The organism is Georgenia wutianyii (assembly GCF_006349365.1).
Taxonomy (GTDB): Bacteria; Actinomycetota; Actinomycetes; order Actinomycetales; family Actinomycetaceae; genus Oceanitalea; species Oceanitalea wutianyii.
The window spans coordinates 171,354-629,449 of the sequence record NZ_CP040899.1 but is presented as its reverse complement, the minus strand read 5'-3'; the positions used below and the strand labels follow the sequence as shown (position 1 = coordinate 629,449).

The window sequence follows — 458,096 nt, the reverse complement described above, 5'->3', positions numbered from 1 at the left end:
CCCCAGCCGCACGCCGGTGCCGATGTAGGCGCCGCGGCCGACGACGCAGCCCTCGCCGAGGACCGCGCCCTCGCGCACCTGGGCGAGATGCCAGACGGAGGTGCCGTCGCCGAGTCGGGCGTCGGGCGCGACGTCGGCGCTGTCGGTGATCCGTACTGTCATTCGTCCCTTTCCGGCTGCCAGGTGCAGCGCCCCGCTCAGGGTAACGGAGCACACCCCGCGGCTCACGGGACCGTGGTCCGCGCCACGTCGCGGAAAGGCGGCTGTCGTGCGGAAGTCGGATGACGCGCGACGTCGGCGTCGTACGGAACTCGGCTGTCGTGCGGAAGTCGGCTGTCGCGGGTGGGAGGGAGGGCGAGGGAGCGAGGCAGGAGAAGGCCGGTGGGGTGCTGTCACAATGAGGGCATGAGATCGACGCCGGTCCCGCCCACCGGCGAACGCACCGTCACCGACACCTGGCTCGTCGTGCCGCTGTTCGAGGAGCAGTCCGTCATCGGCGACGTCGTGCGCCGGGCGCGGGAGACCTTCCCCAACATCGTCTGCGTCGACGACGGCAGCACCGACGAGTCCGCCGCGCGGGCGCGCGAGGCCGGCGCCGTCGTCGTGCGCCACCCCGTCAACCTCGGCCAGGGCGCCGCGCTGCAGACGGGCATCGAGTGGGTGCTCACCTGCACCGACGCCCCCTACCTCGTGACGTTCGACGCCGACGGCCAGCACCAGGTCTCCGACGCCGTCGACATGGTGCGCAAGGCGCGCGAGGAGGACCTCGCCGTCGTCTTCGGCTCCCGGTTCCTCGACGACCGCACCCGGCCCGGCCTGCTCAAGCGCGTCGTGCTCAAGACCGCGGTGTGGGTGACGAACCGCTCGACGGGGCTGCGGCTCACCGACGCGCACAACGGTCTGCGGGTCATCCGCCGCGACGCGGCCGAGCACGTCGACCTGCGCCAGGACCGCATGGCGCACGCCTCGGAGATCGTCGCCCAGCTCGGGCGGACCGGTCTACCGTGGGCCGAGCACCCCGTCCACGTCCTGTACACCGACTACTCGCGGGCCAAGGGCCAGTCCCTGCTCAACTCGGTGAACATCCTCGTCGACCTCCTCTTCCGCTGACCCTCCGACCCAGGGAGCCCCATGTCCGACCAGATCGTCATCCAGGTGCTGCTGCTCGTCGCGGTCAGCGTCGTGGCGGTGCTGCTCACCCGGGGGACGGCCAACGCTCGGCACCAGGCGATCCGGCGGATCCTCCTGGTGGGCTTCGTCGTCGTCGCGGCGGCGTCGGTGATGTTCCCCGACTGGCTCACCTGGCTGGCCCGCCAGGTGGGCGTCGGTCGTGGCGCGGACCTCCTCCTCTACGCGCTCGTCATCGCCTTCCTCTCCTACATCGCGACGAGCTACCGCCGGATGAGCGAGCTCGAGCGGCGGATCACCGTCCTCACCCGTGAGCTGGCCCTCACCCGCACCCGGCTCGAGGACGTCGAGGAGCCCGCCGAGCACGCCGAGTGAGCGGGGATGGGGCGGATGTTGCACAAACCCTCCACATCCGCGCCACGCTCTTGACGCAGCGCGCACGGCGGACGGTCCTATAGTCGACAGTTGTGTCTGCCAGTACTCCTCGCCACGCCTCGTCGCAGCGCCGTCGTACCTCGCGTCTGGCCCGCGGCGGGGGCGTCGCCGCCCTCAGCCTGGTCCTGTTCGCCGGTAGCGGCGTCGCCATCGCGTACAACGACATCCAGGGCAACATCGACCGTCACGACATCGAGGACCTCCTCGGCGACCGGCCGACGACGGCGGGCGAGGAGGAGCCGCTGCCGATCGACAGCGCGGCCGGCGAGGACCTCAACATCGTCGTCCTCGGCTCCGACACCCGCGCCGGTGAGACCAACGCGTCCTTCGGGTCCACCCCCGAGGGCGGGCAGCGGTCCGACACGACGATGATCGCCCACATCTCCGCGGACCGGACCCGCATGGAGGTCATCTCCATCCCGCGCGACACGCTCGTGTCGATCCCCTCCTGCCGGCTCGAGGACGGCTCGTGGACCGAGCCGCGCAGCGAGGCGATGTTCAACACGGCCTTCTCCACCGGCGCGGACAACGGCGGCATCGGAACGGCCGCAGCATGCACGATCCGCACGATCGAGGAGCTCACCGGCATCTACATCGACGACTTCGTCGTCGTCGACTTCGCCGGGTTCATCAACGTCGTCGACGCCCTCGGGGGTGTCCCGATGTGCCTCGAGGAGCCGATCGACGACCCGAAGGCGCACGCCCAGATCCCCGCCGGCGAGCAGGTCCTCGACGGCCGCCAGGCCCTCGGCTTCGCCCGGGCCCGCTACTCCATCGGCGACGGCTCGGACATCAGCCGCATCGGCCGCCAGCAAGAGCTCGTCGCCGCCATCGCCCGCGAGGCGCTGGGCAAGAACCTGCTCACCGACATGCCGGCGCTCTACCGCTTCCTCGACGCCGCGACGTCGACCCTGACCACCGGTACCCAGCTGGGCTCGATCCCCACGCTCGCCGGGCTCGCCTACTCGCTGCGGGGCATCGACCTCGACAGCATCGTCTTCGAGACGATGCCCTTCGAGTACGCCGGCAACCGCGTCCGCCCCACGGCCGAGGCCGAGGAGCTGTGGGCCGCGCTGCGCGAGGACCGGCCGATCCAGGGCGCCCTCACGGCCGGCGGCGAGATCCCCACCGAGGAGGCGACCGGCGTCCCCACGGACGCCCCGACCACGGAGCAGCCTCCGGCCGCGCCCGAGCCGGAGCCGACCCCGACGTCGCTCTGCTCCTGAGCGCCTCCACCGCCCGGCACGCCGGGCGCACTACAGTGGCCCAGCACGGACAGTCGGGAGTGAGATGACCCAGGACGAGCGTCGGTCCCGCGGCCGCCGGCAGCAGCCGGACGGCCCAGCCATGCCTCCCTCGTTCGCGCCCGGCGCGTCGCGCCCCAGGCCCGACGCCCGTGGTGCGCGCCCCGTCGGCCCGCCCGCGGACGCCACCCGGGCCATGCCGACGACGCGTCCCGCCGCGCCCGAGCGCCGTTCGGTGCACGCCCAGCAGGGCACCGCGCAGCCCGCGCCGGCCCAGCGTCCCGCGGGTCAGCGGCCCGCCGGACAGCCCGCGCCCGCCTACGCGCCCCGGCAGGCTCCGGTCGCCGTCCGCGAGGCCCCGCCCGAGCAGCCGGTCGCACCCCCGCCGGTCAGGCGCAAGCGCCGCGGGCGTCGGGTCGTCGCGACGGCGCTCGTCCTCCTGCTCGTCCTGACGATCGCGTGGCCCGTGGGCCTGCTCATCTGGGCCAACGGGAAGATCAACCACGTCGACGCGCTCTCCGGGGCGCCCGACACGCCCGGGACCACCTACCTCCTCGCGGGCTCGGACTCCCGGGGCAGCGGCGTCGTCGACGACGGCACCGAGGGCCAGCGGTCCGACACGATCATGGTGCTCCACAAGCCGGAGTCCGGCCCGGCGGCGCTCATCTCCCTGCCGCGCGACACCTTCACCGAGATCCCGGGGTACGGCGCCAACAAGCTCAACGCGGCGTTCTCCCTGGGCGGCCCGCCCCTGCTCGTCCAGACGGTCGAGGGCCTCACCGGGCTCACCGTCGACCACTACGTCGAGATCGGCATGGGCGGCGTGCGAGACGTCGTCGACTCCGTCGGCGGGGTCGAGCTGTGCCTCGACATGGACGTCGACGACCCGATGAGCGGCCTCGTCTGGCAGGCCGGGTGCCACCCGGCGGACGGGGAGACGGCGCTCGCGTTCGCACGGATGCGCTACTCCGACCCGACCGGTGACATCGGCCGCACGGACCGTCAGCGCCAGATCGTCGCGGCGATCGTCTCCGAGGTGAGCAGCCCCGGCACGCTGCTGGACCCGCGCGCGCAGGTCGGGCTGGCCGGCTCGGCACTCGACTCGATCGCCGTCGACGAGGACACGAACATCCTCGACATCGCCCGCATGGCGCTGGCCTTCCGCGCGGCGACCGGCGCCGACGGGCTCGTCGGCCCGCCGCCCATCGCCGACCTCAACTACCAGCCGGGCGGGGTGGGCTCCACCGTCCTGCTCGACCCGCAGCGCGCCCCGCTGTTCTTCGAGCGGCTGCGCGACGGCGAGCTCACGGCGGCCGACTTCCAGTAGGCCGGCCCCGCGCCTCAGGCGTGGATGAGCGGCGCCTCGATGACCGGGCACGTGTCCATGACGACGTCCAGCCCCGCGGCCGCGGCGCGCGCGGCGGCGGCCTCGTCGACCACCCCGAGCTGGAGCCACACGGCCTTCGCCCCGGCGGCGATCGCCTCGTCGACGACCCCGCCGGCGAGTGAGGAGTTGACGAAGATCTCGACGACGTCGATCGGCCCGGGCACGTCGGCCAGGCGCGTGTAGCCGCGCGCCCCGTGCACGGTCTCGGCGCGTGGGTGCACCGGGACGATCTCCATCCCGAGCCGCTGGACGTGCCCGGCGACGCCGTAGGCGATGCGCTCGCGGTTCTCCGACAGGCCGACGATCGCCCACCTGCCCGGGGTGGTGAGCAGGCGCTCGATGACGGCGGGGTCGTTGCGGTGGCTCATGCGGGGGCCAACACGGCGGAGGGGGACGGCATTCCTCCGGACGCCCGGGGTTCACCGCGGGTTCACGGCCGGCGCGTACGGTCCGAGCCACGCGAGCGGCGGGGAGACCCGATGTGGAAACAAGTTTCGACACCTCATTGCCCGCGTCAAGCCCTGCCCAATAGGGTGAGGCCCGTCACGCCGGGGGGCGGGGTCTCGCTTCCCTCCGACCCACCACCAGGAGGATGAGTTGTCCCACCTCAGGTCCGCCCCACGGCCGGCCCGCCTCGCGGCGTCCGCGACCGTCGCCGCGCTGCTCGCCGCGGGGTTCGTCGCCGCGACACCACACGAGTCCCACGCCGCCACCCAGCCCGTCGTCGTCGCCGGGATGGAGCTCGACGCCGGCGGCGCCGCGATCGTCACCGACGTCGACCACACCGTCCTCGCCCCCGGCCTGGACCACGTCACCTTCGAGCGGCTCGACGCCGACGGGTGGCTCCAGGTCAACGTGCTCAAGGCCGAGCTCAGCGACTCCACCGTGCGCGCCGACTACATCGGCCCGGAGCGGGTCGCCCAGGGCGCCACCGTGAGCGAGATGGCCGAGCGCGCCGGCGCCGTCGCCGCCGTCAACGGCGACTTCTTCGACATCAACAACTCCTGGGCCCCCGCCGGCGCCGCCGTCTCCTCCCGCGACGGCATCCTCAAGTCGCCCAACCCGGGCCGCGGCCAGTCCGTCGCCTTCGACGAGTCCGGCCTCGGGCGCATCACCCGCCTCCTCCTCGAGGGCACCGTCGAGCTGCCGGACGCCACCCTGCCCCTGTCCGGCGTCAACCTCTTCGCCATGCCCGCCGGCGGGCTCACCGTCTACACCAGCCACTGGGGCGAGTACACCCGCACGCGGGCCGTCCCCGCCGGGGAGACCGGCGTCGAGGTCCTGCTCGACGCCGAGGGCCGCGTGACCTCGGTCGGCGCCCCCGGCGAGGGGCAGCTGCCCGAGGGCACGCAGGCGCTCGTCGCCCGCCCCGGGGCCGCCGCCGACGCGCTGGCGGCCCTCGAGCCCGGCACGCAGGTGACCGTCGCCTACGCCCTGGACCAGGAGGACGTGCGCGTCGCCGTCGGCGGCCAGCCCGAGGGCGAGCCGCCGGTGCTCGCCGACGGCGTCGTCGGCAGCGCGGACGGGGAGTACAACACCACCCGCCACCCGCGCACCGCCATCGGCTTCAGCGAGGACGGCGCGACCGCCTACTTCGTCGTCGTCGACGGCCGTCAGGCCACCTCCCGCGGCCTCAGCCTGCGCGAGCTCGGCGAGCTCATGCTCGACCTCGGCGCCCACGACGCACTCAACGTCGACGGCGGCGGCTCCTCCCAGATGAACGCCCGTGAGCCCGGGGCCGCGGGCACCACCGTGCGCAACAGCCCCTCCGACGGCTACGAGCGCGAGGACGCCAACGGCCTGGGCCTGTTCCTCTCCGTCCCCGGCTCCGGCGCGCTCACCGCCTTCCGCGTCGAGCCGCTGTCCGGCGACGAGGATGCGCACCGCGTCTTCCCCGGCCTGCACCGCACCCTCACCGCGCACGGCATGGACGAGACGTTCTCCCCGGTCGCGGGCGCCCCGAGCGCCTGGGCCAGCGACTCCGCCGCCGCCACGGTGAGCGAGGGCGTCGTCGTCGGGGCCGAGCCGGGCTCCGCCGTGGTCACCGCGTCCACGGGCGAGGCGACCGGCACCCTCGACGTCGAGGTGCTCGGCCCGCTCGCGCGGCTCACCGCCTCGCAGAACGTCCTCAACCTCGAGGCCGAGGGCTCCTCCGCCACGATCACGCTCACCGGCCACGACGCCGAGGGCTTCACCGCGCCGGTCGAGGCGCGCGACGTCACCGTGACCAACCCCGACCCGCAGACCTTCACCGTCACCCCGACCCCCGAGGGTGCCTTCGAGGTCACCGCCACCGGAGCCGAGGGCTCGGCGGTGCTCACTCTCGCCGTCGGTGAGGTGAGCGTCGAGCTCGTCGTCGCCGTGCCGCTGGAGCTGCGCGTCATCGACGACCTGTCCGCCGCCGAGCGGTGGACCTCGGCCCACGACCGCGCGCCCGGCGGCACCGTCGTGCCCGCCGAGGGCCACGACGGCGGCGACGGGCTGCGGATGACCTACGACTTCACCCAGTCGACCGGCACCCGCGGCCAGTACGCCGTCGCCCCGGGCGGGGCGATCGAGATCCCCGGCCGCCCCCAGAAGCTGTCGGTGTGGGTGGACGGCGACGGCAACGGCGCCCTCCTGCGCCTGCAGGTCCGCCAGGCCAACGGCGTCGTCGGCTGGATCGACGGGCCCGGCGGCTCCCAGTCCCTGCACATCACGTGGGAGGGCTGGCAGCGGGTCGACTTCGTCGTCCCGTCGTCCTTCGAGACGCCGCTGACCCTCGAGCGCATCCGGGTGCTGGAGACCGTCGCGGCCAAGCAGTACACCGGCGAGGTCGGCTTCTCCGACATCTACGCCTACCTGCCCCCGGACGGCGTGCCCGCGCCGAAGGAGCAGCGGGTCACCGACCCGCTCGTCGTGCCCACCGGGGAGACCGACGACGACGACCTGCGCGTCGCCGTCATGTCCGACGCCCAGTTCGTCGCCCGCAACCCCGAGAGCGGCGCGGTCGAGGGCGCCCGGGACGCCTTCCGGGAGATCGTCGCCGAGGACCCCGACCTCCTCGTCATCAACGGCGACCTCGTCGACGAGGCCGCCCCGGAGGACTTCGACCTCGCGCGCACGATCATCGAGGAGGAGCTCGGCGACGCCCCGTTCGACTGGTACTACGTCCCGGGCAACCACGAGGTCATGGGCGGGCCGATCGCCAACTTCGTCGAGGAGTTCGGCGCGACCTCCCACGCGATCGACCTCGGTGCCACCCGGGTCGTCACGCTCAGCTCCGCCACCGGGCGGCTCGCGGCGGACTTCGCGCAGGTGCAGATGCTGCGCGAGCAGCTCGACGCCGCCGCCGCGGACGACTCGGTCACCGGCGTCCTCGTCTTCGCCCACCACCCGACCAACGACCCGCTCCCGACGAAGAACAGCCAGCTCACCGACCGGCACGAGGCGGCGATGATCGACTCGTGGCTCGCGCAGTGGCGTGCGGAGACCGGCAAGTCGGTCGCCTACGTCGGCGCGCACGTCGGCGTCTTCGACACCACCCGGGTGGACGGGGTGCCCTACGTCATCAACGGCAACGCGGGCAAGAGCCCGTCCTCCACGCCCGCCGACGGCGGGTTCACCGGCTGGACGATGCTCGGCGTGGACCCCGAGGCAGGCCGCTGGGCCGAGTCGGAGGACGAGTGGCTCGCCGTCGAGGTGCAGACGCGCGTCGACGAGCTCACCGTCACCGCGCCGCAGGAGGCGCTCGGCGCCGGTGAGCAGGTGGTGCTCGAGGCCGAGGTCACCCAGGACGACACGCGCACCTTCGGCCTCGCCTGGCCGATGAGCTGGGCCTGGTCGGGCTCGCAGGGCGTCCACGTCGGGGCCGTCGCGGACGCGCCGGCCGACGCCGTCGTGGCACTCGACCCGGCCACGGGGACGGTCACCGGCCTGCGTGCCGGCACGGTGGAGGTCACCCTCGCGGTGAACGACGCGACGACGACCGTGCCCGTGGCGGTGACCGGCGGCGTCGTCGCGGTCACCGGCCGGCCCGTCGTCGGCAGCGAGCTGCGTGCCGACATGTCCGGCTGGGACCTGTCCGACAGCGCCGAGGTCACCTTCCAGTGGCTGCGCGACGGCGCCCCGATCGCCGGGGCGACGAGCGGGCGGTACACGCCGGTGGCCGCCGACGCCGCGGCGATGCTCGCCGTGCGGGCCACCGTCTCCGCCCCCGGCCTGGCCACGGTGAGCGGGACGAGCGAGCCGGTCGGCCCGGTCGCCCCCGCCCCCGGCTCGCCGACCCCGGTCGGCGACAAGGGCTTCCACCTGTCCAACACGTGGCGGGGCACCACCGACGTCTACTTCGCCTACGGCCGGTCGACCGACGAGGTGCTCATCGGGGACTGGGACGGCGACGGGCGCGACACGATCACCGTCCGCCGCGGCACCGCCTTCCACGTCTCCAACGCCCAGCGCGGCGGGGCCGCCGAGACGGTGCTCCACTACGGCCGGCCGGGCGACGTCGTCCTCGTCGGTGACTGGGACGGCGACGGGCGCGACACCTTCGCGGTACGCCGCGGGGCGGAGTACCACGTGAAGAACTCGCTCTCGGGAGGACCAGCGGACACGGTCGTCGTGTACGGCCGCGCCGGTGACGAGGTGCTCGTCGGCGACTGGGACGGCGACGGGCGCGACACCTTCGCCGTGCGCCGCGGGCAGGTCTACCACGTCAAGGACTCCCTGCGTCCGGGTCCGGCGGACGTCGTCCTCGCCTACGGGCGGGCCGGCGACGTCGTCCTGTCCGGCGACTGGGACGGCGACGGCCGCGACACCCTCGCGGTGCGCCGCGGGGCGACGTACTACGTGAGCAACTCGCTGCGCAGCGGCGAGGCCGAGCGCGTCGTCACCTTCGGCCGCCCCGGCGACGAGGTCCTCGTCGGCGACTGGGACGGTGACACCACCGACACCCTCGGCATCCGCCGCACCTGACCCTGTCGGAGAGGGCCCGGCCGCCCAGAAGCGCAAGCAAGCGGCCGGAAGGAGCGCAGGAGGAACGGACAGGAAGAAGGGGGAGGGGTGTGCCGGCCGGGTGCGTGCACCCGGCCAGCACACCCCTCCCCCTCCCCCTCCCGCCGACAGCCGACTTGTGCGCGACAGCCGACTTGTGCGCGACAGCAGACTTGTGCGCGACAGCCGACTTGTGCGCGACAGCCGACTTCCGTACGACAACGGGCTTCCGCACAGTGCCGCCGCCTGCTCCCCGTCACGCGACCGCGCAGCTCCCCCGAGGGTCTGCTCCCCGGCCTGTCACAGGGGATGGCCTCTCTCGCGCGAGACTTCGACGTCGGTCGGAACTCCGCTCTCGCGCGAGACTTCGCTCTCGCGCGAAACTCCGCTCTCGCGAGGAAGTCGGCTCTCGCGAGGGGGCAGGGAAGGGGCCGAGGGTCAGCCGATGCGGCGGGGGCCGGCCTGCCAGGCCTCCCAGGCGCTCTCGATGATCTCGGGCAGCCCGTTGCGCGTCTGCCAGCCGAGCACCTCGGCGATCCGGTCGGCGGAGGCGACGAGCCGCGGCGGGTCACCCGCGCGCCGCTCCTCGACGTCGGGAGTCACGTCCAGCCCGGACACCCGTCCGATCTCGGTGATGACCTCCTTGACCGACGCCCCCTGCCCCGTGCCGACGTTGAGGACCAGGTTCCCGCCGTCGCCGCCCGCGAGGTGGTCGAGCGCGGCCAGGTGGGCGTGGGCCAGGTCGAGGACGTGGATGTAGTCGCGGATGCACGTGCCGTCCGTCGTCGGGTAGTCCTCGCCGAAGACCTTCGGCCGCTCCCCCTTGGCGAGCCGGTCGAGCACCATCGGCACGAGGTTGAGCACGGCCGGGTCACCGAGGTCGGGCCACCCGGCGCCGGCGACGTTGAAGTAGCGCAGCGACGCCGCCCGCAGCCCCCAGGCGCGCCCGGCGTCGGCGATGAGCCACTCCCCCACGAGCTTGGTCTCGCCGTAGGGGTTGATCGGGCGCGGGTCGGTGTCCTCGGTGACGATCTCGACGTCGGGCATCCCGTAGACGGCCGCCGAGGAGGAGAAGATCAGCCGGTCCGCCCCCACGGCCTCCATCGCCGCGACGACGTTCGCCAGCCCGGTGACGTTCTGCTGGAAGTACCAGGCGGGCCGGGCCACCGACTCCCCCACCTGCTTGCGGGCGGCGAAGTGGACGACGCCGGTCACCTCACGCTCGCGCATCACCTGCTCGAGGAGCTGCTGGGCATCACCACCGGCGACGTCGAGCTCGACGAGCGTCGCGTCACCGACCCTGTCCTCCCGGCCGGTCGACAGGTCGTCGACGACGACGACGTCCTCGCCACGCTCCTGCAGCAGCCGGACGACGTGCGCCCCGATGTACCCGGCCCCGCCGGTGACCATGATGCTCATGGCGTCAGGCTACCGACGCGCAGCAGCGGGGCGTTGCCCCCGCTCGGCTACGCCGAGAAGCCCGTGGTGTGCCTGCGCGCCGCGGCGAGCCGCGCACCCTTCTCCTCGGCGACGCGGCGCAGGTTCTCCTGGAAGTCGACCATGCGCCGGCGCAGCTCGAGGTCCGCCTCGCTCGTGCCGGCCGCGAGGATGCGCGCGGCGAGCAGCCCCGCGTTGCGCGCCCCGCCGACGGAGACGGTCGCGACCGGGACGCCGGCGGGCATCTGGACGATCGAGAGCAGCGAGTCCATCCCGTCGAGGTGCCGCAGCGGGACGGGCACGCCGACGACGGGCAGCGGCGTCACGGCGGCGAGCATCCCGGGCAGGTGCGCTGCTCCCCCCGCGCCGGCGATGATCACCCGCAGCCCGCGCCCGGCAGCCTCGCGGCCGTAGGCGAGCATCTGCTCCGGCATCCGGTGCGCGGAGACGACCCCGACCTCGTAGCCGACGCCGAGCTCCTCCAGCGCGTCGGCGGCCTGCTCCATGACGGGCCAGTCGGAGTCCGACCCCATGACGATCCCGACGTCCATCCGCGGTCCTCTCCTCGTTGGTGCGTTCACGCGCCTACCGGGTCCTGCGCCTGCTCACCGGGCCGGCCACCGAGCAGCGCGACGGCGGCCCGAGCCTCGCGCCGCACGTCCTCGAGGTCATCACCGTAGACCGTCACGTGCCCGAGCTTGCGTCCGGGCCGGACCTCCTTGCCGTACAGCTCGACCCGCGCGCGAGGGCAGCGGGCGAACACGGCGTCGAGGGCGCGCGCCGGGTCGGGCAGCTCGCTGCCGAGGAGGTTGACCATGACGCTCACCGCGGCGCGCGCGTCGGTGGGCCCGAGCGGCAGGTCGAGCACGGCCCGCAGGTGCTGCTCGAACTGGCTCGTCACCGCGCCGTCGATGGTCCAGTGGCCGGAGTTGTGCGGCCGCATCGCGAGCTCGTTGACGGCGATGCACGGCGCCCCGTCGTCGCCCGGGAACTCGAACATCTCGACGGCGAGCACCCCGGTGACGTCGAGCCCCTCGGCGATGCGGGTCGCGACGTCGACGGCGTGGGCGGCGAGCTCGGCGGGCAGGTCGGGCGCGGGGGCGAGGACCTCGGCGCAGACGCCGTCGCGCTGGATGGTCTGGGCGACCGGCCACGCGCGGACCTCACCGCTCGGGCGGCGGGCGACGAGGACGGCGAGCTCCCGGGTGAACGGGACGTGCTCCTCGGCGAGCAGCGCGTCCTCACCGGTGAGCGCGTCGAGCCAGTCCCCGGCGTCGTCGGCGGAGGCGACGACGCGCACGCCCTTGCCGTCGTAGCCACCACGGGCGGTCTTGACGACGACGGGCCAGCCGGTCGCGTCCCCGAAGGCGGCGAGCTCGTCCCTGGTGCGCACGGGTGCCCAGCGGGGGCACGGCACGCCGAGCCCGCCCAGCGCGGTGCGCATGACGATCTTGTCCTGCGCGTGCCGCAGGGCGCGGGCGCCGGGGCGGACCGCGACGCCCTCGGCCTCGAGCTCGTCGAGGAGGGTGCCGGGCACGTGCTCGTGCTCGAAGGTGAGGACCTCGGCACCGGGCAGGATGCCGCGGACCGCGTCCGGGTCGTCGGCCCTGCCGACCGGGGCGTCCGGCACCACCTGGCCGGTCGCGCCGTCGGGCGCCTCGACGAGCACCCGCAGGCGGACGTCGAGCCCGATCGCCGCCTGCTGCATCATGCGGGCGAGCTGCCCGCCTCCCACGACCGCCACCACTGCTCCCACGGTCCGCGAGCCTACTGCCCGGTACGCTGGAGAGGTGACCTCGTCCCATGCCACGGGCCCAGCGACCCAGGAGGATCAGGCGGCCGGCGAGGCGGTCCCCGCGGCCGGTGGGCGCTGGCGGCGGTGGCGCGAGCAGGCGGCCGAGCTGGCGAGGTTCGGCGCCGTCGGGGGTGTCGCGTTCGTCGTCGACGTCGGCCTGATGAACCTCCTGCGCTTCGGGCCGGGGGAGATCCTCGGGCACAAGCCGCTCACCGCGAAGGTGGTCTCCGTCGTCGTCGCCACGCTCGTCGCCTGGCTGGGCAACCGGTACTGGGCGTTCGCCGGGTCTCGGCGGGAGCAGCGGGGGCGCGAGCTCGTGTGGTTCCTCCTCGTCAACGCCGGCGGGATGCTCATCGCGGTCGGCGCCCTCGGGATCTCGCACTACGTCCTGGGCTTCACCTCGCCGCTGGCGGACAACATCGCGGCGAACGGGGTGGGCCTCGTGCTCGGGACGGCGTTCCGCTACTTCTGCTACCGCTACCTCGTGTTCACCGGGAAGCCGGTCGCCCCGTAGAAGTCGGCTGTCGCGCGCAACTCGGCTCTCGCGCGCAACTCGGCTCTCGCGCGCAACTCGGCTCTCGCGCGCAACTCGACTCTCGCGCGCAAGTCGGCTCTCGCGCGCAAGTCGGCTCTCGCGCGCAAGTCGGCTCTCGCGTAGAAGTCGGCTGTCGCGCGCAAGTCGGCTCTCGCCGGGGGGAGGGGGGACGGGTTACCAGCGGCGGCGGCGGCGGCCCATGCTGACGAGTGAGCCCTGCGGGAGGACGACGGCGGGGTCGAACGTCTTGGGCACCGCGGACAGGAAGATCGCGAACACCGGGGGCTGGCGCTGGGCGAGCTCCAGGCGCCCGCCGTCGGCGGCGACGAGGTCGCGGGCCAGCGCGAGACCGCGTCCCGTCCCCTTCCCGGACGTCACGTTGCGCTCGAAGATGTCGGGGGCGAGGTCGTCGGAGACGCCGGGCCCCTCGTCGGTCACCTCGATGACGACGCCGTGCTCGGACGCCGAGGCCCGCGCACGCACCGTCGTCGTGCCGGCGCCGTACTTGAGCGAGTTCTCCAGGAGCGTGGACAGCACCTGGGCCAGCGCGCCGGGCGTGGCGAGGACCGCGATCTCGGAGTGCTCGGGCAGGACGAGCTCGCGGCCGGCCGAGGCGAACGTGGGGCCCCACTCCTCGGCCTGCTGGGCGAAGAGGTCGGCGAGGCGCAGCGCCTCGGTGGTCCCGCCGCCAGCCTGGCGCGAGTTGCGCAGGAGGTCCTCGACGACGCCGGTGAGTCGCTCGACGAGCTCGAGGCTCACCCGCGCCTCCTCGGCGACGTCCTCGTCCGTGGCGATCGCCTGGATCTCCTCCAGACGCATCGACAGCGCGGTGAGCGGGGTGCGCAGCTGGTGGGAGGCGTCCGCGGCGAACTGTCGTTCGGCGGCGAGCCGCCCGGCGAGCCGGTCGGCGGTGCGGGTGAGCTCGGCGGCGACGAGGTCGATCTCCTCGATGCCGGACTTGCGCAGGTGCGGGCGCACCTGGCCCGAGCCGATCTGCTCGGCGCTGGCGGCGAGGTAGATGAGCGGGGCGGCGAGCTTGCGGGCCTGGCGGCGCGCGACGAGCACACTGACGCCGAGCGCGAGCACCGCCGCGACGACGACGAGCGCGACGACGCGCACGACCATCCACTGGACGGCCACGGCGCTCACCTCCATGCGGACCGTGGCACCGCTCGGCGTCACCTGGACCGCGCGGAGCACCCGCCCCTCGACCGGGTCCCCGGCCGTGAAGATCCGCCCGACGTCGTCCTGGACGACGATGCGGGCCCCGAGGTTGTTCTCCCCACCGACGAACGGCGCGAGCATCGCGTCGTCGAGCTCCTCACCGTTGGCGATCCGCCGCTCGACGGCGCGCCCGACGTAGGAGGTGCGCAGCTCCAGGGTGGAGCGCTCGGACTCCCAGATCATCAGCCCGCCGAAGACGGCGAGCGGGACCCCGAGCAGCAGGACGGCGACGGTGACCGCGACGAGCGTCATCGTCACCGCGCGACGACGCACGCCGCCTCAGCTCTCGCCGGTCGTCTCGAAGCGGAACCCCATGCCCCGGACGGTGGTGATGTAGCGCGGGTCGTTCGCGTCGTCGCCGAGCTTGCGGCGCAGCCACGAGACGTGCATGTCGAGCGTCTTCGTCGAGCCGCTCGGGTCCGAGCCCCAGACCTCGCGCATGAGCGCGTCGCGGGAGACGACCGAGCCGGCCTCACGGACGAGGACGCGGAGCAGCTCGAACTCCTTGGCGGTGAGCTGCAGCTCGCGCTTGCCCTGGAAGGCGCGGTGCGCGGCGACGTCCACGCGGACGTCCTGGGCGGTGAGCTCGTCCTCGTCGGTGAGCTCACCACCGGCGCGGCGCAGCAGCGCCCGGACCCGGGCGAGGAGCTCGGCGAGCCGGAAGGGCTTGGTGACGTAGTCGTCGGCGCCGGCGTCGAGGCCGACGACGAGGTCGACCTCGTCCGCGCGGGCGGTGAGCACGAGGATGGGGGTGGTCATCCCCTGGCTGCGGATCCACCGTGCGACGTCGAGCCCGTCCATGTCCGGCAGCCCGAGATCCAGCACGATGAGGTCCATGCCCGCGGAGTTGTCGATGGCCCCCTGACCCGTGCCGTGCGCGCGCACCTCGTAGCCCTCGCGCGTGAGCGCGCGGGCCAGCGGCTCCGCAATTGCCGGGTCGTCCTCGACGAGAAGTACATTGGTCACACCGCCATCGTAAAGGTTCGTCAGAGGACGCGGGTCCGGAGCACACCGACGTTTTACCCTCCGGGGACCTGCGGACCGGTCCGGACGGCCCCGCCGCCGGATGCGGAAGGGCCCGCAACCGTCCGGTTGCGGGCCCCTCCGTCGGCTGGTCGCCGGACCTCCTCGTCAGCCGATGAGGTCGATGACCACCTCCACGTCCTCGTGCAGCTCCGCCCGCGCCGCGGGGGCGAGGGTGTCGGGCCGCTTCGGGTTCTCCAGGTGCGTGACGAACCGCTCGAGCGCGCGCAGCGCCTGGGTGGTGCGGTCACCGTCGAGGTGACGGGCCGCCTGGTCGAGCGCGTTCGTCAGCTGCGAGGCGATCGGCCCGGCGACGGTCCCGGCCGCCACGTGACCCGCGAGGGTCGCGCGGAGCTGCGCCATCGCGGTGTGCGGGTCGGTGGGCTGGCCGTCGTCGGTCGAGAACGTGTGCGACCACTGCGCCCCCGCCCCGTCGGCCACCACGTACCCGGCCAGTGCCCGCGCCGTGACGGTCACCGTCCCGGTCCCGGCGTACGAGCCGGCCGCGACGACCTGCCCGTCGACGACGTACTCCACCCCGGGCGTGCGGGGCACGGTGTAGCCGTCGTCGGCGGTGCCGGGCTCGTCGGTGAAGGTCACCGCCGCCGGCGTCACCGTCACCGGGCGCGTGCCGGGCTCCCCGGCCTCCTGCCCCGTGAGGTACTCGAACCCGGTGGTGACGAACTCCTCGCCACGCGGCGCGAGGTCGTACTCCAGGACGTAGTACGCGATGTCCGCGTGCTCCTGGGCCGCCGCGAGGATGGCCTGGAGGTCGACGTCGCCCTCACCGAGGTTGGTGAAGGTCGGGTTGCCGGGCGCGTCGAGGTTCGTCGCGTCCTTGACGTGGAGCAGCTCGATGCGGTCACCGTGCTCCTCGAGGAGCGCCGGGACGTCGATCCCGGCGTCCGCCGCCCAGGCGACGTCGAGCTCGAACGTCACGTACTGCGGGTCGGTCTCCTCGACGAGGATCTCCCAGGCCGACATCTGCTCGCCGTCGTGGGTGTAGGTCGTGGTGAACTCCCCGGCGTGGTTGTGGCCGAAGACCTTGCCCACGCCTGCCGCCACGGACCGCTCACCGAGCCGGTCGAGCGTCTCCGCCGTGGCGAGGGTGTCCTCGTAGGACCCGATGCCGGGGGCGGCGAACCCGCCCGAGCCCACGTACTCCTGGCCCAGAGTCCGGACGTAGTCCAGCGTGCTGTCGAAGCTCCCCTCGGCGACGTCGTAGTGCGAGGACGGGACGTCCAGGCCGACGGCGTCGGTCAGCGCCCGGAACTCCGCCGCCGTGTAGCCGGCGAAGCTGCCGCCGAACGGCTCGATGTTCTGCAGGCCGATCTCGGCGAGCCGCGCGAGCACCGGCTCCAGGCCCGCCTCGCCCACCCACGGGATGAGCGAGAAGAGCTGGACGGAGACCTGCTCGGCGGGCACGTGGACCGGCTCCGCCGGCTCGTCGGTCAGCTCCTTGACCTGGATGTCGCGGTAGAAGACCGTCTCACCCCCGCCGTGGTTCTGGATGCCGACGAACCCGGAGCTGAGGTCACGTGCCGGGTCGGTGCTCGTGAAGTCGTTGACGAGGGTGCCGTTGAGGAAGATCTTGATGTTGTCCCCGTCGACGACGATCTCGTAGCTGTTCCACGAGCCCACCGGGTTGAGCGACTGCTCCACCGCCGCGGCGTCCGCCCCCTGGAAGGTGTAGACCGCACCGGTCGTACGGTCCGCAGCGTCGGTGGCGTCGATCTGGATCTCGTAGCCCTGGTTGACGGCGACCCACGGGTCGTTGCCCGGGTCCGGGAAGCCGACGAACACACCGCCGTTGTCGTCCTTGACGAGCTTCCAGTCGAGCTTGAGGCTGTAGTCCCCGAACTCCTGCTCGGCGTACCAGAGCAGCCCCATCCCGCCGGAGCCGCGCAGCGAGCAGTCCTCGTAGCGGCCGAAGGACCCGGCGCCGGCGAGGCGCCAGTCGGCGAAGCTCTCGAGGGTGCCGTCGAAGAGCGCGGTGTACCCCTCGTCCGCGGGTTCGGCCACGCACATGTCGGCGGCGCCCACGGACAGCGCGTCGAGGTTGACGTTGCCGTCGTCCCCCGTGTCGTAGCGCAGCGCGATGGTGTTGGTCCCCGCGTCGAGCGGCAGCTCGCGGGTCACGGTGGCCCAGGTCTTCCAGTCACCGGTGGTGGGCAGCTCCCACGGCCCGACCTTCTCGCCGTTGAGGTAGAGCGACATGGTCTTCGTGCCCGCGAACGGGTGCGGTCCGTTGGAGTACCGCAGGTGGACCGGGTAGGTGCCGGCCTCCTCGACCGTGGCCGTGAAGCGGACCTCGGCGCCGACCTGCTGGACGCCCTGGGCGAAGCCCGTGCCGGAGTAGCCGTTGTGCTCGTCGTGGGGGTTCGCCCCGCCGAGCAGCGTGGCCTCCTCGGCCTCGTAGTAGCCGCGGTCCTCCGGGCCGACGTAGCCGGGCAGGGAGTTGAGGGTGTACCAGGCCTCGGTGCTCCACAGCTCCTGGCCCGTGGCGTCCTGGAAGGGACGCGGGGAGCGGACGTGGACGACGTGCCCCGGCTCGAGGCCGTCGATGGCCAGCGTGACGGTGGTGCCGTCCTCCGAGAGCTCCGCGCCGGTGACGGGCAGGGTCACCTCGCCCACCTTCGGGCCGCCGTAGCTGGCCGTCGGCACGTAGCGCCACTGGGTGACCTCGTAGGCCTCGGCGAGCGCCGCGGCGGTCTCCTGGGACAGCGGCTGGGTGTACTCGAGCTCGAAGCCGCCCTCGACGACGCGCATCTCGGCGATGTCGAAGTTGTCCTCGCTCACCGGCTCGAGCTTCTGCAGGCCGTAGCGCAGCTTGCCCGACTCCCCCCAGTTGCCGGCCTCGCCGATGCCGCCGACGTAGATCGCGCCGTCGGGCCCGACGATCGTGCGGTTGACGCCGGCCTCCAGGCCCGCGGTGTGGCGGAAGACGGCGCCCTGGTACTCGCCGTCCACCTCCTCGAGGAACGCGCGCTGCAGGCCGCCGTAGGTGACGTCGCCGAAGAGCATCTGCCCGGCGAACGGGCCGTCGGTGAGCTGGAAGGGCGCGCTCGGGGAGTTGCCGATCTCGTTCTGCGGCACCCACACGACCGGCTGGGTCACCGGCTGGTCGTCGAAGGGGCCGGCCGGGTTGGTGTAGTGGTTGAAGAAGCGGCCGGGCTTGATGTGGACGAGCTTGGAGCTCGGCAGCCAGTCGCCCTGGTTGTCCATGGCGAACAGGTCCTGCCCGTCGGTGCCGCCCCACCCGATGCCGTTGGGGGTGCGCAGGCCGCCGGCGACGAGCTCGACCTCACCGGTCTCCCGGTCCACCGCGATCGTCGTGCCGCGGTTGGGCGCGGGCTGCGGGTTGGTCGAGGCGCCACCGTTGTTGATGGCCACGGAGAGGTTGAGGTAGAAGTTCTCCTCGTCGTGGACCAGGCCGAAGGCGAACTCGTGGAAGTTCCCACCGTCGGGCCACGTGGCGAACTTGCCGTCCTCGTGCTCCGGGTTGCGGACGTAGGCGGCCGTCTCCGGGTCGGTGGCCTGCGGGTCCGGGACGAGCTCGGTGAGGCCGTCGCGCTCGGAGACGAAGATCGAGTCGCCGATGACGTCGACGCCCATGGGGTTGAACAGCCCGTCGTGGACGAGCCGGTAGGTGACGTCCTCCGGGCCGTCGGCCTCCTGGGCGCCCTCGAGGATGTAGACCTGCCCGGTGTACGGGTCGGGCTGCCAGCCGCCGGGGCTCACCTGGCCGGCGGTGACGACGACGAGGTCGCCGTCCTCGGTGAAGTCGAGCGCCGAGACCGCGGGCTCGAAGCCCTCGGGGCGCAGGTCCACGAGCTCGTAGTTCGGGTTGACGTCGTAGAGCCGCAGGCCGTCACCGGGGGTGTCGGTCGCGCCCTCGCAGAACTTCACGCCGGGCGCGGTCACGCGGACCACCTCGGCGTCGGTGCTCAGCGCCGTGGTCGGGACGAGCTCGAAGGAGGACGCGCCCGGCGGCTGCCAGTAGAGGCTGAGGCGCTGGTTGAAGCTGCCCTCGTAGTGCTCGACGCGCAGGTCGTGGACGCCGGCGGTGAGGCTCACGGTCGCCTCGACGGACGTCGAGTCGTTGGGGCCGTCGTTCTCCAGGACGAGCTGCCCGTCGATGTAGACGAGCGCGCCGTCGTCGTTGGTCACGCGCAGGCCGTACTCCCCGTCCGCGGGGACGTGGAGGTTGGCCAGGGCGTGGGTGATGAAGTTGTCCGAGGCCCCGAACTCCTCGTCGGTGCGCCAGTCGATCGTCGGCATGAGCTTGTCGACGTTGGGCGTCGTCGCGGACCGCAGCGTGCAGACCTCGCCCGGGTCCTGTGCGAGCTGGTAGGTCCGCAGGGTGACGCCCGGGGTCTGTGCGGGCAGGTCGTCGGCCAGGGCCGGCGCGGCCAGCCCGGCACCCAGGACGGCGCCGGCGCCGAGAACGGCGACGGTGCGGCGGAACCATGGTCGGTGCCCCCCGGTGGACACGGCGGTGCGTTCGAGCATCCTCACTCCTTTGGTCGGCCTCGATGCCGGCGGGCAGGGCGTCACTGCCCTCCCGTCCAGCAACGAAAGACGCTAGCCACCCTTGATGACGCGGTCAACCAACTTCCGGTCATCTGCCGCTAGAAGTGGACCTCGCGTCAGGAGGGTGCGGGCGCCTCGGCGGCCCGACGCAGCTCGACCGGCGTCATCTGCCCGATACCCGGCATGTCCGCCGGCCCGTGCGGCACCATGGCGAACTCGGCCGCGGACGGGGAGCTCGCCAGCCGCTCGCTCGTCGAGGGGTCCATGAGGATCGTGTCGGGCGGTGCGACGTCGACGAGCCGGGCCGCGAGGTTGACGACGGGCCCGAAGACGTCGCCGGAGCGGGAGATCACCCGGCCCCAGACCACCGACCCGCGCACGGGCAGCAGGTCGGGCCGGGCGTGGATCGCCGAGAGCAGGGCGAGGGCGACGCGCGCCGCCGTCGTGACGTCGTCGGCGGCGAACAGGACGGCGTCGCCGATGGTCTTGACGACGCGTGCGCCGTGGGAGGTGATGACGTCGCGCGCGGTGAACTCGAAGCCCTGGACGAGGGCGGCGAGCTCGTGCGGGCTCAGCCGCGCCGAGCTCGACGTGAAGGAGACCATGTCGACGAAGCCGAGCGCGCGGGGCAGCGGCAGCGTGTCGCTCGCCGACTCCTCGACCGACCGCCCGGCGACCTCGACGTGCATCCGCTCGACGAGGGCGGCGAGCTGGCGGCGCCACGCGTAGACGAGCTGCCCCTCGAGCAGGCCCGCGGCGTCGGCGATGTGGTCGAGGACGACGAGCCGGGCACCGGTGTCGTCGAGCTTGAGCCGGCGGCCGGCGTCCTCGACGAGCGCCTCCACCTGCCACAGGACGAGCCGGTCGGCCAGGTAGCTCTGGGCGCGCAGGAGGGACACCGCGGTCGCCCGGTCGGTTGCCACGCCGGCGACGAGGGAGCCCATGGCGCGCAGCGCCTCGGCGTCGCGCCCGGTGAACGTCACGGCGTCGTCGGCGACGTTCGGGAAGCCCATGGCACGCCAGAAGAGGCGCGCGGTGGCGAGGTCGACGCCCGCCCGCTCGGCGAGCTCGACCATCGTGAGACTGGGCTCGCCGCCGATGAGCTCGGCGACGCGCTCGGCCACGGTCGACCTCGGCGGCACGGTGGCGGAAGTGGGGTCGCTCGGGCGTCCCCCTGGGTCTGCGGCGCCCGTCACACCCCCAGGTTAACGTTTCGGCGGCGGCGAGTCGTCGCTGTCCATGTCCTCGCCGCGCACGTGGAGGACGTCGCCGGCGAGGACGGCGTGCTCGCGGCCCGCGGCGTCACGCACGAGGAGACGGCCGGCGTCGTCGATGGCGCGGGCGGTGCCGTGCAGCGGCGCGGCACCGGGGAGGTCGACGCGCACGGGCCGCCCGAGGGTGAGGCAGCGGTCGGCGACGTCGGCGAGCAGGCCGGCCGCCTGGGCGTCGCCGTCGTGCGCCTCCCACCGGGCCAGGAGCCCGGCGAGCTCGCGGCCGACGGCGGTGAGCAGCTCCGGCGCCGTCGGGGCGGGCAGGCCGGCGAGGGCGAGCGAGGTGGCCGAGGGGACGGGCAGGTCCTCCGGACCCTGGGTGAGGTTGACGCCGATGCCGACGACGGCGGCCGGTGGGCGCCCGGGCAGCAGCTCGGTGAGGATCCCGCCGACCTTGCGGGCGGTGCCCCACCCGGGCAGCTCCGTGCCGGCGTCCGCGACGAGGACGTCGTTGGGCCACTTGAGCCCGACGGCGCCGGGGAAGCCGCGCACGACGGCCAGCCCGGCGAGGAGCGTGAGCCACGGCAGCCGCTCGGCCGGCACCCGCGGCCGCACGAGGACGGAGGCCGTGAGGGCGGCACCCGGCGGGGTCTGCCACCGGCGCCCGGCCCGGCCGCGACCCGCGGTCTGGTGCGCGGCGAGGACGGCCGACAGGTGCGGCCACCCGGAGGGGTCGGCGGTGGCGGCCTCGCGCAGGACCGTGTTCGTCGAGGCCGCCTCGGCGAGGCGCTCGAGCCGGGCGAAAGGGGCGGCGTCCACGCCCCGAGCCAACCACACCGGGCAGGGCGGTCCGTCCCGCGAGGTGGCGCCGGGCGCGGCTTAGCATGGTTGTGCCGTCTACGTCTGGAGTCCCCCATGTCCTCCTCCCGCGCCCGGGTCGTCGTGCCCGTGCTCCTCCTGCTCGTCGTCGTGGCGGTCGTGGCCGGGCTCCTCGTTGGGCGCGGGAACGACGAGGAGCCGTCGGCTGCCCCGACCGCCACCGCGACCGCCCCTGCGACCGCCGAGCCCGAGCCCGCCACCGAGGCGACCGCCCCGGACCTCACCCGGCGCACCGAGGGCGACGCGATGGCGCTCGGCCCGGTCGACGCCCCGGTGGGCATCGTCGTGTACTCCGACTACTCCTGCACGTACTGCCAGCGGTGGGCGCAGGAGACGCTCCCGACCCTGGCCGCCTACGCCGAGGAGGGCGACGTCCGCCTCGAGTCGCGCGACGTCGCGATCCTCGGGGAGGACTCCGAGCGGGCCGCCGTCGCCGCGGCCGCCGCGGCGCGCCAGGGCGCCTACTGGGAGTACCACGACCTGCTCATGTCCGACCTCCAGGCGCGCTCCGAGGAGGACCTCGTCGCGTTCGCCGAGCAGGCAGGGCTCGACGTCGAGCAGTTCCGGGCCGACCTCACCGACCCGGAGGTCCTCGCCGTCGTCGACCAGAACATGCAGGAGGCGCAGGCGGTGGGCCTGCAGTCCACGCCGAGCTTCATCGTCGGCGGCACCCCGGTCGTGGGCGCCCAGCCCACCGACGTCTTCGTCGAGATCATCGAGGCCGAGCTCGGCTCCTGAACCGACCGGCCCCGCCGGTGGGCCCACGGGCCCGCAGCTCCTGCCACCAAGTCCACCGGTGACCCTCTGGGACACCCCTGCGCGCGGCGTGTCGCGCGCGTGTCGCGCAGGTGGTGGCAGGATCCGCGCGGCCGTGGGACGGCCACCGCGCGGGCCCCAATTGTAGGGCCTCCACAACGACGGCGGGGCGAAACGCACGGCACGGGCAGCGAGGAGCGCGCGGCCCCACAAGTACGCTCGCCGGGTGACCTCGCAATCGACCTCCCTCGGCACGGCCGCCAAGCTCGCCGACCTCGCCGACCGCAACGCCGAGCTCGAGCGCGCCGAGGCCGTCGCGCGCGACAAGCAGCACGCCCGGGGCAAGAAGAGCGCCCGCGAGCGCATCGAGGCGCTCCTGGACGAGGGCAGCTTCGTCGAGCTCGACGCCTTCGCCACCCACCGCTCGACCAACTTCGGCCTCGCGGACCGCAAGCCGGCCGGGGACGGCGTCGTCGTCGGGCACGGCACCGTCGACGGGCGCCAGGTGTGCATCTACTCCCAGGACTTCTCGGTCTTCGGCGGGAGCCTCGGGGAGGTGCACGGCCAGAAGATCACCAAGGTCATGGACCTCGCGCTGCGCACCGGGGTGCCCCTCGTCGGCATCTCCGACGGCGGTGGCGCGCGCATCCAGGAGGGCGTCGCCGCCCTCACCCAGTTCGCCGAGATCTTCCGCCGCAACGTCGCGGCCTCGGGGGTGATCCCGCAGATCTCCCTCATCCTCGGGCCGAGCGCGGGTGGGGCCGTCTACTCCCCCGCCCTCACCGACTTCATCATCATGGCCGACGGCACGTCGCACATGTTCATCACCGGCCCGGACGTCATCAAGGCGGTCACCGGTGAGGAGGTCGGCTTCGAGGAGCTCGGCGGGGCCGCCACCCACAACGAGCGCTCCGGCGTCGCGCACTACCTCGCCGAGGACGAGGACGACGCCATCGACTACGCGCGAGCGCTGCTCGCCTTCCTGCCCGCGAACAACCTCAGCGACCCTCCGGCGTGGCCCGCCGAGGACGAGGCGCTCGAGGTGAGCGAGGCGGACCTCGAGCTCGATGCCCTCGTCCCGGACTCCGACAACCAGCCCTACGACATGCGCACCGTCGTCGAGCACGTCCTCGACGACGGTGAGCTGCTCGAGGTCCAGGCGCTCTACGCGCCGAACGTCATCACCGCGTTCGGCCACGTCGAGGGCCGCCCGGTCGGCATCATCGCCAACCAGCCGCTGCAGATGGCCGGCACGCTCGACATCGCCGCGTCGGAGAAGGCCGCCCGCTTCGTGCGCACGTGCGACGCCTTCAACATCCCCGTCCTCACGTTCGTCGACGTGCCCGGCTTCCTCCCGGGCACCGACCAGGAGTGGAACGGGATCATCCGCCGCGGCGCCAAGCTCATCTACGCCTACGCCGAGGCGACCGTCCCGCTCGTCACGGTGATCACCCGCAAGGCCTACGGCGGGGCGTACATCGTCATGGGCTCCAAACAGCTCGGCGCGGACGTCAACCTCGCGTGGCCGACGGCGCAGATCGCGGTCATGGGGTCCGGCGGCGCCGTCAACATCCTCCAGCGGGGGGCGCTGCGGAAGGTCGCCGACGAGGGCGGGGACGTCGAGGCCGAGCGGGCGCGGCTCGTCGCCGAGTACGAGGACGCGCTCGTCAACCCGTGGGACGCCGCCGCCCGGGGCTACGTGGACGCCGTCATCGCGCCGTCGGACACCCGTGTCCAGATCGTCCGGGCACTGCGGGCGCTGCGCACCAAGCGCGCCTCGCGGCCCGCCCGCAAGCACGGGAACATCCCGCTGTGAGCGGGGACCTCAGCGCCGCGGGGCTCCGGGTCGTGCGGGGCACGCCCGACGACGTCGAGCTCGCCGCCCTCGTCGCCGGGATCGTCGCCGCGCGCGCCACCCGTGACGACGACGCGGCGGCGCCCGCGCCCGTCTCCCCGTGGGCCGACCACGCGCGCCGGCTGCGGCCCGGCCCGCTGCCCGGCCCGGGCTCCTGGCGCTGGTCGCTGCACCCGTAGCACTGTCCGACTTTGGCTCGGGCGCCCCGATGTGGTGATATCAGCGCATCCGGCGCCGTCGCGGAGGGCTGCTCGCGCAGAAGGAGAGACGTGGACCGAGGGTCGATCAGGGCGGTGCGCACACCCGCGACGGCGCGATTCCTGCCGGCGGTCGAGCGGGCCGACTGGGAACGGGCACTGAAGATCCTCGACGAGAACTGGGTGGAGATCTGGTTCGCGATCGACCCGACTGACCTGCGCAGCCTGGTGGGTGCGGCGCCGCCGGACCTCCTGTGCTCCCTCGACGGGGCCAGCTACGTCGCGCGCGCCACGGGCCACGGTGCCGTGGACGACCTGCTCGAGCCGCACGCCGTCCCGGGCCGCGACGCCACACCCGGCGAGCTCATCCGCTACATCGCCGACCTGCGCCTCCGGGGACGTCCCGTCGAGGCGCTGGCCCAGGTGCGCAGGAGCCAGGAGCTCGTCCGCGCGCAGCGGGGCGGTCTCCTCGACGGTTCCGGCGGGACGGTGGCGATGTGGCTCGTCCAGGCGGCCATCACGGCCCTGCTGGCCGGGGACGCGTCGACCGCCCGAGGCTTCTTCCTCACGGCGTGCGACGCCCACCGCCCGGACCGCTTCCCGTTCGTCGTGCGGGAGGCGACCGCCAAGCTCGCCCTGACCCACGCCCTCAGCGGGGACGTCAGGGAGGCTGCCCACCTCAACGACCGGGCGCGCAGCCTGCCCAGGACCGAGAGCTGGGTGGAGGCGATGGTGGACGACACGATCTGGCTGACCGACTACATCTGCGCCGTCGACACCCTCGACCCGAGCGCCGAGGAGCTGCGGCAGGCCCGGCCCTCCCCGCTGGCGCACCGCGAGCTGTGGCCGATCGCGCTTCAGGCGCACGTGCGGCACCTCGTGCTCACGGGTCGTCGGCGCCGGGCGGAGGAGCTGTGCGACACCGTCGCCGCGGCGGTCCCGCCGTCGGCCGGCAGCGAGGGGCTCCTGGCCACGGCGCTGCCTGATGCGCGGACCCTCATCAAGCTGCACGGTGTCCACCCGTCCGACCTGGACGGGAACGCCGCGCACACCGACGTGTCGGTGCTCGCCCACGCCGTCCACCTCTTCGCCTCCGGGCAGTACCGGGCCGTCATGCAGGTCGAGCTGCGGGCACCGCGCGACGAGCGCTGCCGCCGGGCGCTCGCCCTCCTCCGGGCACAGGCCACCATCGCCGACGGCCGGCCCGCCGAGGGCCGCCACCTGCTCCTGCAGACGGTGCACGAGGTGCTGGAGCGCCGCACCTACGGCACGCTGCGGTACCTGACGCGCGAGACTCTCGAGTCGATCGCCGACACCGACGACGGTGCCCGCGCGATCGCGCTCGTCGAGAGCGCGGCGCTGCCGTCCGTCGAGGTCCGGGCTGTCCTCGCGGCGCCGCTGTCGGAGGCGGAGATCGACGTGCTCCGCCTCCTGCGGGACGGTCTGACGAGGGAGGAGATGGCCACGCGCCTGTTCCTGTCCGTCAACACGGTCAAGACGCAGCTGCGATCGGCCTATCGCAAGCTCGGCGTCAACCGGCGCCCGGAGGCGCTGGAGAAGCTCGCCCTCCTGGAGCTGTGACGGACGACCGTCTCGTATGACGCGGTCGTGCCGGACCTGGGGCGAAGGCCCGGCACGACCGCAGTCTCCGCGACCTCACGACGACGTGGGGCCGCGGGTGGTGCGGCCGTGCCGGACCTTGGGGGGAGGCCCGGCACGACCGCGGTTCAGGGGCCGCGCTACGGGGTGGAGCCGCGGCGCCTCAGCACCACCGCGCCCAGGGCCACGAGCAGCGCGGCGATGCCCACCAGGGCGCCCACCTGGGCACCGGTCCGGACGAGGCCGGAGACCGCGTCGGCCGGCGGTGACGGCTCGACCGGGACGGCGTCGAAGGCGTTGACGACGACGGCGCGCGCCTGGCCGGGGCCGGCCGGGAGGTGGACCGCGGCGCTCGGGCCCTCGGTGGTGACCGGCTCCTGTCCCTCGACCGTCACGGTGATGGTCGTTCCGTCGGCTCCGCCGGTCAGCGTCTCGGTGAGGTGGCAGTCCGCGCCCACCGGCAGCTGGTCGTACACGGTCCGCAGCCCGTCCGCCGGGCTCAGCTCGCGCACCGCCCCGCCCGGGATCCCGACCGGCGCGGTGCGCCCGTCGACCTCCCGGGTGCAGACGAGCTCGATCTCGAACGGACCCTGCGCCCCGGCGAGGTCGCCCTGGACCTCCTTGACGACCTCGAGCGAGGTGACGTCGAAGGTGTTGGTGAGGGTGACCGCCGCTGCCTGTGGCTCGCCGTCCTCGACGGGCGGGACCGTGACCGTGCCGTCGAGGGGCGCGATCGTGGAGGAGGTCGCCCCGCCGGTCCCGGTCTCGTGCACGGTGCAGTGGGCACCGACGACGAGGTCGTCGATCCGCGCGGTGTAGCCGTTCTCCCGCGTCAGCGTGACCACGCCGTCGTTCGGCAGCGCGACGGGCTGCGTCCGGCCGTCCCAGCTGCACGCGACCTCGGCCACGAAGGGCCCCTCGCCCCACAGCTCGGCCCCGTCGCCGTCGACCACCTTGGTGATCTCCAGGGCGCCGACGTCGAAGGTGTTCGTGGCCACGACGCGCGCCTCGCTCACGGTGTCCGCCTCGGCAGGCTGCGTGATCTCGACGATGCCGTCAGCCGGCTCGAGCGTCGTCGTCGTCGCGCCGCCGGTGACCGTCTCGGCGACACCGCAGTGCGTGCCGGCCGGGAAGACTCCGAAGGAGCGGGTCTCCCCGCCGCGCAGCTCGAAGGTCTCCTCGAGCAGCACCTGGCCCTCGTAGGTGCACTCGGCGGTGAAGCCGAACGGTCCGTCCCCGTAGGTCCCGGCTCCCGCGCCGTCGACGTCCTTGGCCACCGTGAGCGTGCCCGCGCCGTAGCCGTTCACCACCGTGACCTCCGCGGGGTCGACGCCGGGGACGACGGTCGCCGAGCCGTCACCGTGGTCGGTGACGTTGTCCCCGACGACGGTGACGGTGTCGGCGTGCGAGCCGTCGGTCTCGGTGAGCAGGCACTCGGTGCCCACGGGGAGGAGGTCGTCCGGGAGGGTGAACGTCTCGCCGTCGGCGAGCGTGAACGCGAGCGTCGTCGCGCCGTCGGCCCCCAGCGGGACGGGCACCCCGGTGAGCGAGGTGCACCGGAGGGTGAAGTCGAACGGACCGAGCTTCCCGGTGGTGGCGTGCGTGTCGACGGCCTTGGTCACCGACAGGCCGGTGAACCGGTAGTCGTTGGTCACCGTGGCGACCTGGGCGGCGGGGACGTCCTGCTCGGCTCGTGTCGGGTCGGTGGGCTCGGTGAGGGTGAGCACGCCGTCCACCGGGTCGGTGGTGCGAGTGGTCTCGCCGAACTCACCGGTCTGCGCCGTCTCGGTGACCGTGCACTCGGTCTGCGGGCCGGCCCCGTAGGGGATGCCGTCGAGGCGGACCTGCTCACCGGCGGTGAGGGTCACGGTCGCGCCGGCGCCGAGGTCGAGCGGGGTGTCCCCGTTCCGGCAGCTGAGCGCGAGGGTGAAGTCCTCCGCGGCGTACGCCGCGGCGGGCCCGGTGACCTCCTTGGCGACGGCGATCGATCCGGTGCGCAGGTGGACGCCGACGGCGTTGGGCGCGAGGCGCTTGACCGCGTGGCGCCCCTGCGGGTCGACGTCGCGGTACTGGACGCCGAACTGGTTCCAGGCGAAGGACTCGTCGGCCGGGACGACGGTGGGCGCCCCGCTCGGGTCCTGCGCCGTCGCGACCACGTTGCGGGTGCGGAAGGTGACGTCGACGAGCTCCCTCGTCGTCAGCGCCCCGGAGGCCGTGGCGGTGAAGTCGAGGGAGACGCGCAGCCCGGTGACCGCGTCCCAGTCCGTCGTAGCGCCGACCGGGGTCCACGTCTCACCCGCCTGCGCGCACGGCGTGTGTGCGGAGCCTCCGGAGAGCCCGGCCCAGGTGCCCCGGCAGACGTCCGGGCTCGTGGTCGTCTCGACGACGACGGCGGTGCCGTCCGGCGCGTGGACGTCGAGGGAGTCGGCGACGAGCCGGGGGCGGTAGGTGGAGCCGCGCGAGGCGCCCGAGACGAGGAACCCGTCCCCTGCCACGGGCAGCTGGTCGAAGACCGTCATCGAGGTCACCGGGAAGGTGCCGGCGTTCTGGACGCGCAGCACCCAGTGGTCCTCACCGCCGAGCTCGCTGTGCGCCACGCAGGGCGCCCGGAAGTAGGAGCCACCGGTGGCCGTGAGCGTGGGGCTGCAGGTGGCGCCGGTCCCGGGGTGGTAGGCGCCGCCCGCGCTCGTGCCGTCGAGGGAGCCACGCACGCCCTTGACCGCGAAGAGGTTGGGGCCGGCGACGGCGTCGACGTAGTCGCGGGTCGCGCAGGAGGTGTCCCCGCCCGGCTGGTGCCAGTTGCCGCTGCCGTCGGTGTTGCCGCAGCGGTCGAGGACCTCCGCGGTGGTGACGACGACGTCGTTGAAGACCCGCCCGGCCGCAGGCTGCAGCTCGAGGGGGAGGTCGATGGTGAACGTCTCCCCCGGGGCCATCCGGTTGCCGCCCTCGGGCCAGGTGAGGACGAGGTCGGGGCCGGTGACGGCCAGGGTGACGTCCTCGGAGAGGAGGCCGCCCTCCTGGGCCGTGTAGGTCGGGGCGTCCCCGAGGTGGACGAGCTCGGCGGGCAGGGTGTCGCGCAGCTCGGTGAGGGTGAGGAACCCGGTGCCGGCGTTGGTGACGGTGATCCGGAACGGGACGCTCTCGCCGGGGTTGGCGCGCCGGTTGCCGGCGTTGGTCAGCTTGTTGACCTCGAGCTCGCGGGTGCCCTCGCTCAGGGTGAGGCGGGCGGTGGCCGGGGCCGGGGCGGAGTCCTTCCCGTCGGTCCGCAGGCTCTGCGCGGTCACCGTGTTGGCGACCGACCCGGTGAAGACGACGTCCTCGCCGGAGGCGCGGTAGGTGTCGCGCACCGCGACGGTGAACGCGGCCCGCGCCGACCAGTTCGCGGCCGGCGGCGGTGCCTGGTCGAAGTAGCCGCCGTCGGCGCGGGTGAACGCGAAGCGGATGCCCTGGACGTCGCCGTAGGCCTCGGCCGGGACGGGCAGCTCGGCGGTGGCCGCCGGGGCGCCGTCCACCCAGGCCGGGGCGCCCTGCGGGCCGAAGGGACCGTAGACGCCGACGGCGACGCGGTCCGCACCGGCGGGCAGCGACACGGCACCGAGGCCGGTGAGGTCGACGGTGTCCCAGAAGTCCGCGGAGGCGGCATGGTCCTCGAGCACGACGCGGCTGGGCGACAGCGTGCTGCGCGGGCTGGTGCCCTGGTCCGCGGCGAGCGTGACGGTCACCGGGACGTCGGGGTCGGCGAGGAGCACCTGGGCAGGGCTCACCGTCTTCGAGGGCCGGATGTTGACGTCACCGCCGGTGAGCACGACCCGGGCGGAGGCGAGGTCGCCGGTGGTGTCGCCTGGGCTGAGCACGTCGTCGTAGGACTGGGCGAAGACCCGGTTGTCGAGGTCGAGGGTCCGGGTGACGCCGAGCACGAGCGGCTCGTCGGTGCCGCGCGGGGTCGGGCGCAGCCGGGTCTCGAGGGTGAGGCCGAGCCGGTTGGCCTGGGTGATCGTCGTGCCGACGCCGGCGGCGCCGGCGTCGTGGGCCTGGAAGGTCACCGATATGCCGACGACGTCGGCGAGCGCGGCGGCGTCGAGGGCGGCCGCGGCGGTGCCGGTGTGCCGGCTCGTCGTGTAGGCCTGCCCGTCGTGGTGGAGGAGCCACACGACGGTGGCGTCGAGGTCGACCTCGTCGGCACGGCTCGCCGAGAGCGCGACCCGGGTGAGGTCGACGTACCGGAACGGGCTGTGCTCCAGCCAGTCGACGTCAGCGCCGAACGGGTCGGCGTCGGGGTCGGAGGTCTGGCAGGCGGAGACGGGCGCCGGGGCGGCGCACGGGGTGGCGGGGTCGGTGACCCGGACGTGCCCGGCGGCGGCCACGGAGGCGTTGTGGGCGGTGATCGTCCACGTCGCGGTGGGCCAGCGGTCCACCGGGGTGCCCTGCTCGGGGACGAACACCGGGGTGGCGGCGGCCACGGTCTTGCTCACGGCGACGGCCGGGCCGGGGTCGAGGACCTGGATGGTGTCGGCGTCGACGTCGCGGGCGGTGCTGCCGTCGGCGCGGGTGCCGTCGAGGGCGACGGTGTTCTCCACGGTGCCGGGGCCGGCGGTGACGTTGTAGCCGAGCTGCCCGGTGACCCAGGCGCCGGGGGCGCCGTCGTCGGTGCGGGTCCGCTCACGCAGCTGCCAGTCGAGGTCGAACCGGCGGATGGTGCTGCCGGCTCCCACCCCGCTGCCCGGCTCGGGGGCGTAGGGGTCGAAGGCCGCGCCGACCTGCTGGGCGGCCTGCCGGGCCGCGGTGTTCTCGGCCAGGGTGAGCCGGACGCCGGTCGTGGCGGCGGACTGCTCTGCCGTGAGCTGGTGGCCGACGAACCGGCCCTGCTGGACCCAGCCGCCGGCGGGGACCGGGAGGGTGCTCCAGGCGCCGCCGGTGTACAGCTCGACGGCGGTGACGTCGTCGTAGCGCAGGTACCAGCCGGTGCTGAGGGGCACGCTGCTCGCGGCGACGGGACGGACCGCGCGCAGGTCGAAGGCCTCGTAGACCGTGCCCGTGGGGGCCTGCGTGGCCGCGTCGGTGAGGGTCACGGCGGCGAAGCCCGGGGAGACGTGCCAGTGCAGCGCGGTGCCTGCGGTGTCCGCGGCCTGCGCGTGCACGGCGTCGGTGTCCCACGCCTTCTCGACGTCGAGCGCGCCGGGCCCGCCCGGGAGGGCGACGACCTCGCCGGCGGCGGCGTCGCCGTCCTCGTCGGTGAGCGGGGTGCCGCCCTCGGAGGAGCCGGCCGCGCGGACCGTCGCGGTGTTGACGTAGTCGGTGGGCCGCTGCGTCGTGCCCTCGGCCTCGAGCGCGTCGACCGGGCCGCCGCTGCGCAGCTCGCTGCGGGCGTCCAGGACGAGCACGGGCTCGACGGTGAGGTCGTTGGCGAAGCCCGCGTCGCTGTGGAAGGTCAGCCGCACACCGGTGACGTCGTCCGCGCCGGCGTCCGCGAGCGCCGCCGCGAGGTCGGGCCGGTCGAGCCGGAAGACCGTGGCGGTCTCCTGCGGGCCGTGGCCGGCGACCCGGGTCCAGGCCTCGCCGTCGCGCACCTCGAGGGTGAGCACGGCCCCGGCGGGCACCTGGGTGGGGGCGACGGCGACGAGGTCGAAGGCGTCCCAGAACTCGGCGTCGCCCGTGCCCAGGACGTCCTCGAGGACGATGTCGTGGAGGACGGCGCGGTCGGTGGCGGTCCCGGTGGCGCGCAGGGTGACGAAGGCCGTCCCGCCGGGCTCGACGGGCGAGGCCGGTCGGACCTGCTTGTCGAGCGTGACGCCGACGGCGGGGGTGATGACGGTGAGCCGGTCGAGGTCCGAGGCCGTGGCGCTCGTCCCGTTGGCGGCCGTCGCGGTGGTCGTGACGGTGTTGGTGAGGGTCGTGCGCGCCGCCTCGCCGGCGGCGGCCTCGGTGGTGCCGATGACGAAGCTCGCGGTCGCGGTCGCGGCCTCCTCGATGGCGTTGCCGGGGGCCGTGTAGACGAGCTCGAAGCCGGAGACGGGCGTCGCCGGCGCCGCCGGCGTCTCCCCGCGGGCGAACGGCTGCTCGACCGGGCCGCCGCCGGCGAGCGGGTGGTAGACCACGACCGCGTCGGTCGCGCCGGCGGGCCAGGTCGGCGCCTGCGTGAAGCCACCGAAGGTGACGTCCGCGGTGAAGAAGCCGGTGTCGGCGAGGCGCAGCTCGGCCACCGGGGAGGCGGTGTTGGTCACGCTCAGCGTCCCGGTCGCGCTCTCCCCGCCGGTCACCGTCCGCGGCTCGATGTTCTTCTCGGTCGTGACCGCGAGCGCCGCGGGCACGACGTCGTAGCGGGCGCCTGCCTCCTTCGTCACGGTCCGGTCGTGCTCGAGGGACGTCGCGGTGGCGGTGACGACGTTGGCCACGCCGGAGGGCGCCGTCGACAGGTCGGCGCCGCCGTCGCGGTGGGTGGCGCGCTGCGCGAGCGTGAGGTCGACGGCGGCGAGGTCGCGGGGGGCGACGGCGCCGGCGTAGGAGAACCGCAGGCCCGCGACGTCGGCGGCGTCCACACCGGTGGGCAGGGCGGGAGCGGGGAGCGGGGCCCCGGTGACCCACCGCCAGGCGCCGGCCTCGTCCTGGACGTACGCGTCGACCTGGACCTGCGTGCCGGCGGGCACCGTCGCGGCTCCGAACCCGGTGAAGTCGGTGATGGTGAAGGGGTTGGAGGCGGCGAGCGCGGTGGCGCCCTCGGGGGCGTCCGCGGGCTCCTGCAGGGTGAGGGCGTCCAGGGGCACGTTGGAGAGGCTGGTGACGGCCAGGGAGACCGTCGAGGTGCTGCCGGGCGCGAAGTCCTGCGGGCTGGGGCCCCACGTCTTCGTCGGGGCGAGGTCGACGACGGCCGGCACGGACAGCCGCACGGGGGCGGACGCCTCGCCGGACAGCGAGTTGCTCGCCGTCGTGCGGGCGGTGTTGACGATCTCGAGCTCGCGCGGGGTGAGGTCGTCCGGCACGCGGAGCGCGAGCTGGACGGTGAACGTCCGGCCGTTCTGCAGGCCGACGCCGTCCGGGGTGGTGACGTCGCCGGTGAAGTCGACGACGAGCCGGGTGTCGGGGCCGACGACGTCGGGCTGCGCGACCGGACGCCCGCCCTCGGTCCATTCGACGGTGCGCGGGAGGGTGCTCTCACCGGGGGTGGTGGTGACGCCCTGGAGCCGGAAGCCGGCGAGCTCGGCGGGCAGCGTGTCGGTGAGCTGCGCGTCGAGGCAGGACTGCTCGGAGCACTGGACCTGGACGCTGTAGGTGAAGGTCTGCCCGGGGGCGAGCTGGTAGGGCTCGGCCGCCTTGGTCACCTCGAGGTACTGGGCCTGCGCGGCGACCGGCGTCGCCAGCGCCCCCACGGCGGGCAGCGCCACGGCGAACGCGGCGAGGACCGCCCAGACCTTCCGACGACCCTGACGCCTCCGCCGACGACGCTCGTCCACTGCTACCCGCTTCCGCCCGGTTCCCGGGCGCGCGAACACACGCCCACTGCGACTTTCGCAGGAGCGGGGCGTACTAAAGGACGAGAGGCCGGGTTTTCACCCCGCCGTTCACCCTCGGCGGCGTCAGCAGCCGGTGGTGAGGGCCTCCGGCCGGGGACGCTCGAGGTAGCGGAAGATCGTCCAGTACATGATCCCGACCATGACGCCGCCGCCGACGATGTTGCCGAGCGTGACGGGCAGCAGGTTGTCCACGAGGAACGAGCCCCACGTGAGGTCGGCGAAGTCGGCCGGGACCAGGCCGGTGCTGCTCCAGAACTCCGGGCCCGCCTGACCCTTGATGAGGATGCCGAGCGGGATCATGAACATGTTGGCGACCGAGTGCTCGAAGCCCGCGGAGACGAACAGCGCGATGGGCAGGGTGAGGGCGAGGATCTTGTCCGTCGCCGTCCGCCCGGAGTAGGCCGCCCACACCGCCAGGCACACCATGAGGTTGCACAGGATGCCGAGCACCAGGGCCTCGAGGAACGGGTGGCTCACCTTGGCCTGCGCCGTGTCCAGGACGACAGCGCCCCACCCGCCGTCGGCGGACTGCCACGTCCCGGCGAGGTAGACGAGGGCGGCGATCACCAGCGCGCCGATGAAGTTCGCGACGTAGACCACGCCCCAGTTGCGCAGCAGCTGGGTCCACGTGATCCGACCGCTCGCGCGGGCGGTGAGCGTGAGGGTCGAGCTGGTGAAGAGCTCGGCCCCGGTGAGCACGACGAGGACGATGCCGGTGGAGAAGACGAGCCCGCCCAGGAGCCTGGCCACACCCCACGGCATGTCCTGCGCGCCGACCTGCGTCGTGGTGAAGAAGACGAACCCGAGAGCGATGTAGCCCCCGGCGGTCAGCCCGAGGAGGAAGGACTTCAGCGGCCGGTTCGTCGCCTTGGCGACGGAGGAGTCCTCCGCCACCCTCGCCATCTGCGCCGGGCTGAGGAGGACGTGGCTGTCGGGGGTGACGGTCATGAGCGCCTTCCGGGTGGTGGGGTGGTGGGGTGGTCTGCGGCCAGACCCGGCGGCGTCGGTCTGTGGGGCACCGACCGCCGCCCTGGCGTGGCCCTCGAGGCACCGCACTCTCCCATGCTCCCCGCGCCGCCCTCCCCCGTGCTGGGACCATGTTCCCCGGCGCCGCGGGACGAGCGCCACGCACGCCCGCAGGCACGCGGGTTCACCCCGCCTCACCCCGCCCCCCGCAGAATGTGACCTGGCCCTCAGTCCCAGCGCCGTGAGCCGCGGACTCACGCACGGTCCGCGCTCCGATACGCTCCGAAATCGTGATCGACAATCCGCGGGAAGCCACCAGGATCGACGCGACGGCCGAGGACTACGTCCAGCGGCTGGCTGCCCTCGACCCGTTGGCGGCGACCTCCCTCGGACTACCCGGGCACGAGGACGAGCTGCCCGACCTCTCGCCCCGCGGCCACCTCGCCCGCGCGGAGGCAGCCATGGAGGCCGTCGCCCACCTCACCGAGCTCGAGGCCGCCGACGAGGTCGACGTCGTGACGATGGCGGCGATGAGCGAGCGGCTCGGGCTGGACGCCGAGCTCTACATGTCCGGCGAGGTGGGTCGCCAGCTCAACGTCATCCACTCCCCCGTGCAGAACCTGCGCGACGTCTTCGACCTCATGCCGACGGACACGACCGAGCACTGGGAGTCCATCGGCCGCCGGATGACGGCCCTGCCCGACGCCCTCGCCGGCTACCAGGAGTCCCTGCGCGCGGCGGCCGTGGACGGCAAGGTCGCGGCGCGGCGGCAGATCGAGGCGTGCATCGCGCAGGCGGAGGAGCTCGCGGACGAGAGCACCTCGTTCTTCACGACGTTCGTCGCCGGGGCCCGCCCCGACGGCTCCGAGCCGTCCGGCGCGCTCGCCGACCTCCTCACCACCGGGGCCGCCGAGGCACGCCGCGCCTACGGGGAGCTGTCCCAGATGCTGCGCCGCGAGCTCGCCCCCAAGGCGGGCACCCGCGACGGCGTGGGCCGCGAACGCTACGAGCTGTGGTCGCGCTACTTCCTCGGCGCCACCGTCGACCTCGACGAGACGTACGAGTGGGGGTGTGAGGAGCTCGCCCGCGTGACCGCCGAGCAGAACGCGGTGGCGGCGCGGCTGTACGGACCGGGCACGACCCCCGCCGAGGCGATGGCCCGGCTCGACGCCGACCCCGCACGCCGGCTGCGCGGCACCGACGCGCTCCAGGCGTGGATGCAGGAGACCTCCGACCGCGCCGTCGCCGAGCTGGCCGACACCCACTTCGACATCCCCGAGCCGGTCCGCCGCCTCGAGTGCCGCATCGCCCCCACCCAGACGGGCGGGATCTACTACACCGGCCCGAGCGCGGACTTCTCCCGCCCCGGCCGGATGTGGTGGTCGGTGCCGCCGGGCGTCACCGAGTTCGCCACGTGGCGTGAGCTCACCACCGTCTACCACGAGGGCGTTCCGGGCCACCACCTCCAGATCGCGCAGACCGCCTACCGCTCGGACCTGCTCAACACGTGGCGGCGCCTGGCCTGCTGGGTGAGCGGGCACGGCGAGGGCTGGGCGCTGTACGCCGAGCGGCTCATGGCCGACCTCGGCTACCTCGACGACCCCGCCGACCACCTCGGCATGCTCGACGGGCAGCGACTGCGGGCCGCGCGTGTCGTCCTCGACATCGGCGTCCACCTCGGCAAGCGGGCACCGGAGGACCTCGGCGGCGGCACGTGGGACGCGCTCAAGGCGTGGGAGTTCCTCAAGGCCAACGCGAACATGGCCGAGGGGTTCCTCGCCTTCGAGCTCGACCGGTACCTCGGGTGGCCCGCGCAGGCGCCGTCCTACAAGGTCGGCCAGCGGCTGTGGGAGCAGATCCGCGACACTTCCGCGCAGGAGGCGCGCGCCCGGGGCGAGGAGCTCGACCTCAAGGCCTTCCACCGGCGCGCGCTCGACGTCGGGTCGGTCGGGCTGGACGTCCTGCGCTCGACGCTCGTCCGCCGCCCGGACGCCCCCGCCTCCCGGCGCTAGTCGGTCACGGCCTCCCGCACGAGCTCGAGGGTCTGCTCGTGGGTCTCCCCGCCGACGAGCTCGCCGTCGACCCACACCTGCGGGATGTAGTTGACACCGGCGGCCGCGGCCTGCGCCGTCGCCGCGTCCACCCAGTCGCTGTAGGCGAGGGACTCCAGCGCCGCGACGTCGGCCTCGTCGAGGTCCGCGCCGGCCTCGCGCGCGGCCGCGACCAGCTGCTCGTCGGTGATCTCCTCGGTCGTCGTCGACGGCTGCATGTCCAGGAGCGCGTCCTGGACGGCCGGCCACGCCTCGGGGTCGACGTCAGCGACGAGAGCGAGGAGGTTCGCCCCCCGCGTGGAGAAGGCGTGCGTCGTGCGCGGGCCGAGGTAGTCGACGACGGTGACCTCGACGGCGACGTCCGAGCCCTGCGCCCACTCCTCGACGTCCCCGGCCATGAGGTCGTGGAGCTGCTGGCAGTGGGGGCAGTTGAGGTCCTGGTAGACGTGGACCCGCTCGGGCGCGTCGGGGTCGCCGAGGATGACGGAGGAGTCGGTGACGGTGACGTCCCCGGTGGTGCCGGTGGCCGGGGTGCGCTGCTCGGTGGCGACCGTCGTCGTACTGTCGGAGGCCGGCTCCTCCGCGTCGCCGCACCCCGCGAGGAGCAGGGCCGCGGCGGCGGCGACGACGAGCCCCGTGCGGGGGCGGCGCGAGATCGCTGAACGCTTCATGCTCTCCATGGTCGCACCTGGCACCGAGGTGCGGCGGGGACGTTCTACCTTCCGCGCGGGTGGGGCCGGCCCGATCTCCCGTACGCTCACTGCCCGTGAGACTCCTCCTGGCCTCGGCCTCCCCCGCCCGCCTCGCGACCCTCCGGGCCGCCGGCCTCGACCCCGACGTCCAGGTCTCGGAGGTCGACGAGCCCGCGGTGCTGCGCGACGCCGAGCCGGGCACGAGCCCGGCGGACCAGGTGCTCCTGCTCGCCCGGGCCAAGGCCCGCGACGTCGCGGGCGACGTGAGCGACGCCGTCGTCGTCGGCTGCGACTCCATGCTCGAGCTCGACGGCGAGGTCCACGGCAAGCCCGCCGACGCGCAGGAGGCGGTGGCCCGCTGGCGGCGGATGCGTGGGCGCTCCGGCGTCCTGCACACCGGCCACTGGCTCGTCGACCGGCGCTCCGGTGCCGGCGCCGAGACCGGCGGCGTCTCCTCCACCACCGTCCACTTCGCCGACCTCGACGACGCCGAGATCGAGGCCTACGTCGCGACCGGGGAGCCGCTCGCGGTCGCCGGGGCGTTCACCGTCGACGGCCTGGGAGGGCCCTTCGTCAGCCGGATCGAGGGTGACCACCACGGCGTCGTCGGGCTGAGCCTGCCGCTCCTGCGCACCCTGCTCGCCGAGCTCGGCGTCCGGCTCACCGACCTCTGGCGGCGCTGACCTTCCCGAAGACCTGCCGGGGCCGGGGCGCAGTTGTCGGCCCGGCACAGACCGGGCCGGGCGACCGGCACCCTCCGGCACCGCGGACGTGCCCGTTTTGTAGGGTCGGCACAAGCCGCTCCTGGGCTGGTTGCTCCTGCCGACAGACTTCGGCGGCAGGGCGGGTGGCGAATAGGACCGCACGCGCCGGGCGGATACCGTGAGGCGGTCCGGGCAGCGCGCGCCCGGGTACCGGCGAGCAGATCGGAGCATCATGACGAGCACCTCTGGAGGGTCGCCGACCCGGCGCCCGTTGACGAAGGTGCTCATCGCCAACAGGGGCGAGATCGCGGTGCGGATCGCCCGTGCGTGCACGGACGCGGGCCTGGCCAGCGTCGCCGTCTACGCCGAGCCGGACCGCGACGCCCTCCACGTGCGGCTGAGCGACGAGGCCTTCGGTCTCGGCGGCTCCCGCGCGGCAGAGACCTACCTCGACGCCGCCAAGCTGCTCGACGTCGCCCGCCGCAGCGGCGCCGACGCCGTCCACCCCGGCTACGGCTTCCTCTCCGAGAACGCCGAGTTCGCCCAGCAGGTCATCGACGCCGGACTCACCTGGATCGGCCCGCCGCCCGCCGCGATCCGCGCGCTCGGTGACAAGGTGAGCGCCCGGCACATCGCCCACGCCGCCGGTGCCCCGCTCGTCGCCGGCACCCCGGACCCGGTCGAGTGCGCCGAGGAGGTCCTCGCCTTCGCCGACGAGCACGGCCTGCCGGTGGCGATCAAGGCCGCCCACGGCGGTGGCGGACGCGGCCTCAAGGTCGCCCGCACCCGCGAGGAGGTCCCCGAGCTCTTCGACTCCGCCGTCCGCGAGGCCAAGGCGGCCTTCGGTCGCGGCGAGTGCTTCGTCGAGCGCTTCCTCGACCGCCCCCGCCACGTCGAGACCCAGTGCCTCGCCGACGAGCACGGCACCGTGGTCGTCGTCTCCACCCGCGACTGCTCCCTCCAGCGGCGCCACCAGAAGCTCGTCGAGGAGGCCCCCGCGCCGTTCCTCACCGCCGAGCAGGACGACCTGCTGCGCACGGCGTCCGTCGCGATCATGAGCGAGGCGGGCTACGTGGGCGCCGGGACGTGCGAGTTCCTCATCGGGGCCGACGGCACGATCTCCTTCCTCGAGGTCAACACCCGCCTGCAGGTGGAGCACCCGGTGACCGAGGAGGTCACCGGCATCGACCTCGTGCGCGAGCAGCTGCGCATCGCCGCCGGGGAGCCGCTCGGCTACACCGAGGTGTCCACCCGCGGCCACAGCATCGAGTTCCGGCTCAACGGGGAGAACCCGGGCGCCGGCTTCCTGCCCTCCCCCGGCACGATCTCCGCCCTCACCTGGCCCGGCGGCCCGGGCGTCCGGGTGGACACCGGTGTGTGCGCCGGCGACACGGTCTCCGGGGCGTTCGACTCCATGCTCGCCAAGCTCGTCGTCACCGGCGCCGACCGCCGCCAGGCGCTCCAGCGCGCCCGGCGCGCACTGCGCGAGCTGGAGATCACCGGCATCCCCACGGTGCTGCCCTTCGCCCGCGCCGTGCTCGACGCACCGGAGTTCGCCGCCGAGGACGCCGCCTCCTTCGCCGTCCACACGACGTGGATCGAGAGCGACTTCGCCGAGCGCCTCACCGCGCTCACCACCCCCCACCACCCGAGCGCGACGAGCCCGGACAGCGCCGAGGACGCCACCGAGCGCGTCGTCGTCGAGGTGGGCGGCAAGCGGCTGGAGGTCGTCCTGCCCGCCGGGCTGGGCATCGGGGCCGGACGCGGTGGCCGCGGCGCCGTGCGCCGACCCGCACGGCGCAGCGCCCCGCGCCCCACGAGCAACGGGGCGCTCACCTCCCCGATGCAGGGCACGATCGTCAAGGTCGCCATCGAGGACGGCGCGACCGTCGACCCCGGCGACCTCGTCGTCGTGCTCGAGGCGATGAAGATGGAGCAGCCGCTCGTCGCCCACCGGGCCGGGCGGGTGCGCGGCCTGGCCGCCGCCGTCGGCCAGACGGTCTCCGCGGGCAGCGTCATCTGCGAGATCGACGAGCCCGTCTAGCGCAGCACGAGCCGCGGGCCCACCGTCCGCGCGCCGGCGACCTCGACGCGTCGCCGCAGCTCGCGGTCCGACGTCACGACGACGACGTCCGCGCCCTGCCGCACGTGCCGCTGCGCCTCGGCGAGGATCGTCTCGTCGCCCTCACCGGGTGCGTCGACCACGGTGAGCGCGCCGAGGCCGCCGCCGCCCGGCAGCCCGGGCACACCGCGGGCGCGCCCCTCGGCGACGAGGACGACGTCGGGGTACCACGCGTGCCCGGGCAGCCCGAGACCGTCGGCCGGCAGCCCGTCGCGCGCGAGGGCGGCCAGCCCGTCGCGCAGGCGCACGGTGGCCGCGGCCCGGTCGCGCCACCAGCCGTCGGGGCGGGCGCCCATGGTGTTCGCGCCGTCGACGACGAGGACGAGCCGCCGCCCGAGGAGCCCGGAGAGCGCAGGCAGCGCGTCGGCGAAGGCGGGCAGGAGCGGGCGCTCGCGCACCGCCTCCTCCTCGACCCAGGCGACCGCGAGGCTCTCCGGGTCGCTCACGCGCGGCGTGAGGTCCGCGGACGCCTCGGCGACGACGGTCGTGTACGTCCAGTCACCGTGGTCCAGCCGGTGGCTCGCCCGCACCCGGACGTCCGCCGGGAGGATCCCGGCCTCCTCGCACGCCTCACGCAGCGCCGCCGCCACGTCCGTCTCCCCCGGGTCGATCGCCCCGCCGGGCACGCCCCACGTGCCACCGTGGTGGCTCCACGTCGCCCGGTGCTGCAGGACGACCTCGTGGCTCCCGGCCGGCTCACCGCCGTCCTGCGCGGGCAGCCGGCGCCACAGCAGCAGGCCGGCCGCCCCGTACCGGCCCCAGTGCCGGGCCCCGCAGCGGCACTCGACCCAGCCGTCGCCGGTGTGCCCCGAGGGGCGGGCGGGGGTGGGCTCGGGCACCGGCCCAGCCTCGCACACCGTCGCCCGGTGGCCGGTGAGGCGGCGCACACCAGGTGGGCAGGGTTCACGGCCCCGGCGCGCGCGCTCGTAGGCTGGTCCCATGACTCTCGCGTACGGCACCGGCCTTGCCACCGTGACCGATGACGGCACCGTCCTGGACGTCTGGTACCCCCGTCCCGCTCTCCGGGGGGAGGAGGGCACGGCCACCCCGGCCGAGACCGCCCTGCCCGTGGCCGAGCGGCGCGACGAGGCGCGCGGGGTCACGACCAAGGTCATCACCGCGGAGATCGACCTCGCCGAGCCGCCGCGCAGCACGGTCGACGCCTACCTGCGCCTCCACCTGCTCTCCCACCGCGTCGTGCGGCCCAACACGCTCAACCTCGACGGGATCTTCGGCGTCCTGCCCAACGTCGTGTGGACCTCGGCCGGCCCGTGCGCCGTCGAGGGCTTCGACGCCACCCGGGTGCGGCTGCGCGCCCGTGACGGCCACCTCACCGTGCACGGCGTCGACAAGTTCCCGCGGATGACCGACTACGTCCTCCCCGAGGGCGTGCGGATCGCCGACGCCTCCCGGGTGCGCCTGGGCGCCTACCTCGCCCCCGGCACCACCGTCATGCACGAGGGCTTCGTCAACTTCAACGCCGGCACCCTCGGCCGGTCGATGGTCGAGGGCCGCATCTCCCAGGGCGTCGTCGTCGGTGACGGCACCGACGTCGGCGGCGGTGCCTCGATCATGGGCACCCTGTCCGGCGGCGGGCAGGAGCGCATCACGATCGGCGAGCGCTGCCTGCTCGGCGCGAACAGCGGTCTGGGGATCTCCCTGGGCGACGACTGCGTGGTCGAGGCGGGCCTGTACGTCACCGCGGGCACGAAGGTCACCGTCCTGCCCGCGCCCGGCTCGGGGGCGTCCTCGCCGACGATCGTCGCCGCGCGTGAGCTCTCCGGCCGCGACCAGCTGCTGCTGCGCCGCCACTCGGTCACCGGCGCCGTCGAGGCGGTCGCCCGCACGGGCACGGGGGTCACGCTCAACGACGCGCTCCATGCGTAGGAGGCTTGTCCGGGGGACCCTCACCGTCGTCACCCTGGTCGTCGTCGCCGTCGCCGCGGTCGCGGCACTGCTCACCTGGGCCGTGCCGGACCAGGTGAGCGAGACGTGCGTCGTCGCGCTCGAGGACGGCACGCGCCACGCGCTGGACGCCGACCAGGCGGACAACGCCGCCCTGATCACCGCCGTCACGGTCCGCCGCGGGCTGCCCGCCCGGGCTGCCACCATCGCGCTCGCGACGGCGGTCCAGGAGTCCAAGCTGCGCAACATCGACTACGGGGACCGCGACTCCCTGGGCCTGTTCCAGCAGCGCCCCTCCCAGGGCTGGGGCACGCCCGAGCAGGTCATGGACCCCCTGTACTCGACGAACGCGTTCCTCGACGGCCTCGTCACCGTGCCCGGGTACACCGAGCTGCCGGTCACCGAGGCCGCCCAGGAGGTCCAGCGCTCCGCGTTCCCCGACGCCTACGCCGACCACGAGCCGGAGGGCCGTGCCTTCGCCTCCGCGCTCACCGGGAACTCGACCGCCGCCCTCACCTGCCGGCTGCCGATGCCCGAGGAGCCGGGCGACGTCGCGGCCGCCGTCACCGAGCGGCTCGCCCGGGACTTCGGGATCGAGGCGCAGACGGACGGTACGGGCGTCGTCGTGGATCCCACGCACCTCGGGGAGGACGGCGAGCGGCTCGCCTGGGCCCTGGCCCACTGGGCCGTCGCCACGGCCACGAGCACCGGTGCGACGACCGTCGAGGTCGCCGGGCACGTCTGGGACCGCGCCGCAGGCAACGACGCGGCGTGGGAGCGGACCGGGATGCCCGCCACCACCCCCGCCGTCGTCCGCATCTCCTGACCAGCCTGCCGGCGCCCACTGGGCGCACCGCCCGCCCCCGGCCCGCACTCCCCTCCACGCCCAGGTCGCCGGGCGGCGCGGCGGGGCGGCCGCGCCCCGCACCCCCGGCGCGACATGCGGGACGCCCCGGCGTCCGGGTCTCGGGAGAGAGCCGGACGCCGGGGCGTCGTCGTGCGGGAGCGGGTCAGCGCTCGGAGATGTCCGTGTACTGACGCTCGGTCTCGCCGATGTACACCTGGCGGGGACGGCCGATCTTCGTCGCCGGGTCGGTGATCATCTCGCGGTACTGGGCGATCCACCCGGGCAGGCGGCCCAGGGCGAACAGCGGGGTGAACATCTGGGTGGGGAAGCCCATGGCCTTGTAGATGAGGCCGGTGTAGAAGTCGACGTTCGGGTAGAGCTTGCGCTCGACGAAGTAGTCGTCGTTGAGCGCGATCTCCTCCAGGCCCATCGCGATCTCGAGCAGCTCGTCGGACTTGCCGAGCTTGCCGAGCACCTCGTGCGCCGCCTCCTTGACGATGGCCGCACGCGGGTCGTAGTGCTTGTAGACCCGGTGGCCGAAGCCCATGAGGCGGACGCCGTCCTCCTTGTCCTTCACCCTGCGCATGAAGTCGTCGACGCCGCCACCCTCGGCCTGGATCTTGCCGAGCATGTCGAGCACGGCCTCGTTGGCGCCGCCGTGCAGCGGGCCGGACAGCGCGCCGACCCCGGCGGCGATCGAGGCGTAGATGTTCGCGTGCGAGGAGCCGACCATGCGCACCGTGGAGGTGGAGCAGTTCTGCTCGTGGTCGGCGTGGAGGATGAGGAGCATGTCCAGCGCCTTGACCAGCGCGGGGTCGACGTCCTCCTGGTAGGGCAGCGCGAACGTCATGCGCAGGAAGTCCTCGACGTAGCTCTTCGAGGCGTCCGGGTAGAGCAGCGGCAGGCCGGTGGCGCGCTTGGCGATGTAGGCGATCATCGTCGGCACCTTGGCCATGAGGAGCACCGTGGCGGTCTCCAGCTGGTGCGGGTCCTTCGGGTCCAGCGTGTGCTGGTAGTACGTCGCGAGCGCGGAGATCCCGGCCTGGAGGACGGCCATCGGGTGACCGTTGCGCGGGAAGGCGGTGAAGAACTCCTTGAAGTCCTCGTGGAGGATCGTGTGCCGCTTGATCCGGCGGGTGACGGCGTCGAGCGTCTCCTCGTCGGGGAGCTCGCCGTAGATGAGCAGGTAGGCGGTCTCGAGGAAGGAGGAGTTCTTCGCGAGCTGGTCGATCGGGTAGCCGCGGTAGCGCAGGATCCCCTCGTCGCCGTCGATGTAGGTGATCGCCGACTCCGTCGACGCGGTGTTCATGAAGCCCGGGTCGAGCGTGACGAGCCCGGTCTCCTTGAGCAGCGAGGCGATCTTCACCCCGTCGTTGCCCTCTCGCGCCGGGACGCGTTCGAACTCGACCCGCTTGCCATCGACGTCGAACTGCGCCGGGGTGAGAGTGGCCTCGGACATAGGGGGTGCCTCCTCAGGCGTCGGACTCCGGGCGCTCGTGGCGCCCGTGACCGCCGCACCGTCGAGGCGGAGGCCCCATCGGTCCGCACGGTCTGGTCAATTTGTTCCATATGAAGGGTAAACCATGACGCGCAGTGGTCCTGCCGGGCGTCACCCGGGTGCCTCAGACGGTGAGCGGCGCGGCCGCGAGCCGTTCCGCGGCCGCTGCGATGCGCTCGTCGCTCGCCGTGAGCGCGATGCGAACGTGGCGCGCGCCAGCCGGCCCGTAGAACTCACCGGGTGCGACGAGGATGCCCCGCTCGGCGAGCGCGGCGACGACGGCGCGGCAGTCGGCGTCCTGCCCGGGGAGCGTGGCCCACAGGTAGAGCCCCGCCTCGCTCTCCGGTGCGACCGCCAGCCCGGCGGCCGTGCAGGCGGCGAGGAGCGTCTCGCGCCGGGCGCGGTACCGCTCGCGCTGGACGGCGACGTGCTCGTCGTCGTCGAGCGCCGCGGCGAGCGCGGCCTGGACCGGCGCGGGCATCATCATCCCGACGTGCTTGCGCACCTCGAGCAGCCTGCGGACGATCGCGGGGTCCCCGGCGGCGAACGCGGCCCGGTAGCCGGCGAGGTTGGACTGCTTGCTCGCCGAGTACAGGACGAGCAGGCCCTCGTGGCTGTCGCCGCACACCCGCGGGTCGAGCAGGCTCGGCACGCCCTCGCTCGCCCACGGCTCGGCCCACCCGAGCTCGGCGTAGCACTCGTCGCTCGCGACGACGACGCCCCGCGCCCGCGCCCACTCCACGACCTTGCGCAGGTGCTCGACGCCGAGCACCTTGCCCGTCGGGTTGGACGGGGAGTTGAGCCACAGCAGCCGCACCCGGCCGGGCCCGACGGCGGTGGTCGCGTCGGCCGGGAACGGCTCGGCGCCTGCGAGGCGCGCGCCGACGTCGTAGGTCGGGTAGGCGATCTCGGGGTGGACGACGACGTCGCCCTCACCCAGCCCGAGCAGCGCGGGCAGCAGCGCGACGAGCTCCTTGGAGCCGATCGTCGGCAGCACCTGCTCGGGGGTCAGCCCGGGGACGCCGCGACGGCGGGCGAACCAGTCGACCACCGCCTGGCGCAGCCGGTCGGTGCCCTGCGTCGTCGGGTACCCCGGGGAGTCCGCCGCCGCGACGAGCGCGTCCTGGACCACGCGCGGCGTGGGGTCCACCGGCGTCCCGACCGACAGGTCGACGATCCCGCCAGGGTGCGCCTCGGCACGGCGACGCGCGCCGGCCAGGCTGTCCCACGGGAAGCTCGGCAGCGCGTCGCCGAACAGCCCCACCCTCAGGCCTGCGGGGGGAGGGCAGCGACCAGCGGGTGGTCCTTGTCGATCTGGCCCATCTTGGCCGCGCCGCCGGGCGAGCCGATGCCGTCGAAGAAGTTGACGTTGGCGTCGTAGTACCCCGACCACTGCTCGGGGACGTCGTCCTCGTAGTAGATCGCCTCGACGGGGCAGACCGGTTCACAGGCACCGCAGTCCACGCACTCGTCCGGGTGGATGTAGAGCATCCGCTTGCCCTCGTAGATGCAGTCCACGGGGCACTCGTCGACGCAAGCCAGGTCCTTGACGTCCACGCAGGGCTGCGCGATGACGTAGGTCACGGGTTCCCTCCCTCTGCACGGCCTCCGCCGCGCCTGTCGGTCCGCTGCCTAGTATCCCCTACTCGGGTCGGCCGTCCCATCGTGCGGCACCCGGCAGCGGTCGGCCACCGCCGGGCCCCGGCCGGCGGCGCGCGGCACAATGGCAGGGTGAGACCTCTGTGGGCGGACTGGCCGCCGGGCACCCGCGTGGTGATCCGCTACCGCAGGCCCGAGGGCGGGTTCGCGGACGCGCTCGGTGACCTCGTGCGGGCGGACGACGAGCGCGCCGTCGTGGCGACCCGGCGCGGGGAGGTCGAGGTCCCGGCCGCCGCCGTCGTCGTCGGCAAGCCGGTGCCACCGCCCCCGCCGCGCCGGGCCCCGAAGGGCGCGGAGGGTCAGGCGTCGCTCGGCGGGGAGTCGGCGCTGGGCGGGGAGCCGCACACGACGCGGTCCCACGGGATGTAGCGCGTCGTCCACGACTCGCGGTCGACCTCGGTGCCGTCGTGGGAGACGACGCGGGTGACCGTGACCGTGAAGCCCGGCTCGGGCGAGCTGTTGGCCACGCACGACGGCGAGGAGTTGTAGACCGTCGAGGGCTGGGTGAAGTTGAACCGCTCGCTCGTGCTCGTCGTCACGTCGAAGTACTTCGTGCCCCACAGCCGCACGTGGAACTCCCCGCCGGCGACCCACGCCTGGACGAGCGCGCCGTAGGGGGTGGTGTTGGTCCACTTGAGGTCGACGCTCGGGGTGTAGACCGTCGCCTCGCGGCCCTCGGGGTAGCGGGCGTAGTGGTGGGAGTGGGTCTGCCACTCGTCGAGCTCCATGCCGGCGAAGAACGCGGCGTTGAAGACGGTGGTGGAGACCTGGGAGAGCCCGCCGCCCATGCCGCTGGTCTCCAGGCCGTCCACGACGACGCCGGAGGAGACGAACCCGGCCTCGCTCGTGATCGGGCCGAGCGCCTCGATGAGGCTGAACGTCTCGCCGGGCTTGATGAGCGTGTTGCTGATCTTCTCCGCGCCGACGACGAGGTTGCGGGTGCGCTGGGCGTCGTTGTGGAACGGGGTGGCGAACTCCGAGACGACCTCGGTGACGCCCAGCGCCTCGGCGTCGGCGACGGTGAACTCCGGCTCGACCTCACGCAGGACGGCGACGGCGGTGCGGTCGGTGCTGGAGACGGCCGCCGCGGCGACGCTCTCGGCGAGCACCTCCTCGTCGACGTCCATGCCGGTGGCGCCGGGGACGATGGTCGGCGCGCCGTCGCGGATGACGATCTGGGCGTCGCGGGCGGCGGTGCGGACCTCGGGGTCGCGCTCGAGGACGAGGTCCGCCAGCGCGCGCGAGTCGATGACGAGCTCGAGCTGCCCGTCGCTGGGCTCGAGGCTGGCGACGGAGGTGAGGTCGGCGGGGGTGAGCTCGAGCAGCCGTCCCTCGATGTCGACGGCGACGGGCGCGCGGGTGAGCGGGCGGGCGATGTCGGCCATCGCCGTCTCCACGGCCTCGGCCCCGACGGCGGGCGGCACCTCGGTGCCGGGCAGCTCGAGCGGCCGCTCACCGGTGAGCCACTCGTCGCGGACGAGCTCGACGGCGGCGGGGACGTCGACCGACAGCCCGGCCTCCGGCTCGGTGACCTGGGCCTCGCCGTCGCTCAGCGCGATCGCGCCGTCGACCGGGGCGCGGTCGAGCGTCTCGGCGACCCGCTCGACCTCGGCGCGCAGCGCGTCCTCGTCGACGTCGACGACGGGCCGCACCTCGGACATCCCGAGGAGGTGCGCCACGACGACGCGCGGGTCGAAGGTGAGTCCGGTGACCTGGCCGACGGTCGCCTCGACGTCGAGCTCGAGCCCGGTGGGCTCCAGGGTGGTCTCCGCCTCGCCGAGCGCGACGGGGACCGGCTCGGTGGTGGCGGTGGCGAGCGTCTCGGTGAGCCGGGCGGTGGCCTCCTCGGCGGTGAGCCCGCCGATGTCGACGCCGGCGACGGTGGCCCCGCGGGGCACGCGGTCCCCGAGGTACCACGAGGCCGCGACGTAGCCGCCCACGAGGACGAGCAGGGCGACGAGGGCGATGATCCAGCCGCGGCGACGACGGCGCGGCTCCTCGTCGGCGAAGTCGACGAGGAGCGACTGGTCGGTCGACGTGTCCGATCGCATCTTCTTACCTCCGGGCTCGCAGGACATCTGCGCGTCAGTGGCGGCCGAGCGGCCGCAGCCGCCCCAGGTGGTGGACGAGCGCACCGGTGGCGGTGCGCCCGAGGGTGGCGTCGAGGACCTGCCCGACGACGACGTCGTGGTCCCCGGCGTTGCGCACCCACTGGGTGCGGCACTCGAGCCAGCCCTGCGCGTCCTCGAGGAGCGCGGCGCCGGTGAGGGGACCGCGGTGGTGGTCGATGCCGACGAGCTGCCCCAGGGCCGGACGGCCGGGGCTGGCCAGACGCTCGGCGGCGACGCCGGCCTCGCCGTCGAGGATGCTCACGCCCCAGGTGTCGACGGCGTCGAGCGCCTCACGGATGCGGGCGTCGGTGTGGACGCAGAAAAGCACCATCGGCGGGTGCAGGGACACCGAGGTGAGGGCCGTCGCGGTCATCGCGAGGTCGGTAGCGCCCTGACGCAGGGTGACGACGGTGACGCCGGCGGCCAGGCGCTGCATGGTCGCGCGGTAACGCTCCACCAGCTCCTCGCTCACCGCAGCCGCCCGTCCGAGAACCACCGTCGGGGCAGGAAGGCGGCCGCGAGGGACACGAGGGGTGCACCGAAGAGCCACACGTAGCTCACGGTCTCGTTGGTGACGAGCACGTCCCCGCCGGGGCGCAGGAACGCCATCGCCTGGGTCATGAGGACGACGGCGAGCACGGTGAGGAGCAGGCCGCCGCTGCCCGCGATGGCGCGCGCGGCGATCGCGGCGGACAGCACCCCGGCCAGCCCGAGGACGACGCCGACCGGCCAGCCCTCGACGGCGTAGCGGTGGACGACCGTGCCGAGCGTCGCCATGACGATGCCCGCGAGCACGGCGACGACGGCGCCGGTGGCGCCACCGCTCGGGGCGAGCCGGGAGGCGCGCGGACGCTCGGGCCGCTCGTCGTCGCCGCGGTCGACGCCGGGGCGCCCGACGTGCGCGGTGCTCGAGGAGCCGGTCGAACGGACGAGGGTGGCCGCCTGCTCAGGGGTGAACCCGGCGGTCGGGGGCGGCAGCCGGTGCACGGTGGCACCCGGGGCGTCGTCCGCTGCCGCGCCGGTGGCGCCGCCGCGCACCGCGGGAGTGACGGCGGAGATCGCCGCGAGGAGGCCGGTGGCGTCGTCCCCGGGGGCGGTGCGCACGTAGACGCGGTCGAGCAGCGGGGCGAGGACGTCGTTGCTCAGCGCGAAGTAGCCGACGAGCCGCTGCCCGTCGACGGGAGCGACGGCCTGGGCCTGGGTGCGGTGGCGGCGCAGTGCCGCGACGAGCCGCTCGGCGACCGGCCGGACGTCGAAGGAGGCGGTGACCTGCGTGGCGGGCACGGCGATGGACGGCAGCTCCTCGACGGCGTCGGGCACGGTGAGGACCGCGCCCTCCGGGGAGTGGAGCGGCGCGTGGCCGGCGAGGGTGTCGCGCAGCTCGGCCGTCGCGGCCCGCACGTGGTCCTGCTCCTGCGCCACCCACAGCACCGTCGGCACCCGCCAGGGCGCGAGCCCGGGCAGGACCTCGGGGTCCTCGAGCCCCGCGAGCTCGACGGCGCGGGTCGTCACCTCGTGGGCGCGGACGTGGTCCGGGTGCCCGTACCCGCCGCCCGGCTCCTCGGTGAGCACCACCGTCGGTCGCACGTGGCGGATGACGACGGCGAGCAGGAGCGCCGCGACGTCGAGGTCGACGGCGGTGAACGCCTCGGACCCGGCGTCCTCCGCGGGACCGGCGAGGCCGGGCCGCAGCCAGCGCATGCCGGAGTCGCGGAAGCGCGCCGGCCGTCGGCCCTCGAGGGCCGGGACCTGGTCGAGGTAGAGGTGACGGTGGACGCCCAGCTCGGCGAGCGCCGAGGACAGCTCGCCCTCCCGCTCACGGGCGAGCGCGTCACGGTCGGTGCGCAGGTGCGCGAGGTCCGGTGGGACGACGTCGCCGCGCTCGCCGCGCGTGCAGGTGACGACGGAGACGTCGACACCGGCCGCGACGGCGAGCGCGAGCAGCCCGCCCGCCCCGATCGTCTCGTCGTCGGGGTGGGCGAAGACGCCGAGGAGGCGCTGCTGCTCAGGCTGCTGCTGCGACGTCATCACCTCATCGGTCAGGCGCGGCGGAGGCGGGCCGCCGCCTTCGCCCGCTCCGTCTGGTCGAGGATCACCTTACGGATGCGCACCGCGTCCGGGGTGACCTCGACGCACTCGTCGTTGTTCGCGAACTCGAGGGACTCCTCGAGGGTGAGGCGACGCGGCGGCACGAGGTTCTCGAAGGAGTCCGAGGCCGCCGCGCGCATGTTCGTCAGCTTCTTCTCCTTGGTGATGTTGACGTCCATGTCGTCACCGCGGGCGCTCTCCCCGACGATCTGGCCCTCGTAGACGAGCGAGGTGGGCTCGACGATGAAGGAGCCGCGCTCCTGGAGGTTGATCATCGCGTACGGGGTCACCGCGCCGGCGCGGTCGGCGACCATCGAGCCGTTGGTGCGCAGCTCGATCGGGCCGTGCCACGGCTCGTAGCCCTCGGCGATGGAGGAGGCGATGCCGGTGCCGCGGGTCTCGGTGAGGAACTTGGTGCGGAAGCCGATGAGGCCGCGGGCGGGGACGACGAACTCCATGCGCACCCAGCCGGTGCCGTGGTTCGACATCGTCTCCATGCGGCCCTTGCGCTGGGCGAGGAGCTGGGTGACGGCGCCGAGGAACTCCTCGGGGACGTCGATGGTCATGCGCTCCATCGGCTCGTGGGTGCGGCCGTCGATGGTCTTGGTGACCACCTGCGGCTTGCCGACGGTGAGCTCGAAGCCCTCGCGGCGCATCTGCTCGACGAGGATCGCCAGCGCGAGCTCGCCACGGCCCTGGACCTCCCACGCGTCGGGACGCTCGGTGGGGAGGATCTTGAGGGAGACGTTGCCGATGAGCTCGCGGTCGAGACGGTCCTTGACCTGACGCGCGGTGACCTTGGCTCCCTTGACCTTGCCGGCGAGCGGGGAGGTGTTGATGCCTATGGTCATCGAGATCGCGGGGTCGTCGACCGTGATGAGCGGCAGCGGGCGCGGGTCCTCGAGGTCGACGAGCGACTCACCGATGGTGATCTCCTCGATGCCGGCGACGGCGACGATGTCACCGGCGTGGGCGACCTCGGTCGGGACGCGATCGAGGGCGACGGTACGCAGGAGCTCGGAGATGCGCACGGGCTTGACGGTGCCGTCGCGGCGGGCCCAGCCCACGCTCTGGCCCTTGCGCAGCTCGCCGTTGTGGATGCGCAGGAGCGCGAGGCGGCCGAGGAACGGGGAGGCGTCGAGGTTGGTCACGTGCGCCTGCAGCGGCGCGTCCGCCTCGTACGTGGGGGCGGGGATCGTCGCGAGGATCGTCTCGAAGAGCGGCTCGAGGTCGCGGTTGTCCGGCAGCGCGCCGTCGGCGGGCTGCTCGAGGGAGGCGCGGCGCGCCTTGGCGGAGGCGTAGACGACGGGCACGTCGAGGACGGCGTCGAGGTCGAGGTCCGGGACCTCGTCGGCGAGGTCGCCCGCGAGGCCGAGGAGGAGGTCGGTCGTCTCGGCGACGACGGCGGCGATCCGCGCGTCGGGCCGGTCGACCTTGTTGACGACGACGATGACCGGCAGCTTCGCCGCGAGCGCCTTGCGCAGGACGAAGCGGGTCTGGGGCAGCGGGCCCTCGCTCGCGTCGACGAGGAGGACGACGCCGTCGACCATGGACAGGCCGCGCTCGACCTCACCACCGAAGTCGGCGTGGCCGGGGGTGTCGATGACGTTGATCGTCACGCCGTCGGGGGCGCCCTGTGCGGCGGCGGCGGGCCCGGTGTAGTGCACCGTGGTGTTCTTCGCGAGAATGGTGATGCCCTTCTCGCGCTCGAGGTCACCGGAGTCCATCGCCCGCTCGTCGACGTGCTGGTGGTCACCGAAAGCGCCCGACATCCAGAGCATGGCGTCGACCATGGTGGTCTTACCGTGGTCGACGTGGGCGACGATCGCGACATTACGCAGGTCAGTGCGGACGGGCATACGCGGAGCTCCTCGAGGCTGGGGCGCCCGCGCGTTGGTCACGCTGAGCCAGAAGGCTGTCGGGCGAAGAGAGGGCACCCGATGATCGAGTGCCGCCGATAAATTCTACTCCCCGCAAGCCGCCGCGCCCAGGGCGCCGAGATGTGTCCCACAGCACGCCCCCTCCTCTGGGACGCCCCCTGGCGCCCGGGGACACCCCCTGCCCAGGGCCGTAGGCCCGCAAACGTGCGTCCCAGAGGGGCCGCGCCGGCCCCCGCCGCCCGGCGACCACCCCGCCCCCCTCCCCCTCTGGGACGCCCCTTGGCGCCCGGGGACGCCCCCTGCACGGGGCTCGACGCCTGCAGAAGGGTGTCCCAGACGGCGGGAGGACGACGACGACGGCGCGGGCGAGCTGGCCGGACGCCTCAGACGAGGCGGGTGCGGGGCGGGACGACGAGCTCGGGCACCGGGTCCAGCGTCCGGCGGACGGAGGCCGGGAGCGCAGCGACGAGGCGGGCCGCCAGCGCGTCGGGGTCGCGCAGGTCCGCGCGGGTGACGCGCAGGACCCGCGTCACGCCGTCCTCCCGGACGAGGTCCTCGCGCCGCTTCTCGGCGACGAGCGCGGCGGAGGCCTCGGCGTGGCTGCGGACCAGGCCGAGCTCCGGCAGGTACTTGAGCTCGCCGTCGTACTCCACGAGCACCCGGAGGACGACCACCCGCGACCCGTCCGGCCGCTGCTCGGTCCACTCCCAGCCGAGGTCCGCGTAGAACGTCCCGCCGCGGGTGCGGACCTCCAGCTGCACGGTCGGCGTCGGCAGACCGCGCGAGACGGCCACCCACCGCACGACGCTCTCCATCGGTGACTCCGCGAACGGGTCGGCCGCGGCGATGACGGCCCGCGCCCGCCGTCGTCCGTGGCCTCGCCCGTGCCCCACCATCTCGGTGAGGCGCGTTCTCAGCTCGGCCACGTGATCCGCGACGGGCTCCCGGTCGACCCGGTCGGGGCGGACGAGCGCGCGCAGGGCGGAGTCGGCGACGACGAGCGCGTCGCGCGGGTGCATCGTGCGCGCGCACTCGACGACGGTGCGCTCGATCGTCGAGACGCGGATGCCGTGGACCACGGTCACCGAGGAGTCGCCGAAGGGCCCGCGGTGACGGCGGAGGTCCGGTGCGCCGTGCCCGTTCGCCCGTGCGCGCTGCGTGACGTGGACGACGGTGGGCACCCGGTAGAGCCACAGCCCGTGGAGCAGCGCCGCGGACGAGTGGCTGACGACAGCGCCGTTCGTCAGCTTGCGGCTCACCGCCGCGATCCGGGCGAGCGCCTCACGCTCCTGCGCCTGCCACCCGCCTTCGGCGCGCGGGGTGAGCGCGCCACGACGCACCCGGTCGAAGCCGCCCGCGCGCACCATCGCGCGCACGGCCTTGGCGTCGAGACCGGAGGTCACGACGATCGGCGGCAGCTCCGGCGGGTCCAGCACGAGTCCCATCGGGGCACGGTGCCCGACGCGTGGCTCGGCCCGTCCGCGAGCGCCGCCCGTCCGTGGATCCCAGCAGCGCGGGCCAGCCCCGGGGAGCACCGTCAGTCGGCGCGCGAACGCACCCCTCCTCTGGGACACCCCTTTGCGGACCCAGGGCCCCGCGCACGGGGCGTCCCCGGGCGCCAGGGGGCGTCCCAGAGGGAGTTGGGGGTCAGGCGCGCCGCCTCCGGACCCCTTGTCTGGGACACCCCTTTGCGGAGCCACGGCCCCGCGCCCGGGGCGTCCTCGGGCGCCAGGGGGCGTCCCAGAGGGAGTTGGGGGTCAGGCGGGGGTGAGGAGGGCGCCGTCGTGGAGCTCGACGACGCGGTCGGCGCGGGCCATGAGCACCGGGTCGTGGGTGGAGACGACGGCGGCGAGGCCGCGGGCGTGGGTGAGCTCGGAGATGAGGTCCATGATCGTCGCGGCGGTCGCGGAGTCGAGCTGGCCGGTGGGCTCGTCGGCGATGAGGATGTCCGGCTCGGCCACGAGCGCCCGGGCGATGCCGACCCGCTGCTGCTGCCCGCCGGACAGCTCGTAGGGCCGCTGCCGGGCGTGCCCCGCCAGGCCGACGAGGTCGAGCGCCGCGGCCACCCGCGTCTCCCGTTCCGCCGGCTCCGCCTCGAGCAGCCGCAGCGGGATCTCGACGTTCTCCGCGGCGGACAGGACCGGGATGAGACCGAAGGACTGGAAGACGTACCCCATCCGGGAGCGCCGCACGGCGAGCACCTCCTTCTCCGGCAGCGCGGACAGCTCCCGGCCGTCACCGAGGAGCACCCGTCCGCTCGTCGGCCGGTCGAGCCCGCCGAGCAGGTTGAGCAGCGTCGTCTTGCCGGAGCCGGAGGGCCCGCGCACGACGACGAGCTCCCCCTTCGTCACCGCCATGCTCACGTCGGTGAGGGCGTGGACGTCCCCGGCGCCGGTGGTGAACACCCGGCTCACCCGGTCGGCGGTCAGCAGCGTCTCAGGCATCGGTGCGCTCCTCCTCGTGGCCGGCCCGGCCACTGGCAGTCGGCGGACTCGTCCGCGACGACCCGTCGGGCCAGACGCCGACGTGGTCGGGCTCCAGCGCCAGGCGCACCCGCTCGCGCAGGTCGAGTGCGCTGACGAACTCCTCGGGGAGCTGGAGGCGCCCTGCCCGGTCGAGCACCGCGAACTCCTCCGCGACGTGGACCTCCGCGCCGGAGTCGTCGCGCTCGGTGCGCCGCAGCACCTCGGTTGCGGTGCGGCCGTCGCGGATCTGCACCGTGCGGCGCACGTGCTCGGAGACGGTGGGGTCGTGGGTGACGATGAGGACGGTGACACCGAGCCGCTCGGAGGCGCCGCGCAGCGCCTCGAGGACCTCGGCGCTCGTCGCGTCGTCGAGCTCGCCGGTGGGCTCGTCGGCGAGCAGCACGCGCGGTGAGTTGGCCAGGGCGACGGCGATCGCGGTGCGCTGCTGCTCACCGCCGCTCAGCTGCTCGGGCCGACGGTCGCGGCAGTGCTCGATGCCGAGCAGCTCGAGCAGCTCCTCCACGCGCTCCGCGCGGGCCTTGGCGCCGGACAGGACGAGCGGGACGGCGATGTTCTCGGCGGCGGTGAGGTAGGGCAGGAGGTTGCGCGAGGTCTGCTGCCACACGAAGCCGACGGTGTGGCGCTGGTAGTGCACGCGGTCGGCCCGGCTCATCGTCGCGAGGTCCGTCCCGGCGACGACGGCGGTGCCGCCGGTCGGCCGGTCCAGCCCGGACAGGATGGTGAGCAGCGTCGACTTCCCCGAGCCGGAGGCCCCGACGATGGCGACGACGTCGCCCCGGTCGACCCGCAGGTCGAGCCCCTGGAGGGCCTGCACCTCGACGCCCTCGGTGGAGAAGATGCGTACCAGCCCCTGGCAGAGGATGTCCGGCTCGCCGGTCAGGTCCCTCACGCTCACGTCTCCTCACCCATCCGCAGCTCGGTGGCCACGTCGGCCCGGCTGCTCATCATCGTCGAGACGAGGACGGCCGCGGCCGTCACGACAAGGACCCCGCCGAGCACCGCGCCGGCGGACACGGGGTCCACGACCAGCGCCGGCTGCTCCGCGCCGCCGGTGAGCGCGGTGAGGTCCATCGCCCCGAGGACCACCCAGGGCACGAGGACGCCGAGCACACCGCCGGCCACGACCGACACGACGGCGAGCGGCGCCAGCTCCCACGCGACGATGCCGCGCGCCTGGCGCCGGTCCAGCCCGAGCGTGCGCAGCACCGCGAGCAGCCGCCCACGGGCCGGCGCCCCCATGAGCTGGGTCATGACGACGGCGACCAGGACGAGCACGAGGCTGAGCACGACGGCGACGGCGAGCGCCGCGTTCATCCCCCCGGCCATCGGCGAGGCGAGGAAGTTCCCGGCATCGCCCGCCGGGTTCTGCGCCCGGGCGACCGGCTCGACCTCCCGGACGCGGTCGAGGACGGTCGTCGGGTCCTGGCCGTCGGCGACGTCGAGCAGGAGGGTGCGGGGCAGCACACTGCGGCCGGTCGCCTCGGTGAACGCGGCGGCGTCGAGGAGGACGTCGCCCGTGGTTCCGGCCCCGGCGAGGGCGTCCATGACGCCGACGACGTCGAGCGCGAGCCCGTCACCGACCGCCACCTCCAGGCGGTCGCCGACCCCCGCGCCGAGGGTGTCGGCCGCCCCGGCGGACAGCACGGCGGGCACGGCGTCACCGCTGCCCGGCCCCGCGGTGAGGGCGGTGGGGAGAGTGGCGATGCCGACGCCGTCGGCCTGGACGGCGCGGACGTCGTCCGGGTCGAGGACGGCGAGGTCGAGGCGCTCCCCCGACACGCTCACCGTGCCGGCGTCCCCGATCGAGGCGACGGCCGCCACCCCCGGGACGGCCGCGATCTCGGCGACGTGCTCCTCGTCGAAGATCGGGCCGGTGAGGCGGAGGTCGGCGCCGACGGCGCGCCACGCGGTGGTCTGCACGCCCGCCTCGATGGTCGAGCTGAGGACGACGGAGAACATCGCGACCGAGACCCCGATGACGAGCGCGACGGCGGGGACGAGGCCGCCGGCGGGGTCGCGGACGGCGCGGGCCGAGCCGAGGAAGGCAGTGACGCCGCGGCGCCGGCGCAGCACCCCGGCCAGCGCCCGCACCGGCAGCGGGTAGGCGCGCAGGACGAGGACGCAGGTCGCGACGGCGAGCAGCAGCGGCACGGTGGTGAGGAGGAGGTCGGTCTCCCCGGCTCCGGGCTCCACGCCGCGCTGGAGGAGCAGGACGAGCGCCGCGAGGGTGACTCCGAGGACGAGGGCCTCGACGACCCACCGGCGTCGCCCGGGCCGCCGGCCGAGGTCGGCGCGGCTCTCGCGCAGCCCGCGCGGGGAGGTGGTGGCCGCGAGCATGACAGCGGGCACGAGCGCGACGAGCCCGGTGAGGAGGAGGTCGGCGGGCCGGGTGCGCCCCGGGAGCAGGAGGACCGCGAGCACCGCCCCGGCCGCGGCGGCGGGCAGTGAGAGGACGAGCCCCTCGAGCGCGAGCATCGAGCGCAGCTGCCGGCCGGAGCCGCCGCGGGCGGCCATGAGGGCCAGGCCCGGCCGGCGGCGTGCGACGAGCAGCCGCGCGGCGAGGAGGAAGACGGCGAGGGTGACCCCGAGCGGTCCGGCGGCGATGATCGCGAGCACGGTCGACGTCACGGCCTGCTGCTGGGCGACCCGGTCGAGCACGCCGCCGAGGTCGCTGGCGAAGCGGACGGGCAGCGGGCCGGTCTCGCCCGTGCCGAGCGTCTGGGGCGCGGTGAAGCGCGTGAGCTGGGCGGCGGCGTCGTCGACGTCCCGCGCGGCGAGCGCCCCGACCTCCACCGGGTACCAGAGCTGGGTGCGCACGGAGGAGACGGGGAACTGCGTGGGCAGCCGGCCGTCCCACGCCGGGCTGACGTAGGCGGCGGCGAGCGCCGAGGTGCCGAGGTTGAGGTCGTCGACGAGGTACGGCTCGGCCGACTGCGGGTTGTGCACCCAGAAGCCGTCGTCGGCGTCCAGGGCGGTGAACGTCCCGGTGAGGAGCACGGGCACGGTGTTGCCCACGACCCGCCGCTCGGTGCCGACCTCCCACCCCAGCGCCTCGGCAGCGGGCGCGGCGAGGACGACCTCGAGCGGGCCGCCCGCGGCGATGGCCTGCCGGACGAGGGCGGTCTCCTCGTCGAGCGTGAGGGAGATGCGCTCGGCGTCGCTGAGCCCCGCGTACGGGTCGACGTGCGTCGGTGGCTCGGGCCAGCGGCCGGCGGTGAGCTCGACGTGCTCGCCGAGCTGCGGGTCGACCTTGAGGCTGAGCCGCTGGGTGCCGATGACGGGGTCGGGCGGGGCCTGGACGTCGAAGGGGGGCGTCGCGACCCAGAAGAGCGGGTCGCCGAGCATGCTGCGCAGCGGCTCGGGCTGCGCCGCGCGCAGCTCCTCGAGGGCGACGAGCGTCCCGCCGAGGCTCTCCTCGACCTCGGGCGCGAAGGGCGTCGTGCCGGGCGCGGGCGCCGGGAGGTCGGGCCACGTGTCCGGCAGGACGGCGACGACGTCACGCGCGAGCGGGCTGGCCCCGGCGATCTCGTGGGTGGTCTGCCGGTCGTCGACGCCGGCGAGGAGCCGGGGCCAGGCGGTGACGACACCGGAGACGAGCAGGACGAGGAGCACGAGGGCGACGGGGACCGCCTTGTGGGCGGTGGCCTGCCGGGCGGTGAGGCGCAGGAGGCCGGTCATCGCACCTCCTCCCGGTACTCGGCGTCCAGCGCCTGGGCCCGGACGCGGGCGGCGAGCGCGGCGCCGACGACGAGGAGCCCGCCCGCGAGGACGGCGAGGACGCCGAGCGCCGGCAGCACGTCGAGGCGGCCGCCGAGCGGCAGCGGGGAGACGTCGGTGGCGGAAGCGCGGGCGAGGGTGGGGACGAGCACCGCGGAGGCGAGCCACCCGGCGACGACGCCGAGCACGGCGCCGAGCGCGCCGACCCCGAGGAGCTCGGCGGCCCTGCTGCGCGCCTGCGCGGCCGGCGGCAGTCCCAGCGCGCGCAGCACCATGACCTCGCTGCGCCGCTCCCGGGCGAGGGCGAGGACGACGGCGGCGACGCCGGTGAGGGCGAGGAGCGCGGACCCGCCCGCCGCGATCCAGAACGCCTGGCGGACCGAGGCCGCGGAGTCCGTCCGGCCCGTCCCCGCGACCTCGACCTGCGCCTCACGGCCGGCGAGCTCACGGGCGGCCGACCCGACGTCCGCGGCGTCGGTGTCCGCGGCGACGGCGAGCCACACCTGCCGGGGCAGCACGGGGCCGGGCTGCCGGGCCAGGACGTGCTGCCCGAGGGTCGCGAGGTCGACGAGGACGGCGTCCTCCTCCAGACCGCCGGGCAGGGCGTCCGCGACGGCGGTGACGGTGAGGTCGGCGGAGGTACCGGCGAGCGCGAGGGGCAGGGCATCCCCGACGGCGAGGTCGGCCGTGGCGGCGAGGTGGGCGGTGACGACGGCGGGCACGGCGGCGGGGACGTCGGCGGGCACGAGCCGTGCCTCGGCCGTGTCCGTCCCGGCCGGCAGCGCCCCCCGCAGCCCGAGCGGCGGCTCGACGTCGACTGCGGGCCCGAGCGCGTCGCTCGGCGCCCACGTGCCCAGGGGCAGGTCCGCGCCGTCGGCGGCGAGGGAGGCCACGTCGTAGGTGAAGACCGACCCGTAGCGCGGCCCGCTGACCGCGAGGTCGAGGGCGACCACCCGGTAGGGCCCGCCGGGCGGCAGGGCCACCCGGAGCCGGTGCTCCGCGGGCTCGGGCCCGACGAGCGCGTCCTGCCCGTCGGGGTCGGCCGGGAGCTCCCCGACGTCGAGCATGCTCAGCGCGCCGTCGGCGTCCGCCAGCCAGAGGGCGGCGGCGAGGGAGAAGTCCCCCTCGCGCAGCCGGGCGAGCTCGTCGGCGACGACCGCCGCGGCCTCCTCCGGGGACAGGCCGTCGAGGGTGACGAGACGGTCGAGGAGCGAGGCGGCCTCGGCCTCGAGGACGTCCTGCGCCCCCTCGGCCGCGGCGAGGGAGGCCCGGACGGTGACGTCGAGCGCCCGGGCGCCGTCGGGCAGGGCGACGCCGGGCGCGGCGGTGGCGAGCCCGGCGGTGGCGCCGGTGAGGCCGAGTCCGTCGGGCAGGCGGGTGAGGTCGTCGAGCCGGCCGGCGGGCAGGGCGGTGAGCGCGACCGGCACCTCACCGAAGCGTCCGGCCTCACGCAGCACGACGCCGGCGGCGGAGACGCCGGGCAGCTCGCGGTACGGCACCGCCGAGACCGACTGCGGCCGGGCGAGGCGCGAGGTGGTCCCGGCCGGCAGCTCGACGCGCACGTCGGCACCCGTGGCGAGCGCGGCGACGTGCTCGCGCTGGACGGCGGTGGCACCGGCGAAGGACGCGGAGACCGTCGTCGCGCCGACGGTGAGCACGACGAGGACGAGGGGGACGGCGTAGGCGCGCACTCGCCGGGAGACCTGACGCGCGGCGAACACGCCGACGAGCCCACGGCGGCGGGCGAGGAGCCCGGCGACCACCCGGGCGAGCGGGCCGAGGAGGGCGAGCGCGCTGACGGCGAGGGCGGCGAGGAGGGCGCCCAGGGAAAGGACGGCGAGCACGTCGGCGCCGCCGTCGTCGAGGAGCGGGGTGCCGTGCCGCAGCAGCTGCCAGGTGGACAGGGCGGCGCCCGCCCCGGTGAGCACGAGGGTCCCGGCTGCGGCGGCGCCCCGGAGCCGGCCGGAGCGGTCGGTGGCCGTCCGCCGAGCCGCGGCGCGCGCCTGGAGCCCGGCGACCACCGTCCCGGCGAGGAGCGCGACGACGGCCACGGCGGCACCGACGGTGAGGATCACCGGCCGCTGGGCCTCCCCGCCGTCGAGCCGGCCGACGACGAGCGCCGCGAGGGTCGTCCCGGCGCCGGCGCCGAGGACGCACACGACGCCGAGCTCGGCGGCCGACCACGCCGTGATCTGCCGGGCGGAGGAGCCCCGGGCGACGAGGATCTCGGTCTCGCGAGCGCGGGTCTGCCCGAGCAGCCGGACGACCTGGACGAGGGCGACGAGGGAGATGACGCCGAGGAGCGCCACCGGCACGAGGCCGACGGCGGCGGCGGTGCCCGTCGCCTCCTCGAGGTCGGCGACGGTCCCGGCGAGGTCGCCGGTGAGGGTGAGGCCACGGACGGCGACGGCGTCGTCGTCGCGGAGCGCGAAGTCGAGTCCGGAGAGGCCCTCGGCGAGCCGGGGCAGGTCGGCGACGGTGAGCGCGGCGGGGTCGGGGTAGACCGTCCAGCGCACGAACGGGACGTCGACGGCGGCGCCGACGGTCTCCGCGGAGGCGAGCAGCGGCCCGAGGGCGGAGCCGTCGGTGCCGGCGGCGACCACCGGGTCGGCGAACCACGTCCGCTCGTCCGCGGCGCGCCAGGTCCCGGCGACGGTGAGCGAGGTTCCCGCGACGTCGAGCCGCTTGCCCGGGGTCAGCCCGGCGTCGGCGGCCGTCTGCTCCGGCACGAGCACCTCACCTGTCGCGAGGGGCCCGGCGTCGGGCTCGGCGCCGGCGGGGACCTCGGCGAGGAGGACCCTGACGCGCTTCTCCCCCACCGACGCGGCGACCGGCTCGGTCCACAGCTGCCGGGAGACCGCCAGGCCGTCGGCGGGGAGCAGCCGGGAGAGGGTCCGGCGCACGGCGGCGTCCTGCGTCGCCGGATCGGCGGCGAGGCGGGTCTGCACCTGGATGCCGGCGTCCCGCGGGGCGGCCTCGGTGAGGGTGCTGCGCACTGTGGCCACCCCGGCGGCGCGGGTGTAACCGACCGTCCCGGCGAGGATCGCCGCGACGGTCGCGGTGAGGACGAGCAGGGTGAGGAGGGTGCCCGGCTGCGCGCGTGCACGCCGCGCCAGCAGCCGGGCGACCCCCATCGTCACTCGCGCGTCGACTCGTCCAGCGGACCGCTGCCGATGGTGCTGTCGTCGATGTGCAGCTCGGCGACCTCCTCGCCGAAGGACTCCAGCAGCGCGTGCCGCTCCTCGCGGCGACGACGCTGCTCGACGGGGTCGGGCACAGGGGCCGCGGCGAGGAGCCGCTGCGTGTACTCCTCCTGCGGGTTCTGCAGGACCGACTCGCGGTCGCCCTGCTCCACCACCTTGCCGTTCTGGAGGACGACCACCCGGTGGGCGAGCAGGTCGACCACGGCGAGGTCGTGGGAGATGAACAGGCAGGCGAACTTGTAGCGCCGCTGCAGCTCGGTGAACATCGCGAGCACGCTCGCCTGGACGGAGACGTCCAGGGCCGAGGTGGGCTCGTCGGCGACGAGCAGCTCGGGCTCCAGGACGAGCGCACGCGCCACGGAGACGCGCTGGCGCTGGCCGCCGGACAGCTCGTGCGGGTAGCGGTTGTAGACGCTCCGGGGCAGCTCCACGGCCTCGAGCAGCTCGTGGACCTTGGCCATCCGGCTGCGCTTGTCCCCGACCTTGTGGACGACCATCGGCTCGGCGATGATCTCGCCGATCGGCAGGCGCGGGTTGAGGGAGGCGGCGGGGTCCTGGAAGATCACGCCGATCCGCTTGCGCAGGCTCTTGGCGTCCTTGCGGCCCATCGCCCCGAAGTCCTCGCCGAAGAGGCGGATCGTGCCGGAGGCGGCGGGGATGAGACCGAGCGCGCAGCGCCCGATCGTCGACTTGCCCGACCCGGACTCACCGACGAGGCCGACGACCTCGCCCTGGCGCACGGAGAAGGAGACGTCGTCGACGGCGCGGAACGGGGGCTTGCCCGCCCGCTGGTACTCGATGACGAGGTTCTCCATGCGCAGCGCGGCGGTCTCCCCCTCCTCGACCGCCGGCGCGTCGACCTGCGAGATGCCGAGCTGGTCGCGGCCGCGGCCCAGGTGCGGGACGGCGTCGAGCAGCCGCTTGGTGTACGGGTGCTCGGGGCTCACGAGGACCTGCTCGACGGGGCCGCTCTCGACGATGTTGCCCTTGAACATCACGGCGACGCGGTCGGCCATGTCGGCGACGACGCCCATGTTGTGCGTGATGAGCAGGATGCCGGTGTTGAGCTTGTCCTTGAGCGAGCGGAGCAGGTCGAGGATGTCCGCCTGCACCGTGACGTCCAGGGCCGTGGTCGGCTCGTCGGCGATGATGACCTTCGGGTCGCAGCTGATCGCGATGGCGATGACGACGCGCTGGCGCTGACCACCGGACAGCTCGTGCGGGTACTGCTTGAGGCGGCGCTCGGGCTCGGGGATGCCGACCATCCGCAGCAGCTCGGCGGCGCGCTCGTCCGCGGCGGCGCCGTAGGCGATGCCGTGGAGCTCGAGGGCCTCGGTGAGCTGGGTGCCGATGGTGAGCACCGGGTTGAGCGCCGTCATCGGCTCCTGGAACACCATGGCGACGTCGTTGCCCCGCATCCGGCGCAGGGCGCGGTCGTCGAGGTCGCGGACGCTGTTCTCACCGACAGTGATCCGCCCGCTGGTGCGGGCGTTCTTCGGCAGCAGGCCGAGGGCGGTCATCGAGGTCACCGACTTGCCCGACCCGGACTCGCCGACGAGGGCGACGACCTCACCGGGCTTGACCTCCAGGGAGATGCCCTTGACGGCGTGGACCGAGCCGAACTCCGTCCGGAAGCGGACGTCGAGGTCGTTGAAGGTGAGGACCGGCTCGCTCGACTGCTCGGAGAGGGTGCTCATCAGTCCTTGTTCCTGTTCTGCCGCGGGTCGAAGGCATCCCGCAGGCCATCGCCGATGAAGTTCACGCTCAGCGCGATGCCGAGGATGAAGATGCCGGGCCACCAGAAGAGCCACGGCCGGGAGGTGAAGGACGCCTGGTAGGTGTTGATGAGGACGCCCAGCGAGGTGTCCGGGGGCTGCACACCGAAGCCGAGGAAGGACAGCGAGGTCTCCAGGAGGATCGCCGCGGCGATCGACAGCGTCGCCGACACGATGATCGTGCCGAGGGTGTTCGGCAGGATGTGCTTGACGATGATGCGCCACGGGGAGGTCCCGACCGCCTGCGCGGCGGCGACGAACTCCCGCTCGCGCAGGGAGAGCACCTCACCGCGCACGAGCCGGGCCAGGCCGGTCCACGTGACGATGCCGAGCATGAGGGCAAGGATCCAGATGGAGCCGCCGCTGATCTGGCCCAGGACGGCCGCGAGGACGAGCAGCGGGATGACGATGAGCAGGTCGGTGAGGCGCATGAGCAGCGCCTCGACCCAGCCGCGGAAGTAGCCGGCGGCCGCACCGATCGCCGTCCCGATGAGCGTGGAGACGATCCCGACGACGAACGCGATGATCAGCGAGCGCTGGGTGCCGCGCATGACGAGCGCGAAGTAGTCCTTGCCGACGTTGTCCTGCCCGAAGGGGTGCTCCCCGATCCGGAAGGGCCACAGGCTCAGCGTGGGACGGCCACCGTCGACGACGGGGTTGGCCAGCGTGTAGCCGTGCTTCCACCAGCCCGGGAACGGCCCGAAGCCGATGGAGGTGTAGGCGAGGATCGTGATGAGGACGAGCACGGCGAGGGAGACCATCGCGCCGCGGTGCCGCAGGAAGCGGCGCAGCACGAGCTGGCCCTGGGAGTAGGACTTGTCGGTCTTGCCCTCGAGGTCCTCCTCCACCGACAGCGGGTCGATGTTCTGGAGGGTGCCGGGGTCAGCTCCCTGCATGCCGGGCTGCGGAACGATGTGCTCCGGCTGCTTGTGCTTCTTGTACCTTCTCATCGGTGCCTCCGGGTCGCGGGGCGGGTAGGACGGGTGCCTGTGTCACGCACTGCGCTCACCGCCTGATCCGCGGGTCGAGGAAGGCGTAGGCGATGTCGGCCAGCATGTTCATCACGACGGCGGCGGTGCCGGTGACGAGGAAGAAGGCCATGACGGGCGCGGGGTCCACCTGGACCAGGCCGGTCCGGAACAGCTCACCCATGCCCTTCCAGCCGAACACCGTCTCGGTGAGGACCGCGCCGCCGATGAGGCCGGCGAAGTCGAACGCGACGATCGTCGTGATCGGGATGAGGGCGTTGCGGAAGGCGTGCTTGGTGATGACGACGCGCTCTGACAGGCCCTTGGAGCGGGCGGTGCGCACGTAGTCCTGCTCGAGCACCTCGAGCATCGAGGACCGCGTGTAGCGGCTGTAGCTCGCGACGGAGATGAGGGTGAGGAGGACGGTCGGCAGCAGGAGCTGGGTGCCCTTGTCGAGGAACTCCTGCCAGAAGGTGCCGTCGAAGTTCGGGGTCTCGGCGCCGATCGTGGAGATCGGGCGGCCGTTGCGCACCGTGCCGAGGTAGCTCGCCCAGCTCGACAGCGCCTTGTCGGCGACGATGACGAGGCTCATCATCGTCGCGGTGCCGACGGAGACCCAGATGGCCATGGTCCGCGAGTAGCCGCCCCACAGGGCGCCGCTGACGATCGCGATGACGATGGCGAGGGCGAACAGCCCGAGCAGCACGCCCCACGTCGGCTCGTTGAGCTGGTTCGCGAAGACGAAGTAGGACACGACCCCTGCGCCGACCGTCGTGAGCGCGGCGTACAGGACGTTCTTGTTCCCCAGGCCCGAGCTCAGCATGACGATGAGCAGTGCGGCGCCGAGGGAGGCGACCGCGACGACGCCGATGCCCAGGGCCGGCTGGCGGAACCAGTTGACCGCGTCGAAGTAGAACATCGCGGCGAAGACGAACCCGAAGGTGACGGCGCCGGTGAGCAGCCGCCGTCGGGCGTCACCGCCCAGCGAGCCGGCGACGATGAGCGCGAGGACGACGGCGATGAGCGCGATCTGCCAGAGCGCCATGTCGGGATCGGCGATCCAGTCGTTGAAGCGGATCGCGCCGTACTCCTTGAGGAGCACCGCGGCCCAGAAGACGGGGAGGGAGTACATCATGAACGCGAAGAACGTCACGATGTAGTCGAAGCCGGAGTACTGGCGGATCGCGGTGAGGATGCCGACGCCGATGCCGATGACGATGGCGAGCAGCGTGGAGAGGATGACGAGCCTCAGCGTGGCGCTGGCAGCGTTGCCCAGCAGGTCGATGACCGGGATGCCGGCACGGTTGACGCCGAGCTGACAGGAGCCCACGAAGCACTTGCCCACACCGGCGAGCCAGGTGCCGTACCGCTCGTACCAGGGGTCGTCCAGGCCCATGTTGGCGATGCGCTGGGCGATGAGGCTGTCACGGTTGGGGTCGTTCGACTCACGAAGGTCCGCCAGGGGGTCGCCCGAGTTGATGGTGAGGACGAACATGAGGACGGACCCACCGAGCAGGACCAGGGCGGATATTCCCAGCCTGCGCAGGATGAACTTGATCACGAGCTAGCCCTTCGGGTCTTCCGGGGGTGAAACCCGGTCAGCCTAGTCCCGTCCTCGTGGGACGTTGACCAGGGCCGGGTTTCGTCATGGCACCGTACACGCGCGCCGGTGGGGCAGGAGGGGATTCCCCCCTGCCCCACCGGTTTTGCACGTGTTTCAGGTGATCGAAGTGATAATCACCTCAGCTGGATCACTCAGCCAGCAGCCACTGCTCGGCGTTCCACGCGACGCCGTTCTGGGTGGCGGTGTGGCGCACGTTCTCCATGCCCGCCGTGTAGGCGATGACGCCCGGGTGAGCGAAGACCGGGATGCCGTAGAGGGTGTCCCACAGCTCCTTCTCGATGATCTTGGTCTGCTCGAGGTGGACGCTCTCGTCGAGCGACGCGGCGAGGGTCGTCCACGCCTGGTCGACGGTCTCGTTGGTGTAGCCGCCGTAGTTCTGCGGGGCGTTGGAGGAGTAGATGTTCTGGCCCGAGGCGATCTGGCCGGAGCCGGCCCAGGCGAACAGCGCGACCTCGTAGTCACCGTTGGGCAGCGCGGCGGAGAAGAAGTCCGCGGAGCCGACGTCGGTGATGTTGAAGCCGGCCTGGTCACAGCTCGACTTGATGAGCTCGACCTGGGAGGTACGGCGCGGGTTCGGGGCGGAGTAGCCGATGCGGACGTCGATCGGCGTCTCGATGCCGGACTCCTCGATGAGGCGGGTGGCCTCCTCGAGGTTCACCTCGTCGTAGCGGCCGTCGTAGGACTCGGCAACGACCTCGTCGTAGTTGTCCTGGAAGGGGAAGACCTCGCGGGCGTTCATGACGACGGCCTCGGGGTCGACCGGCTTGATCAGCGTGTCGACGATCTGCTGACGCGGCACGCAGTACGCGAAGGCCTCGCGCAGCGCCTGGCCGCCCTCGGCGTCGGAGAAGACGCCGTTGTTGAAGTTGAAGTCGAGGTGCTCCCAGGTGAGCTCGGCGCCCGTCTGGATCTCGACGGCGTCGCCGAGGCCCTCGAGCTGCGGCAGGGTGTCGACGGTGGCCTGCGGCTCGATGATGTTGAGGTCACCGTTCTGCAGCGCCTGGTTGTGGCCCGAGGCGTCCAGGAACCGGAAGGTGATCTTGTCGGTCGCCGCCGGGGTGCCCCAGTAGTTGGGGTTGGCCTCGAGGGTGATGGACTGGCCGGGGGTCCAGCCGCCCTCCATGAACTGGTAGCGGCCACCGGACGGGGCGACCTCCGGCGAGGGGACCTCACCGGGGCTGGAGAGCCAGCCCTCGTTCCAGAAGGTCGCGGCCTCGGTCAGGGTCTCGACGTCCTGGTCGATGATCGCCTGGACGAGCTCCTCCTCGGTGATGCCGATCTGCTCCGCGACGACGTGCGCGGGCAGCAGGTAGGAGCCGGTGACGAGACGCCAGTCCGGGTACTGCTCGGCGTACTCGACCGTGAAGGTCTTGGCGTCGAAGCTGTCGGCCTGCGGACCGGTCGGGACGTTGACCTGGGTGTAGTCGACGCCCGAGACGTGGTTGAACACAGGGGCGGCCGGGTCCGGGGAGAGCCACGCGGGGTTCTGCGAGACCCACTCGAAGAGGAAGTCCGCGTAGTCGATCGCGTTGCCATCGGACCACACGGCGTCGTCGGCGACGGTGTACTCGATGGTGAGGGGCTCCTCGGAGGTGACCTCGACCGAGCCGAACTCCTCGTTCTCGTGGATCGTCCCGTCGGTACCGAAGTAGAAGAAGCCCTCCGGACGGACGCGGTCCATGATCACGTTGTTGTACGTGCTGTAGGTGTCCGCGGTGAGGGAGTTGTACCCGGTGAACTCGTCCTGGCCGGTCGAGTAGAAGATGTCCCCCTCGACAGTCTGGATGTCGCCGAGGTCCGCCTTGGCCGTGCCCTCGGCGCCGGTGTCGCCGCCGGTGGAGTCCTCGGTAGCGGTGTCGTCGCCCGTGTTGCCCGTGTCGCTGTCGTCACTGGGGCTGGTGCACGCCGCGAGGACGAGCGAGCCTGCCGCCAGGACAGCGGCCGCTTGGGCCGTACGCCTGATCTTCAATGTTCCTCCTGGATGGTGGGACGTGCCCGTGTGCGGCGACCGGGGATACCGGTCGGTGGCCACGGGGCACGCCGAGGTGTCGTCACGGTACACACGAGGAGGCGCCATATATGACAGTTGCAACATTCTGGCAACAGTTTCGTTATGGACTTGAGACAGGCTGTGGGCAAGATCTCGCCATGTGGGATGGATGTGAGGTGCGCCACACCTGTAGCCGACTGTGAACCGTGAGCGAACCCCTCAGGCGCGGGAAGGAAGGTGCCCGAAGCGGTGGAGCGTGCGGGAGACGGCCTGCTCCCGCAGCACACCGAGCAGCTCGCGGCGCCCGGTCGCGAGCACCGGTCCGCCGATCACGCAGACCTGTGGCCACAGCTCGGTGACGAGTGCGTCGGCGGCCGGCCCCTCTCCCACCACCCGGACGCGCGCGGTGTCGTGGACGTGCCGGAGGAAGTCGGCGTCGCTCTCGGCGCGGGTGACGTGGCGGGACAGGCGGCGCAGGCCGGGATGGGCGTCCGGGCCGCGGAGTGCGGTGAGCGACGCGCTGGTCACCGGGTCGAGGCTCACGTCGACCGGCACGCCCGCGGCCTGCGCCGCGACCACCACCCGCAGGAGGTCCACGTGCCGGGCACCGGGGACCGTGCGCACGGTGAGCGGAGCGGGCCGGTAGCGCAGGACGTCGGACTCGGCCCGCGGGCCGGTGAGGTCGCGCGGCGCGCCGAGCTCGGCAGCGAGCGCGGCGGCGTCCGAGCCCGCGGCCCTCGCGAGCCAGGCCCGCTCGCGCGGCCCGAGCAGACCGGCGTAGTCGGCGAGCGCCGAGAGCACCGCCGGCCCCGGCTGGGCGGTGTGCGCGGGCAGTCCGTCGGCCGCCCACGTGCCGAGCTGGGCGACGTAGTTCGGCCCGCCCGCCTTGGCGCCGGGGCCGACGACCGAGCCCTTCCAACCACCGAAGGGCTGGCGCTGGACGATCGCGCCGGTGATGTGCCGGTTGACGTAGGCGTTGCCGACGTCGACCCGGTCGAGCCAGCGGTCGATCTCCCGCTCGTCGAGGGAGTGCAGGCCGCCGGTGAGGCCGTAGGCGGTGGCGTTCTGCAGCGCGAGCGCCTCGTCGAGGGTGTCGGCCCGCATGATCCCGAGCACGGGCCCGAAGCACTCGGTGAGGTGGAAGAAGGACCCGGGCGCGACGCCGTCCTTGAGCCCGGGTGACCACAGCCGGCCGGAGTCGTCGAGCGGGCGGGGCTCCACGAGCCAACGCTCGCCGGGGTCGAGCTCGGTGAGCGCGCGCCGCAGCTTGCCCTCGGGCGGCGTGATGACCGGTCCCATCGTCACCCCGAGGTCCTCGGGCCACCCCACCCGGACCGAGCGGACGGCGTCGACGAGCTGGCGCAGCAGCCGCCGGGAGCGCCCCGCCGAGCCGACGAGGACGACGAGCGAGGCGGCGGAGCACTTCTGGCCGGCGTGGCCGAACGCGCTGACCACGAGGTCGGCGACCGCGAGGTCGTAGTCCGCCGCCGGCGTGATGACGAGGGTGTTCTTGCCCGACGTCTCGGCGAGCACGCGCGGCCCGCCCGGCCTGCCGGCGCGCCAGGAGGAGAACAGGGCGGCGGTCTCCGCGGCGCCGGTGAGGACGACGGCGTCGACGCCGTCGTGGGCGACGAGTGCCCTGCCCGTCTCCCCCTCGTCCGTCCGCACGACCTGGAGGACGTCGCCGGGCACGCCCGCGGCGCGCAGCGCCCGCACGACGGCCTCGGTGCACCCGGGCACCGCGGGCGCCGGCTTGACGACGACGGCGCCGCCCGCGGCGAGCGCGGCGAGCACCCCGCCCGCGGGGATCGCCACCGGGAAGTTCCACGGCGGCGTCACGAGCGTGAGCACGTGGGGCGTGAACCGGGCGCCGTCGGTGTGGAGCGAGGCGCCCGGCGCGAGCTCGATGGCGCGGTCGGCGTAGTAGCGGGCGAAGTCGACGGCCTCGGAGACCTCCGGGTCGGACTGCTCGACCGTCTTGCCGCCCTCGACGGCCATGAGCGTGACGAGCTCACCGCGCCGGGCCTCGAGCTCGTCGGCGGCGCGGCGCAGGACGGCAGCGCGCTCGGCGGCCGGCAGGCCCGCCCACCCGGGCTGCGCCGCCCGTCCCCGGGCGACGACGGCGTCGACCTCCGCGCGCGTGCCGAGCACGGGTGAGGCGGGCTCGCCGACGGGGGCGGTGACCCGCTCGGCGGCCCAGGCACGGACCTCGGGCAGGGAGGGGTCGGAGTCGGTCGTGCTGGTGAAGCGGTCCCCGGCGGGCGGGCGGTCGGCCGTGCGGCGGCGGGTCGTGGGGACGGCGGTGAGGTCACGGGCCGAGGCGCGGAAGCGCGCCTCCTGGTCCCCCAGCGAGGCACCGCTCGCGTCCTCCTCGGCGGCGAAGAGCGCGCGGAGGAAGTTCTGCGGCTGCGCGTTCTCCTCCAGGCGGCGCACGAGGTAGGAGACGGCGACGTCGAAGTCCTCGCGCGCGACGACCGGCGTGTAGAGCAGCACGCTGCCCACCGTGGCCCGGACGGCGCGGGCCTGCGCCGGGGCCATGCCCTGGAGCATCTCGACGTCGAGCATGGCGCCCACCCCGCGCCGCTCGGCGAGCAGGTGCGCGATGGCGACGTCGTAGAGGTTGTGCGAGGCGACGCCGAGCCGCACGGCCCCGGTGTTCTCGGGGCGCAGCACCCGCTCGACGAGTCGGAGGTAGTTGGCGTCGACGTCGGCCTTGGTCGGGTAGGGCGCCTGCGCCCAGCCGTGGAGCTCTGCGTCGACCTTCTCCATCGAGAGGTTCGCGCCCTTGACGAGCCGGACCTTGATGCCGGCGTGACCGGCGGCGGCCCGCTCTGCGGCGAAGGCGAGGAGCCGGTCGAGCGCGGCGACGGAGTCGGGCAGGTACGCCTGCAGGACGATCCCTGCCTCGAGGTCGGCGAGCCCCGGCTCGGACAGGAGGGTGGTGAAGACCTCGAGGGTGAGGTCGAGGTCCCGGTACTCCTCCATGTCGAGGTTGACGAAGGCGTGCGGGGTGCGGGCGGCGGCGGTGCGGTAGATCGGGCGCAGCCGGGCGAGGACGCGCTCGACGGTGCCGCGGGTGTCCCACGTGGAGATCTGCGAGACGAGGGAGGAGACCTTGATCGAGACGTAGTCGACGTCCTCGCGCTCGAGCAGGGCCCGGGTGCGCTCGGCGCGGGAACGGGCCTCGTCCTCCCCGAGCACCGCCTCACCGAGGAGGTTGATGTTGAGCCGGAAGCCCTCCTCCCGGGCGCGTGCGAGGTGGGCGGCCAGCGCGGGGTCGTGGGCGTCGACGACGAGGTGGCCGATGATCCGGCGCAGCCGGCGGCGCGCGAGCGGGATGACGACGGACGGGGCGAGCGGGGCGACGAGCGCCCCGACACCGAGGAGCAGCCGGTCCAGCGGGCCGAGGAACCGGGCGGACCCGGACGGCAGTCGCCCGAGCTCCCGGGCGGCGGCCCGGCGGTCCTCGGGGCGGGCGACCCGGTCGACGAAGCGCACGGCGAGGTCGAGCCCAGCGGGGTCGCTGACGAGCGCGGCGAGCTGGGCGGACCGCGCCCGCTCACGGCGCCGCTGCCCGGCCTCCGTCGCGGCGAGCCACTCCCCGGCGAGGGCGACGGCGTCCTCGACGAGCGCGGCTACGTGCGGCAGGCTGCCGTGCCTCCCGTCGGTGTGGGCAACGGTGGCCATGACGCCTCCTCGGGGGTGTCCCGGTGGTGGGGCTGGTGCGACCAGGTTGCCACGGCCCCCCGACACCGGCGTGACGGAACGGCCCGATCGACGTCGGGCGGCTCAGCCCAGGCCGACGAGGAAGGAGACGAGCGCGGCGAGGACGACGGTGTTGAAGGTCCAGCCGACGAGCATGTGGCCCGAGAGGGTCCGCCGCATGCGCGCGGTCGTCGCCTGGACGTCAGCCGGCCCGAACGCGGCCTGGACGCCGAGCGCGAGGTAGAGGTAGTCGGAGAAGTGGCGTTCGGCCTCCTCCCCCGGGAAGCTCAGCCCTCCGGCGACGGTGTCGAGCCGGGCCACGTGGACGGCGTAGGCGACGAGGCTGCCCGCCCAGGCGAGGATGATCATGACGATGCTCGTGACCACGAGCATCCCCGAGCCGCGCATCGCGTCGGAGACGATGAGCCACACGGCGACGACGAGCGAGCCGAGCGCGAGCCCGACCGGCCACGAGGGACCGTCACCGCCCACACCGTTGTCCCGCCACCCCAGCAGCCACCGCTGCCAGCGCGGCCGCGCGAGCTGGCGCCGGCGGGCCTCACCCAGCGCGTGCACGAGCGCCGGCCCGCTCAGGCCGCCGAAGGCGAGCAGCGTGAGCGCCGGGTAGACGAGGAGCAGCAGGGAGTACAGGACGAGCACGAGCGCGAGGGCCCGGTCGCCCTCGGGCACGTCGAGCACCGGGAGGAGGGTGAGGAGCAGGGCGGCGACGACGAGGACCGGCGCCACGAGCCAGCCGCGCGTGAGGTCGTCGGCGAGCCAACGTGTGCGGCGGGGCAGGTCGAGCGTCCTGTGGGCCACGGCGTCCTCTCCTCCGGGGCGCCGACGGCACCCGCCGCGCCCGAATCTAGGGCGTCGGGCGGGCCCGGCCCAAAGCCGCGCCGGCTCCTGCGCTGCGCAGGTGCAGGCGGCAGCGGGCCTCGTAGCTCTCCGTGCCCCCTACGTGCTCGGTGGCCGGGACGGTGGCGTCGGCCACCTGGCCGAGGAGCGTGCGGACGTGGAAGGGCGCGTCGCGGCCGCACACCGCGCACACGGCGGTGAGCTTGACGACGTCGTCGGCGACGGCCATGAGCGAGGGCAGCGGCTCGAAGGGACGTCCGTCGAACGTCACGCAGAGCCCGGCGACGACGACGGTCGTGCCGGTGAGCACGATCTCCTCGACGACCGGCACGAGGTCCGGTCCGAAGAACTGCGCCTCGTCGACGGCGAGGAGGTCCGTCTCGCGGCCGAGGTCGGCGAGGGAGTGGACGTCGGTCACCGAGTGCGAGGGGATGCTCAGGCCGGCGTGGGAGGCCACCTGCCCGGCACCGTGCCGCTCGTCCCACGCGTGGTTGACGACCTCGACGGCGAGGCCCGCGAGCCGCGCGCGGCGCACCCGGCGCAGCAGCTCCTCCGACTTCCCGGCGAACATCGGCCCGCACACCACCTGCAGCCGCCCCGGGCCGTCACCGCGCATGGTGCCCACCCTAGTGAGCGCCGTCACCCGCGTCAGGACCCGGCGAGGCTCGCGCGGCGCTGCGCGATGTGCTCCCGCTCCACGCCGTCGGGGCAGGCTGCGAGGGCGTCGTCGTACGCGGCCGCCGCGAGCGCGAGCCGCCCGTCGCGGCGGAGCAGCTCCGCGCGCACGAGGGCGACCCGGTGGTGGCCGGGCAGCTGGTCGGCGGCGGCTCTCAGCACGGCGAGCCCGGCCATCGCACCGGCCACCTCCCCGACGGCGACCGCCCGGTTGAGCCGGACCACCGGTGAGCCGGTGAGCGCCTCCAGCCGAGCGTACGTGCGGGCGATCGCTGCCCAGTCGGTGTCCGCGTGGCCCGCCGCGGTGTCGTGGAAGGCGGCCACGAGCGCCTGGAGCCGTAGCTCCTCCGCCAGCCCGGCAGTCGGCGTGAGCGCGGTGAGTCGCCGCAGGCCGGCGGCGATCTCCTCCCGCCGCCAGCGGCTGCGGTCCTGGTCGGCGAGGCGCACCGGGCGGCCGTCGGACGCGACGCGCGCGTCCCGGCGGGCGTGCTGGAGCGTGAGCAGGGCCGCGAGCGCCTCGAGCACGGGCTGCCCGGGAAGCAGCTCGGCGGCCAGCTCGGCAAGGCGCACCGCCTCCCCTGCCTCGATGACGCGGAGGACGTCCTCTCCCCCGGCCGGGGCGTACGCGGCGGTGAAGGCGAGGTAGACCGCACGAGCGACGTCGTCGAGCCGGTCGGGCCACTCGGCCGGGTCCGGCACGGCGAATGGGATGCCCGCCGTCGTGAGCCGGCGCTTGGCCCGGGTGAGCCGGGCCGCCATCGTCGCCTGGGGGACGAGGAAGAGGCGCGCGATGTCGGCGGTCGGCACACCGAGGACGAACCGGAGCGCGAGCGCCGGGCGGACCTCCTCGGCGAGCGCGGGGTGGGTCGCCATGAAGAGGAGTGCCAGGCGGTCGTCGGTGTCCACGCCGGGCGGGTCCGTCCCTTCCGCCGGTGACGCGACGTCGTCGTCCACGAGGAGGTGGGCCTTCGCGCGTGCGGTGCCCTCGCGGCGCAGGGCGTCGACCACCCGGCGGTGGGCGACGGTGCGCACCCAGCCGACGGGGTTGTCCGGGACGCCCTCGGCGGGCCAGCGGGAGGCCGCCTCGGCGAAGGCGTCGGCGAGCGCGTCCTCGACGAGGTCCGGGCGCCCGAACCGGTGGACGAGGTGCCCGAGGAGGCGGCCCCAGTGGGTCCGCCAGACCTCGTCGAGGACGGCGCGCGGCACGGTCAGTACGGGTCGACGACCGGCGAGAGCTGGATGTCGTACGGGGGCAGCTCGGTGAGCAGCTCGACGAGCACGTCGAGATCGGGCACCTCGACGAGGTAGAAGCCGCCGAGTCCCTCGACGGCCTCGGCGTAGGGCCCCTCGGTGAGCGTGACCTTCCCGGAACGGGTCCTCATCACGGTGCTGGCCGGCCCCGCGGCCAGCGCCTCACCGGCGAGGATCTCGACGCCGTCCCGCGCCTTGCAGGCGTCGTCGAACGCCGCGAACCGCTGCATCGCCGCGGCCTGCTCCTCCGGGGTCAGCGTGCTCCACGGGGGCAGGTCGCCGTCGCCGATCAACAAGACCAGGTACTTCATCGTCGTTCCTCTCGTCGGGACGGCGGAGGTGCCGTCACCATGATGTCGCGCGAGGGGCCGCCGAATCGACAGACCGCGCACCGGGGTTATGTTCGATGGCGTGAGCACCTCCACCGACACCACCGTCCGTTCCCTCCTCGACCTGCGGACGTGGGTGGCCTTCGACGTCGACGACGCCGGGCGGGTCCTCGCCGGGCACGACGAGCTCGGCACGCTCCAGCTCGTCGAGATCGAGCCGGACGGGGCGCGCACGCCCCTCACCGCGCTGGCGGGGCGCTGCTCGGGCCGGTACGTGCCGGGCCGCCGGCAGGTGGTCGTCCAGCACGACACCGACGGTGACGAGCTCATGCAGCTGTCCCTCCTCGACCTCACCGTGCCGCCCGCCGAGCCGGTGACGCTCGCGGGCCTCGTCCCGCTCGTGCGCGACGAGCGGTTCATACACGTCCTGCAGGACGTCACGGCCGACTCGGTCGTCTTCCACACCAACCGGCGCAACGGCGTCGACATGGACGTCGTCGTCCGCGACCTCGCCACCGGCTCCGAGCGCGTGGTGCACGACGGCGGGGGCTACGTCGCCGCGGCCGCCGTCTCCCACGACCACGGCTCGGTCGCCGTGACGGGGCTCAGCCTGCGGCCCGCCTCCACGCTCGTGCGGGTCTCCGGCCCGCGCGCCGTCGGGGACGGGACGGTCACCGACCCGGACGAGCACGCCCGTCACTCCCAGGTGGCGTGGGCGCCCGGGGACGAGGCGCTGCTCGTCGAGTCCAACCACGAGCGCGAGTTCACCGGGATCGCCCGGGTCTCCCTCGACGGGCGCGAGTGGACCTGGCTCGTCACCGACGAGGCGCACGACCTGCGGCTGTGGGCCTCGCCCTCGGGCCGCGCGATGGTCGTCGGCACCGTGCGTGACGGCGCGGTGGCCCTGGCCGTTCACGAGGGCGACGGCGCCCTGCGCTGCACCGTCGAGGTGCCCGGTGAAGGGGTGCCCGACGTCGTGTGGGCGGCCGACGAGCAGCGGCTCGTCCTCACCCTGTCCACGCCCACGGACCCGTCTAGCCTGCACCTCGTCGACGCGACGACGGGTGCGTCGACACCGCTCGCGGCCGTCGAGGTGCCAGCCGACGTGCGCGCCTCGCTCGCCGCCCCGACCGTCCACCGCGTGCCCACGCCCGACGGCGAGGAGGTGCCGCTGTTCCGGTACTCCCCCGCTGGTGACGACCCCGCGCTCGCGGGGGCGTCGGTGCTGCTCGTCCACGGCGGGCCGGAGTCGGCGTCGATGCGGAGCTTCAGCCCGGTGGTCCAGGTGCTGTGCGCGACCGGCCTCACGGTGCTCGTGCCGAACGTCCGCGGCTCGACCACCTACGGCAAGCGCTGGTACTCCCTGGACGACGTCCGCCTGCGGCTCGACTCGGTGGCCGACCTCGCCGCCATCCACGACTGGCTGCCGAGCCAGGGCCTGGACCCGGCACGCAGCGCGCTGTGGGGCGGCTCCTACGGCGGGTACATGGTGCTCGCGGGCGTGTCGATGCAGCCGGAGCGGTGGGCAGCTGGCGTCGACATCGTCGGCATGAGCTCGCTCGTCACCTTCCTGGAGAACACCTCGCCCTACCGGGTGGCTTACCGCGAGCGGGAGTACGGCAGCCTCGCCGAGGACCGCGACTTCCTCCTCGAAGCCTCCCCGATCACCTACCTCGACGACATCGTCGCGCCGCTGTTCGTCATCCACGGCGCCAACGACCCGCGCGTGCCGCTGAGCGAGGCCGAGCAGATCCGCGATGCGCTCGCCGGGCGCGGCATCGACTGCGCGCTGCGGGTCTACCACGACGAGGGCCACGGCCTGGCGAAGCGGGAGAACCGGCAGGACGCCTACCCGGCGGCGATCGGGTTCCTCCGGAGGCACCTGGCGCGCTGAGCACGCCGGCCCACTCGCTCAGTCGGCCCGCTCGCTTAGGTGTGGACTTCTGGACCTCAGAGGGTCCAACAGTCCACACACAACCGGAAGACGGCGTACCAGCGCACGTCCGGACTGCAGCCCCGGCCCGCCCGCGGCCCGGCCGCGTCCTCGGCCACTCGCCGCGCCGGAGTGGGCACCCGTCGCTAGCGTGAGGCGATGGGCCCAGCCACCCGCGCCGTCGACGGCCTCATCCGCCTCTACCAGCGCCGCCTCTCCCCCCGGAAGGGGTGGACGTGCGCGCACCTCGTCGCCCACGGCGGGCAGTCGTGCTCGGCCGCGGTGCGCGACGTCGTCGTGCGCCGGGGCGTGGCCCGCAGCGTCGTGCCGACCGTGGCCCGCTTCGTCGCCTGCTACCAGGCCGCGACGATGCTCGCCGCCACCGACGTCCAGGGCGTGTGCTGCTGCGGCCCGATCCCCATCCCGTTCCGCTTCCGGCGCTGAGCCGCCTCAGCGCCGCCCGGCGAGCAGCCCGGCGCGCAGCCGGTCGAGCCCGTAGGCGAACGCCTCGTCGACGTCCCCGCCGAGCCGGAAGGCGCCGGCGAGCTCCATGTGGAGGAAGCCGGTGGCCCACGCGGTGAAGAGCCGGGCGGCCACGAGGGCGTCCTCCTCCCCCACGAGGTCCGCCGCCGCGCGCAGCACCGGCTCGGCCGAGCGCCGCAGCGCCTCCTGCTCGGCGTAGGGCGTGAAGACGAGCCGGAACGCCTCGGGACGCTCGTGGGCGAAGGCGCGGTAGGTGCGGGCGATCGCCGTGAGGTCCTCGGCGCCGTCGAGACGCCGTCCCAGCTCCTCGACGGTCGCGGCGACGACGGCGGCGAGCAGCGCCTCCCGGTCGGCGAACCGCTTGTAGAGCGACGGGGCCCGCACGCCCACGCGGCCCGCCACGGCCTGCATGGTGAGGCCGCCCGGCCCGGCGTCCTCGAGGATCTCCCGCGCGGCTGCGACGACCTCCTCGTTCGTGGTCCGGTTGGGCGAGGGCATCGGAATACTCCTTGGCTATTGACGTTAGCCATGATGGCTAACTACCGTAGCCATCATATGGGAAGGACCCTGCCGTGAAGCTCGCTCCGCACCTCCACCGACTCGGCAACGACGTCGTCGCCTCCTACCTCCTCGACCTCCCGGAGGGGATCACGCTCCTCGACGCCGGGCTCCCGGGCCACTGGGACGACCTCCTGCGCGAGCTCGAGGCCATCGGCCGCCCGATCTCGGACGTGCGCGGGCTCGTCCTCACCCACGGGGACAGCGACCACATCGGCTTCGCCGAGCGCCTCCGCGCCGAGGTCGGCGTGCCCGTGTACGTCCACACCGCCGACGCCCACCGCGCGCGCACCGGTGAGAAGCCGAAGACCCCGATGGGGCCGGCACGACTCGGGCCCATGCTCGGCTTCCTCGCCTACGGTCTGCGCAAGCGCGCGCTGCGCACCCGTCACGTCGCCGAGGTCGTCGAGGTCAGCGACGGTGACGTCCTCGACCTGCCCGGCAGCCCCGTCGTCGTCGGCATGCCCGGCCACTCCCCGGGGAGCGTCGCCGTCCACGTCCCGGCGGTGGACGCCGTCTTCGTCGGTGACGCGCTCACCACCCGCCACGTCCTCACCGGACGCGTCGGGCCGCAGCCCGCGCCGTTCACCGACGACCCGGACGAGGCGCTGGCCTCGCTCGACCGGCTGGCCGGGCTCGCGGCGTCGTGGGTGCTGCCCGGTCACGGGGCACCGTGGAACGGCTCGCCGGCCGGGCTCGCAGCGGCGGTGCGTGCCGCCTGACCGCGATTCAGGCCGGGGCGGGGCTCGGGAGCCGCAGCCGCGCGGACACCCGCTCGGTGACCCGCTCCAGCGGGAGGAAGGCGAACCAGCAGACCACCGTGGGCAGGAAGTGGATGCCCATCGCGATGAAGGTGGCGAGGTGGAAGGCGAGGAAGCAGCCGATGGCGAGGTAGAGCCAGCGCCCGCGCATGAAGAGGACCACCGGGGAGCAGATCTCCAGGACGAGCGAGCCCCACTGCGCCGCGCGCAGCAGCATCGGGTACTCCAGCGCCCACTGGACCAGGTGGGAGCCGCGGCGCACGATCGCCCAGGTCAGCACCGACCCGTTGGCCCAGGTGACGAGGCTGCCCGCGCGGGACCACTTGGCGAACACCGACCCGAAGTAGGTGAGCACGGTCGCGAGCTGGACGCAGCGCAGCGCCCAGCCGGCCGCCTGGGACAGGGTCTGGTCGCGGTAGTGGGCCACGCCGACCGTGGGCAGGGCGAGCGTGGTGACCATGAGCGCCATGTGGTCGTGCTGGACGTAGGAGAAGCCCTGGGAGTTCAGCGCCCAGACCCAGAAGGTCAGCGCCACGCCCCAGCCGGCGACCCGCTGCGCGCGCCCGGCGATCGCGAGCACGCACAGGAGGAGGATCGCTGCGAGCAGCGCGTAGGACACGGCGGTGCTCAGCGGCGGGAGGTGCACGAGCCGGGCCAGCAGGGTGGGCTGGTAGAGCTCGGGCACGTAGGAGTGCGGGATGACGTCGTCGAAGGTGAACAGGACGTCCCAGATGACGAAGGCGTAGACGAGCGCGCGGAACGCGGCCACGCGGGCGAGCGGGACGGGGCGGGTGAGCCAGCCGGCGACGGCGCGCACCTCAGTCCTCCCCCGCGGTCGAGTCCCAGCGCAGCAGCTCGACCTGCTCCGGCTCCCCGACGACGTACCCGCCGGCCAGCTGCTGGATCGAGCGCATGAGGTAGAGCGTCTCGATCGGCTCGCGCCCGGGCTGCAGCGCCGCGTAGGCGTCGACGAGGGACTGCATGAGCTCGGGACGGTCGATGATCCGCTGGAGCTGGCCCTCGACCTCCGCCCGCGCCACCCCGATGGTCTGCTCGTTCATCGCGATCCGCCGCCCCTGCTCACCGGCGGTGTCGGCGAGCAGGTAGGTCGAGCGGACCGTGCCGTCCAGGTCCCGCGCCGTCGCGAACTGCGAGAGCGTGCCGAGCGGGAAGAGGTCGTTGGTGTCGGCGACCTGCCCGTAGGCGAGCACCCCGAGGGCCGCGACCGTCCCGACCATGCGCGCCGCCAGCCCTGCCGCGGACAGCCGGCGGACGGCGGGCCGCTCCGGTGGACGCTGCTCTCCGGGCGGCTCCATCCGGGCAGCGTAACCGCGCTGACCTGCGGCGTCAGCGGAACGGGCAGGTGCGCCCGCCCTACAGCTCGGTGACCTGGCCCGCCTCGACGTGCCACCGCCGGTCGGTGCGTACGGTGGCGAGCATCCGCCGGTCGTGGGTCACCAGCAGCAGCGTTCCGTCGTAGGACTCGAGCGCCTGCTCGAGCTGCTCGATGGCCGCGAGATCGAGGTGGTTCGTCGGCTCGTCGAGCACGAGCAGGTTGACACCACGAGCCTGCAGCAGCGCCAGCCCGGCCCGCGTGCGCTCCCCGGCGGACAGCTCGTCGACGGGGCGGTTGACGTGGTCGGCCTTGAGCCCGAACTTCGCCAGGAGCGTGCGCACCTCCCCGGACGCCATGTCCGGGACGAGCGCCTCGAAGGCCGGCGCGAGGAGCTGGGACCCGGCGAGCACCGCGCGCGCCTGGTCGATCTCACCGATGTGAACGCCGGCCCCCAGGCTCGCCGTCCCCTCGTCCGGCAGCTGGTGGCCCAGCAGCCCGCGGAGCAGCGTCGACTTGCCGGCGCCGTTCGGTCCGGTGATGCCGATCCGCTCCCCCGCGTTCACCTGCAACGACACCGGGCCGAGCGTGAAGGACCCCTGCCGGAACACCGCCTGGCTGAGCGTCGAGACGACCGACCCGGAGCGCGGCGCCGACCCGATGGTGAACTGGAGCTGCCACTCCTTGCGAGGCTCCTCGACCTCCTCGAGCCGAGCGATGCGGCTCTCCATCTGCCGGACCTTCTGCGCCTGCTTCTCGCTCGACTCGCTCGCGGCCTTGCGCCTGATCTTGTCGTTGTCCGGCGCCTTCCTCATCGCGTTGCGCACGCCCTGGCTCGACCACTCCCGCTGGGTCCTGGCCCGCGAGACGAGGTCGGCCTTCTTGTCGGCGAACTCGTCGTACTTCTCCCGCTGGTGGCGGCGGACGGTCTCCCGCTCCTCCAGGTACGCGTCGTAGCCGCCACCGAACACGCGGTTCGTGCCCTGGGCCAGGTCGAGCTCCAGCACTCGCGTCACGCAGCGCGCGAGGAACTCACGGTCGTGACTGATGACCACCACCCCGCCGCGGAGCCCGTGGACGACGGCCTCGAGCCGTTCGAGACCGTCGAGGTCGAGGTCGTTCGTCGGCTCGTCCAGCAGCACGATGTCGAACCGGGACAGGAGCAGCGCCGCCAGCCCGACCCGGGCGGCCTGCCCGCCGGACAGCGAGGTCATCAGTGCCTGCTCGGGCCGGGCCCCGCCGAGGTCCAGGCCCAGGTCGGCGAGCACGTCCGGGATGCGCTCGTCGAGGTCGGCGGCACCGCAGGCCAGCCAGCGGTCCAGCGCCGAGGAGTACGCATCGGCCGGGTCGACCCCACTGCCCTCGAGGAGCGACGGGTCACCGAGCGCCGCCGCCGCGGCCTCCAGGTCCCTGGTCGCCTCGGCGCACCCCGTGCGGCGGGCGATGTACTCGGCCACGGTCTCCCCGACGACGCGCTCGTGCTCCTGGGGCAGCCAGCCGACGAAGGCGTCCGGCGGCGACAGCGTGATGGCCCCCGCCTGCGGCTGGTCCTTGCCTGCGAGCAGCCTGAGCAACGTGGACTTCCCCGCGCCGTTGGCGCCGACCACCCCGAGGACGTCTCCCGGGGCGATGGTGAGGTCGAGTGAGTCGAACAGGGTGCGATGGCCGTACCCGCCGGCCAGGCCGTGGGTCACGAGGGTCGCGGTCATCAGCCAATCCTCGCACCGGGGAGGGGCTCGACAGACCGCACGACTCCCCGCGATGCCCGCCCGGACCGTGACCTCGGCCTCGCGGTGCCCGGCAGCTCACGACGGCGCCGTCCGGCGGGTCCTCAGGGCCGTCCGAGCTCCTCGGCGAGCATGACGATGATGCCGCTCGGGCCCCGCAGGTAGGTGAGCCGGTAGGCGTCCTCGTACCTCGCCACGCCACGCAGCGGGTGGCAGCCGTGCCGCGCCGCGATCTCGAGGGCGGCGTCGAGGTCGTCGACGGCGAGGGCCACCCGGTGCATGCCGATCTCGTTGGGGCGGGTCGGCTCCGTCTCGATGGCCTCGGGGTGGAGGTACTCGAAGAGCTCGAGGCGCCCGTGACCGTCGGGCGTCTGCAGCATGGCGATGCGCACGTGGTTGCCGTCGAGGCCCACGGCCGTGTCCGCCCACTGCCCGCTCACCGTGTCCCGGCCCAGCACGGTGAGGCCGAGGTCGGTGAAGAACGCGACCGCGGCGTCGAGGTCGCGGACCGCGATCCCGATGTTGTCCAGTCTCGTGGCCATGGCGGGACGCTAGTGAGGGCGCGCCAGGACGGGCAACGGGATATCCCGTCGTCCTCAGGCGGTGAGGAGCCCGACGGCGAGGGCGATGACGCCGAGGAGCGGCACGACGCCCTGCTTGAGCGCGGCGCTGGCCTTGTCCGGGCTCGACAGGAGGAGCACGAGCGCGGCGGCGACCATCGACCCGGCGCCGGTGAACACGAGTGTCGCCCCGACGTCCTCGTACCCGGCGGCGTAGAGCCCTGTCCCGAGGAACACCGCGAGGGCGAGGAAGAGGTTGTAGAAGCCCTGGTTGAACGCGAGCTCGCGGGTCGCCTCCGCCTTCAGCGCCGAGCCGGTGCCGAAGATCCGGCGCGCCCGCTCGCCCGTCCACGCGAAGGACTCGAGGTAGAAGATGAAGACGTGCACCAGCGCGGCGAGGCACGCGAGGACGAGTCCGACGACGACCATGGGGCCTCCTCACTCACGAACGCGTGGAGACGATCCGTGGCACCACGAGACGTGCGTCCAGGATGCGCCGCGGGATGTGCCCCCGCAAGGGAGGGAGAGGCCTGCACCTGTCGAACGGCGCCTCAGGTCCGAGCACTACCGGCGTGCCCGACGTACCGGTGCCGCTCGCGCCAGGCGCGCTCCCACTTCCGGGTGAGAGCCGGGTAGACGATCAGGTACCGGAACGGCTTGATCGCCTTCATGTACATCCGCCCGAACCGGCCGTTGGGCTTGACCAGCGCGGCCATGCGCAGCTCGTAGCCACCGCGCTCGGACGGGACCCAACCCAGGTGCGTGAGGTCATGGACCGTCTTGTTCGCCAGCTCGATCACGCACTCGTCGGCGAGCTCGTACACGAGGGTGAACGGGGTGTGGGGCACCGCCTCCCCGGCGGCATCCTGCCGCAGGTCCGCCGGCAGTCGATCCAGCAGCGAGTCGACGCGTCCGGAGAGACCGGCACCAGGCGAGTCCCAGCCCAGCAACCCCCGAGCGTCCAGCGCACCGCGAACAGGAGGCGCACCAGCGGCGGGTTCTCGTTCAGGCCGCCCGCCGCACGCAGCGCGGCCAGCATGACGGGGAAGTCGTCGGGGCCGGCCCCCGGCGTGCGGTAGACCCACACGTCCTCCACCTCGAAGTCAGGCGCGATCTCGTGGATCCGCCACGACCGATCGGTGTGCTCCGTCTCGGGCAACCGGTTCGACCACCACCGGGCCCGCAAGTTCCGCGCCAGCGACCGGCCCACACCGCGTGCCGCGCGCCGCCCCTCGGGAGCGGGGACGAGATCGGTCGGGGACTCCGCCTGCCGAGGCGCGGCACCCTCGGCCCAACGGCGCTCGATGCCCCGCAGGAGCGCGGGGTACACGACGCGGTAGCGCAGCGGCTTGATGGCCGCCATGTAGAGGCGACCGAGCCGGCCGTTGGGGCGGACCAGGACGGCCATCTGGCCCCGGTGCGCGCCCTCGCCGTCGGGGACCCAGCCGAGGTGCATGACGGCGTGGACGGTCGCGTTGGCGATCTCGGCGGCCCACTCCTCGCGGGTCTCGTACAGGGTGACGAAGGCGACCCCGGGCAGGTCGCGGCCGAGGGCGACCCGAGCGACGTCGTCGGGAAGGCGTTCGCGCAGCGAGATGACGCGATCACCGAGCCCGTCGTCCGGCCCGTCCCAGCCGAAGGTGCGACCGATGGCCCAGCGCGCCTTCCACAACCCGCGGACGAGGAGCGGCGCGCTCTCGGGGAAGTCGTCCGTGGCGAACGTCGCGACCAGGCGCGGGAGGTCGTCGGCACCCCCGCGCACGTCGATCGACCACACATCCTCGAGCCGGAAGTCCGGCGCGATCCGGTGGATGAGCCAGGGCTGCTCTGTGTGCGCCTGCGGCGGCAGCAGCCGCCCCGGGCCCGGCCGCTCGCGGTACGTGAGGATCCCCATCGTCACTGCCCCCCATGTGCTGTGCGGAGGCACCCCACCTCCCCGTGTACCAGATGGTACGCCTGCGGCTGTGGAGTGACCAGGGGTCCTTCCGGCACGGTGTCGCCCGGACGAGCCGCCTCCTGCCCCCTGACACAATCGCCGCCATGACGACGCCGCTGGAGCAGTGGGAAGCCTCGGTCGCCGAGCTGTGGAAGCGTCTCGACTGCCTCGGACCCGAGGACGGCGTGACCGCGATGCGCGACCTGGCGGCGACGTGCCCGGCCACCGACGGCAGGGCGGCGTTCGAGCTCGCGGGGATGTACGACTCCCAGGGGTTCGAGGCCGAGGCCGCCGCGCAGTACGAGCGCGCTCTGGACCTCGGCCTCGACACCGCCAGGCATGCGCAGCTCGCGGTCCAGTACGGCTCGACCCTGCGCAACCTCGGCCGCCTCGACGAGGCGATCGCCGTCCTGCGAGCCGCCCCGACGCACGAGTCCACCGGGTCCGCCCCACGCCTCGTGCTGGCCCTGGCGCTCCACAGCGCCGGACGCACCGACGAGGCGCTCCAGGTCTCGGTCGAGGCGCAGATCGAGGCCCTGCCCCGCTACCAGCGCTCGATGCGCGCGTACGCCGCGGCCCTCACCGCGCCGACGACCTCGGACGACGCCGCCGGCCGCTGAGGTAGGGCGTCAGCGTGCCAGCACGGTCGCTCAGACGTCGAAGCGGAGCTCCCCGACGTCGCCGTCCTGCATGACGCCCTCCTTGCGGCCTTCGCCACGGCCCACGACAGGTCCGTCACGCGGCCCGCGGCTATGGTCGGGCCCACACTCTCCGGGAAGGGACGGGCCATGCCCACCATCGCAATCATCGGTGCCGGACCAGGCCTCGGGGCCGCAGTCGCGCGGAAGTTCGGCGCCGAGGGCTTCTCTGTCGCCCTCATCGCCCGCAACCAGGCGACGCTGGACGACCTGGCAGCCGAGCTGCAGGCCGGCGGCGTGGTCGCGCGCGGTTACCCGGCAGACGTGCTGGATCCCGAGTCCCTCGTGACCGCCCTTGAACGGGCCACGACCGAGCTCGGCCGGATCAGCGTGCTGCAGTACAGCCCGCTCCCCTCCCGGGCCTACCTCCAGCCGGTGCTCGAGCTGACGCCCGAGCTGGCAACGGAGGCCCTGCAGTTCTCCGCCCTGGGCCTCATCCACGCCGTGCGCACGGTCCTGCCGGCGATGCGAGAGGCGGGTGAGGGCAGCATCGTCCTCGTCAACGGCGGAACGTCGGTCAAGGCTCGCAGCGGCTTCGCCGGGACCTCGGTCGCGTTCCCCGCCGAGAGCGCGTACGGCGAGATGCTCCACGAGGCCCTGCAGGACGAGGGCGTCCGGGTCGTCCAGCTCGTGATCCCGGGAGCCATCCCGAAGCTCAACCTCGAGAACGGGATCGACGACGTGGCCGAGCGCATCTGGGAGCTGCACAGCTCCGCGGGCCCGTTCCGGACCATGCTCATCCCGCTGGAGGAGGGCCGCGAATAGGACGCGGTCTCCGGCTCCCGGCGCGAGGCCCGCCGTCGGGACTCACATGTTGAAGCGGAACGAAATCGGCCCATTCTGGCTGGTGACGGACGTCGCCGGTAGACGTCTAAAACCCGCTCTGACCCGCCTGAACGCGTCGATCACTCGGTACCGTCGCGGGCCGGAGTCAGGAGGACCGTGGCGAGGGGCGAGCTTCGGCGGGTTGTACGTCGGCGACAGTGACGTTGACTTCTGCGGCGGTGAGGGCGAGCTGGTTGGTGATCGTGCGCGCGACGTGGGCACGGAGCGTCTCGACGACGGTAGGGATGTCGGTGCCCATCTCGACGGCGATCTGGATATCGATGATCACGTGGGTCCCGGCGACGCCGACGTCGGTCGCCGGCTCGCCGGCGGGGCTGGCGACCCGGCTGCTGGTGGCGTCCAGTGTGGTGCGCCCGCCCCCCAGGGCCAGGGTCACGGAGGGGACCTCTTGCGCCGCCAGGCGGGCGACGGCGGCGATGATCCGCGCCGCGATCCGTGTCTCGCCCCGCCCGGTGGGGATGACGGCATACCAGCTGTGCCGGGCGAGCTGTCGGACCTGAGCCATCACCGCGGTCAGCAGGTCGGAGGGTGCCCGGACATCGGTGTCCACGAGCTCATGGACCGGGGCCCACAAGGCGCTCAACTCGGCGAGGGCGGCTCGGCAGTGAGGGCAGGCCCGCTGGTGGTCGGGGTCGACGGGCTCGGTGCGTTCGGCGACCTGGTTCAGCAGTGCGTCGTAGGAGGCGCCGCACGCGAGGCGAGACTCGGCCATATCGGTCACCTCCATCCCTGCAGGCGGGCGGTCAGCGTGCGCCGGGCTCGATGCACGCGGACCTTGGCAGCATTCTCGCTGATACCCAGGATCCGCCCTGCCTCGGCGTGCGTACAACCATTGAAGGTGTGCAGTACCAGGGCGGTGCGCTGGTCGAAGGGCAGAGCGGCCATCGCCCTCATAGTGGCATCTTGGCGGTGGGCGGCCACCACCTCGCTCTCGGGTCCGGGTCCGGACATCGGCTCATCGTCGGGCAGAGCGGTGATGGGTCGGGCGGCCCGGCGCTGGTTGTGGCAGCGGTTGATGACGATGCGGATCAGCCAGGTACCGAAGCTCGACTCGCTGCGATGACGTGGCAGACCTTTCCAGGCGTTCAGGAGGGCGTCCTGGACGGCGTCCTGGGCGTTCTGCGGGTGGCCGGTGATTCGCAGCGCGACCAGGTACGCGCGGTCCTGGTGGCGACGGACGAGAGTTTCGAACGCGCTCTCGTTCCCGTCGCGGGCCTGGGCGACCAGGGCCGCCTCCCAGCCGTCGGCGCTGGGGGGGGCCGGCATCGGGGGTCACCCGAGGTTCCTCAGTCCATGGCATCGGGGTGTAACCCTTCGCGGATCTTGGTGTCTAAGGAGATGAGGGTCACCGTAGTCACGGCGCCGCGCCGGCGCCTGGCGTGGTGCTCCGGACCAAGAACTGATCCGCGAGGGAGACGAGAGACCGTGAGCGACCCCACCACCGCATCGGCCCTGTCCAGCAGCCCTGCCGCGACGCCGGGTGCGAGCAGCAGTCAGCTCGCCAAGGCAGCGCCAAGCGCCCTGCAGAGCCCGCAGGGCAACACCACCATCGCCGACGGCGTCGTGCAGAAGATCGCCGGATCACCGACGTGCGGGTCGACCACGTCGACATAGACGTCGTCAGCCTCAAGGTGCCCACCGCGAGCCGGAAGAGAGTGAAGTGACCGCGATGGCTTTGCTGAACCGGATCCTGTCCGTGCTGCTGGCCCTGGCGCTGCTGCTTGGTGGGCTGCTCGCCGCCGTGGAGATCGTCCTGGCCCTCCTCGGCCGGCCCTCCTGGGTCCTCCCGCACGAGCAGTGGAGCACCTGGCTCGGGGAACAGACCTGGGACACCGACCCGGTCCGCGCAGGGCTGGTCGCGCTGGCGCTCCTCGGGCTGCTGCTGCTGTGGCCCGCGCTCCGGCGAGGCAAACCCTCCGCCCTGAGCCTGCCCCCCCGATCCCAAGGCACCCCGGCCGGGGTGAGCGTGAGCGCCTCCCGCCGAGGCATCGAGACATCCCTGGCCACGGCCGCGCGGCGCACCAGCGGCGTCAGCGCGGCCCGCGCGCAGGTGAGCCGGCGCCGCGCGACCGTCCGGGCCCGCACCGCCACCCGCTCCCCGGGCACCCTCCACGCAGAGGTGAGCAGCGCCGTCACCGAGACACTCACCGACCTCGGGCTCGCCGAGGTGCTGCGCCCACGGGTGACCATCTCCACCAAGGCGGCCCGGTGAGCACCCGCGTCGACGGCGCCAACCGCGCCGTGCTCACCCTCCTCGGCCTGGCCCTCCTCGCGGCCGGCGTGCTGGGCCTCGTGCTCAGCCTCGGCGGCTTCGGAACGGACCTCGCAGCCTCACCCGTCCTGCCCGACCAGCTCAGCCGCCTCGCCGCGGACACCTCGTGGTTCTGGCCCGTGGTGGCCGCCGCCTGCCTGGTGATCGCCCTGCTGGGGCTGCGCTGGCTCCTGGCGCAGCTGCGCACCGACCGGGTCACCCGCCTGGACCTGACCCAAGACCCCCGCGACGGGCTCACCACCCTGCACGCCGGTGCGCTCATCGACGCCGTCGAGGACGAGGCCGGCGCGCTGCGCGGCGTCACCGGGGCATCGGCGCACCTGCGCGGGGAGGACCACCCCCGCCTGGACCTGACCGTGGACCTCTCCGACCGCGCCGACGTCGCCGAGATCCGTGCCCAGCTCGAAGAGCTGGTCATACCCCACCTGCGCCAGGCAGCCGACGCCCCCGACCTCGCCGTCGACATCGTGCTGCGCCCCGGCAAGGGCCGCAGCACCAGGCGGGACCTCACTTGAGGGCACCGCCGACCCCGCGGCCCGCCCGACTGGCCGCCGGAGTCATCACCCACAATCCCGCAGCACCCACCAGAAGGAGTCAGTCATGATCAGCACGGACCAGATCCAGAACCTGCTTTCCACCGGCGGCACCGTCGTCACCGAGGCCGGCGAGAAGATCGGCAACGTCGGCCAGGTCTACCTCGACGACCAGACCGGTGACCCCGAGTGGGTCACCGTCAGGACCGGCATGTTCGGCAGCGCCGAGTCCTTCGTCCCGCTGGCCCAGGGCACCGTGTCCGGCAGCGAGATCCAGGTGCCCTACGGCAAGGACCAGGTCAAGGACGCCCCCCGGGTGGAGGAGTCCGGCGATGGTCACCTGTCCCAGGGCCAGGAGGCCGAGCTGTACCGCTACTACGGCCTGGACTATTCCGAGGCCGCCTCCGACTCCGGCCTGCCCGGGGTCGGCGCCCCCGCACCCCGGGACGACCGTACCGGTGAGCCGGGCGTGGTGGGACGCGACACCTCCGGCAGGACCACCGACAACGCGATGACCCGCTCGGAGGAGCAGCTGCACGTCGGCACCGAGGAGGTCCAGGCCGGCAAGGCCCGGCTGCGCAAGTACATCGTCACCGAGAACGTCACCACGACCGTCCCGGTCTCCCACGAAGAGGTCCGCATCGAGCGTGAGCCGATCACCGAGGCCAACCGCGACGCGGCCATGGCCGGTGGGGACCTCACCTCCGAGGAGCACGAGGTCATCCTGCACGCCGAGGAGCCCGTGGTCACCAAGGAGACCGTCCCGGTCGAGCGGGTGCGCCTGGACACCGAGACCGTCACCGAGGACCGGGAGGTCACCGAGGAGGTCCGCAAGGAGCAGATCGAGACCGACACCGGCGAGGCCCCCGAGCGCGGCACGAAGCACTAACCCGGGCCACCGGTCCGTGGCCCGGCCCCGCCCGGGGATCGCCGGGCCACGGCCCCCAAGGCCCCCGACCGCGCGTCCCTAGTGGGGAAGCGACCGAGAACAACGAACGGAGAACCACCGTGCACATCGACAAGCTCACGGCCGGCGGCGAGACGGACAAGGCCACCCAGGCCGAGTCCGAGCTGCCCCACAAGGTCGACACCGACAAGGACTCCGGTCTGCTCAGCAAGCTCGGGATCGACCCCCAAGACCTGCTCGGCAAGCTCCCCGGTGGGCTGGGCGGGCTCGGCCGCTAGCAACCGGCCCCGGGAACCGAGGGAACAGGACCGGACCTCGGTTCCCAGCCCAGAAGAGGTCTCCTGGCACCCCAGGCGGTGCCACCGCCCTTGGCAAGATCCACGACCACATCTGCACCCGGAGGAGAACCCCACGAGCGACGTCACCCAGCCCGTCACCGATGACAGCATCGCCGTCCGTCAGGTCGGCCACGACCAGTTCAGCTGGGTCGCCGGTGACGCCCGGGCACCAGGGACTTACACCCTGCAGCTGGTGTTGGACCAGGGCGCCTGGAAGAGGTGCTGACCCTCGATCCCGACGACGCCGACAACCTCCAGGACCTGCTCGTCGGCGCTGGGACCGTCGACGTCCGCCGACGCACCCTGATGTTCGGCACCCCGGTCGGACACAGCTAGCGGATACCGCGTGGTGGCCGGCGGCGTCGACTGCCGTCCGCCACCACCGGAGACCGCCTGGAAGCATCTCGACTCGTCACCCGGAAAGGACACACCCATGAGCACCAGCTACGGATCGACACCGCAAGAGAAGGAACCCCGGGCCGGTTCGGACGCGCGCTCGTCCGAGAGCCCAGGCCGTGACCGGCAGAGCGTCGTGAAGAGGGAGAAGGAGGAGTACGGCGGTGTCAAGATCGGCTCCGCGTTCTTCGGGTGGCTCACCGCCACCGGCGCCGCAGCCCTGCTGACCGCTCTCATCACCGGAATCGCCACTGCGATCGGTCTCGCCAGCGACCTGGGCCTAACCCAGGCAGCCGATGCTGCCGACGACAACGCGCAGACAATCGGGATCGTGGGCGCGATCGTCGCGGCGGTGATCCTCTTCATCGCCTACTTCTGCGGCGGTTACGTCGCCGGACGGATGGCCCGGTTCGACGGCGTCAAGCAGGGCGTGGCGGTGTGGGTCTGGGCGGTGGTGATCGTGATCGTCCTCGCGGTCCTGGGCGTCATCGCCGGTCAGAACGTGATCGGGCAGGGTCAGCTGGCGAATATTCCCATCCCGATCGACACGGACGACCTCACCACCACCGCAGTCATCACGGTGGTCGCCGCGGCCCTGGTGAGCCTGCTTGGTGCGATCCTCGGTGGGCGCGCCGGCATGCATTATCACCGCAAGGTCGACGAGGCCGGCCTCGGCCGCTGACCACAAGGAGGGCGCGGCGGCCGACGCACACAGATGGGCAGAGTGGGATTCGATCCACTCTGCCCATCTGGGCTCCGTGCCAGCCCCGCGGCTACGCCGTCAACATCCCCACACCAGGTAGCCGGCCACCGGTGGCCCCGTCCTGACGGCATTGGCCCCGTCATGACCGACACCCGCGATTCTCAGGAGCCATCCGATGTCGACTGACAGGGAGCCGACGCAGCGGCTGATACGCCCGCCTGAGCTGCGCACCGGCGAGGACCGTTCCGCCTCCCGCCTCGAGCTCTTCCTGGACCTCGCCTACGTGCTGGTGGTCGCCGAGCTCGCCAAAGCCTTCGCGGCGGACCTGACCTGGCACGGGGCCGCGGTCTTCACGTCGATGTTCGCTGTCACATGGTGGTCGTGGGTGACCATCACCTTGTACGCCAACCGGTTCGACACCGATGACGTCCTGTACAGGCTGGCGAAACTCGCCGGAGCATTCGGTGTGGCGGTCATGGCCGCCGCAGCCAGCGACCCAACCGGTGCCCAGAGCACCGCGTTCACCGTCGGATGTCTCATCACCCGGCTCCTGCTGCTGGCGCTGTACATCCGCGCCTGGCGCCACGTGCGCGAGGCACGCACCACTATCGAGATCTACCTGATCGGAACCACCGCCGGGGCGATGCTGTGGGCCGTATCCCTGATTGTGCCCGCGCCCGCCACGTACGCGCTGTGGGCCCTCGCCGTCGCGCTGGAAGCCACGGCACCCCTGATCGCCACCCGTAAGGGCGACAACGCCCCGCTGCACATCGAGCACCTGCCCGAACGCTTCGCCCTGTTCGTCATCCTTGTCCTCGGTGAATCCGTTGCCTCGGTCGTGACCGGCATGCACGACACCGACTGGAACCCCACATCAGTACTCGTCGCAGCAGTCGGGTTCCTCATCGCCTCCGCCCTGTGGTGGAACTACTTCGATCTCGGTGCGGTCGCGGGCAAGGAACAGCTCACCTCCGAGCAGCGGCCTCAACACACCGCCAAGCCCGACCGGTACGTCTACGGCCACCTGCCGCTGACCCTCGGCCTCGCGGCTGTCGGGGTCGGTATCGAGCAATACATCGTCCACCCGGTCGGTGAGCTCACCACCGGAGGTCGGTGGGCCCTGTGCGCGGGCGCGGCATTGTTCCTCACCGGCACCGCAGTCATCATCTCCGGCAACAACGGGTGGCGCGCGACCTGGCCGTGGCCCCTCGCCGCGATCCCGGCCATCCTGGCCGTCGGCTACCTCGACCAACTCCTGCCCGCGGTCTCAGTCAGCGCCATCGGCATCGCCCTGATCATCACCATCCTGGCCGGACTGCGCGAGCAACGACGCGGCCAACTACCCGCCGACGACTGAGCCAGCTCCCACCCAGTAAGCATGGCTGCCACCCGCGCCGGAACCCAGCCGGGAGCCGAGCATGTGGCTTTCGCCGTTGTGTGGCGGTCTATCGACGCTCCGTGGCGAGTGAATCGCCCCGGGTTTCGTGGAGGCTCGGTTACTTGGAATTAGCCCCGGTGCGGACGGGTGTTTCAGGGTAGCGCTCGGGGGTGACGCTGGCCCAGTGGTTGGCCTCGAACTCCGCGGGCGGAACGAGGCCGATCTCGCCGTGCAGGCGTCGGTGGTTGAACCAGTCGACGTACTCGGCGACGGCGATCTCGACGTCGGTCACGTTCTTCCAGCCGCCCTTCGGGCGCATGACCGGGTTGCGGACGCACTCGGCCCTGAACAGGGAGTTCATGGCCTCGGCCATCGCGTTGTCGTAGGAGTCCCCGCGGCTGCCGACCGAGGCGACGGCCTCCGCTTCGGCGAGCCAGCCATCAGGCGAAACTTCTTGCGGACCGTGTGCGGACTGGAAGCACCCGATACCGCTCTGACCTGCACAAACGCCCGGTTTCACACGTTGAAGCGGAACTCCACGACGTCGCCGTCCTGCATGACGTAGTCCTTGCCCTCCATGCGCACCTGGCCGCGGGCCTTGGCCTCGGCCATGGAGCCGGCGGCGACGAGGTCGTCGAAGGAGACGATCTCGGCCTTGATGAAGCCGCGCTGGAAGTCGGTGTGGATGACGCCCGCCGCCTCGGGGGCCGTGGCGCCCTTGTGGATCGTCCACGCGCGGGCCTCCTTCGGCCCGGCGGTGAGGTAGGTCTGCAGGCCCAGGGTGTCGAAGCCGACCCGGGCGAGCTGGTCGAGGCCCGCCTCCTCCTGGCCGGCGTCGGCGAGCATCTCGGCGGCCTCCTCCGGCTCCAGCTCGACGAGCTCGGACTCGAACTTCGCGTCGAGGAAGATCGCGTCCGCCGGGGCGACGAGCTCACGGAGCTCGGCCTGCATCGCGGTGTCGGCCAGGCCCTCGTCGTCGGTGTTGAAGACGTAGATGAACGGCTTGGCGGACAGCAGCTGGAAGGTGGCGAGGTGCTCGGGGTCCAGCCCGGCCTTCGCGGCACCGGCGGAGATCGCCGTGCCCTCCTCCAGCAGCGCGAGGGCGCCGCGGGCGGTGTCGAGGACGGCGGCGTCGGTCTTCTTGCCGCGCACCTCCTTCTCCAGCCGCGGGATCGCCTTCTCCATCGTCTGCAGGTCGGCGAGGACCAGCTCGGTGATGATCGTCTCGATGTCCTCGGCCGGGGCGACCCGGCCCTCGACGTGGACCACGTCGGGGTCGCTGAACGCGCGGGTCACCAGGCAGATCGCGTCCGCCTCGCGGATGTTGGCGAGGAACTGGTTGCCCAGCCCCTCCCCCTCCGAGGCACCGCGGACGATGCCGGCGATGTCGACGAACGAGACCGTCGCGGGGAGGATCTTCTGCGAGCCGAAGATCTCGGCGAGCTTCTCCAGCCGCGGGTCCGGCAGCGGCACGACGCCGATGTTCGGCTCGATCGTCGCGAACGGGTAGTTCGCGGCGAGCACGGTCGCGCGGGTGAGCGCGTTGAACAGGGTCGACTTGCCGACGTTGGGCAGTCCCGCGATTCCGATGGTGAGGGCCACGGGGCTGGATTCTACGTGGCCCACGGCGGGCGGCCCACCGACCTTGCGCCCGGTGCTGCCATCGCGGGCCCCGCTGCACCCCCCGCGCAGGCCCGTTCCCCTGCCACCGTGCGCCCCTTCCTGTCACGGTGCGCCTGCCGCAGCGCCCGCACGGTGGCAGGAACGGGCGCACGATCGAGGGTCCATGCCCCGTGCGGAGCGCCGGGTGCTGTGCCACGGTGAGTCCATCCGACGCCCCGAGGAGGACCGATGCCCGACCTCACCGCCCTCACCACCTCCCACCTGGAGGCCGCGCGCGCCGACGAGTACGGCCGCAGTGCCGAGCTGCTCGTCCGCGACGGCGTCCTGCGCCAGACCATCATCGCGCTGCGCGAGGGCGCCGAGCTCGCCGAGCACAACGCACCGCACGCCGCGAGCATCCAGGTGCTCGTCGGGCGCGTGCGGGTGACCGGGGAGGGCGAGCCGGTCCTGTCCTCCGGCGAGCTGCACACCCTCACCCACCAGCGCCACGCCGTCGCCGCGCTGGAGGACTCGGTCTTCCTCCTCACCACGGTGACCAGCCAGCCGGGCGAGCCGCCCCAGGGTGGGGAGCGCCCCGAGCACGGCTGAGGGCCGACGCGGGCTGGGATGATGACCGGGTGCAGCCCGCCGTCGTCTTCCGCGCCCCCACGAGCCGGGTCTACGCCGTCGTCACCTGGGTGATCGCCGTCGTCGTCCTCCTCGCCCTCGCGCTGGAGGGCGGGTCCAGCGCGCTCCTCGCCTACGGCGCGCTGCCCGCCGTCCTCGCCGCCATGGGCTGGGCCGCCTTCTGGCGTCCGCTCGTGCGGGTGGAGCGCGGCGGGGTGCGCGTGGTCAACGTCCTGAGCACGACGTGGCTGCCGTGGTCGGCGGTCACCGGCACGCGCACCCGCTGGGGCCTGGAGCTCCTCGTCGACGGCGGGAAGGTCGGGGCGTGGGGCCTGCCCGCCCGCAGTGCCCTCGGCCGCTGGCTCGGCAGGCGCCGGGAGGAGCCCGCGCTGCCCCGGCTGGACCGGCTCACCGCCGACGTCGCGGGCGGGGGCGACCCCGCCGTGGTGGCCCGGCTCATCGATCAGCACCGGACCGGCCGCCCGGGAGCGGCCGGCTTGCCGCGTCCGCAGCGCCGCCTCGACGCCGCGCCCGCCGCCCTGCTCCTCGCCACCACCGGCCTGGCGATCGTCACCGTCCTCCTCTGACGTCCGGCACCCCCGCACCCCCGCCTGCGCGGGGATGTCGGTGGGGGCTGCGAGGCTGGGGCACATGGACACGACAGTGGTGATCGTCCTCGCCGTCGCGGCCCTGGCCCTCGGGCTGACGGTCGGGTGGCTGGCTGCCCGCACCCGGGGCGAGGGCGCGCTCTCCGGGGCCCGGCAGGAGGCTGCGGCCGCCCGCGCCCGGGCGGAGGCGCTGGCCGCGGAGTGCGCCGACCTCAAGGACCGCGCCTCGCGTGACCACGACGTGCTGCGCGCCCTCGCGCCGGTGCGCGCCACGCTCGCGCAGGTGGGTGAGCACGTCGCCGAGCTCGAGCGGGAGCGCACCGAGCAGTTCACCGTCCTCGCCGAGCGGCTGCACGCCGCCCAGCGCTCGGAGGAGGAGCTGCGCGCCACGACCGCCACGCTCGCCGGGGCGCTGCGCTCGGGCACGGCCCGCGGGCAGTGGGGCGAGGTCCAGCTGCGCCGGATCGTCGAGGCGGCCGGGATGCTGCGGCACGTCGACTTCCTCGAGCAGCCCTCGCTCGCCTCGCTGCCGGGCGCGACGCCGGACGCCACAGGTCGCCCGGACCTCGTCGTCCGGCTGCCGGAGGGCAAGACGCTCGTCATCGACGCGAAGGTCCCCTTCGACTCCTACCTCGAGGCGAGCGCCGTCACCGCGGTCAACGACCCCGCGACCGCGGACCGGCGGGCGCGTCTGCTCGCGGCCCACGCCCGTGCGCTGCGCTCCCACGTCGACGCGCTCGGCGCGCGGCGCTACGCCGAGCAGCTGAGCGGCAGCCCGGAGCTCGTCGTCATGTTCGTCCCCGCCGAGGGCCTGCTCTCCGCCGCCCTCGAGGAGGACCCGGGCCTCCTCGAGCACGCCTTCAAGCAGGGGGTCGCCCCGGCCGGCCCGGCGTCCCTGTTCGCCCTCCTGCGCACGACGGCGAGCGTGTGGGCCTCCGCCTCGGTCACCGAGGACGCGCGCCGGCTGCTCGAGCTCGGCCGCACGCTCTACGAGCGGCTTGGCACCGTGGCCGGGCACGCGAGCCAGCTCGGCCGCACGCTGGAGAGCGCGGTGGCGCACTACAACCGGCTGGTCGGCTCGGTGGAGTCACGCCTGCTCGTCACCGCCCGCGGGTTCGACGGGCTCGACCCCGGCTCCCTCGACCTGCGCGAGATCGACGGCGAGCGCGGCCAGGTCCGCCGCTTCACCGCCCCCGAGCTCACCGACGCCCTGGAGCTGCCGCTCCAGCGCTGACCTCCCTCACCCGCCGATGTCGAGGGTGGCGCCGGGGATCGCCGCGAGCAGCTCCTGCGTGTAGGGCTGCTGCGGGGACTCGAACACCTCGTCGGTCGTCGCCATCTCCACGATGCGACCCTTCTCCATCACCGCGACCGTGTCCGCGATCTGCCGCACGACCGCGAGGTCGTGGGTGATGAACAGGTAGGTGAGGCCCAGCTCGCGCTGCAGGTCGTGCAGCAGGGTGAGGATCTGCGCCTGGACGAGGACGTCGAGCGCGGAGACCGCCTCGTCGCACACGACGAGCTCGGGCTGCAGGGCCAGCGCGCGGGCGATCGCCACCCGCTGACGCTGCCCGCCGGACAGCTCACCGGGGTAGCGGCGCATCGTCGAGCGCGGCAGTGCCACGAGGTCGAGCATCTCCGCGACGCGGTCCGCCCTCGATCTGCGGTTGCCGATCCCGTGCAGCCGCAGCGGCTCGTCGATGGCGCGGAAGATCGAGTACATGGGGTCGAGGGAGCCGTAGGGGTTCTGGAAGACCGGCTGCACCTTGCGGCGGAAGTCGAACAGCTCACGCCTGTTCAGCGAGCCCATGTCCGTCCCCTCGAACACCACCCGCCCCTCGGTCGGCTCCAGGAGGTTGAGGACGATGTTCGCCACCGTGGACTTTCCCGAGCCCGACTCCCCCACGAGCGCCGTCGTCGCCCCGCGCGGCAGGGCGAAGGAGACGTCGTCGACCGCCTTGAAGGTCGTCCCCGTGCCGGGCAGCCCCCCGCGGATGGAGAACTCCATCGTCAGGTGCTCCACGGAGAGGATGTCCGGCCGGCGGGCCACCTCGGTGTCGGCCAGCTGCTCCTCCGACTCCCTGCCGTGCTCCTTGGCCACCTGGATCCGCCGGGAGGTCAGCGACGGCGCGGAGTCCACGAGGCGTCGCGTGTACGGGTGGCGGGGGTCGGTGAGGATCTGCTCCGAGGGCCCCGACTCCACCACCAGGCCCCGGCGCATGACGACGAGGTGCTCGGCCCGCTCCCCCGCCAGGCCGAGGTCGTGGGTGATGAACAGGACGGCGACGTCCCGCTCGGCGGTGAGCGTGTCGAGGTGGTCGAGGATGCGCCGCTGGACGGTGACGTCGAGGGCCGAGGTGAGCTCGTCGGCGATGAGGAGCTCCGGCTCGCCGGCCAGGGCGATGCCGATCAGTGCCCGCTGGCGCATCCCCCCGGAGAACTCGTGCGGGTACTGCCGCGAGCGCCGCTCGGCGTCGTCCAGGCCCGCCTCGGCGAGCACCTCGCTCGCCCGGCGACGCGCGGCGGCCCCCGTCGCGACGCCGTTCGCCGCCAGTGTCTCGCGCACCTGGAAGCCGATCCGCCACACCGGGTTGAGGTTGGTCATCGGGTCCTGCGGGACCAGCCCGATGTGCGCGCCGCGCAGCCGCTCCATCTGCCGCCGGCTCGGGTGGGTGATGTCCTCCCCGGCGAACGTGATGCTGCCCCCGGTGACCTGGCCCGTTCCGGGCAGCAGGTCGATGATCGCGTTGGCCAGGGTGGACTTGCCGGAGCCGGACTCCCCGACGATCGCCACGCTCTGCCCCGGGTAGACGGTGAGGCTCGCGCCGCGCACCGCGGGGATCACGCCGGTGGTCGAGCGGAAGGCCACCTCGAGGGCACGGATCTCGAGCAGCGGCTCCTCGCGACCCCTCGACGCGCTCATCGGTCCCGCACCCTCGGGTCGAGGGCGTCGCGCACGGCGTCGCCCATCATGATGAAGCCGAGCACGGTGAGGGCCAGCGCCCCGGCGGGATAGAAGAGCACGCCGGGCCGGGTGCGCAGGGAGGCGCGTGCCTGGGAGATGTCCCCGCCCCACGAGATGACCGAAGGCGGCAGGCCCACCCCGAGGAAGCTCAAGGTCGCCTCCGTGACGATGAAGACCCCGAGCGCGACCGTGACGTAGACGATGATCGGCGGGGCGGCATTGGGCAGGACGTGCCGGGAGAGCACCCCGAACGGCCCGGTACCCAGCGCCCGCGAGGCCGTCACGTAGTCGTTGGTGGCGACGTTCATCACCGACCCGCGCGCGATGCGGGCGATCGCCGGCCAGCCGAAGACGGCGAGCACGAGGACGACGGTGAGGATCGTGCGGCTCTCGGTCACCTGCATGAAGACGATCGCCCCGAGGACGAGCGGCACGGCGAAGAAGATGTCGGTGATGCGGGACAGCACGCTGTCCAGCCAGCCGCGGAAGAAGCCCGCGAGCGCCCCCACCGTCGTCCCCAGGACCATGGCGAGCGCCGTCGTCAGCACCCCGACGCTCACCGAGGAGCGTGCCCCGTAGATCACCCGGGAGTACAGGTCGCACCCCTGCCGGTCGAAGCCGAACGGGTGGCCCGGCCGGGGCCGCTCGAGGGAGTTCGCCAGCACGCAGTACCGCGGGTCCTGGGAGGTGAACAGCGAGGGGAACAGCGCCACCGTGCACACGAGGACGATGATCACCGCCGCCACCCAGAACAGCGGACGACGCCGCAGCTTGTGCCACGCCTCGCCCCACATGGTCGACGGCGCCCCGCTGTCGGCGACGGCGTCGACGGCGCCCAGCCCCTCCTCGTCGAGCTCGGCGAAGAAGTGCTCCTGACCGCGACGTCGCGCGGTCGGGTCGGGCAGGACCCCCGGTGTCAGGTCAGCCATAGCGGATCCTCGGGTCGAGCGCGGCGTAGAGCAGGTCGACGAGCAGGTTGGCGAGGATGTAGACGATGACGAGCACCGTCGTCAGGGACACGACGGTGACGTTCTCCCCCTGGATGATCGCGCGGAAGAGGGTGCCGCCGACCCCGTTGATGTTGAAGATCCCCTCGGTGACGATCGCCCCGCCCATGAACGAGCCGAGGTCGGCGCCGAGGAAGGTGATGACGGGGATGAGGGAGTTGCGCAGGACGTGGACGTTGACCACCCTGCCGCGGCGCAGGCCCTTGGCCCGTGCCGTCCGCACGAAGTCGGCGGTGAGCGTCTCGGACACCGACGTGCGGGTCAGGCGGAGCACGTAGGCGAGGGAGACCGCGCCGAGGACGACGGCGGGCATGAGCAGGGACACGAAGGTGGGGTCGTTGCCGACCGTCACGGGCAGCCAGCCCAGGCGTACGCCGACGACGAACTGGAGGACGAAGCCGATGACGAAGGTCGGGACGGCGATGACGAGGACGCTGATGACGAGCACCGTGGAGTCGAACAGCCCACCTCGTCGCATCCCGGCGACCAGACCGATCCCGATTCCCAGGACCGCCTCGAAGACGAGCGCCATGACGGCGAGCCGGGCGGTGACCGGCAGCGCCTCCGCGACGACGTCCAGGACGTCGCGCCCGGAGAACGTCACACCGAGGTCGAGGGTGAAGATCCCGCGCAGGAACAGCAGGTACTGGACGAGGAACGGCTTGTCGAGGTTGTACTCCTGGCGGATCTGCTCCTGCACCGCCGCCGGCAGGCCCCGCTCCCCGCCCAGCGCCGCCACGGGGTCCCCGGGCAGGGCGAAGACCATGGCGTAGATGAGCAGGGTCGCCCCGAGGAACACCGGGACCATCTGCAGCAGGCGCCGCCCGATGTACCTGGCCATCGCGGGTCCTCGGGGCGGCCCGGGTCAGTTCTTCGTGATCGACGGGACGTCGACCTGGCGGTTCCAGGCGAACTCGACGTTGTCGACGTCCTCGCTGTACCCGCCCACCGCGTTCTCCACCCACAGCGGGATGCCGGGCAGGCCCTCGAAGAGGATCGCCTGGGCGTCGACGACGAGGGCGTTGGCCTGCTCGAGCGTCTCCGAGGCGTTGATCTCCCGAATGATCTCGTCGAAGTCGGGGTTGGAGTAGAACGCGTCGTTCGATCCAGCACCGGTGACGTAGATCGGCGCGAGGAAGTTGACCAGCGACGGCCAGTCGGCCTGCCACCCGGCCCGGAACAGCCCGCTGATCTCCTGGTTGTCCCGCGCGTCGAGGAACTCGGAGAACTGCGGGTAGGCCTCGAACTCGGCGTCGATGCCCAGGGTGTTGCGGATGGAGTTGTTGACGGCGTCGATCCAGGCCTGGTGGTCACCGTCGGCGTTGGAGCTGATCGTCAGCGTCCCCTCCCACGGCTCGATCGCCTCGGCCTGGGCCCACAGCTCGGCGGCGAGCTCCGGGTCGTACTGGGTGACGGCGTTGCCGGGCACGTCGGGGGTGAAGCCCTCGATGGACGGCACGGTGTAGTCGACGGCCGGGGTGACGGTGCCGGCGAAGATCGTCTCGGCGATCTGCTCGCGGTCGATGGCCAGGGAGATCGCCTGGCGGCGCAGCAGGCCCGCCTCGCCGGCGAACTGGGGCAGGTAGGACGGCACGCCGAGCGTCTGGTTGAGCGCGGCGGGCTGGTTGACGGCCCGGTCGCCGAGCTCCTCCTCGAACGTCGCGAGGGCCGCCGAGGGCATCTCGTCCATGACGTCGAGGTTGCCGGCGATGAGGTCGTTGTAGGCGGTGTCGAGGTTGTCGTAGAAGACCACTCGCGCCCCGCCGTTCTGGGCGGGGACGTCCCCGGCGTACTCCTCGTTGGGGACGAGCTCGATCTGGACGTTGTGCTCCCAGGCGTCCGGCCCGGCGAGCATGTACGGGCCGTTGCCCACCGGGCTCTCCCCGAAGGCCTCCATGTCTTCGAACGCCGACTCGGGCAGCGGGTAGTACGCCGCGTACCCGAGCCGCAGCGGGAAGTCGAACTCGGGCTGCGTGAGCGCCACGGTGAACGTCAGGTCGTCGACGACCTCCAGGCCGGTGAGCTCGGAGTCCTCCTCGAGGGAGAACCCCTCGATGCTTTCGAAGAAGTAGCTGGAGTTCTGCTGGTTGCTCAGCAGCGCGCCGTAGTTCCACGCGTCGACGAAGCTCTGCGCCGTCACCGGGGTGCCGTCGGAGAACGTCCAGCCGTCCTCGATGGTGATGGTGAAGTTCTGGTTGTCCTCGGTCTCGATGGACTCCGCGACCTCGTTGACCACCGTGCCGTCGCTCTCGTAGCGCACGAGACCGGCGAAGAGGAGGTCGACGATGTCACCGCCCCCGACCTCGTTGGTGTCGGTGGGGATGAGCGGGTTCTGCGGCTCGGTGCCGTTGATGGAGACGACGCCCGTGCTCGTACCGGTCGTCGTCTCGCCCCCGTCGCCGCCGTCGTCGCCGTCCCCGCTGCAGGCCGCGAGGCCGAAGGACGTGACGGCCAACGCCGCCACCATCACTCGTGCGTGCTTCTTCATCGTTGCTCCCCCCGAGGCCCGAGTGACAGGCGTGACGCATGTCACCTGGAGTGCACGATAGGGGTGCGGCAGCGATATGGAAAGAGGTCGAGGCCACCGGACTTTCGCCCGGCACGGGCGGACGGACCCGCCCAGCAGGGATCAGCGGTGCCGGTTCTTGGCCATGAGCTGCTCGCGCACGACGCGCCGCAGCACCTTGCCGAGCTGGGAGCGCGGCAGGTCCTCGAGCACGGCGACCGAGCGCGGCATCGCGTAGTGCGAGAGCTTGTCCTCGGCCCAGCGGCGCACCGCGCCGAGGTCGACGTGCGCGCCCGGCTCGAGCACGAGCGCGGCGACGACGCTCTCCCCGCGGTGCCCGTCGGGAAGCCCGACGACGGCGACGTCGCGCACGCCCGGCATCGCCCGGACCGCGTCCTCCACCTGCGAGGGGTAGACGTTGAACCCGCCGCTGATGATGAGCTCCTTGCGGCGGTCGGCGAGGGTGACGAAGCCGTCGGCGTCCCGGTGCACGAGGTCCCCGGTGCGCAGCCAGCCGCCCTCGAGCATGACCTCCGCCGTCGCCTCGGGGTTCTGCCAGTAGCCGGCGAACACCTGCGGGCCCCGGATGAGCAGCTCCCCGGTCTCCCCCTCGGGCATGTCGACGGCGGGGTTCTCCGGGTCGACGATGCGGATCTCGGTGCCGGGGAACGGCAGGCCGAGGGCACCGGGGCGGCGCTCCGGGCTGAGCGGGTTGCCCAGGGCGACGGGGGAGGTCTCGGTCATGCCGTAGCCCTCGATGATGAGGCCTCCGGTGACCCGCTCCCACGTCGCGGCGACCTCGCGGTCCAGGGACATGGCACCGGAGATCGCGAAGCGCACCGAGGTGAGGTCCACGTCCCGCTCCTCGGCGGCCGCGGCGAGGCGAGCGAACATCGGGGGCACGCCACCGAAGAACGTCACCGGCCGGCGGCGGGTGCCGGCGAGGACCATGTCGACGTCGAACTTGGGGAAGACGAGCTGGGTGGCCCCGAGCCGCACGGCGGTGGTGAGGCACAGCGTGAGGCCGAAGGCGTGGAAGAAGGGCAGCACCGCGGTGAAGACCTCCTCGCCGTAGCGCAGCCCGGAGATCCAGGTCGCGCTCTGGGCGACGTTGGCCACGAGGTTGCGGTGGGTGAGGGCCACGGCCTTGGGGGTGCCGGTGGTGCCGCCGGTGTGGAGGAGCACGGCGGTGTCCTCCTGCGCCGGGCCCGGGTGGTCGGCGGGCAGCGGCGCGGTGCGGCGCACCAGACGGTCCCAGCTCGCGACACCGCTGGGGACCGGTCCGCGCATGGCCTCGCGCTGCGCGCGGGCGGCGGGCACCGGCAGCCGCAGGAGGAAGCGGGAGCGACGCGGGAGCGCAGCGGTGAGGTCGACCGCCAGCACCGTGCGGCCCTGGAGGTCACCGCCGGGGCAGACCTTGTCCAGGGACTTCTCCCAGGCGACGACGACGTCGGCCCCGTGGGCGGCGAGCTGCGCCTGCAGCTCGGTCGGGGAGGCGAGCGGGTTGTGCTCGGCGACGACGGCACCGAGGCGGAGCGCGCCGTAGAAGGCGACGACGTGCTGGGGGCAGTTGGGCAGCACGAGGGCCACCCGGTCCCCGGCCCGCACACCGGCGGCGGCGAGCACCGCGGCGGCCCGGTCGGCCTGGTCCGCGAGCTCGCGATAGGTGGTGCTCGCCCCGAGGAAGTCCAGCGCGACGTTGTCCGGCACCGACCCGGCGGCGTCGGCGAGGAGGTCGGGAACGGTGAGGGCGGGGACGGTGAAGGCGTCAGGTGCCATTGGTGCTCTGCTCTACGGTTCGACGGCGCCACCAGCTGGCGCCTACGCCACCGTAACCTACGGGGCCGTAAGGTCGCATGCTGCTGGACGCTGATGGACGCTGATGGACCAGATCCCGGACGCGAGGCCGCGCCCGGAAGAAGAAGGAGGTCAGCGGGCCTCGACGCGCAACGCGCGACGTCCCCCGCGACGTGGCCGGTCGGCGGGGCCGCCGGCGGCCTTGAGGTCGGCGCGCAGGTTCTTCGGCAGCGAGAACGTGATGTCCTCCGTCGCCGTACGGACCTCCTCGACCTCCCCGAAGCCGAGCTCGCCGAGCCGGGTGACGACGTCGCGCACGAGGATCTCGGGCACCGACGCGCCGGACGTGAGTCCGACCGTCGTCGCGCCGTCGAACCACGCGAGGTCCATCTCGTCGGCCCTGTCCACGCGGTAGGAGGCGCGGGCACCGGCCTCGAGGGCGACCTCGACGAGCCGCACCGAGTTCGAGGAGTTCGACGAGCCGACGACGATGACGACGTCGCACTCCGGGGCCATCCGCTTGACCGCGACCTGGCGGTTCTGCGTGGCGTAGCAGATGTCGTCGCTCGGCGGGTCCTGCAGCGCGGGGAAGCGCTCACGCAGTCGCCGGACGGTCTCCATCGTCTCGTCGACGGACAGCGTCGTCTGCGACAGCCACACGACGCGCGAGGGGTCGCGCACGACGACCTGGTCGACCTCGTCCGGGGAGTTGACGACCTGGATGTGGTCCGGCGCCTCGCCCTGGGTGCCCTCGACCTCCTCGTGGCCGTCGTGGCCGATGAGGAGGATGTCCATGTCGTCGCCGGCGAAGCGCACGGCCTCCTTGTGCACCTTCGTCACCAGGGGGCAGGTCGCGTCGATCGTCGCGAGGTTGCGGGAGGCGGCCGCGGCGTGGACCGCCGGGGAGACACCGTGGGCGGAGAAGACGACGCGTGCACCCTCGGGCACCTCGTCGGTCTCGTCGACGAAGATCGCCCCGCGCTCGGTGAGCGTCTCGACGACGTACTTGTTGTGGACGATCTCCTTGCGGACGTAGATCGGTGCGCCGTAGTGCTCCAGCGCCTTCTCCACCGCGTCGACGGCACGGTCGACGCCCGCGCAGTACCCGCGCGGCGCGGCGAGGAGGATCCGGCGGCCGGGGACGGCAGTGACGCCCGGGGTGCGGGCCGGCACGGCGTCGGGGAAGGCGGAGGCCCCGGCGAGCGACTGGACCTTGGGACGGTCGGGCGTTCGGTCGCCCTGGGCAGCATCGAAAGGCGGGGTGGTCACCTCACCAGGCTACGGTGCGGAGCAAGGAACGTCGTCCCTCGGTGGCATGCTGTGAGCGATGCGACCCCACGTGGACACCCCCCACACCGCCCTCCGCGCCGGCCCCGCGCGCGCCGGCGGCCACCCGCTCGGCGACGGAGCGCGCCCGTGACCGGCGAGCCGCTGCCCGAGCGCGCGGGCGAGACGACCGCGGAGCAGCCGTGGCCCGTGCGGCTCCTCTCGCGCAAGATCGCCGCGTACGTCGCGCGCATGTCCCCCGTGTGGGTCGAGGGGCAGATCGTCCAGCTCAGCCGCCGCCCCGGCGCCGGCACGGCGTTCCTCACGCTGCGCGACGCCGACGTCGACATGTCGCTGCCGGTGAAGATCGCCGCCCGGGACCTGCCCGACGTCAGCGAGGGAACGCGCGTCGTCGTCCACGCGAAGCCGGACTTCTACCTCAAGAACGGCGCCCTGTCCCTGCACGCCCGGGAGGTGCGCGCCGTCGGGCTCGGTGAGCTGCTCGCCCGGATCGAGCACCTCAAGCGGGTGCTCGCCGCCGAGGGCCTCTTCTCCCCCGAGCGCAAGGTGCCCCTGCCCTTCCTCCCGGCGTGCGTCGGCCTCGTCTGCGGCCGGGAGTCCAAGGCCGAGCACGACGTCGTCGTCAACGCCCGCGAGCGCTGGCCTGGGGTGCGCTTCGCGATCCGCGAGGTCGCCGTCCAGGGCGTCGGCACGGTCGCCCAGGTGAGCCAGGCGATCGCCGAGCTCGACGCCGACCCCGAGGTCGAGGTCATCGTCGTCGCCCGCGGCGGCGGGTCGGTCGAGGACCTCCTGCCGTTCTCCAACGAGCAGCTCGTGCGGGCCGCGGCGGCGTGCCGCACCCCCCTCGTCTCCGCCATCGGGCACGAGACCGACACGCCCCTGCTCGACCTCGTCGCCGACTACCGCGCCTCGACCCCCACAGACGCCGCCCGGCGGGTGGTCCCGGACGTCGCCGAGGAGCGCCGCGGCGTCCTCCTCGCCCGGCAGCGGCTGCGCGCGAGCGTCGTCGGCCGGCTGCAGTCCGAGCAGGCCGTGCTCGCGGCGTTCCGCTCCCGGCCCGTGCTCGCCGACCCGACGACGATGGTCACCAGCCGCGCCACCGACGTCGCCCGCCTCCTCACCGCCCTGCGCCACGCGACGACGACGCGCCTCGAGCGCAGCACCGCGGCCCTGGAGTCACAGCGCGGGCACCTGCGGGCGCTCTCGCCGCTGGCCACCCTCGAGCGCGGCTACGCGGTGCTGCGCACCGGGTCCGGCGCCGTCGTGCGCGACCCCGACGACGTGACCGCCGGCGACGTGCTCGACGCACGGGTCGCCGGCGGCCACGTGACCGTCGAGGTCCGCGAGCCGCGGCCCTGAGGCCGCGGCTCGCGCAGGGTCACGCCTCGACCGGCTCCGCGGCGGCTGCCACCTCGGCGGCGCGGCGCTCACGCACCTCGGTGAACGAGACGCCGTAGTAGGCCGCGGCCATGAGGTCCTTCATGTCCTCGAGCATCGGCATGCGCGGGTTGGCCGGTGCGCACTGGTCCTCGTAGGAGCGCATCGCGAGGTCGTCCAGGCCCCCGATGAACTCCTGCTCGTCCACCCCCTGCGCCGCGAACGACGGCGGGATGCCCACAGCCGTGCGCAGCTGCTCGACCGCCCGGGCGTAGGACTCCACGCCCTCCTCCGGGGTGCTCGCCGGGAGCCCGAGGGCCTCGGCGATCTGCTGGAACCGCTCGGGAGCCACGTAGGACTCGTACTTCGGCCAGCTCGTGAGCTTGGTCGGCACGGTGCCGTTGTAGCGGATGACGTGCGGCAGCAGCGTGGCGTTCGTCCGCCCGTGGACCAGGCCGAACGTCGAGCCGATGGTGTGCGCCATCGCGTGGACGATGCCGAGGAACGCGTTGCCGAACGCCATGCCGGCGATCGTCCCGGCGTTGTGCATCTTCTCCCGCGCCCTGTCCGCGTCGGGGCCACCCTTCACCGACGCCTCGAGGTTCTCGAAGATCAGCCGGATCGCGTGCAGCGCCATGCCGTCGGTGAAGTCGTTGGCGTAGACCGACACGTACGCCTCGGTGGCGTGGGTGAGGGCGTCGAAGCCGGAGTCCGCGGCGAGCGACGCCGGCATCCCACCGGTGAGCACCGGGTCGACGATCGCGACCGTCGGGGTGAGCGCGTAGTCCGCCAGCGGGTACTTCACGCCGGTCACCGGGTCGGTGATGACCGCGAACGGGGTGACCTCCGCACCCGTGCCCGACGTCGTCGGGATGCACACGAGCTTGGCCTTCTCCCCGAGGGCGGGGAACTTGAACGCCCGCTTGCGCACGTCGAAGAACTTCTCGCGGATGTCGGTGAAGACGACGTCGGGGTGCTCGTACTGCAGCCACATGACCTTGGCCGCGTCCATCGGCGAGCCACCGCCGAGAGCGATGATCGTGTCCGGGCCGAACTCGCGCATCGCCTGCGCGCCGCGCTCGACCGTCGTGATCGACGGCTCGGGCTCGACGTTGTCGATGATCTGCAGGGCGACCTTGCCGGGTCGGCGGCCCAGGACGTCGAGCACGCGGTCGACGAAGCCGAGGCGGGTCATCGTCGCGTCGGTGACGATGGTGACGCGGTTGACCCCGACCATGTCCTCCAGGTAGCGGATGGCGTTGGGCTCGAAGTAGGTCTTCGCCGGCACCTTGAACCACTGGAGGTTGTTGTTGCGCCGGCCGATCCGCTTGATGTTGATGAGGTTGGCCGCCGAGACGTTCCCGGCGACGGAGTTCGCGCCGTAGCTGCCGCAGCCCAGGGTGAGGGAGGGCATGAAGGAGTTGTAGATGTTGCCGATCCCGCCGAGGGACGCCGGGGAGTTCCAGATGACGCGCACGGCCTTGACCCGCGAGCCGTACTCCTCGACCACCGCCTCGTCCTGCGTGTGGATGGCGGCGCTGTGGCCCAGTCCGTCGAGCTCGACCATCTGCTCGGCCATCCGCATGCCCTCCTCGCGCCCGTCGGCGCGCAGGACTGCCAGCACCGGGCACAGCTTCTCGCGGGTGAGCGGCTGGGCGGGGCCCACGGCGTCGACCTCGACGAGGATGATCGAGGTGTCCGCCGGGACGGAGAAGCCCGCCTGCTCCGCGATCCACTGCGGGCTGCGTCCGACGACGGCTGCGTTGAGGCGGGCTCCCTCACGGGCTTCCTCCCCGGCCTCGACGCCGAAGATGAACCGCTCGAGCATCGCCTTCTCGGCGGCGTTCACCCGGTAGGCATGCAGGCGCGCGAACTCGGCCATGGCCTCGTCGTAGCGGGTGGTGTCGATGATGACGGCCTGCTCGGAGGCGCAGACCATGCCGTTGTCGAACGCCTTGGACAGCACGACGTCGTTGATCGCGCGGGGCAGGTTCGCCGTCGCCTCGATCCAGGCCGGCACGTTGCCGGCACCGACGCCGAGGGCGGGCTTCCCGCAGGAGTAGGCGGCCTTGACCATCGCGTTGCCTCCTGTCGCGAGGATCATCGCGACGTCCGGGTGGTGCATGAGCTCGCTCGTCGCGTCGATCGACGGCGCGCTGATCCACTGGATGCAGTGCTCGGGCGCGCCGGCCGCGACGGCGGCGTCCCGCACCACCCGGGCGGCCGCGACGGAGGACTCCTGCGCCGAGGGGTGGAAGGCGAAGATGATCGGGTTGCGGGTCTTGAGCGTGATGAGGGCCTTGAAGATCGCCGTCGAGGTCGGGTTGGTCACCGGCGTGATGCCGGCGACGATGCCCACGGGCTCGGCGATCTCGACGATGCCGTTGATCTCGTCGCGAGCCACGATGCCGACGGTGCGCATGTCCGCCATCGAGTTCGTCACGTGCTCGCAGGAGAAGATGTTCTTCACCGCCTTGTCCTCGAAGACGCCGCGGCCGGTCTCGGTGACCGCCAGCTGGGCCAGCACGCCGTGCTGGTTCAACGCCGCGACGGACGCCTTCTTGACGATGCGGTCGACGTCCTCCTGGGTGAAGGAGTCGTACTCCGCCGCCGCCTGCTGCGCGCGGGCGACGAGCGCGTCGATCTCCGAGCGGCGGGTCTCGTCGACCGCCGGCCGTTCTACCGGGGTACTCGTGTCGGTGTTCACCGGGGTCTCCGTTGTCTTGGGACGTTCCTTTGGCGGATCCTCGTTGACCCAAGACCCACGCTACGGACGCCCTTCCCGGCGCGCCTGAGGCAAAGGTCCCCGCCTGCAAATCCCGCGCCCGCCCCCTCTCCCCGCGACAGCCGACTTTTGCCCGACAGCCGACTTTTGCCCGACAGCGGACTTTTGCCCGAGAGCCGACTTTCGCCCGACAGCGGACTTTCGCCCGACAGCGGACTTTTGCCCGACAGCCGACTTTCGCCCGAGAGCCGGCTTTCGCCCGAGAGTCGACTTTCGCGCGACAGCGGACTTTCGCGCGACAGCCGACTTCTGCGCGACAGCCGACTTTCGCGCGACAGCCGACTTCTGCGCGATCGTCAGACGCTCGGGGCGTCCAGCTCCGCGCTCGTCGGCGGGTTCGCGCCGGCACGCGACACCGTGATCGCGGCGATCCGTGCCGCCCGCTCGAGCACCGTGCGCACCGTCGCCTCGTCGATCTCCCGCAACCGCTCGCGCCGGTCCGCGCCGAGCAGATCCGCCCGCGCGAGCCCGTCGATGATCCCGGCCATGAACGAGTCACCGGCACCCACGGTGTCGACGACGGCGACCTTGGGCGCCACCACGCTCACCTCGGCGCCACCGGCCGTCAGCGCGAGCGCCCCCGACCCACCCCGCGTGACGACGACGAGCGCGGGGCCGAGCGCGAGCCAACCGCGCAGCACGTCGGTGAGCTCCTCACCGGGGGCGAGCCAGGCGACGTCCTCGTCGGACACCTTGACGACGTCGGCACGGGCGACGAGGCCTTCGACCAGGCTCCGGGCCTCGGCCGCCGAACCCATGATCGCGGGCCGGGCGTTGGGGTCGTAGGTGATCGTCGCGGTGCGCGCGGCCGCGTCGAGCAGGCGCGCGGTCTTCCTGGCAGCCGGCTCGAGGACGGCGCTGATCGACCCGGTGTGGACGACGGACGGCACCTCGGCGACGTCGGGCAGGTCGCAGGTGATGTCGAAGACGTAGTCGGCGGCGCCGTCGGCGTCGAGCCGGGCAAGAGCCGTGGAGGTGCGGGCGGCGGCGTCGGAGCCGGCGGCCACGCGCACGCCGTCGCGCTCCAGGTGGGCCCGGATCCGCTGTCCCCGCTCGTCGTCGCCGAACCAGGTGGCGAGCTCGACCGCGTGGCCCAGTCGCGCCAGCCCGACGGCGACGTTGGCCGGGCTGCCGCCGACGTGCTCCACGGCGTCCTGGCCGGTCCGCTCGACGATGTCGATGAGGCTCTCGCCGAGGACGAGCACCGAGGGTGCGCTCATGCCTCCTCCTGCCCGTCCGTGCCGGCGGCGCGTCCCTGCTGGGCGGCGGCGAGCCGCTCCCGCGCACCGTCGAGCCACTCCTGGCAGCGGGTGGCCAGCGCCTCACCGCGCTCCCACAGCTCCATCGACTCCTCGAGCGTCGCGGCGCCGGTCTCGAGCCGCCGGACGACGTCCTGCAGCTCCTCACGCGCCTGCTCGTAGCTCAGCTTCGCCACGTCCGGGTTGGTCATGCGCCAAGTCTGGCAGAGCGTCAGGAGTGGACCCCCGGGCTCTCCGTGCCGTCACCCGCCCCTGCGACAGCAGACGCGTCCGCGACGTTCAGAAGTCGGCTCTCGCGCACAAGTCGGCTCTCGCGCACAAGTCGGCTCTCGCGCACAAGTCGGCTCTCGCGCACAAGTCGGCTCTCGCGCACAAGTCGGCTCTCGCGCACAAGTCGGCTCTCGCGCACAAGTCGGCTGTCGCGGGGAGTGGGGGGCCTGGGGGCCTCGGACCGGCGGACCGGCGGGCGGGCGGGACGGTGGTGGGCAGGCGGGCGGGGGCAGGGGGCGTCAGAGGATGGGGGCGGTGTCCTCGAGGACCTCGGTGACGAGGGCGGCGATGGCCGAGCGCTCGGACCGGGTGAGGGTCACGTGGGCGAACAGCGGGTTGCCCTTGAGCATCTCGACGACGGCGGCCACACCGTCGTGCCGGCCCACCCGCAGGTTGTCGCGCTGGGCGACGTCGTGGGTGAGGACCACCCGGGAGTTCTGACCGATCCGTGAGAGCACGGTGAGGAGCACGTTGCGTTCGAGGGACTGCGCCTCGTCGACGATGACGAAGGTGTCGTGCAGCGACCGGCCGCGGATGTGGGTGAGCGGCAGGACCTCGAGCATCCCGCGCCCCATCACCTCGTCGACCACGTTGCGGTCCACCAGCGCCCCGAGGGTGTCGAACACGGCCTCGGCCCACGGGTTCATCTTCTCCGCCTCGGTGCCCGGCAGGTAGCCGAGGTCCTGGCCGCCGACGGCGTACAGCGGTCGGAAGACGACGACCTTCTTGTGCTCGCGGCGCTCGAGCACGGCCTCGAGCCCGGCGCACAGGGCGAGTGCGGACTTGCCGGTGCCGGCCCGTCCGCCGAGGGAGACGATGCCGACCTCCGGGTCGGTGAGCACGTCGATGGCGATGCGCTGCTCGGCGCTGCGGCCGCGCACCCCGAAGACCTCGCGGTCCCCACGCACGAGGCTGAGGGTGCGGTCCGGGCGCACCCGGCCCAGGGCCGAGCCGCGCCCCGAGTGGAGCACGACGCCGGTGTGGCACAGCTCGCCGGCGAGGTCCTCGGCCATCGACAGACCGTCGAGGGCGATCCGCTCCTCCCCGAAGAGGGTGGCCATCTCCTCGTCAGTGAGGTTGGCCGTCGTCATCCCGGTCCAGCCGGACTCCACGACCTGCTGGGCGCGGTACTCCTCGGCGCTGAGCCCGACGGCCGAGGCCTTGACCCGCATCGGCAGGTCCTTGGAGACGACGGTGACCTCGCACCCCTCGGCGGCGAGGCTCGCGGCGACGGCGAGGATGCGGCTGTCGTTGTCCCCGAGGCGCAGGCCCGAGGGCAGGACGGTGGGGTCGGAGTGGTTGAGCTCCACGCGCAGGGTGCCGCCGGCGGTGCCGATCGGGATCGGGGTGTCGAGCCGGCCGTGGTGGACGCGCAGGTCGTCGAGCAGGCGCAGCGCGGCGCGCGCGAAGTAGCCGAGCTCGGGGTGGTGGCGCTTGCCCTCGAGCTCGGTGATGACGACGACGGGCAGGACGACGTCGTGCTCGGCGAACCGCCCGATCGCGTAGGGGTCGGAGAGCAGCACAGAGGTGTCGAGCACGTAGGTGAGTCGCTGGGGCACGGCGTCCTCGGTGCCGGGCACAGGTGCCTGCCCGAGATCGGCGGACAGGTCCGGCTGCTGGATCAGCGTGGTCATGTAGGAGCTCCCTCCGGCGCGTCGGCGCAGCGGGACGGCGCCGGCTCGGTGAGTGGCAGGTGGCCGGCCGGCGGTGGGCCGGCGGCCCCCACGCGTGGTGCTGCATCCATCGGCGGGCCTCCCCGAAGGGCAGCGGGTGTGCTGCCCGTCACATCTGACGCTACGACCTCCTCGCCCGGGAGCGCGGGAGGACACACCCGGGCGCGGGAGCGCGGGTCCCGCAGGTCACCCCGCTCAGCGGCCGAGACGGCGCTCGCGCTGAGCGTAGTCGCGCAGGGCGCGCAGGAAGTCCACGCGCCGGAAGTCGGGCCAGTAGACCTCGCAGAAGTAGTACTCGCTGTGGACGCTCTGCCACAGGAGGAAGCCGCCCAGTCGCTGCTCGCCGGAGGTGCGGATGACGAGGTCGGGGTCCGGCTGGCCCTTGGTGTAGAGGTGGTCGGCGATGTCCTCGATGCCGATGGCCTCGGCCGCCTCCTCGAGGTGGAGGCCACGGTCGGCGTAGGACCGCAGCAGGGACCGCACGGCGGCGGTGATCTCGTAGCGCCCGCCGTAGCCGATGGCGACGTTGACGCCCATCCCGGTGACGTCGGCGGTCCGTTCCTCGGCGCGGGCGAGGCGCTCGGCGACCTCCTTCGGCAGGAGCTCGAGCGCGCCGACGACGCGCAGCCGCCACCGCCCGGTCTCGGCGAGGGACTCCACGGCGGAGCAGATGATCTCGAGGAGCTCGGCGACCTCCTCGGCGTCGCGCTGGAGGTTGTCGGTGGACAGCATCCACAGGGTGACGATCTGCACCCCGGCGTCCTCGGCCCAGCCGAGCACCTCGGTGATCTTGTCCGCGCCCTTGCGGTGCCCGTGCGAGGCGGGGTTGCCGAGCGCGCGGGCCCAGCGCCGGTTGCCGTCGAGGATGACGCCGACGTGGCGCGGGACCGCGCTCTTGTCGAGGGCGCGGGCGAGCCGGCGCTCGTACAGCCCGTACAGCAGGCGAGGGGGCCGCATGATTCTGGCGCACTCCTGTCGACGACGTCGGGGCTGGCTGGTCGGATATCAGGCTACTCCGCGCGCGACACCTCGCCGCCGCCGACCTGGTCTACGCTGTCGGAGGTTACGCAACCGTAGGTTTCGATCTTCCGAGGGGTGAGGGATGGGCCGACCAGACGCCCACGACACTGTCCGCCACGCCGCCGACGCTGTCGGGGAGCAGGCCGAGGCGATCATCGACGCCGTCAAGCCGCGCCTGCGCGGCGCGATCCACGCCGGGACCGCTCCGATCGCCCTCGTCCTGGGCATCGTGCTGGTCGTCCTGGCGCCCGCCGGTGCCGCGCGCACCTCCACGGCCGTCTTCGCCGTGACAGCGGTGCTGCTCTTCGGCACGAGCGCGGTCTACCACCGCGGCACCTGGTCCGCGCCGGTCGGGGCGGCGCTGCGTCGGCTCGACCACGCGAACATCTTCCTGCTCATCGCCGGCACCTACACGCCGCTGGCCGTGCTGCTGCTGCCGCCGGACACGGCCACGGTGCTTCTCACCGTCGTGTGGGTCGGGGCCGCGGCGGGCATCCTCATGCGCGTGTTCTGGCTGGACGCCCCGCGCTGGCTCTACGTGCCGATCTACATCGCGCTGGGCTGGGTGGCCGTGTGGTTCCTGCCCGACTTCTTCCGCAACGGCAGCCCGTCGATCATGTGGCTGGTCATCGCCGGCGGCGTGTCCTACACGGCGGGCGCGGTCGTCTACGGGCTCAAGCGGCCCAACCCGAGCCCGCGGTGGTTCGGCTTCCACGAGATCTTCCACGTCGGCACCGTGGGCGGGTACCTGTGCCACGCGGCGGCGGTGCTCCTCGCCCTGCACGCCGCGCGCTGAGCCTCAGCGGTCGCCGGGCCGGTCCCCCGGCGCGGCGGCCGCGTCCTGCGCTCCGGCCTCCTCGGCCGTGCGCTCCTGGCGCAGCTTGTCGTGGTCGATCCGGCGCACGTGCTTGACGAGCGAGCGGAACAGCAGCCAGCCGGCCACGGCGAGGGCGAAGAACATGACGAAGCCCGCGATCCCGGGCGACACCGTGTAGATCGTCATCTCGGACGGAGTGGGGTCGGGCGTCTGGGCGGCGACGGCGAGCAGCGCCGGCCCGAGGAGGGTGGTCACGCCACCAGCCTACGCAGCCCGGCGAACAGGTCGTCCTCGGGCAGCTCGACGGGCACACGCGACTCGGCCAGCTCGAAGTCCTCGAAGGGCCACACCTCACGCTCGACGTCGCGTGGCACCTCGAAGAAGAAGCCGTCCGGGTCGATCTGCGTGGCGTGGGCGCGCAGCGCCTCGTCGCGCCGGTCGAAGTAGTCCTCGCAGCGGATGCGGGTCGTCACCGTGCGCTCCGGGCGCCGGGAGGCCCGCTCGAGCCACTCGTCGAAGGGCGAGACGAGCCCGCGCTCGTGCATGGCGGTGGAGATCGCCTCGATGCGCGCGTAGGAGAAGCCGACGTCGTAGTACAGCTTGGAGACCTCCCACGCCGGACCTGCCTGCGGGTACTGCTCGGGGTCGGCGGCCGCGTGGAACGCGGCCACCGAGATCTCGTGGCAGCGGACGTGGTCGGGGTGGGGGTAACCGCCGAGCTCGTTGTACGTCGTCATGACGTGGGGGCGGAAGGTGCGGATCTCCCGGACCAGCGCACCGACGGACTCCTCGAGAGGCACGAGCGCGAAGCAGCCCTCCGGCAGCGGCGGCAGCGGGTCACCCTCGGGCAGCCCGGAGTCCACGAAGCCGAGCCACACGTGCTCGATCCCCAGCGCCTCGGCCGCCGCCGCCATCTCCCGACGCCGGTAGGCGGGCATGTCCGCGAGGATCGTCTCGTCGTGGGCGAGCTTGGGGTTGAGGATGGAGCCGCGCTCGCCCCCGGTGCAGGTCACCACCCGCACGCGTTCACCCTCGGCGGTGTACCGAGCCATCGTCGCGGCACCCTTGCTCGACTCGTCGTCGGGGTGCGCGTGCACCGCCATGAGGCGCATCGGCTCGCTCACTGTCAGTCTCCTCCTGCTCTCGACCGGCCTCGATTCTCGCCCGCCGCGGTCCTCGCGGGCAATGTCGGTGCTCGCGGGTCGGGGACAATGGGCGCCGTGAGCACGAACGACGACGAGACCCGCGCCGCCCTGGCCGCGCGGTACGGCCTGCCCCCGGACGCCGCGACCCGACGCCGCCGACGCGTCCTGCTCGCCGCGCTCGCACTCCTCGCCGTCGCGGCGTTCGTCGTCCTCGCCGTCGTCTCCACCGACGAGCCGGTGCGGGCCGACGAGGCGGCGCTCACCGTCGTCGACGACTCCGCCGTCGAGGTGAGTCTCCTCGTCCACCGGGAGCCCGGGACCGAGGCGGAGTGCACCGTCCTCGCCCTCAACTCGCGGTTCGCGCAGGTCGGCGTCGCCCGGGTGCCGGTCCCCGCCTCGGACGAGCGCAGCACCCTCGTCACCACCCGGGTGGCGACCACCGAGCCCGCGGTCGGCGCCCGTGTCCAGGAGTGCCACGCGACACGGTAGGCAAACGGAACGGCTGTTCGACCCGGGTTTGCTATCCTGGCGGCCATCGCCCGCGCGGCGAGCAACGTCGCCTCGCCCGTCGCGGCGACACGCCTGACACGCAGACACACATACGAGGAAGCCTCGGCCCGCTCAGCGGCCGGGGCTCATGATTTTTGTTGGAGGAGGGAACGTGGCCGAGACAGCGACCACCTGGCTGACCGAGGAGGCGTACAACCGCCTCAAGGCAGAGCTGGAGCACCTCACGGGGCCCGGGCGCGCGGAGATCACCGAGCGCATCGAGGCTGCCCGTGCCGAGGGTGACCTCAAGGAGAACGGCGGCTACCACGCTGCCCGCGAGGAGCAGGGCAAGCTGGAGGGACGGATCGTCCAGCTGACCGAGCTGCTGCGCAACGCGCACGTCGGCGAGGCGCCGGCGGACGACGGCATCGTCGAGGCCGGCATGGTCGTCACCGCGACCATCGCCGGTGAGAAGGAGGTCTTCCTCCTGGGCTCGCGAGAGGGCGCTCGCGACGTCGACGTCGAGGTGTTCTCCGAGCGCTCGCCGCTCGGGGCGGCCGTCGTGGGCCACAAGGCCGGCGACAAGGTCTCCTACGAGGCACCCAACGGCAAGTCGATCTCCGTGGAGATCCTCGAGGTCAAGCCCTTCACGGGCTGAGTCCTGCCGCGAGCGGGGTGTCGGTGGCTGCGGCCACCGGCACCCCGTTCGCGTCTACCCGACCGAGCGGAAGACCACCCCGTAGCCCTCGGCGTGGAGCCGGGCGACGACCTCGTCGCAGTGGTCGGTCCCCTTCGTCTCGAGCTCGACGCCGATGAGCACCTCGGCGAGGCCGAGGCCCGTGCCCGTGCGGTCGTGCTGGACGCTGACGACGTTCGCCCCGGTCGTCGCGAGCACGGCGAGCAGGCCGGCCAGCGAACCGGGCTCGTCCGGGACCCGGACCTTCATCCGGAGGTAGCGGCCGGCGGCGACGAGGCCGTGGCGCAGGATGCGCTGGAGGACGAGCGGGTCGACGTTGCCGCCCGACAGGACGACGACGACCGGCCCCTCGAGGCCGCCCGCGCCGTCGAGCAGGGTGGCCACCCCGGCGGCGCCGGAGGGCTCGACGACGAGCTTGGCCCGCTCGGCGAGCAGGAGCATCGCCCGGGCGATCTGCTCCTCGCTCACCGTGAGGACGGCGTCGACGTGGGCGCGCACGATCCCCAGGGTGAGCTCCCCGGGGGCAGGGACGGCGATGCCGTCGGCGATCGTCCGCATCCGGGTGAGTGCGACCGGGTGGCCCGCAGCGAGCGACGCGGGGAACGCGGCCGCGCCCTCGGCCTGGACACCGACGACGCGGACGTCGGCGCCCGTGGCGTGCACGGCGGCCGCGACGCCGGCGAGCAGACCGCCGCCGCCCGTCGGGACGAGGATGGTGCGGACGTCAGGGACCTGCTCGAGGATCTCCAGGCCGAGCGTGGCCTGGCCGGCGACGACGTCGGCGTGGTCGAAGGGCGGGATGAGAACGCGTCCGGTGGCGGCGGCCTCCCGCTGCGCGGCGACGAGTGTCTCGGCGAGCGTCGCGCCCTCCTGGCGGACCTGCGCGCCGTAACCGCGGGTGGCGGCGAGCTTGGGCAGCGCGGCGTTCCGCGGCATGTAGACGAGCGCCGAGACGCCGAGCTCCCGTGCCGCGAGCGCGACACCCTGGGCGTGGTTGCCGGCGCTGGCGGCGACGACGCCGCGGGCCTTCTCCCCCGGGCTCAGGCGCGAGAGCCGCACGTAGGCGCCGCGGAGCTTGAAGGAGCCGGTGCGTTGGAGGTTCTCGCACTTGAGGTGGACGGGGACGCCGGCGACGGCGCTGAGCGAGGTGCTCTCCTCGACGGGCGTGCGGGTCGTGACGCCCTGCAGGAGCCGGGCGGCGTCCTGGAGGTCGGTGAGGTCGAGCGGTGGGATCACGGCTGGGCGGGGCGGTCGGGTGTGTCCGGGGTGCCGGGCAGGTCCGCGGGGGCGTCCTCGTCGGAGGTGACCGAGGCGGTCTGCATCGCCTTGTCCTCCTCGTCCTCCTCCTCCTCGGTGGTGCTCGACTCGAAGGAGTCCTTGATGGAGCGGAACAGGGTGCCCGGTGGCCCGCCGGGCCGGTGCCAGTCCGTCGCGGCTCTCGGGTGCTTGTCGTGGCCGGCGAGGTAGAGGACCACGGTGTTGACCACGGCGGCGACCGGCACCGCGAGGAGCGCGCCGAGGACGCCGGCCACACCGGTCCCGGCGGTCACGGCGAGCAGCACCGCGACCGGGTGGAGGGACACGGCGTTGCCCATGAGCCACGGCTGCAGGACGTTGCCCTCGAACTGCTGCACGGCGAGGACGATGACGAACATGATGACCGCGGTCCGGACGTCCTGGTCGACGAGCGCGACGAGGACCGCGACCGAGCCGCTGATCAGCGCACCGACGATGGGGATGAACGCGCCCAGGAACACGAGGATCGTCAGCGGCAGGACGAGCGGCAGGCCGAGGATCCAGGCGCCCAGGCCGATGCCGAGGGAGTCGACGAAGGCGACGAGGATCTGGGTGCGGGCGTAGCCGCCGAGCGTGATCCAGCCGCGGATGCCGGCCTCGTTGGCCCGGCTGCGGGCGCGGACCGGCATGAGGCGCACGAACCACTGCCAGATCCGGCGCCCCTCCTTGAGGAAGAAGAACAGGCAGAAGATCGAGATGAGCACCCCGGCGACGATCTCGGTGAGGGTGGTCGTCGCCGCGAGCGCGCCGGACGCGAGCGCCCCCGCGTTCGTCTCGACCTGCGCGAGCGCCTCATCGATGTAGGCCTGGAGCTGGTCCTGGTCGATGCCGAGCGGTCCGTCGGACACCCAGGCGAGGAGCTCGTCGAAGCCGCGGACCGCCTGGTCGGCGAGGTCGGTGAAGCCGTTGATGATGGAGCGGCCGGCGAGGGTGAGCAGGCCGGAGACGACCGCGACGACGCCGAGGAGGGTCACGATCGCGGCGAGCGTGCGCGGGAAGCGGAGGCGCTTGCGGAGCCAGGCCGAGACCGGGTCGAGGAGGACGGCGAGGAGGATCGCGATGACGAAGGCGACGACGACGGTCTTGAACACGACGACGACGTAGCCGACGAGCGCGACTGCCGCGGCGATAGCGAGGAACCGCCACGCCCACGCGGCGGCGGCGCGGACCGGGTAGGGCACCGCGTACTGGGCGGGTTCCTCGGTCGCGCGGGCCGGACGGACGGGCGCCGTCGGTGCCTGCGGGAGGTCCAAGGGCTCCGCGCGTCGCTCCGGCGTCAGCCGGGCGAGCCACCCGGGCCTGTTCTCGGTCATGGTCCCCGCAATCGGTGTGGTGTGAGAGCCGAACCACAGCCTAGGGGAACGCTCGGACACCACCGGCACCCCAGGGACCTGGCCGGCGCGACTCAGGAAACACTCAGGTTGCTGTGGTGTTCTAATGGGCAGCGCCGGCTGCCGTCCCCCCGCGGCAGTCGGCGCCTTACTTCTCACCGGAGGTGGCGTCCGTGTTCTTCTCCCGACCGACCCCGCGCATGGTCACCGCCGCCGAGGCCCTGCCCGGCCGCCCGACCCCCTTCACCGTGCCCGATCGGCACGAGGTGCTCGGCACGCCGCTGCGCGGCCCGTGGCCGGAGGGCACCGAGGTCCTCTACGTCGCGATGGGCTGCTTCTGGGGCGCCGAGCGCATCTTCTGGCGGCTCGACGGCGTCGTGAGCACGGCTGCCGGCTACCTCGGCGGGTTCACCCCGAACCCGACGTACGAGGAGGTGTGCACCGGGCGCACCGGGCACACCGAGGCCGTGCTCGTCGCCTACGACCCCGCCCGCACCGACCCCGAGCGGCTGCTCAAGGCGTTCTGGGAGAACCACGACCCGACGACGCCCAACCGCCAGGGCAACGACGTCGGCACCCAGTACCGCTCGGCGATCTACTGGACCACCCCCGGGCAGCAGCGCGCCGCCGAGGCCACCCAGGAGGCCTTCGGCCGGGTGCTGGCCGACGCCGGGCACGGGCCCATCACCACCGAGCTGGCCCCCGCGGGCACGTTCTACTACGCCGAGGACTACCACCAGCAGTACCTGCACAAGAACCCCGGCGGGTACTGCAACCACGGCCCGAACGGCTACACCTGCCCCGTCGGTCTGCTGCGTCAGGACCAGGTCCCGGCGCAGGTCGACGTCGCCCCGCCGACCGACTGACGGCACCGGCCCCGCCGCACGGGCCCGGTCGAGGTCACTCCCCCAGGACCTCGACCGTGTCGCCCTCCGCGACGTACCCGTCGGCGTACATCGTGCCGACGAACCGCGCCCCGAGGTCGGCCTCGCCGGGAACGGCAGCCACCGGCACGGTGACCGCCAGCTCGAACGTCCCGTCGTCGCCCGCGTCGACGGTCCCGAGCACGACGTCCTCCCCGCCCTGACGCCACAGCACCTCGATGTCCTCGAGGGGCGCGTCCTGCGGCGAGGGCTCGCCCGGCGAGACGGTGTCGTCGCAGCTGTCGAGGAAGGCCGTCCCGGTCACCCTGAGCGACTCATCCGGGCGTACCTCGAGACGTTCGGCCCGGACGTGCGGCGCCTCGCAGGCTCCGGAGGTTCCCGCCTGGACGGTCGGCGGCTGCGAGCAGCCGAGGAGCACGCCGACCAGGGCGGCACCGGAGACGAGTGAGGCGAGTCGACGGTCCATGGTGCGGCTCCTGTGGAGGACGGCTGGCCGGTCTGCCGCCGACGATAGGTGCCGCGACGCGCCCATGAGGCCAGAACGGCCTCGCGACCTGCCGTCGCCGGGGCGCGGCGACGCGCGCTCGCGGTGCCGTCCGCCCCGTCTGGGACACCCCTTCGCGTGCTTATGTCACGCTGCAAAGGGTGTCGCAGGGCTGCAAGGGGTGTCCCAGAGGGGCAAGGAGGCCGGCGATCGGCATCGCGGTCACGAGCATGGTCGGCGTCCTCGTCTACGGCATCGGGACGTTCGTCGTCGTGCCGTGGCTGCGCTGAGGCAGCCGGTCCCCCCGCCCTCCGGTTCAGATGGTCGCGCCGGGCCGGTAGGAGCCGCTGACGACGACGGTCTGCGGCTCGCCCGCACCCTCGCCGAGGAGCAGGTCGACCGCGATCCGTGCCGCCATCCGGGTGTCGAGGTGGACCGTGGACAGCGCCGGACTAGTGCTGATCGGCAGCGCGTCGTCGCAGCCGAGGATGCGGAAGTCTCGCGGCGGGCGGTAGCCACGGGCCCCCATACCGTCGAGCACACCGTGGGCGACGATGTCATCGAAGGCGACGACGAGCTCGTGGCTGCGTATCTCCACGCTTCTCACGACCTCGCGCGCCGCCTCGTACGTCGGCTCCGACAGGCTCAGCCGCCGGTAGGGCACCCCGTGTCGCTCGGCGGCCGCCCTCGCGCTCTCCTCACGCTCGGTGTTGGGCCACCACCGCTCGTCACTGCCGATGTAGCTGACCCCCGAGATGCCCTTCTCCGCGCCGTCCTCGACCGCGTCCGCGATGGCCCCGGCCGCGGAGACGAGGACCGTGGGGATGCCCTTGACCTGCGCGTTGATCAGGATGGTCGGGACCTCCCGGGCGATGACGCGCACCTGGGCCGCGGACATGCGCGGTGAGGCGAGGATGAGCCCGGCGACGTCGTGGCTGACGAGGCGCGCGAGCTGCTGCTCCCGGTTGGCGTTGTGCTCGCTGCTGAGGATGTAGAGGGAGTACCCCTGCTCCTCGGCGTTGAGCTGCGTGGCGTGCACGAGCGGCGGGAAGAACGGGTTGGACAGGTCGGGCACGATGAGCCCGAGGGCGGAGGACCGCCCTGTGCTCAGCGCCTTGGCGTGCCTGTTGTGCCGGAAGCCCAGCTCCTCGGCCGCGGCCTTGACCCGCGCGACGGTCTCGGCGCGCAGCCGGTGAGGGTGGTTGAAGGCTCGCGACGCGGTCGAGGCCGAGACGCCCGCCGTCCGCGCGACGTCGGCGATGGTCACGGCCACGGCCCGTCCCCCCTTGGCGTTCGTCACCGGGTTCGCGCCCCGCTTCCGGTGACCACCTGCAGAGCCTGGAAGTCGCGGTCCCACAGGACGAGGGATGCCATCGACCCGGGCGTGATCGTCCCGATGACGTCGCCGCCGCCGAGCTCGGCGAACAGGCGCCCCGGTACGCGCGTGGCCATCGCGAAGACCTCCGAGCGGGACAGCCGGGTCCCGGCCAGCGCGAACCGGACGCAGTCGGCCAGCGAGACCGCGGAGCCGGCGAGCAGTCGCTGGTCGCTCGCGAGGGCGAGGCGTCGGTCGGCCGAGAGGACGACCTCACCGCCCACCGGCGTGGTGTACCGCCCCGGCGGCGAGCCCGCGAGCGCGACGGAGTCCGAGACGAGGAAGCAGTGGTCCACCCCCTTGGCCCGGACGACGGTCTCGACGACGGTGGCCGGCAGGTGGTGGCCGTCGGCGATCAGCCCCGCGTCCAGCGTGGGGTCGGCGATCTGCTCCCACAGGAGGTTGGGGTGCCGGGCGATCTCCGAGCGCACCCCGTTGCCCAGATGCGTGGAGAGCGTGGCGCCGGCCACCGAGGCACCGGCGACCTGCTCGGCCGTGGCGTGCGTGTGGCCGATCGCCACGTGCACCCCGAGCCTGCGGAGGGCCGCGACCTTCCGCGGCGCGTCGTCCCAGTGGGGCGACACGGTGACGTAGCCGATCGGGAAGATCTCGTGCCAGCGACGGACCTCGTCGACGGCGATGTCCCGCACGTGCTCGACGGCGTGCGCTCCCCGCGGGCCGTCGTGCGGCGAGATGAACGGGCCCTCGATGTGGGCGGCCCGGATCGCGCCGGCCACGACCGGGTCCTGGGCGACGGCGTCGGCCAGGACCCGCAGGATCCGTGCGATGTGTTCGTGGTCCTGCGTGATGACGGTGGGGACCCAGGCACCCGTCCCGTGCCGGGCGAGCTCGCGCACCATGGCCGACACGTCGTCCACCGTGAGGTCGACGGAGTTGACGTCGATCCCACCGAAGCCGTTGACCTGCAGGTCCACGAGGGCGTGGCTCAACCACGGCAGGTCGGCCGCTGTGTCGAGCAGCTCGACGTCCTCGACCGTCCCGGCACGGACCGAGACGCGAACCGGGCGTCCCGTGAGGACGTCGCGCCCCTCATAGGCCTCAGCCGACACGGGACATCGCCTCCTCGTCGACGAGGACGGTCGTGACCGGGTGCTCCCGCAGGGCGGTCGCCGGCACGGCGTTGCCCACGGGCTCCTCGAGCATCGCCCTCACCGCCTCCGCCTTGGCCTCTCCCAGCACTGAGCACACGATGGCACGGGAGGCGAGCATCCGGGGGACGGTCACGGTGACGGCGTGCTCCGGCACGGCACCGAGCGCGGGGAACAGCCCTTCGTCGACCTGCTGCACCCGTGACGCGCGAGCGAGGCGGATGTGCCGCACGGGCAGCGGGTCCTGCAGGTCGCAACCCGGGTCGTTGAAGGCGAGGTGCCCGTTGATCCCGATCCCGCACAGGACGAGGTCGAAGTCCCCGGCGGGCAGCAGCGCCGCGTAGGCCGCCGCGGCGGACTCCGGGTCTCCCCCGGCGTCGATGCGCTCGAAGGTCGCCTGGTGACCGGCGGGCAGCTGGTCGAAGTACGTGCGGCCCAGCCACGCACCGAAGGCCTGCGGCGCGTCCTCGGGGAGGCCGACGTACTCGTCCATGTGGAAGTAGCGCACCGGCTTGTCGTGGATGTCGGCGGCAGCGAGCGCCCGCAGGACGGGGATCTGGCTGGGCGCCGCGGCGAGCAGCACTGTGGCCGCTCTCCCCTCGGCGTGTGCCCGGCTGATGGCCGCGACCGCCAGCCGGGCGCCGGCCGCACCGAGCTCGTCGTGGGTGCGGTTCCGGATGAGTTCAAGCATCAGGGTTCTCCAGTGTCAGAGGTAGCGGATGCGACCCTTGAAGCGGTCGACGAGCTTCGCGTTGGCCTCGTCGCCGCCCGGCGCGTTGCCGCTCGTCCACACGGCGGGCCGGCCGCCCTCCTTGAGCACCCGCTCGATGGTGAGCATCTGGATGGCGTTCATGAGGAAGGCGTTGGCGAAGGTCGAGACCGCACCGGCCGGCGGCACGTCGCCCTCGAAGGACATGACGGCGTCACCGACGGGCACCAGCGAGTCGAGGAAGAGGTCCGCGAGGTCGTGGAGGTTCTGCTTCGACGGGTGGCGGGCCGGGTGGTCCGGGCCGATCGTCTCGGCGTGCTGCCGGGAGCTGACGCCGACCACGGTCGCACCGAGCTCCTTGGCGCGCATCGTCGAGTCGATGACGGCGGAGTTCATCCCGTAGGAGTTGACGACGAGGATGAGGTCGCCCTCGCCCAGGCCGGAGTTGTCGATGACGACGCGGCCGTAGCCCGGGGTGCGCTCCATGGCCATCGAGCGCAGCGCCCCGCTGGAGAGCATCGTGCCCTCGTCGAGGATCGCGGCGATGTTCATGAGGCCACCGGCCCGGAAGAAGGCCTCCTGGCTGGCGATGTTGGCGTGGCCGCCCGGCCCGTACACGTAGATGAGGCGGTCCTCGCGCACGCGGCGCGCGGTCTCGTCGATGACGAGCGGGAGGACCTTCTCGTTGACCTCGATGACGCGGCTGAGCATGCCGGAGATGTAGGCGTGGTAGGTGTGGAGCATCGTCGTTCCTTTCGAGGGCGACCGCACTCAGAAGAGCAGGCCGGGGAGGCCTGCGGTGAGCGCCGGGATGAAGGTGGTCAGGACGACCACCACGAAGTAGACGAGGATGAACGGGACCGCCTCCCGCACGAGGGGGGAGAACTGGACCCGTGCCAGCTTGGTGGTGACGAACAGCAGGGCACCCACCGGTGGCGTGATCAGGCCGACCATGAGGTTGACGACGATCATCGCCGAGTAGTGGATCGGGTCGATGCCGAGCGCGATCGCGCTGGGCAGGAGGACCGGCACGAAGATGAGGATCGCCGGGATGGCGTCCATGATCGTGCCGAGCAGCAGGAACAGGAGCATGGTGAGGAGCAGGAACGTCACCGGTCCGAACCCGGCGTCCTGCACGAACTCGTCGACGCGGGTCCCGAGCCGGGTGAGCGCGACGATGTAGGTGAACCCACCGACCGCGGCGAAGATCATCATGATCGTCGCGGAGAACAGGGCGGTCTGGGAGAACACCTGGAAGACCGAACGCAGGTCGAGGGACTTGTAGACCAGTCCGAGGACCAGCACGTACGCCGAGGACAGGATCGAGATCTCGGTGACGGTGGCGAAGCCGCCGATGACCCCGGCGATGATGAGGATCGGGGTGAGCAGCGCGGGCACCGCACGGACGGTCACCGCGCGCAGTCCCGCCTCGCGGTACGGGTTCACGGCCGCCGTGTCCGGGATGCGCGCCGTCCCCCGGCTGCGCAGGACCACGACGAGGAAGAGCCCGGCGATGAGCAGCACGCCGGGCACGATGCCCGCCATGAACAGCTGGCCCACGGACAGCGAGGTCACGAGAGCGACGAACACCATCGGCACGCTCGGCGGGATGACCGGCCCGAGCACCGCGGAGGAGGCGACCACTGCCGCCGAGAACTCCTGGCGGTAGCCCGAACGCTTCATCATCGGGAGCATCGAGGAACCGATCATGGAGGCCGCCGCGGGCGCCGACCCGCTCACGGTCGAGGCGAACGCGCTCGCCCCGATGACGGTGTAAGCCAGCCCGCCCTTGATCCCACCGATGAAGTACATGAGGAACGCGACGATGCGCTCGGTCAGTCCCGCCTTCGACATGAGCGAGCCCATGAGGATGAAGAACGGGATGGCGAGCAGCTCGTAGGAGTCGACGCCGGCCGCCATCTGGGTGGGCAGCGCCGTGGCCGACCCGTAGTCACCGATGACGAGGGTGACGAGCACCGCGATGAGCATCGCGAGGAAGATGGGCGCACCGAGCGCCATCAGCCCGAACATCACGACGAAGAGGACACCGATCTCCATCACTTGGCCTCACCGCCCTCGGCGACGTCGGTCGGCTGCTGGCCCTGCAGGCTCATGAGGACCCCGAAGAGGACCATGAAGAACCCGAGGACGGGCACGGCGAGGTAGGCGTACCCCGTCGGGATGCCGAGCTGGATGTACTGGATGTCCATGCGGTTCATGGCCACCGCGGCGCCGGAGACGAGGAGGATGAACCCGATCCCCACTTCCAGGGCGCGCACGACGAGTGCGCTCACCGTCCGGAACGCAGCTGGCGCACGCTGGACGACGAAGTCGACGAGCAGGTGCTCGCGAAGGCCGATGGCGGCGGAGGCGCCGATCATGATGACCCACGTGACGAGGAGCCGGCTGAGGTCGTTGACCCAGATCCAGCCGCCCGTGATCGGCCTGGTGGCGATCTGGGCGACGTTGACGAGGAACAACGCCAGCAGCACGGCACCGGCGATGGCGGCCAGTCGGGTGGAGATGCCCGTGACGAGCATGTCCCTCCTCGGCGCCTGGGGCGGTGCGGAGTCCACTATGTCTCCCTTGGCTAGTGATTGTGCAAGCGCTTGCAATCCGCCGGGGCGGGAACCGGGCGAGCGGGCGCGGGTGGGGGTGCGCCCGCTCGCCCGGGGTCTGGTCAGCCGTCCGCGTGCTCCGCGGCGAGCTGCTTGACGAGGTCGAGCGTGCCCTCGGGCCACATGTCGCCGTCGAACTGGTCGAACTGCCCGTCCAGCGCCTCACGGAAGGCGTCCATGTCGACGTCCACGACGGTCATGTTCTCCTCGATGACGGCCATGGCCTCCTCGATCGTGGCCCGCGTCGCCTCGGTGACCTCCTCGCCGACGCGCTCCATCTCCTCCTCGAGGATCGAGCGGTGCTCCTCGCACAGGCCCTGCCACAGGTCGTCGTTGAAGTACCAGGCACGCACGTCGCGGATGTAGTCCGTCGGCATGTAGTAGTCCTGCACCTCGTAGATGCTGTTGTTCACCACCGCGACGGAACCGGTCTCCTGCGCGTCGACCACTCCCTGTCGGAGGGAGAAGTACAGGTCGGACAGGGCGATGACCTGGGGCTGTGCACCGAGCGCGACAGCGAACGCCTGCGGGATCGGGGCGTCCGCGATGCGGATGCGCAGGCCTTCCATGTCGGCCGGCGTCACGACCGGGCGGTTGGCGGTGAGCGCCCGCGGCTCGTTGTCCCCGGAGGCCTCGACGACCCGGACACCGGTGGCCTCGGCCGCCCGGTCGAAGATCTCGGCGAACTCCTCGGAGTCCAGCACCGCCTTGAACTGCTCGTAGCTGTCCCAGAGGAAGGGCACGGTCAGGGCCGTGAACTCCTCCGCGCCGGCCAGCGCCGAGTACGTCGAGATCGTCTCGTAGTAGACGTCGATCTCACCGCTCGCGACGCCTGCGTAGGCGTCGTTCATGTCGCCGAGCTGACTGTCGGGGAACACCTGCATGTCGATGGCACCGTCGGTGCGCTCCGCGACCCGCTCCGCCATCGCCTCGGCGGCGATCGTGCCGGGGTCGTTGGCCGTGCGGATCATCGCGACGCGGATGGCCTGGTCCTGGCACTGTCCCGCGTCGGCACTGCTCGAGTCACCGCCGCCCGCGCCCGTGAGAAACCCGCATCCGGTGAGCACCGTCGCTCCCAGCGCGGCAGCCGCAACCACCTTGACATTACGCATATGCCTACCTCCTCGTTAGGTGGCGCGAGCATGGCATGCAAGCGGTTGCACGTCAACAATCGGTCAATGACCCGGCAGCCGGGTCAGAACCGGGCTGGCTCAGCGACGGTCAGACCGCCCGCAGGTCGGGCAGCCGCTCGGCGAGGGCGTCGAGCACGGCCTCACTGCCGGCGAAGACGCCGGACTCGCGGGGCCAGTGGACCAGGACGTCGGTGAAGCCCAGCTCCCGGGCCCGCCCGACGCTGTCCTCCACGTGGTCGACGGAGTCGAGGGTGTAGGCGGCGGTGTCGACGTCGAGGTAGCGGGGCATGCCGGAGCGGCCGTGCTCGGCCTCGATCTCGGCGAACCGGGAGGCGAGGCGGGCCACGCCCTGCCACCACTGCGACTCGTCCGCGGCGGCGCCGTCCCCGACGGTCGCCCAGCCCTCACCGCTCCGGGCCGCGAGCGCCATCCCGCGCGGACCGTTGGCGGCGACGACGAACGGCATCCGCGGCCGCTGGGTGCTGCCGGGGATCATCCTGGCGTCGACGGCGGTGAAGTACTCCCCGGACCACGTCGTGCGGTCCTGGGTGAGCAGGAGGTCGAGCAGCTCGACGAACTCCTCGAAGCGGCGCTGGCGCTGCGGGCCGGTGAGGCGCGGCAGGCCGAGGACGTCGGCGTCCACGCCAGTGCCGCCCGAGCCCACGCCCAGGAGCACGCGCCCGCCGGAGACGTCGTCGAGCGACATGAGCTCCTTGGCGAACGTCACCGGGTGGCGGTAGTTCGGCGAGGCGACCCACGTGCCGAGGCGGATGGTCGACGTCACCGTCGCGGCCGCCGTCAGGGTCGGGACGGTGGCGAACCACGGCTCGTCGACGAGGCTGCGCCACGCGAGGTGGTCGAAGGTCCAGGCGTGGTCGAAGCCCATCCCCTCGGCGCGGCGCCACAGCTCGGCCCCCTCACGCCACCGCTGCTGGGGAAGGATCTCGATGCCGATGCGCACGGCGGGCACCTCTCTGCACAGGCGCGGGCGCCGTCGGCGGCACCGACGACGCCCGCGCAGGAGCTGATGGAAGGACTACTCGACGCCGACGATGTCGACGACGAAGACGAGGGTGTCCTCGCCGCCGATGCCGGCCTGCGGCACGCCGCGCGGGCCGTAGCCGTGCTCCGGCGGGATGGACAGGAGGACGCGCGAGCCGATCGCCTTGCCGACGAGGCCGTCGTCCCAGCCGCCGATGACCATCCCGACGCCGATCGGGAAGGAGATGGTCTGACCGCGGGTGTAGGAGCTGTCGAAGACGGGCCCGTCCCAGATCTGGCCGTGGTAGTTGACCACGATCGTGTTGCCTGCCTCGACGGCCGGGCCGTCACCGGCCTCGAGCACCTGCACCTGCAGGCCCTCGGGGGCGGGGGTGTCGGGGAAGGTCAGGGTGGGCTCGTCGCCGAAGCCGCCGGAGGCGGTGGGGAGGTCTGCGCTCATGGAAAGACCCTACGGTGCCGGGGGCGGCGGTGCGTACTCGGCGTCCGTGGCGTGCGCGCTCAGCGCCTGCGCCAGCGCGGTCAGCCCCTGGGCGAGCGCCCGCAGGTCCTGGGTGGCGAGGTGCTGGAGGATCTCCTCCCCCGCGCCCCAGCCTGCCGCCTCGTACTCCGCGACGACGGCGTGGCCCTGGTCGCTCAGGCCGACGAGCCGCACCCGCCGGTCGCCAGGGTCGGGCCGGCGCTCGACGAGGCCACGCTCGACGAGGCGGTCCACGAGACCGGACACCGTGGGCATCGAGACGTCGAGGTGCCGGGCGAGCTGGTGCCCCCCGACCGGGCCGTGGACGCGCAGCAGCATGAGGAGGCGCAGCTGCTGCATGGTCACCGGCGCCTCGGGCAGCGGAGCGCACCGGGGATGGGCGTGCAGCTGTGCGACGATCGCCCGGCGGGCGGCGTCCACCTCGGCGACGAGCTCAGCCGGCTGCTGGTCCACGTGTTACCTTTCTTTCGCTCTGCCTAAGTATTAGTCAGAGCCGATCTTTCCCGGCCCACTCTCCCACACGGAGCGCGCGTGTCCTCTCTTGCCCGGTTCAGCCTCTCCAACCGCGCGCTGGTCGCCCTGGCCACGGTCCTCGCCGTCCTCGGCGGCCTGTGGGCGACGTCGACGCTCAAGCAGGAGCTCATCCCGCCGCTCGACCTGCCCATCGTCGGCGTCGTCACCTCCTACCCCGGCGCCTCCCCCGAGGTCGTCGAGCAGCAGGTGAGCGACGTCGTCGAGCAGGCGGCGGGCGTCGTCGCGGGCCTCGAGGGCACGACGTCGACGTCGAGCGCCGGCTCCTCCGTCGTCCTCCTCGAGCTCGAGTACGGCACGAACGTCACCAACGCCCAGCAGGAGCTGCAGGCCGCGCTCACCCGCCTGGGCCCCGTGCTGCCCGAGGCCGCCGACTGGCAGGTCATCTCCGGCGGCATCGACGACCTGCCCGTCGTCCAGCTCTCCGCCGCGACGAGCGGGGACCAGGACGCCGCCGCCGAGGTGCTCCGCACCGTCGTCGTGCCCGAGCTCGAGCGCCTCGACGGGGTCCGTGACGTCCAGCTCAGCGGCGTGCAGGACGACCAGGTCCGTATCGACGTCGACCTGCCCGCCCTCGCCCAGGCCGGCCTCGACCCCACCGCCATCGGCCAGGCGCTCACCGCCAACGGCGCCGTCGTGCCCGGCGGGACGATCACCGAGGACGACCGCACCCTGTCGGTCCAGACCGGCGAGCGGCTCACCTCCGCCGAGGACGTCGCCGCCCTGCCCATCCCCACCGCGGCCGGCCCGGTGCGCCTCGACACGATCGCCGAGGTCACCTCCGAGCCCGCCACCGCCACCTCCTTCAGCCGCACCGACGGCACGCCGAGCTTCGGGCTGGCCATCACCAAGACGCCCGACGGCAACACCGTCGAGGTCTCCCACGAGGTCCAGGAGCTCATCCCCGAGTTCGCGACCGCGCTCGGTGAGGGCGCGGAGATCACCGTCGTCTTCGACCAGGCGCCGTTCATCGAGCAGTCGATCGAGGACCTCACCGTCGAGGGCCTGCTCGGCCTCGTCTTCGCCGTCGTCGTCATCCTGCTGTTCCTGCGCAAGTGGCGCCCGACGGCGGTGACCGCGCTGTCGATCCCGCTGTCGCTCATCGTCGCGCTCATCGGCCTGCGCACCGTGGGCTACACGCTCAACCTCTTCACCCTCGCCGCGCTCACCGTGTCCGTCGGCCGCGTCGTCGACGACTCGATCGTCGTCATCGAGAACATCAACCGGCACCTGTCCTACGGCAAGCCGCGCCGCCAGGCGATCCTCGACGCCGTGCGCGAGGTCGCCGGCGCCATCACCTCCGCGACGATCGCCACCGCCGCCGTGTTCGTGCCGATCGGTCTCGTCGGCGGGATGGTCGGTGAGCTCTTCCGGCCCTTCGCGTTCACCGCCGCGCTCGCCCTGCTCGCCTCCCTGTTCGTCGCGCTCACCATCGTCCCGGTGCTCGCCTACTGGTTCGTCCGCGGTCCGCGACCGGGTGAGGACCCCGCGGTCGTGCGCGCGGCGGCCGAGGAGAAGGAGCGCCGCTCCTTCCTCCAGCGCAGCTACGTCGGCACCCTGCGCGCCGCGCTGCGCCGCCCGTGGCTCGCCGTGCTCGCCGCCGTCGTCGTCCTCGCCGGGACGGCCGGCGCGGCCACCCAGCTGCAGACCCAGTTCATCGGGGACACCGGCCAGAACACCCTGTCGGTCACCCAGACGCTGCCCGCGGGCACGTCCCTGGCCGCCGCCGACGCCGCCGCCCAGCGGGTCGAGGAGGCCATCGCCGAGCTCGACGACGTGGAGACCTACCAGGTGACCGGCGGCTCCGGCGACGCCGCCATGGCGTTCTTCGGCTCGTCCAACGACACGATGTTCTCCATCACCCTCGACCTCGACGCCGACGCCGTCGCCGCCGAGGAGGAGCTGCGCGCCCTGCTCGCCGACGTCGAGGACGCGGGCGAGCTCACCGTGGCCACCGGCATGGCCGGGTTCGGGGGGAGCCTCGAGGTCGTCGTCAGCGGCGTCGACGGGGAGGACGTCGAGACAGCGGCGCAGCAGGTGCTCGACGCCGTCGCCGGCATCGAGGGCACCACCGACGTCACCTCCAACCTCGCCGCCGAGCTGCCCACCCTCCAGGTCCGGGTGGACCGGGAGGCCGCCGCGGCCCTCGGGCTCACCGAGGCGCAGGTCGGACAGACCGTCTCCACGGCGCTGCAGGGCACGACGCTCGGCGTCGTCAACACCGAGAACGGGCGCAACGAGATCGTCATGGAGGTCGGCGAGGCGCCGGCGACCCGTGAGGAGCTCGCCGCGCTGCCGCTGGCGACCCCGGCCGGCCCGGTCCCGCTGTCCCAGGTGGCCCAGGTCGAGGAGGTCGCCCAGCCGGTGACCATCACCCGGGCCGACGGGCTGCGCAGCGCGTCGATCACCGCGACGTCCACCGCCTCGGACCTCGGCCAGGTCACCGCCGCCCTCCAGGGCGCGCTGGACTCCCTCGACCTGCCCGACGGCGTCTCGGCAGAGGTCGCCGGGGTCAGCGCCGACCAGGAGGAGGCCTTCGCCAACCTCGGCCTCGCGCTGCTCCTGTCGCTGGCGATCGTCTACCTCGTCATGGTGGCGACGTTCAACTCCCTCATCCAGCCCCTCGTGCTCATGATCTCGGTGCCGTTCGCGGCGACCGGTGCGGTGCTCATGCTCGTCCTCACCGGCAGCCAGCTCGACGTGCCCGGCCTCATCGGCGCGCTCATGCTCGTCGGCATCGTCGTGACGAACGCGATCGTCCTCATCGACCTCATCAACCAGTACCGCAAGGAGGGCATGGGGCTGGTCGAGGGGATCATCGAGGGTGGCCGGCACCGCCTGGCCCCGATCCTCATGACGGCCGCCGCGACCATCGCGGCGCTGGTCCCCATGGCGACCGGCATCACCGGCGGCAGCGCGTTCATCTCCCAGCCGCTCGCGCTCGTCGTCATCGGCGGGCTCGTCACCTCGACGTTCCTCACCCTGCTCTTCGTCCCGGTGCTCTACCTGCTCGTCGAGCGCCGGCTGGAGAAGGTCCGGGCCCGCCGCGCCGAGAAGCAGCCCGACCTCGTCGAGCAGCAGTAGCCCTCCCCGCTCTCACGCACCCCACCCCGCCGAGAGCTGGATCCTGCACGGTGCAGGATCCAGCTCTCGGCGGGGTGCTGGCGTGGTGGGGGCGACTCGTCCGCGGAGGACGGTCAGCGGGCGAGGCGCTCCGCGAGCCAGGTGAGCTGACGCTCGCGCTGGAACTCGGTGCCGCCCTCGTGCTCGTTGAAGGGGTAGACCTCGACGTCGACGTCGCCGCCGTAGTGGTTGGCCGAGGCGTACACGGTCGACGGCGGGCAGACGGTGTCCATGAGCGCGACCGAGTACAGCGCCGGCGCCGTCGCCCGCTTCGCGTGGTTGACGCCGTCGATGTAGGACAGCGTGCGGAACGCCGGCTCGACCCGGTCCCGGTGCGCGGCGAGGTAGGTGCGCACCTCCTCGAACGGGCCCTCCGGCGCCATCTCGACGCCGCGCCGGATGTGCGCCAGCCACGGGACGTCGGGCATGGCAGCGGCGACGTCGACGAGGCCGGCGACGGCGGTGGTGATCGCCCCGCCCTGGCTCACCCCGGTGACCGCGACGCGGCCTTCGTCCACGCCCGGGAGGGTGCGCACCGCCTCGACGGCGCGGACGCCGTCGGTGTAGACGCGCCGGTAGTAGTGCTCGTGCGGGTCCTCGATGCCGCGGGTCAGCGTGCCGGGGGCGGCGACGCCGGTGCCGACGGGGTCCGGGGTGGCCCCGAACCCGTTCGTCGTCGTCGTCCCCTGCCCGCGGGTGTCCATGACGACGTAGGCGTAGCCGGCCGCCGCCCACAGCAGCCTGCTGTGCGGCAGGCCGCGTCCCCCGCCGTAGCCGAGGTACTCCACGACCGCCGGGAGCGGCTCGTCGGTGCCCGCCGGACGCAGGTACCACGCCTTGACCCGGTGCCCGCCGAAGCCGGAGAAGGTGAGGTCGAAGGCGTCGACGAGCCGCAGGTGCGCGTCGACCGGGACGGCCTCGACGGCGAGGTCGTGCGCGCGCGTCTCGGCCAGCGTGCGGGCCCAGAAGTCGTCGAAGTCCGCCGGCTCGGCGACGTCGGGGCGGTAGTCGGGCAGACGTGCTGCATCGAGGTCGAAGAGAGGCATGGCCGTACCTTACGGCCGCACCCCCTCCCCCGGACGGCCCCCGAGGACCCGACACTCCCCGCAGACGACGAGAGCCGGATCGTGCACGGGGCACGATCCGGCTCTCGGAGCAGGGGCTGCGGTCAGTCGCCGCCGCGCAGGATCGCCAGGAGGCGGAGGAACTCGAGGTAGAGCCACACGAGGGTGACGAGGAGGCCGAAGGCGGCCGACCACGCGTAGCGGCTCGGGATGCCCGCCTGGACGCCGCGCTTGATCGCGTCGAAGTCGAGGATGAGGCAGAAGGCGGCGAGGCCGACGGCGAAGACACCGATGATGACGCCGAGCGGGATCCCCATGATCTCCACGCTCGAGCGCAGGCCGAACGCGGAGTCGCCGCTGCCGAGGAGCATGATGCCGAGGTTGACCAGCGAGAACAGCGCGTACCCGACGAGGGCGATGAGCACGAAGCGGGTCATCTTCGGGGTCACGCGGATCTTGCCGCTGGAGTACAGCGCGAGGGTGGCGACGAAGGTCGCGCCGGTGGCGAGCACCGCCTGGAGCACGATGCCGGGGTAGATGCTCTCGAAGACCATCGAGATGCCACCGAGGAACAGGCCCTCGGCCGCCGCGTACACGGCGATGAGCGCCGGGCTGGGCTCACGCTTGAACGCGTTGACCAGGCCGAGCACGAGTCCGACGGCGAGGCCGCCGAAGGTGGCGATCATGTTGCCGCCGAGGACGAACCAGTTCAGGGCGCCCATCGCGACGACGAGCGCGAGCAGTCCACCGGTCTTGACGATGACGTCGTCGTAGGTGAGCCGCCCGGTCTGGGCCGGTCCGGCGGCCGGCTGCTGGTAGGCGTACTCGAGGTTCTGCACCTGCTGCGGGTCCGCTGCCGGCGGGTAGGTGGTCCCGGCCGACGGCGCGTACCCCGGGTGGGTGGGGTAGCCGCTGGGCGTCGTACCGCGGCGCTCGCCGAAGTACGGACTGTTCTCGAAGACTGGATTGCTCACTCAGTGCCTCCTGGTCGCGCGTGGCCACGGGCCGACGCGTAGGTCTCATCCGCGGTCATCCTATGCGCCCCCCTCGCACGAGACCCGCCGTTGTCCAGGACAACGCCGCAGGCCGCGTCCGTGTTCCGGCCCGACACCCCCTCGCGCCGAGAGCCGGATCCCGCACGCGGGCCGGGTCGGCTCATCCTCGGGGTGGAGGTCGTCAGCCTCGAGGGTGAGGGAACCGGCGGGGCGATCTCCCCCTGCCGGGCGTCGTGCCCGGAGCCCGCCCGCCCTACTGTGGAGGGAACAAGGAGGCACCACATGATCCAGGCCCACGAGCTCACCAAGCGCTACGGCGACAAGACCGCCGTGGACCGCGTGAGCTTCACGGTGGAACCCGGGACCGTCACCGGGTTCCTCGGCCCCAACGGGGCCGGGAAGTCGACGACGATGCGGATGATCGTCGGCCTGGACCGTCCGACCTCCGGCACCGTGACGGTCAACGGCAAGCCCTACGCCGCGCACCGGGCACCGCTGCACGAGGTCGGGGTGCTCCTCGACGCCAAGGCGGTGCACACCGGCCGCTCGGCCTACAACCACCTGCGCGCGCTGGCCGCGACCCACGGGATCGCCACCTCCCGGGTGGAGGAGGTCATCGAGATGACCGGCCTCCAGACCGTCGCGCGGAAGCGGGTCGGCGGCTTCTCCCTCGGCATGGGCCAGCGGCTGGGCATCGCCGCGGCGATGCTCGGCGACCCTCGCACGCTCATCCTCGACGAGCCGGTCAACGGCCTGGACCCCGAGGGGGTCAAGTGGGTGCGCACGATGGTGCGCTACCTCGCCGGGGAGGGCCGCACCGTGTTCCTCTCCTCCCACCTCATGAGCGAGATGGCCCAGACGGCGGACCACCTCCTCGTCATCGGCCGCGGCCGGATCATCGCCTCGGGACCCGTCCGGGACATCGTCGACGCCACCCGCGAGGTCAGCGTCCGGGTGCGCTCCCCGCGCGCCGGCGAGCTGAGCGAGCTCCTCGCCGGGCAGGGCGTCTCCCTCGTCGCCACCGAGCCGGGCCTCATGGAGGTCTCCGGCCGGACCGCCGAGGAGATCGGTGAGCTCGCGGCCGGCGCGGGCATCGCGCTGCACGAGCTCACCCCGCTGCGCGCCTCCCTCGAGGACGCCTACATGAGTCTCACCCACGACGAGGTCGAGTTCCGCACCGAGCACGCGAGCGCCTCCGTCGGCACCCCGGAAGGAGCCGTACGATGACCACCCAGACCGCCCCGCGCGCCGTCGCCGTCAAGCCGGTGACCTTCCCGCGCGTCCTCACCTCCGAGTGGCTGAAGTTCTGGTCCCTGCGCTCCACCTACTGGACGCTGGGCGCCACCCTCGTCTCGATGGTGCTCATCTGCCTGCTCCTCGCCTTCGGTGCCTCACAGTCCGCCGACGCGGGCTTCGACACCGGGCTCGACGGCCAGACGGTCATCGCGACGAGCTACATCATGGCCCAGCTCGTCGTCGCGGTGCTCGGCGTCCTCATGATCACCGGCGAGTACTCCACTGGCATGATCCGCTCGACGTTCGCGGCGGTCCCCTCCCGGGTCCCGGCGCTGGTCGCGAAGGCGATCGTCATCGCCGTCGTCGCGTTCGTCGTCGGGGTGCTCGGCGTGATCCTCTCCTACGTGCTGACGATGCCGCTCCTCGGAGACGTCGGGGGCGCCGCCGACCTGGGCGACCCGGTCACGCTGCGCATCTTCTGGGGCACCGGCCTGTACCTCGCGGCGGTCGGCCTCTTCGGGCTGGCCCTCGGGGCGCTGCTGCGGCACTCCGCAGGCGCCCTGGCCGCCGTGCTCGGGATCCTTCTCCTGCTGCCGGTCATCGTCCAGCTCGCCATGTCCCCGCTCGAGTGGCTGCGCGACGCCTACCCCTACCTGCCGACGACGGCGGGTGAGCGGATCGTCGCGGTCGACAGTCCGGGCATGGAGATGCAGACCGCCGGACTCCCCCCGCTCCTCGAGCCGTGGGCCGGCCTGGGCGTCTTCGCGATCTACATCGCGGTCGCCCTCCTCGCCGCCGCGGTGCTCATGCGTAGGAGGGACGCCTGAGCATCCTGCGGCCCCCGGCGCCGGGGGGCACGTCACCTGGTGACGGCCCCCCGGCGCCACCTCGCGCCGTCCCGGTCGCCCCGCCCGCGGAGGCACCCGGCCCCCGGCCGAACGGCCTCGCCGGGCCGCGCGTCGGCCCGCTGCGCCGCGTCCTGGACCGCCACCCCGTCGTCGTCGACTGGGTCGTCGCCCTCTGGTACGGCATCCCCGCCGCGGCCACGGTCCTCTTGGGACCCACGATGGGCTCAGGAGGCACCGGCTGGACGGGGGCAGCGCTCGCCCTCGTCGGCTTCGCCGCCCTCCTGGGCCGGCGTCACCGTCCCGTCCTCACCCTCGCCGTCGTCCTCGCCGCCCTCGTCGTCTCGCAGGCGATGCTGCGGGAGACGACCGGCCTGGAGATCGCGGCCGTCCTCGCCCTGTACGCCGTCGCGGCCTACAGTCCGGCGCGCGCCGCCTGGTTCTCCCTCGCCGGTCTCCTCGCCGTGTTCGCCGGGGCACTCGCCGTGTGGCCCTCCGCGCTCGTGTCGGTGAACGTCGCGGACGGCACGGAGGTCGCCCTCAGCCCGGCGGCGTCCTTCGTCATCGCCCTGAGCACGACGTTCGCCCTGGCGATGATCGCCCTCATGCTCGGCACGACGGCACGCGGGCGGCGGCTGCACATCGCGGCGCTCGTCGAGCGCGCCGCCCAGCTCGCCCTCGAGCGCGACCAAAGCGCGCAGATCGCGCTGGTCGCGGAGCGCAACCGCATCGCCCGCGAGATGCACGACGTCGTCGCCCACAGCCTGTCGGTCATGGTCACGCTCGCCGACGGCGCCCGCGCCTCCCTGACCAAGCGGCCCGACCAGGCCGCCGTGGCACTCGACGAGCTCGCCGCCACCGGCCGGTCGGCCCTGGCCGACACGCGCCGGCTGCTCGGCGTCCTGCGCGACGACGACGCGGGCGAGGGCGGGGCGCCGCTCGCGCCCCAGCCGCTCAACACCGACCTCACCGACGTCATCGCCCGCTTCCAGGCGGCCGGGGTGCCGGTGTCCCTCACCGAGAGCGGCCCCGCGCTGCCCGCCGACGCCGGCCTGCAGCTCGCGGTGTTCCGCATCGTCCAGGAGGCGCTGACCAACGTCCTGCGCCACGCCCCGGGCTCCCCGCGGATCGACGTGACGATCGACCGGCAGCCCGGGTACGTCGTCGTCGAGGTCGACAACGCCGACGGCGCGCGGCCGGCGAGCACACCCGGCGGGCGCGGTCTGGTAGGCATGCGGGAGCGTGCGGCGGTCTACGACGGGCACGTCGAGGCCGGGCCGACGCCCGGCGGCTGGCGCGTGCGGGCCGTGCTGCGCTGGGCTGAGGAGGGGGAGCTGTGAGCATCACGGTGCTGCTGGCCGACGACCAGGCGCTGCTGCGCATGGGCTTCCGGCTCGTCCTGGGGGCCGAGGAGGACATCGAGGTGGTCGGCGAGGCAGCCGACGGGCAGGCCGCGGTGACGCTGGCGACGGCGCTGCGACCCGACGTCGTCCTCATGGACGTGCGCATGCCGCGGCTCAACGGCATCGAGGCGACCGAGCAGATCGTCGCCTCACTGCCCGGGTGCCGGGTCCTCATCCTCACGACCTTCGACCTCGACGAGTACGCCTTCGCCGGTCTGCGCGCCGGCGCCAGCGGGTTCCTCCTCAAGGACACCCCGCCCGAGACGCTCGTGGCGGCCATCCGCACCGTGGCCGACGGGGACGCCGTCGTCTCCCCGCGGGTGACCCGGCGCATGCTCGAGCTGTTCGGCGAGCGCCTCCCGGCGACCTCCGCGACCGAGCCCCCCGACGACGGCGTCCTGTCCAGCCTCACCACCCGCGAGCGCGAGGTGCTCGGGCTCGTCGCCGAGGGCCTGTCGAACGGGGAGATCGCCGCGCGGCTCCTCGTCTCGGAGGCGACGGTCAAGACGCACGTGGGCAAGGTGCTGGCCAAGCTCGACCTGCGCGACCGCGTGCAGGCGGTCATCCTCGCCTACGACACCGGGCTGGTGCGGCCCGGCTGACCTACCGGGGCTCGGCGGGCGGCGAGGGCTGTGCGCGGGGCGTGTCGGTCGCGGCCGCGACGAACGAGGCGCGCGGGCTCTGGAGCGAGCCGAGCGCGACGAGCTCGCGCCGGAAGAACAGCGCCGTCGTCCAGTCGAGGACGATGCGGACCTTGCGGTTGAAGGTCGGCATCGCCCACATGTGGTAGGTCCGGTGCATGAACCACGCGACCGGGCCGCGGAGCTTGACGCCGAAGACGTTCGCCACGCCCTTGCCCAGGCCGAGGGAGGCGACGGTGCCGACGTTCTTGTGCGCGTAGTCCTCCAGCGGCTCCCCCCGCAGGTGGCGGGCGAGGTTGCGGGCGAGGTGCCGCGCCTGGCGCACCGCGTGCTGGGCGGTGGGGCCGGTCGTCGCCCCGGGGGTGTCGGAGGTGAGGTCGGGGACGGCCGCGCAGTCCCCGGCCACCCATGCGCCCGGCACGACGCCGTCGTCACCCGCCACCTGGAGGGTGGGCAGGGCGCGGACCCGACCGCGCTCGTCGAGGGGCAGGTCGGAGCTTCCGAGCACCGGGTTGGCCTTGACGCCCGCGGTCCACACGACGGTGTCGGCCTCGAACTCCTCCCCGCTCGAGAGCTTGACGTACCCGTCGACGCACGACTCGAGGAAGGTGTTGAGGTGGATCTCCACGCCGCGGGCGCGCAGCTGCTCGATCGCGTACCCGCCGAGCTCCTCCCCGACCTCGGGCAGGATGCGCCCGGCGCCCTCGACGAGCACGAAGCGCATGTCCTCACGGCGGATGCCGTCGAACATCTTCGCGGCGTCGCGGGCCATGTCCTCGATCTCGCCGAGTGCCTCGATGCCGGCGAACCCGCCGCCGACGAAGACGAAGGTGAGCTTGCGACGACGCAGCGCGGGGTCCCAGGTGGAGGCGGCGACGTCCATCTTGCCGAGCACCTGGTTGTGCAGCGCGTTGGCCTCCTCGACCCACTTGAACCCGATGGCGAACTCGGCAAGGCCGGGGATGGGCAGGGTCCGGGGCACCGCCCCGAGCCCGACGACGAGCTCGTCGTAGGCGAGCTCGTAGCTCTCCCCCTCCTCGATCGGCTCGACGACGACGCGGCGGTCGGCGTGCCGGATCTCGCTCACGCTGCCCGTGACGAGGGTGCAGCCGCGCAGCTCGCGACGCAGCGGGGCCACGACGTGCCGCGGCTCGAGGTTGCCGGCCGCGGCCTCGGGGAGGAAGGGCTGGTAGGTCATGTACGAGCGCGGGTCGACGACGGCGATCTCGACGTCCTCGCGGCTCATCTGCTTGCGCAGCCCGAGCGCGGTGTACAGGCCGATGTACCCGCCGCCGAGGATGAGTATCCGCTTGGTACGGCGAGGACGCGGGGCTGCGGGGAGCGGGGTGGTCACCTATCGATCGTATGGGCGCTTCGCCCGGTTCGCGCGGTCTGGTCAGCCCGCCCGGGACCGGTCTAGAGGTACTCCTCGGGGTCGTCGTCCCCGCGCAGCTGCCAGGTGAGCCGCACCTGTTGGGTCTCGTAGTGCGCGGCGATCGCGTCGCGCCACGACGCGGTCCGTGTCTCCAGCGTCACGTCCATCGTGCTCACCTCCTCACCGGCCGCCCGCCCGCGGAGAAGTTCTGACCACCCAAGTGTGCGGTCCTGTCGCAGGAGGCGCATCCGGCAGCGGGCCCGGAAAGGGGCGACGAAAGTAGGAAATATCGTGCGTACCCCCAGCGGGACTCGAACCCGCACTGAGCCGATTTTAAGTCGGCTGCCTCTGCCGGTTGGGCTATGGGGGCAGGTCGCGCCCGCTCATCCTAGGCGGGGCCGGCGGTCGCCCGGCAGCGGTCGAGGACGTCGTCGAGCATGGTCTCGGTGAGCCGGCCGGTGAAGGTGTTCTGCTGGGACACGTGGTAGGACCCGATGAGGCGGACCTCCCGCCCACCGGGGGTGCGGACGACGGCCTCCGCGCCGTGGCCGAAGTGCGGGCGCGGGCGCGGCACCTGCCAGCCGAGGGCGACGAGCGCGGCGAGCGTCGCCTGCCAGGCGATGGCGCCCAGCGCGAGCACCGCCGTCGTCGTCGGCTCCATGAGGGTGATCTCCCGCTCCAGCCACCCGCTGCACGCGGCGCGCTCGTCGGGGCTGGGCTTGTTGTCCGGCGGGGCGCAGCGAACGGCTGCGACCATGCGCGCGCCGGTGAGCTCCAGCCCGTCGTCGGCGGCCCGCGACTCCGCCTGGTTGGCGTACCCGGCCCGGTGGAGCGCGGCGAAGATCCAGTCGCCCGAGCGGTCCCCGGTGAACAGGCGTCCGGTGCGGTTGGCCCCGTGCGCGGCGGGCGCGAGCCCGACGACGAGGAGGTGGCCCTGCGGGTCGCCGAAGCCCGGCGCGGGGCGGCCCCAGTACGTCTCGTCGGCGAAGGCACGGCGCTTGACGTCGGCGACGTGCTCGCGCCACCCGACCAGCCGCGGGCAGGCGCAGCAGACGGTGGAGCGGGCGTCGAGGGTCAGGAGGTCCGGGCTGCCGGCAGCCAGGCGCCGCACGCCGGCCGCAGACCGCGCCACGGGAGTCTGCGGCGTGGCGCGGTCACCGGGCCACCCGCTCCCCGCCGCGACGAATCCCATGGTGCCCATCATGCCCGGCGGCCGCGCCGGGCGGTCAGCGCAGGCTGAGGGCGATGCCGTCGAGGATGTCGTGCTCGCTCGTGCGGACGATCGGCGTGCGGCCGGTCGCCCGGCTGACGAACTCGACGACCTCCGCCCAGATGAGCGCGCCGGCGCCGATGACGTCCACCCGGCCCGGGTGCATGAAGCCCATGGCCGCGCGCTCCTGCCGGGAGGCGTGAAGCAGCGCGTCGCACGAGGCGAGGACGGCCTCGGGGGTGAGCTCCGCGCCGTCGATGCGGGTGCGGTCGTACTGCGGCAGACCCAGGGCGTGCGCGGTCACCGTCGTCACCGAGCCGGCGACCCCGACGATGGTGCGCACGTCCTCCAGCGGCAGCTCGGCCTCCACCTGGGCGAGCAGCTCGCGCACGTCCTTGCGGGCGGCCTTGACCTGCTTGGGGGTGGGTGGGTCGGCGCGCAGGTGGCGCTCGGTGAGCCGGACGCTGCCCATCTTCACCGAGATGCCGGAGCTGGGGACGTCGTCGCCGAGGACGAACTCGGTCGACCCGCCCCCGATGTCGACGACGAGGAGCGGACGCGGCTGGTCGGGGTCCATGACGCTCGCGGCGCCGGCGTAGGACAGCGCGGCCTCCTCCTGCCCGCTGATGACCTCGGGCTCCACGCCGAGCAGGGCGCGCACCCCGCTGACGAAGGTGTGGCTGTTGCCGGCGTCGCGCGTGGCGGAGGTGGCGACGAACCGGGTCGTCTCGACGTCGCGGTCGCGGCAGATCTGCGCGTAGCGGCGCACCGCGTCCAGCGTCCGCTCGAGGGCGGCGGGGTCGAGCATGCCGGTGCGGTCCACGCCCTGGCCCAGACGCACGACCTCCATGTGCCGCTCGACCTCGACGAGCGGGCCGCGGCGGGTGACGTCGGCGATGAGCAGACGGATGGAGTTCGTCCCGCAGTCGATGGCGGCGACGCGCGTCATCGGTCCGTCTCCTCGCTCGCGACCTCGGTGGCGCAGGTGCAGCGGTCGGGCCGCCAACGGGGGCGGAGCAGCTCCAGAGCCTCGTCACCGAGCGGGTTCACGCCCGGACCCACGGCCAGGGAGTGCCCCACGAGCACGTGGAGGCACTTGACGCGGGTGGGCATCCCGCCGGCGGAGACACCGGCGATCTCGGGCACCTCGCCGAGCTCGGCGCGGCGGGCGAGGTAGTCCTCGTGGGCCGCGCGGTAGGCGGCGGCCAGCGCCTCGTCCGTCTCCAGCCGCTCGGTCATCTCGCGCATGACGCCCTCGGCCTCGAGGGTGCTCACGGCACGCACGACGGCCGGCTCGGTGAGGTAGAAGGTCGTGGGGAAGGGCGTGCCGTCCTCCAGCCGCGGCGCGGTCCGCACGACGAGCGGCCGGCCGCAGACGCACCGCGCGGCGATGCCCACGACCCCGCGTGGGAGGCGGCCCAGCTGCTGGGCCAGCACGTCGAGGTCCGCAGGGGTCACGGGTTGCGCGTCGGTCACCGGCTGATTCTCCCTCACGGAGGGGCCGGGCACGAAACGTCCTACTCCGGCTCCTGCGCGCCGGGGACCGCCTGGCCGGCCATCGCCACCGACTCCCACAGCGCGAGGTACCAGGGGGCGTCCTCCATGCCCGGGACGCCCGAGGCCTCGAGCTCGGCCTCCGCGTCCGTGCCGACGACGGTCTCGGGGTCGACGACGCGGAAGGTCTGCTCCCCGGGCATGACGTAACCGAGCCGGTCGCGGGCCTGCGCCTGGACGAACGTCTCGTCCTGCCACTGCTCGAGCTCGAGCTCGAGGGCCGCGGTGCGCTCCTCGGCTGCCTCGATGTCGGCGCCGAGCTCACGCAGCTGCTCCTGCTGCTCGACCGCATGGCGCAGGGTCGGCGCGAGGACGATGAACGCGATGAGGACGACGACGAACAGTCCGAGCCCGCGCAGCGTGATCGTCGGGCTCGTCGCCTCCTCGTGCGGGTCCTCCCGGGCCGCCTTGGCCGCCGGCGCGGCCGGCGAGGGGCGCGAGGAGCCGGTGGCCCGGCTCGCGGAGGTGCGGGAGGGGCCGGCGGGCCGCTGCTGCGCTGCGGGGCCGCCGCGCCGTGCCCCGGCCGAGGGCGGGCGTGCGCTCGCGGGACGTGCGGCACCGCCCGTGCCGCGACGTCCGGTCGGGCGACGCGCTGTCATGGGGTCCATCGTCCCTCACGCCGGGCAGTGGCGCGGGGAGGCCCCGCGCGTGAGTCGTGGCACGCCGACGGCCCGGCACCGCCGTGGCGGTACCGGGCCGTCGAGTGGTGCGTCAGGCCCGCGGGAAGGCGGAGCGGCCGGCGTAGACGCCGGCGTCGTCGAGCTCCTCCTCGATGCGCAGGAGCTGGTTGTACTTGTTGATGCGCTCGCCACGGGCGGGCGCGCCGGTCTTGATCTGGCCGGCGTTGACCGCGACCGACAGGTCGGCGATCGTCGTGTCCTCGGTCTCACCGGAGCGGTGGGAGACCATCGCGGTGAAGCCGTTGCGCTGCGCGAGCGAGACGGCGTCGAGGGTCTCGGTCAGGGTGCCGATCTGGTTGAGCTTGACGAGCAGCGAGTTCGCCGCGCGCAGCTCGATGCCCTTGGCGAGGCGCTCGGGGTTGGTGACGAACAGGTCGTCGCCGACGATCTGCACCCGGCTGCCGACGCCGGAGACGAGCTGGGCCCAGCTGTCCCACTCGTCCTCGCTCAGCGGGTCCTCGATGGAGACCAGCGGGTAGTCCGCGACGAGCTGGGTGTAGTAGGCCACCATCTCCTCGGGGGTGGTCGCCTTGCCCTCGAACTGGTAGGCGCCGTCCTTGAAGAACTCGGTCGCGGCGACGTCGAGCGCCAGCGCGATGTCCTCGCCCGGCGTGAAGCCGGCCTTCTCGATCGCCTCGAGGATGAGGTCGAGGGCGGCGCGGTTGCTCTCGAGGTTCGGCGCGAAGCCGCCCTCGTCACCCAGGCCGGTGGCCAGGCCGCGGCTCTTGAGCACGGACTTCAGGGAGTGGTAGGTCTCCGCACCCCAGCGCAGCGCCTCCTTGAAGCTCGCGGCGCCGACCGGCGCCACCATGAACTCCTGGATGTCGACGTTGGAGTCCGCGTGGGACCCACCGTTGAGGATGTTCATCATCGGCACGGGCAGGACGTGCGCGTTCGGCCCGCCGATGTAGCGGAAGAGGGACAGCCCGGCGCTCTCGGCCGCGGCGCGGGCCACGGCGAGGGAGACGCCGAGGATCGCGTTGGCGCCCAGCTTGCCCTTGTTGGGGGTGCCGTCCAGGTCGATGAGGGCCTGGTCGAGGATGCGCTGCTCGCTCGCCTCCAGGCCCAGGACCTCGGGGGCGATGTCGTCGACGACGGCGTTCACGGCGTCCTGGACGCCCTTGCCGAGGTAACGACCCTTGTCACCGTCACGACGCTCGACGGCCTCGAACGCGCCGGTCGAGGCGCCCGACGGCACCTCTGCGCGGGCGACGGTGCCGTCGTCCAGCGCGACCTCGACCTCCACGGTGGGGTTGCCGCGCGAGTCGAGGATCTCGCGGGCTCCAACGGCCTCGATGCTGGCCACGGATGTCTCCTTCATGTCGACGTCTTGGTTTGTCTCGTTCAACGATAGTCGCGCTTGCGGGAACGGCACCGGGACCTCCGTCAGGCGGGACCGCTCCGCCGTCCCTGCAGACCGCGCAGGTGGGCCCGCAGCGCCGCCTCGGCGTCCAGCCCTGCGGCGTCGGCCCGCAGGACGAGCGCCATGAGCTCGCGACCGAGCGCCGCCTCCGGGTCCGCGGCGGGGTCGGCCGGCCCGAGGAGCTCGGCGTCCTGGCTGCCCTCGCGGCGCAGCCGCCGGGCGATCTTCTGCGCCCGGGCGAGGGCGGGCAGGGCCACCGGGATCCCGGTGAGGACGTCCTGGCCCTCGCGCTCCTGCTTCTTGATCTCGTGCCACGCGGTCTCGACCTCGGCCGCCGAGGAGGCGGCGGCGTCGGCGAAGACGTGCGGGTGGCGCCGGTGGAGCTTGTCGAGCAGCTCCTGGGCGACGTCGGCGAGGTCGAACGGCTCCTGCGGGTGCTCCTGCGCCACCCTGGCGTGGAAGACCACCTGGAGCAGGAGGTCGCCGAGCTCACCGCGCAGGGCGGCGCGGTCCTCGGCCTCGGCCGCCTCGGCGAGCTCGTAGGCCTCCTCGATGGCGTACGGCGCCAGCGAGCGGTGGGTCTGCTCGGCGTCCCAGGGGCAGCCGCCCGGCGAGCGCAGGCGGTCCATCGCGGCGACGACCGCGGCGAGCGCGTCGTCGGTTCGCGGCCCGGTCACGACAGGGGCTGGACCAGGGTCGGGGACGGGGCGATCCACGGGAGCGCCTCGGGGACGACCTGGCCGGCGGGGTCGAACGTCCCGTAGCGCGGGTTGACGTCGACGTCTGCCTCGGCGATGCGCAGGTTGACGGTCTCCATAGCCGGGGCGCCGACCGGGGAGATGCTCATCTCCTGGTTGACGATGGTCATCTTCGCGATGTCCAGGACGCCGGTGCCGTAGCCGTCCTCGGGGACGGGCAGCCCGCTGGCCTCGGCCTGCCGGTCGAGCAGCGCGGCAGCCTGCTCGTCGGAGGCGGCGACGCCGAACTCGGCGGCGACGTCGAGGATGATCGGGGCGACGACGAGCGTGGACAGCATCGTCGGGGCGTCCACCTCCTGGCCGGTGACGGCCGCGAAGTCCTCGACCGCACGGTCGAGCTCGTTCTCGCTGATCCGCTCACCGTTCACGAGGGCAGCCGCCCCGGGGTGGGCGCCGCAGCCGCCGAGCGCGAGTGCGGACAGCAGCGCGGCAGCGGCGATGCCGCGGCTCAGCCTCGTCGAAGTCACCGTGAAACCTCCCTCATCACGCCGGCGCGCGCCGGCCCCGTCCATCGTACGGGAGTGCGGGGGCGGTCAGCGGAGGTCGTGGTCGACGGCGCCGCAGCTCTCGCAGAAGTAGTCGCGGGTACGGGCCCAGCCACCGGAGTCCGGGCAGTAGACCTCGATGCCGTCGCGGTCGACCCCCTCGGGCGGTGTGTCCGGCCCGGGAACCGCGACGTCGGTGGTGGGGCGCTCGGTGAGTACGGCGGTCATGGTGTCTCCTCTCCGTCCCTCTCACTGTCACACCGGCCACCGACATCGCCGGTCGCGCCACGCCGGGCGCGTGCGACGCGCACCGGCTCCGGGCGCGGGACCATGGACGCAGCGGAGGCCCCTCGGACTAGGGATCCGAGGGGCCTCGCTGGTCCCGGTGCTCGGGCGGTCAGGAGCGTCGTGCGCCCGGCCTCGTGGGCCGCCCGGGAGCCGTACGGCAGGGTCCGTGCAGCCCCCGCGACGCGCCTCGCGGGCCGGTCGGATCTCCCCGTCCGGTGCTGCCGTTATCCGGCCGCATCGACCTCACCTCTGGGCGCCGCCCTGGACCGTGGCCCCGGGCTGAGCGCCTGTCGGCGAGCTCGATGGCTCATGTGTAGTCCCCGTCACACTCGGCCCGCAAGGGGTTCGCGGCACCGAATGTCAGCCGCCCGTCAACCCACAGCTCGGTCCACAGGGCGACGTGCAGGTTCACCACTTACCCACACGCCTGTGGACAGAATCTGTGGACAGAGGTCAGCTGGTGGCGACCTGCGCGGCCGCCGCGACCGACCCGCTGAGCACGGCGTCGATGAGCTCGCCGGCCCACACCAGCAGCGCCGCGTCGTGCAGCGGCTTGCCGCCCACCTTCGCCGTCGTCGGGAACGGGACGAGGATCGTGCGGATCGCCGGCTTGAGGACCGTGCCCGGGTAGAGGCGCTTGAGGCGCAGCTGCGCGGACTCGGGCAGCTCGACCGGAGCGAAGCGCACGTACCTGCCCTGGGCGGTGATGTCGGTGAGCCCGACCGCACGCGCCCGGGTGCGCAGCGCCGCCACCGCGAAGAGCCGCTCCACCTGCTCGGGCACCGGCCCGTAGCGGTCGGTGAGCTCGGCGCGGATCGCGTCGATGTCGGCGTCGTCGTCCGCGGCGGAGATCTTCGCGTAGGCCTCCAGGCGCAGCCGCTCGTGCTCGATGTACTCGTGCGGGATGTGCGCGTCGACCGGGAGTTCGATCTTCACCTCCGCCTTCTCCTGCTCCTTCTCCCCGCGGAACTCCGCGACGGCGTCGGCCACCATGCGCACGTACAGGTCGAACCCGACCCCGGCGATGTGGCCGGACTGCTCCCCGCCGAGGAGGTTGCCCGCGCCGCGGATCTCGAGGTCCTTCATCGCCACCTGGATGCCGGCGCCCAGCTCGGTGTGCGAGGCGATGGTCGCGAGCCGGTCGTGCGCCGTCTCGGTGAGCGGCTTCTCCGGCGGGTAGAGGAAGTAGGCGTAGGCGCGCTCGCGCCCGCGCCCGACCCGCCCGCGCAGCTGGTGGAGCTGGGACAGGCCGAAGGTGTCGGCGCGGTCGACGATGAGGGTGTTGGCGTTGGAGATGTCCAGGCCCGTCTCGACGATCGTCGTGCACACGAGGACGTCGAACTCCTTGTTCCAGAAGTCCTGGATGACCCTCTCGAGCTGGTGCTCCCCCATCTGCCCGTGCGCCACGGCCACCCGCGCCTCGGGGACGAGCTCGGCGATGCGCTGCGCGGCCCGCTGGATCGAGGACACCCGGTTGTGGACGAAGAACACCTGGCCCTCGCGGAGCATCTCGCGCCGCACGGCCGCGGCCACCTGCTTCTCCTCGTAGGGGCCCACGTAGGTGAGGATCGGGTGGCGCTCCTCCGGCGGCGTCGCGAGCGTCGACATCTCGCGGATGCCGGTGATCGCCATCTCCAGGGTGCGCGGGATCGGCGTCGCGCTCATCGCGAGGACGTCGACGTCGGTGCGCAGCTGCTTGAGCGTCTCCTTGTGCTCGACGCCGAAGCGCTGCTCCTCGTCGATGACGACGAGGCCGAGGTCCTTGAACCGGACCTCGCCGGTGAGCAGGCGGTGGGTGCCGATGACGACGTCGACCTTGCCGTTGCTCAGACCCTCGCGGATGGCGGCGGCCTCGGCGTCGCTCTGGAAGCGCGACAGGGCGCGGACCTCGACCGGGAAGCCGGCGTAGCGCTCGGAGAAGGTGTCGAAGTGCTGCTGGACGAGCAGCGTCGTCGGCACGAGGACGGCCACCTGCTTGCCGTCCTGGACCGCTTTGAAGGCTGCCCGGACGGCGATCTCGGTCTTGCCGTACCCGACGTCGCCGGACAGCAGGCGGTCCATGGGCATCTCGCGCTCCATGTCCGCCTTGACCTCCTCGATGGTGACGAGCTGGTCGGGGGTCTCGACGTAGGGGAAGGCGTCCTCGAGCTCACGCTGCCACGGGGTGTCCGGGCCGAAGGCGTGACCCTTGGTCGAGGCGCGCGCCGCGTACAGGCGGATGAGCTCGGCGGCGATCTCGCGGACCGCCTTGCGCGCCCGGCTCTTCGTCCTGGCCCAGTCCGCGCCGCCCATCTTGCTCACGGTCGGCGCCTCGCCACCGGAGTACTTCGTCACCTGGTCCAGGGACTCGGTGGGCACGAAGAGGCGGTCCCCCGGCTGCCCCCGCTTGGAGGAGGCGTACTCGATGACGAGGTACTCGCGCGTCGTCGCGTCCTTGCCGCGCCCGACGGTCCGCTGGACGAGCTCGATGAACCGGCCCACGCCGTGCTGCTCGTGGACGACGTAGTCCCCCGGCCGCAGCGCGAGCGGGTCGACGACGCCGCGGCGCCGCGAGGGCATCTTGCGCATGTCGCGCGTGGAGGTGCCGGCGCGGCCGGTGATGTCGGACTCGGTGACGACGGCGAGGCGCAGGTCGGTGGCGACGAAGCCACGCGGGACCGCCGCCGTCGTCACGAGGACGACGCCGCCCGGCGGCTCCTCGAGGACGTCCTCCACCTGCCGGGCCGGCACGTCCGCGTCGGCGAGCTGCTCGACCATGCGGCGCGCCTGGCCCGGGCCCTGGGTGGTGATGAGCAGGCGCCAGCCCTCGCGGGTGAGGGAGCGCAGGTCGGCGAGGGCGCGCGGCACGTCGCCCCGGTAGGGCTCGACGTCGCGCGCGGCGACGGTCTCGCTGCTCTCCTCCCCCTCCTCCACGGGCGGCAGCTCGGCCGACAGCGTGGTGAGGTCCCACCAGCCGAGCCCGCGGGCGAGGGCGAGCTCGTGGGTGTCCTCGAGGGTGGCGAAGGACGCCTCGCGCAGCTGCAGCGGCGTCTGGCCGCCCGCCGCCGCCGACGCCCAGGCCGCGGCGAGGAACTCCTCGGTCGTGGCCACGAGGTCGTGGGCGCGCCGCCGGACGCGCTCCGGCTCGGACATGACGACGAGGGTGTCGTCGGGGACGAGGGTGAGGACCGGCTCCATGCCGTCGACGAGCAGCGGCGCCAGGGACTCCATGCCCTCGACGGCGATGCCCTCACCGAGCCGCTCGAGCATGTCGGCCGCGCCGGGCATGTCCCCGACGAGCGCCTTGGCCCGCGCCCGCACGGCGCCGGTCAGCAGCATCTCGCGGGCCGGCGGCGCCCAGAGGTTGTGGTCAGCGACGTCGAGGCTGCGCTGGTCCGCGACGGAGAACCAGCGGATCTCCTCGACCGTGTCGCCCCAGAACTCCAGGCGCAGCGGGTGGTCCTCGGCGGGCGGGAATACGTCGAGGATGCCGCCGCGGACGGCGAACTGGCCGCGCGACTCGACCATGTCGACCCGTGAGTAGGCGGCTGCGGTGAGGGCGGCGGCGACGTCCTCGAGGGGCCGCTCGTCGCCGACGGACAGCTCGACCGGCTCGAGGTCGCCGAGTCCCTTGATCACCGGCTGGAGGAGCGCGCGGACCGGCACGACGAGGACGCGGATCGGCCCGGTGCGGCCGACGCCGGGATGGGCCAGACGCCGGAACACGGCGATCCGGCGGGCCACGGTGTCGCTGCGCGGGGAGAGCCGCTCGTGCGGGAGGGTCTCCCAGGCGGGCAGCACCGCGACGTCGTCGTCGGGGAGGAAGTTGCGCAGCGCGGCGGCGGCGTCGTCGGCCTCGCGGCCGGTCGCGGTGACGATGACGACGGGACGGTCCGCCGACGTCTCCCCGCCCGTGATGGCGGCCACCAGCGCGGCGCGCAGGCCGAGCGGGATGCTGACCGTCCGCTCGCCGCCGTGCGCGGCGGCCGCGACCGAGCGGGCGAAGGCCGGGTCGGCGAGCAGCGGGGGGATGAGTCCGGTGAGTCGCATGGGTCCTCGCGCAGGTGGGCAGCACAGCAGCCCCGGCATCCTGTGCAGGAGCGGGGAACCAGACAATCCTACGTCGCCCACCGGGCGGCGGCGCGGCACCCCAGCCGCCCTCGCTGCCGGGCGGAGCGTCATTTGGCACACTGGGCCCATGGCCCGACTCGTCGAGCTCCACCCCCAGGACCCCCAGCCACGCCGGCTCGGGCAGGTCGTCGACGTGCTGCGCGGCGGCGGTCTCATCGCCTACCCCACCGACTCGGGCTACGCCCTCGGTGCACGACTGGGCAGCAAGGAGGCGCTCAACCGGATCCGCGAGATCAGGCGCCTGGACGACAAGCACCACTTCACCCTCATGTGCGCGACGCTCGCGCAGGCGGGCACGTTCGTCATCCTCGACAACCGCGACTTCCGGCTCGTGAAGTCGCTGACCCCCGGCCCCTACACGTTCATCGTCAAGGCGACGAAGGACGTGCCGCGGATGATGCTCCAGCCGCGCAAGCTCACGGTCGGGGTGCGCGTGCCGGACCACCGGGTCGCGCTCGCCATCCTCGGTGAGCTCGGGGAGCCCATGCTCACCTCGACCCTCATCCTCCCGGGCGCCGAGGAGCCGATGTCCGAGGGCTGGGTGGTGGACGACGAGATCGGCCGTCTCCTCGACGTCGTCGTCGACGCGCCGGTGACGTCCGTCGACCCGACGACCGTCGTCGACCTCACGTCGGGGGCGCCCGAGGTCATCCGCGAGGGCGCCGGGGACGTCTCCCGCTTCGGCTGAGTCAGGCGGTGTGCAGCCGCAGCTGCGCCTTCTCCAGCCCGAGCGTGAGGACGTCCTCGACGGCGTCGGCCGCCTCCTCGAGCGTGACGAGCAGCTCGGGGCGCTCCGCGGTCGCGAAGTCGCGCAGGACGAAGTCGGCGGCGTCCATGCGGCCCGGCGGACGGCCGATGCCCACCCGGAGGCGGACGTAGTCCCGTGTGCCGATCGAGCTGGAGATCGAGCGCAGGCCGTTGTGCCCGCCCTCACCGCCCCCGCGCTTGAGCCGCAGTGTGCTCGGGGGCAGGTCGAGCTCGTCGTGGACGACGAGCAGCCGCTCGGCCGGGATGTCGTAGAAGCGCAGCAGCGCGCTCACCGGACCGCCGGAGAGGTTCATGAACGTGCCCGGCACGGCCAGGACCGCGCGCGGTCCGGGTGCACCTCCGGGCAGGACCCCGAGGCGGACGTCGGCGACGTGCGCCCGGGCCTTGTGGGTGGTGAGGGTCGAGCCGGCGCGCCGCGCCAGGGTGTCGATGACCATCCGCCCGACGTTGTGACGGTTGCCGGCGTACTTCGGCCCGGGGTTGCCGAGCCCGACGACGAGCCAGGTGTCGCTCATGCCCTCTCCCTGAACAGACGTGAGCCCACGTCACGCCCGAGGGCGTGACGTGGGCAGACGGTCTCAGTCCTCGGTCGAGTCCGCGCCGGCGGCCGCGCCGGCCTCGGCGGCAGCCTCGTCGGCGGCCAGGTCGTCCGCGGTCGCGCGCGGGGTCGAGATGACGACGACCTCGTGCTCCGGGTCGACGTCGATCGTCGCGCCCTCGGGGCGCGGGATGTCGGCGACGCGCACGATGGTGCCGTCCGTGAGGCCCTCGACGGAGACCTCGATGACCTCCGGGATGTCGGTGGCCGGGACGGTGATGGTCAGGGTGCCCAGCTCGGTCTGGTGGATCGTGCCGGGGGCCGACTCGCCGACGACGTGGACGGGCACCTCGACGGTGACCCTCTCGCCCTTGCGGACGATGACGAAGTCGACGTGCTCGATGGTGCGGCGGACCGGGTCGCGCTGGATGTGCTTGGCGAGCGCGAGCTGCTTGGTGCCGTCGAACTCCAGGGTGATGAGCGCGTTCGCGTTGTCCTTGAGGACGAGGAACGTGTCGTGGGAGGGCAGCGCGAGGTGGCGCGGCGCCTCGCCGTGGCCGTACAGGACGGCGGGGATGAGGTTCGCGCGGCGGGTGCGGCGCGCGGCACCCTTGCCGAACTCGGTGCGAACGGTAGCGGTGAGGGTGAGGCTGTCGGCCACGGGAACTCCTGTTGGGCGTCGGGACTGCGGCGGGCCAGGGCGGGGCGACACGAGGCGCCCTGTGGCACCACCGCGTCGATCACGGAGCCGGGTGTCCGGTCTCCCTCGCCGAGGCAACCGGTCGATGATACACGAGTTCCCCGCCCCGGTTCGAGCGCGCGCGATCGTGACGAGCGCAACCATGACCGCACGCGCGCTCGGCGGGCTCACCCGCGCTCGGCGCGCCCACCCGCCCTGAGGGGCACCACGCCCGCCCCGCTCATCAGGCGGGCGAAGGTGGCGCGGTCGAGCGCCTGCGCCCAGGTCCAGCGCACCACCCCGTTGCCCAGCCGGCGCAGGCGGTCCTCGCGCAGCTTCTCCCGCCACAGCGCCTCACGCGTGGCCGCCTCGTCACCGCCGAGCGCCCGGCCGAGCTTCACCTTCCCGTCGAACTCACCGACGAGCCGCAGCCGGGGCCACCAGAAGTCCGTCCGCCCGACGAAACCGCGATCGTCGACGAACTCCTTCTGGAGGACGGGCATCGGCAGGTCCAACGTGATGACCTGCGCTCGGCTGAGCGACTCCCCGACGGACTCCGACCTCCCGTCGGCGTGCTCGACGACCGCCCGTGCGCGTCGGATGCCGCGTGTTCCGGCCAGGCGCTCGACCTCCGCCTCGAGCGCCTCGCGCGTCACCATGCCGTTCCGCAGTGCGTGGTCCGCGCTCGCGAGCGCAGAGGCGAAGCTGCGGACACGGCCCAGGTCGACGACGGTCCGGGCGACGGAGGTCACCGCGACCCCGTCGACGAGGAGGACGTCGGGCGGGAAGCGGGTCCCGTGCCGCACGACGTGCGCACTGCTCCGCCCGCCGGCGCCGGCCTCCTCGAGGACGTGCATGACGCGTGGCCAGTCGCCGATGACCGGCAGGCCCAGCACAACCGCCGCCGACTCCCGGGCCAGGGGTGCCGAGACCTTCATCGTCTCCACCGTGGCCCGGACGTAGAGGGCGTAGCGCCGGTCCTTCCCCGACGTCTCCCACTCCTCGCGCGTGACGTAGGTGCCGTGCCGGACCCTGATGAAGCCCGACGTGGGTCGCCGAGGGTCGACGCCCCGCAGGACGGCCTGGCGGGTGTGGAGGAGCACGGTCTGGGGGACGTCCATCCGGTGAGCGTGGATCACCTGCGCCCACCGGTACCGGGACCGAAGGAGCACCGGTGGACCAGCCCTCCGCCACCCGGCCCGGTGCAGCACCTCGTCGCCCGCGACCGCGTACGAGGACCCCGACCGCGTACGAAGACAGCGACCGCGGGTGCCATGGCACCCGCGGTCGTCAGTCTTGGTCGCGCTCGGCGTCGGCCGGCGCGGTCGCTCAGGCGTTGCCGTCGAACAGGCTGGTGACCGAGCCGTCGTCGAACACGGCGCGGATCGCGCGGGCGAGCAGCGGCGCGATCGGCAGGACGGTGAGCTGCGGGAACCGCTTGGCCGGGTCCAGCGGGAGGGTGTCGGTGATGACGACCTCGCGCGCGCCGCACTCGCTGAGCCGGCGGGCGGCCGGGTCGGAGAGCACGCCGTGGGTCGCGGCGACGATGACGTCGCGCGCGCCGGCGGCCTTGACCACCTTGACGGCCTCGGCGATGGTGCCGCCGGTGTCGATGAGGTCGTCGACGAGGACGCAGTCGCGCCCCTCGACCTCACCGACGACGCGGTTGGCGACCGCCTGGTTCGGCCGGGTGATGTCGCGCGTCTTGTGGACGAAGGCCAGCGGCCCGCCGCCGAGCTTCTCCGCCCACTTCTCGGCCACCCGGATGCGCCCGGCGTCCGGGGAGACGACGGTGACGTTGCTGGTGTCGACGCGCCCGCGGACGTAGTCGGTGAGGATCGGCATGGCCCACAGGTGGTCGACCGGTCCGTCGAAGAAGCCCTGGACCTGCGCCGCGTGGAGGTCCACCGACATGAGGCGGTCGGCGCCGGCGGTCTTGAACATGTCCGCGATGAAGCGCGCGGAGATGGGCTCGCGCCCGCGGTGCTTCTTGTCCTGCCGGGCGTAGGGGTAGAACGGGGCGATCACGGTGATCCGCTTGGCCGAGGCGCGCTTGAGCGCGTCGACCATGAGGAGCTGCTCCATGATCCACTGGTTGATCGGGTTCGTGTGCGACTGGAGCACGAAGGCGTCCGAGCCGCGCACGCTCTCCTCGAACCGCACGTAGATCTCGCCGTTGGCGAAGTCGTAGGCGGTCGTGGGCACGAGCTCGGTGCCCAGCTCGTCGGCGACCGCGGTAGCCAGCGCAGGGTGTGCACGTCCGGAGAGGAGGACGAGTCGCTTCTCGCCGCGTGAGGTGATGCCAGTCATCGCTCGGTGCCGCTCCCGTTTTCGGTGGGGGTGTGCCCGTCCCGGGGGACGGCCACGTCGTGGTTCCCGCGGGCCAGCTCGGCCCGGGCCTGGGGGGAGAGCTCCTTCTCGGCGTCGCCCTCGAGCGCCTTGCTCGCGGCCTCCGCCGAAGGGGTGCCCGGCCTGCGCCGCAGCACCCAGCCCTCGATGTTCCGCTGAGTGGTCGAGTTGATCGCCAGCGCGCCCGGCGGCACGTCCTTGAGCAGGACCGTGCCCGCGCCGGTGTAGGCGCCGTCACCGATCGTGATGGGAGCGATGAACATGTTGTCCGACCCGGTGCGGGCGTTGGAGCCCACCTTCGAGCGGTGCTTGTTCACGCCGTCGTAGTTGACGAAGACGGAGGCGGCGCCGATGTTCGTGCCCTCCCCGATCTCCGCGTCGCCGACGTAGGACAGGTGCGGCACCTTGGAGCCGGCGCCGATCTGCGCGTCCTTCGTCTCGACGAACGTGCCGATCTTGCCGCGCTCGCCGAGCACGGTGTCCTGGCGCAGGTAGGCGAAGGGGCCGACGGTCGCCCGCGCGCCGATGCGGGCGCTGAAGCCGTGCGTGCGCACGACCGTGGCCTCCGCCCCGACGACGACGTCGCGCAGGGTGGTGTCCGGGCCGATCTCGGCACCCTCCTCGACCGTCGTCGTCCCGTGGAGCTGGGTGCCGGGGTGGATGGTGACGTCGCGGGCGAGCTGCACGTCGACGTCGATCCACGTCGTGGCCGGGTCGACGACGGTGACGCCCTCACGCATCCAGCCGGTGACGATCCGGCGGTTGAGCTCGGCGCCGATCTCGGCGAGCTGGGCGCGGTCGTTGACGCCGGTGACGAGCCACTGGTCCTCGACGACGAGCGCGCGCACCCGCTTGCCGGAGCGGTGGGCGAGGGCGACGACGTCGGTGAGGTAGACCTCGCCCTGGTCGTTCGCGTCGTCCACCTGGGTGAGCGCCTCGCGCAGGACCGCGGCGTCGAAGACGTAGATCGAGGTGTTGACCTCGTCGATCTCGCGCTGCTCGGGGGTCGCGTCGCGCTCCTCGACGACGCCGACGACGTCGCCGTTCTCGTCGCGCACGACCCGCCCGTAGCCGTACGGGTCGGGCAGCCGGGTGCTGAGCAGGGTGACGGCGTTGCCGTCGGCCTCGTGGGCCTCGAGCAGCTGGCCCAGCGTGCCGGAGTCGAGGAGCGGCACGTCGCCGGCGGTGACGACGACCGGCCCGGAGACCACGCTGCCGTGGGCCTCGGTCCGCGAGCCGGACAGGAGCGCGGCGCCTGCCTGTTCCTTGGCGTCGAGCACCCCGAGCGCGCACTGCACGGCGCGCCCGGTCCCGGGGATCGCGTCCTGGTCCACGACGACGACGCCGGGCAGCTCGGCCTCGGCGTGCGCGGCGACGGCGTCGCGCTCGTGGCGGACGACGACGGCGAGGCGCTGGGGCTCGAGCTCGGCACCGGCGCGCAGCGCGAAGCCGAGGAGGCTGCGGCCGGCGATGCGGTGGAGGACCTTCGGGGTCCGGGACTTCATCCGGGTGCCCTCACCTGCGGCGAGGACGATGACGGCGGCTGGCTGGGCACTCACTCGAGTGGGCTCCCTCGTCGGGTCCTGCCCGGGGTTGTCCCCGGGCTTCGTGCAGGGCCACTCTATCGCCGCCGGGCCGCGCGGTGGTTGGCACGAACGGCTCCCGGTCGCCCGGAGGCGGGCCGGGGGACGTCGCGAGGCACGGCTCCGCCCCCAGGATTCGAACCCGGACCTCAAGGCACCAAAGGCCTGCGTGCTGCCGTTACACCAGGGCGGAACGCGTCGCCACGGCGACGCAGCGCCCAGTCTGCCAAACCCGCGGGCCCGCCCGGACCCTCCGCACGGCATGATGGCCTCGTGGCCAGTGACCGATCTCGCACCTCCCGTGCCCGTATGACGGCGGGCCAGCGCCGTGAGCAGCTGCTCGACGTCGGCCGCGCCCTCTTCGCCGAGAAGGGCTTCGAGGGTACGAGCGTGGAGGAGATCGCCGCTCGCGCCTCGGTCTCCAAGCCCGTCGTCTACGAGCACTTCGGCGGCAAGGAGGGCGTGTACGCCGTCATCGTCGACCGGGAGCTGCAGAAGCTGCTGGTCGCGCTGAGCGGGGCGCTGGAGACCGGCGGGCACCCCAAGCGCATCGTCGAGCGAACCGCGATGGCCCTGCTGGAGTACATCGAGGAGAACACCGACGGGTTCCGCATCCTCGTGCGCGACTCGCCCGTGGCGCAGGCGACGGGCACCTTCTCCTCCCTCATCGGCGACGTCGCCACGCAGGTGGAGCACCTCCTCGCCGACCAGTTCCGCCGCCGCGGCCTGCCGACGGTGACCGCACCGATCTACGCCCAGATGCTCGTCGGGATGATCGCCCTCACCGGCCAGTGGTGGCTCGAGGCGCGCAGCCCCGACCGGGAGACCGTCGCCGCGCACCTCGTCAACCTCGCGTGGAACGGGCTGAGCTCGCTGGAGGCCGCCCCGCACCTCACCGGCCTGCCGGACGTCTCACCGACGCCCTGAACCGCGATCCCCGGAACGTCCACCCCCTAGAATCGCGGCGACCGAGGCCCCGTGATGACGGAAGAGGACATGGCCAGACTCGAGTTCGACCACCTGAACAAGGCGTACGGGTCACTCCGTGCGCTCACCGACCTCACCTTCTCCGTCGACGCCGGGGAGATCTTCGGCTTCGTCGGCTCGAACGGTGCGGGCAAGACCACCGCGATGCGGATCGCGCTCGGCGTGCTCTCGGCGGACTCCGGCGAGGTGCGCTGGCAGGGACGCCCCCTCGACCTCGAGATGCGCCGTCGCGTCGGCTACATGCCCGAGGAGCGCGGCCTGTACCCGAAGATGAAGGTCGGTGAGCAGCTCGTCTACCTCGCCCGCCTCCACGGCATGGGCGCGAAGGACGCCGTCGCGGCGATGGAGCAGTGGACCGAGCGGCTCGGCGTCGCCGCCCGCCGCGGGGACAACGTCGAGAAGCTCTCCCTCGGCAACCAGCAGCGCGTCCAGCTCGCCGCGGCCCTCGTCCACGACCCGGAGATCCTCGTCCTCGACGAGCCGTTCTCCGGTCTGGACCCGGTGGCCGTCGACGTCATGAGCTCGGTCCTCGTCGAGCGCGCCGCCGCCGGCGTGCCGGTGATCTTCTCCTCCCACCAGCTCGACCTCGTCGAGCGGCTGTGCGACCGCGTCGGCATCGTCCGCGCGGGCCAGATGGTCGCGCTCGGGACGAAGGAGGAGCTGCGTCGGACGCCGAACGCCCGCTGGCGCGCCGTGGTCCACGGCGCCGCACCCGGGTGGGCGCGGCTGGTCCCGGGCGCCCGGGTGCTGTCCGACGACGGCCGCGAGGTCGTCGTCGAGCTCACCGGGAACACCGAGGGCGTGGAGCAGCCCTTCCTCCGGGCGGCGACGGCCGCCGGGGCGCTGCGGGAGTTCAGCCCGGTGGTCCCCTCCCTCGCCGACCTCTTCCGCCACGTCGTGAGCGAGACCCAGGAGAAGGACGCAGCATGAGCACCCAGGACCGCACGAGCCGGAACTCCACGTTCGCGAACATCGGGATGGTCGCCCGCCGCGAGATCAAGGCGCGCTTCCTCACCAAGGCGAACCTCATCTCACTGGCTGTCATGCTCGTCGTCATCGTCGCGGGCGTGTTCGTCCTCGACTACTTCGCCGGCCGGGAGGGCGACGACGGGCCGGACTTCACCGTCGGTGTCGACCAGTCCGTCGCCGACCTCACGCCCCAGCTCGAGGCCGCCGGCCTCGCGCTCGGCACGACGCTCGAGATCGAGCCGATGACGCAGGCGGAGGCCGAGCCCGCCCTCGCCGAGGACCTCGACGCGTTCCTCGTCGGTGACCCGAGCCGCCCGGAGATGCTCGTCGAGGAGGACGCCGACCAGGAGCTTCTCGCGATCGTCTCCGGCGCCGTCCAGGCGCACGTCCTCGCCGACCAGGTCATCGACCTCGGCGGCGACCCGGCGGCCTTCAACGCCGAGCTCGCGTCCGCGGGCCCGCAGGTGGTGTCGAGCTCGGGGGACGAGGCCGACCAGTTCGGTCCGGAGTACCTCGTCGCCATCGTCGCGATCTCCCTGCTCCTCTTCTCGCTCATCAGCGCCGGCTCGCTCATCGCCGTCGGCGTCGTGGAGGAGAAGACCTCGCGCGTCGTGGAGATCCTCCTGTCGACGATCCGGCCCGCGGAGCTGCTCGCCGGCAAGATCCTCGGCATCGGCGTCGTCAGCCTCGGCCAGGTGGTCATCCTCGGCGCCGCGGCGACGATCCCGGCGGCGATGACCGGGCTGTTCGACGGCTTCGAGATCGACCTCGGCTGGACGATGCTGCTCGTCGTGCTGTGGTTCCTCCTCGGCTACCTCATCTTCTCCCTGCTCTTCGGCGGGTTCGCCGCACTCGTCTCGCGGCAGGAGGAGATCGGCGCGGTGACCACGCCCCTGACGTTCCTCATGTTCGTGCCGTTCTACCTGGCGATGTTCATGGTGACGGCGAACCCCGACAGCACCCTGGTCAAGGTGCTGTCGCAGATCCCGTTCTTCTCCCCGTTCATGATGCCGGTGCGCGACGTGTACGGCGGGGTGCAGACCTGGGAGATGGCCCTCGCCTTCGGCATCGCCATCGCGACCGTCCCGGTCCTCGTGTGGATCGCCGGGCGGGTCTACCGCCGGGGCGTCCTCCACACCGGTGGCCGGATGAAGCTGACCGAGGCGCTGCGCGGCTGACGCCGTCGTCCTCCTGGAGCCGGGTCCCCACCGAGGGGGCCCGGCTCCTGCCGTCCACGCCCAGGAGCGCTGCCGGAGGGTCGGGAGTGAGCGCCCGGCGCCTGATGGCTCTACTTATCTCGACGTCGAGTAATCTCGGGTCATGGTCGAGGGACAGGATGAGGTCGACCGGATCGTTGCGGCCTGGGGCCGGGAGCGTCCGGACCTCGACCCACGCCCGCTGCACGTCTTCTCCCGGGTCTCGCGCCTCTCCCGGCGCCTGGACCTCGCGCGCCGCCGCGTCTTCCTCGACCACGACCTCGAGGGCTGGGAGTTCGACGTCCTGTCGGCCCTGCGCCGCGCCGGGGAGCCCTACGAGCTCACCGCCGGGCGGCTGCTCAACGAGACCCTCGTGTCCTCGGGCACGATGACGAACCGGATCGACCGCATGGTGGCGCACGGCCACGTCGTGCGGGCCGTGGGCACGACCGACCGGCGCGTCGTCCTCGTCCGCCTCACGCCGCTGGGCAAGGAGAAGGTCGACGCCGCGATGGCCGACCTGCTCGACTCCGAGGAGCGGCTGCTCACCGAGCTCTCGCCGCAGGAGGCCGAGCAGCTGAGCGCGCTGCTGCGCCGCCTGCTCCTGCCGCTCGACCGCTGAGTCAGCCCGCCGGCCCTCCCGGCGGGGTGACGTTGTGGTTGAACCGGAAGACGTTGCCCGGGTCGTAGGCCGCCTTGACCTCGCGCAGCCGGTCGAGGACGCCCGGGTAGGCCGCGGCGACGTCCTCGGGCGTGGCCCCCGACATGAAGTTCACGTACCCGGCACCGGAGAGACCGACGGCGCGGCTGGCCTCGTCGACCCAGTCCTGGGCGGTGGGGACGGCGGTGGAGTCCTGGACGAGCGCGCTCACCGTCACCATGACGTCCCTGTCCCGGTGGGCGAACGCGGTCGCCTCCGGCGGGGTCCGGCCGATCGCCCCGCCGAGGGGCCGCAGGTTGAAGGCGGCGAACATGCCGGCGGTCGCGAGTGACCGGAGGGCCGCCTCCCCGAACCGCTCGTCGAGACGCCCGGTGAAGCCGGTGCGCATCACCGGGTAGGCGGGCTGCGGCGGCGTCGGCGGCCCGCGGAGCAGGTCGGGGTAGGAGTGCGTGTCGAGCGCCTCCACCAGCGGCTGGCCGATGGCCCGCAGCGGCGCGAGCGCGTCCTCGGCGTCCTGCGGCGCGCCGGACCAGCACGCCAGGACGAGCATGACCGGCCGGCCGTGCAGCTCGGGCGGGAGGAACGGCAGCGGTGGCGCGACGAGGAGGTTGACCATGGCGCTGAGTCCGTCGGGGGCGTCGAGCACCGCGTCGACAGCGGCGACGAGCCGGGCGGGCGAGGGCGCGAAGGCGAGCATGCCGCCGGTGACGACGGCCGTGCGGTGCAGCCGGAACGTGAGCCCGGTGACCACCCCGAAGTTGCCCCCGCCCCCGCGCAGCGCCCAGAACAGGTCGGGGTGCTCGCGCGCGTCCACGGTGAGCACGCTGCCGTCGGCGAGGACGATCTCGGCGGACTGGATGTTGTCGACGGTCAACCCGTCGCGCCGGCTGAGGAACCCGATGCCACCGCCCAGCGCCACGCCCCCGACTCCGACCGTCCCGATGTCCCCGAAGCCGGTGGCCAGCCCGTGCTTCCCCGCCGCCCGGCTGTAGGCACCGGCCGTCACCCCACCGCCCGCGCGTCCCACCAGCCGGTCGGCGTCGATCGCCACGGAGTCCAGGGCGCGCACGTCGATGACGAGCGCGCCGGGCCCGGCGCTGTGCAGGGCGTAGCTGTGCCCGCCGCTGCGGACGGCGACCGGCAGACCGGCGCTGCGGGCGGCCCGCACCGCCGCCGCGACCTCCGTCGTGGAGCGCACGCGCACGACGGCGGCGGGCGGGTCGCCGGTGCGCGCGAACTGCGCGAAGGTCGCCTCGGCGAAGCCGGTGGCGTCCGGGCGCAGCAGCCGGTCGGCGACGAGTCGCTCCAGGTCGGCGAACGTCGTCATCGCTGGGCCTCCCTCCCCCAAGGGTCCCGATCCGGCCAGGGTACGCACCCGAGCGGGGTGCGCCTACCCCTTTCGCAGGTTCATCCCGCCTGCTCGGAGAGCTCGAGCCACCGCTCCTCGAGCTCGGCGACCTGCGCCTCGAGCGCGCGGGCCTCCTCGGTGAGCGCAGCGAGGCCCGCGTAGTCGCCGGGGTCGTGTGCGGCCATGCGCTCGTGGAGCGCGGCGACCTGCGCACTCGCCTTCTCCAGGCGCCGCTCGGTCGAGGCGAGCTCCTTGCGGGCTGCGTGCTGCTCGGCGCCACGCGGCTGTTCCTTGGCCGGCGCCTGCGCCCCCGAGGTGCCCTCGTCCTGCCGCCGGCGCAGCTCGAGGTACTCCTCGACGCCGCCCGGCACGTGGCGCAGCCGTCCGTCCATGACGGCGTACTGCTGGTCGGTCACCCGTTCGAGCAGGTAGCGGTCGTGGGAGACGACGATGAGGGTGCCGGGCCAGGAGTCGAGGAGGTCCTCCATCGCGGCGAGCATGTCCGTGTCGACGTCGTTGGTGGGCTCGTCGAGGATGAGGACGTTGGGCTCGTCGAGGAGGATGAGCAGGAGCTGCAGGCGGCGCTTCTGCCCGCCGGACAGCTCACCGACGCGCGCGGACAGGTGCTCGCGGGCGAAGCCGAGGCGCTCGAGGAGCTGCGCCGGGGTGAGCTCCTTGCCGTCGACGACGTAGCTCGTGCGGGTCCGGGCGAGGACGTCGCGGACGCGGTCGTCGGCGATCTCGCCGAGCCCGGTGAACTGCTGGTCGAGGATCGCCAGCCGCACGCTCTTGCCGCGCTTGACGCGCCCGGAGTCCGGCTGGAGGGTGCCAGCGACGAGCGCAAGGAGCGTCGACTTGCCCGCGCCGTTCGCACCGAGGATCCCGGTGCGCTCCCCCGGCCCGATGCGCCACTCGACGTCGCGCAGCACCTGGTTCTCCCCGAAGGAGACGGAGACGTCGAGGAGGTCGACGACGTCCTTGCCCAGCCGCGCGGTGGCGAGGCGGGAGAGCTCGGTGCGGTCGCGCAGCGGCGGGACGTCCTCGATGAGCTGGTTGGCGGCGTCGATGCGGAACTTCGGCTTGGACGTGCGGGCGGGCGCCCCGCGGCGCAGCCACGCGAGCTCCTTGCGCATGAGGTTCTGGCGCTTCGCCTCGACGACGGCGGCCTGCCGGTCGCGCTCGACCCGCTGCAGGACATAGGCGGCGTACCCGCCCTCGAACGGCTCGACGACGCGGTCGTGGACCTCCCACGTCGTCAGCGCCACCTCGTCGAGGAACCAGCGGTCGTGGGTGACGACGAGCAGGCCGCCGGACCCGGCCGCCCAGCGGCGCTTGAGGTGGTCGGCGAGCCAGGAGATGCCCTCGACGTCGAGGTGGTTGGTCGGCTCGTCGAGCATGACGACGTCCCACTCCTGCACGAGGAGCGCGGCGAGGGCGACGCGGCGGCGCTGCCCGCCGCTCAGCGTGCCGACGGGCGCGTCCCAGGGCACGTCGGGAACCAGGCCGGCGATGACGTCGCGCACGCTCGCGTCCCCGGCCCACTCGTGCTCGGGCCGGTCCCCGACGACGGTCTGCCCGACGGTGTGGTCGTCCTCCAGGGTGTCGGCCTGGTCGAGCACGCCCACGCGCAGGCCACCGCGCCAGGTGACGCGGCCGTCGTCGGGCTCGAGCCGCCGGGAGAGCAGGCGCAGGAGGCTGGACTTGCCGTCGCCGTTGCGTCCGACTATCCCGATGCGGTCGCCCTCGTCGATCCCGAGGGTCACCGAGTCGAGGACGACGCGGGTCGGGTACTCCAGGTGCAGGGCCTCGGCCCCGAGCAGATGTGCCACCCGTCAAGGGTAGGTGCCGCCGGGGCGTCCCCCGTCAGGCGGGGCCAGCGGCGGCGGCCGCCCGGGCACGGTAGCCGCGGGCGAGGTTCCGCACGAGCACGACGGCGAGCAGCATCGAGATGCCCGAGCCGACGAGGACCGCGAGGGTGCCCTCGTCGGCGATCCCCGGGGCGTCGGCGTAGGCGAGCTCGTTCATCAGCAGGGAGACGGTGAAGCCGATGCCGCCGAGGGCGCCTGCGGCGAGCAGCTCCTGCGGGCCGAGGGTGACGCCGTCCGCACGGACGAACCGGGCGCCGAGCCAGCCACCGAGGACGATGCCGACGACCTTGCCGAGGGGCAGGGCGAGGACGATGCCCCAGAACGCCGGGGACAGCTCGGTGAGCGGGACGGAGGGGATGACGACGAGCGCGGCGGAGAAGGCGAACAGCGGGAGCACGACGCCGTTCGAGAACGGCTCCAGGGCATGGCGGGCGCGGTCCGCCGGCCGGGCCGCCATGACGAGCCCGAGGGCGACGCCGGCGATGGTCGCGTGCACGCCGGACAGCACGACCAGGCCCCAGGTGACGAGCGCGACGACCACCATGAGCGCCCCGACCCCGACGCGGGCACGACCGCGGAGGAACCTGCTGAGCACGGCGAACACGGCGGTGCCGACCGCAGCCGCGGCGATGAGGCCGAGGCGCGGGTCGGTGGTGAAGAACACGGCGATGATGAGGATCGCGATGATGTCGTCGAGGATCGCGAGCGCGAGGAGGAAGACGCGCAGCCGCGGGGGCAGGCCCCTCCCGACGACGGCGAGGACGCCGAGGGCGAAGGCGATGTCGGTGGCCGTGGGGATCGGCCACCCGTCCTCCAGCCCCGAGCCCGCCGTGACGAGGAGGAAGACGGCGATCGGGACGAGCACGCCGCCGACCGCGGCGATCGCGGGCCGCAGCGCCTTGCTCACGCTGTTGAGCTCCCCGGCGGTGAGCTCGTGGCGCAGCTCGACCGCGACGACGAAGAAGAAGACGGCGAGCAGCCCGTCGCTGATCCAGTGGCCGACGCTGAGGCTGATCCCCGTGCCGGGTACGGCGAGGTAGGTGTGCTGGAGCTCGCTCAGGCCGGGGCCGAGCGGGGAGTTGGCGGCGATGAGGCCGAGCACGGCGGCGGTGAGGAGGAGCAGGGCTCCGGCGCGCGGGGAGCGGAGGGCCGCGGCGAGCGAGGTGGCGGGCATGGGTGTCCTGTCGTGGGGTCGGGCACGGGAGCGGTCCTCGGACCGCTCGCCGACCAGACTTCCCGGCACGCCGCAGACGACTTTACCCGAGCGCGGGTCGCCGCGCCGGTCCGGGTCAGCCGCCCGACACGTGCTCGAGGACGCGGGCACCGGGGGCCGGGCCGCTGACGACGAGGACGTCGCGGGCCACCTCGGCCTCCCGCACGACGGCGGCGACCGAGCGGGCGTGCCGCTCGTCGACGGCGAGGGCGGCGACGGTCGGGCCGGAGCCGGAGAGGACCGCGGCGAGGGCACCGGCACGGTCCGCGGCGGCGAGGACGTCCCGGAGCTCGGGGCGCAGGTCGAGGGCCGGGCCCTCGAGGTCGTTGACGAGGTGCCGGGCGACCTCGTGCGGGTCGCCCGCGCGCAGGGCGGCGAGCAGCGCGTCGTCGAGGTGCGGGGCGGGGGCGGCGCGCCCGCCGTCGTCGTCGAAGGCCGCGAAGACCTCGGGGGTGGACAGGCCGACGTCCTGGACGGCAAGCACCCAGTGGTAGGTGCCGCTGACCATCGCGGAGGTGAGGACGTCGCCGCGGCCGCTGCCGACGGCGGTGAGCCCGGTGAGCGCGAAGGGGACGTCGGCGCCCAGCTCGCGGGCGAGCGCGACGAGCTCGGTGCGGTCCAGGCCCGCACCCCACAGCTGGTCGCACGCGAGGAGGGCGGCGGCGGCGTCGGCGGACCCGCCGCCCATGCCGCCGGCGACGGGCACCTGCTTGACGATGTGGAGGTGGGCGCCGGCGGTGATGCCGGTGCGCTCCTGGAGGAGGCGCGCGGCCCGCAGGGCGAGGTTGGAGTCGTCGAGGGGGACGCGGTCGGCGTCGGGGCCCTCGACGGTGAGGCGCAGGTCGAGGGCCGGGGCGGCGATGACGTCCTCGTGGAGGGAGACGGCCTGGAAGACCGTCGCGAGCGGGTGGTAGCCGTCCCCGTCGGGCGGCCCGACGCGCAGCGCGAGGTTGATCTTGCCGGGGGCCCGGACCCGGACCTCGGGGCCGGTGCTCACCGCGTCACCGGGCGCTGCTCGGCGATGCGGGCGAACTCGGCGATGCCGAGCCGCTCGCCGCGCAGCGTCGGGTCCAGCCCGGCGGCGGTGACTGCCTCACCGGCCGCCGCGGGGGACCCGGCCCACGTGGCCAGGGCGGAGCGCAGGGTCTTGCGACGCTGGCTGAACGCGGCGTCGACGACTGCGAAGACCTCCGCGCGGCTCGCGGTGGTGGTGGGGGGCTCGCGCCGCTCGAGGCGCACGAGCGCGGAGTCGACGTTGGGGACGGGCCAGAAGACCGTCCGTCCGATGGTGGCCGAGCGCTGCGCGGCGGCGTACCAGGCCGCCTTGGCGGAGGGGACGCCGTAGGTGCGCGACCCGGGCGGGGCGGCGAGCCGGTCGGCGACCTCGGCCTGCACCATGACGAGGCCGTGGCGCAGGCTGGGCAGCCGCTCGAGCAGCGTGAGGAGCACGGGCACCGCGACGTTGTAGGGCAGGTTGGCGACGAGCGCGCCGGGCTCGGCGGGCTCCTCCTCGCCGGGGAAGGCAGGCAGCTCGGTGACGTCCATCGCGTCGGAGGTGACGACGACGAGCCGGTCAGCGGCCTCGGGCATGCGGGCCGCCACGGTGCGGGGCAGCGCGTCGGCGAGCACGGGGTCGATCTCGATCGCGACGACGCGCGCCCCTGTCTCCAGCAGCGCGAGCGTGAGGGAGCCGAGGCCCGGGCCGACCTCGACGACGACGTCGCCCGCCTCGATCCCCGCGGTGCGCACGATCTTGCGGACCGTGCCCGGGTCGACGACGAAGTTCTGGCCGAGGGTCTTCGTCGGCCGGATCCCGAGGGCACCGGCCAGGGCCCGCACGTCGGCGGGGCCCAGGAGGGGGTCTGCGGTGGCAGGGGCGGGGTCGTGGCTCACGACGTCGAGCCTAGCCGCCGGTCCGTGGACGCCGCTCCGCCCCCGCGCCGCGCCGGGGGTCCGGGGCGGCACGGGGGCGGGAGGCGGAGGGTCAGCGCAGGCCGAGCTTGGCGGAACAGTGGGGCCACTGGCCCCAGCCGGAGCGGGCCTGGAGCATCTGGGCGCGCTGGGTCTGCTCGGCCGGGGAGGCCTGGGACGGCAGGCCGGTGCCGCCGACGGACTGCCAGGTGGCCACGGAGAACTGGTAGAGCCCGTGGTAGAGCCCGTTGGAGCTGACGACCGTCGGGTTGCCGCCGGACTCGCACTGGGCGAGCGCCGCCCAGACGTCACCGGACACCGCGCCGGAAGGGGCGCTCGGGGTCGCGGAGCCGCCGCTGGAGGAGCCGGAGGAGGAGCCGCTCGCGCTCGGGGCGGGGGCGGCGGGCGCGGCGGGCTGGGGAGCGGGCCGCTCCTTCGTGCCGACGGCGACGATCTCGGCGACCGGCTCGGTCACCGTGACGAACTCGCTCGCCTCGCCCGCGGACTCCTGGTCACCCGTCTTGACGTGGAGGGCGGCGCGCACGCGCAGGCCCTCGGCGCCCTCCTGGACGACGCGACGCTCGCCGACGTACAGCGAGTCGTCCTCCTGCTCGGTCGTCTCGTACGGGACGGGCTCGACGTGGGTGCGCATGCTGTGCTGCCCGCGGGTGACGGTCACCTGGACGATGTCGTCGTCCCCGGTGCCGACGACGACGTCGTCGAGCTTGCCGAGGGACGTGCCGGCGAGGTCGAGGACGTCGTCGACGTGGGCCTCGCCCTCGGGGGTGACGCGGATGGTCTGTCCGTCCACGACGACGTCGACCGGCTCGCCGTCGACGAGGGGCATGTCCAGCGCCTGCCGGCTGCCGTCACGGGAGCGGGAGGCGGCGACGGTGATCTCGCGGCCGCCCTCCCCGAAGGACTGGATCGCCTCAGCGGTGGTGTCGGCGGTGGTCCACATCGCCCGCTGCTCGCCGTCGACGTCGACGCGGATCTGGCGCGCGCTACGGACGACGACGAGGTCGCCGTCCTCGAGGGGGGCGTCGGGGTCGGGGCCGACGGCGTCGCGCTCCCCGACGGCGACGTCCTGCTCGTCGAGCAGGCCGGCGACGGAGCCGGCGAAGGTGGAGACGGTGCGCTCGACGCCGTCGACGTCGAGCTGGACGGACTTGTGGGCCGCGGCGGCGGCGATCCCACCGCCGGTGGCGATGGCGGCGGCGGCGAGCGTCGCGACGAGGGCGCGGCGCCGGTGCCGCCGGCGGGGCTGGTCAGCGTCAGGGGTGGAGGGAGGGAGGACGGCGTCGTTCGATGCCACGAGCTTCCTTGGGTTGCGCGTCCCGGCACAGACGGGGTCGACTGCCCCTGAGGGCAGCCGACTCAGCGAGGACCCGAAGGTCCCCGGGAGGGGTCTGATCCGGCTGGGTGCGTCACCGCGAGGCGACTGGCGGACACATCGTCCGTGGGCGACTGTAACCGTATTGTTACGCGTCGGTCCAGGGATGTGAGCCGTGCAATGCTATCGGCGGTCAGTACCAGCCGACGGAGTTGCTGTGGCCGAGGGCGGCGCAGGGCGTCCCGTAGCGGCCCGCGATGTAGTTCAGGCCCCAGGTGATCTGGGTGGCGGGGTTGGTGCGCCAGTCGGAGCCGACCGAGGCCATCTTCGAGCCGGGCAGCGACTGCGGGATGCCGTAGGCGCCGGAGCTCGGGTTCTCGGCGAGCGGGTTCCAGTTGGACTCGCGCTCCCACAGGGTGTCGAGACAGCTGAACTGGTCGCTGCCCCAGCCGCGCGCGGCGACCATGTCGGCCGCGATCGCCTTGGGGTCACCGCTGACGACCGGGCCCGGCGTGCCTGCGGAGGTCTCCGGGGCGGCGGGGGCCACGGGCTGCGGATCGGCCGTGCCGACGTGCACGACCTCGTCGACCCGCTCGCTCACGACGGCGCGGGCGATGACCTCGCGGCCGGTCTCCTCACCGCCGGTGACGGTGACGCGGTAGGTCGTGGCGGTGACGCCGTCGACACCCTCGGTGACGACGCGGCGCTCGCCTCGGGGGAGGGTGTCGTCCTCCTCCTCGACGGTGGTGTGCGGGGCGGTCTCGCTCACGTGCTCGTCCACGGTCTCGACCGTGGTGACCTCGATGGTCATGCCGGCGACGAGGGGCGTGGCGAGCGGGGCCGACACGACGTCGTCCTGGTCGACGACGACGCCCGCCTCGGCGAGGAGGTCGGCGACGGTGGCCGCCTGGGAGGTGAGCTCGCGCACCTCGCCGTCGACGACGAGGTCGACGGCGACGAGGCCGCCGAGGGCAGAACGGGCCTCGAAGCGCGAGGCACCCAGAGCGCTGCGGTCGATCGCCTCGCCCTCGGCGACGGCGGCCGCCGGGGTGAGGGAGGCGCTGGCGGCGAGCTCGGCCGCCGTCGGCGTCGCGGCGTCGGCGAACGCGAGGGTCCCGCCGGCGATGACGGCGATGACCGTGGTGTGGAGGCCGCGCCGGGCGAGGGTGCGAAGTCGCTTGGGGGCCGCGGTCACCTCACGGTGACGGCCACGGTGGAGGGCGTCGTGCACTACAGGGTCCTGTCTGGAGGGAGGGCCACCCGGCGCGGTCGCCCGCGCGGGTGATGACTGACCTGACCCCGACCGTAACCGATTCGTGACCTTGAGTGGTAGTCGTTGTGGTCGTCCCCACTCCCACCGGAGGTCCCGGGAACACCGGTGAGGGCGCTCCGGGCCGGTCACCAGGTGCCGTACACGGCCTCGGTGTTCGCGGTCAGCGAGTGGCACAGATCGGCCAGCGGGACGCCCGTCTCCTCCGCCAGCCGCCGCACGGTGAGCGGCAGCAGGTAGGGCGCGTTGGGCCGTCCGCGGTGGGGCGCCGGGGTGAGGTACGGGGCGTCGGTCTCGACGAGGAGGAGCTCGCGGGGCACCTCCCGGACGGCGGCGCGCAGGTCGTCGTTCGCCTTGAAGGTCACCGGTCCGGCCACCGAGACGTACCAGCCGTGCTCGGCGCAGGCGCGGGCCAGCCCGACGTCCCCGGAGAAGCAGTGGAAGACGGTGCGCTCGGGGGCGCCGTCGGCGAGGAGGAGGGCGACGACGTCCTCGTGGGCGTCGCGGTCGTGGATCTGCAGCGCCAGGCCCAGCTCCTTGGCGATCGCGACGTGCTCGCGGAAGGCCGCACGCTGCACCTCCCGGGCGCGTTCCCCGCCCCGGAAGTAGTCCAGCCCGGTCTCCCCGATCGCCCTCACCCGCTCGTGGCGGGCGAGCTCGGCGACGCGGGCGACCGCGTCGGCCAGCGACGTCTCGTGCCGCGGGGCGAGGGCGGGGTCGAGCCCGTCCGGCGCGACCTCCAGCACCCCGGCGTGCAGCGGCGCCTCGTTGGGGTGGATGGCGAGCGCGGCGACGATCTCGGGGTGCTCCTCGGCGAGCGCGACGCTCGGGGCGAGGGTGTCGAGGTCGCAGCCGACCTGGACCATCCGGTCCACGCCCACCGCGGCCGCGCGCTCGAGCTGCTCGGCCATGGTGAGCGGGTCGCTGCCCTCGCGCACGCCCGGGTCGTCGTCGGCGCCCACCGGGAAGTGGGTGTGGTTGTCGACGACGGCGACGGGCAGTGCCTCCGGGACCGGCGGCCAGCCGCGCTCGCGGCGGCTCACTCCGTGTCGCCGCCCTCGGGCTCGACGCCGAGGCGCGCGAGCTCCTCGGTGACGACCGAGTCGTCGAGCTTGGTGAAGACCGGGACCGGCTTGGCGATGGGGGCGCCGACCCGCACGGGCCGCGGTCCCCACTCCGGCACGCCGCTGTAGTCGCCGGTGATGACCGGGTAGCCCGGGCCGCCGTCGAGGTCCTCGACCTCCTCGATCCGCGGGAGCGGGGCGACGTCCCCGCTGCCGCCGATGATCGCGTCGATGACGTTCGCGCTGTGCGGCAGGAACGGGCTGAGCATGACGTTGAGGTCGCTCACCGCCTGGGCGGCGACGTGGAGGATCGTCGCGCGGCGCGCGTGCTGCGACTCGTCCTTGAGCTTGTAGGGCTCCATGTCGGTGATGTACTTGTTCGCCTCGCCCACGAGCCGCATGGCCTCCTGGATCGCCGCGCGCTGGCGGTGGCGGGCGATGAGCGCCCCGACGGTGTCGAAGCCCTCGGCGATCGTCGCCTGCAGCTCGAGGTCGGGCTCGATGAGCTCCCCGGCGGGCGGGATCTCCCCGATGTTCTTGTGGATCATCGAGGCTGTGCGGTTGACGAGGTTGCCCCACCCGGCGACGAGCTCGCCGTTGGTGCGGCGGACGAACTCGGCCCAGGTGAAGTCGCTGTCCTGGTTCTCCGGGCCGGCCACGCAGATGAAGTAGCGCAGCGCGTCGGCCTGGTAGCGCTCGAGGACGTCACGGACGTAGATGACGACGCCGCGGGAGGAGGAGAACTTCTTGCCCTCCATGGTGAGGAACTCACTCGAGACGACCTCGGTGGGCAGGTTGAGCGTGCCGTACTCCCCGGGCTTCCCGCCGTACTCGCCCTCGCCGTTGTAGGCGAGCATCTCGGCCGGCCAGATCTGGGAGTGGAAGACGATGTTGTCCTTGCCCATGAAGTAGTAGGACAGCGCCTCGGGGTCGTTCCACCAGCGCCGCCACGCGTCCGGGTCGCCGCTGCGCCGGGCCCACTCGATGGAGGCCGACAGGTAGCCGATGACGGCGTCGAACCACACGTACAGCCGCTTGGTCGGCTGGTCGCGCCACCCGTCGAGCGGCACCGGGATGCCCCAGTCGATGTCGCGCGTCATCGCACGCGGCTTGATGTCGGCGAGGATGTTCTTGGAGAAGCGGATGACGTTGGGCCGCCACGTGCCCGAGGCCTCGCGCCCGTCGAGCCACTTCCCCAGCGCCTCGGCGAGCGCCGGGAGGTCGAGGAAGAAGTGCCGGGTCTCGATGAACTCCGGGGTCTCGCCGTTGATCCGCGAGCGCGGGTCGATGAGGTCGGTCGGGTCGAGCTGGTTGCCGCAGTTGTCGCACTGGTCCCCGCGCGCGCCGGGGTACTTGCAGATCGGGCAGGTGCCCTCGATGTACCGGTCGGGCAGGGTGCGCCCGGTGGACGGGGAGATCGCGCCCTTGGTGGTCCGCTCGACCATGTAGCCGTTCTCGTGGACGACCTGGAACATCTCCTGGACGACGGCGTAGTGGTTGCGCGTCGTCGTGCGGGTGAACAGGTCGTAGGACAGCCCGAGGGCGGCGAGGTCCTCGACGATGAGGCGGTTGTTGCGGTCGGCGAGCTCGCGGGCGCTGACCCCCGCGGCGTCGGCGGCGACGAGGATCGGGGTGCCGTGCTCGTCGGTGCCCGACACCATGAGGACGTCGTGGCCGGCCATGCGCATGAACCGGCTGAAGACGTCGGAGGGAACGCCGAAGCCGGCCACGTGTCCGATGTGCCGCGGGCCGCTGGCGTAGGGCCAGGCCACCGCCGAGAGGATGCTGGTCATGGCCACAAGCCTAGTTGCCCCTCCCGCACCACTCCCCCTCCCCCGCCGACAGCCGACTTCCGCGCGACAGCCGAGTTTGTCCCGACAGCCGACTTTGTCCCGACAGCCGACTTCCGCACGACAGCCGACTTCCGCGGGTCAGCGTGAGGTGGCGATCTCCACGCCCGCCGAGCGCAGCTGCGCACGGGCGGTCTCCCCCTGCTCCGGGGTCACCGGGGCGGTGAGGTCGCTGAGCACCCGGACGCTCATTCCGGCGCGCACCGCGTCGAGCGCGGTCTCCTTGACGCAGTGGGACTCCGCGAGCCCGACGACGTCGACGGCGTCGACCCCCTCGAGCAGCTCGGCGAGGGTGCGCCCCTCGTCGTCGGTGCCCTCGAAGCCGGAGTACGCGGCGGCGTACTGGCCCTTGCGGACCGAGGCGTCGGGGGCGAGGTCCGCGAGCGCCGGGTGCAGCTCGGCCTCTGCGGTGCCCGCGACCCCGTGCGGCGGCCACGTGTCGACGAAGTCCGGCTCCTCGGGCGGGGTGGCGAAGTGGCGCCCCGGCTCGATGTGCCAGTCCTGGGTGGTGACGACGAGCGCGTAGCGGTCACGGTGCGAGGCGGTGTACTCGGCGATCGCGTGGGCGACGGCGTTGCCGCCGGCGACGGGCAGGGCACCGCCCTCACAGAACGTCGGCTGCACGTCGACGACGACGAGGGCGCGGCTCTCACTCATGCGGTTCTCCTCCGGGTCGACGGGCTCGCCGCCATCGTCCCACGGCGCCCCGGGCCCGAGACGTGCGCCACAGGAATACAGTGGTGGCATGGCCGACGACGACATCTCCCAGAGCGCCAGCTGGACCCCGATGGCCGGGATCCGGACCGTGGCGGAGGTCGACGGCGGGGTCCTGGTCGGGGACGACGGCTCGCCGTGTGCGGCGCGTGCGATCGAGTACGCGGCCGCGGAGGCGGCGCGCCGGGGTGCGGAGCTCCACGTCGTGCGGGCGTGGTCGATCCCCACGGGCGTACGCCCCGAGGACGCCCCGTTCGGCACGACGCCCTCGATCACCGAGATGCAGGAGGCGACCCGCGCCGAGACGCAGCGGCGTGCCGAGGCGGCCGCCGCTGCCCACCCCGGACTGCAGATCCACGCGCACACCGCCTTCACCCGCCCCGACCACGCGCTGCTCGCCGCCGCCAAGGGCGCCGACGTGCTGGTCGTCGGCTCCAAGGGACGCTCTCGGCTGAGCAACATGCTCATCGGCTCGACGGCCACGACCGCCGTCCGCGACGCGACGATCCCCGTCGTCGTCGTGCGCTGACCGGCCCGCGCCGCGCCGGGGAACGTCAGGCTGCCCCACCTCGCGGGGCACCCTGACGTGCGGGCTGTCGGTCCCCCTGGGCCACACTGGGGTGATGGACGAGCTGGCGGAGCACGCGCAGGATCCGGCCGACGGCGAGGAGTCCGCCGCTGCCGGGCGGTCGCCCTGGCGCGGTGAGGGCGGCCAGATCGTCCTCGCCGCCACCCCCATCGGCGACGCCGGGGACGCCCCCGCCCGGCTGCTGCGCGCACTCGCCGAGGCCGACGTCGTCGCCGCGGAGGACACCCGCCGGCTGCTCGCGCTCGCCCGCCGCCTCGGCGTCTGGGTGGAGGGGGAGCTGGTGAGCTTCCACGAGCACAACGAGCAGGAGCGGGCGCCCGTGCTCGTCGCCCACGCCCGCGAGGGTCGGCGGGTGCTCGTCGTCTCCGACGCCGGCATGCCCTCGGTCTCCGACCCCGGGTACCGGCTCGTGGGCGTCGCCGTCGCGGGCGGGGTGCCGGTGAGCGTGCTGCCCGGACCGAGCGCCGTGCTCACCGCCCTCGCCGTCTCCGGCCTGGCCACCGACAGGTTCTGCTTCGAGGGGTTCGCCCCGCGCCGCCCCGGTGACCGGGAGCGGACCTTCGCCGGCCTCGCCGACGAGCAGCGCACGATGGTCTTCTTCGACTCCCCGCACCGCGTGGGCGACACCCTCGCGGCCATGGCCCACGCGTTCGGCGAGGACCGCCGGGCCGCCGTCTGCCGCGAGCTCACCAAGACCTACGAGGAGATCCGCCGCGGACCGCTCTCCGAGCTCGCCGAGTGGGCGCGGGACGGGGTGCGCGGTGAGGTGACGCTCGTCGTCGCGGGCGCCGAGCCGCGCGCGGCCCGCACCGAGGACCACGTGGCGGAGGTCGTCGCCCGCGCCGAGGCCGGTGAACGGCTCAAGGACGCCGCCGCCGCCGTGGCCGCCGCGACCGGCCTGAGCAAGCGCGAGCTCTACCAGGCCGCGCTCGCCGCCCGGGGCTGACCCGGCACAACTCCGCTCTCGCGCAGAAGTCGGCTCTCGCGGGGAGGTCGGCTCGGCCGCGCCGGGCAGGGGGCACGACCTACACTCACCTGCGTGACAGCGCCGGGAGACGAGACCCACAGCACGTCGCTCGACCTCACGGAGCCCGAGCGCGTCGACGCGCGCAGCGCCGCCGAGATCGAGGAGGACCTGCGCTCGCGGCTCCTGCGCCCCGGTCCCACGGACCGGCTGTGGGGCTGGCTTGGACCCCTCGTCGTCACCGCGATCGCCGCGGTCCTGCGCCTCGTCGACCTCAACCACCCGACCCGCCTGATCTTCGACGAGACGTACTACGTCAAGCAGGCGTACTCGCTCCTCGTCCTCGGCTACGAGGGTGAGTGGGAGGGCGAGGGCGTCAACGACCGGTTCAAGGTCGGGGACTTCTCGGACCTGTCCAGCGACCCGGACTACGTCGTCCACCCGCAGGTGGGCAAGTGGCTCATCGCGCTCGGCCTGCGCCTCTTCGGCGCGGACAACGGAGCCGGCTGGCGGTTCTCCGCGGCCGTCGCGGGCGCGGCGACGGTGCTCGTCCTGGCCCGCCTCACCCGCAGGCTCACCGGGTCCACGCTCCTCGGGTGCGCCGCCGGCCTGCTGCTCGCCGTCGACGGCCTGCACTTCACCGGCTCGCGCATCGGCCTGCTCGACGTCTTCCTCGGCTTCTTCGTCATCGCCGCCCTCGCCGCCGTCCTCGTCGACCGCGAGCAGACCCGCCGGCGGCTCGCGCGCGCCGCCGCCGCGGACCTCGCCGAGCGCGGGGACGGGCGGCTCACCGACCCGTGGGGCCCGCGCACCGGCATGCGCTGGTGGCTCGTGCTCGCCGGTGTGCTGCTCGGTCTGGGCGGCGGGGTCAAGTGGTCGGCGATCTACGCGCTCGCCGTCTTCGGGATCCTCGTCGTCGTGTGGGACCTGTGTGCCCGCCGCGCGATCGGGGCGCGGCTGTGGTTCGGCGGCGGCGTCTTCCGCGGCGGGGTGCCGGCGTTCCTCTCCCTCGTCCCCGTCGCGGCGCTCACCTACGTCGCCGGGTGGTTCTCCTGGTTCGCCACCCCCGGCGGCTACCTGCGCCAGTGGGCGGCGGACCAGCTCGCCCAGAACGGCACCGTCCCCCGCTCCTGGCTCCCGAACGCGCTCAACTCCCTGTGGGAGTACCACCTGCGCGCGTGGGACTTCCACAACGGGCTGGACTCCGAGCACAACTACGAGGCCCACCCGGCCGGCTGGATCCTGCAGGTCCGCCCGACCTCCTTCTACTGGGAGAGCCCGGTCGAGGGCGACTGCGGCAGCGACCGCTGCATCCAGGCGATCACCTCGCTGGGGAACCCGGTCGTGTGGTGGCTGGGGGCGCTGGCGCTTCTCGTCGTCCTGTGGATGGCGGTCGTGCGCCGCGACTGGCGCGGCTGGGTGGCCCTCGCCGGCTACGCGGCCGTCTACCTCCCGTGGTTCGCCTACGCCCACCGCACGATCTTCACGTTCTACGCCATCGCCCTGGCTCCCTACGTCGCCCTCACCCTCGTCCTCGCGATCGCGTGGCTCGGCGGGCTGCTGCCCCCGCTCCACGGGCGGGCGAGGCGGCCCGGTGAGCTGCCGGCCCCGGAGCCGGCCGGTGACGACGCGCTGCCCGCCGACGCCGCGGAGGACCCGGACGCCGACGCCGCGGACGCGGACGCGGACGCGGCTGGCGACGACGCGGACGAGGTGGGCGACGCCGACGAGGCGGCGCGCACGCGCCGCGTGGGCTGGACGGCGCTCGCCGTCGTCTGCCTCCTCGCGGTGGCCGCGTTCGTCTACTTCTGGCCGGTGTGGACCGGTGAGACGATCTCCTACGAGAACTGGCGCTCACACATGTGGCTCCCGTCCTGGATCTAGACCTCACGTCCGGGCCGCCCGCGACGTCTACGGGGTGATGATGACCAAGCCGCCGTTCGAGGAGGTCGTGGCCCACCACGGCGCGACCGTCCTGCGTGTGTGCCGCGCCGTCGTCGGCCCCCACGACGCCGACGACGCGTGGTCCGAGACGTTCCTCGCCGCGCTGCGCGCCTACCCCGCGCTGCCCGCCGGGGCGAACCTCGAGGCGTGGCTCGTGACGATCGCCCACCGCAAGGCGGTGGACGTGCTGCGTGCCCGCGCCCGCCGGCCCCGGCCGGCCGAGCACCTGCCCGAGCCGCCGGGCCCGCCCGGGGAGCCGGGCGAGGAGGTCGCCGAGGTCTGGTACGCCGTCGCCGCGCTGCCCGACAAGCAGCGCCTGACCATCGCCTACCACTACCTCGCCGGCCTGCCGTTCGCCGACGTCGCCGCGATCGTCGGCGGCACGCCGGACGCCGCCCGGCGCGCCGCCGCGGACGGCATGAGGACCCTGCGCCGCCAGTACGGCGCCCAACCCGCCGGAGACCGACGATGAGCGACCTCTTCCCCACCGACGACACCCTCACCCTCGAGCGGCTGCGCACCCGCCTCGCCGAGGACGCCGCACGCGACGGGCTCCTCGACGTCGCCTACCGGCAGGTCGACTCCCCCGTCGGGCCGCTGCTGCTCGCCGCGACCGACCGCGGGCTCGTCCGGGTCGCGTTCGCGTTCGAGGACCACGACCGCGTCCTCACCGAGCTCGCCCAGCGGGTCGGCCCGCGCGTCCTGCACGCCCCCGCCCGGCTCGACGCCGTGGCCCGCCAGCTCGAGGAGTACTTCGACCGCTCCCGCACCGCGTTCGACGTCGACGTCGACCTCGCGCTGTCCCACGGCTTCCGCCGCACCGTCCTGGAGCACCTGCGCACGATCGGCTACGGGCGGACCGAAAGCTACGCGGAGGTCGCCGGGCACGTGGGCAACCCGCGGGCGGTGCGTGCCGTCGGGTCGGCGTGCGCGACGAACCCGCTGCCGATCGTCGTGCCGTGCCACCGGGTGCTGCGCAGCGACGGCGGGATCGGTGGCTACCTCGGTGGGTTGCCCGCCAAGGAGCTGCTCCTCGCGCTGGAGCGCGCGGCCTGAGCGGGCGCGGGCGGCACTGCACCGCATCGAGAGAGATCGCCGTTGACCATTCAGGTACGCCCTCATGACGCGGAAGCCACACACCGTACCCCGTCACGGCGTCGCTCCCTCGACGCGTCTGCAGGTCTTCTTCGCAAGCAGTAGCGGCCTCCACACCGACGATATCGGCACGTAATTCGACATACCCGCCCGTTCTGGCCCCAGCAATCCGGCACATCGTGCAAACTGAGCGCCTGCCCCAACCTCAGGAGCCGGCATGAGCCATCAAGCAACCATCCTCACGGCACTTCCAGCCGCTCGGGAATCGGCGGGGCCTCACGAACTCGTTGCCGAACTCGAGTTCCGTGTCCGACTAGCAGCCCTGCTAACCTTACGTCTTGCATCACAAGAGACTGGAACATCGCTACAGCTCTTACGTCCGACTGCCGGTCTTGGGACCTGGCGAGACATCATCCGGAAAGCCGCAAACGAGACCCGCTCGCTCGACACCCCTATCGCCCGGCGAATACGGTCACTTGCGGACGGCGTTACCACTGCATGGAACGCACCGATCGACACTAAAGCAATAACTAACGTAAAACCGCTCCGCGATTACCTGTCACACGGAGGTCGCCTCGCCTCTGACGAGTATACGCCGGTGGCAGTCGCACTCAAATCTGCTCTAAACGTCCTTGACGAATCAATAACGACACTTCTCGCAGGAAGCGTACTGTCCACATCAGCGGCCACTGTCACATTGACGCTCGACGGCGAGCGAGTCGATCTGCATCCATTCTTCATTCAAGACGAGCAATCCGACACTACACTCATTTTCGCACGACGCCAGCCCGACGCCCCACCTCACTACCTACCACTTAGCGGCCCCGCGCGTCACGTCGCCCTGGAATCCACCGCTAGCACTCTAGACGCGTACACCCGACAGCGCGACCAGACACCCCGAGTCGTAGCCGATTTCCTCTACGACCTACAGGAGGACCTATCTGCATTTAGTGAGGACCAGGACACTCCTGTCTCTCTCGCGGACGATAAGTCCGCCCTTCGAATGAGTTGGCGCAGGGCGACGAGTGAGGGCACAGAGGAACGCATCGACTCTTTCAGGCTCGGCCCCGACGAGGTACGACAGTGGTACGACGAGGGCCATTGGCACCCATACACCGAGTTCATGCGGCGAATGTGCAATTGGAAGACTGTTGCTTCGCGTCTAGCTACCTCCTTTCGCATGATCGAGGATCATATCCTCACGGAAGAGGCCGCCTATAGCGACGGGCCGTACCACACCAGACACATCGTTGAGACCAATGTAGAGGTCACGGACTATGATGGCAGCGACGCAGAAGAACTCCCAGCAGGAGCTATCTTTGACGCCGTAGATGAAGCTTCCACAGACAACCAGGGGCTAACACGAATCACATTCTTCACCGGTGACGCAGGAAGCGGCAAGACCCACACTATGCTCCGCGCCGCCATCGATCGGGCGGAGGCGGTAGCCGCGCAAGACTCCCACTCCGCCCCGCTCTACATCTATGTCCGATCAACTGGTCGGGTGCTCGACGATTTATCGACAGTAATTCAATCTGCCGTCGCACCCACCAGGAACTTGACAGACCGTGGAGTAAAGGCTCTCGTCCGAAACGGGCTTGCCACCCTTTTGATCGACGGCTTCGACGAACTCCTCGGCAGTAGCACCTATGGGGACGCCATCGGGTCGTTACGTCCATGGCTTTCTGCCCTAAACGGACGCGGCACACTAATCGTATCGGCCCGCTCGAACTACTTCCTAAATGAGTACAGGGAGAGCGTCCTCCGCGCCAAGGACGCCAACCTTCCCGCCCTCCACCACCGGATAGCAAAGATGCTGCCATGGAGCCAAACGGCGCTCGAATCATATCTACGCGCCGCGGACTTTAATTTAAACCTGCTTGCAGCATTACCCCACGCTGAACAAGATCTAGTTCGGTTGCCATTCTTCGCGAGGACCCTCGCCGGAATTCGCGCGTCCACACTGCAGTCTCCCGGCTTTTCTCTCGTCAGAGAGTTGCTGAAGCGCTATGTGCAGCGGGAATCGACAAAGCTCCGTCGAGGATCTGAGGAGGGCCAGGAACTACTTTCCGTCGAGGAACTCGAGCGACTCTTTGAGGACGCTGCCGTTCTAATGGCCGGAGAACCCGAACGAGAAATCGGTATCGAAGATCTTCAACTGGCCGCGCACGAGGCGCTGCCGGGCGGCCTGGAGTCCCGACCGCACCTCGCGAGGCGTCTTCCGAACCTGTGCGGCCTCGGCGTCGATACTGGCGAGACCGTTCCGCGCTTCAGATTCCAACATGAGGTCTACTTTGACGAGTTCTTCGCCGCCCGAGTAGCTCGGTTCGCGGACGACGGCGAGGATGAACAGTTCGTAACCTCGATGACCTATGATAGCTGGCGCGCGTCAACCACCGCATCCATCACGCGACGCCTAACTGCGCCAAGGGTGAGAGACCTACTCTTGCGCTCGGCCGAGCATCTGACCCGCGGCCGAGCTTCTGATTCGACAGCGAAGCATGTTCGCGCAAATGCTGGAGCTCTCTGGGTGCGAGTGACCCCTGCGCTGGTCGAGCGTCGCGATTACGTTACGATCACCCATGCCGACATTCTCGAAACACTTGAGATGGACAGTCATACCAGCGCGAGAGTAGCGATTAGGGAGTGCACCATCGAACACCTGACGCTCCCGGCTTCAGGTACTTGGTCAGTTAGGATCGAAGCCTCTCAGATCCATCGCCTGCGTCACCACGGCGGACCCTTGAGCGGCCTCGCTATCTCTGATAACAGCAATGTTGGCGAGCTGATCACTCCCGACGTAGTCACAGATCGATGGCCTGACATCTGTCTAAAGTTGAGGCATCTTGGTGCGGACATTAAGGCCGAGATTCGGGAAGTATCAGGCGAACCCGCCTGGTCCCTCTCCGCTTACGGAAGAAGTTTCCTCACGAGCCTTGGAAAGCGTGCCAGTAACAGTTTGATTCTGCGTGCGGATCGTCGATTCGCGGAGGATGACCGCGATGCTCGCTTCTGGCCAGGCTCCAACGATGAACTGAGTCGTTTCGTGCGAGCGCTAGAATCAGCGGATGTCGCGCGAGTCACGCCCATTTCAGCATCCGGGACAGCGAGAGTTAGACTCACGTTTAAAGTGTCAATTGGCGCACTGCTAGAAGATGATGAGTGGACGCAATTCTGGGCAACGGTAAGCCGGATGCATCCTTGAGCGCATCGCCGTCACTGGAGGCATAGTCGTCTCGCGCGGGGGCTCAGATCTGCGGCCAGGTCGATAGGCTGCGGACGCTGCCCGGCCACGTGAAGGGCCGCTCTGTTGAGCACCTAAGAGGCCGCGGACCGGTCACGCCCCCGGCGGCGTCGTGTCCCCCAGGAGCTGCTCGGCGAGCGTGCGCGCCGCGCGCAGCGGCTCGGCGTCGCCGACTACGCCCCGCTGCGCGACCGCGCCCTCGAGGAGGAGGAAGAGGTGGCCCGCGACGGCGTCCGCGCCGCCGCCGTGGTCCTCGTGGACGAGGTCGGTGAGCAGCCGACGCACGGCCCTCTTGTGCTCCCGGACGACGGCGCGGGCGGGGTGGCCGGCGGGCAGCTCGCCCGCGGCGTTGAGGAACGCGCAGCCGCGGTCCAGCGGCAGCTCGTCGCGCGTGTAGGCCTCGAAGACGGCGAGCGCCCTGGGCTTCTCGGCCGTCTCGAGGCGGTCCTCCAGGCGCGCCCACCACTGGTCGTGCCGGGCCTGGAGGTAGGCGGTGACGAGAGCGTCCTTGGAGCCGAACCGGTCGTAGAGGGTCCGCTTGGTCACCCCGGACTCCGCGGCGATGGTGTCGACCCCGACCGCGTGGATCCCCCGGTGGTAGAAGAGGTCGGAGGCGACCTCGAGGATGCGCCGGGCGCCGGGCGTCAGCCGCGGCGTCTGCGTGCTCCGCGGGTCCATCAGCCTCACCTCCCGGCTGCCTTCACAGGTCAGTGTACCTAGGCTCCCCGGATCGAGATACACAGGTCTGCGAGGTCGAGCATGACGGTCGAGTCCCCCGCGGCGCACAGCGCCCTGTCCCCCGCACGCACACGCCGGCTCACCGCCGCCGGGCTCGCCCTCATCGCCGTCAGCTACGGCCTCGCCCGCTTCTCCTACGGACTGTTCGTCCCCGCCTTCCGCGCGGAGTTCGGTCTCGACGCCGCGGCCGCGGGAGCCGTCGCCTCGGCGTCCTACGCCGCCTACTGCCTGGGCATCGTCCTTTCCACGACACTCACCCCGCGCTGGGGCGGCCGGCTCGTCGCCGTCCTCGCCGGGGCGGTCGCCACCGCCGGCACGCTCACCGTCGGCCTCGCCCCGAGCGGCGCCGTGCTCGCCGTCGGGGTCGTCGTCGGCGGCGCGAGCACCGGCCTGGCCTCCCCGCCGCTCGCGCACGCCGTCGCCGCCTCGGTCGCCGAGGAGCGCCGCAGCCGGGCCCAGGCGGTGGTCAACGCCGGAACGGGGGTGGGCGTCGCCGTCGCAGGTCCGGTCGCGCTCGCGGGCGAGCAGTGGCGGGCGGGCTGGCTGGCCTTCGCCGCGCTGTGCGCCGTCGTCACCGTGTGGGCGGCCCTCGCCGTGCCCACCTCGCGTCCCGAACGGGCGCCGCTGCTCCCCCGGCCGCTGCTCCCGCGCGGGAGCGGCCGGCTCGCCGCCGCCGCGCTGCTCGCGGGAGCGGCGAGCGCGGCGACGTGGACCTTCGGGCGCGACGTCCTCGTCGAGGGCGGGATGAGCGTGCGCGCGTCGACGGTCGGCTGGATCCTCCTCGGCGTCTTCGGCGTCCTCGGGGCCGCCGCGGGCGACCTGATCGGACGTCTCGGACTGCGGCGGACCTGGCCGGTGACGATGCTCGCGATGGCGGGGGCGACGGCGCTGCTCGCGCTCGTCCCCGGCACCGTCGCCGTCGCCTGGCCGGCGGCAACCGCCTTCGGGGCGGCGTACATCGCGATGACCGGGGTCCTGCTCCTGTGGACCACCCGGCTCCACCCGCGCGCGCCTGCGGCGGGCGTCGGGCTCGCGTTCCTGCTCCTCGCGCTGGGCCAGTCCGCCGGCGCCCCGCTCGTCGGCGCCCTCGCGGGCGCCACGGACCTACGGGTCGCGTTCGCGGCGGCCGCCGCCGTCGCCGTGGTCGGTTGCCTCACCCGCCCGGGCTCCTCAGCCCACCACGCACCAGCCGTGAGGGGGCAGGACGACCGTGCGGCCGCCGTCGACGACCGCCCCTGAACCGGCGAGCGCCGTCGCCGGCTCGTGGCCGGCGACCGGGACGCCGGACGGCAGCCCCCAGCGCACCTCGTCGTCGTCCGTGCTGAGGAGGACGACGAGCGCCTCCTCCCCGGCCGAGACGCGGTAGACGAGCAGCGGGTCGGCGACGTGGAGGACCTCGAGACGCGCGTCGTGCAGCCAGGGGTGCCGGCGGCGCAGCCCGATGAGCTCCTGGTGGCGGTGGAACACCGGCAGGCCGAGAGGACTGAGGTCGGCGGGCGAGGCCGGGAAGGCCGGGCGGACGGCGTCGTCGCCTCCCTCGCGCTCCTCCTTGACGCCGGCGAACCCGTGCTCGTCGCCCGCGTAGACGCACGGGGTGCCCGGCACGGTGAGGAGCACCGCGAGCGCGTGGTCGAGGTGCCGGGGGTCGGTGAGGCGGCTGGCGATCCTCGTGACGTCGTGGTTGCCGACGAAGGTCAGCGGCGCGAACGCGTCGGAGAACTCGTCGTGGCGACGCAGGGCGTGGTCGAGCTCCCAGAGGTTGCGGTCGTTGAGCGCGCTCCACACCGCCTTCCACAGCTCGTACTGGGTCACCGAGTCCATCCCGGAGCTCGCGACGATCCCCTGGTAGTCACCGTGGATGACCTCCCCGACGACGTACACGTCCGGGTGGCGGGCGCGCACCCGGTCGAGGACGGGCTTCCAGAACGTCGGCGGGACGGCGTAGGCGGCGTCGAGGCGCCAGCCGTCCGCGCCGCGGTCGAGCCAGTACGTCATCACCCGCTCGACGTGCTCGGCGACGGCTGGCTCGCCGTGGTCGAGGGCGACGAGCGCCGAGTGGCCCTCGAAGTCCTCGTGGGTGGGGGTGCCACCGCCGTCGGGCGCCTGCGGGTCGGGCCAGTGGAGGCGGAACCAGCGCGCGGCGGGTGAGTCGGGCCCGTCGGCGAGGGCGCGGCGGAACATGGCGAAGTCCTGGCCGACGTGGTTGAACACCCCGTCCAGGACCACCCGCAGCCCGCGCTCGTGGGCCGCGGCGAAGAGCGCCACGAGGTCCTCCTCGTCACCCAGGCGCGGGTCCACCCGGAGGTGGTCGGTGGTGTCGTAGCCGTGCGTCCGCGAGTCGAAGACCGGGCCGAGGAGGATGCCCGAGGCACCGAGCTCGACGGCATGGTCCAGCCACGGCTCGAGCCCGGCCAGCCGGTGACGGACCTCGTCACCGACCTCCGCCCGCGTCGGCTCCGCCCCGAGGAAGCCGAGCGGGTACACCTGCCACAGGACCGCGTGCCTCACCCAGTCCGGCTCGTTCATGCGAGGCGCTCCTCCCCTCCCGCCGTCCGGTGGCGGGTCTCGTCGGTCGTCGACGTTACTGGTCCTGCGCGCGGCGGGCGGGGTGAGGGGCGCCGTTGTGACGCAGACGTCGGCGCCCGAGCGGAAGTCGGCTCTCGCGCACAAGTCGGCTCTCGCGCGGAAGTCGGCTCTCGCGCACAAGTCGGCTGTCGGGGGGAGGGGGCCGGGGATCCGAGGGGCGGAGGCCTGGGGCAGAGGGCTTCCTGGGGCGGGAGGGGCGGCGGGTCAGGGGGTGGGGCGGCCGTAGGTCTCGAGGAGGCGCAGCCAGATCTCGCTCATCGTGGGGAAGGCCGGCACCGCGTGCCACAGCCGGTCGATCGGCACCTCGCCGGCGATCGCGACGCTCGCCGCGTGCAGCAGGTCCGCGACGTCCTGACCCACGAGTGTCGCACCGACGACGACACGCCGGTCCTCGTCCACGACCATGCGCGCCCGGCCCGTGTACCCGTCGGCGTGGATCGCGGCGCCCGCGACGGCTCCGAGGTCGTAGTCCACGACGCGCGTGCGCAGGCCCGCGTCCTGCGCGCCGGCAGCCGTCAGCCCCACCGACGCGACCTGCGGGTCGGTGAAGACGACCTGCGTGGCGGCGAGGTGGTCGGCGGTCGCGGCATGGACGCCCCACCGGACGTCGTCCACGGGTCGGCCCGCGGCCCGGGCGGCGATGACGTCCCCGGCCGCGCGCGCCTGGTACTTGCCCTGGTGGGTGAGGAGCCTGCGGTGGTTCGCGTCGCCGACGGCGTAGAGCCACTCGACGGGCTCCCCCGCCCCGTCGAGCACCCGCAGCGTCTCGTCCACCTGCAGCCATCCGCCCTCCAGGCCGACGGTCTCCAGCCCCAGGTCGGACTGCGGCTCGCGGCCGGTCGCGACGAGGAGCTGCGCGGCACGCACCGTCCGGCCGTCGTCGCACTCGACCTCGCGCACGCCGTCGGCCACCCGCACCCGCGTGGCCGAGACGCCGCGGCGCACGTCCACGCCGCGTTCCGCCAGCGCCTCGCCGACGAGCTCGCCGGCGAAGGGCTCGTACCCGCCGAGCAGCCGGCTGCGCACGAGCAGCGTCACCTCGGCGCCGAGATCGGCGAACGCGCCGGCGAGCTCGCAGGCCACCACCCCGCCGCCGATGACGACCAGGCTGGCGGGGACCTCGCTCGCCTCGAGCGCCTCCCGGTTGGTCCACGGGTGTGCCTCGCGCAGCCCCGGGACGTCGGGCACGACCGGGCGCGTGCCGGTGCACACGGCGACGGCGTGCCGGGCGGTGAGGACCTGCTCCGCGCCGTCGGCGCCGATCACGGTGACCTCGCGCTCCCCGGTCACCCGACCCCGGCCGCGGACGAGGTCGATGCCGGCCGACCGGAGCCACTCGACCTGGCCCGCGTCGTCCCAGCCGCTCGCGAAGGACGTGCGCCGCTCGAGCACGGCGCGTACGTCGAGGTCGCCGGTGACGGCCTGCCTCGCGCCGTCGACCCGCTGGGCGCCGCGGCGCGCGTCGGCCGGGCGCAGCAGTGCCTTGGACGGTGTGCAGGCCCAGTAGCTGCACTCCCCGCCGACGAGGCGGTCCTCGACGACGACGGCGCTCAGCCCTCCCTGCACGGCGCGGTCGGCGACGTTCTCCCCGACCGGCCCGGCCCCGACGACGACGACGTCGTAGCTCGCGGACATCTCGGTCCCTCTCGACGGTCGGACGACGTCCTGGGACCCTACGCTCGGGACGTCCGCCCCGCACCCGACCGAGGAGCGCCATGATCGAGTTCCGCGCGGTGACCAAGCGCTTCGGGGACGCGGAGGCGGTCTCCTCCCTCGACCTCGTCATCCCCGCCCGCCGCACCACGGTTCTCGTCGGCTCGTCCGGCTCGGGCAAGACGACGGTGCTGCGGATGATCAACCGGATGGTCGACCCGACCTCCGGGACGGTGGAGATCGACGGCACCGACGTCCGCGAGCGCAACCCCGTCGAGCTGCGCCGCGGCATCGGCTACGTCATGCAGAGCGCCGGGCTGCTCCCCCACCGTCGCGTGCTGGACAACGTCACCACCGTCCTGCGGCTCACCAAGGTGCCCAAGGCCGCGGCCCGCGAGCGAGGGCTGGAGCTCATGGACACCGTGGGGCTGGACCGGGGTCTGGCCGAGCGCTACCCGCAGGAGCTGTCCGGCGGGCAGCAGCAGCGGGTCGGGGTGGCGCGCGCGCTGGCCACCGACCCGAACATCCTCCTCATGGACGAGCCGTTCGGGGCCGTCGACCCGATCGTGCGCACCGAGCTGCAGGAGGAGCTGCTGCGTCTCCAGCGCGAGCTCGCCAAGACGATCGTCTTCGTCACCCACGACATCGACGAGGCGTTCCGCCTCGGGGACACGGTGGTCCTCCTCGAGCAGGGCGGGCGGATCGCCCAGCAGGGCACCCCGGCGGAGATCCTCGCCGCACCGGCGTCGGACTTCGTCGCGAGCTTCATCGGCGCCGACCGCGGCCGCCGCCGGCTGCGCGTCGTCGAGGTGGACGGCCGACGCCTCGCCGTCGACGCCGACGGCCGGCCCGCGGGCGTCCTGGAGCACTGATGGACTGGTTCCTCGCCAACACCGGGCTCGTCACCGACCTCGCCCTCCGCCACGCCCGGCTCAGCGTCGTGCCCATCGTGCTCGGCCTCGTCCTCGCGCTGCCGCCCGGTGTCCTCGCCTGGCGCCGTCGCCGGGCGCGCGGGCCGATCCTCGCGGCCTTCGGCCTGCTCTACACGATCCCCTCCCTCGCCCTGTTCGTCCTGATCCCCCCGCTCGTCGGGATCAGCTTCCTGTCCGAGCTCAACGTCCTCATCGCGCTCACCATCTACGCCGTCGCGCTCATGGTCCGCTCCGTCACCGACGCCCTCGAGGCGGTCGACCCGGCCGTCCGCTCGGCGGCGACGGCGCTCGGGTACTCGGCGTGGGGCCGGTTCTGGGCCGTCGACCTGCCGCTCGCCGGCCCGGTGCTCCTCGCCGGGCTGCGGGTCGTCGCGGTGAGCACGGTGAGCCTCGTGACCGTCGGCGTGCTCATCGGCACCCGCAGCCTGGGCTACCTGTTCACCGACGGCCTCCAGCGCGGGATCGTCGCCGAGATCGTCACCGGGATCCTCGCGACCCTTCTGCTCGCCGTCCTCTTCGACGTCCTCCTCGTCCTTGTCGGCAGGCTCCTGCTGCCGTGGACGAGCCGGCGTGCCGCCCGGGCCGGACGGCGCGTCCAGCTCACCGCGGGAGGTGCCGGATGACGCTCTTCGCCGAGGCGTGGGCCTGGCTCACCGCCCCCGAGCAGTGGACCGGGAGGGCAACGGTCCTCGACCGGGTCGGTGAGCACCTGCAGTACACGCTGGTGGCCCTGCTCGTCTCGGCCCTCGTCGCCGTCCCGCTCGGCTACCTCGTGGGCCACACCGGCCGCGGCCGCCAGCTCACCGTCGCCCTCGCCGGCGCCGGGCGCGCGCTGCCCTCCCTCGGCCTGCTCACCGTCCTCACCCTCCTCGTCGGGGTGGGGAAGGCGGACCTCGCCGCGACCGTCGTCTTCGTCGTCCTCGGGGTGCCCTCGGTGCTCGCCGGCGCCTACGCCGGGGTGGAGAACGTCGACGGCGCGGTCACCGACTCCGCCCGCGCCATGGGCATGACACCGTGGCAGGTGCTGCTGCGCGTCGAGGCGCCCCTCGGGCTGCCGCTGCTCGTCGGCGGGCTGCGCAGCGCGGCGCTGCAGATCGTCGCGACCGCCGTGCTCGCCGCCTACGTCGGGCTGGGCGGCCTGGGCATCTACATCCTGCGCGGGATCTCGCTGCGCCGCTACGACGAGATGCTCGGTGGCGCCATCGCCATCGTCGCCCTCGCCGTCGTCCTGGACGCCGTCTTCGCGGTCCTCGGCTATTTCGCTGTGCGGGTGGCGGGCGGACAGGGCAGGCTCTCCACGTCGACGGAAGGACACCGATGAAGACCTCCCGCGTGGCCCTGCTGGCCACTGCCGTGCTCACGCTCGCCGCCTGCGGGTCGGGTGACCCGCTCGCCGAGCCGACCGAGGAGGAGGCGTCGGCGGCCGACGACGCCGCCGTCGTCGTCGGCTCCCAGGCCTACTACTCCAACGAGATCCTCGCCGAGATCTACGCCCAGGTGCTCGAGGACGCCGGCCTCGACGTCTCCCGCCAGTTCCAGATCGGCCAGCGCGACGTCTACCTCCAGGCCCTCGAGGGCGGCGAGGTCGACGTCATCCCGGAGTACACCGGCAACCTCCTGCAGTTCTACGTGCCCGACACCGAGGCGCGCAGCTCGCAGGACGTCGCCGCGGCGCTGCCGGACGCGCTGCCCGAGGGCCTGACGGTCCTCGAGTACGCCGAGGCGCAGGACGCCGACTCCTACAACGTCACCGCCGAGTTCTCCGAGGAGAACGGCATCACCAGCCTCGCCGACCTCGCCGGCTACGACGGCGAGATCACCGTCGGTGGCAACGCCGAGCTCGAGAGCCGCCCCTACGGCCCGGACGGGCTGCAGGAGTTCTACGGCGTGGACGTCGACTTCGTCGCCATCGGCGACAGCGGCGGCCCGTTGACCAAGGACGCGATCCGCGACGGCACCATCACCATGGGTGACATCTACACCGCCGACCCGGACCTCGCCACCGGCGACTTCGTCACCCTCGAGGACCCGGAGAGCATGATCCTCGCGCAGAACGTCGTCCCGCTCGTCACCGCGGACCGCGCCGAGGAGCTCACCGACATCCTCGCCCCGGTGAGCGCGGCCCTCACCACCGAGGAGCTCATCGCGCTCAACGCGCGCAGCGTGAACGAGCAGCTCGACTCCGCCACGATCGCCACCGAGTGGCTCACCGAGCAGGGCCTCGTCGGTGGTGGGCGGTGAGCGCCGCGACCGACCTGCTCCTCGACGGGTGGTCGCGCATCGAGGGCTCGGTCCACCGCGCCGGTGAGGGACTCGGGCCCGAGGACCTCGCCGTCCGGCTCGACCCGGACGCGAACTCGATCGGCTGGCTGCTGTGGCACCTCACCCGGGTGCAGGACGACCACGTCTCCGAGGTCGCGGGCCGGGAGCAGGCGTGGACCTCCGACGGCTGGGACGCCCGGTTCGACCTGCCGGTCGGCGGGGTGGGCTACGGCCACACGTCGGCCGAGGTGGGGGCCGTCCGCGGCTTCGGTGCCGGCCTGGTGCTCGGGTACTACGACGCCGTCCACCAGCGGTCCGTCGAGTTCATCCGAGGGCTGCGGGACGAGGACCTCGACCGGGTGGTCGACGAGCGCTGGGACCCGCCGGTGACCCTCGGGGTACGGCTGGTCAGCGTCCTGGACGACTGCCTCGAGCACGCCGGCCAGGCCGCCTTCGTGCGCGGGGTGCTCGAGCGCCGGTCCTGACCCCGCACGCGCCGGAGGCGCCCCCGCCGGGGACGCCTCCGGTGCCGTGCCGCGGGCTCAGCGAGGGACCGTCGCCGTCGCCGCGCGGTACTGCCGCCAGCCACCGTGGCTGGTGATCTCGGGGTGCTGCTCGGCGCGCTCCCGCCCGAAGAGGATTCCGGGCACCACCCGCCCGTCGGCGAGCTCGACGGGGCCGCGGTAGAGCCCGGGCGGCTCCCCCTCGATGACCTTGAGGAGCACCTCGGTGGGGACGAGGTAGAGCTCGCCGCTGATCGAGGCGCCGGTCTCGCCGGGCCCGACCTCGTACATGCCCGGGTGGACGTCGCCGATGGTGTGCACCCGGTAGCGGGGTGCGGTGGCCGTCTCCTCGACGAACTCCGCGCCGGTGAGGTTGTCGTGCAGCTCCAGGCCCCGCATGAGGGTGCCGTTGACGAAGAGCACCTCGTCGTCGAGCGGGCGGTCGGTGTCGTGCCGCTCCTTCCACCCGAACCCGGCGAGGACGATGCCGAGGAACAGGTAGCCGATGGTGACACCCGGGGAGGCGTTGACCGCGACCTCGACCGCGTTGATGAGGCCGAAGAAGGAGAGTACGGCGGCGATGCCGGCGGTGATCGCCGCGGCGTACATCCGCCGGTCGATGACGAAGCAGGCGATGGCACCGACGAGGATGCCGACGAGCACGGCGCCCTGGCCGAGCAGGTGCAGGCCGTCGTAGACGACGCCGTTGGCGACGAGGACGTCGATGCCGACCTCCTGGGCGGTGGTGCCCGCGGAGGACAGCGCGTTGTTGATCTGGCCGGTGGCCCACTCGGCGATGCTCGGGATCATCGCCAGGACGATGGCCGGCGCGTAGCGGCGGGCGTTGACGTTGAACGCCTGCGCCCCGATGACCAGACCGATGTAGAGGAGCACCGGGACGAGCGCCTGCATCGGGAAGACGGCGAGGAACAGGCCGACCACCCCGGTGAAGCAGACGACCGCGACGACGACGCCGGTGGCCAGGGAGTAGCCGATCCGGCCGCCGACGGCCTTCCAGCCCGGGTGGCCGATGTAGACGGCAGGCGGGAAGGGTGAGCCGAGGAAGGAGCCGATGATCGCGCCGAGGCCGTCGGCGGCGAGCACCTGGCGGGCGGAGTACCGGTCGCCGGCGGCGGCGGCGGACTCGACGTTGGTCATGCCCTCGGTGAAGTTGTAGATGCCGAGCGGGATGGCCGAGGCGAGCAGCGGGGCGATGTCCGCCATGCCGGTGATGACGTCGCCGGTCGGGAAGGGCAGCCGGAGCGCGAGGTCGCTCACCGCCTGGGAGACGGCGCTGGGCTCGAGGATGCCCGACCAGCCGGCGGCGACGGCGATCCACGCGATGACGGTGGAGACGATGACGGCGAGCAGCCCGACCGGGACGCCGAAGGGCATCGGCCGGTTGGCCAGCCACCCGACGAGGATGAAGCCGAGGGCGACGAAGGCGATCCAGGGGGCCTGCCACATCTGAGCGGCCGGGCTCATCGAGATGAAGGTGATGGAGATACCGGCGAGGGCGCCGAGGAGGGCGGCACGGGGGGTGATCTTGCGCAGCCAGGGACCGAACATCGCCCCGAGGAGGACGATGACGCCGATGATGAACGCCCAGGTGAGGCCGGCGCGCCAGGCGGCGAGCGGGTCACCGGTCGACAGCGCGACGGGCAGCATGACGACGAAGACGACGATGAAGGTGTGCGGCACGCTCGGCCCGTAGGGCAGCGCGGTGACGTCGGTGCGGTTCTCCCGGCGGGCGAGGCGGCGGGCGAGGATCGCGTACCAGATGTTGCCGAGCGGCAGCGCGATGCCCAGGGCGGGCAGGATCCTGCCGTAGACGGTGTCGCCGGGGATCTGGACGACCGTGAGGCACAGCCCGGTGAGGACGATGACGTTGAGCAGGACGTTGGTGCCGAGGCCGAACAGGCCGTTCCAGTCGCCCTTGGTCCACCACTTCAGGCGGGGACCGGTCGCGGTGGCGCTCATCGTCCCGCTCCGTCCTCGGTGGCGCCGAGCGCGTCGAGGAGCTGCCCCGACTGCCCGACCCAGCCGACGATCGCGCCCTGGGCGGAGAACATCCGCAGCGCCGACTCGTGGAACTCCGGGAAGTAGGAGCTCGTGCAGTCGGCGAGGACGAGGCACTCGAAGCCCCGGTCGTTGGCCTCCCGCGCGGTGGACTGCACGCACACCTCGGTGGTGACGCCGGTGACGACGAGCTGGGTGATGCCGCGGGCGCGGAGGATGGTCTCGAGGTCGGTGGCGTAGAAGGAGCCCTTGCCCGGCTTGTCGAGGACGACCTCGCCCTCGACGGGCGCGAGCTCGGGGATGATCTCGTGGCCGGCGGAGCCGCGGACGAGGAGGCGGCCCATCGGGCCCTCCTCACCGATGCGCAGGCTCGGGTTGCCGCGGTCGCGCTTGGCGGGGAAGAGGTCGGCGAGGTCGGGGCGGTGGCCCTCGCGGGTGTGGATCACGGGCCACCCGCGCCGGCGGAACTCCGCGAGGACCCCGCGGGTGGGCTCGATGGCGGTACGCAGCGTCGAGACGTCGTTGCCGAGCGACTCCCCGAAGCCACCGGCCTCCATGAAGTCACGCTGGAAGTCGATGCACAGCAGGGCGACGTGGTCCGGGTCCAGTGGGAAGGCGAACGGGTCCGCTTTCACGGTGATCATGGCAACTCCTGTTCCTGGCGGGGGGTGGGGATCATGTGGAGGTCGGGACCGACGTGGTTCCCGGCAGTGAGGTGGGTCCCGGTCCGTCCGGTGAGCGCGTCACGGAGGTTGGGCAGGGACGTGATGATCGCGTGCTGGCCGCCGGCGTCGACGAAGGCCAGCGCCGACTCGACCTTGGGGCCCATGGAGCCGGCGGGGAACTCCCCCGCCGCGAGGTGCTCGCGCATCTCCTGCGCGGACACGGTGCGCAGGGCGCGCTGGCGCTCGGTGCCGTAGCCGACGTAGACCTCGTCGACGCCGGTGACGAGGACGAGGGTGTCCACGCCGGTGCTCGCGGCGAGCAGCGCCGAGGCCCGGTCCTTGTCGATGACGGCGTCGACCGAGCGCCACCCGGCCTCGTCGCGCGCGACCGGGATGCCACCGCCCCCCGCGGCGACGACGACGGCACCGGACTCCATGAGGACCCGGATCTGCTCGGACTCCACGATGTGGCGCGGCCGCGGGCTCGGGACGACCCGGCGGAAGGTACCCTCGCCGGTCTGGGTGACGCGCCAGCCCTCCTCGGCCGCCCGGCGGCGGGCGACCTCGGCACCCATGACGCCGCCGATCGGCTTGGTCGGGTCGTCGAAGGCGGGGTCGGCGGCGTCGACCTCGGCGTGGGTGAGGACGGTGACCGCCCGCTCGGGACGCCCGCGCCGCACGAGCGCGTTGTCCACAGCGACGGAGAGGATGTGGCCGATCCCGCCCTGGCTGTCGGCCACGGCGAGCCACAGCGGCAGGTCGGGCAGCCCCTCGACGTCGGCCTCGGCGGCGACGAGCTCGCCGCGGCGCAGGATGTAGCCGACCTGCGGCCCGTTGCCGTGGGTGACGAGGACGGTCCACCCGTCGCAGACGAGGTCGGCGACGAGGTCGCCGAAGGTAGCTGCCCGCTCCTGCTGACGCTGGACCGAGCCCGGCTCCCCGTCGAGGACGAGGGCGTTGCCGCCGATCGCGACGAGCGCCGTGCGGGTCAACGCCCGGCCTCCTCGTGCAGCGCGGCGACGGCGAGGAGGAAGACCTCGGGCGGCGCCTCGACGATGCCCGCGCCGATCTGCCCGATGCCGGCCTCGCGGTGGGCGATGCCGGTGTTGATGACGGGCAGGACGCCGGTGTCGAGCACCTTGAGGACGTCGATGCCGCTGGGGCTGCCGGCGAAGTTCAGCGGCGGGAGCGGGTAGGCGGGGTGCGGGCCGAGGGTGATGCGGCGCATGCGCACCGTCGTCTCCAGCGCGTCGTCCGGCGTCCCGCCGACGAACTTCGTGATGGCCGGGGCGGCGGCCATCGCGAACCCGCCGATCCCGAGGGTCTCGGTGATCGCGGAGTCGCCGAGGTCGGGGTTGGCGTCCTCGATGCCGTAACCGGGGAAGAAGAGGCCGTCCGCTGGGCCGACCGGGGCGGTGAACCACCGGTCGCCGGTGCCGGCGACCCGCAGCCCGAACTCCACCCCGTTGCGCGCCATCGCGGTGACGAGCGTCGAGCAGGGGACCCCGTTCGCGGCGTCCATCGCGAGCTTGGCCGCCGCCATGGAGATGTTGAGCGCGAAGTGGTCGTTGCCCCCGAGGAACTCCAGCACCTCGACGCCGCGGTCCTGCTGCGCGACGGCCGGCGCGAGCTTGCGGGTGAGCAGACTCGTGGCCGCCATGTTGCGGTTGTGGCCCTCGTCGCCCATCGCGAGCGCCTGGCCGATGAGGGAGGTGACGTCGAGCGGGCCGTGCACCTGGAGCGCGGCGTCGAGCACGGGGCCGAGCACGTCGCGCATCCAGCGCAGCCGGGTGACGACCTCGTCGTCGAAGGCGCCGAAGCGCAGCACCTTGCCCAGGCCCTCGTTGAGCGAGGAGAAGGCCCGACGGCCCTCGTCCTCGACGACGACGACGGGCATCGACGGGGCGAGCACGCCGGCCATCGGGCCGACCGCCCCGTGGTGGTGGCAGGGCGCGACGCTGATCTGCCCGGAGTCGAGCAGCTCCTCCGCGCCCGCCCGGTCCTGCGCCCAGCCCTCGAAGATCGCGGCGCCGACGAGCGCGCCACGCATCGGGCCGCACATGCGCCCGACCTCGATGGGCGGCCCGGCGTGGAGCAGCGTCCTGCCCTCGGCGATGCCGGGGACGACGTCGCGGGCGGGCCGGACGCCCACGAGGCGAGGGCGGACGGCGTGCACCCGGGCGATCGCCTCGGCGTTGGCCTCACGGGTGGCAGGGGTGTCGAGCGCGACCGCCCGGGCAGCGGCGAGCGCGTCCCCGAACGCCGGCGGGCGCCAGTCGAGCTGGACGACGTCGGCGGGCGGCACGGCCTCGACGATGACCGGCAGTCCCGCGTTGAGGACCCGGACTCCGGTGGTGATCATGCGTTCTCCTCGGGGGTGGCGCCCACGAGCGCGGCGGCGGCGCGGGCGGCGGCGGCGTTGGACGGGTGGACGAGGACCCCGGCCTCCTCGAGGACGGCGCGCTGGGCGTCGAACCCCTGGGGGTCGGCCGCGGTCCCGCAGACGGACCCGAGGACGCGCAGCTCGCGTCCGTCGGCGGCGGCGGTGGCGATCGCCTCGCGGACGGCGTCCGCGAGCGGGGTCGCGGGGTCGGTGCTGGCGCCGTGGCCCAGGACGAGGTCCACGAGGAGCACCCCGACGTCGCGGCGGGCGCCGGCGGCGACGACGTGCTCGGAGCGGGCGGCAGGGTCGATCATCGGGTGTGGCCGGCCGGTGGTGAACTCGTCGTCACCGAGGTCGAGGATCTCGGCGGTGACCCCGGCGCGGCGCAGCACGACCGCCGACTCCGCGGCGAGGGTGCCGCCGGTGTAGAGCCCGAGGACCCCGCGCGCGGAGGGTGCCGGGGGCAGCGGTGGCGCCTCCGCCAGCCGCAGGCTCGTGCCGAGCAGCTCGGCGACGGCGGCTGCGCCACCCTCGAGCGTGCCGCGCACGGTCACCGGGCCGTCGGCGTCCTCCATACCGAGGAGGCAGGCGACGGCAGGCTTGCCCAGGCCCGCGAGCCGGTCGAGCAGCCGCTGCGCCACCTCGGGCGCGGGCGGCTTGGAGACGACGATGACGACGCGCGTCGCCTCGTCCTGGGCGAGGAGGTCGAGGGCGAGGTCGGTCATCCGGCCGCCGACCTCGACGGACAGGTCGCGCCCGCCGACGCCGATGAGCTGGGAGACGCCGGAGCCGGCGCCGTCGACCAGGCTGGCGACCTCCTGGGCGCCGGTGCCGGACGCCGCGACGATGCCCACGGGCCCCGGGGCGACGACGTTGGCGAAGCCGAGGGGCACGCCGTCGATGATCGCGGTGCCGCAGTCCGGGCCCATGAGGAGCAGTCGCTGCTCGACGGCCAGCTGCTTGAGCCGGACCTCCTCGGCGAGGGGGACGTTGTCGGAGAAGCAGAAGACGTGCAGTCCTGCCTTGAGCGCCTGCTCGACGACGACGGGGGCGTAGGTGCCGGGCGTCGAGACCGCCGCGAGGGTGGCGGGCGCGCCGCCGTCGCGCTCGGCGACGGCGAGGGCCTCGGCGATGGTCTGCGGGGCGACCTGCGCCCGCGGCCCGGACGGGGCGGCGACGGCCGTGAGGCCCTCCTCGGCGACGGCGAGCGCCTCCTGCACGATGTCGTCGTCCGCGCCGCGGACGACGATGACGAGGTCGTCGGGTGCGACGTCGAGGTCGGCGGGACGCATGTCGGACCGTTCGAGGATCTCGATGTTGGCGGGGGTGCCCATGACGGCGCCCACGCGCACGACGCCGTCTCGGCGCTCGACGGTCGAGGCCAGGGCCATGAGGGTCACCGAGTCCCGGTACAGCCGTGGGAACACCAGGGACCCGAGAACGGTCTGGGGGATGGCGCTCACGCGCTTCTCCTGTCTGTCGGTGGGATGTGGACGGTGGTGGGCGCGGACGTGACGAGGGCGGCCGCGGCCACCCCGCTCGCCAGGTCGAGTCCCGAGCTGGCACCCCACGCGCGGGCGGCGCGCACGGTACCCGGGACGAGCGCCGGGTCGGCGAGGGCGGCGACGAGGGTGTGGACGCGCTCGGCGACGTGCCCCTCGATCGCGGCGGCGAGCTCGTGCCGCGACAGCGCGGTCGTGCGGTCGAGCAGGTCGGGCAGTGCGCGGCGCACGGCCGCGGCGGCGAGGGCGGCCCCGGACCGGTCGAGGCCGGCGAGCACGCCGACGACGACGTCGTCCCCCGCGGGCGTGGAGCCCGGTCCGGCGCCGACGAGGGCGGTGAGGTGCGCCCCGATGTCCGCTGGCCGCGCGAGGGCCGCGGCCACGAGCTCGCGGGCGGCCCGGCGCTGGGGTGCCGGGCTCATCGGCCCGGTGGAGCCGGTGGCGACGCACGCCGCCCAGAGCGCGACGGCAGCGCGCCGGTCCACCGGCCCGGGGGTGAGGGTGAGGTCCTGCCAGGAGACGCTGGGGGTCTCGGCCCAGCCCGAGACGTCGAGGGTGGCGCTACGCCGTGCGGTGTCCGCGAGGGCGCGCAGATCGGCCTCCGGGATGCGGGCGCCGCCGGGGACGAGCCCGTGTGCCGGGCCGGTGACCGGGAGCAGGCGGGCGCCGTCGGCGAGGAGCACGACCGACTGTCCGACATGGACGACATGGACGATCTCGGCAAGGGGCCACGGTGTCGTCCCGCGCCCGAGGCGAGCTTCCGTCGGCACCGCCGCCGTCTCCCTGGACATACAGACAACGTAGGGTTCGGGTGGGGCCCGGGGCAGCGTCCGAAACAGACGGCGTCCGCGCCTGCCGTTGTCCGAAAGTGACAGTGAGGGATGCAATGAGCCACGTGACGGTCCGGGAGATCATGACCCTGACACCCCTGGCCGGGACATACGTCCTGGGGGGCTCGGACGGTCTGGACCGGGCGGTCTCCGGCGTCAACGTCATGGAGGTCCCCGACATCGAGCCGTACGTGACGGCCGGGGAGCTCCTCCTCACGACGGGCTACCCCGTCCGCGAGCGCCCGGAGCGGCTCGTCGAGATGCTGCCCGAGCTGGCCGCCCGCGGGCTCGCCGGCCTGGCGATCAAGCCGCTGCGCTACCTCGACCGGCTCCCCGACAACCTCCGCGAGACGGCCGAACGGCTGCGCTTCCCGGTCCTCATCGTCCCGGACCACACCTCCTTCAACGAGGTCATCGGAGCCGTGCTCGCCGTCGTCCTGGCCGACTACGGCGCCGAGCCCTCTCGCGCCGAGGCGATCCGCGAGCGGCTCACCGGGGTCGCGCTCAGCGGCGGCGGGCTGCGGGAGATCGCCCGCACGCTCGCCGGGGCGCTCGACCGGCCGGTGACGGTCATCGACGAGGAGGGCGTGGTCCTCGGCGCGAGCGACGCGACGTCGTTGCACACCGTGGCGGCGGGTCCGGCCGCGACCGGGACGGCGGAGGACTCCCGGCGGTGGCGGTTCGCGATCAGCGTCGCGGGCGCCCGCCGGGGCGAGATCGTCGTCGGCGGGGAGCAGGAGCCGACCCTCGGCCAGCGGCGCATCATCCGCCAGTCCTGCTTCGCCGCCGGCATGCACATGGCGCAGGCGCTGGCGAGCATCGAGCTCGACCGGCGGCTGCGGGTGCTCTTCCTCGAGGAGATCGTCACCGGGCCGCGGATGGACGAGGGGGCGCTGCGCCAGCGCGCGCGCCTGCTCGGCTGGCATCTCGACGGGCCGCACGCCGTCCTCCTCGCGACGTGCGGTGCCGAGCTCGGCGACACCGCGGTCGCCCAGGCCGCCGAGCGGGCGCTCGGCCCCGACGCGCTCGCGTGGTGCCGGGGGCGTGCCGTCGTGGCGATCACCGGGGTGTCCACGTGGGAGCGGGCACCGGAGCGTCGCTGGCAGGAGGAGCTCACCCGCCTGGGCGGCGGCCCGGTCACCGTCGCGGCGGGGTCCGTCGTCGCCGAGCCGGCCGCGCTGGCCACCAGCCACGGCGCCGCGCAGGAGGCACTGCGCGTCGCGCAGCTGACGGGGCAGGCCGCCGTGCGCCACGAGAACCTCACCCTCGAACGGCTCATCCTCGCCGCACCGCCCCAACAGCTGCGTGAGTTCGTCGAGCAGCAGGTCGGGGACCTCGTCCGGCACGACGAGCAGACCGGCGGGGACCTGTGCCGCACGCTCGAGGTCTACCTGGGCCTGGGCAACGCGGCGGAGGCAGCCCGACAGCTCTACATCCACTACAACACCCTCAAGCACCGCCTCGTACGCATCGCCGAGCTCACCGGCACCGACCTCCACGACCCGCGCGCCCGCCTCCAGCTCGCCTTCGCCCTCGAGGTGCGGGCGCTGCTCGGCGAGACACACGCCGACGCCCCCCGCTCCTCCTAGACTCGGGCACATGCGCTCACCGATCTCCGAGGACGACGTCGACGAGCTCGAGCTCTCCACGCCCGACCACCGGCGCGTCGCCGACCAGCTCATCGAGTGGGGCGACCACCCCCACCCCAGGGACGAGCTCTCCGCCCGTGAGCTGCTCACCGCGGCGGGGGAGCAGCTCGAGCTCGCCGGGGACCCGGAGGCCGCCGAGGTCGTCTACCGCCGGGCCGTCGTGGCCGAGGGCGTCAGCGAGCTCGATCCCCGCTCCCACCTCATGGCCCTGCTGCTCGAGCGGGGTGACACCGAGCAGGCGCTCGTCCTGGACACCGAGCTGCGCCGGAGCCGACCGTCCGACGCCGCGACCTACGAGTACATGGCCGACGTGTGGGCCGACCACGGCGACGACCGCCGAGCCCTGGGCTGGGTGACGCGCGGGATCCTCGCCCACGAGGAAGGCCCGGGCTTCTCGGGCACCGACTTCGCGATGCTCTGTCTGATGCGCTGGCGCATCCGTGAGCGCGAGGGCCAGGAGCCCGACGACTACGACCTCGTGGGGATCGGCCTGGACGAGCGGCTCGACCGCGCCCAGGAGGAGCACCGGCCGCACTGACGCAGTCCGGGGACCTGCCCATGTGTCGGGAAGCACCGCGGGATCGCACCCACCCGCTGACCGGCAGCTGACACCGCGCGCTGGGGCTGAGGCACACCGGCCCACGGACCCCCTTCTTCGCCCGTCGCGCCCCGGCATCCTTCAGCGCACATACTGACGACGTGACCCACGAACACCAGCCGCGCGACCCGACGGGTGGTCCGACCCTGAGCGACGGCGTTGACCCTGCCGACCGGCAGCGCGTCAAGCGCGACGGCCCGCTCCACACGGCCGTCGTCGTCAACCCGGTAAGGGTCGAGAACCTCGACGAGCTGCGCACCACCATCGAGGCAGCACTGGCCGAGGCGGGGTGGCCGGCCCCGCTGTGGTTGGAGACGACCCCGGAGGATCCCGGGGCGGGACAGGCCCGCCGGGCGGTCGAGGACGGTGCCGAGGTCGTCTTCGTCAGCGGTGGGGACGGGACCGTTCGCTCGTGCATCGAGGGCCTGGCCGGCACGGAGGCCGCGCTCGCCGTGCTGCCGGCCGGCACCGGCAACCTGCTGGCGGCCAACCTGGGCCTGCCGGACGAGCCCGCCGAGGGTGTCCGGCTCGCCGTCGACCGCGGCCGCCACCTCCTCGACCTCGGCGAGGTCGACGGTCAGCTCTTCGCCGTCATGGCCGGCATGGGCTTCGACGCGAAGCTGCTCGACGACGCCTCGACCACGCTCAAGGCCCGCATCGGCTCACCCGCGTACGTCCTCTCCGCGCTCAAGCACCTGCGCGACCGTCCGATGCACGTCGAGATCCGCGTCGACGACGACCCGCCCCTCCGGCGGCGCGCCCGCACCGTCATCATCGGCAACGTCGGTCGCCTCCAGGGCGGCGTCCGCCTCCTCGCGGATGCCGAGCCCGACAACGGCCGGCTCGACGTCGCCATCCTCAGCCCCCGCCACCTCTCCGACTGGGCGGCCCTCGCGTGGGGCGTCCTGCGCCGACGCGACCGCGTGCGCCGGATGGAGGTGCTCCGGGGCTCGCGAATCACGGTCACCAGCGACCGGGAGCAGCCCTGCGAGCTCGACGGCGACGTCATCGAACCGCGGCGCACCCTCACCGCGTCCGTACGGCCCGGGGCGCTGTGGTTGTGCGTCTACCAGCCCGACAGCAGCGCGGACCTCGTCGAGGGCTCACCCAAGGAGCGGTAGCGCCACGCGCCGGACCCCGCTCGGCCGAGGGACCACCTGCATCCGCTGCCGGCTCGGGTCCGGCCCGCGAGGGCAGCGAGACGGCGGGCCACGACGCCGCTCGCTGAGCCGTTCCCGGACGCGTCACACGGTTGTCATCTTCCAGGGAGTACGCTCCGCAATTACCACGCATGGACGTGGTATTTGCTCATCCTTTAGGAGGAAAGTGTGACCAAGGGAGCCGTCGTGCCGGAGGAGACCGCGCACGACCACGAGGAGTACATGCTCGAGCCAGTCCCGCCGGAGGCGCGACGCGGCACCTTCGGGCTGGCGATGGTCTGGGTCGGGTTCGGCTTCGTCGTCACCGGCCTCATCGTCGGCGGTCAGCTCGCCGGTCAGGGCGGCGCCGCCGGCATGCCGTTCGGGCTCGCGATGTCGACCATCGCGACCGGTGAGCTCATCCTCTTCGCCCTCACCGTGCTGCTCGGCATCCCGGCCATGCGCACCGGCTTCAACCTCGCGCTGCTGTCCCGCTTCTCCTTCGGGAGCAAGGGCTTCGCGGTCCCGATGGTCGTCATGGCCCTCCTCACCCTCGGCTGGTTCGCCTCGATCCTCGGCATGATCGCCGACATCTGGGGCAGCCTCCTCGGCAACCCCACCGGGATCACCGTCATCGACCCGGCCTCCTTCGGACGTCCCGACGTCGCCCCGGTGAGCCTCGAGGTCGTCCTCAGCTGCATCGCCTTCGGCGCCCTGTTCACCTGGACCGCCTACCGCGGCATCGCCGCGATCGAGAAGGTCGCCATCCCGGTGGCACCGTTCGTCCTCATCGTCGCCCTCGGCGTCGGCGCCGGGATGCTCTCCGACAACGGCGGCTGGGGCACGATGGTCGAGACCGCCTCCACCCAGTCCGGCCTCGGCTTCGGCTCCGGCGTGACGATCGTCGTCGGCGCCTGGATCGCCGGCGCGATCATGGGCGCGGACATCATGCGCTACGCGAAGAACGTCGGCGCGGTCCTCATCGGCGCCGGGGCGTGCTTCATCCTCACCAACCCGGTCCTCAACGTCGTCGGCTACATCGGCGCCGTGACCACGGGCGACTCCAACTTCGTCAACTGGATGTACGACCGCGGCATCCTGCTCGCGATCATCGGCGTCATCGTGTGGACCACCTCGCTGTGGACGACGAACAACTCCGAGCTGTACTCCAACTCCCTCTACACCGGCCCCGCGCTCAACGCCTTCGGCGTGCGGGTCAAGCGCACCAAGATCGTCCTCATCGTCGGCGTCATCGGCACGATCCTCGGCTCGCTGGCCTTCTACCAGCTGTTCTTCGTCGACTTCATCACCGTGCTCGGCGCCGCCTTCGTCCCGCTCGTCGGGCCGATCCTCGCCGACTACTACCTCGTGCGCCGCAACGAGTTCACCGCCGAGTCCTACCGCCGCCAGCCGGCGGTGCGGTGGCCGGGCGTCATCTCCTTCCTCGTCGGCGCGACCCTGGGCCTGCTGTTCCAGTACGTCTGGCCGCTGCCGTTCGGCTTCTCCTCGGGCATCGCCGCGCTCCTCATCACGGTCGTCCTCCACGTCGTCCTCCACTACGCGCTGCGCGGCCGGACCTCCGGCCCGGTGGAGGATGTCACCGGGGAGCCCGTGACGCGCACGGCCCACTGAGCGAGAGAGAGGAACTACCCATGGCCAAGGACATCAAGGTCTGCATCGGCGTCCACGTCGACGCGGTGGCCGGATGGCTCGGCTCCTACGGCGGCCAGGACTCCCCCAACGACATCCAGCGGGGCATGTTCGCCGGCGAGGTGGGCGTCCCCCGCCTGCGTCGCCTCCTCCAGCAGCGCGAGCTGCCCGCCACGTGGTTCGTGCCCGGCCACTCGATCGACACCTTCCGCCGGGAGATCGGTGACGTCGCGGAGGCCGGCTTCGAGATCGGCTGCCACGGCTACAGCCACGAGAACCCGGTGGCGATGACCGCCCAGCAGGAGGCCGACGTCCTCGGGCGCTCGATCGAGCTCGTCAAGGGGCTCACCGGCAGCGCACCGACGGGCTACGTCGCGCCGTGGTGGGAGATGAGCGAGCGCACCGCCCAGCTCCTGCTCGACAACGGATTCTCCTACGACAACTCCCAGAGCTACGACGACTTCAGCCCGTACTACGCACGGGTCGGGGACACGTGGACGCACGTCGACTACTCCAAGGACGCCGCGGAGTGGATGAAGCCGCTCATGCGTGGCCGTGAGGTCGACCTCGTGGAGATCTCGGCGAACTGGTACGTCGACGACCTGCCTCCGATGATGTTCATCAAGGCGAACGCCAACTCCCACGGCTTCGTCGCCCCGCAGGTCATCGAGCAGCTCTGGAAGGACCAGTTCGACTGGGTCTACCGGGAGATGGACTACGGCGTCTTCCCCTTCACCATCCACCCGGACGTCTCCGGCCGGCCGCAGGTGCTGCTCATGCTCGAGCGCATCTTCGACTACATCTCCGGGCACGACGGGGTGGAGTGGCTGACGTTCGACGAGGTCGCCACCGACTTCCGCCGCCGGGTGCCGTTCAGCGGCTGACCGACGACGAGGGGCCCGGGCGCGCAGTGCGCGCCCGGGCCCCTTCGTCCACCCGCTCGAGGTCAGCCGTCGGTCTGACGCCCGGCCACGCTGTCGGGCAGCTCCTCCTCGACCTCGCGCAGCGCCGAGTCGGTGTACCACTGGGTGAGGGCGGGGTCGTCGCTCTCGAAGCCCGCACCCGCTCCCTCGTCCCCCTCCACCTGGGCGATGTCGAAGACGAAGTCGTCGCCGTGCTCGTCGATGCCGCGGCGCACACCCTGACGGATCGCGGCGAGCGCGTAGCGACGGCGGATCATCATCGGGTCGTGCCGCAGGTCCAGTGCCCAGGCCACCATGATCCCGATGAGGATGACCGTGAAGGGCAGCGCGGTGGTGACCATGATCGCCTGCAGACCCGACAGCGCGTTCTGGCCGCCCGCCAGCAGCAGGAACAGCCCGAGGAGCCCGAGCGCCACGCCCCACACGATCGTCACCGACCGAGAGGGGACCGGACGGCCGGACTGCGACATCGAGCCCATGACGTTGCTCGCCGAGTCCGCCGCGGTGACGAAGAAGATGACGATGGCGACGAGGCAGAGCACCCACATGACCGGGCTGAGGGGGAGGTTGCCGAGGACGTCGAACATGACGTTCTCGCCGGCGCCCTCGACACCCAGGCCCACGCCGTCGAGGCTCATCCGGATCGCGGTCCCGCCGAAGATGGTGAACCAGGCGAGCGAGATCGCCGACGGGACGAAGACGACGACGGCGACGAACTGCCGCAGCGACCGTCCCTTGGAGATCTTGGCGATGAACATCCCGACGAAGGGCGACCAGGAGATCCACCACGCCCAGTAGAGCGTGGTCCACGCGGTGAGGTACTCCTGCTGCTCGGCGCCCTGGCCCGCGAAGACGGCGAGCATGTCGGGCAGGTTGCCGGCGAAGGCGATGAGCGAGGCCGGGAAGAGGTCGAGGAGGAAGAAGGTCGGTCCGGCGAGCAGCGCGAAGACGGCGAGGACGACGACGAGCGTCATGTTCGCGTTGGACATCAGCCGGATGCCCTTCTTGATGCCGGCGACGGCGGAGAAGGTGAAGACGACCGTGAGCACGCTGATGGTGACGACGACGAACGGGGTGCCGAGCTCCTGCCCGGTGACGATCGAGGTGCCGGTGCGGATCTGCAGGGCGCCGATGCCCAGCGAGGTCGCCGTGCCGAAGAGCGTGACGAGGACGGCGAAGATGTCGATGACCTTGCCGAGCACGCGGTGGTTGCCGTCGGCGAAGACCGGCTCGAACAGCGAGGAGATGAGCGGCAGGCGGCCGCGCCGGAAGGAGGCGTAGGCCAGGGCGCCGCCGACGAGCGCGTAGATGCACCAGGCGAAGGTCGCCTGGTGGAGGAAGGAGGAGGCCATCGAGGGCAGGATCGCCTCGGGCGTGCCTCCCTGCGCGTCGGTCCACGGCGGGGGCGTGAGGAAGTGGCTCAGCGGCTCGAGCGGCCCGTAGAAGATGAGGGCGATCCCCAGGCCCGCGGCGAAGAGCATGGAGATCCACGACGCCGTCGAGTACTCCGGGGTGCTGTCGTCCGCGCCGAGCCGGATGCGACCGGTGGGACCGAAGCCGACGACGAGCATGAAGATGACGATGGCGACGACGGTGCCGTTGAACAGCCAGCCGAAGCGGGCCACGACCCAGCTCTGCATGCTCGTGCCGACGTCGTTGAGGTTGGTGGGGGCGGCGATGGCCCAGACGAGCACGGCGAGCGCGACGAGGAGGGCGACGACGAAGACGCTGCGCCGTGTGCGGAAGCGGACGCCGGTGTCCTCGACGCTGATGCCGGGCACGAGGCCGGGGTGGATGCCGAAGGCGGGCTCGGTGGTGGCGGTGCGGATCGCCCGGCGCACGCGTTCACCGGCGCGTTCCGGCCGGCGGCCGTCCTCACGCGTCTCGGTGGCGCCGCCCGGCGTGGAAGGACTCGGGTGGTCGGTCATGGTCGAGCAGATTAGCGGCGAGGCCGCGCGACCGCCCAAGCACGTGAGATGCGCCTCATTCCCGCGGATCCGCGCATCTCTCCTCCCGCGACCCGGCCGCAGGGGCCGTGTTGCGGGTCCTCGGGGCGGGAGTAGCGTCGAGGCGGTCGGGCCGGGTCCGCGGCCGGGGACCCTGGTTTTTGCGCGTCACGTCGGGGGGTGGCGGTGTCTGCGAGCTCAGGGCGCGCCCCCACGAAGGCCTCCGGCACGATCACCGTCTTCGGGCTCGCACTGCTCAACATCACCGCGGTCGTCTCGCTCAACGACCTCCCCTCCGAGGCCGAGTACGGGCTGAGCTCTGTGACGTACTTCCTCTTCGCGGCGGTCTTCTTCCTCGTGCCCGTCTCGCTCGTCGCGGCCGAGCTCGCCACCGGCTGGCCGGAGAAGGGCGGGGTGTTCCGTTGGGTGGGCGAGGCGTTCCGCGGCCGGCTCGGCTTCATGGCGATGTTCCTCCTGTGGGTCCAGGTGTGCGTGTTCGTCCCGACGTCGCTGACCTTCGGGGCGGTGGCCCTGGCCTACATCAACCCCGACGAGTCCGAGGCGCAGAGCCTCGCCGGGACCCCCGCCTTCGTGCTCGGGGTCGTGCTCGTCGTCTTCTGGATCGCGCTGCTCGTCGCGCTCCGGGGTACCGGCGGCTACGCCACGATGGCCAAGTGGGGCGGCGTCGTCGGCGTCTTCGTCCCGATCACCGTGCTCGTCGGCTTCGCCGTCGCCTACGCGGTGGCCGGCAACGTCCCGGAGATGGACGTCGCCTGGGGCGAGCTCCTGCCCGACTTCGCCGGCCTCAGCACCGTCGTGCTCGCCGCGAGCATCTTCCTCATGTACGCCGGCATGGAGATGAACGCCGTCCACGTCAAGGAGGTCGACAACCCGACCCGGAACTACCCGATCGCCATCTTCCTCTCCGCGATCGTCACGGTGCTCGTCTTCGTCCTCGGTGCGCTCGCCATCGCGTGGATCGTGCCCCGGCGGGACATTAACCTCACCGAGGCCATCCTCGTCACCTACATCGACGTCTTCCGGTGGGCGGGCATCCCGTGGGCGTCCTCGGTCCTCGCGGTCATGCTCGCCGTCGGCGTCCTCGTCAACGTCACGACGTGGGCGGCCGGCCCGTCGACCGGTCTGCTGGCGGTGGCCAGGGCCGGCTACCTGCCCCGGGCGTTCCACCGCACGAACAGGCACGGCGCCGCAGTGACGATCATGGTGCTCCAGGGGTGCATCGTCACCCTCGTCTCGATCCTCTTCGTCCTGCTGCCCTCGGTGCAGTCGGCCTACCAGATCCTCAACCAGCTCGCGAACATCCTCTACCTCACGGTGTACCTGCTGATGTTCACCAGCGTCATCCGGCTGCGCTACACCCAGCGCGACCGGCCCCGGCCCTTCCGGCTGGGCCGGTCCAACACCCTCGTGTGGGTCGTCGCCGGGGCGGGCCTGCTCGCGTCCTCGCTCGCCTACGTCCTCAGCTTCGTGCCGCCCGACCAGATCAACGTCGGCAGCCCCGGCCTCTACGTGGGGATCCTCGTCGCGGCGACCCTCGTCATGTACGCGCTGCCCAACCTCGTCTACCAGTTCCGTGCCCCGTCCTGGGACACCGCCGACCCCGACTTCGAGCCGTTCACCTGGGAACGCCCGCGGGCGGGGTGACCGGGCTGCCCGGTCACCCCGCCCGCGTACTCGTCCTACAGGGCGGCGGCCATGTCCAGGGCCGCGAGGTGCCCGAAGACCAGGCCCTGGCCGATCGTCGCGCCGGCGCCGGGGTAGGTGTCCCCGAAGGCGTTGGCCGCGGTGTTGCCGATGGCGTACAGACCGGGGACGACGTCCCCGTCCTCGCGAAGGACGCGGGCCCGCTCGTCCACCGTGAGGCCACCGCACGTGCCGAGGTCGGAGAGCACGACGCGCACGGCGTACAGCCCGCCGGACAGCGGCCGCAGGTTGGGGTTGGGGGTGACCGTCGGGTCGCCGTAGTAGCGGTCGTAGGCGCTGGCGCCCCGCTGGAAGTCGTGGTCGATCCCCGTGCCGGCCATCTCGTTGAACCGGGCGACGGTGGCGGCGAAGTCGGCCTGCGGCACCCCCATGGCGGTGGCGAGGTCCCCGGGGTTGTCGGCGCGCACGGCGATCCCGGCGTCGTACCAGGCCTTGGGCAGCGGCATCCGCGGGAAGACGCCGCCGGCGAGGACGTAGCTGTTGCGGTAGCGCTGGTCGAAGACGAGCCACATGTCGGTGACCGGGGACCCGTCGGCCTCCCTGCGCAGGATCTCCTGGCCGAAGGACATGTAGTCGGTCGCCTCGTTGATGAAGCGGCTGCCGGTCTGGTCGACGATCATCGAGCCGGGCAGCGACCGCTCGGCGAGCAGGACGGAGGGCTCACCGTCACCCACCGGCGCGACGGCGGGGAACCACCAGGCCTCCGCCATGTGGTCGACGCCCGCGCCGAGCGCCCGGCCGGCGGCGATGGCGTCACCCTCGTTGCCCTCGGAGCCCAGGCTCCAGTGGCCCAGGCGCGGGGACTGGTACTCGTGGCGCATGGCCATGTCGTGGTCGAAGCCGCCGGCCGCGAGGACGACGCCGCGGCGCGCGGTGACGGTGACCCGGGTGCCGTCCTGCTCGACGACGGCGCCGGTGACCCGGCCGCCGTCGGTGAGGAGCTCGACGAGGGAGGTACGCGTCCACACCGGGACGCCGGCGCCGATGAGCCCGGCGAACATCCCGGCCGCGAGCGCCTGCCCGCCGGCCGTGTACTCACGGCCGATGAGCTTGCCGCCGAGGCCCTGGACGACACGCTTGACGATGCGGGGCAGGGACCGCAGCGGGGTGCGGGTCATGAGGTTCATCCACTTGTAGTCCGCCCCCGTCACCGGCATCGGGACGGGCGCCTCGACGACGCCGGGCCGCAGCCGGCCACGCTCGTCCCCGAGCACCGAGGCGTCGAAGGGGTGGCACTCGCAGGACCGGCCGAGGGCCGAGCCGCCGGGCTTCTCCGGGTGGTAGTCGGAGTAGCCGCGGGCCCAGAAGAACTCCATCGGGGTGGTGCGGGCGAGCATCGCGACGGCGTCCGGTCCGTGGTCGAGGAAGGCCTGCCAGCGCGTGCGGGAGGAGGTGTCACCGACGACGGCGGCGACGTAGTCGCGGTCCATCTCCGGGGTGGCGGGTGAGCCCTCGGAGCGCAGCGTGTCGTTGCCGGGGATCCAGAAGGCGCCGCCCGAGCGCGCCGTCGACCCGCCGACGTACTCGGTCTTCTCCACGACGAGCACCGACATGTCCTGGTCCCGGGCCGAGAGTGCGGCGGCCATGCCCGTTCCCGAGCCGACGACGAGGACGTCGACGGTGGTGTCCTGGGCTCGCGGTCCTGCTGGCGTGCTGCTCACGGGTGCTCCTCGTTGAATCGGGCCGTGGGGGCCTGCCCCAACGGCTGCTGACCTCGTGCTCCGCACTGTACTAGTCGATCGGCAAGGGGAAACTGGTACCACAATGGGGCCGGGAGGTGGCACCGTGCCGAGAGGGGACTCGTCCGCGGACCGGATCCGGTCCTGCGCGCTGGAGCTGTTCGCGCGCCACGGGGTGGCCGGGACGTCGCTGCGGATGATCGCCGAGGAGCTCGGCGTCACCAAGGCGGCGGTGTACTACCACTTCCGCAGCAAGGAGGAGATCGTCCAGGCCGTGCTCCACCCGGCCGTCCGCACCTTCGACGAGCTGCTCGCCGCCGTCGGCGTCCTCCCCGTGGAGCGGCGCGCCGCGGCGCTCGTCGACGGGCTCGCCCGCCAGGCGGTCACCCACCGCCAGCTCTACGCCGTCGTCCTCAAGGACGTCGCCGCTGCCGCGCTGTCCGCCGGGCGGCCCGACCACGCCCGCACGTTCCAGCGCCTGCGCGACACCCTGGCCGGGCCGGACGGCGACGGCCCCGCGCTCGTGCGGGTGAGCATCTTCCTCAGCGGGCTCGTCGGCCCCGCCATCGAGGCGGACCTGGCCGACCTCGACGACGCCGAGCTCGAGCGGGCGATCGCCGAGGCCGGGTACCGGCTGCTCGGGCTCACGCAGGCCGGCTAGTCAGTCGGAGGCTGCGGGGCTGCTCAGCCGAGCCTGGATGTCCCGGATGGTCGGGGCGAGCGCACTCGACGTGAGGAGGCCCTGCCCGAGCGGCCCGGACGGGTCCTGCCCGAGCAGCGGCAGGCGCGACAGCGCGGCGCGGGCCTCAGCCGTCATGTGGTCCAGCTGCCAGCGGATCTCGTCGCGACGGGCCTGCTCCGGGTCGCTCGCCACGAGAGCCGCGGCCCTCGCTGCATAGGCCGCCGCTCCCAGGGCGTGGGCGCCCATGTGCGCGACGCCCGAGGCCTGCCCGGCGGACCGCGCGGCAGCCACCGCGGCGGGACTCCTCGCCGCCCCGGCCGCGCGCCCTGCGACGAACCTGCGTCGGATCTCACCCGCCGCGTCCAGCTCGCCACGGCCGAAGGCTCGAGCACGCTCGACGGCGTCGCGCACGCGGCCGTCCTGCGGGGCGTCGGCCTCGAACAGCGGCAGGACACGCTCCGCGCAGTCGGCCGCCCACAGCGCCACCCGGCGCCGCTCGGCCTCGCTGAGCGTCTGCGCGGATGCCATGGGCACACTCTCCCAGCGGCCCGCGCACGGTGTCCGGGAAACGCGAGAGGCCGCCGTCCCGGTGTCCGGATCGGCGGCCTCTGCTGGTGGAGCTAGGGGGATTCGAACCCCCGACCTTCTCATTGCGAACGAGACGCGCTACCAACTGCGCCATAGCCCCTTGAGCATCGCCAACTTTAGCACCGCCGTCGGCGGGGAGTGAACCGGCACCGGCGTTGACGTGGGTCACAGTGGGCCGGGCGCTGCCGCCGACGCTACGTTGTTGCGCACCCCAGCCCCCGACGACGAGGAACCCGATGACCTACCACGTGGACTCCGAGGTCGGCCGTCTCCACCAGGTGATCCTCCACCGGCCGGGCCCGGAGATGCTGCGCCTCACCCCGCAGAACCGCGACGAGCTCCTCTTCGACGAGGTGCTCTGGGTCGAGCGCGCGCAGGAGGAGCACGACGCCTTCGCCGCGGCGCTGCGGGAGCAGGGCGTCGAGGTCCGCTACCTCACCGGGCTCCTGCGCGAGACGCTCGAGGTGCCGGCCGCGCGGCGGCTCGTCGTCGAGAGCACCTTCGACGCCGGGCTCCTCGGTGCGGCGGGTGTCGAGCCGGTGCTCGAGCTCGTCGAGACCCTCGACGCCGGGGAGCTCACCACGCTGCTCGTCGGCGGCCTCACCAAGCGGGAGCTGCTCGAACGCATCCCCGAGCCCCGCTCGATCGCGCTCCACGTCCTGCGCCCGGACGACTTCGTGCTCCCCCCGCTGCCCAACCACCTCTACGCGCGCGACGCCTCCGCGTGGGTGTACGACGGCGTCGGCGTGAGCAACATGCGCAAGCGCTCCCGGATGCGCGAGTCCCTTCACTACCAGGCGGTCTACCGCTTCCACCCGGACTTCGCCGGGGTGAGCTTCCACCTGTGGAGCGGCGCCGGTGGCCGCGGCTCGACGAGCGTCGAGGGCGGTGACGTCCTCGTCCTGGGGCGGGGCGCGGTGCTCGTGGGGATGAGCGAGCGGACCACCCCGCAGGGGGTCGAACGGGTGGCCCAGCGGCTCTTCGAGACCGGCTCGGCCACGCAGGTCGTCGCGCTCGCCCTGCCCCAGCAGCGCTCCTTCATGCACCTGGACACCGTGATGACGATGGTCGACGACCACACGATCATCGAGTACGCGGGGCTCGGCCCGCTGCCCTCCTACCGGATCACGCCCGGCGACGCCGACGGCGAGCTCGTCGTCACCGACCACCCCCCGCAGGAGATGCACGACTCCATCGCCCAGGCGCTGGGCGTCGAGGCCCTGCGCGTCCTCACCCCCGCGCAGGACTCCCTGAGCGCCGAGCGCGAGCAGTGGGACGACGCGTGCAACGTCCTCGCCCTCGCCCCGGGCGTCGTCGTCGGCTACGAGCGCAACACGACGACGAACGCCTACCTGCGCTCCCACGGCGTCGAGGTGATCACCGTGCCCGGCGGCGAGCTCGGCCGCGGCCGCGGCGGGCCGCGGTGCATGAGCTGCCCGACCGTCCGCGACGGCATCTGAGCGCGACCGCGTCTGAACACGAGCGCGGGTGAGACCGCCGACCGCGGGCGCGGTGTCACCCGCGGTCGGCGGTCTTGCGCGCGGTCGGCGGGATCGCGCGCGGTCGTACCCGGCTGAGTGAGGGCGGTGGCCTGTCAGGCGCTGGCGGCGCGACGGCGGGCGAGGACCGAGTCGAGGTCCAGACCGCGCGCGGGGCCGACGAGCGGCGCCGGGGCCTCCTGCGGCTGCGGGTCGGCCACCGGGGCGTACGGGGAGCCCGCGAGGCCCGACTCGAGGACCGGCTCGGTCACGGTCCGAGCGACCACCGGCTCGGGTGCCTCGTAGGGCGCGATGTCGCGGCGGGGGGCGGCGGCCTTGAGCGTGTAGGACGGCGCAGGCACCGGCACCGGCGTCCACGGGGCACCGGTGGCGGCGGGTGCCGTCACGGTCGGCGCGGCCTCCTCGACGGCCGGTGCGACCGCCTCCTGCGCGGGCGCCTCGACGGCGGGCTCCTCGCGCGGCGCGGTGACGGCCGGACGGGTGACGACCCGGCGCGGCTCGGCCCGCAGCTCGAGGCGAGCCATCGCCGCACGGTCGGCGGCGTTGCGGCGGGCGGCGACCTTGGCAGCCCGCCGGCCCAGGACCAGGACGACGACGAGCAGCACCGTGGGCACGACACCGAGCGCGAGCGACATGCCCGACACCCCGACGGCGCTCCAGCCGGCGGCGCCGGCGGCGGCCAGGAGCAGGGTGAGGACGAGTCGGCGCCGGGCGGCAGCCTTGCGGCGGCTGATCTCGGCGGCACGGGCCGCACGGGCGGCGGCCAGGCGGCGCGCCTCGGCGGCGGCCCGCTCGCTCGGGGTGGTCGGCCTGTTCACGGCGGGTGCCTCCGTCCGTCGTCGTGGGTCGTGCAGATAGGGGCGGTTCTCGCGGGTGCCGTGGTGCTCCCCGGGGGACGGGCGGCGCGCCGTCGCCCCCGTGCCGACCACCCGCAGGGTGGTGGAGAAGCGGTCCTCGACCCGCGCCTCGGCCAGCTGCTGCCGGCTGTTGACCAGGGTCGGGACCAGGTACCCGAACAGGACGACGGCGAGCGCGAGGATCACCCAACCCTGTACGTCCACGAGCATGAAACTATCCGTGGGCCGGACCACTTCCGGGGACGTCCCCGGCGTGTCTCCCCCGGCTGCGCCGCCAGCGCTCGAGCAGCCCCTCGGGCACCTCCTCGGCGAGGAGGGCGAAGGTGCGGTGGTCGCGCCAGTCACCGGCGATGTGCAGGTAGCGGCGGCGCACCCCCTCGTCACGGAAGCCCAGCTTCTCCACGACCCGCAGGCTCGCCGTGTTCTCCGGCCGGATGTTGATCTCCAGCCGGTGCAGGCCCAGCCGGGTGAAGCAGTCGTCCGCCGCCATCGCGACGGCCGTCGGGACGATCCCGCGGCCCGCGAGGTCCCGGCTCACCCAGTAGCCGATCGAGGCGCTGCGGGCCGCGCCCATGACGATCGAGGAGACCGACAGCTGGCCGACCAGCTCGCCCTCGACCTCGATGACGAACGGCAGCCCTTCCCCGCGCCGGGTCTGCCGCCGGCACTGGGCGACGTAGGCGGCGAACCCCACGGGCGGGCCGGGGACCGGGCTCGTGGCCTCCCACGGCGCCAGCCAGGCGGCGTTGGCGGCGCGTACCTGGTGCCACGCCGCGCGGTCGCGGTAGCGCAGCGGCCGCAGGCGCACGCCGTCCTCCTCGAGCACGACCATCAGGCGTCGAGCACCAGGCATGACAGCGCGGTTCCCTCACGGACCTCGGTGAGGTCCTCCGGCACGACGGCGAGCGCGTTCGACCGGGCGAGCGCGGAGAGGAGCAGCGTCCCGGGCGCCCCGGCAGGGGTCGCCCGGTAGCCCTCCTGCGGCGAGCCGGCGAGGGTGACGCGGACGAACTCGCGCCGCCCGGCCGGGGAGTACCAGCCCGTGGTGACGGTCGCCCGGACCGTGGGGCGGTAGAGGTCGGCGTAGCCGGCCATCGCGCGCACCGCCGGGCGGACGAACACCTCGAAGGCGACCTGCGCGGCCACCGGGTCCCCGGGCAGCGCGAGGATCGGCGTCCCGTCCCCGACGTGCCCCACGCCGAGCTGGCGCCCGGGCCACATCGCAACGTTGTCGAAGCGCACCGTGCCGAGCGGGCCGAGGACCTCCTTGACGGTGTCGTTCGACCCGTGGCTCAGCCCGCCCGTCGTGACGACGAGGTCGGCGCGGACGAGCTGGTCCTCGAGCGTCTCGCGCAGCGGGCCGCGCTGGTCCGGGACGGCCGCCACCCGGTAGGTCGCGACGCCGACGTCCTGCAGCGCCGCGGCCAGCGCGTGGCCGTTGGCGTCGTACACCTGGCCGGGCCGGGCGGTCGCGCCGGGCTCGACCAGCTCATCCCCGACGGACACGACGACGACGCGCGGCCGCGGGTGGACGGTGACCCGGCCCCGCCCGACGGCGGCGAGGAGCGCGACCTGACGGGCGCCCACCCGCTCCCCCGCGCGCAGCACGACCTCCCCGTCGCGCACGTCCTGGGCGCGCGGGCGGACGTTCTCGCCATGCGCGGCGGCCGTGCGGATCTCGACCTTCGCGGTACCGCGGTCGGTCTGCTCGACCGGGACGACGGCGTCGGCCTCCAGCGGCAGCGGTGCACCGGAGGCGATGCGCACGCAGCTGCCGGCCGGGAGGCGGGTCGGGTCGACGCTCCCGGCGCGGATCTCGTCGAGGACGCGCAACGCGACCGGGGCGGCGGGGCCGGCGGTCGCGACGTCGGCGGCACGCACCGCGTACCCGTCGAGGGCGGCGACGTCCGCGAGCGGCAGGTCCCGCGTGGCGAGCACGTCCTCGGCGAGCACGCAGCCGACGGCGTCGGCGAGGACCACCTCGAGCGGGGGTTGAGGGCCCACCGCCGCCAGGCAGGCGGCGAGGTGCTCCTGGACGCTCCTCACCGGGCGGGCAGGGACGCGGCCGGGTCCGAGCTGAGCTCGACGTGGCGGCCGGCGACGAACTGCTCGAGCCAGGCGGAGAACTCCGGGCCGAGGTCCTCACGGTCGACGGCGAGCTGGACGACCGCCTTGAGGTAGTCGAGCTTGTCGCCGGTGTCGTACCGCAGGCCGCGGAAGACGACGCCGTGCACGCCGCCGCCCTCCTCGCGGGGCATCCGGGCCAGCGTCTGCAGCGCGTCGGTCAGCTGGATCTCCCCGCCCCGGCCCGGCTCGGTCCGCTCCAGGACGTCGAAGACGGCCGGGGAGAGCACGTAGCGGCCGATGACGGCGAGGTTCGACGGCGCCTCGTCGGCCGAGGGCTTCTCCACCAGCTCGGTGACGGAGACGACGTCGCCGTCGGGGATCCCGGCGAGGGACACCGGCTCGACGGCGGCGGCGCCGTAGAGGCTGATCTGGGAGGGCTCGACCTCGAGGAGCGCGACCACGGAGCCGCCGAGCCGCTGCTGGACCTCGATCATCGTCGGCAGGATGGGGTTGCGGGCGTCGATGAGGTCGTCACCGAGGAGGACGGCGAAGGGCTCGTGGCCCACGTGCTCACGACCGCACAGCACCGCGTGGCCCAGGCCCTTGGGCGCCCCCTGGCGCACGGCGTGGATGTCGGCGAGGTCGGTGGGGCGCTGCACCTCGGCGAGCCGGTCGGCGTCGCCCTTGGCCTCGAGCGCGGCCTCGAGCTCGGCGTTGCGGTCGAAGTGGTCCTCGATCGCCGACTTGCCGCGGCCGGTCACGAGGAGGACGTCGCGGATGCCCGCCGCCGAGACCTCCTCGACGACGTACTGGATGGCCGGCCGGTCGACGACCGGCAGCATCTCCTTGGCGACCGCCTTGGTGGCGGGGACGAACCGGGTACCGAGTCCGGCCACGGGCACGACTGCCTTACGGACCGGGATGACGTGTGGCTGCTCCATGGCCGCAGGCTACCGACCCGCGCGGCGCCGCGCCCCGGAGAGCTCCCCGGTTGCCCGGTCCGTGCCGCGCGAGGCGTGGGAGACTGGTCGGCATGTCGACGGCGATCCGCTTTCCCAGCACCTCCGGTCTGGAGATGGAGGACGCGAAGCAGGCGATACGTGAGGCGGTCCGGGCCCACCGGGGGGCTCGGTCCGCCCGGCAGCGTGAGCAGGACGCGCACGCCTTCGCCGAGCACGGAGTCCAGGCCGTCGGGGACGCCCGGTGCGTCGCCGCCTACGTCTCGACGTACGTCGAGCCGGTGACCAGCGCCCTGCTCGACGCCCTGCACGAGCGCGGGACCCGCGTGCTGCTCCCCGTGCTCGGCCCCGGCCTGGCGCGCTGCTGGGGTGAGTACACGGGCGCGGACGACCTCGCCCACCACGCCCCGGGCCGCCCGCTCGAGCCCACCGGGGAGGTCCTGGAGCCGGAGTCCCTGGCCCAGGCCGACGTCGTCATCGCGCCCGCGCTCGCCGTGGACCGGTACGGGATCCGGCTCGGCCAGGGCGGCGGCTGGTACGACCGCGCGCTGCAGCACCGCCGTCCCGGCGTCCCGGTCTTCGCGATGGTCCACGAGGCCGAGCTCGTCGACGACGGGCCGCTGCCGCGCGCCGACCACGACCTCCCGGTCGACGCCGTCATCACCGAGGAGCGGTGGTTCCTCCTGGACGGCTCCCCGTTCGCCGTCAAGGACGCGGCCCCGAGCTCCTGACGGTCCGGCCCGCTCAGCCCGGCGCGCGCAGCGTGCGGGTGACGGTCGTCGCCTCGTCGACCGCAGCCCGGGTGAAGGGCCAGGGGAAGGTCTCCCCTGCCGCCCACGCGGCCATCTGGTCGTCGTAGAACTCCGAGGCCGGGTGGCCGGAGACGCCGGTGAAGTTCACCCACACCGACTGGTCGAGGTCCCCGAGCTCGACGGCCATGCGCATCGAGGGGATCGAGGTGACGCCGTAGTCGCGGCGGCCGTCGACGTCGGCCGAGGCGTCCCACCCGGTGGCGTTGACGATGCTCGAGCCGCCGCCGACGCCGACTGCGGACGGGTTGGCGAACCAGCGGACGGGCGCGGGCACGTCGGCCCCGAGGACGGCGTGGCGGGGGGCGACGACGTGCAGCCGTGACCACTGCCAGTCGCCGGGGTCCTTGCCCAGGGTCTGGGTCAGCTCGTTGCGGGCCGCGGTGAGCGCCTGGAGGAGGATCTCGTCGCGGCTCTCGACGAGGTTGACCGTGCGGCGGTCGTCCCACCACGGGCTGGTCGGGTCGTCGAGGAGCTGGTCGACCACGGTGAGCCACCGGCTGCCTCCCTCGGGCGCGAGCGCCTCGGGGAGGTCGTCGGCGAAGGTGAGGTCCAGGAGGTTGGCCCACACCGCCGCGAAGTAGGCCGCGGCGGCGGAGTCGTCGCCCTGCTGGTAGTCCGCCTGCTCCCAGTCCGCGAGCAGGCTCACCGCCTCGCCGACGAAGGGGTCCTCCACGGGGACCTCGAGCAGCGCGGGGACGAGCAGGGCGGCGTAGGGGCTCGCCTCGTCGTTCATCGCCGCGTTGGCCCACTCGGCGTCGATCGGCGTGCCCTCGGCGATCGCGCCGGTGATGAGCTCGCGCAGCCGCTGGGAGCGGTAGCCGTAGTCCCAGTCCTCGGTGAGGAAGGGGCCCACGCCGGCGGGCTGGACGGCCTGGTTGGCCGCGACGATGAAGCCCTCCTCGGGGTTGAGCGCGCGCGGCATGTCCTCGGCCGGCACGTACCCGGCCCAGTCGTAGCGACCGTCCCAGCCGGGGCGGGGCCAGGTGCCGTCGGAGGGGACCGGTCCGTCCTCGACGTGCTGGCGGACCGGGATGCGGCCCGGCGCCTGGTAGCCGATGTCCCCGCTCGTCGTCGCGAAGACGATGTTCTGCGCGGGCACGTCGAACAGGGCGGCGGCCGCGGCGATCTGCTCGGCGTTCGTCGCGCGGTTGAGCGCGAAGATCGCGTCGGCCGAGCGGCCGGGGGTCAGCGCCGTCCACGACAGCGCGACGGCGTACCCGCCGAAGCCCGGGGAGGGCGAGCCGTCCGGCACGGGGGCGTTGTTCGCGGCCGCCGTGTCGGGCAGGATCCCCGAGACGATCGGCCCGTGGGCGGTCGCGGCGACGCTGAGCGAGAGGTCGCTGCCGCCGTTGACGCGGATGGTCTCGGTGCGCCGGGTGAGCGGCACCCGCTCCCCACCGCGCAGGTAGGTGCCGTCGTCGTAGACGCGCTCGAGGAAGAAGTCCATGACGTCGGGGCCGAGGTTGGTCAGCCCCCACGCGAGCTCGGCGTTGTGGCCGATGATGACGCCTGGCATGCCGGCGAAGTCGAAGCCTGCGACGTCGAAGGTGCACAGCGTCGTGACCTCGCGGCAGTGCAGCCCGACCTGGTGCCAGATGCCGGGGGCACTGACGGCGAGGTGCGGGTCGTTGGCGAGCACCGGGCTGCCCGAGGCGGTGTGCGCGCCGGAGACCGCGAAGGAGTTCGAGCCGATGCCGTCCCCCTCGCCGAGCAGACGGGGCGTGGCCTGGAGGGCGGCGTAGGCGGCGTCGACCGCCTCGACGGCGCCGGCGGGGACCTCCTCCCACGAGGCGTCCTCGACGGTCGGGGTCGCCACGGCGTCCGCCGGCGGCAGGATCGGCAGGTTCTGCTCCCCGGGGTAGGCGGGGTAGAGCTCCTCGACCCGGGCGACGTCGCCGCCGAGGGCGCGCACGGCGGTGGCGCGGCCGAGCTCCTGGTCGTAGTTCCCGCCGAGGTCCCACGCCATGGCCTTGAGCCAGGCGAGGGAGTCCACCGGCGTCCACGGCTCGATCTCGCGCAGCTCGGTCACCAGGCCGAGCACGGTGTACTCCACGCCGAGCTGGCTCGCCTCGCGGGTGTCGAGGTAGGCGTTGACGCCCTCGGCGTAGGCGTCGTACAGGGCCCTGGTCTCGTCGCTGAGGAGGTCCCACTCCTGCTCGGCGACGCGGCGCCAGCCGAGGGTGCGGATGACCTGGTCCGCCGCGAGCGCGGCGTCGTTCTCCCCGACGAGCTCGGAGACGCGCCCGGCGGTCACGTGGCGGCGGTAGTCCATCTCGAAGAAGCGGTCCTGCGCGTGGACGTAGCCCTGGGCGCGCATGAGGTCGGCGTCGGTGTCCGCGTAGATGTGCGGGACGCCGCGCTCGTCGCGTAGCACCTCGACGTCGGTGGACAGGATCCGCAGGGTCGAGTCGCCCGAGTACTCGGGCAGGGGACGACGCGTGAGCACCGTTGCGAGCGCCACCCCTGCGACGAGGACGACGACGAGCACGGCGGCGACGACGATCGCCAGACGTTGGATGAGGTTGGAGCCACGCACGAGTCCGAGGGTAACCGCATCGGCCGACGCCCGAGAGGCCTGCGGTGCTCCCCGGTGTGGCGGCGCGCCGGCTCGCCCGCGCCCCGGCGGGACCTGTCCCCAACGGGCACCGGCGGGTCCCGCGTCCACAGTCGAGGAGCCCGGCGGGGCGGCGGTCACGCGCGGTCCCTACCGTCGCCGCCATGGCTCCCGTCCCCCCGTCCCGGCGGCGCACCGCCCGCCTGCGCCGCCTGCTGTGGCGCTGGCGCCACGCCCTGCTCGTCGCGGCCCTCGCCACCGGCGCCTGGACGGTAGTCGGGGAGCTGCGTCCCGCTCCCCCACCCACCCTCGAGGTGCTCGTCCTCACCCGCGACGTGGCGGCGGGCACCGCGCTCTCCGAGGGCGACGTGCGGACCGCCGCGCTCCCGCGCGACCTCGTGTCGCCGGGGATGCTGCGTGCCCCACCGCAGGTCGCCGGGGAGCGGATGGCCGTCGCCCTGCCCGCGGGGTTCCCGCTCGCCGCGCAGGTGCTCGTCGGTCCGGGGCTCGCCGACGGCGTCGCCGCGGGCGAGGTCGTCGTGCCGGTGCGGGTCGCCGACGCCGCGGCGGCGCGCACCCTGCGCCCGGGCGACCGGGTGGACCTGCTCGCCGCGACCGCCGACGCGACGTCGAGCGAGGGAGCGGCCCGGGTCGTCGCGGCGGGGGCGCTCGTCCTCGCGCGGGACGACGGGGCCGCCGGCGGGCTGCTCGGCGGGCAGGAGGACTCGCCGCTGCTGTTCGTCGCGCTGCCCCGCGCGGCGGCCCCCGCGGTCGTCGGCGCGAGCGCCTGGGCGCCGCTGCGCGTCGTCCTGCCGGGCTGACGGACGACCTGCCTCGCCCGTGGTGGGCGATGCGGGGACCGATCCGCCCGAATGACCGTTCGGCCGCTGCGACCCCGCCCAGGCCCGCGCTACGCTGCCGAGGCCCGGGGTGCCACGGCCCCAATCCGAGAGGAAGCGCGGACCATGCTCAAGGGTTTCAAAGAGTTCATCATGCGCGGCAACGTCGTCGACCTCGCCGTCGCGGTCGTCATCGGGGGCGCCTTCGCAGCGATCGTCAACACGGTCGTCTCCGCGATCATCACCCCGGTGCTCAATGCCACGGGTGGCGCGGAGACCTCCGGCCTCGGCTTCTTCATCCTCTCCGACCGCCCCGACACCTACGTCAACCTGTCGGAGATCATCAACGCCGTCATCGTCTTCCTCATCACGGCGGCGGTCGTCTACCTCATCTTCGTCGTGCCGATGAACAAGTACCAGGAGCGGCGCAAGCGCGGCCAGGAGCCCGAGCCCGAGGCCCCGGACGAGAACATCATCCTGCTCCAGGAGATCCGCGACCTGCTCAAGACGCAGGGCACCACCCGGCCCTGACCGCTACTGCCAGTGCGGCGGCTTGTCGCGCAGGAAGCGGGCGTCGTCCGAGCCCTCGGGCCGGTCCCCCCACGCCTCGTCGGTGTCCTCACGCGCCCGCGTGGGCAGCACCGGTGTCGACGGCGGCTCGGGAGCCGCCGCGGGTGCCTGCGGGCGGCGCACCTGCCTGGGCTGCACGGCCGGCCCTCCGGCAGGCGTGAGGTCCCCCTCCTCGCTCGCCCCGAGGCGGGTCGGCGGGGCGACGACCCGCCGGTGCCGTCCGCGGGTCATCGCCGGGCGGCGACGGTGCGCAGCACCGTGTCGACCTCGACGCCCCGCCGGGTGAGCCCGAGCTCCTCGCGCAGGGCGGCCATCATCGCCTCGTCATCACGGGGCACGCCGTCGGAGTCGATCCACGCGGCGAGGTCGTCGAGCTCGTCGTCGGAGTAGGCGCCGATCGGCAGCCCGGGCGTGACCTCCGGGCGGGTCCCCCGCTCACGCGGGAGGTCCTCGGCACCGGACTCGGACTCGGACTCGGACTCGGACCCGACGGCGGCGTACCCGTCGTCGGCGTCGTCGTCCTCGAGGTCGGTCGGGGGCGCGACCCGGGCGCCGACGGGCTCGGTGGCCCGCCGCCGGGCATCAACGACGTCGAGGACGGTCGCGAGGATCGTCTCGGCCTCCCCCTGCGGGTCGGCGAAGACGGCGGTGGAGAACGCCATGTGCACGCGCCACCCGCGCGAGACGAGGCGCTGGACCCAGTGCCGCTCACGGCGGCGCAGGTTCGGCTCGGCGATGTAGGCGGGATCGTCGGTGAGCACGGCGAGGAGCAGCTCACCGGGCAGCTCGGGGTGGCCGATCGCCAGCGGGATGCGGACCCCGCCCTCGACGCCGTACTGCGGGACCACGGTCAGCCCGAGGCGCCACAGCCGCTCGGCGAGGTCGAGGAGCAGCGGGTCGGGGGCGACGTCCTGCGCCGCGGTCGCGCCGCCGTGGGGCTGCGCGACCCAGTCGATGAGGTCGGCGAGCAGGAGCGGGCCGGACTGGTGGAGCCGGTCCCGGTCGATGTCCCCCGGGCCGAGGCACGAGACGAGGACGAGGTTCTCCCGGACGGCGTCGAGCGCGTCGATGAGGCAGGCCTTGCCGTCCGGCTCGCTCACGGCGCCGAAGCTGTGCAGGACCCGCCCGTGCGGGGTCTTCGCGTAGCCGATGGTGAGCACGACGGTGTCGCGCCGCAGACCTCCCGCGCCGTCGGCGTCGACGACGACGAACGGCTCGTCCTTGTCGGCCGCGAAGAACTCGGCGACCGCGGCGCTGCCGGCGACGGCCGAGATCACGGCCTCACGCACCCGGTCGGCGTGGCGTGCGTTGAGCGCGACGACGGCGAGGGACCGGTCGGGGGTGGTGAGCGCGTGCTCGATGACGAGGTCGACGACGCGCTCGACCTCCGCCTGGACGCTCTCGACGGCGTCGGCACCCGGCGCCGGCATGCCGAAGCCCTCGACCCGCTCGAAGCGGACCCGGCCGGCCGCGGGCGGCGCGGGGACCGGGGCGATGACGTCCTCGTAGCCGTGCCCGGCGAGGAAGCCGGCGATCGACTCCTCACGGTCGGCGCGGTCGGTGGGCAGGGTGAGCGCGGGAAGCAGCGGGGCGAGCTCCCCGACCAGCCCGTCCCCGCCGCGACGGGAGTCCCCCACGAGCACGACCTGGCGGCCGCGGGTGATCGCGCCGACGGCCTGCTCGGTCGGCAGGTGGTGGACGCCGTCGAGGACGACGAGGTCGACGCAGCGCGCCGGCGGCAGCAGCTGCGGCACGAGGACCGGCGGCACGACCCAGCCGGGCCGGATCGCGCCGATGAGCTCGGGGTGGCGGGCGTTGAGTCGGCGCAGGTCGGCGGCCCGCCCGGCGGCGAGCTCGGCCTCGAGCTGCGCGGCCTCCTCACGCCGGTCGCGCACGAGGCCCTGGAGGCGACGCACGACGGCGCGACGGACCGGGGTCGTCAGGGTGTCGACGTGCTCGGCGTCCAGGCGGCGGAAGCGCTCGGCGAGCGCGACGAGCGCCGGCCCGTCGTACCCGGCGAGCGCCGGGTCGGTGCGCAGGATCTCCTCCAGGACGGAGGTCCACCAGGCGAGGTCGAGCTCGGCGCCGGCCAGCCCGGCCGCCACCCGGCGCTCGGTGAGGTCGGTGACGAGCTCGGTGAGTCCCAGACGCTCGAGGTCGGCGAGGACCGCGGTGCGCTCGGGCATGAGGCGGACCGCCTCGCTGTCACCGGCGAGCGCGTCGATGAACCGAGCGAGGTCCTCGAGCGGGAGGTCGAGGAGGTCGGGCTTGCCGGCACCCGTCCCGACGACGCCCTGGAGGGCGAGCACGTCGGCCTCGACGGCGCGGGCGTGCTCGGTCATCGCGGACAGCCCCTCGGGCAGCGCGGGCCACCCGCCCCCGGGACAGTGCCGGCGCCAGACCTCGCGCTGCTCCTGGACGTGGACGAGCTCGGCGTGCAGGTCGGGGACCGGGCGCCCGGGCCGCAGGAGGTCCTTGGCCTGCTTGCGCATCCGGCGCCGCACCCGGCGCGGCATGCTCACGCCGTGCTGCTTGCGCCACGCCCGGCTCGCGGTCGCCACGACCATGTCGGCCGCGGAGCGCTCGAAGACCTGCGGGACGAAGACGTCGAGGGCCGAGCGGACGCCGTCGAGCATCTCGAGCTGCTCGAGCCAGCCGCGCAGGGTGGCGGCCTGCACCACGCCCGTCTCGTGGGTGGTGCGCCCGACCTCGGCGAGCAGCCGGGGCATCTCGAGGCCGGAGAGCCGCTGGGTGCGCTCGAGCGCGGCGCGCGCCTCCTCGGCGCTGGTGAGCCGCGCCCCGAACCACGGGGTGTCGTGCGGGCGCAGGTCGAAGGCGCCGAGGCTCGCGGCCCGCACGAGCCGCTCGCGGGCGTGCGCCCGCTGCTCCCCGACCAGGTCTCGGACGGTCGCGGAGGGGAGCCGGACCTCGGTACGCGGGGCGGGCCGGGCGGCGGTGAGCGCGGCGAGGGCCTGGAGCGCCGCGTGGGCCGAGCAGCCCCACGGCTCACGCACGGTGTGCAGGGCACTGACGTAGCCGGCGAGCCGCTCGCGGACGGTGACGAGCTCGGCCCGCACGGCGCGGACCGTCTCGACCTGCCCCTTCGGGTCGGTGGCCCGCAGGCCCGTGCGCAGCTCCTCCGGGGCGCTGGTCCGCCAGCCGGAGTCGGTGGACAGGTCCAGGACGAGGTCGCGCAGCCCGAGCCGCTCGAGCTCGCCGAGGAGCGCGCGGCCCACGCGCCGGGAGCCGGGCACGTAGAGCACCCGGCGTCCGGAGGCGACGGCGTCGGCGAGGACGGCGGCGAGGGTCGCGGGCACGTCGGCGCCGGGGGGCGCGTCGATGAACAGGTCGGTCCCGGCGGCGACGGCGTCGACGACCCGCTGCTGGTCGGGGTCGAGGTCCCCGACACCGCGCTCGGCCTGCGGCGGACGGTCGGGCCCGACCCGGTCGGGCAGCGGACGGTCGAGGGCGGCGCGGGCGCCCTCGTCGCCGGCGAGGGCGGCGACGACGTCGTGCTGGACGAGGTCGTCGTGCATCGCCTCGAGGTCGTCGACGAGCACCTGCCCGGGGTGGACGAAGGGCCCGATGAGGACGCGCTCCTCGAGGGTGAAGTCAGGCAGGTGCTCCTCCCCGAGGAGGCCCAGACGGGCGAGCGCGGCCCGCGGGGAGAAGCCGTCCTCGGTGAGCGTGCCGGCGGTGACGGCCTGGACGTCGACGCTCACGCCACGCGCCCGCAACGCCCGCACGAGCACGGAGTTGACGTCCACCGCCTGCTCGAGCTCGAGGTCGAGGTCGGCCACCTGCCCGCCGCGCGGGGTCAGCCGCACCGGCCGCAGGAGCACGGGGGCACGCACGGTCCGGGGGGAGTCGGAGGCGGGCCGGTCAGCAGCCGCGTCCTCGGCGGCGTCGGCGTCCTCGGCGTCCTCGGGGACGCCGGCGGGCGGCGGGAGCTCGGTCCAGGTCGCGATCCCGGCCGCGAGGTAGGTGGGCGCGACGCCGTAGCGCTGGGCGAGCTCGTCGGTGCGCGCGACGACGGTGCGGGCCGAGCGGCGCGCGGCGACGAGCGCCCCGCCCTCGCGCACGAGGTTGGACAGCCGGGTCGTGCGCCCGGAGTAGAGCTGGGCGATGCCGGAGGGGTGGGCCGCGGTGAGGTCGATGACCGCCGCTCCGAGCAGGCTGACGTCGGACAGCGCGCTCGCGCCGCTCAGCCCGACGAGACGGTCGCGCCACTCCTGGGCCGCGTCGTCGACGGCGCGGGCGCGGGTGGTGCGTGCGTCACCGCCCTCGGCCGGGTCGGCGTCGTCGCGCCGGGCGAGGCCGGCGAGTCCTGGTGCCCCGGGGCGGCGTGACGCCGCAGGGGGGCGGGCGGAGATCGCTGAAGGGGCCATTCACCCACGCTAACCAGGGCGACGCGCGGGACCGGGGCGACCCGCCGCGCGGTTGCCGAGTTATCGGCTCAGGGTATGGGATAGGGCGTGACGCACACGGGGGGCAGGCGTCACGCCCTACAAGAAGAAATATTGGCCCAACTTTCGTCGGAGCGCAAGCGCCTCGACCCTGTACGTCCGCATGATTGTGTGTGACCTTCGTCACGTGGCGACAAATCGGGCGCAGACTGGCCTGCCGCCGCCTCAGCGCAGCGCCCGGTAGCGGTGGTGGACCACCTTGGAGCCGAACGTCCGGACCTCGGCGAGCTCGAGGCGCACGAAGCGCTCGTGCTGCGGGAAGTACGGCGTCCCCCCGCCGAGGAGGACGGGGTAGACCACGGCGCGGTACTCGTCGATGAGGTCCTCGGCGGACGCGGCGAGCGCGGCCCCGCCGATGGCGATGTCCCCCTCCCCCGGCTCGGCGCGCAGGCGGGCGACCTCCTCGGCGACCGTCCCCGTGGCCAGCCGGGTGTTGCTGCCCTCCACGGCGGTGAGGGTGCGGGAGAAGACGACCTTCGGCAGCGCCTTCCACAGCCGGGCCCACTCGCGCTCCGCGTCGTCGAGCTCCTGGTCCTCCTCGGCGGTCTCCCAGTAGAGCATCACCTCGTAGAGCCGCCGGCCCAGGAGGTGGACCCCGACCTGCCGGATCTCCTCCAGGTGGAAGGCGAAGATCTCCGCGTCGGGCGCCGCCCAGTCGAAGCGGCCGTCCGGCCCGACGACGTAGCCGTCCGCGGACATTCCCATCGAGTACGTCACGGTGCGCATGCGGTCCTCCTCGGTGCGGGTGCTGGTGCAGACCCGGGAGGAGCGCCGGACTCAGCGGCCCGCCGGCCGGACGTCGTCGACGGCGACCACGCACGGCACGACGCATCCCCTCCTGGAGGGTACGTCCGCGCCTGGTGCCCTCGGGCAGATTCGAACTGCCGACACCCGCTTTAGGAGAGCGCCCCAGGGTCGACGCCTTAGCGTTCTGCCGGTACTGCCGGGGACTCATAGTGCACGGGTTGCACCGGCGGACACCGGCGGGGCACATCGGGGGCACACGGATGTGGCGCGATGATCGACGATCTCTCCGCGAGCGAACGCCTCGCGCTGGCCGTCCGCGAGGAGCGCCGCTGCGCCCGGCCAGTAACCGTACAGATGCCAGACGGCACCGAGCAGCAGGTGCGCTGTGGAAGCAGACTCCGAGACCAATGCGTCTCGTGCTCGAAGCTAGTAGTCGGGGACTGGGCCGCCATCCTACGATCCGGCGTCTTCGCGGCACCGGGTGCTTCTGTGTTCTACATGGTCACCTTGACCGCACCCTCGTTCGGCCGCGTCCATCGAGTTCCACGAACGAGCGGCTCGCCGAATCGGCGGTGCTCATGCGGGGTAGTGCACCAATCAGATGTGGACTCCCACCTCCGAGGCGTACCCGTCGATTTGGACGGTTACGACTACGACGGAACCGTCCGATGGAACAGGGACTCGAGCCGCCTCTGGGACCGAACACGGTCTCGACTCCGCGTGCTGATGCCTCGCATGCAGTTCGCGTCCGTCCGTGAGTGGCAAGCTCGCGGCGCCTTGCACCATCACGTGCTTATTCGAGTCCCAGCGTCTGAGGCGGCTCCGCGCGAAAAGCTGCGAGGCGTTCTCGCGTCTGTGGTAGCGACAGGTTACGAAGGAACGCGAGTCCGTTGGGGCAACCAAGTGGACGTGCGGCGGCTGACGCCCGACGGTGATGCCGCTAAGGCGATTTGGTACGTCACCAAGGCACTGAGCTACCTCGGAAAAGCCGTCGCTGATGGATCGGCTGCGAACGTGCCTTGGCAGCTGACAGCTCGGCTATCCCGAGCGGCAAGCCTGATGCCCTGCCCGACATGTCTCAGCCGTAGTCGCGGCCGCGGGACATCAGAGGCTCGCCCCGGTTGCCCGCTGCCTGCGCACAGACGCCAGGGAGCAGCGTCCGCCGTCGTAACGGTCTCTCGACCCACCACAGACGCGGAGACCGGCGAGACCTCACCCGGCTGGAGCCTCACTGGTCTGACCCGTACGGCTCAGCGAGCGGCGAGAGCGGCGTGGGCACTCCGGCAGAGATTCACCGCGCTACCAGTGGAAACGACCAGCATCGCTACCCTCGCCACGACCTCGGAGAGCATCGGCAACTCGATCTCCACCTGGCAGGCGTTGCAGCCGCCGCGAACTGGCCCTCCCGCCTTGCCCTAGTTGGACTTCTACCCCACGCCCGAGGTGCCATCCTGCCGACAGGCGCGACAAAGCCATGACCAGCGAAGCGGTTATGGCATCGTCCGACGTCGTCAGGTGGCAGTTCGGGATGCCCCCTCATAGCCGATCGTCAACGAACTGGTCAGGGGCGTCCCACCGGGGGCGTTGGGTCGCGGGTGACAACGGAGCCCGCGACCCAACCCCCCGGTGAGGCGCACGCCGGGGGTGCGCAGCACCCCCGGCCTTGATTCTGTATAGAGAAATTCGAAAACTCATGAAGATTTCGGCCACTTGACTGGCGCCCGATGGGAACCGCCCCCTGCCGTTCGCCGCCAAGGGTCAAAAGGCCTCCCACTCACCACTTTCGAGGGTGCGGAGGTGATTGGCCTCGAATGCCTGGGTGATGTGCCAGAGCGCACCGCTTGAGCGATGCGGTTCGATCAAGTGGTCCGAACCGGTCAAGCGCAACGCCAACAACCGGACGACCCACTTGTTCACTAGTCCGATGAGGTAACTCTGGCGAGGATCAGGAAAGTCGCCCCTATCTTCATGCTTAAGCTCGTTGTAGTTGTCCGCCATGGCCTGCGCTAGCCCTCTGAGGCTCATCACATAGTCACCCCATGGCAGGTCTAGCACTTTGAGACAACGGTACGAATAGGTAGCAGTCGTCTCCTTTCCCCGTGAGCTATACGTCCCTTCCTCACCATCACACTTCCCAATCTTTCGACCAGCCGCCTCGATGGCGGTCGACGTCGACATCACAACTTCCTCGATGAGCGCCCCGCGCCGAGCTAGCGAGTTCACTGCAGGAAGAATGAACCGCTTCCACTCGTCATACACTTCCGCCCAGCGTGTCAGGCCACCCACACCAATCGCGGGCAGTAGCGCAAGAGGCCGTGCCAAGTCCTCCCGAGTCGGCGGCTCCGAAGCCGCCTCACCAAGGGTGCGTGCTGAGACCAACTCCACGTAAGGGATGTCATAGATCTCTCCACTCAGGAGCCGCGCAGGAAACCGCTCGTCGCGCACCTTGTGCTGACGGAAGCTCATTGACCTGCCGTAGATAAACACCATTAGATTGGCGATCTTGCGCTGCTCTACGAGGTGGTCACGGAATGGCCGGGGGGAGGCGAATGTCGTCTCCAGCGTTACATCGTCTGCGATAAGGAGCGCACGCTCGTCCCCCACACCGGGGTTGTCGGTCCTCCAGTGAGCCTGCAGCGCCATCTCGGCATCCCCCTGGCGCCAAACTACGCCGTCGCCCGTTTCAGCGACCACCGTCAACCGATACACGCGGCTCTCCGCATCAACTGCCCTATCGGTCGTCACGGCGGTGACTTGGGACCAGCCGTTTAGACCGTCCAAGCGACTCCGGACCGTTTCGACCTCCAGGGGATCCGAAACGGGACCATCGCGGCCAGCGAGTACTGCCTCAGTCGCCCGCACCATCAGGATCGATGCACCCTCGCTCGGCAGATTTTCTCCGGCATATCGGAGGTCGAACAATGAGACCTTCGCGCCTGGAACGAGGAGCTGCAGACTCTGAGGCACGCCCGTCCTGCGCCAGCCATCGACGTGCTCAAAGCCAGACACACTCCTCGCATCGAGGAATGGAATATCGAGGTCGATTCCAGACGCTGACACCGCCAGCGTTGCGGCCACAAAGGGCGTCTCTGGGGCCCCATCAACGATCAGCGCAGCGACCGGATGTCCCGCCCTCAGACTTTCAAGTGACATGCGATCACGCTAGACCGCACGACTACCCGTTGTCTTCGACTTACGACGCGACACCCCGCATCCCGTGCCCAGAAAGAGAGTCGCCTGATAGAGCGAGCCTGCCCCTACGGGGAGACCTGACCCGAGCCACCGACCCGCATCGAGAGGTCCTGCTCTTTGGCGTTCTACTTGCGGCGACGCCCATCGGGCAACATTGCGGGCCCCAGCTCGCCTTCAGGCCCCTCCAAGATGGGCTCGCGACTCCATTTTTGAACCGTAGTGAACGCAACACCCGCCGCTTCGGCCAGCCCTCGCCTAGATGCGGTCTCGCGCGTAAGCGCCTCGTCAGCAAGGACGCGGACCGTCCACTGAAGCCAGCGCTGCGCCTGCTGCAACTGTTCGAGCGTCTTGACGGTGTAAGCACCCGGAGCGTGCTCGTACACCTCAGGCGGCATAGACGCTGCACGCCCTAGCGCGGTTTCGACTTCGTTGAGGCCGAGCTTCAGGACGTCCGGCGCGCCACCTAGGACGGACCACTGCTGATAGTTCGTCATCTAGGCAGGGTAGCACCCTGCTTGACCAGGCAATGATGTCCATGCCACACTGCGATCACCTACATACATGTGCCGCGGATGTCAGCGCAGCACCCTACGTCTCCCCTCGGGGAGAAGAAGCGAGAGAACCTTGGAGAACACCAGGTTGACGACGGCCCTGCCCGTGGCTACGGACGCGAAGGCGTGGCCGGTGCTCACCATCGGACTCGGGGAGACGCCCCGCCTCCGTGAGGGGAAGTTGACCCCGGACGGCCGCCCGACGTACGCGAGCGGCACCATCCTGATGACGCTGCGTGGTGGCGAGGTCAAGGCGGACAAGACGGCGTCTGTCCACGTGGTCGAGCCCGCCGAGGCCGGGTACGAGCTGGGGCAGAAGTACGCCGCCCAGGGCCGCGTCTGGGTCATGCCGTACGAGAACAACTCGCGAGTCGCGCTCTCCATCACGGTCGAGCGCCTCGTCGCGGTCTCCGCGCACAGGGAGTCGCAGTCGTGACCACGGACGAGAAGCTGACGCAGCTGGTCGGCGAGCTGCTGCACGCGCACTCCCGGGAGGTGTGGTTCAGGGTGCTCGCCCCCCAGCCGCTCAGCCAGCGAGAGTGGAAGGCGATGAAGGACCCGAGCATGGGGCTCACGGTGGATGAGTACAACACGGCACGGTTTGAGGCTCACGGCCACGCCTCTCGGCAGGCCGGGGGTGACTTCGCTGTCGCAAGGAGCGCTATCCACCGTCTCGTCCGAGAGCTCGAGATGGAGGTGGAGTCCCTCCGAACCGCACTGCACCATGAACACCAGGTCATCAGGGGACTCGAACAGAGCCGCCAGGCACTCCTCGAGAAGCTCGGCGATGAGTGACCGACTCCTGACCACGCGGGAGGTGGCCGCCTACCTCCAGGTGTCGGCGGCCACCCTCTGCCGGCTCCGTCAGACCGGCGAAGGGCCGCCTGTCATCTGGGTCACTGCGCGGACCCCTCGCTACTCCGAGACCCAGGTGCGCGCATGGGTTTCGCAGTCGTCGGTCTCAGCCGCCTCCCACTCCCCCGCAAGCAGCCTTCATCTCGGAGAAGCAGCGTGAGCATCCGCAAGACGTCGTCAGGCCGATGGCGCGCGGTCGTCAAGAACGGGCGAAACTATGTCGCCGGGCGGACCTTTGATCGAAAGGCTGACGCCGAGGCATGGGAGCGCCGCCAGCGGGCGGCACTCGACGGGCTCGTTGACCCGCGAGCAGGCCGCGTGCTCGTTCGCCAAGCTCTGGACGAGTGGCTCGACCACCGGCGAGGTCGTGTCGCTCAGTCAACATGGGCTCGCGACGCATCGGTGACTTCGAGGCTGCCTGCGGCCCTTCTCCAGCGGCAGGTCGGCTCCGTCAAACCGACCGACATAGAGCGGGTCTTGTCTCGTGTCATCGGCGCGACCGCGACGGTTGAGCGCACACGCATCACCCTCGCAGCCTTCTGGACCTGGTGCGTGCGGGAAGGGCTCGTTCTGGCGTCTCCAGTCGCCGGGGTCAAAGTCTCGCGCTCGGTTGGGGCACCACCTCGCGAGATGCGCCCCTGGACGTGGACCGAGCTGGACCTGGTCACCGAGCAGATGCAAAAGGTCGATGCCGCGATGGCCGATGTGGTGCGCATCCTCGCCTGGACGGGGCTTCGCTGGGGTGAAGCTCGCGCCCTCCGCGTCGACGCGGTCGTGGGAGGAGACATGCCGGTGCTTCGAATCTCGCGGTCCCATAGCGAGGGCTACGCAGAGAAGGTCACAAAGGGCAAGGCCAACAGATCTGTACCGATACCGATGCGGGTTTGGCCGCTCGTGCGCGAGATGGCCGACGGACGTCCTGGCGGTGACTACCTCTTCACTACGGGCCGAGGCGCCCAGCTCCACAAGAGCAACTTCCGCCGTGCCTTGAAGTGGAGCCTCTACGCACCTGGCCACACCATCCACGATCTTCGGCATACGGCGGCTACCGAGTGGCTGCGGGCGGGTGTCGATCTCCGAACTGTCCAGGCATGGCTCGGTCACGAGAGCATCAGCGCGACGCAGGTCTACGTCCACTACCTCGGGACGGCCGCCGACCGAGCGGGATTCGCGCTGGTTAACGCCTTCGGGGGCACGCCGGGGGCACCCGAGGCGCCGACCCGAGACGACACAACGACCGTAAGGCCGCGCTGATGTGCAGTTGTACTGGTGCCCTCGGGCAGATTCGAACTGCCGACACCCGCTTTAGGAGAGCGGTGCTCTATCCCCTGAGCTACGAGGGCGGGGCACGGGCTAGCCTACCCGCGCCCGGGCGCGGGCACGTCATGCGGGCACCACCCCGGGCTGCGGACGCCCGCGCCCACTACAGTCCCGGCCATGGCCTCGCGCGTGCTCGACGTCCCGCCCGACCGCGCGTTCCGGCTCGTCGCCACGCTCGGCCGGCACGACCGGTGGATCCCGCTCACCCACGTCGCGGCGCCCCCGGGCCCGGCCCGGACCGGCGACGTCGTCCTCGCGCGCACCGCGGGGGTGTTCGTCGACCGGATGCAGGTCGCGCGCGCCGACCCACCCCACGAGCTCGTCCTGCGCAAGCTCGGGCCCGTGCTCCTGGGGACCTCGACGATCACCGTGTCCCCCGCCGCGGGCGGCCGGTCACGCGTGACGTGGACCTACGACGCCCACCTGCGTGGCCCCGTGCCCGCCCCCGGCGTGCTCAACCCCGTGCTCGAGGCGATGGCGGCCGTGGCGATGTGGCGGATGGCCCGCTGGGTGCGGCGCACCCGGCCGGCCGGCTGACCCGCCTCAGGCCGCCGGCCGGCGCACGGCGCGCACCGCGGCGAGCGCCTGGTCGAGGTCGGCGCGCAGGTCGGCGACCTCCTCCAGCCCCACCGACAGCCGCACGGTCGCGTCGCTGATCCCCACCCGGGCACGCCCGTCGGGACCGAGCCGCCGGTGCGTCGTCGTCGCCGGGTGGGTGACCAGCGACTTCGTGTCCCCGAGGTTGTTGGAGATGAGCACGAGTCGCAGGGCGTCGAGGAACGCGAACGCCTCGGCCCGGCCCGCCGGACGGCCGTCGACGACGAGGTCGAACGTCACCACCGTGCCGCCGCCGCTCATCTGGGCGCGGGCGAGCGCCGCCTGCGGGTGGGAGTCGAGGAAGGGGTAGTGGACGCGGCCGATGCCGGGCCGGGTCTCCAGCCACCGGGCGAGCTCGAGGGCCGCGGCGCTCTGCGCGCGCACCCGCAGCGGCAGCGTCTCCAGGCCCTTGAGCAGCACCCACGCGTTGAACGGGCTGAGCGTGGGCCCGGTGTTGCGCAGCACGAGCCGCAGCGGCCCGTGGACGAACTCGCGGCTGCCGAGCACCGCGCCCCCCATCGTCCGACCCTGCCCGTCGATGTGCTTGGTCGCCGAGTAGACGACGACGTCGGCGCCCTGGGGCAGCACCCGCTGGAGCACCGGGGTGGCCAGGACGTTGTCGACGACGACCGTCGCTCCCGCGGCGTGGGCGAGCGCGCTCACCGCGGCGACGTCGACGACGTCCTGCATCGGATTGGACGGTGTCTCGAAGAAGACGACGTCGGCCGGCGTGGCCAGGGCCCGCCGCCAGTCGGCGAGGTCGTGGGCGTCGACGTAGTCGGTGACCACGCCCCAGCGGGCGAGGAGGTCCTCGAAGACCGTCACGGTCGAGCCGAACAGGGCGCGGCCGGCGACGATGCGCGACCCGCTGCGCACGAGGGCGGCGAGGGTGGAGAAGACCGCGGACATGCCCGAGGCGGTCGCCAGGCACGCCTCGGCCCCCTCCAGTGCGCGCAGCCGCTCCTCGAACGTCGAGACCGTCGGGTTCTCGTAGCGCGCGTAGGTGAACCGGTCGAGGGTGCCTTCGAAGGCCGCCTCGGCGTCCGCGGCGCCGTCGTAGACGAAGCCCTGGGTGAGGAACAGCGCCTCCGAGGTCTCCTGGAAGCCGGTGCGCGCGTGCCCGGCGTGGACGGCGCGCGTCGCCGGTCCCCAGGCCGGGTCGGGGTCCGGGTAGCCGCCGGGGCCGGGACAGGCGGGGCGGGCGGGGTCGGTGGCCATGGCTCCTCCATCGTTCCTGGCGGGAGCACCCGTGGACCGGGTTGCTGCAGCGTCGTCGAGCCAGGTCTCTCGGCTGCTCTGGATGGGTCGACCCGATGCTAGCCAGAGGGCCGGGGCGGGCGCGGGCGGCCACCTGGCCGGTCCCACCAGGTGGACCGAGAAGGGCGACAGCCCGGCCTCCGTGGGACGGGGTGGCGCGCGGCATGGGCAGTTCTCCCCATGGTCAGGGCCGCACCCCCGAGGCGAGGATGACCGCGGGGGCACCGGCGCCCCGTGCGGCCCGGTGAGAAAGGTGGTCGCCATGTCTGCACAGACCGTCCAGCGCGCTCGGCGCCAGGCGCACAGCAAGGTTGCGCGCTTCCGGCTCGACGTCGCGGAGTGGACCGTGCTGCGCTCCGCGCTGCTCTCCCACGCCCCCGGCGCCGGCACGCCGGCCGGGTTCGAGCCCGAGTCCTTCGGCCTGGACCCCGACACCCCGCTCACCGACGAGCAGCGGGCGCGCGCCTGGGCAGGCCTCCAGCTGCGCGGCCTGGCCAGCCACGTCCCGGCGGAGGACACCGTCACCGCCCTCACCCCGCCGTGCGTCCTCGGCATGCTCCAGCTCCTGGAGTCCGAGGTGCGGGTCGACGTCGCCTCCTGGGCCGGTGACGTCGTCGTCAACCAGGCCGTCGCGTGGAGCGCCGGCCGCACGGCAGCCCTGTCCCGCCGCCGCCGGCAGGCGGGGGTCACCGGCGGTGAGGCGGTGCTCGAGCAGGAGCCCGTCGTCGAGGTCTCGCTCTCCGCGGCCGGTGGCCTGCTCAACGAGGTCGTGCGGGCGCTGCCCGGCCCGACCGCCTCCTTCGGCCCCGAGCACCGCTCGCCCGTGCGCGTGGGCTGGCCCCAGTCGGCCGCGATCGCCCGGGCGATGCGTTCCGGGCGGCAGGACGTCGCCGCCCACCTCGCGGGCCTGCCGACCTCCGCCCTGTCGGTCCTCGGCTCGCTGGCCGGCGACGTCACCGGCGGCGCCTCGGTGAGCGCGGTCCGGCTGCGCGGCGCCGAGGCGCTCGCCTTCCGCGGGGTGTGGCTGTGGACCGAGGCCGACGTCGTGGAGCTCGTCGACGCCAGCTCCCACGCGGTGACCCTGCGCCGCTCGGACCTCGGCCAGGTCCGCCAGGAGCTGCTCTCCGCCCTCACCGGTCTGCTCCACGCCGAGGAGGTCCTGTGACGGAGTCCCTCACGGTCGGTGGGGGCGCGACCGGGGTTCTCGCGCGCGTCGCCGACATGCGGGCCACCGCCGACGTCCTGGACACCAAGGGCGACGTCGCCCGCAGCCTCGCCACGCAGGTCGCCGAGGTCGCGGTGCACGACGCCGTGCTCGGGTCCCAGGTCCTCTCACCGGTCACCGGAGCGCGGGTCCTCGGGGAGGTCGCCCAGGCCCAGCTCCCGCCCGAGGGGCTCATCTGGGTCGCACTGGAGTACGAGGCCGCTGCCGTCTTCCTGCGCGGCGCCGCGACCGCCTACGAGGAGACCGACGCCGCACTCGCCCGGCTCGCCGAGCTGCGCGACACCGCCACCGGGGTCGTGCTCGTCAACGCCGGGCTGCTCGGCGCCGGCGGGATCGCCCTCACCTCCCTCCTTCTCGACGTGCTGCCCGACCCGATGGCCGACGCCCTCACGCCCGATGCCTTCGCGGCCTGGATCGACGAGGTGGGCGAGGACCCGGCGGGCGCCGTCCTCGCGGAGCTGTACGACCACCCGTGGGCCACGGACTCGATCATCTCCGGGTTGCCGTGGGTGCTGGGCACCCAGGTCCCGCTCGTCCTCGGTGCGCTGACGCCGTGGACGTTCACGTCCGTCCCGCTCACCTACGAGCAGGTGGTCGCCGCGGTCATCGCCGGCGGCGGCCTGCTGGGGCTGCTGGCCGACGGCACGCCCGTCGTCACCCCCGAGCCGCACGACCCCCGCTACCCCACGCCCGAGTCCTGGCAGGCGGCGCTGGACGCGACGGCCGCCGACAGCCTCTCGGCCCTCTTCGACAACATCTCCGGCCTGGGCGACGGCGCGACCTCCGAGGTGCGCGTCACCGCCGTGCCCGACGGCGCGGGCGGCCACACGTGGATCGTGGAGATCCCCGGCACCCAGGACTGGGCCGCGGAGTCCGGGTCCAACCCCTCGAACCTCGCGACGAACCTCCACCTCATGGCCGGCTCGCACGCCACGGCGATGGAGCAGGGCGTCCTCGAGGCGCTCGCCCAGGCCCGGGCCGAGCTCGCGGCGAGCACGGGTGTCCCGCTCTCCGAGCTCGCCGCCCAGCCGGTCACCCTCGCGGGACACAGCCAGGGCGGGATCGTCGCGGCCTCGCTCGCGGCCGACCCGGGCAACGGCCTCAACGTCACGACCGTCGTCACCGGCGGGTCCCCCGTGGCGAACATGGCCGTGCCCGACTCCGTCACCGTCATCAGCCTCGAGCACGCCCAGGACCCGGTCCACCACCTCGACGGCAACCCCAACCCGGCAGGCCCGAACTGGACGACCGTCGTGCGCGACGTCGACGGGCACAGCCACGTGACGGCGGGCGACCCGTTCTCCGCCCACCACGGCTCGCTCTACGCCGAGACCGGCGCGCTGGTCGACGAGCAGGCCGCCCACGACCCCGCCCTGCAGCTCGCGCTCGGCCCGCTGCAGGAGCAGTTCTCCCACGTGCGCGGCGGCGAGGCGCACGTGTTCCAGTTCGACATCGCGCAGGAGCACCGGTGAGGCGGGTGGCGGGCTGCGCCGTCGTCGCCCTCGTCCTGCTCGCGACCGCGTGCGGCGGCGGGGGCGGCGGGGCTGCGCCGTCGTCGTCCCCCACGCCCGACCTCGACGCCGAGACCGCGCGGATGAGCTCGGAGCTCACCGGCATCGAGGGCGTGACGAGCGCCGACGTCCGGCTGCGTGCCGACGTGAGCTCGGGCCGGCAGGTCACGGTGGACGCCGCCACCGACGCCACGACGCCCGGTGAGCAGCGGGCGGTGCTCGAGGCGGTGACCGAGGCCGGGTGGCACACGACCGCGTTCGTGCCCACGGAGGTGCGGGCCACGCTCGTCGGGCCCGACGGCACGACCCTCGACGCCCGCGACCTCGGCTTCCCGCGCCGCGGCGCCGACGCCGCCGGGCTCTACGCGATGTTCGGCGCCCCGGCCGCCGACGAGGACTGGCAGCCGTGACCTGGGAGGGACGCCGTGGGACTCGGTGAGGCACCGGAGGAGCTGCGCGCGCTCGCGGCCCGGATGGACGACGTCGTGGCCCAGGTGCGTGACCTCGGAGCCGACCTCGTGGGACTGCGCGAGCAGATCGGCTGGCAGTCCCTCGCCGCCGAGGAGTACCGCGAGTCGCTGCTCGAGCGCGCCGAGGTCACCGGCCGCAGCGCCGACCGGGTCGAGGACGTCGCGGCCGCGCTGCGCGCGCACGCCGACGGCGTGGAGGACACGCTCGCCGCGATCGAGTCGGCGCGCACCTTCCTGCTCTCGGCGTTCGACGACGCCCGGTCGGTGCTCTCGGACCTGTGGAACGGCGTCATCGACGCGGTGACGCCCGGGGTGGAGCGGGCCCAGGAGGTGGTCGACCTCGTCACCGGCGCCCCGAGCGCCGACATCGACCTCGAGTGGATCGACCGCGCCCGCCGCGCCGGCTGGCCCGCCTGACCGGCTCCCACTCCCCCCGCGATCTCTCCCTCCCCCCTCCCCCGCCTCTCCCCCCTCCCCCGCGAAAGCCGACTTCCGCACGAGAGCCGACTTCCGCACGAGAGCCGACTTCCGTGCCCGAACACACGTCCGCCGGGAGCCGACGCGCAGAGTGCTCGGCTCCCGGCGGACGGGACGATCGGTCAGACGGCCTGGGGCACCGCCACAGGAGCGCTGGGGACCTCTGCGGCATCCACGGCCGCCCGCAGCTCGAGCGTGCAGCACTTCGCACCGCCACCGCCCTTGAGCAGCTCGGAGGTGTCGATCCCGATGGGCTCGAACCCGCGCTCGGCCAGCGCCGCGGCGAGGTGCGTCGCGCGCGGGTTGTGGATGACGTGGCGCCCGTCGCTCACGCCGTTGAGTCCGAGCACGACGGCGTCGTCCTCGGTCGCGATGACGGCGTCGGGGAAGAGGCGCTCGAGGACCCGCCGGCTCCCGTCGCTGAACGCGGCCGGGTAGTAGGCGATCTCGGTGTCGGAGAGCACCATGAGCGCGGTGTCGAGGTGGTAGAACCGCGGGTCGACGAGGGTGAGGGAGATGACCGGCTTGCCGATGACCTCCTGCAGCTCCTTGTGCGCGGCCGTCGAGGTGCGGAAGCCGGTGCCCGCGAGCACGAGGTCACCGACGGTGAGGATGTCGCCCTCGCCCTCGTTCGTCTCCGCGGCCGTGTGGACGCGGTACCCACGCTCGGCGAACCACTCCGCGTACGCCGGCCCCTCGGCCATGCGCTCCGGGTAGGTGAACTTCGCGGTGTAGACGACGCCGTCGCTCACGAGCGCGCCGTTCGCGGCGTAGACCATGTCGGGCAGGCCCTCGAGCGGGTCGATGAGCTCGATCCGGTGACCCAGCCGCACGTACGTGTCGTACAGCTCCTGCCACTGGGCGACCGCCTTCGCGGTGTCGGTCGGCACCGAGGGGTGCATCCAGGGGTTGATCTCGTAGCTGACGGTGAAGTACGTCGGACGGCACATGAGGAAGTGCCGGGGGGTGGCTTGGCGGGGTGGCCGCACGTCAGACCCTTTCGTCGCTCTTGGGGTGCCCGCCAGGGTAGGCACCGGGGCACCCACCCGCGCAATGCAGCGCCCGTGGAGTGCGACGAACTCCACTGTGGCGTGGAACTCCGCTGTCGCGCGAAAGTCGGCTCTCGGACGGAACTCCGCTGTCGCGCGGAACTCCGCTGTCGGGCGGAAGTCGGCTGTCGCGGGCGGGCGGGGCGGGCGGGCGGGGCGTCAGCGGCGGCAGCGGGGGTCAGCGGCGGCGCCAGGGGACGTCGGTGGGGCTGCGGTTCTCCTCGTGGACGGAGCGGGCGGGCACCACCATGACGGGGCACACCGCGTGGTGCAGCACCGCCTGGCTGGTCGAGCCCATGAGCAGGCCCGCGAACCCGCCGCGCCCGCGCGAGCCGACGACGACGAGGTCGACGGCGGTGGAGAACTCGGCGAGCAGCGCGGCGCCGTTGCCGTCCAGCGCGTGCTGGCTCACCCGCACGTCACGACCGGCGACGGCCTGCTCGACGGCGACGCCGAGGCCGACCTTGACGTCGGCGAGGACGTCGTCACGGTCGACGGCTGCCGGCAGCCAGGCGAGCGAGCCCGCCCCGCCGCCGATCGGCACCGCGGCGACGGCGGTGAGGTGCGCCCCCCACAGGGCCGCCTCGTCCACGGCACGACGCAGCGCGATCGTCGCGGACTCCGAGCCGTCCACCCCGACGACCATCCGGCGCAACGGCGTGAAGGGCGGGCGACCCTCCTCGACGCGCGGGACGACGACCGTGGGGCAGTGCGCGTGCGCGGGCAGGGAGGAGGAGACGGTACCGAGCAGGCGGTCGGCGAAGCCGCCACCGCCGCGGGTGCCGACGACGGCGAGCCTCACCTGGCGCGACAGGTCGACGAGCACGCCCGTCGGGTCTCCCAGCTCGAGGGCGGAGCTCACCTCGAGACCACCGCCGCTCACGCGGGCGACGGCGTCGTCGAGGACTGCCTGCGCCCCGGCCTGGATGGCGGAGTCGTCGACGGCGGCGAACCCGCCGTCGAGCGAGGCGACGGTGAACGCCGGCACCGCGTAGGCGCACACGACGTGCAGCCGCCAGCCGAGCCTGCGCGCCTCGGCGGCGGCCCACTCGAGCGCTGCGTTGCTGGTCTCGGAACCGTCGACTCCAACGATGACGACGTCGTCTCGAGGCATCTGGCCGCCCTCCAGGGTCGGGACTGTTGCTGCCCCCATTGTGCTCCGTCCAGGCGCCGGCGGCGGTTCGAACGTCCTACGCCGCGCCGGGTACCCGGACGGGGACGGGACGAGGGAGGGGCCCGGACCTCATGGTCCGGGCCCCTCCCTTGTCCGGGTCGGCTGTCAGGCGACCCGGATGAACGTCGGGGTGCCGCGGCCGACGTCGGAGATCGGGCCGGCCTGGAGCGGCTTGGAGGGGTTGCGGGCGGCGATGTGCTGGCCGTCGCCCAGGTAGATGCCGACGTGGCCCGGCCACCACACGAGGTCACCGGGGCGAGCCTCGGCGGCGGACACGACGGTGCCGGCGCTGGCCTGCGCGCCGGAGCTGCGCGGGATGTTGATGCCGACCTGCTGGAAGACGTACCAGGTGAACCCGGAGCAGTCGAAGCCGGCCGGGCTGGAGCCGCCGTAGACGTACGGGGTGCCGACGTAGCGGAAGGCGATGTCGACGATGGCGTTGCCGGAGACCGACTGCGCGGGGGCAGGGGCCGGGGTGGCGGCCTCGGCCTGGGCGGCCGGGGCACTGGCGGTGGACCGCGAGGCGGTCTCGGTGGACCGGGCGGCGGCCACGGCCTGGGCCTCGGCGGCAGCCGCGGCCGCGCGCTCCGCCTCGGCGGCGGCGACGTGCTCCGCGACCGGGTCGGACTGCTCGGCGACCGTGGTCTTGGGCGGGGTGGCCTGGACCGTGAGGTCGGCGACGGCGTACTCGACGTCGGCGGGGACCGAGACGGTCGGGCTGACGGTGAGGGCGGTCCGCGCCTGGCTCGACAGGGCAGAGACGTCGACCTGCGGCAGGGCGGAGCCCTCCGGAGCAGCGACGGCGGTGCTGGCGGCCATGGTGAGGGCGAGACCCGAGGATGCTGCGACGAGCATCCCCCGACGCGCCGCCGTGCCGGTGACGGCCTGGCCGAACGCGGTGAAGGGCGTGGTGGGACGGCAGGCCGCGCGATGGCGCGCCCCGGTGCTGATGACGGTCACGTACTGCCTCTCCAATGTTGCCGACGAGGTGAGCTGTCGGGTTCGGGTGGGAGATCACCCGGCCCGTCCTGACGGACGGGCTTCACCCCTAGGGGCCGGCCTGGGCCGACCTCCACTACCTGGTTCCCCCGCCCCTGCCGACGGTCGATCTTGAGGGACCCCGGGCGGCGGCAGGGTTGGGCTCCGCCTGAGGGTTCGTCACCGGAGGGATGAGACGAACGAGTGGGACGTTACCGGACCACGACGGCGATTGTCACGTTCCGGTTACGGGCGCGCCGCGCGGCGTGTCGCGGTTCACACCTGTGGAGCACGGAGAACCGCGGGATCACGCGGTTCTTCAGGCGTCGACGAAGAGGTGCCGGGTAACGTCGGCCGGCACGTCGAGGACGAGCTCGGAGCCCTCGGCGCGAAGCGAGACGAAACCGGGCCCGCGCTGCAGGCGCAGCCGGGCACCGGGCCGGATGCCGACCTCGGCGAAGCGGGCGAGGAGCTCGACGTCCACCTGCAGCGGCTCGCCGATCCGGCGCAGGACGACCTCGTCCTCCCCGTCCACGGCGGCGAGCTGGCGCAGCTGCGACGCCCCGGCGGCGACGGAGATCTCCCCCAGCTCGGCGAGGCCGGGGATGGGGTTGCCGTAGGGGTCGTGGTGCGGGTGGTCGAGGAGAGCGACGAGCCGGTGCTCCACCTGCTCGCTCATGACGTGCTCCCAGCGGCACGCCTCCTCGTGGACGTACTCCCACTCCAGCCCGATGACGTCGGTGAGCAGGCGCTCGGCGAGGCGGTGCTTGCGCATGACCCGCGTGGCCTTCTCCCGCCCGGCCTCGGACAGGGCGATGCGCCGTCCCTCCTCGAGGTGGAGGAGCCCGTCGCGCTCCATGCGCGCGACCGTCTGCGACACCGTCGGTCCGGAGTGCCCGAGGCGCTCGGCGATGCGTGCCCGCATGGGCACCACGCCCTCCTCCTCGAGCTCGTAGACCGTCTTGAGGTACATCTCGGTGGTGTCGATCAGATCGCTCATCGTGCCTGCCTTCTGTCGCCGTCGTCCTCCAAGAGGATATGACGCCGGAGCGTGCCGCCGCGGGGCCACGGCACTCTGTGGCTGGTCAGGCCCTCTCCCACGGCTCGACCGCGCCGGGGACCCTGACGAACAGCGGGTGGACCTCGACGGTGGCGACGGGGTCCAGGAGGGCCAGCCGCTCGGGGCTGCGCATGGCGAGCTTGGCCCCCAGGTGGGCCCACTCGTGGGCGACCTGCCCGTCGGTGACCGGCACGCGCTCCACCCCGCCCGGGGCCTGCCCGACGGTGGCGGGCCGGTCGATGCGTCCGGTGTCGAAGCGGTAGCCCCGCTCCCGGGCCTCCTCGGCGACGACGAGGAGGTAGGCGCCGATCGTGGCGACCGGCTCGGGGGTCGCACGGAAGCGCACGAGCTGGCTGTGCTCGCGGTACCCGCGCGTGCGCCCGGCGAGCACGGCCTGGGCGAGCAGCGACTCGCGCCAGCACGCGAGCAGGCCCTGTCGGTCGAGGTAGCGCGGGTGGAGGGACCAGACCCTCACCCCGCCCCCCGCAGCCGCAGCGCCCACCGCTCCCAGGGCCGCGCGACCTCCCAGTTGACCGACAGCGTGCGGAAGGCCCGGCGGAACCGGCGGCGCAGCTGGCCCCAGCCAACGAGGCTGCGCGCCGAGACCCCCACCGTGAGCGTGCGGTCGAGCCGCACCACCCGCCGCGGGCCGAGGGCGAAGGCGAGGTCGAGGTCGTCGTGGAGCTCGGCGTCGTCGTCGTGGACGGCGCGGCGGACGGCCAGCCAGGTGACGCGCCGGAACGCCATTGAGGAGCCCCACAGGGCGTGGTGGCCGAGCGCGAGGTAGCACAGGCCGTAGTAGAGGCCGAGGTAGACCGCGGCGACGGCGCGCCCGGAGCGCGGCAGCTCGTAGAAGCGGCCGACGCCGGTCACCGCCTCCAGCTGCGGGTCACGCATGGCGGCGGCGATGCGCTCGACCCAGTCCGGCGAGGGCACCGAGTCCGCGTCGAGCCGGGCGATGACCTCCCCGCGGGCGGCGTCGTACCCGGCGGCGGCCGCCATCGGGATCCCCACCCGCGGCTCCTGCACCACCCGGGCGCCGTGGTCGCGGGCCACCTGGGCGGTCGTGTCGCTCGAGCCGTTGTCGACGACGACGACCTCGAGCGGGGCGAGCGTCTGGCGGGCGAGCGCGGTGAGGCAGCGCTCGAGCGCGGGGGCGTCGTCGCGGGCCGGGATGACCACGCTGACGCCGGCAGCGCTCACCGCGCCTCCCGCGCGATGAGGAGCCCGGCGAGGACGCAGCCGGTGCCGCCGGCGCTGAGGTCGCCGATGGTGTCGCCGTAGTACACGTAGACGGAGCGGTCGATGTAGGTGAAGCCGACCCACTCGGCGATCTCCCACACGACGCCCAGCGCGATGCCGGTGGTCGCGACCGTCAGGGCGATGCCTGCCCGGCCGTGGCGGGACCGCGGGTCGGCGAGCATGCCGGCCCGCAGCAGCAGGACGCCGAGGGAGGCGGCGATGAGGCCGTTGAGGAGGAGGTGGGCGGGCAGGTCGATCCACGGGGTCGTGACGTAGAGACCGAGCACGCTGGCTGCCGCGGCGGCGAGCATCGCCGCGCCGAGGGCCGCCTGGAGCCAGCCGGGCAGCGCGATGACCCGGGCGAGCACGACGCCGCCGAGGACGAGCGCGGCGACCGCGACGGCGACGGCGTCGACGGTGAGCGCGGCGGGCACACCGAGGACGGCGAGCACCCCGACCGCGTGGGCCGCGGCACGCTCGGCCGGGCTCCCGGGCACCGTGAGGAGCACCTCGGCGGGCGACACGTCGCGGATGGGGGCAGGCATCACCGTGTCCACGCGATCGCGATGAGGAGCTGGGTGACGAGGAACCCGGTGAGGATGTTGAGCCAGAGGAAGCGACGCCAGCCGACGTTGGCGGTCTCGCACTGCTCGTCGCTCACCGAGCGGAACGGCGCGATGCTCGCGATGTAGGGGACCACGAGCAGCGCGGCCAGCGCCCCGGGCCAGCCGGTCCACAGGACGGCGACCCCGGCGGCGGCGTAGAGCCCGATCGCCAGGCGCACGGTGCGGGCTGCGCCGAGCCAGGTGGCGATCGAGGCGATGCCCCCGGCGCGGTCGGCGGTGACGTCCTGGACGGCCCCGAACGCGTGGGAGGCCATCCCCCACAGGAAGAACGCCCCGAGGGCCGCGAGCGCCGTTCCGGTGGGCTCCCCGCCGGCCAGGACGAGGCCGAACACCGCCGGGCTGACGAAGTGGGTGCTGGAGGTGAGGGAGTCGAGGAAGGGCCGCTCCTTGAAGCGGAGCACGGGCGCCGAGTAGGCGATGACGGCGAGGACGCTGACGGCGAGCACGGCGGTGGAGGCCGGCGTGCCGAGGAGGACGAGGGCGAGGAGGAAGGGCAGGTTGCTGCCCACCGCGGCCCAGATGGTCAGCCGGTGCCAGCGCCGGTCCAGGACGACGCCCTCGATGCTGCCCTTGCGCGGGTTGCGCAGGTCGGACTCGTAGTCGAAGACGTCGTTGAGCCCGTACATGAGGAGGTTGTAGGGCACGAGGAAGTACAGCGTGCCGAGGACGAGCGCGCGGTCGACCGACCCGCCGGCCAGGAGGTAGGCGGCGGCGAAGGGGTAGGCGGTGTTGATCCAGCTGACCGGCCGCGAGGAGCCGATGACCTGGCGGGTGGCGGCCGCCGTCGTCGCGCTCACGGGTGCTGCTCCTCTCGGGACTGCTCCCGCTCGGAGCGGGGACGGCTGAGCTCCCACAGGGCGGGCAGGAGCAGGACGGCGGCGAGCGGCCAGGCGAGGTCCTCGAGCGGGGCGAGGACCAGGCGGATGCCGGTGAGGTGGGCGCCCTCGAAGCGGAAGAGGTCGACGTGGATCATGAGGCTGTCGAAGACGACGGTGAGCACGAGGAGGACGACGGCGCTGACGGCTGTCGCCGTCCACCACCGCGCGCCGAGCTGCCGGCGCCACGCGACGACGACGGCGAGCACGGCGACCGGCAGGAGGAAGAGCCCGGCGAGCCCGAGGTAGGTCATGACCGCTCCCCCACCGGGCGGCGCGAGCGCAGCGCGAGGAGCACGAGACCGTGCAGGACGAGGGTGAGGTAGCAGAGGAACGTGACGAAGACGAGCTCCTCGAGGGGCAGCTCGGGCGCGAGCATGACGCCGGTCATCGCCTCGCTCTCCCCCCGGTAGTAGAAGCCCGCCGCGATCGCCGCGACGTCCCACAGGAGGAAGAACACCACACCGGCACCCAGGACGAGCGCCCCGCGGCGCGCGTCGGCCCACATGACCAGCCCGAAGCGTCGGTCCAGCAGGGCCATGCACCCGATGACGGCGAGCAGGGAGGCGAGGTAGGCGACCGCGATCACCGGCGCACCCCTCGTCGGGCCTGCTCGGCGCGGATCCGGTCGGTGACGACCTCCGCGCTGATGAGGCACATGGGCAGGCCGATCCCGGGGATGGTCCCGGCGCCGGCGAAGTAGAGCCCGGCGACCTTGCGGGAGGCGTTGCCGGCCCGGAAGAAGGCGCTCTGCCGCAGGGTGTGGGCGGGGCCGAGCATGCTGCCCTGCCAGGCGCCGAGGTCCGCGGCGAAGTCGCCCGGGCCGACGGTGCGGCGCACCCGGATCCGCTCCCGCAGGTCGGGGATGCCGGCCTGCTCGGCGAGCCGGTCGATGGCGGCGTCCGCCGCCGCCTCCACGGCGTCGTCGCCCGCGCCGTCGACGCCGCCGCGCCCGATGGCGGGGTCGGCGGGGACGGGGACGAGGATGAAGAGGTTCTCCGCGTCGGGCGGGGCGACCGAGGCATCGGTGCGGGACGGGGCGCACACGTACGCCGAGGCGGGGCTGGGGATGCGACCCTCACGGATGTCCCGGAAGTTGCGCTCCCAGTCGCGCGTGAAGAGCAGGGTGTGGTGGGTGAGCTGGGGCAGGCGGCCCTCCACCCCGAGGTGGACGAGCACACCGCCGGGGCCGGGGTCGTGACGGCGCCACCACCGCTCGGAGTGGTCGCGCAGGGTGGGCGGGAGGAGGTCGGTCTCGACGTGGTGGAGGTCCGTCGCCCCGACGACGACGTCCGCCTCCACCACCTGCTCCTGCCCCGCGGAGTCGCGGTAGCGCACCCCGGTGGCCCGCGCCCGGCCGCGAGGGCCGGGTGCGGTGGTGATCCCGGTGACCTCGCAGCCCGTGCGGACGACGGCTCCGTGCCGCTCGGCCTGGGCGGCGATCGCGGTGATGAGGGCGGTGAAGCCGCCCTGCGGGTAGCTCACCCCACCGGTGAGGTCGAGGGCGCTCATGAGGTGGTACATGCTCGGCGTGCGGTCCGGGGAGGAGCCGAGGAAGACGGCGGGGTAGCCGAGGATCTGGCGCAACCGGCGGTCGGTGAACCGCGCGGCGACGCGCGACTGCAGGGACCGGGTGAGCAGCGGGACGAGGCGGTGCGCCTGGCGCGCGACCTCGGGGGCGGCGAGCCACCGCGGGGAGGTGAAGCTCGTGTAGAGGAAGTGGCGCAGCGCGATGTCGTAGGTCCGCTGCGCGGAGGCGAGGTGGTCCGCGAGCCGGCGCCCCGCGCCGGGCTCGATCCGCTCGAAGGTCGCGAGGTTCGCGCCGGTGTCGGCGACGATCTCCACCGGCTCGGCCTCCCCCTCGAAGTAGACCCGGTAGGCCGGGTCGAGGGAGGTGAGCTGGAGCTGCTCCTCGGTCGAGGTCCCCACGCTCCGGAAGAACCGGTCGAAGACCTCGGGCATGAGGTACCAGGACGGCCCGGTGTCGAAGCGGAAGCCGTCGGCGCTCCACGAGCCGGCGCGCCCGCCGACGTCCGCGCCCCGCTCGAGCACCTCGACGCGGTAGCCGTCGCGGGCGAGGAGGGCCGCCGTCGCGAGGCCGGCGATGCCGGCACCGATGACGACGGCGGAGGGGGCCGAGCGCCCGGCTCGGCCCGTGCCCGTCGCTGGGACGCGGGCGGGGGCGGCGGGCGGCTGGGTCATCGGCGTCCTCCGGACACGGCGGCCCGGAGCACGATCCGGGCCTTGACGGCGTCGGGCACACGGACCCGGCGCGAACGGATCTCGGCCGCGGGCGTGGCCCGCAGCCGCTTGGACAGCTCGCCGAACAGCGCGTGGGCGAGCCACACGGCCCGCCGGCTGCTCGGCGGGAGCTGGAGGAGCGCCTCACGGGCCACCCGCAGGTCCTCGTCGATGTCGTCGAGGAGGACGTCGCGGTGCGCGTCGCTGAACGCGGCCGGGTCGAGCCCGGGGAAGTAGGTGCGCCCCAGGGCGTCGTGGTCCTGGCGCAGGTCGCGCAGGAAGTTGACCTTCTGGAACGCGGCGCCGAGGCGGCTCGCCCCGGGCGCGAGGCGGGCGTAGGTCGCGTCGTCCCCGCCGACGAACACGCGCAGGCACATGAGCCCGACGACCTCCGCGGAGCCGTGGACGTACTCGGCCAGGCTGGCGTCGTCGTGCGAGTCGACGGTGAGGTCGGCCCGCATGGACGCGAAGAACGGGGCGATGAGGTCGTCGCCGATGCCGTGGAGCCGGGCCGCTCGCGCGAAGGCGTGGACGACGAGGTTGGCGCTGCGACCGGTGGCGATCGCGCGGGCGGTCTCCTCCTCCAGCGCGTCGAGCATGCGGCGGCGGTCAGCCACGGACCACGATTCGTCGGCCTCGTCGACGATCTCGTCGGCCACCCGCACGAGGGCGTAGATGTTGCGCACGTGCTCGCGCTCCTCGGGGCCGAGCAGCCGGCACGCCCAGCCGAAGGACGTGGAGTACACCCCGATGACGACGGCGGCACTGCGGCTCGCGGCGTCGTCGTACCGGGTCCTGCGCAGAGGCATCAGGCGGCCCCGCGGGTGACGGCCCGGGCCCAGTCGTCCAGGAGCGGCGCCTGGGGAAGGTGGGCGACGCTCTGGCGCGCCTGCCGGGTGAAGTCCACCGCGAGGTCCTCGACGTACGTGCGCGCGCCGCACTCCTCGAGCAGCGTCCGCACCCGCGTGGCGTCGGCCTCGTCGGCCGTGCCGGCCGCGAGGACCGGCGCGATCTGCGGCCAGGCGGCGGTGGTCCGGGCGTAGGCGATGAGGGTGGTGCACTTGCCCTCGCGCAGGTCCGAGACCGTGCTCTTGCCGGTGACCGTCTCGTCCCCGAACATCCCGTCGAGGTCGTCGCGGATCTGGTAGACCACCCCGACGAGCTGCGCGTAGCGGGTGAGGGCGGCCTCGTGGTCCGCCGCCGCGCCGGCGAGCGCGGCGGCGAGCTGGACGGGCAGCTCGAAGGAGTAGACCGCCGTCTTCTGGTGCTCCATCGACACGACGGTGGCGAGGTCGCCGTCGCCGTCGAGGCTCAGCCGGACGTCGGCGAGCTCGCCCGCGGCCGACAGGTGCAGGGCACGGTCGAGGAGGTCGAGCATGCGGGCGACCGTCCCGGGCGCCGCCCCGCACAGGGCGAGGGTGCGCACGGCACCGGCGAGCGCGAGGTCACCCGCGAGGATGGCCGCGGTCTGCCCGTAGCGGACGGCCTTCTGCTCCTCGTGCCCCCGCTCGCGGGCGCGCGCGGAGAACTCCCCGACGACGTTCGGCACGCCGCGCCGGACGTCGTCGCCGTCGATGACGTCGTCGTGGACGACGAGCGCCGTGTGGAGCAGCTCGAGCGCGGCACCGACCCGGGCCGCGACCTCGCCCTGCCGTCCGCCGAGCGCGAGGTAGACGCTGTGGAAGAGGGCGGGGCGCAGTCGCTTGCCACCCTCGGCGGCCCGGGACAGCGCGTCCCAGAGCTCGCGGTGCTCGGAGGTCTCCCCGTGGCCCGCGCCGTCGGCGAAGAAGCTCGCGAGGGCGCCGTCGACCGGGGCGGGCGCGAGGGCGTCCCGGGTCGGCGCGCTCATCCTGGTGACCCTTGTGCCAGGACCCTGTCGGCGTTCATTCCCTCCACCTGCTCGACCATCCACGGGCTCAGCGCGAAGGGCACGGCCGCGACGGCGCGCACGGCGTCCTCGGGGGCCGCCCAGGCGTACTCGGCGACCTCCTCCGGGTTGGGATCGGGCTGCTGGGTGGTCGTCGCGACGAACACCGGGCAGATCTCGTTCTCGACGACGCCGGAGGCGTCGACGGCGCGGTAGCGGAAGTCGGGCAGCACGCAGCGCACGTCCTCCACCTCCAGGCCGAGCTCGTGGCGGGCGTAGCGGGTGATCGCGTCGAGCAGGTCCTCCCCCGGCCGCGGGTGCCCGCAGAAGGAGTTGGTCCACACCCCGGGCCACGTCTTCTTGCTCAGCGCGCGGCGGGTGAGGAGCAGGCGGCCGCTCGCGTCACTGACGTAGCAGGAGAAGGCGAGGTGGAGCGGGGTGTCGTCGGTGTGCACCGTCATGCGAGGCGCCGAGCCGATCGGGGTCCCGTCCTCCGCGAGCAGCGTGACGAGGTCCTCGGTCTGCGTCGTCGTCATGTCGTCTCCTGTCTCCTCGGTGCCGTCAGGGCCCGCACCCGGGAGGCGACGGTGACGACGGCGATGATGGCGGCAGCCACCGCCGCGGCGACGGCGGTGGTCGTCGCCTCAGCATCCCCTGTCCCGCGCCCGATCGCTATCCACGAGAGCCCCCAGACCGTCGTCAACGCCGGGGCGATGCGCCCGCGGCCGATGACGGCGACCGCCGAGCCGATGACCGCGACCACGGCGAGGACGCCCACGGCCCACAGCTCGGGTCGCGAGCCGCCGGTGAACCCGGCGCCGTAGAGCGCCGCGGCAATGTTCGCGCACGTCGCCACCGAGACCCAGCCGAGGTAGATCCCCACGGTCCCGTCGGCGACGACCGCCTCCACCCGGCTGCGCGGCCGTCCGCCGAGCAGCCGCGCGAAGGCGACCGCGAGGACGACGAGCAGCGCGAGGATGACGACGACGCTGAGCGCGACGATCCCGGCCTGCACGGCGAGGATCCACGCCGCGTTGAGCACGAGGGAGGCGGCCACGAGCCACGCGATGCGCCGCTCGTCGGTCCGGTCCCACCACTGCCACACCGTGTACAGGCCGAGGCCCGCGTAGATGACGCTCCACACCGAGAAGGCCTCGGTGGCGGGGGCGAGCAGGGTCGCGTCGGCCGAGAGGAGACCGTCGGCCGCCTCGGCGACCCGGGTCCCCCCGAAGACCCCGACGCCGATGAGCGAGCCGATGATGCAGACGACGAACGTCAGCGTGACGGCCACCTGGCGCACGAGCGGCGAGCGGCCCTCCCCGGTCACGGCGCTGCGGCGCACGGTCGTGCCCTGCCCGGTCACGTCCCGCTCCCGACCGGGGCGGGCTCCGGGCGACCGGGGACGGCGCCGGGGGCGGGGTCGTCCTCAGGGATCTTCGCCTTCCACGGCCACCACACCGGGCGACCGATGTCGTAGACGAGCCCGGAGACGAGCAGCGAGCGGACGACGAAGGTGTCGATGAGGACGCCGACCGCGACGATGAACGCGAGCTGCACGAGGAAGAGCAGCGGGATGACGACGAGCGCGCCGAACGTGGCCGCCAGGACGAGCCCGGCGGAGGTGATGACGCCACCGGTCATCGCCAGGCCGCGGCGCACCCCCATCCGGGTGCCGTGCGACAGGGCCTCCTCCCGCACGCGCGTCATGAGGAAGATCGAGTAGTCGATGCTCAGTGCCACGAGGAAGACGAACCCGTACAGCGGCACGGAGGCGTCGGCGCCGGGGAAGCCGAAGACGTGGTTGAAGAAGATCGCCGAGAGGCCGAGCGTCGCGGCGAAGGACAGCACGTTGGCCGCGAGGATGACCAGCGGAGCGACGATCGAGCGCAGCAGGATGACGAGCATGACGAAGATGACGGCGAGCACGATCGGGACGATGGTGCGCAGGTCCTGCTCCGCCGTCTCCTGGGTGTCGAGCCGCTGCGCGGCCGCCCCGCCGACGAGCGCGTCGGGGTCGACGTCGCGCACGGCGGTGCGGATCTCCCCCGCCGTGACGGTCGCCTCCTGGCTCTCGGCCGAGTCGGTCGTCGCGGCCTGGATCTGCACGAGACCGTCGATGACGACGGGCTGACCGTCCTCGCCCGCGAAGAGCTGGGCGCTGGCGACGCCCTCGACGCCGCTCACTGCCTCGACCGCCTGCTCGGCGGTGTCCTCGGCGGTGATGACGATGACCGGCTCGACGAGCCCGGCGTCGAAGTGCTCGCTGAGCACCTCCTGACCGGTGACGGCCTCGGTCTCGTCGAGGAACACGTCGCCGTCGCCGGTGCCGTTCGCGTCCAGGGTGGGCAGGAACGCGGCCAGGGCGAGCAGCGCGACGGCCGTGGTCACCCAGACGGCGCGGGGGCGGCGCGCGACGAACGTCGCGACGCGGCCCCACAGGCGGGTGGAGTCGTCGGCGCCGACGACGGCGTCGGGCTGGTACTGCGGCATGCGCGGCCAGAAGATCCAGCGGGCACGTCGGCCGCCGATGAGGAGGAACGCCGGCAGCAGGGTGAGCGCGGCGAGGACGGAGGCGGCGATGCCGATCGCGCCCACCGGGCCGAGGCTCGCGTTGGAGCCGAGGTCCGAGAGCAGGAGGCACAGCAGACCGACGATGACCGTGCCGGCGCTCGCGACGATCGGCGGCAGGGAGGCCTTCCACGCCACCTTCATCGCGTCCGTCGGGAGCGCGTGACGGGTGAGCTCCTCGCGGTAGCGGGCCACGATGAGCAGGGAGTAGTCGGTGGCCGCGCCGATGACGAGGATCGAGAGGATGCCCTGGCTCTGGCCGTTGAGCAGGATCGTGCCGTTGGCTGCGAGCGGCTTGACGACGAGCGCGGCCGCGCACAGCGCGAACACCGCGGTGAGGAGCACCGTGAAGGGCAGGCTCGGCGAGCGGTAGACGATGAAGAGGATGACGAGGACGACGACGAGCGCGACGAGGAGCAGGACTCCGTCGATGCCGCCGAAGGCCGAGACGAGGTCGGCGACGAAGCCCGCCGGCCCGGTGACCCAGGCGTCGAGGTCGGCGCCGACGAGCGTGTCGGCGGCGAGCTCACGCAGCGCGGCGACGACGGCGCCGGTGGTGCCCTCCTCCGTGTCACCGAGGGTCTCCTCCGCCGCGTCGGCGGAGATCGAGACGGGGAAGAGGAGCGCCTCGCCGTCCTCGGCCGGGATGACGGGGACCGGACCCTCGATGACGTCACCGACCGTGCTGCCGTCGGGCAGCTCGAGCTGAGGGATCTCGGCGGCGAAGGCCTCGGCCGCCTGGAGCTGCTCCGGGGTCAGCGCCCCGCCGCCGGCGGGCGTCGCGACCACGAGCGCGGGCAGCGGCTGGTCGCCGGCGAACTCGCGGGCGATCTCGTCGGCGCGGGTCGACTCCGCGCTCTCGGGGAGGAACGCGGCCTGGTCGTTCTCCTGGACCTCGGACAGGGTGCCCTGCGCCATGCCACCGAAGGCGGCGACCCCGAGCCAGACGGCGAGGACGGCGACGAGGACGAGTGCGCGGACCACGGCGCCGCCGCGTCCTTCGGACTTACGATGAGTTGGGGCGCTACGGCCGCCCTGAACACTAAGCACGCTTAGTAATATGGTGGAGGCGGCGTGACGATGCAAGCCGGGTGGGAAAGGACGTTGTGACGGAAGCAGGCACCACGGTCGAGACGCAGGGCGCCACGCAGGCGACCCCGGGCCAGGCCTACCCTCCCCCGGAGACCTGGCCCACCGGGCGACTCCTCTCCGCCGCCGCCCGCCGCGTCGAACGGGCGTGGGACGCCTACCTCCAGCAGTGGGACCTCACCCACGCCTCGGTCCCGGTGCTCGTCGTCCTGTCCCGCGGTTCGCTCTCCCAGCGGGAGATCGCCGCCAAGATGCACGTCACCGAGCAGTCGATCGGCCGCGTCCTGCGGGGATTGCAGGCCAACGGGCACATCACGCGCGCCCCCCACCCGGGCGACCGGCGCCGTCACGTCGTCGAGCTCACCCCGGCCGGTCTGGAGGCGCTCCACGCGCTGGACCACGCCCAGTCGGTCGAGTCGCTCATCGGCACGTCGCTGTCGCCGCAGGAGACCGCCGAGCTGCGCGTCCTGCTCATCAAGATGATCGCCGACCTGCCCCTGCAGGAGGAGCGGGAGGAGGTCTGAGCCGGGAGCCCCTACCATCCTCTGTGATGAACGACACCCCGCCGATCTTCACCCTGAGCCCCGACAACGAGCCCCGCTACCGCGGCCGCCCCGTCGCCGAGATCCTCGACCACCCCTTCGAGTCGGTGTGGGGGCTGCTCGTCGACGGCGTCGCCGCCCCCGCCCTCCCCCCTGCCGAGCCCTTCCCGCTGCCGGTGCGCACGGGCGACGCCCGGGTCGACGTGCAGAGCGCGATCGCCCAGCTCGCCCCCGTGTGGGGCTTCCGCCCGCTGCTCGACATCCCGCCCGAGCGCGCCCGGCAGGACCTCGCCCGCGCCTCGGTGCTCGCGCTGTCCTACGTCGCGCAGTCCGCTCGTGCCCCGGAGCTGCCGGCCATCCCCCAGCGGCAGGTCGAGGAGGGCCGGTCGGTCGCCGAGCGGTTCCTCATCCGCTGGTGCGGCTCGGCCCGGCCCGACCACGCCCAGGCGCTCGACGCCCTGTGGGCCGTTGTCGCCGAGGACGGCCCCGACTCCCCCTCGACCCGCATCGCCCGGATGGTCGCCGGCACGGGCGCGGACGTCGGCGCGTGCCTGTCCGGGGCGGTGTCCGCGGTGAGCGGTCCGCTCGCCGCCGGCGCGGCCGCCCGGGCCCAGCAGCTCGCCGTCCAGGTGAACGACGGGCTCGACCCGGCCGAGGCCGTCCGCACGGCCCTGCGTGAGCAGACCGTCGTCCCCGGGCTCGTCCCCGCCGCGCGCGACCCGCGCGCCGAGATGCTGCGCGAGGTGTGCCGCAGGCTCGACGCGCGGCTGTTCGAGGCCGGGCGGGCGCTGGAGCGGGCAGGCCGGGACCTCGTCGCCGAGCGCTCGGGCCGCCCGGCGAGCGCCAACGTCGTCTTCTGGGGTGCGCTCCTGCTCGACCACGTCGGCTTCGCGCCGCGCCTGTTCAACGCCCTCATCGTGTGCGGCCGGACCGCCGGCTGGTCCGCCCACGTCCTCGAGACCCGCGCCCAGCTCCTCACCCCCTGACCCCCCGACAGCCGCCCCACCCCCTGACCCCGCGACAGCCGACTTCCGCCCGACAGCCGACTTCCTCCCGACAGCCGACTTCCGCACGACAGCCGACTTCCCCGCCACAGCCGACTTCCGCACGACAGCCGACTTCCGCACGACAGCCGACTTCCGCGGACGCCTCGGCCCTCCCACGTCCTCCCGGTGGCAGGATTCTGACCATGACCTCCTCCGTGCAGATCCCCGCCGAGCTCCTGCCCGCGGACGGCCGCTTCGGCTGCGGCCCGAGCAAGGTGCGCCCCTCGCACGTCGCCGCCCTCGCCGCCGTCGGTGAGACGTTGCTCGGGACCTCGCACCGTCAGGCGCCGGTGCGCTCCCTCGTCGGCCGGGTCCGGGAGGGCCTCGCCGACCTGCTCGGCGCACCGGAGGGGTATGAGGTCGTGCTCGGCAACGGTGGCTCGACGGCGTTCTGGGACGCCGCCGCGTTCGGGCTCGTCCGCGAGCGCGCGGCGCACGCCGCCTTCGGGGAGTTCGGCCAGAAGTTCGCGACGGTCACCCGCCGGGCGCCGTTCCTCGCCGAGTCGCACGTCGTCACCGCCGAGCCGGGCTCGCTCGCGCGCCTGGGCCCGGTCGACGGCGTCGACGTCTACGCCTGGCCGCAGAACGAGACCTCGACCGGCGTCGTCTCGCCCGTCGAGCGCGTGCCCGACGACGGCGCCCTCGTCTGCGTGGACGCGACCTCGGCCGCGGGCGGGGTCCCCGTCGACCTCGCCGAGACCGACGTCTACTACTTCGCCCCGCAGAAGAACTTCGGGTCCGACGGCGGACTGTGGCTCGCGGTCATGTCCCCCGCCGCGCTCGCGCGCGTCGAGGAGATCGCCGCGAGCGGCCGGTGGGTGCCGGACTTCCTGTCCCTGGCGGCCGCCGTCGAGAACTCACGCAAGGACCAGACCCTCAACACCCCCGCGATCGCCACCCTCGTGCTCATGGCCGAGCAGCTCGACTGGATGCGCGACCAGGGCGGCCTCGCCTGGGCCGCCGCCCGCAGCGCACGCTCGGCGGAGATCCTCTACGGCTGGGCCGCGGAGCGCGAGTGGGCGACGCCGTTCGTCGCCGAGCCGGCGCACCGCTCCCCCGTCGTCGGCACGATCGACCTCACCGACGACGTCGACGCCTCCAAGGTGACGGCGGTGCTGCGCGAGAACGGCGTGGTCGACGTCGAGCCGTACCGCAAGCTCGGCCGCAACCAGCTGCGCGTCGGCATGTTCCCCGCCGTCGACCCCGACGACGTCCGCGCGCTCACGACGTGCGTCGACCACGTGGTCGGGGCGCTGCGCGGCTGACGCACACGCGGAAGTCCGCTCTCGCGCGAAAGTCCGCTCTCGCGCAGAAGTCCGCTCTCGCGCAGAAGTCCGCTCTCGCGCGGAAGTCGGCTCTCGCGCGGAAGTCGGCTCTCGCGCGAAAGTCGGCTCTCGCGCGAAAGTCCGCTCTCGCGCGAAAGTCCGCTCTCGCGCGAAAGTCCGCTCTCGTGAGGAAGTCGGCTCTCGCGCGGAAGTCGGCTCTCGCGGGGAGGGCTGCGGCCGTCGAGCGGCGGGCTCAGCCCCGCCCGGCGGTGACGCGCGCGACGTCCTCGAGCTCGCCGAGCGCCTGCCGGGCGAGCGCGACGTCCACGGCGCGCGAGACCGTGGCGACCTCACCGAGCAGCTCCGCCCCACCGGTCGGCGGCGTGCGGCGTCCCGCAGTCCGGGTCCAGGCCGGGACGTCCGCCGCGGCGGGGACCGCCTCGCGCCCTGCCTGCCGCTCCCGCGCCACCGCGCCCACCTGCGCCGCGGCGTAGCCGAACAGCGCGAGCGCCACGACGAGGAGCCCGAGCGCCTTGGTGTGCCCCGTGAGCACCGTCGCGACGTACCCGGCGAGCGGCACCCAGTACCGCACCTCGCCACGGATCTGGGTCTCGGTCACCTCCCACCCGTCGACGGCGTCGTTCGCGTCGCCCTGGGTGACGAACGTCGGGCCGGCGGCCGAGTCGGTCCGCGCGACGATGCGGTGCGTGACGAGCGTCGGGGTGTCCGGGTAGGGCATGACCGTGACGACGTCGCCGACCTCGAGGGTGGCGACGTCGCGGACCGGGGCGACGACGACCTGGCTGCCGGTGGGGATGGTCGGCTCCATCGAGCCGGTGAGCACCGTGAGGGGCGCCCAGCCGAGGAGCCGCGGGAGGACGACGAGCAGGGCCAGGACCACGAGGAGTACGGCGAGCGCGACGGCGGGCACCAGCCGGGCGAGCAGCATGGGGGTGAGTCGTCGGGGCCGTTGGGCGTCCCGGTGACGGGCGGTGAGGACGACGTTGCTCACGGGGTTCTCCTGGTCTCGGGCCCGGCGGGTACCGGTGGGGTGGGCGCGAGCGCCCGGCACCGGCCCACCTTCCCCCGCCCACCTCAACCACCCCCGCCTGCCCCCGCAGGCGCGGCTCAGGACTTCCTCAGCGTTCACCCGTTCGACACGTGCCGTTTGTCCGGTTCTGCTTGCATGAGTGTTTATGACCACATCCAGACGCCGTCCACTCGTCCGAACGGGCGGCCTGGCCGCCACAGCCGCCCTCGCGTTCGCCGCCCTCGCGGGAGCGCCCGCGAGCGCCGCCACCGAGGACTTCCGCATCCAGCCCTACCTGCAGAGCCCGACGTCGTCGTCGATGCTCGTGACCTGGTTCTCCTGGGAGGAGGAGCCCGGGCAGCTCGAGGTCCCCGGCCGCGCGCCGCTCGTCTCCGCCCCCGAGCTCCAGGAGCACCTCGACTGGACCGACAACAACCGGCAGCAGGCGGTGGACAACCCGGAGTGGGGCGACTGGTTCCGCGAGGGCCGCAACTACCGCCACCAGGTGCTCGTCGAGGGCCTGGAGCCGGGCACGACGTACGAGTACACCGTGCGCCAGGGCGACTCGGAGGTCACCAGCACCCTCACCACCGCCCCCACCCGGGAGGACTGGGACCACATCCGCTTCACCGCGATGTCGGACTCCGAGACCGAGCCGGCCGGGCGGGTGACGCACCGGGAGTGGGTGCCGGGCGTCGTCGCCGAGGGCAGCGAGCGCCCGTCGCCCACCGACTCGCTGTGGGCGCAGACGTTCGGGTCGGAGGACCGCCAGGGCGAGCGGATCCTGCGCTACGCGCTCACCGAGGACCAGGGCTTCGCCGCGAACCTGGAGATCGTCGCCGAGCGCGACCCCGACCTCATGCTCTTCGCCGGTGACCTCGTCCAGGGCGGCGGCTTCCAGCCGGCGTGGGACGAGTGGTTCCGCTACCTGAGCGGGGACGTCGGGCAGCTGGCGCAGAGCCGCCCGGTCGTCACCGCGATCGGCAACTGGGAGCCCTACGGCGCCTCCGACGGCGCGTACACGATCCCCGCGGTCATCGACGGGCGCGCGTCCTACCGCAGCTACTTCACCCCGCCGAGCAACGGCACCCCCGAGCACCAGAGCAACTACCACCGCGTCGACCACGGGCCGCTCACCGTGCTCACCCTCGACTCCACCAAGGGTCTGCCCGACGACCACCGCGACAGCTACCCGGAGGCGGAGCGTCTCACCGGCCGCGAGTTCACCGGGCCCGGCACCGACACCCAGTCGAGCTACACCTCCACCGCCTACGAGGAGGGCGGTGGCACCGACCTCTCGCCCTACAACCCGGGCAGCGTCCAGTGGGAGTGGGCGGTGGAGCAGCTCGCCGACGCGCGGGAGCAGGGCCAGGTCGTCGTCGTCCAGTTCCACCACGCGCCGTACTCCTCCGGGGAGCACGGCTTGCCGATGAACCACGTGGAGTCCTCCGGCCAGGGCGGCCCGCCGATGCGTGTGTACAGCGAGCTGTTCGAGGAGTACGGCGTCGCCGCCGTCATCTCGGGCCACTCGGAGATGTTCGAGCGCTCGTGGGTGGACGTCGACGGCGACGGCAGGGGCATCAACTACTACGACGTCGGCGTCGCGGGTGACGGCCTGCGCGGTGAGCGCCACGAGAACGGCAACCTGCTGTCCGAGCCGCTGCTCGAGTACAACCCCTACCGCGTGTGGTCGGCCGACCAGTTCGAGCCGGAGGTGTGGGACGGGGAGGTGCTCGTCGACGGCGGCAAGCACTACGGGCACCTCGAGGTGAACCTCGAGCGCAGCGCCGCGCGCAGCCAGGCGGGCGTCGCCGCGACGATGACGCTCACGCCCGTCTACTCCTTCCCGCTGCTCGACGAGGACCTCACCGTCCTCGGCACCGAGCGCCGCACCTACGACGACGAGGTCGTCCTGCTCATCGGCGAGGACGGCACGGTGCTCCCCGACGCCCCCGCGCCCACCCCGACGCCCACCGAGGACCCCGAGCCGACGGAGCCGCCGGAGCCGCCGACCGCGGACCCGACGCCGCCGCCCGCCGGCTCGGACGCCGACGCGGGCGAGCAGCCGGCAGCCCCGGCCCCGCCGAACGCCCCCGGTGGCGGGAGCCTGCCGAGCACCGGCGCGCCGGTGGGGGTTGCGGCCCTCGCGGCGCTCGCGCTCGTCGGCGCCGGCCTGCTCCTGCGGCGGCGACTGACTCACTGAGACAGCGGTACCTGAGGACCGGCCCGGCGGCTTACGCTGGGCCGGTCCTTTCGTCCTCACGCACGGGAGCAGAACGTGACCCAGCTCGCCTACGTCATCGCCGGCTCGGAGGCGACCGGCGGCGCCGGCATCCAGGCTGACCTCCGCACCTACCAGCAGCTCGGTGTCTACGGGGTCGGCACGATCACGTGCATCGTCTCCTTCGACCCGAAGAACGACTGGGCACACCGCTTCGTCCCGGTCGAGCCGCAGGTCATCGCCGACCAGATCGAGGCCGCGACGGCCACCCACGACCTCGACGTCGTCAAGATCGGGATGCTCGGCACCCCGGCGACGATCGACGTCGTCGCCCGCGCGCTGCGCGCCCAGCCGTGGCGCCACGTCGTCCTCGACCCGGTGCTCATCTGCAAGGGCCAGGAGGCCGGCGCGGCGCTCGACACCGACATCGCGCTGCGCGAGCAGGTGCTGCCGCTGGCCACCGTCGTCACCCCGAACATGTTCGAGACCCGCACCCTGTCGGGGATGGACACCATCGAGTCGGTGGAGGACCTCGCCGAGGCCGCTCGCCGCATCCACGCCCTCGGCCCGAGGTACGTGCTCGCCAAGGGCGGGGTGGAGCTGCCGGGAGAGGACGCCGTCGACGTCCTGTTCGACGGCGAGGAGGTCACGATCCTCTCCGAGCCGAAGATCGGCCAGGAGCGCGTCTCCGGCGCCGGCTGCACGCTCGCGGCGGCGACGGCGGCCGAGCTCGCCAAGGGCGCGGACGTGCACGAGGCGGTCCGCACCGCCAAGGCGCTCGTCACCGCCGGCATCCGCGCCCGGGTGGGCGCGCGGACCCCGTTCGACTCGGTGTGGCAGGGCGCCTACACCGCCTGACCGGCGGCGGCCCGGCCCGGACACGGCTCTGGGACGCCCCTTCGCGTGCCGATGGCGCGCTGCAGGGGGCGTCCCGGGGCGCCACGGGGCGTCCCGGAGGAGGCGGAAGAGGGGCTGGCTACATGCCCGTCACGTTCTCCGCGTCGGAGGCGCCGAGGCGGGCCGTGGCCTCCTCGTGGGACCGGGCGCGCTCGCTCGGGCCGACCATCGACACGTGCGGCCGGTGGCGCAGGCGGTAGGTGACCTCGACGTGCCAGCTCCGCTTGGCCCACAGGGTGGCGGCGAGGGCGACGACCATCGAGGCGATCGCGCCCACACCGATGGACCAGCGGGCGCCGAGCGTCTCCCCGACCCACCCGATGAGGGGTGCGCCGATGGGGGTCGTGCCGAGGAACACCATCATGTACAGGCTCATCACCCGCCCGCGGAACTGCGGGTCGGTGGACATCTGCACGGTGGCGTTCGCGGCGGTCATCATCGTGAGCGAGGTGAGGCCCACCGGGATGGTCATGAGCGCGAAGAGCTCGTAGGTCGGCATGAGCGCCATGACCCCGGAGGTGAGGCCGAAGGCGAACGCGGCCCCGAGGACCAGGCGCACGCGCGGCCGCTTGCGGCGGGCCGCGAGCAGCGCGCCGCTGAGGGAGCCGATGGCCATGATCGAGCCGAGGATGCCGTACTGCCCCGCGCCCTTGTCGAAGACCTCGGTGGCCATGAGCGCGCTCGTCAGCTGGAAGTTCAGCCCGAGGGCGCCGACCACGCCGACGACGACCATGATCGTCATGATGTCGCTGCGCCCGCGCACGTAGGCGAACCCGTCGCGGATCTGCCCCTTCCCGCGGGAGGTGTGCGGCAGCGCGTGGAGCTCGTCCTTGCGCATGAGGGTGAGCGAGAGGATCGTCGCGGCGAAGCTCACCGCGTTGATGATGAAGACCCACCCGGGTCCGACGACGGCGATGAGCAGGCCGGAGACGCCCGGCCCGATGAGTCGGGCGGCGTTGAAGGACGCGCTGTTGAGGCCGACGGCGTTGGGCAGGCTGGCGGGCGGCACCATCTCGGCGACGAACGTCTGGCGCACCGGGTTGTCCAGCGCGGTGACGACGCCGAGCGCGAGCGCGAAGACGTAGACGTGCCACAGCTGGGCGTGGCCGCTGAGCACGAGCGCGCCCAGGCCCGCGGCGAGCACGCCGAGGGCGGTCTGGGTGGCGATGAGGAGCTTGCGGCGCGGCAGCCGGTCGGCGAGCAGCCCGCCGAACGGGCTGAGCAGGAGCATCGGGAGGAACTGCAGGCCGGTGACGATGCCGACGGCCACACCGGAGTTGTCCGACAGCTCGGTGAGCACGAGCCAGTCCTGGGCCACGCGCTGCATCCACGTGCCGACGTTGGCGACGAGCGCCCCGGCGAACCACAGCCGGTAGTTGAAGAACCTCAGTGAGGCGAAGGTCGACCTCATACGTCGGCCACCCGCCGGAGGATCGCCACGGCCGCCGCGAGGGTGGCGCGCTCCTCGGCAGTGAGGCCGTGCAGGAGGTCGTCCATCCAGGCGTTGCGCAGCCGGCGGGTCTCCCCGACCACGCCGGCGCCCTTCTCGGTGAGCTCGATGAGCACCTGGCGTCCGTCGGTCGGGTGGCCGGTGCGCGCCACCAGCCCGGCGGTCTCGAGGGAGGCGATCGTCCGGGTCATCGTGGGCGGCTGGACGCCGTCGCGCTCGGCGAGCGAGCGCGGGGTCGTGGGTCCGTGGTGGGTCAGGCCGGCGAGCACGCAGTACTGGGCCTCGCTGAGATCCTCGCGGCCGGCCTCGGAGCGGATCTTGCGGGACAGCCGCAGGACCGTCACGCGCAGGTCGGAGGCCAGGTCAGGATCGGCGGGGACGCGGCTCGCCGTCGTCGTTGAGGGCGAGGTGGTGGGCATGCCCCCACTCTAGATCGTTAGTTCAGCGAACGAAACAGGCGAATCGGGTGAGGTCGACCACCCGGGCACGCCGACGCCCACCATGCGAGACGACGACGGCGGCCGCGCCCGGCTCCTGGACCGCCCGGGGACGCTCCGGGCCGGGTGCGACGATGACGGCTCCACGACGAACCGGAGGTACTGACCGTGCGCTCGAGCTCCGACCGCATCCTCACCACCCACGCCGGCAGCCTGCCGCGCACGCCCGAGCTGCTCGCCGCCAACGCCGCGCGCCAGACCGGCGAGGCACCGGCGGGCTTCGCCGACCTCCTCGCCGGGGAGGTCACCGACCTCGTCCGGCGCCAGGTCGAGGCGGGCATCGACGTCGTGGGCGACGGCGAGTACGGCAAGGCGATGAGCTCGCCGGTCGACTACGGCGCCTGGTGGTCCTACTCCTTCCAGCGCACCGGCGGCCTGGAGATCATCGACGACGCCTCCTGGGCCACCGCCGACGTGCAGTCCGCCCCCGGGGACACCCGCCTCACCGGCTTCCTGCACCGCCGCGACCGGGCGCTGTTCGCCGACGCGTACGCCGACCCGACGTCCGGCATCTTCACCGGCGACCCCAAGGCCAGCCCGTTCCCCTCGTGCACCGGCCCGCTGACCTACACCGGCCAGGACGCGATCGCGGCGGACATCGCCAACCTCACGGCCGCGCTGGAGCGCACGGGCGCCGAGGAGGGGTTCCTCACCGCCCTGTCCCCGGGCAGCGCCTCGCGCATCACCAACCGGTACTACGCGAGCGAGGAGGAGTTCGTCTACGCGTGGGCCGACGTCCTGCGCGAGGAGTACCGCGCAATCATCGACGCCGGCCTCGTCCTGCAGATCGACGACCCCTCGATCGCGGAGAACTTCGACCAGATCACCCCCGAGCCGAGCGTCGAGGACTACGCCGCCTTCACCCGGCTGCGCGTCGAGGCGCTGAACTACGCGCTGCGCGACCTGCCGGAGGACCGCATCCGCTTCCACCTGTGCTGGGGCAGCTGGCACGGCCCGCACACGACCGACATCGCGATGGCCGACATCGTCTCGACGATGCTGCAGATCAACGCCGGCGCCTACTCCTTCGAGGCCGGCAACGTCCGCCACGAGCACGAGTGGAAGGTGTGGCAGGACGTCGAGCTGCCCGAGGGCAAGCTCATCCTCCCGGGCGTCGTCTCGCACGCGACGAACGTCGTCGAGCACCCCGAGCTCGTCGCCGACCGCATCGAGCGCTTCGCCGCCGGGGTGGGCCGCGAGCGGGTCGTCGCCTCGACCGACTGCGGTCTCGGCGGGCGCATCCACCCGCAGATCGCCTGGGCCAAGCTCGAGACGCTCGCCCAGGGCGCGCGGATCGCGAGCGAGCGCCTCTGGGGCTGAGCCGGGACGACGAACGCGGCGGTGACCGGTGAGGTCACCGCCGCGTTCGCGTCGCGGGGGGCGGTCTCAGAGACCGAGCAGGTCCTGGATCGGGCCGAGCGCGAAGTAGATGACGAAGAGCACGGCGACCGCCCACATCAGCCAGTGCACCTTGCGGGCGCCGCCCTTCTTCGCCGCGGCGAGCACGACGTAGGCGATGAAGCCCGCGCCGATGCCCACGCTGATCGAGTAGGAGAAGGGCATGAGGATGATCGTGAGGAACGCGGGCACCGCGATCGACAGGTCGCGCCAGTTGATGTCGGTGACCTGCTGCATCATGAGGAAGCCGACGACGACGAGCGCGGGCGTCGCCGCCTCGTAGGGCACGAACTGCGCGAGCGGGGCGAGGAAGATCGACAGCAGGAACGCGATCCCGGTGACGACCGACGTCAGGCCGGTGCGCCCGCCGTCGCCCACGCCGGCCGCGGACTCGATGTAGCTCGTGTTGGACGAGACGCCCCCGGCACCACCGGCCGCCGCGGCGACCGAGTCGACGATGAGGATGGAACGCGTGCGCGGCGGGTTGCCCTCCTCGTCGAGCAGCCCGGCCTCGGAGCCGACGGCGACCATCGTGCCCATCGTGTCGAAGAAGTCGGCGAGCATGAGGGAGAAGATGAGCAGCGCCGCGGAGACGATCCCGAGCTTGGTGACGGCACCGACGAGAGAGAACTGACCGAGGGTGAGGAACTCGGGGAGGCTGAAGATCGACCCCTCGATCGCCGGGACGGTCAGGCCCCAGCCACCGACGTCCCCGTCGGCCCGCAGGCCGACGTCGGCGACGGCCTCGATGACGCCGGCGAGGATCGTGGCCACGACGACGCCGATGAGGATGGCCCCGCGGACCTTCTTCACGAAGAGGATGAGGATGAGGAACAGGCCGACGATGAAGACGACGGACGGCCACCCGACGATGGAGCCGTTGTGCCCGAGCTCGAGGGGCGTGCCTCCGGGGCGGACGATGCCCGCGTTGACCAGGCCGATGAGCGCGATGAACAGGCCCAGGCCCACCGAGATGGCGACCTTGAGCTGCTGGGGCACCGCGCGGAAGACCGCCTCGCGCAGTCCGGTGAGCACGAGGACGAGGATGAGGAGGCCCTCGAGCACGACGATGCCCATGGCGTCGGCCCAGGTCATCCCCGGCAGCCCGACGATGGTGTAGGCGACGACGGCGTTGAGGCCGAGTCCCGCGGCCAGGGCCAGCGGGAAGTTGGCCACCGCGCCCATGAGGATCGACATGAGGCCGGCGACGAGCGCCGTGCCGGCCGCGACGGCGGCGAAGTTCGGGCCGTCGGTGCCCCCACCGAGGAAGGCGCCGGTGCTGTCCGGGGTGGAGAGGATCAGCGGGTTGAGGACGAGGATGTAGGACATCGCGAAGAACGTGACGATGCCGCCGCGGATCTCGCGTCCGACGGTGGAGCCCCGCTCGGAGATCTGGAAGTGGCGGTCGAGCCAGCTGCGGTTGTGAGTGCGCGTCGGCGCAGTGGTGGACATGGCCAGAATGGTGCCAGAGACCGCGCCCCGCTCGGCGGGTTGCCCACCTTTCGGTGACCCCGGCTTACGATCGGAGACATGCGCCTGCCGGAGACCCGCTCGGAGGACCTGCCACCCGTGCGGGTCAACACCGTGACGATGTTCCTCACCGGCACGGTCGCGTGGGTGCTCGCCCTCGTCGTCGTCCTCGTCCTGCAGGCGACCGGCCGGGAGGTCTCCGGCGGCGTGCAGATCTGCCTCACCGGGATCGGGCTCGGTCTGCTCGGGGTCGCGTGGGCCGTGCCGCGTCAGCGCCGCGCGCAGCGCCGCGAGGCCGCGCAGCCGCCCACGCCCTGAGCTCGGCCGCCACCGAGCGCCCACTCTCACCCCACCGCTGGGGCGCAGCCCTCAGAGCAGGCCGGCCCGACGGCGGGTGGTGCGGTTGGCGTGGACCGACCAGCGCGGCACCCACCGGCCCAGGGCGCCCGCGGCCGCCGTGCCCGAGGCGGCCATGACCCAGACCCCGGCGGCGAGTGACCCGGCCGCCGCCCCTCCGGCGACGACGAGCGGGCCGAGCGCGGCCCCGCCGTCCTGGAACATCCGCCAGATGCCGAGGAACTGGGCCCGTTCACCGGGCGGTGCGGTGTCGGCGCCGAGGGTCATGAGGATGCCCGAGCTCATCCCGTTGCCCAGGCCGAGGAGGACGGCGACGGCGCTGAGCGCACCGACCGTGCCGGTGAGCGGCAGCAGGGCCATCGCCGCGCCCATGGTGAGCATCGCGGGGATGCCGATCCACAGCCGGCCGTGGGAGTCCATGACCTTGCCCGCCGGGTAGAACAGGAGCATGTCGGCGCCACCGGCGATGCCGAAGATGATGCTCGTCACTGCCGGGTCGAGGCCGAGGTGCTCACCCCACAGCGGCAGCACGGTCTGCCGTGCGCCGCGCACCGCGCCGACGAGCAGCACTGCCACGCCGAGGGTGGCGAACACCTGCCGGTGCTCGGCGAGCACGGAGCGCAGCGAGCGGGTCGGGGTCGGGGCACCCTCGCCGCCCGGGCGGTCGCCGGGCCGGCGGTCGGGGCCGACTGCGGCGATGACGGCGGTCGCGACCAGGGAGGTGCCGAGCGCGAGCCAGTAGGCCGCGCGCACGTCACCGCCGTGGATCACCGCTGCGCCCGCGAACGGCCCGATGAACAGCCCGATCCGGTGGACGCCGGCGAGCGTGGACAGCACCCGGGCCCGGCGCAGCGGCGGGGTGATCTCGGTGAGGTAGGCGTGCCGGGCCAGGTTGAACACGGCGTTCGCAGCGCCGATGAGCAGGACGCACACGCCGAGCACCCCGAGGCTGGGCGCCAGGGCGCACCCGGCGAGCCCCGCCGTCGCCACCATCCCGGCGAGGAGCATGGCCCCGCGGTCCCCCAGGCGGGCGGCGAGCGCCCCGGCCGGCAGGTCGGCGAGCAGCTGGCCCAGCGGCAGCAGCGCCGCCATGAGCCCGGCGAGCGCGAGCGAGGCGCCGAGCCCGGTCGCGGTGATCGGGACGATCGGCAGGACGGCACCCACACCGATCTCGAAGACGAGGGACGGGAGGAACGCCCCGAGCACGACGGTGCGCACCGGGAACATGGGTTCCCGGCCCGTCCCACCGGGCCGCCCCCCTCCCCGCCGGGGCGAGGAGGAGGGCGTGCTCACGGCTGGTCCGGACCGGCCTGCGGGTCGCCGGAGGAGGCCTGGCCGAGGGAGACGACCTCGAGGTCGAGCTCGTCGATGACCGGCTCGGACGGGTTCCACACGCTCGGCCGCTTGCGCTCGCCCGTCTCGGAGTGCGCACCGCAGCCGTGGTCGAGGCTGACGACCCCGCCGTCGTCGGGCGACCACTCGTTGGCGCACACGCCGAAGACCTGGCGCAGCGAGCCGGCGAGCGGGAGGAAGAAGGCGCACGTCGAGCAGGGGGCGTCGGCGGCGCGCGCGCTGGGCGCGTTCGGGCCCCGCTCCCCGTCGTACCAGCGGGTGGCGGCCTGGCGGCGTCCTTCGGGGGACAGCACGCGTTCGCGCCCGAGCCCGACCTCGTAGGCGACGTCGTGGCCGAGGACGTCGGCGTCCTCACCGGTCGCCTCGTAGCCCGCCTCGAGCCGGTCGTCCTCGCCGTTGTACGGCAGCTCGTCGGTGGGGCCGACGTCGCTCGGACGCAGGCGCTGGGACCACGGCACCCACCGGGGGGCCAGGACGGAGTCCTCACCGGCCAGGTGGTTGACCTCGACGACGGTGGCCCGGCGCGCCCGCGGCGGGCGCGCCACGGTCACCGCCCAGTACCAGCCGCGGTAGCCGGGCTTGAGCGACTCGAAGACGTGCGTGAGGAGGCGGGGGCCCTCGAACACGTAGCCGACGTGCTCACCTACCTGGTCGGCCCCGACGTCCTCGACGACGGCCTCGCGCGCGACGTCACCAGCCGCGGCAAGCACCGATTCCTTGGTGGGCGGGGTTGGGCGGGGCACGAGGACGGCAGCTGTCACGTCGTCGATCCTAAGCGCTATCAGGCGTCGAACTGGTCGGCGAGCACCCGCAGGACCTGCGCGAGCTTGGTCCCGCGCGTCCCGTCGGGGTAGCGACCACGGCGCAGGTCGGCGGAGGCACGGTCGAGCTCACGGATGAGGTCCTCGACGATCGGGACCATGTCCTCGGCCGGACGGCGCTGGGCGCGCACGACCGACGGCGGCGGCTCGAGCAGCCTCACGGAGAGCGCCGAAGGGCCCTTCCTGCCGTCGGCGACACCGAACTCCACCTTGGTCCCGGGCTTCGGGTTGGGGTTGTCGGCGGGCAGCGCCGAGGCGTGGAGGAACACCTGGTCACCGTCGTCCGCGGTGATGAAGCCGAATCCGCGGTCCTGATCGAACCACTTGACCTTGCCGGTAGGCACGTGAGGGCCCTCTCTGGAGACGGTGCGGGGGCGGGAAGCATGGGGTGCGAGCATGGGGTGCGGTGTGCCGCCCGGCCAGGATACCGGCCGAGCGGCACGAACGGTCGGCGCTATACCGTGGGCGAAACCGCGGAAGGACGAGGACATGACGCAGCAGCCACCGGACACCCTGCAGCAGCAGGTGCTGGGCCAGCTCGCCCGCTGGGTGGTCACCGGTCTGCCGGTGGAGCCCGGCTGGGACGAGCTGCACCTCTACCTGCGCCCGCTGCGCGACGCGGTGTCCTTCCGCCTCGTCGAGGTGCGCGGGCAGGAGCGCGGCGCCCGGCTCGGGCGCCTCACCCCCGACCAGGCACCCCACGCCCTCGCCCGCCGGCTGCAGGACCTCGGCGTCGACGGCGGCAGCGGCACGTGGGTCGAGGCGGCCCTCACGCTGGCCGCCACCGGCTGGCCGACGCCGACCTACACGGTGACCGGCCGGTTCAACCGCGACGCCGACCCCGCGCCGTGGCGCGAGGGCGACGCGCCCCTCGACGCGACCGACCTCGTCCACCACCTCACCCGCTACCCCCGCCGCGCCGAGGCGGTGCCGGCGTGGATGTCCGAGCGGGTCGCCGCCGCCGGGCTGGACCTGCCGCCCTACCGCGAGGACACCGCCGCCGAGGCGGCACCGCCCGCGAGCACCCCCGGGGAGCGGCGCCGGGTCGAGGCGATCGACGTCGTCGTCGACCGGGACGGTCCGACGCTGCCCGACGGCACCCGCCCCGGCCGCCGGAGGCTGCGGCTGGGCGGCTCGCTCGGCCTGCACGACGTCCTCGAGACCGTCGGCGTCCCGCTCCCGTTCGTCGACGACCACGGGACGTGGATCGTGCGCGCCGGGGAGAGCCGCACCGACGGGCCGGTGATCGCCGTCGTCGAGCAGGGAGCGGGCGCCTCGACGGGCGCGGTGCCCTCCGTGCGGGTCCACCTCGTCACCGACGCCCAGCCCGCCGACCTCGCCGACGACGACGGCCGCCTGCCCCTGTACTACTGCTCCGCGCCCGGTGAGCTGCAGGTCGTCCTCGACAGCGCCCGCCTGGGCGAGGTCACGCTGCCGCCGCGGCCGGTGACCCCGCCGGACAACGAGCCGGTGCGCGCCGCCGTCGCGGAGTTCGCCGCGGAGCCCGGCCCCAAGCGGATGCTCGACGTCCTGCGCCAAGTGCTCGGCGGACGCCTCGTCGTCGACGCGACCGGCTCCGAGCTGCCCTCCCCCGGCGCCCCGAGCCCCGAGCTGCGTCTGGCCACGCTCACCGCGCCGGACGGCAGCCGGGCGCTGGGCGTCTTCACGAGCAACGCCGCGCTCGTCGAGTTCCGCCGCACCGCGGGCGGCCCGGGGACCGTCACCGGCATCGCGCAGCACGGCACCCGGCTGCTGGAGATGTTCCACGGCTCGTCCGAGCTCACCTGGTTCATCGTCGACCCGGCCGGCCCCTCGTGCGCCATCGGGCACAAGGAGGCCGAGCTCGCGCTGGCGGCGCCGAGCGCCGTCGCGGTCAAGGACCTCCTCGCCCGTGACCACACGACCCAGGAGCTGCTCGCCGCGCTGAGCGAGCCCGACGCCACGCTGTTCATCGCCCACGCCGAGATCGAGGGACGCACCGGCCCGGTGCTCGTGCGCGACCGCTCCGACGGCCGCCCGCTCATGCTCGCCTTCACCTCCCCGGTGGAGGTCACGGCCTACAACCAGAAGGTCGGGGTCCGCCGGCTGCCGGTCGGGGCGGTGTTCGAGCTCGTGCTCGCCAACCGGGCCAAGGCGCTGGTCCTCAACCCCGGCGGGCCGCGCGCGGTGCTGCCCTCCGCGCAGGTGTGGCACGCGCTCGGCAACCCGGACCTGCCGCCCGTGACGGAGCCCGCGCCCGGCACCCCCGACGACGCTCCGGGCGGTCCGTGAGCACCGCGCGCCTCGCCGACGTCGTCGCCGCCCTCGCCGGGCTCAGCGACGACGGGCTCGTCACGCTCCTGCGCGACCGGCCCGACCTGCCCGTCCCGCCCCCCGCCCACCTCACGGCGCTGGCCGCCCGCGCCGTGTCCCGGCCGTCCGTCGAGCGGGCGCTGGCCGGGCTGGACCGCCACACCCTCGACGTCGCGGAGTCGGTGTGCGCCCTCGCCGCGCTCGGGCCGGTGACCCCGCAGGCGGTGGCGAAGGCGCTGGGCACGCCGAAGCGGCAGGTCACCGACGCGTGGGCGACGCTCACCCGGCTGCTGCTCGTCGTCGACGGGCTGCCCGTCGCGGCGCTGCTGGAGACGCTCGGCCCCTACCCGGCCCGCCTCGGGCCGCCCCTGGCCGCCCTCACCGGCACCCACGAGCCGGTGACCACCGCCGAGCGGCTGGCGCAGGTCATGGCCGACGCGCCGCCCGCCGCGCAGCGGGTGCTCGACGCGCTCGTCGCCGGGCCGCCGGTGGGCGTGACGAGCGGGGAGCCGGGCACCCGGTGGCTGCTCGACCACGGCGTGCTCCAGCGGCTCGGCGCGAGCCAGGTCGTCCTGCCGCTGGAGACCGGGCTCGCCGCCCGCGGCGGACGCACGCACCTCACGACCCAGCCCGTGCCACCGGCCGTCGCGGCACCGACCCGGCCCGCCGCCGTCGTCGCCGCGGAGTCGACGCGCGCCGCGGAGGAAGCCGTGCGGCTCGTCGGGCTCGTCGTGCGCGAGTGGTCCCTCGAACCGGTGCCCGCGCTGCGCAGCGGCGGCCTCGGGGTGCGCGAGCTGCGCCGGCTCGCGGCCGAGCTCGACCTCGCGCCCGAGCGGGCCGCGACCGTCGTCGAGCTCGCCGCGGCGGCCGGACTGGTCGTGCCCGACGACGACGGCGAGCGCACCGTGTTCGTCCCCACCGCCGCGGCCGCGGACTGGAGCGAGGACGAGCTGGCCGACCGGTGGGCGGTGCTCGCGACCGCGTGGACAGGCTCGACACGCATGCCGTGGCTCGTGGGCACGCGCGACGACCGCGGGACGCTGCGCGCGGCGCTCGGCCCGGGCCTGGAGCGCGGCTGGGTGGCCCGGCTGCGGCGCCGGGTGCTCGCCGCGCTCGCGGAGCTGCCCGCCGGGACCGCACCGGGCGCGGCGGACGTCCACGCCCTCCTGCGCTGGCGCGCCCCGCGCGCCACGCCCCCGGAGGCGAGCGTGGCGGCGGTGCTCGCCGAGGCGGAGCTGCTCGGTCTCACCGGCGCCGGGGCGCTGTCCACGGCCGGCCGCGCCGTGGCCGCAGGGGAGGAGCCGGCCGACGTCGCAGCGGCACTCGCTGCGGACCTGCCCGAGCCGGTGGGCGAGATCCTCCTCCAGGGCGACCTCACCGCCGTCGTGCCGGGACGCCCCACCCGCGAGCTGGCCGAGCTGCTCGGGCACGTCGCGGACGTGGAGAGCCGGGGTGCGGCGCTCACCGTGCGGTTCACGGCGGAGTCGGTACGGCGGGCGCTGGACGAAGGGCTGGCGGCCGACGCGCTGCTCGCCGACCTGGCCAGCGCCTCCCGCACACCGCTGCCGCAGGCGCTGGAGTACCTCGTGCGCGACTCCGCGCGGCGTCACGGGCGCCTGCGGGTGGGCGGGGCGGGCAGCTACCTGCGCACGCCCGACGAGGCGACCACCCGCGCGCTGCTCACCGACCCGCAGCTCGCGACGCTCGGGCTGCGTGAGCTCGCCCCCACCGTGCTCGTCAGCCCCGCCTCACCGGGTGAGCTCCTCGAGACGCTGCGGCGCAGCGGTGCCGCGCCGGTGCTCGAGGGGCCCGCCGGCGCGGTGTCGCTCGGCTCGCGGGCGGGCGCCCGGCGGTCGGTGCGGGCGGCCACGCTCGTGCGCCGCGCCGGGGAGGTCCAGGTCCAGGGGCCCGACGACGCCGCCCTCACCGCGCTCGTCGGCCGGATGCGCCAGGGCCAGACCCGCGCCGAGCAGCGCGACGACCTGCCCGCCACCGACCCTGTCCACACCGTCGCCGCGCTGCGGGAGGCCGCGAGCGCCGGCAGTCAGGTGCGCGTCGAGGTCATCGGCGCGAGCGGCCGGCCCGAGCGGCGCCGGGTGCGCCCGCTGAGCGTCGAGGGCGGCCGGGTGCGGATGCTCGACCTCGACCGCGAGGCCGAGCTCGTCGTCGCCGTCCACCGGATCAACGCCGTCGGGGCGATCGACGGCTAGCCCGGCGGCCGCGGCGCTTCGCCGTCGTCGCCGGGTGGTGCCCCAGGTCCGCCCGCGGCGTGACGCAGGCTGATCCTCACCGCGCCGAGGAAGACCTGGATCACCAGGCCGAGGAGGACGAGGCCGGTGACCATCTGGACGGTGACGACGACGCGCGCCGGCTGCGAGACCGCGGCGATGTCACCGAAGCCGACCGTCGCGAGCGTGGCGACGGTGAAGTACAGGGCGTCGGTGCGGTCGACCGGCTCGGTGAAGGCACCGGGCTCACGGGCCGACATGGCCGTGTAGGCACCGGCGAAGAGGAGGACGTACAGCGGGATCGAGGTCGCCAGCGCCTCCACCGCGCGCAGCCGCGGGGAGGGGGAGATGACCACCGCCCGCAGCTGCCACACCAGCAGCGCGCCCAGGACCACGAGCCCGACGACGAGCACGACCGGAGCACCGCCCCGCTCCAGCGGGAGCGCGTAGTAGACCGCCAGCAGCACCACCCCGGTCAGCAGCGGACGCAGCAGCGTCCAGGGACGCACCCGGTGGCGTCCGGCGGAGAGCTCGGCAGGTCCACTCATCGCCGGTGATTGTCCTCCCAGGGCTCCGGGACCGCAGGGGCGAGGGACGTCACCGTGACCGGAACGCCCGGAGACGCGACAATGGTCCGATGCCCGACGGCCCGCTCATCGTCCAGTCCGACAAGACCCTGCTCCTCGAGGTCGACCACCCGCGCGCCCGGGACGCCCGCCGCGCGATCGCCCCGTTCGCCGAGCTCGAGCGCGCCCCGGAGCACATCCACACCTACCGCCTCACCCCGCTCGGCCTGTGGAACGCGCGTGCCGCGGGCCACGACGCCGAGCAGGTGGTCAGCGCGCTCATCGACTACTCGCGCTACCCGGTCCCCCACTCCCTCCTCGTCGACGTCGCCGAGACGATGGACCGCTACGGGCGCCTCACCCTCCTCGCCCACCCCGCGCACGGGCTGGTCCTGGAGACGACCGACGTCCCCGTCCTCGAGGAGGTGCTGCGCTCCAAGCGCATCACCGGCCTGGTCGGCGAGCGGCTCGACGAGCGCACCGTCGTCGTCCACTCCAGCGAGCGCGGCCAGATCAAGCAGGCGCTGGTCAAGCTCGGCTGGCCGGCCGAGGACCTCGCCGGCTACGTCGACGGCGAGGCCCACCCGATCGCGCTCGACACCGGCGACTGGTCGTTGCGCCCCTACCAGGAGGAGGCCGTCGACGGGTTCTGGCACGGCGGCTCCGGCGTCGTCGTCCTCCCCTGCGGTGCGGGCAAGACGCTCGTCGGCGCCGGGGCGATGGCCCGCTCGGGCACGACGACGCTCATCCTCGTGACCAACACCGTCTCCGCCCGCCAGTGGCGTCACGAGCTGCTGCGCCGCACCACCCTCACCGAGGACGAGATCGGGGAGTACTCCGGCGCCCGCAAGGAGGTGCGCCCGGTGACGATCGCGACCTACCAGGTGCTAACCACCCGGCGGAAGGGTGTCTACCCGCACCTGGAGCTGCTCGACGCCCGCGACTGGGGCCTCATCCTCTACGACGAGGTCCACCTCCTGCCCGCCCCGATCTTCCGCATGACGGCCGACCTGCAGGCCCGTCGCCGCCTCGGCCTCACCGCCACGCTCGTGCGCGAGGACGGCCGGGAGGACGAGGTGTTCTCCCTCATCGGGCCCAAGCGGTACGACGCCCCGTGGAAGGACATCGAGGCCCAGGGCTACATCGCCCCGGCCAAGTGCACCGAGGTGCGCCTGACCCTGCCGCAGCACGACCGCATGGTCTACGCCACCGCCGAGGCCGACGAGCGCTACCGCCTCGCCGCGACCGCCGGCGGCAAGGAGCGCGTGGTCGAGGACCTCGTGCGCCGCCACCCCGGGGAGCAGGTGCTCGTCATCGGGCAGTACCTCGACCAGCTCGAGGACCTGGCGGGCCGGCTCGACGCCCCGCTCATCACCGGCGCGACGACGGTCAACCAGCGCGAGGTCCTCTTCGACCGGTTCCGCGCCGGGGAGCTGCCCGTCCTCGTCGTGTCGAAGGTCGCGAACTTCTCCATCGACCTGCCCGAGGCGTCGGTCGCGGTCCAGGTGTCCGGGTCGTTCGGCTCGCGGCAGGAGGAGGCTCAGCGCCTCGGGCGCCTGCTGCGGCCCAAGGCCGACGGCAAGACGGCGCACTTCTACACGGTGGTCACCCGCGACACGGTCGACCAGGAGTTCGCCGCGCACCGCCAGCGGTTCCTCGCCGAGCAGGGCTACTCCTACCGGATCGTCGACGCCGAGGAGCTCGAGTCGCTCGACCGCTGATCCCGCCGGTCGCTACAGGTCGCCGAGCCGGGCGATCCCCTCGAGGGTGGCGGCGGTGCGGCGGGTGAGCGCCGCGTGCTCGGGGTCGGCCGTGCCGGTGCGCACGCGCTCGGCGAACCACGTGGCCTGCGCGCCGTACTGGTCGCCGTCGACCTCGAGGACCTCCCGGTCCTCGCTCCGCTCGACGACCACCCGCGCGGGCGCGTCGCGGCGGTCGGCCCGGAACGCGTCGGGCAGGTGGATCGTGCCCTCGCTGCCGATGAGCCGCGCCTCCGCGCGGAAGGCGGCGTCGAAGGAGCAGTGGAGGTTCGCGGTGAGCGCCCCGTACCGGGCGGTGACGGACACGCGGGTGGCCACCCCGCCCGGCTCGTCGCGGTGGGAGACGACGCCGAGGTCGTCCGGCTCGCTGCCGGTGAGCCAGCCGAGCAGGTCCACCGGGTAGCAGCCGATGTCGTTGAGCGCGCCGCCGCCGAGGTCGCGCCGCAGCCGGATGTTCGGCGGCTCGGTGCGGGCGAGGGTGAAGTGGAAGGAGCTCTCCACGGTGACGAGCTCGCCGATCGCCCCGCCGTCGAGCAGCTCGCGCACCCGCCGCAGCTGGGGGTGGTGGCGGTACATGAACGCCTCGGCGACCTGGACCCCGGCCCTGCGGGCGGCCGCCTCGACGGCGTCGAGCTCGGCCAGGCCCAGGACGATCGGCTTCTCGCACAGGACGTGCTTGCCGGCCTCGGCGGCCGCGACGGTCCAGCGGGCGTGCTCGGTGTTGGGCAGCGCGACGTAGACGACGTCGACCTCCGGGTCCGCGAGCAGCTCCTCGTGGCTGCCGTAGGCCCGCGCGATGCCGAGGTCGGCCGCGTAGCCGGGCGCCCGGCCGCTCGCCGAGCTCACCGCGAGGACCTCACCGGCACCCGCGCGCCGGATCGCCGGGATCATCGCGGTCCGGGCGATCCCCGCCGCACCCAGCACGCCCCAACGCAGCCCGTCCACCATCGTCTCCTCCTGTCGCCGTTCCCGCCGCCAGCGTATCCCCGGCCGGCCACGCACCCCGGCCCCGCGCCCCGCCCGCCCTGCTCCCGTCGAGGTCGCACGTTCCGCTCACTGGTCACCTGTTGTCTCGGCGGGACGGTGAGGGGAACCGGCGCCCTCGACGCAGGAGCGCGGGCGGCCGGCACGGCATGATGGGCGCGATGACGACGACGGCGGAGCACGTGGGCGAGCACGGCGAGCAGGTGGGCGCCGAGCTCGTCGCCGTCATCACGGCCGTGCAGAACGCCACCCCGCTCGTCCTCACCACCGCCGACGGCCGCCTCCTGCCGTCGGGCCCGCTCGTGCCCGGGCGCGGCACGATGCAGGCGAACCTGCGCGCGTGGGTCACCCGCCAGACCGGCTACGAGCTCGGGTACGTCGAGCAGCTCTACACCTTCGCCGACCGCAGCCGCGGCCCGCGGCCCGTCCTCGAGGTCTCGTACCTCGGCCTCACGACCGTCTCGTCCGTCACCCCCGGCTGGCGCTCGTGGCTGGACTACTTCCCGTGGGAGGACCAGCGCTCGGGCGACGACGGCGCCCTCGCCGCGCTCGCCCCGGCCCTCGAGCGGTGGGCCGAGGAGGACCCCGACCAGGCCGCGCGCCGCCGGCTGCGCGTCGCTGTCACCTTCGGCCTCCACGGCCAGCCCTGGCCGCCCGAGCTCACCCTCCAGCGCTACGAGCTGCTCTACGAGGCGGGCCTCGTCCCCGAGGCGCACGGCGGCGCGGCCACCCCGGGGACCGGGCAGCCGATGGATCGCGACCACCGCCGCATCCTCGCCACCGGCATCGGCCGGCTCCGCGCGAAGATCCAGTACCGCCCCGTCGTCTTCGAGATGCTCCCCGAGTCCTTCACCCTCGGGCGCCTTCAGACCACCGTCGAGGCCGTGGCCGGCCAGCTCCTCCACAAGCAGAACTTCCGCCGCCTCGTCGAGCAGCAGGACCTCGTCGAGGAGACGGGCGAGGTCGACTCCTCCACGGGCGGGCGCCCCGCCAAGCTCGTCCGCTTCCGCCGCGCCGTCCTCGACGAGCGCGAGGCCGCCGGGACGAAGCTGCCCATCGCCCGCTCCCGGTAGCGGCCCGCCCCGCGGGGGACATTGCGTTGCGCCGACTGGGACGCGAAGATCGCATGGTGAGCCAGACCTCCCCCCGGCGCCTGCGCCGTGCCGCCCTCCTCGCCCCTCTCCTCGTGCTGCTCGGCCTCGTCGCCGGGCCGGCGGCCGCCGAGCCGCCCCTCTTCCTCCAGGACCGGGTGACCGACGAGGCGGGGGTGCTCGACGGCGGCGAGGTGGACGACGTCGAGGAAGCTGTCGCGGACCTGCAGAGCGAGGCGGGGGTCTCCCTGTTCGTCGTCTACGTCGACTCCTTCGACGGCATGGGCTCCGAGGCGTGGGCCGAGGAGACGTACGAGACGTCGAACCTCGGCACCGACGACTCCCTGCTCGCCGTCGCGGTCGAGGACCGCGCGTACTTCCTGGGTGGCGGCACTGCGCTCGTCTCCGAGGCGGGATACGCACAGATCCGCACGAACCTCGTCGAGCCCGAGCTCGCCGAGGACAACTGGGGCGCGGCAGCGGTCGCCGCGGCGGAGGGTCTGCAGGAGTGGGCGACCAGCGGCACTATTGACGGCGCAGCGACCGGCGAGGGCTCCGGCGGCGGCATGGGCTTCCTCGGCACGCTCCTCGTCATCGGGCTCATCGGCATCGCCGTCATCGCCGTCATCTCCTGGGCCCGCAGTCGCAGCCGTGGTCAGGTCGCGGGGCCGCGGACCCAGGAGCTGCCCCCGGACCACCCGCTGCGCCTGTCGACCGAGGAGCTGAACAAGCGCGCCGGCTCGGCGCTGGTCGCCGTCGACGACGCGATCCGCTCCTCGGCGGAGGAGCTCGGCTTCGCCCAGGCGCAGTTCGGTCTCCAGGCCACCGACTCCTTCAGCGCGGCCCTGGAGGACGCCAAGGCCAAGGCCGGGCGCGCCTTCCACATCCGCCAGCTGCTCGACGACGACCAGCCGGAGACCGAGCCGCAGGCGCGGACGATGATGGCCGAGATCCTCACCCTGTGCGACGACGTCGCCCAGACCCTTCGTGACCAGGCCGCCCACTTCGGCGAGCTGCGCGACATGCAGTCCCGCGCCCCGCAGGTGCTGGCCGAGATGGAGCAGCGCGCCACCGAGGTCGAGGGCCGGCTGCCCACGGCGCGCGTCGTCCTGAACGGCCTCGCCGCCCGCTACCCGGCCAGCGCCCTCACCTCGATCTCGCAGAACCCGCAGCAGGCCACCGGCCTGCTCGCCGGCGCCCGCGAGGCCATCGCCGAGGGGCGCCGCCAGATCGAGGGCGAGGACCGCGCGGCCGCCGTCGCCGCCGCCTACACCGCCCAGGAGGCGATCGGCCAGGCCGCGTCGCTGCTCGACGCCGTCGACCGCGCCGGGGACGACCTCGCCCAGGCCGGCAAGCGCCTCGACGCCGCGCTCGCCTCGATCAGCTCCGACGTCCAGGACGCCGCACGGCTCGCCCCCGAGGACGCCGTCGTCGCCCCGCGCGTCGTCGAGGCCAGGGCCGCGATCGAGCAGGGCAACCAGGCGCGCCAGGGCGGGGACCCGCTCGCCGCGCTCGCCCGGCTCACCGCGGCCGAGGACGCCCTCGACGCCGCCCTCGCGCCCTCGCGTGAGCTCGACGAGCGACGCCGCCGTGCGCAGGGCCAGCTCACCCACCGGCTCGACGCCCTCAACGCCCGGATCGGCGCGGTCTCCGAGTTCGTCCGCACCCGGCGCGGGGCGGTCGGCACCGAGGCCCGCACCCGCCTCGCCGAGGCGTCCCGCCTCGCCCAGCAGGCCGGGGAGCTCGCCGGCTCCGACCCCGAGCGCGCCCTCGCGCTCGTCCAGGAGGGCGAGCAGCGCATCGCCGCCGCCCAGCAGCTCGCCGAGCGCGACACCGACTCCTTCGGGGGCGGGTTCGGCGGCGGCCTCGGCGGAGGTGGTGGCCGCGGCGGGATCGACGTCGGCTCCCTCATCCTCGGCGGCATCCTCCTCGGCGGCGGCGACCGGCACAGCGGCTGGGGCGGTGGCGGCTTCGGCGGAGGTGGCGGCTTCGGCGGGGGCGGCGGCTTCGGCGGCGGCGGCGGGGGCTTCGGCGGCGGTGGCGGCTTCGGCGGAGGCGGCGGCCGGTTCTGAGAAGCACGGCCGGACCACGACGCGTTTTTGCAAGAATCCAGCAGGACCACACGACGAGAGGCAGCACACCATGACCGAGAAGCAGAGCATCCTGGGTCGCATCGCCCAGCTGACGCGGGCGAACGTCAACGCCCTCATCGACCGGGCCGAGGACCCGCAGAAGATGCTCGACCAGCTCGTGCGCGACTACACCAACTCGATCATCGAGGCCGAGGAGGCGGTGGCCGTGACCATCGGCAACCTCCGTCTCGCCGAGCAGGACCACGCTGCCGACGTCGAGGCCGCCCGCGACTGGGGCAACAAGGCCATCGCGGCGTCGAACAAGGCCGAGCAGCTGCGCGCGAGCGGCGACACCTCCGAGGCCCAGCGCTTCGACAGCCTCGCGAAGATCGCCATCACCAAGCAGATCGCGGCCGAGAAGGAGGCTCGTGACGCCGAGCCGATGATCGCCTCGCAGAACGAGGTGGTCGACAAGCTCAAGACCGGCCTCACGCAGATGCGCGTCCAGCTCGAGGGTCTCAAGAGCCGGCGCGACCAGCTCGTGGCCCGCCAGAAGACGGCCGAGGCCCAGGGCAAGGTGCAGAGCGCCATCTCCTCGATCAACGTCCTCGACCCGACCACCGAGATCTCCCGCTTCGAGGAGCAGGTGCGCCGCGAGGAGGCACGCGTCGCCGGCCACGCCGAGCTCAACGCGGGCTCGCTGGAGTCACAGTTCGCCGAGCTGGAGGACTACGGCACCCAGAGCGAGGTCGAGCTGCGGCTGGCCGCCCTCAAGCAGGGCAAGCAGCCCGGCCAGATCGAGGCCTGACCGCCCCTCCCCTCACCCCCTTCCGGCGAGAGCCGGGTCGTGCACACGTGCAGGATCCGGCTCTCGCCGCATGTGAGGGTCCCCTCTCCCGCCGAGAGATGGATCGCGCACGCCGTTGCGGCCCTCGCCCCTGCGACGTCGCTAAGGTGTGGCCATGACGGACTCCCCGCGCACCTATCTCCTCATCGACGGGGAGAACATCGACGCCACCCTCGGCATGAGCGTGCTGGGCCGGCGCCCCGCCCCCGAGGAGCGGCCGCGCTGGGACCGCATCCTCGACTTCGCCGACGCCGTCTTCGACCAGCCGGCCAAGGGTCTGTTCTTCCTCAACGCGAGCTCGGGCCAGATGCCGATGGGCTTCGTCCAGGCGCTGCTCGCGATGAGCTTCCACCCGATCCCGCTCGCCGGGGCGGCGACCGAGAAGGTCGTCGACATCGGTATCCAGCGCACGCTCGAGGCGATCGCGCAGCAGCCGGAGGGCGACGTCCTCCTCGCGAGCCACGACGGCGACTTCCTGCCCCAGGTGGAGCAGCTCGTCGACGCCGGCCGCCAGGTCGGGATCATCTGCTTCCGCGAGTTCGTCAACTCCCACCTCACCGAGCTCACGTCGCGCGGCCTGAAGATCTACGACCTCGAGGACGACCTCGGGGCCTTCCAGACCCCGCTGCCGCGCGTCCGGATCATCCCGCTCACCAGCTTCGACCCGATGCGCTACCTCTGAGGTGACCGACCTGCTCGTCCGCGGGGCCCGGCTCGTTCCGGTCGCCTCGCGGCGCCCCCGCGCCGTCCCGGCCCCACCTGCGGGCGTCGTCGACGTCCGCGTGGAGGACGGGCGGGTGGTCGAGGTCGGGCCCGGCCTGCGCGGGCGCGGTGAGGAGCTCGACGCCGAGGGCCGGTGGCTCGTCCCGGGCCTGTGGGACCAGCACGTCCACAGCGGCCAGTGGGCGCGCTCGTTCACCCGCGTCGACGTCTCCTCGGCCGCGAGCGCCGCCGACGCCGTCGCGATCGTGCGGGCCGCCGTCGCCGGCCGTCCGCCGGCACCCGGCGTGCTCCTCGAGGGGTACGGCTTCCGGGACGCGCTGTGGCAGGACGTGCCGACGACGACGGCGCTGGACGCCGCGGCGGGCGACGTGCCCGTCGTCCTCGTCTCGGGCGACGTGCACTGCGGGTGGCTGAGCAGCGCCGCGATGGCCCGGCTCGGGGTGCCGCACCGCGACGGGCTCGTCCGGGAGCACGAGTGGTTCGACGTGCTCGCGCGCATCGGGCGCCTGCCGCACGCGGAGGAGGCGGGCCTGCGCGCGGCGCTGGGGTCGGCGGCGGAGCGCGGCGTCGTCGGCATCGTCGACGTCGAGTTCGCGGCCAACCACCGCAGGTGGCCCGAGCGTGTCGCGGCAGGCCTGGACACCCTGCGCGTGCGCACCGGCGTCTACACCGACGACCTCGACGACGTCCTCGCCGCGGGCCTGCGCACCGGCGCCCCCCTGCCCGGCGGCGCCGGGCTGCTCACCATGGGGCCGGTCAAGGTCATCACCGACGGCGCGCTCAACACCCGCACCGCGCACTGCCACGACCCCTACTCCGGCGGCGACGGCACCCACGGGGAGCAGACCGTCCCCGCGGCCGAGCTGCGGGCGCTCATGCGTCGCGCGAGCGCCGCCGGGCTGACGACGGCGGTGCACGCCATCGGCGACGCGTCGGTGACGATCGCGCTGGACGCCTACGCGGCCACCGGCGCGCGCGGCACGCTCGAGCACGCCCAGCTCGTGACCGCCGAGGACGTGGCGCGCTTCGCGCGGCTGGGCGTGGCCGCCAGCGTCCAGCCCGCCCACCTGCTCGACGACCGCGACGTCGCCGAGGCGTACTGGGCCGGGCGCGCCGGGCGGACCTTCCCGCTGCGCGACCTGCTCGACGCCGGGACGGAGCTGCGGTTCGGCTCCGACGCGCCCGTCGCCCCGCTCGACCCGTGGCTGGCGATGGCCGCGGCCGTCTCCCGCACCGGGGACGAGCGTCCCCCGTGGACGCCGGAGCAGCGGATCACCCCCGCCGAGGCGCTGGCCGCGAGCACCGACGGCTGGGGCACGGTGGCCCCCGGACACCCGGGCGACCTCGTCCTCCTCGACGCCGACCCCCTGAGCGCCGACCTGCGCACCATGCCCGTCGCCACCACCATCCTCGCCGGCCGCGTCACCCACGACACCCGCTGACCCTCGGGCGGACGGTCCTCCCTCTGGGACGCCCTTCTGCGCCCGCGCGACCCTGCTGCAGCGCGCGTCCCAGGGCGCCAGGGGGCGTCCCAGGGAACTCGTCACCTCTCGGACGCCCTCCCGCCGAACGGCATCGAGGAGGTTCCCAGGGAACCTTCAGGAAATCGGAGGACACTGGAGGTATGACCGAGGGACAGGCGCGGCTCCTCGTCGTGGACGACGAGCCCAACATCCGCGAGCTGCTCACGACGTCGCTGCGCTTCGCGGGCTTCGACGTCGTCTCCGCCGCCGACGGCAACGAGGCGATGCGCCTGGCCGTCGAGGCCGAGCCGGACCTCATCGTCCTGGACGTCATGCTCCCGGACATGGACGGCTTCACCGTGACGCGCCGGCTGCGGGAGAAGGGCCACCACACCCCCGTGCTGTTCCTCACCGCGCGCGACGACATGTCCGACAAGGTCACCGGCCTCACCGTCGGCGGCGACGACTACGTGACCAAGCCGTTCTCCCTGGAGGAGGTCGTCGCCCGCATCCGGGCGATCCTGCGGCGCACCCAGCAGCAGGAGGACGACTCCGCCATCCTGCGCTACGCCGACCTCGAGCTCGACGAGGACGCCCACGAGGTCCGCCGCGCCGGGCGGCTCATCGACCTGTCCCCCACGGAGTTCAAGCTCCTGCGCTACCTCATGGTCAACGCCGGCCGGGTGCTGTCGAAGTCGCAGATCCTCGACCACGTGTGGGAGTACGACTGGGGCGGGGACGGCGCGATCGTCGAGTCCTACATCTCCTACCTGCGCCGCAAGATCGACGGCCGCGGCAGCGACGGAGAGAAGCCGGTCCCGCTCATCCACACCCGGCGCGGGGTCGGCTACCTCCTGCGCGAGCCCACGAGCGGCCGATGACCCTGCGCGAGCGAGCCGCCGCCGTGCCCCTGCGCGGCCGGATCGTCGTCCTGCTCGTCCTCCTCCTCGGGGCGGGGCTGACCGTCACCGGCCTGACGACCACGACGCTCCTGCGCGGCTACCTCCTCGCCGAGACCGACGAGCAGATCTCCACCGCGGCGCGCAACGTCGACCTCGACGTGCTGCGCAGCAGCGCCGAGGCCGACGTCATGCCGACCACCTACTACGTGCGCCTGCAGTCGGCGGCGGGCGAGCCGCTCGTCGTCGCGGCGCGCTGGACGGTCCAGCAGTTCGGTACGCCCGACCTGCCCGCGCAGGTCGAGGGGCTGGGCGAGGGCTACACGGTCGGCAGCGACCGCCCCGGCCAGCGCTGGCGCGCGATCACCTATCTCGTCCAGGACGCCCCGGCAGGGACGACGCTCACCGTCGCCCTGCCCCTTGCCAGTGCCGACGACACCCTCGCCCGCGTCTCACTGACGATCGTCGTCACCGGGATCGCCGTGGTCCTGCTCGCGGCGACGCTCGGCTCGCTCGCCGTGCGGCGCGCGCTGCGCCCACTGCGGGAGATCGAGGAGACCGCCGGGGCGATCGCGGCGGGCGACCTGTCCCGCCGGGTGCCCGAGGCGAGCCCGAACACCGAGGTGGGGCGGTTGTCCTCCTCGCTCAACACGATGCTCGCGCAGATCGAGCGGGCCTTCGCGGCCCAGGCCGCCTCCGAGAGCCGGATGCGGCGCTTCGTCTCCGACGCGAGCCACGAGCTGCGCACCCCGCTCGCCACCGTGCGCGGGTACGGCGAGCTCTACCGGATGGGCGCGATCCCGCCGGAGGAGCTGCCCGCCGCGATGGCGCGCATCGAGAGCGAGGCGCAGCGGATGGGCGGCCTGGTCACCGATCTCCTCCAGCTCGCCCGGCTCGACGAGGGCCGCCGCCTGGAGCGCCGGCCCGTCGACCTCACCGTGCTCGCCCACGACGCCGTCACCGACCTGCGGGCCCTCGACCCGTCGCGCACGACGACGTTCGTCCCGCTCGAGGGCGCCGTCGCGGGCCCGGGGGCGACGACCGTCCTGGGCGACGAGAACGCGCTGCGCCAGGTGCTCTCCAACCTCACCGGCAACGTCGTGCGCCACACCCCGCAGGGCACGCCGGTGGAGGTGGCGGTCGGCCGGGCCGGCGATGCCGTCGTCCTCGAGGTGCGCGACCACGGCCCGGGGATCTCCCCCGAGCACGCCGAGCGGGTCTTCGAGCGCTTCTACCGGCTGGACGACTCGCGCGCCCGGGCCTCGGGCGGCTCGGGGCTGGGCCTGGCGATCGTCGCGGCGCTCGTCGCCGCGCACGGCGGGACGGCCCGCGTGCTGCCCACCCCCGGCGGTGGCACGACCGTGCGGGTGCAGCTCCCGGCCGCGCCCGCGGGCGAGCCCTCTGCCGAAGGCTAGGCCGGGTACACCTCGACCTCGGCGGCCTTGACGACGAAGAGGACCTCCTCGCCCACCGCGAGGGCGAGGGCGGCGAGCGAGGCGGGCGTGACGTCGGCGGCGAGGCGGTTGCCCGAGGCGGTCTCCCCGCGCACCCGCACGAGCGCGCCCTGCTGCTCCAGCCCGGTGACCCGGACGGCCAGGACGTTGCGCGGGCTGCCACCGGGCGCCGTCCGGTGCACCGCGACCGTGCGCGGCGCGAACGCCGCCGCCGCCGGTCCGCCGGCGGGGCCGTCGTCGGCCGGGCCGTGGACGACGTCGCCCCCCACCCGGACCGCCCCGTCGCCCACGTGCTCGCCGAGCAGGAGGTTGACGCCGGCCAGCCGCGCCGCGAACCCGGACCGCGGCCGGGTGAGCACCTGCGCCGTCGGCCCCTCCTCGACGACGCGCCCGTCCTCCATGACGACGACGGCGTCGGCGACCGCGAGCACGTCGAGCAGGCTGTGGGTGACGACGACGGCGGTGCGCCCCGCCTGCCGCAGCGCGCGGCGCAGCACCTGGCGCAGCTCGGCGGCGGCGTCGACGTCGAGCGCGGCGAGCGGCTCGTCGAGGAGCACGAGGCGCGGCTCGGGAGCCAGCGCCCGGGCGATGGCGACGCGCTGCTGCTGCCCGCCGGACAGCTCGCGCGGCCGGCGCCCGGCGAGGTGCGCGGCGCCGACCTCCTCGAGGCGGGCGAGCGCCACCTGCCGGGCACGTGCCCGCCCGGCGCCGAGCGCCCGTGGTCCGAAGGCGACGTTGTCGGCGGCGTCGAGGTGGGGCAGCAGGAGCGGCTCCTGGGCGCACAGCGAGATGTGACGGCGGTGGGGCGGGACCCAGGTGCCAGGCCCGGCGACCCGCCGCCCGGCCACCCACACCTCCCCCTCCGACGGGCGCAGGGTGCCCGAGGCCAGGGCGAGCGCGGTCGACTTCCCGGCGCCGTTGGCCCCGACGAGGGCGATCACCTGGCCGGCGGGCACGGTGAGGTCGACGCGCACCCCGCGCTCGGGGACGACGGCGCGCACGTTCAGCGCGGGAGCGTTCACCGGGCACCCGCCCGGCGCCGGCCCCGGCCCTGCGTCGCGACGACGAGCGCGGCGGCGAGGACGATGAGCAGGAGGGACAGCGCGATCGCGGCGTCCGGGTCGGTCTCGCGCTGGAGGTAGATCTCCAGCGGCAGCGTGCGGGTGACGCCCTGGAGCGAGCCGGCGAAGGTGAGGGTCGCGCCGAACTCCCCGAGGCAGCGGGCGAAGGCGAGGGCCGTCCCGGAGGCGAGCGCCGGGGCGAGCAGCGGCAGGGTGACCCGGCGCAGCACCGTCGTCGGCCCGGCGCCGAGCGTGGCCGCGACGACCTCGTGGCGCCGGCCCGCCGTCCTGGCGGCCCCCTCGACCGACAGGACGAGGAACGGCAGGGCGACGAACGCCTGGGCGAGCACGACCGCCGTCGTCGAGAAGGCGATGTCGATGCCGAGCACCTCGAGCTGGCGCCCGAGCAGCCCGCGGCGGCCGAACGTCGTGAGGAGCGCGAGGCCGGAGACCACCGGCGGCAGGACGAGCGGGAGGAGGACGACCGTGCGCAGCACGCGCGCGCCCGGCAGGGCGGTCCACGCGAGGACGAGCGCGAGCGGCACCCCGAGGACGACGACGAGGAGCGTCGCGGCCGCCGACGTGCGCAGGCTCAGCCACAGCGCGTCGAGCGAGGCCGCGGAGGTGAGGAGGGCGGGCAGCTCGGCCCACGGCACCCGCAGGAGCGTGCCGGCCACGGGGACGGCGATGAGCAGCACCCCGGCCGTGGCGGGCACGAGCACCCACCGGGGCAGGCCGGCGGTGGTCACGGGGTGCCGAAGCCGGCCGCCGCGAGGACCTCCTGGCCCACGGGTCCGCTGACGAGGTCGATCCACGCCTGCGCGAGCGCCTCCTGGTCGGTGCCGGTGGTGACGGCGACCGGGTAGCGGTTGACGACCTCCTCGGCGCCCTCGACGGGGACCACCTCGACGGCGTCCCCGGCGACGACGGCGTCGGTCGAGTAGACGAGCCCGGCCTCGGCCTGCCCGGAGGTCACCTTGCCGAGGACGTCGGTGACGCTGTTCTCCTCGCTCACCGGGGTGAGGGTGAGGCCGAGGTCCGCGGCGAGCGCCTGGGCGGCGGCCCCGCACGGGACCTGCGGGGCGCACACGACGAGGTCGGCGCCGGCGAGCCCCGCGGCGTCCAGGCCGGTGACCCCGCCCGGGTTGCCGGCGGGCACGACGAGCGTGAGGGCGTTCTCGGCGACGACCTGCGGCTGGCCGGCGACGGTGCCGTCCTCGACGGCGCGGGCCATCGTGGCCTCGTCGGCGGTGGCGAGGACGTCGGCGGGGGCGCCGGCGTCGAGCTGGGCGACGAGGTCGGCCGACCCGGCGAAGGAGAAGGTGACCTCGGTGCCGGGGTGCTCGGCGGTGAACAGCTCGCCGAGCTCCTCGTAGACCGTGCGCAGCGAGGCGGCGGCGTAGACGGTGAGCTCGCCCGAGGGCGTGGTGGCCTGCTCGGCGCCGCCGTCGGTCGCCCCGCAGGCGCCGAGGGCGAGCACGGCGAGGGTGGCGGCCGCGAGCGCGCGCGGGCGGCTCACGGCTCGACCCGCGGGGCCTGGACGATGACGGTCGTCGCCTTGACGACGGCGGAGGCGAGCGAGCCCGCCTCCAGGCCGAGGTCGCGGGCGGCCTCGGCGCTCATGAGCGAGACGACGCGGAAGGGGCCGCACTGGAGGTCGACCTGCGCCATGACGCCGTCGGCCTGGACCCGGGTGACGAGGCCGGTGAAGTGGTTGCGCGCGGAGCTCGACACCCCGCCCACCTCGGGCAGCTGGCGCCGCTCGGCGAGCTCCTGGGCGTAGCGGGCGAGCTCGGCGCCCTCGACGACCTTGCGACCGGCGTCGTCGGTCCGCGCGTCGAGCTGTCCGTCCTCGACCCACCGGCGCACGGTGTCGTCGCTGACCCCGAGGAGCGAGGCAGCCTGACTGATCCGAAACTGCGGCATGCCGGAGAGGTTAACACCGCATCTGCGGAGCCGAATTGGGTCCTTGGGGCTAGAGCTCGGTGCTCGTCGGACTGCGCCGCCGCCGCTCGCGCGGCGGGGCCACCGGCTCCCACCCCCGTCGCGGGGCCCGGGTGCCGCGCGAGGGCCCGCCGCGGGAGCGGTAGACGACGAGCGGGCGGGTCGAGTACTGCACCGGGGCGGAGAACGCGTGGACGAGCCGGGTGAAGGGCCAGACGAGGAAGAGGAGGAACGCCGCGACGATGTGCAGCTTGAACTGGTAGGGCACGTCGGTCATGAGCTCGGGCTGCGGCTGGAGGGCGAACAGCGAGCGCAGCCAGGGGGAGATCGTCTCCCGGTAGTCGTAGCCGTGGCCACCCGCGAGGATCTGGTTCTGCACGGTCGCCCACATGCCCAGCAGGATCGGCATCCCCAGCAGGACGTACATGACCTTGTCCGTCCGGGTGGTCGCGAGGAAGACCGGGCCCGTCTTGCGGCGCCGGTAGATGAGGATGGCGAGCCCCACGATCGTCATGAGGCCCGCCAGCGAGCCGAGGTAGGTGGCGATGACGTGGTAGAAGTCCTGGCCGATGCCGACCGCCTCGGTCCAGCTCTTCGGGATGAGCAGACCCATGAAGTGGCCGAGCGCGACGAAGAGGATGCCGAAGTGGAACATCGGTGAGCCGAGCCGCAGGAGCGCGTGCTCGTAGAGCTCGGAGGAGCGGGTGGTCCAGCCGAACTTGTCGTAGCGGTAGCGCCAGAACAGGCCGACGACGAACACCGCCATCGCCACGTACGGGAAGACCACCCACGCGATCGTCGCCGCTGCGCTCATGGCCTGACCTCCCTGTCGTTGGTGCCGCCCGGTGCGAAGGGCTCCAGCGGCCCGAGTGCGTTGAGGCCGACCATCTCCGAGGGTGGGCCGGAGGTGATGAGCTCGAGGTACCGGTCGCGGACCTCGTCGCTCACCGGCGGCAGCGTGAGGCACACGGCCTCGACGACGGCGGCGTACGGGCTGCCCACGCCGGTGAGCGCCGAGCGCAGCACCTCGATCCCCTGCCGGTGGCTGCCGAGCAGCCCGGCGGCGATCTGCGGGTCCCCGCGGGCGGAGAACTCCAGCACGGTGGGCAGGAAGTCGGGCAGCTCGTCGCGGTCGAGCTCCCAGCCCGCCGCCCGGTAGGCCTCGACGAAGCGCACGAGCGCGGTGCCCCGCTTCCGGGTGTCCCCGGTGAGGAAGTAGGACAGGTACATCGAGCACTTGCGCTTGAGGTCGAACGTCTCGACGTAGTGCCGCGCGAGCGCGTCCTCCCCGAGCTCGGCGGCCGTGTCGAGGAAGCCCCACAGCCGCTCCCGCACGGGGCCGGGCAGTCCGCCGGTGGCCGCCCGGACCGTGCCGTGGCCCGCCAGCCGCTGCGGAGTCGGGTAGTCGAGGAGCACCGAGGCGGCCATGTGCGCCACCGTGCGCTGCGCGGGCCTCAGCCGCACGGGGGTGAGCGGGACCAGGCCCGGGGCCCGGATGAAGCCGGTCATCGCCGTCCCTCCCCGACCGGCGGCTCGTCGCCGGGCGACCTGTCCCCGGTCCGGTCGGTCCCGCCCGCCTGCGGCCCGGGGTCCCCCGCCGGGTGGGGGTCGCGCTCGGACACCGCCGGTCCGGACTCGATGTCCCCGGAGTGGACCTCCTGCCCGCCCTCGGAGGGGGCGACGTCGACGCCGGCGGCGGGGACGGTCTCGCTGCGCTCGTCGTCCCGCTCGCCCGGCGCGGGCGGGAACAGCCCGCTGGACCCGCGCCCGTCCCAGTTGAGCAGGTTGGTCCGCCCCGGCGTCGAGGGCGCGTACGGCGAGGTCTGCCGGTCCTTGAGGACGTGGAAGTTCTCGACGGCGGCCGGCACGTCCGCTCCCGAGCCGGTCCCGAAGGGCCCGGCCCCGCCCATCCCGGGACCGCCGTGGACGTCGAGGGAGCAGGCCATCTCCTCGAGCTCCTGGGCGATCTCCGCGTGGGTCGAGGGGATGACGTAGCGGTCCTCGTACTTCGCGATGGCGAGCAGCCGGTACATCTCCTGGATCTCCGCGCCGGTCATGCCGACGGCGGCGGCCGTCTCCTCGCGCGGCTCCTCCCCGAGGTTGAGGTCGCGCATGTAGGAGCGCATCGCCGCCAGTCGGCGCAGCACCCGCTCCACCGGCGCGGTGTCCCCGGCGGTGAAGAGCCCGGCGAGGTACTCCAGCGGGATCCGCATGGTCGACAGCGCGGTGAGCAGCGTGCGGGCGTCCTCGCCGTCGTTGCCGGAGGCGGTGACGGTGTCGACGACGGGGCTGAGCGGCGGGATGTACCAGACCATCGGCAGGGTGCGGTACTCGGGGTGGAGCGGCAGGGCGACCTCGTAGTCGGTGATGAGCCGCCAGACCGGGGAGGCCTGCGCCGCCTCGATCCAGTCCTCGGGCATGTTCTCCCGGCGGGCGGCGGCGACGACCTCCGGGTCGAACGGGTCGAGGAACACCCTGCGCTGCGCGGCGAGGAGGTCGTGCTCCTCAGGGGTCGCGGCGGCCTCGGACACCCGGTCGGCGTCGTAGAGCACGAGGCCGATGTAGCGCAGGCGGCCCACGCACGTCTCGGCGCACACGGTGGGCAGGCCGGCCTCGATGCGCGGGTAGCACATCGTGCACTTCTCGGCCTTGCCGGTCTGGTGGTTGAAGTAGACCTTCTTGTACGGGCAGCCGGTGACGCACATGCGCCACCCGCGGCACTGGTCCTGGTCGACGAGGACGATGCCGTCCTCGGCGCGCTTGTACATCGCGCCCGACGGGCAGGAGGCGACGCACGAGGGGTTGAGGCAGTGCTCGCAGATGCGCGGGAGGTAGAACATGAAGGTCTGCTCGAACTCGGCCTTGACCTCCTGGTTCATCTTCCGCAGGACGGGGTCGGCGGCCATGGTCTCGGTCGACCCGCCGAGCATGTCGTCCCAGTTCGCCGACCACTGGATCTTCATCGGCTCCCCGGAGATCAGCGACCTCGGCCGGGCGACCGGGGTGTGCGGGGAGTCCGCGGGCGCGGACAGGAGCATGTCGTACTCGTAGGTCCACGGCTCGTAGTAGTCGTGGATGGTCGGCATCTTCGGGTTGGAGAAGATCGTCGCGAGCTTCCTCGCCCGGCCGCCGGCCTTGAGCTTGAGCTTGCCGCGCCGGCTCAGCGTCCAGCCGCCCTGCCACACCTCCTGGTCCTCGTAGGTGCGGGGGTAGCCGAGACCTGGCCTGGTCTCGACGTTGTTGAACCACACGTACTCGGTGCCGGTGCGGTTCGTCCACGCCTGCTTGCACGTGACGGAGCACGTGTGGCAGCCGATGCACTTGTCGAGGTTCATCACCATCGACATCTGCGCCATGACCCTCATGAGTAACGGACCTCCTGGCTGCGGCGGCGGATGGTGGTGACCTCGTCACGCTGGTTGCCGGTGGGCCCGATGTAGTTGAACGCGTAGGCGAGCTGGGCGTACCCGCCGATGAGGTGGCTGGGTTTCATCAGCACCCGGGTGAGGGAGTTGTGGATGCCACCGCGCTGGCGGGAGGTCTCGGTGAGCGGGACGTCGACCACCCGCTCGGTCGCGTGGTGCATGTAGACGGTGCCCTCGGGCATGCGGTGGGAGACCACGGCGCGGGCGACGACGACGCCGTTGCGGTTGTAGGCCTCGACCCACTCGTTGTCCCGCACGCCGATCTTCCCCGCGTCCTGCGGGGACATCCAGATGTTCGACCCGCCGCGGGACAGGGAGAGCATGAAGAGGTTGTCCTGGTACTCGGAGTGGATCGACCACTTGGAGTGCGGGGTGAGGTAGCGGACGGCGACCTCCGCGTGCCCGGTGGCGGTCGGCTCCCCGCTCGGGGCGGTGTCCCCCACCCGCGGGGAGTCGTAGAGGCGGTGCATGTCCAGGGGTGGGCGGTAGACCGGCAGCGTCTCCCCCATCTCGGCCATCCAGTCGTGGTCGAGGTAGAAGTGCATCCGCCCGGTGAGCGTGTGCCACGGCTTGAGCCGCTCGACGTTGGTGGAGAAGGCGGTGTAGCGCCGTCCGCCGGTCTCCGAGCCGGACCACTCCGGGGAGGTGAGGACGCTCGTCGGCCTCGTCTGGGTGTCGGTGAAGGTCACCCGCACCGACTCCGACTCCGCGGCGAGGTCGGCCAGCCGGGTGCCGGTGCGCTGCTCCAGGTGCTCGAAGCCCTGGGTGGCCAGGCGCCCGTTGGTCGTGCCGGACAGGGCGAGGATCATCTCGATCGCCTTGGTGTCCTTGTCGAGCGAGGGCCGCCCCGCGGCGACGCCGGAGACCACCCGCCCGTTGCGGGCGGCGAGGTCGGCGACCTCCCGGTCGGGGGTGAAGCTCACCCCCTTGGTCATCATCCCCACCGAGTCCGGCAGCGGGCCCAGGGCGTTGAACTTCGCGAGGGTGGCCGGGTAGTCGCGCTCGATGGTGACGAGCTTGGGCATCGTCACGCCCGGGACGAGCGGCGTCTCCTCGAGCGGGGCGAGCGCGCCGTGCGGGGTGGCCAGGGCGTCGGGGGTGTCGTGGTTGAGCGGGGCGGCGAGCAGGTCACGGCGCCGCCCCAGGTGGGCGACGCTGAGCTGGGAGACCTTCCCGGCGAGGTCCTGGAAGATCCGGAAGTCGGTCCGGGTCTGCCAGGGCGGGGAGATCGCGGGGTTGAAGGAGTTGACGAACGGGTGCATGTCCGTCGTCGAGATGTCGTGCTTCTCGTACCAGGTCGCGGCCGGCAGGACGATGTCGGAGTACAGCGTCGTCGACGTCATCCGGAAGTCGAGGCAGGTGAGCAGGTCGACCTTCCCCTCGGCACCCTCCTCGCGCCACACCATGTCCCGCGGGCGGCGCCCGGGCGGGGAGGGCTCGGCCCGCACGGCCGACTCGGTACCGAGCAGGTGCTTGAGGAAGTACTCGTTGCCCTTGGAGGAGGAGCCGAGGATGTTCGAGCGCCACACGGTGATGACGCGGGGGAAGTTCTCCGGGGCGTCCGGGTCCTCGACGGCGAAGCGAAGCCGCCCGCCGCGCAGCTCCTCGACGACGTACTCCGGCACCTCCTTGCCCGCCGCGGCGGCCTCGTCGGTGATGTCGAGCGGGTTGCGGTCGAAGGTCGGGTAGCTCGGCATCCACCCGCGCTTGGCGGACTCCACCAGGGTGTCGGCCGTGGTCAGGCCGGCGAAGCGGCCCGTGGCGAGCGGGGAGGCGAGGGTCTCGGCAGGCAGCCCGTCGTAGCGCCACTGGTCGGTGCCGAGGTACCAGAAGGCGGTGGAGATCATGTGCCGGGTGGGCCGCTGCCAGTCGAGCGCGAAGGCATACTGCTGGAAGCCGGTGATCGGGCGGATCTTCTCCTGACCGACGTAGTGGGCCCAGCCGCCGCCGTTGACGCCCTGGCAGCCGGTGAGCGTGACGAGCGCGATCATCGCCCGGTAGATCGTGTCGGAGTGGAAGAAGTGGTTGGTCCCGGCGCCCATGACGATCATCGACCGGCCGCCCGAGCGGCGGGCGTTGTCGGCGAACTCGCGCCCGATCCGCACGACCGCCGCGACCGGCACGCCGGAGTGCTCCGCGGCCCACGCGGGGGTGCCCGGCTCGCTCGCGTCCTCGTAGCCCGTGGGCCAGCGGCCCGGGAGCCCGGGGCGGCCCACGCCGTACTGGGCGAGGAGGAGGTCGAAGACGGTGGTGACGAGGCGCCCGGCGACCTCCCGGACGGGCACGCCGCGGCGCAGCACCCCCGCCCCGCCGACGTGCTGCCCCACGTCCCCGGCGTCGGCGCCGGGAGCGACGTCGAAGCGCGGCAGGAGCACCTCGACGCCGCGCCCGCCGTCCTGCGCGACCGACAGGACCGGCCGGCGGCCCTGGAGATCGAGGTTCCAGCGTCCCTTGCCCGCCTCGCCCCACCGGTCCCCCAGGGTGCCGTTGGGGACGAACGGGACGCCGTCGTCGTCGAGCATGACCGTCTTGAAGGCGGCGTTCTCCACCTCCGCCTGCTCCGGCAGGTCCGCCGCGGTGAGGAACTTGCCCGGGACGTAGGCGCCGTCGCGCTCCTCGAGGGTGACGAGGAAGGGGGAGTCGGTGAAGCGGCTGACGTAGTCGGTGAAGTAGGGCTCGGGCCGATCGACGTGGAACTCGCGGAGGATGACGTGGCCCATCCCCATCGCCAGCGCCCCGTCGGTGCCGGGGTGGACGGCGAGCCACTCGTCGGCGAACTTCGTGTTGTCGGCGTAGTCCGGGGAGATCGCCACGACCTTCTGGCCGCGGTAGCGCGCCTCCACCATGAAGTGCGCGTCCGGGGTGCGGGTGACGGGGATGTTCGAGCCCCACATCACGAGGTAGCCGGCGTTGAACCAGTCGGCCGACTCGGGGACGTCGGTCTGGTCCCCGAAGATCTGTGGTGAGGCCATCGGCAGGTCGGCGTACCAGTCGTAGAACGACAGGATCGTGCCGCCCATGAGGGACAGGAAGCGGGTGCCGGCGCCGTAGGACACCTGCGACATCGCCGGGATGACGGTGAACCCGGCCAGCCGGTCCGGGCCGTAGCGCTTGGTCGTCCACACGTGGGCGGCGGCAATGATCTCCATCGCCTCCTCCCACGAGGCGCGCACGAGCCCGCCGCGGCCGCGGGCCCGCTTGTAGGCCCGCGCACGCTCCGGGTCCTCCACGACGTCGGCCCACGCGAGCACCGGGTCCCCCAGCCGCGCCCTGGCCTCGCGGTACATGGTGAGCAGCGCGCCGCGGACGTAGGGGTAGCGGATGCGGGTGGGCGAGTAGGTGTACCAGCTGAAGGCGGCGCCGCGCGGGCAGCCGCGCGGCTCGTACTCCGGGGAGTGCGGGCCGGTGGTCGGGTAGTCGGTCTGCTGCGCCTCCCACGTGATGATGCCGTCCTTGACGTACACCTTCCACGAGCACGAGCCGGTGCAGTTCACGCCGTGGGTGGAGCGCACGACCTTGTCGTGGCTCCACCGGTCCCGGTAGAACGCGTCCCCCTCGCGGCCGCCGCGCAGGAAGATCCGGCTGAGGTCCTCCGACGCCTGCCCTCGCCGCAGGAAGGTGCCGAGCCTGAGCAGGGCGTCGGTCGCGGCGCTCTGGGATCGGTCGGGCTTCGTCGCCGTCATGAGTGTCCTCTCGCGGTCAGGCGGTGCGGGCCACCCGGCGGACGGGCCACCAGGTGAAGGCGGCCACGCCCAGGGCGCTGAGCGCCAGGAGGACGAAACCGATGGTGTACGCCCCGGTGGCGCCGTAGACGGCGCCCATGACGAGGGGCGGGAAGAAGCCGCCGAGGCCGCCTGCGGCGCCGACGATCCCGGTGACCGAGCCGACGGCGTCGGGCGGGGCGAGCTTCGCGACGAGGGCGAAGCAGGCGCCGGAGGCGGCACCGAGGGCGGCGGCCATGGCGAGGAACGCGACCGTGCCGACCGGGACGAGGTCGAGGCGCAGGGCGGCGAGCGTCGCGCCGACCCCGGCGACGACGAAGCACCACACGAGCACCGGCACCGGGTGGAAGCGGTCGGAGAGCCAGCCGCCGACCGGCCGGGCGACGACCGCGAGCACGATGAACCCGGCGGTGCGGAACGAGGCGTCGGAGCGGGTGAGGTCGAAGTCGTTGATGAGGTAGGTGGGCAGGTAGACGCTGAAGGCGACGAACCCGCCGAAGGCCAGGGCGTAGATGAGGGAGAGCTGGAGCGTCACCGGCATCCGCAGCGTGCGCCACGTCCGGGAGAGCATCGAGCCGGTCGCCGCCGGAGGCCGGGCGGGCGAGTCGCGCAGCACGACCCAGGCGACGGCGGCGTAGACGGCGAGGACGACGGCGACGAGGACGAAGGGGCCGGCGCGGCCGAAGCGGTCGGCGATGGCGACGGTGGTGAACGCGGCGACGGCGGTCCCGGCGGTGCCCATCCCGAAGACCCCGAGGGCGAGCCCGCGCCGTGCCGGCGGGTACCAGGCGTTGACGAAGGGGATCCCGACGGCGAAGGCGGTGCCGCCGATGCCGAGGAGGAACCCGCCGATGACGAGGAGCACGAAGCTGTTGGCGACGAAGCCGACGAACAGCGTCGGCACGATGGTCACGAGACTGACCGCCGGGAACATCACCCGTGCCCCGAAGCGGTCGGTGAGCGCCCCGACGGGGATGCGCCCCAGGGACCCGACGATCACCGGGACGGCGACGATGACGGAGACCTGGAACGGAGTGAGGTCGAGGTCCTCCCCGTAGGAGGAGCCGAGCGGGGAGATGAGGTTCCAGGCCCAGAAGTTGACGAGGAACCCGATCGTGGCGAGGGCCAGCATGGACCCGGGCGACCTCGTCGAGCCGGTCCCTGTCGGTCCTGCGTCGAGCTCGGACATGGTGCCCTCCCCCCGGCAGGCCCCCCGGCCCGACCGTGCTGGCGATTATGCAGGGGTTCGGGTCGTTTGACGAGTGGTGGGCCCGGGCCTACCGCTCGAGGGCGTCGCGGTCGGCCCAGGTGTCGACGTCGCGGCTCTCCTCCGCGCTCGCGAGGACCGTGCCGAGGTGGAGCGGGCCGAGGAGGTCGCGGACCGAGCCGCCGCGCACCCGCCCGGCCGCGGCGAGCTCGCCGACCCGCCCGGCGAGGGCCGCCGTCGAGTAGAGCCCGAGGAGCCACTGCTCCCGCCCCGAGACGTCCCGCACGACCACCCCGTCGACACCTCCCACCACCTCCCCCGCGACAGCCGAGTTCCGCACGACAGCCGAGTTCCGCCCGCCCGGCAGCGCGAGGTCCCCGGCGGTCGCGAGCAGCCGGGGCACCGCGGCGGCGGCCCCGGGCAGGTCGCAGGCGAGGAGCAGCACGACCGGCGCGGGGTCCGCGAGCGCAGCCAGCCCGGCCGCGATCCCCGCGACCGGCCCGCCGTGCGGCGGGTCCTCCAGGGTGCGCAGGACGCCGTCGGGCACCGGCACCGCCTCCGGGGCGACGACGACGACGCGCCGCGCCCCCGTCGTCGCGTCGAGCACGTGGTCCAGCAGCCGGCGCCCGCGCACGGTCACCTGCGGCTTGAGCACCCCGCCGAGCCTGCGGCCGGTGCCCCCGGCCAGCACGATCGCGTCGTGGCTCAGCTCCACCTGAGCAGCCCGACCTCGTCGCCGGGCGCGACGGCGTCGACGTCCTCCGCGACGACGGCGAGCGCCTCCGCGGCCGCGAGCGAGGCGACGAGGTGGGAGGCCGAACCGCCCGCGGAGGCGGGTCGCACCGAGGGCAGGTCCACGCCGTCGTCCTCGAGCACCACCGGGACGAACTGCCGTCGGCCGGCCGGGCAGCGCCACGCGACGGCGGCCCTCGCCCGGGCGAGCGGGAGCCGGGCGGGCAGCCCGAGGAGGCGGCGCAGGCCCGGCGCCACGTGGACGTGGAAGGAGACGAGCACGCTCACCGGGTTGCCCGGCAGCGCGAAGACGGGGACCCGGCCATCGAGCACCCCGAAGCCCTGCGGCTTGCCCGGCTGCATCGCGACCTTGGTGAAGCCGATCCGGTCGGCGAGCGCCGCCTTGACGACGTCCTTGGTCCCCACGCTCACCCCGCCGGAGGTGACGAGCGCGTCGATCCCGGGGAGGGCGGCGGCGACGACCTCGCTCAGCCGCTCGGGGTCGTCGCCCACGGCGCCGAGCACGACGGGCTCGCACCCCGCCTCCCGGACGAGGCCGGCGACGAGGACGCTGTTGGAGTCGGGGATGCGGCCGGGCCCGGGGTCGGTGCCCGGCGGGCACAGCTCGTCGCCGGTGGCGAGGACGCCGACGCGCGGACGGGGCCGGACGAGGAGCTCGCCGTGGCCGGCGGAGACCGCGGCGGACAGCTGGGTGGCGCCGAGGAGGGTCCCGGCGGCGAGCACGGTGTCCCCGGGGCGCACGTCCTCCCCCGCCGAGCGCACGTGGGCGCCGACGGCGACGGCGCGGCGCACCTCGACGGCGGGCGGCAGCACCACGGCACCCGGCGGCTGGTCGGTGAGCTCGACGGGCACGACGGCGTCGGCCCCGGCGGGCAGGGGCGCGCCGGTCATGATCCGCACGGCACCGCCGGGCGGCACGGCGACGGGGTGGGTCGTCCCGGCCGGCACGTCACCGGCGACGGGCAGCGACACGGGCGCGCCGGAGACGTCGGCGGCCCGCACCGCGAAGCCGTCCATCGCCGAGTTCGTGAAGGGTGGGACGGCGAGCACCGCGGTGACGTCCTCGGCCAGGTGCAGCCCGTGGGCCTGGGCGACCGGCACGCGTCGCGGCGCGAGCGGCTCCACCCGCGCGAGCACGGACTCCTGGTACTCCTCGACGGTGATCACGGGCGTCCCCCTCAGTAGACCGGCAGGCTCGGGTCGACCTGCGCCACCCACGCCCGGACCCCGCCCTCGAGGTTCGTGACGTCGCCGTAGCCGGCGTCGCGCAGGATGCGCTGGGCCATGGCGGACCGGCCGCCGGACAGGCAGTGGACGACGACGACGTCCCCCGGCTCCACGCCGACCTCCCGCGCGGCGAGCGGGTCGGCGATGAGCCTCTCGAGCGGCACGGTGAGCGCGCCGGGGATCGAGACGATCGCCCGTTCGGTGGCCTCCCGGACGTCCAGCAGGACGAAGTCGTCCTGCCCGCGCTCCCGGGCGGCGAGGCGCTCGGCGAGGGCGGCGGCGGTGATGGTGGGACCGGCGTCGCCGGGCGCCTGCGCCGGACCGGCGGCCAGGACCGCCGCCGCGTTGACGCTCACCGGCACCCCGAGCGGGTCGTAGCCGAGCTCGTCGAGGGTCCGCGGGGGCACCGGGTCGCGGCGCGGGCGCAGCGGCAGCTCGCTCCAGCGGGCCGCGAGGACGTCGAGCACGGCCACCCGGCCGAGGAGCGGCTCACCGACCCCGGCGACGAGCTTGACGGCCTCGGCCGCCATGAGCGAACCGACCTGCCCGCACATCGCACCGAGCACCCCGGCCTGCCCGCACGAGGGGGTGGCGCCGGGAGGCGGCGGGGAGGGGAACAGGTCGCGCAGCGTGACCGCCGGGTAGCCCGCGTCCGCCGGGGGCCGCGACCAGAAGACGGAGACCTGGGCGTCGAAGCGCAGGATCGAGCCCCACACGAGCGGGATGCCGAGGTCGGCGCACACGTCGGCGACGAGGTAGCGGGTGGGGAAGTTGTCGGTCCCGTCCAGGACGAGGTCGTAGCGGCCGATGACCTCCCGGGCGTTCGTCGCGTCGAGCCGCACGTGGTGGGTGACGACGTCGACGTCGGGGTTGAGCGCGCGCACGTGCTCGCGCGCGGAGTCGACCTTCGGCCGCCCGACGTCCTCGGTGCTGTGGAGCACCTGGCGCTGGAGGTTCGTCGCCTCGACGACGTCGTCGTCGACGACGCCCACCTGACCCACCCCGGCAGCGGCGAGGTAGAGGAGGACCGGTGAGCCCAGGCCACCGGCACCCATGACGAGGACGCGCGCGGCGCGCAGCCGCCGCTGGCCGACCTCACCGAGCTGCTCGAGGAGCAGGTGACGGGAGTAGCGCAGCACCTGCTCGCGCGAGAGCGGCGGGCCCGGTTCGCACAGGGGAGGCAACGGCATGCCCATCACTGTAGGAGGGTGGGCCGCCGCGCGGGACGCCGAACGTCCCAGGTCAGCCGCGACCATGGTCCGGCGCACCCGGCCCGGAACGGTGAGACTCTGGTGCCCATGACCTTCACCCACCTCGACAGCAGCGGCCACGCGCGCATGGTCGACGTCACCGAGAAGAACCCGACGGTGCGCACCGCGACCGCACGCGGCCGGGTGCGGTGCTCCCCCGAGCTGGTCCACACCCTGCGCGAGGGGGACGTGCCCAAGGGCGACGTCCTCGCCGTCGCACGCGTCGCCGGCATCGCGGGCGCCAAGCGCACCCCCGAGCTGCTGCCGCTGGCGCACGTCATCGGCGTGCACGGCGTGAGCGTCGACGTCGTCGTCGAGGACGACGGCGTGGCGATCACCGCGACCGTGCGCACCGCCGACCGCACCGGGGTGGAGATGGAGGCGCTGACGGCGGTGAGCATCGCTGCGCTCAACGTCGTCGACATGGTCAAGGGGCTGGACCGCTCGGTGACGATCACCGACGTCGAGCTCGTCGCGAAGTCCGGCGGCCGCTCGGGTGAGTGGCGCCGGCCGGAGAAGGAGGACGCACAGTGAGCACGGTGAGGTACTTCGCGGCGGCCGCCGAGGCGGCGGGCCGCACCGAGGAGCCGGTCGAGCCGGGCACGGTGGGCCAGCTGCGCACCGTCCTCGCGGAGCGGCACGGGGCGAACCTCGCCCGGGTGCTGCAGCGCTGCTCGGTGCTCGTCAACGGCGAGCGCAGCGAGGACGACGCGCCCGTCGCCGAGGGCGACGTCGTCGACATCCTGCCCCCGTTCGCCGGGGGCTGAGCGGCGCCGGGCGTCAGCCGCCGATCGCGCTCATCGGGCGGTCCGGCTGGAGGAAGTCCGGGTCGTTGATCCCGTGACCCGGGAGCTTGCCGGCGATGCACGTGTGCAGCACGCGGGCGAGGTCGTCGTCGGTGCCGCCGTTGCGCAGCGGGGTGAGGAGGTCGGACTCCTCCCGCGAGAACAGGCAGTTGCGCAGCTGGCCGTCGGCGGTGATCCGCACGCGGTCGCACGTCCCGCAGAACGGCCGTGTCACCGACCGGATGATGCCGACGGTGGTCGGGCCGTCGTCGACGAGGAACCGCTCGGCTGGGGCCGAGGCACGCCCGGGCATCGGGGTGAGGCGGAACTCCTCCTCGAGCCGCTCGAGGATCTCCTCGCCGGTGACCATCCGCACGCGTGACCAGATGTGCCCGGCGTCGAGCGGCATCTGCTCGATGAACCGCACCTCCAGGGCGCGCTCGGTGGCGAAGCGGACGAGGTCGACGATCTCGTCGTCGTTGACGTCCCGCATGGCCACGACGTTGAGCTTGACCGGGGCCATGCCGGAGGCCTTCGCGGCGTCGATCCCGGCGAGCACCTCGGCGAGCTTGTCGCGCCGGGTGAGCTCGTGGAAGCGGTCGGCGCGCAGGGTGTCGAGGCTGATGTTGGCCCGCTGCAGCCCGGCCGCGGCGAGGTCGTCGGCGAACTTGGGCAGGAGGATGCCGTTGGTGGTCATCGACAGCTCGAGCGGCCCGTGCGCGCTCTCGACGCGCGACATGCGGGCGACGACCTCGACGACGTCCTTGCGCAGCAGCGGCTCCCCTCCGGTGAGCCGCACGGTGCGCACACCGAGTGCCGCGGCGACCTCGGCGACCCGCACGAGCTCGTCGGTCGTGAGGATCATGTCGCGCTGGAGCCACGGCACACCCTCGGCCGGCATGCAGTAGGTGCAGCGCAGCGAGCACTTGTCGGTGAGGGAGATCCTCAGGTCGGTGTGGACCCGGCCGTAGCGGTCGACGAGCGGGTGCACCAGCTCCGGGGAGAGCGCGACGCTCACGCCGACCCCACCCAGGTATGGCTGCCGTCGGCGAGGACCTGCTTCTTCCACACCGGCAGCCGGGCCTTGACGGCCTCGACGACCTCCCGGCACACGGTGAAGGCGAGGTCGCGGTGCGAGCTGGCGGCGCACGCGATGATCGCGACGTCGCCGATGTCGAGGACGCCGACGCGGTGGCTCACGGCCACCCGCACGTCCTCGTGAGGTCCGACGACGTCGGCGACGATCTCCTCCAGGGCGCGCTCGACGTCGGGGTGGGCGCTGTACTCCAGGCGCACGACGGCGTCGGTGGCGTCCGGGCTGTGGTCGCGGACCTGGCCGATGAACGTCGCGACGGCCCCGGTCGAGGCGGTCGAGACAGCCGCGAGGTGGGTGCTCAGGTCGAGCGGCTCAGCGCTGACCGCGGTGAGCGTGGACTCTCCCATCAGTGATCTCCTCCGGCGAGCTGGTCAAGGATGTGGGGCAGCAGCGGGCCGACCACGGCGAGGGTGTCCTCCACCCCGCGCGGGCTGCCCGGTGCGTTGACGACGACGGCGTCCCCCACCGTGCCGGCGAGGGCACGGCTGAGGACGGCGGCCGGGGCGACGCTGTGGCGACGCACGGCGTCCACGACGCCGGGCAGCTGCCGCTCGAGCACCTCGGCGGTGGCCTCGGGGGTGCGGTCGGTGGGGCTGACACCGGTGCCGCCGGTGGTGAGGACGACGCGCGCGCCGTCCTCGAGCGCCGCACGCAGCGCGGCGCGGACCGGCTCGACACCGTCGGGCACGACGCGCACCGCCCCGACCGCCAGCCCGAGCTCGGTGAGCAGGCGGGCGGCGAGCGGGCCGGAGACGTCCTCGCGCTCCATGCGGCTGCACCGCGTGGAGACGGTGAGGACCGTCGCAGGCACGTTGTCGAGCATCCTGACAGGCTACGTGATGGGGCACCCGCGATCGCTCCGACAGAGGTCCCACGTGGGGGCCGCGGAGGTCTACGATGTCCAGTCGATGAGGGGAGGTCCGGTGAGCCACGCCGACGCGCCGCAGTGGCTCGTCTCCGCGTTCGTGCGCAGTGCCGTCGCCGTGGGCGCGCGCGCCGACCGCGGGGAGATCCAACGGACCGCCCGCGCGCTCGTGGAGCGCTGGCAGGAGCCGGACCGCAAGTTCCACAACCTGCGCCACCTCGTCGACGTGCTCGCCCGCGTCGACGAGCTGGCCGAGGAGACGCACGTCCCCGACGTCGTGCGGCTGGCCGCCTGGTACCACGGCGCGGTCTTCAGCTCCTCCCCGCAGGTGGCCTACGCCGGGCGCGGCGGTGAGGACGAGGTGGCCAGCGCGGAGCTGGCGCGCGAGGACCTCACCGCGCTCGAGGTGCCGCCGGACGTCGTCGAGCGGGTGGCCGAGCTCATCCTCGACCTCGCTCGTCACGACGCCGACGAGCGTGACGTCGACGCCCTCGCCCTGTGCGACGCGGACCTCGCCACCCTCGCGGTGGAGCCGCAGCGCTACGCGGCCTACCGGCGCGCGATCCGCGAGGAGTACGCGCACATCCCCGAGGAGGACTACGTCGTCTCCCGGATCGCGATCCTCACCCGGCTGCTCCAGCGGCGCCGGCTGTTCGTCAGCCCGTTCAGCCTCGCGTGGGAGGAGCCGGCGCGGGAGAACCTCACCGCCGAGCTGAGCCACCTGCGCACGCGCCTCGCCGCCCTCGGCGGCACCGAGGCACCGTCTGCGCCGCACCGCTCCGGGAGCGGCGGGACGACGGCGACCTGGCCGGCCAAGGGGCCGGCGGCCCGCCGCGAGGAGGAGCAGGCGCCGGCCGGGCGCGCGGAGGACGCGCCCCGCGTCACGCCCGAGCCAACGCCCTGGCCCGCCGCCCCGAACGGCGCCGCGCCGGAGGACGAGGACGAGCGGGCGCTGTCGGGCATCGAGCGCGACCCGGACTTCGAGCTGCGCAGGCGGGCGCGCGCCAAGCGGCGCCGGGTCCAGGGTGCTGCACAGTCCACGGACGATGCCGCGGGCTCAGCAGGCTCGCTGTTCCGCCCGCCCCCGCGACTTCCCCGTTCCTAGTCTCGCTGCCAGCACCGCGCCACCAGGGCGCGGGCGAGGGAGGGAGAGGACGATGACGCGGTTCGAGGTGGACAGCTCCGAGGTCCACGGCGCGGCGGCGCGGGCGCGCGAGAGCGCGGCGGCGATCCACGCGGAGGTCGCCCGGATGATGACCCAGCTGCTCGACCTGCAGGCGACGTGGAGCGGTGGAGCGGCACAGAGCTTCGCCGAGGTCGCCGAGGAGTGGCGGGCCACCCAGCAGCTCGTCGAGCAGTCGCTCGCGCAGATCACCGAGGCGCTGGACCACGCCGGGCGGACCTACGCCGAGGCAGAGGCGAACGCCCACGGGCTGTTCGCCCGGTAGGCGCGGTCAGCGGCCGGCGCGGAGGGAGGTGATCTCGGCGGCGACGTTACGGCGGGCAGCCGCCTCCCACAGCCGTGCACCGGCCGCGGTGCGGTAGAGCGCGGGCCTGTCGAGCAGCCGGTGGAGGACGGCCACGCGGCCGCGGCGGAAGTCCGCGTCCGGCACGTCGCGGTACTCGTCGCGCACCTGGTCGGCGTAGGCGGAGTACTCCTGCGGCGAGCCGCCGAGCACGCCGAGGTCGGCGTCGCAGAGCGCGTGCCCGGCGTCGTCGTCGGGGGCGGTCTCGTGGCCGGCGGTCAGCCGCACGAGCCGGGCGACCTCCCCGGCGCGCGCGACACCCACCGCCGGGGCGAGCAGACGGGCGGCGAGCTCGGCCGAGGCGTCCTCGTCGGCTGGGCTGGCGCCGTCGTGCACGGCGTCGTGGAACCACGCGGCGAGCCGGACCTCGGGGGTGACCTGCTCGCCGGCGGCGGCGAGGAGATCGAGCCGGTCGAGCACCGCGGTGAGATGAGCGAGGGAGTGGTAGACCCGGTGCGGCTCGCCCCACCGGGCGAGGACCTCCTCCCCCACCCCGGGGTGGCCGGGCTGCAGGTCCTCCCAGCGCGCGACGAGGGCCCGGCGGACGGGCCGTTCGACGGCCGGCACGCGCAGCCCGGCGGCCCGCAGCCGCCGGATGAGCTCGTGCCCGGTGACGTCCCGCGCCCCGGCGGCGAGGAGCTCGGCGTGCCGCTCGGCGGGCACGTCGTAGTGGTCGAGGTCGAAGGCCCGGCGCGGGACGCCGCAGCGGGAGGCGAAGTCGTGCAGCTCGGCGAGGCTGGTGTCGGACACGAGGTGCGCCCAGAGCGTGCCGTGGGCCGGCCAGCGCGGCCGGTCGAGGAGGACGACCACCGCTACTGGCTGCTCTCCTCGACGAGGAGGACCCGCTGGATACCCTCGAGCGGTGTGAGCGCGGCCACGAGCTCCTGCTTGTCGTGCCGGCCGATGAACTCCAGGCGCACCTCGGTGAGCCCTGGCCCGACGACGTCGGAGCTGAGCACCGCGCCCCGGCACCTGAGCCGGGTGGCGGTGGTGAAGACCGTGCGCAGCGCGTCGTGGCCGTCGAGGTAGCGCAGGACGATGTTCGAGATCTCCGGCGCCTTGGGCATCCGCTCGCTGATCACGCTGACCAGCGGGAGGAGGACGAGGTAGCCCGCGGTCACGGCGATGGCGAAGATCGGCAGCCCGGCCCCGCAGGCGGTCCCCACCGCCGAGACGAGCCAGATGGTCGCCGCCGTCGTGAGCCCGTGGACCACGTGGCCGCGGGTGAGGATGACGCCGGCGCCGAGGAACCCGACGCCGCTGACGATCTGGGCGGCGATGCGGGTGGGGTCCCCGGGTCTCTCCCCGGTGACGGCGGCGAAGCCGTAGGCGGAGACGACGGCGAAGAGCGCCGCGCCCACCCCGACGAGAACGTGGGTCCGCAGCCCGGCGTCCTTGCGGTGGTACTCCCGCTCCGCGCCGATGCCGGCGGAGAGCACGAACGCCAGGCCGACCATGACGAGCTCGTCACGCAGCTCCGCAGTCAGCTCCCACATGGCCTCCCCCTCCCCGGGCAGGACCGCAGGCCTGCCACGCGGTCATTGTGCTCCTGCCGCACGAGGGCCGCGACAGACGCCGACGGGGCGGCACCCTCCGTGGAAGGTGCCGCCCCGTCGGGACGGTCAGGGCCGGTCGCCCGGCCCGGGTCGGGTCAGAACCCGCCCATGCCGCCCATGTCGTCGCCACCGCCGGCCGGAGCGCCGTTCTTCTCCGGCTTCTCGGCCACGATGGCCTCGGTGGTGAGGAACAGGCCGGCGATCGAGGCAGCGTTCTCCAGGGCGGAGCGCGTCACCTTGACCGGGTCGGCGATGCCGTTGGCCAGCAGGTCCTCGTACTCGCCGGTAGCGGCGTTGAGGCCGTGGCCCGCGGGGAGGTTGCGCACCTTCTCCGCGACGACGCCGCCCTCGAGGCCGGCGTTGATGGCGATCCGCTTGAGCGGAGCGTCCGCGGCGACCCGGACGATGTTCGCACCGGTCGCCTCGTCACCCTCGAGCTCGAGGTCGTCGAACGCGTCCTTGGCGGCCTGGATGAGGGCGACGCCACCACCGGCGACGATGCCCTCCTCCTGGGCGGCCTTGGCGTTGCGGACGGCGTCCTCGATGCGGTGCTTGCGCTCCTTGAGCTCGACCTCGGTGGCCGCGCCCGCCTTGAGGACGGCGACGCCGCCGGCGAGCTTGGCGAGGCGCTCCTGGAGCTTCTCGCGGTCGTAGTCCGAGTCGGAGTTCTCGATCTCGGCGCGGATCTGGGCGACCCGGCCCTCGATCTGGTCCGGGTTGCCGGCGCCCTCGACGATGGTGGTCTCGTCCTTGGTGACGACGACCTTGCGGGCCTGGCCCAGGAGATCGAGGTCCGCGGTCTCGAGCTTGAGGCCGACCGTCTCGGAGATGACCTGGCCGCCGGTGAGGATGGCCATGTCCTGGAGCATCGCCTTGCGGCGGTCGCCGAAGCCCGGGGCCTTGACGGCGACGGACTTGAAGGTGCCGCGGATCTTGTTGACGACGAGCGTGGCCAGGGCCTCGCCCTCGACGTCCTCGGCGATGATCGCCAGCGGCTTGCCGGACTGGATGACCTTCTCGAGCAGCGGGAGCAGGTCCTTGACGTTCGCGATCTTCGACTCGACGAGCAGGACGTAGGCGTCCTCGAGGACGGCCTCCTGGCGCTCGGCGTCGGTGACGAAGTAGGGCGAGATGTAGCCCTTGTCGAAGCGCATGCCCTCGGTGAGCTCGAGCTCCAGGCCGAAGGTCTGGGACTCCTCGACGGTGATGACGCCCTCGGCGCCGACCTTGTCGATGGCCTCGGCGATGAGCTCGCCGATGGCCGGGTCGCCCGCGGAGATCGCGGCGGTGGCGGCGATCTGCTCCTTGGTCTCGACCGGCTTCGCCTGCTCGAAGAGCTTCTCGGTCACGGCCGCGACGGCCTTCTCGATGCCGCGGCGCAGCGCGATCGGGTTCGCACCGGCGGCCACGTTGCGCAGGCCCTCGCGGACGAGCGCCTGGGCGAGGACGGTCGCCGTCGTCGTGCCGTCACCGGCGACGTCGTCGGTCTTCTTCGCGACCTCCTTGACCAGCTCGGCGCCGATCTTCTCGTAGGGGTCCTCGAGGTCGATCTCCTTGGCGATGGACACGCCGTCGTTGGTGATCGTGGGGGCGCCCCACTTCTTCTCGAGGACGACGTTGCGACCCTTGGGGCCGAGCGTGACCTTCACGGTGTCGGCGAGCTGGTTGAGCCCGCGCTCCATACCGCGACGGGCCTCCTCGTCAAAGGCAATCATCTTTGCCATGGGGTAGATCCTCCGCTGTAGCGTGGGGGGGTCGGCCAGTGCCCGCGACGGACGGCCGGCGCCGGCGGCGGTCACGTCCCGCCGGGGCGCCAGGCCTCACGGACCGGCCCAACGTGCTGTCACTCTCGATACGAGAGTGCTAACGAGAATCTTGGCACTCTCCCCCTCCGAGTGCAAGAAGGTTCACCAGCCGCAGAAGCGGGAATCCCGTGCAGGATCCAGCGCTCGGCGGTGGAGAGCCTCGCGAGCGCACCCCTCGCCGGACAGCCCCTCCGGACGCCCGCACGCCGGACACCCCCTCTTCTCACCGAGCGCCGGATCGCACGCGGGGGCGCGGCGCGGGACGCGGGACCTCTCATATTTCGTCGGGGTGGTCGACGGGCGGGCCACGACCTGCGCCACGTCGCCGACCTCACGGGCACGGTCGAGCGGATCACGACACCCAGGAGATGATCTCCGGCGTCCTCACCGACCAGCTCACGGTCATCCGGACCGCCCTCGCCCGAGACGGGGGCAGTGCCGGGCCAGCGGCCAACAGACCGCTGGCCCGACGGTCCCCACGGCGCTGTGGAGGAATGCCGTCCACACTCTAGGTGTGACCGCCGTCACGGGTCAATGGTCGGTCCGTGCCCGGGCACCCGAGACCAGCGGGATGGTCAACGGCCGGTGTAGTCCGCTCGCAGCACGATGGCGATCTCGACGTTCTGCGTCGCCGCGGGCGACTCGACGAGGTTGTCGATCCCGAGGAGCGTGCCGATGGCCTGCGCCGTGGGCGCCAGCTCCGCGTTGCGGTAGTAGAGGGTGGTGACGTCGGGCGTGCCGGAGGTGTAGTCCGCGGCCCCGACCGTGGTGAACCCGTCCGCCTGGAGCTCCCCGGCGACCCGCCCGGCCAGCCCGTTGACGCCGGCGCCGTTGAGCACGGAGATCGACGCCGTGCGGACGACGTCCGGCACGGCCGGCTCGCTGGGCTCCTCCGCGGGGGCGGTGGGCGTGGGCTCGGCCGTCTCCCCCGGAGCGGGCTCCTCGGTGGCGGGGGCGGTCGCGGCGGGCACGGGCTCGAGCGGAGCGTCGTCGCCGTCGTTGTCGGACAGCAGGCTCACCGCACCCCAGGCGAGCAGCGGCACGATGACGATGACCGCGAGGAAGGGCGCGAGCGCGCGCCACAGCGACGGCGGCTCGCGGTGGACGCCCTCCGGGCCCCGGTCACGCGCGGCGACGTCGAACTCGTCCTCGGGATACTCACTCACGCCAGCAGGCTACCGGTGTCGAGCGCCGGGGCGGGGTCAGTGGGCTCCCAGGCGACGCCCGGAACGCTCGCGCTGACGGGCGTCGCGCAGCCGGCGCAGGCGCTTGACGAGCATGGGGTCGGCCGCGAGCGCGGCCTCGGTGTCGATGAGGGAGTTGAGGACCTGGTAGTAGCGGGTGGCGCTCATGCCGAAGAGGTCGCGGATCGCGGTCTCCTTGGCGCCCCCGTACTTCCACCACTGCCGCTCGAAGGCGAGGATCTCGCGCTCGGTGTCCTCGAGCGCGGCCTGCGGACCCAACGCGTAAGCGGTGTCCATGTCTCCTCCTTCGTCCTGCGACCTGCCCATGCTACGGGGGAACGACACGCATGTCATTCCCCTCGGCCACCGGGCTAGGCTGCGGGCCGTGACCCCCCTCGCCGAGATCCTCGACCCCGGCTGGGCCGCCGCCCTCGCCCCGGTCGAGCCCCAGGTCCACGCCATGGGCGACTTCCTGCGCGAGGAGGTCGCCGCCGGCCGCGGGTACCTGCCCGCCGGGCAGGACGTGCTGCGCGCCTTCACCCACCCGTTCGACGACGTCCGGGTCGTCCTCGTGGGCCAGGACCCCTACCCCACCCCGGGCCACCCCATGGGGCTGTCGTTCTCCGTCCAGCCGGACGTCCGCCCGATCCCGCGCAGCCTCGTCAACGTCTTCCGCGAGCTCGTCGACGACGTCGGCACCCACCCGCCGACGACGGGCGACCTCTCGCCGTGGGCGCAGGACGGGGTGCTGCTGCTCAACCGGGTCCTCACCGTGACGCCGGGCAAGCCCGCCTCGCACCGCGGCAAGGGCTGGGAGGCGGTGACCGACCACGCGATCCGGGCGCTCGTCGAGCGTGGCGGTCCGCTCGTGGCGATCCTGTGGGGCAACCAGGCACAGACCCTGCGCCCGCTCCTCGGTGACGTGCCCGTCGTCGCCTCGGCGCACCCGAGCCCGCTGTCGGCCTCCCGGGGCTTCTTCGGCTCCCGGCCGTTCTCCCGCGCGAACGCGCTGCTCGAGGAGCAGGGCGGACGGCCGGTGCGCTGGGCGCTGCCCTGAGCGGCGCGGGCTGGCAGGATCGTCGGGTGACCGACAGCACCACCCCCGCCCCGCGCTGGAGCCGTTACGTCGCCCTCGGCGACTCCTTCACCGAGGGGATGGTGGACCCTGACCCGACCGACCCGGGCCGCCAGCGCGGCTGGGCGGACCTGCTCGCAGCCTCGCTCTCGGCCCGCCGGGGCGCGGCGGGCCAGGCGCCCCTGGAGTACGCCAACCTCGCGGTACGGGGCCGGCTGCTCGGCCAGATCATCAGCGAGCAGCTGCCGGTGGCCCGCGAGCTCGACCCCGACCTCGTCTCGCTCATCGGCGGCGGGAACGACATCCTGCGCCCGGGGGCGGACGTCGACGCGCTCCTCGCGGGGCTGGAGGACGCCGTCGCCGGGCTGCGCGCGGCCGGCGTGGACGTCCTCATGGGGACCGGTTTCGACCCGGCCGGCTCACCGGTCATCCAGCGCACGCGGCCCAAGGCCGCCGTCTACGCTGCCGGGCTGTGGTCGATCGCCCACCGGCACGGCGCCTTCGTCCTGGACACGTGGGGCATGCGCTCGCTGCGCGACATGCGCATGTGGGCCGAGGACCGCATCCACCTCTCGACGGCGGGGCACGAGCGGGCGGCGCAGGCGGCGCTCGTCGGCCTGGGCCTGGCACCGGACGACGTCGCCTGGGACGACCCGCTCGTCCCGCTGCCACCGGCGGCGCGCGCCGACCGGTGGCGCGGCAACGTGCGCTGGGCGCGTGCCTACGCCCTGCCGTGGGCGCAGCGCCGGCTGCACCGCAGGTCCTCGGGGGACCTGCGGCGGGCGAAGTACCCGGTGCCCGTCGTCGTCGAGCCCCGCTGAGGCCTCAGCGCAGGACGATCGACAGGAGCCCGTCGCCGTAGCCGCGCACGTCGACGCGCACGTCGAGGCGGGGACCGTAGCTGCGCAGCCAGGAGGCGACGTCCGCCGGCAGGAGCGCGGCGCCCGAGTCGTGGACGTCCTCCAGCCGCAGGTGCGGCGCGTCACCGACGTTGAAGAGCGCGGAGACGACGTTGAGGACCTCCGAGACGTTCTCGAGCAGCGTCTCGGGCAGGGGGCCGGGGCCCACCGACCCGAGCGCCGTCCGGGCCGGGAGGAGGGCGAGCGCCCCGCCGAGCGCGGCGGCGAGGTAGGTGTCGAGCGCGACGACGACCTCGGCGCGGAGGAACTGGGTGACGTAGACCCCGGCGACGACGCCCGGCTCGGTGGCCGGGGTCACCGACCTGTCGGCCAGGGCGACCTCGCAGTCGCGCCCGACGAGCATGGTGAGCAGGTCGCGCAGCTCCTTGAGGGGCGGGAGCGGTGTCGTGGCCATCAGGCGAGGAAGGGGTCGATGGTCGAGCGGAACGCGTCCGGCGTGAACGGCTTGGCGATGAGGAACAGGGCCCCCTCGCTCTGCGCGAGCTCGCGCATCTGCTGCGACCCCTCCGACGTGACGAAGCCGAGGGGGATGTCGGTGCCGGCGTTGAGCCGGCGCAGCAGCTCGATGCCCGTCATCTCGGGCATGTTCCAGTCCGAGAGAACGAGGTCGGGCTGCTGGGCGAGCGCGAGCTCCAGCGCCTCGGCCCCGTTCGTCGCCTCGGTGACCTCCCAGTCCCCGTACCCCGCCTGGCGCAGGGTCCGGATGACGATCTGACGCATCACCTTGCTGTCGTCGGCGACGATCACTCGCAGGCTCACAGGTACTCCTCTTGGTTCACGGGGACGTCCCCCATCGAGACGACCAGGGCTTCTTCGCGCCACTGCAGGGACCTCGTCCACAGCGGCGCGCCGTCGGGGGCCGGGCCGCCGAAGGCGACGACCGGCAGACTCAGGACGGAGCGGTCGGGGAGCAGGCCCTTGACGTTGCCGCCGATGACGTTGGCGATCTCCCCGAGCGCGTCGCCCACGTCGTCGGCCGCGACGTCGTCGTGCTCCTCGAGGTCGAGCAGCGCGCGGGTGATCCGCTCGGCGGTGACGCGGCCGGTCGCCACGAGGATCCGCAGGGCCCGGTCACCGCGGATGTCGACCCACGCCCGTACCGGGTCCGTGAGCACCGGCGCGGTCCCGGGCACCTCGCCCAGCGCGCCGGGCTCGCCGTCGACCATCGCGGTGAACAGGTCGCGCGTGATGGCGACGACGTGGTCGGCCATGGTCCCGGTCATGCGATCTCCCCGGCGGGCACGAGCCCGAGGATCTCGAGCTTGCCCAGGAGCGCGTCCGGCGTGAACGGCTTGATGAGGTACTCGTGCGCCCCGGCGGCCAGCGCGCGCACGATCTGATCGTGCTCCGACTCCGTCGTCACCATCATGAGCGTGACGCCGCGCCACTCCCGCCGGGCGCGCACGGCCTGGACGAAGGCCAGCCCGTCCATGACGGGCATGTTCCAGTCGATGCACGCGAGGTGGTAGCCGGCGTCGGCCTCGAGGAGCGCGAGGGCCTGGGCCCCGTCGCCCGCCTCGTCGACGGCGAACCCGAGGCCCTCGAGCTGGCGGGAGACGATGCGGCGCATGGCGCGCGAGTCGTCGATGACGAGGGCTCTCATGGGGTGCCTCCAGGTGCTCGGTAGACCGGTCCGCCGGTGACGGTCACCCGCTCCCAGGCGTCGTCGATCCCCACCATCGACTCGGCGGCGCCGAGGATGAGGAACCCGCCCGGGCGCATCGCCCGGCGGACGCGGGCGACGATGTCGCGCTTGGTCGTGGTGTCGAAGTAGATGAGGACGTTGCGCAGGAAGACGACGTCGAACGGCCCGGGGGGCGGCCGCTGGAGGAGGTTGTGCTGCGCGAAGCCGACGCGCCTGCGCAGCTCGTCCTTCACGGCCCAGCCGGCGCCCGCGCGGGCGAAGTGACGCACGAGCATCGGCGCGGGCAGTCCCCGGTTCATCTCCAGCTGGCTGTACTCGCCCCTCGTGGCCTGCGCGAGCACCGCGGTGGACAGGTCGGTCGCGAGCACCGAGAAGCGCGTCTCCCCTGCTTCGAGCAGGGTCATCGCGATGCTGTAGGGCTCCTGGCCGGTCGAGCAGGCGGCGGACCAGATCCGCAGCGGCCCGGGCCGCTGCGCGCGCAGCCCGGGGAGCAGGTGCGTGCGCAGCGCACCGAAGGCCGCACTGTCGCGGAACCAGGACGTCTCGTTCGTCGTCAGCGCCTCGACGACGCGCGTGAGCTCGCCGCGGTCCGGTCCGCGGCGCACGTCGCGCACGTAGGCGTCGACCGCGGCGGGCCCGACCATCCCCCGCTCCCGCGCGAGCGGTGCGAGGCGGCTCTCGACGAGGTACTCCTTGCCGGGTCCGAGCTGGATCGCGCTCCTGGTGCGCACGAGGTCCGCGACGTAGTCGAAGGTCTGCGCCGACACGCTCACCGCAGCCCCTCGGACATCATCCGTTCCATGGCTGCGGCGATCTCGTGCAGCGGGAGGACGGCGTGCGCGTGGCCGGCGGTCGCGGTCGCGCCCGGCATCCCCCACACGACCGACGACTGCTCGTCCTGGACGACGACGTGACCGCCGGCGTCGGCCACCGCGCCCGACCCCGCCGCGCCGTCGCTGCCCATCCCGGTGAGCACGACGGCGCCGACGGCCCCGCCCAGCGCCGCGACCGCCGACCGGAAGAGGACGTCGACGGCGGGGCGGCTGTAGTTCACCGGCGGGGTGTCGGTGAGCCGGGCGCGCAGGCCGGTGCGGTCGGCCACCACGGTGAGGTGCCGGCCGCCCGGGGCGACGTAGGCGTGGCCCGCCCGCAGGGCGAGTCCGTCGGTGGCCTCGACGACGGTCGCCGGGCCGAGGCGGTCGAGCCGGTCGGCGAGCTGGCGCGTGAACACGGCCGGCATGTGCTGCACGACGGCGACGGGGACGGCCGGAGGGCTGCTCAGCGCGCCGACAACCTCGGCCAGGGCCGCCGGACCGCCGGTGGAGGCGCCGAGGACGAGGAGCCGGACGGGGGTGGCGCGGAGGGATGCGGGCCGCAGCCGGACCGGTCCGCGGGTGGAGGGCCTGGTGGTGTCGCCGGCGGCTGCGGCAGGGCGACCGCGCACGGCGCCGAGCCGGGTGGGGACGAGGGCGTGGATCTTGGGGACGAGCTCGGCGGCGACCCGGCCGAGCGCCTCGTGCACGCTGCCCGCGCCCGTCGGCTTGGCCACGTAGTCCGTCGCGCCGGCCGACAGCGCCTCGAGGGTGGCGGCGGCTCCGCGCTCGGTGAGCGTGGAGAACATGACCACGGGCATGCGGTGGCCCGCCGCGCGCAGCGCCCGCACGGCGGCGATCCCGTCGAGCTCGGGCATCTCGATGTCCATCGTCACGAGGTCCGGGGCGAGCTGCTCGATCTTGGCGAGGGCGAGCCGGCCGTTGGCGGCGGTGCCCACGACGTCGATGCCGGGGTCGGCGGCGAGCGCGTGGGTGACCAGCCGGCGCACGACGACGGAGTCGTCGACGACGAGCACGCGGACGGTCATCGCAGCCGCCTCCTCACGGGTGTCATGGCGCGGCCTCAGTAGACGAACCGGGCGCAGAGCCGGCGCAGGTCGGCGGACATCCGGTCGAGCTCGACGAGGGAGGCGCCGATCTGCTCGACCGCCACGCTGGACTCCCCGCCGGCCGCGGCGAGCCGGGTGACGGTGCCGGCGATCTCACCGGAGCCCGTGGCCGCCTCCTGCACCGAGCGGGCCATCTCGGTGGTCGTCGCCGTCTGCTCCTCGACCGCCGAGGCGATGGAGCCCTGGTAGTCGTTGATCGAGGCGATGATCGCCGAGATCTGGCCGATGGCGTCGACGGCGCCCGCGGTGTCGAGCTGGATCGCCGAGACGCGGGCGGCGATGTCCTCCGTGGCCCGCGCCGTCTCCCGGGCGAGCTCCTTGACCTCCCCGGCCACGACGGCGAAGCCCTTGCCTGCCTCCCCCGCGCGGGCCGCCTCGATCGTCGCGTTGAGCGCGAGCAGGTTCGTCTGCTCCGCGATCGTCGTGATGACCTTGACGACCTGCCCGATCTCCTGCGAGCTCGCCCCCAGCTGGGACACGGTCTGCGTGGTCGCGGCGGCGACGGCCGTCGCCTTCGCGGCGACGGCGGCGGCCTCGTTGGCGTTCTGGGAGATCTCCTGGATGGAGGAGCCCATCTGCTCCGCGCCGGTGGCGACGGTGTGGATGTTCTGGGAGACCTGCTCCGCGGCGACGGCCATCGACTCGGCGTGGGTGCTGCTCTCCCGGGACTGGGCGCCGACCTGCTCGGTGGCGGTCGCGACCTCGGCGGTGGCCACAGCGACGCTCGTGGACGTCGCCGCGACCGACCCCACGAGCTCGCTCAGGCACCGCCTCGCCTCGTTGAGCTCCTCGGCCATCTCCCCGATCTCGTCCCTCGTGCGCACGGCTGCCGGCACGGTGAAGTCACCGTGCGCGAGGGCGGACAGGGAGTGCCGGACGCTGTCGACCGACCGGCGGATGGAGCGGGCGAGCAGGAACCCGGCGGTCCCGGCCAGGGAGATCCCGACGAGGATCGCGACGAGGAGCACGACGCGGCCGCGTGCGGAGTTCGCCTTGATCGCACTCGCCTCCTGCGCGACCAGCGAGTCGACCCGGTCGGAGAGGGCGGCGAGGTCCGCCTCGACCCGCTCGACGTAGGACGTGCCGTCGGTGCTGGCGAGCGCGGAGTACCGGGAGCGGCTGGTCTCCAGCGCCGCCGGCACGAGCATGCGGTCCCGGAAGTCGGTCCACTCCGCCCAGCCGGTGAGGAAGGACTCCCACTCCGGCCAGGAGCCCACCTCGCTCGCGCCGATCCGGTCGACGAGGGTCGCGGTCGACGCGCTCAGCTCCTCGAGGACCGTGGCCCACCCCGCCTTCGCGTCGGGCCCGACGGCGGCGGCGATCTGGGCGACGAGGAGCCGGCCCTCCCGGTGGGCGGCGGTGAGGTCGTCCTGCGCGCCGCCGATCTCGCTCTGGAGGGTGACCATGCCGGTCGCGCGCTCCGACGTCCGCGACCCGCTGACGGAGGAGTACAGCCCGCCGGCCCCCGCCACGGTGACGAGCAGGAGGACGAGGGCGAGGATCTTGGTCTGCACCGAGGTCCGGCGCGGCGAGCGCGTGGCGCGCTCGGGCCCGGCTGCGCCGGACGTCGTTGCGGTCATGGTCGCTCTCTCAGTAGACGAAGCTCGCGACGCGGTCGCGCAGCTCGGTGGACAGGACGGCGAGGTCGGCGACCTCGGTGCTCATCTCGCGGACGACGCCGTCGAGGGTGTCGGCAGAGCCCGCGAGGACGGTGACGTTGGCGGCGATGCCGCCGGAGCCCGAGGCGGCCTCGGCCAGGCCGCGGCTCATCTCGCCGGTCGTGGCGGTCTGCTCCTCGACGGCCGAGGCGATGGTCATCTGCAGGTCGTTGATGGACCCGACGGTCCGGGCGATCTCCTCGATGGCGTCGACGGCGCCGGCGGTGTCGAGCTGGATCGCCGAGACGCGGGCGGCGATGTCCTCGGTGGCCCGCGCCGTCTCCCGGGCGAGCTCCTTGACCTCCCCGGCCACGACCGCGAAGCCCTTGCCGGCCTCCCCCGCGCGGGCCGCCTCGATCGTCGCGTTGAGCGCGAGCAGGTTCGTCTGCTCCGCGATCGAGGTGATGACCTTGACGACCTGCCCGATCTCCGCGGAGGAGGTGCCGAGCCGGGCGACGGTCCGGTTGGTCTCCTGGGCGACGACGGTGGCCCGGGAGGCGACGGTCGACGCCTCCTCGGCGGTGCGCGCGATCTCCCGGATGGAGGCACCCATCTCCTCGGCGCCGGCGGCGACGGTCTGCACGCTGGCGGAGACCTGCTCGGCGGCGGCGGCCGCGGCGGAGCTCTCGGCCGAGGTCTGGCCGACCTCGCCGGCCACCCGCCCGGCGCGCGTCTCCAGGCCCTCGGCGGACGCCGCGACCCGCTGGGCGGACGCCCCGACCGCGGCGACGAGCTGGCGGACCGCCTCCACGCCGTCGTCGAGCGCGGCACCGGTGTCACCGAGCTCGTCGGTGCGCTCCAGACCGGTGCGGGCGGTGAGGTCGCCGGCGCTCAGGCGCTCGGCGACCTGCCTCAGCCGCAGGATCCGGCGGACGAGGAGCCGGGTGGTGGCGAGGGCGAGCGCCGTGGCGAGCACGACCCCGACGACCCCGGTGGCCACGAGCGCGGTGGTGGCGAGCCGCTGGGCGCGGGCCTGGTCCGCCTTGACGGCGGCGGTCTCGGCGTCGGTGAGCGCCTGCGCCTCGTCGGCGATCGCGAGCACGGTCTCGTAGGCCGCGGCGGCCTCACCGCCGTTGACCGACGCGATCGCCGTCCGTCGGGCGGCGTCGGTGTCCTCGGCGAGCCACTCGACCACCTGGGCGTCCCAGGCGAAGAAGTCCTCCCAGGCCGGGCGCAGGTCGCTGAAGACCGCGGCCTCCTCGGGGCGCAGCCCGGCGGCGTCGAGGTCGTCGAGCCAGGCCTCGACGGCCGCCCGGGACTCGGCCATGCCGGTCCTGTTGTAGGAGTCGGGCGCGAGCCCTTCCTCGGTGCCGAGGATGCCGACGTCGGCGAGGTACAGGCCCTGCCAGCCGGTGGCGTCGGCGATGTGGAAGCGGGCCTCCTCGGCGAGCTGGGCAACCGACTCCACGCGCTCGAGCTCCTCGCTGTAGCCGCTCTGCTCGCTGACCGCCCACGCGCCGAGGTTCGCGGCGGCGAGGACGAGCACCGCGAGGGCACCGAAGGCGAGGTAGAGCCGGGTCCCCACGCGGAACCGGCGGCGCCCTCGCACCGCGTCCGGGGCGGTCCCCGGGCGCACCTCCGCGGACGTCACGGTCGGGGGTGAGGGGGCGAGCGTCGTGGTCATGGTTCCTTCTCCGGTCAGCAGCTGAAGCGCGCGAGGCGGGTCTGGAGGTCCGCGGACTGGCGCGCGAGCTCCTCGGTGGCGACCGTGAGCTGGGCGAGGGTCTGGCTCGCGCCGCGCGTGTCGGCGGCCACCGACGCGATGCCGGCGGCGATCTCCCCCGACCCGGTCGCGGCCTCGGTGACTCCACGCGACATCTCGGCGGTCGTCGCGTTCTGCTCCTCGACGGCCGAGGCGATCGTCAGCTGGTAGTCGTTGATCTGGGCGATGATCCGGGCGACCTCGGTGATCGCGTCGACCGCCCCGGTGGTGTCGACCTGGATGCTCTCGACGCGTCGCGCGATGTCCTCCGTGGCGCGGGCCGTCTCCCGGGCGAGCTCCTTGACCTCCCCGGCCACGACGGCGAAGCCCTTGCCTGCCTCCCCCGCGCGGGCGGCCTCGATCGTCGCGTTGAGCGCGAGCAGGTTCGTCTGCTCCGCGATCGAGGTGATGACCTTGACGACCTGCCCGATCTCCTGCGAGCTCGCCCCCAGCCGGGACACGGTCTGCGTCGTCGCGGCGGCGACGTCGCTCGCCTGGGCGGCGACCTGCGCGGCCGCGGCGGCGTTGACGGCGATCTCGCTGATCGAGGCGCCCATCTCCTCGGCCGCGGCGGCGACCGTCTGGATGTTGCCGGAGACCTGCTCGGCGGCGGCCGCCACGACACCGGCCTGGGCGGAGGCACCCTCGCTCGAGGTGAGGAACGTCCCGCCCGCCGCGGAGAGCTGCTCGGCGGCCGCCGCGACGGACTGGGCCGTGCCGGTCGCCCCGGCCACGAGCTCGCGGAGGTCGGCCTGTGCCTCGGCGAGCGAGCGGGCGATCTGCCCGAGCTCGTCCCGGCCGGTGGCCTGCACGTGGCTCGTCGTGAGGTCGCCGGCAGCCATCGCCCGGCTCGTCGCGACGACGCGGGCCGCGTCCCGCGCGATGCCGCGGCCGATGACGACCCCGCCGACGACCATGACCACCGCGCCGAGCAGGGCGCACACGAGGGCGGCGGTGACGGCCGCCCTGGCGCCGGTGCGCATGTCCGACAGCCCGGCGGAGGTCTGCGCCTCGTGGATCTCGGCGACCAGGTCGAGGTCGGCCCGCACGGTGGCGAGCTGTGTCTCCATCTGCTCGGCCAGCGCTGCGCCCTCCGCGCCGCTGGTGCGCAGCTCCTCGGCGATGTCCCGGACCTCGCCCACGAGGGTGGCGGTCTCGTCGTCCGGGGCGAGGTCCGCCGCGTACTCGGAGGTGAGCTCGACGAGGCTCGCCATCCGGGTCTCCCAGCCCTCGAGCGCGGCCCGGGCGACGTCCGGCGTCGGGGCGAGGGCGCTCGCGGTGGCGTAGTACTGCGCCTGGCTGAACACGTCGCCGATCTGCCCGACCACCTGCGCGGTTCGCACCTCACGTTCCAGCGTCTGGGTCGAGAACTGCGCCGAGCTCGTCGTCCCCCAGACGCCGACCCCGGCCATGAGGAGCACGAGCGAGGCACCGCCCACAGCGCTGCCGACGATCTTCGTGCGCAGGGAGACGTCCGCCAGGCGGAGCTTGCGTCGGGGCGCCGTTGGGGCGGCCGTCGGCAGGGGTGACGGGGTGCTGACGGTCGTGTCGTGCTCGGGGGCCAGGACGGCCACGGGCTCCTCCTCGAGGGCGGTGGGCAGGCGGTGGGACTGCGGGGTGGTGCGGGCCCTCAGGCAGCGGTGACGGCCTCGACGTCCAGCGCGAGGAGCAGGCGGCCGGGAAGCTTGTAGGCGCCGCGGATGACCTCGCGCAGGGCGTGGGGCAGGGTCGGGGGCGGCGCCTCGAACTGCTCGTCGTCGACCACGGCGACGTCGCCGATCGCGTCGACGAGCAGGGAGACGGGCTCGTGCCCCAGCCTGACGACGACCATCATCGGCTCGGCGCCGGTCCGCGCCGGCAGACCGAGCCGCGTGCGCAGGTCGAGGGCGAGGACCACCTGGCCCCGGAGGTTGACGAGGCCCGCGACGTCCGGCGGCGCGAGGGGGACGGCGGTGGTCCTCCGGAAGGGCAGCACCTCCTGGACGTTGCCCACCCGGATCCCGTAGAGGTTCTCCTCGAGGGTGAAGGTCACGTACTGGCTGGTCATGTGATCCTCACCAGGTCCTGGTCGAGGGCGGAGAGCGGCGCGAGGCCGACGCCGCGGAGGAGCCGGCCGACGTCGAGCAGCTCGGTGACCCGGTCCCTGATGACCGTCGAGCCGGTGAGGCCGGCGTCCTGGAGGTCGCTGTGGGCGTCCGGGTCGTCGGTGACGATGTCGACGATCTCGCCGACGACGACGGCCACCGTGACGTCCTGGCTCGTGAGCACCGTGACGAGGAGCTCCTCGGGCTGGTCCACGGTGCTCGCGCCGAGCAGCCGGTCGAGCCGGGCGACGGGCAGGAGGTCCCCGCGGTACTGGACGACCTCGCGGCTGCCGACACGCTCGAGGCGGTCGGCGCGCATCCGCTCGAGGCGGGTGACGTCGGCGAGCGGGATGGCCACCTGCCGGTCCCCACCGATCGCGACGACGAGGAGCTGGCGGCCCTCCTCCCGGCGGGCGGCCCCGGTGGCGGTGCCGGCGCCGACGAGCCGGCCGACCTCCCCGACGAGCGCGCGGCGCGCGATCGCCTGGACGTCGAGGATGAGCGCGACGTCACCGTCGCCGAGGACGGTCGCCCCGGAGTACAGGCCGATCTGCTTGATGCGGCTGGAGACGGCCTTGACGACGATCTCCTCGTTGTTGAGCACCCGGTCCACGAGCAGACCGAAGCGCTGGTCGTCGGCCTGGAGGACGGCGATCGTGCAGGACTCCGCGGTCGGCGGCTCGAGGTCGAGCACCTCGGCCAGCGAGACGAGCGGGAGCAGGGTGCCGCGCAGCCGGTGGACGGGCGCCGTCCCGACGTACTCGAGCCGGGCCCGCTCGACGGCGACGAGCTCGAGGAGGTTCGCCTGCGCGAGGGCGAAGGTGCGGTCCGCGCACCGGACGGTGAGGGCGGGCATGATCGCGAGCGTCAGCGGGATCCGCAGGCGCCAGGTCGTGCCCTGCCCGGGACGGGACTCGACGTCGACGGAGCCGCCGATGGCCTCGATCTTCGTGCGGACGACGTCCATCCCCACGCCGCGGCCGGACACGTTCGTCACTGCCCTGGCGGTGGAGAAGCCCGGCATGAACAGCAGCTCGTGGATCTCCTGGGTGGACATCGCCCGGAGCTGGTCCTCGGTGCGCAGCCCCTTGGCCAGCGCCCCGGCCGCCACGGCGTCGCGGTCGATCCCGCGGCCGTCGTCGGTGATCTCGACGAGGACCTGGCCCCCCGCGTGGTGGGCACGCAGCGTGACGTGGCCCTGCGCGGACTTGCCGACGGCGAGGCGCTCGGCGGGCGACTCGATCCCGTGGTCGACGGCGTTGCGCACGAGGTGGGTGAGCGGGTCCTTGACCGCCTCGAGCAGCGAGCGGTCGAGCTCGGTCTGCCCACCGAGCATCGTCAGTGCGACCTCCCGCCCGAGGGTGGAGGCGAGGTCGCGCACGACGCGCGGCATCTTGTTCCACACGTTCTCGATGGGCTGCATGCGCGTCCTCATGACGCCTTCCTGCAGCTCGGTGGCGATGAGGCTGAGGCGCTGGGCGGAGCGGTGGAGCTCGGGCTCGGCGGCGCGGTCGGCGAGGCGGTCGAACTGGTTGCGGACGAGCACGAGCTCCCCGACCTGGCGCATGAGCGAGTCCAGGAGCTCCACGTCGACGCGGATCGAGCTCTCGGCCGCGTTGCGGTGGCGCTCCGGCTCGGAGCGTCTCTCGGGCTCCGCGTGCTGCTCGGCGGGCGCCACGGGGGCCGGTGTCACGGCGGCCGGCGTCACGGGGGCCGGAGGGCGCGGCCTGCCGATGACCTTGCGAGCCACGGCCGGCGCGGCGGCCGGCTCGGCAGCGGCCGGGGCACCGACGGGCTGCGCCGGGGCGGCGGGAGGCGAGGCGGTGCCCTCCTGGAGGGCGCGGATCCGGGAGATCGTCGGTTCGACGTCGTGGGCGTCGCCGTCGCCGGCCTCGATCGAGGCGAGGATGGCGCGCAACGTGTCGACGAGGGCGAGCAGGACGTCGGTGGTCGCCTGGTCCATGTGCCGGGCGCCGTCGCGCAGCTCGGCGAGCAGGTTCTCCCCGGTGTGGGAGACCCGCTCGAGGTCGCCGTAGCCGAGGAAGCCGCTCGTCCCCTTGATCGTGTGGACGGTGCGGAAGATGCTGCTCAGCAGCTCGCGTGAGCCGGGGTCCCCCTCCAGCGCGACGAGGTCCTGGTCGAGCTGGTCGAGGTTCTCGTGGCTCTCGACGAGGAACTCGTGGACGATCTCATCCATACCCTCCACCGGGTGGCCCTCCATGAGTCCGGCGTTGCGGCGCTTCCTGCGCTCACGGCAGACCATCGGGAGGAGTGGCGGGTTTGTGAGAGGTCCGGGCTGCCCCGCCCGGGCTCGCGGCGATGCGCCCGGTCCGCGCGGCGGTGCGCGAGGAGCGCGGCCCGGGGCCGCGGCGGGCGGTCAGTCCTCGGGGTTCGCGGGGCGCAGCGCGCGGAGGGAGTCGAGGTCCTCGTCGGCCACGCTGGCGGCGTCGCGGTTGGCCTCCTCGACGGCGCGGAGCACCTCGGCACGGTTCACGGCGACGTGGCGGGGTGCGGCGATGCCCAGACGCACGGTGTCGTTGCGCACGTCGACGACGGTGAGGACGATGTCCTCCCCGATGACGATCTGCTCGCCCACCTTGCGGCTCAGTACCAGCACGCGCCCGACCCTATCGCGTCCTGGCGCTCGGCCGGCCGCGCTCGGCGAGCGCCCCGGCGGCGGCACGCGCCTGGCGCGCCGCGGCGCTCTCCAGCCGCTCCGCCGCCTCGGCGGCGGCGATGAGGTCGCCGATGCCCGCCGGGCGAGGCTGCCGGGCAGGTGGACGGCGAGCGGCGGCGGCCGTGCCCCCGAGGTCGGGGACGGGCCGGCTCAGTCCGGGCACCGCCACGGTGACCTCGTAGCGCCGGCGCCCGAGCAGCCCTGAGCGCACACGCTCCGCGCGCACGACCCGTCCACCCAGACGGGCCGCCCGGGCGAGGAGCTCGTCCAGGTCGGTCCCGTCAAGCAGTAATCGCGTGTCCGACACCGACGGCTCCCACGGTCTCGATGGTCAGGGAGGTCCCGGTCACCTCGTTGTAGGACAGCACCGGGAGGCGCGGGACGGCGAGGGCCGCCACGCGCCGCAGCGCCGGCCGGACGGCCGGGGCGCAGACGAGCACGGCCTGGCGGCCGGTCGACTCGACCTGCTCGAGCCTGGCGCGCAGCGCCTCGAGCAGTCCCTCGACGCGGTCGGGCGCGAGGGACAGCTGGGTGCCGTGCTCCCCGGGGCGCAGCGACTCCAGGAGCAGCTGCTCGGTCGCCGGCTCGAGGGTGAGGACCCGCAGGACGCCCTCCTCGCGGTGGCGGTCGACGATGACGTCCGCGACCGCCTGGCGGGCGGCCTCGACGAGCCCTTCGACGTCGGTGGACACCTTCGCGCGCAGGGTCAGCGCCTCGAGGATGCGGCCGAGGTCGAGGATCGGCACCTGCTCGGCGAGCAGGCCCTGGAGGACGCGCTGGACCTCACCGAGGCTGAGCAGCCCCGGGACGAGCTCCTCCACCACGGACGGGTTGGTCTGCTTGAGCCCCTCGACGAGGACGCGGACGTCCTCGCGGCCGAGCAGCCGGTCGGCGTGGGAGGAGGCCACCGAGGACAGGTGGGTGATGAGCACGGACACCCTGTCGACGACGGTGGCGCCGGCCATCTCCGCGCTGTGCCGCAGCTCGAGCGCGATCCACTTGCCGGGCAGCCCGAACACCGGCTCGACGACCGTCGTGCCCGGGAGTCCGTCCAGCCCCTCCCCCAGGGCGAGCACCCGCCCGCGCGGCGCGGTGCCGCGTGCCACCTCGACCCCGGAGAGCCGGATGGCGTAGGTGGCGGAGGGCAGGTCGACGGAGTCGCGGGTGCGGACGGGGGGCAGCACGTAGCCCATCTCCAGCGCCGTCTTGCGCCGCAGCGCCTTGACCCGGCCGAGGAGGTCCTGGTCGGCCGACCCGCCGACCATGTCGACGAGGTCGGGGGCGAGGAGGACCTCCAGGGCGTGGACCCTCATCTGCTCGATGAGCATCTCGGGGGTCTCGGCGGCGGGCTGGAGCGCGGAGGCTGCCTCCTCCGCCTCGCTGGCCCGCGTGGCGGCGTTCTCCCCGCCCTTGATCCGCTGGGCCGCGACGAGCAGGAGCGCGCCCACGAGGACGAACGGGAGCTTCGGGATGCCCGGGATGGCGGCCATGACGAGCGCGGCCACACCGGCGATCATGAGCGCCGAGCGGGACTGGGTGAGCTGGGAGCCGGCGAGGGTGCCCATGTCGTCGTCGGAGGTGGCCCGGGTGACGACGAGGCCGGTGGCGACGGCCATGAGGAGCGCGGGGATCTGGGTGACGAGGCCGTCGCCGACGGTGAGCAGCGAGTACGTCTCGATGGACTCGCCGGCGCTCATGCCGCGCTGGACCATCCCGATGACGAAGCCACCGACGAGGTTGATGATCGTGATGACGATGCCGGCGATGGCGTCACCCTTGACGAACTTCGACGAGCCGTCCATCGCGCCGTAGAAGTCCGCCTCGGCGGCGACCTCGCTGCGGCGGCGGCGCGCCTCGTCGTCGTCGATCGCGCCGGCGTTGAGGTCGGCGTCGATGGCCATCTGCTTGCCCGGCATCGCGTCGAGGGTGAAGCGGGCGCCGACCTCGGCGGCGCGTCCGGCGCCGTTGGTGATGACGACGAACTGGATGACGACGAGGATGAGGAAGATGACGAGGCCGATGACGAGCGAGCCGCCGACGACGAAGTGGCCGAACGCGTTGATGACCTCCCCGGCGTAGCCGTCGCGCAGCACGAGGCGGGTCGAGGCGACGTTGAGCCCGAGCCGGAAGAGCGTCATCACGAGGACGAGGGAGGGGAAGACCGAGAAGTCGAGCGGCTTCCTGATGTACATCGTCGTGAGCAGGACGACCATCGCGCCGATGATGTTCACCGCGATGAGGACGTCGAGCAGCGCTGCGGGCAGCGGGACGACGAGCAGGAGGATGATCCCGACGACGCCCGCCGGCACGGCGAGCTGGGTGATCTTGCCGTTCTTCATCGGCCGTCCTTCCGGGACTGGGACATGCGGTGGTTCCCTGCGGCGCTGCCGCGCCGGCGCAGGGACATGACGAAGGCGAGGACGCGGGCGACGGCCTCGTAGAGGTACTCGGGGACCTCGTGGCCCACCTCGCACACGGAGTTGAGGGTGCGCGCCAGGGTGATGTCCTGGACGACGGCCACCTTGTGCTGGGCGGCCTTCTCGCGGATGCGTCGGGCGACGTGGCCCTTGCCCTTGGCGACGACGCGCGGCGCGCCCTTGCCGGGCTCGTAGCGCAGCGCGACGGCGACGTGCGTCGGGTTGACGACGACGACGTCGGCGTCGGCCACGGCGGCGAGCATCCGGTTACGGCTCAGCGCCCGCGCCTTGGCCATGCGCTGGCTCTTGATGAGCGGGTCGCCCTCGGAGCGCTTGTGGTCGTCCTTGAGCTCCTGCTTGGACATGCGGGTGGTCTTGCGGTTGCGCTTGAGGACGACGAAGACGTCGATGGCCGCGAGGACGAGGCCGGCGGCGACTCCCCACGTGATGAGGGACTTGATCCGCGACCCGACCTCGCCGAGGATCTGGGCGACGGAGAGGGCGCCGGACTGCATGACGAGCGGGACGAGGCCGACGACGGTGAAGTAGAGCACCGTGCCGACGACGAGCGTCTTGAGGAACGCCTTGGCGCCCTGCCACCACGCCTGGGCACCGAAGGTCCGCTTGGTGCCCTTGACGAGGTTGAACTGCTCGAGGCGCGGCTTGAGCTTCTTCGTCGAGATGTGGACCCCGCCCTGCGCGGCGCCGGCCACGACGGCGGCCAGCGCGGCGACGGCGAGCATCGGCGCGACTGCGAGCGCGGCGGCGAGCAGGCCCTCGCCGAGCGCCTGGACGGCGACCGCGGGCTCGGGGTTGCCGATGACCTCGCGCACCCGGAGCACAAGGTTCCCGGCGGCCTCGGCACCACGGTCGAGCACGGTCGGCAGCGTGAGGGCGGCGGCCCCGACGACGACCCACGCGCTGACGTCCTGGGACTTGCCCAGGCTCCCGTCCCGGTGGGCCTTCCTCATCCGCTCCGGGGTGGCCTTCTCGGTCTTCTCACCGGCGGTCTGGCTCATCGCACGACCTCCCCGATGCCGCGGAACGCCTCGTCGGACAGCCACGAGACGACTCCGGGGAGCGCCGCGACGGTGATCGCGCCGAGCGAGAGGGTGATGAGGATCTTCAGCGGGAAGCCGAGCGCGAAGGCGTTGAGGGCGGGGGCGACCCGGGTGAGCAGGCCGAGGCCGACGTCGGCGAGGAAGAGGACGGCGATGAGCGGTCCGGCGACCTGGATGGCCGCGAGGAAGAGCTGGGTGAGCCCGCCGGCGAGGTTCTCGGCGAGCGAGCCGAGGTCGAGCACGGCCCCGAGCGGGAGTGCCTGGAAGCTGCGGGCCAGGCCACCCACGACGAGCTGGTAGCCGTCGGAGGCGAAGAGGAGGACCACGGCGATGAGCTGGAAGAAGCGGCCGAACGGGCCGCTATGGGTCATCGTCATCGGGTCGAAGGCCTGGCCGAGCTCGAACCCGCCGAGCATGTCGACGAGCCGGCCGGCGGTCTGGACCGCGGAGAAGACGAGGGCGACGAGCACGCCGAGACCTCCGCCGATCACTGCCTCGGAGACGGCCATGCCGATGAACGCCGTCGCCGTGAGGTCGACCGGCACGGTGAGGGTGGAGGCCATCGCCAGGGCGAGACCGACGCCGAGCATCGCCTTGACGGTCCCCGGGATGGCGCCGTGGTTGAACGGCGGCGCCACGACGAGGAAGACGGTGACCCGCAGCGCGGCGAGCGCCACCGGGACCACCACGAGGGCAGCGTCCACGTCAGCCGCCCAGCAGGCCGGGGATGCGGTCGAAGAGCTCGTGGGTGGTGACGACGAGCTCGGAGATCATCCAGCTGCCGCACAGCACGATGGCCACGGCCACGCCGATCGCCTTGGGCACGAAGCTCAGGGTGATCTCCTGGATCTGGGTCACCGACTGGAGGAGGGAGACGGTGAAGCCGACGACGAGCGCGGTGATGAGCAGGGGGGCGGCGAGCTTCGCGGCCAGGCCGAGGGCGAGGGTGGCGATGTCGATGACGTTCGCGGTGTCCATCAGTAGCTCCCCACCAGCTGGGTGACGATGAGCCCCCAGCCGTCCACGAGGACGAAGAGGAGGATCTTGAAGGGCAGCGAGATCATCGACGGCGGCAGCATCATCATGCCCATCGCCATGAGCGCGGAGGCGACGACGAGGTCGATGACGAGGAACGGCACGAAGATGACGAAGCCGATGATGAACGCGGCCCGCAGCTCGGAGAGCATGAACGCCGGGATGAGCGTCTGCATCGGGACGGTCTCGGGGCTCTCCGGGTTGGGCATCCCGGCCGCGCGGGTGAGCAGCGCGAGGTCCTCCTCGCGGGTGAGCCCCACCATGAACTCGCGCAGCGGCCCCTGCGCGGCCCCGAACGCGCCGGCGAAGTCGGTCGACCCGTCGAGGTAGGGCTGGAGGGCGACGGTGTTCACGTCCCCGAGGACGGGCGCCATGATGAACAGGGACAGGAAGAGCGTGAGCCCGGCGAGCACCTGGTTGGGGGGCACACCCTGCAGGCCGAGGGCGTTGCGGGTGAGGGACAGGACGACGAAGATCTTCGTGAAGCTCGTCATCATGAGGAGCAGCGAGGGCGCGACGCCGAGCAGGGTGAGCGCGAGGAGCGCGACGATCGACGTCGACGGCGTCCCGGCCTCGACGTCGAGGTCGAAGCCGAGGCCTGCGGGCTCGGTCGGCGCGACCGGCTCCTCGGGCTGGACGGGCGCCGCCTGGGCGAGCGCCGCGCCGAGCAGGACAGCGGCGGCGGTGACCACGAGGACCACCAGCAGGCGCAGCAGCAGGCGCCGTGCACCGGTCCGCGCTCCCCCGCGCGGCTGGGCCGGTGCGGCGCTCACCCGCGGGTCCGTGTCCGCAGGGTCTCCCAGGTGGTGCGCCAGGTGCCGGGCGCGAGGACCGATCCGGAGAGCGGGGCGGCGGGCCGCGACTGCGGGGTGCCCCCGTCGCCGTCCTCCAGGAGGGTGAGCGGACCGGGCTCGAGCTCGGTGAGCAGACGGACCTCGGAGTCGCTCACCCCGAGGACGAGGGTGCGACCGGCGACGTCGACGACCGTGATGCCCGAGCGGCGCCCGAGCGTCTGACGCCCGAGCACGGTGATCGGCAGCCGCCGCGGGGTCCCCGCGCCGGCGCCGACGCGCCGGGCGAGGAACCACAGCAGGGCGAGCACGACCCCGAGGGAGAGCGCGACGCGCAGCGCCAGCCCGAGCGTGTCGGTCACTGGGCCGAGGTCTCCGAGACGATCTCGGTGATGCGCACGGCGTAGTCCTCGTCGACGACGACGACGTCGCCGCGGGCGACGAGCCGCCCGTTGACCATGACGTCGGCGGGGCTGCCCGCGGCGCGGTCGAGCTCCAGGACGGTGCCGGGCGTGAGGCCGAGCACGTCGCGCAGCGGCATCCGGGTGCGGCCGATCTCCGTGGTGAGGGTGAGCTCGACGTCGTACAGGACGCGCATGCTGCCTGCCTCGAGGGGAGCGGACGGCATCGAGGCGCGCTGGCTGATCGAGCGGATGCCGAACCAGGCCTGCACGGTCCCGCCGCCGACGAGGGCGAAGACGGTGACGTCCCCGCCGGTGACGGCCTCGCCCGCGGGGCGCTCCTCGGCGGCGCCGAGCACGCCCGCACCGAGCGTGCGCGCGGCGGCCTCGAGCGCGGGGCGCAGGGCCTCGGCGAGGGTCAGCGCCCCGGCTCCGGCCATGGCCTCGGCGACGGCGTCCTGGGCGACGACGAGCAGCTCGGCGCTCGTCTGCCCGACGAACGTCGCCACGACGGCGGTGGCGCTGGGTGCCGGGCGCTCACCGGGCTCCGCGGGCCGCGCGACGAGCGGCTGGGAGGAGGGCAGCAGGCGCGCCAGCTCGTCGGCGACGGCGTGGGTGTCGATGGTGGTCGTGCTCATGAGTTCTCCTTGACGTTGACGACCAGCCCGGCGAGCCGGGAGCCGCTGGTACCGGCCACCGCCTGGGCGAGGACACGGTCCCCGACCACGACGTCCATGGGCTGGGACCGGGGGTGACGCAGGGCCAGGAGGTCACCGACGGCGAGCCCGACGACCTCCCGCGGGTGGAGCGCGACCGGGCCGAGGCGCACGGCGACCTCGACCGGCACCTCCTGGACGGCGCGGTCGAGCGACTGGCGCTGCTCGGTCTCCGCGGCGAGCTCGGCGGTGGTCCGGTGGTCGGCCGACTGGCGCTCGCGGAGCGCGGAGAGCAGCCCCTCGGCGGGCGCCATGAAGGCCGCGACGGCGTACTGGTCGCCGTGGGTGATGTGGAAGGTGCCGCTGATGACCGTCGTCGTCGCGGCGACCGCCTGGACGAGCTGGGGGGAGTGCTGGATGCGGCGCAGCTCGGGGTCGACCTTGAGGATCCCCGCGAACGCGTAGTTCAGGTCGGCGACGACGCGCGACATGACGTCCGAGACGAGGTTCTGCTCGATCTCGGTGAGCTCACGCACCGGGACCGCCCCGGGTGTGCCGGGACCGCCGAGCATCTGGTCCACCCAGGAGAGGGTCACCTCGAGCGGGATCTGGATGATCGCCGGACGGCGGTTGGGGCCCGCGGTGAACTGGATGAGCGTCGTCGGGGCGGGGAGGCGGCTGACGAACTCGTCGTAGGTGGACATGGACAGGTGGTCCAGCGACACCTGGACGGGCACGCGCAGGCGCGCCAGGAGCTGGTTGGCCCACTGCCGTGCGAAGGTCGTCAGGGCGACCTCGAGGACGCGCGCGTGGTCACGCGGAAGCGTCATCGGCTGCCGGAAGTCGTAGACCACCGGGGTGCCGGCGCTCTGGGCCACAGGGGGTACGGTCACGCCCCACCCATCGGCGGCTGCGGGGCGAAGTTGAGACGTCCGCGTGCGGCGGTGGTGCCGGGGTGCGCGCTACTGCGTGACGAAGTCCGTGAAGTAGACCGCGTGCACCTCCCCGTCGTAGGCCTCGGTGAGCTGCCGCGTCAGCTCGTCCTTCAGCTCCGCGCGGTGTGCGGCGTCGTTCACCTCGTCGACGGACCGTCCGGAGAAGAGGGCGATGGCGATGTCGGTGGCCTGGGCGACCGGGACCTCCTCGGCCTCCGCGACCAGCTCGATGGCGAAGCCCATTCGCAGGTAGCGGCCGTCGGCGAGGTTGATGTTGCGCGGCTCGACCATGATCGTCATGCCCGGCTCGGGGTCCTGCGGCGTGGCGGCGCTGTCCTCGGGCCGCGTGAGGAGGAAGGCCACGGCGGCCACCCCGACGATGAGGACGAGCACGACGGCGAGCGTCTTGCCCTTACGGCGCTTGGGGGCGGCCGGCTGGGGAGCAGCAGGGCGGGTGGAGGGTGCCGGCGGGCGCTGCGCGCCGCCGATCTTGCGGTCGGGGGCACCGATGACCCTGGTCTCGGGCACGTCAGGCTCCTTCCCTGCTCGCGGCCAGCCCGGGGAGCAGCTGGCGGACGGACTCGGGCTTGTCGCTCATGACGACGATGTCGACGCGACGGTTGAGGTCGAGGGCGTCGGGGCCCTCGGTCACCGTCGGGTGGGCGTCGCCGTAACCGATGGCCCGGACCCGGTCGGGGGCGATGCCGCTGTGCTCGACCATCCGGCGCAGCACCTTGGTCGCCCGGTCCGCGGACAGCTCCCAGTTCGTCGGGTAGGGCTCGGTCTGCGGGAGGTGGTTGGCGTGCCCCTCGAGGAGGACCTGGTTGGGGAGGGTGCCGAGCGTCGCGGCGATCGTGTCGACGACCTGGAGCGTGGTCGCGGGCATGACGGCGCTGGCGGGCGAGAAGAAGGTGTGCTCGCTGACCAGCCCGATGATGAGGCCGCGCTCGGTGATGCTGAAGCGGACCTCCTGCTCGAGGCCGGCCTGGGCGAGGTCGGAGCGGATCCCCTCGCGCAGCTCGATGAGGGACTCGACCTCCTGCTCGGCGGCCTGCTGGACCTGCCCGCTCTGCAGCGGCTTGAGGTCCTCCCCACCCTCGATCGGCGCGATGTCGACCGGCCGGACGTCCCCGCCCTCGAGCGGCCCGGTGGAGCCCTCGACGACGTTGACGGCGGGGGCGGCGTCCCCGAACCCGGAGGCCAGGGACTGGCGCAGCTGGAGGAACTTCGCGGAGTCCACCTGGCTGATCGCGAAGAGGACGATGAACAGGCACATCATGACCGTGACCATGTCCATGTAGCTCACGGTCCAGCGCTCGATGTTCTCCGGCTCCTCCTCGTGGGCGGAGGCGCGACGGCGGCGGCGGGTGCTCACGCGGCCCGCCCCTCGCCCGGCCCGATGAGCTCGCTCGCCGGGACCAGGCTGCGCAGCCGCTCGCCGACGGCGCGCGGGTTGGCACCGGCCTGGAGCGCGAGCAGCCCCTCGAGGCTGATCTCCATCTGGCCGCACTCGAGGTCGGAGATCCGCTTGAGGCGGGCGCCGATGGGCAGGAAGATGAGGTTCGCCGAGAGGATGCCCCACAGGGTCGCGACGAACGCGGCGGCGATCATAGGGCCCAGCGTGCTCGGGTCGGAGAGGTTCTCCAGCACGTGCACGAGGGAGATGACGGTGCCGATGATGCCGATCGTCGGCGCGTAGCCGCCCATGGAGTTGAAGAACCCGTAGGCGACGCGGTCCTGGGCACGCTTGGTGTCGATCCGGTCCTCGAGCATGACACGCAGGTCCTCGGGGTCGGTGCCGTCGATGGCTGCCATGAGCCCGTCGCGCAGGAAGTCGTCGCCCACCTCGTGGGCGGTCTCCTCGAGCGCGAGGAGACCCTCGCGGCGGGCGCGGTCGGAGAGCGTGATGATCGTGGCGATCGTGGCACCGCGCTTGGGGGCCGTGGCGGTGAGGGCCTTGGGCAGGCTCTTGACCGCGTGGACCGTGTCACGCAGCGCGCCTCCCGCGACGGTCGCACCGATCGCGCCGAGGAACACGATGGCGACCGGGCCGGGCAGCAGGATCGCGGAGAGGTGGACGCTCTCCATGTTCATGAGGATGACGACGCCACCGAAGGAGATGGCGAGGCCGATGAGCGTTGCGGGATCCATCATTCTCCCTGGGGACGGGTCGGCAGGGGGACGACGGAGCCGAGCTCCGTGCGCGTGGCGACCGGCGCTGGGGGCTGGAGCGCGCGGGCGATGACGCCGGCGCGGTACTCCTGGACCATGGCGACGACCTCGGGCATGGTCTCGGCCACGAGGTAGCGCGTGCCGTCCATGAGCACGAGGATCGTGTCTGGTGTGCACTCGATGCGTTCGACGAGATCAGGGTTGATCGCGAACTGCTGTCCTGTCAGACGGGTCACGGTGATCAAGGGTCGGTTCCATCCTGGTGACGACGGGCCCATCCATGAGCCCTGCGCTCTGTCAATCGGCCGGGACCTCACGATGATGAGAGGTCCCGGCCGGCACGGCCTCAGCGCTTGAGGTTGACGAGCTCCTGGAGCAGCTCGTCGGACGTCGTGATGACGCGCGAGCCGGCCTGGAAGCCACGCTGGGCGACGATGAGGTTGGTGAACTCCTGGGAGAGGTCGACGTTGGACATCTCCAGGGCCCCGCCGGTGAGGTCACCGCGGCCACCCTGTCCGGCCACGCCCACCTGCGGGTCGCCGGAGTTGACCGAGGCGCGGAGCATCGAGCCGCCGGCCTTCTCCAGGCCGCCGGAGTTGGCGAAGGTGCTGACGGCGACCTGGCCGACGGCGCGCTTGAGGCCGTTGGAGAAGGAGCCGATGAGGGTGCCGTCGGAGGCCATCGCGAAGGACTGGAGGACACCGGCCCCCTGGCCGTCCTGCCCGGAGGCCTCGACGGTGGTGAGGGCGGCGAACCCGGTGAGGGCGCCGAGGTCGAGGGTCACGGCGGATCCGCCGACGGTCACCGGGGGCAGCGTGACGTTCTGCAGGCTGCCGTTGGCGTTGAAGGTGACGGTCCCGGTCCCGAGCTGGGTGCCGCTGCGGTCGGCGACGCTCACGGCCCAGGTCGCCGAGGGCGAGGAGGCCTGGAGGGTGAAGCTCACGTCCACCGGGGTGGGCGTGCCGTCGGCCGAGTAGACCTCGATGCTGCGCAGCAGCGTGGTCGCCTCGACCGGCGGGGTCGCGGTCGGGTCGGCGACCTTGGCGTCGGCCGGCAGGTTCCCGCCGAAGGTCACGGTGCTCGTCGCGCGCGCGCCCATCGTCGTCGTCACCGGCAGGGACAGCGGGCTGAGCGGCCCGTTGGCGTTGACGACGCCGTTGGCGTCCGCGGCCCAGCCCATGACGCGCGCCCCGGAGGCGGTGACGAGCTGTCCGGTGGCGTCCAGGGAGAAGGCGCCGTTGCGGGTGTAGAGCTGCTCGCCGCCACCGCCGTTGACGACGAAGAAGCCGTCGCCGTCGATCATCATGTCGAGGCTACGACCGGTCTGCTGGGCGGCGCCGGGCGTGAAGTCGGTGCTGATGCCGGCGACGCGCACGCCGAGCCCGACCTGCGCGGGGTTGGTGCCGCCGTTCTGGCCCTGGGGCGCGCCGGGCGCCTGGATCATCTGCGACAGCGTGTCCTCGAACTGGGTCCGGGAGGACTTGAAGCCGGTGGTGTTGGCGTTGGCGATGTTGTTGCCGGTGACGTCGAGCATCGTCTGGTGGGAGCGGAGGCTCGAGATGCCGGAGAAGAGAGAGCGCAGCATGGTGTCGTGTCCTTCGGGTCAGGCGACGGGGGCGGTGGGGGCGGGCGCGGCAGGCGTCGCCGGACCCAGGGTGGCGAGCAGGTTCATCGGGACGACGACGTCCCCGACGACGGCGCCGGGGGGCGCGGTGGTGAAGTCGACGGCGCTGACGACGCCGGTGACGGCCTCGCCGTCCGCGTCGACGTAGCTGACCTCCCGGCCCACCAGCTGGACGGCGGACGTCCGCATCTGGAGGTGGAAGGCGTCCTGGGACAGCGAGGTGAGCTCGGTGAGCTGCTCCATCGTGGACAGCTGGGTGGTCTGCGCCATGAGCTCGCTGGTCGACATCGGCTCGGAGGGGTCCTGGTAGCGCAGCGAGGTGACGAGCAGCTTGAGGAAGTCGTCCTTGCCCAGCGAGTTGGGTGCCGGTGCGGGCTGCGCCTGGCTCAGCGGCGAGGTGCCGTAGCCCCCGGCGACGGTGCTGATGGTCATGGTCGTGCTCCTTAGGCGAGGAGGTCCAGGCGGCCGGGGTGCACCGGCGTCGCGGGGGTGAGGGTGGTCGGCGCGGCGGCTGCCGGCTGACCCGTGGGGCGGCGGTCGCCCGGTGCGTGCTCGGGGCGCTCGTGCCCGCCGTCCTCGGCCGCGAGGTCGAGGTCGGCGTGCAGACCGGTCGCGGCGAGGTCGCGGCGCAGCTCGGCCAGGGCGCCGCGCAGGGCGTCGCGGGCGGCGTCGGTGACGCCGAAGAGCTCGATGCGCACGCCGTCGGCGGCGATGTGCGCGGTGACCCGGACCGGACCGAGGTCCTCCGGGTCGACGCGGACGTGGAGGACGTGGGTGCCCTCGGGCGCCGTGCGCAGCCGGGCCAGGGCGCCGGTGAGCTGGGTGCTCACCGGCTGCGGTGCGGGCGGGGCGGAGGCGGGTGCGGGCGCGGCGGCCGGCTCGGTGCGCGCGGCGGCCTCGGTGCGCAGGGACGGGACGTCGGCGCGCACGACGGTCTCGACCGGAGCCGTGGGCGGCCCGGGTCGCTCGGCCACCACCGGCACGCCCACCTCGGGCGCCTCGGCGACAGTCGGCGCACCTGCGACGGGCGTGAGGGTCGGGGCGGCGGCGGGCTGCGTGGCGGCGGGCCGGGCGTCCGACGCGGTCGGCGCGCCGGTGTCCGCGGCCGGGTCCGCGGGGACCTGGCCGGGCGCCGGCGCCGCGACCGGCGTCGCGCTCGTGACGCCGGCCGTGGCGGATGCGCCGGCCGTGGCGGATGCGCCGGCCGTGGTGGATGCGGTCGGGACGGTCGGGCCCGTGGCCGGCTGCTCCCCCTGCGGGGCGGGCGTGGCCGTGGGCGGGTCGCCCTCCGGGAGCGCCCCGACCTGCGGGACGCCGGTGGGTGCGGTCGCGGGCACCTGGCCCGGGACGGTGGCGGCGGCCCCGGCCTGGGGCGCGACATCAGGCACGGCCTCGTCGACCGGCACGGGAGGCGCGAGCACCTCCGGGGCGGTGGGCGTCGCGAGGGCCGGGACCAGCGCGGCGCCGCCGAAGGAGGGCAGGTACGGCGCGGTCGCGCCGCTCTCCGGCCCGGTCCCGGCGGAGTCGTCCTGCGCCGGCTCCTCACCGGCGGGGGCCGCCGAGTCCTGCGGCGTCTCGCCGGCGGCTGCGGCGAGGGTCGCCGCGAAGGCGTCCCCGGAGCCGCCGCTGCTCGCGGCGGGGCGTCCGGGCGCCGGGCCGGCCGGCGCGGGGGCGGCGGGCATGACGAGGGTCATCAGGCACCTGCCGGGAGGACGCGGCGGATGGTGGTCGGCGTCGTCGTCAGCTCGGCGAGCTTGACCTGCTCACCGGGGTAAGGGGCGTGGATCCACTTGTTGTCGCCCGCGTAGATGCCGATGTGGCCGCCGCCGCGGGTGACGACGAGGTCACCGGGCAGGGCCTGGGCGAGGGAGGGGACCTCGGTGCCGATCCGCATCTGGTCGCGCGCCACGCGCGGCACGTCGACGCCGATGTCCTTCATCGCGAGCTGGACGAGCCCGGAGCAGTCCAGGCCGCCCTCGGAGAGGGTCTCCCCGCCCCACACGTACGGCACGCCGAGGTACTTGCTCGCCGACTCCACGAGCGCGGCGCCGGTGCCCGCCGCCGGGGACTGGGCGGTGCCCGCGCCCGGCGCGCCGGTGAGACCCGCGAGCGGGCTCGCGAGCGCTCCCGCCCCGCTCTGGAGGCCGAGCACGGAGGCGAGGGAGTCTCCCACGCCGGGCGTGGCCGGTGTCGCCCCACCGAGACCCGGTTGAGCGGTGGCCAGCGCGGTGGCGAGCGCACCGCCGAAGTCCGCACCGCGCTGCGTGGCCGCGGCCGCGGCCCCGGGCGGCTCGGTGACGGCGGTGAGAGCCGACTGGATCTCGGCCATCCGGCTCTGCACGGCCGCGATGCTCATCGTCGGCCCCGGGCGCGCTGGCTGGCGACCTCGTCGAGCACGAGCTGCTCGGCGTGGTTCTCGGCGGTCTGCTCGGCGTGCCAATGACGCTCGGCGAGCTTGTCGATGGTCGTGCTGCGCCGGCGCGCGGCGGACCACTGGCCCTGGGCGACGAGCTCGTCGGACTGGGCGAGCTCGGCCGCGGTGGCGGCCTCGAACGCCGAGGCGCTGGCTGCGACGCGGGCTGCGACGGCCGCCTGCCAGTGCATGACGTCGGCCTCGGCGGGCAGCGCGAGATCCTCCAGCGCGGAGTAGGCCTGGGAGGAGCGGCGGTCGGCGGAGCGGCGGAACTCGCGCCGGCGGAGGAGCTCGGCCGCGGCCTGGTCCTCCTCCATCTGGCGCACGCGCGCCACGTTCTGCAGCCGGAACGGCCTCATGACGACACTCTCATTCCCGCGACGAGCGCGTTCAGGTGTGCCCAGGACTGCTCGGCGCCGACCACGTCGGCGACGTCCTGGCGGAGGAAGGCGTCGATCGCGCCGGCGTGCGTGACGGCGGCGTCGACCTGGGGGTTGGACCCGGCCACGTAGGCGCCGACGTCGATGAGGTCCTGCGCCTGCCGGCGGGCGGCGAGGATCGAGCGCAGCGTGGTCGCCGCGGCCCGCTGCTCGGCACTCGTCACCCGGGAGGCGACGCGGGAGATCGAGGCGATCGGGTCGACGCTCGGGAAGTGGCCCGTGACGGCGAGCTTTCGGTCGAGCACGACGTGCCCGTCGAGGATGGAGCGCGCGGCGTCGGCGATGGGCTCGTTGTGGTCGTCACCGTCGACGAGGACGGTGTAGATGCCGGTGACCGAGCCGGTCGCCCCGGTGCCCGCGCGCTCGAGGAGCTGGGCGAGCATGGAGAACGTCGACGGCGGGTAGCCGCGGGTGGCCGGGGGCTCCCCGACCGACAGCCCGATCTCACGCTGGGCCATCGCCGCGCGGGTGAGGGAGTCCATCATGAGGACGACGTCGGTCCCCTGGTCGCGGAAGTACTCCGCGATGCGGGTGGCGGTGAAGGCGGCGCGCAGGCGCACGACGGGCGGCTCGTCGGACGTCGCGACGACGACGACGGAGCGCGCCAGGCCCTCGGGGCCGAGGTCGTCCTCGAGGAACTCGCGGACCTCACGGCCGCGCTCCCCCACGAGCCCGATGACGTTGACGGTGGCGTCGGTGCCGCGCGCGATCATCGACAGCAGCGAGGACTTGCCGACGCCGGAGCCGGCGAACAGGCCGAGGCGCTGGCCCCGGCCCGCGGTGACGAGCGTGTCGAGCACACGCACGCCCAGGGCGAGCGGCTGGTCCACGCGTGCGCGGTCCAGCGCGGAGGGCGCCTGGGCGGTGACGGGCACGGCCTCGCTCACCCCGAGGGGGCCCTTGCCGTCCATCGGCCGGCCGAGCCCGTCGAGGACGCGGCCGAGCAGGCCGGGACCGACGCCGATGAGCAGCGGGTGCCCGGTGGAGCGTGCGGGGGCGCCGATCCGCAGGCCGTCGACGGGGCCGAGCGGCATGCAGCGGCTGGAGTCGCGCCCGAGCCCGACGACCTCGGCACCCACGGTCCGGCCGCCGGAGTCGATCTCGACGAGGTCGCCGACGGCGAGCGGCAGACCGGTCACCTCGACGGTGAGGCCGACGACCGAGCGCACGACCCCGACCCGTTGGGGCCGGGCGGCCGAGAGTGCCTGGTCCCAGCGGCCCGTCGGGCGGGGGGTGGCGAGGTGGACGCTCATGCGTCCACCCCGAGGGCAGCGCGGACCCGTTCGACGGCGGTCGCGATGCGCGCGTCGAGGTACCCCTCCTCGAGCTCGCTCACCGCGTCCCCGGGCTCCAGCGTGGCGTCGGCGACGAGCACGACGCCGGCTGGCGGCTGGAGGTCACCCGGCAGGGTGGCGAGGGACGCGTCGAGGACGGCGAGGTCGGCCGGGTGCAGGCGGATGCGCACGATCCCGTCGTCGCACACGGACAGCGCGCGCCGCAGGGCGGCCTGGGCGGAGGCGTCACCGTCGCGGAGCTCGGCCCCGAGGAGGGCCTCGGCGAGCACGAGTGTGGCCCTCGTGAGTCCGTCCTGGGCCTCGCGCAGGGGCGGGACGACCCGTTGGCGGGCGGCGGTGGCCGCGCGGGCGAGGGTGGCCAGCGCCTCCTGGGCGGCGGCCGCGGCCTGCTGCGCCTGCACGGCGACCTCCGCGGCCACCAGCCGGCGCTGCTCCTCGGCCTCGCGGGCCGCGGCGCGGGTCCCTGCGGACCACCCGGCGGTGTAGCCGCTGGAGTACCCCGCGGCGACCGAGGCAGCCTCGGGCCGGATGACGTGGAGCGGGGTGAAGACCGAGCGTGCGGTGTCAGGAGACATACTCGTCCTCCCCCTCGCGGCGCACGACGATCTGGCCCGACTCCTCGAGCGCACGGATCGTCTTGACGATGGCGCCGCGGGCGTCGTGGACCTCCGAGATGCGCACCGCCCCGCTGATCTCCATCTCCTCGAGGAGGTTCTCGCGGGCACGCTCGGAGAGGTTGCGGGTGATCTTGTCGGTGACGTCCGCGGACGCTCCCTTGAGGGCGAGCGCCAGGCCGGGGCCCTCGGTCTGGCGCAGGACGAGCTGGACGGCGCGGTCGTCGAGGTGGACGACGTCCTCGAAGGTGAACATGAGGCTGCGGACCTGGTCGGCCAGGGCCTCGTCGCGGGCGCCGAGCTCCTCGAGGATCTGCTTCTCGGTGTTCGGGTCGGCCCGGTTGAGGATGTCGACGAGCGGCTGGATGCCGCCCACGGTGGCCCCGCTCTCCCCCGCGGTGAGCAGGTGGCCGGCGCGGCGCTGGAGCGCGTCGGCGACGATCCCGACGGCGTCCGGGTTGGCCTGCTCCATGGTCGCGATCCGCATCGCGACGTCGGCGCGGTCGGCGGGCGGGAGGCCGGCCATGATCGCCGAGGCGCGGTCGGGGCGCAGGTGGGCGAGGACGACCGCCATCGTCTGCGGGTGCTCCCCGTTGATGAGGCTGAGCACCTGGCGGGGCTCGGCCTGCTGGAGGAAGTCGAAGGGCTGTCCCGCGAGGAGCGTGGCGAGGCGACCCATGACGAGGCTCGCCCGCTCGGTGCCCAGGGCGTCCTCGAGCAGCCGCTGGGCGTACTCGAGCCCTCCGTGGCCGGCGACGGGCACCCCTCCGTTGGCCTCCTCGTAGAACTCGACGAGGACCGCGTCGGCGACGTCGTTCGGGATCGTCTCCATGCGGGCGATCTCGGCGGAGATGTCCTCCACCTCGTTCTCGTCGAGCAGTGCCAGGACCTTGGTGGCGCGCTCGTGCCCGAGCTGGAGCAGCACGACGGCCGCCTTCTGGGAGCTGGTGAGCTTCATGACTTGACCGCCATCCACTGACGGAGCCGGTCGGCCACGGCCGCCGGGTCCTCGTCGGCCATCGCGACGACGCCGAGGCGGGCCGTCTCCTTCGCGTCGGGCTCGATGGCTCGCAGCTCGGGCACCCCGTCGAGCAGGGTCGTGTCGCCCGGCTCGAGGGCGACGGGCTCGGGCAGGTGCTCGAGCTGGAGCTCGCCGAGGTCGATCTCCTCGCGGCGGTCGCGGCGCAGCCGGCGACGGATGGCGAGGAGCACGACGAGGACGATGAGGGCGACGACGGCCCAGCGGAGCAGCTGGTCGCGCTGGGTTGCCGCGGCCGCGGCAGCCTCGGCCTCGGCCTGCGCCGCGAGCGCCTGCTGCGCGGCGTCGGCGGTGGTCGTGTCGAAGGCCATCTGCGCGACGGCGACCTGGTCGCCGCGCTCGAGGTCGATGCCCGCGGCCACCGCGACGATGTCCTCGAGCTCCTCGGTCGTCACTCCTGCGGCAGCCGCGGAGTCGACGACGACGGAGACCGACTGCCGCACGACGCCGCCGGGGACGACGGTCGTCTGCTCGGTGACCTTGTTGACGGCGTTGTTTGACGTCTGGTCCTGGCGCGTGTAGGAACCGGCGTCACCGCCGTTGGGCACGGCGATGTTGTCCGGGCCGAGGACGCCGCCGACCGCCTGGCCGCCTCCCTCGTACTCCTCGGTCGAGGTGGTCTCCGACAGCGGCGGGGTCCCCTCGGCGGGGGTGAAGACCTCGCTCGTGCGCTGGGTCGAGTCACGGCCGAGCTCGGCGGTGACCGAGACGACGGCGTTGCCGGCACCGAGCACGCGGCCGAGCATCATCTCGACCTGTCCGCCGATGCGCTGCTCGTACTCGCTCGCGCCGTCGGGGCCGCCACCGCCGGGAGAGGTGGTGAGGACCTCGCCCTGGGAGTCGACGACGGAGACGTTGAGCGGGTCCATCCCGGCGACCGCCGAGGAGATGAGGTTGACGACCGCCTGGACGGAGCCCGACTCGATCGTCCTGCCGGTCTCCGCCTGGATGAAGACGGAGGCGGTGGGCTCGGCGGAGGTCTCGTTGAACACGCTCTCCTCGGGCAGGGCGAGGTGCACGGTGGCGGCGGCGACGCCGTCGAGCGCCCGGACGGTCTTGGCGAGCTCGCCCTCGAGGGCGCGCTGGTAGCTCACCTGCTGCTGGAAGTCCGAGCTGGTCATGCCCATGTCGTCCAGGAGGCTGTAACCGCCCTCCTCGGTGGGCAGGCCCTCGGCGGCGAGCGCGATGCGCTGCTCGTAGACCGACTCGGCGGGCACGAGGATCGTGCCGCCGCCGTCGGTGATCTCGTAGGCGACGCCCGCGGCGGTGAGCTGGTCGACGACGGCGGAGGCGTCGCTGCCGGCCAGGCCGGTGAACAGCGGGCTCATGGTCGGCCGGTTCGCCCAGGACACCGCGAGGACGATGCCGAGGACGAGGGCCGCGATCCCGATGAGGGCGAGGGTCTTCTGCGGGAGGCTGAACTCCGCCACCCGCTGCCTCAGGCGCGTGAAGGCGCCGGTGACCACGGCGGGCATCAGGCCTGCATCCGCATGATCTCGTTGAACGCGTCGACGGCCTTGTTGCGCAGGGCGACGGTGAGCTCGAGCGCGACGGCCGCCTCGGTCGCGGCGATCGTGTAGTCGTGGATGTCCTCGAGGTCACCGGTGACGGCCTTGAGGGCGAGCTCGGAGGAGGTCGCCTGCTTGGCGCTGACGCCGTCGACGGCGGAGGCGAGCACGGCGCCGAACGCGCCGCCGTCACCGCCCGTCGCACCGCCGGCCTCGAGGCCGTCGAGGTAGCCGGCCGGGGCGACGGACGTGACGGTGGAGATGGCGGGGACCGACATCAGTTCCTCCCGATCTGAAGTGCGGACTGGTAGCTCTCACGGGCGCGGTCCACGACGGCCGCACTGGCCTGGTAGCCGCGCTGCGCCATGATCAGCTGGGTCATCTGGCTGGCCATGTCGACGTCGGGGTAGCGCACGTACCCCTCCTCGTCGGCCAGCGGGTGGGTGGGCTCGTGCACGAGGCGGCCCTCGGCGTCACCGAGCTCGATGCCGGCGACCTGCACGCCGGCGGGCTCGCCGTAGTCCATGGAGGTGGCCACGACGTAGCGCGCCTGGAAGGCGGCGCCGTCGGTGGAGGTCGCGTTGTTCGCGTTGGCGAGGTTGTCGCTCACGGCGTCGAGCCACTTGCGGTGGACGGTGAGGCCGGTCGAGGCGATGCCGATGGCGTCGAAGGTGCCCATCAGGAGCTCCTGATCGCGGTGCGGACGGCGCTGAAGCCACCGTCGACGGAACGGACCGCCACCTGGTAGCGCAGGTTGGCGTCGATGTTGGCCAGCGTCTCGGTGTCGAGGTTGACGTTGTTGCCGTTCTCGCGGGTGGGCTCGAGGGACCGCTGCACCTGCGGCGCGATGCTCGCGTCACCGCCGGTGCGCACCGCCTTGGCGAGGGCGTCCTCGAACTGGACGCGGCCGGCGAGGAAGCCCGGGGTGTTGACGTTGGCGATGTTGTCGGCGATGACACGCTGGCGCAGCGAGAGCGCGTCGAGCGCGCTCTTCATCGCCACGGAGGTCACGGAATCGAGCACAGCGGGCTTTACCCCTCAGTTCACCTGGGCAGAACGGCCGATCCGTGGCCTCACTGGCGAGCGATCCATGCTCAACCTGTCCTGATCGGCAGCTCCGCGCGTGCCGTGAGGGGTTGATGGGGAGTTCTCCCCATTGCGGGTTCCGCGCGGTCGTGGCTGACTTGTCCTGCAAACCCCCGGCCGCCGACAGCTGGCAGCGCCCATCGCCCCGGGCCCCCAGCTGTCGGCGCCAAAAAGCCCCAGCCCCACCCTCGCTCCCGCGACAGCCGACTTCCGCGCGACAGCCGACTTCCGCGCGACAGCCGACTTCCTCGCGACAGCCGACTTCCGCACGACAGCCGACTTCCGCGCGACAGCCGACTTCCGCGCGACAGCGGAGTTCCGCGCCGCCGCCGGCGCAGCGCAGGCTCAGCCGGCGGCGTCGAGGTAGACCGGACGGCGCGGGCCGCCGGCCTTGAGCGTCTCGGTCAGGCGCGCCTGGCGACGGCTGAGGACGAGCGCCTCGCTGAGCCGGCGGGCGACGTCGGCCTGCCGGTCGAGGAGCAGCTCGGCGCGCGCACGCAACGGCTCGGGCAGCGGCCCGAGGCCGGCGGGCGGCTCCCAGCGGGAGGCAGCCAGGGGGACGTGGTCCTCCGCGAGCATCCTCTCGATCTCGGCGACGTCGAGCTCGAGCTCCGTGAGGGCGGCCTCCCACTCCCGGCGGAAGGTGTCGGGCGTGGTGTCCTCGTCCATCAGCCGACGGCCGTGCTGGTCGTGACGCCGGTGCCCGGCATCGCGGCGGCCTGGTGCCAGGCGTCGCGCAGCGGCTGGACGAGCGCGCGGCAGGCAGCGACCCTGTCCGCGTCGTGCGTGACGTTGGCGCTGACGAGCTCGCCGTAGAGAAAGTTGTAGAGGTCCAGCAGGCGCGGCCCGCCGTCCCACACGGTGGGGTCCAGGCTGCACCGCAGCTCGTGGATGATCTCCTGCGCGTGGCCGAGCTGCTCGTTGGCGGCGGGCTTGTCACCCGCCTCGAGGGCCGCGACGGCGCGGTCGAGGTCGAGCAGCAGCCGGTCGTAGAGCATCGTGAGCAGCTGCGCCGGGGACGCCGTGGCGAGTGACTCGCGACGGAACTTGGCGAGCAGTGCGGTCTGGTTCATCTCGTGCTCCTCCTACTGCTGGCTGCTCGCGGTGAGGCCGGCGATCTGGTTGGTCAACCAGCTCTGCGTGGACTGCAGCTGCGAGAGCCGGACCTCCATCGCACTGAACTGCGCGACGAGCTGGGCGCGCCGGGCGTCCAGTCGCTGGTCCCACTTGGCCACCTGGCTGCCGAGGTCCTTGACCACCGACTCCTGGGAGGTGATCTTGCGGGTGATGGTGCCCTCGGCCGAGCTCGACGCGCGCTCGGCCACCTCGGCCACCCTGCCGGCGATGGCCTGGATCATCGCCGTGGCGCCCTCGGGGTCCTCGGTCAGCGCCTTGGTGAAGGCGGCCTTGTCCAGGCTGATCGCGCCGTAGCGGTCCAGGCTGATGCCGACGCTCGACGGCGACCTCCCGTCGACGGGACGGGTGACGGCGGACTGGATGTCGCTCGTGAGGAACCGGATGGCGGAGTCCCCGGAGAAGACGCCACCGCTGACGACGGTGTTGCCGGCGGCGTCGGTGGACGTCGTCGTGCGGGTGCGGGAGGCGATCTCCGACAGGACGATCGACACGTTGCCGACGAGCTCGTCGGCGAGCGCGACCTGCGCGGCCGGGTCGGTGGCGACGGTGACGCGCACCGGGTCCGCGCTCACGGTCGAGACGGTGAGGTCGACGCCGTCGAGGAGTCCGTCGAAGGTGTTGGTCGTGCTCGTGAGGCGGTGGCTGCCACCGGCCGAGGGCCACAGGGTGACCTCGGCGTCGCCGGCCTGCGCGAGGGTCGTCGCCGCGACGTCCTGGCCGCCGGCGGTGAGCGAGAACGCGCCGCCGGAGCCCGTGGCGCCGGTGAGCTGGAGGCCGTAGACGGCGTTGCCGTCCCCGTCGGTGCCGGTGCGGAGCTTCGTCGCGCTCACGCCGGTCGTGCCGCGGGCGTCGTTGATCGCCGCGACGACGTCGTCGATGTGCGGGCTCGACGGCGCGACCTCGTGGTCGGTGCCGCCGACGGTGATCGTGAACGGGCCGGTGAGGGCCGCGGGATCGACGAGGGAGACCTGCCCGCTGGCGAGCCGGTCGACCCGGAGCTCGACGACGCCCGGCTTGGCGTTCGGGGCCGCGCTGACCGTGACGGCGTCGGAGGAGGAGGACGCCTTGGTCACCGCCCACGACGCGGGCGCGGCCACCTTCTCACCGGCGGTGGCGAGGGAGGCGACCCTGCTGTTGAGGGCCTGCAGCGCGGTCACGATGCTCGAGGCCACCGAGGACTTCTGCTTGAGCAGGACCTGCTGGTTGCGCTGGATCGCGACGAGTCCGTCGATGATCGCGCCGGTGTCCAGGCCGCTGGCCATGCCGTCGATGCCGATGGTCATCGCGATGTCCTCCAGGTCGATTCGGGGTGGTCCCCGGCCGGTGGCCCGCCCGCTCGAGGTCGGGCCACCGGTCGGATTCCAGGGGTGCTACCAGGGGGTGCCTGGTGGCGGTCAGCGCAGCAGCGAGAGGATCGACTGCGGCATCTGGTTGGCCTGGGCCAGCATCGCGGTGCCGGCCTGCTGGAGGATGTTCGAGCTGGTGTAGCTGACCATCTCGTTGGCCATGTCGGTGTCGCGGATGCGGGACTCCGAGGCGGTGAGGTTCTCGACCGAGACCTGCAGGTTGTTGATCGTGTGGTCGAGACGGTTCTGCTTGGCACCCAGGTCCGAACGGACCTTGGAGACCGTGTCGATCGCGGTGTCGATCGCCGTGATCGCGGCGGTCGGGTCGGTCGTGAGGTTGAGACCGGAGACGGCGAGGCCGGTCGCGTCCATGCTCTGACCGATCTCGACCTCGATGACCTCGCCGACGTTCGCGCCCACCTGGAAGGTGCCGGTGTACGAGCCGTTGAGCAGCGCCGTGCCGTTGAACTTGGTCTGCTCGGCGATGGCGGTGAGGCCCTCGGCGAGCTGGTCGACCTCGGCCTGGATGTTGCCCTTGGCGGTGTCGCTCAGCGCACCGGTGTTGGACGCCTGGACCGACAGGTCACGCATCCGCTGGAGGATCGCGTGCGTCTCGTTGAGCGCACCCTCAGCGGTCTGGACGACGGAGATGCCGTCCTGGGCGTTACGGACGGCGACGTTGAGGCCACCGATCTGGGAGCGAAGGCCCTCCGAGATCGCCAGACCCGCGGCGTCGTCAGCCGCACGGTTGATACGGAAACCGCTGGACAGCTTCTCGAGGGAGGAGCTGAGGTTGGTCTGCGTGTTCGACAGGTTGCGGTACGCGTTCATCGCCGACACGTTGTTCTGCACGGACATAGCCATGGTGGTTCCTCTTCTTCCTGAAGGATCAAGATCACCCGCCCATCCATGGGCGGACACCCGCACTGATCGGCAGTCCCCCTCGGATGATGAGAGGTCGGCGCCGCGAGATCCGGGTCACACACGACTCAGCGGCCCGGCCGTGAGGCCGAGCCGCTGAGGCGGAGGTGGTGCTGGGGTCAGCGCAGCAGCGAGAGGATCGACTGCGGCATCTGGTTGGCCTGGGCCAGCATCGCGGTGCCGGCCTGCTGGAGGATGTTCGAGCTGGTGTAGCTGACCATCTCGTTGGCCATGTCGGTGTCGCGGATGCGGGACTCCGAGGCGGTGAGGTTCTCGACCGAGACCTGCAGGTTGTTGATCGTGTGGTCGAGACGGTTCTGCTTGGCACCCAGGTCCGAACGGACCTTGGAGACCGTGTCGATCGCGGTGTCGATCGCCGTGATCGCCCCGGTGGCGTTCGTCGTCATGCTGAGCGCGTCGACACCCAGACCGCCCGCGGTCATGCTCTGGGCGATCGAGACGGAGATGGTCTCGCCGACGTTCGCGCCGACCTGGAAGGTCCCGGCGTACGAGCCGTCGAGCAGCTCGGTGCCGTTGAACTTGGTCTGCTCGGCGATGGCGGTGAGGCCCTCGGCGAGCTGACCGATCTCGGCCTGGATGTTGCCCTTGGCGGTGTCGCTCAGCGCACCGGTGTTGGACGCCTGGACCGACAGGTCACGCATCCGCTGGAGGATCGCGTGCGTCTCGTTGAGCGCACCCTCAGCGGTCTGGACGACGGAGATGCCGTCCTGGGCGTTACGGACGGCGACGTTGAGGCCACCGATCTGGGAGCGAAGGCCCTCCGAGATCGCCAGACCCGCGGCGTCGTCAGCCGCACGGTTGATACGGAAACCGCTGGACAGCTTCTCGAGGGAGGAGCTGAGGTTGGTCTGCGTGTTCGACAGGTTGCGGTACGCGTTCATCGCCGACACGTTGTTCTGCACGGACATAGCCATGGTGGTTCCTCTTCTTCCTGAAGGATCAAGATCACCCGCCCATCCATGGGCGGACACCCGCACTGATCGGCAGGGTGGGAGCGATGTTGAGAGATCTCGCCGGGAGACTTCGGGACGACGCGGCCGGGAGTCAGGCGCGCTGGACGAGGCCCGGCGCCAGGACGTCGAGGTGCGCGGCGAGCTCGGCCTCGTCCTCCGGGGCGACGGCCGCCAGCGCGTCCTCCAGGGCGGGCAGGGCCCGCGGGTCGCCGTAGGCGAAGTGGGCGAGCGCGGCGGCCCGCGCCCGCTGCGGTGCCGGCGTCCCGACGTCCTGGGCGAGGGCGACGAGAGTGCAGTACTCCTCCAGGCCCGCCGTGCGCATCCGGGCGGACCACGTCGCGGCCTCCTCGAGGCCGGCGAGGTCGGCGGGGAACCGCAGCTCGCGGGCGCACAGCAGCACCGCGAGGTCCCCGGGGCGCACCCGGGCCATGAGGTCGAGCACGTTCCGCGCGGCCTCGGTGGCCCCGACGTGCGTGCACAGCACGCCGAGGAGCTGCCACGCGTCCTCGGTCAGCGCCTCGACCACCTCGCGCAGGCCGTCCTCACCGACCCACTCCCACAGCTCGTACGGCTGTCCCGGCAGCACGCCCGCGGCTGCCGCGCGTACGGCGGCGCGCCGGACGTCGCGAGCCCGGCCGAGCTTCCACAGCGCCCAGACCTCGTACCGGGAGTACTCGACCCGCCGGACCTGACGGCCGTGCTCGTCGACCATCGTCGTGGGGACGAGCTCGAGGGCGTCGAGCGTGGCGACCGGGTCATGCTCGGCCGCACTGATCTCCACGAGGACGGTGTCGGCCCAGACCGGGTGGTTGGCCACGGCCCGCAGCCGGCCCGCCCACTGGCGGGCCAGGACCGTGTCACCGTGGGCCGCTGCGGTGATCGCCATCGCCCGGGCGAAGCTCTCCATCGCGATGTCGGGCAGCGCGCCCCCGTCGTGGACACGCTCCCCCAGCTCCATGCCCTCCTCCCGGCGACCGGCCCCCACGAGCGAGCGCGCGAGGTTGCTCTCCCGGATCGCGACCTCATGCCCGTCCTGGCCCGCGTCCCGCGCTGACTCCAGCTCCCGCTCGGCGATCTCGAGGTTGCGGCGGAAGCGCGCCTCCATCGCCTCCGGCCCCTCGGAGTAGCCGGTGTGCGTGATCGACGCCCCAGGGAGCGGTCGCAGCACCCGCCGCACCCCGGGACGGTTGACCACCTGCTCGTGGAGAGCGCCGGCGTACTGCCCGTCGGAGCGCCGGAAGAAGCGCACGGACGTCGCGGGCGGGTCGATGGTGCCCGGCTGCACGACCTGCGTGCCGACGGGGATGGTGAAGAAGTTCGCGCGCCCGGAGCCCAGGTGCTTGCGAACCGTGTGCGGGCTGCCGACGAACTGCTCGTCGGCGTCGACGACGAGCACCCACTCCCCCGTCGCGCGGGCGATCGCGCGGTTGCGGGCCGCGCCGAAGTCGTCGTCCCAGTAGCCCTCGACGACGGTGTCGGTGAACCGGCGGGCGATCTCGACGGTCCGGTCGCTCGATCCCGTGTCGTAGACGACGATCTCGTCGACCCACCGCACGGACTCGAGGCACCGTGCGAGGCACTCCTCCTCGTCCTTGACGATGAGGACGGCGGAGATGGTCGTTTCGGGCTTGCGTGACACGCGGGCTCCCAGGAGGTCGGTCGTCTGCTCGACCTGCCTATCGGTCGGCCGCGCGCGGACTTGAGCCCGGGCGGAGGCCCTGGGTCAGACCGCCTCGCTGACGACGGCCGGCACCGCGAGCTCGACCGCCGCGGCGTGCATCGCCGAGGTGCTCGCCCGCTGGGCCACGGCCGCGTAGTACACCTGGCGGCGCTTCTCGGCGACCCCGGGGACCTCCGGCGTCACGGCGACGAGCTCGGGGTCGAGCGCGGTGTTCATCGCGTCGCGCAGCATCCCGAGCGCCTGGGTGCGCAGCTGGCTGATCCGCGACTGGGTGACGCCGAGCTCCTCGGCGATCTCGACGACCGGGCGCTCCTGGAAGAAGATCCCCTCGACGACGACGCGGAGCTTGTCGGGCAGCTCGGTCACGCCGGCGGCGAGGTAGCGCAGCCGTTCGGCGACGACGACGCGCTGCTCGGGGCTCAGGGACTGGTCGGCGAGCGTCGCCGCGCCGGTCGTGGTGTCGGCGTCCAGGGAGACGATCCGGCGCTGCGCGTCGTCGCGGATGGAGCGGACCTCCTCCACCCCGACGCCCATGGCGTCGGCGAGCTCCTCTGGGCGCGGGGCCCGGCCGAGCTCTGCGGTGAGGCGCTCGGTCAGCTCACCGAGGCGGCGGGCGCGCTGGCGAGTACCGCGCGAGGCCCAGTCCATGCCCCGCAGCTCGTCGAGGATCGCGCCGCGGATGCGGGTCGAGGCGTACCGCCCGAACGGGACTCCCAGCTCCGCGTCGAAGGCGCGGGCTGCCTGGACCAGGGCGAGCGAGCCGGCAGCGGCGAGCTCGTCACGCTGCACGTGGGCGGGCACCCGCCGGATCATCTCGCTGACGTGGTAGCCCACCAGTGAGAGGTGCTGCTGGATGAGCTCGTCCTGCTCGTGACGCGCAAGCGCCATGGCCATACCCCCAAAGCGGGTGCGGCCAGCCCCGGCCCACCCTTAGTCGTGATCGTTGGGCTCGTTCCCGCCGATTCCCGTCTCCGGGTCGCCCCGACGGGAGCGAACGACCTCAGCATGGGGCCGACTCCTCCAAAAGTACAAGCCCCTATTTCCGTCATTGGCTCCCCTATCAGGAAACCATTCACCACTTCAACTGTAGATTTCACGGATTCTGGGACGTTCGTCCCCGGTGTACGTGAGCCAGATCACAGTGACTCTCGTCCGAAAGTGGGATGTTCGGGACCAACCGACCACCTGGGGGCCCTCAAATCCGCCTCTCGCTTTCCTCATACGGCGGCCGACCGCGCCGATGGGATGGACGTGATGGTCAACGTGCAGGCACAGGAGGGAGTGGACACCATGCTGCGTTCGCTCTCGGATCTCCTCTGGCGCGAGCGGGATCTGCTCGACGCGCTGCGTTACCGGCTGGAGGTGGAGCACCTCCTGCTCGACGCGGGGCGTACCGATCTCCTGCCCGGCGCCGTCCGCGACGTCGACGCCGTCCTGGCGCAGGTGCGGACCGCCGAGCTCGCCCGGACCGTCGAGGTCGCCGCCCTCGTCGCCGAGCTCGACCTGCCCGACGGCGCGAGCCTCCTCGACATCGCCACCGCGGCTCCCGCGCCCTGGGAGGGCATCCTCCGCGAGCACCGCGCCGCGTTCCTCACCCTCACGTCGGAGATCGCCTCGGTCGCCCGGACCAACCGCGACTTCCTCATGTCCACCCACCACGCGACGCAGGAGACGCTCATGTCCCTGAGCGAGAGCGTCGACGTCTACGACGCCCGCGGGCTCACCACCCGCGGCGCCGCCGACACCCACCTCGTCGACAAGTCCCTGTAGAGGCCCTCATGAGCTCCTTCTCCGCACTCAACGGTGCCTACACGTCCCTCAACGCCCAGCGCATCGCGCTCGAGGCCGTCGGGCAGAACATCTCCAACGTCAACACCCCGGGGTACACGCGCCAGCGCGTCAACCTCGAGGCGATCACCGGCGGCACCCAGCCGACGATGACGGGCACGGCTCGCGGCCTCGGCGTGCGGGTGACCTCGGTGGAGCGGCTCGGTGACCTGTTCGCCGAGACGAAGCTCCGCACGCAGACCTCCTCCGCCTCCCGCCTCGGCGCGGTCGCCGCCGGCTGGCGCCTCGTCGAGACGAGCGTCAAGGAGCCGAGCGAGAAGGGTCTCGCCGCCGGCCTGGACACCTTCTTCACCTCCTGGCAGGACGTCGCCAACCGTCCGGACGACACCGCCGCGAAGGCCGTCCTCCTCGGCAACGCAAACTCCCTCGTCGCGGCCGTCGCCGACTCCTACCGCGCGGCCGAGAGCCAGTGGGTCGCCACCCGCGACCAGGCCTCGGCCATCGCGGACGACGTCAACACGACCGCCGTGGCCGTCGCCGACCTCAACGCGCGCATCCGCGACGCCCAGGTCTCCGGGGTCCCGGCGAACGAGCTCATCGACCAGCGCGGCGTCCTGCTCACCGACCTCGCCTCACTCGTGGGCGGGGAGGTGCGAGCGCGGGCCGACGGCACGATCGACGTCATGGTCGGCGGGAACGCCCTCGTGCGCGGCGACCAGACCTACGCCGTCGCCGTCCACGGCACGTCCGCGCTCGAGGGCCTGGCCGGCGCAAGCTCCATGCCCGACGACGGCTGGGGCGCCCACGCGGGCCCACCGCGGCTCGTCTGGGCGGCGTCGGGCGACACCGCGGGCGCCACCGGCGGCCGGCTCTCCGGCCTGGTCGACACGCTCGCCACCGACGGCCCCTTCGCGGGCATGGCGGCCTCCTACGACGCCCTCGTGACGACGATCGCCGCCGAGGTCAACGCGCTGCACTCCTCCCTGCCCGGCCACGACGGCGTCACCCGGGACTTCTTCTCCTTCGCGCCGGGGCTGAACCCCGCTCTCGGCCTGAGGGTCGCGGTCACCGACATCGCTCACCTCACCACCGGCGTCCCCGGCGAGGTCGAGGGCTCGATCGCCACCGCGATCTCCAAGCTCTCCGGCGCCCGGGACCTGTGGGGCGGGGCCGTCGTCGACCTCGGGGTCAGCACCCGCGCGGCCGTGCGCCGCGCCGAGGCAGCCGAGCACACGCGCGGCATCGCCGAGGGCCAGCTGCTCTCCCACACCGCCGTCGACCTCGACGAGGAGAGCGTCAACCTCGTGATGTACCAGCGCGCCTACGAGGCAGCCGCCCGGGTCCTCACGACCGTCGACGAGATGCTCGACACCCTGATCAACCGCACCGGCGTGGTGGGAAGGTAGGACGACGATGATCGGCCGAGTGACGCAGCAGGGGCTCCAGCGAGCCTCCCTGGTCCAGCTCCAGGAGAACATCTCCCGCATGGCGCACCTGCAGGAGCGCCTCACCACCGGCAAGGTCGTCCTTCGTCCGTCGGACGACCCCGCCGCGACCGTCGACGCGATGCGGCTGCGTGCCGACCAGCGCACGACGGCGCAGTACGCCCGCAACGCGGCCGACGGCGACGCCTGGCTCACCACGGTGGACGACGCCCTCGGGGACGCCCTCACCTCGCTGCGCCGGGCACGCGACCTCACCGTCCAGGGCGCCAACACCGGCTCCCAGGGGCCGAGCTCGCGCTCCGCCATCGCCAACGAGCTGCGGGCCACCGCGGACAGCCTCCTCGAGGTCGCCAACACGACCTACCTCGGCCGCTCCGTCTTCGCCGGCACCTCCACCCAGGCGGCGTACACGACGACGGCGGCCGGCACCGTCAGCTACACCGGCCGGACCGGCGCCGAGGTCCTGCGCCAGGTCTCGGACACGACGTCGGTCCGGGTCGACTCCGCGGGTGCGGACGTCTTCGGCGTCGACGTCGTGGACGCGAACGGCGAGCTCGTCCGCGACGCCACGGGCGAGCCGGCGGGCATGTCGGTCTTCTCCCTCCTGCGCGAGATCGCGGCGAAGGTCGAGGCCGGCGACGAGGACGTCAGCCGCTTCCTCAACGACCTGGACTCGCGGCTGGGCGCGGTGCTCGGCGAGGTGGGCAGCGTCGGCACCCGGCACAAGCAGGTGCTCCAGGCGCAGGACGCCATCTCGGCCCGGCAGGTCACGCTGACCAACCAGGTGTCCTCGGTGGAGGACGCCGACCTCGCGCAGACGATCGTCGACCTCCAGATCCAGGAGGTCAGCTACCAGGCGGCGCTCGGGGCCACCTCCCGCGTGCTGCAGCCGAGCCTCCTGGACTTCCTGCGATGAGCGCCGTCGTCACCGAGGCCCGCGTCCGCTTCCTCGTCCCGCCCCCGGGTCTGGGCTCCCTCACCGACTTCACCCTCAGCGCGGTGACCGAGGAGCTGTACTCCCTGCGGGCGACCGACGCCGAGGGCGTGCGCCTGTTCCTCCTCGACCCGCGCCCGTTCTTCCCCGACTACTCCCCACGCGTGAGCGAGGAGGCGCTGGCCGAGCTCGGCACGCAGGAGCCGGCCGTGCTCGTCGTCGTCCGTCCGGGTGACGGCGAGGCACCCACCGCCAACCTCCTGGCGCCGGTCCTGCTCAACCCGGAGACGGGCGCGGCGGTCCAGACGATCCTCGAGGGCAGCTCCTACCCGCTGCGCGCACCGGTCTGTCCCTAGCACTCTGACGCGTGACCCGAGGGCGTACGCTCGGGGTAGAGACCGCCTCCACCTGCGGCCCGCCCGCCCTCCACCGCCGGCGCGGCCCGCACCGAACCGAAGGACGTGGGCGATGCGCGCGTTGTCGGACTTCCTGTGGCACGAGCGTGACGTGCTGGAGCTCCTCCTGCACCGGCTGGAGAGCGAGCGGGCACTGCTCGAGACCGGCCGCACGGCGCGCGTCCCGCTCGCCTCGCGGGAGGTCGACACCGCCCTGGAGGCCCTGGACGTCGCCGAGCTCGCCCGGGCGAGCGAGGCCGTGGGGGCGACCAGCGTCCTGGGCCTCGGGCCCGACGCCACCCTGGCCACCATCGCCCAGCGCGCCCCGGCTCCGTGGGGCGAGATCTTCGACCAGCACCGCACCGCGCTGCGCGAGCTCCTCGCCGGCATCACCGCCCTCACCGGTGTGCGCGCCGGCACCTCCCAGGACGACGACCTGACCGCGATCCCGGCCGCCGAGCTGACCCACGAGGACCCGGCCGACGCCGCCGTCGAGCTCCAGCTGCAGGAGATCGGGCGCAAGGCAGCCACCGCACGCGGGCGCGTCCTGCGGCAGGGCCTGCTCGACTTCCTCGCCTAACCCTCGGCGGACCGGCTGCTCGCCCGCGCGGCGGCGACGAAGCTGCGGAACAGCTCGTCGTAGACGGGCAGGTGGTCGTGGCCGGCCTGGGCCGAGGGCAGGAGGACCGGTTCCGCCAGTCCTGCCCGGTGCGCCGCGAGCAGCGCCGCGCCGACCGCCACCGCCTCCCCCTCACCGACCACCCGCAGCGGCGCCGGACCGGCGGCGGCCTTGGCCCGCAGCCACGCGGACCCGGCGCGGGCCGCGGAGCCGAGGACGAGCACGTGGCCCGCGGCCGGGTCCGCCCCGGCGAGCCCGGCCTGCGCCGTGAGCATCCAGCGTGCCTGGAGGGCCAGCCCGTCGAGGACGGCGGCGGTGCGGTCGACGTCGTCGGATGCCTGCCCGACGACGACGGCGCGGGCCGCGGGGTCGGGCTCGGGCGTCTGCCGCCCGCGGAGGTAGGGCAGGAGGAACGGGGACGCAGCGGTGCGGGGCCGGTCCGCCGCGGCCGCGAGCAGCGGTCCGAGCGCGTCGAACCCGCCCAGCTGCCCGGCCCACCAGGCGAGCGTGGCGCCCGCGCTCGAGGACCCGGCGACGAGGGCCTCGTGCCGCCCCTCGACCGTCCGCACCAGGCTCATCCCCGCCGCCGCCACCGCCGCCCGGTCCTCCCCCACCGGCGCCCCCGCCCCCACCGGCGCCCCCGCCCCCTCCGGCGCCCCCGCCCCCTCCCGCCGAGAGCCGGATCCTGCACGCGGCAGCTCGCCGAGGACGCGGACGACGGCCTCGGCGGTGCCGACCGAGTCGGCGACGTCGCCTGGTTCACGCATCCCCGCCGCCCACGCCCCGACCTGGTGGTCGTGCCCGGCGACGACGACGGGCGTCCCCTCCCGCAGCCCCCACCGGCCACCGGCCGGGACACGCGCGGGCGGCGCCCCGGGCAGCGCGACCTCCGGGAGCTGCTCGGGTCGCATCCCGACGGCGGACACGAGGTCGGGGTCGAACCCGGCGGGCAGGTCGGTCCCGGGCGGGGGCAGCCGGTAGGCCATCGTGCGGCCGGCGAGCGTGTGGTCGGTGACGAGCCGGCCGGTGAGCGCGAGGACGACGAGGTCGGCCGCGCCCGCCCAGCGGGACATCGCCGCCCACCGTGCCGGGTCCTCGGCGCGCAGGTGGGCCCAGGTGGCGAGCGGCACCTTGCCGCTCGGCCGCACGCCCGTCGCGGCGAAGAGCGCGTCGGCGCCGTAGGTCGCGGCGAGCGCCGCGGCGTGCCGGGCGGCCCGGGAGGGGTCCCAGCGGACGAGGTCCCCGAGGGGGGCGTCCTCGTCGTCGAGCGGGACTCCCGTCTCGGCCATCGACGCGACACCGACGACGTCGACGTCCGCGCCCACCTTCTCGACGAGCCGCCGGACGACGGCGAGGAGCTCCCGGCCGCTCACCGGGGTGGGGGCCGCCGCGCGGGCCACGGTCCGCAGCGGCCCGTGCTCGACGACGACGGCCTTGACGTTGGTCGTCCCGACGTCGAGCCCGAGGCTGCGCATCGGCCCAGTGTGCCAGCCGCCGCCCGGCGCACGGCGGCCCACCCCGCGCACCGCGCCGTCGCGCCGTAACCTGAGGCGGTGATCGAGCTCAAGAGCCCCACGGAGGTCGAGGCCATGCGCCCGGCCGGCCGTTTCGTCGCCGAGGTCGTCAGCGCGGTGCGCGACGCCGCCGCCGTGGGGGTCAACCTCCTGGAGCTCGACGCCCTCGCGCACGAGATGATCCGCGCCGCCGGCGCGGAGTCCTGCTACATCGACTACCACCCCTCCTTCGGCGCGCGACCCTTCGGCCACGTGCTGTGCACGTCGGTGAACGACGCCGTCCTGCACGGGCTGCCCCACGACTACCGGCTGCGCGACGGCGACCTCCTGTCCCTCGACTTCGCCGCCGCCGTCGAGGGCTGGGTCGCCGACTCGGCCGTGAGCGTCGTCGTCGGCCAGGCGCGCGAGGAGGACCTGCGGCTCATCCGGACGACCGAGATCGCCCTCGAGGCGGGGATCGCCGCCGCCGTCGTCGGCAACAAGATCGGCGACATCTCCGCCGCCATCGGCGCCGTCGCGCGCGAGCACGGCTACGGCGTCAACCTCCAGTTCGGCGGGCACGGCGTGGGGCGCACGATGCACGGCGAGCCGCACATCCCCAACGACGGACGCGCGGGCCGCGGGCTGCGGCTGCGTCCGGGTCTCGTCGTGGCGATCGAGCCGTGGCTCATGGCCGGCACGGACGAGCTGCGCACCGACCCCGACGGGTGGACGCTGCGCAGCGCGGACGGCTCACGCGGCGCCCACAGCGAGCACACGGTCGCCGTCACCGAGGACGGCCCGCTCGTCCTCACCGCCCGCGCGGACGGCTGACCCGGTGCGACGGGCGTTGACCTTGACACGGTGACAACGCCTTGGGTGGGGGTCATGGACACCACCCGCCACGGCCCGCTGCTCACCGCGCTCTCGGCGCCCGTCGCCTCGACGCGGCTGCGCGCCGCCCTCGGCGCCGGGACCCGGCCCGACCCGGCGCTCGTCGACCCGCTCGTCGGGCGCTGCGCCGTGGAGCCGGACTTCTTCGTACGGGACATGCTCACCTGGGCGCTCACCCGCCACCCGGCCGGCCTCACGGTGCCCCGGCTGCTGGCGGAGGTCCGCTCCGGCGGCGCACAGGCACGCAGCCAGGCGCTGCACACCCTGTCGAAGGTCCGCGACCCTCGTGCGTGGCGCGAGCTTCCGGCAGGATTGCTCCACGACGCCGACGACGAGGCGGCCCGCAGCGCCTGGCGTGCCGCCGTCGTCCTCGTCCCGCCGGGTGAGGAGGCCGCGCTGGTGGAGGAGCTGGTGACTGAGCTGGGCCGGGGCGACCACGAGACCCGGCTGAGCCTGAGCCGCGCACTGGTGGCGCTGGCCCCGGTGGCCCCGGTGGACCACGCGCTGGCCACCGCGGCGGGCAGCGGGACGGACGCGGCGCGGGCCCACGCCCTGGCGACGGCACGGCTCCTGGCCGACCCGGACGCCGACCTCTCCCACGCGCTGGACGAGGCGACGCGCACCGTCCTGCTCGCCGCCGCTCCCCGGCCGCCGTGCTGATCGGGGAGGTCGCCCGCCGCTCGGGGGTGAGCGCGCGGATGCTGCGCCACTACGACCGCCTCGGGCTCGTCCGGCCGACCGGGCGCACGGACGGCGGGTACCGCGAGTACTCCGAGGAGGACGTCCGGCGGGTCCTCCACGTGGAGAGCCTGCGCTCGCTCGGCCTGTCGCTCGCCGAGGTCCGCCGCGCGCTCGACGACCCGTCGTCCACACCCGCCGGCCTGCTCGCCGGGCTCGTCGCCGAGACCGAGCGGCGGGTGGCGCAGGGCGAGGAGCTGCTCGCCCGGCTGCGCCGGGTGGACGCGACCTCGCCGGGGGCGTGGGACGAGGTGCTGCGCGTCCTCCCCCTGCTCCGGACACTGGAGGACCCGCGCGCCGGGCGGCGCCAGCGCCTGGCGCTGAGCTCCGCGCACGACCTGCCCGCCGAGGCACTCGCCGATGCCTACCTCGGCGAGACCGAGACGAACGTCGCGGGGGCGCTGGGCTGGGCGCTGGCCCGGGCCGGCGAGGGCGCGCTCACCGCCCTCGCCGAGGGCCTCCGCTCACCGGACCCCGAGGTCCGCCGGCGCGCGGTGGCGGGCCTGGCGACGGTGGAGGACGACGCCGCGACGGACGCGCTCGTCACCGCCCTCGCGGACCCGGACGAGGACGTCCGTGACCGTGCCGCCCTGGCGGTCGGTGCGCGCGGGGGCCGGGAGGCGGTGCCGGTGCTCGTCGCGATGGTGGTCGACGGTCGCCTCGACGTCGAGGCCGCCGAGACGCTCGGTCTTCTCACCGCGATGGCCGTCGGGGCCGAGGAGGTCGTCGCCGCGCTGGTCGCAGCGGCGCGGGACGGCGCCCCGGCCGTCCGCAGGCGGCTGGCCCAGGCACTCGCCGAGCTGCCGTGCCCGGGCGCCCGCCGGGCACTGACCGCCCTGGCCCGCGACGAGGACCGCTCGGTCTCCCTCACCGCCCGCGCCGTCCTCCACCGCACCGCCGCGCCCGGCTGACCCAGCCGTCGCCCGGCCGACCCGCCCTCTCCCCCTGATGCGGCGCCCCCGCCCCACCCGCGCCGAGAGCTGGATCCTGCACGCCCCGGAGCGCAGGCTCGCGGGCGGTTCAGGATCCAGCGCTCGGCGGCGGGGCAGGCAGGCGCCGGTGGCCGACGAGGGCGCCGGCGAGAAGTGCCGCCGCGGTCACCCACGACAGCCACGCGAACGCGGTGAGGCTCAGCTCGCTGCTGCTGCCCCACCGGCCGGCGAGGAGGACCGTGGCGTCCCAGCCGCCGTGCGCGACCAGCGCGAGCACCGGCCCCGCGGCCACCACGACGGCCCCGGCGGCCAGGGCGGCCCACAGCCAGGAGCCGGGATCGCGGCGGAGCGCGGCAGCGAGCGCCACGACGGCGACGGGCAGGAGGAGCCCGAGCAACCACAGGGCTCCGGCAGCACCCGCGACGGCGTCCCCGTCCCCGGACGCGACAGCCAGGAGGACCGACGTCGCGAGGCCGACGACGGTGGCCCCGACGACGAGGAGCACGACGACGACGAGGACGCGCCGCTCACGCCCCGCCCGCTCGACCTGCTCGTCGATGCTCACGGTCTCCTCGCTCCTCGAGCCGGCGGACGCCCGCGGATCAGGCCGCGCCCGCGGCCCGGGCCTGGGCGTTGGCGAGCTGGTCGACGATCTCGTTGAAGTGGTCCCCGGCGTGGCCCTTGACCCACTGGAACTCGGTACGTCCGGTGCGCGCGTCGAGGAGCGCGAGGATCGCCTTGACGATCTCGAGGTTCTCCGGGACCTTGCCGTCGGCCTTCTTCCAGCCGCGACGCTGCCAGCCGCGCCCCCACGTCGTGGCGATGTTGATGACGTACTGGGAGTCCGCCCGCACGAGGAGGTCACCCTCCGGCCCGGCGTGCTCGAGGGCGTACTGCAGGGCGAGCAGCTCGCCGATGTTGTTCGTGCCGTGGCTCAGGCCACCGGCGCCCGTCTCACCGGTGCGCTGGTTGACCCACGCCCAGCCGGTGGGACCGGGGTTGCGGATCGCCGAGCCGTCGGTGGCGTAGACGAGGTCGAAGGCCGACTCCGCCGCTGTCGCGGCGGGGGGCGCGGTCTCCCGCGGACCGCCGAGGAGGGTGAGCACCTCGGCCGTGGACCACACGTAGAACTCGGTGCCGTCCCGCATGGTCGTCAGGCGCGCCAGGCCCTTGGTCACGGCGGCCTCGGTGGCCGCGGATCCCGACTTGAGGCCGAGCTCGCTGAGCCGCGCCCCCACCTGGCGGGCGTCCAGCCCGATCTGCTTGCCCAGCTGGGTCTGTGTCGACCATGCGGCCACGGATGAGTCCTCTCGTCAGACGGCCCTCCATCCTGCCTCACCACGACGGCGCCCCCGGCCATCATTGGCCGGGGGCGCCGCGTTTGGGTCAGTACGGCCGGTACTTGGCGACGATCGGGCACTCGAAGGGGTCGGCCTCCCCGAGGCCCACGCGGTTGAGGTACCGGACGACGATCCCGTAGGCCTGGATGAGTCCCGTCTCGCTGTACGGGATCCCCTTCTCTTCGCAGTACTCCCGCACCAGGGGCCGGGCCCGGCGCAGGTTGACGCTGGGCATGCGCGGGAACAGGTGGTGCTCGATCTGGTGGTCGAGACCGCCCATCGCCCACGTCGTCAGCCGGCCCCCGCGGATGTTGCGGGAGGTGAGGACCTGACGGCGGAGGAAGTCGACCGTGTCCCGCTCGCTGATGAGGGGCATGCCCTTGTGGTTGGGAGCGAACGTCGCCCCCATGTAGACACCGAAGACGACGAGCTGGATCGCGAGGAACCCGGCCGCCAGCCCGGGGCCGAGCACGACGACGAGCAGCGCCGGGAAACCGATGAGTCGCACGGCGAGGAGCGCGATCTCCAGCCCGCGGCCGGGCAGGTCACGCTGGCCGGCGACCGTCCGCACCGCGCTGTAGTGGAGGTTGAGCCCCTCGAGCGTGAGCATGGGGAAGAACAGCCACCCCTGGCGCCGGGTGATCCAGCCCAGCACGCCGGTGCGCCCAGGGGCGTCCTCAGGGTTGAAGACGAGCGCGCCGGTGGAGATGTCGCCGTCCTTGCCGATCGTGTTCGGGTCGGCGTGGTGCTTGCCGTGCTTGCGCGCCCACCAGCCGTGGCTGAGGCCGACGACGAGGTTCGCGACGATCTGGGACATCCGCTCGTTGCGCCGGCTCGAGTTGAAGACCTGCTGGTGCGCGGCGTCGTGGCCGAGGAAGGCCGCCTGGGTGAACAGCACACCGAAGAGGACCGCGACGGCCAGCTGCCACGGCGTGCGCCCGAGGGTGAGCAGGAGCGCGAACGCTCCCGCGAAGGCGGCCGTGAGGGCGAGGACGCGACCGACGTACCAGCCGTACCTGCGTCCCGTGAGTCCCGCGGCCTTGACCCGGCGAGAGAGCTCGAGGAAGTCGTTCACGGGTCGCTGGCGAGGCGGACGAGTGGTCGGCGTTGTGGTCATGGTCGGACAGTACGGACGAGGTGTCGTCGCGCGCGTCACACTGAGGAGCCACATTCGCCCCCTACCCGGGTACGGGGTCAGGCCCCGTCCGTGTCGGCACCGGCGAGCGGCACCGCGGCCTCGACGGCGAAGCCCCCGTGGGCCGTGGGCCCTGCGGACACGGTGCCGCCGAGCGCCGTCACCCGCTCCCGGATGCCTGCCAGGCCGAGCCCGGAGCCCGGCGCGGGCTCCCGCCTGCCCTTCGGGGCCGCGTTGACCACGCTCACCGCCACCACCCCGTTCCCGACGGCGGTCGTGACGTCGATCGTCGCGCCGGGGGCGTGCCGCAGGGCGTTGCTCAGCGCCTCCTGGACTACCCGGTAGACGGTGAGCCCGGCGGTGGGTGGCACGTCCGGGCCCGTCCCGGCGTAGGTGATGGCGGCACCGGAGGCCCGCGTGGCCTCGACGAGCTCGGGGATGTCGCCCAACCGCGGCGCCGGCGCCGTGGGGGCGTCATGGTCGTTGCGCAGGATCGACAGCAGGGCCCGCATCTCCTCCAGCGCCTGGCGTGAGGAGGCGGCGATGTCGTCGAACTCCTGCTGGACGTCCTGGCTCATGCCGGGTTTGCGGTACCGGGCGGTCGATGCCTGGACGTTGATGACCGACATGCTGTGCGCCACGACGTCGTGGAGCTCGCGGGCGATCCTGTTGCGCTCCTCGAGGTCGCGACGGCGCTGGGCCTCCTCGGCACCGAGCCGCTCGGCCTCCTCGGCCCGGTCGGTGTTCCTGGTCCACAGCCTGCCGAGGGCACCGAGGAGGGCGAGGCCGCCGCTCACCGCGAGGAGGACGATGCCGTTCGCGAGTCCGGCGTCGGGCACCTCCCCCACGACGAGGAAGGCCACGACGGTCGCGGCGGCGCCGGCCGTCCAGGCCACGGCTGCCCAGAACCACCGGTGCCGCAGCCCGATGAGCGCCACGAGGAGGCAGTACCCGACCAGCGCCGGCACCGGCCAGGGCCAGGGCGCCGACGAGTCGGTGGCGACCTCGGACGTGGCCACCATGGTGCCGAGAGCCGAGAGGGTCGACAGCCCGATGGCGGGCCAGGCCCACCGCACGGCCAGGACGAGCGCGGCACTCTGGCCCGCGGCCAGGACCATCGCCAGCGCGGGGTTCAGCCCGTAGACGATCACGAGGACGGGCCACTCGACGGCGAGCAGCGCGGCACCCGTGAAGGATGCGCCGACCCAGGCCCAGGCGGTCGCGCTGACCGCGGGCAGCCGCGCACCGTCCCCCGGCACCTCCCCGCGGTCCTGCTCGACGTCACCGCCGAGCATCGCCGAGGTCACCAGCGCGTCCGCGACGGCCAGGCCGCGGACGACGGTCGGCAGGGCGAGGAGGGCGAGGGCGCCGAGGACGAGGTTGATCCCCGAGTCGAGGAGGTAGGCCCCCCACCCGCCCTGCGGCACCCCGATGAGCACCGAGCCGAGCAGGTGGGGCCAGCCGGAGGCCGCCTCCGGCATGACGAGCGCCCAGATCCAGAAGGTCAGGCCACCGAGGGCGACGCCCGCCCACGCCACCGCGACGACGAAGGTGAGGAACCGTAGCGGCAGTGCGACGACCGACTCGAAGACGAAGTCGAGCCAGCGGCGCGAGTCGGTGAGGAGCCGGAGGGTGCCGAGCGGTCCGCTGCCGACCGGTCGGTAGCGCGCGGGGGGCATGCTCACGCCCCACGCCCGGAGCCGGCGCCGGGACAGCCCCGCGAACCGTGAGGCAACCGCCAGTGCCAGCGGCATGAGGACGGCGCCCACCCAGACCACGACGGTCGCCAGGGACACGGTGGTGAGCGTGAGGAGGACGACGAAGCTCACGACGGCGAGGGGCAGGCCGGGCATGACGTAGGCGAGGTCGTGCCAGAGCCGCCCGACGAGGATGCGCACACGGCTGACCCGCGCGGCAGTCGTGACGGTCGCACCTTCCATACCCGGCACGCTACGGTCACCGCCTTCCTCTCGCGTCCCTCCCGGGAGCCAGGCACTCCCCCTACCGGGGAGGCAGACCTTGGCTCGACACGTCTCGCCGCGAGTGTGCCGACTAGGTTGGGGCCATGTTCCCTCATCCTCCGGCCGACGAGGACACGCCCGTCCGCGTGCTCGTCGTCGACGACCAGTCCATGATCCGGGCCGGGTTCGCCGCGCTGCTGGACGCCCAGCCGGGCCTGACCGTCGTGGGCACGGCGGAGGACGGGCTCGGGATCACCGACGTCGTGCGCCGCACCCGGCCCGACGTCGTCCTCATGGACATCCGGATGCCGAAGGTCAACGGGCTCGACGCCACCCGAGCCATCCTCGAGGCGCCGGGCGAGCCGCCGCGCGTCATCATGCTCACGACCTTCGACGCCGACGAGTACGTCTTCGCCGCGCTGCGCGCGGGCGCGAGCGGCTTCCTCCTCAAGGACTCACCGCCCGAGGAGCTCGTCCACGCGGTCCGGGTGGTGGCCGCCGGGGACGCCCTCCTCGCCCCCAAGGTCACCCGCGCGCTCATCGCGGACTTCGCGGCCCGGCCGGTCGGACCGCCGCGCGCCGACAACTCCCTCACGCCGCTGACCGAGCGCGAGCTCGACGTCATGCGCCTGGTGGCCCGGGGCCAGTCCAACAGCGAGATCGCCGGCGAGCTGTTCGTCGCCGAGCAGACGGTCAAGACCCACGTGAGCCGCATCCTGGGCAAGCTCGGTCTGCGCGACCGCACCCAGATGGTCATCACCGCCTACGAGAGCGGGCTCGTGCGGCCGCAGGGCTGAGGCACGGCGTAGCCCTGAAGGTCCCGGAGTTCCTCCTACAACTGTTGATAGGACTGGAGGTCCCACCACTCCAGCAGGAGGAACCATGAGCACATCAGCACCGGTCGCCATCGTCACCGGCGCGTTCGGCGGCATCGGCCGTGCGGTCGCCGCACGGCTCGCCCGCGACGGCGTCGTCGTCGTCGCGACGGACATCCAGGGCGCCGAGGAGACGGTGGCCGCCATCGTCGCGGACGGCGGCACCGCGGTGAGCCGCACCCTCGACGTCGCGCGGCCCGCGGACTGGGCGGCGCTCATGGACGAGGTCGTCGCGGAGTTCGGCGGCGTCGACTACCTCGCCGCGTCGGCCGGGGTCGTCAACCGGATCAGCGCCGACACCGTCGTCGACCTCACGGAGGAGGCCTGGGACCACGTCCTCGGCGTCGACGCGAAGGGCGTCTGGCTCGGGATGCAGGCGGTCATCCCCTCGATGATCGCGCGAGGTGGCGGCCGGATCGTCAACATCTCCTCCCTCGCCGCCCACAAGGGCCTCCAGGGTCTCGCGTCCTACTCCGCCGCGAAGGGAGCGGTGGAGGCACTCACGCGGCAGGCCGCCGTCGAGTACGGGCGACAGGGCGTCCTCATCAACGTCGTCGCCCCGGGCACGATCGAGACGACCATCAACGCCGCCACGCTCGCGACCCCGGCCGGCGCCGCCGCGAGCGCGGGGACCACCGCGATCGGTCGGTGGGGCCAGCCGGAGGAGCTTGCCGACGCCGTCGCCTTCGTCCTGCGCGAGGGCAGCTTCATCACCGGCCAGGTGTTCCTCGTCGACGGCGGATGGTCGATCACGGGCGGCGTCGAGTACGGCGACTCCCGCACGATGTGAGCCGAGCCGTCACCCGGACGCGCACGAAGAGGGCCCCCGGCGGGGTGACGGACGGTGTCCGTCCGTCACCCGCCGGGGGCCCCTCATGCGTGCGCCCTGCCGGTCACTGGTCGAGCAGCCACCTCAGGATGGAGGAGTCCTCGTAGGTCGGCGCCGCAGCCAGGTGCTGGTCCGGCTCGTAGAACGCCGAGAGCGGGTACTCGGTGTACTTGACGAGCGCGGTCGCCTGCGCGGGGGTCAGGCCCGCTGCCATGTAGGCGTTCCAGATCCGGTTGAACGACGCCTGACCGGTGGTCACCACGTTGAGCAGGTGGTCACCGGTGCCGTGGGTGACCCACACCGGAGTGCGCGACGCCGCGATCGCGGCCGCCTGCTCCTCGCTCGCACCGAAGCCTCCGGTGACGAGCATGGCGTCGAACAGCCCCGGGTGGTCCGTCAGGGCGGCCCAGGCCAGGACCGACCCGTACGACACCGTCGACCCGTAGATGCGGTCGGGGTCCACGGAGAACTCGTCCACGAACGCGTTCACGACCTCGACCATCGCCTCTGCCTGGTCGGTGCCGCTGCCGGTCCGCCGGTTCTGCACGGCGAGCACGACGACGTCCTCCTCCGACTCCGTCCACTCCTCCTGCAGCCACGCGACGGCCGGGATGTCGGAGGCGATCTGGACCCCCTCGTTGTTCGTGCCGTCGGCACTCTCGATGTACCCCTGCCCGTGCCCCGGCAGGATCACCACGACGGGGTACTCCTTGGTCGCGTCGTAGTCCTCCGGCAGCCAGTAGGCGTAGGGCACCTCGGTACCGGTGCTCGTCGTGAAGCGCTCGTGGACGAAGTCGTCGTAGAGCAGGTTCACCGCGGGCTGGGTGGGCGCGCGCGCGACGTCCGACGCCCGGGCCAGCACGGCACCCTGCCCGTCGCCATCCGCTGCCCAGACGTGGACGGCCTCGTTCTGCAGGACGCGGGTCTGCAGGTCCGGGTTGACCCGTACGCCGCCCTGCCACGCCATCACCGTGCTGCCGCCCGGGTCCATCGGGTCCAGCTCGATGATCACGTAGCGGCCGCGGTCGGACTCCTGGTCGGCCTCGAGCGACGGCGTGTCGTTCGTGTAGACCGCCGTGATCGTCCGGTCGGCCCTCTTGGTCGGGTCGGTGAGGTCGGCGATGGGGTTGAACCGGAAGTTGTACAGGCTGTCCGAGACGGTGAAGGTGTCGAGGTCGAGCCCGCGCGGGTCGACGTCGACCGAGTACTCCACGGCCACCGCCGTGACCTTCTGCCCGTAGGCGAGGATCTCGGTGATGGGGACGACCCCCTGGATCCCGTGCTGCAGCCCGCAGTCGTAGGCGGCGTACGGCGCGGTCACCGTCGTCCCCTCGTACCCGTCCGCGACGGCGGTCGCCGTCACCTCGCTCGCGGGCACCGACGCGAGCCGGGTGCTGAAGGTGACGGCGGTGGACCGTCCGGCCCCCACCGTGACCGTCCGCGAGCCGTAGGCCGAGGACAGCGTGACCTGGGCGGGCGCGTCGGAGCCGTTCGTCACCTGGACCACCTGGACGGCGCGCCCGACCACGCACCGGGTGTCGGTCTCGAGGGAGACGTCCACCGCGCCGCCGGGCGTCTCCTGCTTCCACAGGTGGTCCCTGGCGAAGATCGTGAACAGCTGGCCCGCCGTCATCCCGTCGTGGGCACCGGGGACCTGGGCGGTCGCGGCGGTGAACCCCCGGGAGCGGAAGCTCTCCGCGATGGCGTTGTGCGCGTCCGGCCCGCCCTCGAAGACCCCGTTGCCGAGAAACACGGTGAGGTCCCCGGTGCCGACCGCAGCCTCGAGGTCGTCGTAGTTCGCCTCGGTGAGAGTGGGGTTGCCGGAGAAGAACCCGAAGTACCCGAAGGCCGCCGGGTGGTTGGCGATGACGAAGCCGCCGGTCGACCCGCCGTAGGAGAACCCGCCGTAGGCTCGCCCCTCACGCTCGTCGGAGACGTTGTAGCGCTCCTCCACGAACGGGAGGATGACCTCGACCAGGTTGTTCGCCGCGTTGAGGCGGTCGTAGGAGCCGAAGCCGAGGTCGGTCCCGGTGAAGTGGTTGCCCATGGTGACGACGACGGTCGGCTCGATCTCGCCGCGCGCCGTCATGTTGTCCAGGATGTTCGGGACGTTGACGGGGACCATGAAGTCGGTCTCGTCACCGAAGATGCCGTGGGAGAGGTAGACGACCTTGTACGGCTCCGCCCGGTCCGGGTCGTAGCCGGCCGGCAGGTAGACGCCGAGGTGGTGACCCTCGTCGCCGAGGATGGTCGTGTAGGGCACGTACTGGACGGTCCCCCGCTGCGCCGGGTCGGCCGCCGGCAGCTCGTAGGCGGCCCGCGCCTCGAGGACCGGGTCGTCCTGCACCGGCGCGTACGGCACGTACACCGTGTCGAGCACGTCGTTGTTCCTCACCCGGAAGGAGGAGTCGCCCGGGGGCCGCGGGTGCGGGGAGGCGGGGTCCCAGATGCGCTTGTTCTCCCACCCCTGCGTCGGGTCCCAGACGCGGTACCAGTAGCTCAGGCCCCCCGCGTGCAGGGGGACGGAGACCGACCAGTAGCCGTTCTCGTCCTTCGTCATGTCCTGCAGGAACTCCGTCCCACCCGCGTGGTAGCGCCCCGGCTCCCACTCCTCCGGCTGGTACCGGGTGGTGCGGCCGGTGTCGACGTCGAGCAGGGTCAGGTCGCCGGCAAGGCGCACCTGGGTGGCATCGGGGTTGTGATAGACGAACGTCACGGTGTACCCCGTCGGCGAGCTCGGGTCCGCCGTGACGGTCGGCCCCTCCACCATCGGCGACACCTGCGCGACCGCGGCCGGCCCGAGGGCCAGAGCGGACGCGACCAACAGCAGCAGTGCAAGCAACGACGTCACGGGCCTACGCCCGCGCATCCCGGTTCGCTTCTCCATCTGGATACGCTCCCTTGCGTTTCGCAGTCGTCTCTGCCCACCCGGGCGACCGAGGGTGAGCCGAGACAAGGCTCTCCCCCTCGACGAGGTCCTCCTCGTCCTCCCCCGCCCGGCCCCGAGTCGTCCGGACCACCCTCCTCATCGACGAGCTCGGGCCGTGGGCGCGCCGTCGGCGCCATGCCGAGGACGGTACAGCGCGACGCTCCTCGGCGATACCCGTCGGGAACGGCCGGACGCGCGGCCGGCCTGGGCACACCGGGAGGCCGCCGGTGCCGGAGTCCCGGGCGGAGCGACGGGGCAGAAGCGCCGCCCGCGGACGACGGCGCCGGGCGCGGGCGAGCACAACGTGGAGCCGCCTGTCGGAATCGAACCGACGACCGTCCGCTTACAAGGCGGGTGCTCTACCAGCTGAGCTAAGGCGGCGGGGTGCCGGACTCACCGGCACCGGGGCGGGACCGTGCGGTCCCGCCCCGGCAAAGTCTGCCAGGTGTCAGGCCCCGGCGTCGGCGACGGCCTGGGCGAGCGCGCCCTCCTGCTGCCAGCCGGTGAACTCCTCACCGTCGATGAGGACGGTCGGCGTGCCGCCGACGCCGTCACGGCGGGACTGCTCGGTGACGGCGGCGACCCAGTCGTTGTAGCGGCCCTCACCGAAGGTCTCGATGACCTCCTCGGGCACGCCGACCTCGCGGGCGACCTCGGCGATCTGCTCGTCGCTGAGCGGGGTGGCCCCGCCCTCGCCCTGGGCGGCGAAGAGCTGCTCGTTGAAGGCGCTGAAGTGCTCGGGCGACTGCGTCGCGACCTCGCCGAGGGCGTTCGCCCCGCGGAGGTTGAAGTCGGAGGCCCCGATGTAGGTGACGGGGTGGTAGTTCACCGTCGCCTCACCGTTCGCGGCGAGCTCGTCGAGGACGCCCGCGTTGAGCTCCTCGAACTGGGCGCAGTAGGTGCACAGGTAGTCGAGGTAGATGTCGACGACGGGAGCGCCCTCGTTGACCGACCCGACGCCGTCGGCGCCGACCTGGATCGCGCCGCTCGCGTTGACGCCCGCGGGCTCGGCGTCCACGCCCTCGAGCGGGGAGCGGTTGGCGTTGCTGATGATCGTGAACAGCGCAGCGGCGACGATGCCGATGAAGACGACGACACCGGCGATGATGAGAAGGCGGTTGCGCTTCTCGCGGCGCTTCTGCGCCTCACGCAGCTTGCGCGCCTGCTCACGGGCGGCGTCGCGCCGCTCCTGCTTGTTCACCTTGGCGTTGGACATGGATGGCTCCTGGTTGTGGCGGGCGCACGGCGCCCTCGGGGTGTGGTCGCGTGACCGTCGGTGCGCGCCCGTGCGGGCGAGCACCACTCAGGCCGGCAGCGGTGCCGGGGGTCCGCGGAGGAGTGGGACGGCGACGTGCGCGCGCGAGACGAAGGAGGCGAGACGGCCGACGGCGGCGCGCCGGGCAGGCACGACGAGCAGCCGGGGCCGAGGCACCCGCCGCCACGGGGTCAGCCGTGCGAGCCGGGCCAGGGAGCGGCGCAGCGCGGCGCCGGCCCCCCACGTGCCGAGCAGGACGCCCGCGTGGAGCAGCAGCATCGGCGCCGTGAGGAGGACGACGACCGCGAGCACGCGGTCGCTCTCCCCGCCGAGCGCGAGGCCCGTCGTGGGGCACTCCTCGGAGTGACGCAGGAGCGCGAGGTCGATGCCGATGCGGGCCACCCCGCCGGGCACCGAGACGCACCGGGTCACCTGGACCGCGCCGCTGAGCACCGCCGCGAGCGCAGGCAGCAGTGCGGCCACGGCCACGACGAGGCCGGGCCGCACGTCCAGGCGGGAGCGGCGCACCGGGTCAGCGTACGCGGCGCCCTGCCCGCCTGGCGACGATCCGCCGGGGATCCCGGGATCCGGACGGGTGCTCAGGCGGGGGACGGCAGCGGCGACCACACCGGGTCGGGGGGCGCACCGGTGAGGACGAGGGTCGCGAGCACGGCCGCCGTCCCGAGCCCGAGCAGGACGAGGCCGACGCGGGCCTGCCGCGGCAGGGCGCCGAGGACGACGCGCGCCCCCTCCCGTGTCCCCTCGGCCGGCGGCACGCTCCACAGCGCCCACAGCGCGAGGGCCGCCGCGCACCACAGCAGCCACGGGCGGATGTCCGCGGGCGGGGAGGTGAAGGTGAGGACCGCCCACCCGCCCACCCCGGCGACCAGCGCGGCGAGCAGGAAGCCGGGGACGGTCGCGAGCGCCGCCCCGAGCAGGTGGACCGGCGCGGCGAGCCAGGCCCGCGCGGTGTCGCCGCGGCGCAGGCCGCGCCGCAGCCTCCCGGTGCGCAGCCGCACCGCACCGCGCCCCACGGCGCCGAGGACGACGACGAGCGCGAGGACCCCCACGGCCCACGCGCCCGGCGCCAGCATCGCGAGCGCCGTCAGTCCCAGGCCGAGCGCGGCGAGCGTGCCGCCCCGGCGGCGCGGGGGCACCGCCCACGGGGGCACCTCCTGCGGCGTGAGGCCCCACCCCGCCGGGGCGACGGCCGTCCCGGCCACGGGCTGCGGCGGCCACTGCTCGGGCGCCTGCCGGTCCCACGGCTCGACGGCCGGTGCCTCGTAGGTCTGCGCAGGCGGCGGGTACCAGGGCTCCTGCGCCGGCAGCGCCCGGGTGTGCGCCGGCGGGACCGAGGGCGGCAGGACGTCGGTGCGGGTCACCGGGTCGGGGGGCGAGGCGAGCAGTGCGCGCAGCGCCGGGCGGTCCCAGTCGCCGTCGAGCGCGGCGAGGACGTCGCCCGGGGGCAGGCGGCGGGCCGGCTCCGGGTCGAGCGCGGCCCCGAGGACCGCCGCGAGCCGGTCGGGCAGCCCGTCGGTGTCGACGACGCCGGTGCTCACCCGCCCGAGCACCGCCTGCATGCCCCCGCGCCCGAACGGCGGGCGACCGGTGGCGGCGTAGGTGAGGACGGCCGCCCACGCCCACCAGTCCCCCGCCGGGCCGGGATCTCCCCCGGCGAGGACGTCGGGGTCGAGGTAGCCCGGTGTCCCGGTGACCATGCCGGTCTGGGTGAGCCGGACGTCGTCGGCCACCTGGGCGATCCCGAAGTCGATGATCACCGGCCCGTCGGCGGACAGCATGACGTTGCCCGGCTTGAGGTCGCGGTGGGCGATGCCGGCCGCGTGGATCGCGTCGAGGCCCTCGGCCAGACCGTGCGCCAGCTCGGCGAGCTCGTCCTCGGTGAGCGGGCCGTGCTCGCGGACGTCGTCCTCGAGGGTCGGCCCGTCGATCAGCTCGGTGACGACGAACGCGGTCGCGGCGTCGGCCTCCGCGTCGAGCACGCGCGCGACGCCGCGGCCCCGGACGCGGTGGAGCAGCTCGACCTCGCGGCGCAGCCGCTCCCGGGCGGCGGGGTCAGCGGCGATCGCCTCGTGGAGGACCTTGACCGCGACCCGGCGCCCGTCGGCGTCCAGCGCCTCGTGCACCGTGCCCATGCCGCCGGCGCCGATGCGCCGCACGAGCCGGTAGCCCTCGATCCCCTGCATGACCTCAACCTACCCAGGCGCGCCGCGACATCCCTGGGTAGCCTCGGGAACGACCCCCACAGGAGGATGAAGCTTCCCATGCCAGCAGGTGAGCACCAGATCGTCGTCGTCGCCAACCGCCTCCCGGTCGACATCTCCCTCGCCCCCGACGGTTCCGTCGAGGCGACCCGCTCACCCGGCGGGCTCGTCACCGCACTGGCGCCGGTCATGCGCGAGCACGAGGGTGCCTGGGTCGGCTGGGCGGGCAGCCCCGACCTCTCGCTGGACCCGTTCGACTCCGACGGGATCCGGGTGTGGCCGGTGACGCTGACGGAGCAGGAGGTCAACCAGTACTACGAGGGCTTCTCCAACGGCACCCTGTGGCCGCTGTACCACGACGTCATCGTCCCGCCGGAGTACCACCGGCAGTGGTGGAACGCCTACGTCGCGGTCAACCGGCGCTTCGCGGCCGCCGCCGCCGAGGCCGTCGCCGAGGGCGGCACCGTGTGGGTGCACGACTACCAGCTCCAGCTCGTCCCGTCGGTGCTGCGCATGCTCCGCCCCGACGTGCGCATCGGGTTCTTCAACCACATCCCCTTCCCGCCGGTGGAGATCTTCACCCAGCTGCCCTGGCGTCGGCAGGTCGTCGAGGGTCTGCTCGGTGCCGACCTCATCGGCTTCCAGCGCGCCGGCGACGCCGCGAACTTCATGCGCGCCGTCCGCCGCCTCACGCCCCTCACCACCAAGGGCAACACGGTGACGGTCGGTGCCCGCTGGTCGCGTCCCGAGCGCCAGGTGCGCGCCGGGGTCTTCCCCATCTCCATCGACACCAAGTCCTTCGACGCGCTGGCCGCCAGCGAGCCGGTGCAGCGCCGCGCCGTCGAGATCCGCAACGAGCTCGGCAGCCCCGACGTCCTGCTCCTCGGCGTCGACCGCCTCGACTACACCAAGGGCATCCGGCACCGGCTCAAGGCGTTCGGGGAGCTGCTCTCCGACGGCCGGGTGACGCCGCCGGAGACGACCCTCGTCCAGATCGCCAGCCCTTCGCGCGAGCGCGTCGACCAGTACCGCCAGCTGCGCGACGAGATCGAGGTGACCGTCGGGCGGATCAACGGCGACTACGGCGTCCTCGGCAAGCCCGCGATCCACTACATGCACCACTCCTACCCCGCCGAGGAGATGGCGGCCCTCTACCTCGCGGCCGACGTCATGCTCGTCACCTCGCTGCGCGACGGGATGAACCTCGTCGCCAAGGAGTACATCGCCGCCCGCGGCGACCTCGGCGGCGTCCTCGTCCTCAGCGAGTTCACCGGCGCCGCCGACGAGCTCGGCCAGGCGCTGCTCATCAACCCCCACGACATCGACGGCACGAAGACGGCGATCATGCGGGCGATCGGGATGGAGCCGCGCGAGCGGCGCCGTCGGATGCGCGCGCTGCGCCGCCGGGTGCTGGAGCACGACGTCCAGCGCTGGGCGGGGGACTTCCTCGACGCACTGTCTGCCCGAAGGAGCGAGTCATGAGCACGACCGAAGACCCCGGGGTCCCCGGCCCGGGCGTCGACGCCCCGCTGTTCGTCCAGCACCTCGCCGAGGAGCTCGACCAGGCGCTGCGCCGACTCGCCGCGCGCCCCTCGGTCCTCGTCGCCCTCGACTTCGACGGCGCGCTCGCCCCGCTCGTCGACGACCCCTCCCGGTCCCAGGTGGTGCCCGCCGCCGCCGAGGCGCTCGCCCGCCTCGACGCGCTGCCCGGCATCCACCTCGCGCTCGTCTCCGGGCGCGAGGCGACCGGGCTCGTCGCGATCGCCGAGGTGCCCGCCGGGACGCGCGTCGTCGGCAGCCACGGCGCCCAGCGCGGACACGTCGGGATGACGGCCGAGCAGACCCGCGAGCTCGTCGCCGAGCCGCTCGTGCTCACCGCCGAGCAGGAGGCCCTGCACGCCGCCGTGCTGCGCGAGGCGCGCACCCTCGCCGAGCGCTACGAGGGTGCCTGGGTGGAGGTCAAGCCGGTCTCCGTCGTCGTGCACTCGCGGCTCGCCGGCGCGCAGGACGCCGCCGCCCTCACCGAGGAGGTGCTCGCCGGGCCGGCCACCCGGCCAGGCCTGCGCGTCCAGCACGGCAAGGACGTCGTCGAGATGGCCGTGCTCCACACGACCAAGGGCGACGCGATCGCCGAGCTGCGCGCCGACGTCGCCCCGTCCGCGGTCCTCTTCGCGGGTGACGACGTCACCGACGAGGACGCCTTCGCCGTCCTGGGCCCCGACGACGTCGGCATCAAGGTGGGCGACGGGCCGACCGCGGCGCAGTACCGGGTGGCCGACCCGGACGAGCTCGCCGCCGTGCTCCTGCGCCTCCTGGAGCTGCGCGAGTCGGTGTGACCCGCCACACAAGGCAGGACCTAGGCCACGTCGCCACATTCCCGCCTGTGCGACACTGATGACGGCTCGGACCCGGCGACCACCGGTCGGCGGGGCCGGACCAGTGTCAAGGCAGACACCTGACACTCTTCACAACGGATCGTCCGGCACGTACCTGCCGGTGAAGGGAAACGACCAACGATGGCATCAGTCACGTTCGACAAGGCCACACGCACCTACCCGGGCACCGAGCGCCCGGCGGTGGACGCTCTCGACCTGGAGATCGCCGACGGCGAGTTCCTCGTCCTCGTGGGCCCCTCCGGCTGCGGCAAGTCCACCTCCCTGCGCATGCTCGCCGGGCTCGAGGACGTGAACTCCGGGCGCATCCTCATCGGTGACCGCGACGTCACCGACATCCAGCCCAAGGACCGCGACATCGCGATGGTGTTCCAGAACTACGCGCTGTACCCGCACATGTCCGTCGCGGACAACATGGGCTTCGCGCTCAAGATCGCCGGCAAGCCGAAGGCCGAGATCCGCCAGCGGGTCGAGGAGGCTGCCAAGATCCTCGACCTCTCCGAGTACCTCGACCGCAAGCCGAAGGCGCTCTCCGGTGGTCAGCGTCAGCGCGTCGCCATGGGCCGCGCGATCGTCCGCCAGCCGCAGGTGTTCCTCATGGACGAGCCGCTGTCGAACCTCGACGCCAAGCTCCGCGTCCAGACCCGCACCCAGATCGCCTCGCTCCAGCGCCGCCTCGGCGTCACGACCGTCTACGTCACGCACGACCAGACCGAGGCCCTCACCATGGGCGACCGCATCGCGGTCCTCAAGGACGGCGTCCTCCAGCAGGTCGGCACCCCGCGCGACATGTACGACCGCCCGGCCAACGTGTTCGTCGCCGGCTTCATCGGCTCCCCCGCGATGAACCTCGGCACCTTCCACATCCAGGACGGCGCCGCCGTGCTCGGTGAGGCCCGCGTCCCGCTGAGCCGCGCGACCATCGACGCGATGGGCGCCGACAGCAAGGGCGAGGTCATCGTCGGCTTCCGTCCCGAGTCCCTCGACCGCGTGTCCGCGGGCACCGAGGGCGCGATCCCGGTGACCGTCGACCTCGTCGAGGAGCTCGGCTCCGACGCGTTCGTCTACGGCCGCCTCGCGGGCTCCAAGGAGCTGGCCGAGCACATCTCCTCGGGCGCCGGCGACGCGCAGATCATCGTCCGCATCGACCCGCGCGAGGTGCCGATGAAGGGCGAGACCGTCTACGCCCGCATCCGTCCCGGCGAGCAGCACAACTTCGCCGTCACCACGGGTGAGCGTCTTCCCGACTGACCCGAAAGTCGCACATGCAGGGGCGGGCCCGTAGCGTCGGGTCCGCCCCTGCATCATGAGGAGCACGATGCCTACCTCCCTTGAGATCACCGCGGCGCGGCTCGATCCCGCCCTCCTCGACCTCCCGTGGGAGATCCCGCTGGAGGAGTGGCCCGAGTCGGTCCTCGCGGCGCTGCCGCGCGGCATCTCCCGTCACGTCGTGCGCTTCGTGCGGCTGTCCGGCCGGGTCATCGCGATCAAGGAGATCGGGGAGACCGTCGCGTTCCACGAGTACGAGATGCTCCGCAACCTCAACCGGCTGCAGGCTCCCTCGGTGCAGCCGCTCGCCGTCATCACCGGCCGGTCCACGCCGCTCGGCGAGCCGCTGGACTCCGTGCTCGTCACCGAGCACCTCCAGTTCTCCCTGCCCTACCGCGCGCTGTTCTCCCAGTACCTGCGGCGCGACACCGCGACCCGGCTCATCGACGCGCTCGCCGTCCTCCTCGTGCGGCTGCACCTGCTCGGCTTCTACTGGGGCGACGTCTCGCTGTCGAACACGCTCTTCCGCCGCGACGCCGGCGCCTTCGCCGCCTACCTCGTCGACGCCGAGACGGGCGAGTTCCAGCCCACGCTCACCGTCGGCCAGCGCGAGTACGACCTCGACCTCGCACGCACGAACATCATCGGCGAGCTGATGGACCTCCAGGCCGGCGGTTTCGTCTCCGAGGAGGTCGACACCATCGAGGTCGGCAACCGGATCGTCGAGCGGTACACCGCCCTGTGGCAGGAGCTCACCTCCTCGGAGTCCTTCGAGAACGGCGAGCGTTGGCGTGTGTCCGCCCGGATCCACCGGCTCAACGAGCTCGGGTACGACGTCGGGGAGCTGTCGATGACCACGGACGTCGACGGCACCCGCATCCAGATCCAGCCCAAGGTCGTCGACGCCGGCCACCACCACCGCCGCCTCATGCGACTCACCGGCCTGGACGTCCAGGAGAACCAGGCGCGCCGCATGCTCAACGACCTCGACGCCTTCCGCGCCGCGACCGACCGGCAGGGGGAGGAAGAGGAGTTCGTCGCCCACGACTGGCTCGCCCGTGTCTTCGAGCCCACCGTCCGGGCCATCCCGCGCGAGCTGCGCGGGAAGCTCGAGCCGGCCGAGGTGTTCCACGAGGTGCTCGAGCACCGCTGGTTCATCTCCCAGCAGCAGCAGCGCGACGTCCCGCTGCCCGACGCCGTCGCCTCCTACATCGACAACGTCCTGCGCCACCGGCCCGACGAGCGCGCCGTCCTCGACCCCGGCGCCGACACGGAGACGATCCCCCGGATCGAGTTCTAGCCCTCCGTAGCGCGTCCCGGGCGCCTGCCCGCGCCGATCCTGCCACCAAGTCACCGACACGCCGCCGCCACGCCGTCGGGGCAGCGCTTCCCGCGCTCCGGCGGCGGACTTGGTGGCAGGTTCCGGTCGCCGTCACGCCCGGCCGAGCACCTCGAGGACGGCGCGGACGACCGTCGCACTGTCGGTCATGACGTCCTCGTAGGTGAACCGCAGCGGGAGGTACCCCTTCGCGATGAGCACCCGGTCGCGGCGCCGGTCCTCCCGGTACTCCACCCGCCCGGAGTGGTAGGAGAAGCCGTCGCACTCGACGACGACGTGCCCCTCGACGACGAGGTCGACCTCCCCCACCCCGGCGATGGTGACCGCCGGGTCGACCTGCAGGCCGGCCTCCTCCAGCGCCAGCCGGGCGAGTGTCTCGATGCCCGACCGGCTGCCCGGACGACACCGCGCCAGCGCCGCGAGCGCCGCCGGACTCCCGGGCCCGGTGAGCGCACGGGCCACCTCGTCCGTGGTGACGAGCCGCTTGGTGAGGGCGGAGTCGACGGTGACGGCCGCCAGGTCCGCCGGCAGGCAGCGCAGCACGCGGGCGAGGACGAGGTCGAGCGGGGCGAGGGGCAGTCCGAGGTCTGGCGGCGCCGACCACCAGCGCTCGCGGTGGACACGAGCGGGAAGGGCAACCTGCCGTACGCCGCGCGCCCTGGGCAGGGCGACGTGGGGGCGCTCGGGCGGGTGCATGACCCGCAGGCCGTAGAACGCGGCGGCGCTCACGCAGGTGACCGTGCCGCCGAGGCGGCGGGCGGCCACCACGGCCGGGTCCGCGCCGGCCGTCGCGAGCCAGCCTGCGCCGAGCTCACGCAGGACGCCGGTGGCAAGCCCGTCGGCCAGGGCACGGCGGTCGGCCGCGGTGCGCACGAGCTGGGACCGCTTGGCCGCGCCCCCCAAGTGCCAGATCCGGTCCGTCACGTCCATCACCCGATGGTGCGACCGGCGCGCCCGGAGCCGGGTCGCGCGCGCCCCTCCCTGTGTGCCCCTCGCCGCGAACGGGCCCCGTGCAGCACCCCGGCACCCCGGGGCGCCGCAGTTACGACACCGCGGCGCCGTCCGACCGCCCAAACCTGCCACCAAGTCACCCTCGGAGGCCGTGGAACCACTCCCCCGGCGGCGTGTCGCGCGCGTGTCCCCGACTTTGTGGCAGAACACGCGGCACGGGGCGTCCGGCGCGCTCCGCCCGCACGTGGAGGGCGAGTCCGCCTGACCGGCGGCAGGAACCTGCCACGAAGTCGTCTCAGATGGCCCGGGAAGCGCTCCCTCGGCGGCGTGTCGCTGGCGTGTCGCCGACTTGGTGGCAGGAAACGCGCGCCGGACGCCGCCGGGGCGCGGCACGCGGCACGGGCCGCGTCAGCGGGTGGCGCGGATGCGGGCGATCTCGTAGAGGCTGATGCCGGTGGCGACGGCGGCGTTGAGGGACTCCACGCGCGAGGAGATCTCGATGCCGGCGATCGCGTCGCAGGTCTCGCGCACGAGCCGGGACAGCCCCTTGCCCTCGGAGCCGACGACGACGACGAGCGGCTCTGTGGCGAGCTCGAGGTCGCTCACCGAGGTGGACGCCTGCCCGTCGAGGCCGACGACGAAGCAGCCGGCCTTCTTGTAGTCCTGCAGCGCCCGCACGAGGTTCGTCGCCCGGGCGACGGGCACGCGGGCCGCGGCTCCGGCGGACACCTTCCACACGGTGGCGGTGACGCCGGCCGCGCGGCGCTCGGGCACGACGACGCCGTGCACCCCGAACGCCCCGGCGGACCGCAGGACGGCGCCGAGGTTGTGCGGGTCGGTGACGCCGTCGAGCGCGACGATGAGCGGCGGGCCGCCCGCGACGCGGTCGAGCAGCGCGGCCGGGTCGGTGTACTCGTAGGGCGGCACCTGGATGGCGATGCCCTGGTGGTTGGCGCCGTCGGTGAGCTTGTCGAGCTCACCCTTGGTCGCCTCGACGAGCGGCAGGTGGCGCGCGGTGACGGTGCGCAGCACCTCGCTGAGCCGGTCGTCGGACTCGGCGCGGGCGGCGAGGTAGACCCGCTCGACCGGCGTCCCGGCGCGCACGACCTCGAGGACGGCGTTGCGCCCGGTGACGAGCTCGAGGTCGGGCGTCGTCTGCCGCTGCGGCTGGGCGCGCCTGGGCTGACGCTCGTCACGCTTGGCCGCCGCTGCGGCCCGCTTGGCCGCCGGGTGGTACTCGCGCTCGGTCGCCTTGGGCGTGGGTCCGCGGCCCTTGAGGCCGCGTCGCCGCTGCCCGCCGCTGCCGACCTGGGGGCCCTTCTTCGACCCTGCCTTGCGCACCGCGCCACGACGCTTGGAGTTGCCTGCCATCAGCGCGTCCCTCCTAGTTGCCACCGGGCACCGTCCGGCGAGTCCTCGATGATGATCCCTGCGTCCTGGAGCTGGTCGCGAAGGGCGTCGGCCCGTGCCCAGTCCTTGGTGCGGCGCGCCTCGGCGCGCTCGGCGAGCACGGCCGGCACGAGCGCCTCGAGGGCTGCTCGCGCCGTGTCGTCGGGCCCGCTCGAGGTGGCCCAGGGGGCCGCCAGCGGATCAAGGCCCAGGACGTCGAGCATCGAGCGTACCTGGAGCTGGGCCTCCCGCACGACGCCGTCCTCCCCCGCGACGAGTGCGTTGTTGCCCACCTTCACCTGCTCGTGGACGACGGCGAGGGCCGCGGAGACGTTGAGGTCGTCGTCCATCGCGGCGACGAAGGCCTCGGGGAGGGCGGAGAGCGGACGGCTCGTGACCTCCTCGGCGCCCACCGCCCCGACCCGCTCGACGGCGCGGGCGACGAACCCGGAGATGCGCTCCCAGGTGCTCCTCGCCTCGGCGAGGGAGGCCTGGGAGAACTCCACGGTGGAGCGGTAGTGGACGGTGCCGAGGGCGAAGCGGAGCACGACGGCGGGGACCTGGCGGAGCACGTTGGCCACGACGAGCGAGTTCCCCAGGGACTTGCTCATCTTCTCCCCGCCGACGGTGACCCACGCGTTGTGCATCCAGTGCTGGGCGAAGGCGTCACCGGCGGCGCGCGACTGGGCGAGCTCGTTCTCGTGGTGGGGGAAGCGCAGGTCGATGCCGCCGCCGTGGATGTCGAAGGACTCCCCGAGGTAGCGGTGGGCCATCGCGGAGCACTCGAGGTGCCAGCCGGGCCGCCCGCGCCCGAAGGGGGTGTCCCAGGCGGCCGACTCGGGCTCACCGGGCTTGGAGGACTTCCACAGCGCGAAGTCGCGCGGGTCGCGCTTGTCGGTGGCCTCCTCCTCCTCGACGGTCGACATGTTCTCGATGCGCTGGCGGGTGAGGGCGCCGTACTCGGGGAAGGAGCGGACGTCGAAGTAGACGTTCGCGCCCTCGCCCTGGTAGGCGTGCCCGCGCTCGACCAGGCGCTCGACGAGGGAGACCATCTCGGTCACGTGGCCGGTGGCGCGCGGCTCGTAGGTCGGACGCAGGACGCCGACGGCGTCGTAGGCGGCGGTGAACTCCTGCTCGAAGCGGTAGGCCCACGCCCACCACGGCACGCCGGCCTCGGCGGACTTGGCGAGGATCTTGTCGTCGATGTCGGTGACGTTGCGCACGAGCGTCACCTCCATCCCCCGACGACGCAGCCAGCGGACGAGGACGTCGAAGGCGATGGCGGAGCGCAGGTGGCCCACGTGCGGCGCGCCCTGGACGGTGGCACCGCACAGGTAGATGCTCACCCGTCCGGGGACGAGGGGCACCAGCTCGCGGTCCGACCGGGTGGCGGAGTCATGAAGTCGCAGGCTCACGCCCCCAGGCTACCGGCGTGTCGCCCCAGGGCCGGAAGGACCGAGTTCCGGGGGCCACGGGGCGCTACCGTTCGCGGGTGAGCACATCGTCGGTGACCTCGACCCCGCGCCCCGCGCGCCGTCGCTTCGGCTGGCCGGTCTACGCCTGGAGCCTGTGGGACTGGGGCTCGGCGGCGTTCAACGCCGTCATCACGACGTTCGTGTTCACCGTCTACCTCACGAACAAGGACCTCTTCGGTGCGGGCGCCGCGCAGAAGCTGGGCTGGGTGCTCGCCGGGGCGGGCGCGCTGGTGGCGATCTGCGCCCCGGTCGCCGGCCTGCGCTCGGACCGCTCCGGACGACGGACGTTCTGGCTGGGGTTCAACACGATGGCGGTCGTCGTCATCTCCGCGGCGATGTTCCTCGTCCAGCCCGACCCGGGCTACCTGTGGCTCGGTCTCATCCTCCTCGGCGCGGGCAACATCTTCTTCGAGCTCGCGTCGGTGAACTACTACGCGATGCTCGGCGACCTGTCGACGCCGTCGACCGTGGGCCGGGTGTCGGGGCTCGGCTGGGGCCTGGGGTACATCGGGGGCATCGTCCTGCTCCTCATCGTCTACTTCGGCCTCATCGAGCCCGACGTCGGCGTCTTCGGGATCACGTCGGAGAACGGCATGGACGTGCGGGTGACGACGCTCGTCTGCGCGGTGTGGACGCTCGTGTTCTCCGTCCCCGTGCTGCTCACCGTGCGCGACGACAAGTCCGCCCGCGGCACGCTTCCCCGCCTCGGTGTCACCGGCTCCTACAAGCTGCTCGTCACCTCGGTGCGTCGGGTGTGGCGCGAGGACCACCACACGGTCTACTTCCTGCTCGCCAGCGCGGTCTTCCGCGACGGCCTGGCCGGGGTGTTCACCTTCGGCGGCGTCATCGCCGGGACCGTCTTCGGCTTCGCCGCCGGGGAGATCATCATCTTCGGCGTCGCCGCGAACCTCGTCGCCGGGGTGGCGACGATCGCGTTCGGTGCGCTCGACGACCTCCTGGGCCCCAAGCGGGTGATCATCGGCGCGCTGGTCGCGATGATCGTCGCCGGGCTCGGCGTCTTCCTCCTCCACGACCGCGGCGCCGTCGTCTTCTGGAGCCTCGGCCTGGTGCTGTGCGTGTTCGTCGGCCCCGCGCAGTCGGCCTCGCGGACCTTCCTCGCCCGGCTCATCCCCAAGGGCAAGGAGGGCGAGCTCTTCGGCCTCTACGCCACGACGGGGCGGGCGGTGAGCTTCCTGGCGCCGGCGATGTTCTCCCTCGCGATCACGCTCGGCGCGGCGGTCTCGGGCGTGCCCGTCGGGGACGCGGACCACTGGGGCATCCTCGGGATCTGCCTCGTCCTCGCCGTCGGCCTCGCGCTCCTCCTGCCCGTGAAGGTCACGCTGCGCAGCGAGAGCGCTCTGCGCGAGCCGCCGCTCACCTGAGCCGCACTACGCTGACGGGCATGCTGCCACGCACCGGGATCGGGACCGACGTCCACGCCTTCGCCGCCGCAGGCAGCGGGCGCCCGCTGTTCGTCGCGTGCCTCGAGTGGCCGGGCGAGGTGGGCCTCGAGGGCCACTCCGACGGCGACGTCGCGGCCCACGCGGCGTGCGACGCGCTGCTCTCGGCCGCCGGCCTGGGGGACCTCGGGTCGCGCTTCGGCACCTCCGACCCGCGCTGGGCGGGGGCGTCGGGCGCGCAGCTCCTCACCGAGACGGCCCGGCTCGTGCGCGAGGCCGGGTTCACCATCGGGAACGTCGCCGTCCAGGTCGTCGGCAACCGGCCGCGCATCGGGCCGCGGCGCGAGGAGGCGGCCGCGGCGATGACGGCGGCCCTCGGTGCCCCGGTCAGCCTCTCGGCGACGACGACGGACGGCCTCGGCTTCACCGGCCGCGGCGAGGGTCTGCTCGCGATCGCCACCGCGCTCGTCGCGCGCTGAGCCGTACCTCAGGAGCGGTCGAGCAGCCGTTCTGCGCGGTCGAGGTCGGCGGGGGTGGTGATCTTCAGCGCCGCGTCCTCGCCCGGGACGACGTGCACCTGCTCGCCGAGCAGCTCGACGAGGCCGGCGTCGTCGGAGACGGCGGTGCGCTCGTCGCCGGCCCGGTCGGCGGCGGCGCGGTGCGCCCGCTCGAGCAGGTCGCGGGTGAAGCCCTGCGGCGTCTGGACCGCCCGAAGCGCGGCGCGGTCCGGCGTCTCGACGACGACCTCCCCGCCGTCCGGCAGCGCGAGGACGCGCTTGACCGTGTCGGCGACGGGCACGCCCGGCACGACGGCCCGGCTGCCGTCCTCGAGGGCGGCGACGACGCGGCGCACGAGCCCGGGCCCGGCGAGGCAGCGGGCGGCGTCGTGGACGAGGACGAGCCCGGCGCCCGGCGCGACGTCGTCGAGCGCGGCCAGGCCGGCGGCGACGGAGGCCTGCCGGGTGGGGCCGCCGGTGACGACCTCGACGGGCACCTCGGTGCCGGGGACGCGTCCACCGGGGAAGAGTCCGCGCACCTGGTCGAGGTGGTCACCCGGGCAGGTGACGACGACGCCGTCGACGACGCCGGAGGCCGCGAGCCCGTGCGCGGCGCGGACGACGAGCGGGGTCCCCGCGAGCGGGACGAGGGCCTTGGGCAGCGCGTGCCCGAGGCGGGTGCCGGAGCCGGCAGCCGTGAGGACCGCGGCGCAGCGCACCTGGGTCAGGAGGCCAGGACGTCGTCGAGCATGGCCTCGGCCTTCTCCTCCTCCGTGCGCTCGGCAAGTGCGAGCTCGGAGACGAGGATCTGGCGGGCCTTGGCGAGCATGCGCTTCTCACCGGCGGACAGGCCGCGGTCCTGGTCGCGACGGGACAGGTCCCGGACGACCTCGGCGACCTTGATGACGTCACCGGAGGCGATCTTCTCGACGTTCGCCTTGTAGCGGCGCGACCAGTTGGTCGGCTCCTCGGTGTACGGCGCGCGCAGCACCTCGAACACCCGCTCCAGGCCTTCCTTGCCCACGACGTCACGCACGCCCACGAGGTCGACGTTGTCGGCCGGGACCTCGATGGTGAGGTCTCCCTGGGCGACGCGAAGCTTGAGGTAGAGCTTCTCCTCGCCTCTGATGACCTTCTTCGAGATTGCCTCGATCAGGGCTGCTCCGTGGTGGGGGTAAACAACGGTCTCACCGACGGTGAAGGTCATGGTGGCAAGGCTCCTTGGTCGCGAGGTTCCGATTTTAGCACGGTGAAATGCCGCCATTCCGGAGATGTGGCACGGTCGTGGGACCTCCCCGACGGGCCCCTTCGGACCCCCGTGACGGCGCATACCACGCCCGCGGGCCGGTAGCCTGGGACCAGGACAACTGACGAAGGAGATCGTTTTGGCCCGCTCCCACCGCCTGCTCCGGGGGGCCGCTGTGATCGGCGCCTCGCTGCTGGTCGCAAGCTGCAGCGCGATGACCCCGATCCAGACCGCCGAGCTCTACAACGCCGGCGACGGCGTGCGGGTCGAGGTGTCCGACGACGTCCGGGTGGAGAACCTCATGGTCCTCACCGACGGGGAGGGTGGCGAGGGCCTGGTGTTCGGGGCGCTCGTCAACGACTCCGCCGAGGAGGTCCTCATGTCCGTGGCCATCGGTGACGGTGGCATCCAGCTGCCGGTCCTGCCCGACGGCTCGGTGCTCCTCGGCAGCGAGGAGCTCGTCGTCATCCCGCAGACCCCCGCGGCCCCCGGTGGCATGGTCGAGGCCGTCGTCGAGGTCTCCGGCTACGGCGTCTTCGAGGTGCTCGTCCCGGTGCTCGACGGCACCCTGCCGCAGTACGAGGAGTACGCCGGCTGACGGGCCGGGCTACGGCCCGCTGATCTGGTCGACGACCTCCATCACCCGCGCGCGCAGCTCGGGTGAGATCGGCGCGGCCCCGGCGACGTCGGGGGCCGCCACCCGATCCTGGCCGGCCTCGCTCGCCATGTAGGTGAGCAGCGCCCGGACGGCGTCGGCCTTCTCGGCGCTGTCGTACTTCGTGCACGCGATCGTGTAGGAGATGAGGACGAGCGGGTAGGCGCCGTCGGCGTCGGTGTCCCGGTCGAGGTGGATCGTCAGGCGCGTGTCGCTCGCGCTCTCCGCGGGGGGCGAGGCGTCGACGACGGCGGCGGCCGCCTCCGGGGAGAAGGGGACGAACCCGTCGCCCACCCCGATGGCGGCGGTGCTGAGCTCGTCGGTCACCTGGGAGGCGTCGAGGTAGCCCAGCGTGCCCTCGGCGGCCTCCATGGTGGAGACGACGCCGGCGTTCTGCTGGCCCGACTGCGTGCCGCTGCGCGGCCACGTGCCGCTCGGCTCGTGGGGCCAGGCGTCCCCGCCGGCCTCGGCCAGGTACTCGGTGAAGTTCTCCGTGGTGCCCGAGTCGTCGGAGCGGTTGACCGGGATGACCGGGAGGTCGGGCAGGTCGACGCCGGGGTTGCTCGCGGCGATCTCCGGGTCGTCCCACCGCGTGATCTGGCCGTCGAACATCCCTGCGATGGTCTCCGGCTCGAGGTTGAGGTGCTCGACGTCGAGCCCGGGCAGGTTGTAGGCCACGGCGATCGGGGAGATGTAGAGCGGGAGCTCCATGACCTCGCCGTCGCCGCAGCGGCCGGCGGCCTGCTCCAGCTCCTCGTCGTCGAGCTCGGCGTCCGAGCCCGCGAAGTCGACGGCCCCGGTGATGAACATCTCCCGGCCGGCCCCGGAGCCCGCCGGGTCGTAGGAGGCGAGGATGTCGGGGTACTCGTCGTACAGCCCGGCGAGCCAGGCCTGCATGGCGATCTCCTGGGAGGACGCGCCCGCTCCGGCCACCGTCGCGGTGTGCGTGCCGCAGCCCGCGGCCGCGAGCGCAAGGAGGGCCACCCCGGCTGCGACGCGGTGTCGCCGCCCGACCTTCGACATCCCGTAACTCCTCAGTCAGATCCGCCCGCGCGGGTCGACGGGCAGATCCAGGTTACGGGGTGTTGCCGGGAGTCACGAGCTTGTACCCCAACCCCCGGACGGTGAGGAGCATCTCGGGGCGCGAGGGCTCGGCCTCGATCTTCGCGCGGAGGCGCTTGACGTGGACGTCGAGGGTCTTGGTGTCCCCGACGTAGTCCGCCCCCCACACCCGGTCGATGAGCTGGCCGCGGGTGAGGACGTGGTCGACGTTGCGCATGAGCACCTCGAGGAGCTCGAACTCCCGCAGCGGGATGCGGGTGGGCTCGCCGCGGACGAACAGCTCGTGGCGCCCGAGGTCCATCCGCACGTGCCCGACCTCCAGGACGCCGGTGGGCTCCCCCTCCGCCGGCTCACCGCCGCGGCGCAGGACGGCCCGGATGCGCGCGAGGAGCTCGCGGTAGGAGTAGGGCTTGGTCACGTAGTCGTCCGCGCCGAGCTCCAGGCCCAGCACCTTGTCGAACTCCTCGTCCTTCGCGGTGAGCATGATGACGGGGGTGTTGCCGTGGCGGCGCAGCTCGCGGCACACCTCGGTCCCGGACATGCCCGGGAGCATGAGGTCGAGGAGGACGAGGTCCGGGTGGGTCCGCTCGTAGGCCGCGAGCGCACCGGACCCGGTGTCGACGGCGACGACGTCGAACCCGTCCCGCTCGAGCTGGTAGGTGAGCGGCTCCCGGTAGGACTCCTCGTCCTCGACCAGCAGGATCGTCGTCATGGCTCCGTCGTGGCTCCTGTCGTGTCGGGCTGGGTGGGCGGGTCGGCGAGCGGAAGGACGAGGGTGAACGTGGAGCCGGCGCCCGGCTTGGACCACACCTCGACCTCCCCGCCGTGGTCGGCGGCGACGTGCTTGACGATGCTCAGCCCCAGGCCGGTGCCGCCGGTGCGCCGGGCGCGCGCGGGGTCGCCGCGGTAGAAGCGCTCGAAGATGCGCTCCTGCTGCTCGGGGCTGATCCCCTCACCCTGGTCGACGACGGCGAGGCGCACCTTGTCGCCGTCCCGGGCGATGCCGACCGAGACCCGGCCCAGGGTGTCGGAGTGGCGCAGCGCGTTGTCCAGGAGGTTGCGCACGGCGGTGGTGAGGAGGTCCGCGTCGCCGTGGACGTACAGGCCCCTCTCCCCGCCGACGGCGACCGTGATGCGGCGCGCCTCGGCCTCCACCCGCACGCGGTCGGCGGCCTCCGCGGCGACGTCGTCGAGGGCGACGAGCTCGGAGTCGACGAGCGCGTCGGGCTCCTGCAGGCGGGACAGGTCGATGATCTCCTGGACGAGGGCGGTGAGGCGGCCGGACTCGCGCTTCATCTGGCCGGTGAAGCGGCGCACCGCCTCCGGGTCGTCCGCGGCGTCGGCGAGGGTCTCGCTGAGCAGCGCGAGCGCACCCACCGGGGTCTTGAGCTCGTGGGAGACGTTGGCGACGAAGTCACGGCGGACCTGGTCCAGGCGCCGCGCCGCGGTCCGGTCGTCGGCGACGACGAGCACGCGGCCGTCGCTCAGCGGCACGACCCTCATCTCGAAGATCATCTGCCCGGCGCCGGCGAGCGGGCCGCGCGGCACGGTGAGCTCGCGCTCCCGGGGGCGCCCTGCGGCGCGCGCCTCCGCGACGAGGTCCTTGACGGGCCCGGAGACGACCGCGCCCGAGCGCACGAACCCGTAGCTGTAGGCCGACGGGCTGGCCATGAGCACCTCGCCGCTCGGGTCGAGGACGAGGGCGGTGGAGCGCAGCGCGCGCAGGAGCTGGCGGGTGTCCTTGCTGACCCCGACGCCGGCCTCCTCGACGGCCGGCTCGCCCGCCCGCCGGGGGAGGAAGCCCCGCAGGAGGAAGCCGGCGGCGAGCGCGAGCGCAGCGACGACGACGAACGGCCAGATGCCTTCCACGAACCCGAGCGTATGCCCACGCGGGACTCGGCACGCCGCCCGTTCTGCCCGGCCGCCGAGTGTTCACCGGTGAGTCATCAGTCGTTCACCAGGGGCTGGAACGATACCGTTGGTGTCACCGTCGAGCTTTGGAGGAACGAGTGCGAGAGATCTTCAACCAGGAGCTGGAGCAGGTCGGCACCGACCTCCACCGGATGAGCCTGCTCGTCATCGACGCGATCGAGAACGCCTCCACCGCCCTGCAGACCGCCGACCTCCAGCTGGCCGAGAACGTCATCCGGGCCGACGAGCAGATCGACGAGATCGAGCGCAGCCTCGACGAGCAGTGCATCTCGCTGCTCGCCCGCCAGGCACCGGTCGCCACCGACCTGCGCGTCGTCATCGCCGCGCTGCGGATGTCGGCGACCATCGAGCGGATGGGTGACCTCGCCCGGCACATCGCCCTGGTCGCACGCGGCCGCTACCCCGAGGTCGCCCCTGCCCCCTCGATGCGCGAGGTCTTCACCGAGATGGGCGCCGCGGCCACGAAGGTCGCCCACCAGGTGAGCCGCCTGCTCGAGACCCGTGACCTCGAGCTCGCCGCCGGCGTCGAGCGGGACGACGACACCCTCGACGCCCTCCACAAGCACACCTTCACCATCCTCCTGGACCCGGCTGTGGAGATGACCCGTCAGCAGATGGTCGACGGCGTCCTCCTCGGCCGGTACTTCGAGCGCTTCGGCGACCACGGCGTCTCGGTCGCGCGCCGCACGAGCTACCTCGTCACCGGCGACCTCAGCAACTCCGTGGCCCCGCTGCCCGAGCGCTCCTGACCCGGCGCCGGCCCCCGGCACAGAAAGAACCCCGCCCGTCGTTCGACGGGCGGGGTTCTTCGTGCGTCAGGGGCTACTTGCCCTGGTTGGCCACGGCGGCGATGGCAGCCTCCGCGGCGGCGGGGTCGAGGTAGCGACCGCCGGGGGTGATGGGCTTGAGGTCCTCGTCGAGCTCGTAGAGCAGCGGGATGCCGGTCGGCACGTTGAGCCCGGAGATGCTCTCGTCGTCGATGCCGTCGAGGTGCTTGATGATCGCGCGCAGCGAGTTGCCGTGCGCGGCCACGAGGACGACCTTGCCGGCCTTGAGGTCCGGCACGACGTCGGACTCCCAGTACGGCAGGGCGCGCTCGAGGACGTCCTTGAGGCACTCGCTCGACGGGATCGGCTCACCGGCGTAGCGCGGGTCGGCGTCCTGGGAGAACTCCGAGCCGGCCTCGATCGGCGGCGGCGGGACGTCGTAGGAGCGGCGCCAGAGCATGAACTGCTCGTCGCCGTACTCCTCGCGGATCTCCTTCTTGTTCTTCCCCTGGAGCGCACCGTAGTGGCGCTCGTTGAGGCGCCAGTGGCGCTTCACCGGGATCCAGTGACGGTCCGCGCGGTCGAGAGCGAGGTTCGCCGTCGAGATCGCGCGCCGCAGGAGCGAGGTGTGGACGACGTCGGGGGCGACGCCGGCCTCACGGAGCAGGTCTCCGCCGCGCAGCGCCTCCTCGGTGCCCTTCTCGGACAGCGGGACGTCGACCCAGCCGGTGAACAGGTTCTTCGCGTTCCAGTCGCTCTCGCCGTGGCGGAGCAGGACAAGGGTGTAGGTCATGAGGCCATTGTCTCCCATGGCCGGGGTGACGTCGCGGGACCTGGGGCACCCTGAGACGCCCCAGGTCCCGCGCGCGCGTCAGTTGGCCTTGGCGTAGGCCTCGGTGACCTCGGCGGGGATGCGGCCGCGGTCGGAGACCGTGTAGCCGTTCCCGCGAGCCCACTCGCGGATCTTGGCGGCGTCGCCGGAACCCGAGCGGGAGGCGCCGGAGCTGCGGCCGGAGCGGCGGGGGGCCGGGGTGCGGCGTCCGCCGGCGCGACGCGCGTGGCCGACCCAGGGGGCGAGGGCGTCGCGCAGCTTGGCGGCGTTCTCGGTCGTCAGGTCGATCTCGTAGCTCACGCCGTCCAGGCTGAAAAGAACTGTCTCGTCCGCGGGTGCCCCGTCGACATCGTCGATGAGCGTGACCTGAACCTTCTGCGCCATGTGCTTCTCTTCCTGTGGCTTCCGGCCCACCCGTTCAGCGGACCTCCATATCGCCGTTCACGAGGAATAGCGATGCGCACAGACTAATTAATTGATTCCGTATTGTCACGCCCGTCAGCCTGCCCGGCGTTCTCCTGCATCTCGAACTCCCGGAATGCGGCGCGCTCCCGCCGGTCCGCGAGCAGAATGGCCCGCATGATTACCACGAATATGATTCCCAGGCCGATCGAGGGAACGAACGCCACGACGAAGTCCATGCGCCCATCGTACGGCCGTCCACGGGGGCGCCAATGCCCTGACGTGCCACAGCCCGGGCCCACGCCGTGGGTCCGGGCTGTCTGAGCCGCCTGTGGGAATCGAACCCACGACCTTCTCATTACGAGTGAGACGCTCTGCCGACTGAGCTAAGGCGGCGCGGCCCACGCGGGGCAGCGCGGACAACTGTACCGGGGCAGGGCCCGTGGACCAAAGTCAGCAGACGAGGCCGTCCTCCGGCACCACGCCGTCGAGCAGGTAGTCGTCCACCGCGGTGGTGACGCACTCCCCCGCGCGGCCGTAGGCGGTGTGCCCCTCGCCCTCGTAGGTGACCAGGACGGCCGAGCTCAGCTGGTCGGCGAGCTGCACCGACCACTCGTAGGGCGTGGCGGGGTCGCCGGTCGTGCCGATGACGACGATCGGGGGCGCGCCGTCGGCGCTCACCGGGCCGCGCTCGACCGTGGACTGCACGGGCCACGCCGCGCACGTGACGTCCCCGAAGGCGAGCGCCGAGCCGAACGTGGGGGAGATCTCCTCCAGCTCCTTGGCCTGCTGCCGCCAGTCGGCGAGGTCGCCCTCGACCGGGTAGTCGAGGCAGTTGATGGCGATGTTCGCCTCGGTGGAGTTCGTCGCGTAGGTGCCGTCCGGCTCACGCTCGGCGGACAGGTCGGCCAGGAGGAGCAGCTGCGAGCCGTCGTTCTGGTGCATCGCGGCGTCGAGCGCAGAGGTGAGGAGCATCCAGTAGGCGTCGTCGTACAGCGGCATGATGATGCCGGAGAACGCGAGCGGCGCGGTCAGCTCGCGGTCGGTGCCGGTGGGCAGCGGGGTGCGGCTGGTGAGCTCGAGCAGGTCCTGAACCTGGCCGACCGCGGAGTCGACGTCCCCGCTGAGCGGGCAGCCCGAGCTCGCGAGGCAGTCCTCGGCGTACGCCCGCAGCGCCTGCTCGAACCCGGCGGCCTGACCGCGCACGATGTCGGCGCTGCTCAGCGAGGGGTCCAGCGCGCCGTCGAGCACCATGCGCCCGACATGCTCGGGGAAGAGGTCGGCGTAGATCGCGCCGAGGTAGGTGCCGTAGGAGTAGCCGAGGTAGTCCAGGCGCGGCTCGTCGAGGACGGCCCGCAGGACGTCGAGGTCACGCGCCGCGCTCTCGGTGTCGACGTGCCCGAGCAGCTCGCCGGAGTTCTGCGCGCACGCGGCGGCGAGCTCCTCGGCCGCGCTCGCGAGCCCGGTCAGGCCCTCCTCGGTGGAGTCGTAGTCCGCCGAGCGGATCTCGTCGAGCTCGGCGTCGTCCACGCAGTCCACGGGGGTGGACTCGTTGACCCCGCGCGGGTCGAAGCCGACGATGTCGAAGCCGTCGAGCAGCTCGGAGGAGAACAGGAGGTCGGCCGCCTCGACGAGCTGGATGCCCGAGCCGCCCGGGCCACCAGGGTTGACGAGCAGTGAGCCGACGGGGTCGGCCGAGCCGGCCGCGCGCCGCTTGAGCGCGAGGGTGATCGTCTCGCCGTCGGGCTCGGCGTAGTCGAGCGGCACCGTGACGTCGGTGCAGTCGTAGCCGTTGCCGCACTCCTCCCAGGTGACGTCCTGGTCGTAGAAGGCGGCCAGGCCGTCGGGGACCGCCGGCATCGTCTCCTCGGGCCGGGGGCTCCGCGTCTCCCCCGCCGTCGTGGTGGCATCGTCGTCGGGCTCCTCGGCCGCGGTGCAGGCGACGAGGGCCGCGACGGTCGCGAGGGCGAGGCTTGCGCGCAGGGTCCGGCTCACCGGTACCACTCTACAAGCGGGCTCCCCCGGCCTGCGGGCGCAGGCCGACCATCATGGCCTCCACGGCGAGCAGCGGCGCGACGTTCGCCGCGAGCCGGGTGCGCGCCGTGGCGACGGCGTCCATCCGTCGCAGCGTCTGCTCCGGGGTGGAGTCGGCGGCCAGCGCTCGCACCTCGTTCTCGAGGTCGACGTTGACGAGCGGCACGTCGGCGCCGAGCTGGACGACGACGACGTCGCGGTAGAGGGACAGGATGTCGACCATCGCCCGGTCCAGGACGTCGCGCTGCGCCCGGGTCGCGCGGCTCTTCTGGTTGTCCTCCAGCCGCTTGACCTGCGAGCGGACCGCGGGGGGAAGGCGGGTCTCCCCCTCTGCCCCGAGCGTGCGCAGCAGCTCGGCGCGCTCGGCGGCGTCGCGCTCCTCGGTGGCGGCCTTGCCCTCGGCCTGGGCCAGCTCGACGAGGTCGGCGGCCGCGAGGACGGCGTCGCCCACCCCGCGGATGCGGCTGGGCACGGTGAGGATCGAGCGGCGCCGGGCGCGCGCGTCGGGGTCGGTCGCGAGCCTGCGCGCGACGCCGACGTGGCTCTGGGCCGCGCGCGCCGCGGTGATCGCCACCGCGGGGTCGATGCCGTCGCGGCGCACGAGCAGCGCGGCGACGTCCTCCGCGGCCGGCACCCGCAGGGACACGACGCGGCAGCGGGAGCGGATCGTGGCGATGAGGTCCCGCGGGCTCGGGGCGCACAGCAGCCACACGGTGCGCGGCGGCGGCTCCTCGATCGCCTTGAGCAGGACGTTGGAGGTGCGGTCGACCATCCGGTCGGCGTCCTCCATGAGCATGACCCGCCAGCGGCCCTGGGAGGGCGCCTGCTGGGCGTCGGAGACGATCGGGCGCATGTCCTCGATGCGGAAGCTCACCCGCTCGGTGGCGATGAGCTGGACGTCGGCGTGGGTGCCGAGCAGCGTCGTCGTGCAGCCGTGGCACCGGCCGCAGCCCACCTCGTCCGGCGACGTGCAGGCGAGGGCGGCGGCGAAGGCGCGGGCGGCGACCGACCGACCCGAGCCGGGCGGGCCGGTGATGAGCCAGGCATGCGTCATGCCGGTGCCGCGGGCGTCACCGCCGGTCGCGATGTCCCGCGCCGCCTCGGCCGCCGACCGGAGCACGGCGACCGCCTCCGGCTGTCCGACGACGTCGTCCCACACACTCACCGGGCGGCCCCCAGCAGCGGCTCGACGCGCTCGACGACGGCACGGTGGACCTCGTCGGCGGGCAGGCTCGCGTCGAGGACGGCGTAGCGCACCGGGTCGGCGGCGGCGAGGCTGAGGAAGGTCGCGCGGACCTCCTCGTGGAAGGCGCTCGGCTCGCGCTCGAGCCGGTCCGGCTCCCCGCCGCGCCGGGCCGCCGCGGTGGCGGCGTCGAGGTCGAGCACGATGGTGAGGGCGGGCAGCAGGCCGTCGGTGGCCCACAGGGACAGCTCGCGGATCTCGTCGCGTCCCAGACCCCGTCCCGCGCCCTGGTAGGCGACCGAGGAGTCGATGTAGCGGTCGGTGAGGACGACGGCGCCGCGCGCGAGGGCGGGGCGCACGAGGGTGTTGACGTGGTGGGCGCGGTCCGCGGCGTACAGGAGCGCCTCGGTGCGCGGGTCGAGGTCCTCACCGTGGAGGACCTCGCGGCGCAGCGTGCGTCCGAGGTCGGTGCCACCCGGCTCGCGGGTGAGCACGACCTCACGGCCGCGGGCGGTGAGCCAGTCGCGCAGGAGGTGGGACTGGGTGCTCTTGCCGGAGCCGTCCCCGCCCTCGAGGGCGATGAACAGAGGCGCTGTCGTCACCACCCCAGCCTAACGAGCCGAGCCCCCTCCCCCGCCCCCTGTCCCCACCCGTCCCCGCCTGCCCCCGCGCCCCCGACCCCCACCCCCGCGACAGCCGACTTCCGCCCGACAGCCGACTTCCGCAGGCCCCGCTACTCGCCGGGGTAGACGACACCGAGCTGACGACGGACCTCGTCCATCGTCTCGAGGACCGCGAGCGTGTCCGCCCAGCTCATCGTCTCGGACTCCGTCCGCCCGGCCGCCACGCACCTGGCGACCTCGGCGGCCTCGTACTGGAACCCGCCCTCGTGCCCGGGTTCGATCGTCCGCCGGTCGTCGCCGATGGTGACGGTGAAGGAGGATCCCGCGTAGAACGGCCCGTCGACCTCGACCATGCCCTGCGTGCCGCAGATCGCCGCGCGGCACGGGGTGCGCGTCCAGAGCGTCGAGGAGCATGTGGCGAGCGCGCGCCCGCCAAAGCGCAGCAGCACGGTCTCCTGCCCGTCGACGTCGGTCTCGGTGAGGGCGCCGCTGGCGAGGACGGCGTCGGGAGTGCCGAGGAGGTCGTGCGCGAGGGACACCGTGTAGACCCCGAGGTCGAGGAGGGCGCCACCGGCGAGGTCGCGGTTGAGCAGCCGGCCGCCCGGGTCGCGGTCGAGGCGCTGGCCGTGGTCGGCGTACAGGCTCACGACCTCACCGAGCGCACCGCTGCGCACGAGGTGGCGGATGGCGATCATGTGCGGGAGGAAGCGCGTCCACATGGCCTCCATGACGAACACCCCGCGGTCGCGGGCGGCGTCGAAGACCTCTCGCGCCTCGGCGGCACTGCGGGTGAACGCCTTCTCGACGAGCACGTGCTTGCCGGCCTCGATCGCCAGGAGCGCCTGGGCGCGGTGCTCGCTGTGGGGCGTGGCGACGTACACGGCGTCGACGTCGTCGTCGGCGACGAGGTCGTCGTAGCCGGCGTGGGAGCGCCGGATCCCGAACTCAGCGGCGAAGGCCGCGGCGCGGGTGCCGTCCCGGGACCCGACGGCGACGACCTCGCCGCTGCTGAAGGTCGGCACCTGGTGAGCGAAGGACCGGGCGATCCCACCGGCCCCGAGGATTCCCCACCTCAGTGGCGGCGCGTCCAGCGGGTCGGGCGCGGCGGGCAGGTCGAGGACAGGTGAGGTCATGGGTGTGCAGCCTAACCAGCCCCACCGCGGCCGGCGGAGAAATGTCACACCGTGGTCGGCGCCACCTATTCACCCGCGACGGATGACCTACCCCGAAATTCGCGACGTCCGAATCATCCACTTGCGTCCGAAAAGGGGAGCGATCGTCAACTCCCGACGACGATCGACCCGTGTCGAACAGACCGGCCATCTCTCCCGCAACCTTCGCTCGCACACAAGTCTGCTGTCGTGCACAAGTCCGCTGTCGCGAGAAAGTCGGCTCTCGCGCGAAAGTCGGCTGTCGCGCACAAGTCCGCTGTCGCGCGAAAGTCCGCTGTCGCGAGAAAGTCGGCTGTCGCGGGAAAGTCGGCTGTCGCGGGTGGGTGGGACGGTCAGGTGGTCTTCTTGGTCGTCTTCGCGGCGGGCTTCTTGGCAGCGGGCTTCTTGGCGGCAGGCTTCTTGGCGGGGGTCTTACGCGTCGTCGTCTTCTTCGCCGGCGCCTTGGCGCGCTTCTCGGCGAGCAGCTCGTAGGCGCGCTCGGGCGTCACCGTCTCCACGGCGTCGTCCTTGCGGAGCGTCGCGTTCGTCGTGCCGTCGGTGACGTACGGGCCGAACCGGCCGTCCTTGACGACGACGGGCTTGCCGCTCACCGGGTCCTCGCCGAGCTCGCGCAGCGGCGGCTTGGCCGTCGCCCCGCGTCCGCGCTTGGGCTGCTTGTACAGCTCGAGCGCCTCCTCGAGGGTGATCTCGAAGATCTGGTCCTCGCCCTCGGGCAGGGTGCGGGAGTCGGTGCCCTTCTTGAGGTAGGCACCGTAGCGACCGTTCTGGGCGGTGATCTCCTCACCGCTCTCCGGGTCGGTCCCGACCACCCGCGGCAGCGACAGCAGCCGCAGCGCGTCCTCGAGGCTCACCGTCTCCAGCTGCATCGAGGAGAACAGCGAGGCCGTCCGGGCCTTGGCGGGCTTCTTCTTGCCCTTCGCCGGAGTCTCCTCCTCGGGCAGCAGCTCGGTGACGTAGGGCCCGTAACGGCCGGTCTTCGCGACGATCATGTGCCCCGACTCGGGGTCGACGCCGAGCTCACGGCCGTCCTCGACGCTCGCCTCGAGCAGCTCGCGCGCCTTGTCGACGGTGAGCTCGTCGGGGGCGACGTCGTCGGGCACCGAGGCCCGTCCCTCGCCGTCCGCGGTCTCGAGGTAGGGCCCGTAGCGGCCCACGCGCAGCGTGATGCCGTCGCCGATGTCGATGCTGTTGACCGCGCGGGCGTCGATGTCGCCGAGGCCCTCGACGAGCCCGCGCAGGCCCTCCACGTCGCCCTCGCCGCGGTAGAAGCGGGAGAGCCACTCGACGCGGTTCTCCTGCCCGGCGGCGATCTCGTCGAGGTCGGACTCCATCGAGGCGGTGAAGTCGTAGTCGACCAGGCGCGGGAGGTTCTCCTCGAGCAGCCGGGTCACCGAGAAGGCGAGCCACGTCGGCACGAGCGCCTGGCCGCGACGCTCGACGTAGCCGCGGTCGGTGATGACCGAGATCGTCGAGGCGTAGGTCGACGGGCGGCCGATCCCCCGCTCCTCCAGCGCCTTGACGAGGCTGGCCTCGGTGTAGCGCGGCGGCGGGGTGGTCTCGTGCCCGTCGGCGACGACGGACTCGGTGTCGACGAGGTCGCCCTCGCCGAGGCGGGGCAGCCGGGTCTCCTTGTCCTGGCCGCCGGACTCGGCGTACCGCTCGGCGTCGCGGCCCTCCTCGTAGGCGGCGAGGAAGCCGCGAAAGGTGATGACGGTGCCCGACGCGGTGAGCTCGGCCGTGCGCGTGCCGTCGGCGAGCGCGGCGTCAGCGCTCAGGCGCACGGTTGCCGTCGAGCCGCGGGCGTCGGCCATCTGCGAGGCGACGGTGCGCTTCCAGATGAGCTCGTAGAGCCGGAACTGGGCTCCGGTGAGCTGGCCGGCGACCTGTGCCGGGGTGCGGAAGGAGTCACCCGCGGGGCGGATGGCCTCGTGCGCCTCCTGGGCGCCCTTGGACTTCTGGGCGTAGAACCGCGGCTTGGCCGGCACGTAGTCCGCGCCGTACAGCTCGGTCGCCTGCGCGCGGGCGGCGGCGATCGCCTGCTGCGACAGCGCCGAGGAGTCCGTTCGCATGTAGGTGATGAAGCCGTTCTCGTAGAGGCCCTGCGCGGTGCGCATGGTCTCCCGGGCCCCCATCCGCAGCTTGCGGCTGGCCTCCTGCTGGAGCGTGGAGGTGGTGAACGGGGCAGCCGGACGGCGCGTGTAGGGCTTGGTCTCCATGGAGACGACGCGCGCCTGCGCGTCCTGCAGCGCCGTGGCGAGCGCCGTCGCGGTCGCCTCGTCGAGGTGGACCGCCTGCGCCTTGCGCGCGGCGGCGGTGAGCTGCCCGTCGTCGCCGAAGTCGCGGCCGGTGGCGACCTTCGCGCCGTCGAGGGTGACGAGGCGCGCGTCGAAGGAGCGGCGACCGTCGGCGTCGTCGGCGTCCCCGCCGGTGAAGGTGCCCTTGACGTCCCAGTAGGAGGCGGAGCGGAACGCCATGCGCTCACGCTCGCGCTCGACAACCATCCGGGTGGCGACCGACTGGACGCGGCCGGCGGAGATGCGCGGGCGGACCTTGCGCCACAGGAGCGGGGAGACCTCGTAGCCGACGAGCCGGTCGAGGATGCGGCGCGCCTCCTGGGCGTCGACGAGGCGCTCGTCGAGGTCGCGGGTGTTCTGCAGCGCCCGCTGGATGGCCTCCTTGGTGATCTCGTGGAAGACCATCCGCTTGACGGGGACCTTGGGCTTGAGCTCGTCCAGGAGGTGCCAGGCGATGGCCTCCCCCTCGCGGTCCTCATCGGTGGCGAGGTAGAGCTCGTCGGCGTCCTTGAGGGCGCGCTTGAGCTCGGCGACCTTCTTCTTCTTGTCCGAGTCGACGACGTAGTACGGCTCGAAGTCGCCCTCGACGTCGATGGCGAACTTGCCGAAGGGGCCCTTCTTCATGTCGGCGGGCAGCTCGGAGGGCTGGGGGAGGTCGCGAATGTGTCCGACGCTCGCCTCCACGTCGAACTCCGGCCCGAGATAACCGCCGATGGTGCGTGCCTTCGCGGGCGACTCGACGATCACGAGCTTGCGGGAACCTGCCACCGCCCTACCTTCCTTCATGCGATGGGGAATGTCGTGGTGACGGTACCTGATGGACAGGGGAGGCACTGCCGCCCGCTCGGCCGCGGAGGCCCCAGCCGGGTGTCCACACCGGGTGAGAAGTGGACGAGCGGCGGGTCGTCGGGTGCCGGCAGCCCGGCCGCGGTGAGGAGGGAGTCGCCGTCCACGACGACGGCGCGGGCCTCGTGCAGCGGCCAGTCCCTGTGGTCCACCGGGACCTGCCACAGCCGCCCGGCGCGGCGGGTGAAGGCCCAGTAGCGGGCGGTGAGGAAGACCGTGAGCGGGTCGGGCAGGTGGACGCGCGCGCCGACGTCGACGACGGCGCGCAGCTCCGCCGGCCCGTGCGGCAGGACGCGGCGGCTGCGGTAGGTGACGCGGTGCACCGGCGGCCGGTGGGTGACGTTCACCTCCGCCCGCGCCCAGGCGTAGGGCAGGCCGAGGGCGCGCAGCGCGGCGATGATCCACAGCCGGGGCGTGTCGAGGGAGAAGAACCAGATGCCGCTCGTGCCGTTCGGGTGACGCACGTACGTGCGGCAGTTGACCTCGGGGAAGGAGGACAGGTGCGGGACCGGCGGCAGCCCGGGAAGGCGGACGTCGCGCATCTCGAAGGGGGTCACCCCGACCCAGGCGCGACCCTGCGCCGTCTCGACCCGCAGGTCCGGCGGTAGCAGGGCCTGGACGACCGCGGGCGGGTAGCTCCAGTGGAGAAAGGTGAGGCCGTGCCAGCCCTGGAGGTTGACGGCCCGGGGGACGCGCTCCATGCGGGGAACCTACCCCCGCCCTGCGCGCCCGGCCCGGCGGGCGGGCGTTGAGGTGCCGGGCGGCCGCGCGCCAGGGTCAGGCGAGGCGCAGGAAGCCGTCGAGGAGGAGGTCCCGGGCGGCGGGCAGCACCTCGGCGGCGACGGCGTCGGCGGGCTGGTCGAGCAGCGCCGCGAGCCCCCCGACGATCTGGCCGAGGGTGAGCTCGCCGTCGCACGCGCCGACGGCACCGGCGACGAGCGTGCCGGGGCGGTAGGTCCGCCCGAACCCCTCGCCCTGGCGCAGCTGGAGCACCCGCGGGTCCTGCTCGCCGGGGCGCAGGTAGCGCTCCTCGGTGACGTCGTCGGCGACGACGAGGTGGGTGGCGGCGAGCGCGGCGTCGTCGTGGGTGGCGAGCCACTCCTGGGCGAGGAGGACCGCCGTGACGTGACCGCCGAGCGGGCGGTGGACCGGGGCGTCGACCTCCTCGAGCCGGCGCCACGGCGTGGTCGAGGCCGCGGCGGGGCGGCGCAGGAGGACGTAGCCGAACCCGACGGCCTCGACGCCGCGGGCCTCGAAGTCGTCGAGCCATGCCTCGAGGGCGGCGTCGAACAGCGGGCTGCCGGGACGCAGGCCGCCGTCGCGCAGCCACGTGTGGGCGTACTCGGCGGGGTCCTGGACCTCGCGCTGGACCACCCAGCCGTCGGTCCCGGCCGCGGCGAGCCAGCCACCCACCCGCTCGCGCCACCCCTCGCCGGCGTGGTGCTCCCAGTTGCCGAGCAGCTGGGCGACGCCGCCGGGCGCGAGGTGGTCCCCGAGCCCGGCGACGAGGTCGCCGACGAGCGAGTCGCCGGGCTTCGCACCGTCCCGGTACTCCATGACCGGCAGCCCGGCGGCGTGGGCGGCCGGCGGCGTGATGACGAACGGCGGGTTGGACACGACGAGGTCGAACCGCTCGCCGCGGACCGGCTCGAGCAGCGACCCCTCCCGCAGGTCGAAGGCGGTCCCGGCGAGCGCGGCGTTGAAGGCGGCGAAGTCCAGGGCCCGCCGTGAGACGTCGGTCGCCACGACGTGGTCGGCGTGCCGGTGGGCGTGCAGCGCCTGGATGCCGCAGCCGGTGCCGAGGTCGAGCACCCGCGGGCGGTGGTCGCGCACGGTCGTGCGGGCCAGGGTGAGGGAGGCGCCGCCGATCCCCAGGACGTGGTCGGCGCGCAGGCTGTGCCCGGTGGCGAGCTCCCCGAGGTCCGAGGCCACCCACCAGCGGGTCTCGCCGGCGTCGTCGGACACCTCGTAGGGGCGCAGGTCGACGAGGCCGCGGACCTCGTCGTCGGGCCCCTGGCCTGCGGCGACGACGAGTCCGGCGGCGACGGCGCCCGCCGTGCCGGTGCGCGGCAGCGCGGCGTCCAGCGCCGCCCGCCGCACCGGCAGCCCGAGCACGAGGAGCCGGGCGAGGACGGCGGCCGGCGCCGCGGACCGTGCCGTCGCGCGCCGCGCCGGCACGGGCTCCTCACGGCTGAGCGCCGCCGTGGCGACCGGGCCGAGCGCGTCCTCCACCGCGTCGCGCGTGTAGCCGGCGGCGAGGTCGGCGCGCAGCCCGGCGGCGAGGTCGGCGGGCAGGCGGGGCGGGGGCGGGCTCGCGGTCATACGAGGAGCCTACGGGGGGTGTTCGGCGTCACATGTCGCCGCTAGCCTCGGGCAGGGGGCACGGCTGCGGAGCGGCGCCCCCGTCCACCACCGACACCATCCGGAAGGACCACATGCGCACTCGCAGAGCACTGCCCGCCGTGACCACGGCGGCCCTGCTGCTGGCAGCCGCGGCGTCACCCGCCGCCGGTCTGCCGAGCGACCCCGAGCAGCTCGAGGTCACCCTCCTCGCCACGACCGACGTGCACGGGCACGTCTACGACTGGGACTACTTCCGCAACCAGCCGTTCCCGGACGCGAGCGCCTCGCGTCCCGACTCCCTGGGGCTCACCCGCCTGGCCACCGCCGTCGCGCAGGTCCGCGCCGAGAAGGGCGAGGAGTCCGTCGTCCTCGTCGACAACGGCGACGCGATCCAGGGCACTCCCCTCACCTACTACTACGGGATGGGTGCCGGCCGTCAGGCCGTGCTCGACGACGACATGGCCCACCCGATGGCCGCGGCCTTCAACTACCTGGACTACGACGTCCAGACGGTGGGCAACCACGAGTACAACTACGGGCTCGACCTGCTCTCCGCCTACGAGGAGGACCTCGACTTCCCGCTGCTCGGCGCCAACGTGCTCGAGGCGGGCACCGAGGACCCCTACCACCAGCCGTACGAGCTCATCGAGCGGACCATCGACGGTGAGCAGGTGACCATCGGTGTCATCGGCATGGTCACCCCGGGCGTGCGGATCTGGGACAAGCAGTACGTCGACGGCGTGCTGGAGTTCCAGGACATGCTCACCGCCGCCGAGCGGTGGGTGCCGGTCGTCGACGACCTCGCCGACGTCGTCGTCGTCATCGCCCACACGGGCGACGGCACCGTGCCCGACGCCGCCTACGACCGCACGGCCCTCCACGAGGACGTCACCGGCAACATCGCCCGGCAGGTCCCGGGGATCGACGTCATCGTCGCCGGGCACAGCCACCAGAACGTCCCTCAGCGGGTCTTCACGAACACCGCGGGTGAGCAGGTCCTCATGACCCAGCCGAACTTCTGGGCACGGTCGGTCACCGAGACGACGCTCAACCTCGTCCCGGACGCCGACGGCGGCTGGCAGGTCGACTGGTCGGAGGGCAACGCGCCCACCGCGGTCCCCCACACCGGGCTCGAGCACGCCGAGGACCCCGGCCTGTCGGCGCTGCTGGCGCCGGAGCACGCGACGACGGTCGACTACGTCAACACCCCCGTCGCCGAGTCGGTGACCGAGCTCCCGGCGAGCACGTCGCGCTACGAGGACACCGCGATCATCGACTTCATCAACCACGTCCAGCAGACGACGGTCGAGGCCGCCCTCACCGCGGACCAGCGCTCGGCGCGGACCGTGATCTCCCAGGCGTCACCGTTCTCCCGGACGGCCGTCTTCCCGCAGGGCGAGGTGACGATCCGTGACATCGCCGGCCTGTACATCTACGAGAACACGCTGCGCGCCGTCGAGCTCACCGGCGCCCAGCTGCGCGACTACCTCGAGTACTCCGCCCGGTACTTCAACCAGGTCGAGGAGGGCGCGCCGTTCGACCCGGAGACGGGCACCAACGCCGTCTACGACGACCGCCCCGAGGGCGTCCCGGACTACAACTACGACGCGATCTCGGGCCTGGACTACCACATCGACATCTCCCAGCCCGTCGGTGAGCGGATCGGCGGGCTGTCCTACCCGGACGGCACGCCGGTGGGCGATGACGACCTGTTCGTCCTCGCGGTGAACAACTACCGGCAGAGCGGCGGCGGCGCGTTCCCGCACGTCGCGCAGGCGCCGGTGGTCTACGACGAGCAGCAGGAGATCCGCCAGCTGCTCATCGAGTGGGCCCAGGAGCGGGGCGTCATCGACCCGAGCGAGTTCTTCGTGGAGAACTGGCGGCTCGTCACCGAGCCGGTGGCCGCCCCGGAGCCGGCCGAGCCTCCCGCCGAGGAGCCGGTCGAGGTCCCGGTGGACGACCCGACGACGCCGCAGCCGCCGACCGACTCGACGGCCCAGCCGGGCACCGGGGCGACCACCCCGCCCGCCGGTGGCGCGGGCGAGGGACGGCTGCCGAGCACGGGTGCGCCGGTGACGGCGCTCGCCGGGCTGACCGTGCTCGCGGTCCTGGCCGGGGCGGCGGCGCTGGTCCAGCGACGCCGGATGGAAAGCTCGGCCTGAGACGAGCGACGGGCGGGGCTGCTGCGGCGGCCCCGCCCGTCGCCGTCCCTCGCCACCGGTCCGTACGCTGGGGCAATGAGCACGGTGGTGGCGGGGCCGCAGGTCCTGCGGGCGGCGGAGTGGTCGGCGCGGGAGGCCGCGCACCGCAGCCGTGCCCGCGACCTCACCGCCGCCCACCGCGAGCGCCAGTCCCGCGGGCAGCGCCACCCCGTGGAGGACTTCCTCTTCGACTACTACACGCTCCGCGCCGGGCGCCTGGAGCGGTGGCACCCCGGCACCGGGGTGCGCCTGTCGCCCGACGGCGCGACGCCCGAGGACCTCGCCCGGCTCGACGCCCGGGCCGCCTGGCGCTGGTACCGCACGACCGACGACGGCGCCGTCGAGGTCGACGCCGCCCGGTTCGTCGCCGACCGGGGGCCCGCGCTGAGCCGCCTGCTCACCGTGCTGCGCGCGACCGCCTCCCGGCCCGCGCACCTGGGCTGCCTGGGACTGCACGAGTGGGCGATGGTCTACCGCCAGCCGCCGGCCGAGCGCCGCCACGACCTGCCGCTGCGGCTGGGCGCCGAGGGCACCGACGCCGTCGTGGAGTCCCACCCCGTGCGGTGCACCCACTTCGACGCCTTCCGCTTCTTCACCCCCGCGGCGCGGCCGTTCAACCGGCTGCAGCCCACCCGGGAGAGCCAGGCCGAGCTCGAGCAGCCCGGCTGCCTGCACGCGAACATGGACCTCCTGCACGCGGCGCTCACCCTGAGCCCGGCCTGCCCGGGCGACCTGCTGCTCGACGCGTTCGAGCTGGCCCGCGACATCCGCGTGCTCGACATGCGCGCCTCCCCCTACGACGTCACCCCACTCGGCCTCACGCCGGTCGCGATCGAGACCGCCGACGGGCGCGCGGAGTACGTGGCGGCCCAGCGGGGGTTCGCCGAGCGAGCCCGGCCGCTGCGCGAACGGCTCGTCGACGTCGGGGAGGGGCTGGGGCTGTGAGGACGTGCAGGGTGCGGCAGATGCGGGCCGGCGTCAGGGTGGCGGCGGTGGTGGCGCTCGTCGTCGTCCTCGGGGCGTGCGGGGAGGCGTCACCGGCCGGGCCGAGCGCGACGCCCACGCCGACGCCCACGCCGACGTCGCTCGAGCTGCCCACCGGCGGCGCCACGCCGACGTCGCCGGCGGCTGACGCGCCCGGCGTCGCAGCGGCCGTGGCGGACCTCGCCGAGCACCTGGGCGTGGACCCGGCCGAGGTGGTCGTGGTCAGCCTCCAGGACGTCACCTGGCCCGACGGCTCGCTCGGCTGCCCGCAGCCGGGGATGAGCTACACGATGGCCCAGGTCCCCGGTTCCCGGCTGGTGCTCGCGGCGCAGGGGCGGGAGTTCTCCTACCACGCGGGCAGCGAGCCGGTCTTCACCCGCTGCGCGACCCCCACCCTGGCGCCGCGCGACACCCACTGACCCGGCGCGGACTCCGCCCGGCGCGACGCCGCGCCGGTCGGGTCCCGCACCGTCCCCGACACCCGTTGCGCCCTGGCGCCGCCGGGCCGACACTCGGAGTGAGGGCAGGTACCCCCCGCACCAGTGAGGAATCGGGTATGAGCCGCACCACGAGCTCGAACGGGACGGACGGGCAGGAGCTCGTCCTCACCCAGCGCACGATCTTCGTCATCTTCAGCGCGCTCATGGCGGCGATGCTGCTGTCCGCGCTCGACCAGTCGGTCGTGAGCACGGCGCTGCCGACGATCGTCGGCGACCTCGGCGCCGTCCAGCACGAGGGCTGGATCATCACCGGCTACCTCCTCGCCATCGCCATCGTCATGCCGATCTACGGCAAGATCGGCGACCTGTGGGGACGGCGCAAGCCCTTCCTCGTCGCCGTCGCGATCTTCGTCATCGGCTCGACCGGGTCCGCCCTGTCGTCCTCGTTCGCTGAGCTCGTGACGTGGCGCTCGCTCCAGGGCCTGGGCGCCGGCGGCCTCGTCATCCTCAGCCAGGCGATCATCGCCGACATCGTCTCGGCCCGGGACCGCGGCAAGTACATGGGCCCCATGGGGGCGGTCTTCGGGGTCGCGACCGTCGCCGGGCCGCTGCTCGGGGGCTGGTTCACCGACGGCCCCGGCTGGCGGTGGTGCTTCTGGCTCAACGTCCCGATCGGCATCATCGCCTTCGCCGTCGCGTTCTTCCGGCTCAAGCTGCCCGCGCGCCGGGCGACCACGCGCTTCGACCTGGCCGGGGCGGTCCTCATCGCCACGACCACCGCCGGGATCGTCCTCCTCACGAGCTGGAGCACGATCTCCGACGACGGCCGGTACGACTGGGGCAACCCCGTGCTGCTCGGCCTCGCGGTGGCCACCGTGGTGGCGCTGGCGGCGTTCATCGTCGTGGAGAGGAGGGCGAGCGACCCGCTCATCCCGCTGAGCCTGTTCCGCAGCCGGACGTTCTCGGTCTCCGTCTCGATCGCCCTGCTGCTCGGCATCACGATGTTCGCGGCCCTGTCGTTCCTGCCGACGTTCCTCCAGATGGCGCGCGGCTACGACGCCACCGATGCCGGGCTCCTCATGCTCCCCATGACGGTGGGGCTCATGATCACGGCCATCGGCTCCGGCCTCCTCATCACCCGCACCGGGCGGTACAAGCTCTACCCGATCCTCGGGATGGCGATCGCGACCGTCGGTCTGGCGCTGCTCACCCGGCTGACGGCCGACATCTCGATGGTGACCTTCGGCGCGATGATCTTCGTCCTCGGCTTCGGCATCGGCCTCGTCATGCAGACCATCGTCATCGCGGTGCAGAACGCGGTGCCCCCCGAGATGGTGGGCGTGGCGACGTCGACGAACAACTTCCTGCGCGAGATCGGCGCTGCGGTCGGGACCAGCGTGTTCTCCACGGTGTTCACAACGAACCTCACGACCCGGCTGTCCCGGGCGGTGGAGGACGTGCCCCCCGGCGACATCCCGCCGGGCTTCGGCGCGGACTCCCTCACGCCCGAGGCCGTCGACCGCCTGCCCTCGGCGCTGCACGAGCTGGTCGTCAACGCCTACACCGACGCCCTCGCCCCGGCCTTCTGGTACCTCGTGCCCCTCGGCGTCGTCGGCTTCGCCATCGCCTTCCTCATGAAGCAGGTCAAGCTCTCGGACAAGGCCGGTCTCGTCGCCCGCGGCGCCGCCGTGCAGGACTGAGCGGCGGCGGCGCACCCGGGCACGACGCTGCCCCCACGCCGGTGAGGCCGTGGGGGCAGCGGGCGAGGGGTCAGCCGGCCTTGGCGGCGACCCGTGCGCGGTTCTCGTTCTCCGCGTCGACCTTCGCGGCGCGCACCCGCGAGGCGATGACGGCGCCGAAGGCGATGGCCGCGGCGAGGCTCGCCACGCCGATGCGCAGGACGTGGTTGGCGTCGGCGGGCACGCTCATGTGGACGACCGCCGGGGCGATGAGCACCGCGACGAGGTTCATCACCTTGATGAGCGGGTTGATCGCCGGGCCGGCGGTGTCCTTGAACGGGTCACCGACGGTGTCGCCGATGACGACGGCGGCGTGCGCCTCGGAGCCCTTGCCGCCGTAGCGCCCGTCCTCGACGATCTTCTTCGCGTTGTCCCACGTGCCGCCGGCGTTCGCGAGGAACACGGCCATGAGGACACCGGCCCCGATCGCGCCGCCGAGGAAGCCGGCGAGCGGTCCGACGCCCAGGCCGAAGCCGACGGCGATCGGCGCGAACGCCGCGAGCAGGCCGGGGGTGGCGAGCTCACGCAGGGAGTCGCGGGTGCAGATGTCCACGACGCGGCCGTACTCGGGGCGCACCTCACCGGTCATGATGCCCGGGTGCTCGCGGAACTGGCGGCGCACCTCGAAGACGATGGCGCCGGCCGCGCGGGTGACGGCGTCGATCGCGAGGCCGGAGAAGAGGAACACCGTGGCCGCGCCGAGGATGACACCGACGAGCGTCACCGGGGAGATGATCTCGTAGCTGAGCATCGAGGTGACGATGCCGCCGGCGAGCTCGGTGCCGGAGTCGGTGATCTCCTGGAGCGAGGTGGCCACGGCGTCGGCGTAGGAGCCGAAGAGCGCCGTCGCGGCGAGGACCGCGGTGGCGATCGCGATGCCCTTGGTGATGGCCTTGGTCGTGTTCCCGGCGGCGTCGAGGTCGGTGAGGATCTGCGCCCCCTCGGCACTGACCTCGGCGGACATCTCGGCGATGCCCTGGGCGTTGTCGGAGACCGGCCCGAAGGTGTCCATGGCGACGATGACGCCGACCGTCGTGAGCAGGCCGCACCCGGCGAGCGCGACGAGGAACAGGGAGAGCCACACCGAGCCGCCGGCGAGGAGGAAGACCCCGCAGATGGCGGCGGCGATGATGCCGGCGGTGTACACGGCGGACTCGAAGCCGACCCCGATGCCCGAGAGGACGACGGTGGCCGCGCCGGTGCGCGAGGTGCTCGCGACGTGGAGCGTGGGCTTGGAGGTGGTGCCGGTGAAGTAGCCGGTGAGCCAGAGGATGACGCCGGCGAGCACGACGCCGATGGCGACGGCGGCGGCGGCGATGACCCGCGGGTCCCCGGTGTGGTCGAGGAGCTCGGCGCTCACGCCGTCGATCGCCCCGAAGGTGGACGGCAGGTAGACGAACGCGGCGACGGCGGCGAGCGCGACGCCGGCGAGGGCGGAGAGGTAGAAGCCGCGGTAGATCGCGGTGAGGCCGTCCTCGTCGCCCTTCACCCGGGTGATGGCGACGCCGAGCACGGCGACGATCGCGCCGATGGCGGCGACGATGAGCGGGAAGATCATGCCCTGCTCGCCGAAGACGGCCTTGCCGAGGATGAGGGAGGCGACGAGCGTGACGGCGTAGGACTCGAAGAGGTCGGCCGCCATGCCGGCGCAGTCACCGACGTTGTCACCGACGTTGTCGGCGATGGTCGCGGCGTTGCGGGGGTCGTCCTCGGGGATGCCCTGCTCGACCTTGCCGACGAGGTCGGCGCCGACGTCGGCGGCCTTGGTGAAGATGCCGCCGCCCACGCGCATGAACATCGCGAGGAGGGCGGCTCCGAAGCCGAAGCCCTCGAGCACGGCGGGCGCGTCGCCGCGGAAGACGAGGACGACGCCGGCGGCACCGAGCAGACCGAGGCCGACGACGCACATCCCGACGACGCCGCCGGTGCGGAAGGCGATGCGGGCGCCCTCGCGGCGGCCGTCGGGGTGCTGCGCGGAGGCGGCGACCCGCAGGTTGGCGCGCGTGGCGAGCCACATGCCGAGGTAGCCGATCGCGGCGGAGAACCCGGCGCCGAGCACGAAGGCGACGGCGCGGCCGACCTTGATCCCCCCGTCACCCGGCAGGAGGAAGAGCAGCGCGCAGACGACGACGACGAAGATCGCCAAGGTGCGGAACTGGCGGTTGAGGTAGGCGCTGGCGCCCTCCTGGATCGCCTGGGCGATCTCCTGCATCCGCGGGGAGCCCTCGTCCGCGGCGAGCACCTGGCGGCGCAGGACGACGGCGACGCCCAGGGCGAGGACCGCTATCCCCGCGATCACCCCCGCGATCACGAGACTTGACGTACTCAGCTCGACGAGCATCCGCCCTCCTCGGCAGCGCACCGGCGCGCACGACGACGGTCGCGACGGTGAGGTTCGTGCGACCCGTTGGTCGCCAGTGACAGCGGGAGTCTACGCATCCCGGCACGGCCTGCCGACCCCCTTCCGCACCGCGCGCACAGAATCCCGCTCTCGGACGAGGACGGCTCCTTCTCCGGTACCGCGCCGGGACGCGCACCTCCTCCCCGGTCGGCGATGATGGGGAGGTGAACGACCTCCTTCCCCTCCTGCGCCGGCTCGGCGGGGACGACGGGAGGCTGCTGCACGTCGAACGGGTGCCGGCGCGACCGGGGCGGACCGCGCCGTGGCCGGCGTGGGCCGATCCCGACCTCGTGGCGGGCTACCGGCGTCTGGGGGTCGAGGCGCCGTGGGAGCACCAGGTGACCGCGGCGGAGTCGGTCTGGTCCGGACGGCACACGGTCATCGCGACGGCGACCGGCTCGGGCAAGTCGCTCGCGGCCTGGCTACCGGCGATCAGCGCCGTGCGCCAGGGCGCCGAGGCAGCCGCGGGACCGGACGCCGGCCGGATCACCGGCTACACCCGGCGCCCGACCACCCTGTACCTCTCCCCCACGAAGGCGCTGGCGGCCGACCAGCTCGCCGGCCTGGAGCGGCTGCTGACCGCCGCCGGCCTGCGCGGCGTGCGGGCGACGACGTGCGACGGCGACACCCCGCTCACCGAGCGCGACTGGGCCCGTGACCACGCCGACATCGTGCTGAGCAACCCCGACTTCCTCCACTTCTCGATGCTGCCGAGCCACCGGCGCTGGCAGCGCCTCATGCGCGGGCTGCGCTTCGTCGTCGTCGACGAGTGCCACGCCTACCGCGGGGTGCTCGGCGCGCACGTCGCGGCCGTGCTGCGACGCCTGCTGCGGGTGGCCGAGCACTACGGCGCGCGCCCGACGGTCGTGCTCGCCTCGGCGACGACGGGCGACCCGGCGGCGACCGGCGCGCGGCTCATCGGGGTGGACCCGGCGGAGGTGAGCGCGGTCGTCGAGGACACGGCCCCGAGCGGGACCCGCACGATCGCGCTGTGGCAGCCGGGCCTCACCCGCGAGGGCCGCGAGTGGCCCGGTGAGGGCGTGGACCTGCCCGAGGACCAGGCCGAGATCGACGACGCCGGGCCGCGCCGGAGCGCCGCGAGCGAGGCCGCGGCGCTCGTCGCCCGGTTCGTGCGCTCGGGGGCGCGCACCCTGGCGTTCGTCCGTTCGCGTTACGGCGCCGAGGCGGTCGCCGAGCAGGTCCAGCACCAGCTCGTGGGGACCGGGTTGGCCGACCGGGTGGCGGCCTACCGGGGCGGGTACCTGCCCGAGGAGCGCCGCGAGCTCGAGCGCGCCCTGCGCGAGGGGGACCTCCTCGCGCTCGCGACGACGAACGCGCTGGAGCTGGGCGTGGACGTCTCGGGCCTGGACGCCGTGGTGATGACCGGCTGGCCGGGCACGCGCGTGTCGATGTGGCAGCAGGCCGGCCGCTCGGGGCGCGCGGGGCGCGACGGGCTGGCGGTGCTCGTCGCCTCGGAGGACCCGCTGGACGCCTACCTCGTCCACCACCCGGAGGCGGTGTTCGGGCAGTCCGTGGAGGTGACGACGTTCGACCCGGCCAACCCGTACGTGCTCGCCCCGCACCTGTGCGCGGCGGCCGCCGAGGTGCCGCTCACCGAGGCGGACCTGCCGCGCTTCGGGCTCACCGACGACGCGCTGCTGCGCCACCTCGTCTCGCTGGACCTCCTGCGCCGCCGCCCCAGAGGCTGGTTCTGGAACCTCGCCCGCCCCGAGTCCCCCTCCTCCCTCACCGACCTGCGCGGCGGTGGCGGGCAGCCGGTGCAGGTCGTCGAGAGCGGGACGGGGACGGTGCTCGGGACGGTCGACGGCTCGCGCGCCGACGCGACCGTCCACCCCGGGGCGGTGTACGTCCACCAGGGCCGCACGTTCGTCGTCGACTCGCTCGCCGACGACGTCGCCCTCGTCCACGCCGAGCCGGAGGTCTCCTACCGGACCAAGCCGCGCAGCTCGACGACGGTGCGGATCATCGACGAGCAGGAGCACGCCGAGTGGTCCCACCCGGGCGGGGCCACCGTCCGCTGGTCCCGCGGCGCGGTCGAGGTGACCTCGCGGGTGACCGGCTACGACCGGCGCCGGGTACCGGGGCTGGACATCGTCGGCTCCTACCCGCTCGACCTGCCCGAGCGGGTGCTGCACACGAGCGCGGTGTGGTGGGCGGTGGACGCCGACGCACTCGCCGCGGTGGGGGTGGGTCCCGACGTGCTGCCCGGCGCGCTGCACGCCGCCGAGCACGCGGCCATCGGCCTGCTGCCCATCGTCGCCACGTGCGACCGGTGGGACCTCGGCGGGCTGTCCACCGCGCTGCACGCCGACACCTACCTGCCGACGGTGTTCGTCCACGACGCCTACCCGGGCGGTGCGGGCTTCGCCGAGCGGGGCTTCCGGGCCGCCGGTGAGTGGCTGCGCGCGACGCTCGGGGCGGTGGCCGGCTGCGCGTGCGCCGACGGCTGCCCCAGCTGCGTGCAGTCGCCCAAGTGCGGCAACGGCAACTCCCCGCTCGACAAGGCCGCGGCGGTGCGCGTGCTGCGCTTCCTCGTCGCCGCCTGCCCCGACTGACCACCGGCGACCGCGTCCCGGGCGCCCGGCGCGGACCTGCCTTCATGCTCCGCCCGGCAGGGCCGGCGCGGGCGACCGCGCGCGCGGTGAGCCCGGGCCCGACCTCCCGCGCGGCCACGACCGTGACGTCCTGCCCGCCGAGGTCGCAGCGCTCCAGCCGGGCGCCGTGCGCGGCGACGACCTCGGCCGCGAGCGCGCACGGGTCGCCCCCGCCCGGGCCGTGCCACCGCTGCGCGGCGGCGATCGCGGCGAGGTCGGCCGCCACCTGCGCCGTCCCGCGGGCGGCGACCACCCGGCCGAGGGACGCCGCCCCGACGACGAGCACGAGGACGACGGCGACGAGCCCCAGGCCGAGCACCGTCCCCGACCCGCGCTCGTCCCGCAGCCGCCCGGCGGTCCTCGGGCGGACCCGGTGGCCCCGGCCCCGGCCCCGGCGTGCGCTCACCGGCCGGTCCCCGGCTCGACCCACGCCCGCGCCGCAGCCGCCGCGCGCAGCCCGCTGAGGCCGGGCACGTCCGAGGCGACCTGCCGGCTCACCCGGACCTCCACCCAGCCGCCGTCCTCGGCCACCGTGACGTCGGCCTCCGGCCCGGCGAGCTCGCGCGCCACGGCCGCCACGACGGCGGCCGGCTCCCCGATCGCCGCCGCCCGGGCGGCGGCCCGCGCCGCGTCCGCACACCGCACCTGACCGAGGACCGACGCCCCGAGGGTGAGGCACACGAGCAGGACGACGACGACCGCGGGGAGGAGGAGCGCGAGCTCGGCGGTCACCGAGCCGCGCTCCTCCCGGGCGCGCGGTCGGTGCGGACGCCGCCCCGCACCGGCGCGCATCTCACCCCACCTGCAGGGCCTGGCGGATGATGCCGAGGAGGAAGCCGCGCACCTCGTTGCTGCGCAGGATGAGCAGGAGCAGCCCGGCGAAGCCCGCGGCCGCCAGGGTGGCGATCGCGTACTCGGCCGTCGCCATGCCTGCCTCGGCCGTACGCCGCAGCGTGCGCCAGCGGGTCTCCAGCGCCCGTCGCGCGGTTCGTGCCCAACGCATGATGCTCTCCCTTCGTCGGTCGGCTGCCTGCCAGCCGGCTCGGGCCCACTGTGTGTCCCGCGGCGCGGGGCCCGCCGGGCCCGGACCCGCTGTTGTGGGCGGCGGTGGCCCGGCGCCGCGCTGTGGGCCAATGGCGCACTCAGGGGCCGAGGAGCGCCCCGACTCCGGAGAGCAGCACCGGCGCCATCGCCAGCAGCACGAACGCGGGCAGGAAGCACAGCCCGAGCGGCAGGACGAGCCGGGAGGCGAGCCGCTCGGCAGCCTCCTGGGAGTCCCGGCGGCGCCGGGAGCGGATCGTCGCCGCCGCCTGCCGTACGAGCGGGTAGGGGTCGACGCCGTCACTCCAGGCCGGCTCCAGGGCCTCGGCGAGCGGGAGGAGCTGCGGCGGGCACGGCTCCCACGCCTCCCGCCAGCCGCCGCCGAGCCGCAGCGAGGCACCCGCCGCGCGCAGGGGCCCGGCCGCGGGGTCGGGCGCGACCGCGGAACCGAGGGCCTCGAGGGCGCCGGGGACCGACGTCCCGGCGGCGAGGGCGACGTCGAGGAGGTCGAGCAGGACGGCCGGGTCGCACTCCTCGGCCGCCACCACCCGTCGCGGGCGGCGGCGCCCCGGGCGCTGAGGGCCGGGGCGGGGCGCCGCCCACCCGGCCGCCGCGAGCAGCGCGAGGACCACGAGGAGCACCGGGCTCACGGCAGGGACCTGGCCGGCAGTCGCGCACGGCGGGCCGCGCGTCGCCCACCCGCGCCGGACGGCCGTTCCGCGGCGCCGACGAGCGCCCGCGTCCAGCGGCGGCCCGCGAGGAGCAGGCCGAGCCCGAGGAGCACGCTCGCCGTCCCCCAGCCCCCGTCCAGCGCCGCTCCCCACGGGTCGGCGCCGAGCCCCACGCCGAGCAGCAGGCCCAGGAGCGGCAGACCGGCGAGGATGCGGGCCGTCGAGCGAGGGCCGGCGAGCGCGACCCGCCGGGCGTCGCGGGCCTGCTCGGCCTCGGTGAGCGTCGCGGCGCACCGGTCGAGCACGGTGGCGAGCGGCGCGCCCAGCTCCTCGGTGAGCCGGTCGGCGGCGACCACGGTGCGCACGGCGCCCGCGGTGCGCGGGTCGCGCGCACACCGGCGCTCGAGCCGGACGAGCGCGTCGCCCGGCTCCCCGCTCGGTCCCAGGGCACGGTCGACGGCGTGCGCCCAGGCCTCCGCCGGCGGGGCACCGGCACGCAGCCTGCTCGCCACCTCGGTGACGACGACGGCGAGGTCGGGCGGGCGTCGCCGCCGCACCTGCGGCAGCCGTACCGGGCCCACGGGGCGGGTCCACCCGGGCGGGGGACGGCCCGGCACGCGGGCGAGGACGGCGAGCGCGGTGAGGAGGAGCGCCAGGGCGGGACTCACGGCGACTCCCGGCGGTCGAGCCGGTCGGCGAGCGCCGGCCACGCCGGGCCCTCGCGGACCTCGCCCCGGGGAGTGACCCGCAGCGCCGTGTCGCACACGAGGTCACCGTCCCGCCGGGTGAGCACGCCGATCTCCGTGAGCCGCCGGGCGCCGTCGGTGCGGCTGACGTGGAGGACGGCGTCGAGGGCGCTGACCGCCTGGACCGCCACGGCGTGCTCCCCCAGCCCGGCGAGCGACCCGAGCGCGAGGAGCCGGGCGGGGACGTCGGCCGGGGCGTTGGCGTGGACGGTGGCCCAGCCGCCGTCGTGGCCGGTGTTGAGGGCGCCGAGCACCTCGCGGACCTCCGCCCCGCGGCACTCCCCGAGGACGAGCCGGTCGGGCCGCATCCGCATCGCCGCCCGGACGAGGTCTGCCATGTCGACCCCGCCGACGCCCTGGACGTTCGGCCGGCGCACCTGGAGGTGGACGACGTGCGGGTGGTCCGGCCGCAGCTCCACGGCCTCCTCGATGCACACGATCCGCTCGTGCGGTCCCACGGTGGACAGCAGGGCGGCGAGCAGCGTCGTCTTGCCGGCCCCGGCAGCCCCGCTGACGAGGGCGTTCGCCCGGGTGGCGACGAGTCCGCGCAGGACGTCGGCGAGCGCCGGGGCGACGGTCCCACCCGCGACGAGCTCGGCGACGGACAGCGCCCGGCCGCGCTGGGTGCGCAGGCTGATGAGCGTGCCGTCGGCGGACAGCGGCGGCAGGACGGCGTGGAGCCGGGTGCCGTCGGGCAGGGCGCCGTCGACGACGGGACACGCCTCGTCCAGCCGCTGCCCGCACGCCGCGGCGAGGCGGCCGGCCAGGGCCCGCACGTCGGTCTCCTGCCCGAGGTCGAGCCCGGTGCGGACGAGACCGCGACCGCGGTCGACCCACACGCCGCGGGGACCGTTGACCAGGACGTCGGTGACGCTGTGGTCCTCGAGGAGGTCCTGCAGCGGGCCGGCGCCGACGAGCTCGGCGCGGGCCCTGGCCTCGAGGTCGAGCAGCGCCCGCCACCCCTGCGCGGCCACCGGCGCGCTCGCCGCCACCGCGCTGCCCACGGTCACGCCGCGCGTCGGGGCCCGGGCGAGGGCGGCGCGCAGCTCGGGGACGGTGGTCACGAGGCCAGTCCGAGCGGGCGCAGGAGGCGCCGCGCCGTGGCCAGGAGCGGGCCGCGGCGCTGGTCGCCGGGCGACAGCCCGCGCTCGACGCCCGCCGTGAAGGCCCGCTCGGGACGCATCACCGCGCCGAGCGGCAGCCCGGTGGCCTCCGCGACGTCGCCGGGCAGGAGGCTGCCGCTCGCCGGCCCCCGGACGACGAGGTGGGCCGCACGACCAGTGAGCCGGCCCGCCGCCGCGGCCGCGGCGGCCGCCGACCGGGTGTCGCAGCCGGTGACGAGCACGACGGCGCCGCACAGGGTCAGCCAGTCGGGCGCGGCGTCCGGGGCGAGCACGGCCCGCGGCAGGTCGAGGACGACGGCGTCCGCGGCGCGGGTGAGCGCGGCGACGGCGTCGAGCGCGACCTGGTCGGCGAGGGCGACCCCGCCGCGGACGTCGGAGGACAGGACCCGCACGCCGTGCCAGGTCGGCAGCGCGGCCACGAGCCGGTCCGGCGGGAAGCCCCCGCGCTCCCCGAGCACGTCCGCCCAGCGTGGCCCGGCGTCGTGCTCGATGCCGAGGAGGACGTCGAACCCGCCACCGGCGGGGTCGAGGTCGACGAGCGCGCTCGTGTGCCCGGCGCGGACGGCCAGGCGTGCCGTGGCGGCGGCGAGCGCCGAGGCACCGACGCCGCCGACCGCGCCGACGACGCCGACGACGCGGGCCCGGCGCGGTGCGGCCGCCCGCCCGAGGAGACCGAGCAGGGTCTCGGCGTCCTCCGGCAGGTGGAGCATGCCCGGCTCGGGGCCGAGCTCCACCACCTGGGTGGTCCCGGCGGCATGCACCCAGGAGGGACCGACGGGGTCGGTCCGGTCGTCGACGAGGACGGCGGCGGCCGGCGGGTCGCTCCCGGGTGGCAGGACGTCGAGCGCGAGCCCGGCGAGGGCGCACAGCCGGCGCACCCGCTCGACGACGTGCCGGTCGCCCGACCGCAGTGCTGCCCGCTCGTTGCCCATGGTGCCCCTCCGCCTCGGCTCGCTCCGAGGATCCCCCGGGGCGGGTCACCGACGGGCGCGGCGCGGCGCCCCTGGGGAGCGCCGCGCCGCGGGCGTGTGCTGGGGACAAACCCCGACCGCCAGGAGCGCGGGCCGCCTCCGCAGGCGGCCCGCGGCCCTACCGCGTGGGCGAGGTGCGGTCGTACCCGGGAGCGGTGTCGTCGTCCTCCGGCGGGAGCGGGTTGCGCGCGAGGAAGGTGACCGCGACGACGAGCCCGCCCCAGATGACGAGCATGGCGATGATCATGGACGTGATGGCGAGCGGGGTCATCGACCCACCTCCTGGAGGACGGGCGGCTCGGGCGTGAACTCGTCCACCGGACGACGCCACGGGACGAGGGTGAGGAACACGGCCGCGACGACGATGAGGCCGACGGTGCCCCAGCCCGCGATCGTGAGGAAGGTCCACGGGTAGTCGCTGTAGGGCTCGGCGAACAGCGTCCGCAGGCTGGAGACGAGCATGCCGAGCAGCGCGAGCGGGACAACGATGCCCACGAGCAGGCTCCACCACCGGCCGACGTGGCCGGTGGACACGGCGTTGAGGTGGGCCCGCAGCTCGCTCAGCTTGCGGGCGCCGAGCGTCACGACGATGCAGGTGAGGATCGCCGAGACGACGACGCCCACCTCGTTGGTGTACTTGTCCACCGTGTCGAGGATCGCCAGGCCGGAGGTGGAGGAGTACAGCGCGAGAGAGATGACCGCGGCGAACCCGCCGATGTAGACGGTCGCCTGGACACGGCTGAGCCCGAACTTCTCCTGGAAGGCGGCGGAGACCACCTGGAGGATGGAGATGAGGGACGTGAAGCCTGCGAGCGTGAGCGAGGTGAAGAAGAGGATCCCGAAGATCGGCCCGCCCGGCATCATCGACACGATCTGCGGGAACGTCGCGAAGCTGAGCATGACGCCGGTGAGGTTCTCCAGCTCGCCCACCCCGATGCCCTGCTGGGCGGCCATGTACCCGAGCGTGGCGAAGACGCCGATGCCCGCGAGCAGCTCGAAGGAGGAGTTGGCGAACGCGACGACGAAGCCGGTGGGCGTGACGTTCGAGCGGCGGCGCAGGTAGCTCGAGTACGTGATCATGATGCCGAAGGCGATCGACAGCGAGAAGAAGATCTGGCTGTAGGCGGCGATCCACACGTTGGGGTCGCTCAGCGCCTCCCAGTTCGGGGTGAAGAAGGCGTTGAGGCCCTCGGCGGCGCCCTCGAGGAACAGTGCCCGCACGACCATGATCGCGAAGAGGATGACGAGCAGCGGCAGGAAGATCCGGTTGACCCGCTCCAGGCCGCGCGCCACGCCCAGACCGAGGACGAGGAGGGTGATGACCCACAGGACGAGCATCGGCCAGAAGATGCCGCCGACGAAGTCGGTGCTCAGGCCGGGGCCGCTGTAGCGCAGGAAGTCGCCGATGAGGAAGCCGGTGGGGTCGTCGCCCCAGGCGAGGTCTACGGAGAACCCGATGTACCGGATCGCCCAGACGATGATCACCGTGTAGTACGTCGCGATGACGAAGGAGATCGCCACCTGGAACCAGCCGAGCGGCTCGAACCTGCGGCCCAGGCGGCGGAAGACGGTCGGCGCGGAGCCGCGGTAGCGGTGCCCGAGGGAGTAGTCGAGCAGGAGGATCGGGATACCCGCGGTGAGGAGGGCGACGATGTACGGGATGAGGAAGGCACCCCCACCGTTCTCGTAGGCCACCCCGGGGAAGCGCCAGATGTTCCCGAGCCCCACGGCGGAGCCGATCGCCGCGAGGATGAAGCCGTACTGTCCCGTCCACTGCTCGCGGGCGGGCGCGCTCGTCCGTTCTGTCATCGCTACCCCTCTCGATCGCCCACCGCGGCCGGTGGTGCCCGCGAATGTAGCCATAGGCGACCGTTCACGCCGAGAGTAGGTCTCACCTGGTGGACACGAGAGGGCGGAAGTCCCAGGCCCGGGCTCCGGTTAGGCTCGGGCGGGGAGGCCCTGTGACACGCACACCACGCCCGGCGGCGTTCTTCGACCTGGACAAGACCGTCATCGCCGGCTCGTCGTCCTTCGCGCTGTCCCGCGCCTTCCTCGACGGCGGCCTGCTCACCCGCACCGGGGCGCTGCGCGGGCTGCACGCCCAGCTCGGCTACCTCTCCTTCGGCGCGGACCACGACCAGACCGAGCGGATGAAGGACCGCCTCGCGAAGATCTCCCACGGCTGGGACGCCGCGCACACCGAGGCGGTCGTCGCGGCCGCGCTCGAGGAGTACATCCGGCCGGTCGTGTACCTGGAGGCGGTCGAGCTCATCGCCGCCCACCAGGCCGCCGGGGAGGACGTCGTCATCGTCTCGGCCTCGAGCGAGGCGGTGGTCCGGCCGATCGCCGGGCTCCTCGGCGCGGACCACGTCATCGCCACCCGTCCCGTCGTCGCCGACGGGCGTTTCACCGACCGGCTGGAGTTCTACGCCTACGGACCGACGAAGGCGAGCGCGATCCGTGAGCTCGCCGAGGAGCGCGGCTACGACCTCGCCTCCAGCCACGCCTACAGCGACTCGATCACCGACCTGCCGATGCTCGAGGCCGTCGGCCGCCCCGTCGCGGTCAACCCGGACCGCGCGCTGCGTCGGCACGCCGCCGCCAACGGCTGGCAGGTCCGGGACTTCACCCGCCCCGTGCGGCTGCGCCCCCGGCGCCGGGTGCCCGTGGCGGCCGCCCTCACGCTCGCCGCTGCCCTCGCTCTCGTGCTCGCCCGGAGGACCGGCCGGCGACGGGCCTGACCCCTCTCGGCGCGCCGCCCCGCGCCTCCCGGCCCTCTCTCGCTACGTTGAGGACCGCAGACCGAGGAGGCCGACGTGTCGAACCAGCCCAGTGAGCGCGAGAACCCCTACGAGCCGGCCGAGCCCCCGGGCACGGACCAGGCAGGCCGCCCGGCCGAGCCGGACAGCCCCTACGAGGAGCCGACGGCCGTGCAGCCCGCCGTGAACGACGAGCCGGCCGAGGACACCGCCGCCTACGACCCGGCGCCGCCCGAGGACACCGCCGCCTACGACCCGGCGCCGCCCGAGGACACCGCCGCCTACGACCCGGCGCCGCCCGAGGACACCGCCGCCTACGACCCGGCGCCGCCCGAGGACACCGCCGCCTACGACGCCGCGCCTGCCTACGACGCCGTGCCGGCCGACCCGGCCCTGTCCGGGCCTGGGCCCGAGCCACGGTGGGACGAGCAGGACACCCGTCCGGTCCCGGCCGAGGGGCCCGAGCCCGGCCGCGACGTCGACCCGGACTCGACCGTGACGAGCACCTTCGACATCCGGGAGGCCGGCGAGCCCGGCGTCCACGAGGCCGAGCGCCCCGTGCCCCGCTCCGGCCTGGCCGAGCACCACAGCGCCGGCTACCTCACCGGCGAGCGCCGTCCCGTCGATGAGGCCGCCCCCACCACGCAGGTGCCGCTCGCCGCCGACGAGACGCCCACGACAGCCGACGACGACGCCCGCGACGAGTCGTCGGGCGCCTGGATCGGAGGGGCCGGCGCCGCCGCGACCACCTCGTCCACCCCGGCCGCCGAACCCACGGGCCGCAGCCGCCGCGACGTCGTCCTCGACGGGACGACGGCCGTCACCCGCCCGCCGTCGCGGGCCGGCGCGCACGTGCTCACCATCCTCGTGACCCTGCTGCTCACGCCCGTGGCCTGGTACCTGCTGGCCGACGCCGGCGCGCGCCTCACGCTGCCCGCCCGCAACCCGTGGGACACCGGCAACCTCAACATCGCCGCGCTGCTCGAGCTCGCCGGGGGCCTCCTCGTGCTCGCCGTCGTCCTCCTCGCCGCGCGGTGGAGCTCGGTGGGGGCGATCGTCACCGGCATCCTCGTCGTCGTCCTCGGCGTGCCGTTCCTCGCCGCCCCGACGTGGACGCAGGAGATCCTCGAGCCCGTCGTCACCTGGCTGGACCGCTTCGGCGACTTCGGCGGGAACGTCGCCCACCACCTCGTCGCCTCCGGCGCCACCGGCCGGCTCGTCGTCACCGGCCTCACCCTCGTCCTCGTCGGCGTCGTCTCCCACGGCGCGCGCCGCAAGGGCCGCCGGGAGGTCACCCGCGTCGTCGAGACCGCCTGAGACCGGCGACGAGAGGGCCGGCGCGGGGATTCCCTCGCACCGGCCCTCTCGCGTTCCCAGTGGCCTGGTCAGTGACCGGCGGCGCGCTCGGCGCCTGCCCCCGTCATCGACCGGACCTCCATCTCGGCCTGCTTTGCCTCGTCGTGCTCGTTCGAGGTGACCGAGCCGAGCCAGCCGAGGAAGAAGCCCAGCGGCACGGAGACGATCGCTGGGTTCGTCAGCGGGAACCACGCGAAGTCGACGCCCGAGATCATCGCCGTCTCCGAGCCGGAGACCACGGGCGAGAACGCGATGAGGATCAGCGCGCTGAACAGCCCGCCGTAGATGCTCCACGTCGACCCGCGCGTGTTGAACCGCTTCCAGTACAGCGAGAAGAGGATCGAGGGCAGGTTGGCGCTCGCCGCGATCGCGAAGGCGAGCGAGACGAGGAACGCGACGTTCTGCTCGGCGGCGAGGATGCCGCCGAGGATGGAGATCGCCCCGATGACCACGGCGGTGCGCCGCGCCACCTTGACCTCGTTCTCCGGGGTGGCCTTGCCCTCCTTGAGGACGCCGTTGTAGACGTCGTGGGCGAAGGACGCCGAGGCGGTGATGGTGAGGCCCGCGACGACGGCGAGGATCGTCGCGAACGCGACCGCGGCGACGATGCCGAGCAGCAGGGTCCCGCCGAGCTCGTAGGCCAGCGCCGGGGCGGCGGCGTTCGACCCGCCCGGCGCGTTGCGGATCGTGTCGACCCCGACGAGGTAGGTCGCCGCGTACCCGAGCACGAGGGTGCACAGGTAGAAGAAGCCGATGAGGGCGATCGCCCAGACGACCGACTTCCGCGCGTCCTTGGCGGTCGGCACCGTGTAGAAGCGCATGAGCACGTGCGGCAGACCGGCGGCGCCGAAGACGAGCGCGATCGCGAGGGAGACGAAGCCGATCTTCGTCGTCCCCGAGGTGCCGTACTGGAGCATCGGCTCGAGGATCGCGGTGCCGTCCGGGTGGGAGTCCACCGCCCGGCCGAGGAGCTCGCTGAGGTTGAAGCCGTTGACGGCCATGATCCACACGGTCATGACACCGACGGCGGCGATGAGCAGCACCGCCTTGATGATCTGCACCCAGGTGGTGCCCTTCATCCCGCCGATCATCACGTAGACGATCATGAGCGCGCCGACGACGGCGATGACGGCCGACTGCCCCGCCTTGCTGTCCACGCCGAGCAGCAGCGAGACGAGCGCTCCCGCACCCGCCATCTGGGCGAGCAGGTAGAAGAACGTGATCGCCAGGGTCGAGGTGGCCGCCGCCGTGCGCACCGGGCGCTGGCGCATCCGGAAGCTGAGGACGTCGGCCATCGTGTACTTGCCGGTGTTGCGCAGCGGCTCGGCGACGAGCAGCAGCGCCACCAGCCAGGCGACGAGGAAGCCCACGGAGTAGAGCAGGCCGTCGTACCCGTAGAGCGCGACGGCACCGACGATGCCGAGGAACGAGGCCGCGGACAGGTAGTCGCCGGCGATGGCGACGCCGTTCTGCCGGCCGGAGAAGCTGCGGCCGCCGTGGTAGAAGTCGCCGACCGACGTCGTCGTGCGGGAGACCCGGATGACGATGACGAGGGTGACGACGACGAAGACGAGGAAGATCCCGATGTTCACCCAGGGGTTGCCGACGTCCATCAGGCATCCCCCTCCAGCTCGGCCCGCAGCCGGGAGGCCACGGGGTCCAGGGACCGGTTCGCGTGGCGCACGTAGGCCCACGTGATGAGGAACGTGCTGAGGAACTGGCCCAGGCCGACGAGCAGCCCGAGGTTGAGGTTGCCGACCACCGGCGTGGACATGAAGCCCTCCGCGTAGGTCGAGAGCAGGACGTAGGCCAGGTACCAGACGAGGAACGCGGCGGTCATCGGGAAGGCGAAGGCGCGGAAGCTGCTGCGCAGCCCGGCGAACTCCGCCGACCCCTGGACCGCCCGGAACTCCTCCGGGGTCACCTGGGCCGGCCCCCCGACGCCGGCGGCGGGCGGTGCGCCCCCGTGCGGCTGCTGACCCTTCGGGTCACCTGTCATGTTTCCCCCTTCTCAGTGACACAGGTCACGACGCCGTGACCGACCGGCAAGGTACCAGGGCGCAGAGGGTCGGTGCCCACCCGCACCGCGGAGGCGGATGGGACGAACCGGGCCGGGCGGGTACATTTCGGGGACGTGCCGATGTGATCCCGGCCATAGACGGGGGCACCGGCGATGCTACGAACAACGTCGTCCGGAGGATTGACCATGGCTGACCACACCAGCGCCGCGACCGGTTCCACCGAAGCCGGGGGCCTGGAGAACCTGCTCGTCGAGGAGCGCCGCTTCCCGCCGAGCCCCGAGTTCGCCGCGCAGGCGAACGCCACCGCGGACCTGTACGAGCAGGCCGCCGCCGACCGGCTCGGCTTCTGGGCCGACCAGGCGCGCGAGCTGCTCTCCTGGTCGACGGACTTCACCGAGGTCCTCGACTGGTCCGACGCCCCACGGGCGCGCTGGTTCGGCGACGGTCGGCTCAACGCCGCCCACAACGCCGTCGACCGGCACGTGGAGGCGGGGCACGGGGACCGGGTCGCGATCCACTGGGAGGGCGAGCCGGGTGACACCCGCACGATCACCTACGCCGAGCTGCGCGACGAGGTCGCCCGCGCGGCGTCCGCGCTCGCCGAGCTCGGCGTGCAGACCGGTGACCGGGTGGCGATCTACCTGCCGATGATCCCCGAGGCCGTCGTCGCGATGCTCGCCTGCGCCCGCCTCGGCGCGCCGCACTCGGTGGTCTTCGGCGGGTTCTCCGCCGAGGCGCTGCACACGCGGATCAACGACGCCGAGGCCAAGGTCGTCATCACCTCCGACGGTGGCTACCGGCGCGGCAAGGCGAGCGCCCTCAAGCCGGCGGTGGACGAGGCGCTCGAGCGCGGCGACACCCCCGTGGAGAAGGTGCTCGTCGTGCGCCGCACCGGCCAGGACGTCGCGTGGACCGAGGGCCGCGACGTCTGGTGGGAGGAGATCGTCCCCCGCCAGGGCACCGACCACGCGCCCGTCGACGTCGAGGCCGAGCACCCGCTGTTCATCCTCTACACCTCGGGCACGACCGGGAAGCCCAAGGGCATCTTCCACACGACGGGCGGCTACCTCGTGCAGTCGGCCTACACCCACCGCAACGTCTTCGACCTCAAGCCCGAGACCGACGTCTACTGGTGCACCGCCGACATCGGCTGGGTGACCGGCCACTCGTACGTGACGTACGGGCCGCTCCTCAACGGCGCCACCCAGGTGATGTACGAGGGCACCCCCGACACCCCGCACAAGGGCCGCTGGTGGGAGATCGTGGAGAAGTACAAGGTCTCCATCCTCTACACCGCCCCGACGGCGATCCGCACGTGCATGAAGTGGGGCGAGGAGGAGCCGGGCCGCTTCGACCTCTCCTCCCTGCGCGTCCTCGGGTCGGTCGGCGAGCCGATCAACCCCGAGGCGTGGGTCTGGTACCGCCGCGTCATCGGCGGGGACCGCACGCCCGTCGTCGACACGTGGTGGCAGACGGAGACCGGGGCGATCATGATCTCCCCGCTGCCCGGCGTCACCGCCGCCAAGCCCGGGTCGGCCCAGACGCCGCTGCCCGGCATCGTCGCCGACGTCGTCGACGAGATGGGCGAGTCCGTCCCCGACGGCTCGGGCGGCTACCTCGTCCTCACCGAGCCGTGGCCCTCGATGCTCCGCGGCATCTGGGGCGACGAGCAGCGCTTCAAGGACACCTACTGGTCGCGCTTCCCCGGCATCTACTTCGCCGGCGACGGCGCGAAGAAGGACGCCGACGGCGACCTGTGGGTCCTCGGCCGGGTCGACGACGTCATGAACGTCTCCGGCCACCGTCTCTCGACCACGGAGATCGAGTCCGCGCTCGTCTCCCACCCGACGGTCGCCGAGGCCGCCGTCGTCGGCGCGAGTGACGACACGACCGGCCAGGCCGTCGTCGCGTTCGTCATCCTGCGCGGTGAGGCGGCCGCGGCCGCGAGCACCGAGGGGGCCGAGCAGCACATCGCCGAGCTGCGCGCGCACGTCGCCAAGACGATCGGGCCGATCGCCAAGCCGCGCTCGATCCTCGTCGTCGCCGAGCTGCCGAAGACCCGCTCGGGCAAGATCATGCGCCGCCTCCTGCGCGACGTCGCGGAGCACCGGGCGATCGGGGACGTGACGACGCTGGCCGACTCCTCGGTCATGGAGCAGATCTCCGCCGGAATGGCGACCTAGTCACTCCCCTCGGAGCCCGGTTCCCGTGAGCGGGGACCGGGCTCCGGCATGCCCGGGGGCTAGGCTCACTCGTCGTGGCACCCCTTGAGAACTCGCTGTGGCAGGACGGACCGTGGGAGCACCGGTTCGTCGCGGCCAACGGCGCTCGCTTCCACGTCGTCCTCGCGGGACCGGAGGGCGGTGACCTCGTCGTGCTCCTCCACGGGTTCCCGCAGTTCTGGTGGGCCTGGCGCGCGCAGGTCCGCGCGCTGGCCGAGGCCGGCTACCGGGTCGCGGCGATGGACATCCGCGGCTTCGGCGGCTCGGACAAGCCGCCCACCGGACACGCCATGCAGGTGCTCACCGCCGACGTCGGCGGGGTGGTCCGTTCCCTCGGGCACGAGAACGCCGTCGTCGTCGGGCACGACCTCGGTGGCCTGCTCGCGTGGTCGATGCCCGTCCTCGAGCCGCGGACGACCCGCGCCGTCGTCGTCCTCGGCGCGCCCCACCCGGTGCCGCTGCTGCGCCCGAACAACCACCTGGGGGTCCGCGCGCGGCTCTTCCTCACCAGGATCCAGGCGCCGTGGTTCCCCGAGCGCGCACTGCGCCACGGCAACCTCGTCGACCGTCTGCTCACCGACGCCTCCGCACCCGGGCGGGTGCTGCCCGAGGACGAGCTGCGCAGCTATCGGGCCGGGGTGCGCCTGCCCTCGGTCGCGCACACGACGCTCGAGCACCTGCGCTGGCTCGTGCGCTCGACGCCGCGACCGGCGGGCCGCCGCTACCTCGCCGCGATGGCGAGCCCGGTGACCGTGCCCGTGCTCAGCGTGCGCGGCGGCGCCGACCGCTTCACGCCGTCGGCGGCCTTCGCCTCCGACGCCCAGCACGTGCGCGGCCCGCTGCGCACCGCCGTCGTCCCGGAGGCGGGCCACTTCCTCCCGGAGGAGGCCCCGGACGAGGTCTCCGCCCTGCTCCTCGACTTCCTCGCCACCCTCCCCGACTAGCCACCCTCCCCTCCCCTCCCCCTCCCCTCCGCCGACAGCCGACTTCCGCACGACAGCGGACTTCGTGCCGACAGCCGAGTTCCGCACGACAGCCGAGTTCCGCGCGACAGCGGAGTTCGTGCCGACAGCCGAGTTCCGCGCGAGCGCCGAGTTCCGCACGACAGCCGAGTTCCGCGCGAGCGCCGAGTTCCGCGCGACAGCCGAGTTCGTGCCGACAGTGGAGTTCCGCACGACAGCCGAGTTCCGCGCGACAGCCGAGCTCCTCGGGCGCGGTTCCGCCGCTACTCCGGGAGCTTGACGAGCGCCTCGGCCGCCTCCGGGTCCGTCTCCCCGACGCCGTAGCTCGGACACAGGTCGGCGAGCACGCACGCCCCGCAGGCGGGCTTGCGGGAGTGGCAGACCCGGCGGCCGTGGAAGATCAGGCGGTGGCACGCCATCGTCCACCGCTCCCGCGGCAGGACGGCGGCGATGTCCCGCTCCGCCTTGACCGCGTCCTTCTCGGTGCTCCACCCGAGCCGGCGCGCGAGCCTGCCGACGTGCGTGTCGACGGTGATCCCCGGGATCCCGAACGCGTTGCCGAGGACGACGTTGGCGGTCTTGCGCCCCACGCCGGGCAGGCGGACGAGCGCGTCGAGGTCAGCGGGCACGTCACCCCCGTGCTCCTCGAGCAGCGCCGCGGCGAGGCCACGCAGGGACGTCGCTTTGGCCCGGAAGAAGCCGAGCGGCCGCAGCACCTGCTCCAGCTCCTCCTGCCTGGCGGCCGCGAGCCCGGCGGGACCGGGCCAGCGCCGGAACAGCTCCGGGGTCACCTGGTTGACCCTGACGTCGGTGGTCTGGGCGGACAGCACGGTGGCGACGAGGAGCTCGAACGGGGTGGTGAAGTCGAGCTCGCACCGGGCGTCGGGCCACTGCTCCGTGAGGCGGTCGTCGACCTCGACGGCAGGCGCCGGAGGACGTCCGAGCCCTGTCCGGTCGCTGCTCATCGCGCCAGGTTACGGGCAGTTCTGCGGACTCGGTGGCAGGATGGACGCCAGGGCCTGGCAGCCCGCCGATACACCGACAGATGGGAAGCCACCGTGGACGACTCCGCGATCAGTTCTGTGCCCCTCTTCGCGGCTCTCGACGACGAGGCCCGCGCGGCCCTGCGCGAGGCCATGCAGGAGGTCAGCCTGCGCCGCGGGGAGACCCTCTTCCACGAGGGAGACCCGGGTGACCGCCTGTACCTCGTCATCGAGGGCAAGATCAAGCTCGGGCACCGCTCCAGCGACGGCCGGGAGAACCTCCTGGCCATCCTCGGCCCGGGCGAGCTCCTCGGCGAGCTCACCCTCTTCGAGCCCGGCGAGCGCACCGCGACGGCCACCGCCGTCGCGACCACCCGGCTGCTCGAGCTCCAGCACGACCCGTTCATGCACCTCATCGACACCCGGCCCGAGCTCGCCAAGCACATGCTGCGCGCGCTCGCCCACCGGCTGCGTCGCACCAACGAGGCGCTCGCCGACCTCGTGTTCTCCGACGTGCCCGGCCGCGTGGCCAAGGCGCTGCTCGACCTGTCGGTCCGCTTCGGCGAGCAGACGCCCGACGGCCTGCGCGTCGCGCACGACCTCACGCAGGAGGAGCTGGCCCAGCTCGTCGGTGCCTCGCGCGAGACGGTGAACAAGTCCCTCGCGGACTTCATCGCCCGCGGCTGGATCCGGCTCGAGGGCCGCGCCGTCCAGATCCTCGACCTGGAGCGGCTCAAGCGCCGCGCCCGCTGAGCACGACAGAACCCGCCGAGAGTACGGTTCCCGCCCGGTCACCCGGGACGAGGGCCGCACTGTCGGCGGGTTCTGTCATGCACGGAACTCGGCTGTCGCGAGGAACTCCGCTGTCGCGAGGAACTCGGCTGTCGGCAGGAACTCCGCTGTCGCGAGGAACTCGACTGTCGCGAGGAACTCCGCTGTCGCGAGGAACTCGGCTGTCGGCGGAGGGGGCGGTCAGCGGAGGGCGACGACGAGCTCGATCTCGACGGGGGCGTCGAGCGGCAGCGCACTCACGCCGACGGCGCTGCGGGCGTGGAGGCCCGCCTCGCCGAAGACCTCACCGAGCAGGTCCGAGGCACCGTTGACCACGCCGGGCTGGCCGGTGAAGGACGGGTCGCTCGCAACGTAGCCCACGACCTTGACGACGCGGACGACGACGTCGAGGTTCCCGACGGTCGCGGCGATCGCCGCAAGACCGTTGAGGGCGGCGGTGCGGGCGAGCTGCTGCGCCTGCTGCGGCGTCACCAGCCCTTCCCCGTCGCCGACCTTGCCCGTGACCGGCAGCGCCCCGTCGACCATCGGCAGCTGGCCCGAGGTCCACACGAAGTCGCCGTGGCGCACCGCGGGCACGTAGTTCGCCACCGGCAGCGGGACCGCCGGCAGGCGCAGGCCGAGCTCGCGGAGCCGGTCGGAGACGCTCACTGCTTGGGCCGCTTCAGGTAGGCGACGAGGTTCTGCGACGGCCCCGGCACCACCTGGACGAGCTCCCAGCCGTCGGCGCCCCACTGGTCGAGGATCGCCTTGGTGCTGTGGATGAGCAGAGGAATCGTTGCGTACTCCCAGGTCGTCATCCCGTCATCCTAGGCCTGGCGGATCTTCGCGAGGATGCGGGGAGCCCGCTCCGCGCGAAGCTCTGCCATGACGTCGTCGTCCTCGTCCTTCAGCCGCTCCGTCCACGACGCGACCTCGGGGTAGCGGCGGAGCAGCGCCCGCCGCTCCCGCTCCGTCAGACCGCCCCACACCCCGAACGTCACGTGCGCGTCCAGGGCGTCCGCCAGGCACTCCATGCGCACCGGACACCTGAAGCACAGCTCCCGTGCGGCCCGCTGGGCCGCACCTCGTACGAACAACTCGTCCGGCTCGACCTGACGGCACGCTGCGCGTGCCGCCCACGTCTGGTCCTCGAAGGAGCTCATCCCCACCTCCTGCGTCGTCGCGGCGTCCTTGCCGCCGATGTTCGCGCAACCGTAACCCCACTTGGCGGTCCCTAGGAAGGGCCTTAGAGGAAACGTGACCTAGGGGTGACATGGAGATCTCGTGGAGACACCAGGTGAAATGTCCCACGGCCTCGACGCCTCACGGTGCCCGCCCCTTACTCTGGAGCAATGGCCTCACGTCCTTCGCCGCGCGGGCGCGCCGTCCGACCCGTCCAGCTCGTCGCGATGATGATCGCCTTCCTGCTCATCGCCATCGCGGGCGGACTTCTCACCGCGGGCCTGCTGCTGCCGGCCGTCGGCTCGGTGGGGGCCGTCGGGAACGCGACCACCGACCTGTTCGACGACCTGCCCACCGAGCTGGAGATCGACGAGCCCTCCGAGCAGAGCGTCATGCTCGACGCGGACGGCAACGTCCTGGCGACCTTCTTCGCGGAGAACCGCATCGTCGTCGGCTTCGACGAGATCTCCCAGCACATGAAGGACGCGGTCGTCGCCGTCGAGGACCACCGCTTCTACGAGCACGGCGGGGTCGACCCGGACGGCATCCTGCGCGCCACCGTCCGCAACATCACCGGGGGTGACCTCGAGGGTGCCTCGACGCTCACCCAGCAGTACGTGAAGAACGTGCAGATCGAGGAGAGCCGGGTCCTCAACGACCCCGAGCTCTACCAGGCAGCCACCGAGACGACGATCGCGCGCAAGCTCCGTGAGGCCCGCCTCGCGATCGCGCTCGAGCAGGTGCGGACCAAGGACGAGATCCTCACCGGCTACCTCAACATCGCGCAGTTCGGCCCCTCCCAGTGGGGTGTCGAGGCGGCCGCGCACCACTACTTCAACAAGTCGGCGGCCGACCTCAGCATCGCCGAGTCGGCGATGCTCGCGGGCATCACCCAGTCCCCGGCCCGCTGGGACCCGGTGACCAACCCGGAGAACGCCCAGCAGCGGCGCAACACCGTGCTCGGCACGATGCTGCGCGAGGGCTTCATCTCCCGCGCCGAGTACGACGAGGCCGTGGCGATCCCGATCGCGGACATGCTCGACGTCCAGGAGGCCCCGCGCGGCTGCGGCGTCGCCGGCAACGCCGCCTACTTCTGCCAGTACGTCGTCAACGAGATCCTTCTCAACGACGCCTACGGCGAGACCGTCGAGGACCGCCGTCAGCTGCTCAACCGCGGCGGCCTCACCATCCACACGACGCTCGACCCGGCCAAGCAGCAGGCGGCCTTCGACGCCCTCGTCGGCTCGGTCCCTGTCGACGACCCGTCGGGCATCTCGATGGCGCTGTCCTCGATCGAGCCCGGCACCGGCCGCATCTACGCGATGGCGCAGAACACCCGCTACGGCGTCGCCTCCGAGGCCGACCCGCGCGCGACCCAGGTGAACTACAACGTCGGCCAGTCCCACGGTGGCGGCTCCGGCTTCCAGTCCGGTTCGACGTTCAAGGTCTTCACCCTCGTCCAGTGGCTGCGCGATGGACACTCGCTCATGGAGCGGGTGAACTCCGCCAACCGGTTCTTCCCGAGGCGGGACTGGACGATCTCCTGCGCACCGGAGTACGCCGACAACTACGAGCCCAAGAACCTCGAGGGCTTCGGCGGCGGCAGCGAGACCGTGCTCGAGTCGACCCGGACCTCGATCAACACCTCCTTCGTCGTCATGGCGCAGCAGATGGACCTGTGCGCCATCACCGGCATCGCCGCCGACATGGGCGTCGAGACGGGCTCGGGGGAGCCGCTGCAGAACAACCCCGCGATGATCCTCGGCTCGAACACCGTCACCCCGCTGTCGATGGCCAACGCCTACGCCACGCTCGCCGCCGGCGGCATCGCCTGCGAGCCGGTCGCCATCACCCGGATGCAGGACCGCAACGGTGAGGAGATCACCGTCCCGCCCTCGGACTGCAAGCGGGTGCTGGAGGAGGACGTCGCGAACGCGGCGAACTACGCGCTCCAGTCGGTCATGGGCCCGGAGTGGGACTCCACCGGCTCCACCGCGCGCATCCCCCCGCGCCCGTCCGCAGGCAAGACGGGCACGGCGAACGAGGACATGCACGCCTGGTTCATCGGGTACGTCCCGCAGATGTCGACGGCGGTGTGGATGGGGCACTCCGACCGGGACGAGCAGATGGGCTACGAGGTCATCAACGGCCAGTGGCGCAACCGCGTGTACGGCGGACTCATCGCCGCCCCGACGTGGAAGGCCTACATGCTCCGGGCGACCGAGGGCATGCCGATCGAGAACTTCGCCCCGGCGAGCCCGCGGGCCGTCCAGGGCGAGCGGCTGCGCGTGCCGAGCATCGGCGGGCAGACCGTCGAGCAGGCCCAGCAGACGCTCGAGGCCGCCGGGTTCACCGTGCGCATCGGCGACGCCGTCGACTCCGGCTGGCCGGTCGGCCTCGCCGTGGCGACGACCCCGGAGGCCGGCAGCCAGGCGCCCGCCGGCAGCACCGTGACGATCTACACTAGCGGTGGACGCCAGAGCGAGGCCGGGGAGGACCCCGCGGGTGGCGGTGACGGCGAAGACGCCGGCGCGAACCCCTCCGGTGACGACCCAGGGAACTCGGGCGAGAACCCGGGCAACGGCGGCAACCCCGGCGAGGGCCGGGGCCGCGGCGGGGACGACGACTGACCGTGATCACACGCCTCACGAGCGCCCTCGGCCTGTCCGCGCTCGGCGCCCTCGGCTGGGCCGTCGCCGAGACCCGCATGTTCACCGTCCGGGCCCACACGCTCCCCGTCCTGCCGGCGGGCAGCCGGCCGCTGCGCATCCTCCACGTGTCCGACCTCCACCTCACGCCGGGGCAGCGGCTCAAGCAGTCCTGGGTGCGCCGCCTCGCCGAGCTCGAGCCCGACCTCGTCGTGTCCACCGGTGACAACCTCGCGCACGAGGACGCCGTCCCGGCGGTCCGCAGCGCGCTGGGCCCGCTCCTCGACGTGCCGGGCGTGTTCGTCCTGGGGTCCAACGACTACTACGGCCCCCGGCCGAAGAACCCCGCGCGCTACCTGGTGCCCTCCTCGCGGCGCAAGGAGAAGAGCGACCCGAGCCTGCCGCTGCCCACCGGCGACCTCATCGCGACGCTGTCCTCCGGCGGCTGGCTCGACCTCACGAACACCCGCGGCCGCCTCGAGGTGGCCGGCCACTCGATCTCCTTCGTCGGCGTGGACGATCCCCACCTCGACCGCGACCGCATGGCCGCCCCCGCGGAGCGCGCCGACCTCCACCTCGGGGTCACCCACGCGCCCTACACGCGGGTGCTGGACGCGATGGTCGACGACGGCTGCACGCTCGTCCTCGCGGGGCACACCCACGGCGGGCAGCTGCGCGTGCCGGGGTACGGCGCCCTCGTGACCAACAGCGACCTGGACACCGGCCGGGCGAGCGGCCTGCACGGGTGGCCCGGGGCGCGGCCGGACGCACCCGGCGGCGAGGGCTCCGCGTGGCTCAACGTGTCCGCGGGGATGGGCACCTCGCCCTACACGCCGGTGCGGTTCGCGTGCCGGCCCGAGGTGAGCCTGCTCCAGCTCATGCCGCGCGCGTGAGCGATCTCCCTCACACCGCGGGGTGCCGGTTTCACTCCCGGCCACCTGCTCCGCTATCCTGATCTGGCTTCACCGGGGTGTGGCGCAGCTTGGTAGCGCGCCTCGTTCGGGACGAGGAGGTCGTGGGTTCGAATCCCGCCACCCCGACGGTGAACTGGCCGCCGACCTGCAGGAATGCAGGTCGGCGGCCGTTTTTCTCCCCGCCCCGATCGGCACCGCGACGCGACGACGACGACGCACGGCGCGCAGCGAGAGGCACCCCCCGCGGATCTGCGGTGAGGTCGACAGCGGGTCCGGGAGAGGTCCGAGCAGAGGCGCTCATCATGGTGTCCGGCCCGCCGATAGGTGTGGGCACGAGCCGGCAGGTCGCGCTCGGGGGCCCCGGCGCACCCGCGCCGAGCCCGCTCGGAGCCGCCTGCCGCACACTCCCGAAAGGCGACGGGTCCCCCCAAGCGCAGTTCGGGAAGCCTAAAATATGAGCAGCAGCGTCACGACAGCCTACGGAAGCGCCTCCATGTCCCAGTTCACCCGACCTCTGCTTCACCCGGTCGACGACGCACCCTCCACCGAGCGGGGCGTCGACCCTGCCGCCCTCGCCGCCCGCGGCGTCGCGGTGCCCTACTACGACGCCTTCGGCGTCCTTCGGCACACGCCGGCCGAGACTCTTGCCCGCCTGGCGGCCCGGCTGTCCCCGGCTCCTCCGCCCGCGCCCCTCGTCGCTACTCCCGGCAGGTGGCACCCCGAGCTTCACGGCCGCGTGGAGCTGGAGGACGGGGACGTCATCGACGTCGCCGGTGCGCTGCCCGCGGACGCGGTCGGCTACCACCACCTCCTCGGCCCGGACGGGTCGCGCCGCCTGGTCCTGGCCGCCCCTGAGCATCTGCCCCAGCCCGGGCGGACGTGGGGCTGGGCGGTGCAGCTGTACGCCGCGCGCACGGACGCCTCCTGGGGCATCGGCGACTTCGCCGACCTGGAGACGATCGCCCGCCGCGCCAGGCAGTCCGGCGCCGGCATGGTGCTCATCTCCCCCGTCCACGCCACCGCGCCCACCGCGCACCAGACCAACTCCCCCTACTCCCCGTCCTCGCGGGAGTGGCTCAACCTGCAGCACGTCGCAGTCGGCCAGGCGCCCGACGCCGAGCTCGTCGACCTGTCCGACCTCGCCGCCAAGGGCCGGGCGCTGAACTCCGAGCGGCGCATCGACCGCGACCGCGTCTGGGAGCTGAAGCTCACCGGGCTGCGCCGCATCTGGGAGGCCATCGGCCGACGGCTGCCCCGCGAGGCCGAGCGCTTCGTCACCGAGGCGGGAGAGGACCTGGCCCGCTTCGCCACCTACTGCGTCATCACCGAGGAGCTCGGCCAGCCGAGCTGGCGCGAGTGGCCCGAGCCCCTGCAGCGGCCGGACTCCCCAGCCGTGCTCGCCGTTCGTGAGCGGGCTGCGAGCGAGGTGGCCTTCTGGTCGTGGTGCCAGTGGATCGCCGACCTCCAGTTCGCCCGCGCGTGCTCCGCGGGGGTGGACGTCGTGGCCGACCTGGCCGTGGGCTTCGACTCCTGCGGCGCGGACGCCTGGGTGTACCAGGACGCCATCGCCACCGGCTTCGAGGTCGGGTGCCCGCCCGACCGCCACAACCGGGAGGGGCAGCGGTGGGGACTGCCGCCGCTGGACCCCGACGCGCTGGTGCGGATGGACCTCGAGCCGTTCGTGAAGATGGTGCGCGCCGGGCTCCGCCACGCCGGAGCGCTGCGGATGGACCACGTCATGCAGCTGTGGCGCCTGTTCTGGGTGCCCTCGGACCGCACCGCACACGTCGGTGCCTACGTGCACTACCCGGTCGACGCCCTCCTGGCGGTCCTACGCATCGAGGCCCACCGGGCCGGGGCGTGGGTGTGCGGGGAGGACATGGGCACCGTCGCCGAGGGCGTGCGGGAGACGATGGCCGACATCGGCATGCTCGGCTACCGGGCCGCGATGCGCACCCGGCCGGGCGACAACCCGGTCCAGTCCATGGCCACCTCCTCGACCCACGACCAGGTCACCGTCGCCGGGTGCGTCACCGGGTCCGACACCCTCGACCTCGAGGCGATCGGCAAGGCGTTCGACCCCGAGCACGCCGCCCGCCAGACGCGCGACCTGCGCCGTCAGGCAGGCATCGACGAGCACAAGGCCGGCGCCGAGGTCACCGAGGCCGAGATCGCCGACGCCGTCCTCGCCCAGTACTCCCGGGTGGCACACAGCCCTTCCCTCGTGGCCGTGGTGACCCTGGACGACGCCGGCGCGGTCGCCGAGCGGCCCAACATGCCCGGCACCGTCGACGCCTGGCCGAACTGGCGCCTCGGCCTCCCGGGTGGGGTCACCGGCGTCCTGGACGGCGAGCTCGCCGGCCGCATCGCGACCCTCATGCGCGGGGCAGGCAGGTAGGGGCCACCCCTTCGGTCCTGCGAACGGCCCGGCACCGCACGGTGCCGGGCCGTTCGTCGCGCTCAGCCGCCGAGCGCGGGCCAGCCGTTGGGCAGGCAGCCGTCCAGCCCGAGCGTCTGCTGGAGCATCACCGGCGCGGGAGCGCCCGGGACGGGGCAGCGCACGTGCGCCTGGCCCAGGACGTGGCCGACCTCGTGGCTCACGAGGTAGCGGCGGTACTCGGCGACCGTGCCGCCCGCCTCGAGGAACGGCTCGGCCCCGTGGGCCCAGCGCTCGGCGTTGAGCACGGCGAAGCCGACCCGCCCGCACGAGACGCGCCCGCCGGTGGCCACGGGGGCGCACAGCGCGTCGGTGGTGGCCGGGGAGGCGAGCGTGACGTCGACGTCGGCCTCGCCGTCGGTGCGGGCGAAGACGATGCTTCCGTCGTGGCCCCAGCCGCGTTCGTCGTTGAGCGTCGCCATGACCTGACGGGCGAACTCCTGGCCGTCGATGCCGAGGCCCACCTCGACGAGAACGCGCACGCTGACCGTGCGGCCGGCCTCCCGCGGCGGGTCCGAGCGGCCGCGGACGGTCCGCACGTCGCCACCGGCGTCGTGGGGGATCTCGAGGCGCCACAGGCCGCCCTGCTCGGGGACGAACCCGAGGGTCGGCGACTTGGACGGAGGCACCTCGACCGCGGCCTGTCGCCCGGCCACGACCTTGTGCGCGCCGTCGTCGGGCGGGGCGATGAAGCCGGTGGTCGCGCCGACGGCCAGGAGCCACGCGAGTACCGGCACGAGCCTCGACCCGCGCGTCATCTCACCCCTCCTGCCCGTCGCCGCGCCACACGCGGCCCTGGGGCTCAGCCCTGCTGAGCCTGCGCCTCGGCGACCTTGGTGCGGACCTCGTCCATGTCCAGGCCCTTGACCTGCTCGATGAGCTTCTCGAGCTGCGGGCCGGGCAGCGCACCGGCCTGGGAGAAGACGAGGACACCCTCGCGGAAGGCCATGAGGGTCGGGATGGCGGTGATCCCGGCCTGCGCGGCGAGCTCCTGCTCGGCCTCGGTGTCGACCTTGGCGAAGACGATGTCGGTGTACTCCTCGGAGGCCTTCTCGTAGATCGGGGCGAACCGCTTGCACGGCCCGCACCATTCGGCCCAGAAGTCGATGAGCACGATGTCGTTGTCAGTGATGGTCTGCTCTAGCGTGCTCGCGGTCACGTCGGTCGTCGCCATGCTTACTCCTGTAGACGGGGATTTCTCGACTGGTCAACGCTTCACGCCCCCGGCTATTCCGATGCTCGGCCCGGACGTGCGCGCGACCCTAGGCTGGTCTCATGTCGAGGTTGTCACGTCCGCCGCACTGCCGCACGCTCGGCCACCGGACGGACGGCGGCTGGTCGCCGCCTGCCTGGGAGCAGCGGTTCCGGGCCGGCGAGGTCGAGGTGCCGGAGTGGGCACGCGACGCGCCGGACCGCGCCTGCGTCGTCGCGACGGTCGACGGGCGGCCCCAGGTGCACTCCTGGCAGGCGAGCACGAGCCTGCTCCTCCCGGCCACCGACCGGCCCGCCGGCACGACCGAGGCGACCATCGACCCGCCGGGCGACTGGCTGTGGTGGTTCGACGACACCGACGGCGACGAGTACGGCGTGTGGCGGCGTCAGCGCTTCGGCACGCCGCCGGGCCGGGCGACCGAGACCCCGATCCCGCTGCCCCCGGCGTACGGTGCCGGGCTGCACCTCGCGCGCGACGGCACCGGCGTCGTCGGACGCAGCGACCCGGATCACGGGACGACGATCCACCAGATCTTCCTCGGCCCGCTCGCCGCGACGTCCTCGCCCGTCCTCCTGTACGCCGGGGACGGGGACGCCGAGGCCTCCGCGCTGAGCGACGACGGCAACCTCCTCGCCGTCGGGCACGCCGAGCACGGCGACGCCCGCCACCCGGCCGTGCGGGTGCTCGCCGCCGACACCGGCGCCCGGGTCGCCGACCTCACCGACGGCCCCGGCCTGGGGGTGTGGGCGCTGGCCTTCGCGCCCGTCCCCGGCGACACCCGCCTCCTCGTCCTCCACGAGCGCACCGGCGTGCCGCGGGCGGCGGTGTGGGACGTCGTCGGTGGCGCGTGGCGCGAGCTCGCCCTCGACGTCGACGGCGAGGTGGCCGACGCCGTCTGGTACCCGTCGGGGGACGCGGTGCTCCTCGCCGTCGACCACCACGCGCGCACCCGCCTCTACCGCCACGACCTGCGGACCGGGCGCAGCACCGTGGTCGGTCCGACCACCGGCACGGTCGAGGAGGCGACGGCGCGACCCGACGGGGAGGTGTGGTTCTCCTGGTCCTCGGCCGCGCAGCCGCCGGCGCTGCGCACCACCCGCAGTGAGCGGCCGCTCATCGTGCCCGTCGGCCCACGCCCGCGGCCCTCGGTGGAGGTCCGCGACGTCGAGGTCGAGGGTCCGGGCGGCACGATCCACTCCCTCCTGCGGCTGCCGACGGGCGGACAGGCGCCCTACCCCGTCGTCGTCGACGTCCACGGCGGGCCGGCGGACCACCGCACCGACTCCTTCTCCCCCACTCTCGCGGCGTGGGTCGACCAGGGCTTCGCCGTGCTCAGCGTGAACTTCCGCGGGTCGACCGGCTACGGCACCCGGTGGCGCGACGGGATCGAGGGGCAGGTCGGCCTCGTCGAGCTCGCCGACATCGCGGCCGTCCACGACCACCTCGTCGCGGCCGGCACGCTCGACCCCGCCCGCTCGGTGCTCGCCGGCGCCTCCTGGGGCGGCTACCTCACCCTCCTCGGCCTGGGCACCCAGCCCGAACGGTGGTCCCTCGGCCTGGCCGACGTGCCCGTCGCGGACTACGTGGCCGCCTACGAGGACGAGACGGCCCAGCTCCAGGCCTTCGACCGGGCCCTGTTCGGGGGCAGCCCGGAGGAGGTCCCCGCGGCGTACGCGGCGGCCAGCCCCATCACCTACGTCGAGGACGTGCGCGCGCCCGTCCTCGTCCTCGCCGGGCTCAACGACCCTCGCTGCCCGCTGCGGCAGGTGGAGCGCTACGTCGACGCCCTGCGCCGGCGCGGCGGGACGGTCGAGCTCTACCAGTTCGCCGCCGGTCACGGCTCGCAGGTGGACGCCGAGCGGATCCGCCAGCTCCGACTGCAGCTCGACTTCGTCCGGCGGCACCTGGGCTGAGGGCGGGCGCCGGGAGTTGGTAGCGTTCCGGCGTGCTCCAACCGACCGACCAGACCTCCACCCGACTGGACTGGGTGGACCTCGCCAAGGCGGTCGCCATCGTCCTCGTCGTCCTCTACCACGTCGGGGGGACGGGGGCCGGGCGCCTCCTGCCCGGCGCGGACAGCTGGGCGGTCGACGGCTGGCGGCTGGTCAACTCCGCACTGCTGCCGGTCCGCATGCCGCTCTTCTTCCTCGCCTCGGGGGTGCTCGCGGCCCGCGCGCTGGAGCGCGGGTGGCGGCGGCTGCTGCGGCCACGGGTGGGCAACCTGCTGTGGCCCTTCCTCCTGTGGAGCGTCGTCTTCGCCCTCGTCACCGGCTTCGCGTACGCGCCGGAGGACCCCCTCGGCTACGCCCGCGACAACCTCGCCGCCATCCCGGTCGGCGGCACCGCCTACTGGTACCTCTCGGTCCTCGTCGTCCTCTTCGTCACCGCCCGGGTGCTCCGCCGGTTCGGCTCCTCGCTCCTCGTGCTCGCGACGGTCGCGGTGGGCGTCGCGCCGCTCGTCGCGCCCGCCCTGGCCGACGTCGTCGGGGAGGCCGCCGCCACGAACGTCGCCCGCGTCTGCTACTTCGCGGTCTGGTACTTCATCGGCTGCTTCGGGCGCCCGCTCGTCGAACGCGTCGCCGGGCTGGCCCCGTTGCCGCTGCTCGCCGTCGCCGTGCCGGCGTACGTCGGGCTCGTCCTGCTCGTGTACGTCCGCGGCACGAGCGTCGACCTCTCGGCGGTGATGTCCCTCGTCGGCCTCACCGCCGCGCTCGTGCTCTCCGCGTGGGCGGCCCGGGCCGGCTGGGTGCGCCGCCTCGCTCGGTACCTCGGTGCCCGCACGCTGGCCATCTACGTGCTGCACCCGATCCTGCTCAACCTGCTCGTCGTCGTCGCCCGGGAGTCGGGGTGGGTCGCGCCGGGAAGCCCGCTCTTCGCGCTGCTCCTCGTCCCCCTCCTGTCCCTCGCCCTCACGGCGGCCGCGACCGGGCTGTACGACCTGTCCGGGCGCGTGGGCCTGGGCTGGCTGTTCACCCTGCCGGGCCGGCGGGCATGACGCCGTCCCGCCGCGGTGGCAGGGCCACCCCGGCGGGACGGGAGGAGCGGGTCAGGCGCGGGCGAGCAGCCGCTCGGCGAGCAGCTCGGCGATCTGGATGGTGTTGAGCGCGGCGCCCTTGCGCAGGTTGTCGCCGACGACGAACAGGGCCAGGCCGCGCCCGCCCTCGACGCTCTGGTCCTGGCGGATGCGCCCGACGAACGTCGCGTCCTGCCCGGCCCCCGCGAGGGGGGTCGGGACGTCGGCGAGCTCGACGCCGGGGGCGCCGGCGAGGAGCTCACGAGCCCGCTCGGGCGTGATCGGACGCTCGAACTCGGCGTTGACCGACAGGGAGTGGCCGGTGAAGACCGGGACGCGCACGCACGTGCCGGAGACGGCGAGGTCGGGCAGGCCGAGGATCTTGCGCGACTCGTTGCGCAGCTTCTGCTCCTCGTCGGTCTCCTCGCTGCCGTCGTCGACGATGCTGCCGGCGAGCGGGACGACGTCGAAGGCGATCGGCGCGACGTAGGTCTGCGGCTCGGGGAGCGTGACCGCGGAGCCGTCGTGGACGAGCGCCGTCGGGTCCTGCTCGACGGCGGCACGCACCTGCGTGTCGAGCTCCCGCACACCGGCGAGCCCGGAGCCGGAGACGGCCTGGTAGGTCGACACGACGAGGCGCTTGAGCCCGGCCTCCTCGTGGAGCACCTTGAGGGTGGGCATCGCGGCCATGGTCGTGCAGTTCGGGTTGGCGACGATCCCGGTGGGGATGTCCTCCAGCGCCTCGGGGTTGACCTCGGAGACGACGAGCGGCACCTGGGGGTCCTTGCGCCACGCCGAGGAGTTGTCGACGACGAGCGCGCCCGCCGCGGCGAAGCGCGGGGCCTGCTCCTTGGACGTCGCGCCGCCCGCGGAGAACACCGCGATGTCGATGCCGGCGAGGTCCGCCGTCGCGACGTCCTCGACGACGACGTCCTGGCCCTTCCACGGGAGGGTCGTGCCCGCGGAGCGCGCCGAGGCGAAGTAGCGGATGCTCGCGACCGGGAAGTCGCGCTCCTCGAGGATGCGGCGCATGACCGCGCCGACCTGTCCGGTCGCGCCGACGACGGCGAGGTTGACGCCGCGTGCCTGCTCGCTCATCGGCCCGTCCCCCCGTACACGACGGCCTCGGACTCGCTGCTGTCGAGGTCGAAGGCGGTGTGGACGGCGCGGACGGCGCCGTCGAGGGACTCGGCTCGGGTGACGACCGAGATGCGGATCTCGGAGGTGGAGATCATCTCGATGTTGATGCCCGCGTCGGACAGTGCCCCGAAGAGGCGGGCGGAGACGCCCGGGTGGGAGCGCATGCCGGCGCCGACGAGGGAGAGCTTGCCGATCTGGTCGTCGTAGCGCAGGTCGGAGTAGCCGAGGTCGCCGGCGGCGGCGCGCAGCGCGGCGAGCGTGCTCGGGCCGTCGGCCTCCGGGAGGGTGAAGGAGATGTCGGTGAGGCCGGTCGCCGCGGAGGAGACGTTCTGGACGATCATGTCGACGTTCGCCCCGGCCTCGGCCACGACGGCGAACAGGCGGGCGGCCGCGCCGGGCACGTCGGGCACACCCATGACGGTGATCTTGCCCTGGCTGCGGTCGTGGGCGACCCCGGCGATGATCGGCTCTTCCATACTGCTTTCCTCCGAGGAGTCGTCGGTGCGGATCCAGGTCCCGATCTTGTTGGAGAACGAGGACCGCACGTGGATGGGCACCCCGTAGCGGCGGGCGTACTCCACCGCGCGCAGGTGCAGGATCTTGGCGCCGTGCGCCGCCATCTCCAGGGTCTCCTCGCTGGTGATGTCGGTGATCTGGCGGGCGGTGGGGACGATGCGCGGGTCGGCGGTGAACAGGCCGTCGACGTCGGTGTAGATCTCGCACACGTCAGCACCCAGCGCCGCGGCGAGGGCGACGGCGGTGGTGTCCGAGCCGCCGCGGCCGAGCGTCGTCACGTCCATCGTCTCGCTCACGCCCTGGAAGCCGGCGACGATCGCCACGCCGCCCTCCTCGATCGTCCGCGCGATGCGCTCGGGCACGACGCCGACGATCGAGGCCTTGCCGTGCGCGGCGTCGGTGAGGACGCCGGCCTGCTGGCCGGTGTAGGAGCGGGCCTCGACACCGAGCTCGGAGATCGCCATGGCGAGCAGCGACATCGAGATGCGCTCACCGGCGGTGAGGAGGATGTCGAGCTCACGCTCGGAGGGGCTGTCGGTGACCGAGGCGGCGAGGTCGAGCAGCTCGTCGGTCGTGTCGCCCATGGCCGAGACCACCACGACGACGTCGTTGCCCGCTTCCTGGGTCTCCACGATGCGTTTCGCGACGCGCTTGAGGCTGGTGGCGTCGGCGACGGACGAACCGCCGAACTTCTGCACGACTAGGGGCACGAGAGGAGCTCCGCTGGTGGTGGTGTGCACGAGGAGCCGCCGCGAGCGGCACGGCCCCGGAACGCGCCACAGTCTAGCGGTCCCGCATCGTGGGCCTCCTGGAGTCCGCGTGGTGGGAAGCGCCGGCGGCTCAGCGGGTGAGGACGTCCCAGCCGAGGCGGGTGATGAGGGCGAGGACGACGACGAGGAAGACGACCCGGATGAACCCGCTGCCCTTGGCCACGGCCATCCTCGCCCCGATGTAGCCGCCGGTGAGGTTGGCGAGGCCGAGCGCGAGGCCGAGGCCCCACAGCACCGCGCCGTAGGGCACGAAGAAGATGAGCGCGCCGAGGTTGGTCGCGAAGTTGACGATCTTCGCCAGCGCCGTGGCCGGGAGGAAGGCGTAGCCGAGGACGGAGACGAGGCTGATGACGAGGAAGGTGCCGGTGCCGGGGCCGAGCAGCCCGTCGTAGGCGCCGATCACCAGGCCGAGGCCGGCGGCGGCGAGGTGGTGGCCCCGGCCGGTCCACCGCAGGTCGGTCTGCGCGCCGATGCGCGGGCGGGCGATGGTCCAGGCGGCGACCGCGACGAGGACGACGAGAATGATCGGGGTGAACAGCTCGGCGGGGATCTGGGCGGCGAGCGCCGCCCCGCCGACGGCGCCGGCGAGCGCGGCGAGCGCCATCGGTGCCGCGGTCCGCAGGTCCGGGCCCACCCGCCGGTAGTAGGTGAGCGAGCTGACCGACGTGCCCATGATCGAGCCGACCTTGTTCGTCGCGAGCGCCTCGACGGGGCTGATCCCCGGGACGAGCAGGAGGGCCGGTAGCTGGATGAGGCCCCCGCCGCCGACGACGGCGTCGACCCACCCCGCGGTGAGGGCGGCGAGCAGGAGGAGGACGAGGGTGAGCACGTCCAGGTCGGGAGGCACGGGGCACATCCTGCCTCACGTCGGCCCGGGCCGGGCCGACCGTCCGGTCAGTCGATCTCGGCGTGCAGCGCGTCGAACTCGGCGTCGGCGGCGACGTCGGCGGGGACGTCGAGGCGCACGTGCGAGAGGACGGACAGGAGGGTGCGCAGCGCCGACGCCGCCCGGTCACCCCAGTTGGACAGGTAGGAGAACTGCCACCACCACAGCGCCTCGACGTCGTTGCCCGCCCGGTGGTGCTGCAGCCCCTGGCGCAGGGCGTGAGCGACCTCGGCAAGGTCGGCGGAGAGGGTGGCGGTGACGGAGACGTTGTCGACGAGCGGGTCGGGCACCTCGCGGTACTCGTCCAGGCCCTCGAGGAGGTTCGCCAGGCCGAGGCGCAGCGGGTCGGTGTCGGGCTCGGTGCCGTCGTCGGGCTCGAAGCGCTCGGGCGGGACGACGTCGACCACCGCGCCGAGACGGGCGCCGGCGGCCGAGAGGTCGGCGACGGCGAGCAGCAGGAGGGACATCGCGGCGTCGGGGTGCGCGCCCGCGGCGACCTCGGTGACCGTGGCGAGGTAGCGCTCGGACTCGGCGGCCATGGCCGCGGCGAGGGCGCGCAGGTCGGCGACCTCGGCCGCCGCCTCGGCGGCCCGGACGGGGTTGTGCTCAGGCATCGATCCTCCTACGTCCCTCGAACGCGCGGCCGAGGGTGATCTCGTCGGCGTACTCCAGGTCCCCGCCGACCGGCAGCCCGGAGGCCAGCCGGGAGACGGGCACGCCCATGCCCCGCAGCATTCGCGCGAGGTAGGTGGCGGTGGCCTCCCCCTCGATGTTCGGGTCGGTGGCGAGGATGACCTCGGTGACCGTCCCGTCCGCGAGGCGCGTCATGAGCTCGCGGATGCGCAGGTCGTCGGGTCCGATGCCGTTGATCGGGTTGATGGCGCCGCCGAGCACGTGGTACTTCCCGCGGAACTCGCGGGTGCGCTCGATGGCGACGACGTCCTTGGCCTCCTCGACGACGCACAGGACGTCGCTGCTGCGGCGGGGGTCGGAGCAGATGCGGCACAGCTCCGCCTCGGAGACGTTGCCGCACACGGCGCAGAAGCGGACCTTGGACTTCACCTCGGTGAGCGCGTGCGCAAGGCGCTCGACGTCGGCGGCGTCGGCGGCCAGGACGTGGAACGCGATGCGCTGCGCGCTCTTGGGTCCGACCCCGGGGAGTCGCCCGAGTTCGTCGATGAGGTCCTGGACCGCGCCTTCGTACACACGACCAGCCTACGTCCCCCCACCCACACGAGGTTGCCGCCTGGCCCGGACGCGCCCCAGAGCTCCGCCGTCACGCCCAACCTCCCTGTCGTGCACAACTCCGCTGTCACGCACAACTCCGCTCTCGCGGACGGAATCCCTCCCCCTCTCCCCCGCGAGAGCGGACTTCCGCACGAGAGCCGAGTTCCGCACGAGAGCCGGGTTCCGCACGAGAGCGGACTTCCGCACGAGAGCAGAGTTCCGTGCGAGAGTAGAGGTCCGTGCGAGAGCCGAGTTCCGTGCGAGAGCCGAGTTCCGTGCGAGAGCCGAGTTCTGCTCGGGAGCGGGGTTCCGAGCGGTCAGTCCTCGGAGATGATCGTCCCGCCGAGCATCCGCTCGATGAGGGGAGCCCCGACGAGACCGGAGTTCTCGGCGTCGGGGTCGTCCATGCTCGGGGTGTCGTCCGCCGGGGCGACCATCCGCCGGCTCTCCGGCGCGGAGGCCGCGCTCTGGGCCGAGCCGCCGGGGGCGTGCCGCTCCCACGGGCGCTCGCCGGACCGCTGCCCCTGCTCGGGCGCGGCCTGGGCGCGGCGCGGCGCGGGAGGAGCCGCGTCCTCGGGGCTGGGCACGGAGGGGCCCGGGTCCGGCGGGAAGGAGTCGGCGTCCGGCTCGGGCGGGCCGGACCAGGCCTCGGACGCTCCAGGCTCGGCCGGGCTCGCGGCGGAGGGGCCGGGGGCGCCCTCGTCGGACGGGCTCGCCACCGGGGCGCCGGGGCTGTCGGGCTGCGGGGCGGCGGGCGTCGCCGGTGCGGGTGTGGCCGGTGCCGGGGCGGCGAGGGCCGGTGCTGCCGGGGCCGACCATCCCTGCTCGGCGGGGGGCTGGCCCGCCGCGCTCCAGCCGCCGGCGGCGTACGGCATCCCCTGGTCGCCGCCCTCGGCCGCCTGGCTGAGCACCGCCTCGATGCGCAGCTGGACGCCGAGCGTCTCGAGCAGCGCCCGCTGCAGGGCGTCGGCGTGGGTGCCGGTGCGGAAGGTGTGGGCGAGCCCGCCGGTGTTGAAGGCCAGGTGGAGCACACCCCCGGACACCTCACCGACGTGCGCGTTCTGCGAGACGAGGGTCCACGTCGTGCGCTTGAAGCGGGCGAGGGTCGCGAGGACCTCGTTCCAGCGACGTCGGACGAGGTCCGCGTCGGGGCCGGCCTGGCCCCCCGCGGGCTGGACGGGGGTGTCCGGCGACGTCGCTGGGGGCGCCGCGGCAGCCGCGGACGGCGCCTCGTGACGCTGCCAGGCGCTCGCGCGCTGCGCCGGCGCCTCGCTCGTGGCCGGGGTCGGCTCGGGAGCCGGGGCGGGACGGGACGGTTCGCGGGACGCCCGGGTCTGCTCCTGCGAGCCGGCGGCCTCCTGCTGCTTCGCGGGCGCGCCGGTCGCCCGGGGCGACGCGGTGTCCTCGCTCGCACCGCCCGCGGGCGGTCGGTCGGGGGACGGCGCCGGACGCTGCGTGGCGGGCGGCTCGTGCTGCGTGCGCTCCTGCCGCGCGGGCGGCTCGGTGGGCGGGGTCTGCGGCGTCGCCGATGCCGCCGGGGCGGTCACGGGCCGGGCGGGACCGCGCGTCGGCTCCACACGCGTCTGCGAGACGGACGGGGAGGTGACGGGCTCGGCGGGACCGCGCGTCGGCTCCACGGGCGTCTGCGAGGCGGTCTGCCCACCCGCAGCGGGCGGGGACGCAGGGGCGGGCGCGGGCCGCTGGGCTGCCGGAGGAGCGGGCTGCACGGCCGCAGGGGCGGACGCGGCGGACCCACCGGCGGACAGGTACCGCTCGATGCGGTCCAGGCGCGCGCCGAACCCGCGGCCGGCGTCGTCGGCAGCGGGCAGGAGCAGACGCGCGCACAGCAGCTCGAGCTGGAGACGCGGGGAGGTCGCGCCGCTCATCTCGGTGAGGGCGTCGTTGACGAGGTCGCCGGCCCGGGAGAGCTCGGCCGGGCCGAGCTGCTGGGACTGCACGCGCATCCGCTCGAGCTGGTCGGCGGGCACGGAGCGGAGCACCGCGGCCGCATGGTCCCCGGACACCGCGATGATGACGAGGTCGCGGATCCGCTCGAGGAGGTCCTCGGCGAAGCGCCGCGGGTCGTGCCCGGAGTCGATGACGCGGTCGACCACGCGGAAGAGGCTCGCGCCGTCACGGGCCGCGAGGGCGTCGACGACGTCGTCGAGCAGGGTGGCGTGGGTGTAGCCGAGGAGCGCGACGGCGCGCTCGTAGCTGACCTCGCCGTCCTGTGCGCCGGCGATGAGCTGGTCGAGCACCGACAGCGAGTCACGCACGGAGCCGCCGCCGGCCCGCACGACGAGGGGCAGCACGCCGGTGGCCACCGCCACGCCCTCGGCGGCGCACAGCTCCTCGAGGTAGCCCTGCAGCCGCTCGGGTGGCACGAGCCGGAAGGGGTAGTGGTGGGTGCGCGAGCGGATGGTCCCGATGACCTTCTCCGGCTCCGTCGTCGCGAAGACGAACTTCACGTGCGCCGGGGGCTCCTCGACGAGCTTGAGCAGGGCGTTGAAGCCCTGGCTCGTCACCATGTGGGCCTCGTCGATGATGAAGATCTTGTAGCGGTCACGGGCCGGGGCGAAGGCGGCCCGCTCACGCAGCTCGCGGGCGTCGTCGACACCACCGTGCGACGCCGCGTCCATCTCGACGACGTCGAGCGAGCCCGCGCCGTCGCGTGCGAGGTCGACACAGCTCGGGCACGTCCCGCACGGGGTGTCGGTAGGCCCCTCTGCGCAGTTGAGGCAGCGCGCGAAGATCCGGGCCGACGTCGTCTTCCCGCAGCCGCGCGGGCCGGAGAAGAGGTAGGCGTGGGTGATCCGGTCGCCGCGCAGCGCGGCGCGGAGCGGGTCGGTGACGTGCTCCTGCCCGATGACGTCCGCGAAGGTCTCGGGCCGGTAGCGGCGGTACAGGGCGGTGCTCACCCGAAGAACTCTAGGCGTCTTCGAGCCCGCGTGGGGCCGCCGTGTGGATGCCCACGCGGACATGCGAGGACCCCTCGCGCACCCGCCAGAGCCCACCTGCCCTTGCTGCCTTCCGGCCCTGGGGGAGTTCAGTGGGGTGACGCCACGCGAGGGGTCGGCGACCAGTCTAACCGACGCGCGCAGTGAGGGATGCCGCACACCTGTGGTCGGCGGTTCGATCGGCGCCCCGACCTCGGGTACCCTCTACACAGCCAGGAGGATTCGCCTAGTGGCCTATGGCGCACGCTTGGAAAGCGTGTTGGGTTAACGCCCTCGGGGGTTCGAATCCCCCATCCTCCGCAGCAGAACGGGCCCGCCGGTCGACCGGCGGGCCCGTTCGCGTCTCTCCCCCTCCCGCGCGGGGCGAGGCGCACCTAGTATCGACGGGTGATCTTCAAGGCAGTCGGCGACGGGCGTCCGTACCCCGACCACGGGGTGGAGACCACCCGCGCCTGGGCCGCCGTCGCCCCACGGCAGGTCCGGCTCGACGAGCTCGTCACCACCAAGCGTGAGCTCGACCTGCGTCACCTCCTCGCGGAGGACTCGACCTTCTACGGGGACCTGTTCGCCCACGTCGTCTCCTGGCGCGGCACGCTCTACCTCGAGGACGGCCTCCACCGCGCGCTGCGGGCCGCCCTCCAGCAGCGTCTGCACGTCCACGCCCGGGTGCTCGAGCTCAACCCCGACGGCACGGTGGTCCCGCCCGCCTGAGGGCCGGCGGTCCGTCGTTTCACGCAAAGTCAGGCGCAGCCGTTACCTTGGCTCTGTGACGACCGACCTCACCGAGGCACAGCGACGCCGTGCCGCCCGTCGCCGCCACCTCCAGCAGCGGCAGACGCTGATCTTCGGCATCCTCATCACGGCGATGGTCGCGGTGGCGCTCGTCGCCGCGGCGATGTGGGGCGGTGTCATCCCTTCGCCCTTCGCCCGGCCGTTCAGCTCCCCGGAGCCCACGGACGCCGAGGCGCCGGCCGTGCCGTGCCCGCCCGCCGACGCGCTGCCCGCCCCGTTCCCCGAGATCAACGCGAACGTCTACAACGCGACCGACCAGAGCGGCCTCGCCGCGCGCACCGCCCGCGGGCTCGCGCAGTACGGCGTCGTCATCGCCCAGGAGTCCAACTACGGCGGCAGCTTCGAGGGCGTGGCGGACATCGTCGCCGGCCCGCGCGGCCTGCAGGCGGCCTACACCGTCGCCGCGATCATCCCGGGCTCGACCGTCTCCCTCGACGGCCGGGACGACGCGACCGTCGACGTCATCCTCGGCGGGGCGTTCAGCGAGGTCCCCGCCCCCGAGGCGGCGGGCTTCGACCCCAACGAGCCGCTCGCGCCGCCGCCGGGCTGCTCCCCGGTCACCGTCCCGGACGACGACGTCGTCGAGGAAGCGCCCGCCGCGGGCTGACCCGCCCAGCCTCCTGGGCCGGGCGGGCCGCCTCGCTCAGTGCTCGCGGGAAGGGTCGGGCACGGACGCCGGGCTCGCCGCCTCCGCGCTCGTCCCGCGCCAGCGGGCCACGGAGCGCATGACGTGGAAGACGCCGAGCGCGGCAGCGGTACCGAGCGCGATGCCCTCGAACCGCATCTCCCCGGCCACCCACGTGTAGTTGGCGATCCCGACGATGAGCGCGATCGCGGCCGTCGTGAGGTTCACCGGGTCGGCGAAGTCGACCTTGTTCTGCACCCAGATGCGGGCGCCGAGGACGCCGATCATGCCGTAGAGCACGGTGGCCGCGCCGCCGAGGACGCCCGGGGGAACGGTGTTGATGAGCTCCCCGAACTTCGGGGAGAGGCTGAGCAGGAGCGCGACGCCGGCGGCCACGAAGTACGCGGCCGTCGAGTAGACACGGGTCGCGGCCATGACGCCGATGTTCTCCGCGTAGGTCGTCGTGCCCGAGCCGCCACCGGCGCCGGCGAGCGTCGTGGCGAGGCCGTCGGCGAACAGCGCGCGCCCGGTGACGTCGTCGAGGTTCTCCCCCGTCATCGCGGCCACCGACTTCACGTGACCGACGTTCTCGGCGATGAGGACGAAGACGACGGGCACGAACAGGCCCATGAGGGTGAGGTCGAAGGTGGGGGTGGTGAAGGTCGGCAGGCCGACCCACGCCGCCTCGCCGACGGGGGTGAAGTCCACCTCGCCGCGCACGACCGCGACGACGTAGCCGGCGAGAACACCGACGAGGATCGCGAGGCGGCCGAGGATGCCGCGGAACAGCACCGTCACGAGGACGACGACGGCGATCGTCACCAGCGCCGTCGGCGGCGCCTGGGAGACGTTGGACCACGCGCTCGGCGCGAGGTTGAACCCGATGAGCATGACGACCGTGCCGGTGACGATCGGCGGCATGACGACGTCGATCCACCGCGCACCCGCGAAGTGGACGACGAGGCCGATGACGGCGAGCAGCGCACCGGTGATGAGGATGCCGCCGAGCGCGGCGGGCATCCCGCCGACCTCCTGCGCGGCGGCGATCGGGGCGAGGAACGCGAAGCTCGACCCGAGGTAGCTCGGCACCCGGTTGCGGGTGATGAGCAGGAACAGGACCGTGCCGACCGCGGAGAAGAAGAGCGTGGTCGACGGCGGGAAGCCGGTGATGAGCGGGACGAGGAACGTCGCGCCGAACATCGCGACGACGTGCTGGGCGCCGATGCCGATGGTGCGCGGCCAGCTCAACCGTTCCTGGGGAGCGACCACCTCCCCCGGACCGACTCGAACGCCGTCGCCGTGGACCGTCCAGATCGCCATGTCTCTCCCATTCACCAGGTGTCTTGCCGCGGCGCAGGATATCCGCTCCACGGGCGGCAGCCTCGGGACGTCCGGCCGTGGGATCCTGGGCGGCGTGAGCGACGGCGGGTGGCAGGCACCGGGGCACGAGGGCGGCAACCGTCCCGAGCCCGAGCCGTACCAGTCCGCGCCCGCTGCGGGACAGTCCTCGGCCACGCCGTACGCCGCGCCCACACCGGCCTACACGCCCTTCCCCACGCCGGCGCCCGGGGCGCCGCTGGCGTTCGCGACGAGCGACCGGCACCGCGACCGGGTGCTCGGTGGCCAGGGGTACGAGACGCCCGCCTACCGCAACGACTCCTTCGCCGCCGCGTCGATGGTGCTCGGCGTCGTCGGGATCCTCGTCCCCGGCGTGTGCCTGCTCGCGATCGCCTGCGGCCACTACGCCCGGCACCGGCTGCGCCGCTCCTACGAGGGCGGGCGCGGGCTGGCCGTGGCGGGGATCGTGCTGGGGTACGCGACGACCGCCGTCTGGCTGGCGGTGGCCCTCCTGTACGTCAGCACCCGGGCGCTGCTCTGAACCACGGTGCCGCCCGCGTTAGGCTGCCGAGGTGAAGCCCTTCCTCCTCATCGCCACGCGTTCCGAGGACGCCGCAGCCGACTCCGAGTACGCCTCGATCCTCGACCTCGGCGGGCTGGAGGAGCGCGACCTGCACCGCCTCCGGCTGGAGACGACGCCGCTGCCGGACCTCGACCTCGACGCCTACTCGGGCATCATCGTCGGCGGCAGCCCGTTCACCAGCTCGGTGCCCACCGAGTTCAAGAGCGACACCCAGCTGCGCGTCGAGGCGGAGCTCGGCACGCTCCTCGACGAGGTGTGGGACCGCGACTTCCCGTTCTTCGGCGCGTGCTACGGCATCGGGACTCTCGCCCGGCACATCGGCGGGGTCATCGACGGCACCTACTCCGAGCCGATCAGCGCACCCCTCATCACCCTCACCGAGGCAGGCCAGGCCGACCCGCTCCTCGCCGGGGTTCCCGAGCAGTTCGAGGCGTTCGTCGGACACAAGGAGGCGTGCACGCACCTGCCCGACACGGCCGTCGTCCTCGCCTCCTCCGAGCAGTGCCCCGTGCAGATGTTCCGGGTGCGCACCAACCTCTACGGCACCCAGTTCCACCCCGAGCTCACCCTGGACGCGCTCGTCGAGCGGATGACGGTCTACCGGCACGCGGGCTACTTCCCGCCCGAGGACTTCGAGGAGGTCCGCCGGGCCGTCTCGGCCGCGGACGTCAGCCACGCCCGGCGGGTGCTGCGCAACTTCGTCGAGCGCTACGCGAGCTGACCGGCCGGGTCAGCGGCCCTCGGCGGGCAGCGACGCGAGCAGGGACCGCTCGGCCGCGCCGGCCTCGTGGGCGAGGTCCCACAGCACCGTGGACGCGGTGCCGGACGGCCCTGCGGCGTCGTCCGCCGGGCTGTGGCGGGCGAGCTCGGCCGTGACGAGGTCGACGTCCTCGCTCGTGAGCTCGGTGGCGTCGGCGAGGACGGTGAGGTTGCGCAGACGCGTGCGCAGCGTGTCGAGGTCGGCGAGCTGACGACTGTCGAGCCGGTCCCGGTCGGGGACGAGCTCGTCCTGCAGCCGCTCGGCGTCGCGGAGCACGGTGATGTCCTCCGGCCGCCGCGATGCCGTGCCGGTGGCCGAGGCCCGCAGGGCCGCGACGGTGGCCGCGGTGGCGGCCTCGACCCGCTCCCGCAGCGGCGGGGGTCGGAAACCGGGGATGACGACGTAGCCGAGGACCACCCCGAGGAGCACCGCGCACGCGGTGAGGCCGACGTACTGGAGGAGGAGGTTCACGGGGTCGAGGTCGCGGCTCACGGAGTTGAAGCCGACGCTGACGACGACCATGAACGCACTGCCCAGTGCCGGGCGGGTGACGACGTACCAGAGTCCTAGGCACAGGGAGACGGTGGCGACCATGACGAGGTAGTCGGACGGGACGAGCAGGAGGACGACCGCGACGGTGAGCGAGCCGGCGACGACGCCGACGATCTTGTTCCGCGTCTTGGCCGCGGTCTCGCTCCAGGTCGCCTGGAGGATGCTGAAGGTCGCGAGCAGCGCGGTGGACACGAGCGGGTCGCCGCGATCGAGCCGCGAGGTGACGAGCAGCATGAGGAGGACGGCGAGTGCCGTGCGGAACGCGTGCCGGACCTGGACGGAGCGCAGTCGCGCCGACGGGTGGAGCACCGCCTCCTTGAGCTGCTCGCCCCGGTCCCGGTCCAGGTGGACGGGGGTGGTGTCGCGCCCGTCGACCGCCTGCTCGACGGTGTCGAGGGCGCGGGCGGCGTCGGCGAGGGGACCGTCGGCGGGTTCCGCTGCCGGTGACCGTGCCGGGTCCGGGCTCGGGGTGTCCGCCTTGGCCCGGGCGGGCTTGGCCTTGATCCGCCCCGCGAGGTCCTCGGCCCGCGCACGGAGGGCGGCGACGGCGTCGGGGTCGGCCCGCCCCGACAGCTCCGCGGCGCGGACGGCGAGGCGGTAGCGTGAGCCGCCCTCGAGGGCGTCCGCGAGCCAGCGCTGTCTGCGGTCGGCGAGCCAGGTGCCGAACGCGCCCGCCGCCGCGGAAGCCGGGTCCTCGGCGACGAGAACCGCGGCGACCTGCTCGCGGGTGGGCTTGGACGGGTCGGAGATCCCCATGAGGACCCGCAGCACGAGCGCGACGACGACGCCCGCGACGGCGGCGGCGATGATCTGCTCGTGGTCCGCACCGCCCATGGGCGCATAGCCGTAGCCGAACATCGTCGTCATGCCGAGCCCCATGCCGGCGTTGGCGAAACGGGGACCGATGAGCGGGAGCAGACCCGCGACGAAGGTGAGAAGGACGACGAGGGCGATCGCCGCCGGGCGGGAGGATTCCGCGACCAGACGCGGCAGCGCCGCGGCGACAACGAGCAGCGGCCCCAGGATCAGGGCGACCCGAAGATCGGGCCACAGCGGGCCACCCAGGAACGCGACGAGGGAGAACATGCCGGTGAGGCCGCCGATGATGCCGGCCGCGCCGGCCCCCCAGGAGTCGGCGAGCAGCACCGAGGGCACGACGACGATGATCATGAGGACGATGAGCAACGGGCTGCCCCTGGGGCGCCGGGGCGCTGCCGTGTTCCCGGACTGCGCGGACGCTCCCCCACGCACGTGCGATGACGCGCTCATGTCAGCGACGGTAGAGGCGAAGTATGGAGGGCGCCACAGATCCCCGAGCTGCTCGAGCGCCGCGAAGCGCACTGACCTCGCCGCCGTCGACGGGGCGGCCACTTGGGTCCAGAAACACGTGTGGGCCGCAACCCAAGGGTTGCGGCCCACACGGTAATGGGTGTTCGGCGGCGTCCTACTCTCCCACGCAGTCTCCCACGCAGTACCATCGGCGCTGAAGGGCTTAGCTTCCGGGTTCGGAATGGGACCGGGCGTTTCCCCTTCGCTATGACCGCCGTAACTCTATGGAGATGTCACCCGTGTGTGGGTGGCTCCAGAACCGTACAGTGGACGCGTCATCACAAGACCTGATAGTTGTGGTGAAGTTGTCGGCCAATTAGTACCGGTCAGCTTCACACGTTGCCGTGCTTCCACATCCGGCCTATCAACCCAGTGTTCTGCTGGGGGCCTTCCCACCCGAGGGTGGTGGAAACCTCATCTTGAAGCAGGCTTCCCGCTTAGATGCTTTCAGCGGTTATCCCTTCCGAACGTAGCCAACCAGCCATGCTCCTGGCGGAACAACTGGCACACCAGAGGTTCGTCCGTCCCGGTCCTCTCGTACTAGGGACAGGTCTTCTCAAGTTTCCTGCGCGCGCAGCGGATAGGGACCGAACTGTCTCACGACGTTCTAAACCCAGCTCGCGTACCGCTTTAATGGGCGAACAGCCCAACCCTTGGGACCTACTCCAGCCCCAGGATGCGACGAGCCGACATCGAGGTGCCAAACCATGCCGTCGATATGGACTCTTGGGCAAGATCAGCCTGTTATCCCCGGGGTACCTTTTATCCGTTGAGCGACGGCGCTTCCACAAGCCACCGCCGGATCACTAGTTCCGACTTTCGTCCCTGCTCGACCTGTCAGTCTCACAGTCAAGCTCCCTTGTGCACTTACACTCGACACCTGATTGCCAACCAGGCTGAGGGAACCTTTGAGCGCCTCCGTTACATTTTGGGAGGCAACCGCCCCAGTTAAACTACCCACCAGGCACTGTCCCTGATCCGGATTACGGACCGAGGTTAGATGTTCAGAACGACCAGAGTGGTATTTCAACGATGACTCCACAACCACTGGCGTGGCTGCTTCACAGTCTCCCACCTATCCTACACAAGCCGTCCCGAACACCAATACCAAGCTATAGTAAAGGTCCCGGGGTCTTTCCGTCCTGCTGCGCGAAACGAGCATCTTTACTCGTAGTGCAATTTCGCCGAGTTCACGGTTGAGACAGCGGAGAAGTCGTTACGCCATTCGTGCAGGTCGGAACTTACCCGACAAGGAATTTCGCTACCTTAGGATGGTTATAGTTACCACCGCCGTTTACTGGGGCTTAAATTCTGAGCTTCGCCCCGAAGGGCTGACCCGTCCTCTTAACCTTCCAGCACCGGGCAGGCGTCAGTCCGTATACATCGTCTTGCGACTTCGCACGGACCTGTGTTTTTAGTAAACAGTCGCTTCTCCCTGGTCTCTGCGGCCCGAAAGGGCTAGCCAGCAAGTGGCTTCACCCCTCAGGCCCCCCTTCTCCCGAAGTTACGGGGGCATTTTGCCGAGTTCCTTAACCGTGATTTTCTCGATCGCCTTGGTATTCTCTACCTGACCACCTGAGTCGGTTTAGGGTACGGGCGGCTAACACCTCGCGTCGAGGCTTTTCTTGGCAGCATAGGATCACCCTGCTTCCCGCATTCGCGGTCACCATCAGGTCTGAGGCTGTATGAGGTCCGGATTTGCCTGGACCTCGCCCTGCTCCCTTGGACGTGCATAGCCATAAAACACGCGGTGGCTACCTGTCTGCGTCACCCCTGTTAATACGCTTACCTAATACCGGTTCGGGTTCCGCGCGCGGCCGGCCCCGGCCCCGAAGGGCACAAGGACGGCGTTGGGCGGTTAGCATCACCGGGCTCGGTATGGGCGGTGTTTCGCCGGTACGGGAATATCAACCCGTTGTCCATCGACTACGCCTGTCGGCCTCGCCTTAGGTCCCGACTTACCCAGGGCGGATTAACCTGGCCCTGGAACCCTTGGTCATTCGGCGGACGGGTTTCTCACCCGTCTTTCGCTACTCATGCCTGCATTCTCACTCGTGTGGGATCCACCACTGGGTCACCCCGCAGCTTCACCTCCCACACGACGCTCCCCTACCCACCAACACCCCTGAACACCCGCCCGTAGGCGAGAGCTGAGGAACATGTGTCAGTGCCACGGCTTCGGCGGTGTGCTTGAGCCCCGCTAAATTGTCGGCGCAGAATCACTTGACCAGTGAGCTATTACGCACTCTTTCAAGGGTGGCTGCTTCTAAGCCAACCTCCTGGTTGTCTGTGCAACTCCACATCCTTTCCCACTTAGCACACGCTTAGGGGCCTTAGCCGGTGGTCTGGGCTGTTTCCCTCTCGACGACGAAGCTTATCCCCCGCCGTCTCACTGCTGCGCTTACACTTACCGGCATTCGGAGTTTGGCTGACGTCAGTAACCTGTTGGGGCCCATCGGCCATCCAGTGCTCTACCTCCGGCAAGAAACACGCAACGCTGCACCTAAATGCATTTCGGGGAGAACCAGCTATCACGAAGTTTGATTGGCCTTTCACCCCTACCCACAGGTCATCCCCTCAGTTTTCAACCTAAGTGGGTTCGGTCCTCCACGCGGTCTTACCCGCGCTTCAACCTGCCCATGGGTAGATCACTTCGCTTCGGGTCTAGAGCATGCGACTCATTCGCCCTGTTCGGACTCGCTTTCGCTACGGCTTCCCCACACGGGTTAACCTCGCCACATACCACTAACTCGCAGGCTCATTCTTCAAAAGGCACGCCGTCACCCCAGCTACGGAGGCTCCGACGGATTGTAAGCATCCGGTTTCAGGTACTATTTCACTCCCCTCCCGGGGTACTTTTCACCTTTCCCTCACGGTACTTGTCCGCTATCGGTCACTAGGTAGTATTTAGGCTTAGCAAGTGGTCTTGCCAGATTCACACGGGATTTCACGGGCCCCGTGCTACTCGGGATCCCCACCGGGAGGCGCCACCATTTCGTCTACGGGGGTCTCACCCTCTGTGCCCGGCCTTCCCAGACCGTTCGACTATGACGACGCTTTCTCACTCCCTACCAGGCCGGCAGGCCTGGTTGGCGGGTCCCACGACCCCGGAGGTGCAACGACTGCCGTCTATCACACACCCCCGGTTTAGCCTCATCCGCTTTCGCTCGCCACTACTCACGGAATATCTCTTCCTGTGGGTACTGAGATGTTTCACTTCCCCACGTTCCCTCCACACGCCCTATACATTCAGGCGCGGGTAACCGGGCATGACCCCGGCTGGGTTTCCCCATTCGGACATCCTCGGATCACGGTTCGTTAGCCAACTCCCCGAGGCTTATCGCAGGCCACCACGTCCTTCTTCGGCTCCTAGTGCCAAGGCATCCACCGAATGCTCTTAATAACTTGACCACAAAAGATCAAAGATGCTCGCGTCCACTGTACAGTTCTCAAGCAACCCACCGACCAACCCCCACCCCACACCACAACGGGCACCAGGGGCGAGCAGAAGGCGGTCACGGTCGAGACAACAACCCCCACAACCAGCCGTACGGCCGGCGCGGGCGCCTGTTCCCTCAGGACCCAACAGCATGCCAAGCCTTCGATGTTCCACCCATGAGCAACCACCGGACACTCATTCGGCATCCGCGTGGCACCTGACACCCCCGTAGGCCCCGACGAAGCGGGCGAGGATGTGGTGAGCTCCTTAGAAAGGAGGTGATCCAGCCGCACCTTCCGGTACGGCTACCTTGTTACGACTTCGTCCTAATCGCCAGTCCCACCTTCGACGGCTCCCCCCACAAGGGTTGGGCCACCGGCTTCGGGTGTTACCGACTTTCATGACGTGACGGGCGGTGTGTACAAGGCCCGAGAACGTATTCACCGCAGCGTTGCTGATCTGCGATTACTAGCGACTCCGACTTCATGGGGTCGAGTTGCAGACCCCAATCCGAACTGAGACCGGCTTTTTGGGATTCGCTCCACCTCGCGGTATCGCAGCCCTTTGTACCGGCCATTGTAGCATGCGTGAAGCCCAAGACATAAGGGGCATGATGATTTGACGTCATCCCCACCTTCCTCCGAGTTGACCCCGGCAGTCTCCCATGAGTCCCCGGCATAACCCGCTGGCAACACAGGACAAGGGTTGCGCTCGTTGCGGGACTTAACCCAACATCTCACGACACGAGCTGACGACAACCATGCACCACCTGTACACCGACCTTACGGGGAGCACATCTCTGCACTTTTCCGGTGTATGTCAAGCCTTGGTAAGGTTCTTCGCGTTGCATCGAATTAATCCGCATGCTCCGCCGCTTGTGCGGGCCCCCGTCAATTCCTTTGAGTTTTAGCCTTGCGGCCGTACTCCCCAGGCGGGGCACTTAATGCGTTAGCTGCGGCACGGAACCCGTGGAATGGGTCCCACACCTAGTGCCCAACGTTTACGGCATGGACTACCAGGGTATCTAATCCTGTTCGCTCCCCATGCTTTCGCTCCTCAGCGTCAGTAACGGCCCAGAGACCTGCCTTCGCCATCGGTGTTCCTCCTGATATCTGCGCATTCCACCGCTACACCAGGAATTCCAGTCTCCCCTACCGCACTCTAGTCTGCCCGTACCCACTGCAGGCGCAAGGTTAAGCCTTGCGTTTTCACAGCAGACGCGACAAACCGCCTACGAGCTCTTTACGCCCAATAATTCCGGACAACGCTTGCGCCCTACGTATTACCGCGGCTGCTGGCACGTAGTTAGCCGGCGCTTCTTCTGCAGGTACCGTCACCCGAAGGCTTCTTCCCTACTGAAAGAGGTTTACAACCCGAAGGCCGTCATCCCTCACGCGGCGTCGCTGCATCAGGCTTTCGCCCATTGTGCAATATTCCCCACTGCTGCCTCCCGTAGGAGTCTGGGCCGTGTCTCAGTCCCAGTGTGGCCGGTCACCCTCTCAGGCCGGCTACCCGTCGTCGCCTTGGTAGGCCTTCACCCCACCAACAAGCTGATAGGCCGCGAGCCCATCCCTGACCAATAAATCTTTCCACACACACCCATGCGGGCACGCGTCATATCCGGTATTAGCCACGATTTCTCGTAGTTATCCCGAAGTCAGGGGCAGGTTACTCACGTGTTACTCACCCGTTCGCCACTAATCCACCCAGCAAGCTGGGCATCATCGTTCGACTTGCATGTGTTAAGCACGCCGCCAGCGTTCGTCCTGAGCCAGGATCAAACTCTCCGTAAATGTCTAGCGCCACCCCCGAAGGGGTAACAACCATACGAAGACACCCACCAACCACAAGAGCCGGCAGGCAATCCAGGCAAACCCACCCACGGAAAGGAAACCGCGAGCAGGCAACCAAACAAACAGACCCTCAAACACCCAGCCCCGAAAGACCAGGCACCATCAGATCTAAATGGCATCAAAAAACTTGGCACACTGTTGAGTTCTCAAGAAACAGACACACACCGCCGCGAACACGACCATCAGATCGCATCCCGGCCGGGGCTGGCCGTTCAACTTTACCCGCGGAGACTCCCACACACAACTTCAGTCGGTGTGATCCCCGCCTCCGGGTCCTCATGCGAACTCTGCGGCTCAGCCACAGTCGCTAGGATGAGGGCTGCCTCTCCCGGGACCGGCCACCGGGCCTCTCGGCCTCGTGTCCGTGCCTCCCTGGGGGGCAACGAGGTGAAACATTACGGCCTTCCCGCACCGACGTCAAACGGCGCGAGCACCCCCGCCGGCGACGTCGCCGAATCGTCTCTGACCTGCACGTTCACGACTCGCAGCCGGGCCGCCCACGGGGCCGCGGGCGGAAATCTGTTCGTGAGGCCTCGTTCACATCCGAGCGGTGCTCCGCCTGCGCCCCCCGGCACCGGGGGCCGTACTGGGCCCGCCCGCGCGGACGCCGGTCCGCGGCCACCCCGCCGGCTCCGTGGCCACTCGGTCGGCCGGCGATCTCCTTCGGCCTGCGGGCTGGGTCCATGTGCGGGCGGCTCCGCACGCGCACGGACGCGGAGCGGTCGTCGCCCGGGTCCGACGGCGGGGGCCGAGCGCTGGGCGCCAGTCGGTCGGGCCGGCTCCGCACCGCCGGCGTCTATAGGCGCCGACGTCTCCATCTGTGCGGGCCGGCGTGCTCGGTCGGCCGTGACGCCGCGGCCTGGACGACGACGTCGGCGTACCTCGGATGTGTCTCGTCGGGACGCCGCCCCGAGTGGCCACCGGTCCGCGCTCGGCTCGGCCGCTTCCCGTGGCGCGTCGTCTCCCCTTCTCCGCGGAGCGGCGAGACGGCAGCCGGGCTGCGGTCGACGACGCCGGCACTGCTCCTGCCGCATCCTCACGGAGCTCCAGGCGTCCGGGCCGGTACGACGAAGGGCCCCGGCCGCAGCATTCTGCGGGCGGGGCCCTTCGGGTGGCGGTAGCGGTGGGATTTGAACCCACGGTGGCTTGCACCACACAGCATTTCGAGTGCTGCACCTTCGGCCGCTCGGACACGCTACCTCGGCGACCGAGTGTACCGGCCGCCCTCTCCCGTACCCAAAACGATCCCGGAATCCGCGGTGTGGCGCTCACCTCAGGCCTGTCCCACCGGGGCGTCGCTGGTGGGCCGGGGTTAGCCTCGAGGGGTGCAGCACCGCCGTCCGATCATCGTCGCGCCGGGCGCCGAGACGGCCACGCCCGAGCCCGCGGACGTCCCGGCGACGCTCGCACCCGTCGTCGAGATCCTCTCCGCCGCGACGACGACGGCGGCCCTCACCGGCGCCGGCATCTCGACCGACTCGGGGGTGCCGGACTACCGCAGCCCGGGCTCCCCGCCGCGCCGTCCGATGACGCACCAGGAGTTCCTCGCCTCCGACGCCCAGCGGCGCCACTACTGGGCGCGCAACCACCTCGGCTGGCGCTTCCTGCGCGCCGCCCTGCCCAACGCCGGGCACCGGGCGCTCGCCCGACTCGAGCACACCGGCGTCGTCAACGGCGTCGTCACCCAGAACGTCGACCTGCTCCACCTGCGGGCCGGGTCGCACAACGTCATCCACCTCCACGGCCGCTACGACCGGGTCGTGTGCCTCCAGTGCGGGACGGTGATCTCGCGCGAGACCTACGACGCCGTCCTCACCGCGCTCAACCCGGGCTGGCGCGAGCGCCACATCGACGACGTCGAGCTGGCCCCCGACGCCGACGCCGCCCTCGAGAGCACCGCAGACTTCCGCATCGCCCCGTGCGCGCGCTGCGGCGGCGTCCTCACGCCCGACGTCGTCTTCTTCGGCGGCACGACGCCGCGCGCCCGCGTCGAGGCGGCGCGGGCGATCGTCGCGGAGGCCGAGGCGCTGCTCGTCGTCGGGTCCTCGCTCGCGGTGATGTCGGGGCTGCGGTTCGTGCGCCAGGCCGCGAAGGAGGGCAAGCCGGTGGTCATCATCAACCGCGGGCCCACCCGCGGGGACGCACTGGCCACGCTCAAGGTCGAGATGAGCACGACCCGCGCGCTCACCCACCTCACCGAGGTGCTCTGAGGCTCACCGGCGCGCGGCGAAGAAGTCACGCAGCAGCCGCGCGGAGCGCTCCTCCTCCACCCCGCCGACGACCTCGGCACGGTGGTTGAGCCGCGAGTCGCGCACGACGTCGCGCACCGACCCGCACGCCCCGGCCTTCGGGTCCCACGCGCCGAGCACCACCCGCTCCAGACGCGCGAGCACGATCGCGCCGGCGCACATCGTGCACGGCTCGAGGGTGACGACGAGCGTGCACCCCTCGAGGCGGCCCGAGCCCACCGCCGCGGCCGCGGCGCGGATGGCGAGCATCTCGGCGTGCGCCGTCGGGTCGTTGTCGACCTCGCAGCGGTTGTGCGCCGTCGCGAGCACGCGACCGGCGGGGTCGAGCACGACGGCACCGACGGGGACGTCACCGTCGCGCGCCGCGTGTTCCGCGAGCTCCAGGGCGGTGTCCATCGCCACGTTCCACACTGCCATGACCTCTATCCTGCCCGCGGCCACCCTCACCCGGTACGTTCTACCCATGCGCCTGCACGTCGCCGACCATCCGCTCATCGCCCACAAGCTCACCGTCCTGCGGGACGAGAGGACGGAGTCGCCGACCTTCCGGCTGCTCGTCGACGAGCTCGTCACCCTTCTCGCCTACGAGGCCACCCGCGAGGTGCGCACCACGCAGGTGGAGATCACGACGCCCGTCGCCGCCGCGACCGGGACCCACCTCGCCTCCCCGCGGCCGCTCGTCGTGCCGATCCTGCGCGCCGGCCTGGGCATGCTCGAGGGCATGACCCGCCTGCTGCCGACGGCCGAGGTGGGCTTCCTCGGGCTGCAGCGCGACCACCACACCCTCGAGGCGATCACCTACGCGAACCGGCTGCCGGACGACATCAGCGGCCGCCAGGTCTTCGTCCTCGACCCGATGCTCGCGACCGGCAACACCCTCGTGGCCGCCATCGAGTACCTCCTCGAGCGCGGGGCGCGCGACGTCACGGCGATCTGCCTGCTCGTCGCGCCGGAGGGCCTGCGCACCGTGGAGCAGACCGTCGGCAAGCGCGGTGAGGTCAAGATCGTCACCGCCGCCGTCGACGAGCGCCTCGACGAGAACGCCTACATCGTGCCGGGCCTCGGCGACGCCGGCGACCGCCTCTACGGCGTCGTCGACTGAGCCTGCCGCTTCCCACTCTGCGCCCGTTCCTGCGACTGCGCGCCCGCTCTGCCGGGCGCACGGTCGCGGGAGCGGGCGCACTGTCGTTCCCGCGCAGCTGCTCCTGTTACTGATGTTACGAATGTGACAGAAGTCCACTGCTGTGGCTACGCTGACGCCAACCAACCGGTCCGTCGGCCCTCCACCCTCCCGCCGCCGGGCCCCGGTGGTGGAGGGTGCGCGCCTACTGGCGCTGGAGGATCCTCGTGACACATCGACACCGGGCGGCAGGGCGCCGCTCACGTCGCGTCCTCGCACGTCTGGGCACGGTAGCCACCGCCGTGACGCTCGGGGCGACGGTCCTCGCGAGCACGGTGACCGCTGCCCCGACGCTCCCCGGCTGGCTGCTCCTGCCCCTCGAGGCCAGCGGCATGCCCGCCCACCTCACCACCCCGCTGACCGTCACCGCCCCGCCCGAGCGCGCCGAGGTCATGATCGACCTGGCCGACTACGTGGCCGCGCAGGAGACGACCAAGGCCCCGGTGGCGCCGCTCGTCGCGCCCGAGCCGCCGATCGAGAAGGTGGAGCCGGCCCCGCTCGTCGCGGAGCCCGCACCGGTCACCACGCCGGAGGGCGAGACGCCCGTCCTCGTACCCGACGACGCCGAGGCGACGGTCCCGCAGGTGGAGGAGACGACCGAGCCGGTCCCGGCGCCGGACCCCGAGCCGGAGCAGCTCCCCGCCGTCGTCCCCTCGCCGGAGCCGGAGCCTTCGCCGGAACCGGAGCCCGAGCCCGAGCCCGTGCCGAGCGAGCCGGCGCCGCAGCCCTCGCAGGCCCCGGAGCCCGAGCCGGCGCCGAGCACCTCCCCCGAGCCGGAGACCACGCCGATACCTGCGCCCACCACGCCGGCTCCGGCCCCCGAGCCCTCGCCGTCGCCGTCGCCCACCCCGTCTCCGAGCCCGACGCCGTCGCCCACGCCGACGCCGACGCCGACGCCCGAGCCGACGCCCGAGCCGCAGCCGGCAGGGGACGCCGCGACTGCTCGCAGCACCCTGCTCGGGCTCGTCAACGCCCACCGCGCCAACCACGGCCTGCCGCCGCTGCAGTACGACGGCCACCTGCAGAACGTCGCCCAGAACTGGGCGAACCGGCTGCGCACGATCGACGCCGTCCAGCACAACCCGTACTACCGCAGCCAGGTCGGCTGCTTCGGCGGCACGTGGGGCGGGTGCAGCGAGCTCATCATCCGCAACACCGGCGGCGCGCAGATGAACTTCGGCTCGCTGCTGCGCTGGATGCACGCCTGGTGGGTCGACTCCGCGACCCACAACCAGGCGATGCTCGACCCGCGGTACACCCACGTGGGCTACGGGTTCGTGTGGAGCGAGTCGGGCACGCCCTACGCGGTGGCGGTGCTCGCGCAGCGGTACTGACGCGCGGCGCTGTTGAGGCTCAGCGCACGCGGAAGCCCTGCTCCCCCTCGGGCTCCGTGACGCGCACGGAGACGTCGTCCACGCGCGCCGCGGGCGGGCCGGTGCGCAGCCAGCGCAGCACCCGGTCGACGGCGTCGTCCTCCCCTTCGAGGACCGCCTCGACCCGACCGTCGGGCAGGTTGCGCACCCAGCCGGCGACGCCCGCGCGCTGGGCCTCGGTCGCGCACGACCAGCGCATCCCCACGCCCTGCACCCGCCCGGTCACCGTCACGTGGCAGCGCCGCATCCCTGCTCCTTCCGTCACGGGCGAGCCTGCCACCTCCTTGCGCTCGTGTCCCGGCCGTGTCCGGCCGGTCCGCTTGCCAGGATGTGCCCATGCCCGACGACGCCGTCCACCTCGCTGCCCCCGTCCCCGACGTCCTCGGGGAGCCGTGGGTCCAGCGCCGTATGACGCTGCGGCCCTCCGCGGACTACGACGGGCACGCCGAGGCGGTGCTCGTCCACCAGCGGGAGCCGGTCAACCGCCGTGCCGTGCTCTACCTCCACGGGTTCACCGACTACTTCTTCCAGGCCGCCCACGCCGAGCGTTGGGTCGCGGCCGGGTTCGACTTCTACGCCCTCGACCTGCGCACGAACGGTCGCGCCGTCGGCGAGCGGACGCGGTCCGGGGACGTGCGGGACCTGCGCCACCACGACGAGGAGATCGACGCCGCCCTGCGCGCGATCCGGGCCGACGGCCACGACCAGGTCGTGCTGCTCGGGCACTCGACCGGTGGGCTCGTCGCCGTCGGCTGGGCCGACCGGCACCCGGGCGAGGTGGACGCGATCGTGCTCAACAGCCCGTGGTTCGACCACAACGGTCCCTGGGTCGAGCGCGTCGTCCTCACCCTGCTCGTGCGGCTGCTCGCCCGGTGGCTGCCGAGCGTCGTCGTCGGGCACCTGCGCGAGCACTACGGGCGCCACCTGCACGCCTCGACCGGCGGAGCGTGGGATTACGACCTCGCGTGGAAGGCGTTCGCCGGGTTCCCGATGCGTGCCGGGACGTTCGCGAGCGTGCGCCGGGAGCAGGCGCGGCTCGCGCGGGGACTCGCGGTCGACGTGCCCGTGCTGCTGTGCTGCTCGACGCGCTCCGGCTCCCCCAGCGACCCGACCCCGGAGGAGCTGCGCGGGACGGACTGCGTCCTGGACGTGCGGCACATGGTGGCCCGCGCGCCGCTCGTCGGGCCCGATGTCACGGTCGTGCAGGTCGAGGGCGGGATCCACGACCTCGCCCTGACCGACGCACCGGCGCGTGAGGAGTACGAGCGGGCGGCCATCGAGTGGGCGACGGCGCGGCTTTCGAGGGGTCCTGCTCGGCCCTGATCCCGATGTCAGTGGCACCTCCTATGGTTGGAACACGCGTTCGAACCAGGGAGGTGAGCACCGGTGGTCACGACGACCCCGCTCGGCCCACGCCCCCTGGCCGACCAGGTGGGCGTGAGCGTCGCCGCCCTGCGCGCCGGCGCTCCGGGTGAGGGCGCCGGAGGCTGGACGGGCGAGGAACGCGAGGCGGTCGTCGCCGAGCTCGACGCCGCGATCCGTGACCTCACCGTCTACCGGGGCCAGGTGTTGCTCGCACACCGGCAGGACGGTCGCTGGGGCACGGTGACCGACCGCCACTTCGCCGACTACCGTTCGCGGTCCACGGGGATCGGCCGCGGCGCCGCGGTCGGGGACCTGCAGCTGGCCGAAGGGCTCGAGGCGATGCCCGCCGTCGCCGGAGCCGTCGAGAGCGGGGACCTCACGCTGGAGCACGCGAGGACGCTCACCCGTCTTCAGCGTGGCGCGTCGCCGGCGGTCCGCGGGGCGCTCACGGAGGGCGGGCTGGACGGCCTGCTCGAGCGCGCGGCACGCGAGCGACTCTCCGCGCCCGACCTGGGCCGGGCGGCGAAGGCGTGGGCGGCCACCGTCGACGCCGCGGCCGCCCAGGCCGAGTTCGAGTCCGTGCGGCGGCGCCGCACGCTCACCCTCCGCAGGCAGGCCGGCGGGGTCGCCGGGGAGTTCTTCCTCGACCCGGTCGCCGGTGAGGAGCTGCGCATCGCGCTCGAGGCCGTGGCCGGGCGGCCGGCGGCGGCCGAGGAGCGCACCCGCGAGCAGCGCATGGCCGACGCCCTCACGACGATGGCGGGCCGGGTGCTCCAGGTCGGCGCCGACCGCGCGGGAGCGCAGGTGCGACCTCATCTCGCGCTGCTCGTCTCGGAGCAGACGTGGGTCGGCATCCGCCGACGTCGTCGGGCCACCCACCCCACCGGGCCGACCACGCCCTGGCCGGACGTCCCTGCCGGGCAGCTGGAGGACGGCACGCCCGTGCCCGTCGGGGAGCTCGAGCGACTCATGTGCGACTGCGAGACCACCCGCGCGGTCATGAGCGCCGCCGGGGTGCCGCTGGACGTCGGACGCACCCAGCGCCACCACACGAAAGAGCTGCGTCGCGCGGTGCTCACCCGCGACCGGCACTGCCAGTGGCCGGCCTGCACCAGCGGGCGTCGTGGTGCGAGGTCCACCACCTCACGTGGTGGTCCCGCGGGGGCACCACCACCCTCGTCGACGGCATCACGCTGTGCTCCTACCACCACCACCGCGTGCACGAGACGGACGCCGTCATCACCCCGCTGGCCGACGGCTTCGACTTCCACCACCGCTCCGGAGCGCACATCGGCACCACCCGGCGCGGCGACGGAGGTGTGCTCGCCCCGGACCCCGAAGCCGCCCGGCAGGCCGTCGCGGCCGTGCGTGAGGGTGATCCTCGACCCGGCGGAGCTGAACCGGCCGGCGGGAGAGGGGACAGCTGCGTCCGCACCCGGGGAGGGCGGGATCCCGGCGCCGCCGAGAGGACCTCTGGTCGCGGAGCCTCACCACCACTGGTCAGCTCCGGGTCACCGCCGTCGGTCGCCGGATCGGCGCGGCGTCCTGGAGTCGCCGGCACGGCGCAGCTCCCTGGAGGCGCCGGATCGGCGCAGCTCCCGGTGAGAGTCGCCGACAAGACAGGACGCCCTCCGAGAACCGCCGACACGGCACAGCGCCCGGCGAGAGCCGCTGGCACGACGCAGCGCACGGCGAGAGCCGCCGGCACGGCACAGCGCCCGGCGAGAACCGCCGGCACGACGCAACACACGGGGGACGTACTGGCCAGACCGCCACCACCGGGCCCGACCGAGAAGTCCAGGCGCACCGCCACCGCCGGCCGGGGCGCGCCCGAGCCGAGTCACCCCTCGAGCTACGCCACCGCGCCCACGCTGTGGGGGCCGGACCCGCCCTTCTGACCCC

At 73.3% G+C, this 458,096-nt stretch carries 411 protein-coding genes, 9 tRNA genes, 3 rRNA genes, 1 other RNA gene, 3 pseudogenes and 2 riboswitches (1 of these 429 only partly in view); of the genes and pseudogenes, 148 read left to right on the top strand and 279 right to left on the bottom strand.

Features of this window, described 5'->3' with window-relative positions; translation table 11 throughout:
* Positions 1–162, bottom strand: partial view of an acyltransferase gene (locus FE251_RS02860; protein ID WP_139070947.1) — the start only. The gene continues 432 nt to the left of window position 1, outside the view; 162 of the gene's 594 nt are visible here — the first part of the coding sequence; its start codon is at positions 160–162; its stop codon lies beyond the left edge, outside the window.
* 243 nt (positions 163–405) lie between these two features.
* On the opposite strand from FE251_RS02860, the gene FE251_RS02855 reads away from it, so the two are divergent.
* From FE251_RS02855 to FE251_RS02840, 4 genes are all read left to right on the top strand, one after another.
* A complete protein-coding gene (locus FE251_RS02855; RefSeq protein ID WP_139070946.1) occupies positions 406–1,110 on the top strand; it encodes a glycosyltransferase family 2 protein in 705 nt (234 codons plus the stop codon).
* A gap of 21 nt (positions 1,111–1,131) precedes the next feature.
* Entirely contained in the window at positions 1,132–1,503 is a 372-nt protein-coding gene (locus FE251_RS02850) for a DUF2304 domain-containing protein (protein WP_230976520.1), read from the top strand.
* 92 nt (positions 1,504–1,595) lie between these two features.
* Entirely contained in the window at positions 1,596–2,789 is a 1,194-nt protein-coding gene (locus FE251_RS02845) for an LCP family protein (RefSeq protein WP_139070945.1), read from the top strand.
* Between the two features lie 121 nt (positions 2,790–2,910).
* A complete protein-coding gene (locus FE251_RS02840) occupies positions 2,911–4,134 on the top strand; it encodes an LCP family protein (protein ID WP_139947770.1) in 1,224 nt (407 codons plus the stop codon).
* Positions 4,135–4,148: 14 nt separating this feature from the next.
* On the opposite strand, the gene FE251_RS02835 is transcribed toward FE251_RS02840, so the two are convergent.
* Complete coding sequence (locus FE251_RS02835; protein ID WP_139947768.1) at positions 4,149–4,562, bottom strand: CoA-binding protein; 414 nt, start codon at positions 4,560–4,562, stop codon at positions 4,149–4,151.
* A 229-nt stretch (positions 4,563–4,791) separates the two neighbouring features.
* Here FE251_RS02835 and FE251_RS02830 point away from each other — a divergent pair, with 229 nt between their 5' ends.
* The gene (locus FE251_RS02830; RefSeq protein WP_139947766.1) at positions 4,792–9,147 is read left to right on the top strand and encodes a phosphodiester glycosidase family protein; all 4,356 of its coding nucleotides are present in this window, start codon (positions 4,792–4,794) and stop codon (positions 9,145–9,147) included.
* A gap of 456 nt (positions 9,148–9,603) precedes the next feature.
* On the opposite strand, the gene galE is transcribed toward FE251_RS02830, so the two are convergent.
* From galE to FE251_RS02815, 3 genes are read right to left on the bottom strand one after another with little or no spacing between them, the layout of a single operon-like run.
* Positions 9,604–10,584, bottom strand: coding sequence for a UDP-glucose 4-epimerase GalE (gene galE / locus FE251_RS02825; protein ID WP_139073831.1), 981 nt, complete (start codon positions 10,582–10,584; stop codon positions 9,604–9,606).
* Positions 10,585–10,631: 47 nt separating this feature from the next.
* Positions 10,632–11,153: a 5-(carboxyamino)imidazole ribonucleotide mutase gene (purE, locus tag FE251_RS02820; protein ID WP_139073830.1), complete on the bottom strand. Its 522-nt coding sequence runs from the start codon at positions 11,151–11,153 to the stop codon at positions 10,632–10,634.
* A 26-nt stretch (positions 11,154–11,179) separates the two neighbouring features.
* Complete coding sequence (locus FE251_RS02815; RefSeq protein ID WP_230976594.1) at positions 11,180–12,313, bottom strand: 5-(carboxyamino)imidazole ribonucleotide synthase; 1,134 nt, start codon at positions 12,311–12,313, stop codon at positions 11,180–11,182.
* Between the two features lie 79 nt (positions 12,314–12,392).
* Here FE251_RS02815 and FE251_RS02810 point away from each other — a divergent pair, with 79 nt between their 5' ends.
* Positions 12,393–12,911, top strand: a complete 519-nt coding sequence (locus tag FE251_RS02810; protein WP_230976519.1) for a GtrA family protein — start codon at positions 12,393–12,395, stop codon at positions 12,909–12,911.
* Positions 12,912–13,106: 195 nt separating this feature from the next.
* On the opposite strand, the gene FE251_RS02805 is transcribed toward FE251_RS02810, so the two are convergent.
* From FE251_RS02805 to FE251_RS02785, 5 genes are all read right to left on the bottom strand, one after another.
* Positions 13,107–14,429 (bottom strand): ATP-binding protein, encoded by a 1,323-nt coding sequence (locus FE251_RS02805; RefSeq protein ID WP_139947764.1) that lies wholly within the window; start codon positions 14,427–14,429, stop codon positions 13,107–13,109.
* Between the two features lie 6 nt (positions 14,430–14,435).
* Complete coding sequence (locus FE251_RS02800) at positions 14,436–15,122, bottom strand: response regulator transcription factor (protein WP_139073827.1); 687 nt, start codon at positions 15,120–15,122, stop codon at positions 14,436–14,438.
* Between the two features lie 165 nt (positions 15,123–15,287).
* Positions 15,288–19,691, bottom strand: coding sequence for a family 16 glycoside hydrolase (locus FE251_RS02795; protein ID WP_168202633.1), 4,404 nt, complete (start codon positions 19,689–19,691; stop codon positions 15,288–15,290).
* A gap of 137 nt (positions 19,692–19,828) precedes the next feature.
* Entirely contained in the window at positions 19,829–20,836 is a 1,008-nt protein-coding gene (locus FE251_RS02790) for an adenylate/guanylate cyclase domain-containing protein (RefSeq protein WP_139072138.1), read from the bottom strand.
* A gap of 81 nt (positions 20,837–20,917) precedes the next feature.
* Positions 20,918–21,742 (bottom strand): biotin--[acetyl-CoA-carboxylase] ligase, encoded by an 825-nt coding sequence (locus FE251_RS02785; protein ID WP_230976518.1) that lies wholly within the window; start codon positions 21,740–21,742, stop codon positions 20,918–20,920.
* A 96-nt stretch (positions 21,743–21,838) separates the two neighbouring features.
* On the opposite strand from FE251_RS02785, the gene FE251_RS02780 reads away from it, so the two are divergent.
* The 4 genes from FE251_RS02780 to FE251_RS02765 all read left to right on the top strand — a co-directional run bounded on the left by FE251_RS02780 (position 21,839) and on the right by FE251_RS02765 (position 26,191).
* Positions 21,839–22,540, top strand: coding sequence for a DsbA family protein (locus tag FE251_RS02780; RefSeq protein WP_139072140.1), 702 nt, complete (start codon positions 21,839–21,841; stop codon positions 22,538–22,540).
* Between the two features lie 244 nt (positions 22,541–22,784).
* Positions 22,785–24,374 carry an acyl-CoA carboxylase subunit beta gene (locus tag FE251_RS02775; RefSeq protein WP_139072141.1) on the top strand — a complete coding sequence of 530 codons (1,590 nt, stop codon included), beginning with the start codon at positions 22,785–22,787 and terminating at the stop codon, positions 24,372–24,374.
* Positions 24,371–24,592 carry an acyl-CoA carboxylase subunit epsilon gene (locus tag FE251_RS02770; protein ID WP_139947760.1) on the top strand — a complete coding sequence of 74 codons (222 nt, stop codon included), beginning with the start codon at positions 24,371–24,373 and terminating at the stop codon, positions 24,590–24,592. Before FE251_RS02775 ends, FE251_RS02770 begins: the two co-directional genes overlap by 4 nt.
* Positions 24,593–24,682: 90 nt before the next feature.
* A complete protein-coding gene (locus tag FE251_RS02765; RefSeq protein WP_139947758.1) occupies positions 24,683–26,191 on the top strand; it encodes a response regulator transcription factor in 1,509 nt (502 codons plus the stop codon).
* A gap of 158 nt (positions 26,192–26,349) precedes the next feature.
* On the opposite strand, the gene FE251_RS15915 is transcribed toward FE251_RS02765, so the two are convergent.
* Together FE251_RS15915 and focA are read right to left on the bottom strand one after the other, a co-directional pair.
* Positions 26,350–33,657 carry a DUF5979 domain-containing protein gene (locus tag FE251_RS15915; protein ID WP_139947756.1) on the bottom strand — a complete coding sequence of 2,436 codons (7,308 nt, stop codon included), beginning with the start codon at positions 33,655–33,657 and terminating at the stop codon, positions 26,350–26,352.
* Positions 33,658–33,780: 123 nt separating this feature from the next.
* Complete coding sequence (focA, locus tag FE251_RS02755; protein WP_139947754.1) at positions 33,781–34,665, bottom strand: formate transporter FocA; 885 nt, start codon at positions 34,663–34,665, stop codon at positions 33,781–33,783.
* Positions 34,666–34,973: 308 nt separating this feature from the next.
* On the opposite strand from focA, the gene FE251_RS02750 reads away from it, so the two are divergent.
* A complete protein-coding gene (locus tag FE251_RS02750; protein WP_139072146.1) occupies positions 34,974–36,695 on the top strand; it encodes a DUF885 domain-containing protein in 1,722 nt (573 codons plus the stop codon).
* Here FE251_RS02750 and FE251_RS02745 read toward each other — a convergent pair.
* Positions 36,692–37,405: a DsbA family protein gene (locus FE251_RS02745; RefSeq protein ID WP_168202632.1), complete on the bottom strand. Its 714-nt coding sequence runs from the start codon at positions 37,403–37,405 to the stop codon at positions 36,692–36,694. The two genes, FE251_RS02750 and FE251_RS02745, sit on opposite strands and share 4 nt — an antisense overlap.
* Before the next feature lie 89 nt (positions 37,406–37,494).
* On the opposite strand from FE251_RS02745, the gene FE251_RS02740 reads away from it, so the two are divergent.
* Positions 37,495–38,109: a Maf family protein gene (locus FE251_RS02740; protein ID WP_139072222.1), complete on the top strand. Its 615-nt coding sequence runs from the start codon at positions 37,495–37,497 to the stop codon at positions 38,107–38,109.
* A 253-nt stretch (positions 38,110–38,362) separates the two neighbouring features.
* Positions 38,363–40,174, top strand: a complete 1,812-nt coding sequence (locus tag FE251_RS02735; RefSeq protein WP_139947752.1) for an acetyl/propionyl/methylcrotonyl-CoA carboxylase subunit alpha — start codon at positions 38,363–38,365, stop codon at positions 40,172–40,174.
* Here the strand turns inward: FE251_RS02735 and FE251_RS02730 are convergent.
* Positions 40,171–41,091, bottom strand: a complete 921-nt coding sequence (locus tag FE251_RS02730; RefSeq protein WP_230976517.1) for an NUDIX hydrolase — start codon at positions 41,089–41,091, stop codon at positions 40,171–40,173. The two genes, FE251_RS02735 and FE251_RS02730, sit on opposite strands and share 4 nt — an antisense overlap.
* A 100-nt stretch (positions 41,092–41,191) precedes the next feature.
* Between FE251_RS02730 and dapD the strand changes: the two genes are divergently transcribed.
* Together dapD and FE251_RS02720 are read left to right on the top strand one after the other, a co-directional pair.
* Positions 41,192–42,139: a 2,3,4,5-tetrahydropyridine-2,6-dicarboxylate N-succinyltransferase gene (dapD, locus tag FE251_RS02725; RefSeq protein ID WP_139072150.1), complete on the top strand. Its 948-nt coding sequence runs from the start codon at positions 41,192–41,194 to the stop codon at positions 42,137–42,139.
* Positions 42,132–42,983 (top strand): hypothetical protein, encoded by an 852-nt coding sequence (locus tag FE251_RS02720; RefSeq protein WP_139947748.1) that lies wholly within the window; start codon positions 42,132–42,134, stop codon positions 42,981–42,983. Before dapD ends, FE251_RS02720 begins: the two co-directional genes overlap by 8 nt.
* A gap of 184 nt (positions 42,984–43,167) precedes the next feature.
* Here the strand turns inward: FE251_RS02720 and FE251_RS02715 are convergent, their stop codons facing one another.
* The 3 genes from FE251_RS02715 to fdxA form a co-directional block, all read right to left on the bottom strand.
* A complete protein-coding gene (locus FE251_RS02715; RefSeq protein WP_139072152.1) occupies positions 43,168–44,463 on the bottom strand; it encodes a citrate synthase in 1,296 nt (431 codons plus the stop codon).
* A gap of 163 nt (positions 44,464–44,626) precedes the next feature.
* Positions 44,627–45,766 (bottom strand): succinyldiaminopimelate transaminase, encoded by a 1,140-nt coding sequence (dapC, locus tag FE251_RS02710; RefSeq protein ID WP_139072153.1) that lies wholly within the window; start codon positions 45,764–45,766, stop codon positions 44,627–44,629.
* A gap of 2 nt (positions 45,767–45,768) precedes the next feature.
* Positions 45,769–46,086: a ferredoxin gene (fdxA, locus tag FE251_RS02705; protein ID WP_139072154.1), complete on the bottom strand. Its 318-nt coding sequence runs from the start codon at positions 46,084–46,086 to the stop codon at positions 45,769–45,771.
* A 147-nt stretch (positions 46,087–46,233) separates the two neighbouring features.
* Between fdxA and FE251_RS02700 the strand changes: the two genes are divergently transcribed.
* The gene (locus FE251_RS02700; protein ID WP_230976516.1) at positions 46,234–46,530 is read left to right on the top strand and encodes a putative acetyltransferase; all 297 of its coding nucleotides are present in this window, start codon (positions 46,234–46,236) and stop codon (positions 46,528–46,530) included.
* Here FE251_RS02700 and FE251_RS02695 read toward each other — a convergent pair.
* The 18 genes from FE251_RS02695 to FE251_RS02610 all read right to left on the bottom strand — a co-directional run bounded on the left by FE251_RS02695 (position 46,461) and on the right by FE251_RS02610 (position 74,803).
* Positions 46,461–48,212, bottom strand: coding sequence for a VanW family protein (locus FE251_RS02695; RefSeq protein ID WP_168202631.1), 1,752 nt, complete (start codon positions 48,210–48,212; stop codon positions 46,461–46,463). The two genes, FE251_RS02700 and FE251_RS02695, sit on opposite strands and share 70 nt — an antisense overlap.
* 34 nt (positions 48,213–48,246) lie before the next feature.
* Positions 48,247–48,744 carry a flavin reductase family protein gene (locus tag FE251_RS02690; protein ID WP_230976515.1) on the bottom strand — a complete coding sequence of 166 codons (498 nt, stop codon included), beginning with the start codon at positions 48,742–48,744 and terminating at the stop codon, positions 48,247–48,249.
* Positions 48,741–50,300 (bottom strand): PIG-L family deacetylase, encoded by a 1,560-nt coding sequence (locus FE251_RS15440; protein WP_168202630.1) that lies wholly within the window; start codon positions 50,298–50,300, stop codon positions 48,741–48,743. The genes FE251_RS02690 and FE251_RS15440 overlap by 4 nt, the downstream gene beginning before the upstream one ends.
* A gap of 11 nt (positions 50,301–50,311) precedes the next feature.
* Positions 50,312–52,219: a translational GTPase TypA gene (gene typA, locus FE251_RS02680; RefSeq protein ID WP_139947744.1), complete on the bottom strand. Its 1,908-nt coding sequence runs from the start codon at positions 52,217–52,219 to the stop codon at positions 50,312–50,314.
* A 404-nt stretch (positions 52,220–52,623) separates the two neighbouring features.
* Entirely contained in the window at positions 52,624–53,685 is a 1,062-nt protein-coding gene (locus tag FE251_RS02675) for a type IV toxin-antitoxin system AbiEi family antitoxin domain-containing protein (RefSeq protein ID WP_139947743.1), read from the bottom strand.
* 312 nt (positions 53,686–53,997) lie between these two features.
* A complete protein-coding gene (locus tag FE251_RS02670) occupies positions 53,998–54,684 on the bottom strand; it encodes an ABC transporter ATP-binding protein (protein ID WP_139072159.1) in 687 nt (228 codons plus the stop codon).
* Positions 54,677–55,606, bottom strand: a complete 930-nt coding sequence (locus tag FE251_RS02665; RefSeq protein ID WP_230976592.1) for an ABC transporter ATP-binding protein — start codon at positions 55,604–55,606, stop codon at positions 54,677–54,679. Before FE251_RS02665 ends, FE251_RS02670 begins: the two co-directional genes overlap by 8 nt.
* An 11-nt stretch (positions 55,607–55,617) precedes the next feature.
* Positions 55,618–58,404, bottom strand: coding sequence for an FtsX-like permease family protein (locus tag FE251_RS02660; RefSeq protein WP_139947739.1), 2,787 nt, complete (start codon positions 58,402–58,404; stop codon positions 55,618–55,620).
* Positions 58,401–61,577 carry an ABC transporter permease gene (locus FE251_RS02655; protein ID WP_330998322.1) on the bottom strand — a complete coding sequence of 1,059 codons (3,177 nt, stop codon included), beginning with the start codon at positions 61,575–61,577 and terminating at the stop codon, positions 58,401–58,403. The genes FE251_RS02660 and FE251_RS02655 overlap by 4 nt, the downstream gene beginning before the upstream one ends.
* Positions 61,578–61,579: 2 nt before the next feature.
* The gene (locus FE251_RS02650) at positions 61,580–63,343 is read right to left on the bottom strand and encodes an ABC transporter ATP-binding protein (protein ID WP_139947735.1); all 1,764 of its coding nucleotides are present in this window, start codon (positions 63,341–63,343) and stop codon (positions 61,580–61,582) included.
* On the bottom strand, positions 63,343–64,317 hold the full coding sequence (locus tag FE251_RS02645; RefSeq protein ID WP_139072224.1) for an ABC transporter permease: 975 nt from the start codon (positions 64,315–64,317) through the stop codon (positions 63,343–63,345). The genes FE251_RS02650 and FE251_RS02645 overlap by 1 nt, the downstream gene beginning before the upstream one ends.
* Positions 64,318–64,426: 109 nt before the next feature.
* On the bottom strand, positions 64,427–65,950 hold the full coding sequence (locus tag FE251_RS02640) for an ABC transporter permease (protein ID WP_139072164.1): 1,524 nt from the start codon (positions 65,948–65,950) through the stop codon (positions 64,427–64,429).
* 190 nt (positions 65,951–66,140) lie between these two features.
* Positions 66,141–67,982 carry an ABC transporter family substrate-binding protein gene (locus tag FE251_RS02635; RefSeq protein ID WP_139947733.1) on the bottom strand — a complete coding sequence of 614 codons (1,842 nt, stop codon included), beginning with the start codon at positions 67,980–67,982 and terminating at the stop codon, positions 66,141–66,143.
* A gap of 240 nt (positions 67,983–68,222) precedes the next feature.
* Positions 68,223–71,690, bottom strand: a complete 3,468-nt coding sequence (locus FE251_RS02630) for a bifunctional proline dehydrogenase/L-glutamate gamma-semialdehyde dehydrogenase (protein ID WP_139947732.1) — start codon at positions 71,688–71,690, stop codon at positions 68,223–68,225.
* Between the two features lie 102 nt (positions 71,691–71,792).
* Positions 71,793–72,527, bottom strand: coding sequence for a DUF1345 domain-containing protein (locus FE251_RS02625; protein ID WP_139947730.1), 735 nt, complete (start codon positions 72,525–72,527; stop codon positions 71,793–71,795).
* Between the two features lie 46 nt (positions 72,528–72,573).
* Complete coding sequence (locus tag FE251_RS02620) at positions 72,574–73,182, bottom strand: thymidine kinase (protein WP_139947728.1); 609 nt, start codon at positions 73,180–73,182, stop codon at positions 72,574–72,576.
* Between the two features lie 32 nt (positions 73,183–73,214).
* Complete coding sequence (locus tag FE251_RS02615; RefSeq protein WP_139947727.1) at positions 73,215–74,447, bottom strand: RNA polymerase sigma factor; 1,233 nt, start codon at positions 74,445–74,447, stop codon at positions 73,215–73,217.
* Positions 74,448–74,449: 2 nt separating this feature from the next.
* Positions 74,450–74,803 (bottom strand): YciI family protein, encoded by a 354-nt coding sequence (locus FE251_RS02610; protein ID WP_139947725.1) that lies wholly within the window; start codon positions 74,801–74,803, stop codon positions 74,450–74,452.
* 100 nt (positions 74,804–74,903) lie between these two features.
* On the opposite strand from FE251_RS02610, the gene FE251_RS02605 reads away from it, so the two are divergent.
* Both FE251_RS02605 and yidD read left to right on the top strand, forming a co-directional pair.
* Positions 74,904–76,715: a S9 family peptidase gene (locus FE251_RS02605; protein ID WP_223147557.1), complete on the top strand. Its 1,812-nt coding sequence runs from the start codon at positions 74,904–74,906 to the stop codon at positions 76,713–76,715.
* Between the two features lie 198 nt (positions 76,716–76,913).
* On the top strand, positions 76,914–77,198 hold the full coding sequence (gene yidD / locus FE251_RS02600; RefSeq protein WP_139072172.1) for a membrane protein insertion efficiency factor YidD: 285 nt from the start codon (positions 76,914–76,916) through the stop codon (positions 77,196–77,198).
* Between the two features lie 6 nt (positions 77,199–77,204).
* Here yidD and FE251_RS02595 read toward each other — a convergent pair whose 3' ends face one another.
* Positions 77,205–77,735 carry a TetR/AcrR family transcriptional regulator gene (locus FE251_RS02595; RefSeq protein WP_139072173.1) on the bottom strand — a complete coding sequence of 177 codons (531 nt, stop codon included), beginning with the start codon at positions 77,733–77,735 and terminating at the stop codon, positions 77,205–77,207.
* Positions 77,736–77,809: 74 nt separating this feature from the next.
* Between FE251_RS02595 and FE251_RS02590 the strand changes: the two genes are divergently transcribed.
* Positions 77,810–78,517 (top strand): MBL fold metallo-hydrolase, encoded by a 708-nt coding sequence (locus FE251_RS02590; RefSeq protein WP_139072174.1) that lies wholly within the window; start codon positions 77,810–77,812, stop codon positions 78,515–78,517.
* 7 nt (positions 78,518–78,524) lie between these two features.
* On the opposite strand, the gene FE251_RS02585 is transcribed toward FE251_RS02590, so the two are convergent.
* From FE251_RS02585 to FE251_RS16090, 7 genes and pseudogenes are all read right to left on the bottom strand, one after another.
* Entirely contained in the window at positions 78,525–79,373 is an 849-nt protein-coding gene (locus tag FE251_RS02585) for a hypothetical protein (protein ID WP_139947721.1), read from the bottom strand.
* A gap of 1 nt (position 79,374) precedes the next feature.
* Positions 79,375–79,872, bottom strand: a complete 498-nt coding sequence (locus FE251_RS02580) for a hypothetical protein (protein WP_139947719.1) — start codon at positions 79,870–79,872, stop codon at positions 79,375–79,377.
* A 58-nt stretch (positions 79,873–79,930) separates the two neighbouring features.
* Entirely contained in the window at positions 79,931–81,598 is a 1,668-nt protein-coding gene (locus FE251_RS02575) for an ABC-F family ATP-binding cassette domain-containing protein (protein ID WP_139947717.1), read from the bottom strand.
* Between the two features lie 122 nt (positions 81,599–81,720).
* Entirely contained in the window at positions 81,721–82,158 is a 438-nt protein-coding gene (locus FE251_RS02570) for a VOC family protein (protein ID WP_139947716.1), read from the bottom strand.
* A gap of 54 nt (positions 82,159–82,212) precedes the next feature.
* Entirely contained in the window at positions 82,213–82,605 is a 393-nt protein-coding gene (locus FE251_RS02565; protein WP_139947715.1) for a DUF1304 domain-containing protein, read from the bottom strand.
* Between the two features lie 122 nt (positions 82,606–82,727).
* A pseudogene (locus tag FE251_RS16095) lies at positions 82,728–83,362 on the bottom strand (DUF2867 domain-containing protein).
* A 147-nt stretch (positions 83,363–83,509) separates the two neighbouring features.
* Positions 83,510–84,070: pseudogene (locus tag FE251_RS16090) on the bottom strand (DUF2867 domain-containing protein); the annotation flags it as partial.
* 146 nt (positions 84,071–84,216) lie between these two features.
* Between FE251_RS16090 and FE251_RS02555 the strand changes: the two are divergent.
* The gene (locus FE251_RS02555) at positions 84,217–84,732 is read left to right on the top strand and encodes a tetratricopeptide repeat protein (protein WP_139947714.1); all 516 of its coding nucleotides are present in this window, start codon (positions 84,217–84,219) and stop codon (positions 84,730–84,732) included.
* Between the two features lie 168 nt (positions 84,733–84,900).
* Positions 84,901–85,575, top strand: a complete 675-nt coding sequence (locus FE251_RS02550; protein WP_139947713.1) for an SDR family NAD(P)-dependent oxidoreductase — start codon at positions 84,901–84,903, stop codon at positions 85,573–85,575.
* 166 nt (positions 85,576–85,741) lie between these two features.
* Here the strand turns inward: FE251_RS02550 and FE251_RS02545 are convergent, their stop codons facing one another.
* Positions 85,742–86,368, bottom strand: a complete 627-nt coding sequence (locus tag FE251_RS02545) for an Asp23/Gls24 family envelope stress response protein (protein ID WP_168202629.1) — start codon at positions 86,366–86,368, stop codon at positions 85,742–85,744.
* A gap of 5 nt (positions 86,369–86,373) precedes the next feature.
* Positions 86,374–86,922, bottom strand: a complete 549-nt coding sequence (locus tag FE251_RS02540; protein ID WP_139947710.1) for an RNA polymerase sigma factor — start codon at positions 86,920–86,922, stop codon at positions 86,374–86,376.
* Between the two features lie 159 nt (positions 86,923–87,081).
* Here FE251_RS02540 and FE251_RS02535 point away from each other — a divergent pair, with 159 nt between their 5' ends.
* From FE251_RS02535 to FE251_RS02505, 7 genes are all read left to right on the top strand, one after another.
* Complete coding sequence (locus FE251_RS02535; RefSeq protein ID WP_179954772.1) at positions 87,082–87,270, top strand: hypothetical protein; 189 nt, start codon at positions 87,082–87,084, stop codon at positions 87,268–87,270.
* A 55-nt stretch (positions 87,271–87,325) separates the two neighbouring features.
* Positions 87,326–87,868 (top strand): DUF6286 domain-containing protein, encoded by a 543-nt coding sequence (locus FE251_RS02530; RefSeq protein WP_139947708.1) that lies wholly within the window; start codon positions 87,326–87,328, stop codon positions 87,866–87,868.
* The gene (gene amaP / locus FE251_RS02525) at positions 87,865–88,443 is read left to right on the top strand and encodes an alkaline shock response membrane anchor protein AmaP (RefSeq protein WP_139947706.1); all 579 of its coding nucleotides are present in this window, start codon (positions 87,865–87,867) and stop codon (positions 88,441–88,443) included. Before FE251_RS02530 ends, amaP begins: the two co-directional genes overlap by 4 nt.
* Positions 88,444–88,528: 85 nt before the next feature.
* Positions 88,529–89,350: a DUF2382 domain-containing protein gene (locus tag FE251_RS02520; RefSeq protein ID WP_139947704.1), complete on the top strand. Its 822-nt coding sequence runs from the start codon at positions 88,529–88,531 to the stop codon at positions 89,348–89,350.
* A 119-nt stretch (positions 89,351–89,469) separates the two neighbouring features.
* Positions 89,470–89,646, top strand: coding sequence for a hypothetical protein (locus FE251_RS15425; protein WP_168202628.1), 177 nt, complete (start codon positions 89,470–89,472; stop codon positions 89,644–89,646).
* Between the two features lie 493 nt (positions 89,647–90,139).
* The gene (locus FE251_RS02510) at positions 90,140–90,784 is read left to right on the top strand and encodes a hypothetical protein (RefSeq protein ID WP_230976513.1); all 645 of its coding nucleotides are present in this window, start codon (positions 90,140–90,142) and stop codon (positions 90,782–90,784) included.
* Positions 90,785–90,980: 196 nt separating this feature from the next.
* Positions 90,981–92,162 (top strand): low temperature requirement protein A, encoded by a 1,182-nt coding sequence (locus tag FE251_RS02505; protein WP_139947703.1) that lies wholly within the window; start codon positions 90,981–90,983, stop codon positions 92,160–92,162.
* A 139-nt stretch (positions 92,163–92,301) separates the two neighbouring features.
* Here FE251_RS02505 and FE251_RS16060 read toward each other — a convergent pair whose 3' ends face one another.
* Both FE251_RS16060 and ychF read right to left on the bottom strand, forming a co-directional pair.
* Positions 92,302–92,703, bottom strand: coding sequence for an integrase core domain-containing protein (locus FE251_RS16060; protein ID WP_407925279.1), 402 nt, complete (start codon positions 92,701–92,703; stop codon positions 92,302–92,304).
* Positions 92,700–93,785 carry a redox-regulated ATPase YchF gene (gene ychF / locus FE251_RS02495; protein WP_139947699.1) on the bottom strand — a complete coding sequence of 362 codons (1,086 nt, stop codon included), beginning with the start codon at positions 93,783–93,785 and terminating at the stop codon, positions 92,700–92,702. Before ychF ends, FE251_RS16060 begins: the two co-directional genes overlap by 4 nt.
* A gap of 249 nt (positions 93,786–94,034) precedes the next feature.
* Here ychF and FE251_RS02490 point away from each other — a divergent pair, with 249 nt between their 5' ends.
* From FE251_RS02490 to FE251_RS02480, 3 genes are all read left to right on the top strand, one after another.
* The gene (locus tag FE251_RS02490; RefSeq protein ID WP_139947698.1) at positions 94,035–94,394 is read left to right on the top strand and encodes a cupin domain-containing protein; all 360 of its coding nucleotides are present in this window, start codon (positions 94,035–94,037) and stop codon (positions 94,392–94,394) included.
* Positions 94,395–94,423: 29 nt separating this feature from the next.
* On the top strand, positions 94,424–94,999 hold the full coding sequence (locus tag FE251_RS02485) for a PH domain-containing protein (protein ID WP_139947696.1): 576 nt from the start codon (positions 94,424–94,426) through the stop codon (positions 94,997–94,999).
* Between the two features lie 64 nt (positions 95,000–95,063).
* Positions 95,064–96,254 (top strand): DNA recombination protein RmuC, encoded by a 1,191-nt coding sequence (locus FE251_RS02480; protein WP_168202627.1) that lies wholly within the window; start codon positions 95,064–95,066, stop codon positions 96,252–96,254.
* 6 nt (positions 96,255–96,260) lie between these two features.
* On the opposite strand, the gene FE251_RS02475 is transcribed toward FE251_RS02480, so the two are convergent.
* The 6 genes from FE251_RS02475 to FE251_RS02450 form a co-directional block, all read right to left on the bottom strand.
* A complete protein-coding gene (locus tag FE251_RS02475) occupies positions 96,261–97,943 on the bottom strand; it encodes a dipeptide ABC transporter ATP-binding protein (protein ID WP_139072195.1) in 1,683 nt (560 codons plus the stop codon).
* A complete protein-coding gene (locus FE251_RS02470) occupies positions 97,940–98,914 on the bottom strand; it encodes an ABC transporter permease (RefSeq protein ID WP_139947692.1) in 975 nt (324 codons plus the stop codon). Before FE251_RS02470 ends, FE251_RS02475 begins: the two co-directional genes overlap by 4 nt.
* Positions 98,907–99,833, bottom strand: a complete 927-nt coding sequence (locus tag FE251_RS02465; protein WP_139947690.1) for an ABC transporter permease — start codon at positions 99,831–99,833, stop codon at positions 98,907–98,909. Before FE251_RS02465 ends, FE251_RS02470 begins: the two co-directional genes overlap by 8 nt.
* A 24-nt stretch (positions 99,834–99,857) precedes the next feature.
* A complete protein-coding gene (locus FE251_RS02460) occupies positions 99,858–101,480 on the bottom strand; it encodes a peptide ABC transporter substrate-binding protein (RefSeq protein WP_139947688.1) in 1,623 nt (540 codons plus the stop codon).
* 141 nt (positions 101,481–101,621) lie between these two features.
* A complete protein-coding gene (locus FE251_RS02455) occupies positions 101,622–103,277 on the bottom strand; it encodes an AMP-binding protein (RefSeq protein ID WP_139947686.1) in 1,656 nt (551 codons plus the stop codon).
* Positions 103,278–103,427: 150 nt separating this feature from the next.
* Positions 103,428–104,468 carry a 4-hydroxy-3-methylbut-2-enyl diphosphate reductase gene (locus FE251_RS02450; protein WP_139072228.1) on the bottom strand — a complete coding sequence of 347 codons (1,041 nt, stop codon included), beginning with the start codon at positions 104,466–104,468 and terminating at the stop codon, positions 103,428–103,430.
* A 243-nt stretch (positions 104,469–104,711) separates the two neighbouring features.
* On the opposite strand from FE251_RS02450, the gene xseA reads away from it, so the two are divergent.
* Positions 104,712–105,941 (top strand): exodeoxyribonuclease VII large subunit, encoded by a 1,230-nt coding sequence (gene xseA, locus FE251_RS02445; RefSeq protein WP_179954771.1) that lies wholly within the window; start codon positions 104,712–104,714, stop codon positions 105,939–105,941.
* Positions 105,942–105,960: 19 nt separating this feature from the next.
* Here the strand turns inward: xseA and adhE are convergent, their stop codons facing one another.
* From adhE to FE251_RS02420, 5 genes are all read right to left on the bottom strand, one after another.
* Positions 105,961–108,666 carry a bifunctional acetaldehyde-CoA/alcohol dehydrogenase gene (gene adhE / locus FE251_RS02440; protein WP_139947683.1) on the bottom strand — a complete coding sequence of 902 codons (2,706 nt, stop codon included), beginning with the start codon at positions 108,664–108,666 and terminating at the stop codon, positions 105,961–105,963.
* Positions 108,667–109,040: 374 nt separating this feature from the next.
* Positions 109,041–109,964 (bottom strand): carbohydrate kinase family protein, encoded by a 924-nt coding sequence (locus FE251_RS02435; protein WP_139947681.1) that lies wholly within the window; start codon positions 109,962–109,964, stop codon positions 109,041–109,043.
* Positions 109,961–110,194 (bottom strand): exodeoxyribonuclease VII small subunit, encoded by a 234-nt coding sequence (locus FE251_RS02430; RefSeq protein ID WP_139947679.1) that lies wholly within the window; start codon positions 110,192–110,194, stop codon positions 109,961–109,963. Before FE251_RS02430 ends, FE251_RS02435 begins: the two co-directional genes overlap by 4 nt.
* A gap of 318 nt (positions 110,195–110,512) precedes the next feature.
* A complete protein-coding gene (locus tag FE251_RS02425; RefSeq protein WP_139072204.1) occupies positions 110,513–111,907 on the bottom strand; it encodes a PhoH family protein in 1,395 nt (464 codons plus the stop codon).
* Between the two features lie 234 nt (positions 111,908–112,141).
* On the bottom strand, positions 112,142–112,903 hold the full coding sequence (locus FE251_RS02420; protein ID WP_139072205.1) for an isoprenyl transferase: 762 nt from the start codon (positions 112,901–112,903) through the stop codon (positions 112,142–112,144).
* 145 nt (positions 112,904–113,048) lie between these two features.
* Between FE251_RS02420 and trhA the strand changes: the two genes are divergently transcribed.
* Positions 113,049–113,762, top strand: coding sequence for a PAQR family membrane homeostasis protein TrhA (gene trhA / locus FE251_RS02415; protein WP_139072206.1), 714 nt, complete (start codon positions 113,049–113,051; stop codon positions 113,760–113,762).
* A 3-nt stretch (positions 113,763–113,765) separates the two neighbouring features.
* Here the strand turns inward: trhA and FE251_RS02410 are convergent, their stop codons facing one another.
* A complete protein-coding gene (locus tag FE251_RS02410) occupies positions 113,766–114,038 on the bottom strand; it encodes a hypothetical protein (RefSeq protein ID WP_139072207.1) in 273 nt (90 codons plus the stop codon).
* The gene (gene mca / locus FE251_RS02405; protein WP_139072208.1) at positions 114,035–114,907 is read right to left on the bottom strand and encodes a mycothiol conjugate amidase Mca; all 873 of its coding nucleotides are present in this window, start codon (positions 114,905–114,907) and stop codon (positions 114,035–114,037) included. The genes FE251_RS02410 and mca overlap by 4 nt, the downstream gene beginning before the upstream one ends.
* A 96-nt stretch (positions 114,908–115,003) precedes the next feature.
* Here mca and FE251_RS02400 point away from each other — a divergent pair, with 96 nt between their 5' ends.
* Positions 115,004–115,417, top strand: coding sequence for a DUF4307 domain-containing protein (locus tag FE251_RS02400; RefSeq protein ID WP_168202625.1), 414 nt, complete (start codon positions 115,004–115,006; stop codon positions 115,415–115,417).
* Between the two features lie 172 nt (positions 115,418–115,589).
* Positions 115,590–116,075, top strand: a complete 486-nt coding sequence (gene greA, locus FE251_RS02395) for a transcription elongation factor GreA (protein ID WP_230976512.1) — start codon at positions 115,590–115,592, stop codon at positions 116,073–116,075.
* Positions 116,076–116,129: 54 nt separating this feature from the next.
* Here greA and ilvA read toward each other — a convergent pair whose 3' ends face one another.
* Complete coding sequence (ilvA, locus tag FE251_RS02390) at positions 116,130–117,350, bottom strand: threonine ammonia-lyase (RefSeq protein ID WP_139947677.1); 1,221 nt, start codon at positions 117,348–117,350, stop codon at positions 116,130–116,132.
* A complete protein-coding gene (locus FE251_RS02385) occupies positions 117,347–118,723 on the bottom strand; it encodes an AI-2E family transporter (protein WP_139947675.1) in 1,377 nt (458 codons plus the stop codon). Before FE251_RS02385 ends, ilvA begins: the two co-directional genes overlap by 4 nt.
* A gap of 218 nt (positions 118,724–118,941) precedes the next feature.
* Here FE251_RS02385 and msrA point away from each other — a divergent pair, with 218 nt between their 5' ends.
* Positions 118,942–119,607: a peptide-methionine (S)-S-oxide reductase MsrA gene (gene msrA / locus FE251_RS02380; RefSeq protein WP_139949232.1), complete on the top strand. Its 666-nt coding sequence runs from the start codon at positions 118,942–118,944 to the stop codon at positions 119,605–119,607.
* A 34-nt stretch (positions 119,608–119,641) separates the two neighbouring features.
* On the opposite strand, the gene FE251_RS02375 is transcribed toward msrA, so the two are convergent.
* A complete protein-coding gene (locus tag FE251_RS02375) occupies positions 119,642–120,091 on the bottom strand; it encodes a hypothetical protein (protein WP_139947673.1) in 450 nt (149 codons plus the stop codon).
* A gap of 179 nt (positions 120,092–120,270) precedes the next feature.
* Here FE251_RS02375 and FE251_RS15910 point away from each other — a divergent pair, with 179 nt between their 5' ends.
* On the top strand, positions 120,271–120,399 hold the full coding sequence (locus tag FE251_RS15910; RefSeq protein ID WP_269144722.1) for a hypothetical protein: 129 nt from the start codon (positions 120,271–120,273) through the stop codon (positions 120,397–120,399).
* Positions 120,400–120,425: 26 nt separating this feature from the next.
* Here FE251_RS15910 and FE251_RS02370 read toward each other — a convergent pair whose 3' ends face one another.
* The 10 genes from FE251_RS02370 to FE251_RS02325 all read right to left on the bottom strand — a co-directional run bounded on the left by FE251_RS02370 (position 120,426) and on the right by FE251_RS02325 (position 128,986).
* Positions 120,426–121,382, bottom strand: a complete 957-nt coding sequence (locus FE251_RS02370) for a LacI family DNA-binding transcriptional regulator (protein WP_139072213.1) — start codon at positions 121,380–121,382, stop codon at positions 120,426–120,428.
* Between the two features lie 23 nt (positions 121,383–121,405).
* Positions 121,406–122,554, bottom strand: a complete 1,149-nt coding sequence (locus tag FE251_RS02365; RefSeq protein WP_139947671.1) for an N-acetylglucosamine-6-phosphate deacetylase — start codon at positions 122,552–122,554, stop codon at positions 121,406–121,408.
* Positions 122,544–123,284: a 6-phosphogluconolactonase gene (locus FE251_RS02360; RefSeq protein WP_139072215.1), complete on the bottom strand. Its 741-nt coding sequence runs from the start codon at positions 123,282–123,284 to the stop codon at positions 122,544–122,546. The genes FE251_RS02365 and FE251_RS02360 overlap by 11 nt, the downstream gene beginning before the upstream one ends.
* A 15-nt stretch (positions 123,285–123,299) precedes the next feature.
* Positions 123,300–124,046: a sugar isomerase domain-containing protein gene (locus tag FE251_RS02355; protein ID WP_139072216.1), complete on the bottom strand. Its 747-nt coding sequence runs from the start codon at positions 124,044–124,046 to the stop codon at positions 123,300–123,302.
* 27 nt (positions 124,047–124,073) lie between these two features.
* Complete coding sequence (locus tag FE251_RS02350) at positions 124,074–125,360, bottom strand: TRAP transporter large permease (protein WP_230976591.1); 1,287 nt, start codon at positions 125,358–125,360, stop codon at positions 124,074–124,076.
* On the bottom strand, positions 125,360–125,842 hold the full coding sequence (locus FE251_RS02345) for a TRAP transporter small permease (RefSeq protein WP_139947669.1): 483 nt from the start codon (positions 125,840–125,842) through the stop codon (positions 125,360–125,362). Before FE251_RS02345 ends, FE251_RS02350 begins: the two co-directional genes overlap by 1 nt.
* Before the next feature lie 140 nt (positions 125,843–125,982).
* Positions 125,983–127,032 (bottom strand): TRAP transporter substrate-binding protein, encoded by a 1,050-nt coding sequence (locus FE251_RS02340; RefSeq protein ID WP_139947667.1) that lies wholly within the window; start codon positions 127,030–127,032, stop codon positions 125,983–125,985.
* 109 nt (positions 127,033–127,141) lie between these two features.
* Positions 127,142–128,014: an LLM class flavin-dependent oxidoreductase gene (locus tag FE251_RS02335; protein ID WP_139947665.1), complete on the bottom strand. Its 873-nt coding sequence runs from the start codon at positions 128,012–128,014 to the stop codon at positions 127,142–127,144.
* Between the two features lie 75 nt (positions 128,015–128,089).
* Positions 128,090–128,494: an FKBP-type peptidyl-prolyl cis-trans isomerase gene (locus FE251_RS02330; protein ID WP_139072219.1), complete on the bottom strand. Its 405-nt coding sequence runs from the start codon at positions 128,492–128,494 to the stop codon at positions 128,090–128,092.
* A 9-nt stretch (positions 128,495–128,503) separates the two neighbouring features.
* On the bottom strand, positions 128,504–128,986 hold the full coding sequence (locus FE251_RS02325) for a MarR family winged helix-turn-helix transcriptional regulator (RefSeq protein WP_139072220.1): 483 nt from the start codon (positions 128,984–128,986) through the stop codon (positions 128,504–128,506).
* 78 nt (positions 128,987–129,064) lie between these two features.
* Between FE251_RS02325 and FE251_RS02320 the strand changes: the two genes are divergently transcribed.
* Positions 129,065–132,148, top strand: coding sequence for an efflux RND transporter permease subunit (locus tag FE251_RS02320; protein ID WP_139072221.1), 3,084 nt, complete (start codon positions 129,065–129,067; stop codon positions 132,146–132,148).
* A gap of 113 nt (positions 132,149–132,261) precedes the next feature.
* Here FE251_RS02320 and FE251_RS02315 read toward each other — a convergent pair whose 3' ends face one another.
* Both FE251_RS02315 and FE251_RS02310 read right to left on the bottom strand, forming a co-directional pair.
* Positions 132,262–133,233: an acetylxylan esterase gene (locus tag FE251_RS02315; protein ID WP_139071323.1), complete on the bottom strand. Its 972-nt coding sequence runs from the start codon at positions 133,231–133,233 to the stop codon at positions 132,262–132,264.
* Between the two features lie 122 nt (positions 133,234–133,355).
* Positions 133,356–134,225 (bottom strand): Bax inhibitor-1/YccA family protein, encoded by an 870-nt coding sequence (locus tag FE251_RS02310; RefSeq protein WP_139071322.1) that lies wholly within the window; start codon positions 134,223–134,225, stop codon positions 133,356–133,358.
* A 303-nt stretch (positions 134,226–134,528) separates the two neighbouring features.
* Here FE251_RS02310 and FE251_RS02305 point away from each other — a divergent pair, with 303 nt between their 5' ends.
* Genes FE251_RS02305 through FE251_RS02290 form a run of 4 tightly spaced genes read left to right on the top strand, consistent with a single transcriptional unit; the run spans position 134,529 to position 138,332 of the window.
* Positions 134,529–135,473 (top strand): ABC transporter ATP-binding protein, encoded by a 945-nt coding sequence (locus FE251_RS02305; RefSeq protein ID WP_139071321.1) that lies wholly within the window; start codon positions 134,529–134,531, stop codon positions 135,471–135,473.
* Complete coding sequence (locus tag FE251_RS02300; RefSeq protein WP_139071320.1) at positions 135,470–136,309, top strand: ABC transporter permease subunit; 840 nt, start codon at positions 135,470–135,472, stop codon at positions 136,307–136,309. Before FE251_RS02305 ends, FE251_RS02300 begins: the two co-directional genes overlap by 4 nt.
* On the top strand, positions 136,306–137,667 hold the full coding sequence (locus tag FE251_RS02295; protein ID WP_456237477.1) for a histidine kinase: 1,362 nt from the start codon (positions 136,306–136,308) through the stop codon (positions 137,665–137,667). Before FE251_RS02300 ends, FE251_RS02295 begins: the two co-directional genes overlap by 4 nt.
* The gene (locus FE251_RS02290) at positions 137,664–138,332 is read left to right on the top strand and encodes a response regulator (RefSeq protein WP_255303573.1); all 669 of its coding nucleotides are present in this window, start codon (positions 137,664–137,666) and stop codon (positions 138,330–138,332) included. The genes FE251_RS02295 and FE251_RS02290 overlap by 4 nt, the downstream gene beginning before the upstream one ends.
* Position 138,333: 1 nt before the next feature.
* Here FE251_RS02290 and FE251_RS02285 read toward each other — a convergent pair whose 3' ends face one another.
* From FE251_RS02285 to mfd, 12 genes are all read right to left on the bottom strand, one after another.
* Positions 138,334–139,725 carry an NAD(P)/FAD-dependent oxidoreductase gene (locus FE251_RS02285; protein ID WP_139071318.1) on the bottom strand — a complete coding sequence of 464 codons (1,392 nt, stop codon included), beginning with the start codon at positions 139,723–139,725 and terminating at the stop codon, positions 138,334–138,336.
* A 62-nt stretch (positions 139,726–139,787) separates the two neighbouring features.
* On the bottom strand, positions 139,788–139,922 hold the full coding sequence (locus tag FE251_RS15905; RefSeq protein ID WP_269144721.1) for a hypothetical protein: 135 nt from the start codon (positions 139,920–139,922) through the stop codon (positions 139,788–139,790).
* A 120-nt stretch (positions 139,923–140,042) separates the two neighbouring features.
* Positions 140,043–140,116, bottom strand: a tRNA-Leu gene (locus FE251_RS02280).
* A gap of 18 nt (positions 140,117–140,134) precedes the next feature.
* On the bottom strand, positions 140,135–140,938 hold the full coding sequence (locus FE251_RS02275; protein ID WP_139071317.1) for a uracil-DNA glycosylase: 804 nt from the start codon (positions 140,936–140,938) through the stop codon (positions 140,135–140,137).
* Between the two features lie 34 nt (positions 140,939–140,972).
* Positions 140,973–141,905, bottom strand: a complete 933-nt coding sequence (locus FE251_RS02270; protein ID WP_139071316.1) for a Ppx/GppA phosphatase family protein — start codon at positions 141,903–141,905, stop codon at positions 140,973–140,975.
* A complete protein-coding gene (locus FE251_RS02265) occupies positions 141,902–142,432 on the bottom strand; it encodes a DUF501 domain-containing protein (protein ID WP_139071315.1) in 531 nt (176 codons plus the stop codon). The genes FE251_RS02270 and FE251_RS02265 overlap by 4 nt, the downstream gene beginning before the upstream one ends.
* 41 nt (positions 142,433–142,473) lie before the next feature.
* Complete coding sequence (locus FE251_RS02260; protein WP_139071314.1) at positions 142,474–143,109, bottom strand: FtsB family cell division protein; 636 nt, start codon at positions 143,107–143,109, stop codon at positions 142,474–142,476.
* Positions 143,110–143,221: 112 nt separating this feature from the next.
* Positions 143,222–144,496 carry a phosphopyruvate hydratase gene (gene eno / locus FE251_RS02255; RefSeq protein WP_139947663.1) on the bottom strand — a complete coding sequence of 425 codons (1,275 nt, stop codon included), beginning with the start codon at positions 144,494–144,496 and terminating at the stop codon, positions 143,222–143,224.
* Between the two features lie 80 nt (positions 144,497–144,576).
* The gene (locus FE251_RS02250; RefSeq protein ID WP_230976511.1) at positions 144,577–145,230 is read right to left on the bottom strand and encodes a MazG family protein; all 654 of its coding nucleotides are present in this window, start codon (positions 145,228–145,230) and stop codon (positions 144,577–144,579) included.
* Positions 145,227–145,778, bottom strand: coding sequence for a SurA N-terminal domain-containing protein (locus FE251_RS02245; protein WP_139071312.1), 552 nt, complete (start codon positions 145,776–145,778; stop codon positions 145,227–145,229). Before FE251_RS02245 ends, FE251_RS02250 begins: the two co-directional genes overlap by 4 nt.
* 66 nt (positions 145,779–145,844) lie before the next feature.
* Entirely contained in the window at positions 145,845–146,024 is a 180-nt protein-coding gene (locus FE251_RS02240; protein WP_139947661.1) for a hypothetical protein, read from the bottom strand.
* Between the two features lie 513 nt (positions 146,025–146,537).
* Entirely contained in the window at positions 146,538–150,113 is a 3,576-nt protein-coding gene (mfd, locus tag FE251_RS02235) for a transcription-repair coupling factor (protein WP_139947659.1), read from the bottom strand.
* Positions 150,114–150,261: 148 nt separating this feature from the next.
* Here mfd and FE251_RS02230 point away from each other — a divergent pair, with 148 nt between their 5' ends.
* Positions 150,262–150,882 (top strand): L-threonylcarbamoyladenylate synthase, encoded by a 621-nt coding sequence (locus FE251_RS02230; RefSeq protein ID WP_139071309.1) that lies wholly within the window; start codon positions 150,262–150,264, stop codon positions 150,880–150,882.
* Between the two features lies 1 nt (position 150,883).
* Here the strand turns inward: FE251_RS02230 and pth are convergent, their stop codons facing one another.
* The 6 genes from pth to FE251_RS02200 all read right to left on the bottom strand — a co-directional run bounded on the left by pth (position 150,884) and on the right by FE251_RS02200 (position 156,304).
* Complete coding sequence (gene pth / locus FE251_RS02225; RefSeq protein WP_139071308.1) at positions 150,884–151,477, bottom strand: aminoacyl-tRNA hydrolase; 594 nt, start codon at positions 151,475–151,477, stop codon at positions 150,884–150,886.
* Between the two features lie 63 nt (positions 151,478–151,540).
* Positions 151,541–152,161, bottom strand: a complete 621-nt coding sequence (locus tag FE251_RS02220) for a 50S ribosomal protein L25/general stress protein Ctc (protein WP_230976510.1) — start codon at positions 152,159–152,161, stop codon at positions 151,541–151,543.
* A gap of 206 nt (positions 152,162–152,367) precedes the next feature.
* Entirely contained in the window at positions 152,368–153,300 is a 933-nt protein-coding gene (locus FE251_RS02215) for a hypothetical protein (RefSeq protein WP_139947657.1), read from the bottom strand.
* A 208-nt stretch (positions 153,301–153,508) separates the two neighbouring features.
* On the bottom strand, positions 153,509–154,489 hold the full coding sequence (locus FE251_RS02210; RefSeq protein ID WP_139071305.1) for a ribose-phosphate diphosphokinase: 981 nt from the start codon (positions 154,487–154,489) through the stop codon (positions 153,509–153,511).
* Positions 154,486–156,033 carry a bifunctional UDP-N-acetylglucosamine diphosphorylase/glucosamine-1-phosphate N-acetyltransferase GlmU gene (gene glmU / locus FE251_RS02205; protein ID WP_230976590.1) on the bottom strand — a complete coding sequence of 516 codons (1,548 nt, stop codon included), beginning with the start codon at positions 156,031–156,033 and terminating at the stop codon, positions 154,486–154,488. Before glmU ends, FE251_RS02210 begins: the two co-directional genes overlap by 4 nt.
* 199 nt (positions 156,034–156,232) lie before the next feature.
* Positions 156,233–156,304: transfer RNA gene (locus FE251_RS02200), tRNA-Gln, on the bottom strand.
* A 116-nt stretch (positions 156,305–156,420) separates the two neighbouring features.
* Between FE251_RS02200 and FE251_RS02195 the strand changes: the two genes are divergently transcribed.
* From FE251_RS02195 to FE251_RS02180, 4 genes are all read left to right on the top strand, one after another.
* Positions 156,421–157,038 (top strand): TetR/AcrR family transcriptional regulator, encoded by a 618-nt coding sequence (locus tag FE251_RS02195; protein WP_139071303.1) that lies wholly within the window; start codon positions 156,421–156,423, stop codon positions 157,036–157,038.
* Between the two features lie 69 nt (positions 157,039–157,107).
* On the top strand, positions 157,108–158,028 hold the full coding sequence (locus FE251_RS02190) for an ABC transporter ATP-binding protein (RefSeq protein ID WP_139071302.1): 921 nt from the start codon (positions 157,108–157,110) through the stop codon (positions 158,026–158,028).
* Positions 158,025–159,245: an ABC transporter permease gene (locus FE251_RS02185; protein WP_139071301.1), complete on the top strand. Its 1,221-nt coding sequence runs from the start codon at positions 158,025–158,027 to the stop codon at positions 159,243–159,245. The genes FE251_RS02190 and FE251_RS02185 overlap by 4 nt, the downstream gene beginning before the upstream one ends.
* A 142-nt stretch (positions 159,246–159,387) precedes the next feature.
* Positions 159,388–159,885, top strand: a complete 498-nt coding sequence (locus FE251_RS02180; RefSeq protein WP_139071300.1) for a MarR family winged helix-turn-helix transcriptional regulator — start codon at positions 159,388–159,390, stop codon at positions 159,883–159,885.
* A gap of 1 nt (position 159,886) precedes the next feature.
* Here the strand turns inward: FE251_RS02180 and FE251_RS02175 are convergent, their stop codons facing one another.
* From FE251_RS02175 to FE251_RS02130, 10 genes are all read right to left on the bottom strand, one after another.
* The gene (locus FE251_RS02175; protein ID WP_139947655.1) at positions 159,887–161,251 is read right to left on the bottom strand and encodes an FAD-binding oxidoreductase; all 1,365 of its coding nucleotides are present in this window, start codon (positions 161,249–161,251) and stop codon (positions 159,887–159,889) included.
* An 80-nt stretch (positions 161,252–161,331) separates the two neighbouring features.
* Entirely contained in the window at positions 161,332–163,101 is a 1,770-nt protein-coding gene (locus tag FE251_RS02170; RefSeq protein WP_139071298.1) for an ABC-F family ATP-binding cassette domain-containing protein, read from the bottom strand.
* A gap of 34 nt (positions 163,102–163,135) precedes the next feature.
* Entirely contained in the window at positions 163,136–164,314 is a 1,179-nt protein-coding gene (locus FE251_RS02165; RefSeq protein ID WP_139947653.1) for a Na+/H+ antiporter NhaA, read from the bottom strand.
* 115 nt (positions 164,315–164,429) lie between these two features.
* A complete protein-coding gene (locus FE251_RS02160) occupies positions 164,430–165,350 on the bottom strand; it encodes a 4-(cytidine 5'-diphospho)-2-C-methyl-D-erythritol kinase (protein WP_139947651.1) in 921 nt (306 codons plus the stop codon).
* Positions 165,347–166,246 carry a 16S rRNA (adenine(1518)-N(6)/adenine(1519)-N(6))-dimethyltransferase RsmA gene (gene rsmA / locus FE251_RS02155; protein WP_139071295.1) on the bottom strand — a complete coding sequence of 300 codons (900 nt, stop codon included), beginning with the start codon at positions 166,244–166,246 and terminating at the stop codon, positions 165,347–165,349. Before rsmA ends, FE251_RS02160 begins: the two co-directional genes overlap by 4 nt.
* A gap of 91 nt (positions 166,247–166,337) precedes the next feature.
* Positions 166,338–167,579: a resuscitation-promoting factor gene (locus FE251_RS02150; RefSeq protein ID WP_230976509.1), complete on the bottom strand. Its 1,242-nt coding sequence runs from the start codon at positions 167,577–167,579 to the stop codon at positions 166,338–166,340.
* Positions 167,580–167,790: 211 nt separating this feature from the next.
* Entirely contained in the window at positions 167,791–168,828 is a 1,038-nt protein-coding gene (locus FE251_RS02145) for an aggregation-promoting factor C-terminal-like domain-containing protein (RefSeq protein ID WP_168202624.1), read from the bottom strand.
* 167 nt (positions 168,829–168,995) lie between these two features.
* Positions 168,996–169,910, bottom strand: coding sequence for a TatD family hydrolase (locus FE251_RS02140; RefSeq protein ID WP_139947645.1), 915 nt, complete (start codon positions 169,908–169,910; stop codon positions 168,996–168,998).
* Positions 169,907–171,724 (bottom strand): methionine--tRNA ligase, encoded by a 1,818-nt coding sequence (gene metG, locus FE251_RS02135; protein ID WP_139071292.1) that lies wholly within the window; start codon positions 171,722–171,724, stop codon positions 169,907–169,909. Before metG ends, FE251_RS02140 begins: the two co-directional genes overlap by 4 nt.
* A gap of 138 nt (positions 171,725–171,862) precedes the next feature.
* A complete protein-coding gene (locus tag FE251_RS02130) occupies positions 171,863–172,438 on the bottom strand; it encodes an isochorismatase family protein (protein WP_139947643.1) in 576 nt (191 codons plus the stop codon).
* An 88-nt stretch (positions 172,439–172,526) separates the two neighbouring features.
* Between FE251_RS02130 and FE251_RS02125 the strand changes: the two genes are divergently transcribed.
* From FE251_RS02125 to FE251_RS02100, 6 genes are all read left to right on the top strand, one after another.
* Positions 172,527–173,024 carry a universal stress protein gene (locus FE251_RS02125; protein ID WP_168202623.1) on the top strand — a complete coding sequence of 166 codons (498 nt, stop codon included), beginning with the start codon at positions 172,527–172,529 and terminating at the stop codon, positions 173,022–173,024.
* 94 nt (positions 173,025–173,118) lie between these two features.
* Complete coding sequence (rsmI, locus tag FE251_RS02120; RefSeq protein ID WP_139947641.1) at positions 173,119–174,030, top strand: 16S rRNA (cytidine(1402)-2'-O)-methyltransferase; 912 nt, start codon at positions 173,119–173,121, stop codon at positions 174,028–174,030.
* A 93-nt stretch (positions 174,031–174,123) separates the two neighbouring features.
* Complete coding sequence (locus FE251_RS02115) at positions 174,124–175,932, top strand: dolichyl-phosphate-mannose--protein mannosyltransferase (RefSeq protein ID WP_139947639.1); 1,809 nt, start codon at positions 174,124–174,126, stop codon at positions 175,930–175,932.
* Positions 175,933–175,972: 40 nt separating this feature from the next.
* Complete coding sequence (locus FE251_RS02110) at positions 175,973–176,464, top strand: RNA polymerase sigma factor (protein ID WP_139947637.1); 492 nt, start codon at positions 175,973–175,975, stop codon at positions 176,462–176,464.
* On the top strand, positions 176,461–177,048 hold the full coding sequence (locus tag FE251_RS02105; protein WP_139947635.1) for a methylated-DNA--[protein]-cysteine S-methyltransferase: 588 nt from the start codon (positions 176,461–176,463) through the stop codon (positions 177,046–177,048). Before FE251_RS02110 ends, FE251_RS02105 begins: the two co-directional genes overlap by 4 nt.
* 256 nt (positions 177,049–177,304) lie before the next feature.
* Positions 177,305–180,292, top strand: coding sequence for an NACHT domain-containing protein (locus FE251_RS02100; RefSeq protein ID WP_139947633.1), 2,988 nt, complete (start codon positions 177,305–177,307; stop codon positions 180,290–180,292).
* A gap of 132 nt (positions 180,293–180,424) precedes the next feature.
* On the opposite strand, the gene FE251_RS02095 is transcribed toward FE251_RS02100, so the two are convergent.
* Positions 180,425–181,009, bottom strand: a complete 585-nt coding sequence (locus FE251_RS02095; RefSeq protein ID WP_139947631.1) for a TetR/AcrR family transcriptional regulator — start codon at positions 181,007–181,009, stop codon at positions 180,425–180,427.
* Positions 181,010–181,090: 81 nt separating this feature from the next.
* On the opposite strand from FE251_RS02095, the gene FE251_RS02090 reads away from it, so the two are divergent.
* Positions 181,091–182,308: an MFS transporter gene (locus FE251_RS02090; protein ID WP_139947629.1), complete on the top strand. Its 1,218-nt coding sequence runs from the start codon at positions 181,091–181,093 to the stop codon at positions 182,306–182,308.
* Here FE251_RS02090 and FE251_RS02085 read toward each other — a convergent pair.
* Positions 182,240–183,595: an alpha-amylase family glycosyl hydrolase gene (locus tag FE251_RS02085; protein ID WP_139947627.1), complete on the bottom strand. Its 1,356-nt coding sequence runs from the start codon at positions 183,593–183,595 to the stop codon at positions 182,240–182,242. The genes FE251_RS02090 and FE251_RS02085 overlap by 69 nt on opposite strands.
* 264 nt (positions 183,596–183,859) lie before the next feature.
* A complete protein-coding gene (locus tag FE251_RS02080) occupies positions 183,860–185,290 on the bottom strand; it encodes a dihydrolipoyl dehydrogenase family protein (protein ID WP_139947625.1) in 1,431 nt (476 codons plus the stop codon).
* 80 nt (positions 185,291–185,370) lie between these two features.
* Between FE251_RS02080 and FE251_RS02075 the strand changes: the two genes are divergently transcribed.
* From FE251_RS02075 to FE251_RS02055, 5 genes are read left to right on the top strand one after another with little or no spacing between them, the layout of a single operon-like run.
* Entirely contained in the window at positions 185,371–186,180 is an 810-nt protein-coding gene (locus FE251_RS02075; RefSeq protein ID WP_139071285.1) for an ABC transporter ATP-binding protein, read from the top strand.
* Positions 186,180–186,863 (top strand): ABC transporter permease, encoded by a 684-nt coding sequence (locus FE251_RS02070; RefSeq protein WP_139947623.1) that lies wholly within the window; start codon positions 186,180–186,182, stop codon positions 186,861–186,863. Before FE251_RS02075 ends, FE251_RS02070 begins: the two co-directional genes overlap by 1 nt.
* On the top strand, positions 186,860–187,561 hold the full coding sequence (locus tag FE251_RS02065) for an ABC transporter permease (RefSeq protein ID WP_139071283.1): 702 nt from the start codon (positions 186,860–186,862) through the stop codon (positions 187,559–187,561). Before FE251_RS02070 ends, FE251_RS02065 begins: the two co-directional genes overlap by 4 nt.
* On the top strand, positions 187,558–188,481 hold the full coding sequence (locus FE251_RS02060) for an ABC transporter substrate-binding protein (protein ID WP_139071282.1): 924 nt from the start codon (positions 187,558–187,560) through the stop codon (positions 188,479–188,481). Before FE251_RS02065 ends, FE251_RS02060 begins: the two co-directional genes overlap by 4 nt.
* A complete protein-coding gene (locus FE251_RS02055) occupies positions 188,478–188,987 on the top strand; it encodes a mycothiol transferase (protein WP_139071281.1) in 510 nt (169 codons plus the stop codon). Before FE251_RS02060 ends, FE251_RS02055 begins: the two co-directional genes overlap by 4 nt.
* A 57-nt stretch (positions 188,988–189,044) precedes the next feature.
* On the opposite strand, the gene FE251_RS02050 is transcribed toward FE251_RS02055, so the two are convergent.
* The 6 genes from FE251_RS02050 to FE251_RS02025 are packed head-to-tail and all read right to left on the bottom strand — an operon-like array spanning position 189,045 to position 196,365.
* Positions 189,045–190,985 (bottom strand): allophanate hydrolase-related protein, encoded by a 1,941-nt coding sequence (locus FE251_RS02050; protein ID WP_139947621.1) that lies wholly within the window; start codon positions 190,983–190,985, stop codon positions 189,045–189,047.
* The gene (locus FE251_RS02045; protein WP_139071279.1) at positions 190,982–191,668 is read right to left on the bottom strand and encodes a cysteine hydrolase family protein; all 687 of its coding nucleotides are present in this window, start codon (positions 191,666–191,668) and stop codon (positions 190,982–190,984) included. The genes FE251_RS02050 and FE251_RS02045 overlap by 4 nt, the downstream gene beginning before the upstream one ends.
* Positions 191,665–192,681: a carbamate kinase gene (locus FE251_RS02040; protein WP_139071278.1), complete on the bottom strand. Its 1,017-nt coding sequence runs from the start codon at positions 192,679–192,681 to the stop codon at positions 191,665–191,667. The genes FE251_RS02045 and FE251_RS02040 overlap by 4 nt, the downstream gene beginning before the upstream one ends.
* The gene (locus tag FE251_RS02035) at positions 192,678–194,051 is read right to left on the bottom strand and encodes a YlbE family protein (protein WP_139071277.1); all 1,374 of its coding nucleotides are present in this window, start codon (positions 194,049–194,051) and stop codon (positions 192,678–192,680) included. The genes FE251_RS02040 and FE251_RS02035 overlap by 4 nt, the downstream gene beginning before the upstream one ends.
* Positions 194,048–195,535, bottom strand: a complete 1,488-nt coding sequence (gene fdrA / locus FE251_RS02030) for an acyl-CoA synthetase FdrA (RefSeq protein ID WP_223147556.1) — start codon at positions 195,533–195,535, stop codon at positions 194,048–194,050. Before fdrA ends, FE251_RS02035 begins: the two co-directional genes overlap by 4 nt.
* Positions 195,532–196,365, bottom strand: a complete 834-nt coding sequence (locus tag FE251_RS02025; protein ID WP_139071276.1) for an oxamate carbamoyltransferase subunit AllH family protein — start codon at positions 196,363–196,365, stop codon at positions 195,532–195,534. Before FE251_RS02025 ends, fdrA begins: the two co-directional genes overlap by 4 nt.
* Positions 196,366–196,460: 95 nt before the next feature.
* Between FE251_RS02025 and FE251_RS02020 the strand changes: the two genes are divergently transcribed.
* The 5 genes from FE251_RS02020 (at position 196,461) to FE251_RS02000 (ending at position 202,324) form a co-directional block, all read left to right on the top strand.
* Positions 196,461–197,993, top strand: a complete 1,533-nt coding sequence (locus FE251_RS02020) for a PucR family transcriptional regulator (protein WP_139071275.1) — start codon at positions 196,461–196,463, stop codon at positions 197,991–197,993.
* A 10-nt stretch (positions 197,994–198,003) separates the two neighbouring features.
* Positions 198,004–198,591: a tetratricopeptide repeat protein gene (locus tag FE251_RS02015; RefSeq protein WP_139947619.1), complete on the top strand. Its 588-nt coding sequence runs from the start codon at positions 198,004–198,006 to the stop codon at positions 198,589–198,591.
* Positions 198,592–198,752: 161 nt separating this feature from the next.
* Positions 198,753–199,772, top strand: coding sequence for a diacylglycerol/lipid kinase family protein (locus tag FE251_RS02010; RefSeq protein ID WP_230976508.1), 1,020 nt, complete (start codon positions 198,753–198,755; stop codon positions 199,770–199,772).
* Between the two features lie 207 nt (positions 199,773–199,979).
* On the top strand, positions 199,980–201,422 hold the full coding sequence (locus tag FE251_RS02005; protein ID WP_218013584.1) for a purine-cytosine permease family protein: 1,443 nt from the start codon (positions 199,980–199,982) through the stop codon (positions 201,420–201,422).
* Between the two features lie 20 nt (positions 201,423–201,442).
* Complete coding sequence (locus FE251_RS02000; RefSeq protein WP_139947617.1) at positions 201,443–202,324, top strand: polysaccharide deacetylase family protein; 882 nt, start codon at positions 201,443–201,445, stop codon at positions 202,322–202,324.
* A 62-nt stretch (positions 202,325–202,386) separates the two neighbouring features.
* Here the strand turns inward: FE251_RS02000 and FE251_RS01995 are convergent, their stop codons facing one another.
* Positions 202,387–204,291: a BCCT family transporter gene (locus tag FE251_RS01995; protein ID WP_139947615.1), complete on the bottom strand. Its 1,905-nt coding sequence runs from the start codon at positions 204,289–204,291 to the stop codon at positions 202,387–202,389.
* A 204-nt stretch (positions 204,292–204,495) separates the two neighbouring features.
* Here FE251_RS01995 and gadC point away from each other — a divergent pair, with 204 nt between their 5' ends.
* On the top strand, positions 204,496–205,974 hold the full coding sequence (gene gadC / locus FE251_RS01990) for a putative glutamine/gamma-aminobutyrate antiporter GadC (RefSeq protein ID WP_139947613.1): 1,479 nt from the start codon (positions 204,496–204,498) through the stop codon (positions 205,972–205,974).
* Between the two features lie 35 nt (positions 205,975–206,009).
* On the opposite strand, the gene FE251_RS01985 is transcribed toward gadC, so the two are convergent.
* Entirely contained in the window at positions 206,010–207,695 is a 1,686-nt protein-coding gene (locus FE251_RS01985; protein ID WP_139947612.1) for a 3-ketosteroid-delta-1-dehydrogenase, read from the bottom strand.
* 124 nt (positions 207,696–207,819) lie between these two features.
* Between FE251_RS01985 and FE251_RS01980 the strand changes: the two genes are divergently transcribed.
* On the top strand, positions 207,820–208,374 hold the full coding sequence (locus FE251_RS01980) for a TetR/AcrR family transcriptional regulator (protein ID WP_168202622.1): 555 nt from the start codon (positions 207,820–207,822) through the stop codon (positions 208,372–208,374).
* On the opposite strand, the gene FE251_RS01975 is transcribed toward FE251_RS01980, so the two are convergent.
* Together FE251_RS01975 and FE251_RS01970 are read right to left on the bottom strand one after the other, a co-directional pair.
* Positions 208,375–208,923, bottom strand: a complete 549-nt coding sequence (locus FE251_RS01975; protein WP_139071924.1) for a putative immunity protein — start codon at positions 208,921–208,923, stop codon at positions 208,375–208,377.
* 84 nt (positions 208,924–209,007) lie between these two features.
* Positions 209,008–209,083: transfer RNA gene (locus FE251_RS01970), tRNA-Ala, on the bottom strand.
* Positions 209,084–209,219: 136 nt separating this feature from the next.
* Here FE251_RS01970 and FE251_RS01965 point away from each other — a divergent pair.
* Positions 209,220–210,443: an arginine deiminase gene (locus tag FE251_RS01965; RefSeq protein ID WP_139947608.1), complete on the top strand. Its 1,224-nt coding sequence runs from the start codon at positions 209,220–209,222 to the stop codon at positions 210,441–210,443.
* A 134-nt stretch (positions 210,444–210,577) separates the two neighbouring features.
* Here FE251_RS01965 and FE251_RS15415 read toward each other — a convergent pair whose 3' ends face one another.
* From FE251_RS15415 to FE251_RS01945, 4 genes are read right to left on the bottom strand one after another with little or no spacing between them, the layout of a single operon-like run.
* The gene (locus FE251_RS15415) at positions 210,578–211,549 is read right to left on the bottom strand and encodes a hypothetical protein (RefSeq protein WP_168202621.1); all 972 of its coding nucleotides are present in this window, start codon (positions 211,547–211,549) and stop codon (positions 210,578–210,580) included.
* A 4-nt stretch (positions 211,550–211,553) separates the two neighbouring features.
* The gene (locus FE251_RS01955) at positions 211,554–212,171 is read right to left on the bottom strand and encodes a GNAT family N-acetyltransferase (protein ID WP_230976507.1); all 618 of its coding nucleotides are present in this window, start codon (positions 212,169–212,171) and stop codon (positions 211,554–211,556) included.
* Positions 212,171–213,385 (bottom strand): molybdotransferase-like divisome protein Glp, encoded by a 1,215-nt coding sequence (gene glp / locus FE251_RS01950; protein ID WP_139947606.1) that lies wholly within the window; start codon positions 213,383–213,385, stop codon positions 212,171–212,173. Before glp ends, FE251_RS01955 begins: the two co-directional genes overlap by 1 nt.
* On the bottom strand, positions 213,382–214,347 hold the full coding sequence (locus FE251_RS01945; protein WP_139947604.1) for a UTP--glucose-1-phosphate uridylyltransferase: 966 nt from the start codon (positions 214,345–214,347) through the stop codon (positions 213,382–213,384). The genes glp and FE251_RS01945 overlap by 4 nt, the downstream gene beginning before the upstream one ends.
* A gap of 92 nt (positions 214,348–214,439) precedes the next feature.
* On the opposite strand from FE251_RS01945, the gene FE251_RS01940 reads away from it, so the two are divergent.
* Positions 214,440–215,096 (top strand): 5-formyltetrahydrofolate cyclo-ligase, encoded by a 657-nt coding sequence (locus FE251_RS01940; protein WP_139071929.1) that lies wholly within the window; start codon positions 214,440–214,442, stop codon positions 215,094–215,096.
* Between the two features lie 13 nt (positions 215,097–215,109).
* Here the strand turns inward: FE251_RS01940 and FE251_RS01935 are convergent, their stop codons facing one another.
* A complete protein-coding gene (locus FE251_RS01935) occupies positions 215,110–217,713 on the bottom strand; it encodes a penicillin acylase family protein (RefSeq protein WP_139071930.1) in 2,604 nt (867 codons plus the stop codon).
* A 182-nt stretch (positions 217,714–217,895) separates the two neighbouring features.
* Here FE251_RS01935 and FE251_RS01930 point away from each other — a divergent pair, with 182 nt between their 5' ends.
* Positions 217,896–218,552, top strand: coding sequence for an RcpC/CpaB family pilus assembly protein (locus FE251_RS01930; RefSeq protein ID WP_139947602.1), 657 nt, complete (start codon positions 217,896–217,898; stop codon positions 218,550–218,552).
* A 144-nt stretch (positions 218,553–218,696) separates the two neighbouring features.
* Positions 218,697–219,101: a large conductance mechanosensitive channel protein MscL gene (mscL, locus tag FE251_RS01925; protein ID WP_139947600.1), complete on the top strand. Its 405-nt coding sequence runs from the start codon at positions 218,697–218,699 to the stop codon at positions 219,099–219,101.
* Between the two features lie 3 nt (positions 219,102–219,104).
* Here mscL and FE251_RS01920 read toward each other — a convergent pair whose 3' ends face one another.
* The 3 genes from FE251_RS01920 to FE251_RS01910 form a co-directional block, all read right to left on the bottom strand.
* Positions 219,105–219,371 (bottom strand): hypothetical protein, encoded by a 267-nt coding sequence (locus FE251_RS01920; RefSeq protein WP_139947598.1) that lies wholly within the window; start codon positions 219,369–219,371, stop codon positions 219,105–219,107.
* Positions 219,368–223,528 carry a DNA helicase gene (locus FE251_RS15410; RefSeq protein WP_168202620.1) on the bottom strand — a complete coding sequence of 1,387 codons (4,161 nt, stop codon included), beginning with the start codon at positions 223,526–223,528 and terminating at the stop codon, positions 219,368–219,370. The genes FE251_RS01920 and FE251_RS15410 overlap by 4 nt, the downstream gene beginning before the upstream one ends.
* Positions 223,529–223,771: 243 nt before the next feature.
* Entirely contained in the window at positions 223,772–224,332 is a 561-nt protein-coding gene (locus FE251_RS01910; RefSeq protein ID WP_139947596.1) for a dihydrofolate reductase family protein, read from the bottom strand.
* A gap of 291 nt (positions 224,333–224,623) precedes the next feature.
* On the opposite strand from FE251_RS01910, the gene FE251_RS16055 reads away from it, so the two are divergent.
* Positions 224,624–225,772, top strand: coding sequence for a replication initiator (locus FE251_RS16055; RefSeq protein WP_407925278.1), 1,149 nt, complete (start codon positions 224,624–224,626; stop codon positions 225,770–225,772).
* Positions 225,773–226,111: 339 nt separating this feature from the next.
* Here FE251_RS16055 and FE251_RS01905 read toward each other — a convergent pair whose 3' ends face one another.
* Together FE251_RS01905 and FE251_RS01900 are read right to left on the bottom strand one after the other, a co-directional pair.
* Positions 226,112–227,506: an ApeA N-terminal domain 1-containing protein gene (locus tag FE251_RS01905; protein WP_139947594.1), complete on the bottom strand. Its 1,395-nt coding sequence runs from the start codon at positions 227,504–227,506 to the stop codon at positions 226,112–226,114.
* A gap of 164 nt (positions 227,507–227,670) precedes the next feature.
* Positions 227,671–228,039, bottom strand: coding sequence for a hypothetical protein (locus FE251_RS01900; RefSeq protein WP_139947592.1), 369 nt, complete (start codon positions 228,037–228,039; stop codon positions 227,671–227,673).
* A gap of 190 nt (positions 228,040–228,229) precedes the next feature.
* On the opposite strand from FE251_RS01900, the gene FE251_RS01895 reads away from it, so the two are divergent.
* From FE251_RS01895 to FE251_RS01880, 4 genes are read left to right on the top strand one after another with little or no spacing between them, the layout of a single operon-like run.
* Positions 228,230–228,532 (top strand): hypothetical protein, encoded by a 303-nt coding sequence (locus tag FE251_RS01895; protein WP_168202619.1) that lies wholly within the window; start codon positions 228,230–228,232, stop codon positions 228,530–228,532.
* The gene (locus FE251_RS01890) at positions 228,529–228,891 is read left to right on the top strand and encodes a hypothetical protein (protein ID WP_139947588.1); all 363 of its coding nucleotides are present in this window, start codon (positions 228,529–228,531) and stop codon (positions 228,889–228,891) included. Before FE251_RS01895 ends, FE251_RS01890 begins: the two co-directional genes overlap by 4 nt.
* Positions 228,821–229,111, top strand: coding sequence for a helix-turn-helix transcriptional regulator (locus tag FE251_RS15960; RefSeq protein WP_330998303.1), 291 nt, complete (start codon positions 228,821–228,823; stop codon positions 229,109–229,111). Before FE251_RS01890 ends, FE251_RS15960 begins: the two co-directional genes overlap by 71 nt.
* On the top strand, positions 229,108–230,205 hold the full coding sequence (locus FE251_RS01880; protein ID WP_168202618.1) for a tyrosine-type recombinase/integrase: 1,098 nt from the start codon (positions 229,108–229,110) through the stop codon (positions 230,203–230,205). Before FE251_RS15960 ends, FE251_RS01880 begins: the two co-directional genes overlap by 4 nt.
* Before the next feature lie 13 nt (positions 230,206–230,218).
* Here the strand turns inward: FE251_RS01880 and FE251_RS01875 are convergent.
* Positions 230,219–230,294: transfer RNA gene (locus FE251_RS01875), tRNA-Arg, on the bottom strand.
* A 94-nt stretch (positions 230,295–230,388) separates the two neighbouring features.
* On the opposite strand from FE251_RS01875, the gene FE251_RS01870 reads away from it, so the two are divergent.
* Positions 230,389–230,808 (top strand): SRPBCC family protein, encoded by a 420-nt coding sequence (locus FE251_RS01870; RefSeq protein WP_139071936.1) that lies wholly within the window; start codon positions 230,389–230,391, stop codon positions 230,806–230,808.
* Positions 230,809–230,814: 6 nt separating this feature from the next.
* Here FE251_RS01870 and FE251_RS01865 read toward each other — a convergent pair whose 3' ends face one another.
* Positions 230,815–232,086: an O-succinylhomoserine sulfhydrylase gene (locus FE251_RS01865; RefSeq protein ID WP_139947582.1), complete on the bottom strand. Its 1,272-nt coding sequence runs from the start codon at positions 232,084–232,086 to the stop codon at positions 230,815–230,817.
* A gap of 4 nt (positions 232,087–232,090) precedes the next feature.
* Positions 232,091–232,175: riboswitch (SAM riboswitch) on the bottom strand.
* Between the two features lie 212 nt (positions 232,176–232,387).
* Between FE251_RS01865 and FE251_RS01860 the strand changes: the two genes are divergently transcribed.
* Genes FE251_RS01860 through FE251_RS01845 form a run of 4 tightly spaced genes read left to right on the top strand, consistent with a single transcriptional unit; the run spans position 232,388 to position 235,748 of the window.
* Positions 232,388–233,290, top strand: a complete 903-nt coding sequence (locus FE251_RS01860; RefSeq protein ID WP_139947580.1) for a hypothetical protein — start codon at positions 232,388–232,390, stop codon at positions 233,288–233,290.
* The gene (locus FE251_RS01855; RefSeq protein ID WP_139071939.1) at positions 233,287–234,822 is read left to right on the top strand and encodes an alpha/beta hydrolase family protein; all 1,536 of its coding nucleotides are present in this window, start codon (positions 233,287–233,289) and stop codon (positions 234,820–234,822) included. Before FE251_RS01860 ends, FE251_RS01855 begins: the two co-directional genes overlap by 4 nt.
* Entirely contained in the window at positions 234,819–235,271 is a 453-nt protein-coding gene (locus FE251_RS01850) for a hypothetical protein (protein ID WP_139947579.1), read from the top strand. Before FE251_RS01855 ends, FE251_RS01850 begins: the two co-directional genes overlap by 4 nt.
* A gap of 15 nt (positions 235,272–235,286) precedes the next feature.
* On the top strand, positions 235,287–235,748 hold the full coding sequence (locus FE251_RS01845; protein WP_139947577.1) for a WXG100 family type VII secretion target: 462 nt from the start codon (positions 235,287–235,289) through the stop codon (positions 235,746–235,748).
* Between the two features lie 182 nt (positions 235,749–235,930).
* Here FE251_RS01845 and ddaH read toward each other — a convergent pair whose 3' ends face one another.
* From ddaH to FE251_RS01770, 16 genes are all read right to left on the bottom strand, one after another.
* Positions 235,931–236,797, bottom strand: a complete 867-nt coding sequence (ddaH, locus tag FE251_RS01840) for a dimethylargininase (RefSeq protein WP_407925277.1) — start codon at positions 236,795–236,797, stop codon at positions 235,931–235,933.
* Between the two features lie 238 nt (positions 236,798–237,035).
* Positions 237,036–237,971, bottom strand: coding sequence for a universal stress protein (locus FE251_RS01835; protein ID WP_139071943.1), 936 nt, complete (start codon positions 237,969–237,971; stop codon positions 237,036–237,038).
* Between the two features lie 165 nt (positions 237,972–238,136).
* A complete protein-coding gene (locus FE251_RS01830) occupies positions 238,137–238,991 on the bottom strand; it encodes a C40 family peptidase (protein WP_230976506.1) in 855 nt (284 codons plus the stop codon).
* 2 nt (positions 238,992–238,993) lie between these two features.
* Positions 238,994–239,151, bottom strand: a riboswitch (cyclic di-AMP (ydaO/yuaA leader).
* A 177-nt stretch (positions 239,152–239,328) separates the two neighbouring features.
* On the bottom strand, positions 239,329–240,009 hold the full coding sequence (locus FE251_RS01825; protein WP_139071945.1) for a metal-dependent transcriptional regulator: 681 nt from the start codon (positions 240,007–240,009) through the stop codon (positions 239,329–239,331).
* Positions 240,010–240,094: 85 nt separating this feature from the next.
* Complete coding sequence (locus tag FE251_RS01820) at positions 240,095–240,544, bottom strand: pyrimidine dimer DNA glycosylase/endonuclease V (protein ID WP_139947573.1); 450 nt, start codon at positions 240,542–240,544, stop codon at positions 240,095–240,097.
* Positions 240,541–241,272 (bottom strand): glycosyltransferase family 2 protein, encoded by a 732-nt coding sequence (locus FE251_RS01815; protein WP_230976505.1) that lies wholly within the window; start codon positions 241,270–241,272, stop codon positions 240,541–240,543. The genes FE251_RS01820 and FE251_RS01815 overlap by 4 nt, the downstream gene beginning before the upstream one ends.
* A complete protein-coding gene (locus FE251_RS01810; RefSeq protein ID WP_139071948.1) occupies positions 241,269–241,856 on the bottom strand; it encodes a hypothetical protein in 588 nt (195 codons plus the stop codon). The genes FE251_RS01815 and FE251_RS01810 overlap by 4 nt, the downstream gene beginning before the upstream one ends.
* Positions 241,856–242,734, bottom strand: coding sequence for a prenyltransferase (locus FE251_RS01805; RefSeq protein ID WP_139071949.1), 879 nt, complete (start codon positions 242,732–242,734; stop codon positions 241,856–241,858). Before FE251_RS01805 ends, FE251_RS01810 begins: the two co-directional genes overlap by 1 nt.
* The gene (locus tag FE251_RS01800) at positions 242,731–243,066 is read right to left on the bottom strand and encodes a lycopene cyclase domain-containing protein (protein ID WP_139071950.1); all 336 of its coding nucleotides are present in this window, start codon (positions 243,064–243,066) and stop codon (positions 242,731–242,733) included. Before FE251_RS01800 ends, FE251_RS01805 begins: the two co-directional genes overlap by 4 nt.
* Complete coding sequence (locus tag FE251_RS01795) at positions 243,063–243,401, bottom strand: lycopene cyclase domain-containing protein (protein WP_139947571.1); 339 nt, start codon at positions 243,399–243,401, stop codon at positions 243,063–243,065. Before FE251_RS01795 ends, FE251_RS01800 begins: the two co-directional genes overlap by 4 nt.
* Positions 243,398–245,014, bottom strand: a complete 1,617-nt coding sequence (crtI, locus tag FE251_RS01790; protein WP_168202617.1) for a phytoene desaturase family protein — start codon at positions 245,012–245,014, stop codon at positions 243,398–243,400. Before crtI ends, FE251_RS01795 begins: the two co-directional genes overlap by 4 nt.
* Entirely contained in the window at positions 245,011–245,862 is an 852-nt protein-coding gene (locus FE251_RS15405; protein ID WP_168202616.1) for a phytoene/squalene synthase family protein, read from the bottom strand. Before FE251_RS15405 ends, crtI begins: the two co-directional genes overlap by 4 nt.
* The gene (locus tag FE251_RS01785; protein ID WP_139071952.1) at positions 245,862–246,902 is read right to left on the bottom strand and encodes a polyprenyl synthetase family protein; all 1,041 of its coding nucleotides are present in this window, start codon (positions 246,900–246,902) and stop codon (positions 245,862–245,864) included. The genes FE251_RS15405 and FE251_RS01785 overlap by 1 nt, the downstream gene beginning before the upstream one ends.
* Positions 246,899–247,456: an isopentenyl-diphosphate Delta-isomerase gene (idi, locus tag FE251_RS01780; RefSeq protein WP_139071953.1), complete on the bottom strand. Its 558-nt coding sequence runs from the start codon at positions 247,454–247,456 to the stop codon at positions 246,899–246,901. Before idi ends, FE251_RS01785 begins: the two co-directional genes overlap by 4 nt.
* The gene (locus FE251_RS01775; protein WP_139947569.1) at positions 247,453–248,283 is read right to left on the bottom strand and encodes a tryptophan-rich sensory protein; all 831 of its coding nucleotides are present in this window, start codon (positions 248,281–248,283) and stop codon (positions 247,453–247,455) included. Before FE251_RS01775 ends, idi begins: the two co-directional genes overlap by 4 nt.
* On the bottom strand, positions 248,280–250,472 hold the full coding sequence (locus tag FE251_RS01770; protein ID WP_230976504.1) for an MMPL family transporter: 2,193 nt from the start codon (positions 250,470–250,472) through the stop codon (positions 248,280–248,282). The genes FE251_RS01775 and FE251_RS01770 overlap by 4 nt, the downstream gene beginning before the upstream one ends.
* Before the next feature lie 122 nt (positions 250,473–250,594).
* Between FE251_RS01770 and FE251_RS01765 the strand changes: the two genes are divergently transcribed.
* The 3 genes from FE251_RS01765 (at position 250,595) to serC (ending at position 253,430) form a co-directional block, all read left to right on the top strand.
* Positions 250,595–251,101 (top strand): MarR family winged helix-turn-helix transcriptional regulator, encoded by a 507-nt coding sequence (locus FE251_RS01765; RefSeq protein ID WP_168202615.1) that lies wholly within the window; start codon positions 250,595–250,597, stop codon positions 251,099–251,101.
* A 26-nt stretch (positions 251,102–251,127) separates the two neighbouring features.
* Positions 251,128–252,105 (top strand): citrate/2-methylcitrate synthase, encoded by a 978-nt coding sequence (locus FE251_RS01760; protein WP_139947565.1) that lies wholly within the window; start codon positions 251,128–251,130, stop codon positions 252,103–252,105.
* A gap of 203 nt (positions 252,106–252,308) precedes the next feature.
* Complete coding sequence (gene serC, locus FE251_RS01755; protein WP_139947563.1) at positions 252,309–253,430, top strand: phosphoserine transaminase; 1,122 nt, start codon at positions 252,309–252,311, stop codon at positions 253,428–253,430.
* A gap of 253 nt (positions 253,431–253,683) precedes the next feature.
* Here serC and FE251_RS01750 read toward each other — a convergent pair whose 3' ends face one another.
* Complete coding sequence (locus tag FE251_RS01750; protein ID WP_168202614.1) at positions 253,684–254,442, bottom strand: signal peptidase I; 759 nt, start codon at positions 254,440–254,442, stop codon at positions 253,684–253,686.
* A 184-nt stretch (positions 254,443–254,626) separates the two neighbouring features.
* On the opposite strand from FE251_RS01750, the gene FE251_RS01745 reads away from it, so the two are divergent.
* Positions 254,627–256,663, top strand: coding sequence for a purple acid phosphatase family protein (locus tag FE251_RS01745; protein ID WP_179954770.1), 2,037 nt, complete (start codon positions 254,627–254,629; stop codon positions 256,661–256,663).
* A gap of 75 nt (positions 256,664–256,738) precedes the next feature.
* Positions 256,739–257,539 carry a bifunctional hydroxymethylpyrimidine kinase/phosphomethylpyrimidine kinase gene (thiD, locus tag FE251_RS01740; RefSeq protein WP_139947560.1) on the top strand — a complete coding sequence of 267 codons (801 nt, stop codon included), beginning with the start codon at positions 256,739–256,741 and terminating at the stop codon, positions 257,537–257,539.
* A 118-nt stretch (positions 257,540–257,657) separates the two neighbouring features.
* On the opposite strand, the gene FE251_RS01735 is transcribed toward thiD, so the two are convergent.
* Entirely contained in the window at positions 257,658–258,989 is a 1,332-nt protein-coding gene (locus FE251_RS01735) for an MFS transporter (protein WP_139073436.1), read from the bottom strand.
* The gene (locus FE251_RS01730; RefSeq protein WP_139947558.1) at positions 258,986–259,447 is read right to left on the bottom strand and encodes a MarR family winged helix-turn-helix transcriptional regulator; all 462 of its coding nucleotides are present in this window, start codon (positions 259,445–259,447) and stop codon (positions 258,986–258,988) included. Before FE251_RS01730 ends, FE251_RS01735 begins: the two co-directional genes overlap by 4 nt.
* A 186-nt stretch (positions 259,448–259,633) precedes the next feature.
* Between FE251_RS01730 and FE251_RS01725 the strand changes: the two genes are divergently transcribed.
* On the top strand, positions 259,634–260,845 hold the full coding sequence (locus FE251_RS01725; RefSeq protein ID WP_139947556.1) for a cobalamin-independent methionine synthase II family protein: 1,212 nt from the start codon (positions 259,634–259,636) through the stop codon (positions 260,843–260,845).
* Positions 260,846–260,911: 66 nt separating this feature from the next.
* Here FE251_RS01725 and FE251_RS01720 read toward each other — a convergent pair whose 3' ends face one another.
* Positions 260,912–262,375, bottom strand: coding sequence for an NCS2 family permease (locus FE251_RS01720; protein WP_139073439.1), 1,464 nt, complete (start codon positions 262,373–262,375; stop codon positions 260,912–260,914).
* 78 nt (positions 262,376–262,453) lie between these two features.
* Here FE251_RS01720 and FE251_RS01715 point away from each other — a divergent pair, with 78 nt between their 5' ends.
* The gene (locus FE251_RS01715; protein WP_139073440.1) at positions 262,454–262,711 is read left to right on the top strand and encodes a DUF2530 domain-containing protein; all 258 of its coding nucleotides are present in this window, start codon (positions 262,454–262,456) and stop codon (positions 262,709–262,711) included.
* Positions 262,712–262,762: 51 nt separating this feature from the next.
* Here the strand turns inward: FE251_RS01715 and FE251_RS01710 are convergent, their stop codons facing one another.
* The 3 genes from FE251_RS01710 to FE251_RS01700 form a co-directional block, all read right to left on the bottom strand.
* Positions 262,763–263,977, bottom strand: coding sequence for an MFS transporter (locus tag FE251_RS01710; RefSeq protein ID WP_139073441.1), 1,215 nt, complete (start codon positions 263,975–263,977; stop codon positions 262,763–262,765).
* 62 nt (positions 263,978–264,039) lie between these two features.
* Positions 264,040–264,864, bottom strand: a complete 825-nt coding sequence (locus FE251_RS01705) for a DUF3027 domain-containing protein (RefSeq protein WP_139073442.1) — start codon at positions 264,862–264,864, stop codon at positions 264,040–264,042.
* A 20-nt stretch (positions 264,865–264,884) separates the two neighbouring features.
* On the bottom strand, positions 264,885–265,268 hold the full coding sequence (locus FE251_RS01700; RefSeq protein ID WP_139073443.1) for a cold-shock protein: 384 nt from the start codon (positions 265,266–265,268) through the stop codon (positions 264,885–264,887).
* Positions 265,269–265,413: 145 nt separating this feature from the next.
* On the opposite strand from FE251_RS01700, the gene FE251_RS01695 reads away from it, so the two are divergent.
* Both FE251_RS01695 and FE251_RS01690 read left to right on the top strand, forming a co-directional pair.
* The gene (locus tag FE251_RS01695; RefSeq protein WP_139073444.1) at positions 265,414–267,195 is read left to right on the top strand and encodes an SseB family protein; all 1,782 of its coding nucleotides are present in this window, start codon (positions 265,414–265,416) and stop codon (positions 267,193–267,195) included.
* Positions 267,192–269,426, top strand: coding sequence for a helicase-associated domain-containing protein (locus tag FE251_RS01690; protein ID WP_139947554.1), 2,235 nt, complete (start codon positions 267,192–267,194; stop codon positions 269,424–269,426). Before FE251_RS01695 ends, FE251_RS01690 begins: the two co-directional genes overlap by 4 nt.
* Here the strand turns inward: FE251_RS01690 and FE251_RS01685 are convergent.
* A complete protein-coding gene (locus tag FE251_RS01685) occupies positions 269,423–269,992 on the bottom strand; it encodes a potassium channel family protein (protein ID WP_139947553.1) in 570 nt (189 codons plus the stop codon). The genes FE251_RS01690 and FE251_RS01685 overlap by 4 nt on opposite strands.
* Before the next feature lie 89 nt (positions 269,993–270,081).
* On the opposite strand from FE251_RS01685, the gene FE251_RS01680 reads away from it, so the two are divergent.
* Entirely contained in the window at positions 270,082–271,731 is a 1,650-nt protein-coding gene (locus FE251_RS01680) for a DNA repair helicase XPB (RefSeq protein ID WP_139947551.1), read from the top strand.
* 12 nt (positions 271,732–271,743) lie between these two features.
* On the opposite strand, the gene FE251_RS01675 is transcribed toward FE251_RS01680, so the two are convergent.
* A complete protein-coding gene (locus FE251_RS01675) occupies positions 271,744–272,715 on the bottom strand; it encodes a Gfo/Idh/MocA family protein (RefSeq protein WP_168202613.1) in 972 nt (323 codons plus the stop codon).
* Between the two features lie 200 nt (positions 272,716–272,915).
* On the opposite strand from FE251_RS01675, the gene FE251_RS01670 reads away from it, so the two are divergent.
* The 7 genes from FE251_RS01670 to FE251_RS01640 all read left to right on the top strand — a co-directional run bounded on the left by FE251_RS01670 (position 272,916) and on the right by FE251_RS01640 (position 281,264).
* Positions 272,916–273,827, top strand: a complete 912-nt coding sequence (locus tag FE251_RS01670; RefSeq protein ID WP_139947547.1) for an NUDIX hydrolase — start codon at positions 272,916–272,918, stop codon at positions 273,825–273,827.
* A gap of 53 nt (positions 273,828–273,880) precedes the next feature.
* Positions 273,881–275,917, top strand: a complete 2,037-nt coding sequence (locus FE251_RS01665; protein ID WP_139947545.1) for a TPM domain-containing protein — start codon at positions 273,881–273,883, stop codon at positions 275,915–275,917.
* 70 nt (positions 275,918–275,987) lie between these two features.
* Positions 275,988–276,725: a PspA/IM30 family protein gene (locus FE251_RS01660; RefSeq protein WP_139073451.1), complete on the top strand. Its 738-nt coding sequence runs from the start codon at positions 275,988–275,990 to the stop codon at positions 276,723–276,725.
* Positions 276,726–276,879: 154 nt separating this feature from the next.
* Positions 276,880–277,446 carry an NYN domain-containing protein gene (locus FE251_RS01655; protein WP_139073452.1) on the top strand — a complete coding sequence of 189 codons (567 nt, stop codon included), beginning with the start codon at positions 276,880–276,882 and terminating at the stop codon, positions 277,444–277,446.
* Between the two features lies 1 nt (position 277,447).
* Entirely contained in the window at positions 277,448–278,929 is a 1,482-nt protein-coding gene (locus FE251_RS01650; protein ID WP_139947543.1) for an amidohydrolase, read from the top strand.
* Between the two features lie 182 nt (positions 278,930–279,111).
* Complete coding sequence (locus FE251_RS01645) at positions 279,112–279,831, top strand: response regulator transcription factor (protein WP_139073454.1); 720 nt, start codon at positions 279,112–279,114, stop codon at positions 279,829–279,831.
* A complete protein-coding gene (locus FE251_RS01640; protein WP_139947541.1) occupies positions 279,828–281,264 on the top strand; it encodes a sensor histidine kinase in 1,437 nt (478 codons plus the stop codon). Before FE251_RS01645 ends, FE251_RS01640 begins: the two co-directional genes overlap by 4 nt.
* Here FE251_RS01640 and FE251_RS01635 read toward each other — a convergent pair.
* The 12 genes from FE251_RS01635 to FE251_RS01580 form a co-directional block, all read right to left on the bottom strand.
* Positions 281,261–282,325 (bottom strand): sulfate/molybdate ABC transporter ATP-binding protein, encoded by a 1,065-nt coding sequence (locus tag FE251_RS01635; RefSeq protein WP_139073456.1) that lies wholly within the window; start codon positions 282,323–282,325, stop codon positions 281,261–281,263. The two genes, FE251_RS01640 and FE251_RS01635, sit on opposite strands and share 4 nt — an antisense overlap.
* Positions 282,322–283,113 (bottom strand): ABC transporter permease, encoded by a 792-nt coding sequence (locus tag FE251_RS01630; protein WP_139947539.1) that lies wholly within the window; start codon positions 283,111–283,113, stop codon positions 282,322–282,324. Before FE251_RS01630 ends, FE251_RS01635 begins: the two co-directional genes overlap by 4 nt.
* Positions 283,110–283,883 carry a molybdate ABC transporter substrate-binding protein gene (modA, locus tag FE251_RS01625; RefSeq protein WP_139947537.1) on the bottom strand — a complete coding sequence of 258 codons (774 nt, stop codon included), beginning with the start codon at positions 283,881–283,883 and terminating at the stop codon, positions 283,110–283,112. Before modA ends, FE251_RS01630 begins: the two co-directional genes overlap by 4 nt.
* Positions 283,880–284,290: a TOBE domain-containing protein gene (locus FE251_RS01620; RefSeq protein WP_139073459.1), complete on the bottom strand. Its 411-nt coding sequence runs from the start codon at positions 284,288–284,290 to the stop codon at positions 283,880–283,882. Before FE251_RS01620 ends, modA begins: the two co-directional genes overlap by 4 nt.
* A 49-nt stretch (positions 284,291–284,339) precedes the next feature.
* Entirely contained in the window at positions 284,340–285,122 is a 783-nt protein-coding gene (gene narI, locus FE251_RS01615; protein ID WP_139073460.1) for a respiratory nitrate reductase subunit gamma, read from the bottom strand.
* Entirely contained in the window at positions 285,119–285,817 is a 699-nt protein-coding gene (gene narJ / locus FE251_RS01610) for a nitrate reductase molybdenum cofactor assembly chaperone (RefSeq protein WP_139947535.1), read from the bottom strand. Before narJ ends, narI begins: the two co-directional genes overlap by 4 nt.
* Positions 285,814–287,673, bottom strand: coding sequence for a nitrate reductase subunit beta (narH, locus tag FE251_RS01605; RefSeq protein WP_230976503.1), 1,860 nt, complete (start codon positions 287,671–287,673; stop codon positions 285,814–285,816). The genes narJ and narH overlap by 4 nt, the downstream gene beginning before the upstream one ends.
* Entirely contained in the window at positions 287,670–291,416 is a 3,747-nt protein-coding gene (locus FE251_RS01600; protein WP_139947533.1) for a nitrate reductase subunit alpha, read from the bottom strand. The genes narH and FE251_RS01600 overlap by 4 nt, the downstream gene beginning before the upstream one ends.
* A gap of 16 nt (positions 291,417–291,432) precedes the next feature.
* On the bottom strand, positions 291,433–292,644 hold the full coding sequence (locus tag FE251_RS01595; RefSeq protein ID WP_139947531.1) for an MFS transporter: 1,212 nt from the start codon (positions 292,642–292,644) through the stop codon (positions 291,433–291,435).
* An 88-nt stretch (positions 292,645–292,732) separates the two neighbouring features.
* Positions 292,733–293,377 carry a molybdenum cofactor guanylyltransferase gene (gene mobA / locus FE251_RS01590; RefSeq protein WP_230976502.1) on the bottom strand — a complete coding sequence of 215 codons (645 nt, stop codon included), beginning with the start codon at positions 293,375–293,377 and terminating at the stop codon, positions 292,733–292,735.
* Entirely contained in the window at positions 293,368–294,582 is a 1,215-nt protein-coding gene (locus FE251_RS01585) for a molybdopterin molybdotransferase MoeA (RefSeq protein WP_139947529.1), read from the bottom strand. The genes mobA and FE251_RS01585 overlap by 10 nt, the downstream gene beginning before the upstream one ends.
* Positions 294,583–294,593: 11 nt before the next feature.
* Positions 294,594–295,832, bottom strand: a complete 1,239-nt coding sequence (locus FE251_RS01580; RefSeq protein ID WP_139947527.1) for a ThiF family adenylyltransferase — start codon at positions 295,830–295,832, stop codon at positions 294,594–294,596.
* 108 nt (positions 295,833–295,940) lie between these two features.
* On the opposite strand from FE251_RS01580, the gene moaC reads away from it, so the two are divergent.
* Entirely contained in the window at positions 295,941–296,426 is a 486-nt protein-coding gene (moaC, locus tag FE251_RS01575; RefSeq protein WP_139073467.1) for a cyclic pyranopterin monophosphate synthase MoaC, read from the top strand.
* Entirely contained in the window at positions 296,423–296,659 is a 237-nt protein-coding gene (locus tag FE251_RS01570; RefSeq protein ID WP_139073468.1) for a MoaD/ThiS family protein, read from the top strand. The genes moaC and FE251_RS01570 overlap by 4 nt, the downstream gene beginning before the upstream one ends.
* Positions 296,660–296,672: 13 nt before the next feature.
* Here FE251_RS01570 and moaA read toward each other — a convergent pair whose 3' ends face one another.
* Genes moaA through FE251_RS01555 form a run of 3 tightly spaced genes read right to left on the bottom strand, consistent with a single transcriptional unit; the run spans position 296,673 to position 298,596 of the window.
* Entirely contained in the window at positions 296,673–297,695 is a 1,023-nt protein-coding gene (gene moaA, locus FE251_RS01565) for a GTP 3',8-cyclase MoaA (protein ID WP_230976501.1), read from the bottom strand.
* The gene (locus tag FE251_RS01560; RefSeq protein ID WP_139073469.1) at positions 297,692–298,120 is read right to left on the bottom strand and encodes a molybdenum cofactor biosynthesis protein MoaE; all 429 of its coding nucleotides are present in this window, start codon (positions 298,118–298,120) and stop codon (positions 297,692–297,694) included. Before FE251_RS01560 ends, moaA begins: the two co-directional genes overlap by 4 nt.
* Positions 298,120–298,596, bottom strand: coding sequence for a MogA/MoaB family molybdenum cofactor biosynthesis protein (locus tag FE251_RS01555; RefSeq protein ID WP_139073470.1), 477 nt, complete (start codon positions 298,594–298,596; stop codon positions 298,120–298,122). Before FE251_RS01555 ends, FE251_RS01560 begins: the two co-directional genes overlap by 1 nt.
* 100 nt (positions 298,597–298,696) lie before the next feature.
* On the opposite strand from FE251_RS01555, the gene FE251_RS01550 reads away from it, so the two are divergent.
* Together FE251_RS01550 and FE251_RS01545 are read left to right on the top strand one after the other, a co-directional pair.
* Positions 298,697–299,743 (top strand): hypothetical protein, encoded by a 1,047-nt coding sequence (locus FE251_RS01550; RefSeq protein ID WP_139073471.1) that lies wholly within the window; start codon positions 298,697–298,699, stop codon positions 299,741–299,743.
* 52 nt (positions 299,744–299,795) lie between these two features.
* Positions 299,796–300,086, top strand: a complete 291-nt coding sequence (locus FE251_RS01545; protein ID WP_139073472.1) for a WXG100 family type VII secretion target — start codon at positions 299,796–299,798, stop codon at positions 300,084–300,086.
* A gap of 6 nt (positions 300,087–300,092) precedes the next feature.
* Here the strand turns inward: FE251_RS01545 and FE251_RS01540 are convergent, their stop codons facing one another.
* The 5 genes from FE251_RS01540 to FE251_RS01520 all read right to left on the bottom strand — a co-directional run bounded on the left by FE251_RS01540 (position 300,093) and on the right by FE251_RS01520 (position 305,006).
* On the bottom strand, positions 300,093–300,974 hold the full coding sequence (locus tag FE251_RS01540) for a DUF4031 domain-containing protein (protein ID WP_139947526.1): 882 nt from the start codon (positions 300,972–300,974) through the stop codon (positions 300,093–300,095).
* Between the two features lie 2 nt (positions 300,975–300,976).
* Positions 300,977–301,660 (bottom strand): MgtC/SapB family protein, encoded by a 684-nt coding sequence (locus tag FE251_RS01535; protein ID WP_139073474.1) that lies wholly within the window; start codon positions 301,658–301,660, stop codon positions 300,977–300,979.
* Between the two features lie 155 nt (positions 301,661–301,815).
* Positions 301,816–303,444, bottom strand: coding sequence for a chaperonin GroEL (gene groL, locus FE251_RS01530; RefSeq protein ID WP_139073475.1), 1,629 nt, complete (start codon positions 303,442–303,444; stop codon positions 301,816–301,818).
* 656 nt (positions 303,445–304,100) lie between these two features.
* Positions 304,101–304,691, bottom strand: a complete 591-nt coding sequence (locus FE251_RS01525; protein ID WP_139947524.1) for a LytR C-terminal domain-containing protein — start codon at positions 304,689–304,691, stop codon at positions 304,101–304,103.
* 36 nt (positions 304,692–304,727) lie between these two features.
* The gene (locus FE251_RS01520; RefSeq protein ID WP_218013729.1) at positions 304,728–305,006 is read right to left on the bottom strand and encodes a DUF3263 domain-containing protein; all 279 of its coding nucleotides are present in this window, start codon (positions 305,004–305,006) and stop codon (positions 304,728–304,730) included.
* Positions 305,007–305,034: 28 nt separating this feature from the next.
* Here FE251_RS01520 and FE251_RS01515 point away from each other — a divergent pair, with 28 nt between their 5' ends.
* Complete coding sequence (locus FE251_RS01515) at positions 305,035–305,766, top strand: uracil-DNA glycosylase (RefSeq protein WP_139073478.1); 732 nt, start codon at positions 305,035–305,037, stop codon at positions 305,764–305,766.
* Between the two features lie 26 nt (positions 305,767–305,792).
* Complete coding sequence (locus tag FE251_RS01510) at positions 305,793–306,605, top strand: SGNH/GDSL hydrolase family protein (RefSeq protein WP_218013730.1); 813 nt, start codon at positions 305,793–305,795, stop codon at positions 306,603–306,605.
* A 4-nt stretch (positions 306,606–306,609) separates the two neighbouring features.
* Here FE251_RS01510 and FE251_RS01505 read toward each other — a convergent pair whose 3' ends face one another.
* From FE251_RS01505 to FE251_RS01290, 44 genes are all read right to left on the bottom strand, one after another.
* Entirely contained in the window at positions 306,610–307,098 is a 489-nt protein-coding gene (locus FE251_RS01505; RefSeq protein ID WP_139071910.1) for a hypothetical protein, read from the bottom strand.
* Positions 307,098–307,457, bottom strand: a complete 360-nt coding sequence (locus tag FE251_RS01500) for a response regulator (RefSeq protein WP_139071915.1) — start codon at positions 307,455–307,457, stop codon at positions 307,098–307,100. Before FE251_RS01500 ends, FE251_RS01505 begins: the two co-directional genes overlap by 1 nt.
* A 2-nt stretch (positions 307,458–307,459) precedes the next feature.
* A complete protein-coding gene (locus FE251_RS01495; RefSeq protein ID WP_139947522.1) occupies positions 307,460–307,927 on the bottom strand; it encodes a chemotaxis protein CheX in 468 nt (155 codons plus the stop codon).
* On the bottom strand, positions 307,924–308,307 hold the full coding sequence (locus FE251_RS01490; protein ID WP_139071912.1) for a response regulator: 384 nt from the start codon (positions 308,305–308,307) through the stop codon (positions 307,924–307,926). The genes FE251_RS01495 and FE251_RS01490 overlap by 4 nt, the downstream gene beginning before the upstream one ends.
* Positions 308,304–309,122, bottom strand: coding sequence for a CheR family methyltransferase (locus FE251_RS01485; protein ID WP_139947520.1), 819 nt, complete (start codon positions 309,120–309,122; stop codon positions 308,304–308,306). Before FE251_RS01485 ends, FE251_RS01490 begins: the two co-directional genes overlap by 4 nt.
* Positions 309,119–310,210 carry a chemotaxis-specific protein-glutamate methyltransferase CheB gene (gene cheB, locus FE251_RS01480; protein WP_139947518.1) on the bottom strand — a complete coding sequence of 364 codons (1,092 nt, stop codon included), beginning with the start codon at positions 310,208–310,210 and terminating at the stop codon, positions 309,119–309,121. The genes FE251_RS01485 and cheB overlap by 4 nt, the downstream gene beginning before the upstream one ends.
* A gap of 35 nt (positions 310,211–310,245) precedes the next feature.
* Positions 310,246–311,871: a methyl-accepting chemotaxis protein gene (locus tag FE251_RS01475; protein ID WP_139947516.1), complete on the bottom strand. Its 1,626-nt coding sequence runs from the start codon at positions 311,869–311,871 to the stop codon at positions 310,246–310,248.
* A gap of 10 nt (positions 311,872–311,881) precedes the next feature.
* Complete coding sequence (locus FE251_RS01470; protein WP_139947515.1) at positions 311,882–313,573, bottom strand: methyl-accepting chemotaxis protein; 1,692 nt, start codon at positions 313,571–313,573, stop codon at positions 311,882–311,884.
* Between the two features lie 14 nt (positions 313,574–313,587).
* Complete coding sequence (locus FE251_RS01465) at positions 313,588–315,225, bottom strand: methyl-accepting chemotaxis protein (protein ID WP_230976499.1); 1,638 nt, start codon at positions 315,223–315,225, stop codon at positions 313,588–313,590.
* A gap of 56 nt (positions 315,226–315,281) precedes the next feature.
* The gene (locus FE251_RS01460; protein ID WP_139947513.1) at positions 315,282–315,698 is read right to left on the bottom strand and encodes a chemotaxis protein CheW; all 417 of its coding nucleotides are present in this window, start codon (positions 315,696–315,698) and stop codon (positions 315,282–315,284) included.
* Positions 315,695–317,932 carry a chemotaxis protein CheA gene (locus FE251_RS01455; protein WP_230976498.1) on the bottom strand — a complete coding sequence of 746 codons (2,238 nt, stop codon included), beginning with the start codon at positions 317,930–317,932 and terminating at the stop codon, positions 315,695–315,697. Before FE251_RS01455 ends, FE251_RS01460 begins: the two co-directional genes overlap by 4 nt.
* Positions 317,933–318,112: 180 nt before the next feature.
* Positions 318,113–318,352, bottom strand: coding sequence for a carbon storage regulator CsrA (gene csrA / locus FE251_RS01450; protein WP_139071004.1), 240 nt, complete (start codon positions 318,350–318,352; stop codon positions 318,113–318,115).
* Positions 318,353–318,362: 10 nt separating this feature from the next.
* Positions 318,363–318,638 carry a hypothetical protein gene (locus tag FE251_RS01445; protein WP_139071005.1) on the bottom strand — a complete coding sequence of 92 codons (276 nt, stop codon included), beginning with the start codon at positions 318,636–318,638 and terminating at the stop codon, positions 318,363–318,365.
* A gap of 55 nt (positions 318,639–318,693) precedes the next feature.
* On the bottom strand, positions 318,694–320,751 hold the full coding sequence (gene flhA, locus FE251_RS01440) for a flagellar biosynthesis protein FlhA (RefSeq protein ID WP_139071006.1): 2,058 nt from the start codon (positions 320,749–320,751) through the stop codon (positions 318,694–318,696).
* Positions 320,748–321,848, bottom strand: coding sequence for an EscU/YscU/HrcU family type III secretion system export apparatus switch protein (locus FE251_RS01435; RefSeq protein ID WP_139947509.1), 1,101 nt, complete (start codon positions 321,846–321,848; stop codon positions 320,748–320,750). Before FE251_RS01435 ends, flhA begins: the two co-directional genes overlap by 4 nt.
* Positions 321,845–322,579 (bottom strand): flagellar biosynthetic protein FliR, encoded by a 735-nt coding sequence (locus FE251_RS01430; RefSeq protein ID WP_230976497.1) that lies wholly within the window; start codon positions 322,577–322,579, stop codon positions 321,845–321,847. Before FE251_RS01430 ends, FE251_RS01435 begins: the two co-directional genes overlap by 4 nt.
* 16 nt (positions 322,580–322,595) lie before the next feature.
* Positions 322,596–322,868 carry a flagellar biosynthetic protein FliQ gene (locus tag FE251_RS01425; protein WP_139071009.1) on the bottom strand — a complete coding sequence of 91 codons (273 nt, stop codon included), beginning with the start codon at positions 322,866–322,868 and terminating at the stop codon, positions 322,596–322,598.
* The gene (fliP, locus tag FE251_RS01420; protein ID WP_139947507.1) at positions 322,868–323,698 is read right to left on the bottom strand and encodes a flagellar type III secretion system pore protein FliP; all 831 of its coding nucleotides are present in this window, start codon (positions 323,696–323,698) and stop codon (positions 322,868–322,870) included. The genes FE251_RS01425 and fliP overlap by 1 nt, the downstream gene beginning before the upstream one ends.
* Positions 323,695–324,078: a FliO/MopB family protein gene (locus tag FE251_RS01415; protein WP_139071011.1), complete on the bottom strand. Its 384-nt coding sequence runs from the start codon at positions 324,076–324,078 to the stop codon at positions 323,695–323,697. The genes fliP and FE251_RS01415 overlap by 4 nt, the downstream gene beginning before the upstream one ends.
* Positions 324,075–324,755, bottom strand: coding sequence for a flagellar motor switch protein FliN (gene fliN, locus FE251_RS01410; RefSeq protein ID WP_139071012.1), 681 nt, complete (start codon positions 324,753–324,755; stop codon positions 324,075–324,077). Before fliN ends, FE251_RS01415 begins: the two co-directional genes overlap by 4 nt.
* Positions 324,752–325,666, bottom strand: a complete 915-nt coding sequence (locus FE251_RS01405; protein WP_139071013.1) for a flagellar motor switch protein FliM — start codon at positions 325,664–325,666, stop codon at positions 324,752–324,754. Before FE251_RS01405 ends, fliN begins: the two co-directional genes overlap by 4 nt.
* 69 nt (positions 325,667–325,735) lie before the next feature.
* Entirely contained in the window at positions 325,736–326,236 is a 501-nt protein-coding gene (locus FE251_RS01400) for a flagellar basal body-associated FliL family protein (protein ID WP_139071014.1), read from the bottom strand.
* Between the two features lies 1 nt (position 326,237).
* On the bottom strand, positions 326,238–327,083 hold the full coding sequence (locus FE251_RS01395) for an OmpA/MotB family protein (RefSeq protein WP_139071015.1): 846 nt from the start codon (positions 327,081–327,083) through the stop codon (positions 326,238–326,240).
* The gene (locus FE251_RS01390) at positions 327,080–327,859 is read right to left on the bottom strand and encodes a motility protein A (protein WP_139071016.1); all 780 of its coding nucleotides are present in this window, start codon (positions 327,857–327,859) and stop codon (positions 327,080–327,082) included. Before FE251_RS01390 ends, FE251_RS01395 begins: the two co-directional genes overlap by 4 nt.
* The gene (locus tag FE251_RS01385; protein ID WP_230976496.1) at positions 327,859–328,116 is read right to left on the bottom strand and encodes a flagellar FlbD family protein; all 258 of its coding nucleotides are present in this window, start codon (positions 328,114–328,116) and stop codon (positions 327,859–327,861) included. Before FE251_RS01385 ends, FE251_RS01390 begins: the two co-directional genes overlap by 1 nt.
* A 110-nt stretch (positions 328,117–328,226) precedes the next feature.
* Positions 328,227–329,465 (bottom strand): flagellar hook protein FlgE, encoded by a 1,239-nt coding sequence (locus FE251_RS01380; RefSeq protein ID WP_139071018.1) that lies wholly within the window; start codon positions 329,463–329,465, stop codon positions 328,227–328,229.
* A gap of 18 nt (positions 329,466–329,483) precedes the next feature.
* The gene (locus FE251_RS01375; protein WP_139071019.1) at positions 329,484–329,936 is read right to left on the bottom strand and encodes a flagellar hook capping FlgD N-terminal domain-containing protein; all 453 of its coding nucleotides are present in this window, start codon (positions 329,934–329,936) and stop codon (positions 329,484–329,486) included.
* A gap of 11 nt (positions 329,937–329,947) precedes the next feature.
* Positions 329,948–331,198 (bottom strand): flagellar hook-length control protein FliK, encoded by a 1,251-nt coding sequence (locus FE251_RS01370; protein WP_139947504.1) that lies wholly within the window; start codon positions 331,196–331,198, stop codon positions 329,948–329,950.
* Positions 331,198–331,860 (bottom strand): C40 family peptidase, encoded by a 663-nt coding sequence (locus FE251_RS01365; protein ID WP_230976495.1) that lies wholly within the window; start codon positions 331,858–331,860, stop codon positions 331,198–331,200. The genes FE251_RS01370 and FE251_RS01365 overlap by 1 nt, the downstream gene beginning before the upstream one ends.
* A complete protein-coding gene (locus tag FE251_RS01360) occupies positions 331,857–332,276 on the bottom strand; it encodes a flagellar FliJ family protein (RefSeq protein WP_139947502.1) in 420 nt (139 codons plus the stop codon). Before FE251_RS01360 ends, FE251_RS01365 begins: the two co-directional genes overlap by 4 nt.
* A complete protein-coding gene (locus FE251_RS01355; RefSeq protein WP_139071022.1) occupies positions 332,273–333,610 on the bottom strand; it encodes a FliI/YscN family ATPase in 1,338 nt (445 codons plus the stop codon). The genes FE251_RS01360 and FE251_RS01355 overlap by 4 nt, the downstream gene beginning before the upstream one ends.
* Positions 333,607–334,227 (bottom strand): FliH/SctL family protein, encoded by a 621-nt coding sequence (locus FE251_RS01350; protein ID WP_139947501.1) that lies wholly within the window; start codon positions 334,225–334,227, stop codon positions 333,607–333,609. The genes FE251_RS01355 and FE251_RS01350 overlap by 4 nt, the downstream gene beginning before the upstream one ends.
* Entirely contained in the window at positions 334,217–335,224 is a 1,008-nt protein-coding gene (fliG, locus tag FE251_RS01345; protein ID WP_139947499.1) for a flagellar motor switch protein FliG, read from the bottom strand. The genes FE251_RS01350 and fliG overlap by 11 nt, the downstream gene beginning before the upstream one ends.
* A complete protein-coding gene (gene fliF, locus FE251_RS01340; protein WP_139071025.1) occupies positions 335,221–336,780 on the bottom strand; it encodes a flagellar basal-body MS-ring/collar protein FliF in 1,560 nt (519 codons plus the stop codon). The genes fliG and fliF overlap by 4 nt, the downstream gene beginning before the upstream one ends.
* Positions 336,780–337,091, bottom strand: a complete 312-nt coding sequence (gene fliE / locus FE251_RS01335; protein ID WP_139071026.1) for a flagellar hook-basal body complex protein FliE — start codon at positions 337,089–337,091, stop codon at positions 336,780–336,782. The genes fliF and fliE overlap by 1 nt, the downstream gene beginning before the upstream one ends.
* Positions 337,091–337,492, bottom strand: a complete 402-nt coding sequence (gene flgC / locus FE251_RS01330; RefSeq protein ID WP_139071027.1) for a flagellar basal body rod protein FlgC — start codon at positions 337,490–337,492, stop codon at positions 337,091–337,093. The genes fliE and flgC overlap by 1 nt, the downstream gene beginning before the upstream one ends.
* Positions 337,492–337,836, bottom strand: coding sequence for a flagellar basal body rod protein FlgB (locus tag FE251_RS01325; RefSeq protein ID WP_139071028.1), 345 nt, complete (start codon positions 337,834–337,836; stop codon positions 337,492–337,494). Before FE251_RS01325 ends, flgC begins: the two co-directional genes overlap by 1 nt.
* Before the next feature lie 408 nt (positions 337,837–338,244).
* Positions 338,245–338,568, bottom strand: a complete 324-nt coding sequence (locus FE251_RS01320; protein WP_139071029.1) for a hypothetical protein — start codon at positions 338,566–338,568, stop codon at positions 338,245–338,247.
* Entirely contained in the window at positions 338,568–338,972 is a 405-nt protein-coding gene (fliS, locus tag FE251_RS01315) for a flagellar export chaperone FliS (RefSeq protein WP_139071030.1), read from the bottom strand. Before fliS ends, FE251_RS01320 begins: the two co-directional genes overlap by 1 nt.
* Positions 338,973–338,984: 12 nt before the next feature.
* Complete coding sequence (fliD, locus tag FE251_RS01310; protein WP_139947497.1) at positions 338,985–340,319, bottom strand: flagellar filament capping protein FliD; 1,335 nt, start codon at positions 340,317–340,319, stop codon at positions 338,985–338,987.
* 111 nt (positions 340,320–340,430) lie between these two features.
* A complete protein-coding gene (locus FE251_RS01305; RefSeq protein ID WP_139947495.1) occupies positions 340,431–341,246 on the bottom strand; it encodes a flagellin N-terminal helical domain-containing protein in 816 nt (271 codons plus the stop codon).
* Positions 341,247–341,422: 176 nt separating this feature from the next.
* The gene (locus FE251_RS01300) at positions 341,423–342,238 is read right to left on the bottom strand and encodes a flagellin N-terminal helical domain-containing protein (RefSeq protein WP_330998302.1); all 816 of its coding nucleotides are present in this window, start codon (positions 342,236–342,238) and stop codon (positions 341,423–341,425) included.
* Between the two features lie 130 nt (positions 342,239–342,368).
* The gene (locus tag FE251_RS01295) at positions 342,369–343,916 is read right to left on the bottom strand and encodes a glycosyltransferase family 2 protein (protein ID WP_168202611.1); all 1,548 of its coding nucleotides are present in this window, start codon (positions 343,914–343,916) and stop codon (positions 342,369–342,371) included.
* An 84-nt stretch (positions 343,917–344,000) separates the two neighbouring features.
* Positions 344,001–344,846: a sigma-70 family RNA polymerase sigma factor gene (locus FE251_RS01290; protein WP_139947491.1), complete on the bottom strand. Its 846-nt coding sequence runs from the start codon at positions 344,844–344,846 to the stop codon at positions 344,001–344,003.
* Between the two features lie 402 nt (positions 344,847–345,248).
* On the opposite strand from FE251_RS01290, the gene flgN reads away from it, so the two are divergent.
* The 5 genes from flgN (at position 345,249) to FE251_RS01265 (ending at position 349,100) form a co-directional block, all read left to right on the top strand.
* Positions 345,249–345,728, top strand: coding sequence for a flagellar export chaperone FlgN (gene flgN / locus FE251_RS01285; RefSeq protein WP_139072805.1), 480 nt, complete (start codon positions 345,249–345,251; stop codon positions 345,726–345,728).
* 8 nt (positions 345,729–345,736) lie between these two features.
* A complete protein-coding gene (gene flgK / locus FE251_RS01280) occupies positions 345,737–347,152 on the top strand; it encodes a flagellar hook-associated protein FlgK (protein WP_139947489.1) in 1,416 nt (471 codons plus the stop codon).
* A 19-nt stretch (positions 347,153–347,171) separates the two neighbouring features.
* Positions 347,172–348,107: a flagellar hook-associated protein FlgL gene (gene flgL / locus FE251_RS01275; RefSeq protein ID WP_230976494.1), complete on the top strand. Its 936-nt coding sequence runs from the start codon at positions 347,172–347,174 to the stop codon at positions 348,105–348,107.
* Positions 348,104–348,481: a flagellar assembly protein FliW gene (locus FE251_RS01270; RefSeq protein ID WP_139947487.1), complete on the top strand. Its 378-nt coding sequence runs from the start codon at positions 348,104–348,106 to the stop codon at positions 348,479–348,481. The genes flgL and FE251_RS01270 overlap by 4 nt, the downstream gene beginning before the upstream one ends.
* Positions 348,482–348,593: 112 nt before the next feature.
* Complete coding sequence (locus tag FE251_RS01265; protein ID WP_139947485.1) at positions 348,594–349,100, top strand: hypothetical protein; 507 nt, start codon at positions 348,594–348,596, stop codon at positions 349,098–349,100.
* Here the strand turns inward: FE251_RS01265 and FE251_RS01260 are convergent.
* Positions 349,097–350,614 (bottom strand): FGGY family carbohydrate kinase, encoded by a 1,518-nt coding sequence (locus FE251_RS01260; protein WP_139947483.1) that lies wholly within the window; start codon positions 350,612–350,614, stop codon positions 349,097–349,099. The genes FE251_RS01265 and FE251_RS01260 overlap by 4 nt on opposite strands.
* A 78-nt stretch (positions 350,615–350,692) precedes the next feature.
* On the opposite strand from FE251_RS01260, the gene map reads away from it, so the two are divergent.
* The 3 genes from map to FE251_RS01245 are packed head-to-tail and all read left to right on the top strand — an operon-like array spanning position 350,693 to position 353,175.
* Entirely contained in the window at positions 350,693–351,466 is a 774-nt protein-coding gene (gene map / locus FE251_RS01255) for a type I methionyl aminopeptidase (protein WP_139072799.1), read from the top strand.
* 54 nt (positions 351,467–351,520) lie between these two features.
* Entirely contained in the window at positions 351,521–352,186 is a 666-nt protein-coding gene (locus tag FE251_RS01250) for a HEAT repeat domain-containing protein (protein WP_139072798.1), read from the top strand.
* Entirely contained in the window at positions 352,180–353,175 is a 996-nt protein-coding gene (locus FE251_RS01245; protein WP_139072797.1) for a HEAT repeat domain-containing protein, read from the top strand. The genes FE251_RS01250 and FE251_RS01245 overlap by 7 nt, the downstream gene beginning before the upstream one ends.
* A gap of 109 nt (positions 353,176–353,284) precedes the next feature.
* Here FE251_RS01245 and FE251_RS01240 read toward each other — a convergent pair whose 3' ends face one another.
* The 4 genes from FE251_RS01240 to FE251_RS01225 all read right to left on the bottom strand — a co-directional run bounded on the left by FE251_RS01240 (position 353,285) and on the right by FE251_RS01225 (position 357,611).
* On the bottom strand, positions 353,285–353,761 hold the full coding sequence (locus FE251_RS01240; RefSeq protein WP_139072796.1) for a hypothetical protein: 477 nt from the start codon (positions 353,759–353,761) through the stop codon (positions 353,285–353,287).
* A 37-nt stretch (positions 353,762–353,798) separates the two neighbouring features.
* Entirely contained in the window at positions 353,799–354,494 is a 696-nt protein-coding gene (locus FE251_RS01235; RefSeq protein WP_139947481.1) for a ribonuclease H family protein, read from the bottom strand.
* 88 nt (positions 354,495–354,582) lie between these two features.
* Positions 354,583–355,653 carry a fatty acid desaturase family protein gene (locus tag FE251_RS01230; RefSeq protein WP_139072794.1) on the bottom strand — a complete coding sequence of 357 codons (1,071 nt, stop codon included), beginning with the start codon at positions 355,651–355,653 and terminating at the stop codon, positions 354,583–354,585.
* 77 nt (positions 355,654–355,730) lie between these two features.
* Positions 355,731–357,611 carry a sensor histidine kinase gene (locus tag FE251_RS01225; RefSeq protein WP_139072793.1) on the bottom strand — a complete coding sequence of 627 codons (1,881 nt, stop codon included), beginning with the start codon at positions 357,609–357,611 and terminating at the stop codon, positions 355,731–355,733.
* A gap of 125 nt (positions 357,612–357,736) precedes the next feature.
* Here FE251_RS01225 and FE251_RS01220 point away from each other — a divergent pair, with 125 nt between their 5' ends.
* Positions 357,737–358,429 (top strand): response regulator, encoded by a 693-nt coding sequence (locus FE251_RS01220; RefSeq protein WP_139072792.1) that lies wholly within the window; start codon positions 357,737–357,739, stop codon positions 358,427–358,429.
* An 85-nt stretch (positions 358,430–358,514) separates the two neighbouring features.
* Positions 358,515–359,297: an SDR family NAD(P)-dependent oxidoreductase gene (locus tag FE251_RS01215; RefSeq protein WP_139947479.1), complete on the top strand. Its 783-nt coding sequence runs from the start codon at positions 358,515–358,517 to the stop codon at positions 359,295–359,297.
* 103 nt (positions 359,298–359,400) lie between these two features.
* On the opposite strand, the gene FE251_RS01210 is transcribed toward FE251_RS01215, so the two are convergent.
* The 5 genes from FE251_RS01210 to FE251_RS01190 all read right to left on the bottom strand — a co-directional run bounded on the left by FE251_RS01210 (position 359,401) and on the right by FE251_RS01190 (position 365,724).
* Positions 359,401–362,106, bottom strand: a complete 2,706-nt coding sequence (locus tag FE251_RS01210; RefSeq protein WP_139947478.1) for an alpha/beta hydrolase-fold protein — start codon at positions 362,104–362,106, stop codon at positions 359,401–359,403.
* A gap of 464 nt (positions 362,107–362,570) precedes the next feature.
* Positions 362,571–362,646: transfer RNA gene (locus FE251_RS01205), tRNA-Thr, on the bottom strand.
* Positions 362,647–362,713: 67 nt separating this feature from the next.
* A complete protein-coding gene (locus FE251_RS01200) occupies positions 362,714–363,481 on the bottom strand; it encodes a DsbA family protein (RefSeq protein ID WP_139072790.1) in 768 nt (255 codons plus the stop codon).
* An 87-nt stretch (positions 363,482–363,568) separates the two neighbouring features.
* A complete protein-coding gene (locus FE251_RS01195) occupies positions 363,569–364,048 on the bottom strand; it encodes a hypothetical protein (protein WP_139072789.1) in 480 nt (159 codons plus the stop codon).
* A 71-nt stretch (positions 364,049–364,119) separates the two neighbouring features.
* A complete protein-coding gene (locus tag FE251_RS01190) occupies positions 364,120–365,724 on the bottom strand; it encodes a serine/threonine-protein kinase (protein WP_139947476.1) in 1,605 nt (534 codons plus the stop codon).
* 78 nt (positions 365,725–365,802) lie between these two features.
* On the opposite strand from FE251_RS01190, the gene FE251_RS01185 reads away from it, so the two are divergent.
* The 4 genes from FE251_RS01185 to FE251_RS01170 all read left to right on the top strand — a co-directional run bounded on the left by FE251_RS01185 (position 365,803) and on the right by FE251_RS01170 (position 370,704).
* On the top strand, positions 365,803–367,224 hold the full coding sequence (locus FE251_RS01185; protein ID WP_139072787.1) for an alpha,alpha-trehalose-phosphate synthase (UDP-forming): 1,422 nt from the start codon (positions 365,803–365,805) through the stop codon (positions 367,222–367,224).
* The gene (otsB, locus tag FE251_RS01180; protein WP_139947474.1) at positions 367,221–368,078 is read left to right on the top strand and encodes a trehalose-phosphatase; all 858 of its coding nucleotides are present in this window, start codon (positions 367,221–367,223) and stop codon (positions 368,076–368,078) included. The genes FE251_RS01185 and otsB overlap by 4 nt, the downstream gene beginning before the upstream one ends.
* A 180-nt stretch (positions 368,079–368,258) precedes the next feature.
* Complete coding sequence (locus FE251_RS01175) at positions 368,259–369,386, top strand: ABC transporter ATP-binding protein (RefSeq protein WP_139072785.1); 1,128 nt, start codon at positions 368,259–368,261, stop codon at positions 369,384–369,386.
* 67 nt (positions 369,387–369,453) lie between these two features.
* On the top strand, positions 369,454–370,704 hold the full coding sequence (locus tag FE251_RS01170; RefSeq protein WP_139072784.1) for a DUF4032 domain-containing protein: 1,251 nt from the start codon (positions 369,454–369,456) through the stop codon (positions 370,702–370,704).
* Between the two features lie 132 nt (positions 370,705–370,836).
* On the opposite strand, the gene FE251_RS01165 is transcribed toward FE251_RS01170, so the two are convergent.
* From FE251_RS01165 to cysS, 3 genes are all read right to left on the bottom strand, one after another.
* Positions 370,837–371,673 carry a DUF559 domain-containing protein gene (locus tag FE251_RS01165; protein ID WP_139947471.1) on the bottom strand — a complete coding sequence of 279 codons (837 nt, stop codon included), beginning with the start codon at positions 371,671–371,673 and terminating at the stop codon, positions 370,837–370,839.
* Positions 371,674–372,102: 429 nt separating this feature from the next.
* Entirely contained in the window at positions 372,103–373,065 is a 963-nt protein-coding gene (gene rlmB / locus FE251_RS01160) for a 23S rRNA (guanosine(2251)-2'-O)-methyltransferase RlmB (protein WP_139072782.1), read from the bottom strand.
* The gene (gene cysS, locus FE251_RS01155; protein ID WP_139947469.1) at positions 373,065–374,498 is read right to left on the bottom strand and encodes a cysteine--tRNA ligase; all 1,434 of its coding nucleotides are present in this window, start codon (positions 374,496–374,498) and stop codon (positions 373,065–373,067) included. Before cysS ends, rlmB begins: the two co-directional genes overlap by 1 nt.
* A 77-nt stretch (positions 374,499–374,575) precedes the next feature.
* Here cysS and FE251_RS01150 point away from each other — a divergent pair, with 77 nt between their 5' ends.
* Together FE251_RS01150 and ispF are read left to right on the top strand one after the other, a co-directional pair.
* Positions 374,576–375,940, top strand: a complete 1,365-nt coding sequence (locus FE251_RS01150; protein WP_139072780.1) for an MFS transporter — start codon at positions 374,576–374,578, stop codon at positions 375,938–375,940.
* A gap of 20 nt (positions 375,941–375,960) precedes the next feature.
* Positions 375,961–376,437, top strand: coding sequence for a 2-C-methyl-D-erythritol 2,4-cyclodiphosphate synthase (ispF, locus tag FE251_RS01145; RefSeq protein WP_139947467.1), 477 nt, complete (start codon positions 375,961–375,963; stop codon positions 376,435–376,437).
* A gap of 8 nt (positions 376,438–376,445) precedes the next feature.
* On the opposite strand, the gene ispD is transcribed toward ispF, so the two are convergent.
* On the bottom strand, positions 376,446–377,174 hold the full coding sequence (gene ispD, locus FE251_RS01140; protein WP_139072778.1) for a 2-C-methyl-D-erythritol 4-phosphate cytidylyltransferase: 729 nt from the start codon (positions 377,172–377,174) through the stop codon (positions 376,446–376,448).
* A 5-nt stretch (positions 377,175–377,179) separates the two neighbouring features.
* Complete coding sequence (locus FE251_RS01135; protein ID WP_139072777.1) at positions 377,180–377,662, bottom strand: CarD family transcriptional regulator; 483 nt, start codon at positions 377,660–377,662, stop codon at positions 377,180–377,182.
* A 253-nt stretch (positions 377,663–377,915) separates the two neighbouring features.
* Here FE251_RS01135 and FE251_RS01130 point away from each other — a divergent pair, with 253 nt between their 5' ends.
* Positions 377,916–378,299, top strand: coding sequence for a hypothetical protein (locus tag FE251_RS01130; RefSeq protein WP_139072776.1), 384 nt, complete (start codon positions 377,916–377,918; stop codon positions 378,297–378,299).
* Positions 378,300–378,308: 9 nt separating this feature from the next.
* Here the strand turns inward: FE251_RS01130 and pstS are convergent, their stop codons facing one another.
* From pstS to FE251_RS01115, 3 genes are read right to left on the bottom strand one after another with little or no spacing between them, the layout of a single operon-like run.
* The gene (pstS, locus tag FE251_RS01125; RefSeq protein WP_139947466.1) at positions 378,309–379,379 is read right to left on the bottom strand and encodes a phosphate ABC transporter substrate-binding protein PstS; all 1,071 of its coding nucleotides are present in this window, start codon (positions 379,377–379,379) and stop codon (positions 378,309–378,311) included.
* 52 nt (positions 379,380–379,431) lie between these two features.
* Positions 379,432–380,130, bottom strand: coding sequence for a response regulator transcription factor (locus tag FE251_RS01120; RefSeq protein ID WP_139072774.1), 699 nt, complete (start codon positions 380,128–380,130; stop codon positions 379,432–379,434).
* A complete protein-coding gene (locus FE251_RS01115; RefSeq protein WP_230976493.1) occupies positions 380,127–381,287 on the bottom strand; it encodes a sensor histidine kinase in 1,161 nt (386 codons plus the stop codon). Before FE251_RS01115 ends, FE251_RS01120 begins: the two co-directional genes overlap by 4 nt.
* 140 nt (positions 381,288–381,427) lie before the next feature.
* Between FE251_RS01115 and phoU the strand changes: the two genes are divergently transcribed.
* Positions 381,428–382,099, top strand: a complete 672-nt coding sequence (gene phoU, locus FE251_RS01110) for a phosphate signaling complex protein PhoU (protein ID WP_139072773.1) — start codon at positions 381,428–381,430, stop codon at positions 382,097–382,099.
* Between the two features lie 73 nt (positions 382,100–382,172).
* On the opposite strand, the gene FE251_RS01105 is transcribed toward phoU, so the two are convergent.
* The 11 genes from FE251_RS01105 to FE251_RS01060 all read right to left on the bottom strand — a co-directional run bounded on the left by FE251_RS01105 (position 382,173) and on the right by FE251_RS01060 (position 393,825).
* Positions 382,173–382,910, bottom strand: coding sequence for a phosphoglyceromutase (locus FE251_RS01105; protein WP_139072772.1), 738 nt, complete (start codon positions 382,908–382,910; stop codon positions 382,173–382,175).
* A gap of 78 nt (positions 382,911–382,988) precedes the next feature.
* On the bottom strand, positions 382,989–383,333 hold the full coding sequence (locus FE251_RS01100) for a histone-like nucleoid-structuring protein Lsr2 (RefSeq protein WP_139072771.1): 345 nt from the start codon (positions 383,331–383,333) through the stop codon (positions 382,989–382,991).
* A gap of 83 nt (positions 383,334–383,416) precedes the next feature.
* Positions 383,417–383,590: a hypothetical protein gene (locus FE251_RS15400; protein ID WP_168202610.1), complete on the bottom strand. Its 174-nt coding sequence runs from the start codon at positions 383,588–383,590 to the stop codon at positions 383,417–383,419.
* An 84-nt stretch (positions 383,591–383,674) separates the two neighbouring features.
* Positions 383,675–383,747 (bottom strand) — tRNA-Thr (locus FE251_RS01095).
* Positions 383,748–383,804: 57 nt separating this feature from the next.
* Positions 383,805–385,346 (bottom strand): alpha/beta hydrolase, encoded by a 1,542-nt coding sequence (locus tag FE251_RS01090; RefSeq protein WP_230976492.1) that lies wholly within the window; start codon positions 385,344–385,346, stop codon positions 383,805–383,807.
* Positions 385,347–385,356: 10 nt separating this feature from the next.
* The gene (locus tag FE251_RS01085) at positions 385,357–386,550 is read right to left on the bottom strand and encodes a DNA polymerase III subunit delta' (protein WP_139072769.1); all 1,194 of its coding nucleotides are present in this window, start codon (positions 386,548–386,550) and stop codon (positions 385,357–385,359) included.
* On the bottom strand, positions 386,547–387,170 hold the full coding sequence (tmk, locus tag FE251_RS01080; protein ID WP_139072768.1) for a dTMP kinase: 624 nt from the start codon (positions 387,168–387,170) through the stop codon (positions 386,547–386,549). The genes FE251_RS01085 and tmk overlap by 4 nt, the downstream gene beginning before the upstream one ends.
* Before the next feature lie 131 nt (positions 387,171–387,301).
* Entirely contained in the window at positions 387,302–388,324 is a 1,023-nt protein-coding gene (locus tag FE251_RS01075) for a Gfo/Idh/MocA family protein (RefSeq protein ID WP_139947464.1), read from the bottom strand.
* A 371-nt stretch (positions 388,325–388,695) separates the two neighbouring features.
* Entirely contained in the window at positions 388,696–391,425 is a 2,730-nt protein-coding gene (topA, locus tag FE251_RS01070; RefSeq protein ID WP_223147555.1) for a type I DNA topoisomerase, read from the bottom strand.
* 14 nt (positions 391,426–391,439) lie between these two features.
* Complete coding sequence (locus FE251_RS01065) at positions 391,440–392,204, bottom strand: YqjF family protein (protein WP_139947460.1); 765 nt, start codon at positions 392,202–392,204, stop codon at positions 391,440–391,442.
* 76 nt (positions 392,205–392,280) lie between these two features.
* Complete coding sequence (locus tag FE251_RS01060; RefSeq protein ID WP_139947459.1) at positions 392,281–393,825, bottom strand: DUF7059 domain-containing protein; 1,545 nt, start codon at positions 393,823–393,825, stop codon at positions 392,281–392,283.
* Between the two features lie 113 nt (positions 393,826–393,938).
* On the opposite strand from FE251_RS01060, the gene FE251_RS01055 reads away from it, so the two are divergent.
* The 4 genes from FE251_RS01055 (at position 393,939) to FE251_RS01040 (ending at position 399,171) form a co-directional block, all read left to right on the top strand.
* The gene (locus FE251_RS01055) at positions 393,939–396,008 is read left to right on the top strand and encodes a bifunctional metallophosphatase/5'-nucleotidase (RefSeq protein ID WP_179954769.1); all 2,070 of its coding nucleotides are present in this window, start codon (positions 393,939–393,941) and stop codon (positions 396,006–396,008) included.
* Between the two features lie 75 nt (positions 396,009–396,083).
* Positions 396,084–396,992 (top strand): 3-methyladenine DNA glycosylase, encoded by a 909-nt coding sequence (locus FE251_RS01050; RefSeq protein ID WP_139947457.1) that lies wholly within the window; start codon positions 396,084–396,086, stop codon positions 396,990–396,992.
* Positions 396,993–397,012: 20 nt separating this feature from the next.
* Positions 397,013–397,450, top strand: a complete 438-nt coding sequence (locus FE251_RS01045; RefSeq protein ID WP_139947455.1) for a hypothetical protein — start codon at positions 397,013–397,015, stop codon at positions 397,448–397,450.
* A 137-nt stretch (positions 397,451–397,587) separates the two neighbouring features.
* Positions 397,588–399,171, top strand: a complete 1,584-nt coding sequence (locus FE251_RS01040) for an MDR family MFS transporter (RefSeq protein WP_139072761.1) — start codon at positions 397,588–397,590, stop codon at positions 399,169–399,171.
* 70 nt (positions 399,172–399,241) lie between these two features.
* On the opposite strand, the gene FE251_RS01035 is transcribed toward FE251_RS01040, so the two are convergent.
* Positions 399,242–401,551 (bottom strand): sodium-translocating pyrophosphatase, encoded by a 2,310-nt coding sequence (locus FE251_RS01035; protein ID WP_139947454.1) that lies wholly within the window; start codon positions 401,549–401,551, stop codon positions 399,242–399,244.
* 224 nt (positions 401,552–401,775) lie between these two features.
* On the opposite strand from FE251_RS01035, the gene FE251_RS01030 reads away from it, so the two are divergent.
* A complete protein-coding gene (locus FE251_RS01030; protein WP_139947452.1) occupies positions 401,776–404,187 on the top strand; it encodes a DEAD/DEAH box helicase in 2,412 nt (803 codons plus the stop codon).
* A gap of 70 nt (positions 404,188–404,257) precedes the next feature.
* Here the strand turns inward: FE251_RS01030 and FE251_RS15900 are convergent.
* The 9 genes and pseudogenes from FE251_RS15900 to FE251_RS00990 all read right to left on the bottom strand — a co-directional run.
* Positions 404,258–404,632: pseudogene (locus tag FE251_RS15900) on the bottom strand (Rv3654c family TadE-like protein); the annotation flags it as partial.
* A complete protein-coding gene (locus FE251_RS01020; RefSeq protein WP_139947451.1) occupies positions 404,629–405,018 on the bottom strand; it encodes a TadE family type IV pilus minor pilin in 390 nt (129 codons plus the stop codon). The gene FE251_RS01020 and the pseudogene FE251_RS15900, both read right to left, overlap by 4 nt.
* Position 405,019: 1 nt before the next feature.
* The gene (locus FE251_RS16050; RefSeq protein ID WP_407925291.1) at positions 405,020–405,361 is read right to left on the bottom strand and encodes a DUF4244 domain-containing protein; all 342 of its coding nucleotides are present in this window, start codon (positions 405,359–405,361) and stop codon (positions 405,020–405,022) included.
* A 7-nt stretch (positions 405,362–405,368) separates the two neighbouring features.
* Positions 405,369–405,917 (bottom strand): type II secretion system F family protein, encoded by a 549-nt coding sequence (locus FE251_RS15395; protein WP_168202609.1) that lies wholly within the window; start codon positions 405,915–405,917, stop codon positions 405,369–405,371.
* The gene (locus FE251_RS01005; RefSeq protein WP_168202608.1) at positions 405,914–406,606 is read right to left on the bottom strand and encodes a type II secretion system F family protein; all 693 of its coding nucleotides are present in this window, start codon (positions 406,604–406,606) and stop codon (positions 405,914–405,916) included. Before FE251_RS01005 ends, FE251_RS15395 begins: the two co-directional genes overlap by 4 nt.
* Positions 406,603–407,748, bottom strand: a complete 1,146-nt coding sequence (locus FE251_RS01000; RefSeq protein ID WP_230976491.1) for a TadA family conjugal transfer-associated ATPase — start codon at positions 407,746–407,748, stop codon at positions 406,603–406,605. The genes FE251_RS01005 and FE251_RS01000 overlap by 4 nt, the downstream gene beginning before the upstream one ends.
* Positions 407,745–408,740 (bottom strand): septum site-determining protein Ssd, encoded by a 996-nt coding sequence (gene ssd, locus FE251_RS15755; protein ID WP_230976490.1) that lies wholly within the window; start codon positions 408,738–408,740, stop codon positions 407,745–407,747. The genes FE251_RS01000 and ssd overlap by 4 nt, the downstream gene beginning before the upstream one ends.
* A gap of 157 nt (positions 408,741–408,897) precedes the next feature.
* Complete coding sequence (locus FE251_RS00995) at positions 408,898–409,050, bottom strand: methionine/alanine import family NSS transporter small subunit (RefSeq protein ID WP_139072753.1); 153 nt, start codon at positions 409,048–409,050, stop codon at positions 408,898–408,900.
* Positions 409,047–410,588 (bottom strand): sodium-dependent transporter, encoded by a 1,542-nt coding sequence (locus FE251_RS00990; protein ID WP_139072752.1) that lies wholly within the window; start codon positions 410,586–410,588, stop codon positions 409,047–409,049. The genes FE251_RS00995 and FE251_RS00990 overlap by 4 nt, the downstream gene beginning before the upstream one ends.
* 152 nt (positions 410,589–410,740) lie before the next feature.
* Between FE251_RS00990 and FE251_RS00985 the strand changes: the two genes are divergently transcribed.
* Positions 410,741–411,520, top strand: a complete 780-nt coding sequence (locus FE251_RS00985; RefSeq protein WP_139072751.1) for an HAD family hydrolase — start codon at positions 410,741–410,743, stop codon at positions 411,518–411,520.
* 75 nt (positions 411,521–411,595) lie between these two features.
* A complete protein-coding gene (locus tag FE251_RS15390) occupies positions 411,596–412,855 on the top strand; it encodes a hypothetical protein (protein ID WP_168202607.1) in 1,260 nt (419 codons plus the stop codon).
* 68 nt (positions 412,856–412,923) lie between these two features.
* Here the strand turns inward: FE251_RS15390 and FE251_RS00975 are convergent, their stop codons facing one another.
* Together FE251_RS00975 and FE251_RS00970 are read right to left on the bottom strand one after the other, a co-directional pair.
* Positions 412,924–414,507 (bottom strand): solute symporter family protein, encoded by a 1,584-nt coding sequence (locus tag FE251_RS00975; protein ID WP_139072749.1) that lies wholly within the window; start codon positions 414,505–414,507, stop codon positions 412,924–412,926.
* Positions 414,507–414,893 carry a DUF485 domain-containing protein gene (locus FE251_RS00970; RefSeq protein WP_139072748.1) on the bottom strand — a complete coding sequence of 129 codons (387 nt, stop codon included), beginning with the start codon at positions 414,891–414,893 and terminating at the stop codon, positions 414,507–414,509. The genes FE251_RS00975 and FE251_RS00970 overlap by 1 nt, the downstream gene beginning before the upstream one ends.
* Before the next feature lie 207 nt (positions 414,894–415,100).
* Here FE251_RS00970 and acs point away from each other — a divergent pair, with 207 nt between their 5' ends.
* The 3 genes from acs to FE251_RS15385 all read left to right on the top strand — a co-directional run bounded on the left by acs (position 415,101) and on the right by FE251_RS15385 (position 418,379).
* Entirely contained in the window at positions 415,101–417,098 is a 1,998-nt protein-coding gene (acs, locus tag FE251_RS00965) for an acetate--CoA ligase (protein WP_139947446.1), read from the top strand.
* Between the two features lie 74 nt (positions 417,099–417,172).
* Positions 417,173–418,081 (top strand): alpha/beta fold hydrolase, encoded by a 909-nt coding sequence (locus tag FE251_RS00960; protein WP_139947444.1) that lies wholly within the window; start codon positions 417,173–417,175, stop codon positions 418,079–418,081.
* A gap of 64 nt (positions 418,082–418,145) precedes the next feature.
* Positions 418,146–418,379 carry a hypothetical protein gene (locus FE251_RS15385; protein WP_168202605.1) on the top strand — a complete coding sequence of 78 codons (234 nt, stop codon included), beginning with the start codon at positions 418,146–418,148 and terminating at the stop codon, positions 418,377–418,379.
* Here the strand turns inward: FE251_RS15385 and nth are convergent.
* Complete coding sequence (gene nth / locus FE251_RS00950; protein WP_139947443.1) at positions 418,363–419,064, bottom strand: endonuclease III; 702 nt, start codon at positions 419,062–419,064, stop codon at positions 418,363–418,365. The two genes, FE251_RS15385 and nth, sit on opposite strands and share 17 nt — an antisense overlap.
* Positions 419,065–419,157: 93 nt before the next feature.
* Here nth and FE251_RS00945 point away from each other — a divergent pair, with 93 nt between their 5' ends.
* Complete coding sequence (locus FE251_RS00945) at positions 419,158–419,835, top strand: Crp/Fnr family transcriptional regulator (RefSeq protein WP_230976489.1); 678 nt, start codon at positions 419,158–419,160, stop codon at positions 419,833–419,835.
* A 219-nt stretch (positions 419,836–420,054) separates the two neighbouring features.
* On the opposite strand, the gene FE251_RS00940 is transcribed toward FE251_RS00945, so the two are convergent.
* Genes FE251_RS00940 through FE251_RS00930 form a run of 3 tightly spaced genes read right to left on the bottom strand, consistent with a single transcriptional unit; the run spans position 420,055 to position 421,016 of the window.
* Positions 420,055–420,522 carry a RidA family protein gene (locus FE251_RS00940; RefSeq protein WP_139072744.1) on the bottom strand — a complete coding sequence of 156 codons (468 nt, stop codon included), beginning with the start codon at positions 420,520–420,522 and terminating at the stop codon, positions 420,055–420,057.
* Complete coding sequence (locus FE251_RS00935; RefSeq protein WP_139947441.1) at positions 420,519–420,671, bottom strand: DUF4177 domain-containing protein; 153 nt, start codon at positions 420,669–420,671, stop codon at positions 420,519–420,521. The genes FE251_RS00940 and FE251_RS00935 overlap by 4 nt, the downstream gene beginning before the upstream one ends.
* A gap of 9 nt (positions 420,672–420,680) precedes the next feature.
* A complete protein-coding gene (locus FE251_RS00930) occupies positions 420,681–421,016 on the bottom strand; it encodes a WhiB family transcriptional regulator (protein WP_139072742.1) in 336 nt (111 codons plus the stop codon).
* Between the two features lie 189 nt (positions 421,017–421,205).
* Between FE251_RS00930 and FE251_RS00925 the strand changes: the two genes are divergently transcribed.
* The 4 genes from FE251_RS00925 to malQ all read left to right on the top strand — a co-directional run bounded on the left by FE251_RS00925 (position 421,206) and on the right by malQ (position 426,995).
* Positions 421,206–423,665, top strand: a complete 2,460-nt coding sequence (locus FE251_RS00925) for a transglycosylase domain-containing protein (protein ID WP_139947440.1) — start codon at positions 421,206–421,208, stop codon at positions 423,663–423,665.
* A complete protein-coding gene (locus FE251_RS00920; protein ID WP_407925290.1) occupies positions 423,662–424,576 on the top strand; it encodes a metallophosphoesterase in 915 nt (304 codons plus the stop codon). The genes FE251_RS00925 and FE251_RS00920 overlap by 4 nt, the downstream gene beginning before the upstream one ends.
* Before the next feature lie 73 nt (positions 424,577–424,649).
* Positions 424,650–424,723 (top strand) — tRNA-Pro (locus FE251_RS00915).
* A 367-nt stretch (positions 424,724–425,090) separates the two neighbouring features.
* Complete coding sequence (gene malQ, locus FE251_RS00910) at positions 425,091–426,995, top strand: 4-alpha-glucanotransferase (protein WP_139072740.1); 1,905 nt, start codon at positions 425,091–425,093, stop codon at positions 426,993–426,995.
* Positions 426,996–427,057: 62 nt separating this feature from the next.
* Here malQ and FE251_RS00905 read toward each other — a convergent pair whose 3' ends face one another.
* A complete protein-coding gene (locus FE251_RS00905; RefSeq protein ID WP_139072739.1) occupies positions 427,058–427,792 on the bottom strand; it encodes a DUF3152 domain-containing protein in 735 nt (244 codons plus the stop codon).
* Between the two features lie 44 nt (positions 427,793–427,836).
* Complete coding sequence (gene trxA / locus FE251_RS00900; RefSeq protein WP_139072738.1) at positions 427,837–428,208, bottom strand: thioredoxin; 372 nt, start codon at positions 428,206–428,208, stop codon at positions 427,837–427,839.
* A gap of 101 nt (positions 428,209–428,309) precedes the next feature.
* On the opposite strand from trxA, the gene FE251_RS00895 reads away from it, so the two are divergent.
* Positions 428,310–430,160, top strand: coding sequence for a S9 family peptidase (locus FE251_RS00895; protein WP_139947438.1), 1,851 nt, complete (start codon positions 428,310–428,312; stop codon positions 430,158–430,160).
* A gap of 32 nt (positions 430,161–430,192) precedes the next feature.
* Positions 430,193–431,242, top strand: a complete 1,050-nt coding sequence (locus FE251_RS00890) for an acyltransferase family protein (protein ID WP_139947436.1) — start codon at positions 430,193–430,195, stop codon at positions 431,240–431,242.
* Positions 431,243–431,293: 51 nt separating this feature from the next.
* Here the strand turns inward: FE251_RS00890 and FE251_RS00885 are convergent, their stop codons facing one another.
* The 7 genes from FE251_RS00885 to ffs form a co-directional block, all read right to left on the bottom strand.
* Entirely contained in the window at positions 431,294–432,358 is a 1,065-nt protein-coding gene (locus FE251_RS00885; protein WP_139072736.1) for an aspartate-semialdehyde dehydrogenase, read from the bottom strand.
* Positions 432,355–433,626 (bottom strand): aspartate kinase, encoded by a 1,272-nt coding sequence (locus tag FE251_RS00880; RefSeq protein WP_139072735.1) that lies wholly within the window; start codon positions 433,624–433,626, stop codon positions 432,355–432,357. The genes FE251_RS00885 and FE251_RS00880 overlap by 4 nt, the downstream gene beginning before the upstream one ends.
* A 130-nt stretch (positions 433,627–433,756) precedes the next feature.
* On the bottom strand, positions 433,757–434,533 hold the full coding sequence (locus tag FE251_RS00875; RefSeq protein ID WP_230976488.1) for a TSUP family transporter: 777 nt from the start codon (positions 434,531–434,533) through the stop codon (positions 433,757–433,759).
* Positions 434,534–434,580: 47 nt separating this feature from the next.
* Complete coding sequence (locus tag FE251_RS00870) at positions 434,581–435,186, bottom strand: DUF5063 domain-containing protein (protein ID WP_139947433.1); 606 nt, start codon at positions 435,184–435,186, stop codon at positions 434,581–434,583.
* The gene (gene recR / locus FE251_RS00865; RefSeq protein ID WP_139947431.1) at positions 435,179–435,778 is read right to left on the bottom strand and encodes a recombination mediator RecR; all 600 of its coding nucleotides are present in this window, start codon (positions 435,776–435,778) and stop codon (positions 435,179–435,181) included. Before recR ends, FE251_RS00870 begins: the two co-directional genes overlap by 8 nt.
* A gap of 338 nt (positions 435,779–436,116) precedes the next feature.
* A complete protein-coding gene (locus FE251_RS00860) occupies positions 436,117–438,717 on the bottom strand; it encodes a DNA polymerase III subunit gamma and tau (RefSeq protein WP_139947429.1) in 2,601 nt (866 codons plus the stop codon).
* A 62-nt stretch (positions 438,718–438,779) separates the two neighbouring features.
* Positions 438,780–438,876, bottom strand: an RNA gene (gene ffs / locus FE251_RS00855) — signal recognition particle sRNA small type.
* A gap of 95 nt (positions 438,877–438,971) precedes the next feature.
* Between ffs and FE251_RS00850 the strand changes: the two genes are divergently transcribed.
* From FE251_RS00850 to FE251_RS00840, 3 genes are all read left to right on the top strand, one after another.
* Positions 438,972–439,056: transfer RNA gene (locus FE251_RS00850), tRNA-Ser, on the top strand.
* 87 nt (positions 439,057–439,143) lie between these two features.
* Positions 439,144–439,467 (top strand): type II toxin-antitoxin system VapB family antitoxin, encoded by a 324-nt coding sequence (locus FE251_RS00845; RefSeq protein WP_139947427.1) that lies wholly within the window; start codon positions 439,144–439,146, stop codon positions 439,465–439,467.
* A 55-nt stretch (positions 439,468–439,522) separates the two neighbouring features.
* On the top strand, positions 439,523–440,155 hold the full coding sequence (locus FE251_RS00840; RefSeq protein WP_139947425.1) for a LytR C-terminal domain-containing protein: 633 nt from the start codon (positions 439,523–439,525) through the stop codon (positions 440,153–440,155).
* Positions 440,156–440,191: 36 nt separating this feature from the next.
* On the opposite strand, the gene FE251_RS00835 is transcribed toward FE251_RS00840, so the two are convergent.
* A complete protein-coding gene (locus FE251_RS00835; protein WP_139072728.1) occupies positions 440,192–441,493 on the bottom strand; it encodes a uracil-xanthine permease family protein in 1,302 nt (433 codons plus the stop codon).
* On the opposite strand from FE251_RS00835, the gene FE251_RS00830 reads away from it, so the two are divergent.
* Together FE251_RS00830 and FE251_RS00825 are read left to right on the top strand one after the other, a co-directional pair.
* Positions 441,492–442,052 carry a DUF4190 domain-containing protein gene (locus FE251_RS00830; RefSeq protein WP_168202604.1) on the top strand — a complete coding sequence of 187 codons (561 nt, stop codon included), beginning with the start codon at positions 441,492–441,494 and terminating at the stop codon, positions 442,050–442,052. The genes FE251_RS00835 and FE251_RS00830 overlap by 2 nt on opposite strands.
* Positions 442,053–442,083: 31 nt before the next feature.
* Positions 442,084–442,815 carry a glutamine amidotransferase gene (locus FE251_RS00825; RefSeq protein ID WP_139072726.1) on the top strand — a complete coding sequence of 244 codons (732 nt, stop codon included), beginning with the start codon at positions 442,084–442,086 and terminating at the stop codon, positions 442,813–442,815.
* A gap of 9 nt (positions 442,816–442,824) precedes the next feature.
* Here FE251_RS00825 and FE251_RS00820 read toward each other — a convergent pair whose 3' ends face one another.
* The 5 genes from FE251_RS00820 to FE251_RS00800 all read right to left on the bottom strand — a co-directional run bounded on the left by FE251_RS00820 (position 442,825) and on the right by FE251_RS00800 (position 451,227).
* A complete protein-coding gene (locus FE251_RS00820; RefSeq protein WP_139947421.1) occupies positions 442,825–444,675 on the bottom strand; it encodes an FUSC family protein in 1,851 nt (616 codons plus the stop codon).
* Between the two features lie 162 nt (positions 444,676–444,837).
* Positions 444,838–444,954 (bottom strand): 5S ribosomal RNA (gene rrf, locus FE251_RS00815).
* Positions 444,955–445,031: 77 nt separating this feature from the next.
* Positions 445,032–448,146: ribosomal RNA gene (locus tag FE251_RS00810) — 23S ribosomal RNA — on the bottom strand.
* A 299-nt stretch (positions 448,147–448,445) separates the two neighbouring features.
* Positions 448,446–449,967, bottom strand: a 16S ribosomal RNA gene (locus FE251_RS00805).
* Together the 16S, 23S and 5S rRNA genes form the textbook arrangement of a ribosomal RNA operon.
* Positions 449,968–451,139: 1,172 nt before the next feature.
* Positions 451,140–451,227: transfer RNA gene (locus FE251_RS00800), tRNA-Ser, on the bottom strand.
* Positions 451,228–451,352: 125 nt separating this feature from the next.
* Here FE251_RS00800 and FE251_RS00795 point away from each other — a divergent pair.
* Positions 451,353–452,237 (top strand): NAD-dependent protein deacetylase, encoded by an 885-nt coding sequence (locus FE251_RS00795; RefSeq protein WP_269144720.1) that lies wholly within the window; start codon positions 451,353–451,355, stop codon positions 452,235–452,237.
* A gap of 3 nt (positions 452,238–452,240) precedes the next feature.
* On the opposite strand, the gene FE251_RS00790 is transcribed toward FE251_RS00795, so the two are convergent.
* Complete coding sequence (locus FE251_RS00790) at positions 452,241–452,693, bottom strand: nucleoside deaminase (RefSeq protein WP_139947420.1); 453 nt, start codon at positions 452,691–452,693, stop codon at positions 452,241–452,243.
* Between the two features lie 46 nt (positions 452,694–452,739).
* Here FE251_RS00790 and upp point away from each other — a divergent pair, with 46 nt between their 5' ends.
* On the top strand, positions 452,740–453,378 hold the full coding sequence (upp, locus tag FE251_RS00785) for a uracil phosphoribosyltransferase (RefSeq protein ID WP_139072504.1): 639 nt from the start codon (positions 452,740–452,742) through the stop codon (positions 453,376–453,378).
* Between the two features lie 320 nt (positions 453,379–453,698).
* The gene (locus FE251_RS00780; protein ID WP_139947418.1) at positions 453,699–454,790 is read left to right on the top strand and encodes a CAP domain-containing protein; all 1,092 of its coding nucleotides are present in this window, start codon (positions 453,699–453,701) and stop codon (positions 454,788–454,790) included.
* A gap of 19 nt (positions 454,791–454,809) precedes the next feature.
* On the opposite strand, the gene FE251_RS00775 is transcribed toward FE251_RS00780, so the two are convergent.
* A complete protein-coding gene (locus FE251_RS00775) occupies positions 454,810–455,076 on the bottom strand; it encodes an acylphosphatase (protein WP_139072450.1) in 267 nt (88 codons plus the stop codon).
* An 89-nt stretch (positions 455,077–455,165) separates the two neighbouring features.
* Between FE251_RS00775 and FE251_RS00770 the strand changes: the two genes are divergently transcribed.
* The gene (locus FE251_RS00770) at positions 455,166–456,152 is read left to right on the top strand and encodes an alpha/beta hydrolase (RefSeq protein WP_139947416.1); all 987 of its coding nucleotides are present in this window, start codon (positions 455,166–455,168) and stop codon (positions 456,150–456,152) included.
* A 63-nt stretch (positions 456,153–456,215) separates the two neighbouring features.
* Entirely contained in the window at positions 456,216–457,799 is a 1,584-nt protein-coding gene (locus FE251_RS00765; protein ID WP_139947414.1) for a DUF222 domain-containing protein, read from the top strand.
* Positions 457,800–458,096: the final 297 nt, after the last annotated feature.

What these genes read in the sequence shown, in the direction of transcription:
- FE251_RS02855 (WP_139070946.1), top strand. Translation starts at nt 406, where the DNA reads ATGAGATCGACGCCGGTCCCGCCCACCGGCGAACGCACCGTCACCGAC.
- FE251_RS02850 (WP_230976520.1), top strand. Translation starts at nt 1,132, where the DNA reads ATGTCCGACCAGATCGTCATCCAGGTGCTGCTGCTCGTCGCGGTCAGC.
- FE251_RS02840 (WP_139947770.1), top strand. Translation starts at nt 2,911, where the DNA reads ATGCCTCCCTCGTTCGCGCCCGGCGCGTCGCGCCCCAGGCCCGACGCC.
- FE251_RS02835 (WP_139947768.1), bottom strand. Translation starts at nt 4,562, where the DNA reads ATGAGCCACCGCAACGACCCCGCCGTCATCGAGCGCCTGCTCACCACC.
- galE (WP_139073831.1), bottom strand. Translation starts at nt 10,584, where the DNA reads ATGAGCATCATGGTCACCGGCGGGGCCGGGTACATCGGGGCGCACGTC.
- purE (WP_139073830.1), bottom strand. Translation starts at nt 11,153, where the DNA reads ATGGACGTCGGGATCGTCATGGGGTCGGACTCCGACTGGCCCGTCATG.
- FE251_RS02815 (WP_230976594.1), bottom strand. Translation starts at nt 12,313, where the DNA reads ATGATGCAGCAGGCGGCGATCGGGCTCGACGTCCGCCTGCGGGTGCTC.
- FE251_RS02795 (WP_168202633.1), bottom strand. Translation starts at nt 19,691, where the DNA reads ATGCTCGAACGCACCGCCGTGTCCACCGGGGGGCACCGACCATGGTTC.
- FE251_RS02780 (WP_139072140.1), top strand. Translation starts at nt 21,839, where the DNA reads ATGTCCTCCTCCCGCGCCCGGGTCGTCGTGCCCGTGCTCCTCCTGCTC.
- focA (WP_139947754.1), bottom strand. Translation starts at nt 34,665, where the DNA reads ATGACCGTCACCCCCGACAGCCACGTCCTCCTCAGCCCGGCGCAGATG.
- FE251_RS02745 (WP_168202632.1), bottom strand. Translation starts at nt 37,405, where the DNA reads ATGAAGCGTTCAGCGATCTCGCGCCGCCCCCGCACGGGGCTCGTCGTC.
- FE251_RS02735 (WP_139947752.1), top strand. Translation starts at nt 38,363, where the DNA reads ATGACGAGCACCTCTGGAGGGTCGCCGACCCGGCGCCCGTTGACGAAG.
- dapD (WP_139072150.1), top strand. Translation starts at nt 41,192, where the DNA reads ATGACTCTCGCGTACGGCACCGGCCTTGCCACCGTGACCGATGACGGC.
- FE251_RS02720 (WP_139947748.1), top strand. Translation starts at nt 42,132, where the DNA reads ATGCGTAGGAGGCTTGTCCGGGGGACCCTCACCGTCGTCACCCTGGTC.
- FE251_RS02715 (WP_139072152.1), bottom strand. Translation starts at nt 44,463, where the DNA reads ATGTCCGAGGCCACTCTCACCCCGGCGCAGTTCGACGTCGATGGCAAG.
- FE251_RS02695 (WP_168202631.1), bottom strand. Translation starts at nt 48,212, where the DNA reads ATGCGATCGGACACGTCGACCGACCAGTCGCTCCTCGTCGACTTCGCC.
- FE251_RS15440 (WP_168202630.1), bottom strand. Translation starts at nt 50,300, where the DNA reads ATGACGTCGCAGCAGCAGCCTGAGCAGCAGCGCCTCCTCGGCGTCTTC.
- typA (WP_139947744.1), bottom strand. Translation starts at nt 52,219, where the DNA reads ATGCCCGTCCGCACTGACCTGCGTAATGTCGCGATCGTCGCCCACGTC.
- FE251_RS02675 (WP_139947743.1), bottom strand. Translation starts at nt 53,685, where the DNA reads ATGGGACTCGTGCTGGACCCGCCGGAGCTGCCGCCGATCGTCGTGACC.
- FE251_RS02670 (WP_139072159.1), bottom strand. Translation starts at nt 54,684, where the DNA reads ATGCCTGAGACGCTGCTGACCGCCGACCGGGTGAGCCGGGTGTTCACC.
- FE251_RS02660 (WP_139947739.1), bottom strand. Translation starts at nt 58,404, where the DNA reads ATGACCGGCCTCCTGCGCCTCACCGCCCGGCAGGCCACCGCCCACAAG.
- FE251_RS02655 (WP_330998322.1), bottom strand. Translation starts at nt 61,577, where the DNA reads ATGGGGGTCGCCCGGCTGCTGGCGCGGCGTGCACGCGCGCAGCCGGGC.
- FE251_RS02650 (WP_139947735.1), bottom strand. Translation starts at nt 63,343, where the DNA reads ATGAGCACCCTCTCCGAGCAGTCGAGCGAGCCGGTCCTCACCTTCAAC.
- FE251_RS02645 (WP_139072224.1), bottom strand. Translation starts at nt 64,317, where the DNA reads ATGCAGGGAGCTGACCCCGGCACCCTCCAGAACATCGACCCGCTGTCG.
- FE251_RS02630 (WP_139947732.1), bottom strand. Translation starts at nt 71,690, where the DNA reads ATGGCCACCGTTGCCCACACCGACGGGAGGCACGGCAGCCTGCCGCAC.
- FE251_RS02620 (WP_139947728.1), bottom strand. Translation starts at nt 73,182, where the DNA reads ATGCGCGGTGACGGCCCGGGGCGGCTGCAGGTGGTGTGCGGGCCGATG.
- FE251_RS02610 (WP_139947725.1), bottom strand. Translation starts at nt 74,803, where the DNA reads ATGAAGTACCTGGTCTTGTTGATCGGCGACGGCGACCTGCCCCCGTGG.
- yidD (WP_139072172.1), top strand. Translation starts at nt 76,914, where the DNA reads ATGGGCCCAGCCACCCGCGCCGTCGACGGCCTCATCCGCCTCTACCAG.
- FE251_RS02595 (WP_139072173.1), bottom strand. Translation starts at nt 77,735, where the DNA reads ATGCCCTCGCCCAACCGGACCACGAACGAGGAGGTCGTCGCAGCCGCG.
- FE251_RS02580 (WP_139947719.1), bottom strand. Translation starts at nt 79,872, where the DNA reads ATGGAGCCGCCCGGAGAGCAGCGTCCACCGGAGCGGCCCGCCGTCCGC.
- FE251_RS02575 (WP_139947717.1), bottom strand. Translation starts at nt 81,598, where the DNA reads ATGACCGCGACCCTCGTGACCCACGGCCTGGCCGGCGGGTACGGCCAT.
- FE251_RS02570 (WP_139947716.1), bottom strand. Translation starts at nt 82,158, where the DNA reads ATGGCCACGAGACTGGACAACATCGGGATCGCGGTCCGCGACCTCGAC.
- FE251_RS02565 (WP_139947715.1), bottom strand. Translation starts at nt 82,605, where the DNA reads ATGGTCGTCGTCGGACTCGTCCTCGCGTGCCTCGCCGCGCTGGTGCAC.
- FE251_RS02555 (WP_139947714.1), top strand. Translation starts at nt 84,217, where the DNA reads ATGACGACGCCGCTGGAGCAGTGGGAAGCCTCGGTCGCCGAGCTGTGG.
- FE251_RS02550 (WP_139947713.1), top strand. Translation starts at nt 84,901, where the DNA reads ATGCCCACCATCGCAATCATCGGTGCCGGACCAGGCCTCGGGGCCGCA.
- FE251_RS02545 (WP_168202629.1), bottom strand. Translation starts at nt 86,368, where the DNA reads ATGGCCGAGTCTCGCCTCGCGTGCGGCGCCTCCTACGACGCACTGCTG.
- FE251_RS02540 (WP_139947710.1), bottom strand. Translation starts at nt 86,922, where the DNA reads ATGCCGGCCCCCCCCAGCGCCGACGGCTGGGAGGCGGCCCTGGTCGCC.
- FE251_RS02530 (WP_139947708.1), top strand. Translation starts at nt 87,326, where the DNA reads ATGGCTTTGCTGAACCGGATCCTGTCCGTGCTGCTGGCCCTGGCGCTG.
- FE251_RS02520 (WP_139947704.1), top strand. Translation starts at nt 88,529, where the DNA reads ATGATCAGCACGGACCAGATCCAGAACCTGCTTTCCACCGGCGGCACC.
- FE251_RS02510 (WP_230976513.1), top strand. Translation starts at nt 90,140, where the DNA reads ATGAGCACCAGCTACGGATCGACACCGCAAGAGAAGGAACCCCGGGCC.
- FE251_RS02505 (WP_139947703.1), top strand. Translation starts at nt 90,981, where the DNA reads ATGTCGACTGACAGGGAGCCGACGCAGCGGCTGATACGCCCGCCTGAG.
- FE251_RS02490 (WP_139947698.1), top strand. Translation starts at nt 94,035, where the DNA reads ATGCCCGACCTCACCGCCCTCACCACCTCCCACCTGGAGGCCGCGCGC.
- FE251_RS02480 (WP_168202627.1), top strand. Translation starts at nt 95,064, where the DNA reads ATGGACACGACAGTGGTGATCGTCCTCGCCGTCGCGGCCCTGGCCCTC.
- FE251_RS02475 (WP_139072195.1), bottom strand. Translation starts at nt 97,943, where the DNA reads ATGAGCGCGTCGAGGGGTCGCGAGGAGCCGCTGCTCGAGATCCGTGCC.
- FE251_RS02470 (WP_139947692.1), bottom strand. Translation starts at nt 98,914, where the DNA reads ATGGCTGACCTGACACCGGGGGTCCTGCCCGACCCGACCGCGCGACGT.
- FE251_RS02465 (WP_139947690.1), bottom strand. Translation starts at nt 99,833, where the DNA reads ATGGCCAGGTACATCGGGCGGCGCCTGCTGCAGATGGTCCCGGTGTTC.
- FE251_RS02460 (WP_139947688.1), bottom strand. Translation starts at nt 101,480, where the DNA reads ATGAAGAAGCACGCACGAGTGATGGTGGCGGCGTTGGCCGTCACGTCC.
- FE251_RS02455 (WP_139947686.1), bottom strand. Translation starts at nt 103,277, where the DNA reads ATGGCACCTGACGCCTTCACCGTCCCCGCCCTCACCGTTCCCGACCTC.
- FE251_RS02435 (WP_139947681.1), bottom strand. Translation starts at nt 109,964, where the DNA reads ATGAGCGCACCCTCGGTGCTCGTCCTCGGCGAGAGCCTCATCGACATC.
- FE251_RS02430 (WP_139947679.1), bottom strand. Translation starts at nt 110,194, where the DNA reads ATGACCAACCCGGACGTGGCGAAGCTGAGCTACGAGCAGGCGCGTGAG.
- FE251_RS02425 (WP_139072204.1), bottom strand. Translation starts at nt 111,907, where the DNA reads ATGACCACGCTGATCCAGCAGCCGGACCTGTCCGCCGATCTCGGGCAG.
- FE251_RS02420 (WP_139072205.1), bottom strand. Translation starts at nt 112,903, where the DNA reads ATGCGGCCCCCTCGCCTGCTGTACGGGCTGTACGAGCGCCGGCTCGCC.
- trhA (WP_139072206.1), top strand. Translation starts at nt 113,049, where the DNA reads ATGGGCCGACCAGACGCCCACGACACTGTCCGCCACGCCGCCGACGCT.
- FE251_RS02385 (WP_139947675.1), bottom strand. Translation starts at nt 118,723, where the DNA reads ATGACCGAGAACAGGCCCGGGTGGCTCGCCCGGCTGACGCCGGAGCGA.
- msrA (WP_139949232.1), top strand. Translation starts at nt 118,942, where the DNA reads ATGGTCACCGCCGCCGAGGCCCTGCCCGGCCGCCCGACCCCCTTCACC.
- FE251_RS02375 (WP_139947673.1), bottom strand. Translation starts at nt 120,091, where the DNA reads ATGGACCGTCGACTCGCCTCACTCGTCTCCGGTGCCGCCCTGGTCGGC.
- FE251_RS02360 (WP_139072215.1), bottom strand. Translation starts at nt 123,284, where the DNA reads ATGCTTGAACTCATCCGGAACCGCACCCACGACGAGCTCGGTGCGGCC.
- FE251_RS02355 (WP_139072216.1), bottom strand. Translation starts at nt 124,046, where the DNA reads ATGCTCCACACCTACCACGCCTACATCTCCGGCATGCTCAGCCGCGTC.
- FE251_RS02350 (WP_230976591.1), bottom strand. Translation starts at nt 125,360, where the DNA reads ATGGAGATCGGTGTCCTCTTCGTCGTGATGTTCGGGCTGATGGCGCTC.
- FE251_RS02345 (WP_139947669.1), bottom strand. Translation starts at nt 125,842, where the DNA reads ATGCTCGTCACGGGCATCTCCACCCGACTGGCCGCCATCGCCGGTGCC.
- FE251_RS02340 (WP_139947667.1), bottom strand. Translation starts at nt 127,032, where the DNA reads ATGCGTAATGTCAAGGTGGTTGCGGCTGCCGCGCTGGGAGCGACGGTG.
- FE251_RS02330 (WP_139072219.1), bottom strand. Translation starts at nt 128,494, where the DNA reads ATGAGCGCAGACCTCCCCACCGCCTCCGGCGGCTTCGGCGACGAGCCC.
- FE251_RS02315 (WP_139071323.1), bottom strand. Translation starts at nt 133,233, where the DNA reads ATGCCTCTCTTCGACCTCGATGCAGCACGTCTGCCCGACTACCGCCCC.
- FE251_RS02305 (WP_139071321.1), top strand. Translation starts at nt 134,529, where the DNA reads ATGATCCAGGCCCACGAGCTCACCAAGCGCTACGGCGACAAGACCGCC.
- FE251_RS02300 (WP_139071320.1), top strand. Translation starts at nt 135,470, where the DNA reads ATGACCACCCAGACCGCCCCGCGCGCCGTCGCCGTCAAGCCGGTGACC.
- FE251_RS02275 (WP_139071317.1), bottom strand. Translation starts at nt 140,938, where the DNA reads ATGGGATTCGTCGCGGCGGGGAGCGGGTGGCCCGGTGACCGCGCCACG.
- FE251_RS02270 (WP_139071316.1), bottom strand. Translation starts at nt 141,905, where the DNA reads ATGACGCGCGTCGCCGCCATCGACTGCGGGACGAACTCCATCCGTCTG.
- FE251_RS02260 (WP_139071314.1), bottom strand. Translation starts at nt 143,109, where the DNA reads ATGACAGCGCGTCGCCCGACCGGACGTCGCGGCACGGGCGGTGCCGCA.
- FE251_RS02240 (WP_139947661.1), bottom strand. Translation starts at nt 146,024, where the DNA reads ATGACCGCCGTACTCACCGAGCGCCCCACCACCGACGTCGCGGTTCCC.
- mfd (WP_139947659.1), bottom strand. Translation starts at nt 150,113, where the DNA reads ATGCGACTCACCGGACTCATCCCCCCGCTGCTCGCCGACCCGGCCTTC.
- FE251_RS02230 (WP_139071309.1), top strand. Translation starts at nt 150,262, where the DNA reads ATGGCCCGACTCGTCGAGCTCCACCCCCAGGACCCCCAGCCACGCCGG.
- pth (WP_139071308.1), bottom strand. Translation starts at nt 151,477, where the DNA reads ATGAGCGACACCTGGCTCGTCGTCGGGCTCGGCAACCCCGGGCCGAAG.
- FE251_RS02215 (WP_139947657.1), bottom strand. Translation starts at nt 153,300, where the DNA reads ATGGACGTCCCCCAGACCGTGCTCCTCCACACCCGCCAGGCCGTCCTG.
- FE251_RS02210 (WP_139071305.1), bottom strand. Translation starts at nt 154,489, where the DNA reads ATGACTGGCATCACCTCACGCGGCGAGAAGCGACTCGTCCTCCTCTCC.
- glmU (WP_230976590.1), bottom strand. Translation starts at nt 156,033, where the DNA reads ATGAAGTCCCGGACCCCGAAGGTCCTCCACCGCATCGCCGGCCGCAGC.
- FE251_RS02195 (WP_139071303.1), top strand. Translation starts at nt 156,421, where the DNA reads ATGACGGCGGGCCAGCGCCGTGAGCAGCTGCTCGACGTCGGCCGCGCC.
- FE251_RS02190 (WP_139071302.1), top strand. Translation starts at nt 157,108, where the DNA reads ATGGCCAGACTCGAGTTCGACCACCTGAACAAGGCGTACGGGTCACTC.
- FE251_RS02185 (WP_139071301.1), top strand. Translation starts at nt 158,025, where the DNA reads ATGAGCACCCAGGACCGCACGAGCCGGAACTCCACGTTCGCGAACATC.
- FE251_RS02180 (WP_139071300.1), top strand. Translation starts at nt 159,388, where the DNA reads ATGGTCGAGGGACAGGATGAGGTCGACCGGATCGTTGCGGCCTGGGGC.
- FE251_RS02175 (WP_139947655.1), bottom strand. Translation starts at nt 161,251, where the DNA reads ATGACGACGTTCGCCGACCTGGAGCGACTCGTCGCCGACCGGCTGCTG.
- FE251_RS02165 (WP_139947653.1), bottom strand. Translation starts at nt 164,314, where the DNA reads ATGCCCGCCACCTCGCTCGCCGCGGCCCTCCGCTCCCCGCGCGCCGGA.
- metG (WP_139071292.1), bottom strand. Translation starts at nt 171,724, where the DNA reads ATGACCAGCATCCTCTCGGCGGTGGCCTGGCCCTACGCCAGCGGCCCG.
- FE251_RS02130 (WP_139947643.1), bottom strand. Translation starts at nt 172,438, where the DNA reads ATGAGTGAGAGCCGCGCCCTCGTCGTCGTCGACGTGCAGCCGACGTTC.
- FE251_RS02125 (WP_168202623.1), top strand. Translation starts at nt 172,527, where the DNA reads ATGGCCGACGACGACATCTCCCAGAGCGCCAGCTGGACCCCGATGGCC.
- rsmI (WP_139947641.1), top strand. Translation starts at nt 173,119, where the DNA reads ATGGACGAGCTGGCGGAGCACGCGCAGGATCCGGCCGACGGCGAGGAG.
- FE251_RS02110 (WP_139947637.1), top strand. Translation starts at nt 175,973, where the DNA reads ATGACCAAGCCGCCGTTCGAGGAGGTCGTGGCCCACCACGGCGCGACC.
- FE251_RS02105 (WP_139947635.1), top strand. Translation starts at nt 176,461, where the DNA reads ATGAGCGACCTCTTCCCCACCGACGACACCCTCACCCTCGAGCGGCTG.
- FE251_RS02100 (WP_139947633.1), top strand. Translation starts at nt 177,305, where the DNA reads ATGAGCCATCAAGCAACCATCCTCACGGCACTTCCAGCCGCTCGGGAA.
- FE251_RS02095 (WP_139947631.1), bottom strand. Translation starts at nt 181,009, where the DNA reads ATGGACCCGCGGAGCACGCAGACGCCGCGGCTGACGCCCGGCGCCCGG.
- FE251_RS02090 (WP_139947629.1), top strand. Translation starts at nt 181,091, where the DNA reads ATGACGGTCGAGTCCCCCGCGGCGCACAGCGCCCTGTCCCCCGCACGC.
- FE251_RS02085 (WP_139947627.1), bottom strand. Translation starts at nt 183,595, where the DNA reads ATGAACGAGCCGGACTGGGTGAGGCACGCGGTCCTGTGGCAGGTGTAC.
- FE251_RS02080 (WP_139947625.1), bottom strand. Translation starts at nt 185,290, where the DNA reads ATGTCCGCGAGCTACGACGTCGTCGTCGTCGGGGCCGGGCCGGTCGGG.
- FE251_RS02075 (WP_139071285.1), top strand. Translation starts at nt 185,371, where the DNA reads ATGATCGAGTTCCGCGCGGTGACCAAGCGCTTCGGGGACGCGGAGGCG.
- FE251_RS02070 (WP_139947623.1), top strand. Translation starts at nt 186,180, where the DNA reads ATGGACTGGTTCCTCGCCAACACCGGGCTCGTCACCGACCTCGCCCTC.
- FE251_RS02065 (WP_139071283.1), top strand. Translation starts at nt 186,860, where the DNA reads ATGACGCTCTTCGCCGAGGCGTGGGCCTGGCTCACCGCCCCCGAGCAG.
- FE251_RS02060 (WP_139071282.1), top strand. Translation starts at nt 187,558, where the DNA reads ATGAAGACCTCCCGCGTGGCCCTGCTGGCCACTGCCGTGCTCACGCTC.
- FE251_RS02050 (WP_139947621.1), bottom strand. Translation starts at nt 190,985, where the DNA reads ATGAGCGCCACCGCGACCGGTCCCCGCCTGAAGTGGTGGACCAAGGGC.
- FE251_RS02045 (WP_139071279.1), bottom strand. Translation starts at nt 191,668, where the DNA reads ATGATCACCGTGAAAGCGGACCCGTTCGCCTTCCCACTGGACCCGGAC.
- FE251_RS02035 (WP_139071277.1), bottom strand. Translation starts at nt 194,051, where the DNA reads ATGATCACCACCGGAGTCCGGGTCCTCAACGCGGGACTGCCGGTCATC.
- FE251_RS02025 (WP_139071276.1), bottom strand. Translation starts at nt 196,365, where the DNA reads ATGTCCAGGGAGACGGCGGCGGTGCCGACGGAAGCTCGCCTCGGGCGC.
- FE251_RS02020 (WP_139071275.1), top strand. Translation starts at nt 196,461, where the DNA reads ATGAGCCACGTGACGGTCCGGGAGATCATGACCCTGACACCCCTGGCC.
- FE251_RS02015 (WP_139947619.1), top strand. Translation starts at nt 198,004, where the DNA reads ATGCGCTCACCGATCTCCGAGGACGACGTCGACGAGCTCGAGCTCTCC.
- FE251_RS02000 (WP_139947617.1), top strand. Translation starts at nt 201,443, where the DNA reads ATGGCCAAGGACATCAAGGTCTGCATCGGCGTCCACGTCGACGCGGTG.
- FE251_RS01995 (WP_139947615.1), bottom strand. Translation starts at nt 204,291, where the DNA reads ATGACCGACCACCCGAGTCCTTCCACGCCGGGCGGCGCCACCGAGACG.
- FE251_RS01975 (WP_139071924.1), bottom strand. Translation starts at nt 208,923, where the DNA reads ATGGCATCCGCGCAGACGCTCAGCGAGGCCGAGCGGCGCCGGGTGGCG.
- FE251_RS01965 (WP_139947608.1), top strand. Translation starts at nt 209,220, where the DNA reads ATGACCTACCACGTGGACTCCGAGGTCGGCCGTCTCCACCAGGTGATC.
- FE251_RS15415 (WP_168202621.1), bottom strand. Translation starts at nt 211,549, where the DNA reads ATGCTCGTGGACGTACAGGGTTGGGTGATCCTCGCGCTCGCCGTCGTC.
- FE251_RS01955 (WP_230976507.1), bottom strand. Translation starts at nt 212,171, where the DNA reads ATGGTCGTGCTCGAGGAGGACGGCGTGCGCCTGCGGCCGCTGCGCTAC.
- FE251_RS01945 (WP_139947604.1), bottom strand. Translation starts at nt 214,347, where the DNA reads ATGGAGCAGCCACACGTCATCCCGGTCCGTAAGGCAGTCGTGCCCGTG.
- FE251_RS01940 (WP_139071929.1), top strand. Translation starts at nt 214,440, where the DNA reads ATGTCGACGGCGATCCGCTTTCCCAGCACCTCCGGTCTGGAGATGGAG.
- FE251_RS01930 (WP_139947602.1), top strand. Translation starts at nt 217,896, where the DNA reads ATGGCTCCCGTCCCCCCGTCCCGGCGGCGCACCGCCCGCCTGCGCCGC.
- mscL (WP_139947600.1), top strand. Translation starts at nt 218,697, where the DNA reads ATGCTCAAGGGTTTCAAAGAGTTCATCATGCGCGGCAACGTCGTCGAC.
- FE251_RS01920 (WP_139947598.1), bottom strand. Translation starts at nt 219,371, where the DNA reads ATGACCCGCGGACGGCACCGGCGGGTCGTCGCCCCGCCGACCCGCCTC.
- FE251_RS15410 (WP_168202620.1), bottom strand. Translation starts at nt 223,528, where the DNA reads ATGGCCCCTTCAGCGATCTCCGCCCGCCCCCCTGCGGCGTCACGCCGC.
- FE251_RS01910 (WP_139947596.1), bottom strand. Translation starts at nt 224,332, where the DNA reads ATGCGCACCGTGACGTACTCGATGGGAATGTCCGCGGACGGCTACGTC.
- FE251_RS16055 (WP_407925278.1), top strand. Translation starts at nt 224,624, where the DNA reads ATGATCGACGATCTCTCCGCGAGCGAACGCCTCGCGCTGGCCGTCCGC.
- FE251_RS01905 (WP_139947594.1), bottom strand. Translation starts at nt 227,506, where the DNA reads ATGTCACTTGAAAGTCTGAGGGCGGGACATCCGGTCGCTGCGCTGATC.
- FE251_RS01900 (WP_139947592.1), bottom strand. Translation starts at nt 228,039, where the DNA reads ATGACGAACTATCAGCAGTGGTCCGTCCTAGGTGGCGCGCCGGACGTC.
- FE251_RS15960 (WP_330998303.1), top strand. Translation starts at nt 228,821, where the DNA reads ATGAACACCAGGTCATCAGGGGACTCGAACAGAGCCGCCAGGCACTCC.
- FE251_RS01870 (WP_139071936.1), top strand. Translation starts at nt 230,389, where the DNA reads ATGGCCTCGCGCGTGCTCGACGTCCCGCCCGACCGCGCGTTCCGGCTC.
- FE251_RS01865 (WP_139947582.1), bottom strand. Translation starts at nt 232,086, where the DNA reads ATGGCCACCGACCCCGCCCGCCCCGCCTGTCCCGGCCCCGGCGGCTAC.
- FE251_RS01860 (WP_139947580.1), top strand. Translation starts at nt 232,388, where the DNA reads ATGTCTGCACAGACCGTCCAGCGCGCTCGGCGCCAGGCGCACAGCAAG.
- FE251_RS01835 (WP_139071943.1), bottom strand. Translation starts at nt 237,971, where the DNA reads ATGCCTCGAGACGACGTCGTCATCGTTGGAGTCGACGGTTCCGAGACC.
- FE251_RS01825 (WP_139071945.1), bottom strand. Translation starts at nt 240,009, where the DNA reads ATGAGCGATCTGATCGACACCACCGAGATGTACCTCAAGACGGTCTAC.
- FE251_RS01810 (WP_139071948.1), bottom strand. Translation starts at nt 241,856, where the DNA reads ATGCCTGCCCCCATCCGCGACGTGTCGCCCGCCGAGGTGCTCCTCACG.
- FE251_RS01800 (WP_139071950.1), bottom strand. Translation starts at nt 243,066, where the DNA reads ATGACCTACCTCGGGCTCGCCGGGCTCTTCCTCCTGCCGGTCGCCGTG.
- crtI (WP_168202617.1), bottom strand. Translation starts at nt 245,014, where the DNA reads ATGACCCAGCCGCCCGCCGCCCCCGCCCGCGTCCCAGCGACGGGCACG.
- FE251_RS15405 (WP_168202616.1), bottom strand. Translation starts at nt 245,862, where the DNA reads ATGCCTCTGCGCAGGACCCGGTACGACGACGCCGCGAGCCGCAGTGCC.
- FE251_RS01785 (WP_139071952.1), bottom strand. Translation starts at nt 246,902, where the DNA reads ATGAGCGCGCCGACCCGGGACGCCCTCGCGCCCGCCCCGGTCGACGGC.
- idi (WP_139071953.1), bottom strand. Translation starts at nt 247,456, where the DNA reads ATGACGACGACGCAGACCGAGGACCTCGTCACGCTGCTCGCGGAGGAC.
- FE251_RS01760 (WP_139947565.1), top strand. Translation starts at nt 251,128, where the DNA reads ATGAACGACACCCCGCCGATCTTCACCCTGAGCCCCGACAACGAGCCC.
- serC (WP_139947563.1), top strand. Translation starts at nt 252,309, where the DNA reads ATGACCTCCTCCGTGCAGATCCCCGCCGAGCTCCTGCCCGCGGACGGC.
- FE251_RS01745 (WP_179954770.1), top strand. Translation starts at nt 254,627, where the DNA reads ATGACCACATCCAGACGCCGTCCACTCGTCCGAACGGGCGGCCTGGCC.
- FE251_RS01735 (WP_139073436.1), bottom strand. Translation starts at nt 258,989, where the DNA reads ATGAGGTCGACCTTCGCCTCACTGAGGTTCTTCAACTACCGGCTGTGG.
- FE251_RS01730 (WP_139947558.1), bottom strand. Translation starts at nt 259,447, where the DNA reads ATGCCCACCACCTCGCCCTCAACGACGACGGCGAGCCGCGTCCCCGCC.
- FE251_RS01720 (WP_139073439.1), bottom strand. Translation starts at nt 262,375, where the DNA reads ATGTCCACCACTGCGCCGACGCGCACTCACAACCGCAGCTGGCTCGAC.
- FE251_RS01715 (WP_139073440.1), top strand. Translation starts at nt 262,454, where the DNA reads ATGCGCCTGCCGGAGACCCGCTCGGAGGACCTGCCACCCGTGCGGGTC.
- FE251_RS01710 (WP_139073441.1), bottom strand. Translation starts at nt 263,977, where the DNA reads ATGTTCCCGGTGCGCACCGTCGTGCTCGGGGCGTTCCTCCCGTCCCTC.
- FE251_RS01695 (WP_139073444.1), top strand. Translation starts at nt 265,414, where the DNA reads ATGACGCAGCAGCCACCGGACACCCTGCAGCAGCAGGTGCTGGGCCAG.
- FE251_RS01685 (WP_139947553.1), bottom strand. Translation starts at nt 269,992, where the DNA reads ATGAGTGGACCTGCCGAGCTCTCCGCCGGACGCCACCGGGTGCGTCCC.
- FE251_RS01680 (WP_139947551.1), top strand. Translation starts at nt 270,082, where the DNA reads ATGCCCGACGGCCCGCTCATCGTCCAGTCCGACAAGACCCTGCTCCTC.
- FE251_RS01670 (WP_139947547.1), top strand. Translation starts at nt 272,916, where the DNA reads ATGACGACGACGGCGGAGCACGTGGGCGAGCACGGCGAGCAGGTGGGC.
- FE251_RS01665 (WP_139947545.1), top strand. Translation starts at nt 273,881, where the DNA reads ATGGTGAGCCAGACCTCCCCCCGGCGCCTGCGCCGTGCCGCCCTCCTC.
- FE251_RS01660 (WP_139073451.1), top strand. Translation starts at nt 275,988, where the DNA reads ATGACCGAGAAGCAGAGCATCCTGGGTCGCATCGCCCAGCTGACGCGG.
- FE251_RS01655 (WP_139073452.1), top strand. Translation starts at nt 276,880, where the DNA reads ATGACGGACTCCCCGCGCACCTATCTCCTCATCGACGGGGAGAACATC.
- FE251_RS01645 (WP_139073454.1), top strand. Translation starts at nt 279,112, where the DNA reads ATGACCGAGGGACAGGCGCGGCTCCTCGTCGTGGACGACGAGCCCAAC.
- FE251_RS01640 (WP_139947541.1), top strand. Translation starts at nt 279,828, where the DNA reads ATGACCCTGCGCGAGCGAGCCGCCGCCGTGCCCCTGCGCGGCCGGATC.
- FE251_RS01620 (WP_139073459.1), bottom strand. Translation starts at nt 284,290, where the DNA reads ATGCCGCAGTTTCGGATCAGTCAGGCTGCCTCGCTCCTCGGGGTCAGC.
- narI (WP_139073460.1), bottom strand. Translation starts at nt 285,122, where the DNA reads ATGAGCGCAGCGGCGACGATCGCGTGGGTGGTCTTCCCGTACGTGGCG.
- narJ (WP_139947535.1), bottom strand. Translation starts at nt 285,817, where the DNA reads ATGACCGGCTTCATCCGGGCCCCGGGCCTGGTCCCGCTCACCCCCGTG.
- narH (WP_230976503.1), bottom strand. Translation starts at nt 287,673, where the DNA reads ATGAGGGTCATGGCGCAGATGTCGATGGTGATGAACCTCGACAAGTGC.
- FE251_RS01600 (WP_139947533.1), bottom strand. Translation starts at nt 291,416, where the DNA reads ATGACGGCGACGAAGCCCGACCGATCCCAGAGCGCCGCGACCGACGCC.
- FE251_RS01595 (WP_139947531.1), bottom strand. Translation starts at nt 292,644, where the DNA reads ATGTCCGAGCTCGACGCAGGACCGACAGGGACCGGCTCGACGAGGTCG.
- FE251_RS01580 (WP_139947527.1), bottom strand. Translation starts at nt 295,832, where the DNA reads ATGCCGTTGCCTCCCCTGTGCGAACCGGGCCCGCCGCTCTCGCGCGAG.
- moaC (WP_139073467.1), top strand. Translation starts at nt 295,941, where the DNA reads ATGACCTTCACCCACCTCGACAGCAGCGGCCACGCGCGCATGGTCGAC.
- FE251_RS01560 (WP_139073469.1), bottom strand. Translation starts at nt 298,120, where the DNA reads ATGGGAGAGTCCACGCTCACCGCGGTCAGCGCTGAGCCGCTCGACCTG.
- FE251_RS01555 (WP_139073470.1), bottom strand. Translation starts at nt 298,596, where the DNA reads ATGCTCGACAACGTGCCTGCGACGGTCCTCACCGTCTCCACGCGGTGC.
- FE251_RS01545 (WP_139073472.1), top strand. Translation starts at nt 299,796, where the DNA reads ATGACGCGGTTCGAGGTGGACAGCTCCGAGGTCCACGGCGCGGCGGCG.
- FE251_RS01535 (WP_139073474.1), bottom strand. Translation starts at nt 301,660, where the DNA reads ATGTGGGAGCTGACTGCGGAGCTGCGTGACGAGCTCGTCATGGTCGGC.
- groL (WP_139073475.1), bottom strand. Translation starts at nt 303,444, where the DNA reads ATGGCAAAGATGATTGCCTTTGACGAGGAGGCCCGTCGCGGTATGGAG.
- FE251_RS01520 (WP_218013729.1), bottom strand. Translation starts at nt 305,006, where the DNA reads ATGGACACCGCTTACGCGTTGGGTCCGCAGGCCGCGCTCGAGGACACC.
- FE251_RS01515 (WP_139073478.1), top strand. Translation starts at nt 305,035, where the DNA reads ATGCTACGGGGGAACGACACGCATGTCATTCCCCTCGGCCACCGGGCT.
- FE251_RS01505 (WP_139071910.1), bottom strand. Translation starts at nt 307,098, where the DNA reads ATGGCCACGACACCGCTCCCGCCCCTCAAGGAGCTGCGCGACCTGCTC.
- FE251_RS01495 (WP_139947522.1), bottom strand. Translation starts at nt 307,927, where the DNA reads ATGACCGGGACCATGGCCGACCACGTCGTCGCCATCACGCGCGACCTG.
- FE251_RS01490 (WP_139071912.1), bottom strand. Translation starts at nt 308,307, where the DNA reads ATGAGAGCCCTCGTCATCGACGACTCGCGCGCCATGCGCCGCATCGTC.
- cheB (WP_139947518.1), bottom strand. Translation starts at nt 310,210, where the DNA reads ATGACCGTCCGCGTGCTCGTCGTCGACGACTCCGTCGTCGTGCGCCGG.
- FE251_RS01475 (WP_139947516.1), bottom strand. Translation starts at nt 311,871, where the DNA reads ATGACCGCAACGACGTCCGGCGCAGCCGGGCCCGAGCGCGCCACGCGC.
- FE251_RS01470 (WP_139947515.1), bottom strand. Translation starts at nt 313,573, where the DNA reads ATGACCACGACGCTCGCCCCCTCACCCCCGACCGTGACGTCCGCGGAG.
- FE251_RS01460 (WP_139947513.1), bottom strand. Translation starts at nt 315,698, where the DNA reads ATGACCAGCCAGTACGTGACCTTCACCCTCGAGGAGAACCTCTACGGG.
- FE251_RS01455 (WP_230976498.1), bottom strand. Translation starts at nt 317,932, where the DNA reads ATGGATGAGATCGTCCACGAGTTCCTCGTCGAGAGCCACGAGAACCTC.
- flhA (WP_139071006.1), bottom strand. Translation starts at nt 320,751, where the DNA reads ATGAAGAACGGCAAGATCACCCAGCTCGCCGTGCCGGCGGGCGTCGTC.
- FE251_RS01435 (WP_139947509.1), bottom strand. Translation starts at nt 321,848, where the DNA reads ATGAGCCAGACCGCCGGTGAGAAGACCGAGAAGGCCACCCCGGAGCGG.
- FE251_RS01425 (WP_139071009.1), bottom strand. Translation starts at nt 322,868, where the DNA reads ATGGACACCGCGAACGTCATCGACATCGCCACCCTCGCCCTCGGCCTG.
- fliN (WP_139071012.1), bottom strand. Translation starts at nt 324,755, where the DNA reads ATGAGCACGACCACCATCGACACCCACGCCGTCGCCGACGAGCTGGCG.
- FE251_RS01390 (WP_139071016.1), bottom strand. Translation starts at nt 327,859, where the DNA reads ATGGATCCCGCAACGCTCATCGGCCTCGCCATCTCCTTCGGTGGCGTC.
- FE251_RS01380 (WP_139071018.1), bottom strand. Translation starts at nt 329,465, where the DNA reads ATGCTGCGCTCTCTCTTCTCCGGCATCTCGAGCCTCCGCTCCCACCAG.
- FE251_RS01375 (WP_139071019.1), bottom strand. Translation starts at nt 329,936, where the DNA reads ATGACCATCAGCACCGTCGCCGGGGGCTACGGCACCTCGCCGCTGAGC.
- FE251_RS01370 (WP_139947504.1), bottom strand. Translation starts at nt 331,198, where the DNA reads ATGACCCTCGTCATGCCCGCCGCCCCCGCGCCGGCCGGCCCGGCGCCC.
- FE251_RS01365 (WP_230976495.1), bottom strand. Translation starts at nt 331,860, where the DNA reads ATGAGCATCGCGGCCGTGCAGAGCCGGATGGCCGAGATCCAGTCGGCT.
- FE251_RS01360 (WP_139947502.1), bottom strand. Translation starts at nt 332,276, where the DNA reads ATGAGGCCGTTCCGGCTGCAGAACGTGGCGCGCGTGCGCCAGATGGAG.
- FE251_RS01355 (WP_139071022.1), bottom strand. Translation starts at nt 333,610, where the DNA reads ATGAGCGTCCACCTCGCCACCCCCCGCCCGACGGGCCGCTGGGACCAG.
- FE251_RS01350 (WP_139947501.1), bottom strand. Translation starts at nt 334,227, where the DNA reads ATGTCTCCTGACACCGCACGCTCGGTCTTCACCCCGCTCCACGTCATC.
- fliG (WP_139947499.1), bottom strand. Translation starts at nt 335,224, where the DNA reads ATGAAGCTCACCAGCTCCCAGAAGGCGGCCGTCGTGCTGCTCCAGCTC.
- fliF (WP_139071025.1), bottom strand. Translation starts at nt 336,780, where the DNA reads ATGCCCGCCGTGGTCACCGGCGCCTTCACGCGCCTGAGGCAGCGGGTG.
- fliE (WP_139071026.1), bottom strand. Translation starts at nt 337,091, where the DNA reads ATGTCGGTCCCCGCCATCTCCACCGTCACGTCCGTCGCCCCGGCCGGC.
- flgC (WP_139071027.1), bottom strand. Translation starts at nt 337,492, where the DNA reads ATGGGCACCTTCGACGCCATCGGCATCGCCTCGACCGGCCTCACCGTC.
- FE251_RS01320 (WP_139071029.1), bottom strand. Translation starts at nt 338,568, where the DNA reads ATGGACGAGGACACCACGCCCGACACCTTCCGCCGGGAGTGGGAGGCC.
- fliS (WP_139071030.1), bottom strand. Translation starts at nt 338,972, where the DNA reads ATGAACCAGACCGCACTGCTCGCCAAGTTCCGTCGCGAGTCACTCGCC.
- fliD (WP_139947497.1), bottom strand. Translation starts at nt 340,319, where the DNA reads ATGACCATCGGCATCGACGGCATGGCCAGCGGCCTGGACACCGGCGCG.
- FE251_RS01305 (WP_139947495.1), bottom strand. Translation starts at nt 341,246, where the DNA reads ATGGCTATGTCCGTGCAGAACAACGTGTCGGCGATGAACGCGTACCGC.
- FE251_RS01300 (WP_330998302.1), bottom strand. Translation starts at nt 342,238, where the DNA reads ATGGCTATGTCCGTGCAGAACAACGTGTCGGCGATGAACGCGTACCGC.
- FE251_RS01290 (WP_139947491.1), bottom strand. Translation starts at nt 344,846, where the DNA reads ATGGCGCTTGCGCGTCACGAGCAGGACGAGCTCATCCAGCAGCACCTC.
- flgN (WP_139072805.1), top strand. Translation starts at nt 345,249, where the DNA reads ATGCTGCGTTCGCTCTCGGATCTCCTCTGGCGCGAGCGGGATCTGCTC.
- flgK (WP_139947489.1), top strand. Translation starts at nt 345,737, where the DNA reads ATGAGCTCCTTCTCCGCACTCAACGGTGCCTACACGTCCCTCAACGCC.
- FE251_RS01270 (WP_139947487.1), top strand. Translation starts at nt 348,104, where the DNA reads ATGAGCGCCGTCGTCACCGAGGCCCGCGTCCGCTTCCTCGTCCCGCCC.
- FE251_RS01265 (WP_139947485.1), top strand. Translation starts at nt 348,594, where the DNA reads ATGCGCGCGTTGTCGGACTTCCTGTGGCACGAGCGTGACGTGCTGGAG.
- FE251_RS01260 (WP_139947483.1), bottom strand. Translation starts at nt 350,614, where the DNA reads ATGCGCAGCCTCGGGCTCGACGTCGGGACGACCAACGTCAAGGCCGTC.
- FE251_RS01250 (WP_139072798.1), top strand. Translation starts at nt 351,521, where the DNA reads ATGGACACCACCCGCCACGGCCCGCTGCTCACCGCGCTCTCGGCGCCC.
- FE251_RS01230 (WP_139072794.1), bottom strand. Translation starts at nt 355,653, where the DNA reads ATGACCACAACGCCGACCACTCGTCCGCCTCGCCAGCGACCCGTGAAC.
- FE251_RS01225 (WP_139072793.1), bottom strand. Translation starts at nt 357,611, where the DNA reads ATGGAAGGTGCGACCGTCACGACTGCCGCGCGGGTCAGCCGTGTGCGC.
- FE251_RS01220 (WP_139072792.1), top strand. Translation starts at nt 357,737, where the DNA reads ATGTTCCCTCATCCTCCGGCCGACGAGGACACGCCCGTCCGCGTGCTC.
- FE251_RS01215 (WP_139947479.1), top strand. Translation starts at nt 358,515, where the DNA reads ATGAGCACATCAGCACCGGTCGCCATCGTCACCGGCGCGTTCGGCGGC.
- FE251_RS01210 (WP_139947478.1), bottom strand. Translation starts at nt 362,106, where the DNA reads ATGGTGGAGGGGCCGACCGTCACGGCGGACCCGAGCTCGCCGACGGGG.
- FE251_RS01200 (WP_139072790.1), bottom strand. Translation starts at nt 363,481, where the DNA reads ATGTCCAACGCCAAGGTGAACAAGCAGGAGCGGCGCGACGCCGCCCGT.
- FE251_RS01190 (WP_139947476.1), bottom strand. Translation starts at nt 365,724, where the DNA reads ATGCAGGGGATCGAGGGCTACCGGCTCGTGCGGCGCATCGGCGCCGGC.
- FE251_RS01185 (WP_139072787.1), top strand. Translation starts at nt 365,803, where the DNA reads ATGCCAGCAGGTGAGCACCAGATCGTCGTCGTCGCCAACCGCCTCCCG.
- otsB (WP_139947474.1), top strand. Translation starts at nt 367,221, where the DNA reads ATGAGCACGACCGAAGACCCCGGGGTCCCCGGCCCGGGCGTCGACGCC.
- FE251_RS01175 (WP_139072785.1), top strand. Translation starts at nt 368,259, where the DNA reads ATGGCATCAGTCACGTTCGACAAGGCCACACGCACCTACCCGGGCACC.
- FE251_RS01170 (WP_139072784.1), top strand. Translation starts at nt 369,454, where the DNA reads ATGCCTACCTCCCTTGAGATCACCGCGGCGCGGCTCGATCCCGCCCTC.
- FE251_RS01165 (WP_139947471.1), bottom strand. Translation starts at nt 371,673, where the DNA reads ATGGACGTGACGGACCGGATCTGGCACTTGGGGGGCGCGGCCAAGCGG.
- rlmB (WP_139072782.1), bottom strand. Translation starts at nt 373,065, where the DNA reads ATGGCAGGCAACTCCAAGCGTCGTGGCGCGGTGCGCAAGGCAGGGTCG.
- ispF (WP_139947467.1), top strand. Translation starts at nt 375,961, where the DNA reads ATGCTGCCACGCACCGGGATCGGGACCGACGTCCACGCCTTCGCCGCC.
- FE251_RS01135 (WP_139072777.1), bottom strand. Translation starts at nt 377,662, where the DNA reads ATGACCTTCACCGTCGGTGAGACCGTTGTTTACCCCCACCACGGAGCA.
- FE251_RS01130 (WP_139072776.1), top strand. Translation starts at nt 377,916, where the DNA reads ATGACCCCGATCCAGACCGCCGAGCTCTACAACGCCGGCGACGGCGTG.
- pstS (WP_139947466.1), bottom strand. Translation starts at nt 379,379, where the DNA reads ATGTCGAAGGTCGGGCGGCGACACCGCGTCGCAGCCGGGGTGGCCCTC.
- FE251_RS01120 (WP_139072774.1), bottom strand. Translation starts at nt 380,130, where the DNA reads ATGACGACGATCCTGCTGGTCGAGGACGAGGAGTCCTACCGGGAGCCG.
- FE251_RS01105 (WP_139072772.1), bottom strand. Translation starts at nt 382,910, where the DNA reads ATGACCTACACCCTTGTCCTGCTCCGCCACGGCGAGAGCGACTGGAAC.
- FE251_RS01100 (WP_139072771.1), bottom strand. Translation starts at nt 383,333, where the DNA reads ATGGCGCAGAAGGTTCAGGTCACGCTCATCGACGATGTCGACGGGGCA.
- FE251_RS15400 (WP_168202610.1), bottom strand. Translation starts at nt 383,590, where the DNA reads ATGGACTTCGTCGTGGCGTTCGTTCCCTCGATCGGCCTGGGAATCATA.
- FE251_RS01075 (WP_139947464.1), bottom strand. Translation starts at nt 388,324, where the DNA reads ATGACCTCACCTGTCCTCGACCTGCCCGCCGCGCCCGACCCGCTGGAC.
- FE251_RS01065 (WP_139947460.1), bottom strand. Translation starts at nt 392,204, where the DNA reads ATGGAGCGCGTCCCCCGGGCCGTCAACCTCCAGGGCTGGCACGGCCTC.
- FE251_RS01060 (WP_139947459.1), bottom strand. Translation starts at nt 393,825, where the DNA reads ATGACCGCGAGCCCGCCCCCGCCCCGCCTGCCCGCCGACCTCGCCGCC.
- FE251_RS01055 (WP_179954769.1), top strand. Translation starts at nt 393,939, where the DNA reads ATGCGCACTCGCAGAGCACTGCCCGCCGTGACCACGGCGGCCCTGCTG.
- FE251_RS01050 (WP_139947457.1), top strand. Translation starts at nt 396,084, where the DNA reads ATGAGCACGGTGGTGGCGGGGCCGCAGGTCCTGCGGGCGGCGGAGTGG.
- FE251_RS01045 (WP_139947455.1), top strand. Translation starts at nt 397,013, where the DNA reads ATGCGGGCCGGCGTCAGGGTGGCGGCGGTGGTGGCGCTCGTCGTCGTC.
- FE251_RS01040 (WP_139072761.1), top strand. Translation starts at nt 397,588, where the DNA reads ATGAGCCGCACCACGAGCTCGAACGGGACGGACGGGCAGGAGCTCGTC.
- FE251_RS01035 (WP_139947454.1), bottom strand. Translation starts at nt 401,551, where the DNA reads ATGCTCGTCGAGCTGAGTACGTCAAGTCTCGTGATCGCGGGGGTGATC.
- FE251_RS01020 (WP_139947451.1), bottom strand. Translation starts at nt 405,018, where the DNA reads ATGCGCGCCGGTGCGGGGCGGCGTCCGCACCGACCGCGCGCCCGGGAG.
- ssd (WP_230976490.1), bottom strand. Translation starts at nt 408,740, where the DNA reads ATGGGCAACGAGCGGGCAGCACTGCGGTCGGGCGACCGGCACGTCGTC.
- FE251_RS00995 (WP_139072753.1), bottom strand. Translation starts at nt 409,050, where the DNA reads ATGACCCCGCTCGCCATCACGTCCATGATCATCGCCATGCTCGTCATC.
- FE251_RS00990 (WP_139072752.1), bottom strand. Translation starts at nt 410,588, where the DNA reads ATGACAGAACGGACGAGCGCGCCCGCCCGCGAGCAGTGGACGGGACAG.
- FE251_RS00975 (WP_139072749.1), bottom strand. Translation starts at nt 414,507, where the DNA reads ATGGACGTCGGCAACCCCTGGGTGAACATCGGGATCTTCCTCGTCTTC.
- FE251_RS00970 (WP_139072748.1), bottom strand. Translation starts at nt 414,893, where the DNA reads ATGACAGGTGACCCGAAGGGTCAGCAGCCGCACGGGGGCGCACCGCCC.
- acs (WP_139947446.1), top strand. Translation starts at nt 415,101, where the DNA reads ATGGCTGACCACACCAGCGCCGCGACCGGTTCCACCGAAGCCGGGGGC.
- nth (WP_139947443.1), bottom strand. Translation starts at nt 419,064, where the DNA reads ATGAGCAGCGACCGGACAGGGCTCGGACGTCCTCCGGCGCCTGCCGTC.
- FE251_RS00935 (WP_139947441.1), bottom strand. Translation starts at nt 420,671, where the DNA reads ATGACGACCTGGGAGTACGCAACGATTCCTCTGCTCATCCACAGCACC.
- FE251_RS00930 (WP_139072742.1), bottom strand. Translation starts at nt 421,016, where the DNA reads ATGAGCTCCTTCGAGGACCAGACGTGGGCGGCACGCGCAGCGTGCCGT.
- FE251_RS00925 (WP_139947440.1), top strand. Translation starts at nt 421,206, where the DNA reads ATGGCCTCACGTCCTTCGCCGCGCGGGCGCGCCGTCCGACCCGTCCAG.
- malQ (WP_139072740.1), top strand. Translation starts at nt 425,091, where the DNA reads ATGTCCCAGTTCACCCGACCTCTGCTTCACCCGGTCGACGACGCACCC.
- FE251_RS00905 (WP_139072739.1), bottom strand. Translation starts at nt 427,792, where the DNA reads ATGACGCGCGGGTCGAGGCTCGTGCCGGTACTCGCGTGGCTCCTGGCC.
- trxA (WP_139072738.1), bottom strand. Translation starts at nt 428,208, where the DNA reads ATGGCGACGACCGACGTGACCGCGAGCACGCTAGAGCAGACCATCACT.
- FE251_RS00895 (WP_139947438.1), top strand. Translation starts at nt 428,310, where the DNA reads ATGTCGAGGTTGTCACGTCCGCCGCACTGCCGCACGCTCGGCCACCGG.
- FE251_RS00885 (WP_139072736.1), bottom strand. Translation starts at nt 432,358, where the DNA reads ATGAGCGAGCAGGCACGCGGCGTCAACCTCGCCGTCGTCGGCGCGACC.
- FE251_RS00870 (WP_139947433.1), bottom strand. Translation starts at nt 435,186, where the DNA reads ATGCCTGAGCACAACCCCGTCCGGGCCGCCGAGGCGGCGGCCGAGGTC.
- FE251_RS00830 (WP_168202604.1), top strand. Translation starts at nt 441,492, where the DNA reads ATGTCTCTCCCATTCACCAGGTGTCTTGCCGCGGCGCAGGATATCCGC.
- FE251_RS00835 (WP_139072728.1), bottom strand. Translation starts at nt 441,493, where the DNA reads ATGGCGATCTGGACGGTCCACGGCGACGGCGTTCGAGTCGGTCCGGGG.
- FE251_RS00820 (WP_139947421.1), bottom strand. Translation starts at nt 444,675, where the DNA reads ATGAGCGCGTCATCGCACGTGCGTGGGGGAGCGTCCGCGCAGTCCGGG.
- FE251_RS00790 (WP_139947420.1), bottom strand. Translation starts at nt 452,693, where the DNA reads ATGGCAGTGTGGAACGTGGCGATGGACACCGCCCTGGAGCTCGCGGAA.
- upp (WP_139072504.1), top strand. Translation starts at nt 452,740, where the DNA reads ATGCGCCTGCACGTCGCCGACCATCCGCTCATCGCCCACAAGCTCACC.
- FE251_RS00775 (WP_139072450.1), bottom strand. Translation starts at nt 455,076, where the DNA reads ATGCGGCGCTGCCACGTGACGGTGACCGGGCGGGTGCAGGGCGTGGGG.
- FE251_RS00770 (WP_139947416.1), top strand. Translation starts at nt 455,166, where the DNA reads ATGCCCGACGACGCCGTCCACCTCGCTGCCCCCGTCCCCGACGTCCTC.